Raw genomic sequence first — 342660 nt, 5'->3', positions numbered from 1 at the left:
CGCTAGAAAAAACAAACTAACAGTTACAGGGAAAAAGTTGTACAAAGTACGCTGTTCAACTATAGAGCGAAGCTTTGCGGACGCCAAAGAACTACATGGCTATCGATATGCTCGATTTCGGGGGCTGAAGTCTGTCCAAATGCAGGCTTATCTTACCGCAACTTGTCAAAACATGAAAAAAATAGCCCTCCATCTGACCAAAAAAGGTCTGGTGGAGGGCTATTTTTTTGAAACTCTATTATTTTATGTTGTTTTTATTCGCTAAAATCAAAATGATTCCAGAGTGCGGGGAACCCTAAAGGGTTTCCCAACACTCTGAAAAAGAACATTGATATTTCAATGTTCTTTTTATATCTCTACATATGAATTAGATCTCTATTCGAAAAAAGTACCTTAATCCCCTTACCCTTGATTCCTCTGCGCCTCTCTAAACTCCTCCTTCACCTTCTCTAACAACCCTTCTTCCGTAATTAATCGATACGCCGTATTTGCTAATGCTTTTGCCGATGTAATTAATGCTTTATCTCCAAGTTCTGAACGTGCTGCTTCTCTAAATTCATTCGTATGTGCAATTAAGTCATCTGGTCCGATTTTAATGTACGGATGAATTGTCGGTACGACTTGACTTACGTTTCCTGCGTCGGTTGAACCGATCCCTACTCTTTCTTTACGATTTACCTCTTCACCTAATAGTTCTAATTCTTCCGCTACTATATCGTTATATGTTTTTGTTACGAGTAATTCATCGATTTCATTTTGGAATGGATGAATTTTTACTTTTGCACCTGTTGCTAACGCTGCTCCCTCAGCAATGTTTCTTACTTTTTCTGTTACTTCTGCACATCTTTTTCGCGTTGCTGCACGGATGAAGAACCTTGCCGCGGCGTAGTCAGGAATAATGTTAGGTGCTTTTCCGCCTTCTGTAATAACGCCATGAATTTTCACGTCTGACGGAAGTTGTTGACGAAGTGCGTTAATACTGTTGTACAGCTGAATCACCGCATCTAATGCGTTAATTCCTTCTTCTGGTGAAGCTGCAGCGTGAGCTGTTTTTCCGTAAAAATGAAAATCAAGTGGATCGACTGCTAGTGAAGGACTTGTTGTCGCTGTTTTTCCACTCGGATGAATCATAAGCGCCGCATCAATGTCTTTAAATAAACCTGCCTTTACATAACTTGATTTCGCGCTACCATTTGGCCCGCCTTCTTCTGCTGGTGTACCAAAAACGACAACTTCCCCGCCAATTTCTTCAAGCGTTTCTGATAATGCAATTGCTGCTGCAACACTAATTGTGCCGATTAAATTGTGACCACACGCATGGCCTAGTCCTGGTAAAGCGTCGTACTCCGCTAAAAATGCGATTGCCGGTCCTTGTTTTCCAGAGCTTTTTCGCGCGATAAATCCCGTTTCATGTCCAGCTATATTGTGCTGCAACTGAAATCCTGCACTACCTAGCAATAAACTTAACGTTCTGGATGCGTAAAATTCTTGGTTTCCAATCTCCGGATTCGCATGAATATCATGACTTGTTTCTATGTACTTTTCCTTATTTCTTTCGATACTCTCTTCAATTGTTTTTCTTTGTGACGTTACTCCTGTCGCTCCCATTGTTCTTCCTCCTTTTATTTTCACGTAAAAAAGCCTCTTTCTAAAAGATAGAAAGAGGCTTCTGTATATACAGTCAAAATGAGCTTCTTTCTTATCTTTCAAGTTACCTTGCTGGAATTGGCACAGTATTCATAACGAATCCGCTGCCGAGGTATCATAGGGCCAGTCCCTCCACCTCTCGTGATAAGAATTTTCATAAAATTATATTAAATTACATTCATTCTAAGTTCATTCTAAATAAAAGTCAAGGAATTCCTATCCGAATTTACCGAATATCTAAAAATCCTTTTAATACACCAATTGTTTCTGGCGCTTGCAGTCTTGCACATACGTACGGAAATTCTGTACTACCTTCAAACATCATTTGAGATGTAAGCGGTGCGCCTGCCCAGAAGATTTCATCATCAATTACGATAAACGGGAATGCTTTATTTTGTCTTTGTAACTTTACATTTTTCAGTGGAACTGGTCCATCACTATAAACTGTTATCTGTGCATTTGTACGCATTAGCGCTTGCCATACTCGCTTATCCACTTGTTTTGTACTTGGAATTGAAATAATAATTTTTCGTTTTGCGGCTAAAATATCTTTTAATAGCCCTTTCGGCTCTTCAAGATTCATTTCCATAAACCAGCGTAAACGTTTCGAAATTTTCCGTTCCCACAATTGTCTTGATGTCGTGCGATCATACACATCTCCGTGACGTTCTATATGAGCTGTTAATTGTGATAACGCTTGTTTTCTCGAAAGGTTTTTACGCATATAATGGCAATCTGATAATTGAATGAACTTCCCTCTCGCTCTTGTCACTGCTACATTGACGAGGCGATGGTTTTTGTGATCAAAGAATAATACGCCAGGTCGTTCTTGCGGATAACTGTCAACCGTATCAAAGATCATCATATCTCTTTCAGAACCTTGGAACTTATGAACTGTCGCCGCTAAAACTGGTATGTTTTGATATTTCGTTCTCTGCAACATTTCTCTAATACACGTCGATAAAAAGCGTGACTGCGCCCTGTAAGGTGTCACAACACCAATTGATTGAACACCGTCTAACAATCCGATTAACATCATTTGCATCGCTACTAAACCAGACATAATGTTAAAACGTGAACCAGAAGCAGCATCTTTTAACGAAAAAGCTCCCATTTGGCTCGTATCAAATAAAACACTCGCTTCATTTGCGAACGGCTGCAATTGCGCAAGTTCTTTACGCTCTGAAACAGACGGATGATCGTATACTCTATTTTTATAAATAAACGAATTCGTAAACTTCGATATATCCGCATGCATACGTCTTTGTTCCTGCAACATAAATAGGTTCGGATGTGCTTCTGATTTATTAACAGACTCAACAATCCCAGCATGGTAAAACATATCTTCCCCAAGCCATTTGCGAACAAGTTCATGGTTCGCCATCGCAATTGGAGGTAATTGTAAAAAGTCTCCGCAAACAACGATACGTTTTCCAAGTGAAGCAGCTAATGCGATTTGCGGAACGAACGCCATACTCACTTCATCTACGACAACTAAATCGAATGTACGCTCATAAATTAGCGCATCAATTGCACATTTTGATAGAGTTGCACCAATTACTTTCGCATTTTCAATGTATTCTTTTTCTACTTCTTTAATTTTCGCTTTTTGCTTTCGAAGATCACTTTCAATCTCTTGTATACGCTTCTTATCAGCAGAAGTCGCTTTATATGATAAAATCTTTTCACGAAGATCTTGTCGTGTTTCTTCTAAATAGAGTCTTTCTTCTCCCCAAGATCCGTTCGTCGTTTCAACTAGCTTCGACGTAAGTAATGTTTCATGATTTCGTATATGTTCATGTTGACTATAACCGTAACGAACAATTTCGCCAGGTGTCCATTTCTTTTTCTTCTCAATTTGCTTCGTTACTTCGCTCATTAATACGTCCACTGCCGCATTACTATGAGCTAACACAAGTACCGATTTTCCTTTTTGGTAATGAGCCGAAATAATACGTGATAAATTGTACGACTTCCCTGTTCCAGGCGGTCCCCATACGTACGTTGTCGGATTGTAAAACGAACGATATGCTAGTTCATTTTTCGGATTTTTCATCTTCTCAATATGCTTCGGACTGCTCGTCCCATCAACGAGACGCTTTATACGATTACGTTTCAATTTATCTTTACGTGCTTCTTTTAATCGCTCTTGTAGTTGCTCTAAAAGTTGCCACGGTTCACTGTATAAAACTGCTTCTCTTATCTCACCTTGTATATAATCATTTAATTTCAATTCTATTTCTAATCCATGTACAGATAATACTTCTCCTGTCGCTTCCTCACCATCGAACTCAATTCGAATTGGTGAACCTTCAGGTAAGCTTACTTCCGAAATAAGCTGAAATACATACACTGTATTCTCATAATCTGTATATAAAAAACGACCGTTCATGATAGAAATTTTACTACCACCTATCGTTTTCCAATGTTTAATTTCATATGCTAATGCATAATGCCACTCTTTCATCGTTTCCGATAATGAAGGAGTTTGAGTAGGTATATTCATCGTATAATCTCCTTCCTTCTCCCCAAACATACTTTCTCACTATACCATATAACACGCTAAAATTTGTAAGGTTTTTATCTTGCTTATTTTCTTAATTTTCAATAATATATTGTATATAATTTTCAGAAAGAAGGAATCTACATGCCAGTTAGAAGAATTGAACACGTAGGACTTATGGTTGCAAACTTAGAAACATCTATTACTTTTTATGAAGAAGTAGTCGGCTTACAGCTCCTTAAACGTATGGGGCACCCGAATCCAGACTTAAAACTCGCTTTTTTAGGTGTGGAAGAATCGAAGGAAACGATACTCGAATTAATTGAAGGCTACAATTCTTCCTTGCCAGCAGAAGGAAAAGTACATCACATTTGCTTTAAGGTAGATTCATTAGAGGATGAAATCGAAAGACTAAAGAAACACGCAGTAACCTTCTTACTAGGAGAAGAAATCGAAACATTACCAGATGGAACACGTTACATTTTCTTCGCTGGTCCTGATGGAGAGTGGATTGAGTTTTTTGAGACGGAGAGATAAAGTAAAGCTTTATTTTGCGGGATAGAAAAGGAGCCTGAATTCTGGCCCTTGTTTTAACCAGTAACAATGAAACATACCTCCAACCTAAGAATTTACCAAGATTAAAAACACAATCATTTTGTTAGGAGGAGAGAATGGGAAATACAGTCTTTATTATTGTTTTTTGGATACTGATACTATTTCCAATCCTTTATGTAATCAAGATAAAGGATTGGAATATAAAAACAGCTGCCTTATTTGTTGGAAGGGTTCTATTAAGGCATTGTCTATTTCATAAATGGAATGATGTTACGACTGCAACGAAATTGGGTAGAACCTCCCTATGAAACAGAATGGGATTTCTTTGTAAAGTCTTTACTAAACGGAAAAACTGATGCACTTATACACTTGTTACTTCTAATTATTATCATTACTTTGGATCTATTCATTACATTTTATGAGTAGCGCCATATCGCTATCAAACTAATGTTTTATGCTGCCCCTAAACAATAATTTTTTACATTTTTACTCTGAGAATGTCAATTTTACTATTTTTGGGGTATTTATTTTTACTAGCTTGATGGACATGGGTTTGATTTATTTTCTTAGGTTGGTAGACATGTGGTGCTATCCCATTGCTATTAAGCTAAGAATTTAAGTGTAATATCATTTAAGGTAATACTTAAGATACAAATAAAATATCTTTTCCATGTCGCACTGTTTTATTGAAGTCTATCCCGAGTTGTAGCTAGTTCAATGCGACTGTAAATTCGGAGTTCGGTGCGCCAGCAAATACAACCGTTCCGTTCTCTGGTAGTTTCACTTTGTTATTATCACTAACAACGCTAAAATTGACGCATACTCCATTCCCATCATACACCGCGAATGAACTTCCTGATGGCAACTCCACATTCATCGTTTTCCCTGCTGCCTCTTGCGGAATCGTAAACCATTTCGCATGCCCATTTTTTTGCAGTGTAACTTTCGTTGATTGACCTGCATCAAGGGATTTCACGTTAGATTCACTGACGTATAAAAAGCTGGCCATCTCCATATATTCAGTACCATCCTCTGTATAGAAATGTGCTTCCTTCGTATCCCGCCCATTCATCACGGGAATCTGAATTTGATGCATTGCCGAATTTGGACCTGTAATTTTTTTGCCGTCCCAATACCCATCCTTGATCGTAATTTGTGTGTTAAGAGGCATTAGTTGTCCTAGATAGTTCATAGAATTAAATTTTTCGTTAACGAGGTAGAACTTGCCACCCTCACGCTTCGCCCATGCAGCAACTGTTTTCTTCGGTAACACATTGTTTTCTAATTTCTGGGCTAAATAGTGAGTCAGCACATTTTGCCCCAATCCCGGCGATAATTCATATGTGCTCTCTCTCAAATAAACTTTTCCATTCTTCTCTGTGACGAAGTTAAGCTTGGAGGTACCCTTCTCATTTATAAAGCTTCCATCCGCCGTATATACATATTTTTCTTCCGGTTTAGTTGGTAAAAACAGTTCTCCCTTCTTCGTAATTTCTATTTTGAAATGGCTTTGGATATTTCCATAAAAACCTGCTTTTTTTACCACGTCTTGAGGTACTTTAGCCTTGACTGGCTTGCCGAAGGATTTATCTGGTTTTATATCCTTAATTGTCCCTTTCTCTTTAAGCCTAGCTAACAGTAATTTGTTTGCTAACAGTTGATTTGTCGTGCTGCTGCCGCCGGAGGACAATACAGCTGCTGCCATCTTCTGTTCTGGAAGCACGACCAATGTGGCATGTTGCAGTACCGTATCCCCACCCTTAGTCAACGCTTTTATCCCATATTCACTGAATGGGTATAGTTTCACACTATCCCAGCCAAGACCATAGTTGAACACGTTTTCGCTATCTTCCGGCCACATGCCTCTTTTATATTCTTCTTGTTCCATCGCCTTGACTGCTTTATTAGAGAGAATTTCTTTTCCCTGTCCCATAAATATTTGTGAGAATCGCACCACATCTTCTGCAGTAGAAGAGATTCCTCCCGTACCAATCACATTTACCATTTCACTTGGAAGCTGTCCCTGGTATGTCGGAGAATACTGTCCAGCCCGCTTTTCATCTTCCCATTTGTCTTGCGATGTTATCGTATGATTCAGTTTTAATGGCTCTGTAAACTTTTGATGTAGAAATTCAGTAAAACTCATACCGCTGACTCTTTCTACCAAGATCTCAGCCAGTGTAAAACCGTCATTACAGTATACTGAGAACGCGCCAGGATCTGCCTTCAAGTTTTGGTTGGACAATTGTTGCAACAAGATATCATGGGCATAAGCATCATTATCTTTAAATAAAAATGCATTATTGAACGTCGAACCTTGCAAACCCGAGGAGTGATTCAACAGCATACGCGGTGTAATGCGCTTATATCGTTTATCTTTCATTTTGAAATCAGGAATATAGCGGGCAACAGGAGCATCCAAATCAACTTTTCCTTCGTCTACTAGTTTCATAACAGCCGCAGCCGTATATACTTTACTGGTTGAACCAATTCCGTATAGAGTATCTTTAGTTAATGGTTCTTTCCCTTCTATGTCGTTCTTACCTGTCTGCCCCGACAAAATAAGTTTACCATTATCAATCAGCGCATACTGCACGCTAGTCGTCTCATAGGACTTCGTGAGTAGTTCAGCGTTCTCTGCAGCAATCTTCTCCAAATCTTTGCTAGCAACTTCTTGGCTAGATACAACCGGAGCCTTACTGCTAGAAGACGCTATCGCTCCTGTTGGTAGACTCATCGTTAGAGCTAAGGTAGCGGCTAACACTCCAGATAATTTATTTTCCATAAGAAAAATTCCTCCTTAGATAAATGATCGATTTCATCTTTTATTTGTTCAATTACAAACATCACATAAACTACTATTCTGGCTTTATCCCTACTGTCTATATTCAACAAGTAAAATACTTTTAAAAAGACCAGTATTCTCGGCTCTACCCATACTGTTGAAATTGCCGTCAACATATGCCCCTCCAGCAAAAGTATCAAATCCTAGAATAACATCTGTATGTTCCCATATCGGGACACCGTTAGGAAATATAATTTCATAGATTCCTAGACCATATCCATTGATTCTTCCCTTTCCTGTAGGAACTGTAGTGAGTATTCTGTTCTTTCAGTAATTGCCACCAATAGAATGCTCTTATTACTAGTTTGTTTTTCGTATAAATGTATCCTATTTACCCTCCCTCTTTTACGCTTCTCTATATTTGTATCCTACACAATAAAAATTTCTTTTTTCTTATCCATTTCTTACAATTTCCTTACGTTCAAATCACTTCTATAATTAGATAGGTTTTATTTTAAAATCTCCAGGATAATAAGTGCATATATAATCCCACGATTTTATAGAAGATGGATTAATAACCTTTCATGCACATCTCTGATATTCCCTTAGATTCCACCCTCAACCTTTACCACAGTTCCAACCGGCATCAACACTTCTTCACGTTCTTATAAGTGGAAGTCATTCTTTCATATCCATCCTTGTAAAAAGATAAAACGAGAACGATTGGAATGCCATTTGTATGGGCAATTGATTGCCATTCTACTTTGTTCTTCTAATATATTGCAAATGCGGCAATTACTGCTTATGAAAAAGAAACGAGAACTGAAACACCCCCTAATATAATTGACGTTGTATGAGCTTAGATTGATAGCGACGGGGTACCGCCAGTATTTCAGAAAAAACCACACTAAGGGTATACAAGGTTTTATACAGTTTTTCAGTTAATCCAATAACAGACAAGAACCCTAAAACCGCACCAGGATAGGAAAGTATAAAAAATGCATAGATCCATAGAACAAAAAAAAGACGATTCCCTTGTAAAATTAGGGAACCGTCTTTTTCTTCGCTATCGATAACAAAAATCAAGTACGTAATATTTTATTTGTCGATATTTATTTAATCTTCATTATTGATTTCTATTGTACCTGTTCTAGCACTAACTTTTAAAATATTTAACAGATTATCAGGTGTCTTAATTTCCACTTCATATTCAAATTTTGATTGTGCTAAGTTGTCATCTTCTAATTCGAATTCTTTTTTCACATTAATAATTTCTCCATTTGTATGAGCTAAAGAAATTTCACGAACTTGTTTCTCTGTGTAGTTTTCATTCTTTTTTGCATAATTGTAACCCATACCATAATATCCACTAACAATAGCAATACCACTTACTAAAATAGCAATTACACTTATAATTATTTTCTTTTTATGTTTTAACATTTTCATCCACTCCTTCATGATTAATCATCTATTCCAAATCTTGCTTCAAGTGCATTTTCTGCTTGCTCTAATTGATCTTCCAGTATATCGTGTTCTCTTTCTTGCGTTTGATATTGTTCAACAGTTATCGTTCCAGCGTGATAATCTGCTTCTAGCTGATTATCAGATAGATCTATCTTTTCATCCAATTGGTCAATTTCTTTTTTTGCTGCTAAGTACGTATTTAAGTTTTCTTCTTTTGCTCCAACTGGTTTCGTGTTATTTGCCTTTTCTACAATAGATGTGACTTCGTTTTTGAAATCTTGTGTTTGCTTCGTATCATTCGTAGCAGGCCCTATTTTATTTGGTTCTTGTTGTAGTTGAGCAACTTCTTTTTGTAATTTATCATTTTTCACTTTCAGTTGTTGCACTTCTGTATTGTTATCAGCTTGAGTAGAACAAGCTGTTAAGAATAAACAAGACATTGCTCCAATCAACATCCACTTTCTCATTCTGTTTTCCTCCCTTTACATGTGCACCTTATCCTTGCCTTTATATTACTGAACAAACATTAAAGGAAGATTAATGTACAAAAAAATAAAATGATATAATTAAATAGTTTCTAATCTTTCTTTAATGTTTTGGAATTATAGTGATACATATTAATAAGAGGAAAAGGAGAATGTTAATGCGAGTTCTTATTGTCGAAGATGAACAAGACTTACAAAATATATTGGTGAAACGATTAAATGCAGAATATTATAGTGTCGATGCATGTGGGAATGGCGAAGATGCCTTGGATTATATAAACATGGCTACCTATGACTTGATTGTGCTTGACATTATGATTCCTGGAATAGATGGTTTACAAGTATTACAAAGGTTACGCGCGGATAATAATACAACTCCTGTCTTGCTTCTTACAGCTAAAGATACAATTGATGATCGCGTAACAGGACTCGACTTAGGTGCGGATGATTATTTAGTAAAGCCGTTTGCTTTTGATGAACTATTAGCAAGAATTCGAGTGTTAATGCGAAGAAAAACAGGAAATACATCTAATGTATTTGAACTCGCTGACCTAGTGGTAGATTGTAATATGCATAAAGTAACAAGAGGAGACCAGGTTATCACTCTTTCCAGTAAAGAATTTGCTATTTTAGAATATATGATTCGTAATAAAGAAGTTGTGTTGACACGAGATAAAATTGAGCAACATGTGTGGAATTACGACTATGAAGGTGGCTCGAATATTATTGATGTTTACGTCCGATATCTTCGTAAAAAAATTGATAGCCAGTTTGAAACGAAGTTAATTCATACAGTACGAGGAACTGGTTACGTATTGCGAGTAGAATCATGAAAAAACTATCAATAAAAATGAGAGTAACCCTTTGGTATACGGGGTTAGTTGTAATTATTATGGCACTCGTGTTAGCTTTTATTTTAGCTTCTTCAGATAAAGTTGTGCTTTTTAATATGAAAAATCAATTAAAGAGCACAGTAAAAGAAAGTATTGAAGATATCAAATATAAGCATGGACAGTTAAAGATTGACGATGATTTTGAAACTTTAGAAGATGGAGTAAATCTCCTCATTTATAGTAAGCAAGGTGAGCTATTGGCAGGAAGTAGTCCAACAAGCTTTAATAAAAAGGTATCGCTTAAATCCGATGAAATACAAGCCATTAAAAATGGTAATAAAGAATGGATAGTATATGATTTTCTCCATAATGCAGGTGGCGATGAGCAAGTCTGGGTTCGTGGAATAATGACGATGAACCAATTATCATCAACAATGAATACGCTTATCGTGGTAACACTCATCACATTTCCATTACTTATTCTCATTGCGGCAGTGGGAGGATATTTTATTACGAAAAGAGCGTTTCGACCTGTGAAACAAATGAGTGATTCAGCCAGTGAAATTGGTGATGGTAAAGACCTTTCGAAGAGAATTAATTTACAAGGTTCATCGAAAGACGAAATGTATCATTTAGCACAAACCTTTGACAAAATGTTTGAGCGATTGGAGACATCATTCGAAAGTGAAAAACAATTTACATCTGATGCATCTCATGAATTAAGAACACCAACATCTGTTATTATTTCGCAATGCGAATACGCTTTATCACTGAGGAATAATCCGAAAGAAATGGAAGAATCTTTAGAAGTAATTTTAAAGCAATCACGTAAAATGTCCGCGCTAATCTCACAACTCTTATTATTAGCAAGAGCTGACCAAGAAAATCATAATACTTTCCAATTTGAATGTATCAATATGAGTGAATTAACGGAAATCGTTGTAGAAGAGCTTTCATTAATGGTTCAAGAAGCTTCGATTGATATCACAACTCATATAGAGGAAGACCTGTTTATGAAAGCAGATCAAACATTGATGATGCGTTTATTAATGAATTTACTAACGAATGCGATTGCTTATAGCAAAGCGAACGGCACTGTGCATATGCAACTGTTCCGTGATGAAACCAACATAATAGGTAAAGTCTCCGATAATGGCATAGGCATCAGCGAGCAACATATTACGAAAATATGGGACCGCTTCTATCGAGTTGACGCAGCAAGAACATCTTCAAGCACCGGAAACACAGGTTTAGGATTGTCGATGGTAAAATGGATTGTCGAACTACACGGAGGAAAAATTACAGTTGAAAGTGAATTAGGAGAAGGCAGTACTTTTACATTTAAACTACCAATTGAAAAACCAGCATAATTTATGCGCGTCTGTCGCTTCAAAATAAAAATTGATATTTAAAGACTCTCTACAATCCTTATGTAAAAATAACTGACGCATTTTAAACATCATCGATTTTATCATTTTGGACAACCTATTCTGTTAAATTGATATACATGCGAAAAAACTATCGAAATAAAACCCCAGAAATCCAAAGGTCTCTGGGGCTTCATTATATATTTAGTTCTTTTTGCTTTTTGTTTTGTTTATGTTTATACAGTAATTTTCGGCTTATGAGAGAAATCAGTAATAAGACCAGTATTAGTACGAAAAGTTGCATAAATGATAAATCAAAATATTTAGCACCTGTAACGATTAACAATGTTGAAATCGTACCTTTTACAATGAAAAAAATAATAATCCATAATCCGCCTTTTTTCCAGTTCATTTTTATATTACCCTTTCCTACGTTTAAATTATTAAATGGGACACCTTATTAGAAATCTATTATATTAATAAAAAAGTCATGTCTAATTAAATGCAATGATTCCATAATAAGTGAAAATGATATTCAATGTCAATTTTATTGACTGTTTGAATACCTGTTTCTTCACTTCAACCTCTTCCTACTTTGTTTCTTATAAGCAATGAACTCTTGTTTTCAAACAAAAAACACCTCCATTGAATTTACATACTTCGCATGCGAATTCAAGAGGTGTTTTTTCATATACCATCAAGTAAAATTTCCTGCCTTATTTCTTGATACGTACCTATTTTCTAGTACACAATAACTGGATCATACGTGTTCAAACTATCATATACAGTTTTTGCAACGTTAGGCAGCAGGTTTACACACCCACCTGATCCCCCTGTTAAATAAGCATTATTTCCCCAGTCTTTTCGCCAGCCTGCATCATGGAATCCTTGACCACTATTTGTGAATGGAACCCAGTAATCTACTTTAACTGCATAATCAGCTTTACCTACTGCGCTTCCTTTCAGCGTGTATGGTGTTCGTTTATATAGAACGTACCACACACCTGGTGATGTATCTTCACTCGTGCTATGTTTACCCGTTACTACATTTGTTGTGACAACTAATTTTCCATCTTTGTAAATCCAAATTTGTTGCTCTGCAATTGAAACTTCTGCATACGTGTCTCCGATGCCATTATTCGATGTTGTTTTATAACCGATACCTTCCTTCTCCCAACCATTTCCGTGAATATTAGAAGCAGAAAGCGACTTTTCGCCTTTCTCAAAGGCTTGTTGAACTTGTTTAGTTTCTTTTTCAACATCTAGTGCCCAGCCGTAGCCTTGCCCTTTTACTGATATGACTGAACCGGAATGCGTTTTAAATGAGAAATCTTTATTTAATGTTGATTTGGCATTATTAATTTCAGTAATTTTATTCTTAATGTCGCTCGCGTCAATTGTAACTTTCATATCCTTTGAGATAGAAGCATTTTGAATTAAATCTTTCGCTTTTAAAGGATAAACTTCATTCTGCACTTTATACTCAACAGACTGCCCAAGAAGATTCTGTAGCGCTTTCTCCTCTTTTTTGACAATCGGATCGTCTTCTTTAATAGGTTTTATGTATGCAGACTTCAGATGAATTTCGCTTTTATATTTTTGCTTATCGTAATCTTTCAGTAGACTAGTAACGTCATACTGTTTTCCTTCAACACTTTTCGAAATAACAATTTTTCCTTGTTCTAGCTTCGCCATAGCATCTTGAGGCGCTTTTAACTTTTCATTCATAGAGATGAGCTTTTCTTCTACAAGTTTTTTCATCGTTTCACTACGATACAGATCTGCCTTCTCTGGTAGCAATGAATAATTTTCTCCCTTTGAGGAAGGGAAAAATGTCCACTGGTTTTTTAATAGTTTCTTAACTTGAGGCAAATCTTTTTCCGTAAGTTCCGTTTTTGTATCTTTTTCATCTAAAATTTGTTGTTGATCAACATAGACTTTGTTTGCTAGTCCAGATGTCTTTAATTTCTGTATTGCCTGATCAGCGCTCAGACCACCAACTTTTGTGTCATTAATTGTAACATTCGAATTGAAGTGAGTTGCCTGATAATAACTCATTCCCCCAATAAGAAGTGCAATTACACCAATACCCGCTGCGATAAACTTCCAATTTGTATAACTTTTGTTTGATCTTACTCGTTTTTGATCAATTTCTTCAACTGATTCATTTGTTGTATTGTTGTTCATCAATCTTTCCCCCGTATGTATTAACGTCAAACGATTTTCAATTAAAATCATAGACTAGTGTACCTTATTTTTCCTAAAATTTCATTATTTCCGACCACATTTTATCGCAATTTAATGATTAAATTTAGATTTTTCAATAGTACGATGCATTGCACAGCCCTTTACAAGTTATAAAATGAAATTTCAATCAACCGTTATACCAAAGGAATTAACTACATCTTCTTTGGAAAACTTTTTCTCTTTACGTAAAATACGAATTATATTATCCATTTTATAAACATCACCTCCTAATTTTGTCAAAAAAATAAACGATAGTCCTTCTATCTAAAATGTAGAAGGACTATCGTTTTTTCAGTTAGAGTATTTGTATAATCGTTTAACTTTTTATTTCCTGAAGGTCAAACTTGATGAAGATGATGAAATTTCATCTCATAGCCTTTAAATGAAAACATTATGTTTTTTATGGCAACCAAGTTTATTTTCTTAGCTTGATGTACCCACATATCCAGCAGCCTAAGATTAAGTAAGAGTCTGTTCAACTAGATTTTTTCTAATATTTTTAGGAGCATCTTATTTCGCCTCGTCATATTTCACTAATTGAATTTAAAACACATCCGTATGCTATTTAGTAAAATTTACGATTCGAGACGTAATTATTGCAGTAATCAAGATAATAATAGCGGTTATCAAGCCAGATTCTCCAATCCAAATCTCAGTTTGATACCCTGTACTTGCACGTGTGAAAGGTCCTTGAATAATGGCATTCCAAGTAGCATGGATGATAACCGAAGGCCAAATGCTACCTGTGATAATTCGTAAATAAGCTATAATATAACCGAATGGTACAATACAAAGATAGATACCAAGTACTGAAAGAACGACAGATGGGCCCGCTACATATAGACCAGCAATAACTATTGGAACATGCCACGTTGCCCAAATCAATCCACTAATAAGGATGGGCCGTGAAAACTCTGCATCGACTAGCCTTGTGAGCATATAACCTCGCCAACCCATTTCTTCTCCCAAAGCTGGGATTAAGCCAAGCAAACTTCCGAAAATGCCGCTCAATACTACTAGATAAATGAAGCTGAATGGTGCCGTTACATACTGAAGCCCAAGCATATTGTAGATCGGTTCTAAAATAAACATACCAACTTCGGGATACTGAAACCCCGCAATTCCGCTCAACCAGGCGATAGAATAAGTAATTCCACAAATAATCATAGGGATTAGCAGAGCAAAACCGATCCCCTTCCATATCTTTAAGTTACCGAGACTAAAAGATACATCTTTAAACCCTTCTTTCAGTATTATGCGAGTCAAAATAGAAGAAAATGCTGGGGTAAACATATATACCACAATAAGCGGCATACTTTTCGTAATTATTACTACTACATTTAGGATAATAGAAGTAATGATTAAGATACTCAGAAAGAGTTGAAGTCCTATTTTAGCACGTTGGATTTTATCTTTATTGTGGAACGATTTTGCGTGTAATATCATTTTAATCCGCCCTTCCCCTATAATTCACTTGTTTATCGAATTTACTTCTTGTCATTTCCACAGACACAACTTAGAATAAAAATATTTTTGTATACAGATTCATTCATCTTTAAAATCCCTCCCCAATTTATAGTCTAGTCTTACTTACGACTCATCAATGTAATTATTATTTATAAGTTGTCATAACCGATAGTACAAAAGTGTAATGATTAGTCTATGACCTGTGTCAATTAACCTTATGACAATATGTAACTAGAAAATATGATATGGAATAGATAACAATTGAATTAAGGCAATTGATTCGTGCAAGTACAATGAATCAATCTTGCTTTACAAATAATTCAATTGAGGTGGAAAAAATGAATAAGAAAAGCATAATTGCAATGGTTAGTACAGCTTTATTAGTCACAGGATGTGTAGAAGTAGGAAAGGCTCAAACAGTAGCAGTCGAAAATTCAGGTCAATCAATACAAAAAAATATAGTTAAATCCATACAATCACAGGCTTACCCATTAAAAACGATAGAGCCGTCAAAATCATTTGAGGATTTAAAACCACTTAAGAAAATGATTGGGAGCGCACAATATGTAGGATTAGGAGAGAATACTCATGGAAGCTCTGAAATTTTCACTATGAAGTTTCGCCTTGTGAAATATTTGGTTACTGAGATGGGTTTTACAAATTTCACAATGGAAGAAGATTGGGGAAACGGCTTAAAACTAAATGAATATATCCAAACAGGAAAAGGAAACCCTAGAGAATTTTTAAACTTGTTATATCCTACTGATGAAATTATAGCCATGATTGACTGGATGAAAGATTATAATGCTAATCCATCCAATAAAAAAAAGATCCAATTTATTGGGCTCGACTTAAAGGAGTTGGACCAAGATTGCTTTAATAAAGTAATTGATTATGTAAGGCTACATCGACCAGATTTGCTGGCAGAAGTAGAAGAAAATTATAAAGAATTGTCGGCTTTTAATGGAAGTATAAAGGAATATATGGACCTTGCTCCTGAAACAAAAGAAAATTTCAAAGCAAACGCTGAGAGAGTAGCCCAATTACTAAAAGATGAGAATGGGCAAGCCAACACAGAAATAGTTTCACCTGAGTACATCTGGGCGAAAGCAACGGCAAGTGTAATAGAGAAATATACCACAATGCTAATTCCTAACGACTATCCAAGTGTGTTAAAGCTACATGAGCAATACTTGACCGATCATGCAATGTGGGCACAAGAGACATTGGGTGGTAAAACGATGGTATGGGGACACAATATTCATATAGCTAAAGGAATTATCGATGAGAAACTATACCCTTATGTTGCGGGGCATTATTTGAAGGAACGTTTAGACAATAATTATGTCACAATTGGCAGTACAACTACGGAGGGGAATTTCACCTTATACAGCGACACCCAAGATAAGATTAAAACGGATCCGATTCCACAAGATGTAAATAGTTTCAATTATACCCTTGGAAAAGTACCATATAAAATGTTTTTATTGGATAACCGTCACCTTAAAGGACCAGCAGAGAAATGGGTTAAAACAAAAAGACCATTACTAAGTATAGGGGCACGACTTTTACCCAACGAATCGGCATACTTTGATACGTCATTGCTTGAGCAATTTGATATTATTTTTCATATTCGAAAAACAAGTCCATCTCATATTAAATAAAAGTACAAAACAATCCCTTCTTGCATCTGCAAGAACGGGATTGTTTTATGGTGATTGATATAAGTATCTTTTTTAACCAGAAGTAGGTTACTCTCCCCTTTTTAGCATCATTTAAAAGTGTCATATGACACTTTTACACTAGTGAAAATGACAAAAAAAGCAGTACAATTCGGTTATTACATAGATAGGAGCGAGAACTTTATGAAATCAAGATTCATCCAGAATGGTTATTTTTTATTGCTAACTTTCGTTACAGGATTGTTTTATTTTTGTTTTTACCTAATAGCTCTGCTATTCAGTTTCACCCTTTCATTTACGGTAATTGGGATTCCACTAGTTATACGCGTACTACAGACTACGACACCTTTTATCCAATTCGAGCGCATACAGACGAAAATTTATACAGATATTTCGACCGACACTTACGATAGAAGTATAAAAATGGATACATCAAACTGGTCTCAGGTGAAATTAGTGCTTACAGATCGTCGTACTTGGTCTGCTGTCTTTTGGTTAATGCAGAAATTAGTGATTGGCATTTTCAGTCTCATTAGTGCAATCATTTTTTATGTAATGCCACTTATGTTGTTGTTGGCACCACTACTGTATCGCTACATTGAAATGAATATTATATTCATACAGATAGATACTTTTTCCAAGTCACTCTTTGTAATGTTTATGGGTATAGTATTTACTGCCATAAGTATTAAAATAGTAGATGGTTTGACAAAGAAAATTGGAGGCTATACACATAGCATGATCCGGCAACTAAATCAATAGAAGTTTACCTTCTATGAGAGAATTGTAGTGTAAAATTAAAAAGTACAACAATGTATGAAGGATTAATTTATAATATAGGAAGTAAAAAGGTAGGCTATTTAGGGGGTAAATGACTTGTTAGATATGGTTAAGTATTGGTTTTGGTACGATTGGATTATGTTAGGAGTCCGTATACTTGTTAGTGTCTCTATCGCCATAACCACATTAGATTTTCAGGATAGTTTAACATTGCCACTTTGGATTATTATTCTTTGGGAAATTGTTGCCTTCTCGATTCCATGGGTAGCCTTACTGTTCAATTATAAATATTATTTGTTCACAGAAATACTGCTATATGGTGGACTGTGTATATATTTAACTTCTTTATTTCCGGGAGCTAACGTTACATTTCTTATATCGGCTTTTCTGATTGCTGCGAATAGTCAGCATTTGTCCTATTATTGGACAGCTCCAACAACAGTTTTTATAACAACTGGAATTTTCTATGCGGTTGCGCCAAGTAATAACTATTGGATTATGGTTACCTACTATGGACTTGCTTATGTAATGGGCTTCGCTTTCCATTTATTAATCGTCAATCATAAGCAAAATGAAGCGATTCGTAAACAAAACGCGGTACTTGAGCAATATATGTCTCAGATTGAACGTATTACACTGGCAGAAGAACGGAACAGACTGTCGAGTGAGCTTCATGATACAGTTGGTCACGCTTATACTTCTATTATTATGGGGATGGAAACGCTGCGTACCGAACTTGCTACTGAAATGGGTATACAGAGGCTAGATTCTCTGCTTGAAATGGGACGTAAAAGCATTGAGGACGTGAGAGGTTACCTACATCAAATGGATTCTCCGTGTCAATCGTCTTCCTTGATTCAATCTCTACAAAATCTTGGAGCCGAATTTCAGGAGCACGCTCAGGTAAATGTAAGTTTTAGGACATTCGGAGAGGAATATCAACTATCTCGGCAAGCGAAGATCACATTCGTTCGTTGCTTACAGGAGTCCCTTACGAATGCAGTACGTCATGGTCAAGGGACTGAAATTATAGTTTCATTGCAGTTTGAACAACAATATACGAGGTTAGAAGTTCAAGATAATGGAAAAGGAAATGTAGAATGGCAGGAAGGCTTCGGTATGAATGCGATGAAAGAACGAGCAATGAACTTGCAAGGTCATTTGTCTGTATATACAAAGCCAGAGGAAGGAATGCTTGTTACATGCACCATACCGCGACAAACTGAAATAAAAGATGGACTTATTCGTTTGTTAATTGTAGACGATCAGCCATTTGTTCGGGAAAGTTTGAGGACACTACTCGATAGATATGAAGATTTAAATGTAGTCGGCTTGGCTGAGGATGGCAATCAAGCCATCGATTTGTGTGGGCGCCTTCAACCCCATGTTATACTTATGGATTTAGATATGCAGCACATGGATGGAATCGAAGCAACCAAAAAGATTAAACAACAATGGCCACATATCCGCATATTGATTTTTACAACGTTTCAAGATACCGAACAGGCGTTGGAATCGCTTCGCAACGGTGCGGATGGTTTTTTACTCAAATCTATTGAAACGTTGGAGCTAGCTAATACAATCCGACTTATTCACAAAGGTGGGACACTGATTGATCAGGGAATGTCTCACAAAATATTTGAGAAGTTTGATGAGCAAAAAGAGACACCACAATCAAAAGCAACCGCTTATGAGCTAACGGCTAGAGAGATAGAAATATTGCAGCTAGTAGCAAAGGGACTTCGATACACTACCATAGCATCAAGGTTATATTTGTCAAATGGTACGGTCAGAAATTATGCTTCTACAGCTTATACAAAGCTAGGAGTCTGTAACAAAGAAGAAGCTGTTCAAAAGGCTCTAGAAATTGGAATTATTGAATAAAAAAATGTTTTTTTGTTTCTTTACAGCAAGGTAAAATGTAGTTACAAGGTACAGTAAAGGATAAACTTACGAATTTAATTGAATATCATTTTTGATAGGTAATTTTTTAAAAAAGTTCACCCTGTTTTAAAAAACTTTAAATAGCGTTACTACCTATTGAATGTAGCAACGCTATTGTTTTCTATATTAGAAATTAAACATCTTTATTATTGCTATACGGAAGCCAGTTTCAGGTCTTTTCATCTGATAATTATTCCTTTCTAATTCGAAATAATTATCTCGTAATTTCTCCACCTACAGAACTATTTTCATGTGAGGATTCCTCTAAGCCAAATGCCCCCTAATTCACTAGTTATCTCTGAAAATAGCTATTTAAAAATATGGTTGCTAATTTCATTTCGCTCTTCCTTGCACCCAAGTAGCAATATCATTTATAACATACTCAGGGATATTAGCGGGACTATAATATTCATCCGGTTTACTTAATTCTCCATTCCCTTCTGTAAAGAAGTGATTTAACTTTGGATATAGTCGATAATCAATATTATCTCTCTCTTTTAATTGTTCTTTCCAATAAGGAATTTCAATTTTTGATAGAACTTGATAGTCTCTTTCTCCTTGAAGAATAAGAAGCGGTGTTTTTTGTTTTTTTGACATTTCTGCTGCTTTAATTTTACGGATAGAATCCCAATATACTGGTGGTCCTAAAGAAAAATCCTTTGGAGGATTCTGACTAGAAAAATTAGGATCCTTTAATAATTCAAATTGCGATTTGAAAAATTTATATTCTTCTGGTTTCATTTCTCCAATAGAAAGACGATACTCCAGTTGATCTAAAACATTGTCTGTGAATGCCTTGCCCGCTCCTCCCATCACAATTGCCCCAGCAATATTTTGATTTTGATTTTTTTCAATTATCCTCGGAATCATCATTCCACCTTGACTATGACCAAGAATATAAATTTGATTCTTATCTATCATAGGTTCATTTTGAAGAAAATGAGTCACAAAAAGTGCATCATCTGTTGTCTCTTTATCAACTGTATAAAACGGACTAAGTTCTGTTTTCAATCCATGTTCATAGGTTCGTTTATTATAGCGAAGGACAGCAATTCCTTTCGAGGCAAGACCTTCAGCTAAATCACGAAATGGTTTTAAAGCATATGTTGCTGAATCCTGATCGGCTGCTCCAGCTCCATGAACAAGAATAACCGCTGGAAAAGGGCCCTTCCCCTTTGGAACAGATAATGTTCCTGGTAATGGAAATGCACCACTTCCAACTACTACTCCTTTATCAATAAATGATTCAGGCTTACTATATGATGGCCGATCTGCAACAGGACTAAACGGCATACTGAGTTGAAAATCATCTATTTTTCCAGATGGATCTAGTCTTATTAGTAAAGGTACAGTCATTTGTTCAAAAACTAATTGAATCTCTACATTTGTATGAATAGAATTTTTCTCTTTTTGTGTGACCTCTCCAATTTCTATAAAAGAACCTTTTTGTACTTGCGTAGGCAGTTCTTCCCAATAGTTCTTCAGCCACTTTTTAGATATTATTTTCTTTAATGATCGAGAAGTTAAATCAAATGCAGATTTATAATCTTCAGTATGCATAGAACGGACAAATGAAAAAGCAGTAGATATAACAGGATTTCCCTCTTCAATATTGTCTATTTTTTTTATATTTGTGTTTGTTTCCTTTAATGTCGATTTAATTTGGTGACTAAATGGATTATTAAATGTATTTTGATATAAACTTCTTTTCAATACATCCTTATTCCGTCCCTCAAATAAGTTTGGATAATCCTCGAGATTTTTAGATAAAATTACTTCCTCTGCATATGAAACCGAAGGAATGGTTATGGTACAAATTGCACTGACAAGTAGTAACTTACTTACTATTCTTTTTCTCGTGCTCATATTTATTAATTCTCCCTTCATAATTCAAATTTTTAATACGGCATGCATAGTATTATACGGAAATAGAAATTTTCAAGGCGATTAACAATCTACTTTACGATCCCTTCTAGCAGGTTAAAAACTATTATAAACAAACTTCAATATACAATGCCTTCTTTCTCTTTTTCCACATGTATGTTAACTCTAGAAATTACTTCTTTTCTTTAAAACACTCTTGTTACTGGTTTGTTTTTCATATATAAGTCGTACCTCTTTCCCCCTTCGCGCCACTTTATATTTTTATCATATACAATGAAAATCTCTTTTTTCTTACCTATTCCTTACAAATCCCTTACGCTTTTATAATAGTGCTGTAGGAACCTCTGTGCCCGAAAGCAAAAAAAAGAAACACCAATGTTACTTGCTTTGGTGCTTCTTTTTCACGCTTTAAATTTTGATTATTTTTCTTGCTATGTAACACAAATTACGTTGTGCTGTAGGAAACACTCCTAACGTTGTTAAAATCACTTGTTCCAATGGTAAAATTTATACTAGAGGGTACTTATATTCAACAGTTTAAGAAAAAGAAATGCCTCAAAACTATTAACTTAAGAAACGGATATTCTCTAGAATGAAAATTAAGAAAGTGTCTTTCAGGATTTTTGTTCTGAGGGTATTTATATTTGTTAACTTGATGGGTGTTTGATGGTACCCTATCGCTATCAAGCTAACTAAACAAAATTCCTCCTAATCAGTATAATCAATAACACGGGGCCGATTATGTTGATACTTCGTATAAATAACATCATTACATTAATCTTTTTTAGGGAGTACAATTCCTTTAAATAATTGAACAGTAATCCAGTAATACATCGAATAAATTACTACAAAAATAACAAGTGGTAACCAAATGCGAGAGTACGGATCGATTAAAAGCGCTCCAAACATGTTCATACCAACTAATATGTGAGTAATCCCCACAATTGCTGGGAATAAGAATATGAAGAATAACTCTTTATAGATTGATTTTGTTAATAATTCTCGGCGAACACCAATTTTACGAAGCATTTGATAACGTGCTACATCTTTTGATGCTCCCGACAGAACTTTAAACATTAAGCAACTTGCCATCATTGCTAAAAATGCAACTCCAACGAAAAAGCCCATAAACATTAGTCCGCTGGCAAAATCATGACTCATAATATATGTTTGATACTTACTACCCAATTCTTCCGCTTTCACATTTTTATATTTTGCTATCTGTAATTCATCAAGTTTTTTCCATTCTTTTATGTATGATCCAAAATCATCTGTTTTCCCTATAAACACAGTACTTTCTTTACCCTTCAACCCATCGTATATGTTTTGTTCTACAATTTTTATTTCATAATCAGGATATAAATAATCTGGTTGGATCGTTCTGAAAGCCTGAATCCATTGTTTTGTGTCTGTCTCTCCTTCCGCCCGTTTTATTGAAAATGCACCAATTGGTAATTCCTCTGAAATTTTCTCATTTTTCATACCTTGCGAGAAAGGGTGATTTTTCTCTACATCTTCTTTTAAATAATAAACATACTTATTATCCACTTTGTAATGATATTCTAGTTTTTCTTGAAATAAGATATCACCCAAAATTGTCTTTTCTTCCGCTGTTGGATTATGAATGACTGAATCGTAAATTTGTATTTGATCTGTAATTTTTAGGATGTTGTTTTTAAATGCCATACCACAAGCAATTCCACCAGCACCAAGAGCCACTAAGATTGTTACTGTTGCAAGCACATTTGTTAGACCATTAATGCGGAAATTTAATTGTGCAAAAGTAAAAGCATTGAGGCCTTTTTCACTACGTTTTTTATTACTCTTTAGCTTGTTAATCATAACTGGGAGAAGGGATCCAAATATAAGGTAAGTACCAACGGTTGCTGAGATTAATCCAACGGCCATTAATCCCAAAATAATTAGCGAATTTGCATATGACATATAAATCAGTGATGCATAACCAATACCTAATAAAAGAATACCAAGGAATGCAACTACAACTGTCATTTTTCCTTTTATGGCAACACGTTCTGTTTGTTCATCTGCATGTACAAGTTGCAGTACAGAAATACGAGATAATTTAATACTATTCATAATTGCCGATAATACAAATAGTACAAAGAAAAAGACGCAAGTAATAGCTATAGATGGCAGATAAAACGCTTTATAACCTTCACCAGCAAACTCGAGTTGTTTCATTAATAACTGACCGATACCTTCTGCAAATCCTACACCAATTGTAATTCCAATCAAAAGAGATGCAGCGCCTAATACGATTGTTTCGATAAACATAAGTAATGTAACTTTATGCTTTTTTGCACCTAACATCATATACATACCAAACTCTTTTTGACGAAGAGCTGATAAGAAAGAGTTTGCATATAAAATATAGAAAAATGTGATAACCGCTAACAAAAAGGAACCAATTTTAAACACAGCCACAATATCCCTAATAGAAGAGTTAGATTCAAGGAACGTTTTATTGGATGCTAGCGTTTGAAACATATAAAAAGTTGAAATAGAGACAATAAGACCAACAAGTAAAACAATGTAATCTTGCAACTTACTTTTTAGGCCTGACATAGAAAGCTTAAATAACATAATTGAACTTCCTTTCTTACGCTTTTTGTGTGCCTAAGTTTGCAAGCACGTCTAAAATTTCTTTATAGAATTCTTCACGGGTACCACCGCGATGAATTTCTTTATATAACTCACCATCTTGAATGAATAAAATACGCTGACAGTAACTTGCGCTGTAAGGATCATGCGTAACCATCATAATGGATACACCTTGCTCTTTATTTAAGCTTGTCATGGCATCAAGTAAACTCGTTGCATTTTTAGAATCTAGAGCTCCAGTCGGCTCGTCTCCCAAAATAATTGCTGGTTCATGAACTAACGCACGTGCTGCTGCGGAACGTTGCTTTTGTCCACCAGATACTTCAGAAGGATACTTTTGAAGTATAGCTGTAATGCCTAACATATCAGCTACTTTTTCTACTTTCTTTCCAATATTACGAGATGAAACACCTTGAAGTGAAAGTGGAAGTGCAATGTTCTCATAAATAGATAAGTTCTCTAATAAATTAAAGTCTTGGAAAATGAACCCTAACTTTTGCGAACGGAAATCAGAAAGTTCACCTTGCTTCATTCTCGTAATATCCGTTCCTGCAATTTGAACAACGCCGCCCGTTGCTGTGTCTAACGTTGAAATTACATTTAATAATGTTGTTTTACCAGAACCAGATGGCCCCATAATACCGACAAACTCCCCCTCTTGAATTGAGAATGATACACCTTTTAATGCGTGTGATTGATTCTCACCTTTTTTACCGTACAATTTTTGAATATTTTTTACATCTACAACTGGTTTTATCATATATATCCTCCTACGTTTTTTTATTTCATTACAATAAGCTACTATGTTTGTTTACTACTAACAAAATAGTCATGTTGCATCCACCCTTAAGCCACAATGAAATCTTTCCTTTTATCTTCTTCACTCACCTCATCACTTTGAATACATCCATGATAATCTATGAAAATTAGGAAACACCCTGTAAAATTCTTAAGAATTCTTAAGTTTTATAAAAAAAAGCTTATGGAATCTGTAATTCCATAAGCCAGTCTATTTGATTGGATGTTCAACAATAAAGGACATCCAGCCGTCTTTATATTCTGCATGTATATTACCATCATGAAGTTCAACAATTCTTTTTGAAATAGCAAGCCCCAGACCATTTCCCTGGTCATCTTTTCTTGCCTTGTCCCCCCTGAAAAACCTTTCAAACAATTTATTCGGATCGCTAACAGGCGGTTTCTCGACTTTATTTGACACTTTCAACATTGCTTTGTTATCCATTAATTCAAGACATACGGATAATTCGGATGGTTTCATGCTGTACTTTATCGCATTCATAAAGAGATTTTCATATACGCGTACCATTTTTTCTACATCTATGAAGATAGGTATTGTTTCTTCCGTGATAGATTTTTGAACGATTAAACTTTCCTTTTCAAATATAGGAATGTATTCTCCAACTATTTGCTCCAACAAACCTGATAAATCAACTTCATTAAGATTTAACTTAGCATCTATGCCTGATAAACGAGTATATTCAAACAGCTCATCAATTAAATATTTCAGTCTCTGTGACTTTGAATAAGTGGTTTCAAGGTATTCCTGTAATTGTGTTTTACTGTCGTATTGCCCTCTTTTTAATAAATCTAAATAACCAATAATAGATGTCAACGGTGTGCGTAAGTCATGAGATACGTTCGTTATGAGTTCATTTTTCGTACGTTCTAATCGTCTTTCCTGTTCAAATGTATTTTCCAATTCCTTAGACATATAGTTGATATTTTGGGCAAGTTGGGTCAGTTCGTCCTTCCCCTTAATCCCAATTGTCAGACCTAGTTTTCCATTTGCAATATCATTTACATTATCCGAAATGAGCTTCAGATATACTATTTTCTTTCGAACCAATATCAAAAAAATTATTATAAAGTTAAAGATTGCGAACGCGAATAAGAACAACAATACCAAATTGAATTCAAACATACCAAATTCTTCGTGTTTTATAAATAATGGATCTATGACGTATGCCAAAATGAGGATTGTTAAACCAAATGAAATAAAAAAACTAACTGCAACAGCACCAAGAAGTTTTATAATAATCTTATTTCTAAAACTAACATTCTTCATATTTTATATCCAATTCCCCAAACAGTTTTAATATAAATAGGATGTTTAGAGTCCTCTTCAATTTTGTCTCTTATTTTTGTAATATGTACCATGACGGTATTATCTGATTTATAAAAAACCTCTTTCCAAACTGCTTCATATATTTTTGCAACGCTCAGGACAACCCCTTTGTTGCGGGCAAGTAATTCGAGAATAGCAAACTCTTTTGGAGTCAACCTTGTTTCTTTTCCTCTTACCCATACTTGACATGTATCTGTATTTACGGTTAAGTCACCAATTTCTAGAATACTTTTATTATGTTCTATGGACGTATTGTATTTTTTAAACCTTCTTAATTGGGATTTTACCCTAGCGATTAATTCTAGTGGGTTAAACGGTTTTGATAAATAATCATCTGCACCAGAGGCTAAGCCCTGAATTTTGTCTATATCCTCAGATTTTGCAGATAGCATAATGATAGGCATATTACGATCTTCCCTAATTTTCATACACGCTTCAATGCCATCCATATTCGGCATCATAATATCTAAAATAATCAAATCAAATTCCTTTTCTTCTAACAGTTGTAAAGCTTGTATAGCATCTTCTGCCTTTTGAGTTTTTAGGCCTTCATTTTCCAGATATACAGAGATAAGATTTCTAATCTCTTTATCATCATCAACAATAAGAATTTTTGACTCCATATTATTCCTCCACATTAAATGCAATAAGTATACAATAAAGCATATATTTGTTGTTACTTAATTAATAAACTTAATAGAGATAGTTTCTATCTTTTTTCTTTACTTAAGACGATTCTTTGTAAAATACACAAAAAGACCGTCACAATATTGTGACGGAAAAACAGGAAAATTTCAATAACTAATACTATTATTATTTATTTTTAGCTTTTAAGACACCCAGCGCTATTTTGGTTGCTTCTGCAATAAGCTTATCATCGTATTTAGCATCCTCTTTATCATGATTAGAAAGTATCGCAAGAACAATTGGCTTTTTATTTGGTGGCCAAATAATTGCGATATCATTTCTGGTCCCATAAGATCCCGAGCCCGTCTTATCAGCTACTTCCCATCCTCCTGGAACTCCAGCACGAATTAAGTTGTCTCCCGTAGTATTCCTTTTCATCCAATCTATTAATAAATCCCGTTTCTCAGTTGAAAGTACATCTCCTAGCGTAAAAGCCTGAAGACTAGTAGCTAATGCCTTTGGGGTACTAGTATCATGTACGTCTCCTGGATGCACTTCGTTTAACTCTGGTTCAAAACGTTCAGGATTCGTAACTGTATCTCCTATTTCTCTCAGTGATTTTTTGAATTCACTAGGTCCACCTAATTGTTTAAGAATAAGATTTTGTGCAGTATTATCACTATATCGAAGAGAAGCATCTGCAAGCTCTTTCAGAGTCATACCACTATCAACATACTTTTCTGTAATTGGATTGTAATTAACAAGATCTTCACGAGTATACAAAACTCTTTGATTTAGATCTTCTATTGATTTCTTTTGTAAAAGTACTCCCACAGCTAAAGCTTTGTGGGTAGATGCGTATGCAAACCGTTTATCTGATTGATACGTAACGGTTTGATTCGTATCAGTGTCCAATGCATAAATACCAAGTTTAGCATCAAATTCTTTTTCAAGTTTAGCAAAAGAATCATTACCGGTAGTTTCTTGTTTGGTTTGATTTGTTTGTTTAGGTAATTCAGATTGAGTATTACCATCGGAACAGCCTATAAGCGTTGCACATGAAAGAAATACTACAGGTACCATCTTTTTGTAATGTAAAATGTTAAAAAACTTGTTTAAGACTATCATACATTTTCAACCTCTTTCAAGAATATATGGTTTTTCTAGGTGTTATACATATTGATACAATTAAAAAGTGTATCGGATATCACTCTTCTTGCATCTCCTTTTCATAAAATGAGCGAACTATCATGAACACCTGTTTTATACGTATACTTAATAGACAACCTAAGTAACAAGTTTGTTCCATTTTTATCAGGAGTCGTATCTAGAAACCTAAAAAAGTCCATTTAAAAAATCTAAATGGACTTTTTTACTCATATAATCCTATCTATAGTTAAACGAATAAGATTAAATAAATTTAAATTTTCTTGCTTTATCTACTAAACTGTTTAGGCATTTCTTTAACGTGCTTATCATCATCACGCCAATCATAGGTTTCTTTCTGTGAAATATCTAAAGTTTGATCTCCAATTCTAACAATATTCTTATTTACCCATTCAATATATGGATCGGTATCTGGATAATTCCAATATATATTTTTCTCTGAATCTGTATCAAGGTTAACTAATTCGCCCCTAACAGCATCCGCACTTAATGATCCTGCATTATGAAAATAAGTCTTGATGAGATATTTTCCATCTGGAGATTTCACTGTTCGAATTAATTCCCCTTTTGGAACACCTTGCAAACTAAAAAGTTTCCAATACCCAAATCCAATTATAATTACTAACATAGTAAGTATAGTTAGTAATACTTTTCTTTTTGTTTTTTTAATTTCACCTTTTGTATTTATAATACTCATTCAACTCCATTCCATAGAACGCATACCATATTATACCATTAAATAAATGGTATAATATATCAAAAATAAAAATCCTCCCGTAATAGTATTATAAAAAGGGCATGTGATGGTCTCCCTATTTATAAAGTGAAACTTTAACCCCCCTCACCAATCGGGCTACCCGTTGATGCGGGATAAACATGAAAATTCCCCTTTAAGAAAAATATAAAAAATCAGACAGTATACTTGAATTGCTCTTCGCAAGAGAATATACTAATAAAGCAGGCTATGACGTTCCTTCCTTCTAACTTCTTTGGCGAAATAGGGATGTTACTTTCCTGCTAAACACATAGGCTATGACAATTCTTCCTTCTTTTTTAGAAATTTCAAATTGTTTTAGAGTTGTCAATTTCCTATGAAAATAATTAGACTATAAAACCTCTTTCTTCTTTGGGATTGAATAAACTTTAGTTTATCAACCATTGATGTAGAGGTTTTCTTTTCTTAATTAACAAATTACCACTTAACAACTAAATGTTATACCCCTAATTTTTCAATAAAAAATAGCTATATAACCTCTGTGCATTTTTCTACAATTAGTGTGTTTATGCATGTAAAAATAAAAATCTACCACTGAAAGGAGGACAGTCAGACTATTCCCCTCTTTTATAAGGAGTGAATAATCGGCGTTCTCATGAAAAATTCTATTTACATAAGAAGAAGTTTGAAAGTAATTATAAAAAGAGAAGAAAATAAACTACCGAACATTTATTTAGCCACTGTTTTAAAAAACTTGGAAAGTTTAGGATTTACTTTTTCCGAGCCTTTAATAGAAGAGTTGCAAACACTTTCGATTGATGCATTCACATCGTTTTACAAAGAGTTGGTAAAACATTTAAAAGAAATGGTTGGTGCACATATTCAGTTTACTCCTATGTATCCAAACTTTCCGCAACAAATGATGGATTTAAGTGACGCTGATTTATACATCAATGCCGTTATTCATTATGTGACGTTGCGCCTACCTGTATCAAAAGTAGAAGAACGACTTCCTCTTTTAGATAGAGTTGATTTGAAAGTTATTGACTTAGGAAGTGAAGAAGATTTCAATCAAATGATTTCTCAATTGATTAGTGCAAACAGCTCTATTTCCTCAACTGATAAGACAGATGTAGAATGGGCTATTACACACACTGAAGATGTTTCCTGTTTTCTACCTAATGTAATTCCTCATAAGGAAAATATGTCTTTTATAATTGGGGTTTTATTAATAAACAGAAAAATATCAGCCGATGCTGTTGCAAAGTATTTTAAAACGGCAACTGATGTTCTTCGCCTTGCAGTTGCTTTATCTGAAGGCGATGTGAGTTTAGCATCCTCCGTTCGATTCAAGAAGTTTAACCGAACAGAAAGACGCTTCCTTTTAGGATTGTTAGAGCAATGCGGAAACATTACCGAAGATATGCTTCGATATAAAAAACGTTGGATTCGTTTAGGTGAAATTCTTCATCCAGCAGAATATCATACTCGTTTCCCAAAAACCCACCGAGCATTTGAGATTCTTCGCAACAACATTAAAGTTGAAACATTTAATGGAAAAATAGAAGCAGCTTTGTTGAATCGTGATATCATGACAGCGAAAAATCTTTTAAAAACTCGCCCGGGGGAATTTGCCAGACGTTTGGATCATTTAATCCGTTTATGTAGTGATAAGTCAACAGATGTTTTCAATATTCTCGAAGATTTTCTAAGTATAATAGGAAACGTTTCTACTCCTGTATTACTTCAACTCACGGCTCATTTTAAGCATCGAAATGATAAAAATGAATTTCGTACTTTTTTTCCAAAGGGAAATGTAGCAAAAGCTATAGGTATTGAAAATACACTTCCATTTATCTCGGAGGATATTTGTTTAATGATTGTAAAAATGTGTGAAGATACTTTAAAAAATCGCTTCGCAGAACTTCCAAGTCTCGGAAAAGTATTTTTGGATGAACAGTTAAAAAATCACTTAGTTCCCTTCTCTCAACGTTCAGCCAGCAAAGCGCTTCGCACATTATCTCGAGGAAGTAAAGTAGATTTGCCAGAAGGAGATACAATTCGTTTTTTCCTATGGTGGAAAGAAGGCTATGTGAATGGACAACATACAGGACGCGTTGACATTGATTTGTCTGCTGCAATGTACGACGAAGATTGGCAATACAAAGAACATGTATCCTTCACGAACTTACGTTCAAAAAATTTCAAAGCCTACCATAGTGGAGATATTACTTCTGCACCAAAGGGGGCATCTGAATTCATTGATTTCGATATTCCGTCTGTGCTGAAATATGGTGGACGCTATGTAGTCATGACTTTGCTTTCTTACACAGACCAACCATATAAAGATTTACCAGAATGCTTTACTGGTTGGATGGTTCGTCAATATCCTGGTTCAGGTGAAATATTTGAACCTTCTACTGTTCAAGATAAAGTGGATATTACTGCCGACACCCAAATCTCTATTCCAGTTATTTTAGACTTAAAGGAACGAAAATTGATTTGGACAGATTTGTCTCTTACAAGAGATCTAACTTATGATAATACCATCGAGGCTAATCAAAAAGGTATGATACTAGTTGGAAAGGCTTTAACTAATTTAGTTAAACCGAATTTATATGACTTGTTCCGATTACATATTGAAGCTAGAGGTGAACTCGTTCAAGACATCGAAGAAGCAGAAAGCATTTTTTCTTTGGATAAAGGGATTACTCCTTTCGATATCGAAAAAATAATATCTGATTTTATCGCTGATCCACAAGGCTAACTACATTACAAACATTGATAATGTGTGGAAAATATCCATGTATAATGTCTATGTGAAACAGGACCTGATAGATGAATATCAGGTCCTGTTTTTTATTTAGTAGATACTAAATAGTCCGGTTAATCACTATTCATCTAAATACACTATACTAATAAAGTGAAATTTATTCGAAAGAAGTTCATTAGTTAATATGTATCTAATTAAGAAACATTCATATACCAGCCCAAACATCTTTTCCATATCGCCCTTCATCTTGCACACGATCCAACCAATTTCTTGCTTCTTGTTCACTGACTTCATGAATTTCTTGATATGCTTGACAAAGGGTATCTTCTACATCCGGAGCCATTTTACTTCCATCACCACATATATAAAGATGAGCTCCATTATCTAATAACGAAATTAAATTGATTCTATCTTGTTTTATTAAATGCTGTACATATGTTTTTGGATGTCCCTCTAGACGAGAAAAAGCTGTGTGTAAAGAGATTAATCCATCTCTTTCATCATTTTCTAGTTCTGTACGATAGAGATAATCTTTTTCAGGATGACGACAACCAAAATATAGATGCGCTTGTCCTAAGTTCATACCTTTTTGCTTTTGAACACGACGTGCTTGCAAGAATCCACGGAATGGTGCAATGCCAGTACCTGGCCCAACCATAATAATTGGTGTTTCTGGATTTTCAGGTAATTGAAAGTTTGATTGTGGCGTTCGAATGAAACAGATAATCTCATCTTTATTATGACGCTGAGCTAAATAATTAGAAGCGACTCCTTCATATGTCCCTTCCCCACTCCATGCAGGCGCATTCACAACACCAACCGTAATGCTCAGACGATCCTGTGCAACGAGTGGAGAGCCTGAAATAGAATAGTAACGCGGTTTGAGCGCCGGAAGAAGTTCTAAAAAACGTTCAAATTGGATTTCACAAGCCTCATACTTTTCAAGAAGATCCAACATTGAAATACGTTTCTTTAATATTTGTTCATGATAAACTCCTTCTTCCAATAATGATTCCAATTCCTTTTTATGAGGAGGGCATACTGTGAATGCCACCATTTCTCGTATTTGTGCTCGAGTGGCTGCTTCTTGAACTTCGACACTATAACTAAGAAGGTCAAATAAACTAACAGGACTGTCTAAAGGTATGTGATTTATACTTCGTCCACTTGCACTCAGTATGACCTGATCCTTCCCATTTAATCCAAAGCGTTTTAAAATTCGGTTGACATTTTTCTCACTATTAATTGGCAGCACTCCAAGGTGGTCTCCTTCTTGATACGTAGCACCTTCTGGCAAGGATACCTCAATATGTCGAGTGCTTCGTTCACTGCTAGATGATTGGAGTTCACGATTTTCTAATACAGATGCATATACTGCTTCATATGTTCGCGCAAGAGGAGATCCTCCAAGACGACTAACAAATTGTAAACTTAATGTACTGCGTTCTTTCTCCATGTTTTTGTTAAGTTCCAATCCAAATGTCTTCATCGCATCAGACCACATACTTTGTTTCCATTGCTCGAGCTGTTCCTCAAAATCACCACTTGCATCCCCTTCTCCGCGTTTAGAGAATCTCTTTGCTCCTTTTTGAGCCATTTGCTCATCAATGTATCTTGGAATTCGCTGATAAGTACTAGCCCAATTATGATCTCCACAACCAAAAACTGCGTATTGAACACCTTTTAGCTCATCCGGTTTTAATTCCTCCAACCACTGCACAAACTGTCCGGCATTACTTGGCGGCTTTCCATTATAAGAAGAAGTTACAATAAGAACCGCCCCTTCTTTCGGTAGACTTCCAATTCGATCGTTAAGAGCTGCTACTTCCGTTTGAACACCTTCTAAACCAGCTGTATCTGCTAGTTCTCTTGCAATACCTTCTGCTACCCCTGTATCCGAGCCATACAGAACAAGAAGGGAAAGATTATCGGCTCCAATAATAGAAGGAGTCTTCTGAACGTGCTGTTCGATTTCATGTTTTTTCAGTTTCTCCTCTGTAGGCGCAAGAACAGTAGTATGGCTAATAGTTTGATTTCGGGGTACAATCCTAATTTTAAAATCACCAGGCTTTAGCGTTAATGTTTGTTTTACATCCAACTGATAGTCTTGATAATCAATGAATTCAAAATGTTGAAGAAGCATTCCCATTACGAGTGTGGCTTCATGAAGTGCAAACTGCATACCGATACATGCACGCTGACCATTTCCAAATGGCTTATAGGCATGATGAGGGACTTTATCTGGATCTTCAAATCGTTCAGGTTGGAATTCTTCCACATTGTCTCCCCATGCGTCTTTATCCCTATGTAGCTGAGGAATAAGAACAGAAATACGATCTTCTCCTTTCTTAATTGGATATTTCCCACCAATCACCGTATCTTCTTTTGCATACAGACTGAATGCTGGAGCAGTAGGCCATAGACGTAGCGATTCATTTAAAATCATCCGGATATACTTTAGTTTCATAACTTGTTGGTATGTTGGAGTCAGATCTTTCAAAACTCGGTCTACTTCTTCATAAGCTTTTTTCAATTTATCTGGATTCTTTAATAAAAAGTAAATTGCAAAAGATAACAATCCACTTGTTGTCTCATGCCCAGCTATTAAAAAGGTAATAATTTGGAAACGAATATTTTCATCATCTAATTTTTCACCAGTTTCCGGATCCTGTACATTTAACATACGGGAAAGTAAATCATTTTCTTCCTGATCTCCACTATTTTTACGTTCAGCAATAATATTATCTACTAAAGAAAACATAGATTGGATATCATGCTGAAATTGACGTTTCGTTCTCCACATGAGTTTGTCTTCTATATCCAGTCGCTGTAATTGGTGCATCGCCTCATCTAGAGCACGGCTCATGCTAGTGATAAAAGGATGAGGGGTCTCACGATAAAAGCTATTAAATCGATAATTAAAACCACATAGACCAATTGTATCTAGTGTAAGGCGAGTCATATCCCCTGTAACATCTACGTTTTCATTCGGATTAAGTCGTGCCCATTTTTGAACGAGTTGTACGGCAATATCGACCATCATAGCATGATAATCTTTCATTGCCCGTTGGCTGAATGTAGGCATCAAAATATTATGAGCTTTTTTCCAGTTAGGCTCGTGGGTCTCGCTTGTAAATAATCCGTCTCCAGCAAAAGCACGAACCTTTGCTAAAGCACCCTCTATACTTTTATCGAACCGTGTTTCATCACAGATTTCTGCTACCAGTTCATGTCCAGAAACGACAATGATGGTATCACTTAAAGTTTGAATTCGAAAAATAGGACCATACTCTTCCGCCAGCTTAATAAACGATAGAGTCGGTTTATCTTTATCGATTAATGGGAGATTACCCAGCGGTCCATATGTTTTCGGCTGAGGAATGACAGATACTTTTTTTTCCATTTAAAACACCCTTTCAAAAAAGCATGAAATAAAATATCCCATTTAATAAAAAGGAAATAGTAATTAATCGCCTGGGATATAGATATGTAATTGATTACCTTATTTTATCTTTTCCCTAACTATTCATGATTATGATATTGAGTATAAGCTTGGCAATTAGATTTATAACTTGTAGAAAAATACTAAATTAAAATGAAGCGAATAAATATAATTGGATCCTTTTAATATTGGTGTTAAAAGATAAGATAAAATTATAATGTTTATGAGAATTTGCAAACGGATCTCATCTCTTGCATTTGTTTATAAAACGATCATTTTGATTTATTTTCTTCTAAAACACCCCAAAATAGAGAAGTTGACGAGCTTAAGATTGTAGTATTCGAAAAATCAGTAGTTTAGTTAAACCAATACGATAAGCAAGTATACCGTGTTACTAATGAAAGAGGACCTGATATGAACATCAGGTCCTCTTTCACTAAATATAATTATTTCACTGCTTCTTTCAGTTCTTTTCCAGCTTTAAATATCGGCGCCTTAGCAGCAAAAAAAATTGTAGGAATCATTATCTAGCGTTTTATTCTTCTCTACCGATTTAACTTCTCGACAGCTTCCGCACTTGTATCTACACGTTTAACGAAAAAAACTAATAGTAGGGCAACAACATTCATGCCAAGCGCTACATAGAATGAATATTGAATTCCAGATAATAAAGCTTTCTGAGTTACTATTGCCTTCGTAGTTTCTGTAAAGGTTGTTGGATCTATATCAGACATTAGACTTTCAGCTTTTGTTTTTGTTACAGAATTCATAATCGTAACAAGAATAGCAGTACCAATCGAACCGGACACTTGTTGAGCTGTATTATTAACAGCCGTACCGTGCGGGTTTAAGCGAGTTGGCAATTGATTAAGGCCATTTGTCATAAGTGGCATCATCACCATCGCCATCCCAAACATCCGCAACGTATAAATAAGAATAATATGTGTGTGACTAGAGTCGATTTGCAGGTTTGCCAGCATATAAGTTGAAACAGCTGTAATGGAAAGCCCTACTACGCCAAGAATACGAGGGCCATATGTATCAAATAGTTTACCTGTAATTGGTGACATAACCCCCATTATTACCGCACCTGGAAGCATCATCAGCCCAGAGCTCAGCGGTGAAATACCACGGACGTTTTGTACATAGGCTGGTGTTAAAATCATACCCGAAAACATGGCCACCGCGTTGACAATTGCAATTACAGACGCAAGTGCAAACATTGGGTACTTGTAAACACGTAAATCCAATAACGGCTCATCCATTTTTAATTGGCGGATAATAAAAGCAATTAGGGCAATAGCGCCTATGGTTAAGGTTGTTAAGACAACTTTATTTGTCCAACCATCGGAGCTTGCAGAACTGAATCCATATAACAAACCGCCAAAACCGACAGAAGATAATAGTAATGAGAGATAATCAAGTTTTGCATTTTTGTTTTGTTTCATGACATTCTCAGATTTCCAAATCCCTAACAGTAAGCTAATGATTGCTAACGGTAAAATCATTTCAAAAAGCAAACGCCAGTCATAATACTCTACAATATAACCTGATAGTGTCGGTCCAATTGCTGGAGCTGTAATCATAACTAGTCCAAAAATCCCCATTGCTGTTCCCCTTTTTTCTCTTGGAAAGCTTACTAGCATAATATTCATTAACAAAGGCCCCATAACTGAAGAGCCTGCCGCTTGAACCATCCGACCAGTAAGTAATAAACCAAAATTTGGCGCTACAGCCGCTAAGGCAGTACCAAGAATAAAAATCACCATAGATGTAATAAATAGGCTTCTATTCGAGAAACGCGTTATTAAAAATGCTGATGCTGGAATTAATATACCACTTACAAGCATATACCCTGTAGAAAGCCACTGGATCGTTGAATAATCTTGAATGTCTAAATCTTTCATTATTGATGGCAATGCTACATTTAAAAGCGAGTTATTTAGAAATGAAACAAATGCCCCAATAAAAAGGATTACAAGCATTAAATATGGTGGTTTTCTTTTATGTAATGTTTCACTCATATATTTAATTGCCCCTTCATTATAAATTTCATTGATTCGTTTAAATCGTTTACATATTTGCACAAGAAAACATTACTCTTACAGTATTTTGCCACACTCTTCGAATGGATATTCTCTTTTTAGCAATTCCACTTGCTCAACATAACATTTTAAAATCTTTTTGTTGATTAAACCTTTATAAAAACGTTTGTTAACGGAAATTAAATTAGGCTGAAATATATAAAAGAAGCAACTGAAAATACCCTTCTAAAATAAAGTGAAACTTTAAATCAACAAGGCCACACACCCATTCCTTTAAATACAGGCTTGTAGATCTAGTTATGTAACCATCCATAAAAAGGAATATTACATAGGCTAAGTCTAACATTACATTTTTAAAGTGAGGAGAATAAGCGTATGCACCAATATTGGTATTTGAATTCAAAGGGAAACAGGGAACAATATACTAACCAAATTTCATTGTATTCACAGCCCGAAATAACTAAATCTGAGGTAATGAATGATTTGAAGATTCCTGAGAATTGGAGTTACCGAGTCTATCCAGTTAGTTGGGATTCATCAGCCAATTATACGGGATTCACTCCCCAACCCCCTCCCTTCTCTTGGGGGAAACCAATCAATTATGCAGGGATAATGCCACAAGGTCACCCTACTAATTGGCCTCCATTACCAGGTCATGCAGGTTTTAATTTTCAAAAACCTCCCTTCCCCTGGGCTCAACCATTCAATCATACAGGGATGTTCGCACAAGGTCATCTTGCCGCTTTACTATCGCCGCCAGCCAAGCCCTTTAATTTCAATACCAATAACTCGGGTGTTTTTGGAAACCCTCCAGGATGGGGTGGTCCGTGGGCCCCAATGGGATGGGGAAATAACGGAGGTAACGGTCAGCTAGGAATGCTTGGAAACTTACTTACAGCAGGAAAAGGCACCATGAGTGGAATAGGAATGATCAGTAGTCTAATCGGGATGGGGAAGTTCTTCTTTTAGTTAATTAAAGTGATAGAATTGGTCCGCAGCTCAGACATTCCAACAAAATATTTCATTTTCCATTGATTTAATGTTTTCAAACATGTACTCCTCAATATATTTATTGTGTGCTTCCAATACTCCATCCAAGTTCGTCTCCTTGTCTTTCAATTTATAAAAAAATCTGTTGCAACTCTTTAGACAACAATTTCAGTTCATACAAAATCAATAAGTTCACAACAAAAACGCTATCCTTTCCTATGATTCTAGGGAAAGAATAGCGTTTTTGTTACGTAACGATTAAGTTGTTTCATTCTTATTTATTCAATAATTTCATTTTCATTTCTCTGCATTTTCAGCCTGATAGCGATATGATCATACCCCATAAAATGCCATTTCTTTTACTTATGCTTTGCTAAAAATTCTGTTATGCGACGATATACATATATTTCATTTTCTTTTTTTGAAAATCCATGCCCTTCATCGTCTAATACTAGGTATTCTACATCTACTCCTTGTTCTTGCAACGCGTGAAAAATTTGATCCGATTCTTCCTTTACAACTCGTGGATCATTTGCCCCTTGGATGATAAGGAGTGGTTTATTCATTTGATTTAAGTAAGTAATTGGTGAATCTTGTATAAGCTTATCTTTATCATTATTAATATCACCTATTAAATTAACTGCGAGCGGTTTCCAATTTTCAGGCATAGATTCGATAAAACTAAATAAATTGCTAGGTCCAAAAATGTCAATGGCTGCACGGAAATACTCTGAATGACGCCCGTGAAGCAATAAGGTCATATATCCTCCATAACTACCGCCCATAACAAATAATTTATCAGGAGTTGATATCCCCTGTTCAAATAACCATTCGATCCCTGCTACACAATCTAAACGCGGTGCTTCCCCCCAATCACCTTCAATCATTTTTGTAAACGTTGAACCATATCTTGTACTACCTCTAAAGTTTGGCGCAAAAATATTATATCCCTGCCTTAATAAATATTGAAATAATGCTCTGAAATCTTTCGTCTCAGCACTTTGTGGACCACCATGAGGCCAAAATATTGTATATCCGTTTTGTACTTCTCCTTTCGCCCGGAATAATAATGCTTCTATGTTTAACCCATCAAAAGAGGCATATGTTATAACATTCGGTTCAACAAAAGAAGATTCAGATAGACCAATAACATAGTTTTTTGTTAATGCTGCCCATTCTGTATCTCTATTTTTCTTGTAATAGATGTTTGCTGTTTTCGTCGCACTTTCACCTAGTAAATATAAATTTTCCGATTTTGTAATTTCAATTTGACTTATCGTATCTACCGGAGAATTCAATAGAATTAACTCTTTTTTATCCCATACAAATTTATATAACCTATCTGTAACACCTTTCGACGAAACAATGTAGCCATTTTTTGTTTCAGCATGCCATTTTATATCAGATATATCTTCCTTCTCTATTTTACAGATTGGTTTGAATTCCTGTTTATTTAAATCAAAAGAAGCTACATAGGAAAACTCTTCTTCATAATTTGTAACAAAAATCACTGTATTTTCATCAATATAACAAATGGACCCTATAGTATGTTCTTTCTCACTGGAAGGTACTATACAAATAAGTTCTTCTCCCTTTTTTACATGTCCTACATTATATGTATTACTATATGACTTTAAAACAATGTAACTTGATTCATTCGGACTTACTGCCTCTACATATGTAGGTGTCTCCACACCAGTTAACAACAGCGTATCTTCTTTTGTGCGTATATTATAACAACGAGAGTTTAAGAACATTGGGTTATCTTTACTTGTGACATAGTATAATCGTTCCCCATCCTCTGTTAAATGCACAAAGTAATCCTTTTCTGTCTCTCCTGCTGGAATCAATTCAAGCAATCCACCACCCTCTGGTTTTAATGCATAAATATGATAATTTTCATCCCCATCTTTATCAAATCCAGCTAAAATAAATTGATTTAAAGAATCCATTTTAATAAAATTGCTTGATTGATTACAATATGTTAATGGATAAGGGGATAAATTGGGTAAATCCATCGCCCATAAATTAGAATGACCATTTAAGTTTGTACTAAAAATTAATTTCCCTTCATCTTCACTAACTGTAAACCTACCAATACTATAGGATCTAAAAAATTGTTCAGCATCTTCCATAGGAAATTGAATCATCTTTCTTCCTCCACTCTACCTTATATCTAAAAATTCAGAACATCTTATATATAAAGATTCTACATTTTCCTATTTATCCCTTTTTGGTTTTATTTAGATTTAGATTTACTTCTACCTTCTACTTCTTCTTATTAACACTACATAACGATGCGGAGAGTTTTTTAAACAACTCCTCTTTTAGCCGTGAACATATTCTTTACTATTTCACGATTACTTCTCATTCGATATTTCTTACTAAATGGTTCCTTCTATTATGATCTTTCTTTTAAGATGTGAAATACAAATACACTCCGTAACCTATAAATAAGATCAATAGAATAAAAATGCCGAGTACCGTATATATGATCCATTTTAAATTTTAATTCTCCTACTTCCCGATAATCCCAGTATATAACAAAAAAGCATTGGATACCCAATGCTTTTTACACTTACGCAAATAGAGACGTATTCGCATATAAAGCTGGTGAACCACCTGAATGTACGAATAAAATATTGTCTTCCTTATTAAATTTACCTTTTCTAATTAAGTCGATTAATCCCGCTACCGCCTTACCTGTATACACTGGATCAAGTAAAATACCTTCTGTTTTCGCAAGTAACTGAACTGCCTCTACCATTTCCGGCGTTGGTAACGCATAGCCTGGCCCTACATATTCATCAAAGCACGTAACAGCGTCGCGCGGGATAAAGTTTGGAATACCAACGTGTGCTGAAGTTTCATCTACAAGTTTTGCTACTTTCTCTTCTTGCTCAGCTTTTCCTCTACTTACGTTAATCCCGATTACAGGAATATGGCTTTGCGTTCCAGAAAAACCAGTAATTAAACCCGCATGCATACCAGCGCTACCGCTTACGCAAACAACTGAACTGAAATCAATTCCTTGCTCAAATGATTGCGCCATAATTTCTTGGGCACAAGCAACGTATCCCATTGCGCCCGTAGGGTTTGATCCACCAACTGGAATTACATATGGTGTACTACCTTTTCCACTTACTTCTTGTGCTACTTTATGCATCTCTTCCATCAGGTCTGCTCCGTTCGGTACAACAATGACGTTTTCAGCACCTAATAAGTGATATAAGAAATAGTTTCCGTTAAAGTCTCTCTTCTCTTCTGGCTCAAGCCCTTCCTCTAATACAAGAATACATTTCATTTTTTCTTTTACCGCAGCAGCAAGTGTCAGGCGGCAATGATTTGACTGAATACCACCAGCTGTAATTAACGTATCTGCACCCTTTTCCTGTGCATCCGCAACTAAAAATTCTAACTTTCTCGTCTTATTACCACCGGCTGTTAAACCAAGTAAATCATCTCGTTTAAAATAAATAGTCGGGCCACCAAGTGCTTCAGAAAAATTGTTTAACTTTTCAATTGGTGTATATGATTCTGTATATTTTTTTCTCGGGAATTTAGCTAAATTCATTGTAACGCTCCTTTTGTACTTCTTTCGCAATATATGTAACGTTACTATTATTACACGTAAAAATGGTGAAGTCATCTTTCTCGGTTAAAAATGTATTAGAATTTCATTTTGATAAGTAAAACCGTATTAATGATTTTAACTTAATTACGGTACATGAAATTTATATCAACGATTTTTTAAATATATCGTTCATTACTTACAATATATCAACGATTTTTCAAATATATCGATCGTAACTTGCAGTATATCAACGATTTTCTTAATATATCGATCTATCGACAAAAAACGACACTTTCTCATCAACAAAAAAAGAGCCCACACATTCAAATGTGGACTCTCTCCAATCACTTATTTACCGAAAAACGAAGTAACTGCGTTAATCCCGGCTCTAAATTCATTTCACCTTTATGACGTACGTATACAGTTTTATCTCCATCAAATTTCGGAGGATTTGCTTGACTATACGTATGCCACTCATTCGTTCCTTCTATAGAATACTCCATATATTCATTTGCACCGACAATTATATTTTTACGATCATCTGCCGTTACATTTGGTGCCATCTGCGCAATTTTTGAATCACTAATTAATAACTTCTTTATATCCTTATCACGTTTGTAATCGTAAGCTGTCACAATTACATCGTTACCATATGCTTTCACTTGTAACCCTTGTTTAAATGAATAGCCATCTGGAGCAGTTTTCTCTCCCCCATTTGGTCCTGCTGACATCCAGCCTGTTTCAATCCCGCCCGTATTTACAACAGTGAAACCTTTTTTATCTCCGCCTGTAATTTTCTTTTTACCAGCCCAGTCAGGTAAGTTTAAATCCCAATGTGTATGACTCGTGAAGAAAACAACCTGCGGATAGTCTTTTAATATATCGTACAATTTATCCACGTTTAAATAATCTTGTAAATATGGTGATTGTCTTGATCCAGATACTGTATCAGGTAAAACGTGATGAGAGAAAATAAAGATTGGCTTATTTTTATCTTTTTGACTATACTCTTCTAAATTTTGTTTTAACCAACCTAATTGCTCATCACTCATATATACTTCGTCCCACATTTTTGAATCGTGGTATTTCATATATTTTTCAGTTCCTAAAAATAAAAGTGGATATCCATCTAATTCTTTTTTATGATATACCTTTTCTTGTCCACTAAATTTCAGATAGCGATTAAATAAAGTTTCCTCAGTTACACCATTTGGCCATGTAATTTGAGAGAGTTTCCCATCCGCTGTCCATTTCCCAGCATAAAACTCATGATTCCCAACAGTAGACCATACATTTTCCGGATGCTTATTTTTATTTAACACACGCTTTACATCATCATATTGTGACTGTTGTCCAGTCGGCGTTATATCCCCATTCATAATAAGCGCTCTAGAAAGTGGCGTCACTTTGTTCATATCTTTTAGCACATGATCAAAATCCCCTAAATCCCCTTGAATATCACTAATAACGTTAAAAGTTGTAGCTGATTTTCGGACTTGCTCTTTCCCTTCCGCATGCACTGAAAACGTCGGTAATAATGCCGCCATAACTGCTAACGAAGCAACTGTCTTTTTCATACAAATTCTCCCCCTAATAATAGAATGTACAAACTGACATGTTCTGCTTTCTCTTAGGTGCTTGTCCAATTCACATTATAGGGGGAGATTGTAAAGATTAATGGAATAAAAAATTAAGTGTTTTTTAAGATATTTTGTCTTTTTTTCACACTCCACATTAGCAATTCGCGCCAATCTAGCTTTCTAGTCTTTAACATTACATAAATGTAAATGAATATGATGAATCTCTTAGTTTAATATGTTTTCTTTTTATCTCTGTTATATAACCGCCACAAAATATGCTATCTTTTCAAGTTCTCTTTCTTTAATAAACGTTACTCCTCTTTTAATTAGCCTTAAAATTGTAAAGTGGCTTAATAATATGTTTAATATCAATTGTTTCTTTTGTATTCTCAATAATTTCATCCATTGGCTTATATACCATTGGTGCTTCATCTAAAGTACTTTCTGCAACAGATGTAGTCCAAACCTCTGTCATTGTATTTTGAAAATCCTCTAAGTTAAGTACTTCTTTCGCCTTCTTGCGACTCATAATACGCCCTGCTCCATGAGGGCCAGAAAAGTTCCAATCTGGATTTCCTTTACCAAATGCAATGATTGAACCATCTCTCATATTGATTGGAATGATTACTCGTTCATCTTTCTGAGCTGAAATAGCACCTTTTCTTAGAATCATATTGTCCATATCGATGTAGTTATGGATTGTAGTGAATTGATCTGTTACTTTCCAATCCATTGTAGTGACGATTTCATCAATCATTGCTTTACGATTTAACTCCGCATATTTTTGTGCAATTTTCATATCATTCATGTAATCTTTAAATCCTTGTCCTTCTAAATAAGCTAACTCTTTACGAATCACCGGTTTCTTAATTTCACGTAAAGCTTCATGTATTTCTTGTTGTCTGCCTTCTTTCGTTAAACGCTCAATAATTTCTTCTTTAATAGATTTAACGTTTATAAGTTGCTCGTAAGCAAAGTTTTGATAATACTCTGCTACTTGTTTCCCTAAATTACGCGAACCACTATGAATAACAATGTATACATTTCCTCCATCATCCTCATTCAGTTCGACAAAATGATTGCCCCCGCCAAGTGTACCAATACTTTTTTGAGCACGTTGCAATGTAAACGGGGCTCTTACACTATCAAAATCAATCATTTTTGAAAATCTATGTTCCTTATCTCGAATACGAAAACCACTTGGGACAAATTTACGTATCGTTTCGTCTAAGTGATCGAAGTTGATTTCCTCTTTTTTCTTATTAATCATCACAACTTCCATGCCACAACCAATATCGTACTTACCTCTCAGTTTCCTGAAAGAGTGGACTATACCTTCTCTACAGTCATCGAGATATGCAGCCTCTACTGTAGGCTCACCGTATTAATTATTCCTCTTCAATTCAAAATGGATGAGGAATAATTCTGTACCTTAGTCTGCTAACATGGTACAAGTCTCTGAACCATTCGATTATGTCACCATAACCACTGGCTGCTGATTACCCTCGCCTTTTATCGTTAGGGTTCCCAGTCAATTGAGTGAGTAGTTTAAGGTCTGAGCCGATTAGTTAACCCCGACTAAATTAGGAACAATTTTATCTTGAATCGTCATTGTTGTCCCAATCGTACAACCTGCGCCCGCATGTGTATCTGGCATAATACAAATCTTGCTATCCTTTACGAATTCTTGGTTACAAAGATCAATAATTTGACCTGCTGCAGTTTCTTCAACATTCGTAGTAAACACTTTTGCTTCATTATATTTCCCTTGTAATTTCAACATCTTCTATTTCCCCTTTCCTTTAGTTTCTACAAAAAATCAATTCATACATATTATATATTTATATAATATGTAATATGTATATCAATATATTTATAATTATATTTTCCACCACTACAGCTCATTTCCTTTTTTATAAAAAAAGACACAGAGATTCCTCTCCATGCCTACTAATTTCCTACCTCTTCACCGCATGCACATAATGCACCGTTTCAAAAGCTTCTAAATAATCATTTCTTCCTTCAAAATATAATGTATTTATATCCTCTGGTGATAAATGCTCATAAATAAGTAAGCCCGCCTTCTCTAACAGTGCTTCCATTTCAGCGTAAGAAAAACACGATTTCATCGGTTCTCCGCCTACTGCAGCCATTTTTACCATATTTTCCACTCGATTGGACAGTCCCTTTTCTGTAAATAAGTTTTCATCTGGATAATCAAAAACGATAGAACTCCCCTCTGGAACCATCGCAAATAAACGTACTATTAAACTAGAAAGCTCCTCTTTCGTTAAATAGTACGTAACACCTAATAGGCTAAAGAAAGTCTTTTTATTTTCAAATCCTTCATTCCGTAACTGTTCACTGGAAAATCCTTTCGTGAAATCCATTGAAACAAAATGAAGGTTATTTGGAACTTCAAGTTCTACTTCTTTTATTCTTTCCTTCTTAAACGCCTGCGTAGAAGGATGATCCACTTCAAATATTTCTATTTTATTTTTTAATTCTCGGTGTCTAAAACTGAACGTATCTAAGCCTGCACCGAGTATGACGTATTGTTTCGCTCCTAATGTAATTTCATGTAGTAATACTCTTTCACAATATGCGGCACGTGCTAAAGGTGTTGGCGATAATTGAACTTGTGTAATCCATTTTAATATTTCTTTTGGATTGTCTTGAAACTGCTCTGCAATGTCTGTATTGAAAAAGTGAATCCCTTGAACCATGTTCGTTTCAATATTGTTACGTTCTTTTTGTGAAATGAAATCTTTAGCTACATAATCATCAAAGATTTTAGGATTATCAAATTCACTATGATACGCCCTTCCGAATGCTGATACTAACGACGTTACACTTGCTTCACCTTGTTTCACGCACATACACTCTCCTTCATTTTCACAACAAAAATAGGGTTCCCCTGGCCAGGAGAACCCTATTATACACCTTATTTTTATATTGGTAAATTATAGCATAAATAAGTTTTTTCGTCAAGTTTTCAGCCTACTAACGCTCCAACAATTTGTGTAATCTCTAGCAGGAAGATTTCGATCTACACCGAATATTCCAGTTCATAACAATACAAATGGAGGGCATCATGAAAAGATTAGTCATCATTACAGTTGGAAAAACACACAGTGGAAAAACTACATTTGCAAAAGAGCTAGAAAAAGAGTTACCTAATTCTTTTATTATGGACCAAGACAACCAAGCTGAATTTATTAACACACATTATGAAAAATTACAGCCGACAGAAGGTTCAAATACACTAAAGCACGGTCTTTCAAAATTCATTGTTGATTATGCGAAAGAACATTCAAATTTACACCTTATTATTTGTAATTCCAATCGCAGTAAAAACGGAAGGTTCTATTTACTAAACGAATTATTTCCACAGAATGAATATGTACGCATATTAGTTCACTTTGACATCCCAGATGATGTACTTTATGAAAGAGTGGGCCTTAGTAAACGAAGTACAAATATTTTTAGGGGGAACTATTCCAGTTTCAAAGAAGTCCTCCATCGCCAACAAGCTGAATCACTACATGAAGACGTAGTAGATCCTGTAGAAAATGAAGCTGATTATTTGCTTGTTATTCGTAATAGTAAGGATGTAAACTCTACTACATTAAAAATTATTCATATCGCTAAAGAGTACTCCCCTATCCGAAATAAGAGATTATAAAAATTACATAATCATAGATTATTATACAAATACTTCCTCTAGACGGCGCAGATGGTATATAATGATGGAAGAATCTACTTCTATATGCTCAATTTCACACAAAACAGCTCATGCATATGAAAGAAAAGAGGTACAAAAATATGAAAACAAAACAAACAATTGCTGCGTCTACACTAGCTTTAGCAATGATTGCTGGCGCGAACTCTGCTCATGCGAAAGTAAATGATGCTACTCCTCAGCAAAGTACGGGAGATCGATTAGCTGAAATTAAGCAACATAAACAAGAGTTAGATGCGAAATTACAGCAACACAAAGAAAACGTGGATCAAACATTAAATGAACTTAACAAAGTTAAGGAAAATGTTGATACAAAGGTGAATGAACTACATGAACGTAAACAAGTTGCTGATGAAAAAATTAACGAAGTTAAACAGCATAAACAAGAACTAGATGCAAAACTTCAGCAAGACAAACAAATCGCCGAAGATAAAATCGCTGAAATTAAAGAGCATAAAAAACAAGTAGAAGATAAAGTTGCTGAAGTAAAAGAACATAAGCAAAATATCGATAACAAAGTGAATGAGATTAAAGAACATAAACAAACTGTCGATGAAAAAGTGAATGAAATGAAGCAACATAAAGAGAACATTGATCAAAAGGTTAATGAACTTAAGGAAGTTAAAAAACAAGTAGATGAAAAATTAGCTGAGTTAAAGAAAGCGAAACAAACTGCTGAGGACAAACTCGCTGAACTAAAAGAAAACAAGCCGAATACTGGTAACACGTTAGAGGAACTTAAGAAAATTAAAGGCAATTTAGACAGTCTTTCCGCTAACTTAGAATTAGCTAAACAAGATGTAAAAAACAAACTAGCTGTTTTACAAGAAGCTAGACAAGATTTAATCAATAAAATTAACGAAATTAAACAATCGAAACAAACTGTTTCAGACGATTTAACAAAGAAAAAACAAGACCTAGATATTAAAATCAATGACTTTAAGCATACTGAGAAAAAAATTGACGACAAATTAGCTGAGTTACATACAACGAAGCAAAATGTTGATAACAAGATTAATGAAGTATCACAGTCTAAACAAACGCAAGCAGATAATGGTACTAAAAACAATAACGCTAAAGAACTTCCTAACGCTGGTAGCGAGCAATCAAACAATATGGCTCTAGGAATGCTATCTGTATTAGGCGGTGTTTTATTACTTACTCGTAATAAAATTAAAACGTTATTTTCTAAATAAATCCATTAAAAAAAAGGAAAACCGCACATACATGTACGGTTTTCCTTTTTTTTATATTAACTGTCCATCTCTCAGCGTCAATATACGATCACATACATCAAGCATTCTTTCATCATGTGTAATCATAATCGCTGCTTTTTGGCTCTCTTTCACCTCGCGTTTCATCATTTCTACAACTTCACGTGCACGTTTTGAGTCTAAGCTTGCCGTTGGCTCATCCGCTAATATTAAATCCGGATTGTTCATGAACGCACGAGCGATTGCTACCCTTTGTTTTTCCCCGCCAGATAGTTGATTTGGATAATGATTCTTTCTTTCTCCTAATCCAAATGCCGCTAATAAATGATCTGCACGCTTTTCGGATTCTTGTTTACTTTCCTTTTTTAGCTTAGCAATGTAAAGTAATTGTTCTTTCACATTTAAATATGGAACTAGGTTTGCAAACTGGAAAATGAAGCCGATTTTTTTCAAACGAATATCTGTCATTTCCTTTTCTGATAACTGTGTAATATTTTGCTCACGAATGTAAATGTCCCCTTTTGACGGTGATAATAATGCACCCGCGATTGATAGTAACGTACTTTTTCCTGATCCAGAAGGACCGACGATTCCGATAAATTCTCCAGCTTTCACATCAAGCGATATCGGATGAAGGGCTGTTACTTCCGTATTCCCTTCTCCGTACACTTTACTTACTTTGTCTAATTTTAATAATGAAGTCATTACATCCCACCTCCAATTGCTTCTAGCGCATCAACTTTTAATACTTGATATAACGAAATAAGTGTTCCTAAAATACTAATGACGATAAAGATTGCGGCATATTGTGCAATCATCGGTGTTGTTAATAAGAACGGCATACCTGCTGGTAAAATTTGTTCTAATCCTTGTACAAGAACGATACTAATTACCATCGCAACGACTGATAAGAATAACGCCTGTACGACTAGGCTATTTGCTAAATACGAGTTCTTCGTACCAATTGCTTTTAATACGCCTAATTGCTGTGTTTTTTGTAATGTAATGACGTAGAAGAATACACCGATTAGTAACGCAGCGATAACAAGTAAGAACGCAATGATCATCGTTAATGTTCCTTGCTCTTCTTTAAATCCTGGAATACTTTGCAGTACTTCTTTTTTATCGATAACGTGAGCATTTTTAATCTCTTTATCTGTATTCAGCGCAATTGCACTATAATCTTTTTGGTTTGGTTGTGAAATAGCACTCCATACGTCTTCATTTACATAAACAACTGGCGTATGGCTAAACATTTGATCTTTCGTAAATCCAACGATTGTAAACTCTTTCTTTGAAACAGGATCGATAATTGTATCCCCGATATCGATTCCTTTTTCTTTAATGGATTCATCAGCAACCATTTCGTTGTTTGCTGTACCTAATTTTTCACCTTTTACAATGTTCGGTTCTAAAAATGAATCACGTTCGCTTGAGAAAATAGCAATATCAACCTTTTTCGAACTCTCTTTCTTTTCATATGTTGAAACTTTCACACGAAACGGAACTGCCTCTTTCTCGCCTACTTGATTTACTACGTTATCTACATCGTCTTTCTTAATTTGTGAACGAAGTAATTTATTTTCCGCATCATCTGCTAAAACGAACTTATTTGCCTCCATATTTTGAATCGATGAAGCATTATCATATGATAATCCATTTGCTAATCCTGAAATAACAAGGACTAAAAATGATAATAACACCATAATGAGTCCGATTAATCCGTATCTTAATTTTGATTGTTTCAATTCACGCAGAGCTAAAAACATTATGCTCGCTCCTTCCTCTTTCTTTCTATGCACTAATCATAAAAAAGAAATATGAACGGAATATGAACAGAAGATTACAGAGCAAAAAAATAAATTTTCTGAAAGTATTGAAAATAAATAGGATCCTTGATACAATTCAGTCAAATAATATTGACCGAGTAATTTAATTCAAGGAGTTGATCATGTTGAAGCCCGTATTAACACTAACTACTTATAGCCAACTAAAAGCATTAAGCGATCCATTACGTGCCGAAATGATGATACGTCTATGCGAACGTCCTTATACTGGACAATTACTATCTGAGAAATTCGGCATTTCAAGGGCGAAAATTCATTATCATTTAAAAGAATTAGAAAAGAATGGTCTTATAGAGATCGTTTATACAGAAGAAAAGAATGGGATTGTTCAAAAATTTTATCAATCTGTCGCTAAAGGCTTCACCCCTGCCGCAGATCTATTACCTCATTTAGAAATATTAAGCGAATCAGGTCGCCAAATCTTTTTACAAATGATAGAAAGAACGAAAAGCCAAATTCTCGCTGCACCAGAAGAAGCTTTTACATTACAAAATGCAAGTGAAGATCCAGCTAAGTGGAATTACGTTTCATCCTGCTGGGAATTTGATGCTACGCCAGAACAATTTCAAGTGTGGGTAAAAAAGTTTTATGAATTAATGGCTGAATTAAACGAAATCACAAAAGGTGCAGATAAAGATCCGAATAGTAAACCTTATTATATTTCTACTACTGCACTTCAAATCGCTGAGAGAACAATGCAGCAATTTGTTAAAGAAGAAGAAAAATCGTAATACGATTTTTTTTACATAAACGGTCAATTTTATTTTACCGAATAAATTTATCCCGCATTAACGGGCAGTAAGACTCTCACCTCAAAATTCAGCTGGAGCACAGAAAAGTTAGGTGGGAGGTCAACTGCCCATAAACGCCCGATTGGTTCAACTAATAATCAGTGGGATGAACAAAACCCCACTGATTAAAGTTTCACTTTATTATAAAGGAGTAGATTAAATGGACGTATTAAAAAACCGGAATTTCCTCTTATTATTTTTAGGGAGAATTTTTACAAACATAGGAGATAGCTTGTATTATGTAGCGGCGATGTGGCTCGTATATAAACTGAGTGGTAATCCTTTTTATTCTGGATTGGCTGGTTTCCTTACACTATTACCTTCTGCACTTCAATTTCTTACCGGTCCATTCGTTGATAGATGGTCAATAAAAAACACCCTCGTCATCACACAAGTTTTGCAATGCATCCTTATTTTGATCATTCCTATTACACACTACTTCGACCTACTAACAGTCCACCTACTACTCATCATCATGCCCATCGTAGCTTTTATCGAACAATTCGCCTATCCTGCACAGTCAAAAGCTTTACCACTTCTACTGAATAAGACACAATTATTAAAAGGAAATTCACTTTTCTCATTTGCATACCAAGGCATTGATTTAATTTGTACGACTCTTTCTGGAATATTAGTAGCACTATTTGGCGCAATCACTTTATATGTGATCGACTCTTTTACATTTGCGATTACCGCCCTGTTGTTCTTTTCATTAAAAATACCAAAACAAACTGAAACAGACACACCACTTTCAACTAAGCAATATTTCTCTGATTTAAAAGAAGGCTTTTCAATCGTCTTTCGTTCATTGATGGGCGTCTTCTTAATCGGTTCCGTTGTCGCTAATTTTTCAATCGGTATGACGATGGCAATACTCCCTTCTTTCGCTGATTCTTTAGGCGGTGTGAAATTATATGGTTTCTTTTTAGCCGCCATATCCGCCGGTTGTTTAATTGGAGCACTATTCAGTTCATGGGTTGGTAAATATAATGTTGGCCGTGTCTCCATTATTAGCTTTGCGACTGGTGCTTTCTTTTGGTTTCTCTCTACGGTTGTACCGTTTCAATGGTTATCTATTTTTTTATTCGGCTTAGCTTGGATACCAATTGGTGCGACCAACATATTATTTGCGACTATTGGTCAAATTGTAATTCCAAACCAATATCTTGGGCGTATCAATTCAGTCACACGGAGTATGGGCACAATTGCTATGCCGCTTGGCTCTTTAATTGGCGGATACACTGCGAATGTATATAGTAGCCAAATCATTTTTGCGCTCGCTAGCATCGGGATTTTATTCATCTCCCTCGTATGGCTGCTTCATCCGAAATTACGGGCTTTGCCGAAAGCTGATGAAATTACAGCGGATACTTTTGAGCTTCGGTTTAAGGAAGAACAGGTGAAAGGTACTGCTTTGTAACAGAAAGAAAATATTTTCTTTCTATTACAAAGCTCAAACAAGCATAACCCTATTCGAAATTTCGAACGGGGTTATGCTTGTTTACTTTTTGATGCAAAATAGCACCCTTTAATGGAATAACTAATACGTTCCGTTAACGCTTTGCTGGCCATGCCCCCTGCATTTTCCTTAATTGAATAATTTGGCCTGTATGATAAGCATCATGAAGCATGATGTCCAGTAATTTCTCTTCAAGTGAATTTTGTTCAAGCTCTTTTTCAGAAATCACGCTCAATACCTGTCTTAAATTACGCTGAGCATTTTCAGAACGTTCAACGACTTCCTTCCATTCCGTGTCATCATTAGATTGCTTAGTAAGATAAAAAGTGTCATTACCGTCAAGGTTATGTGCCCATTCATGACCTTCCAAGTTTGCAGCAAGCCTCTCTTTGTAATAAATGAGATGATTAACGTTCTCCCAAATGGTATTCGTTTCCTCACCAGATGGTTTCCACATAGCCTGTTCGGCTGTAAGTCCTTCTATAGCATGTTTAAACGGTGCATACCAACTCTCTTTATCGAATGTTGAATCTAGTGCGTTTAATAACAAGTCAGTTCGTTTCAAATTAATTTCCTCCCTACACGGTTCAAGTTTTAATAAAACCCTTATAACTCTGTAGGGATTCTACATTTTTAAATAAACTTCCTCCTGATCTCACTCCATAAACTCATCCGATTATATAATTAAAATGGGGCACATTTTTTCACTTTACACGTATACTAGCGCCAAAAAAAGAAGAGGCCGTTTCCAAACAGCCTCTTCCATCTATTTGGGAAGCTCCACCCGAACAGTAGTCCCTTCACCTTTCGTACTATACACCGAAACATTTCCATGATGCAGTTCAACAATTTTCTGCACAATCGATAATCCTAAGCCACTACCTTCTATGTTTCTTGCCCTTGCTGTATCTACTTTGTAAAAACGATCAAAAATACGATCCATTTCTTCTTTTTCCATACCGATTCCGTTATCAGATATAGAGATAATGACATTAGATTCTAGCTCTTCAACAAAAAATTCAATCGTCCCAGCATCGTTTGAAAATTTAATGCTATTCGTAAAAATATTACTCCACACTTGATGAAGTAAATTTTCATCACCTTGAATTGTAATGTCCGGCACATCAAATTCAACAGCGATATCTTTTTCACGCCATTTCCACTCGAGCATAAAAATGACGTCTTTAATTTGCTTCTGCAAATTGAATTCTTTTATTTGTAGAACTTTTTCTTCTTTATCTAGTGAAGCAAGCGTAAGTAACTGTTTACATAAACTAGACATTCGCTTACTTTCGCCCTCAATAATTTGTAAGTAATGATTTCTTTCTTCCATGCCCATCTTTTCTGTTTGCAACGTCTTCGAAAATCCTTGTATGGAAGAAAGCGGTGATTGAAATTCATGCGAAACGTTCGAAACGAATTCTTGTCTCATTTCATCTAGTTCTTTTATACTTTTCGTCATCTTTTGGAAGCTTGTAGATAACGTTCCTATTTCATCTTTTCGTTTTACGTCTAATTCAATTTTATATTCTCCACTCGCAATTTTTTGCGTAGCCTTCGTAAATTTACGGATTGGGCGAACAATATAACCTGCTGCAATCGCTATAAAAATAATACTTAATAGTACGATAAACCCAAGTAATACTGCTAAGAAAATCCTCATCTCGCCAAATTGGTTCTGAATGTCAGGACGAATAAATAATGCGTACTGTTTATCACCGTGTTGCACTGGTACACCAACGCTATTAATTAATTCATTATCGAAAAAACCTGTAATAAATAGGCGCGTTGGATAGGTGGAAACACCATTAAACGTTTCTCCTTGCAATACTTTATGAACTGTATCGTCGCTAATAGAAGTCTTACGAAACGCATTACCGATACGCTTTCCATTCTTTTGATCATCGACAATATAAATTTCATATCCTAGCTTCGCAATAGAATGTAAGTACGCCTCTTGATTTTCTTCACTTTGCTTTTCATATAACGATTTAACTTCCTCAGCATACTTTAAAATCTTTTCACTGTTATACGGTTTTAACTTCACTTGATAATATACATTCGTTAATAAAAAACCGATAATACTACTAAGAAGCATAATACCGACTGTCATAAAAACAAATCTAGAATATAGTGATTTCATTTTATTTCAACTCCAACTTGTACCCGAGTCCGCGCACTGTCGTAATTTGAAAATCATCCGTTCGTTTTGAAAAACGATCTCTCAGCCGCTTTACATGAACGTCAACCGTTCGTTCATCTCCTTCAAAATCCATTCCCCATACTAATTCAATTAGCTCTTCTCTTGAAAATGTTCTGCCAGGATAACTAGCAAGTTGCGATAACAATTCAAATTCCTTTAAAGGAAGCAAAATCGTCTGCCCGTTACACTTCACTTCAACACCTTTACGATCAATTGTCGTTCCGTGGAGTGTAATAATGTCAGCACTCAGCATTTGATAGCGACGTAATAAAGCTTTCATACGAAAAATCACTTCCGCTGGTTCAAATGGTTTTACAATATAATCGTCTGTACCCGAAATGAATCCTTTTTCTTTATCGACTAACTGATCCTTTGCAGTTAATAAAATAACCGGTATATCATGATACTTCCGGATTTCTTCACATAACGTATAGCCATCAACAAACGGCATCATAATGTCTACTATCGCAAGGTGAATATTCTCTTTCTCTAATACGCCTTGCGCTACCTTTCCATCTTCAGCCTCAAAAACTTTAAACCCCTCTTTTTGTAAATGGTAATGCAATAACTCTCTAATATGCTTATCATCATCAGCTAATAAAATATGTATCATGTTCATTAAACCCTCTCTTGTTCATCCTTCTACATCCTTACATTAAGAAACAATTGGATTTTTTGCAAGAAAAAGAAAAACAAACCAACATTTTAAGATAAATAAAAAGAATCTATTTTGAAAAAAGATTATTCAAAATAGATTCTTACGTTTTAGTATTAAGATTATTTTAATGAAAAGTAATTTCTATGCTTTAGAAATATCAACGAATCCTTCTCCAAATACGTCACGAACATCGTGTATAGCAATGAACGCAGCCGGATCTGTAGTTTGAACAATCCGTTTTAGCTTGACTACTTCTTGCTTATTAATAACAACATAAAGAATTTCCTTCGGAGTTTTCGTGTAATAGCCATGACCTGAGTACACAGTAACCCCTCTGCCCATTAAGGTAGTTACCTTCCCAGCTATTTCATTCGGGTTATCAGAAATAATCGTAATGGCTTTCTTCGGATTTAAACCTTCAATTACAAACTCCATCACTTTCGTTGCTACATATAGCATAATAATTGTTATCATCAGTTTTTCTGCACCAATGATGAAATAAGATGAAAACGCAACAATTAAATCGAAGAACAGTAGACCGTAGCTAATGCTCCATCCTAAATATTTATGCGTCATCCTTGCTAAAATGGTAGTACCTGCTGTTGTTCCGCCAACTCGAATAATAAGACCAATCCCGCACCCAATAAATATTCCTCCGAAAATGGCATTTACAAGCATTTCATCCGAAGTAATCGTCCAACCTTCTGTCAAATGAAGAAATAGCGAGTTCGTAACTACAGCGATAATCGTATAAATTGTTGTAATCTTATTTAAAAATTTATAACCAGCTATTAACAAAATCGCATTTAAAATTAAGTTAACTAAGCCTGGTGACCATTCAAATAAATAATACGTAATAATCGTGATACCAGTTACTCCACCCTCACCAAACTCGTTCGGGATAACAAACAAATTGACACCTAACGCAAAAAGAAATGCACCAATAATAATAAAAATAATGTCTGTCGTTCTTTTTTTCATACAGTACCTCACTTCTTATGTAAATATTTATTCTGTCATAAACTCTCACCATTATATCGTGGAATATTCAAATCGAACAGTGGTTTATTTTTATTTTAATATAGGATGATAAAACAACTTTATCCTATATCCACATGTAATTTAAAAAGTAAAACAACTGTATTTATTATGTACTACAAGTAAAGTTTTGATTTCACATGCAGTTGATGCTAAAAAATGAATATGAACACTCACTCGTACAAACTTCGAATACAAAACAAATAGGCGAAGCTATAGAATAGACTTCGCATCAAACATGTTATCACAGAGATTTATATTCATACATTCCAGAAATAAATTTACTTATCTTTCTCCATATATTCTTTAATCTTTCGTTCTTCCCACTCTTTTCCGAATATCCCAACTGGAAAAGTTGTCAAACCATGTATAACGATACCGATTCCCCAACCTGCAAGTGGATATAAAAACCACAATTTACTGGAATCAGAGATTATATTTATAATAAAAAGCATTACGTTCACTAGTATATAAACCGTTAAATGAATGTAAAACGCTTTTAAATTCTCCACCCTTTTTTTAGCTCGTAAATAATTCTCATCTTGCTCCATATATAAACACCTCTTTCATTATTATATTTTTTAAATTCGCTCCGATTTAAACATCATATTCTAATCAAAAATCTCTTATTCTCAAAAATTCACAAAATAAAAAAGATCGTCTTCATTTCAGGAAGATTGCAGGTGCTAGTGGATACCCTTTTTTGTTCGTAGTACGATACCTTGTAAAAAAATTAAAAAATCAAATTTCACAATAGAAATAAAACCTTTAAATCTGTATAATAAAATTAACAGCGATATTTTAATACAGAAAGGTTTTGGTAACATGCTAGGTATCGATGTCAAAAAAACAGATGGAGAATTAATTATTTCATGGCAACTAGCTAATATTCAAATTCCATTAAGTGAAATTATTGAAGTTACAGAAGATGAAACCTATGCTGGTGTAGAAGAAGAAAACGTAATCCGAATTGGAACAGCATACGCTACAACAGACCGGATTTTAATCAGAACAGCAAAACAAAATTATCTATTATTTACGACCAATAGAATCTCAATTTTGAATAAAATCAATGCATAAGCAATAGGATAAAACAATTGTCTATATGAGTTTATTCGATTCAACTGTATACCCGCATTTTAAAAATTATTATAGATACAATGATGTAAAAATGAAAAAAAGTACCCAGCAAATTGTCATACACATGATCATTTGCTGGGTACTAAGGGATATATTTGTTAATTACAGAATGCTAATTAAGACCAAATCCAAACATCATCATTATTTTCAACGTTGTTCTTTACCTCATGAACTTTTTCAATATTGTCCGTTGTGTTCCAGTTAATAGAACTTCCGCCCCAGCCCACATACTTCATATCAACTTTTACTTTCTCGCCCGTATGAAACACTTGTCCCTTCGTTAAGAAAACATCAATAATAACTTTTTTCCCGTTTAGCGATGGATACTCCACTACGACATATTTAGTAGAACCTTCTCTCCCATCTTCCATCGTTCCTACTTTTGCTACTTCCCCAATTACATAATCAGGTGAGCCATCTTCTTTCATGTGCATGCCTAACTTGTTTGTTGTATTTTCAATTGCAGTTGCAACCATATATTCCGTAAAATTACGCATCATAGATCCAGTAGCTTTAACCTCATCTCCTACTTTCACATTTGAGAAAGTATCCATGTATACACTAACAGGTTCTTCGTATTGCTTAGATTTCACAACAATTACACCGTTATCTACTTCTACTACTCGTCCTTCTAACGTCGAGAAGTTCGATTCAATAGAAGCTGCACTCGCTTTTGTTACTTCTAATCCTGGTAAATTTGTTCCTGATAATGCTGCGATACCTAAAGCACCTGCTAAAATTATTTTTTTCATACCCATTATGAAACATCTCCATTCATGATGATTTTATTTTTTTGATTGGATACGACCAACCTGTAACTATTATAGTTACAGGTTATGTAAAATAGCAACCCTCTTTCTTATGCAATGTTGCATACTGTAACTTTTAAATATACAGCAAGAGGGCTAAATTCTCGAATTATAATAGTTAATTTAATTCAAAGCTAAAATAACCTTATGAGCACGGTATAAAGAAATTACGAACTGCTTTCGGTCCTAAGGTTAGCAAATACCTTTATAGAAGCTCGATTAAAATCTGTTCAACTAATCGAAAAATGAACGATGTCGAATTTTATTTTTTAAAATTCAAATTTCAAGGAGGTTTTACAAAATATTACACAGAATTATTCGTATATCGTAATATAATTGGTAATTTTTTACGATTTATTTCATTTTATCTACCACGTTTAGACAAAATGGAAAACCATAGCAAAAGGAGAGAGATAGATTGAAAAGAAAAATTAGTACAGCTGTTGTAGGGTTATCAGTGTTTAGCTTTGGTCTTTTTGGTGTAAATATTGGGGACGGTGGCGTTGTAAAAGCTGAGCACGGTGAAACTTTTTCTCCGAAATTAGAAAGCCATGCTGATTTCACTGCTCCTAAACTAGAGACACATGCTGATTTAAGCTCGAAATTAGATTCACATGGCGACATTTGGGCTCCTTCTTATAATAGAGGCGACGGTGGCGCTCCTGCCTATGATCATGGCAGACCTCCTATTTCATCATACAATAAAGGAGATACTTGGGCACCTTCTTATACAAATACTCATGGAGAAGGAATGACTCCTAAAAAAGAGAGTCACGCTGACTTCTTTGCTCCTACGTTAGAAGCGCATGGTAATACTGGCGCTCCTGCTTTAAATGTAGGCGATACTCCTGCTCCGAAGCTTGAAGGGCACGAGCATTTCCCTGCTCCGAAACAAGAAGCTCACGGTGAGACTATTTAACACAAAAATCCTAGCTATTGTAGCTAGGATTTTTACCTTCTTACCCTATTCACACCTCATGCATACTTTCTCAACTTTTATTTCAGCATTGTGCATGTGGCATCATTTCATTAAGATTCTATAGTCAATTGTGTCCTTTTCTTCATAAAAACACATGGACTGACAGGTTTTACCGACCTATATAATTCTGAATATTTTTTATCAACAATAAATTCCATATAATTACTTTTAATCGTGTTACCATTATAGTTACAATTATATAAAAAAATATACAAGGGGGCTAATATGAACATTTCATTGAAGGGACATACATATACAACAAAACATTTAGAAGCTTGGTACCATGCAATCTTAACGCAAAACGTTAAGGAAGCACAAATTCAGTTTCAAGAAGCTAAAAAAGAACATGAAGAAATGCTTTTGAAAGAAACAGAAACAATTCCACTTTATCACTTATATTACGCATTACTCCAATTCCGACATACAGCTCTGACAGATGGACTATCAATCACGAAAGATAGTTTTCAAATCATAGAAGACCAAGAAAAACCAGAAGATAAACACTTATCTTATCTATATCATTATTATAAGGCGATTCATTTTGCAGCAATTAATCATTATCAAGAAGCAGAAGAATGTTTCTTAAAAGCACAGGCACTTTTATCCGGACATAGTCAAATTGAACAAGCTGATTTCTATTACCGATATGCTGCTTATCTTTGTCACCAACAACAACCAAGTTTTGCGATTGTAAATGCTTCTAAAGCATTAGAATTTTTTGAAACGCAACACGGATGTGAAAGAAATATTTCATCCTGTTTAAGTGTACTTGGTGCTTCTTATGTAGACGTAGGACATTTTGAACAAGCTGAGGAAAGCTATAACAAAGCGTTAGATATTCTCCAAAAATTAAATGAAGAATCATTACAATTGTATGTGCGCGGTAATCTAGGTCATCTATATGCTAGCCAGAATCTTTCTGAAGAAGCGATCCGTCACTTGACACAAGTTGTTGAAAAAATCCCATCTCACTACAAAGCTATATTCTTACTTGCACAAGAACATGAAAAATTAGGACTTATCGACAAAGCAAACCACTACATTAAAATAGGGAAACAACTTATTTCTGAACTTGGTAATGAAGAGCATAAACATCACTTTGCTATATTAGAAGCTTTCACGAATCAAACTGAATTAGACAAAATTGAACCGATTGTTTTAGAAGGAATTGAATACTTTAATAAAGAATCTTTATATATCTATGTTTCTGAGTATCTTGAAAAACTAGCTCTTGCATTTTATAACAAACAACAACATGAGAAAGCAAGTTTATACTTTTTTAATAGTACAGTAGCAAAAAAATCAAATGAAAGAGGGTTAAAGAAATGAAAAGAACAATTGGTAAAATCGCTGTAGGTATTGCATTTACGGGTATTGCTGCATTTGGATTAAATGCAGGTTTCACAAATCAAGCTGGACATACTCACTTCCCGTCTCCTCCAGCTCCTTCTTTTTCTGAGGGCCATACTGGCGGGGCTCCTGCATTAAACATCGGTGACACTGGTGGAGCTCCTAAACAAGAAGGGCATGCACATTTCACTGCTCCAAAAGTTGAAGCTCATGGACATACTGGCGGGGCTCCCTCTAACACTGAACATGGTACAGATATTTAAGTTACCCAAATTGAAATCTATTTAGTTTACCATTTTCATATATTTACAAGGAAACCATTCGATGTAACGAATATTATGTATATACATGATTTCTATTGTGATACACTCTACCCAAGAGAAATTTTCAATACATATGTGGTTTTCAAGTCTAAAAAATACACCTAGTAATTAGGTGTATTTTTCATTTTATCTCTCTATCTAATAATTAAAAAATACTCCCCTAAAAACCCCAACAAAAAAACAAAGAAACTCCCTATACTTCAGACACTTAAAGTACCACGAACGTTGCAATTTTTAGTGCCACTCCAGATCCAATCCCACTTTCATCCCAAGTGCCTAAAGGCAATAGCTTTCTTGTTCAGGAAAAGCTATCCCCCTCTCCATTCATGATGATTTTATTTTTTGGATTGAATACGACCAACTTATAATCATTACAGTTACAGATTGCAGAAAATAGCAACCCTCTTTCTCACACAATGTTGCATACTGTAATTCTCAAGTGCAATTCAACACTAAGACTGAATTCTTGAATACCAGCAGGTAAACAGATTGATGATGAAGAAAATAATGTGATGCATCATATTTTTTCAAAGCTACAGTTTGTACAGTCGTAGCCCATTACATTATGTAGGAGTGGAGTTAACATGTTAATAAAACCAAACAGATTACAACCAGGTGATATCGTAGCAACAGTAAGCCCTTCATGGGGCGGCGCAGGTGATTCTGAAATAAGATGGCGATATGACCAAGGAGTAAAGAGATTAGAAGAAGTTTTCGGTCTTACGGTTGTTCCCATGCCAAATAGTTTAAAAGGTAGCGAATTCATTTATAACAATCCACAAGCTCGTGCGGAAGATTTAATGACTGCATTTCAAGATACGCGCGTGAAAGCAATTATTGCGAATATTGGCGGTGAAGATAGCATCCGCTTACTTCCTTATATAGATTTCAATGTAATACGTGAAAACCCGAAAATTTTTATGGGGTACTCTGACGTTACCATTTCACACTTGTTTTGTCATAAAGCAGGAATTTCCTCTTTTTACGGTCCAGCAATTTTAACTGATTTTGCCGAAAATATAGAGATGGATCCATATACGGTTGAAATGGTAAATCGGACTCTCTTTTCAAATGAGACAATTGGCGAAATTCAACCAGCTCATGAATGGACGAGTGAGCGTTTAGAATGGATAGAGGTAAATAAAGATACAAGGCGTACGATGCAACAAAACAATGGCTATGAACTACTTCAAGGCTCTACTACCTTACAAGGACGCTTAATTGGTGGTTGTATAGAAGTATTGGAATTTGCAAAAGGAACAGAACTTTGGCCTGAGAAAAAACATTGGGAGGATAGTATTATCTTCTTTGAAACTTCTGAAGATCATCCAGAACCAAGTTATATAAAGTATTGGTTACGAAATTATGCAGCGCAAGGCATTCTCCAAAAAGCAAAAGGTATCATTTTTGGTAAGCCAAAAGACGAAATGTATTATGAAGAATATAAACACGAAATACTGCAAGTTATGAAAGAACATAACTTAGAAGATTTGCCGATTCTTTATAATTTAAATTTTGGTCATACCGAGCCGAAGTTTATTTTACCTTACGGTGCGATGGCAGAAATTGATTGTGAAAATGGGTCTTTCTCTATTTTAGAGAGTGGCGTGGAATAAATAAAAACACTCCTATGAGATATGACTGTAAATTGATACTTTTTAAAAGTATATAATTGGAGGGAGATTACGTGTATGGAAGTAACATTTACAGTAAGTAAATGGGATGAAAAACTAATCGATGATACTAGAAAAGATTTCCCTATTAATATTGCCCATGTTGAATATGAAATTGATGGTGAATTAAAAGGAAAAGCTTTTGTTGAATATTTATTATATTATTTAGATTTAAATATAAATGATGGTCACTTGGCTACTGCTAAAATTTCTGGATTTTTACACTTTGAAGGAATTTATAAGGGGCAACAAGGAACATTTACAGCTATAGAGCAAGGAATATTCGATAAAGGAAATCTAAATTCCCCAGGAACAATTATTAAAGCTACTGGTAACTTAGAAAATCTGAGAGGGTCCTATAATTATCAGTTTACAGGTCAAACTAGTAAACTAATTTTAGAGTTTGAATTCCAGCAAAATATCCTATAATTTAGTGGAAAGGACATTTCTTATAATACTAGGAATGTCCTTTTTTTGTTGACAAGCTTATTCAACTATTCTTCTATTAGCTAAGAAAAGAACAGAGTATATTACATAACGTCTTATTATCAGTATCCAGCAATGCATAAAATTTTCGTTATGGGGGGAATTAAAAATCTAAGCCCGAGAGGCATGTGCCCCCCACCTATTCATTACTTTTCCTACTAACTAAAGAATAATCCCAGAAAAACTCCCCTGCATAACTTCTTTTTCAAGTTGATTCCTACATATAAACATCGCAATAATTTTTGTACGATTTTTTTCATCGGGCTCAAATTGTTCAATAGTTACGTCACAACGAATCGTATCACCGCTAAAAACAGGACGTACAAATTCAAAATCCATCTTGCGAGCTAGTACGTTATAATCACCGCCAATTTTTGTAGGCAACGTTGATGTTAACAGTCCTTGTACAACAAATCTCCCCTGCTCATCTGGTGTAACATGATGAACACCTTCATCTTTCGATACTTCCGTAAATAAAACAACATCCTCTTTCGTAAAAGTTCGCTCAAAGGTGATTTTTTCGCCTACTTGCAATTTCATCTATACCCCTCCTCAAAAACACTTTATAAATAAGAAAAACCGAAACTATAATCATTTCGGTTTTTCAAAACTATAGAAGTCAATATTTACTTTAACGAATGAACAAACAACCCACTACGCAGTTTCGGTTCAAACCACGTTGATTTCGGCGGCATGACTTCTCCGGCATCTGCGATTGCTAATAAATCTTCCATAGATGTCGGATATAATGAGAATGCTGCTTTGTATTCGCCGCTGTTCACAAGGCGTTCTAGTTCTTGTAGCCCCCTTATTCCGCCTACAAAATCAATGCGTGAATCAGAACGCGGATCATGTATTTCAAGTACTTGGCTTAATAAATGATCTTGCAGGATAGATACATCCAAACCTCTAACAAGATCATTCGCATCAAATGTTTCTTCTTTCACAGTAAGCTTATACCACTTCTCATTTACATACATACCAAATGATTTGGGCTCATTTGGTTTATACGGAGAAACAGTTGCTTCTTCTACATAAAAGTACTGCGTAATTTGATTTAAAAACTGTTCCTCTGATAAGCCATTTAAATCTTTCACAACTCGGTTATAGTCCCAAATCGATAATTCATCATGAGGGAATAGAACTGATAAGAAGAAATTAAATTCCTCTTCTCCTGTGTAATTTGGATATTGTTCTCTTCGCATAAGTCCTACTTTTGCAGCTGATGCAGAACGGTGATGCCCATCTGCAATATAAAGATTAGGAATATCTTCAAATGAGTTTACTAAAGTCGTAATTACATCTTCATCTACAATCTTCCACGCAACATGCTTAACACCATCTTCTGCTGTAAATGTATAAATTGGCGCATGTTCTTCTTTCCAACTTCTAATTAAATGCTTTACTTCATCTTTTGTACGGTACGTTAAAAAGATAGGACCTGTATTTGCGTCACACACATCTACGTGGCGAATACGATCTAGCTCTTTTTCATGACGTGTTCTTTCATGTTTTTTAATTGTATCATCTTCATACTCATCAATAGATGTACAAACGACAAGACCTGACTGCGTTCTTCCTTGCATCGTCAGTTCATAAATATATAGCGCTGGCTCTTCATCTTGTATGAACACTTCTTCTCGTATAAATTGCTTTAAATTGTCGCCCGCTTTTTCATACACGCGATCATCATACGGTGACAATTCAGGATCTAAATCAATTTCTGCTTTATCAACATGCAAGAAAGAATATGGATTCCCTTTTACAACTTCCCTTGCCTCTTCACTATTTAATACGTCATACGGTAAAGCTGCCACTTGTGCCGCTTTTTCCTCTACTGGACGAATGGCCCGAAACGGTCGTATTTTTGCCACATTCCTCTCTCCTTTACACAATCATTCGAACGGCTACAACACCTGTAATTTTGCTTATATTTTCTACAATATTCTCTTTTATTATATCATCAATTCCGTTATCGATATCAATCATTGTGTATGCCCAAGAATGTTTACTACGATTAATCATATCGGCAATATTAATATGATGTTCTGCTAAACATCCTGTAATTTGCCCTACCATATTCGGGACGTTTTGATGCATAATTGTAATTCGTTTCTTTCCGATATATGGAAGCTCGACGTTTGGATAGTTTACTGAATTACGAATATTTCCTGTCTCTAAATATTCACGTAATTGACGTGCTGCCATTACTGCACAATTTTCTTCTGATTCAGACGTAGATGCACCAAGATGAGGCGTCGCTGTTACATTTTTCATCTTTATTACATTTTCATTCGGGAAGTCCGTTACGTAATGTGTAATAATATCTTCTTCTAATGCTTTTTGAAGAACCTTTTCATCTACAAGTTCTCCTCTAGAGAAATTAAATAGACGCATCCCTCTTTTCATCTTCTCTACAGCGTGTTCCCCAATAATCCCCTTCGTTTGATTCGTAAGAGGAATATGCAGTGTAATATAATCACACGTTGCAAAAATTTCATCAAGGCTAAACGCTCTTTGCACATGTGTAGAAAGACGCCAAGCTGTTTCAACTGAAATATAAGGATCATATCCGATAACATCCATCCCTAACGCTAACGCATCGTTCGCAACTAAAGCACCGATTGCGCCAAGTCCGATAACACCTAGACGTTTCCCTGCAATTTCTGATCCAACAAATTGTTTTTTTCCTGATTCAACAAGCTGTGGTACTTCTTCACCCTCTAAGTTTTTCGTCCAACTTACACCATTAATAATGTTACGTGAAGACATAATAAGACTGGCAATAATGAGCTCCTTTACGGCGTTTGCATTTGCCCCCGGCGTGTTAAATACTACAATTCCTTTTTCTGTACATCGCTCGACAGGAATATTATTTACACCAGCGCCAGCTCTTGCAATCGCCTTTAAGTCTTTTGAAAACTCTTCTTGATGTAAAGAGTAGCTACGAAGCAAAATCCCATCTGGGTGATTGATTCTATCCCCTACTTCATAACGTTCTTCACTAAAGACTTGCAAACCTTTTTCTGCAATTTGATTTAACGTTTGAACACGAAACATATCCCCATCTCCCTATCTATTCTCAAGCTCAAATTCCTTCATATAATTCACTAATTGTTTTACACCTTCCACTGGCATCGCATTGTAAATACTTGCACGCATACCACCGACTGAGCGATGTCCTTTTAACGTAACGAAACCGCGTTCCTTCGCTTTTTGTAAAAACTCATTGTTAAGTTCTTCTGACGGCGTTGTAAATGGAATGTTCATAAGTGATCGATACGCAGGGTCAACTGGTGAAGTAAACAATTTAGATTCATCTAAAAAATGATAAAGAAGTGAAGATTTCATTTTATTTTGTTCTTCAATCGCAGATACTCCGCCTTGCTCTTTCAACCACTCTAGTACAAGTTTTGTTACGTAAATACTAAAGGATGGCGGTGTATTATATAAGGAGTTATTTTTACTGTAAGTTTCATAATTTAACATTGTCGGACAAGAGCGATCTGCTCCCCCAATTAAATCTCTTTTTATAATAGCAATCGTTACGCCCGCAGGTCCTAAATTCTTTTGCGCTCCCGCGTATATAAGACCAAACTTCGAAACATCATATCGTTCTGATAAAATATTTGAGGACATATCCGCAACGAGCGGCACTCTTTCTATATGTGGAATGTCCACATATTTCGTTCCCTCAATTGTATTGTTCGTTGTAATATGTACATAATTTAGTTTTTCATCGCTTAGTAAACCATCCAGTTTAGGAATCGTAGTAAACCTCTCTTTTTCAGAAGAAGCAATCACTTGTACTTCCCCAACTTTTTCGGCTTCTTGTAGTGCTTTTTTAGACCATGAGCCAGTTAGTACGTATCCAGCTTTTTTATACGTATTCATTAAGTTCAGTGGTATCATAGAAAATTGTAATGACGCACCGCCTTGTAAAAATAAAACTTCATACTCATCAGGGATGCTCATTAATTCACGAAGTAAGTTACTCGCTTCCTCTATAATACTTTGAAAATAAGAAGATCGATGACTCATTTCCATAATAGACATGCCTGTCCCGTTATAATTTAATAGCTCCTTTTGCACTTTCTCTAAAACTGGCAAAGGGAGTATTGATGGTCCTGCTGAAAAATTATAGACTCTCTCCATCACCCTCATAACCTCCCTATTTCTCATTCGATTATTTTTTAAACTTTCTGAATTATAACCTGAAATATAATATATGGTCAATTTGTTTTCTATTATTACGGCGCAAGACGCGATGGAATCGCTTGCAAGTGCAGACTTTTTATATATACATAAAAAAGTGTTAAGTACATAATCGCACTTAACACTCTAATAATAGAATAATAATAGCTAGTCGTTCGTAAAGAACCGATCAAAAATTTGATAAATAGCAGAAAGACCAAAGAGCCAATAAATAGTGTCCACAAGCGCCGGCATAGAACCAAACCATTTCTCAACTACATTGTAATCTAACGCTACAAACAACCAATTCAAACCGCCGAGAATCACCAAAATTACTGTAAGGTAAGACAAAAATTTCATTATGATTGCCCCCTAGGTGATAAGATGGTGAAAGGCCTTTCACTAGAAATATATGTAGTAAACTTCAAAACTTACCTATTTTGTAAAAATTATTTTCGGTACCAGCCGTTAATAACTGCCTCCGCTTCTTTACTATGTATTTGATACGGATGTGTACTATCATTAGAGCCAATAAACCAAATTGAAAAACCTTTAAAATATGGTTTCGGTTCTAATACATCGCGGTAAGCACGCCATCCATTTAATTGTACATCTTTCGAAAACACATTAGAAACATCTGGATTCCACGGATTTTGCAGTCCAAGTTCACGCGCTGGAACGTTAAATCCACCAAAATAAACGGGCTTTCCTGTTGCATTATGTAATTGTTCCAATTGCTGAACAACATTTTGTCCACGGTTATATACTGTCGTCGCAAATAAACTTTGCTTCACTTCTTCATATGACGGATTTCTTTTTCCAGAAACTTCAAACCAACTATCGATACTAACAATATCTACCTTCTTTAAATACGGACGGTTTATTTTCTCTATAAACTTCGCTTCATAAGAAGGATCCCAGCTTGCTGTTAACCACCAGTTCATTTGATACAAAACATTTCCTTTATACTGATTACGAACAAAATCAATTGTATTGCTCCAGTATCCTTCTGCATACTCCATATTCACGAAATTAGAAGCAATCTTTAGTCCATACACATTGTATTTACTTGTAATGGAATTAAAAATATCTTGCAGAATAACCGTCTTCCAATTCCAGAAGAAATCATTAATGTTACTTGGGTTCCATTCTGTCTCTCCAACATTCCCCTGCTGAATATACGGGAACGGTTCCACTATAACTTGAATATTACGCTTTAATAATTCTTGAATTAAAATAATAGCTTGTTGCTTTTGCGCTTGATTAATTACCATGTTAGTAGAAGTCACATTTGGGATATCCACTTGAATCGGTACATTTACTGTATTTAAATTTAAGCGCTCCACATCCGCTAATACTTTCGCTACATTTCCAACTTCCCATACTGTTACGTTTCCTGATTTGATTTTTCCAGATTGAACAGTATTTACATCTGCCTGTACATTTCCTTGAAAACAAAAAGAAAACAACATAATAAACACTCCTAAAAAACTTATTAAACTCTTATTTTCCTTCACAACTTTCCCCCTATAATTTTTGGCTTTCTTGATTATTTTATACAACGTTTCACATTTATTCCAGAAAAAAATGAAGTGCCGTTCAACTATATTCATATAAATCTTCTAAAAATAGTAGGAAAAATAAAAAAGGAGCAGATTTCCGCTCCTTTTTATCCTTTTACGATTGAAATTATTGAATCCCTTCTGGTAACTTAATTGAATCAAACTTTTCATATGAATCAATCTTTATACTCACAACTGCATCCAATTTTTGCTTATCTGTACTAGCTTTTTTATCTGAGTTACTTTCACTCACTGTTATAGTTGTTCGCATCTCTTCAAATTTATAATCTTTTGTTATTATATATTCAATGTTAAACGCATCCATATTAAATCCTTCCGTTAATTTTTTCATATCTCCATTAATTTTTTGTAACGTATCTACCGCTTCTTTTCCCTTTAATTCAAGTGTAAGTTTATATGTGTCTCCATCTTTCTTTGCTTTCATTTTCTTAGCCAAAGCTTCCGGTAAATCTAACTCATTAAGTAAATTTTTACTGACCATTACATCATTTACATTAAATTGATCATTAGGTATCGTAACTAACTCTCCTGTATCAGGGTTTTTCACTTGAGCAGCGACCTTTCCATCTACTTCATACGTTACAATATCTGTACCACTTATTTTCATTTCAGCTCTAGAATTCTTCAGTTTCGGCTCCATCTGTATTTTCATTTTAATTTCTTCTGATTGGCCGCTCCCCTTCATTGACATAAGAGATGTCAATGTAAGATATTCCTCTTGTTTTAATCCGTCAGCTGCTTTTTTAAAAATATCTTTCGCTACTAACTCTTTTTCTTTTTTTACAGATACTGTTTTAGGTCCACTTGTTTTTTCGCTGCTACAACCAGTTGTTAAACCTACTATTAGCGCCAAACTAGATATTACAACCATTTTCTTCATACTGATTCTCTCCATTTCCCACTTAAAAATATTTTCATCCCATGTATAGTAAATCAACTGAAATAAATATATATACAATAATTATTTAACCTCTAAACAAAACCAGTTATTCAATCCGTATACTAACGTAACTAAAGCTCCTATTACACCAAAAACAACAATATTTATACCAATTGACGAACCGAATAAAACAGCTATCATTGACACTATCAGTAATAGCATGGCAATACTATTTATCTTAATTCCTACTACATCGCCATCCTTTACTTTCTTTTCTTTACTTCCAAAAAAGAATTGTTTTACTTTAATATTCGCTTCACCTAATTCAAAAGGAAGCGTATATTCTTCGTTATTCTCAAGTTTTATTACTACTTCGTTATCTACCTTTACAGCAACTCTTGCTGCTCCGCCCATTATCCCTGTTGCTCTCATTACTTTAATGCTCATATTAAATCCCCCTATTAGATTTCACTGCGACTATTAAGAAATTTTCCTTGTTGTACACTACTTCATCCTCTGTTTAATAAACATAATATTCCAAAATCTATTATAACAAGTCTCTGTACAATATTTTGTCAAAATTTGTCGCTCATTTACAAAAAGGATATTTTATCCATTATCATAATAAAAGAGACTCTTACAATCGTAAGAGTCTCTTTTATTATGCAAAACTTTCATTAGCCGAAGGATTATTACTTCATAAAGCTGGGCCATCTACAAATAAGAACTTACTATCACTTCGGCTGCAAAGTTAATACTTTCCCTTCAATTCCATCTGTATTTAAAGTAGTCGTATGATACGTGCCATTTACCCAATCATCTATTTGATCATGATACCAATCGCTTCTAAAATGTCCCGACTGTCCTGGTCCTACGATATGATAACCGTTTGACATATCTTTCGTATCAATAACGAATCGCCAAGAAGCCCCGTGATTTACAATGCCGTTATCGCCGTAACTCGCTGCTTGAACGGTAACTTGACTTCCCCCAATCGGAACTGGTTTCTCACGATTAAAAGCTAGTAATGCTAACATACTCGATGATTTCGAAATTGGATGTGTAAAAGCGAGTTGATGATAATCGCCCCACTTCCAGCCCCCAACATCGGGTCCATATTCCTTCTGCAATTTCTTCATTACATTCTCGTACGATGTATGCACAACTTTTGTTAACCCTCCGTACTTCGTAAACCAAGCGCTATTTTCTCCCGCTACTTCTTTTCGAATCAATTCATCAACAACTTGTGACTTCCCTTTAAATAACTCCATTACATCTTTCGGTATTTCTTTTGAAAATAACGTATTTGAAATCTCTTTCATTAACAAATGGAATATTAATGGTGCCGCTTCATCTTTACTATCGTAAAAATTCCACTTTGTTAATTGGTTTACGCCTTCTTTCTCTACCTCATTTAAAGATGCTTTATTTAACTCTTTTAAAAATATAGGAGTAAACTCTTTCCCATATAAATTCTTTTGATCCATCTGTAACTCTTCTAAATCTTTCACCGTATACTTTTCCTTCTCTTGCAAAAATTCTTGAATACGCATTTGCCTATATGGCTGCGCCCACGTATCGCTAATATGGTACGGATAATCATCATCAACAATTTTATTATTCGCAGTTGAAATAAACCCTTCTTTCGGATTTACAACTTTCGGTAATTGATCAAATGGAATATACCCTTCCCATTCATATTCATCTGTCCATCCTGGAACAGGCAAGCTACCATCACCTTTTTTACGCACTGGTATATTTCCATTCGCTTTATAAGCAATTGTACCGTCGTTTGATGCAAACACAAAGTTTTGGGTTGGTGTATGAAAATCTTGAAGAGCGGTTTCAAACTCATTCCAGTCTTTTGCTTTGTTCATATTTAATACAGCTTTTAACTCAGCTGACGGTTCTAAAGCTGTCCACTTTAAAGAGAATACGGTTTGCTTTTTTTCCTTTCCCTTATCCGCAAACTCTGAAATTACTGGCCCATGTCTCGTAATCGTAACGTTATAAGGAATTGTCTTCCTGCCTTTTACTTTAATCGACTCGTTAACAACGGTAGCTTTCTCCCATTTATCGTTATACAGAAATTCATTTTCATTATTAGGATTTCTCTTCTCAATATATAAATCTTGCACATCAGGCCCCGTATTCGTAACGCCCCACGCTATTTTTTCATTATGGCCTAATATAACACCTGGTACTCCAGCGAAAATAACGCCACTCACATTTAAACCTTTCATTTCAAGTCGCGTTTGATACCAAATAGAAGGCGTCGCAAGAGATAAATGAGGATCATCTGCTAAAATCGGCTTACCTGACGCACTCTTCTCACCGCTCACAACCCAGTTATTACTACCGTTAAACTCCGGGGGAATTATCGTTTTTGAAAAACTTTGCGCTACGTCCACATTTGTATTTTTCAGTTCAGCTAGCAATCTAGGAGCATCTTTCGGATATTTAGGAAATAGCTCATTTGCTTGCTCTTTCGGAAGGTTTTTCAGCGCCCAATATCGAAACGCCTGTCCATGCCAATGTCCTCCTAAGTCAAACGCCATATACTTTCCAATTGTTAAAGTATCAACAATTGACCACTCAGCAGGTTCATAACCTAATATAGTAAACTCAACTGGTAATTTCTTTTCCGCTTTCGCCTCACGTATAAAAGCGTTCACCCCATCAGCAAATGACTGCAGGACATATTTTACTTCCCCATCATATTGACTAACTGAGGCTTCTGCTGCTCGCCGTAAACCGAGTGTTCGAAACAATTTATCTCGGTCAACAGCTGCTTCCCCAACAACTTCACTTAACATACCAGAAGCTTGTCTTCTACTTAAATCCATTTGAAACAACCGATCTTGCGCTTGTACATATCCTTGTGAAAAATATAAATCATGTGCATTTTCCGATCTAATATGCGGTACACCTTTACTATCACGCTTCACTGTAACAGCATGTTGTAAATCCTCTAGCTTTATCGTTCCATCTATCTTTGGCATAGATTTCAGCGTATATATGTTCAAAAAAATCACAGCGGAAATAACTAAAAAAAGAACGATACTACTAGCCCAAATAAAAATTCTTTTTCCCCTTTTTCGTTTCTTCTTTATAACGACTTCCATATAACCACCCCTTTCTCACACTATTCGCTTCTATAGTAAAAGAACCTTTTAGACTAGAAAAAATCCTTATCCAAACTATGGATCATACAAACCGAATACTTCTCTCCTATGGATTCCTTCACTAAAATCTACTCGTTCTTTCTTACACCAATTCCTCAAAATCCCCTTCACATAAGCTAACGTTTTCTGATTATTTTCAAACGCAATTTTAAGTGCCTCTAACACTTTCTCTCCAGAAAGTCTTTGTATCCAATTCTTCAATTCTTTCACAATATATGGGGATAAACTACTAATATTTTGTTCATAAAACTTATAAACTTCACTATTTGGAACGTCCTCTTCTATACTTTCTACCTCTTCCGCTTCTTCTTTCTCTTCAATAACTACTTGTGAACTACTATTATCCTCTTCTTTTGGCATACCAAAATGCTGCAGTAATAATGGAATCGTGTATTCTTCTTCAAGGCATTTACGTAAAAAGATATGTATGAACTCATTACTTTTTACAGTCTTTAACTCACGTAATACGCACTTTTCTACATTCGTATTTGAAATAGGGTTATAGTGTAACCAGTTTATTATGAATACCTCTTTCGTTTCCGTATCATATAGAATCTTTCCATACTCAACAAACCTGTTTAGCAACTTCTCAACAGTCTCCATACTATAACCTGTTTCAAGCTCTGCCACACGCTTCGGTAATATGTAAATACCACATTGCTTCGTTTTCGTACCAGTTAACAAATATATGTAAAAATAACGCTCCTCTGGCGTTAAATCTAATATGAATTCATCTTGCCAAAAGTTCACCTGCACATTACGGTATACCGCCATATGTTTCCCTCCACTCTTTGCTAGTAAATAGGAAGATTTTAATCCTTCATTATAAAAATAGGAATGCTGGAATGGTTTTGGCATTCGAATTACAATTTTTTTTACTACTACAACGCCGGTTTCATTTTTTCGTGCTTGTTTTGTTCTTGTAGTTGTTTTTGTTTTTGTTTTTGTTTTAGTGATTTATTACTTGGTAGGGGCTTATGAGGGGCTTATGAGGGGCTTATGAGGGGCTTATGAGGGGCTTATGAGGGGCATTCTGCATTACAATCTATGAAATACAATTTGTTCTTCCTACTAAATAGGAACTATTCCAAATTATTATTTTGGATAGCTCCTTTCAAATTCTTCTTATTTTTTACTTCTACCAATGTCAGCTTCTACATACAATTTATTCTGCTATTTGCGGGCAGTAACACTCTCATTTCAAAATTCGGTGAATAAACTGCTCGATTGCAATGCGAGTGGCCCTCACTGATTAAAGTTTCCTTTTATTTTTGCATTGAATCTAACATCTTCACAATAAAGGCAGCTGCCTGACCACGAGTTGCTGTACCTCGGGGATCAAACTCATTATTTCCAATACCATTAACTACCTTTAGACTGTATAATCGTTGAACCGATTCTTTGTATGTTATTAAATGCTTATCTGTAAATGGTAATGCTACTAACTCACCTGTAATTCCTTTATATCGTAATGCTTTGTCAATCATAATAGATACTTCTTCACGAGTAATTGGTGAGTTAGGATCAAAAATCCCTTCACCACGACCATTAATAATTCCTGCACTTGCACAACGTTTAATACCGTCATGAAGTGATGGATGTGCCTCATTAATATCTACAAATGACTTATTTCCCTCTGGTAGTTTAAGAGCATTGGAGATTAATTTCGCAAACTCCGCTCTCGTTACATTTCGATATGGCGCAAATACACCATTACCTTCGCCTTGCATAATACCTAGACTGTTTAATTTACGAATATGCCCTTCAAACCAGCCACCTGTAATATCATCTTTTGGCTTTTGTACTTCTTCCTTTGGTACATTGTAGTTAATTTTAATCCAACTTGGGTCATAGAAAATCCATTCTCCATTACCTACTTTATACCAACCATTTTTAACTGCTAATACTTTGTAACGATCTCCGTTTGAAGCTTTACGTACAACACGATGTTCAATACCCGCATCACTACGTACATTGATGCCACTACCATTTACCACTAGTTCCATGCTAGGTTCAGCTGGATTATTTTCATTTGGATTAAATGAGTCATTTTTATCTTGTAAAGGCGTATCAATCTGCGCATTTATATTTGCATACCACTGAATTCCTTGTACGAAACCAGCCCAATTACCACGTGAAATTAAAATGTCAGGACATTTTTTCCCGCTCCATTGTTGATGCTTGTAAATATGATCTGCACCAATTCCTTCTTTGTTCATTAAATAACCTGCAAGTCGTTTTGCATTTTCTAATGCTTTATTGTAATCACCATCTTGGTTAACCGCGATCTCGATACCGATAGATTCCCTGTTTCCTGATCCATCTCCATCTCCTGCATGCCAACCATTTTCGTTTGTTGGTAAGTGTTGATAAATTTGTTTATCGTCTACAGTAAAATGCCATGAAGCTGTTCGGAAAGTGCCTTCAGTTGCTTGCTTGTATAAATATTTCGCATGATTTTCAGCATTAGCACCAGCGGCTGTATTTGCGGTCTCATGAATTGTAATGTAACGTGCTTTCATCGGATTTGCAGGACGAATATCAGGATTTCCTGTTGGAACAATCCACTCCACAAATGGAACTCCTGCAAGTGTTCCATATTTCTTCGTACTCTGTGCGCTATATTGAATACCTCTTGGCTTTGCAACAGGTTTCATTTGACGATCAGACCCATCATTTCGACCATCTACAGATTCAAATGCCTTTTCAATGTTTGAAATAGCTTCCTTTTCTGCTACTTGTCCCTTCTTAGCATCTTGCATTTTGTTTAATTCTTCTGTTTCATCATGTTTATGCTTATATTCTTCTAAAAGCATTTTTTCATTTTCAGATACTTCTGCTTCGTTAATTTGTACATGATTAGGAACTTCCAACTTGAAATTAGAATAATTTAATCCGCTCGATCCGTGTTCTCCTTGGGCAATATTAAGTTGATCAGTTTGAGAGTTGTTTATCTCTTCTGCTGATACTGATAAAGGTACGCTCCCTAAAATCACTAGACTTGTTGATAGTGCGATTACTTGTTGTTTGATTGTCTTATTCATTATTATAATAGATACATACACATTCCCGCCGTGTATGTATCTCAACCTCCCTTTATTGTCACATTAACTTTTTAAAATATGAATCTACTATGTACTTCTAACGCATTTTCTTTTTATTTATATATTTAAATTACTATATTTTATACCCATTAAGAAAATATTTATATGTCATCCCTACAGATGAATTTCATCTAACATACTTTTTATAAAATTCGTCAACAAACATTATTTTACAACTAATTACAAATGCCGTCAAAATAATCAATTTAAACTTAAACAAATGACTGGCACACAAATTTATATAAATTGGGATGGCGTGTTAGTAGACGACATGTTAAATGATGAGGGCAACCAATTCGCAATGTACTACTTTAACAATGAGGATGAGTGGAAGTATATAGATGATTACTCGGGTGTTTTTACAGACGATGGAGAAACTCTCTACCGCGTGCAAGTTACTTGAGAAAATTATTTCAAATTAAAAGAAGTTATTGATAATAGCTATAATTTTTGGAAAGACAACTTACAAAATATATAATTATAACAAGTCGATTTCTTATTTTAATAAGGAATCGACTTTCTTAACATTTAATTTTTGATTAACATCTCAATCAAAAATTATTTTACTAACGACACTATTATAGATACCGAATTATCTATAACGGAACGTTCTGGGCGTGATTTCATTAACACTGTTAATCCAATTAGGGACGTGACTAATGTTTGCGCTAATGCTTTAGCGTTCAAATCACTTTGTAGTTCTCCTGATCGAATTCCTTTCATGATTAATTCTTGAAAGATAACTGCAAGATACATTTGATGTTCTCTAGTCAGTACTTCAAACTTTTCATTATGAGGAGCAAGCTCAACCATTGTGTTAATACAAAAACAGCCTTTACTGAACTCTTTTTTATATTCCTCTTCCACCAGATTTTCAAAAAACATCCGAATTGCTTCTTTTACAGATTGTTCGTTTTGAAGTTTTGTTCGTATATTAGCCGCATGTAAATTTGTGTATCTCCTTAATGCCACTTCAAATAAACCCTCTTTATCACCAAAGGCTGAATATAAACTCGGTTTTTGTATTTCCATTTTAGCAGTTAGATCACTTAATGAAGTAGCAGCGTATCCTTTCTCCCAAAAAAGTTGCATAGCAGCATCCAAAGCTTTTTCTTCATCAAATTCGCGTAGTCGAGCCATTTAAAAATATCTCCTTCCTCTACATTTTCAGATTATAAACCAACACTTTATGTACCAATCAGTATATTATATATCGTATTAAATTATAAACGATTTGTCAAAGAAAACGGAATTAAATTAGAATAAACTTGACATATACATTTACTCAAGATTATATTTTACTTACAAAATAACATACCGTTCGGTACGTTATTTACAACAATACAAAATGGAGCTGATTTTATGAATAGCAAAGAAAAGATAATGACCACTCTAAAACATAATGATCCCCAGTTACATTCACCTATTAGCACAAACATGTCCCGCTACATGACTCTATTATTCGCAATAGCTTGTGGGATGGCGGTGGCAAATATATATTTCGCTCATCCACTACTTGATTCTTTATCAAATGAATTTAAGATTAGTCATTCAACTATCGGTATTGTGATTACTATTACTCAAGTTTGTTATGCATTCGGATTACTTTTATTAGTTCCACTTGGTGACTTATTAAACCAAAAAAGACTCATTATTATTCAAATGCTTTTATCTGTTATCGCTTTAATTGTAGTTGGGACCGCTCCTTCGGCCATCGTACTTTTTATAGGTATGGCCTTAGTAGGAATCCTTGCAACAGTTACGCAAACACTCGTCGCATACGCATCCATTTTAGCAAAACCAGCAGAACGTGGACGCATAGTAGGTTTTGTTACAAGCGGCGTTGTAATAGGCATTCTCCTTGCGCGTACATTTGCAGGCGCATTAACAGATTTAGCTGGATGGCGGTCCGTTTATCTCACCTCCGCTACACTTATACTATTCGTAACTGTTTTGTTATATCGTAATTTACCTACTCTTGAACAGAGCAGAATGACAACTATGCCTTACCGGAAGTTAATACGTTCTGTAATCTTATTATTTGTAGAAGAACGACTCCTACGCATTCGCGGAATATTAGCATTGCTCATTTTCACTTCATTCAGTATTTTATGGACTTCTTTAGTATTACCTCTAAGTGTTACACCACATAATCTTTCACATACAGCTATTGGTGCATTCGGCCTTGCTGGAGTTGCAGGTGCATTAGCTGCTACTAAAGCTGGACAATTAGCTGATAAAGGATTAGGACAAAGAACAACTGGCATAGCTTTATCTTTATTAGTACTTTCATGGCTCCTAATTAAATCTATTAATCACTCTCTATTATTACTAATTTTCGGCATTATCCTCTTAGATTTAGCGGTGCAAGCTGTACATGTCACCAATCAAAGTATGCTGTTCACAGTGCGTCCCGAAGCAAGAAGTCGACTTACTGCCAGTTACATGATTTTTTATTCTATCGGTAGTGCAACAGGTGCAATTCTTTCAACAAATACGTATGCAAAATATGGTTGGAATGGCGTATGCATATTAGGTTTATCTGTTAGTGCTTGTGCTCTTTTATTTTGGATAATAACCTTGCGGCGATCATCACAGCTGAACGAAGAATAATTGATTTATGATTAATACGTGTTTTTCTATAAGACTATAGAATAGCATTTATTTTTTAACGCAAATCAACGGCATTTTCATATAAAAAATGCCGTTGATTCACAATTTCATAATAAGAGATCCTATACTATCGAAATACATCTATTACAAATTCCCTTTAACGTTTTCAACAATCTCATTTATCGTATTCCGATCAAACTTATCACTAATTTCATATGACTCACGATCTCCTACGAATTGCACGCCTACGATATCATTGCGATCCTTACCGTATTGCACTTCAATAATAGATCCACGCTCTATTTGCTTCCAAATGAGACCTGCTTCATCTTTATTATCTAAAATAATGCAGTCTTCAATATTTTCGTCAATCCCAATTAACTTATTATCATCCATATATCCAATCTCGTATTGTTGCCGTTCTTTCGCTTTGCCACTTACTAATATACCTTTGCTACCATATGAGTAATCCATATAGTCCTTTTTCTCCGTTTGTACCGCTTTCGGCTTTTGTGCTTCAGTTTTTTCAGCAGCCCCACAACCTGTAATAAGACTGATTGGGATAACCACTATTAATACTAATCTAGTAAATTTTTTTATCATTTGTAACCAACCTCATATATTTAATGCAAAACTCCATTTATTACTCTATTAAAGAATAACATGATACTAAGTAAACAGAACGAAAGATAACATATTATTTACATACTCGCACTTTAATGAAGGACCAGGCCATTTAAACCTAGTCCTACATAACTTTAACTTTGCTTCACATACTTAATTGTATTAAATGACGTCTCATTAAATAATCGCAAGTTTTCCCCATCATAATCTTGAACTTTATATGCTATTTTCTTTTTTTGAATTGTATCTTCTACACCGTCTACTAAACGTTTATTGAGATGTAAATAGATTGTAAAAGCTTCCTTATCATATTCCCAAGTTCCTTCAATATAATTCTTTTTATTTGGATACTCACCTTTACCATACGTTTCAAATGTCTTATCACCTTTTAAAATGAGTGACATATTGAAACCGTCTGTTCCTTGGAATCCCCAATTACCGATTAATTCCGTACCATCCTTCACATTCTTCATAACGTTATCTGTATTAATTCCAGCTTTCTTATCTAACTCTTTCAAATCTTTCATTGATACTGTACCGTCACCGATTTTAATATCCCCTTCAAGATCTTTGAATGCCTTAAGCCAGTAAATATCTCCTTCTTTCACTAGCTTTTCAGATTTCTCTATTAACTCTTTATCAGTCTTATCACCTTTTTCTCTTTTTTCTTTTCTGGTGAATACTTCATTTATTAAAGAAAAAGACTCTCTAAAATAACTAATTGCTTTTTCAAAATCCTTTTGTTGATTTACATACTCTGCAGGGGGATCTATCGACTCGAATTTATCTAACGTTTTATTTAATTCTTTCACACTATCTACTATATCTGATTTCTTTTTCTTACCGTCAAAAACCTCTCTTGTAATATTGTTATGCTCCGCAAACAACTTATCAAACTCTACTCCTAATTTATACACTTTATTAGGATAGTCTTCCTTTGAAACTTTTTCTTTCTTACTATTAGACTTCGATTCTTTTACTTTAGACTCTTCCGTTTTCTCCTGTTTAGAAGTGTTCGTTTTCTCAGAAACTCCACAACCAAATAACAACATGACCGGAACTGCTACCCCTAGTAGTTTCTTTGCATTCATGACTGATTTCTCCTTCTACTTGAATAGATTACTCTTACTATACCCATCCTCTTTTTTTATCTTGTAATTAAAGTTACAATCGCAATAACTCCTAGAATCGGTCCCCAATATTCCATTTTTATAAAAAATAATGAGTGCTTTTTGTTAAACATAACTTTTTCACCAGTTTCGGCATCTATATAAACTTTCCCATCTGGCTTATTAATATATTTACCTAAATACCAAGACATAACCCCTGATATAATAAACATTACCGCCATTGGCCAACTATGGTCTTGAAAATATGTAGCGTCCCCCGTTATAGATCCAAAGATAGCCTTACCCAAAAGAGTATTAATAATTACAATAATTGCGACTAAAAAACCCCAACCAGACCAAATAATCATCTATTTCTCCTCCTAAAGCGTACAACTTTGTACTTTATGTTAATTTGAACTGCAAACGAAAACATTTAAAAAACCGAATATTCAGACGTTAATAATTATATTTAGCTTACATTCGATTCTAACTTTAATGTCCTAAATGCAAATGAACCAGATATAATTTGTAAAATTGTCGGAATAAGTAAAAAGAATAATGACATAAATAACATAACTATAGGAATCACAATCATACAAACTCCATAAACTTTATTATTAACCTTGTTTACTAAACACGATAAAATGAACAACCCTATTTGAACCGTTAAAATAATAGAGTAATAAGCTAAAAGTTCGTAATCAACACCTTCCATAATATTAAACGCTACAACTATTAATATTATGGAAATAATAATTCCCAAAATGCCACCAATTAAACCTAATACAAATTCAGGCGTTCTTTTCAATTCAATCCCCCTTTTATGAACCACTAACTGCTTGTATATTTTTCCCATTCACCATCATACCAAATATTCATTGGAAAAACTATACAAATGCATTTTTATTCTACTATACTTTGCTTCTAACTATAGATAACTTGTAGCAGTCACAAAATCAAAAGCTTCAAAATTACTAACCGAATTGTCATACTGAAAATTATAAATTAAAACGATAGAATTATAGCATTTATTTAATTTAACTACTTCCTTAATTCGAGAAAGTATTTTGTCATCATATGAACATCCCGTTAATAACATAGAAATGTCATCACTCGCTTCTTCTAACACTTCCTTTTCAATAAAATCCTCATCTACATCAATCATATCAATATTAAAATCAACAAAAAAACTCGCTGGTATAGCGTCTCCTTCTTCATCATACGTAACATCTATATATGTATCCAACTGATCTTGCGTTTGCATATTACCGAACCATATTGAAACCATTCCGTGTACTTCCATTGTAGTTCTCCTTTATTTTTTATCTTGCAGAACCAATTTTATAACTTACCGACTACTTTAAAACACATAATTTTTATAAAAAACATTTCTTCTTTCCATTTAGTTAAATGGGGTTATTCGGAAATTCATTATCATACTTATTAATTAACGCTTTATCATTTTCATTAATTGGTACTTCACCTAAGTATTTATGTTTCCAAATAATCATTTGATCACTAAAACTATATTCTGTTTCGAGCCAATTGGTATAATCGAAATGCATGTTAAATTCCCCACTATGTTCCAGAGACATTGTAAAAGAGTACCAAAGCTCTTGCTGATTATCTTTAAAAACATCTCTTAATTCCTTACTCAATTTATATAAAGAATCTTCTTTCCTTTCAAACTCCTCTTCATTAACTTCGTATTTAAAAGGAATTTCTACACTATACTTATAATTTTGTTTATTTCTGAAGTTGTTATAAAAAAAGTAAGTTCCCCCTCCAGCTTCTGATATTTGTGCATAAAAATAAAATTTCTCCCATTCTTCTGGAATCATGGCATGAACCATTTCCGCTATCTCTCTATATAATCGATTCAATTTTATTTCCAATTGAATACCCCCTATTTGATTTTCATCATTCACTTTTTCTATATTATACCACCCTTTTAATTAGCTCTTTATTTCATCTAAAATTCAAACCAAGTTTCGATGCCTTTAGAAAGTAGACATACCTCTTAAATACAATTAGTATTAAAATAAGAAATATGAAAGACTTAAAAAGGCTCTTACATGAAGGAAGGAAGTGCACAGCTATGGATTTTAAAACAGTTATGCAAGAACTTGAGGCTCTAGGTAAGGAACGAACGAAAAAAATATACATATCTAACGGTGCGCATGAGCCAGTATTCGGAGTAGCTACAGGTGCTATGAAACCAATCGCTAAAAAAATAAAATTAAATCAAGAGTTAGCTGAAGAGCTTTATGCCACAGGTAACTACGATGCTATGTACTTTGCAGGTATTATTGCCGACCCAAAATCTATGAGTGAATCTGATTTTGATCGCTGGATAGACGGGGCATATTTTTATATGCTATCCGATTATGTGGTGGCAGTAACTTTATCAGAGTCAAATATCGCACAAGATGTTGCTGATAAATGGATTGCAAGTGGGGACGAGCTTAAAATGTCTGCAGGCTGGAGTTGCTACTGTTGGCTTTTAGGAAACCGCAAAGACAATGAATTTTCCGAAAGTAAAATTTCCGATATGCTTGGAATGGTGAAAGATACAATTCATCATTCTCCAGAACGAACAAAATCCGCTATGAATAATTTCCTAAACACTGTGGCAATCTCATATGTACCACTACATGAAAAAGCAGTCGAGACTGCAAAAGAAGTTGGTATAGTTGAAGTCAAACGTGATAATAAAAAAAGCAATTTGTTAAATGCTTCTGAAAGTATTCAGAAAGAACTTGATAGAGGAAGACTTGGTTTCAAGCGTAAGTATGTAAGATGTTAAAAGTATGAAGGTGTCAATCTAGGAGAGATTGACACCTTTTTAGTGGACATTACTAGACTAACGGAACTGCAAGTTAAAGGGAACCAATCATTCATCTCCCCCCTATACATCTCAAACTTCTTCTTTCAATTTATATACCCTATCTCTTTTCTCATCATCTTTGATAAAAATAAGTTTTCCTTCTGTAACAAAACCTTCTAATAGTAAACATACTTGTCCATATGCTTTAGGCTTATTCGTAGTGAATCTTTCATCGGGTATTTTACCAGATCGTATTAATCGTTCACATAGCTCAAGCGCACTTATTTCTTCAGAATCAATTAATTCTAAAATATCTTTTTGTAATGGTGATAAAGGGGCTGGTACCTTACATACCTCAGCTACCTCCACCTTTTCTTTTTCTTCTTCAAATAAATCTTCAAATGAAATTTGATTCATTACATCTTTTCCTTTCTAACAATTGATTTATATAACATGAATTGAATTCTATAGGTACGAAAACTTTAAATATTAGCTATTGTTATGTATTTCTTACCTCATTACATGAATTTCAAACTCATGTACATCATTTCATATAGTATATTTTGATTATACCAAATATACGTTCTGTCTTCTATTGTAGAATTTTTATAACAGAAATGAAAGTAATAGTGAACATTTTTCTTCTCTTTAGTTGTATAGAAAACTATATAAAAATTTTACATAATAAAATTATAGTTATCTGTTAAATTTCTACGCTAATACGCAAAAAAACACTCGTTGCCTTTAATCGACAATCGAGTGCTTTAAGTTCATCTATTTTTAAGTAGCATAAATTTATAAATTTTGTAGTAACAGTATGACACCATTTATATGTCGTGACAACGACTATGTTAACACTTACGAGTTTGTATGAGTTCGTTAGTTTAATATACATTCCATATGTTTATATTCATCGCCAAATAAAATGCTATCTCACCTAAGATTTTACTTTATTTTCTATTCTATCATTGCACACAGTACTCCATGATGGTACAACCATGATGGAGTACATACTTTCAAAAAACCTTTTATTTTTTCTATCTACTTCACATATACTTTATTTTTTATTCATATATACTTATGCGTATTTAAATTTAGCACCACGAACTTTATTATATCCGTCCATAAAATATAATTTAGTATAGTAAGGTTTATAAAATCACTATAACTAAGCTCATTTATTTACTGTAATGAGTTTTTAATGTTTATTTATATTTTAGGAATATCAATTATATTTCCTGGTGACTCATTAATAAGAATATCTGAAATACTTGGGTTCCTTTTTTTCAACTTGAATATTTGAATTTTTGTTAATTCAGAGCTAAATGATATATTTTGTGTTTTAAACTCCAAATTCATAATTTTATTTTGAAGTTTTAATATAAAAACCTTCCATTCTTGTAATGGAGAATTCGAAACTTCCTCTGGACTTTCTAATAATCGATATCCGTCTGCATAATGAAACATTAGTAATCCCGTTCCTAAGTCACAATCTTTGTTTTCAAGAATTGCATTTGGTATATCAAATCCACTATTCCAATTATAATTTGCTGCAAAACAATGAAGGAGTATTGGATTATCTATATTCTTTATTCGGCTAATTGTATCCTCTTTATTTGTATTATAAAGTAATTCTTCAAGCAAACTAATATCTTTATTTTCCATTACACCTTACCACCTTACTGATATTTACTTATTTTGTATTTCCAATTGTTTTAGCTTTCTTTCCCAGAGTTCTACTGTTGCACCTGGGCTTGGGTACAATGGTAAACCATTCCCCTGTAATTTCCTTAAATTTTTTTGCAAATCATATACCTGCTTTTGTAAACTATCAATACTTTGGCTAATATCCATTTTATTTAATGCTCTTGCAACTACTTCATTGTAAACAGAATGATATCCTCTGTGTCTAGCCATTGTACTTATATTATCATCTGGTACTCTTAGAAAAATACCATTTGATGAGTCATCAAAGTTCATACCTATCTTTTTAATGACAGGATTATCTGCCATTTCAGAAGGAATAATATGCTGTGCTTGATATCCACTCCATTTAGTTGAACGTCTAAGCCCCATTTCTGTCATCATATTTTTTCCTAATTTAGTAGAATTTCCTCCTATTGCAATACCCGGAGTACCAGGAATAATCCTACTACCTTCACCCGTACCCTTAGAAACTTCATCGACTTTCCTTTCGAACTTGCTAATTAGGTTTCCAAACTTTTCCGTATCAACTTGGAGGGACCTCAATCCGAATAAATCAGCCGTTTGACTAAGCCTAACCTTAACAGGAATTGGAACATTCTGATATTCCTTTTTCCACCGTTAAGCCGTGCTCATTCCGTCATAAACAGGGAGCTTGTATTTAACTTCATAAATACCTAGAATATCCGGATGTGGCGTTTTTGTTACACCTTGATTAATATTCTTTATCGGATCACCGAAGTTGTCTAAAATGTACTATTCAAAGTTTTCAAGGTTGTGTCCATCTTTTATACCTATAGTCTGTTTTGCTTTAAAACCTTCTACTTCAATTAAATGCTTATCATAACCAGTCTTAAAATTCACTTTAATTTTCGGATTAACTTTAGGAACTTCACCCGTCCCCTATGTTGTACTTTTAAATAATTCGGGGAAAAAGAAGAGGCTTTCTCTAGGTCGTTAGACCATAAAGAAAGCCCCGTTTAAATTAAAGAGATTAACCAACTATTAACTAATTCCAATCAATAAAATCCTATCATTAGTTTTCAGGAATATATAAATTATCCACAAATTCAGAGAAACTTTTAGAAATTAGTCGGATGTATTCCTCTCTTAACTCGTTATCTTCTTCAAAGTAATCCATATCACAATGATATACACTACCTCTATCTTTCCCATCAATTGATAAACAAATCAAACTCCCCGCGGGGTCAATTCCAATTGGAAGAAAATTACTTGGTACCACTTGCATCAAATTATAACTTCTTAATTTCTCTTCTAGATTTATTTCATTTTCTATTGATAGAGGAAAAAACATTGAAACAGACGATGTTATTACGCCTTTCTTAGTTGTATCATTAGTTTTAAATCTTCGTTGCTCAGTTTTCCCTCCATTTTTAGACAGCAAAAATTGTTTATAATCAGCAGGTAACAATATACCATACTTATTTTCGAAATCTTCGATATCTTCAATGCCAATAGGGGTAAAAGTATATTCAAAATCTAAATTCCTCATACAATTAACCTTCTTTCCTGTTCATTTTGTTTTTCTCAATCAGAGTATAATCTCTCAATCAATTCAGAAAAAGAGTCGCATATTAATTTAATTTTATCCTCATTCACTGATTCCTGATCATAGAAAACTACTGACGGAGAATCTTTAGTATCACAGTAATTAAAACAAATAAGTCCCCCAAATGGGTCTCTTGCAAATGGAATAATACCTTCCGGAAGTGAAGTTAATTCATAAACAACTTCTATATTTGCATCTTTGCTTGTAAAACTTAATAGACAATCAAAGACTGCTCCACCCTCATCATCATTAATATCATAAATATTAGGCTCAGGATAACCACCGTTATTTTTTTTAATGCATTCACGGTAGTCATCTGGAAATCTGACACCAAATGAATTCTCCACAGCAATAATTACTTGCTCATCTATCGCTCCATCCGTAAATAGCCAAGTTACTCGGCTCATTTTATCATCTCCAAAATAATTTTCTTCAGTTTACCTGTTCTACCGTCATCTCCACCACCCCAAATTGCTCTACCACCTGTATGACCCGCAACCTGATGTTCATAGTAATCAACAAGTTGCATTTTACCAGTCTCTTGATGATGATGCCATGTGACTGATTTTGGCTTCTTACCTAATTTGAATAACTCAATATCTGTTTGGCTGAATTGTTTTGCTAAGTTTGGATCTTTCATTATATCGTCATATAATTTTTGTGAGAGATATTTAAACTGCACTGAGTCAGGCTCTAAATGATATGACTCTGATAAAGATGTTTCATATTTTGAATTAAAAATTGGGTAACCATCTTTATCATATTTAACTTTATAAGTTTCCCCATTTTTCTTAGATGTAAATGTATAAGTAGTAATTCCTGTAGAATCATCTACTACTTTTTCTTCAAAATCTCTTGGTTTATTAGGTTTTCTACTATAAGGAGGTAAATCTCTAGCTGCTTTTGTCATAGCTTCTTCATATTCTGCAGTTCTTTCATTAGTCAGTTTAATTTTTTTAGTTTGAGTACCTTCCCCCGTACCCTTAACCCCACCACTCTCCAAATTCGAGATCCTACTCTGAATACTCGCCTTTGAGGCATCATGGGCTTCTTGGAATTTCCCGCTATAGTTCGTTCCAGATCTAACGACACTTCCATCTGGCAGTATTTCTACACCTTTAAAGATTTGGGATACGGAGTCCGCACCTTTTGCTACTGTATTTTCAATTATATAATATTCCCGACTTAATCTATCTAACAATCCTTAAAAATAATCTATATTGATTTTCACTTATTTATCAATCTCTACGAAAAAAGCACTCGCTACCAATCATAGATTTTCGAGTGCTTAAATGTATATACTTCCCATCATATTTAAATCATTTTTAAGATTTGTTCCTTCACATTTTCGTCAAACTTGGCTCCTTCTACCTTTGCTCCTGTCCAAACTACATTGTCAAGTTTAGCACCAGTAAAATTCGCGTCAGTAAAATCACCATTTAAAAGGGTCGCTCCTGTTAAATCTGCGTTTGTAAAATCTGCATTTCTAGCGTTTACTTCTGATAAATTAGCATCTTCTAAATATGCTTTTTCAAAGTTACCTTCTGTAAGATTCGCGTTGCTGAAATCCGTTCCCGTACAGTCGGCCTGTTTTGCATCTATTTTATATAAATTTGCTCGTCGAAAAGTAGCATGATTTAATATCGTTCCAACTAATTCTCCATATGAAAAATCAACTTCATCAAAACATGTTTCAAAACAACTACTTATATTTACCTTTGCATATTTCATATTGGCTTTAGAGAAATTAGCTTCACCAAATCTACAATCTGCAATATGTATTTCCTCTAAATTACAGCTCCTGAAATCAGCAAACTCAAAATCACAATCAAAAAAAGATGCTCTCATTAGTGAAGAAGCTCTTAAATGGACTTGTTTTGCCATGATACCCTCTGCCATCACCTCTGACAAATCAGAAAAAGTAAGGTCTAAATTGCTCATATCTAGCCCATCTATAATTTCATCATTGTATTGAGATTGATTTAATATTTCCATGACTCTTATTCTATCATTCTCATTCATTATTACGAGCTCCTTTCATTTAGCTTTTCAGATAGTCCTTCCAAGCAATATTTGGAGAATAAGTTACACCCCTTTGATCTTCATCAAAACTTGGTATAGCCATTACTTGTGCTGGTTCAAAATACTTCATTACTTGTAGCCAATTATCAAGTAATGTATCACTATCACTCTCTAATGGATTATTTAAAATATCAATACAAAGGCCACCCCAATCTAGCTCAGATACCACAGCTGGACTATTTTGTAATAATTCCTTATCAAACATTTCTAAAATATGACCGCTAAAGTATGTTCTAGCCCCTACCCCTAAGGGACCGTTAGGAAGAAACCTAACTGGTATTGGTTGGGAAGATATTTCCATCCACATTTGTAATCGTTCACGTTCGGTATTCCACGGATATGATAAAGGCCAAAAAATTTGAGTTACTCCATAACTTGGTTTCGCAATTTCTGCAATTTGGTCAGATAACTCAAAAAAAGCAGGCCATAATTTTTTAGGTATCGATTTATGAAACTCAAACTTCAAAAATGAGCGATGACTCCAGTTAACTTCAAAACTCCCACTATAGTTCACCGATTTATCACGATAAAGGTAAACTTCTGATACTTTATGCTCTGAAACTACTTTTTCCAGGATTTCCTGACGATTATATTCTACTCGTACCATTTCACTGTTACCCCAATGAGTAGGAGCAAATTTTTCATTTGACTCAAACACATCCAAAAGACGACCTAATACTTCTTCTTCGTTAAAAGATACTGTAGGATACATTGTAATTGAGAAAAAATCAGGTTTCATGTATATCCTCCTTAATACTAAAAAATATAGTCACATAATAATTTTTATTCATAGTTTTTTCCATCGACCTCCGCCAGGTAAACGTGAATTGCCCTCCCATTTATGAGTCACTTTTCCACTACTTGGGTCAGTATAGTAAATCTCACTCTTTTCTCCTAAAGGCCCACTTGGTCTTGGTTTAGGAGGAATTCCATTCAAATCGGGTTTATCACTTGATATTGTCACAATATGACTTCCACTTTTATCTTCGAGCATCTCTCTTTCAGCTCGCATTTGGCTGTCATTATGAATAACGTGTTCTTTGTCACTTATTTTGTGTTTGTGATCATGAACTAAATCGATTTCATCCTTAGCATTACGACCTATACTATCTGGACGCGTAAGATGCCCTTCACTGGATGTATACGTAACAACCTTGCCAGAGTTATTGTCCTCTAATGTACGATTTAGGTGTTCTCCCAAAGCTTTTCTTCCTTTTATTTCTTCTTCTCTTCCACGCTCTTGACTTTTCTTTAAATTTTCACGCTTAACATCCCACTCTTTACGTTCTAAAGGCTCTTTTGTTTCTTCACAATGACGATTATACCTAATGTTATCTGCTTCCTTATAATCCCCCCGTGCTTTGGCTTCATCTATTTTTATTCGATAGTATTTTTCTCTTTCCGGGGTTAGTTTAATTTTGTTAGGGTTTGTCTTACTACTATCACCCGTACCCTATGTTGTAATCTTAAACCCTCACAATAAAAAAGCAAACCATGTAAACCTTATTAAACTACTTCTTTTTCTTCTACTATCGGCAATTCATATGCCGTTTTATATTTCATCATGCCATATACAATGTTTACAAGCCTTCTCATAATACATACCAATGCTTGTCCTTTTGTTTTTCCTTCTTTAAGCTTCTTTTGATAGTACGCATGAAACACTGGATTTCGTGGCATCTTACTGCCTTTTGCTACTTGCACTTGCTGCACCACTGCTAAATTATAAAATAAAGCGTGTAGCGCCTGTTTCCTTGTTTGCTTTTGTGTGTCTTACCTTTCCCACCAGAACCAAAGTAAACAGGCGCAATCCCCGCAAATCGTGCTAATTTGTTGGCATTTAGAAATCGTCTTACATCTTCAATTTCTGCAATTAATGCTGATGCCGTCACAAGTTCTATTCCCGGCATCGTCTCTAATTGATAATCTAGTAGATTTACTAGCTGTTTTAATTCTCTTTCGATGTATTTCATTTCTTTCTTTTTAAACTCAATCTCCCGTATAATACTTCTCACTAAAAAGTCTCGTGTGTCTTAATATTCCTTCATTGTATGTCCATCTTCTTTTACAAGTTTTAATATGTCGCTTGCTTTCTTTACCGAACATGTATTGTGACTAACCTCTACTAAAAAAGCCGTTAATTGCTTTATATTTGCCCCCTCTAAACAAGAGGGTGACGGATATTGCTTCCAAAATGCTAATGCTGTTTTTCCATTTTCTACGCTAAAACACAAAAAAGCACTTGTTGCCTTTAATTGACAATCAAGTGCTTTAAGTTCATATGTTTTTAAGTAGCGTAAATTTGTAAGTTTTGTAGTAACAGTATGACACCCTTTGTACATCATGACAAATACTATATTAAAACTTACGAGTTTGTACGAGTTCGTTAGTTTAATATACATTCCATGTGTTTATATTTATCGCCCGGTAAAATGTCATCTCGCCTAAGCTCGTACTTTATTTTCTATTCTATCATTGCACATAACACTCCATGATGGTACAACCATCATGGAGTATCTATTTTCAAACGCCCTATTATTTTTTCTGTCTTTCATTTAGTTAAATAGGATTATTCGGAAATTCACTATGATATTTATCGATTAACGCTTTATATTCTCCATCATTTGGTACTTCTCCTAAGTATTTATTTTTCCAAATAATCATTTGGTCACTAAAACCATATTCTGTATCGAACCAATTTGTATAATCATAATGCGTCTTAAATTTCCCACTACTCTCAAGAGTCATTGTAAAGGAATACCAAAGTTCTTGCTGATTATCTTTAAAAACATTTCTTAGTTCATCACTCAACTCAAACAGCTTTCTTTTATTTTTTTTAAATTCTTCTTTATCAATAGCATAGTTAAATGGGATTTTCGCACTATAATTAAAGCATTGTCTATTTTCAGGTGTATTATAAAAAAAGTACGTTCCCCCTCCAGTTTCCGATATCTGAGCATAAAAATAAAATTTCTCCCATTCTTCTGGAATCATTTCATTAACCGTTTCAGCTATTTCTCTATACAACTTGTTCATTTCTTTTTCCACTTTAATCAACCTCCTGCGCGATTTCTAATCGTTTTCTCAAATATCCCTTTTCCTTCTATTTCATAAACTATTTCAAAATAATTTGGTCTTAATGACGTTCCTTGATAAACTGGTTCAATCTTTACTGTTACTTTTTTAGGAGGCTTTCCACCTAACGCATTAGCCCACTCTTGCTCCATATTATACCACTCTCCACCAGAGCGATTAATTTGTCTATTTTGAGCAATCAAATTATCAATATCTCCAGAACCATGGAATTGAGTTCCTATCAAGTGGCCACCATCATCATCAGGTAACCTATCTTCACGGCCTGCTGCCACTTGCATTCCTTTGTTTCGTTTTCCTTTTTGAAGTATTAATTCTCCTGCCTCAACATCTACTATTCTACCAAGCTCATCTGTTGTATATTTATAACCATCCTCGGTAATATAACGCACGTTTGGTGCCAGTTCTTTTCTTCCATTTTTCCCTTTAATAATGTGCTTCCCAAGATCTTTCTCTTTTATTTCAGTTATCTTAGGAGTTTCACCCGTACCCTTAACAACCTTACTCTCCATATACTGATAAGCCTCTTTCAGAGAATACTGTCCTCCTCCTGAGACCTTTCCTACTCCAGCTATGGCGAAGCCTTTTCCATCGCCTGGGATCCATTTGTATTCCAGTAATGTTTTTACTGCGTGCTGGATCTTTTCATTCCCCTGCAAGAAAGTTGTTTTTACGTTTGTGGCGCCTTTGTTCCATAGATTTCCGATTTTGTCGGCAAATCCTTTTGCTGTGGAAGCTACAAAGTTTACACCCTCTTTTACTTTGTGGCTGGCTGTTTTTATGCCATCGACAGCTGCTTTTTAGTAGATACTCTTTATTTTCTCAATCTAACAAAATATTAACTTTTTTATTATAACTTATTTCTATACTAAGACGAAAAAAGCACTTGTTGCCTATCATAGACAATCAAGTGCTTTAAGTTCATATGTTGTTAAGTAGCATAAATTTGTAAGTTTTATAGTAACAGTATGACACCTTTTATATGTCATGACAACTACTACGTTAAAACTTACGAGTTTGTACGAGTTCGTTAGTTTCGTATACATTCCGTGTGTTTATATTCATCGCCATGTAAAATGTCATCTCGCCTAAGCTCGTACTTCTTTTTTTATTCTATCCACTTCACATAAAATTTATTTTTCATTCATCATTATATTTTTTAATCGTGTAATTTACTTAAAAAATCAGTAAATGTATCTGCAATGTAAAATACATTTTCTCTTGCGATTTTCTCTGCTTCTTCTGCCGTAATCCCTTCACTTTCCATCAGCGCTTCCTTTTCCCATGCATCTTCATGTTCCCAAAAAACAACAATTGGATTTTCTTCATGATTTTTATAATCAAAGCAAATTAAATTTCCTGCTGGGTCAAATGCAAATGGAATTAATTCTTTAGGTAATGTATCACTAAAGTCATTATATACTTCAACTATATATTCGTCACTATTTTCATCAAAAGATAATAAAGTCCCAAAAACTCTTTCATGATTATTCACATTAAATATTTCTGGTTCCACATTAGCACCATTATTCACAGCTACACATTTTATATAATCGTTTGGAAATTTAACACCTATTTCATTACCAATTTCCACTACAAAATCTTCACTTACAGTTGCATCAGCAAATTGCCACTCTACTTTTCTCATCTAATTCCATCTCCCCATAATTTATTTCCACCTAAGTGATTTACTTTATGTACTTTTGAAATAACTAATTGCATCTTGCCAGGGACTTGATGGTGATGCCAAGTTAATCCTTTTATTCTTGCCTTACCAGCATTTATTTGAGCTAATTGATCTGGAGAAAACAATTCTTTTGGAATCTTGCCTGAATCAATCGCTTCTTTTAATTTCCTTGTACATTCCTTAAATTGTGCCTCATCTGGACTAATATGTAAATTCTTATCTAGTCTCATTGTAAATTTAACATCGTCCCCTTTAAATATTGGGAATCCTAAAATATCAAAATCTACTCCTTTTTTCACATGTGTTCCTCCTGCTAAAGGCTTATTTAATATATTATTTTTCGTTTTAGTATTCAAATATGTTTCTGTTAGTTCTACAACTTCTTTAAACTCTTCAACACTATCATACCCAAATTCTTTGATAGTAGTATCATCTACTTGTTTTAAGAAATCTTCAACACTATCATATCCCTTAGGCACAATTGATCTATTAATCAAATTTCCGTCTTTATCGTAATTATTTTTAATTACTTCGTCAATTTCAGATCTATGAACAGCGTTACCCGTACCCTTAGCCACACTACCTTCCTTACTAACTCCTGAACCACCACTACCCTTAGCAAGTTGATAAGCGTCATCCTTAGCTGCCGTACTTGCCTTTGAAAACTTTCCGGCTACTTCTCCAACAGTTGAAGATTCTATATAAGGAAGCTTCATTCCTATTCCAGTATCCACCGTCCTAACTGCTACTGGAATAGGAGTATTTTTCATAGCATCTAGTGCATTCTTTAAAGTCTTATTTTCCTTAAGCGATTGTACCACATTTTTACCCAAATTTGGATTAAAACCAGGCATTCCTTCTTTGAATTTTAATAATTTGGCTAAATCAGCTAATTCACTCGTGCCTTTGAATGCTTTTACTCCTTTTCCTAATAGCCCTACAGCTGGGATTGCATCTAATCCGCCAAAAATGATGTTTCCTGTTCGTTCTTCTTGGCTCAATTTCCGGTGTGTTCCCCAGTCTTCTCCGTCGATACCGCTTTTTATTTGTACAGCGCCGTATACAACTGCCGCAGCGGTTCCGAGTGGTGGACAAAGGATTGTTGTGATGATGATTCCTACGCCTATTCCTATGTCTCGCACCATTTCTAGTTTTTTCTGTTCATCTTCTATCGATTTGTATTCAAATCCTCGTGTGGATGGGACTACTTTCTTGTATTCTTCATAATTTAATTTTGCATCTGGATTTTGTTTTTTTAGTTCTTTGTATTCTGCCCTAAGTACGTTATCAAATGCAGGAGAATCTCTAAAAATATCTTCTACTGTTATTTTATCTTTCTTCTTCTGTATTGTTTGTGGTACACTTCCGTAGCCTGCATGCGCACCTGGTAATACTGTCGTTGTTGTAGAGCCAATTCGGTTATTTGTTTCAAAACTGAGAATAGATGTATCTCTCATTTTTTGAGCGAATTTATCCATTTCTACTAAAAAAGGTTTATCTATATGTTCAGAGACTAATCGCCCTGCTTCTCCGCAATATTTTTGTAATGTCGAATAGCTATCAAGTAATTCCCCGATTTTTTGCGATTGATCTTTAGGATTAAAATGTATACTACCATCCGAGTCTAAATCTCGTATTCTTCCATCAATTCTTTTTAATGATTCATTTGCTTCCCGTAATTTTATGAGTGCATCTTTTGTAATTCGATTCATACCATCCCCCATGTTTTGCCATGGTTCAGGTCTATATTTCACATCCATCTCGTTTTCATCCCCCCAGCCGTATGGTGATTTCTACAACTTACTTAATATTTCACGTAATTGTTCGTCCTTTTCAAGCATTTCTACACATACATTTCCTACAACTGTCGCTGACCTAGAATAGTGTTCAGCCAATTCTAGTGTTTTGTGTAATATATCAGGATATTTTTCAATTACTCTCATCGCTTCACCTTTTTGATAAAAATCACAGCTTAATAAACTCTCAATATTCGTTCCAATGACGTCTACATGGATTTTATATATATTTTCTAACTTCATTACTATATCAAGTAGTTCTTGAAAATTAACTAATACTTCTTCTCCACCACCAGAACCACTATCTCCCATTGATACTTGCATTATTGAATACCTCCTAACGAGAATTGTCTCGGGTCAATTAACTTTTTATATGGCATTTTTAACACGTCATACAATTTCTTATTAACCGCATAGAGGCTCACCCAGTCATATCGATTACGATCTACATCTATTTGAACGAAATCTTCTCCTTCAGTAAAATATAAGAAACATTCCCATTTTCCTCCTCTATTACTTCGAGGCCTCGTATACGTTTCTATCGCTATAACGTCTTTATTTGATAAATCTTTTTCCTCAAATGTTTGTTGTTCTGCCTCTGTCATTCTCTTTGAGAAAAATGTATCTTCTATTTCCCTCGGTTCTCTCAATAAGAAAGGAATGCGTGTTAATAATGAAAAATATACGTCCGGTTTTGGTATGTAGTCGATCTCGTATTTTTTATTTGGTTCTATTTCTGTCAATACAGCCACTCGGTCTTTATCCTCTTTTAAAAAGCCAATTAATACATTATTCATTCTCGTGTATTCATGACAATTTTCATATTCCTTTAATAGTTCAATTATTTGAAAAGCTGCAGGGGTAATTCCATTTTCACTTGTAAGTAGGCCTTTTTCTTTTAAACTCGTAGTTGCTTTCGTGACACATTCTGCATCAAGTAAAATAATTGCGTCACGGTTTGGCAATCCAAATATATCGGTAACCCCAGCTGCACCTGCGAGAACATATAATTCAGCAGGTGCAAAACTCATTTCTTTCCCCATTCTTTTATCCCTCGTTTCTCCATCACAGTTGTTTTATCTCCCTTACTTCCGATTTATCTCCGTACGTTTGAATGCTTTTATCTAACTCTTTCAAAGCTTTCGTATGTCCTTCAAATGCCTCTACCATTTCTGAATTATATTGAATGATCAAATCAAGATAACTTAAAAATGCATCTCTCGTTTTTCCATTCCATTTCGCACCTGTGACATATGCTTTTAAGTCTTTCGCTTGGTTTAAAGAATCCTTCATACCATTTTCAATGTTTTGTGCGTAAGAAATGGCACTTGCAGTGTTACTTCCTATAATTTCAACCTCTTTACCACTCATGTTGGTTCCCTCCATTCTTTGTATGCTTAATGGATAAGTTTTTCAAATTCCTTTTTCTTTTCTTCAAAAGCCTTGGTCGCTGCAGCGTATGCTGACGCTTTCTCCGATTCTGCTTTCGCTTTATATTCCAAATACTTTGCATAAGCTGTACTTTTTGCAGATCCAACATCGCTTAATGCACTTTTAAAATAGGATACTAATGTATGTAATTCTTCATCCTTTTCATGACGTTTTTGTTCAAATTCAACTGCCGGAATTTTATTAGCTTCTAAACCATTACTTTTACTCTCATAATCTCTCTTCGCTGATTCAGCATCTTGAATGAATTGCTTTAACTCTCTTTCTTTATCTTTTAAATAATCATGTAAATCATCATACCGATCTCGTTTCCTCGCACTTTCTGTAAAACCAGACGCATTTAAAAAAGCATTGTACAATTCATCTAACATCTTTCTCCCCCTTTAGCACAATAACTATGTAGTTAAATTCGTATATTTAAACATGAATATTCATTACATTAAGAATTAACAAATAATTATTTTTACATATTGCTATTTTATCAAAGGGATTTTAACATTTCCATATTTTATGAATGGCTTTCGCATTTTTCTTCAATAAAGTGAAACTTTAATCAATATGACTATGTATTTATTACCTTTTATCCAATTCATTCGTATTAAATCCTTGCTTGAGAGTAAGACCAATTCTTTCTTATTTCATAAACAACTATTTCTGGATAATCCCAATGAAGCGTACGAGTAGGCTCCCGGACTCGTTTTACTATTCCTTGGGCTGTTTTGTTTCTATATTCATTCCAATATTTTGGCTCAGTCGCTCTTAAAAGAACGATAGAAAAAGGATCTGATATGAATATCAGATCCTTAACTTTAATTTCTTAATACATACATCTTTTTACACGATAACTGGTTCGTACGTGCTCAAATTATCATACTCAGTTTTTACAATACTAGGTGGAATGTTAACACATCCTCAGATTCACCTTTTCTTGTAGCAGTGCATAATGTTTAATAAAATTAAAGCATATTTTTACTTACCAGACTTAATTTTTTCGTTATATTCTTCTAAAGTTAACCCTTTTTCTTTTAGATAAACGGCAACTTCTTTTCCTACATAACGATAGTGCCATGGCTCATACTTAATGCCAGTAATATTCTCTTTATCTTTTGGATAGCGGAGAGTAAACCCATATTCTGCAGCATTCTTATCTAACCATTTGAATGCATCGGTAGTTTCAAATTTTGCATTTAAATCTTCTACAGTATTTTGCCATTCAACTGAAATAATGTCTAACGCTAATCCAGTATGATGTTCACTTGCACCAGGATACTGAAGATATTCCAATGCCTTAGCACTAGCCTCTTTATCCGACAAGCCTTGAGATTTATAGCTTTTAACTGAAGCATCATAATAAGTTTGTTGTAATTTTATAGCTCGATAACCTGATCTTAAATAAAGATTGATTCCCTCTTTTTTTGCAGCTGCTACCATATCCTGATAGGAAGTTGCAATTCTACTATCTATTTTCATATTTGGCTTCGCATTTTGGGTGATACTTGTTAATTCAATTCCTAGTTCCTTTGATAACATATGCTCTCTATTTACAAGGATAATTCTCCAATCATTAACATCAGAGATAGGTAAAACATCTTTTTTCTTCGCATGTATTTCATTTTTATTTTTATCGTTATTATTAGTAGTTGCCTGAGATGTTTGCTTTCCACTACAAGCAGCAAGACTCCATCCCATTGCTAATACCAATGCTAAAATTATAAATTTTTTAATTGTATCTCATTCCCTTTTTGTTTATTAGTCTTTATACCAATTTCCCAACACGTCTCTAGGAATCTCCTTGAAATCCTTCAAAGAAACGGGACCGACAAATTTTTTAATTCCATGTTTTTTAGAATTTTCATCCGAATAATCTTTTAAAAATTGAATTTTAAATTGTTTCTTACCATCGGCATAGTCGGTTACTGTCGGTACGATTGCCGCTTGTCGTATACCAAAAGTCTTATCTTCATACTTAACAAATTGTACATAAGATAATCCTCCAACTAATGTTTCTAATTTTTCTTGCGCAGAAATAAGATTTCCAAGAGAATAATAGATTAGCGTTTCATGTCCATCTTTATTTTGTTTCCACTCAATTGGTTGAATTACATGTGGATGATTTCCAATTACTACATCTACACCTAAATCTGTTAAATATTGAGCAACTTCTTTTTGTTGCTTTGAAGGTGTTGAGGTATATTCTACTCCCCAATGCACCATAACAATCACCATATCAGAGCTACTCTTTGCCTTTTCCACATCATTTTGTATCGCTTTTTTATCAATTAAATTTAAAGCCCAAGACTTATCAGCTGGAATTTTAATTCCATTCGTACCATATGTATAATTTAGTAACGCAAAACGAATACCATTTTTTGTAATCGTTTTTATTTCATTACGCTCGTTTTTACTCTCATTAATACCTACCGGGATAACATCCGGATATTTCTTCCAGTATTCTCTTGTATTCGCAACACCTTTAATACCCATATCCATAGCGTGATTTGTCGCTTGCGTCACTATATTGAATCCAGTGTCCACTAAAGATTGGCCTACTTCTTCAGGTGTATTGAAAGTCGGATATCCCTGTACTTTTAAATTATTTCCGGCAATCGGAGTCTCCTGGTTCACTATAGCAAGATCACTTGATTTAACAGCTTTTTTGATATTTTCATAAATATAATTATAATCATATGAACCGTCTTTTTGTTTGCCATCTTTAATTACTGCGTCATGATATAAATTATCACCCGTAGCTATTAAATTCACAACCGATTGTACTTTTTTATCTTCCGTAAAATTAGGAGACTGTTGGATAGGACTTTTATCTACCCAATTCGGTGCTTTTAATGATGTATCTATATTGGATTCAGCCGGTGGTAACGAAGCTTTAGATGTCTTAACATCAGTATTACCACAAGCGGTTAAAAGCACTAAAAAAATAAGACATACTAAAAAAAACTTTTTACTTCTCTGTAAAGTATCTAACATGTGATCCTCTTTTCTGTTTTATTCCTTATAACCTGTTCTAACAAATCATTCTTTAAAAAAACGTATTTTGGTTTTACCCTTAATTATGGAAGGACACTCTATTACACCTGCTTCGGAATATACTAATAATTGTTTTCCGCTTTCTAGCAATCTATCGATTCCATCAGAAGTAATAGATTACTAGAAAAAGATGATCCATCAGGATGTCGACTAGTTTGATATACCTATTCCAATTGCAATAACTCGTTTAATATTTAAACAAGATAGGAGAATCGTTCATATAGCCTCTTCTCTCGCTTTATGTTTAAGGTGCCTCCAAAAAAGGGATCGTTGCTGTACCCCTTTGCATAGTGCGAAATTTTTGTAACTAATTTCTTTCATTCAAGCGACAAACATTATACCGATAACAATAAGTAAGACCCAAGAACTTATTTTACCAATATACGAAAAAAGTAGCAATCTTTTGTCCCATATAAAGAAGCCCATTAGGAGAAATGAACGAGAGATTCATTCTATTCAATTCCTTCATTGATTAATAAAAAAACAAGCCACCCAACTATTGGATGGCTCTATACTATAAAGAGAATTTGTTATTGGATTACTTCAATTTCCCTTCAAAAACAATCTTCCTACCGCACGGCTCAACTACTGTTTTGCCGTCTTTCTTTACTTCATGAAAGATTGGCTCTTCCATACGACGAGACGGAGCGTAGCCTTCTTGTTCCATACGTGCTAAGCAGTCTGTAATTGTTTCATTTTCAAGTACTTCAAATTTCTTTTTATTAGGTTGTTTTGTCATGCCCTAACCTACTTTCTATTTTTCTTGATGCAAATTGATTTTTCATGTAGACCATATATAACATTGCGAGAATTCCCATTATAATCATAACCGCAATAAAAAAGCTTGTATACTGTATTTTTTCTATAAATACGCCGCCTAATACAGGTCCCATAATACTTCCTAAACTAAAAGCGATTCCGGATAATATATTACCTGCCGGTAGTAAATGTCTCGGTAATAAATCAGTCATAAATCCAAGCCCTAAAGAGAAGCACGATCCAATAACCATACCCGCTAAAAGCATGCAGGCAAAGACGATCCAGTAATATTGATCAAATACGGCGGCAAGTAGAAAAATGCCCGTACTTATGCTAAACGTCCACGTTAATATACGGTCCCTTCCGTATTTATCACTCAATATACCGAGCGGAATTTGTGTAATAATACCCCCAACTGCAAATGCTGGTAATAAGAAGGATACATCTGAAACAGACCACCCTTTACGAAGTGCGTATACTGGTAAGTTACTGTTTAACATTGCTTCAAGTACGCCATATGCAAGTGGTCCTAGCAGTGCAATCCATCCTAATCCAACAACTTGTTTATAACGAGAAAATGATGATTCACTCTTCACTTCTCTTTCATCTTGCGCTGGGAATGCATTTTTTGTTGGAAGTAGTAAAAGCCAACCTATTAAACAAAGTAAAGTAGATATAATAAATGGCGTTGCAAGACCGTACTGCACAGTGCTTGCTAAATACGGGCCAACGGCAAAACCAATTCCGAAGAATACACCGTATATCGATACTTGTCTCCCTATTTTACTTGGGTCTGATGTTGTCGTGATCCACGTTTGTGTTCCGACATGAAGCATATGATCTCCGACTCCAACTAGAAATCTAAGGATAAACCATACCCAAAACGAAAATGTTTGTGTAAAAAAGAATAATGAAATAATAACGAGAAACCCACCTATAACAATAATCGGCTTCATTCCAAACCTTTGCATCGGTTTTTCAAGAAACGGCGAAATGACTAATATCCCAATGTACAATGCCGTCGCATGAATACCATTAATACTTGAACTAACCCCTTCTTGTTCAAAAATCATTGCAATGGCCGGTAAGAGCATTCCTTGTGATAAACCCGAGATTGCTACAATCCCAACCATAATCCAAAAAGTAAAACGCATTGACATCCCTTTCCCTCTCCTTCTCACGCTTCCACTTTTCATTATAAACTTTTTCTGCAAATGCGTGTACGAATATTCGCAATAAAAAACAAGCTAAAAGAATGAATCTTTTAGCTTGTTACCTTATCCTTCCCAAACTTGTGCTTTCACATTGTTATGAAATTGCTTAAAGTATGGATGTTTATAAAAAGCAGTTTCATATAAGTATTGCTGTGTGTTAGCGATTGGTGGCTGCGGATATTGCATTTGTAAAGGAACTACAGCTGGCGAAACTTGCATATACAGCGGGTTTATCATCATTTTTGTATATGCGTAATGATTATATGGCGAATAAGCGATGAAAAATGGTTGATGCATTGATAATCTCCCCTTTTACCTACAATGTTATAGTATATGCAATACCTTTCATTTCGGGGATTATTTCTGTTCTAACCAATTCTCTACATGTTTTATAAATACATCTAAACAATCAATAAACGGCGAGTGTCCGCAATCTTCTAATACCTTCAACTCTGCATTTGGCAAATGTTTCGCTAATTCCTCACCGACTACTTGGGGTACGACATAATCTCTATCACCTTGTATGACGAGTGTTGGCGCTTTAATACGATGAATTTGCTTACTTCCCTCTACAACCCCATTATGTTCATCTGAAATATTAAATGTAATGAGCGCATAATTCACATCTACGAAATTACGTTGCGTTAACATATCATCTAAATACTTTTCATAACGGTCCGGTTCAGGTTGGTTATGCGTATATATTAATAGATTCCATACTGTACGGTAATATAGTTTGTTCATATTTTTTATCGCGTCTAATACTGGAGCGATTTGTACTGGATCTTGTGCAATTTCTTCTTTCGTCTTTACTAAACTTGATACAATCGGCTGCCCATTCGTATCTTTTTTAAAGATTGGGTAACCTTTCATTCCTACTGATTCTACTAAAATTAACTTTTCTACAAAAGTTGGGTGATTCGCTGTAAATTGCATCGCAACGCCACCACCCATTGACCAGCCCATTAATGAGAATTTCTCTAGCTTTAACTCGTCGATAAATAATTTTACATCTTCTGCAAAGTCTTGTAATGAATCTATCGATTGATTATACGTTGATTGTCCAAATCCTCTTAAATCAAGAGCGTAAATATGATATTGATTTTGCAATTTTTCAATGACTAAATCCCAATGTTGTGACGATGTCATGTTCCCGTGAATGAGTACAAGAATATCTGTATTTCGCCTTCCAACTTCCTGATATGCAATCGTTTCTCCGTTCGATAGTGAAACAAACTCCATTGTTGCAGGCTTAATCATCACAAGTTCCCCCATTCTATTTAATAGAAAGAAAATTCTTTACTTAATTAAAGAATAGCACGTAGAATGTACGTTCGCAACATAAAACCTATAAGAATTTTTTACATAAATCAACATGTCTATTACTAGACAATTATTATAAAAAAGTATATAGTTAGCTAGGTAACTAATTTGAAAGGATCAAAATACATGGACGAAAAACAACATTTTTTTCACATCGTCAGCCAGACTTCTCGAAAGTTTACGAAGAAATTTAATGAACGTGTATCTCCAACAGGGTTATTTAGTGCGCAATGGGCTGTTATTTTCCGCATTAATCAAACTGGTTCTTGTACGCAAACAGAATTGTGCCAGTATTTAAATGTTGAATCACCAACGATGACTCGTACGTTAACACGTATGGAAACGATGGGATGGATTATTCGTACAGAAGGTAAAGATCGCCGTGAGAAGCTCATTTCTTTATCCGAAACAGCGATAAAGATGATTCCAATATGGCAAGAAGAAGTTGATACTTTCGAAGAAAAAACGCTAGAAGGTATTAACGAGGATGATTTACATCAAGCATTTCAAGTGTTACAACAAATTATTAAAAATTTAGATTAAATTGGAGGGATGACGATGCAAAGTGAGAAACTTTGGACGAAGGATTTCCTCGGAACTTGTTTTAGTAGTCTATTTCTCTTCTTAACATTTTACATGCTTATGACTACTCTACCTGTCTATGTAATAGACGGCCTAAAAGGAAAACCTGAGGAAATTGGTTTAGTTGCAACTGTGTTTCTTATTTCTTCTGTTTTATGTAGACCATTCACAGGAAAATGGCTCGATGATTTAGGAAGAAAGAAAATATTATTTATTTCACTTTCATTATTTTTAGCCGCTACTGTTATGTATTTCGGTGCGCAAAGTTTATTCTTATTACTTGCCCTTCGCTTCTTACACGGTATTGGGTTCGGGATGGCAACGACAGCTACTGGTACGATCGTAACTGATGTTGCGCCAGCTCATCGACGAGGCGAAGCACTTGCATATTTCGGCGTATTTATGAGTCTGCCGATGGTAATTGGTCCTTTTTTAGGTTTAACAATTATTTCTCATTTTTCGTTTACTGTGTTATTTATCGTTTGTTCCGTATTTTCATTACTTGCATTTTTATTAGGACTACTTGTAGATATTCCACACGAAGCACCTGTTAGCAAACAAAAACGTGAAAAAATGAAATGGAAAGACTTAATCGAACCATCTTCTATTCCAATTGCACTTACAGGATTTGTTTTAGCCTTTTCTTATAGTGGTATTTTATCCTTTATTCCTATTTATGCGAAAGAACTCGGTTTAAGTGAAATTGCAAGTTACTTCTTTATTTTATACGCACTTGTTGTTGTCATTTCTCGTCCATTTACAGGAAAGATTTTTGATCGCTTCGGTGAAAATGTACTCGTTTACCCTGCTATCATTATTTTCACAATCGGAATGTTCATATTAAGCCAAGCACAAACTTCATTTTGGTTCCTTGGCGCAGGTATGCTAATCGGTTTAGGTTACGGAACATTAATTCCGAGTTTCCAAACGATTGCGATTTCTGCCGCTCCAAACCATAGACGTGGTTCTGCGACAGCTACGTATTTCTCATTCTTTGATAGTGGTATTGGCTTTGGTTCTTTCATTTTAGGTATTGTCGCAGCGAAATCCAGTTATCATAATATGTATTTTATCGCAGCTATTATCGTTGCGTTCACTTTACTTTTATATTATGGATTACACGGACGAAAACAAAAATTCAAGAAACAACCTACAGACGGAAAAATTTCCGCTTAACGTTAATAAGGAAAGTAAACTTCCCCGTTTACTTTCCTTATTTTGTATTTCTTTCAAGACGAGCGTATACTTATAGTAGAAATAAAAAGGAGGGCCATATATGAAACTAAAAAAATCTCCCCTACTCTTACTTATACTAACATTCATATTTGTAATTACAGGGCTTGGGTTTACTTACTTCAAACAAAATAAAACGACCCCATCAAAACATAATGTGACAAAAGAAAACTGGTTAAATGACCCTTACTTACGTTGGTCATATACCCATATGAAAGAATTCACTTTAGTTAATAACGTAAAAAACAATCCTGACCAAATTGCTCACTTCCCTTCCGCATTGCAAAACTTAGACGATTTTGCTGTGGAGCGTAGATTCGGAAATACAACTCCTCTAAAAAAACTTTTAGACGATAACAAAACAGATGCTTTTGTCGTTGTACATAATGGACAACTTGTTTACGAACGATATTTCAATGGGTATAAACAGAATGAACCTCATGGTATGGCATCATTAGCAAAAGTCTTTACCGGGGCAATTATACAATCTCTCGCTGAAGAAAAACGTATTGACTTAGAAAAAACAGCTGACACTTACATAAAAGAATTAAAAAACACACCGTTCGGTAATGCCACACTTCAGCAATTAATGGACATGCAAGTGTCAGCAGAATACCCGACCCACGGATATGAGCAGCCTGGGCTAGAAAATCAAGATGCACAATTATATTTAGCTAGCAATATTTTACCCCGCGGCAAAAACTACGACGGTCCGATGAAAATTTATGATATGTTACGAGAAGCCGAAGAAACTGCACCGCCTGGTTCTTCCTTTTCTTACAATAACGGATCAACAGAAACGCTCGCTTGGATTATTAAAACTATTACTGGTAAATCACTAGCTGAAAATGTAAGTGAACGAATTTGGTCTCAAATTGGTATGGAAGAAAACGCGTATTACGTTACAGATGAAACAAAAGTAGAACAAGCTAGTGCTGGATTAAATGCAACTGCTAGAGATATGGCGAGATTTGGGCAATTACTATTAAACAACGGGGAATATAATGGAAAACAAATTCTCCCTTCTTCTATTACTGAAGATATAAAAAATGTCCAAGAAGGTGAACTTGCAATTGGCCCTGGAGCTTCCATTTCTTATCATAATCAATGGTGGATTCCGCACAATGAACAAGGTGCTTGTGAAGTGTTAGGTAGTTACGGACAAACACTTTACATCGATCCGAAAGCAAATATGGTAATCGCCCACTTCTCTTCTAACGCAACGCCAAGTAATGAAATACATTCGGTTTACTCAAATATGTATGTTGATATTGCACATTATTTAGAAAAGCTTCCACAGTAGTGGAAGCTTTTTCTTGTTGGGATATTTTATTTATACTCCTACATATTAGAAGATACTGAAAGAATAACTGCTTAAAACACGCCTATCAAAATTTATATAAGCAGTTTACATGTTTAATTAAGTGTTTAACTAATACATCCACACCTTTTGGAGAATTCGTTAAAACACTTCCCTTACAAAGATTGTCTGTTCATATTGGTCGAAAATTTCTTCTATAGATGAAAATAAAGTTTCTTCCGGGATGATGAACTTTATTTTTTGACCATTTTTTAACATAAAGGAAATTGTTCCATTATCATTAAAACCTGTATGAAACGTTCCTCGTTTATTTAATACTACCTCTTCAATTGTATTTATTTCAATTGAAAAGTTATTCTTTAATTGCAAGAGTTCATGTACATCGCCAGTATGTATTTTTGTATCTATTTCAGTTTCTAAGTTTAATTGTTTTTTCTCAATTTTTTTGAACCAGAGCAAAAACAATAGCTCTGAAATACCAGGTAATTGTTTTTTATAAGCATGTCGACTATGAAACTGTCCGCCAATCTTTATAAAATATATACAGTCACCTGTAATAAAAACTTTATAATACATATCTGCCGTAAACATTTTAGGCTTTAAAAGATAAAAACTTTTGATCATAATTCCCCCATCAATTTTAAATGTATTTGTATAAACATTTTTAGCTAGATTTGTGCTAAAACATATTTCTCATGTAATGCAACACTATTGTATTGAATCTCCTCTCCCTTTGCAACAGTTGCTTTAAAGCCAGCTAGTAACCTTTCTCTATACTATCCCTATAAGTGCTACCCCATTTCCAACCGTTTTCTTCTAGTATATTAAAAGCAGAATCTGATACAAGGCTCTATATCAACCTATCAATAAATTACCACCCTATAAATATCTGAATTTTCTTTATATTGGAGGTTATCTCCTAAACAACCTCGAATAATTGTAATACATATACATAAGGAGGGTGATCTATTTTGTTTCGTTCCTTTACAAATGGTTGCGTCGCCTTGGTGCAACGCTTCTTGCCAGAACCGTTTATTTTATCATGTTTACTAACTGTTTTTGTTATCTTCTTTGGTATGTTTGCGACTCACCAAACCCCTGTAGAAATGATTAATCACTGGGGTAATGGAATTTGGGGACTCCTCGCCTTTTCTATGCAAATGGCACTTGTACTCGTGACTGGATCTGCTTTAGCAAATGCTCCTCTTATTAAAAAGGGATTAACGAAAGCTGCCAGACTACCAAAAACGAATGGACAAGGCATTATTGCCATTTCAATTGTAAGTTTACTTGGTGCATACATAAACTGGGGCTTTGGAATTGTTGTATCTGTTTTATACGCAAAAGAAGTGGCAAGGCAGCTGGACGGATTAGATTATAGACTAGCAATTGCCTCTTCTTACTCTGGATTTCTCATTTGGCATGCGGGTCTTTCTGCCTCTATCCCTCTTACGTTAGCAACAGGCGGTGAAACGTTAATTAAAACGACTGCTGGAAGTATTAAAGAGGCGATTCCAATAACAGAAACGTTATTCTCACCATACGCTCTCGTTCCAGTTATTATTTTTCTCATTACGATGCCTCTCATTAATAAGGCGATGCATCCAGATGAAAAACATACGATCACTGTAGACCCTAGCGTGTTCCATGAAGAAGCCGCTGCTCAAGAAGTAGAAAAAAATACATTCGCTGAAAAGATGGAAAATAGCATTATTATTACACTTTGCGTTGGATTGTTAGGTCTCATTTATATTTTCAATTACTTTTATACGAAAGGTTTTAACCTTACTCTCGATATCGTGATTTTTATGTTATTAATTGCAGGTCTTATTTTCCACAGTACTCCGATTCAGTATATTCGCGCTTTTTCAGACTCTACGAAAAGTGCTTCTGGCATTTTACTTCAATTTCCGTTTTACGCAGGAATTATGGGCATGATGATTGGAGCAAATAGTGAAGGACTTTCACTTGGAGGAGCTATTTCTAATTTCTTTATTAGCATTTCAAATGAAACGACTTTTCCGCTCTTTACATTTTTAAGTGCTGGCATTGTTAACATTTTCGTTCCATCTGGCGGCGGTCAATGGGCTGTGCAAGCACCAATTATGATTCCAGCTGGCGCTGAACTTGGTGTACCTGCTGCAAAAACAGCAATGGCAATTGCATGGGGCGATGCTTGGACGAATTTAATTCAACCTTTCTGGGCATTACCAGCATTAGCGATAGCTGGTTTAGGTGCTCGTGACATTATGGGATTTTGTGTTGTGAACTTACTATATGCGGGTTTTATCATTAGTCTATGCTTCTTATTTATTTAAACGAAAAGCTAGTTTTATACTAGCTTTTTTACATAATAAATCATTTATTTCCCATGCAATTTATAACTGTATTCCACTCTATGTCCTTAAGATATAATGCCTCAAATGCAAAAAAATCTTCGCAAATTTTTCCGATCAAGTGTGGATATTCACTCAAAAAATTCCACTGTAACGCTTTAGGAAGAAAATATGTTTCATATTCTTTACTTCCCCGTACTACCTCATCAACTTCTCTTTCACAAATTCCTCTTATCAAGTAGTCATTTCTTAACTCTATTTGAATTTGCTGAAATGTTTTACTACATTTTTTCAATTGAAGTAAACACGTAACATACTTCCGAAAAAGTTCGCCGTCATACTGAATACAGTTTATAATACGGTCGACTTCATTCATAATGTACGAGCCTTTTCTTCTATTTGTAATAACCATTTTTCACGCTTTGATACTTTACTCGTTTTCACAGATTGAAACACTGAACGTTTTATATCGCGAATGCCACAAAAACGTAAAACACCTCTCTTCATCATAATCCAATCTGCTGATCGATATAACAATGCGACGTACCATAGAGGCGAGTCTAACGTATTAATAACCCACGCTTTTTTCCCTTGCAATAATCCTTTCGGCAGAGCCCCTTCATATTTATAAGCAAATCCAGCTACGAAAATACGATCGATAAATCCTTTTAAAATTGCTGGCATCCCCCACCACCATATTGGATAGATGAATAGAAGTGTATCTGCTTCTTCTACTAACGTTCTGTACCGAGCTGTTTCTTCTTCATTTACTAAATCACGTCTTTTCTTCTCTTCATTAAATACGAGGACTGGATTAAATTGTTCTTTGTATAAATCAAGTACGGTAACTGAATGATTTGTTTCCTGTAGTCCTTTTTGTACATGATTGAAAATCGCCGCGTTAAAACTTGAAGGATTAGGATGAGCGTATACAATTAGTACGTTCACTACAAAACAACTCCCTCTATAAGTTAAAGTTACCCCTTCTTTAACAATTTCTCTACAATTTGTACGTTTTTCGAACTTTGCAACAATCGATTCAATAATATAAGTAACTCTTCTTTTTCTAAATCTTTCAGTTTCTCTTTAACTGCACTCTCACCAGCACCTTGAATATCATAAACAACTGCCGCCATATGTTTACAATAATTTTCATAGGGACACTCACAGTTACTTTCTGAAAAATCTTCGAGATCGATAACTACTTCATAATTCCCTGCATTACCCGTCACAAAAGCAAATACTTTATTATCATGTACTTCAACATCTTCTACATGCCCATCTTCATAATATTCATATCCTCTATCAATAATATATTTCGGAATATGCTTATATAGTTCTTTTATTAAATAAGCATACATAACAACACCTCTTCCTTTAATTCCCTTTTGACTTCCACAACCCCTGCATGTTATTCTAATAACTGTCAAATAGCAAGTCTATATGACAAAACGACTGACACCTATTCGGCGAAGGTGTCTCTTTTCATTTGCAGCCGATATGAATTGCCTCTTTCAGGCACATTCAATTTTTGACACTACACACTCAACACCATTCCCTGTATCAGGCTGCTTTAGCAGTCTTTTACTCTACATACTCCGTTATTTTAAGAAAAAAAGAGAGCTTAGCTCCCTTTTCTCGCCTTATACAATACCCCTTTTTCAGCATAGAGATATTCATCAGCTAATGTAATTTTCCCATCCAGTTTTAGTTCGTCTAATAATCTTGATAAATAAAATTGATGCAACATCTTTTTCGTGAATTTTCCTTCATGATGCGAAACGATATGTTCTTGAATATCTAACAATGATATTGGCTTATCTTGCTCTATCATATATTCATAAACTGTACTACGCAGTTTTACGTATTTTTCGAGTGTCACAGTAATGCGCAACCCCTTTCTTCTTAATATAAATTTTCGTAATCGGTTTTTTTGCAATAAAAAAACCTCTCCGATAAGAAGAAGTTACGTATATATCTTCGTCTTATCTCCCAGAACAAATATGTTCTGCTGGAATTAGCACCTGCATCGCGGTTGCTGGGTTTCATCGGGCCAGTCCCTCCACCTCTCTGGATAAGAAAATATTCACTTAATTCTTACTATACGTAATTCCACTTTAATTGTCAAACAAATATAATAAATATAACAAATTATATTTTCTTCCTTACTGTTCATACTACCCATATACGAACATGCAAGGAGGATTATGAAATGCATCAAAATGCTCGCGGATATGTACAAGATTCTTTTCAATCATTACAAGAAGCTAAAAATTGTTTAGAAGAAGCGCTCGAAACAGTTGAAAAAGATTTTAATCGTGCTCGTATTGAACAATCACTTTATGCTGTTGAACAAGCTATTCAACGTTGCGAGTACACCGTTCACATTTTAGAAAAAGATTAAAAACTTCCCATCAATTGATGGGAAGTTTTTCCAAATGGCATACTTCATAATTATTGCCGTTATGATTAAAAAATATACAGAATTAGCAATTTCTAAAATTCCTACTTTTATAATAGAAATTTTTTTGCCATACAACACAATTGCTCGAATGACACTTGGTATAAAAATAAGAGAACACCACGGATTAATCACAAATATGATTATCGTTAATACGATATGATATCCCCAAGATATAAGACGATACTTCGGGTTATTTTTTTCACGAATCATCGTTTTCACATAGAGCGTACTACCTAAAAAGTATAAAAATGAAATAAGTGCAATGAATAAAGCTGTATGATCGATTTGCTTCATTGAAAAGTAATAACTAATTAACCCACCGATACAAAACACAATGATTGCACAAATATCATTTAATAGTGCTCTTTCATTTTTTTGACGGGCGTAATACATATTCACTATAAATAATGGAATCATTACTATTAAGAATAAAAGAATTCGCCACTCATATAATAAAGAAATCGTCCCAAATAGGAACGCAATGCTGAAATAAACAATGGCAGCTTGTAAAAACTCTTTTTTTCGTCTTTGCTTTATGTACGTAAGAAATGGATACGTGGCTAAATAGATAAAGAACCACGCTAAAAACAATGGAATATGATAAATAGTAGGTTTTCCAAGTATGACACTTAATAAAAAAGGAATAACAAGCATAGCCCATGCACCATGTTGCTTCGGAATAACTAACTTCATTAACTATACACCTCCCTTTTGAAAGAAGTTCTCACCTACAATTATACAAATAATTTTATATAATAACGGATGTATATTAAATCGATTTTTTGACAAAAAAATGCTCCTTACAATATGTAAGAAGCATGAAAGAGGCAAACGAATATGTAAGTCGCGACCCTACCTTATATGAGTATGCTTTTCTATGTCACGTTATGCTCATCTAATATACCGTATTTCTTTTTAAATCTTGTAAGAATCGTAATCCATGAAGTACTAAATAGTAATAAGAAAATAACATTCGAAATCGCATGGCTCAAATCAAAGTAAAAACTTGCGATATAATACGAAATGACAGTTTCCCACGTTGCTTCTCGTATAAAACCGAGAAGGCCCCAGAAATTCATAATCCAGCCAAATAAAAAGCCAACAATTACTCCGTAAAGAAGTCTTCCCCATAGCTTTTTCATAAAAAATGTATTACGAAGTAAACCTGCTATAAAACCAATCATACCCCACGAAAACATTTGCCACGGTGTCCATGGACCTTGTCCTAAAAAAATATTAGATACAATTGCTGCTGTAGCACCAATCATAAAACCAGTTTCACTTCCAAATACAATTGCAGAAACGATAATGACAAAAGAAGTTGGTTGTACACTTGGTAAAATAGAAAATGGCACCCGGCTTACTGCTGCAATTGCCGCTAATACAGCAACGAGAACAATTTCACGTGAAACAAACGCCTTTCTTTCAAAACGGATATAGAAAGGTAACATAATAACCGCTAATATAAACAAACTACTTAACATGTAATAACCGTCCATGACAAGTGTCGTAAAGAGTAATGTGCCGATTATTACTGCAAAGATACATATTATGAATGCAACATATCTTTTGGACAAGCTTCGTACACATCCTCCCACGTTAATGCATATGGCAATTCTTTTCGAATGAATCGGTTAATAGATGTTGTATAAAAGAAGTTGCCGCTAAAAAATTCTTTCGGTGCATCATTCATAATGACTGTTCCATCAAATAACATCATACATTGATCAACGTATTTCGCTGCAAATTCAATGTCATGCGTCGCCATTACAATTGTTGTTCCTTCTTTTTGTAGCTTCCTAAATAGCTCTCCTACTCTTTCTTTCTTCCATGGATCTAACCCCTTTGTCGGTTCATCCAGTAATAATAAAGTCGGCTTTGATAATAACGTCGTACATAACGCAAGTAATTGTTGCTCTCCTCCGCTACAATCGTGCGGATGGCGTTCTTTAAGCGAATACAACCAAAACTGTTTTAGCGTATCTTCTGCTATTTCTTTTCCTTGTTCTCCGTATAATTCACGTGCACGTTCATAAACCTCGTCCCATACTGTATCAAATGTAAAATGATAATACGGATGCTGCGATACATACCCAATACTTTTAAATCGTTCTTTCGAATCAATTTTATGTATCACTTTTCCGTTCCACTTTACTTTCCCTCTTCTCGCTTTTTGTAATCCTGCTAAAATCGTTAACAGTGTAGACTTACCTGTACCATTCTTCCCAACGAGTGCTACCCATTTTCCTTTTTCAATCGAAACTGATAAATCACGTAAAATAAGCGGACTATTTTTTTCATATTGGAACGAAATATGCTCTGCGCTTAAAATTACCTCTTGCTTTTCACTTTGTGCTATTGGCTCATTTACATATGATATCGCTGCAAAATCATTCATTTTCATTTGCGCCTCTCGCACTGTAAACGGAATATCTCTCACATTCCACTCTAAAAATAGCCTTGGAATTTGCGGAATAAATGGACGGAATGTTTCTACTCCCCACATATCCGTAATAACAATTTTAGGACTACCATCATACATAATACGGCCATTATCCATACAAACAACGCGTGTTGCAAGCGGGATAACTTCATCTAAGCGATGTTCACTTAAAATAATCGTAATTCCAAGTTCTTCATTAATCCGTTTTAATAATCCTAAAAATTCTTTTGCAGCGATTGGATCTAACTGCGCTGTCGGTTCATCTAATAATAGCAATTTCGGCTGCATAACTAATACCGCAGCTAAATTGACAAGCTGCTTCTGCCCACCAGATAACGTATGAACAGATTGATGCAATAAATCTTGAAATCCTAAAAAGCTAATAAGCTCTGCTATTCTTTTTTGAATAATATGTGATGGTAATCCGATATTTTCTAAAGAAAATGCTAATTCTTGAATCACTGTATCCATAACAATCTGGTTTTCTGGGTTTTGAAATACCATCCCAATTTCTTGGGCAGATAACAAATCAGCTACTTCCTCTATTAAAACACCCTCATAAAATATCTCTCCAGAACGCGTACCAATTGGAAGTAACTCCTTTTTAAAATGTTTTAATAACGTCGTCTTCCCAGATCCCGATCCTCCAGCAAGTGCAATAAACTCACCTTTTTGAACAGAAAGAGAAATATGCTGTAACGCGTATTCGTTTTCATCAGCATATACAAATGATAAATTGTTTATTTCTGCATGCGCCACCATATCCATTCTCTCCCTTCCATCATAATTGGTAAACTAATAAACAGTGTAAATAATACAAACATCATTCCATCGTATTGCAGGAATAAAATAGATTCGACTTTCGGATAAATAATCAATTTCCCTCCGCCATAATTACTACATACAATAGCAGCTATAAATAAAATGATTAAATAACTGAGCGTATACCAATCACGCCTTTCCATTCTATAGCGAATATACGTCGTACGCTTCGTTACACCAAATCCACGAGCTTGCATAGAATCTGCCGTTTGCAGTGCATCTTCTAATGAACAAATTAATAATACTTGCAGCAATTGCATACCATTTTTGACGCGTTCAATTATCGAACCTGAATCTACCTGCACACCTTTCGTTTTTTGGACGAGTGTGATTTTCTTTAATCGTCTTATAAACAAAGGAACAAATCTCACTGTAATCATCGTTAACAATGCAACTTTCGGTGAAATTCTTGAAAACAAATATAAAAATTTATGACTGGACATAATATCATTGTACGACGCAAACGTAAACATAACTGCAACTAGTAATAACCCCATTACTATTCCAAACATAATCGCCTCAAGCTTAATACGGCTATCACCTAACCAAAATAACGTAGTTCGACCTCTATGCGTTAATAACGAATTAAATAAAATTACCATAAAAAAGAAAACAATTGTGCTCGGTAGCATCTTTCTTATCTTTTCGCTATTTCCTTGCATCACATTTAACATAATAATTAATACTATTGCTCCAATTAAAAAAAGAGGATGAAGACACACCGTACATAGTATCATCACCCCGATATAATAGAAAAAATTCACAAAAGGATGTAAAGAAGAAAAACTTATTTTCATAGCCCTTTACCGAATGCCTTTCTTATTGTAATACGTATACCCACTCAATTGTATCTCCTGGTTTTACCGTAGCTACACCAGCACTATGGTTTGGAAAAGCACCGTTCACACGATATTTCCATCCACTAGTATCCGCAATATCTTTTTCATATAAATCATTAATACCTTTTACATAAATACTATCTCTAGATCCGCTTGCATCAACATCTAATCCTGTACGTTGTAATACTTTATACACAGTATCGCCATCTTGTACATCCATCTTTTTCGCACCCATTATATATCCGTTATTTCCTTTTACCGAGATTGTTACTTGTTTTGCTTTAGGTACTGGTGGTACTGGTGGTGGTACTGGTGGTGGCACTGGGTTTGGTGGTGGTACCGGTGTTGGTGGAGCTGGTACACTATTGCTCTCTTCTGGCTTTTTCTTTTGCTCCTGCTTCGGTGTTTCTTTCGGCTGATTCACAACCTTTGCTTCTTCTTTTACTTCTGGTGCTTTCGGTTGTTGTTTCTCTTCTGGTGCTTGTTGCTGCTCTGGTTGCTTATTTACAGCCGGCTGTTGTTCCTGTTGTTTCTCTTCTTTCTTTACCTCTGGTTGTGCCTGCGGCTTTTCCTCTTTCGGCTTCTCTTCTACTTTTTGTTCTTGTTTCTCTTTCTGTTCTTCTTGCTGCTTTTGCTCTGATTCAGCTTGCTTTTCTTCTGCTTTTTCTTCTGGCTTCGCTTCATCTTTTTGTTCTTCTTGTTTCGCTACCTCTTCTTGCTTCGGTTCTACCTTCTTTTCAGGCTTTACAGCTGCCTCTTCACATCCGGCAAGTAGCCCGAGCGAAAGCAGTAAAGAAATGAACCATTTCACCTTACTCATCCTATCTCTCACCTTTCATACGAAAATTAGGAGCAAATAATTGCTCCTAATTTTTTGTTAAGCTGCTTTACGTCTCCATAATACATATGCAGAAGCAATACATAATACACCCATACCTACTTCTGTTGCTGGACTATGAGAAGATGCTCCTGTTTTTGGTAGACTGTTACCGTTTCCGATTTTTTTATTCTTAACCGGTTCGTTATCTACAACTACTTTTAGATTTTCATCTTTTGTTTCTTCTTGTACTTGTTTTTGTTCTTTCGGTTCTTCAGTAACTTCTTTTTCTACTACATTATTTTCTGGTTCAACGACCTTTTCTGGCTCTTCAATCGGTTTTGGCTTAATTACATCACCAATGTCTACATTAGACCAATCATAAATAGATTTCCCCATTTCCTTAAATTGAAGTAATGCTAAAAGAGCCTGTTCTGTAGTCATTCCGTTACCATTTTGATCACTTGGTAACCATTTAAATTCACCATTTGAAAGTTGATATGATAATAGGTTTTGCATTGCCTTATGAAGACGGTTTTGATCTACATCTTTAACAAGCGATAATCCAATAATTGCTTGCGCAGTACTATTTGAATTTTCTTGTCCATCAGCTGAAAAACCACCATTTTGCAGCTGTTCGTTATATAAATACGCAACAGCTTTTTGTATAGCTGGTTTCACATCTGATCGCTCTTGATAAGGGGCTAATGCTGATAAAACCATACCTGTTACATCAACGCTACTAGCACTATCTTTACTACCTGAACTATTATAAGTCCATCCACCGTCTGTATGCTGATTATTTAACAGTGCTTCCACTAGAGCAACTCTGTTCCATTTTGATTCAACTGGAATCTCATACTTCTTCGTATCAAATGCAAGTAAAGCAAATGCATAACCTGTAACAGAATTCACTTTATCTGACTCATACAATTTTTGAACTAAATTATGTCCACCTACATTTTTAGGGTCTGCACTCATTGCATTCATCATAATAATTGTTCTAGCTAAATCTGTCGCTGAAAAACGATTAATGCGCTTTTCTACTTTTTCAGTTACTGACTTAACATAATTTAATTTTGCCTCAATTGGCACATTCTTTCCAGAACGAGAAAGCGCTACAGCTACCCAATCACTTTCAATTCCATCTTGTAACATCTTATCTGATGTTTTAGAAATGGCTTCGTTTAATTGTGCACTTGAATCTTGAATGTTCTCTTGCTTTGGTTGTTCTGGTTGTTCTGGTTGTTCTGGTTGTTCTGGTTGTTCTGGTTGTTCTGGTTGTTCTGGTCTTGGATCATCCGTCTTCGGTTCTTCTGGTTTTTCTTGTTTTGGATCATCCGTCTTTGGTTCTTCTGGTTTTTCTTGTTTTGGATCATCCGTCTTTGGCTCTTCTGGTTTTTCTTGTTTTGGATCATCCGTCTTTGGTTCTTCTGTTTTACACGTCCCAAACTTATCTAACGTTTCTTTCAATGTTTCCTGGCTTATATTGCTCCAGTCTGAAGCAAAGCGAAAGACAACAACATCTCCAGATTTTAATTTATAACTATCTGCTCCGACTTCTGCAGACTTATCATTTACATCATACAGCCAAGCACTTGTATCCCCGGCCATTAAACCATCGATTCCTTTTACATATGTTCCAAACGACATCGTTTCAGATTCTACCTTGTCCCCCATGACCTTTTGCAGCAAACTTAAAGCTGTTTCCCCATCTTTAATTTGCTCTTCTTTCGGACATAACATAATGCCTTTTTGTGATTCCCCAATAATTGCAAGTTTTGCTGTATTTTCTTCAGCAAACGTAATATGTACTGTATTCGCAAAAGAAACAAATACAAGTGTCACTGCCATTAACGACGTAAGCAGCCACTTTTTCAACATTGCCATCCCAAAATTTCCTCCCTTACTACCATTTACACAAAAAAAGGCCCTTCAAGGGCGTGCGATTGACACTCTCTTTTTGTAAGTGTCGAACAAAAATGTACAACACCTCCTACCCGCATTATTCGCGGCTATATTTGTATAGGAAAAATAATTTTGTTTATGAACGTATCATTGTGATAACATTCACTTTTCTTGGCACAACTTACTTCCATTTAAGTTATCATAAAACGATAAACCTATACATTCTGTAAATTTTAAATTTCTGTATTATTTTACTATTGACAAAGAATTTTGTCCATGCTTTATCGGATTTATTTTCTAAGAATAATAACTTATTAACTCTTAACTATGTAAACTCTTTTCGCTAATAATGACGCCATCTTCATCCGCATAGACATATTCATTTGGATTCCATTCTACTTGTCCAAAGTGCAATGAAATATTTCGTTCTCCTTTTCCTTCTTTCACACTTCTATTTGGCATCGTTCCTAACGCTAAAATACCAATATTAATATTCTTTAGTTCACTAGAATCACGAACATACCCATTCACAATAATTCCTGCTAGCTTTCTTTCTTCTGCAATAGCTGCCAAATTATCACCAAGTAACGCACAATTAGCAGACGCTCCTCCATCAACAACTAATACTGTTCCTTCTGGTAATGTTTGCAATCCTTCCTTCACTAGTACATTATCATCTTTCACTTTTACAGTTGCAATTTTCCCATGGAATTGTTCTTTCTTCCCAAAAGACCGAAAAGACTGGCGACATATTTGTAATTCCTTTTCAAATTCATCACATAGATCAGTAGTTTTCCACATCTTGTTCCCTCTTTTCCTTTTTCTTTTTACATAACATATTCTTGGCTTATTATCGTTTCCCTGTCTAATATTGCAATAATTTGTATGTGCGGGAAAAGGATACAAAAACTATTGCCTTAAGAAGCTACCTTTATTATAATCTATTTCACAGATTGAATTCAGAATATTAAAAATTAACCAAGTGAAGAAGGAGGGATTTTATGCAAATACAAACTGAGGCAAAAAAACAACCTAGTAAACAAAAGTTTAAAATGCCTGATGCGTACGTACTACTATTTTTTATTGCTTTACTTTGCGCCATTGCTACATATTTCGTTCCCGCTGGAGAATTTAAAAGAGTTACAAACGGGACCGTTACAACGACAATACCAGGTAGCTATCATTCTGTTCCGCAATCACCTGTAGGATTTGTTTCTTTTTTTACCGCTATTGAAAAAGGAATGACACTTGCTGCTCCGATCATCTTTTTAATTTTATTTACAGGCGGTGCCATTGCCATTCTTGAAAAAACAGGTGCTCTTGACGGTTTAATCTATCATGTTATAAACAAATTTCGTAATCAGCAATTACTTTTCATTTGTATCGTTGCCGCACTTTTTTCTATTCTCGGAACGACTGGCATTATCGTTAATTCAGTTATCGGTTTTATCCCCATCGGTATCATCGTTGCACGCACATTAAAATGGGACGCTATCGTCGGTGTAGCAATTATTTATTTAGGCACTTATGCTGGTTTTAACGCTACTATTTTATCCCCCTCACCTTTAGGCATTTCACAAAAGATCGCAGAACTTCCGATGTTTTCGGGAATTGGTTTACGCACAGCTATCTATATATCTTTTTTACTTGCCACTATCCTTTATATTAATTGGTATGTAAAGCGCTTGAAAAAATCGAATAAAGGAAGCATTCTTGGCGATAACTGGTTTCCAAGTAACGCTCTTTCAAGCGAAAAGGAAGCAGAGAAAAAAGAAGTTCCTTGGACGATACGTCATAAATTAATTTTACTCGTTTCAGCTTTATCATTAATTGCATTTTTAATAGGCGCTTTTCGTCTACATTGGACGGACGCAGAAATGACCGCTACTTTTATTTTCATAGCAATTACAGCCGGAATAATAGGTGGCATGAAAGCAAACGATATCGCTTCTACTTTTCTAACTGGCTGCCAAAACCTTATCTATGGTGCTTTAATTGTCGGAATGGCTCGCTGTATTTCAGTCATTTTAGAACAAGGCAAATTACTTGATACTATCGTTAACCAGCTCGCACAGTCTCTTGAAGGACAAAGCCCTGTATTTGGTGTTATCGGTATGTACGTAAGTAGTGCCGCATTACATTTCCTTATTTCATCCGGAACAGGAGAATCGGTTATTTTTATTCCGATATTAGCTCCATTAGCTGATTTCATGCACATTACACGCCAAGTTACAGTACAGGCTGTTATGCTCGGCGAGGGTGTAGTAAACTGCCTTAATCCAACTTCCGGTGTTTTAATGGGCGTTCTCGCAGCGAGCGGCATTTCTTATGGAAAATGGATTCGTTTCATGGCTCCACTTGCACTCATTTGGTTTATCATTGGACTTGTTTTTCTTATTGTTGGGGTGAATATTGAGTGGGGACCTTACTAAATACTTAACTAGATAAATAAGTACTATCGTTCCATATAAATATCTATTCTATTTCCCTCACTAGTCCTATAAAAATCATTTATTCTAGTAAAAATATAAGAAGGGATTGATCATAATGATCAATCCCTTTTATCAAAATATAATACCTTTAAAAATCTTAGTTCCAAATTTTATTTACCCATTCAGGATGATCAATAAAAGGATTGCGGTTATGTTGATATTTTGTAAAAATCACTTCATTACGCTTTCGCTCTAAATCATCGACCGGGTCTTGTTCATTCCATTTTAATAAGACAGATAGTTTCCCCATGTATGGATCTTTATTGTTATTCACTTTTTCATTTAGTTCTAAATCTATTTCGCCGTTGTCTCCCTCGTAACGAACAGCCATATAAAACAGCATTCTAGCAATATCTCCCTTTACACTATCACGAGGTTCCCAAGAATCACTATCATATTTACATTCTGTCGCCTCAGAATGATTCACACCACCATTATCAAAATCTAGATTTCCACGTGAACTATTTACAGATACATCCGTCGCTCTTAAATGATGTAGATCTGTTCCAGGTCCTGCAGTCGTTCCAAAGTCACCGTGAGATTTTGCCCAAACATGCTCTCGGTTCCAGTTATTTACTCCTGATCCATTCGTAAGCTTCCCTTGCGAACGACCAGTATATAAGAGTATCACATTATTTTTATTATTTGGATCTTCATCAGTATCTCCTAGTGCTTCCCAAACCGCACTGTATGATAATTTTGTATGATTATCAATAACATTATGCAATTCCTTCTTTAATTCTAACCCCGTTTTTCCTATTGCGTTATTATAATATGTATCGTCATAACTTTTTACAATAATCTCTTGTGCTGATGCAGGAGCTACTTCACCGTGTATAGTATCTGTGAATGATAGAGATGCAGAACCTAAAATAAAAAATGAAGACAGTGTAATCATAGCAATCTTTGTATTTCGAAACTTCATATACCCATTCCCCTTTAAAATATAATTTAAAGCTATTAACTAAAAAGTGCTTTCTAACCCCCAAAACCTTTTAGAAACCCCTACCCCTTTTCTGTTTATTTAATACAAGACTCTATCCAGTCTGTATCACTTCTAAACTTTTTATTTATTCACATTCCAAACAATTTCACTTTTTACAAGGAATATCCTTTTCTTATAAAGATTATTAACATATTCTTTACAACTAAAAAGTAGTTTAATATTAACTTATAAATTTAAATTTATTTATGCAATAATGCATATTTGATAAATACTTTAAAAAACAGTTTGAATAAAATGCATTCAAAGAAAACCGTGCCACAAAACAGATACGGTCTAAGACAGAAATAATAAAAATTAAGATGATAGCTCGACTTTTCCCTTTTCCATAACTATCTTTATTTTTGTGTAAAACCATTCTTTCTCTGAATAATACGTACAAAAATAGATTGGATACCATGTAGGCACCAATCTATTTTAATTAAAGAAACTGTGTCAATTCTGAGTTCACAACACGTTGTGCAGTAATAATAACATTTTCAGCTGTTAGTCCATAAACACTATATAGTCCACCAGGTTGATTAGGAACAATTTGAACTTCATATTCAAATGCTTGTCCAAGAGCAGGATGAACTAAACTTAGAGTTGCAAAAGTAGAAGCATTAGAATTCACATTGAAGTTTACCTGTTCAATTAATACTAATGAACCGTCAAGTCTAAAAACTCTAGCTACTCCAGTAAGTGGGCCCGCAGTACGGTTAAGGATCTTCACCCTAACTTTATTTGCGTTAGCAGGTTGATTTCCTACGTTTTCAATTGGTCCTGTAGTAAGAGCCATATAACATCACCTCCATTATATTATTATGATATTCAACGGTATATATTGATGTTATAGTTTAATTATCCAATTTATTTTAAATAAAAAAATGTTCGTTTTTATCGCGTTAATTAATAAAAACGAACATTTTATAATGAATGAATTCGCAAAAAAATAAATTCATATACTAAACTAAATCAACCTACAACAACCGTTTTTTTTACAGACAATTACTCTCCCTTCCGACTTCCTCACTTTCGCCTAATATTGAACCGGGAATCTTTCAACCCGCATGTTGCGAGATAAAATGCGTATCCATCCAATTCACAATTATTTCTTCCAGCTCTGGATGAAGGGGCTTTCCCGCTCCTTTTTCATAATTCTTTTTAAACTCTAAAGCTTTGAACTCCCCCTCAAAACTTTTTAAACTATGATCCATATCTTTTATTACATGTACTGCAGAATCACCCTTCACATAATCACCAATCTGCTTTGCTCTTTCAGGGTCAGCTTGAATATCTTTATCACCAGCAATAGCTAGTACTGGACATGTTACTTGTTGTAAGTCTTTATAGATGTCATGCTGAAAATGCTCTCTAAACCACTTTGCATTCATCGGTTTAAAACCAACTTTAATCGTATCTTTTTCTGTGTTCATCATTTTCTCTTTTATTTTTTCCATCTGTTTTTCTCCGCGTTTCTCTACATTAAGAAGACGCATTAGTTTTCCTTTTATTCCTTTCTGCTCTTTTAGTTCTTTATAAGCAATTTCTCTTTGTCTTTTTGTAGCTTCTTCTAATGATTCTGCAGCTCCTGTAATAAGTATGAGTCCATTAACTGGTGTTCTTGCGTTTACTACAGTGGCTAACATACACCCTTCACTATGACCAGCTAAAATGATATTTTCTGGATCAACAAATGGTTGTTCTTTTAAATACGTTATCATGGCTTCTATATCACTAACTAAATCCCACATTCCAGTCTTCAGAATTTCTCCGTTACTCTTTCCTACTCCGCGCTTATCAAAACGGAGCGTCACTACTCCAAGTTGCGCCATTACATGTGCTAAATCTTTATATATGTTCGACTCAAGCTTTAGCGGTACTATCGTTCCATCACGATCAACTTCTCCAGATCCAGCAATAATGACAACAGCAGCATACTTCCCACCAGCTTTTGGCTTTGTAATCGTACCTTGCAAAGTTAATTCACTTTTTACCGCTACTTCATATTCATCAAAGATCATTATATTAATCCTCCTTCTATTCCGTTATATCTAATTTGAATTTCAAACTCGCTATTATATTTTTGTACTCTCTTACATCTTTCATAGGAGCGAAAACTGGATTCTCTGCAATACTTTGTAACATGCTCCGCTTTATAATCTCTTCATTTCTAACCGTTTTAGCGCCTAGCGGAAATTCTGCAAACCAGTCATCAATCGCATCAAAATAGGAATCTCCATGTAAATGCAGGCTATTTACTGTAAAGCTAGCCGCACAAACCGCTGCATATTTCCGTAACATTTCTAATGCTCTTTCAAAATTCCCTTGCATACAATATACTTGCGCAGCAGCATAGTATACTTTTAAAGTCATATTAGGATGTAATGTTTCTATTTCATATATATCTATTAACATGAAAGCTCTATTTAAAATTACCTCTACCTTTTCAGCGCTTGAGGCATTTACTACTACATAATTCGGTATTGTCGCAACGAGTTGTATTAAATGTTGGTACATACTAATTTGCATTATTTCATTTGCCTTTTCAGCATTTCCAAGCATTTGATACGCTTGTGCGATTAGATCTTCCTCTGGAACGTTAGGACGTATCGTTCCGCCAAGCAATTGCAATACTTCATTGGGTTTATTAAGTATAAGATAGCAAGTTGCTTGAAACGATACCGCCTCTTTCACAAGAGAAACATCGTCACTTTCTTCCTGCACTCTGCTAAAAAGATGCATTGCCTCTTCTAAAATTTCAATTCTTTTATCCGTATCCTCTGTTAACATATGGTGATTAATAAAAAGAAGTCCCATTTGAAGTAATAACGGAAAACAAGAATAATATTTTTTAATTATTCCTCTGCACTCTATCATTACTTCAGCAAACGTTTTTTCACTAAAAGCTTCTGCGAGTCTATGATATAAATTTTTAATATCTTCCTGTTTCATTTGCGGTGTATAACTAATTAGTTCATCTATACTAATGTTAAAGTATGATGCTAACAGTGGTAAAAATGTAATATCCGGATAACTCTGCCCCGTCTCCCATTTGGAAACAGACGCCTTCGTAATACCGATATACGCCGCTAACTCTTCCTGCGTAATTCCCTTTTCTTTTCTCTTATCTGCAATGATTTTATGAATCTGAATTTCTCTCACTGTATCACCTCATACTTTTATTATATGTACTATATTCTATACAAAATATGGATTTAAAGTCGACTTTCGTTAACAAAATCAACTGTTAGGAAACCTCTCTCTAAAATCAAAGGCAGGAACATATTTGATATGTTCCTGCCTCTTTATTGTGGGTACCGATACATAGCCATCTAGCTAAGATTTTGAAGTGCTGCAAAATCAAAAATTTCATTTCAACACAGTTTTCTATAAGAATCCAGTGAACAACTTATTTGCATAGTTTTCGTTATTGGAAGTAACTTTAAGTTATTTTTAAAATAAATATAAAGTATGCCTAGTACAAATTCCTGAATTGTACCCGTTTGTTCAAGTTTAATTTTCATTATACTTTTTGTAATGAGTCCAGCGCTTTTTTTAATTCGTCTGGTTTTTGAGTGCCGATTACCACTGTGTTATATTTCAACTTTAACTCTATACCTTTATTACCCTTCATATTATAGGCTTTTTCATTCTTAAGGTTAAAACGAATTCCCCATCCCCCAAATCGTTTTAGTGGACTGTAAGTAATGCATTCATAATGATGTATATTTTTGAAAAGGTACTGCTTATATTGGAAATGAAAAGGAACAAAACGAACATAAAGACCTTTTTCACGAACCTCAATGATTAGTTTCAATACTCCAAGCATTAATACAGGAAAGGCAATCCCGAAAAACAACCACAAAACAATTAATACACCATTAGGAGCTGGTTTATCTCCAAACGGGGTATCAAGAATAATTTGTTGAATGAATCCATACCACATCAGCATGGCGATTCCTAATATGAGTATCCATACCAAAATTGGGGATCTCTGAACCTCACGAAAGATAACTTCTTCTTGTTGTTTCATTAATGATTGTCATCTCCTAAATGGTTTATTTTTTCTCACTCATTTTAAGCCGTTTTGCACTTCCGAAAAAAGCACTTCCAATTATGAATATAACGGAAGAAAGATACATTGTTATCCCTGAATATTCATTATCAAACATGGTAATATTAAGTAAATTGATGAACATCATCAATATAAGTGATATGTACAATCCATTAATATATTTCACTTATGCCCCTCCCTTTTTACTTTACTTTTTTCGGAAACCCCTATGTAATAAATAATCGTTTCTAAAGATATTATTTAAAATATATTTTTCCCTATTTTACCATTTTATAGAGTTGATATGTTGTTTGTTTTCGATTGAATATTGTATACATAATCAGTTAATATAACGTATTATTACGTAAATAAAAAGGATAATCCGCCCTCATCATGGACTAACTATCCTATAAAACTAGAACTTCTTTTCCTATGTATCATTATTTCGTTATTTCACCAAACTGCGCTCTCGTCACTTTCGCCAAGTCATCAACTTTAAGCTCAACTTGTATACCAATTTTCCCGCCACTTACGATCATCGTTTCAAGCGATTGAGCACTTTCATCGATACATGTAGAAAATAACTTCTTCATTCCGACTGGTGAGCAACCACCACGAATATATCCTGACACTTTCGTAATATCTTTTACAGGAATCATTTCAATCTTCTTTTCACTTACCGCTTTTGCGGCAGCTTTTAAATTTAGTTCCTCATCTACCGGGATGATAAACACATGATAATTTTTACTATTCCCTTGAGCGATTAACGTTTTATATACTTCTCTCACTTCTCGTCCAATTTTCTCGGCTACTGATACGCCATCAATTTTCCCATCGTCTGGATCATATGACATCATCGAATATTCGATCTTTTCTTTATCTAATATTCGCATCGCATTTGTTTTATCTTTTTTCATAACGTTCTCCTTAAAAGGTTATTTCATATTATTAAGTTTTATTATACACCCTTTTCCATTTCTCCTACATAACTTCACGTATATTTCAAAACTAAAAATATTGATAATTCAAAAATCATCTGATATAATTTGGAAAAACTTACGTTAAGGAGAGATTTGCAATGCGAAATTTTAATACTTCTTTCCAACTTCATCATCATACGTAACGCCGTGTATCCGAAGAAAAATTTTTCTTCGTGGGTACAGGGCTTTTCCTGTTGACCCACGAAGCGTTCATAAAGCTATGTGGGTATTTTTATACCTGCATAGCTTTTTTTAATTTAAAAAAGGAGTGATTACAATGGAAATGAAAAATGTAAAAGGAACGAAAGACTATTTACCAGAGGAGCAAGTGCTGCGAAATAAAATTAAAAGAACTTGCGAAGATACATTTGAACGATACGGATGCAAACCGTTAGAGACACCAACGTTAAATATGTATGAGCTTATGTCTTACAAGTACGGCGGTGGCGATGAAATATTAAAAGAAATATATACGCTAAAGGATCAAGGAAAACGTGAGCTTACCTTACGATACGATTTAACTATTCCATTCGCAAAAGTTGTGGCAATGAATCCGAACATCCGACTTCCTTTTAAACGTTATGAAATTGGAAAAGTATTTCGAGATGGACCAATTAAACAAGGAAGATTTCGTGAATTTATACAATGCGACGTTGATATAGTCGGTGTAGAATCAGTCATGGCAGAAGCGGAACTTATGAGCATGGCGTTTGAGCTGTTCCGAACATTAAACTTAGAGATAACGATCCAATATAATAACCGAAAATTGTTAAATGGTATTCTTCAGGCCATTAACATCCCTACTGAATTAACAAGTGACGTCATTTTATCATTAGACAAAATCGAAAAGATTGGGATTGATGGTGTACGAAAAGATGTATTAGAGCGCGGAATTTCTGAAGAAATGGCTGATACAATATGTAATACTGTATTATCTTGTCTAAAGCTTTCAATTGATGACTTTAAAGACGCTTTCAATACTCCAATCGTTGCCGATGGAGTAAACGAATTGCAACAATTACAGCAATATTTAATCGCTCTTGGAATAAATGAAAATGCTATATTCAATCCGTTTTTAGCGCGAGGACTTACAATGTACACAGGCACCGTATATGAAATCTTTTTAAAAGATGGATCGATTACATCTAGCATCGGTAGCGGCGGTCGATACGATAATATTATTGGGGCATTCCGTGGCGATAATATTAGCTATCCAACAGTCGGTATTTCATTCGGTTTAGACGTTATTTATACAGCACTCTCACAGAAAGAAACGATATCATCTACAGCGGATGTATTTATCATCCCACTCGGGACAGAATTACAATGCTTACAAATTGCCCAGCAATTACGTTCTACCACTTCCTTAAAAGTCGAACTCGAACTAGCAGGACGCAAATTAAAACGTGCTCTTAATTATGCCAATAAAGAGAATATCCCTTACGTGCTTATTATTGGTGAAGAAGAACTTAGTACAGAAACCGTTATGCTGCGGAATATGAAGGAAGGTAGTGAGGTGAAGGTTCCGCTTTCTTCTTTGAAAAATAATACATTGAATAAGTATTTTACTACGCCTACTACGTTATGACTGTGAAGTATTCTCAAAATGTAAATCAGGTAAACAAAAAAGGGCTGTCCGCGCATGACAGCCCTTTTCCCTTAATGACCAACACCTTCATAAGTGAAATTATATTAACGATTTTTCGAATATATCTATCATAATTTACACTATATCAACGATACATAGATTTTTTCATTTTATAGATAACCGAGCAATTAGTTTACATAAAATAATTATAATCAATTTAATCTTACAAAACTTTAACATCCAATTACCTATTTTAATAATATATGGTTTTCTAACTCCACTACCAATTTAAGAAAAATTCATATCCGTCTCTACTATACCACTTTCATCTATTAACTTTTATTTTGTGCATTCCTACTCTCCAAAACTTTCTCCATATTATGAGTTGCCCATTCCATCATTAATAGAATCATTGGACGTAGTGATTCACCAAGCTCAGTTAATGAATATTCTACTTTTGGCGGCACTTCACGGTATACTTCGCGATGTATGATGCCATCTGCTTCAAGTTCTCTCAGCTGCAGTGTTAACATTCTTTGTGTGATATTTGGTTTTAATCTTTTTAACTCATTAAACCGCTTTGTACCATCTAATAAATGATACAAAATTACCCCTTTCCATTTCCCTCCAATCACCTCAACCATAGCTTCAACTGGACAAGAATATTTATTTAAAAATGGGTAATTTATATTATTTTCGTTTGGACAATCCATAATAAATCCCTTCCCTTAACATTAGTATCTTTTTTGATACTATAACACATAAATGTGCGTACTTGTATCTATGTTACTTTAAAAATATAATTTACTTACAAAAATAAATTCATGAAAAGAGGAACTTTTATGACAAATACAAAAGAAAAAATTATGGAGGCTTTTCATTTCAGACATGCATGTAAAGAATTCGATCCTATGCACAAAATTTCAGAAGCGGATTTCAAATTCATTTTAGAAACAGGCAGATTATCTCCTTCTTCTTTTGGATATGAGCCTTGGAAATTTATTGTCGTACAAAATAAAGAAGTAAGAGAAAAACTACAACCGTATTCATGGGGCGCTGGTGGGCAACTTGCAACAGCAAGCCATTTTGTTATTGTTCTTTCAAGAAACATTAAAGATATGCATTATGATGCAGAGTATATTAAATATATGATGAACGATATTATTGGATTGCCTGAAGACACTCAAAAAATTAGATATGAATTCTTCAAAAAGTTCCAGAAAACAGATTTTAACTTATTACAATCCGATCGTGCTGTATTTGATTGGGCATCTAAACAAACTTATATTGCTTTAGGTAATATGATGACGAGCGCAGCTCAAATCGGTATTGATTCTTGTCCAATAGAAGGATTTGATAAAGAGGAAGTAGATTCTTTACTTCGTCAAGAAGGCATTATACAAGGCGATAATCTTGAAGTATCAGTTATGGTTGCCTTTGGTTACCGTAAAGAAGAGCCAAAGCGTGATAAAACAAGACAGACTATGGATACAATTGTTGAATGGATTTAGTAATATAGTACACACAAATAATGCTCCTAATAGCTGTATACTCATACTAAAGAAGAATCAGTTGTTTTCTTACGTATGAATTTGGTTTTTCATGGAAAGATATGTTAGTATGTATACAGTTTGAGTGCTCTATTTTTAGAGTCGAACAGGAGGAGAATGAATATGTCTGATATTGAAGTTGGCGAAGTGTTTACTCTTAGTGATGAGAATAACGAAGAGCAAGAAGTAGAAGTACTTGGAGCGATGGATGTCGAAGGTGCAGAGTATATTGCAGTTGCCTTTGTTGAAGATATCCAAACAGAAACTGAGGAAGACATTGATATTTTCTTTTTAAAAGTAGAAGAAGATAATGAGTTTTCATACATTGAAAATGATGAAGAGTTTGATAAAGTATCTGCTGCGTTTGAAAAGATTTTGGATGAGCAAGAGCAAGAATAGTATGAATGAAAAACAAGAGGGCGGATGCATATCCGCCCTCTTGTTTTTTATTACTCATCCAGAGACTCACGCAGTAATTGCAGTACATCTTTCATCGCAAAAGGCCCATCTTTTTTAACATGCTCCGCAAATTCTGAAACGAGACGTAATGTTCTCACACTTTCGATTGGATGTTCTCCTGATGCACTTTCAGCTGAAAGCATAACTGCATTCGTCCCGTCCAGTACAGCTTGAAACACATCAGTCACCTCTGCTCTTGTTGGAATAGAATGATCTACCATAGATTGAAGCATTTGTGTTGCTGTAATGACATATGTATTCGTTCGATTACATTCACGAATCATCATTTTTTGTAAAAGTGGAATACATTGATATGGTAACTCTACTCCTAAATCGCCCCTTGCAATCATAATTCCATCTACTTCTTTACATATATCTTGAAAATTCTCGATTGCTTCCATCGTTTCTATTTTTGCAATTACATTAGGTGACGTTTCTTTATACTGTTGTATAAAATCTCGTATTTCTTTTATATGACTAGGTTTTCGTACGAAAGAACACGCGATAAAATCAACATTCTCTTCTAAAAGAAACTGAATATCTTTTTTATCTTTCTCTGTAATAGCTGGTAAACGAACAGCCGCACCTGGTAAATTAACTCCTTTATGGGATGAGATATTGCCACCTGTTTTTACCTTCGTTTCTATTTTGTCCGTACTTATCTTTTCAACAATTAATTCAACTTCTCCATCATTAATCAAAATTCTACTGTCTACTTTCACATCATTCGCAATTCCTTCATAATCAACGCTTGCTTCTGTATTACTCCCTGTAACTGGTTTTGTATGTAAAATAAAAGAATCTCCTGCCTGAAGTGTAATTTGCTCTCCCTTCACTTCACCTAATCTTATTTTAGGTCCTTGTACATCACCCAAAAATTTAATAGAGTCATCTAATGATTTCACTAAACGAATGATGTCTTTATGACTTTCATGTGTGCCATGCGATAAATTCAGTCGAACAATTTTCATACCATTCTTTATTAACTGTGCTAACGTTTCTTTATTATTACTTGCAGGTCCAATTGTACAAATTCGATCGATTGTCATTTTTGTCACCATCCTTTTTTTAATACGTTTCCCATATGAACTTAAAAATAACAGAGATTATGACATGAATAGATTTAAATTTACACGAAATTCATAAAGTTAACCTGTATCCCTTGCTGGCTAAGCATTAGAAGATATATTTCCTTTTTTGCAAATGAAGACATGTTGAATCGAAAGTAAAAGAAAAGTTAAGTATGGGATAAACCATTGAGAGTTTCGAAATTTTCATATATTGTATGAATTGAGTTCGAACTCAAAATTTAAAAAGGTGGGAAAATTAGTGAATATGAAAAAATCTTTATCGGTGACAACTTTAGGGTTAGCGGTTTTAGGTTTTGGTTTTACTAATAACGCAAGTGCTTCAGAGGTCGATACTGTAGACAAGCAGCCCGTTTTAGTTGACTTTGATACAATTCAATCAACAAAAACATCTAGTGTTCCTAGTTTGACTGTTGCAGCTGCACCTAAGAATGACTCTAACATTAGCGTATATACTCCCTTTTTTGGTAACCCATATGCAGTTGCTAAATCGAAATCAACTACGACCGAAGACTATGTTTATGCAAAAGCAAGAACTTTCAATGGCGATGGCTCATTAGTAAATACGAAAAGTAATAGTGCAAAAAAATCATCCTTTGTAAGTGCTACAGCGACCAACACAAGCGTTTATTATGGAGATGATTACGCTATCGGTAATCATACCTATAAATTAAGTGGTTATAATGATGTGAATCACGAAACAAAAGCTTTCTGGTAAGAAAGAGAAAAAAGATATGCATCTTGCATATCTTTTTTCTCTAATATTTTACATATATTGAGGTGCTATTTATGAAACAAATATATATTATTTGCGGTGTTTTATTTATTTCATTACTAACTATTTATATTTTGTTCAATACTTCAATCATACAACCTCATCCATCTTCCATAGAAAATAAACGAGAGCAACAAACCAATACTATTTCTTACGGATTGAAGGATAATCAAGGCCAACATATTAACAATGGTAGTACAATTACTAGTGAGGATAATAAAATTAATGTAACATTATCATTCGTACATACTATTAATGAAAACCGAAAATATGGATTAATTGTTCTAGAAGATTACGAACAAAAACCTTTTAAAATAGAAGATACTACTAATGAAATATCACACTATTTTTTTGATATGAAACCAAACAGTTCAATTACTACGAAAATCTCTTTACACACCTCTCCTAATGCAAATGAATTAACCTTTTTAATAATTAAAAAACCTGAATACAAATTAAAAGATAATAACTTAAATAAAGCAGCTATTTTAGAAGATATTCTAAGTATGCGATATTCAATGCATCCTCTTCAGAAAGAAAACGAAAAAATAAAACTCTCCCTTATAGATCCAGATGCTATTTTAAAAGATGGTCTTTACGAACCATTATTTGTTACGAACCGTGAAGAGAACTTACAAACTGTCTTCTTTGAAAAGGAAGGCAAGCAATTAACCCTATCAAACGGTAATGAAACGAATGATGAAATGACTTACGCAATCGTGGCTTTTAAAGATTGGAAACAAGTTGAAATATTTAACAATAGAAAAGTCGTTTATACTAAGGTTGCACCTGAAACAAGACAAATCTTTAATTTCACATTGCCTTCAGTGGATCAGGAAAGTAATTTTCAACTCGTCGCTTTTCCATTTCCTTTTAAAGTTAGCGAAGAAGATTATATCAGTCAACAAGCATTCAGTTCCTTTCGCATCGTAATTGAAAATGAAAATAAATAAGTTATACTGTGCACATTACAACAACCTAAAAAAGGCCTACTCACACGAGTAGGCTTTTGAAACTATGAAAGTTTCGTCAATAACTGATTTAAATCTTTTTTCGTTTTCGTCGTTAATGATTTCATTTTATTAATATCGATTTTTTCTTTCTCCGCTCCTACAATTAACGGATACATACTTTGACCGATTGTTTTAGAATCCGTCGGATGTGATGCTTCTAGCTCTTTTTCAATCACGTCCCACTTTTCATTAATTTGTTTGCCAAGCTTATTCACTGTTTCCAATTTTGGATTAGCAACTAACTGCTTGTCCAAGCTATCAATTAATGCCACAACTTCTTTAACGTTCGTTTTCACAGCAACACTTTTCTTCGGATCTTTCGTTGTCTTTTCGTTATTGTTTGTGTTTGAGCTTGTACTTGTGCTTTGATCTGCTGTTTTCCCGCTAGTCGTTTGGTCATTCGTTTTTCCTGTCGTTTCTTTTTCTTTTGTTTTCACATTCTCATTTTGAGTTGACGTTTTGCCGTTACTTTCTGTTCCTGATGATTCTTTCGTATTTTTTGCATCTTTATCTGTTTTTTCATTTGAAGAAGTATTTGTTTCTTTTTCAGTATCTTTCGTTGTTTTGGACGCTTCATCTGCACTTGTCGTTTTTGCTTCTCCTTCATTTTGCGCTGTTACTTGCTCTTTCTTTTCTGCCTCTTTATCTGCTGATGGACTACAAGCTGCCATAGTAAGCATTGTACCAATTGTTATCGATGCGATAGCGACCTTTTTCATTTTCATATAAATCCCCCTATGTTTACTTTATTTATCCTCCCCTTTACGATTCGATTTCCCCTTAAAAAATCCCTTTTCATACGAATTACCATCTTTCCGACAGTAATCTTCATAATAATACGGACAAAAACTGATAAACTCATTTTAATATTCGAGTTTCTTCTACTTCATTTTTCTGCTCGTAAGTAAAAGAAAAAGAGTATATTGTCACATTAAGAATTACTATCTTTATATGACGATATACTCTTCTATCAAATTTTTATCTTTCTTGACATTTTATTTATACAAAAAAATAAAATTTTCTTTCGTTTTTTGTTTCTCAACATTTGTTAACATAATATTTTTATGAATAACCACCATTCGAGTGAATGACTTGCCCAGTAACCCATTTCGCTTCTTCACTTACTAAAAAAGATATTAAGCGCGCAGCATCCATCGTTTCTCCAACTCTACCTTGCGGGAATTTCCATACTAAATAATGTTTTAATTCCTCTGTAATCCACCCTGTATTTGTTGGTCCTGGATCAACAGCATTAACAGTAATCCCCTTCTCCATCGCTACTGGTGCCACTGACTTTGTAAATGCTTCAATTGCTCCCTTCGTTGCTGCATATGCTAGTTCATCTGGCATTGGATCTACTGACTGCCCTGAAGTAAGATTAATAATACTCCCGCTCGTTTTAAGTGAATAATGTTTTATAAACAATGAACTTAATAACATAGTGGCCCGAACATTAACTGTATAATGTTTATCCAACTGCTCTACATTTAATTCCTCAATTCTCGTATGAGTAGAATACACTGCATTATTAATTAGAATAGATGGATCACCTAACCGTTCTGATACCATATAAAACAAACGATTTGGCGAATAAGACTGCGATAAATTGATTTCTGCCATTTCACATCGAACATCGTAACTTTCAATTTCCTTTTTCAGCCAAAAGGGTTCTTGATCACTCATTCCCCATGGCATCGCTTTATCATACTTTGGCCAGTACGTGAAAAAAATGTCTATCCCCTTTTGAGCAAGCACCTTGCATACAGCTGCACCAATTCCATTCAGACGAGTTGCCCCTGTTACAATTGCTATTTTCTTCACCTTTTTCTCCTCCATCTATACGTAGATCCCCTGCATGAATACAGAGGATCTATCTTCTTATTGAATATTTGACAGTATACGTTCAGCACCTAATTTTAACATTTTAATAAAGATATAGTTTACAATAGTAAACATTACAAATAAAACGATAAACATAATCCACAGTCCTACTTTAAGGAAGAAGTATAATACACCTACACCCGCTACAATAACTAAAGCTATTAAAATATTAGCTAAAAAATTCCACAAAGTTGTATATCTGCTTTTAAATAATTTCTGCTCTGTGTCCCAATGAATATCTGCAGTTTGTGCGTCCCAGCGTGTTCCGATTAAATTAATTAATAGTAACCCATTCGCACTTAGTAAAAACCACAGTATCATGAAGACTGGAGAAATTCCAGCTACAACTGCCATCGTAATACCGAATACGGCTAAAATGATCACATTAATTAACCAAGCAGTGATTGCTTTCGCAAAAAAGATATCCGAAGCCTTTACTGGTAAGTAACGATTCACAAACCAAGAGCTTCCATCTCGCGAAAATGACGTTGTTGCAATGACGTTACTACCCATTAAAAATAACGATGCACAAAGGCCTACACCAATTGCAAGACCTGCTGATTCTGGATTATCAATATATCCTGTAATCAACTCTATATTCCCTTCCTTCACGAATAAAACAAAGAATAACATAATTGGCATAACGAAAGTTTGTACAATGCAATTTAAGAAAAATTGCGGTGTACGGAATAACGTTTTAAATTCTTTTTTCACATACGCTTTTAAATGTGAACTTTGTACTGTTGATTTCTGTAAACCTTCCGCCGAAATAACTTGTTTCTTTGCTGTACTCGTTGAAAGTCCAATTACCCCTTTTAAATATGTACGCTCTGCAATGTAATAAAACAACACAAAGAATACAAATGAAATAAGCGCAAAGATGATTACGTATAAAGGACCCTTCCAATTCGCATTTTCTACTAATGCGACTGCTCCAAAATATGTAGTTGGAAAATAATTTGTCATTTGTACTATAAGAGAAGATTGATTATTTACAAGGTATTCCGCAGCCCCGTCTCCAGAAAACGCACTTTTATTTCTCCACTGCATAAATACGTTAATTCCTACAATAAATAATATACTTACGATTCCAATAAATATATTTCCTCGATCTTTATTTTTCGCTATATTTGTATACCTCATAATAATTGTCATCAGTAACGAAGCTAATACTAACGGCACGATTGGGAAGAGTAAGTAAATGAAAATCATATATATGTAATATGTAATAAATGCGCCACTTTTTAAACCGTACGTAATGAAGATTGGTAATAAAATGAATGAACTCATTACGTACTGTGTAATTAATACCGTTAAAAATTTTGCCGAAATAATTTGCGCTGGTTTTAATGGTAACGGCAGTAACATTTCAATGTCATTGCTGTAGTAAAATACAGTTAAAATGTTCGCTATACTCATTAAAAATACCCATATACTCGCAATCGCCAATCCCATTGCAATAATCATTCCCGGCTCTTGCCCTAATTGTTTCAGACCTTCATACATTCCGTGTGTCATCGAACCAAATATTAAAAAGCCAACAAATAAAATAGCTGCAAATGAAAATAAATACGCCCATCGCTTCTTCTTATCTGTTATAAAATCTGCATAATTCAACTTTAATAGTACCTTTGTTAACGTCCAAATTTTACTCATTTCCCGTCATCTCCAAGAACATTTTTTCAAGTGATTCATTGGATTTAAAATGATCTCTCATTTCATCTAAATTTCCTTTAAACTGCAAATTCCCCTTATTAATGATAGCAACCCGGTCACATATTTTTTCTGCCACTTCTAATACGTGTGTAGAGAAAAATACAATCTTTCCTTTATCCGCATGCTCTCTCATCATTTCTTTTAAAATATATGCAGATTTCGGATCAAGTCCTGTTAATGGTTCATCTAAAATCCATACATCTGGTTCATGCACGAGCACACCAATAATAACGATTTTTTGTCTCATACCGTGCGAATAACTTTGAATTTGATCAGATAAAGCATTATAAAGATCAAACTTCTTTGCTAAAGATTCTATTCGTTCTTGTCTTACTTCTTTCGGCACTTCATACATATCAGCCATAAAGTTTAAATATTCAATTCCTTTTAAACGTAAAAACATATCTGGACTATCCGGCACATAACCAAACGTCTTCTTCGCTTCCATCGGATCTTCCATAATATTTTTTCCGTTAATCGTAATCGTCCCTTTGTCCACCCCGTGAATACCAGTAATCATCTTAATTGTCGTTGATTTACCCGCACCATTCGGTCCTAAAAATCCAAAGATTTCGCCGCTAGGTACAGATAAACTTAAATCTTTTACTGCATAGGTAGACCCATTATAACTTTTTGACACATTCGTAATTTCAATCATTCCATCCAATCCTTTCCTTAATTACCAAATAACTATATTGATATTATAGCATACTTCTATTTTAAGATTTTTACATTTTTCAGTTTATTTAACCTTTAAAATAAATATACACCCCTAATCCAACAACTAAAACGACAGCTAGTAAAATATAGATCATCGTAAGCCGTTTAATATTCCCTTTTGTCGCTTTACTATAATTCGCATCACCATTCCGCCCAATTAACACTGTTGCCACTACAGTAATCACTACAAGTAATACAACGATCATAATCCAAGTTAGCATTCCTTCCTCCCCCTCCTTACAACCATTTTACAATATTATCCTCTTTATTTCGCAGCATATTTCCTCTTTTTACTATTATTATGAAAAGAATTGGAAAACTATTATTACTATACATTATCTCATGTGATATATTTATAACATAACGTGATTTATTTCTAATATCGAAAGGAGAATCTATCATGAAAACAACTTGGATAAAATATTTAGGATTTCTCGGTTTCTTCGGTTTCCTCGGATTTTTTTATGAAAAAGGATTGTTTACTATGTTCTGTTTCTTCTCCTTTTTCACATCGTATAGAACAGTTCAACACGATGAACTGTTTGAACAAATTGTCAATAAATCGTGCCGCAATGCATTTATCGTTACGTTACTAACTACCGCAATCATTATGTTTATTGAAATGTTATTTCCAAACACTACACTACAAGAAATTGATATCGCTCTTATTTTTGGCACACTCATTCTTACGTTCGTTTTTTCTATGTTCTTTTATGATAAACCTGTTGATGAAATGGAAGATGCACCATGGCGTTCGTAACCAGGATAAAAGAATACCGTGCCAAATTGAACATGACACAAGAAGATTTAGCGAAGCAAGTTGGTGTACGCCGTGAAACAATTAGCCACCTTGAAAAAGGTAAGTATAATCCTTCATTGCAACTCGCTCACGATATAGCGAAGGCACTTCATAGTACGATTGATGAGATTTTTATTTTTGAGGATAAATAAAAAATACCGTCATTCTTTCCAAGAAGAATGACGGTATTTCTCATCGATTATCCATATAAAACCGCATGAAATACGCCTAATAGTAAGTATTGATCCTCCATGTAATCTCCATCATATGCATTCATCTCGATGTAATACATATCTTCCTCAAGACGAATATTCCAATCTGCGATTAAATAGCCTTTTCGTAATAATTTTCCCATTCCAAATGAAGTTTTATGAACAACATATTCTTCTGCCTTATATGTAAAGGTAAATATAAAATTTGCATCCAATAACTTTCCGTCACATACAAGTATTTCATGCTCTGCATCATTATTATCGATGTACGTTACTAAAATCTTTCTTTGGCGCTGCCTACTTACATCCTTTGCAATGACGCGAATATTGTTCTTAATATCCTTTATTTCATAAATGATATTACTACCAATTTTCGGAATAAAATCCAGCACTCTCATCAGCGTATTTTTATAATAGCCCCGTACTACGCCTACTTGCTCACTTCCATTATAAACCTCTATCGGCGTCGTATCCGCTTTACTATCACATGGTCGTTTGTAAGAGAGCTGCATCATTCGCTCTCCTCTTAAGTACTGATCAAACGTCACAGGATATTCTATCATGCGCAGTTCTTTATTTAGCTCATACAAATAGCGTTGAACACTCTCTATTAATGTTGTAGTAGCTATACGCTCTTGAAGTTCAAATTCTTGCCAACTGGAAGAAACATTCCATTGATTATGATCCTCTTCATAGAAGAAACCAAGAATTACCTCTTCACGGTCAGCCGTTTCATATTTCATAGGCACGTTCTGCCCATGTTGAACTTGTTCCATCCACTGACCTAAATAAATGCCCAGCTCTGCAACCTTCATACGTGACTTTTGAAAAAATACGCTATCACTCGCGCAAATCGTTACATCTCCTTCGATAAAGCCCTTTGAATAAGCATCATACCGCGGCTCATCCTTCTGCGGAAGATTCTTGTCTAACTCAAATAAAAAAGTTAACATTCTTTATTCACCTCTAGTTGTTACACTAATCATACATGACATCGCATCACTCTGAGAAACTATTTATATACGTATATTTAATTCACGCATTATAACACGTGAATGACCTTGTATAGTAGCGTTATTTTTTGTTCTATATCTTAGTATATGAACTTATATGAGCGATTTTTCAAATATATCTATCACAACTTACAATATATCATCGATTTTTCAAATATATCTATCGCAACTTACAATATATCATCGATTTTTCAAATATATCTATCACAACTTACAATATATCATCGATTTTTCAAATATATCTATCACAACTTACAATATATCATCGATTTGCCGACAAATATCAGCACACTTAAAATGAGGCTACTTTTTCTCCCACCAACTCCACAATTTCTAAAATTTGTAGCAGACTCTCCACTTCATAAGTCGGCTTAACTTCTGCCCTATTTTCTTTCGAACTCGGATTATACCAACACGTATCAATGCCGTAGTCTTCTCCGCCTTTCATATCAGAAGTTAGCGAATCTCCGACCATTAGTACACTTGATTTATCCGTAATTCCAAATTTCTCAAATGCATAATCAAAAATCTCACGTGCTGGCTTTTGATGACCGACTTCCTCAGAAATAATAATATGATCAAAGAAATTACATAAAGGCGAATTTCCGATTCTTGATTGTTGCACTTTTGTATATCCGTTCGTAATGATACCTAACTTGCAATCTTGTAGATTTTCACATAATTGTACTGCACCTTCTATAAGGTGTACTTCTTTCCCTAAGTTTTCAAGATATACATCACTAAATTGCTGCGCATCTACGTTTATATTATGAAGTGCAAATAATTGTCTAAATCGATCTACTGCTAATTCGCTTAGCGTAATCATTTTATTTTCTAAATCTCTCCATAATCCATTACTAATCTCTTTATAACTTGCAAGATAATCACTATACCCTGTAGGCATGCCAAACTGTACAAACGCATTATGTAATGCGTGTCTTTCCGTTTCAGGGAAATCTAATAATGTATCGTCTACGTCGAATAATATAAATTTGTATTTCATGATGTTCTCCTCAACTCCTATATTCTCATAGCTTAATTATAACAACAATAGTAAAAGGAGGCTAATCCAAATCAGCCTCCTTCTCATTATTAATCTTCTAGCAATAACTCTTTCATTTCCTCTAACGACTCTTTCGTAAAGCCAAGAGCTTTTTCGGCGTATGCTTCAACTGATCCGTATTGCTTTTGGATTACATCAATCGCAGCTTGTAAATATTCAGCACGTGCTTCAAACATTGCACCTAATATCGCTCTGCTCTCATCGTTTTGTAATTTCGCACCTAAAAAGGCCATCATTTTTTCATTTAGCTTTTCACGGAAACCGTTACTTAGTAAGTAGTCTTCCATTACTGTTTTTTCCGGTACACCTAGTAAAAGTAATAATAGTGCTGATCCGAATCCAGTACGGTCTTTTCCAGCTGTACAGTGGTTTACTAACGGTAAGTTTTCCGGATTTTGCGCTAAGTTTAAGAAGCTTACAAATGCCTCGTTACCACTTACGAAATCTTGATTCATTTTCACAAGATACTCACCTGGTTTTCCTAACATAGAAAGGTCACCAACTTGGAAAAATTCATTTATATTTAAGTCTTTCGCTAAATCTTGCATAACTGGTAAGCACACTTGACGAGCACCTGTAATCTCTGGGTTTGGCTTATGCTTCACTTCAAAGTCTGTACGGTAATCACAAATTAACTTTAAACCAGACTTTTGTAAATACGCAATATCCCATTCTGTTAGTCCTGCCAATTCTTCAGAACGGTACAACTTGCCCCATTTTACTTTACGGCCTTCAGTCGTTTCATATCCTCCCATATCACGGAAGTTAAACGCGCCTTGCAATGGCAATCTACGCTCAGCTACTGTCACTGCTTGTCCATTACTTCCTACTAGTCTAAAATATGGACGTTCATTTTCACTCGGGTTTTCAATTGTATATGATGATTCTCCATTTACCGTTGCAAGTAATTCTCCATTTTCCTCAATATGCTCTGGTGAAGTACTCCAGTAAATGCGAACTTCTTCTATATTATTTTCCCATTTTATATATAACGTGTTGTCTTCATTTCTTTCTACAGTTGCTTGTAGCCAATTTCTTTGCTGCTCCATTCTTTCACCAACGCTTTCTCTTATAATCGAATCTTACTCTATTGTATTATAGGAATAACTACTTTGTCGTTCTCATTTTTCTTTTTATCTTACAAACAGGCGAAAAGTTCTTTTACTTGTTCAAAATTTGTACACGGGTTTCCTCGAAATACATATGCAATTTGTTCCATGCCTAAATCCTCATATACAACTGTTCCCCGCTCTCTATGCGAATAAAACTCTAACCCATTTATAATCTGTTTAACGCCATAGTTCGTTATCCATGAAGAAACAGGATAATACAATTTATTTTTATGTCTACAAACCCAAAGTGCATATAGTTTATTACCTTCGTCCCAGTATACATACTGCGTTTTATCATTCCCTAATCCGACCGATTCGAGCTTCCAACTTATCTTTTCATGAATTGGCAAGTTCGAATATGATACATCATCTGGAGCACTCCACCCTCGACATCTTCCTATCTCACCAATTCCATCTCTTTTTGCTTGAAAGCTCGATAGGTGAAATGGTGTATGTAATATCATTTTCGCGAACTCCATATTTACTGGTTGTAACCCGAATAGAAATCTTTCCATTTCATCTTTGTTTACATATCCACGATCAATAGAAATTTCAATTTGTGTTTTCCATTTAGATGTAACATAACTTTCTTTCCCCTTGTAATTTATACCTTTCCAATACACAAGCCCTTTATATTGAAAACAACATCCTTTCGCCTGAGAAATACAACTATCAGGGAATACTGGCTCCATTATATCGAGAAAAAACTCTTTTACCCGAAACATTCCGGTTAGAGTAACAACTTGAAACCAAAAACTTTCCCACTTTTCACCTTCATAACGTTCTGAAACTTTTTCAATTTTCCAGCCTTCTAACAATACATCTGGATACAGTAAAGCCAATGAATGAAATGTTTGCTTTAACATATATAGCCCCTCCCACTAAATGAGTTCGCGAGAGTACGTCATTCATCCTTTAAACCTTCCTCACATACCGCTCAGTACAACTCAGCAACTGACATCCATTCTTTTCAAAAACATCCTTCATCCACTCATTTTGTACATTTGTCTCACCAATATAATAAGATGCACCTATTTCCTTTAAGACAAACATCGCACCTGCAAATAGTGCAGCTTCATATCCCTTATTACGCATATTTGGAGTAACTGCGAAGTACATAAGTTTCCCCTCTTCTAACGTCCCCTTTTCAATATGCGGAATTACAATTCCTATCGGCTCTTCATCGACACTCGCTGTTAAACAATGTTCTTTCCAGTGCTCACCAATTTCTTCTAGCATCATATGTACAAATTGATCATGAACGACTAGTTCTCCCGTCACTTCATTCCACAGTGAATAAAAAGCCTCTTCTCCAACTTCTTCAATAAGCTTAAAATCAATTTCACTTTCTACATCTTCTACTTCATATATATCTTTAAATACAATCATGTTTTCAGTAACATATTCAAATGAATACGTGTCGAAACATTTTTTATACACATCATAATTTAGACTTTTTGAAGAGATTTCAAAATGTAGTTTTTCTAATCCATCTTTTTCAGCTTCAGCAACGCAATATTGCACCATCTCTTCTAATTGCTCTTCTGTAAAAACCTCTGCATTATTTTCTTTTATCATAATAGAAGAAGCACTTCTTCTTATTTTAAAATGTTTTTCTAACTGTTCTATCGTCGTCATATTCTTCCCTCATCTATATCATACTCGAATTTCTAATCGTTCTCCTTGCATGAGCAGGATTGTCCTTGAATATATAGAATACTAGAAAAGATCGCATCTTTAAAGTGCGGAGGAGGTTCTCCAGTGGATATTACAGCATTGCAACAACAGTTAGAGCTTATACAACAAAATGACTATACGCAACTGCAACATATAGATATAAATGAGTTAACTTTGAACATGCTTCAGTATATCGGAACGACTGATAGCTACGTTCGTTACCAACTTATATATAAATGTTTTGCGCATTTCATTCATCATGAATTCCTTATGGACGATCAGCTGAAATTACTGTTACAAACTTGTTTAAGTGATGAGTATTTATATTGTGACATTTACTCCCCACATACAGATGGGGTTTTCACACGTTCTTACACTGTTTCGTTAATTGCGTTAATACTCCAATTCGCTAATTCGCACTACTTTTGTACAGAGGAGGATATCGAAGAAATAAAAAATAAACTCATTACATATACAAACTTAGAAACGGATTTTCGAGGCTATATTGAAAACAAAGGATGGGCTCATTGTCTTGCTCACGTATCTGATACTTTCACCGAAATTGTTCATAATACGTATACGACCTTTGAATGGTACGAAGAATTAATTCATTGTTTATTAAATAAAATTTTTATTCCATCTGACCTTTTTCATAATAATGAAGATGAACGCATTGCTACTCCATTACTAGCAATGCTGTATCATGATTTTCCTCAAAACGAGTTAATTTCTATTATTCATAAAAAAATAAAAAGGCTTCCTCAAATTAGAAAACGCCTTTCGCTTAATGAGTATTGTATTTTATGCGCCAACATTAAAACCTTTTTACGCACATTATTTTTCAGAACGAAAGATGACCATAACTTAGCTTTTACAGCGCGTAAAACAGAAAGAATGTTAAAAGAACTCCCTAACTATTATTAAATACAAGGAGCAAAAATATGGGCTACATTGAAGACATGAGAAATCTAGTAGGAAATCATCCACTTATTTTAATAGGATCACATGCCATTATATTAAATGAAAAAGATGAAGTATTACTGCAGCTCCGGACAGATTTTAACCGATGGGGCATTATTGGCGGTGCATTAGAATATAACGAAACGTTAGAAGACGCGTTAAAGCGAGAAGTATATGAAGAAACTGGACTTATCATCAAAAATCCAGAACTATTCCGTACATACTCAGGACGAGACTTCTTTCAAATCTATCCAAACGGCGATCAAGTACACGGTGTACTCGTTGTTTATATTTGCCGCGAATTTCACGGGGAGCTTATATGTGATAAAACTGAGTCAAAAGAATTACGTTTCTTTCCGCTTGATGAGTTACCTAGCACTCTTCATCCAGTCATTGAGGGGATTCTTCGAGATTTTCATCACTCTAATTAAAAATAGAAATAAAACAACCTCATTTCCCGTCATTACAACGTGAAATGAGGTTGTTATCGTTCACCGTAAATCCCTATTTCCCCAAAATGATATTAATGCTCTCTTTCTACAACTTAATATCCCTTTATAAAAAGGATAGTTATATAAGAAACAATAAATGAAAGAATAGTATACATGCCAACCCAAAAGAAAAATGCTGGATCGTGCACTGTAACATTTAACATAAGAAAAATAAGAAATGTTACTATTGGCATCACATAAAATGTACCTACTTTATATGCTCCAGCTATTGAAACAATACAAACAAGCAATGGATATATACAGAAAATAAAAATGATTTCACTCAATGTTATGTCCCCCTTTCTGCAGAAATAATAGGTTTCTCGTAAACATTTGGGGGAACAACAAAATTTTATTTTTTATCAGTTATTAGTAAATATAATGTTAGATTGTTATCTCAATCTGATTCCCTTCAGGATCATTTACTACACTTTCATAGTAACCATCCCCTGTAGTTCGTGGGCCGTTTAACACAGGGTACCCTGCTTCTCTTAATGTATGAGTTAATTCGTTCACCTTTTCTTTATTACCTACAGAAAAAGCAATATGCGCATATCCTACTGTTTGTGTTTTTATTTTATCGTCTATCCCTACTTGTCTCATAAGTTCTAGACGCGCACCACCTTCAAAAGTTATGAAATAAGATTCAAACTGCTTTTTCGGATTGTGATATAAGCTATTTTCTTCACCATTAAAGTACTGTTTATAGAAATCACACATTCCTTCTAAATCATTCACCCAAATTGCTACATGTTCAATTTTCATAATCGACACCTTTTCTTTTATGTTATTCAACTGACAATTGGATGCTTCATTGCCAGCACATTTAATTTTCTTTATTCGTTCTAGTAATCATAAGATCAAGTCCAAGACTTTTTAATCCATATAAATAATCTTCTTTCCAATTACTCACTGTTATTTTCGGAATATGTTCCGCCGGAATGTACTGCGGACAAGTTTTTACAATTTGCTCTATTACAAATTCATTCACTTCATCATCACAGAAGATAAAGGCATGAGGGTTAATAATAGCTATACATGTAGCTATTAAACGAGTAATAGCATCTATATTATATTCCTCTGAATTATTCGAATCCCCACTTCTCAAAGCTTGTAAGAAATTTTTATTATCATACTGCGGAACGAAAGATATCTCTCCTGAGAAACATGTACTTCCGCGTACGACATCTCCATTTACCATAATCCCCGCACCTGGGCCATTTTGACCTGAATACAAATATACAAGAGAGGAATTGTCATTATTCCCCGTGTTTTTATGATACCCGAGCACTGCAGCATTCATATCGTTTTCTATTACTACTGGTATAGAAAACAGTTCCTCAAAGTGACTTTTCAAATTAAAATTTTGAAACTTTTCATATCCAGGAATATAGAAAATACGCCCATTATCGACCGCACCAGGGACACCAATTGATATAGAACTTATTTTTGGAAACATAGCTATAAGACTTTCTATATGTTCTGTTAATACGCTTAGTCCCGCATCAATTAATGCACTTGAAGTACTCCCTTGTTCTTTTACTTCCCCTAAACAGTTAAAAATTGTATAATTCGTCTCATTTTTTTCTAAAAATATCGCTAATCCTAACATATATTCTGGATTATACGCATATCGTTTCGCTCTTCTTCCGCCACTTGAATCATCTAAACCGACTAAAGTGACTTCACCATCTTGTTTCATATTTTCTATAAATTTACTTATCGTTGGAAAACTAATTTCTAATGTATTACTAAGTTCAACTTTCGTCGCACTTCCTTGCTCTAGAAGAGCCGTACGAATGCCGCGAAGGATCGTCTCTTTAATCGATTTTTGAGTAACAAATTGTTCACTCAAATCGCTCACCACCTTAATCAACATACTTATTAAACACTTTTAATAAGTTGCGTTGACAATATATCATACATCATTTTCTAAAGCAATAGAGATGATATATTTCCGCTGCATGCAATCCTTATTTAGCTCGGTGTATTCTCTCTTGTAATAGACGATACAATTCCAGACAAAAGAACAAATAATAAAACAGCTAGCAAGGCATTACGTATTCCGAATGCTTCCCCAAGTATCCCTAAAAATGGTGGTCCGACTAAAAACGCTGTAAAACCGATTATAGAAACTGCAGCAACATTAGAAGTCGCATTTTCACGGTCATCTCCAGCAGCTGACAGACCAATTGGGAACCCTAGCGCTGCACCAATCCCCCACAGTACTACGCCAAATGCTAGAAAATACGAATTACCCCCAAATATTACGATTGAAATTCCTAGAATCGCCATCATAATAGTGGCACGTACGACAGCGACACGACCGAATCGATCAAGGAAATAGCTGCTACACATACGAGTTAACGTCATTGCTAATACAAAAATTGCGTACATAATAGAACCTGCCACTATACTTTGCTCATGTCCATCTACCATCACGATAGGTAGCCAATCATTTGCACTACCTTCTGCAAATGCCATTCCAAGCACAAAAAGACCAATTAAAAGCACCTTTTTTTCCATACGTAAGGAAGTACGCTTCTCTCTCCTTTTGTTCCGCGATTTCTCCTTCTTTCCTGTTCCATGCGGAAGAAAACGATACACCATACATACAAGTAATAGAAACATGACCGAAATCACAAGAAACTGATACAGAATCGGGATGTGAAGCGACGCTGCGACAGAACCACTGAGCGCGCCTACTAAAGTTCCTACACTAAAAAAGCCATGGAATTTCGGAAGAAGAGTTGTTCCTAATTTCTGCTCAATGGAAGAACCTTCTACATTCAATGCGACTTCCGCCAATCCGTAGCCTACACCAAATACTAGTAAGCTACTAAAAGCCCCCATACTAGAAACAAAATAAATATTTATACCTAAACAAATCAATCCAACAATCATAAAAAACATACTGCCTATAATAACGTCTCTAGCTCCCTTACAGTCAATGAAGCGGCTTGCACTCAGTAAACCAATTATTGAACCAACAGATAGTCCGAACAAAATCCAGCCCATTTCTGCATTTGACACTGCTAAAACATCTCGAGTAGTTGCTGTTCTTGAAATCCATGTAGCAAACGCGACACCTGGCAAAGCAAATAAGAGAAAAAGAGCGTTTCGAGAGGCAAGTAATGTCTTTGTATGATTGTCCGCACTATATTTCTCCATATGAAACACCTTTCACATTGTCTATACGATAAGACACCAGTTTATTCATATACCCGTAAAAAACGATTTCTATAAGTCTATCGTTTTAATAACTTTAGCTGGATTACCACCAACAACTACATTATGAGGTACATCTTTTGTCACAACTGCCCCTGAGGCAATTACAACGTTGTCTCCAATTGAAATACCAGGGTTAATTATAGCTCCCCCGCCAACCCAAACGTTGTTACCAATCTTTACAGGCTTTCCATATTCTTTACCAGAATTCCGTTCCACCGGATGTAAAGGATGAGTGGCCGTATAAATATGGACACCTGGTGCAAACATACAATTATCACCGATTCGTACTTCACAAACGTCCAAAATCACACAATTAAAATTTGCGAAAAAGCTCTTTCCAACATGGATATTGTAGCCGTAATCACAACGAAAATCAGGATTAATTTGGGCTTTCCCATCAGCTGAAGAACCTAAAAGCTGATTTAATAACGTAAAACGCCTCTCATCTCCTGTCTCCATCGCCTCGTTATAAAGGCGTGTTAAACGTTTTGCCTCCACCCTATCAGCCACTAATTCTTCATCCTCCGCAACATACATTTCTCCCGCTAACATCTTTTCTTTCTCCGTTTTCATACATTCATCTCCTTTTTTATTGAATGAGATTCACTTATTAAACTTATTTAATAAGTGACTTTAATTTTACTTATTAAACATGTTTAATAAGTAACCCTATATTAGCATACTTTTTAATATATGCAACTAATAAGTTCGGGAAAGAAATGCGAACTCCTTGCTCTACGTATCGATATGAAGAATAATTTATATCGAAAAACGAGGGAACGCTCAGCGCCCCCTCTCAAATCCAATCCGTTTCTTTATTTCTGCTAAATGTACCTTCGCGATTTCTCTTGCCCGCTCAGCACCTTTTTCTAACGCTTCGTATAATAAGCTCGGTTCGTTCATATACATCTCATATTTCTCACGAGGTCCAGCTAACTCACGGTCTACAACACGGAATAGCTCTTTTTTTACATCGCCCCATCCGATTCCAGTCTCATACTTTTCACGCATCGACTGTATTTCATCTTCGGTCGCAAACTCTTTATATATCATAAATAATGTTTCTAATTCTTTCGGTTCATTTGGAAGTGAAGAATCTGTTTTGATTTTAAATATTAATTTTCGAAGTTTTTCTTGCTCTGCAAATAATGGGATTACATTTCCGTAACTTTTACTCATTTTCCTTCCATCAAGACCAGGTAAAATAGCTCCTTCTTCTTGTATGACATACTCCGGTAGTGTAAATGTCGTGCCAAATATATGATTAAAATACGTCGCAATATCACGCGCGATTTCAATATGCTGAATTTGGTCTTTTCCAACTGGTACATGGGTAGCTTGAAATAATAATATGTCAGCTGCCATTAAAATCGGATACGTATATAACCCCATATTCACTCCTGCATCGACCTCTAACCCCGCTTCTTTATTTTGCTCCATCTTCGCTTTATACGCATGAGCACGGTTCATAAGTCCTTTCGGAGTTAAGCAAGCTAATATCCAAGCTAATTCTAGAATCTCCGGCACTTCTGTTTGTCTATAAAAAATAACATCTTCCCCAAGTCCAAGCGATAACCAAGTAGCTGCTACCTCTTTCGTATAACTGCTGAACTTTTCTGAATCATGCACAGCATTTAACGCATGATAATCAGCTATAAAGTACAATGCTTTTCCTTCATTATTCTTTGACATTTGCAATGCAGGTTTAATCGCACCAATATAATTTCCTAAATGCGGATAACCTGTAGGCTTAATTCCTGTTAACATTATTTTCTCACTCATACTAACTCCTCCTTTCTCAAAATAAAAAGAGCCCCTCATCCTTAAAAAAGGACGAGAGACTCCCGCGGTACCACCTTAATTAGCTATCATTAGCTCACTTCATACTTCAATAACGTGAAGTAACCGTCTTTACCTACTCATTTCAGTTAGAAGCTCCAGAGCCCATTCCATATTCATCCCTTACTGATTTCCACCACATATCAGCTCTCTGAAAAGTTTCGAATATGTACTCTTCTCTTTCATTGCTTTTTCGTTATTTTTTTACAGTTTATCACATTTCACTTCCAAACAAACCCGAATTTTCTATTTTATATAGCAGGAATTTCCACTTCAATTGTCTAATGATATATAGGTTTGCAGAAATATTCGAAACAACTTTGGAGGTTTTTTCATGGTAAAATATATATCCATTTTAGGTTCCACAGGATCCATCGGCACATCTGCATTAGATGTTGTTTCAGCTCATCCTGAACATTTCAAAATCGTCGGTTTAACCGCAAATTATAACATTGATCTTCTTGAGCAACAAATCAAAACGTTTCAACCTCGTATTGTAAGCGTTGCGACAAAAGACTTAGCAGACACGCTTCGTACGCGTATTTCAGCAAATACAAAAATCACACACGGGACTGATGGCTTAATTGCAGTAGCTACTCACCCTGATTCAAATCTTGTATTAAGTTCTGTTGTCGGTGTTTCAGGATTACTCCCAACAATTGAAGCATTAAAAGCGAAGAAAGATATCGCCATCGCTAATAAAGAAACGTTAGTTGCAGCTGGACATATCGTAACTGAACTAGCGAAACAAAACGGATGTCGCTTAATTCCAGTAGATAGTGAGCATTCAGCTATTTTCCAATGTTTAAACGGAGAAAATAATAAAGAGATTGAGAAGTTAATTGTAACAGCTTCCGGTGGTGCTTTTCGTGATAAAACACGTGAAGAAATGCAAACATTACAAGCTAAGGACGCTTTAAAACATCCCAACTGGTTAATGGGCGCAAAACTAACGATTGATTCTACCACATTAATGAATAAAGGGTTCGAAGTAATGGAAGCGAGATGGCTATTTGATATTCCGTATGAAAAAATTGATGTAATGATTCATAAAGAAAGTATCATTCATTCTTTAGTAGAATTTATTGATGGATCAGTTATGGCACAGCTCGGTGCTCCTGATATGAGAATGCCTATTCAATATGCGTTTCACTATCCTACTCGGCTACCTTCTTCCTATGAAAAATTAAATTTATTAGAAATCAGTAGTTTACATTTTGAAAAACCAGATTTAGAGAAGTTCCCTTGTCTACAATACGCATATGAATGTGGCAAAATCGGTGGTACTACTCCCGCTGTATTAAATGCAGCAAATGAAATTGCGAATGCACGATTCTTAAAAAATGAAATTGTCTTTTTCGATATTGAAAAAACAATTTACAAAACAGTTGAAGCTCATCATAACATAAAAGACCCTTCACTAGATGCTATATTAGAAGCGGATCAATGGGCGCGCCAATATGCAAATGAATTATTAATAAAAAAGAGCTAAAACAGTTCCCACTGTTTTAGCTCTTTTTTCACGTATTCAACTTAACAAATCTATAACCGTGCGTAACTAACACTTTTAATATCGCATATCCTGGAATGGCTAAAATAATGCCCATAATCCCGAATAAGTTTCCGGCAGTTAAAATGATAAATATGATTGTAATTGGGTGAATATCTAGCTTTTTCCCCATTACTTGAGGAGAAATAAATTTACCTTCTGCTAATTGTACAACCATCATAACGATGATTACTTTTAACACCATTGCTGGCGAGTCGATAAATGCGATAATTAACGCTGGTGTAATAGCAATAATTGGTCCTACGTACGGAACAATATTTACAATCATCGCTAAAATCGCAAGTAGTACCGCATATTTAATACCGATAATAAGGTAACCGATTAATAGCATAATACCGATAAACAAGCTCACGATAATTTGACCTCTAATATACGAGCTAATCGCATAGTGCATATCATCTAGTATTCTCATTGCTGCTGGTTGTCTTTGTTCTGAAATGAATTTTAAGAAGTGATTCGGCAATTGTTCGCCATCTTTTAAAAGATAGAACAATATAAATGGAACCATTACAAATGTTAAAACAACCTCTGTAACAGTACTCAAGAATCCAGTTACATTCCCAGTTACTGATGATAATGACTTTGTAAAATCAACTGTATAGTCTTTTACCATATTCGCAACATTAATATTTAAATTCTCCTGAATTTTACCAAGTAAATTACTTTCCCCGAATCTACGCGCTGCTTGTTCAATCTCATGGCCAAAGTACGGTAAGTTATCAATTAATGCATCAATTTGATCTTTAATAATAGGGATAACCGTTACAACTAAAAACACAAATAATCCAATTACTATTAAGTATATTGAGGCTATCGATACGATTCTTGAAACACCTTTCTTTTCTAAAAGTGAAACGAATGGATGCAAAATATAGAATAGCACGCCTGCCAATAGTACTGGGAAGAAAATTGTTTTTAAAAATACGATAAACGGTGTAAAAACAAATGATATTTTTGTTAGTAATAAAATATTAATAAACAATAACGCAAATCCAAGCAATACCGCCAAATAATTTTGTTCTCTAAAAAACTTTCTTAACTTATCTCTTTTTCTTATATTTATTTTCTCCAATGAAACCACCTCTTCGAATGATGAAAAGCCCTTATTCAGGGCTCTTCATCATAATCTATATCTCTATTTCCTTGCAGCTTTCACTACAAATGATACAATAAGAATTAACACGATTGCACCTAATAATGCCGGCACGACATGAATCCCACCAAATGATGGCCCAAAGGATCCAAATAATCTACCACCTAACGAAGCACCTAATAAACCTGCGATAATATTTCCGAACATACCACCTGGGAAATTTTTACCCGTTATAGAACTAGCAATTGCACCTATAATAGCACCAACTATTAATGTGATAATCCATCCCATTTTTAGTCCTCCATTTCTATTATAGTTTGTATGATTCAATACAAACATATGTATTTATCATTGCTAATCATATTTCACTATAGAAATATATTTACTACTATTTTACATATGGAGATACATATATTATATGCAAAAAAGAAAAATATTGTCAAACTCACCCATAAAGAAATTATATTAATATACCATATTCAAAGGAGGCATCATTATCTATGATTCTTAAGTTAAATTCCACTTCTTTTGAAGTAGCAACATCCATTTTACAAGTTCAAATTCCAGCCTATAAAGTTGAAGGGGACTACTTAAATAGTACTGCCATACCCCGTTTATATGATACTGTAAACGATATTCAAAGTTGCGTTGAAACATTCTATGGATATTTTTTTGAAAATAAACTTGTCGGCTTTATTTCTTTTGCACAAGAAGAAAAACTAATTGATATCCACAGGTTAGTTGTATCGCCCGATTTTTTTCAAAAAGGAATTGCAACGAAACTCCTAATTTATATATTTAACATGTTCCCTTCTTCTATGACATACATTGTACAAACAGGTAAAGCGAATACCCCTGCTATCGCATTATATAAAAAACACGGCTTCCTTGAAGTAACATACACCGAACTACCTGATGGAATAGTACTTACACAATTAAAAAAACAGAAAAAATAAAATAATTTGACTAATCATTTTGTTTATGTTACCTTTTACCTTATAATACCTTTTGCTGAGTCCAAATTTTGGAGCGGGGGAACCAATTTTGTAGCTATGCTACTTGGGGCGAATCTTTTTTAAGTAGGGAAACTCTCACTTCCCGAGTCCGACAGCTAACCTCGTAAGCGTAATGGGAGAGGAAGGTGCTTTTTGCCTATGTTACACATCTTGCCTCCTTAATTATAAATATGGGATCGATATCAAATAGTCACCTATATTTATAGAAAAGGAGATATGTATTATGTTACGTTTATCTGATCACGCAATAAAAATGATGGAGCAAAGACTTCGACTCGAACAACATCGCACATATCAAGCAAATAAAATTGTAGATAACTTACATCATAAATACTTCTTTCAACATATTTTTCAGCCAAAAAGATAAAGCGAAACTTTAATCAGTGGGGGCATCCCCACTGATTATTAGTTAAACCAATCGGGCTTTTACGGTCCGTTGATCTACCACCTAACTTCTTTACTCTAGCTGAATTTTGTAGTGGGTGTCTTACTGCCCGTTAATGCAGGATAAAAAATTGTTCATTTAACATCAAAAACACAAGGTGTGTCTAAAAAGACATTCCTTGTGTTTTTATATTTCTTATAATATTCTCACTACATTTAAACTTGCCGTAATCGTACCTGCTATTGTAGTCACATGCCCAACACCGAGCGGGCCATTTTGTAATATAAACGTTGAATTTGCACTAGCTACATTTACAAGAAGCGTATTTGAAATAGATGGTTCCAATACTACAGTTGATGTCGTTACATTTTGTATAAAACTCCCTGTTACTTGTGTTCCATTTAATAGTAATCTTACAGATACTACTTCATTCCCACCAGTCGCGTCCCCTTGGAAATAGTAGCTTACTAAATATATTCCTGGCGTCGATACTGTGACAGTTGTAGCACTAGTTAAAGATACACCAGTTCCATATACAGTGGATCCCGAGTTAATAGGAATATTGGCATTTGCTGCAATTGTACTTGTTGATGTAGAAAAGAAATAGCCACCACCTGTCGATATAGCAGATGATCCTGTTGCTCCAGTTAAGCCGGTTGGACCAGTGGCACCGGTTGGGCCTGTTACTCCCGTTCCCCCTGTTGCTCCAGTTATTCCTTGTATGCCTTGGATTCCAGTCGGTCCAGTGGCACCAGTCACTCCCGTCTGGCCGGTTGCTCCCGTCGAACCTGTTATCCCTTGGGGTCCTTGGATTCCTTGAAGACCTTGGGGACCCGTTTCTCCAGTCGGGCCGGTTGCTCCCGTTGGACCCGTTATCCCTTGGGGTCCTTGGATTCCTTGAGGACCTTGGGGACCCGTTTCTCCAGTCGGGCCGGTTGCTCCCGTTGGACCCGTTATCCCTTGGGGTCCTTGAATTCCTTGAGGACCTTGGGGACCCGTTTCTCCAGTCGGACCGGTTGCTCCTGTTGGACCGGTTGGGCCCGCCTGGCCGGTTATTCCTTGTAGACCTTGAGGGCCGGTTGGACCAGTTGGGCCGATTGGACCTTGCACTCCTTGTATCCCCTGAATTCCTTGGGGACCAGTTGGACCAATTGGACCTTGGATTCCCTGAATTCCTTGAGGACCCGTTGCCCCTGTCGGACCGGTTGGACCTTGGGGACCTTGCACTCCTTGTATTCCTTGAGGACCGGTTGGGCCTATACTTCCTTGCGGTCCCTGGATACCTTGTATTCCTTGAGGACCGGTTGGGCCTGTTATGCCACTCGGACCTTGTACGCCTTGCACTCCTTGTGGGCCAGTTGGGCCACTCGGACCTTGTACGCCTTGTAGACCTTGTAAACCAGTTGGACCTGTCGCTCCCCTTACTCCTTGCTCACCTTGTATACCTTGAACCCCTTGTGGGCCGGTTGGACCGATTGGACCCTGTGCCCCTTGCACTCCTTGGGGACCTGTCGGACCGGTTGGGCCGATTGAGCCTTGTAATCCTTGTAGACCTTGCGGACCTGTCGGGCCGGTTACTCCTTGTATCCCTTGTGGACCTTGAATGCCTTGGTCACCCGTTGGACCTGTTGCCCCCATCGGCCCCTGCACCCCTTGCAAACCTGTTAAACCGGTTGCTCCTGTTGGACCCTGTATTCCTTGCACTCCTTGGATTCCTGTTGCTCCTGTTGCTCCGGTCGCCCCTGTTGCCCCTGTTGCTCCAGTCGGACCGGTTGGACCCCCTGGTGATCCTGCTGGACCGGTTGGACCTGTTGGGCCTCCCGGAGGACCCGTTGGACCGGTTGCTCCTGTTGGACCCGTTGCAGAACCAGTCGGACCGGTTGGACCCCCTGGTGATCCTGCTGGACCGGTTGGACCTGTTGGGCCTCCCGGAGGACCCGTTGGACCGGTTGCTCCTGTTGGACCCGTTGCAGAACCAGTCGGACCGGTTACCCCAGTTGATCCGGTTAATCCAGTTGGACCTGGATCCCCTTGTAAACCAGTTGCCCCTGTCGGACCGATTACACCTTGCACTCCTTGGATTCCTTGAGAACCGGTTGGACCTACCTGCCCCATTTCTCCCTGGGGACCTTGCAAACCAATAGCTCCAGTCGGACCGATTATTCCTTGCACTCCTTGAAGACCTTGTGCACCTTGTGCACCTGTCAATCCCGTAGTCCCTTGTATCCCTTGAACTCCTTGAGGACCTTGTGCTCCAGCTGCTCCTGTTTCCCCTTGAATTCCTTGTACTCCTTGTATACCTTGCGCTCCAGCTGGACCCGTTGCTCCTCGGATTCCTTGTTCACCTTGAACTCCTTCCGCTCCTGTAACACCAGCTGGACCGGCTATCCCTTGTATTCCCACCATTCCTTGTGCACCTGTTGGGCCTATTACACCTTGAATACCTTGAATACCTTTAGGGCCTTCTGCACCTGTTGGACCAGTTACTCCACGCGTACCTTGTATTCCTTGAGAACCTTCTGCACCCGGTGGACCCGTTATACCTGGGTTACCTTGAGGACCTTGTGCTCCTTGGACTCCAACTGCTCCAACTAAACCTTGGGAACCTTGGGCTCCCCTTACACCTTGAGGACCTGTTGGACCTGTTATACCTTGCACTCCTTGCGCTCCAATTGGTCCTATCCCCCCGCTTACACCTGTTGAACCAGTCGCACCCGTTGGACCTGTTGGACCTCCTGGCGGGCCAGGTGGACCTGATGGACCAGTCACTCCACTAGATGGACCAATTGGACCGGTTGTTCCCGTCGGACCGCCCGGTGGTCCTTCTGAGCCTTGTGTACCAGTAGGACCAGTTGCTCCTGTTATCCCTCGTACTCCTTTTGCTCCTTGAAAACCTGTGGATCCACTTACTCCTTGTATTCCTTGAACACCTTGTGGACCTTGAGGGCCTGTTACACCGGTTATTCCCTTTATTCCGCTTATACCTTGAGGACCTTGTATTCCAGTAGAACCAGTTGGTCCTACTACACCTTGTGCCCCTTGATTACCTTGGTGTCCTTGTTCTCCAGTAATTCCTTGTATTCCTTGAGGGCCGTCTTCTCCTTGTATACCAATAGCCCCTTGCTCTCCTTGTATCCCTTGAACACCTTGAGGACCTTGGGGACCAGTTATCCCTGGGACTCCAGTTACCCCTCTCTCTCCTTGTATTCCTTGTGCCCCCGTTTGTCCTCGCTCACCTATTTCCCCTTGTATTCCTTGTGTGCCCTGTATTCCTTGACTACCAGCAGGACCCGTAGCTCCCTGTGTTCCTTCTAATCCTTGTACTCCAATATCACCAATTGGACCTTGGTTTCCAATTAATCCTTGAGCACCTTGGAGGCCAGTTGGACCAGTTATACCTTGCTCTCCGGTATCACCAACAGCTCCTTGTATTCCCTGTGCTCCTGTTGTCCCTCGCGAACCTTGTATTCCCCTGATACCTTGAGGACCTTGGGGACCAGTTGCTCCCGTCGGTCCAGTCATCCCTGTTGGACCAACAGGACCTTCATGCCCTCCAGTTGGACCTACAGGGCCACTATTACCTGTTGGACCAGTTGCACCTATAAGCGGAAGAGGCAGTGCCACTCCGAATTTTTTGCAATTTTTATGATGACGCACAACAATCCCCCTTCCCTAAAATCATTACACCTTTTATATGAAATGCATTTTTTTTTTAAAAGTACACCTCTGACCTTATTTTTTTAAAAATAAAGAAGCCTATCATTTCAACTATTTGAAACGATAGGCTTCTTTTTATAAAACAATTTATTTCCTCGCCTTAATAATAAAAGTAGTTGGCACCATCCTAGCTTTATATAAAGAATAATATTTCGTAGACGGCTCAGCTAGTTCTCCATCAAACGAGCTCGATGGTTCAGGCTCTTCTATTCTCTCAATTGTAAAGCCTGCTCTATTTAACTCATTTATATATGTACTTATTTTTCTCTTATATAATATCGCTTGTACATTTTCTCCTTTAAATGCTTCAAACGTAATGGACGTTTCCTCATGATAAGAAGACTTTATAGCAACTTCTTCTGTACCATACTGTAAGTTTGAATATACTGGGTGCTCCCAACTAAAAATAAAACTTCCTCCTGGCTTTAAATAGGAATAAATAAGCTTTACTGGTTTCCCTAAATTTGAAGTCCAACCTAATGCATAAATGGAATATACAATATCAAAATACCCTTTCGGAATATCTCCTTCTTCTTCCATTGCTCCGCATACTAACTTTGGATTCCAATCCTTTAACATCTTATTCGCTATTTCAATTTGTGTACTCGAAAGATCAAGCCCCCATAATTCCTCTGCCCCTTGTTCCGCCATATATTGCAACGAATGCCCACTTCCACAGCCAATATCAAGAACCTTTTTCTTTCTGATTGAATCGAACAAACGAATCTCATCTTCAGACGCTGTATACGGACCGTATCTAGGCAAACAATCAACTTGAAAGAAATAAGGTGCAACTGTATCCCAACACTTTTTATTTATAGCTAACATTTGTGTGCCTTCCATATCCTTTATTCCCCCATCGATTTTATTTCTCCTAATATAAATTACACACTATAATCTGATCTCCCTTTTCTTTTCGCCCGGTAGTTTTTCACTTTCGCAATCGTACCGCATGCTCTTCCTCCTTCTTCTCCAGCATACATACCGCACCATCTTTTACTTCCATTTCGCGAATAATCATAAAATACCCAGCGACAATCTGGACATGCTTTTAACCTTCCCCACACATTTTCTTGAATTGACATTAACACAATGCTTAACACTTTTGTATACACATTCTCTTCATATACTGGTTCATATGTAATACCTTTCATATCATCCTTTATATGTACATGAAATGGGTATTTCTCTAACCATTTTTGCAATGACCCTTCGCCTTCAATTGTCATCCGAATATCTTCTCGAAAACCTCTTAATTCCTCTATCGTATGAAATGGAAACTCTTCATCAAAATATTCTTTCATAAAGAGCTTTATATCTTCTTTTGTTTGCAGCAAATCAATTGGCTCTCTCGTATCGTTTGGTATTCTCCATGTATTTAAAAATTCCCGAATATATTCTAGTTCATTTGGAGCGTTTTGATTCAATTCGATCCACCTTCTTCTTAAAATTTACTTTTTTCTGACTTTATGTATAATTATAGTATAAAATAGTTAACCATCAAATAATTTTACTGGTTACATAATTAGGAGGATTTCTATGAAAAGTTTCTCAACACCGATACGTTTCATGCTTATTTCTTCATTTTTTATGTCTTTTGGGTATTTTGCAGTATACGCATTTTTAGCTATTTATCTATTAACCTTTCTTCATTTTTCTGCTGTCCAAGTAGGAACAGTGTTGACGGTTATGACAATTACATCACGAGTTATCCCATTATTCTCAGGGTTAATTGCTGACAAAATAGGCTATATCATTATGATGATAGCCGGTTTATTTTTGAGAGGAATCGGATTTATCGCTTTAGGAATATGCTCTGATTTCTATACAATTTCTATTTCTTCTGCACTTATTGGCTTCGGAACTGCATTTTACGAACCTGCCGCTCGCGCTATATTTGGCTCACAGCCAGCTCATTTGAGAAAAAATTTATTTACATATTTAAACCTTAGCTTTAATTGCGGTGCAATAATCGGACCAATTGCAGGAGGGTTCTTACTCTTACTCGATCCACTCTACGCTTTCTCTCTAACAGGATCTCTTATGCTGTTATTTGCTTTTATCTTTTACTTACTTAAAAATCACTTCCAAGTCACTACTGAAAACACGTCTATTACATTAGGCATACAAGCTATCTCACAAAACAAATCTTTCCTTTTGTTTTCATTTATTATGATTTCCTTCTATATTATGTTTACTCAACTTACTGTCGCACTTCCACTTCATATGAAAAATATTAGTAATAGCAATCAGCTTGCTACACTAGTTATTACGATAAATGCAATAACAGGCGTCATATTTATGGTGTTATTCCGAAAACTATTTCATAAATACAACACACTTTCGATTATTAAATACGGTGTTTTATTAATGAGTATTTCCTTTTTACTCATTCCTTTATTTCAACACCCATATTGGCTCTTTATTTGTGTAATTTTATTTACAATCGGTGAAACACTCGTATTACCTAACGCTGATATCGCTATTGCAAATTACAGTAATGAATCATATACAGCCACTTTCTTCGGATTTTATCAACTATCACTCGCATTTGGTTTTATCATTGGTAATTATACCGGTACATCTTTTACATCCAACTTAAGCGGAATGTATACACCATGGCTTATTTTTGGCGGAATAGGACTTATTGGTTTTATTTCACTACATATTTTAAATATTAAAAAAGAGAGCTCTAAAGAGGATATATACCTATGTAATGAGACGAAACCTCTTTAACACATTACAATTGAGATGGTACCTTTAGACAAGCAACCTATAATAAAAAAATTCGACCATCATACTTGACAGTCGAATCTTTTTATTTTTCATATTCAAGATGATTATGTCTTTTACAACCAAATAAATAGCAACCCCCTAAATGATAAGTTTCAAATTCTAACCCTGGAACATATCCAGATTTGATACATTCTATCATTGCTTTATAACAATTATTCTCTTCTGTATATTCCTCAATTAACTCTTTCTTATCTTTTGCTGTCCAGTTTTCTTCTACTTCTTCATTCTGAACATCTTCTATTTCTGATGTTTTCGCTTCGATAGATTCCTGTATAACTTCATTTATACGGGAGAAATTATTAGCTTTATATAGAGCATACACAAACCTACTAATCCAGTTAGGACTTTTCCAAACTTCTTTGTATCCCTTTTCGAACCATTCAATTGCTTCGTTATAGCAATTCAACTCAACATATAAATCTGCTACATGAATTTCTCCTAAAAAATCATCAGATTTCCTGTTAAAAGCATCTAACTGCTCTTTCGCTTCTGTCGTTCGCCCTAAATCAATTAAACATTTTACATAGCTATACATTATATAGTCCGAATCCCCTGCAACTCGCAAGAAAAATTCCGAAGCTTTTTCCAGCTCTCCAAGGTTATAATGCGCTACAGCTACATTGTGAAATGCTTGATCCGATGGTTGCATCGAAATAGATTTTTGCAATACTTCTTTCGCTTCTTCCCATTTTTCTTGTTTCGTGTAAATTTCCCCTAAGATGTTATAAGGAAAGTATGAGGAAGGATCTAACTTAACAACTTCTTTTATTAATTCCAGAGCTTTATCATCATTTTCTTCCTCATAAAAGTACATCCAAGCAAGATTATTGAGAGATTGTACACCTCTAGATTCATGTACTGCTTGTTGAAACAATTCCATCGCTTCCTCATATTTATTTTGTTCAAACATTTCAATTGCCCTCTCGTTAATGTTCAAGTAACTACCTCCGAAGTAAATGAATTCATCTATTCCCTATCATTATTGTAAAATGTAAAAATTATAATTTCTATAAAAAAATTTCTTTCTCTCGTCTACATTTCGATTGAAATAGAAGCTAAAACACACGAATTTACAACAATCAGTAAATTTTTAAATCTCCCTTAAATTGGATATACATCCTGTTTTAATTTACATATTATGGTACAATTAAAAGGGTACTAACTAAACATTTACGCTCCACACTAGTAATCTAGCAATACCAAAATCAAAATTCACATGGAATTGAGGGATGTTATGAAACAGAAATTAGCTGTTCTTCTATTCACTGGAATCATATTATCAGGATGTTCAACTATAGCAGAGAATTCTTTAGAAAGCGGGAAAGGCAGTATGGAATTATTAACACCAACGATCACAGCAAAAGATAATGAATTAGAAATTAAAACGAAAGGCATTGATGAAAATAAAGTAACTTTTATTTATGTTGCTAATAAAAAAGTGTTGGAACAAAAACTAAAAAATGGTGAATCCTACAAGCTTAACATTAAAGATATCGAACACGCTCATAGGACGGACTACAAACCAAAAGTTCAACTTTTGCAAACGAAAGATGATAATGATGATGGAGAAATGGTAACCTTTAAACAAGTTAGGTATACAGTTAAGAAAAACTAATTTTATAGTTATTTCATTATAAAGTGAAACTTTAATCGGTAGGGGTTTTGTTCATCCCCCACTGATTATTAGCCCTCACCAATCGAGCTTTTACGGACAGCCCGATCCCCACCTAACTTTTTTGCTTCCGCTGAATTTTGAGGTGGGGGTCTTACTGCCCGGCAAATAGCGGGATAAATGTAACGAACGAAAATATACTTTTAACAGTAGATAAATGTAGGGGGTGCTAACATGAAAAAACGATGGATTTCTTGGTGGATTGGTAACATATTTTGGATTATCGTTTTTGGAATATGGGCAGCTATTATTTGGCTACGAGATGTTGATGGGGCCGGTGTTACTCAAACACCCGAAATTAAATCAATATCACTTATCGTTTTATTAATCACGTTTATCATACCGGTATTTTTTCAAATTATATGGCTAATCATTAATTTGAGAATGTGTAAAAAAAATAATTATACGATTTAGTTTTTTGAATTAATAGATGAATATTTTTCATAAAAAAGAGAGGAATCTACATCAAAATAGATTCCTCCCTTTTACATTTGGACTTATACTGCGCTTTTAATGCAGCACTACTCCTCTTTTTTACGATACATGTTCATCTTTCTTCTTCATTAACGCTCTCTTCTTCATCGCCTTCGTTAAATATCCACCTTTAAATGAACGGATTTCATACGAAGACATAAACGCTTTCGGTGCGATTTCATTAATGATTTCTAAAAGCTCTTTCTCTCTAGAACGCTTTGCGACGATATCTAAGCGATAACGTACAGAATTAATACCTTCACCTTCAAATACTGTAACACCAAATCCAGAATGGCGTAATTCATCTACTAATTCATTACAACGGTCTAGTAAACTAACTTGATACGTAATATAACCAATTGCTAATTTATTCTCTATATAACCGCCTAATAACAGTCCCGTACTAAAGCCAATGACATAGGCAACAATATTCATCCAATTTGATAAATCTTGAAATACAATACCTAAACTGACAATGTAAATAGCTCCTTCTAACAATCCAACACCAGCAGCGGATCTTGTTTGATTCTTTACAAGCAAAATCGTACGGATTGTTAAAATTGGAACGTAAATAATTTGAAGCACAAAAATAAGTAGCGCTTGTAACATTGGTATCCACCTCTTTCAAAAAGTCTTTTGTCATAATAACATACATAACCTTTAGAAATCGATGGGTTTTTTAAAATTTTTTTATTATTTTTCATACTATTGAAAAACAAAAAAAAGAAGCGTATTATATTTGTCGTTAATTTGATTACTTGTATCATATCGCTAAACTAAAAAAGGAACCCGATTAGGTCCCTTTCATCATAGCTCTATGTTTTTCGAAGCATGTTCCCTTTGCTTCTCTTCTTCTTTCACTAATTGCATATTTGCATAAGCTAAATTTGCAATCATTAAAAAGTGACCACCTAAAATACCTGTACCGAATGCCCACATTTCCATTTCATGCTCAATTTCATACATGATGATAGCTCCTAAAATAGCAGCTGCAAATCGGTTTAACACTCCTAATCCAGGAGCCTTTTCCTTCATTACGATACTTTTTCCGAGTTTCTCCACTCTGCGAGCTAATAACCAAAGACAATAGGCGCTTACTGCTAATCCAATACCAAACCCTGTCACTTGTTTTCCAAACGGAGTAATCGTCCACATAAGTAGTAAACCACTAAAGATCACATACAATTGTAATCGATATACACGTAAGGCTTCTTGAATCAAAATATCCGCTCCTAAGTTCTCATTTTTTGTACTTTAGAAGAAAAGCAGCAACTTACACAGTTGCTGCTTTCTCTTCTTCTTGCTCTTGTTCCATTTTACGAATTTCAACACGTTTAATTTGGTAAGCGTCTTTTTCTAACACTTTAAATTCATAACCTTCCGCCTCAACATGTTGTCCTTCTTCAATTTCATGATTTTGCATCATAATCCAACCACCGATTGTATCCACATCGTCTTCTTCAATGTGTAATCCAAACAAATCTTTTACTTCTGAGATAAGCACTTTTCCATCAACGATTTTATGGTGCTCATTCACATGTTGAATTGGTGGTGCTTCATCTTCATCATATTCGTCACGAATTTCGCCGACGATTTCCTCCAAGATATCTTCAAGCGTTACAATTCCTGCTGTTCCTCCGTACTCATCATATAAAACAGCCATCGGAATTCGCTTCTTCTGCATTTGAAGTAATAAATCGTGAATTGGAGTTGTTTCCATCACTTCAATAATCGGACGCATATACGTGCGAATCGATGATAAATCTTCTTTATCGTTGTTCATATATCGAATAAAGAAATCTTTTACATTGACCATACCGATAATATCATCTTTATCTTCTCCAAAAATCGGATAACGTGTGTATCGTTCATTTTGGATTACTTTCATGTGTTCTTCTACTGAATCTTCCAGGTAGAAACCAATGATTTCTGTTCGCGGTACCATAATCTCTTTTGCAATACGATTATCAAATTCAAAAATGTTATTTACATACTTGTATTCAGCTTGATTAATTTCGCCACTTTCATAGCTATCTGAAAGGATAAGACGTAATTCTTCTTCTGTATGAGCTACTTCATGTTCTGAAGCTGGTTTTAAACCGAATAAGCCAGTTACAACACGAGCTGAACCGTTTAATACCCAAATAAATGGATACATGACTTTATAGAACATCATTAACGGACCTGCCAATAACAATGTTACTTGTTCAGCCTTTTGAATTGCCATCGTTTTCGGAGCTAATTCCCCTACTACAACGTGTAAATACGTCATTAGCATAAAGGCAAGACCAAATGTTAATACTGATGAGATAGAAGGATTTATATTCCATTTCTCAAATAACGGGTGTAATAACTTTTCAATTGTCGGTTCACCTAACCAACCTAATCCCATAGCTGTAACTGTAATACCTAATTGACAAGCAGATAAATATTCATCTAAATTTGTTGTTACCTTTTTTGCTGCTAAAGCACCGCGTTTCCCTTCCGCAACAAGCTGATCAATACGACTTGAACGTACCTTTACAATCGCAAACTCTGCTGCTACGAAAAATCCAGTAAATGCGATTAAAATCGCAACCATGACTAAATTAAATATTTCCAATGAATCCCCTTAGTTTAAAAAACTAAGGTGTCCACCTCCTGTATACTATAATGTTTTCTTATTTGTTCACTAGAAAACATAGCCCGATACAAAAATTAAAGAGGTCGGATTTCACTTTTTTCTATAATAATAGAGCAAGTGTCTGTATTAAAGCTGTCGTTTGACCAGATAAAGATTTCGATATTTTTTCACGTTGTGAATCAGTCAATCCATCTAAAAGCGGCTTTAACTCCGTTAACTCTGCTTCTAACCGATGAATATGGTCTGTCACTTCATTCACTTGTTTCGAAACGTGTTCATTGATACCGAGCAGCTTCTTCTTCTCCTCGATTTTCTCTTTAATCTCACAAAGCGGCATATGCATTTCTTTGCACTTCTCAATAAATTGTAATGTCTCAAATGCTGTTTCATCGTAATAGCGATAATTAGATTGAGATCGCTCCGCTTTTAAGATTCCTAGATTCGTATAATAATCAATCGTGCGTTTCGACACGTGAGCCATGAGAGCCAACTGTCCGATTCGATACACCTTCCCAACGATCTTCCCCCCTTGTTTATATTACTAACATCATACAACACATAAACTGTACAGTCAAACGTGATGGTTTATTATTCACAATTTATACAAAATTTCACTCTCCTCCTATGATTATTCAATACGAGTAATCTACACTTATATAATAAAATTACTAAACTATTACCTAATCACTACATTGTCTGCCCCTTTTAACCTTTCTTATTTAAAAGCATATCCTACTAATAATGATTGCTTGTATAGGAGGGAATTAACATGAAAAAGACAATCATTTCTCATTTTTATAATGAAGAATACCTACTCCCATGGTGGCTTATGCATCACACGAAAATATTCGATCACGGCATTTTAATTAATAGAGGGTCTACAGATCGTTCCGTAGAGATTTGTAAACTATTAGCACCCCACTGGGAAGTACGAAATTCAAGATTTCTTGAGTTTGATCCAACTAATACTGATGTTGAAGTGATGGAAATTGAAAGAGAAGTTTCAGGTTGGAAAATCGTTTTAAATACTACTGAATTCTTTTGTTGTAATAATACTGAAGAATTTTTTTCATCTCTTCATACACTAGGCCAAAACATGTATGCGATTAGAATGATTTTAATGATAGATAATCATAATTATAATTATTCAAAGCCTAGATATTCTATCCCCTTAGTAGAACAGCGATACCACGGTGTCTTCCCTTATAACCCAAATCTCGGATGTGCTTGGAGATTTATTCACAATCATCTAGACGGTGCATATTTACCTGGTAGACATCATTCGCGGCACGGATATATAATTTATGACTATCCTTCATTTATTTTAAAATTTTATTTTAGCCCTTGGAATGAACAATCAAAGGCAAGAAAATTACAAATTACGCCTACCCTTTCAAAAAGGGGTGTTCAAATGGGGCTTCAAACACATTACGGTCAATCTCCTGAAGTACTGGACATACGTTTTTTAGAGCTTAGTAACCTAACACAAGACCTACGTAATAACCCTGAATATCAAGAATTATTTCCAAAATTCAAACCGTAATATTTTCTGTATTGTCATCACCTCAAACAATTTCATTCACTTAATCAAAAACAATCTCATTTGCATAAAACATGAATACTGTATAAATAATAAATTTTTATTTTAGGAGGAAAAAATGAAAGCTGTTATTCTTGCTGGTGGGTACGGTACAAGAATTGGGGAAGAAACACATTTAAAACCGAAACCTATGATTGAAATTGGAACAAAACCCATTCTATGGCACATTATGAGTTTGTATAGTCATTACGGGATTACTGAGTTTATTATTTGCTTAGGCTATAAAGGATATGCAATTAAAGAGTTCTTTCTAAATTACAACTTACACATGTCTGATTTCACAATACAGTTAAACGATAATACAATTACTAGCCATTCTCATCGTGTAGAACCATGGAAAGTTACACTAATCGATACTGGTGTAAATACCGAAACGGGTGGCCGAGTGAAAAAGATTCAAAATTATGTCGGAGACGAACCTTTCTGCCTCACTTATGGTGATGGATTAAGTAATGTAAATATAAAAGAACTTATTACATTCCATAAAAAACATGGGAAAATGGCTACTGTTACTGCCGTACAACCTCCTGGTAGATTTGGTTCTCTCATATTAGATAAACAGTCTGTAACATCTTTTCAAGAAAAACCATTAGGTGATGGCGGATGGGTTAACGGTGGATTTTTCGTTTTAAATCCTGAAGTTTTCAATTACATTAGTGGAGATAAGTCTGTTTTTGAAACAGACACTTTAGTTCAGTTAGTAAACAAAAATGAATTGGCCGCATATCAACATTCTGGTTTTTGGCATCCGATGGATACATTGCGCGATAAAAATAAATTAGTCGAGCTATGGGAAAGTAATAACGCTCCGTGGAAGGTTTGGTAATATGGCTTCATCATCTTTTTGGAATAAGAAAAAAGTATTTATTACGGGACATACTGGATTTAAAGGCTCCTGGCTCACCCTTTTCTTAAGTTCTTTAGGTGCAGAAGTAGTAGGCTTTTCTTCTCATCCCCCATCCATTCCTAACATTTTTGAACAAGGTAACGTAGCAAAAGAGTGCACGACAATGAAAGGCGATATTACAGATTACCATTCTTTATTTCATGCCATGAAGCAGCATAAACCTGACATAGTATTTCATTTAGCAGCTCAGCCAATCGTAACCGCTTCATACAAAAATCCTATCGATACATTCAAAACGAATGTTTTAGGTACTGTCCACGTGCTAGAAGCAGCAAAGTCCGTCGAAAACGTACGTGCCATTATTAATGTGACAAGCGATAAATGTTATGAGAATGACGGTAGTGGCGACCGAGCGTTCGTGGAAAATGACCGACTAGGAGGTTTCGACCCTTATAGCGCTAGTAAAGCTTGTGCTGAATTAGTTGCAACATCTTATCACAAATCTTTTTTTCACACGAATACTACTTCGCTTGCTTCTGTAAGAGCAGGTAACGTTATTGGTGGTGGTGATTGGGCAGAAGATCGACTATTCCCTGATATCATTCGGGCATATTTGCACAATCATACTTTGTGTATTCGAAACAAATATGCCGTCCGTCCGTGGCAACATGTTTTAGATCCTCTACATGGCTATATCCTTTTAGCTGAGAAACTTTGGAATAATGCTAAATATGCAGAAGCATGGAATTTCGGACCGATTAATGAATCTAGCAGAACCGTAAATGATGTCATTCAATCCGTAACGAACTTATGGAATAAACGACTCACAATCCATTCTCCCTCTATAAAAACTCCTTATGAATCACAAATTTTAACACTCAACAGTACAAAAGCAGTAAACAAACTCGGCTGGACTCCTAAGTTATCAACAGATGATGCTATCGCTTGGACTGTTGATTGGTACAAAAAATATGCATCTGGTGAAAAGATAGAATCTTTCACACGACAACAAATCGATACATTCAAAAATTTATAAGGGGGCTATAAAATGGAACAGAAAAAATGCCGTTTTTGCCAATCATTACTAACCAACACTTTTTTAGATTTGGGCGTTTCCCCTCTTGCTAATTCATTTGTAGCTCCTGAAAGCTCATATAAAATGGAACCTTTTTATCCGCTGCACACATTTGTTTGTAACTCTTGTTTACTCGTACAGCTAGATGAATTTGAATCCCCACAAAATATTTTTCATAACTATTTATACTTCAGCTCTTACTCCTCAAGTTGGCTACTACACGCTAAACAATATGTAGAAATGGCGATTAAGCGTTTCAACTTAACGAAACATTCAAAAGTGATTGAAATTGCAAGTAACGATGGGTACTTATTACAATACTTTAAAAAAGAAAATATCGAGACATTGGGAATTGAACCCGCGAAAAACGTAGCAGAAATTGCTATCCAAAAAGGAATTCCTACTCATGTGAATTTTTTCAGTAATGACTTAGCAAAAAAATTACCACAAGCTGATTTAATCGTCGCAAATAACGTATTAGCACACGTTCCAAACTTGCATGATTTTGTTGCCGGTTTAAAAACGTTATTAAAACAAGATGGCACAATAACAATTGAATTCCCACACTTATTAAACCTCATATCCTTTAAACAGTTCGATACTATCTACCATGAGCACTTTTCCTACTTCTCACTTATAAGCCTTCAAAAAGTTTTAAGTTATCATCATTTACAAATTGTTGATGTAGAAGAACTTTCAACGCATGGTGGTTCATTACGTATTTTTGTAAACCATCTAAGTGCCCAATCAACTATCCATTCCAATGTTACAAAATTAATTCAAAAAGAAGTCGACCACGAGTTAGATGCTTTAGATTGCTATCTCCTTTTTTCTAAAAGCATCGAACAATTGAAAATAAATATTTTAAAGTTTTTTATTGAAGCGAAAGCTTTAAACAAACAAATTATCGGTTACGGTGCTCCAGCTAAAGGAAACACCCTTTTGAATTATTGCGGGATAGGTAAAGAATTTCTAGCTTATACAGTAGATAAAAATCCTCACAAACAAAATCTCCTTTTACCAGGAACTCGTATTCCAATAAAATCTCCAGCAGAAATTAAACGTACAAAACCGGATTACATTTTCATACTTCCTTGGAATTTGAAAGACGAAATTATGAAAGAATGCTCTTTCATTCGTGAATGGGGCGGTAAATTTTTAGTGACGGTTCCAGAAGTTGAGGTGATCGAGCCATGAAGAAAGTTGTTGTAACAGGTGGTAGTGGCTGGATAGGTAAATATGTTGTACATTCACTTATACAAAAGGGATATGAAGTGCACGCCACGTATAATAAAAATAAACCCTCTCACCTCCCTTGCCATTGGCATAAAGTAAACTTGCTTCGCAATGACGAAGTAAAACAATTCATTTCCGACGTTCAGCCTAGCCATCTCATTCACCTTGCTTGGGAAGCAGTGCCACCAGCATGCTATGTATCTATTAATAATTACTATTGGCTAAAGTCTAGTATTTCATTGATTCAACACTTCACAGCATGCGGCGGAAAGCGTGTTGTCGTTGCAGGTACTGGCGCAGAATATGAATGGTTTAACGGCGTATTATTTGAAGATTCACCGCTTCTTTCCTATAAAACCCCGTATTCATTATGTAAAAACGCACTGCACTCCTGGTTAGAAACGTATGCACAACAAACAGGCCTCAGCATGTGTTGGGGCCGCATTTTTCATATGTATGGACCTTACGAACAAGGTAATCGGCTCGTTTCTAACATTATCACTTCCTTATTAAAAAATGAGGAAGCACTATGTACACATGGAAAACAATCGAGAGATTTCCTCCATGTGAGTGACGTCGCTGACGCTCTCGTAACAGTATTAGAACATGGCGTTACAGGCACCATCAATATCGCTTCAGGTCAATCTGTACAAATTAAAGAACTAGCTTCTATCATCGCTAAAAAAATAGGAAAAGAACATTTAATTAAACTAGACGCGATTCCTTTCTCTAAGGATGAACCTTTATTCGTCGGCGTTAGTGTAGAACGTTTAAAAACTGAAGTAAACTGGAAACCAACATACGATTTAAATACAGGAATAGAAGAAACAATTTTATGGTGGGAATCATTTATACAAAAACATAACGATATGCATTACTAAAACGTAAATCCTTCGTTCCTCTCGCTAATTCCTTATACCATTCTTCTAATCTTTCCGGCGTAATAATATGGTGCGTCCCCATTCCCCCATGCTTACTAGCTTCAGAAAGAGTCGGACCAATTTGTAACTTTCTCTTTCTCATCACATCGTTCCACGGACTAAATCCAAACCATAATATACAAGCAAGGGGCGGACAAATCATAGATTCATGCGCGGATAAATGTCTTCCAACCGTATAACTTCCATGTTCATGATTATGAATAAATCTACCTCTTCTCCATAACGGCCAATCTTCTGGTAAATAACCATGAAATCGCTGTTTCATTAAAGGTATTCCAAAGTTAAGGTCCGGATAGTTGTAGTTAGGATCATCAACCATAATAAGCCCGTCCAGCCAATACATCCTCCCTCCCAATTCATTTAGTGATTTCCAAAACTGATTTTTATCTTGCATGCAAAGAAACTCAGTCGTATTTAAAACCATTTTCCATCCTTGTACTTCTTGTTCTATCCTCATCACTTCATGATCTGTCGCATATGCATCAAACTCTGGATTTACAGAATCTCGCACTTCCCAATGCGGTGCAAATTTTTTACAAATCTCAACGGAACGATCTGTTGAACCTTTATTAATTAAAATACCATGATCAAAAAGTTTCGTATGATGCATAAGCCACCATGGCAATAAATACTCTTCATTGTAAAAATGTGAAATAACGGTTGTAGTTATAATAATCTCCTCCTCTTTCTCTATTAATCTACTTTTTATCCTACAACCAATATACTCATAAGCAAAAATATGTTTCCTAATTATTGATCAAATATTATTATTAATATTTTTGTAAGTTTTCCTTTGGTACCCAGCCCTTCTCACCATCTCTTCCTTCGCACCAAACCCATCCATTCAATTCTTCTAATCCGATCACTCTTTCTCCAATACTCCATTTAATTCTTTCGCAGTATATTGTTTTATAATAATTCCTGTTCCATTCATATCTTTTCTTATAATTTGCTCCGGAACCCATCCTTTCCGGTCATATTTCTCTTCGTGACAAAACATCCAGTTTTCCCAATTTTCAGGACCAGCGTAACTCTCTATCATTTTCACTACATCCCCCTCTTCTAAGCGAATTGGATTAGGATAATTGCTAACATGTGATTTTATAACGATATATTTCATAACACCCCCCAATAATCAGAAAATTAAGTTATACTATCACTATAACTTAAAAAGGAGGAATACACATGTACTACAACACTTCATTCGAAAACGATCAACCTGTAGGCCGTCTATAAACTAAGGCGGGCATTCATTTAGCACATACACTATGCCTCGTCTTAGGGAACTCATATTACCCTAAAATAGACGGAGGTACTTCAAATGAAACAAAACATTTTAGGAGCTATATGCTTATCACTAGCAGCAAGTATATGGGGCGGTATGTATGTTGTTAGCAAATACGTACTCGATTTTATCCCACCACTAACACTCGTTTGGCTACGCTTTATTATCGCTTTTGTTGTTTTGTATTTCATTTTGAAAATAGCTGAGAAAAAGCAAAAGAAAAAAGTAACCATTCGCAAAAAAGATTGGCTCCTATTCGCTTGGATTGGATTTATCGGCTATTTCATTTCGATCACATGCCAATTTATCGGAACAAAATTATCCGACGCTCATACAGGCTCGTTAGTTACATCAGCTACACCTGCATTTATGGTTATATTTGCAGCGCTCATTTTGAAAGAAAAACTAACTGCTCGTAGACTTTTATCTACTATAATAGCGACAATCGGTGTCATTATCGTAATCGGATGGGATATTGAAATTGGCTCCTATTTTATCGGAACAATCATTTTAGTTGGAGCCGCTATTACGTGGGCTTTACTATCTATTTATGTAAAAATCGCTTCAATCCAATTTTCATCCTTAGTTATTACAACGTATGCCATATTCTTTTCACTCTTTTTTATTACACCTTTTATGATATGGGAACTACAAGCAGCCTCTATCGGAACAGTAAATACGTACGTAATATTAGGCGTATTATACTTAGGTATTGTCTCAACAGCAGGTGCCTTTTTCCTTTGGAATAAAGGATTAGAATTAATGGATGCAAGCATCGGTTCCTTATTTTTCTTCTTCCAACCTATCGTTGGATCGTTGCTCGGTTGGCTCTTATTAAATGAAACATTAAATAGTAACTTTTTCATTGGTGGTATTCTCATTATATGTAGCGTTTTCATTACTACTTTTGAAAAGAAATAAAAAGCAGGCAGAGATTCTTAATCTCTGCCTGTTCGCATAATTGGATCTTGGTCGTGAAAACCAATACAAATCGGTATATTACTTTGCACTTCACTACGTATACTTATAAAACTACACAGCGTTTTAGCAATTAAATATAAAGTTATACCGATTGCTTTTTCACTTGTGTCAAAGCCATTTTCATTATACATATCCGCTAATTCTACAGACCCCGGACCCTCAATATTATATGTCCATTCAGAAGCCCAATCGTCATACTCTTCTTCCATTGGAAAATACTCCTCACAAATATAGAACTGACTATCCCATTCGTTATCAAGGTCATACTCAAAATAAATCGCTTTTGCTTCTTCATTAGTAGCCATTTCTACAGCTGCATCCAAACCTACTCGAATACTTTCCTTATATGACTCTAAATCAATTGCTTTAATTCGTTCTGCACATTCTGTAGACGCCAACATGCAACAAATATCATAATACTTCGCTTCTATTTGCTCTACTGCTAACGAAAAGACATCCTCTTGCATCTCTTCTAAATACTGAAATATATCCACACTAAATACTCCTCACTCTTTACTCACTCCAATGCGATGGACGAGACAACAATTTCGGTAATTTCGTATGTTTATCCCCTCTGGCCGCATTAACTTGAACTTGCGTCAGGAAAATACTATTTGTAAAATCAGTCCCGCGAATATCTGCATCTCGTAAATCTGCTCCGATGAGATCTGCCCCTCGTAAGTCTGCTCCATTTAAGTTTGCCGCAATTAAATATGCTCCTCTTAAATTTGCTCCTTGTAAATCTTTCTTTTTCAGATTTGCTCCCATAAGGTCTGCGCCGCGGTGTATGATTCGTTTCTTACGCGCAGTATTCATTTCCTTCCATACTAATTCGCTCGTTTCTAAAAGAAGAATGTTCACCTCTGCCCTATGCATTGGAACATTTATTTTCATTAACTCATCTGGATTTAAATTCGAAAGTCGCTCTGTCTCCTCAATTGCGGTTTCCAGCTCTTTATGGATTGGCTGTGTTGCCTTTAAAAGAATCGCCTCATTCAAATACCAAAGCATTTCATGAAGTTGATGCATAACCGGAAAAGCATCGTACATTTTTTTCGCATGCTTTGCATCTTTCCGCCAATCAATCCCTTTAAACGTACCCTGAGAAATCTTCTGCCCAGCACCGAAACACTCAAATACTGTACAACCTTTATAACCTTTTCCTCTAAGATTTTTATGTATACTACATTTAAAATCTGATTGTAAGTTGGAACATGGTTTACCACCATCTTTATTCACTGCAAAATCTACCGATGCTGCGAACGGTAATGCAACGCAACATAGACCGAAGCATTTTTCGCAGTTTGCTTTTAAATGATCGTTATGATTAGTCAAAATCTATACCCCCTGTTGTCTTTTGACTATTTCATAATATTCCAACTGTAATAAATAATCAATTTTAAAATAAACCAGCATCTTTCGTTTCAATTCATAACTTTATCATTCGATTTCCTTTCAATTGAAAAGGACTATTTCTATTCAATGAATTATAATTAAATTATAAATTTTCTAACTAAAAGGAGACTTATTATGGCACTAGAAATGAAAACAAACTGTCAAATTTGCGATCAATCGCTCGAACCAAATTCTGAAGCTTACATTTGTGTATATGAATGTACATTTTGCGCACCATGTACAGAAAAAAGACAAAACGTTTGTCCAAACTGCGGCGGCGAATTAGTACGTAGACCGAAAAAGAAACAATAAAAAGCAAAGCGATATCGCTTTGCTTTTTATTGTTTTCTGAGTATATGAAATTATATGGAACACAACTTAAACATTTAAAAACTTCACACAAACAGGCTCTGGCACAACAACATCAGATTGTAAAAGTGTTAACTTTCCTGTAGATTCATCTCTTGAAAATAGCACAAGATTATGTGACTTTTCATTTGTAGCAACAAGAAACTTTTCAGTAGGATCTAATACAAAGTCCCTCGGCCAATTTCCTTCTGTAGATGTATGTTCAATAAATGTAAGCTGACCTGAATTTTGATCTACGCTATAAACAGCGATACTATTATGACCACGATTACCTGCATATACAAAACGACCGTCAGAAGAAATATGGATAGCACTTCCTTGACTATTTTCATCAAACTCTGCTGGAAGAGTAGAAATATACTGTACTTCTGTAAAGGATCCTTCTTCCGAGTTATATGTTAGCGCAATAACCTCTGAACTAAGCTCCGTCATTACATAAGCGTATTTTCCATTTGGATGAAAAGTAATGTGTCTTGGACCACTCCCTGGATTTACAGATAAACTATTCACTTCTGTTAATGTACTATCTTTTATTTCATACGTAATTAACTTATCAATTCCTAAATCAACACCTATCACATATTTTTCATCAGGAGTATATCCCGCGTAATGTGCATGTGGTTTTTCTTGTCTTTCTTTATTTGGACCTGAACCTTCATGCGCCATAATAGATGAAGCAGGATTTACAGTTCCATTTTCTTCATTTATTTCAAAAGACTCAATCGTTCCTTTATGGTAATTCGCTGTAACTACTGTATGATTTCCACTATCAACACTAATATGACAAGGAGAAGCACCTTCTACTACTTGTCTATTTTTCGCTTTTAGTTCTCCAGTATGACTATCAATGGAATACGCAGCTAAACCACCAGATTCGCCTTCCTTAACAACAGAATAGAGATATTCATTATTTCGGTTAATCGTTACATATGTAGGGTTATCCAGCTTAGCGGCAAGTGTTACATTACTAATTTTTTTTGCTTCTGTGTCTAAAGTAAACTTATATATTCCTTCACTATTTTCTTTCGTGTAAGTTCCAACATATCCAATAAACTCTTTGTTATCCTTCATTTTTATAACCCTCTCTCCCTATATTTTTCGTTCATCATACTTCTTAAAATATTTTATGTTGAAAGAGTATCCTAAAAAATCGGAGTACCTCTTTATACGTTACCATATTTTCTTGATAAATAGCTTTTAAACCCACTTTTTTTGGTACGCTGCTATACTTTCATATTCTTCTTCCAATTGACGGGACAGACGAATATAGATTGGCGTTAAATCTTTATATTTTTCCACACTTTCCATGTTTGGCTCATGATGAAAATCTGCACCTACCATTTCAGAAACTACGGATAATGTATCTATTTCACCTAAACTATATAAACCGAGGATTGCAGCTCCTAAGCAAGAGCTTTCGAAACTTTCAGGAACATATACGTCTTGATGGAAAATATCTGCCATCATCTGTCTCCAAAGTTCCGACCTTGCAAAACCGCCTGTCGCTTGAATTTTTTTCGGTTCACCAATTAACTCTTTTAAAGCGAGAAGAACCGTATATAAATTATAAATTACTCCTTCTAAAACAGCACGGATAAGATGTTCTTTCTTATGATGCAATCCGAGTCCAAAGAAAGATCCCCGTGCATTTGCATTCCATAAAGGAGCTCTTTCCCCTGCTAAATACGGGTGAAATAATAAACCGTCAGATCCAGGATTCACATTTGCTGCTATTTCAGTAAGTACTTCATATGGATCTTTTCCTAAACGCTTCGCAAGTTCAATCTCTGAAGTGCCCAATTGGTCACGAGCCCACCTGAAAATCATACCACCATTATTAACTGGTCCACCGATTACCCAATGGTCTTCAGTTAAAGCATAACAAAAAATTCTACCTTTTGGATCTGTTACAGGACGATTTGTTACAGCACGTATCGCACCGCTTGTACCAATTGTAACAGCCACAACGCCAGGATCTATTGCATTTACACCTAAATTAGATAGTACTCCATCACTCGCTCCTACTACAAAAGGCGTAGAAACAAGTACATTCATTTCTTTGGCAAGCTCTTCATCTAATCCTGTTAAACTGTGCGTTGTTGGAACAAGTTTAGAAAGCTTGTCATCTGTAATTCCCGCAACATGTAAAGCCTCTTCATCCCATTTTAAAGATTTCAAATTGAGCATTCCTGTTGCTGATGCTATAGAATAATCAATCACATATTCTTTATATAACTTGTAGAAAACATATTCTTTAATAGAAATGAATTTATAACTTCTTGCGAACAATTCTACCCGCTCATTCTGTAGCCAAACTAATTTCGAAAGTGGTGACATCGGATGAATTGGTGTCCCAGTACGTAAATAAATTTCATGACCATTCATATCATTCTTTATTTTCTCCGCCCAGCTTGCACTTCTATTATCTGCCCACGTGATACATCTCGTTAACGGATTTCCATCTTCGTCTACAGCGATAACGCTATGCATTGCCGAACTGAAAGAAACACAGAGAATATCAACCGCTTGTATATTACTTGATTGCACAACTTCTTTAATCGTATGTATCACCGCTTGAAAGATTTCTTCTGGATCTTGTTCTGCTGTTTCAGGCGTAGGAGAATATAAAGGATATTCAATTCCATGACTTGCAATAACAGATCCATCAATTGAAAACAAAATCGATTTTGTACTAGTTGTCCCAATATCTACACCGATCATATATTTCGATCTCACTATGTAACCCCTTTCAGAATATCCCATTAACAAAAGAACACTCTCAATTCTTTACTGATTATGTATACATACTTGGGAGCACCATGGTTTATACGAAAAAAGACTCTCCCTTATGAGAATTACGTGCTAACTAACTTTACTCTCATAAGGGGGCCTTTTCATATCTATTGTACTAATTTGAAAATGAATCGTTTCTTTATGATATTGCTGTTTTCACGTAATAAGATGCCAAAATCGAGATTAAGTTTATAGGATGAAGTTACATAGAGATTGACCCTCTCGTAAAAAAGTAATTAGTGAACATTTCACTTCATTATAATTTAGGCGCTTTCGCCCAATCCGCAGCAAATTTCTCAATACCTTGGTCTGTTAATGGGTGCATAGCAAGTTGCTCAATTACTTTATAAGGAATTGTTGCAATGTGAGCACCTGCCATCGCTACACGAGTGACATGATCTGGATGTCTAACAGAAGCCGCAATGATTTGTGTATCTAATTGATGAACATCGAATAATTCAGCAATTTTAGCAACTAATAGTACTCCATCTTCAGAAATATCATCTAAACGTCCTAAAAATGGAGAAACGTACGTTGCACCTGCTCGAGCAGCTAAAAGTGCTTGGTTCACAGTGAAAATAAGTGTAACGTTCGTTTTCACACCTTTTTCAGTAAGATAGCGACAAGCTTCTAATCCTGCTAGCGTCATTGGAAGTTTTATCGTGACATTTTTATCGCCACCGTTAATTTTAATTAATTCTTCTGCTTGAGCAATCATTTCTTCTGCCGTAACAGCATCCGGAGTTACCTCTGCCGATACAGACTCAACTTTAGGTACTGCCTGACAAATTTCTGCGATACGGTCTTCAAACTTAATGCCCTCTTTTGCTACTAAAGAAGGATTCGTTGTAACACCAGCTAAAACTCCAAGTTTATATGCTTTTTTTATGTCCTCAAGATTTGCAGTATCAATAAAAAATTTCATGATCAATTCCCTCCAGTTTTTAAACGTTGATGAGTTACATGTTTAATATGATTATCCCGTAAAAGCCCGATTGGTGTGGGATGAAGCCCCCACTGATTAAAGTTTCACTTTATTTCTTTTCTACTGCATGTCCGCCAAATTCATTTCGCAGAGCTGCTACAACTTTTCCTGTAAATGTATCATTGTCTAATGAGCGGTAGCGCATTAATAGAGACATCGCAATAACAGGAGTTGCTGTTTGAAGGTCTAATGCTGTTTCTACTGTCCATTTCCCTTCACCAGAAGAATGCATAACGCCTTTAATTTCATCCAGTTTTGCATCTTTAGAAAATGCATTTTCAGTTAATTCCATTAACCAAGAGCGGATTACTGAACCGTTGTTCCATACTCTTGATACTTTTTCATAATCGTAGTCAAATTCACTTTTTTCTAAAACCTCAAATCCTTCACCAATAGCAGCCATCATACCGTATTCAATTCCGTTGTGAATCATTTTTAAGAAGTGACCACTACCAGCTTTTCCAGCATATAAGTACCCATTTTCTACAGCTGTATCGCGGAAGATAGGTTCAACGATGTCCCAAGCTTCTTGATCTCCTCCAATCATGTAACAAGCACCATTACGAGCGCCTTCCATTCCGCCAGAAGTTCCTGCATCCATAAAGTGAATGCCATCTTTCTTTAATTGCTCATATCTGCGGATAGACTCTTTATAATGTGAATTACCCGCTTCAATTAAAATATCTCCTTTTGAAAGCAATGGTGTAACCTCATCAATAACAGAATCAACAACAGCGTGTGGTACCATTACCCAAAGAATTCTTGGTGATTGTAATGACTGAACAAGTTCACTTAAACTAGATGTACCTGTAGCCCCATACTCTTTCATTTCTTCTACTGCGCTCGTATTTAAATCAAATGCTGCTACTTCATGTTTATGATCAATTAAATTTTTCCCTAAATTTAATCCCATTTTACCTAAACCAATTAATCCTACTTGCATAATATAATTCCTCCTCAGATTATCTTTTATTAAAAATCCATATCACTACGATTGTGAATACCTTTCAGTATTGATAAATCCAGAACGGTATTCACAGTCATAGCTTAAGAATTCAGTACACTTTTTGTAATTTGAACAACATTTTCTGTCGTAAATCCAAATAGATTCATGACTTCAGCTCCAGTTCCTGAAGCTCCAAATGTTTCAATTGATAGCACTTTTCCTTCTTGTCCTACATAACGCTCCCAGCCGAGAGAGACACCCATCTCAAGAGATACTCGTTTCTTTACAGAAGACGGAAGAACCGATTCTTTATATTCTTTCGATTGGTGATCGAATAGCTCCCAGCTTGGCATTGCAACGATGCGAACAGAAACATGATTTTCTTCTAATTTTGCTTTCGCACTAGCAGCTAAAGAAACTTCAGAACCTGTCGCAATTAAAATTACATCCGGATTTTCATTTGTTTGCGTTAATACATAAGCTCCTTTAGAAAGATTCTCTATGTTCGCTTTCGTTTCATTAAACACCGGTAAATTTTGACGACTAAGTACTAAAACGACTGGACCATCCGTTTGCTGTAAAGCATATGCCCAAGCACTCGCTGTTTCATTTGCATCTGACGGGCGGATAACTGTTAAACCAGGAATTGCCCGAAGAGCTACCAATTGTTCAATTGGTTCATGCGTTGGACCATCTTCTCCTACAGCAATCGAATCATGTGTAAATACGTAAGTAACAGGTAACTTTTGCAATGCAGCAAGTCGAATGGATGGACGAAGATAATCATTAAATACAAAGAATGTACTTACGAAAGGTTTTACTCCTCCATGAAGTGCCAGTCCATTCGCTGCTGCGCCCATTGCATGTTCACGTACACCGAAGTATATATTTCGTCCAGCATACGATTCTACTGCATACACTGCTTCACCTTTCATATCTGTCATAGTAGAATGCGAAAGATCTGCACTTCCACCAAAAATAGAAGGAATCGATTTCACATAATGATTAATAGCTTCCCCGCTTGCAACACGAGTCGAAATTGTTTTATCAGTATCAAAGGATAGAATATCATTCGCTTCGATTAAAACTTCACCTGTAATTGCTTTTTCTAATTCATCTGCCAGTGTAGGATTCGCTTCTCTGTATAAGTTGAACTGCTCATTCCAGTCATTGTCTTTTTCAATACCTTTTTGTTTCAAATCATTAAAATGAGCTTTTACTTCTTCAGGTACAAAGAAATCTTCCTCATAATGCCAACCATACACTTGTTTTGTCGCTGTCGCCTCTTCTACTCCAAGTGGGTTACCGTGTGCTTTGTTTGTTCCAGCAACTTTTGGACTTCCATAACCTATAATTGTTCTAATTTCTATAATAGTAGGTTGGTCCGTATTTTCTTTCGCTAATGTAATGGCTTTTGTAATAGCATCAACATCGTTTCCATCTTCAACTCTTACATATTGCCAATGTACAGATTCTGCTCTTTTCTGAATATCTTCAGAGAAAGCAATGCCTAATTCACCATCAAGTGAAATTTCATTTGAATCATACAGTACAATTAACTTGCCAAGTTTCATATGTCCTGCCATTGACATCGCTTCATAAGCGACACCCTCCATTAAATCACCATCTCCAACTAAAGCATACGTATTGTGATCTATAATAGAGTGACCATCCTTATTAAACTTCGCTGCTAAATGAGCTTCTGCCATTGCCATTCCGACAGCATTAGCAATCCCCTGTCCTAACGGGCCTGTAGTCGCTTCAACTCCAGGAGTATGACCAAATTCAGGATGTCCTGGTGTTTTACTATTTAACTTTCTGAAGTTTTTCAAGTCATCAATTGAAACGTCATATCCAGCTAAATGAAGTAGGCTATATAATAGACTAGATCCATGTCCCGCCGATAAAACGAAACGATCACGGTTAAACCATTCTGGGTGATTAGGATTGTAATTTAAATGATTCGCCCATAATGCATAAGCCATTGGTGCTGCTCCCATTGGAAGACCTGGATGACCTGAGTTTGCCGCATTAATAGCATCAATCGATAACGTACGAAGTGTATTCACTGCTAATTGATTTATGTTTTGTGTCATAGTAATCGTCCCCCTAAATGCTTTCATTAAAGAAAGTACTTATTTTTCCGTCTCTTGATCTAACCACCATTTAAATCCACTTTCTTGCAACAGTTCATTAGACGCATCTGGACCATATGAACCAGACTCATATTCATGAAGCGGCAATAAGTTTTCCTCGAACGCTTCAAGAATTGGTTGTACCCATTCCCATGACAATTCAACTTCTCTCCAATGTGCAAAGAATGTAGCGTCTCCACTCACAGCATCATGAATGAGTCTTTCATACGCTTCAGGTACTCCCACATCCGCTTGCTCACAAGTAAAGTTAATACGCATCGGTTCAATTTCTCCATTTTTCAATGGATTTTTACTGTTTAACTGTAATGAAACGTTCTCACCTGGACTAATTTCAATTATTAACAAGTTAGGTGCTGCATTTGGATTACTATCTTGATATTGCTGTTTTAACGTATTTTTAAATTCAATTACAATACGAGTAGACTTTTCTTTCATTCGTTTGCCTGTTCGTATATAGAAGGGAACGCCAGTCCAAAATGGATTATCGATCCACAGGCGAGCAGCAACAAATGTGTCTATGTTAGAAGAAGGATTTACTCCTGACTCCTCTTTATACGCTACAACTTGTCCGCCTTTTATTTCTCCTGAAGCGTATTGACCGCGAACGATATGGTTTTGAACGTCTTCTTTTTTCACTTTACGAAGCGTCTCCATTACCTTTCGCTTTTCCTCTCGAATTTCACATGCATTAACCTTTTCCGGCAGATTCATAGCAGTCATCATTAATATTTGTAACATATGATTTTGAACCATATCACGAATGGCTCCTGCGTGATCATAATATCCGGCCCTTTCTTCAACCCCAACCGTTTCACTAGCTGTGATTTGTACATTCGCTATATGTTCTTTGTTCCAAATCGATTGAAGAACAGGATTTGCAAATTCTAGCGCTTCAAGGTTTTGAATCATCGGTTTACCTAAATAATGATCAATACGGTATATCTCGTCTTCTTCAAACGTTCGACTAAGCTTATCATTAAGCTCACGAGCAGATGTAAGGTCGTGCCCAAACGGTTTCTCAATCATCAGGCGTTTCCATCCATCCGTTTTATCGAGTCCGCTTTCCTTAATATTTAAAGCGATTGTCTCGAAAAATTCAGGAGCAACTGAAAGATAGAACATTCTATTACCTTTTATATGTAGTTCTTCTTCCCTTTCACGAACGACTTGTAATAACCTCTCATAATCTTCCGGCTTACTCACATCTAATGGACAATAGCGAAAATTATCTAAAAAACCTTCGAGTTCTGAAGTACCTTCTTCCCTCTGGCGAGAAAACGTCTCTATTGATTCTTTTATTCTTTTTTGAAAATCTATACGAGATACTTCACGTCTTCCAAGCCCGATAACAGATATTTGCTTTGGAAGCTTTTGATCTCTATATAAGTTATATAGCGCGGGGTAAATTTTGCGTTTCGCTAAGTCCCCTGTCGCTCCAAATAAAACAAAGGTCATTGATTCCAAGTTCAGTCCCCCTCGTGATGTATAGTCATTGTCACTATAGTAAAAATGCATTGTACAGAAGCTACTATCATTGTTGATTCACTCTTGCTTCTTAACTTCAAATTTTTTATATTTGTCGCTTTCTCATTGTCCCCAATATTAATAGTGGCAATTCAAAGCATTTTTACCACATACTACTTAATTACTATAACTTATATAAAATAACTTAATTATTAAAAGTAATTAAGTTATTTTATATCTATCATATTAACTACATAAATTATCATCGTCAAGAAAAGTGTCTCGAATTAAAGATTTTTCATTCCCTAATATCTTTTAGTACTCGTCTATTTATTAGGGAAAGATTAGATCTATGTTCATTACATGAAATGAATAATAAAAAGGCCAAAACGAACATATTCTTGTTCGTTTTGGCCTTTTTATTATTGCTTCAGATGATTTTTAACTGCTCTTATAACCAATTCGTGATCTTCTTCTGGTGGTAATCCCGAAACTGTTATCATTCCAATAACCCCTACGTCTTTTATTCTGATAGGAAAGCAGCCACCAAACGCAGCATATTCCGAAGTATCTAAAAGATATTTTTCATTATATGAGATTCCAGTTATTTCACTTTGTATCTGCATATAATACGAGCTATGATCATGCAGGGAAACGACTCGTTTTTTACGCTCAATCCATTTCGTATTTTCCTCATTTGTCCCTGTCATTTTGAAATGAAACAATTGCACACCGTTTTTCGTTATATCAACAGCAATCAATTTTCCCTCTTTCTTTGCTGTTTCAACGATAAATAAACCTATTTGCAGTGCATCTTCATTTGTAAAAGAGGTAAATTGAAGTGTTTCCTCCTCTATTAAAATTTGTTTACTTATTTCATTCAAATTTGAAGTACTCATATCTTTAACCTCCATAATTGTTTTATGCCACACCGACATTTTTTCGAAATTATTAGGCCATATAGTACAACCTTTCAATCAATCTGATTCTAAATAAACTACTGTAACATCTTTGGTAACTAGTACCATAAAGCTTGGTTTCTTCTTACTGGTGCTATTATGAATGATATTCAAAGTTATAAAAAGTACTATTCTACTTATCCCTATCTTACAGAGACTATTATGAAATATATTTAACATCTTAAAAATGTATGTACTAAAGAATAATATTTTTAATCACTAAATTTTTTGATCAATCATTATAATCCAATTTCATCAAAATTTTTATCAATTATTACACTATCCAACAATAGGAGGAAACAAAGATGGATGAAAATATATCCAAAAGCTGAAAAGCATTTGAATCCCTTGAGGGAATAGTTATAATTCACTACATATAGAAATAGACATACAAAAACGCCATCCTTTCCTATAATTCTAAAGAAAGAATAGCGTATTTTTTTCAAAAATGAGTTCTTTTATTGAGAAACTTTGATTCTATATCATACATAAAAGGGCAACCAGTGCTAAAACAGCTGGAAGTCCTTGTTTCACAATAATTGATTTATTAGATGTAAAACCTCCGAAAATAGCTGCTACCACCACACAAATCACGAAAAATAATTGGACCATATAACCAATTGGATTGAGTCCAAGTACAAGTCCCCAAACGAGACCAGCGGCTAAAAATCCATTATATAAACCTTGGTTTGCAAACATAATGGCTACGTTTCGATCTCCTTCTAAATGCTTCGGTAATTTGAAAGCACGTTTCGCTACTTTTGAATCAATAAAAAACATTTCGATGATCATGATAAATAAATGTTCTAATGCTACGATCCCGACTAAAATAGCTGCGATTATTTCCACACTATTCCGCCCCCCTACACTCTCTATTCTCTACATTTTTTTGCATCTGTAATAGAACATGAATAAGTATTTTGCGTTCTTCTCCACTGATATTCACGAACATTCCCTTCATAAAACGTTCCTTTTCTTTCCTTGGAAGACTCTATTTGTTCTCGTCCTTGCTCAGATAACCGAACACGTGTTATACGGTTATCCTCAGACTTCTTTCTTCTTAATACTATTCCTTTGGCTTCAAGCTGCTTAAGGTGTCTGGTGATGGCTGCGCCATCAATATCCACCCTTCTTTCTTGTCAAAATATTAATTGACGTGTCAATCATTGATCCGTCAATTAATATACATCTCTCTTTTTATTTTTGCAAGTTTTTTTGCTCAATTGGTTTTATTTTGTTCTAGCAACTTTAAGTTCATTCTTTTATTATATTTAACTAAACACATAAAAGAATTGAGTTATATCTCCATCAATTTATAAAAATAAATTTTTTCTAAAAACAGATACTTTACGTTTTTTATAGTAATAAAAATCATTGTTTTGTTTCAGAGGCAATCCATTTTGTTAGCTTGATGGGCATAGGATAGCACCCAGATGGTACTAATTTAGAGCTAATTGCTTCAAAAAAGGCATTTAGACGCGAATAATTAAAATATATTAATATTGAAAAAACCACCTTATATGAAAGGTGGCTTTTTTTCGCTAATCGCAAAAATTAACATTAAAGTTGATAGATTGAATAAAAAAGGACAAACTCTCCAATGTGAGAAGTTTGTCCAAAAGGTTTTTCGTGTTAACTATTTTTACACTAATACCAATAATAGTGAATTAGAATAGTGACTTAATACTTGCTAAAACAGTAAGTACACCTACAATAATAACAAATACGTTACTCATTTTCCCTTTGTATTTAGCTAGTACTGGTACTTTTTGAATTGCATACATCGGTAATAGACATAAGATAGCAGCAACTAAAGGACCGCTTAGAGAATCAATAAGTCCAAGAATACTTGGATTTGTATAAGCAACAAACCAGCATGATAATACAACAAAAGTAAGGATGATTGTCTTAATTGTTTTTTCTTCAATATCTTTTCCACGTGATTTACCGAACTTAATAATCATGTCACGCATTACTTCAAATGCTCCGATATAATGGCCAAGGAAAGACTTTGTAATAGCCACAAAAGCAATAATTGGAGCTGCAATCGTGATTACAGGTGAATTAAGTTCATTCGCAAGGTATGAAAGAATTGATAAGTTTTGCTCTTTTGCCATTTTTAAATCCTCTGGAGTTAAGCTCAGTGCACTACTCCAAACGAAGAACATAACTACAACGAATGTCATGATATAACAAACCTTTTGTATTTGCGCACATTTAGCATCAGTGGCTTCGATTCCATACGTAGCTCTCTGTTTCACAACAAATGATGAAATCATAGGTGAATGATTAAATGAGAATACGATGATTGGTAGAATCAACAGTATCGTTCCCAAATATCCTGTTCCTGTTGAAGCAGTAGAAACAGCTGAAAAGCTAAGCATTGACGTATTCCACTGTGGAATTAAAGATATTGCGATAAACAGTAGAGAAGCTATGAAAGGATACACTAGCATACTCATGATCTTTACAGTGATATCTTGACCAAAATTCAGTATAGCGATAAGACCAAGAACTAATACAAGTGATAAAATAGCCCTTGGAGGCTCTGGCATGTGCAATTGATGCACGATAAAACTACTTGCAGTATTTGTAAGCGCAACCGAATACATTAATACGATTGTATAAATTGAACCGAAATATACGATGTTAAAAATGATACTCGCTTTATTTCCGAAATACTCTCTAATTGTACCTGTGATCCCCTCATCAGCAGAATTAGAAGCGTATATCATTTTAGCAAGCGCCCTATGTGAGTAGTACATAACTGGATATGCAAGTAATGTAATTAGTAGTAAAGATAATAAACCACCTGAACCTGCATTAATCGGTAAAAAGAGCACCCCTGCTCCAATTGCAGTTCCAAATAGACTCAGTGCCCATGTAGTATCCTGCTTATGCCACTTTTTCGGATCTGCATATTGCTCATTTTTTAGTGCGGTATTTTCAGCTTGAACTTCTATTTTCTTTGCAGTATTCCCGTTCATATAATAACTCCCCCTTGTATCTATTTCTGCATCTCTCTTTGCTGCTAACAAATATTCCCTTTCGGAAAATGAATTCCTTACAAGTTGCCCCACATTATATGTCCTTCATCATAATGAAACCAAATTGAAACATTCGCTAGTTAGCGTCCTAATATAATTGTTAGCGTTCACAAAAAAGTTTACTCGTAATATCCGCTCTTTATATAAAGACCCCTTAAGAGAACAATATAGAATAGACTTCATAAATACGTTGCAACATTTCTAATAACAGTGTATTACTTTAATGGTTTCTCTTTTTTACTTTTAACAGTAATTTTAGCTAAACCGGCCTCTCTTAATTTGCGAGGCATTTCTTTCTCAATTCTATACATTACTTTAATAACTTCGGCAGCACTGATGATATTGCTTACACAAGCCACTGAAGCACTTTACATACATTTCGCCTCTAATCACACACCTTTCTTACTAAGAATCGCATTTTTTATATTTTCTCCAGAGATAATAAAATTTCTCTCGACGCCCTCATTATAACGTGTATATTTATAAAATTAATATTTTTATATTTTCAGAAATATTAAAGCGGAATAATTTTATATGGATAATATTTTACAGTTAGCATGTAGCCATTGTTTTTATCGCTTAAAGCTGAATTAGTTAGTAAAAAAATACAATAATACATTGTTTTTCTAGGTAACTCATGATGGAGATACTTATATCCCCTTTTATCAAAAAATTTCATTTTAAACATAAAAGATATTCTAATAAATAATTAATGTAGGTAAAAAGAAAAGATTCCCCAAATACAAAAACCAAATTTTAGGATATATATTATTAATATTGAATTCATATACACTTAAAAAAAACTACATTGAACAAAAAACAAAAAAGCTGCCCAATATGGACAGCTCATTTACATAATTATCATTATCAAGGATGCACAAACAAATCACTTCAATGTTATCTTAATTGTAGTTTGTTCGACTCTTCTTCAGGAATATCTCTATGTTTGTAATGAATCGTTTTTAGATCATTTCCTTTTATGCGAAAAGTAATTGTGTCCTCTCCATAAGGCGGATTGTGTGCACCCTCAAAAGTTTGAATTTGAACAGTTACATAAAAAATATAGTTTGTTGTATCTTTTTTTATTTCAAGTATTTTTTCAGAACCTCGATACCAAAGTTTTGGTTCCTTATAATAGTTTTCAACCTCTTTGCTTATCGGCTCCAATAAGAGATCAATTACCACTTCTTTTAAAAACTTTTTTGGTACAGGTATTCTGTTTATTTTCTTTCTTTTTACATCTATAATTCTCCAAAAATCCCCGCTCTTTTCAACGGTATAAAGAACATTCGTACCGTCCGCTTTCAAAAGATGAAAATAACCTTTATTTCCCTTAATATATAATCGTGGTTCATTAATCCACTCACCTTCTGTTTGCACTATCCCTAAAAACAACTGAGTAAGTGGCGTTATCTTATAATCTAATTGGTTAAAGTCGCCAAACGAATAAAGTTCATAACCGGTTAAATCTATGCCAAAATTTCTGTTTATATCATGTTCCTTTTTTACAATTGCTTGAGCAGAAATGCAGGGTAATAAAAAACTAAACAGACATATGATGCTAACCATTGTTAATCTTATTTTCATAACATCAATCCTCTCTTTTATTAAGATGCAACAAAAGAGAGGATATTATTGATTAGAGCATAAGCTAAAAAATTAAACTCCCCCATTAACTAGCTCGTTTATCGAGTTTAATTTTGAAGAAAGCCCGATAAACCATTCTTCGTCTCCTGTTAATAATGCGAGGTCTATAAGATAAAGAATTTGCTCCTTATTTATTGCCTTTGATTCAGGGAGTTTTTTTACGTGTTTACTTAAAAAGGACATTGTTTTATTTATTGTATCTCTGTTGTCACATTTCACAACATTAACCTTAACTACTTCCCCTGCATTATCAAATGATTCAATATAACCAAGTATTAATTCACCCTCTACCGATATCCCTCGAACCCAATCTCCTACTTTTAAAACAGGATTATACTTTGACATCATACTCTTTCACCTTCCTACAAATTATTTTTAATCACGATAAACAACATATAAAAAAATAAACTTAACTGTAATGTTTTCCGTTACATTTAAGTGTTAAAAACTCACAGCTATATAATAATTAAGCCGCTTAACGCTCATGATTGATAAGGTCAACAACTTCTTTCATTGTATAATTCTTTAAGTATTCACCTAGATGTTCTTCAGCACCTAAGAAAATAGCGAAAAGAACTTTTCGCATGTTCGAACCTACAACACACTGATTGTTTGATTCCGGACACTTCGGCTGCAAAGCACCTTCAGAGGTTATCTGATAAATATGCCAAAGATTAACTTCATCTAAATCGCGAGCGAAAATAAAACCTCCACCAGTTCCCTCTTTTGATTGTATAAACTTATGCTTTTTTAACAAACTTAGCACTTTGCGAATACGTACTGGGTGAACCCCCGCACTTTCTGAAATAGCATTACTTGTTGACATCCTGTCTGGCTGTAAAGCTAAATAAGTTAAACTGTGTATGGCCAAGGTAAAGTCGCTGTTCATGGTTTTCCTCCTACGATTAAAAATATTGTTTTTCATATATTAACATACTGTAGCCATAAATATTACAGATAGGTTAGAACGTTAAAACATATAGAATACTTCTTGCCATAAAAAATTAATTCTTTTATATTCTATCCGGTCTCACCTATATCCGATAACTTCATTTAGCTTTTTAAGTTGAAAATAAAATTAAACACTCCACTGTTTCTTCACTTGTTCTTCTGCCAGTTGTTTAATTTTTGTCCAAATCGTATCTTTACTCACAATAACATTTGTTTGATAATTTCTATCATTATAATTAACTGTAACACATACTTCAATCATCTTCTGCTTCCTCCTTTCAAAAAACTTTTTCTAAAAAATATTACTTATTAATTGGCCAATTTTTGCAGTTCAATGTTCAAAAATGTTCGAACGCTACGTGGTAAAAACTTGCGAATTTCTTCATCATTAAAACCAATCTGTAATCTTTTCTCATCCAGCATAATTGGGCGACGCAACATTAGCGGATGCTCGATTATTAATTTATAAAATTCATTAAGCGAAAGCTCCTCAATATTTATATTTAAGTCCTGAAAAGTTTTGGATCTAGTTGAAATAATTTCAGTAGCCCCCTCTTCAGTTAAACGAAGAATTGATTTAAGCTCATCAACTGTCATAGAATTTGATACGATGTTTTTTTCAATATAATCAATTTGATGCTCTTCAAGCCATGCTTTCGCTTTTCGGCATGAACTACAGCTTGCTGTTGTATATAGAATTACCATATTTAACTCACTCCTTTAATGTTTTTTATCAAACGTACATTTTACATATCGGTTATTGAAATGTATTAAAAAAAATTACAGTTTAGAATCAAATTCACGTAATGTTAGTTATTCTGCAATGTTTCGTTTATCTCTACTATTCATTTCTTTTCAAAATGCTTCTTCTATAACATTGTTGAAACTACATTTTACAGACGATGACAACTCACTTCTAAAAATCTTACTGTAATTTTAAACTTTACAGTTCTATAAATCAAATGTTAAGTCTTGGATTCATTCTATTAACGTATAAATCGGTTTCTTTTGTGTAAATATCCCCGCATTTTTACGGCTAACCAATTCCAAATATACTTTAAAGTACATTCTATTCATTTCTTGCTTACAAGTGCTATTATGGAATATATTTAACATAATAAAAAGTACGTACTTTAAAGTGTTATAGGCACTAAAAAGAAATAATTTTAGTATTACAACGTATTTAAGCTCAAAACTATAATCTAAATTCATCAAAGGAGTTTTTTTATGAAAACATACAATATTCCTGTAGAGGCGACTTTAGAAGTTATTGGCGGAAAGTGGAAAGTTGTTATCCTTTGTCATTTAAAAAAAGGGACAAAAAGAACGAGTGAATTAAAACGATTAATGCCTGGTATTACGCAAAAAATGTTAACGCAACAATTACGGGAACTAGAAGAAGATGGTGTAATCCAAAGGAAAATATATGACCAAGTACCACCGAAAGTAGAGTACTCTTTAACGGATTACGGTTCGTCTTTAGGAGCTATACTCGATTCCCTCTGTTCCTGGGGAGAAGTTCATCTTGAAAAAACCGGGAACACATCCATGCTGATTACAGCCGATGAATAATAACTGCTCCTACTATATGTGTAAATTCTATCCAAGATAAAAAAAACGGTTGAGACAATACTTGCCTCAACCGTTTTTTATGTCTCTTTATAATTTTTTGCCGTAATAACTGTTTCAAATTCAAAGGTTTCCGGTAGATGATCTGCATAAGAATATTCAAAAGTTCGTCCATCCGTTAAGTAAGCTACTTGTTCAACTCGCATTAGGAAATCCTGATTTGTTAAGTTCATAAACTGCTTTTCCCTATCATCTGGGCGAATTCCTTTAACCCTGACAACAGATGTCCCTACTTCAAGGCCCAGTTTTTTTTGAATATGTGAGTATATCGACTCCTCTAAAACAGAAGCCTCAACACCTGGGATAACCGAAATTGGCATCCATGTATGCTCCATAATCGTCGGAATGCTGTGAATGATGCGAAGGCGAATGATTTTATAGACGAAATCACCGATTGAAACTCCCAATTTCTCAGCAACTACTTCATCAGCACCAACAATCGCAAACTCGATAATTTCACTTTTTACCTCACTGCCGTAAACACCTTTCGTACCTGTTAAAGTTTGAATCATTCGTGCCTTTTCCTGCTGACGCCAATCTTGCACTACTGTTCCACTTCCGCGCCGGCGGATGATATAGCCGTCTCTAACTAATAGATCCAGCGCCTTTTTAATAGTAAGTGCTGAAACATCGAATTCTTCAGCAAGGACGGGGCTACTCGGAATTTTTTTGTTGATTTTATATTCACCGTCTAAAATTTGCTGTTTAATCTTTTGATAAATGCCGAGGTATTTTACTTGTGTTGATCCGCTTGCCATTTCCATACCTCCTTTATACTCTATCCCCTCTTCTATTCATTCAAATGTAAAGCCTCAAGTTTGTAAACTGAAGGTGATGGGGCAGCAAATCCATTTTCCAAGATTTCAATATTCGTTACCGCTTCTTCGTCTTTCACAAGTTTTGGTGCACCATTTACAATTGTGTCATACGCGGCATCATAGAAACGACCGTAATCACCAAGCGGCGTTTTAATTTGTTTTTTAATCCAGTCACCATTTGCATTACGATACTTAGCAATTCCATAATACATCGGCGAATCTTCACCAAATCCTGCACTCTCAGGCATAATACCCGCTTTCAAATCATTTTCCTGCTGATCTTCACCGTATTTAATAAATGAGCCATTTGTTCCATGAACGATAAAGCGTGGATAATCTTTTGCTACGACATGGTTCGTTTTCAGCTTAATCTTCAACTGATTTCCATAATGTAGACCAACATCGAAATAGTTATCAACCGCACCTTCCACTTCATTATTACGAATATCGTATGTCACTGTATTTGGACGGCCGAATAGTGAAATCATGCGGTCCATCGTATGAATACCTAAACTGTAAAATGAACCTTCTTCTTTTGGGGCTTCATGAGTGATTGAACCAGGACGGAAATAATCAATATGTGATTCAATCTCAATAATATCACCAAGGAATCCTTGTTCAACTACTTGCTTTACAGCTAAAAAATCACCATCAAAACGACGGTTTTGATAAGGCATAACGACTACACCTTTCTCTCGTCCTAAAGCTAATAATTCTTTCGCATGTTCTACTGTATCGCAAAATGGTTTTTCAACGATAACTGATTTTCCGGCTAGTATAACTTTTTTTGCTAATTCATAATGCGTATGTGCTGGCGTACAAATCGTCACTACTTGAATTTCTTTGTCATTCAACAATTCGTCCAAATCAGTAGTGAAGTAAACACCTTTTTCCTCATATGGAGCCGCTAATTCTTCATTTATTTGACGCACAAAAATCGTTTTTACTTTTATATTTTTACGTGTCTTCAGATAAGGTAGGTGATAACGGTTAGCTGATTTTCCAAATCCAATAAAGCCCATTGTTAATGTCATGTTTTTCAACTTCCTTGCTCATAAATTTTCGTTTCTACATTTATTATATAGTTTACTTTTTAAAAGTATATAGTTTTAGTTCTTAATTTATATATAAAATGAAAAAGTAGGGATAGAAACCATTTCGATTTTCATCCCTACTTCTTTACTATATTTGTGTAATATCAAGCATTAATTGTTTTAACTCGCACGTTCTCTTTTTGTCTTTCTTTAAATGACAAAGGATAACTACTTTCCACTTTCCACCGATAACCTCTAAAGTCGCCTCTACAGGAATATTGTATGTTTTCATATAAAAATCTCCTTTAATAATTTTATAAGACAAATAAGCTAAAATATTTAAATATTACTTTTAAGTATCTATAGCACCTTAAAGTACGTACTTTTTATTGTGTTAAACATGTTTCATAATAGCATACGTAAACAGTAGATGAGTAGTACGGTACTAAAAAGTACCTGTGTTACTTTTTAGTATCTATATCACTTTAAAGTACGTACTTTTCATTATGTAAAATACATTTCATAATAGCATTTGTAAGAGTTGAGTGAGTCATGCAGTATTAAAAATTACCTGTTAGTACCTGTACTTTAAAGTGAGTATTTTTATCATACATTTTGTCAGATGATGAAATGACATGTTTTAATTTTCACATCCATTCATAATGAGTAAATAATTTCCAAATACATTTTAGGAGGATATCTATAATGAGTAAATTACTAAAAGAAAAAATCGGGTTTGGTACAGCACCACTAGGGAATATGTACCGTAATATCCCAGAGGAAGAAGCAATCGCTACAGTGGATGCTGCTTGGGAGAATGGCGTTCGTTACTTTGATACAGCTCCACTTTATGGATCTGGATTAGCGGAAATCCGTCTTGGTGAAGCACTGTCAAAAAGAAATCGTGATGATTACTTTTTAAGTACGAAAGTAGGTCGAACTATTTCGGATGAACTAGAGGATCCAACTGCACGTGATTTAGGTGAAAAAGGCGGACTTTTCGAATTTGGTCGCAAAAATAAAATGATCAATGACTATAGCGCAGATGCAACACTTCGTTCTATCGAGCAGAGTTTGAAACGTTTAAAAACAGATCGTCTAGACTTTGTTTTCATTCATGATTTAGCACAAGACTTTTATGGTGATGAGTGGGTTTCACAATTTGAAACAGCTCGAACAGGAGCATTCCGTGCGCTTACACGTTTACGTGAAGAAGGAGTTATTAAGGGCTGGGGGCTTGGAGTAAACAAAGTAGAATCAATTGAACTTATGCTTGATCTAGAAGAAGCAAAACCAAATATATCCTTATTAGCTGGTCGCTATTCATTATTAGACCACGAACGTGCATTGCAACGAGTAATGCCTGCAGCTGTAAAGCATAATATGGATATTGTTGTTGGTGGCCCATATAGCTCAGGTATTCTTGCTGGAGGCGCTCACTTCGAATATCAAAAAGCATCGCCAGAAATTATTGCAAAAGTTGAGAAAATCAAAGCTCTTGCAGATCGTCACGATATCAGCATCAAAGCTGCTGCACTACAATTTTCACTAGCTAATCCAGCAGTTGCTGCTGTTGTTCCTGGGGCAAGTAAACCGGAACGAATTGTAGAAGACCAAAATGCCTTAAATACAGTAATTCCAGCAGCATTCTGGGAAGAAATGCGCGAACAAAAACTAGTAGCACCTAATGCACCACTACCAATCAACGTAAAATAATAATGAAAATTTAATCAGTGGGAGCATCCCCCACTGATTATTTACCCGTAAATACCGGGATGAAAAGGAGCGTAATGAATATGGCACATACTACTACATCTATGGAAATTTTTGCTTCACCTGAACAAGTATGGCAATTAATCGGAGGTTTCAACTCCCTTCCAGACTGGTTACCTTATATACCTAGCAGTAAATTAACTGAAGGCGGTCGTGTACGTCATCTAGCTAATCCAGATGGCGATACAATTATAGAACGCTTAGAAGTATTCAATGATAAAGAACGCTACTACACGTATTCAATCATGAATGCACCGTTCCCAGTCACTAATTATTTATCTACAATCCAGGTTAAAGAAGGTACTGAAAGTAACACATCGTTAGTAGAGTGGTCAGGTACTTTCACTCCTGTTGAGGTTAGTGATGAAGAGGTAATAAATCTGTTTCATGGTATTTACAGCGATGGACTGAAAGCATTGCAGCAAGCATTTCTAGATTGAGCTACTAAAAAAAATGAAAAGCAAAGCGATATCGCTTTGCTTTTTTATAAAATCCCTTTTAACTTTTCACCAATTAACTTCGCTACATACTCATAGCCTTCTGGCCCAAAGTGTAATCCATCTTTTTCATCATTTTCTACAAACCCTTTATAATTCAGTTCTTGAATCATTTCAGCATACAAATTTAGAAAATAGCTTCCTGTTTCTTTCGCCACTTCCTCTACCACGTCTGCATACTGACAGAGCACTTCATTTGTTCTATTGTGCTGCCTCTCTTCATCAACTGGTGCAGGGCTAATCAGTAGTACTTTATTTGATGAAATCTGTTTCACAATCTGCTCTAAGTTTTCTTTGTATTCCTGTAGTGACGTTTGTGAAAAAGAGACCGCATCATTCGTACCAAGAAAAACTGTTACGAAATCTGGTTTATATAATATTACATCTTCTTCAATCCTATTTAACGCATCGAACGTATTATCACCTGGAACACCTGCATTCACTACTTTCCAATCTGGAAACATTACTTGTAACCTTGGCGTTAATCTAGGTATCCCATCAAAAAATACATCATCAGCTGTAATACTATCTCCAAAACATACTAACGTTTTCATTAAGCTACTCTCCTTTTACGTATGAAACAACTTTCCTTCTATTGCTTTTATATACCTGTCAGCAGAACGTTCAACTGCCTCATTTGCATTTTCTTTTACTACTCGATGAAAAGCATTGTATAAACGATTAAACTGTAACGGCTTCACTCGGTTCACCATTTCTTCCACTTTTCTCGCTGGTAATGGAATTAAGTTTGGATAGCTATACATAAAACTTACCCACCGCTCATCCGCTACAACTTGAATAATATCACCTGTTAACAAAATCCCTTTTCCATCATTACCTTCTTCCCAATGCAATACAGAACCACCACTAAAATGTCCTCCAAGACGATGTACAGTAATCCCATCCGCTAATTGTAAAGACTCACCAGACCAATAAATAATACGACTACTTGGGCGCATCACCCATTCTTTATCATCTTCGTGTATATAAATTGGTACATCAAATGTCTCTGCCCATTCTACTTGCGTTGAATAATAATGAGGATGAGACAATGCAATTGCATCTAATCCACCAAGCTCTTTTATTTTCGCAATTGTCGTTTCATCTAAATACGTAATGCAGTCCCACAGTAAACGATATGACTCTGTTTTCACTATAAATGCCGTTTGACCGATCGCAAATCCTGGTTTTGTCGTAATACTATAAAGTCCATTTTCCTCTTTGATTATTTCATTTTTATATGTATCATCTGTTTGCAAATTTTCTAAAGTCGTCCAAGACTGCCCTTTCGGATTCACATACTGCCTTTCTTCATCACAAATATGACAACTCACCGGTTCTTCTACACTCGCTGCATACTGCACGCCACACGTTGTACAAACGAAATTTTTCATCATAATTTCCCCTATCCCTATATTTTTATTAAGCTGATTTTTGTTGATAATGATCTACTTTTTTATTTTCAATTTGATAACTTTCTTTACAAGTTTACTAAGAACACTCCATTTATGGCCTAGTTTGCAAGAAGTTGTGCCCTCAAGGAATGAGTAAACAATATAGCGATTTAAAGGTTCCTTATATAAAAGCTTTGGAAATAATTCGTCCTTTTTATAAAACTGAAGAAAATAAGCTTCTTCACGTATGACATCCGATTCATTCAACTTTATAACGTATTGTTCATCTAACAAATATATAGTACTTGTCGTTCCCCGTTTAATGCTTTTACGCTATTTGGATAATGTGAAATAACTTTTTCCTTAACTAGTTGTGCGGTGATTATTGAAATGTCCATTCTCTCACCCTTCAACTCCGAATATTTCCTTAATTCAAAAGACACCTTTACTATCATTTGACAAACATAAAGGAATTCCTCCTAAAAATCTTAATATAACAAAAAATAATTTTATTTCATTTCAACTGCTTCCTTCAATATTCCATCATATAGTTCATTCCATTTATGGTAATACGATGTGATTTCTTCACTCCAAATGATCTTCATTTAATCTAATAATTTCTATTGAATTATCTCTTTCTTTTAACTTATGAGCCAAACTTTCTACACCAAACACTTCTGTAAACGTATGACTGCCTACAATTAAATTAATTCCTTTAAATTTCGCATGTTGCACTGTATATAATGTTTTTTCACCTGTTATGTACGTGTCACATCCTTTTTCTAATGCACGTTCAATCAAATTTGTATTGTTTCCTGCACCGGTTAAGATCGCAATCCGTTTTACTGGTTTATCGTGATTTCTCCAGCTCTTCACTTTCTCTTCCATTTTTTCTTCAAGTTTTCCAACTAAGTTTGAAAAAGGAATCGCTTCTTTATATTTTCCTATTCCCGGTAGTTCTTCTTCCTCATAGGTTGAATATTCCAGTATTGTATCTATCCCAATTTCGTTAAATAACGATGTACACGTGCCAAACTTTACAAAATCTAACGGCAAATGAATCCAAAAATGATTCATTTCATATTGCTTCAATTTCTCAATACAAGCCTCTTCCATACCAAATAAAAAACTCCACGGCGCATGATGTGTAACTATCATATCGACTCCATTTCGATACGCTTCTTCAATAGTTTCTAACGTTAAATTTGTTGTGTAACCGATTTTGTGAAATTCATCTTTACTTATATAAGTAAAACCATATTCATCATCGCCATATTTATGAAGATGCTCTCCAAATAGTGATGTTATATGTTCGTTAAACTGCTTTATATTCATTTTATTTCTCCTTTCATTTACTTTTATATTTCAAAAATAAGGAAATACTAAATAAACACGTTACATACATATAGGAGGACATTATGAAACCTGAATTTTTAAAAGCTGTACATGATGCCATTGGAAATGTCGAACACATTCATATAGAAGAAAGCGGTGCTGACAGTTTAATTATTCATCACGATGATGCACAGCAATTACAACAAGTTGCTAAAACGTTGGAAAACAACAATTTCCGCTCTGCATTAAGAACAACTGGAGATGCTTCGTATATTGAAGTGTTGAACAGATAATGAAAGTCCGGATGTATTCCGGGCTTTCTTTTTTATCCCGAATTAACGGGCAGTAGGACCCCCACTGATTAAAGTTTCACTTTATATTGAAATTTCAAACTCTTTCACATACACTGCAGTTCCAGCAATATCTATTTGTAACTTCTCATTTTTTACATCTTTCGTTACATATACCTTTACACGACCATCTTTATGTATTTCTTGACCTTGCTCAACGATTAAATCCAATTCATGTTCAAAATCTTTCTCTAAATACTCCGCATAATACGCTCCCATTACACCTGAAGCTGTTCCTGTCACTGGATCTTCAATCGTCCCAGCGTAAGCTGATGAAAAATGACGGCCGTGCATTTGTGCTAGTTCATCATAAGTTTCTAGACAAATTGGGTGAATAGAAGCATTAGGTATTTCTTTTAATACTGATGGAAATGCAGCATTATTAGGTTTCATTCTCTCACACGCATCTAGATTTTTAATCGGCACAATTACAGTCCAATTCCCCGTACTTCCATATACTATCGGTAAACTTACATCTAAATCATTTACTTCCAAACCAATACTATGAGCTAATTCTTCTTTTGAACCTGCAAAATCTTTAAACTGAGGTGCTGCCTGCCTCATTTTAATAAAGGTTTCTCCCTTTTCATTCACATCTATTTGTATCGGTAAAATCCCAGCCTTCGTTTCAATCGTAAGGTTACTTTTCTCTTCTAATAAACCTTTTTCGCGCAAGGCATATATCGTCCCTACTGTCCCATGACCACATAAATCCATTTCAAAACCAGGTGTAAAATAGCGCATTCTTATATCTCCTACTTCTGAGGAAAGAACAAAAGTTGTTTCGTTATATCCAACTTTTTCAGCAATACGCTGCATCTCCTTTTCTGTTAATCCATACGCCTCTAATACAACACCTGCTGGATTTCCCTTATTTGGTTTATCCGTAAATGCGTCATAATGAAATACATTTATAGTCTTCATTTTCTTTTCTCCTAATCTACTTTAAAAATTTTATAATAAAGCTCTGTCTCCGTTTTCACCGAACAATAATTTCTCCAAAATATCCTCTGCATCTTTTCATTTGAAGTATGTGTACTTCCGATGTAATAAGTAGCCCCCATTTCCTTTAACATATGTAAAGATTGAAGATGCAGCTGGGAAGCAATTCCTTTCCCACGATAATAAGGCATTACTCCAAAGTAAAATAATCGTCCTTCACTTTCTGTTCCAGTTTCTATATGCGGTATGGACATACCAATTGGCTCAGTTTTATCATAAAAAACAATACATGACTTTTCCCAACCCTTACCTAACTCTGTTTGCACTGAATAAAAATGTTCATCGATAGTTAAAATTGAAGTTTGATTCCCTGAACCCGACATACATTGTTCCCAAATGTATTTAAATTCTTTTTCCAATAACGTTCCTTCTGCTATTGATCGATATGTATATTGTCTTTCAAGCTCTTCTACATTGTTCAATTCTCTACATACTTCTATCTTTGCGGCATACAAAGAAAAACCGGCATCAAGTAACTCTTTCACACTTGAGTTATAACTACTAAACCTTTTGTTTAATACAATACTTGCTCTTTTTAACTCCCAATTAAAACAAACCTCTTCAAATCTACCTATCTTTTCTTTATATGTTTGTACGTTATACAAAACATCTTCTTCTATTTCTTCAATCGTTACTGCCTTTGGTAAGCCATTTAATATTTTTTTAGACGGGCCAAATAGATTCTGAATGATTGCAAGATCGTATATCACCACTTTAATTCCCCCATACCAGGCTCAATAAACTTCCCTGAAACATCCTCATTTGAATCTATTATCCAATCATATATATTTTTTGCTCCTTCAGCCGGAGTCATATTCGCATCAAAGGCACCAATATCAGTTCTTAATTTCCCTGGGTGAATGGCAGTTACACGAATTCCTTTATTCTCAAACTCTTGTTGTAAGCAGAGTGTTAACATATTTTGTGCAGCTTTAGCAATTCGATATGAATATGAGAACTGGCCTTGCGGAAACTCTTTGTTCGCCATTTTATGTAATGATCCTAATCGAGAGGACATATTTATTATTCTCGGATGATTCGATTTAGTTAACGCCACATATGTACCTTTTACAGCCCGAATTACACCTAAGCAATGAATATTAAATAAGTCCGTTAACTCTTCTGAATTTGTATGTAAAATCTCAGTCTCCTTCCCAGTAATGCCAGCGTTATTTATAACTAGATCAACATACTCTGTATATTCCTCAAGCTGTTTCTTAATTTGCCCCATACTCTCATCAGCCGATAAGTCTGCCAACATAGGAAAACATCTACAACTAAACATTTGCTCCAATTGCGTTACCGCAGCCTCAGTTCTAACTAATGGATAAACAATATGCCCATTTTCATGAAATACTTTTACTAACTGTAACCCTAATCCACGATTTCCACCTGTAATAAATACTCTCATATATTCATCTCCTTATTTTTAAAATAAATAAGAAAATCCATCCATTTACCATTCTCTAATGAAAATGCCTCTCTCTTGCATTCAAATGAAAAACCTGCTCTTTCTGCAAGGCGCACTGATGGCTCATTATCAACACGTATATGTAATTCGATTCTATGAAAATCAAGGCTATTAAAAAATAACGGTAACGTAGCGTTTACACTTTCTACCCCATATCCATTTTTCCAATATTGATTATGAATAGAGTAGCCCATCATCGCCCATTGATAGTCCATACGTAAAATTTTTATTAGCTCTAGCTTTCCAATATTAGCCCCATCTTCTTTACGAAAAATACCTAATACATACATCTCATCTCGATGTGCTGCTTCATCAAAACCCCTTATCCATTCCGTGAACCATTCTTTTGTTGATGATGCCATAACTTGATAGCCATCGTCATATTTATACTGCGATGGCAGTCTCTTATTAAATCCATCTAACCAACTTTCGTAATCATCTTTTTGGAACGGACGGATCATAAGTTTCTCCGTCTCTACTTGTAATAGCGGCAGCTTCATTTACATCTCTTCCTCCAGTAATTGATTGAATATTCTTTGTTATCTTACACGAAATACAAAATCTAGTAACAAACCTTATGCCCATCAACTTAAGAAATCGGTAGTTCCCCAATACGAAAAAAATAAGTCGAATTCTATAATTAACTGTACAAGGGGAAATTTTTCATTTTGAGGTAATTCCAAATCCTTGGCTTGATAACGATGTGACGGTCGCCCTCCTTAGGAAAATTACTTGGATTCACTAAAGAAGAAATTGTACAAAAACGTCATTTTAAATAATCAAGTCAGATTATCTATTTCTAACTTGATTATTTAAAATATAAACCTTTGCCCACTGGCTGAACAGTTTCAAGCACAGTGTCAACCATTTCTTCATTAATCAAAGTTCTTATAATCCAAGCTGAGAGATCTTGAGCAGCAAAACAACCTGCGGCAGTCGAGATATTCCCTTCGTTTACGAAGCTTTGTTCAATAACGTCTACATCAAATTCTTTAAGTTGTTCTACTACAGATGGATATGTAGTTGCTTTTTTACCAGTTAACAATTTTTTAGCTCCTAGTAGTAGTGAACCAGAGCACATAGAGCCTATTAATTGTCTTTGAAGATCTACATGAATGCTATTAAGATATTCTTGATTTTGATATAAACCTTGGACCCCCTTGCCACTTCCAAATATTACTGCGTCAGCGGAAGGTATATCAGATATGCTTCCTGTCATGGGGATACGTAAGCCAGACATGGATATATGAGTTTTTTCCGTTCCTAATAGCTGGACAGTCCAATCAGAAATACCGCCAACTAAACGTACACGATTTAATAAATCCCATGGTAAAAAAACATCTATATCAGTAAAGTTATCGAAACAGACTATCGCAATTTTCATTCTCTAGCCCCCTAATTATTTAAATGTTAAAAACATTTTAATTATAACAATTTCAAGTGGAGGTAGCGAGGTTTAAATTACCTAATAATCGAATATCGTTCGAGCGTTACCAAGCTAAAAAATTGCATCAAAAAAACAAAAACGTTTATACTCTCCACTATCAGAAACATTAACAAAAACCCAGTCATGCTTTATACATAACTGGGTTCTCCATTATTTCATAATTTTCTATTTCACAAGAACAGCATCTCTTAATTCCCTCTTCAACACTTTTCCTAAAGCGTTTTTCGGTAACTCATCTATGAATACCACTTCTGGTATTTTGTAACTGGCTAATTTCTGTTTACAATACTGAATAATACTTTCTTCTGTTAATATTGTTTCGCTATCCTTCACAATGAAAGCTCTTGGAACCTCTCCCCAAAAGTCATCTAGAACTCCAACTACTGCAACTTCTAAAACACCATGTATTTCATGAATAACATCTTCTACTTGATCTGGATATACATTGTCACCACCGCGTATAATAACGTCTTTATATCTTCCCATAATATGCAGGAATCCATCGTCATCTATCATGCCAGCATCACCCATGTTAAACCAGTTATCTTTTACTACCTTCTTTGTCGCCTTTTCATTATTCCAATACCCTTTAAACATGTATGGACTTTTCACATGAATCTCTCCAACTTCATTTGTTGTTAGTTCATGTCCTGTTTCCGGATGAACAATTTTCACCTCTACATTTTTCAAGGTTTTTCCTACAGAAGACATCTTTTCTTTTCCCATCATTGGATGCCATGAGGTTACAACCCAACCTTCTGTACTACCATAACCTTGCACCATATATATTCCTTTTTCCATATATTTTTGAATGAGTGTTTCTGGCACTTTTGTACCACCGCTTTGTGCTACTTTAAAGGTTGAAATATTACGTTCTTTTTTATTTAATTCATCAAGCATGTAACTATAAACAGCTGGGAACGCAAGCATCGTAGTAATTTTCTCTTCTTCAATCTTATCCCAAATAAGAGTAGGATTCGAATCAGCTAAGAAAATCATCGTAACGCCATGATAAATACAATTTAAAATAGAAAGCACGCCACTCATATGGAACAATGGATGCACAGATAAAAAGCGTTCACCTGCTGGGATTTCTCTTTGTCCCGCAATTTCAGCAAAATAGTGATGTAAGTTTTTATGTCCAATTACACATGCTTTCGCCTGTCCAGTCGTTCCTGAAGTAAACAAGTAAATGGCATCGTCTTCTTCATGAACTTCTACGTTCGGTTCTGTCGTTGGCTGTTTTTGCAACTCTAATTCAAATGAACCAAAGTCTTTTTTTGTCGTTTGAATTACATAAGGAATTTCTTTAACAGCATCAACCTTTAATAACACTTCACTAAATTCTTCATCAATAACTAACACTTTTAATTTCGCTTCTTTTACAATCGTTTCTAATTCATAAACAGTCAGCTGATGATTTAGCGGAATAAATACCGCTCCAATTTTTAAACTTGCCATCATAACGCTTGGAAATGGGTGATTATTTTTGCATAGTATTCCTATACGATCTCCTCTTTGCACACCATTATGTAACAAATAATGTGCAAGCTGATTTACTCGTTCATTATATTGCTGAAACGAATATCTTTTCTTCCCCCCTACAAGCGCTTCCAAATTTGGTGATTGCATTGCTCTCTTTTGTAATAATTGTCGCATCGTTCTCAAGTAAAACTCCCCTTTATATATGTTAGGTTTTTTATTTTACCAGATTAACTATTAATTTACTAAAGATTACACTTAGTGAATATAAGGAAAATATAAAATAGCCATTTACTTCACAAGTAAATGGCTATTTTTCATTATATATTAGAATACTTCTTGTTCATCACATATTGCACATACTCAGGTGCACTTTTATCAATCTCTTCATCACTTAGTTTATATTCTGCACCATATAAATAAAAGGAAGGTATAAATTCCATACCTGTATATAAGCATGTAGCTTGGAATGGTTTCGTCAACTCATCCATTGTAATCCCACTATTTTCATAGTCTTTTTCTAATCCACCTATAGAAATAGCTACACCAAATTCTTTCCCCTTCACTTTATCTCCTTTAGATCCGTACGCAAATCCATATGTTAATACATCATCGAACCATTTTTTTAATAATGGTGGTGAGCTGTACCAGTAAAGCGGAAATTGAAATATATATCTGTCATGTTCTACTAATAACTTTTGCTCTTCTTCAATATTAAACTCCCAATTCGGTGCCACTTTATACAATTCATGCACCGTAATTTCATCCGAATATTTCTCAAGTTCTTCAATCCATCTTTTATTAATTTTTGATTTTTCAATATCAGGATGTGCTACAATTACAAGTGTTTTCATCTTTTTTCATCCCCTTTATAAATTATTCAACCCTTTACGTATTAGTATGAATGAGTCACATATAATTGAAAAGTACGTACTTTAAAGTGCTATAGGAACCTTAAAGTACCTGTGGAGGTGTTATATGAATCAAAATGATAATTGCCCAATTGCAACAACACTCGATGTAATCGGTGGAAAATGGAAAGTTCATATTTTATGTATTTTGTCGGATGGAAAAATGCGAACAAATGAAATTAAACGAGAAATCCCAAACATTACACAAAAGGTTCTTACACAACAACTTCGGCAACTTGAAGCTGATGGGATTATCTATCGTACCGTATATCAAGAAGTACCACCAAAGGTTGAGTACACCATAAGTGAATACGGAAAATCTTTAATGCAAATAATGAATGATCTGTTTGAATGGGGAAAAGATCATCAGATTAAAAGATTACATGACTAAAAAAGCACTATATACTTTGTTTAATCCTCTACGTTCATATTTTTTATTTCTATAAAGTTTATTTTCATCATTTTTTAGCTAACTTGTTTTCTTAGATTGATGGACGTGACCCCACATCCATCAATCTAAAAAGATACAATTAGAAAAATGAGATTTCTATAAAGTTTCGCATATAAACACTACTTCCGCCTCATTAAGCGCTCGCTCTACTTTTTCTAATCTCAATTGTACGTAAGCTATAAAGAAGCACCCCTAAACCGAGAATTTTTTCATTATTAGACGCATTAGAACCTAAGGTAACAGTAGGTACATTTAAACCCATAAACCTTTCACTCCATTCTATAGGCATATAAAAAGATACTCCTTAAAAATAAAAAACGCTATTCTCTCTGTAAAATCATAGAAAAGAATAGCGCTTTTTATTTTGAAATAGAAGTCATCATTTAAACTAAACATGCTAATATTGATTTTGTGCGATTGTCAGTTACCTCATAATAAATTTCTAATCCTTTCCGAGTACCTGTAACCATTTTAGCAGCTTTTAGTTTAGATAAATGTTGACTAATTGTACTTTGAGGCATTTGTAAATCCCCATACATTGTTGTTACATTAGTAGGACCTTTTGCAAGCATTATTTTTACTAAAGATAGACGAACTGGATGCGCCAATACCTTTAACACCTCAGCGATTTCTTGAAACATTTCTTTTTTTTCTTTCATCTTATTTCTCCCCTTTTATATACATATTTATGTTATCCATATATATAATTCGAAGGTATATGCGTTTTTGTGTCCGTCATTTTAAAAAATATAAAAAAACTTTAATCCGAAACTAAAGGATTAGCTTAACATAATGTCTCACTATTCATAATGAATAGGAATCTCATTATAGAAGCAGCAGTTTTTATGCTACAACTCTACATTCAACTAACTAAAACTAATGAAAAAGAGCAAATAGTCTGCTCTTTTATGATGCCTCCTTATGTTCCGTGGAATGTTTAACACTCCCCAGTCTCTTTAGTTTATTCCACCCTACCGCTACTCCTCGAAGCGATGAGAATATAGATTTAATGACAACATAGGTCATAAATTGACGATAAATAAAACGTTGTAAAATTAACCATGCCAATGGTTTTGGGTTCTCTTCCTCTAATTTAAATGCGAACAGAGAAGCGAGAAGATCCATTAAAAAGAATACAAGATAAAATCCTAAAACTTTTAGCGGATTACTACTAAATAGTCCTATAATCATTAATATATCTGCAAAAGGAGCAATGAATTGCAGAACATATTGGAATAACCACATATTAGGCAGTGCAATAAATCCTAATGTTTTATGTTTTGAATTACACAACGCTTTTCGATGTTTCCAAAGACATTGAAGTGTACCATATGACCAACGATAGCGCTGTTTAATGAAACTTTTCACATCCTCAGGTGATTCCGTAAAAGCATGCGCTTTTTCTTCATATACAATTCTATGCCCTTGACGTAAAAATGTAATAGTAAGATCCGTATCTTCTGCTAATGTATCTTCGCTTAAATATTCAGATTCAACTACATTCTTCTTGCGCCACGCCCCAATAGCTCCTGGAACGACTGTAATACAATTTAACTCATCAAAAGCTCTACGTTCTAAATTAAACCCTGTAATATACTCAACATGTTGCCAAGTAGTTAACAAATTCCGTCTATTCCCCACTTTGACATTACCTGAAACTGCAGCTACATTCTGATTTTCAAAGTGTCTAACCATTAAAGAAATAGCATCTTGCGCAATAATAGTATCCGCATCTAAAGTGACAATGATTTCTCCTCGCGATTGTTGAAACCCTAGGTTCATTGCCGATGATTTCCCGCCGTTTTCTTTCTGAATGAAACGAACTTTAGGGTGTTTATAAAATGTTTCTTTCATTACTTTTGACGTACCATCTGTCGATCCGTCATCCACAACAATAACTTCAAATTCTCTATAATTACTATCCAAAATTGAGCGAATCGTCTTAGCTATCACCTTTTCTTCATTATATGCTGCTATGACAACACTAACAAAAGGTTGATAGGACGAATTAATATAGCGAGATAACGTTTTTCTTTTCTGCTTCCATGCAAAATAAATTAAGAATAAAAATCGAAAAATCCCTAATCCAATAGCAATATAAAAAATAGTTGTTAATATATGCTTAAAGTATCCTGCCCCTGAAAAGACAGCTTTATTGTAAAGTAAATATTGCTTCCCCTCAGAAGAAACAGGAGGCATAATTTCATCTCGTTCTTTATTCATTAAATCTGAAATTGTTACAAAACTATATCCATGCTTTTTTAGATCTTTAATAATGATTGGGAGCGCCTCTACTGTATGTGTACGATTCCCTCCCGCATCATGGAGAAGAATAATATTTCCCTCTCCCTTATAAATGGGATTAAGAGCACGCTTTACTAATTCATTTGTTGATGGTGTTGCCCAGTCTTCGGGATCAACTTTTTCCGCTACCATTGTATAGTTCATATTTTGTGCACGTAAAATAGGCAATATTTCATTTGATGAATCCGGGTTAGCATCCGCTTCATATGGTGGTCTAAATAAAACCGTAGAATGTCCAGTTACTTCCTGAATTAAACGTTGCGTCGTATTAAGTTCTACTTTCGTTCGTAGTAAAGACGTATCAGCTATGTTAGGATGCTTGAAAGTATGATTGCCAATTTCATGCCCTTCATCGTATATTCTTTTTACAATACTAGTATTTAGTTGTGCGTTTTCACCAAGTACAAAAAAAGCAGCTTTTATTTTATTCTCTTTTAATATATCTAAAATTTCTGGCGTATATTTCGGGTCTGGTCCATCATCAAATGTTAATACTACTTGTTTCCCATTTGGTTTTCCATATCGTTGCACTTCATATGCAGATGGTAAGGATTGATATACTTCATCTGTAAGGTAACCATCTTTGCCTACTTTAAAATCTCTCAATCCATTTTTTCTTTCATTCTCAATCTGTAAAATTTCACCTTGTCCAGAATAATTTACTTCATCTAAACTATTGATTTTATGTAATACATTAGGATTTTTTTGTGCCTCAATCGGATTTTTTAAAACTTTCCATATTGTAGGGTCTTCTGCTCCTAGTCTCCATAACGCAAATCCCTTTGCATTATTGTCCATTGCGATTTTCACTTGATTATAAAGAGTTACACCGTCTAAGAACCAAGCAGTATGTTCTTTCCCTTCTGTTTTATACCTAAAATAAGGGTTTCCACTCATCTTATCCCATTGAATTTTCATATTTGAATCATGAGCTATTGCCATAACTTCTGAGAAAGTTAAAGACTTCGCAGCTTCTTTACTATTTACTTGCCAATCATATCCATAGTTACCGAAAGCAACTATAAGCTTATTAGACGGAATATTCAGTTCTTTTAATGTGTGTTGGAACCATTTATTTGAAGCAATTGGTCCTGGTTCCCCGGCTTCATAGTGCTCATCGTACATCATTACAATCATTCGATCTATTATTTTTGCTAACGCACTATAATCAAAAGCCTTATCATTAGCTGGAACATCTTGTGTAACGAGCAAATCATGTTCATGAAATTCCGTAGTAAGTTCTTTCATAAAATTTGTTAAGCTTTCTCTATCACTTTCAGGTACGGCCTCAAAGTCAATATTAATACCTGAAAACTGATTTTTTTTAACTTGGCTTACTAAATCATTAATAAACTTTGTCTTTACATCGTTTGAGGAACTCAGTAACTTATGAATTAGCCCACTATCAGGACCAGAAGCTTCCTCAGTATAGTTAGTAAGCAAAGGCATAATCTTCACTTGATTCTTTTCTGCCAACTTTACTATCTCAGGTTTTATCTCACTTCTAATCGTTAAATCTGCTTTTAAATGATACCACTCTGGTACTAACGTAGTTAATGAATCGATATTTTCTTTTAGAGAAGCGGTACTATTTTCATCCCAGTTTACATAAAAACCATACACTTCTTTAGGATGTTTACTATCCTTCGGCGGATTCACCAAATTTTTATTATCCTTCGTTTCGGTATTTAGGTTAAATTCTTCCTTCTTTAACTGCTGATCACTAAGTTTTTGATTAATTGGTACAAGTTTAGTATCTTGTTGTACAGCGGTATTCATATTTGGAATTTCTGGTGTTGAAAAAATACTTTGAAAGAAAAAATAAAATACAACACCTACACTAACTATTGAGATACATAGAAACCAAATAAAGGCTATGTTTCTCCTTCCTTTCGGATCATAAAAAACAGGTTTTTCTTTATCTTTCTCTTGTTGAATGTTTTTCTCCATTATATTTTTCACATACTCCTTCTTAATAGAACTATAGAATAATAAAGTGCAACTTTAATCAGCCCTCACCAATTGGGCATTTACAAGCAGCCCAACTCCCACCTAACTTCTTTGCCCCAGCCAAATTTTGAGATGGAAGTTTTACTGCCCACAATAGCGAGAGAAATCCTTTTAGCTTTGAAATGAATCTCTCAATTCCATATTCTATTGATTCTTCTTTTCATTCCCTTGCTGGTGGCCTCTATTTTCTTGTTGAGACCCCCTACCATTGTTCCCTTGCTCGTTTCCGTCATTTTCTTTCTGGGACCCTCTTCCATTGTTCCCTTGCCCATTTCCATTGTTCCTTTGCTCGTTTCCATTATTCCCCTGTTGAGATCCTCTTCCATTGTTCCCTTGCTCGTTTCCGTTATTTCCCTGTTGAGATCCTCTTCCATTGTTCCCTTGCTCGTTTCCGTTATTTCCCTGTTGAGATCCTCTTCCATTGTTCCCTTGCTCGTTTCCGTTATTTCCCTGTTGAGATCCTCTTCCGTTGTTCCCTTGCCCATTTCCATTATTTCCTTGTTGAGATCCTCTTCCATTATTCCCTTGTTGAGATCCTCTTCCGTTGTTCCCTTGCTGATTCCCATTATTTCCTTGTTGAGCTTCTCTACTGTTATTCTCCTGTTGATTCCCTCTATTTTCTTGCTGAGATCCTCTTTCATTGTTTTCTTTTATTTGCTTCGATGGCTGTTCCTCTGTTTTCTTTTGTTCTTTCTGCTCTTGCTTTTCATATTTTTTTTCTTTTACAGGAGACAAATCCAGTGATGCATCATGAGATGACTCCGGCTGTGATTGCACCTCTTCTTCGTTTTCCACCGGATTAGACGGCGTGGCAGGAGGCGTAAGCGAGTTGTTCTTCTCATTCTCTTGCTTTATATAAACACCTGTGCCAATTCCAGCTTTTCTAGCATTCTCTCGTACTTGCATTGTGCTACTTTGATATTCAACTGTAATATGTTTTAGCTCATATTCTTTCTTTAATTCTTTCATTGCCTTTTCCAACTGTGGTTCTAGTGCCTTGTCCTTTGCAACAGCTGTTAGCATAACTTGCTTATCATTCGTTAAATACTTATCCTCTTGACTTTGCTTTATAATAGTACGTATTACTTCTTGTAATTGTTTATTTTCCCATTGCTTCAATTCTTTTAAAATACGCCTTCCATCATCATTACAAGCCTGCAAATCTATAACACGAAAATCCTTTGTTACGCTCACCTCTAAACTTGGATTTATATCAACTGAGACGTAAGCAAATACTTTTTCTTCTGGTTGGTTGTAGAAAAACAGCACTGCAAATAGAAAACAAGCAACAAATATTGATGCAGGCTTTAAAAAGGAAGGAATCGAAAAATGCGATGCTTTTTGTTCTTGCTCATCAAACGAGATTTCCTCCCCGATTATGCAAGAATCCCCTTTTCTTTTACACGTAATAAACTCTCCATTTGGTGTTAAAACAACTACGCTATGCTTTTTTATATCCATCACAATTCCTTTATTCATCATGCTTTTCCCCTCTTATGTAATCCAGAATATATGTATAGTTGTTTGCAAAAATAATACACATTGCAATAATGTATTTTCTATGTCGTTCCAACGTTTTACGACTTACCCTAACACGCGGTTCAATATGTTTAAGCGGTAACTTTTTCTTTCGGAACAGCTCTTCCATCATTTCCTCTTCTTTTATAATTATTTTCACAATTTCTATTAAGTGCTCACGTGTATCACGATGCTTAGGAGATTCTTTAGCAAGCTCTGAGAATGTGATTTTAAACTCAGCTAGCACACTTTGAAAATGAAGAATTTCCTCCTTACGGTTACTATTTTCCATCTCTTTCATATACTCCGTAAGCGACACTTGCATTTCTAACATTTCCTCTTGCTCATCTTCTTTTAAAAAGACAAAGTTATGTTTAGACTCCTTACGTATATAGTCAATTACATCTCTTTTTATAAGAAGATCAGCAAACGCTAAAAAGGACTTTCCTTTTGTATATGAATACTGTTCAATTGCTTCGTTAAACGCAAACAATCCAATGCTATATTCATCATCCTGTTCTGTAATATATCGGCGGCAGACAGATGAGATTGATTTTCTAATAAAAGGCTGATACTGTACGATAAACGCTTCTTTATCTTCTTCGTTGTTTTGTATGTTACATACGATATCTTCTATTTTCGGTTTTCTTAAGATCTTCATTACTAAACTCAACACTTGTAATCTCCCAGCCTCCTTCAAATAGCAAAATGGCCACTACAAAAGTGACCATTTAACCAGATTTTCTTGGTACTTTTCTTTGGGCTTGTTTTCTTGCTGTTAGTTATATTTTTCGAGTCTAACTTTTCCCAACGTTTTCTTAATGATTTTCCTTTTCTCTCGGCACTAAAGTTAAGTTTGTATTTTTATCTACTTTCTTATTTTCTACCGTTCGTTTTGCTTATTCTTTTTCTATTTTATCTGCAATCCTTGAATAACTCTCCTCTATATCATTGGTAATTTCATCCTTTTATTTTGGATGCCCACCTAATCTAGTAATTTTATTAAAGCTTCTATATTCTTTCATAGTCATTTTTCTTCACTATACATATTCGGAGGAGTACAAAGTTTTATGGGGGTCAAAAAATATTTTTATAAAAAAATACATATTTATTTCAAAAATAAAAACCATCAAATTGATGGTTTTCTTATAATATCTATTAAATTAAGTTGGATTCTCATTATATCTAAAAAAGTACTAGCTATCCTCTGCCGCTTTTCTCCATTTTTATCTTTCTTGGTTATCATAATATGTCTTATCTGCGTATTTTCTATCATTTCCTTTTAGATAAGCTAAAATTACTTTTGGATTTTTAAGTAAAGTCCAGTCTCCATATGTATCGAATCTTCTGCATGAAGTTATCATTCCATTTTTAATAGTACCGAATTTCTTATTATTTTTCTTTCCCCATTCTTTTAACCGTTTAGCGAAATCTGCATCTTCTGCCATAAGCATGTTTTCATTAAATCCGTTAATTGCCATAAAGTCTTTTCTATAGCACCAAAAAATCCCTACAGATATAGCTCCGTACTTAAAAAGTAAGGGGATGATTATTAACATTGCGGAGAGAAATATTCCTAAAGATATTCTTTCAAACTTTCCATTTACCCCACCACCAATGTATGTACCTGAAGCTAAATATTTATCTACATTAGACAACATAGACTCTGTCATTATGGTATCAGCGTCTATAGTGACGATTATTTCTCCATTAGCTATTTTAGCCCCTGCATTTCGAATTTTAGATAAGTTTTTATCGTTATTTTTCAATGTAACACAATTATAAGATTTTGCTATTTCCTCTGTTTTATCTGTGCAACGATTTAAAACAACTATAACTTCCGTTTGCTCTTTATATGCCTCTGATGCCTTTGCAATTGAATCTAAACATTTTCTAATGTACTTTTCTTCATTGTGTGCAGGAATTATAATAGAAAACTTCACATCTTTTTTCAAATTGACTCCTGAAGATTCGTTTGTCTCAGTCATAATATGCCCCCCTTATTTTATAAGGTAAATATCTGTTATACATAACTTATATTAATATTTATTAGGTTATATTATAGAAACTGAAGGTAAAGAGGCTCTTACTGTCGACGTTCAAAAGCAAGACGTACAGCAAAGCCCCGTTAAAACACTTGCCATAAGCCAACGCTGTACTCGTAGCCACGTCGGGCGTGTGCCAAACCATTTTGCAATTTTACTTGCTGTACATACAATTACAAGGTTAACTATAAAGCTAACAGTGATTTGCGTAAGCCCCAAAAGTGCACCTTGAAAAAGCAACGATCCCTTCTCTGGATCTTCAAATTGAGGTAGAAGTGATACATACAAAATAGCAATCTTTGGATTCAGAAGATTCGTCATGAGTCCCATCAGAAATAATTTCCTTGGTGGCTCATTAGAAATCATACGCGGTTCCATAATAGATGTAGCAACAGGTTTTATCGAATTCCAGGCGAGCCAGAGCAAGTAAGCAGCACCTGCCTCGTAGACAGCGGGTACTGCAAGGAATAAAACTGTAAGTCCGAACATTGTTGCGATTATATGAATTACAAATCCAAGCATGATGCTCAATAAAAAAAATAAATCCTGCCATACGCCCCTGCGTAATGGGACGAGAAATAAGATAAATTAAATTAGGCCCAGGTGAACAAACCATACTAAGTGAAACAAGCGCAAAAGCTAGCAAAGTACTCAAGCTGACCATAAACCTTCCTTCTTTATCTTACATAAAATTTCCTATTGTACATTTTATCCTGATTGGGGAGAGAAAAGATTAATATAAACCGATGCAGCTAAGTAATATAATCGGATTCAATGTATTGTAATTACATACTTCTCATTCTCTTAAGTAAGGATTTAAAAGTAACCTATCCATAGTGATACTACAGCAACTACTAACAAAGCAAAACAAATTGTGATATTTCGAACCCACTTTTGTATATCATCAAAATACCGTTCTATAAATACAGCGTAAATATAAACCATAAGAAATAGAACAACGAAAGTAAAGGAACCCAATTTATCGTTAAATTTTTCATTGGTATATGTGCTTACATGAAGGAATAGAAAAACAAACACTACTATGAATAGCTCAAATATCCTTTTTTTATTCAAATCGCCACCACCTTACATTAATTTCCTTTTATTCCATTTTATCAGAACATAATGTGTAGTAGCATATGAATAATTTATTTATGTCAAAAAGGCCAACAATTCAATATTGTTAGCCTCTACTTTCCATATTCGTACCTTTTATCACTTTACTTCCTAACAACTGGAATCCACATTTCACCAAATACTAAGCCGTTTCTTTGCCCCATCTCAACCGTTGTATTTGGCCCACCAACATAAGCAAAATCCGTTGCTTCTCTTAAAGCTTGACCGAAGGCGATGCCAGTCAGCTTATTACTTAGCTCTTCAGCCGTTTTGTCTTCCCCTTTCACTACTAAGTATTCTCCCTTTGGAAACTGGATCACTCTAGATTCTTCTTCTATTTGTGCTTCTGTCATGACACCAGCATAATACATCATCTTGTTATTCACCGCTTCGCTCACAGAAAAAATGTATTCATTTGTCGCTAAAGCTTTTAAAGTGTCCAGCCTTCCATCTTCTTTAACAGCCGACCAAAAGTCGTCCTTTTCTTTATTTATTCCAGCAAAGTCTGTGTATTCACTCTTAATTTCAGTTCCAATACCTAACACAATAAAGCTATCTTTTTCTTCTATAGAATAATTTTTCATATGCAAAACCTGCCTCTTTTTTTATTAATCAAACGATTTATCTTTTCATCTGATACGTTTATAATATCTTTAAACCATGTCAAAAAATGATACTGTTTAGGAGACCAAAATGAAAAAAGTTGAACGGATTAATACAATTATGCGGTATATCAACAACCGCTCCCACTTTACAATTTCTGAAATCATACGAGAATTTAACATATCACGGTCGACAGCTATTAGAGACATTAGAGAAATTGAAGCTATGGGAATGCCACTTGTCGCTGAAGTTGGGAGAACGGGTGGATATTTTGTTATGCATAATTCTATCCTGCCCGTTGTTCGCTTTACTGATAATGAAGTGAAAGCTCTTTTTATTGCCTTTATGGCTACGAGGAATCAACAACTTCCCTACCTAAAGAGTCGTCAATCTTTAGCCGAAAAACTACTAGGACTCATCTCAGAAACCCAGCAGGATGACCTCGTTCTTTTAAATCAACTCTTGCTGTTCCAAGGAACTAATCCTCATAATCCCGATCTACTTGAGCTTTCTGATCTCCCCCATCCTATGTTAGAAAAACTCATTCAAATCCTTCTTTTGGATAACCATTTATTGATTACCATTAAAGAAGATGAAGAAATTAAGTCTTATCCAATTTATCTATTACACCTTTATCAAGAAAAAAGCCATTGGATCATTGAAGGATTTGACTTAAAAGAAGAAAAGAAGTTAATGTTTCCTGTCGATGCTCTCATCAATATCGAACCATACACGACGAATAAAAGGCTCAATAAGAAAAAGATTTTAGAAAAACTAAGTAAGAAGGCTGAAGCAATTAACCTTGTACTTGAACTTGGTCCGACAGCAATTGCCCAGTTCAAAAAATACCATCCTTTAAAAATTTCAATATCTTATACTAATCCTTACCAATCCACAGCCATTTTAAAAACTTTTATCAATGTTAACAATCCCGATGAAGTGACGGAAATAATAAATTGGCTGCTTTTTCTAGGGAAGGATATTAAAATCAAAGAAATACCCGATGAAGTATTAGCAGATTTACAAAAACGAGTGTGCTTATACATTCCATAAGCAGTGAGCCTCAAATATTAAGCTTTATCACTGGATAATTATCCTATTTTTAAATACCATTTCATTTACTACAATGAGAGCATGATAAATAATAAAAGCACGGAAAATCTCCCGTGCTTTTCTAAATATATATTATTCCTGAAGGTTTCGTTTATCACGTTTCTTACCCTAACTGACGTTTAAATGCTTTACTGGCGAAAAAGTAAGAGATGACCATTATACCTACGCACCAAGCAAGCGCAATCCAAATATCGTTTCCAACAGTTCCTTCATATAAAAGAGCACGAATCGCATTCACGATTGAAGTTACAGGCTGATTCTCTGCAAACGCACGAACAATTTTTGGCATCGTTTCGGTAGGCACAAAGGCCGAACTAATAAATGGAAGAAAAACTAGCGGGTACGAGTAAGCAGTCGCACCTTCCATAGACCTCGCTTTCAATCCTGGAATGATAGCTAGCCATGTTAGCGCCAGCGTAAACATCCCAAGTATCCCAGCTACCGCGAGCCAATCTAGAATATTAGCACTGGAACGGAAACCCATTAAGAGTGCAACAAGAATAACCACCACGATAGTAAGTACATTAGCAACAAAAGAGGTTAGAACGTGAGCCCACAATATCGATGAGCGCTTAATAGGCATCGTAATGAAACGTGCCATCAGCCCACTCTTTACATCCGTAAAGAGTCGCACGGAAGTGTAAGCTACACCGGATGCGATAGCCATTAGCAAAATTCCCGGCAATAAATAATTAACGTAGTTTTCCGTTCCAGTTTTTATTGCGCCGCCAAACACGTAGACAAATAATAGCATCATCATAATCGGTGTAATCGCTACTGTAATAATTGTATCCGGACTGCGCATAATGTTACGCATTAAACGACCTAGTAATACACCTGTTTTACTTTTCATTTACATCTCCTCCTTTTTGCCAATAATCGCAAGGAATATTTCTTCCAATGTCGGTTGCTTTTCGATATACTCCACTTTTGCCGGTGGGAACATCTCTTTCAGTTCAGCAAGAGTACCTGTCGTAATAATTTTTCCGCCATGCAAAATAGCGATACGGTCTGCCAGTTGTTCTGCTTCCTCCAAGTACTGAGTCGTAAGCAAAATAGTTGTACCGCTACCGGCAAGTTCCTTTACTGTATCCCACACTTCGATCCGCGCTTCTGGATCAAGTCCGGTCGTTGGTTCGTCGAGAAAAATAACTGCTGGCGCCCCAATCAAACTCATTGCGATATCAAGCCGGCGCTTCATCCCTCCTGAATACTGATCTGCCCTCTGGTTGGCCGCATCAGTCAGACTAAATCTTGCAAGTAGATTATCAGCAACTTGTGCGGGATTGGAAACACCACGTAACTTAGCGATCATTATCAAGTTTTCCCTTCCAGTAAGCATGCCGTCTAAAGCTGCGAACTGTCCTGTCAAACTGATGCTTTGACGAACATAATCTGGTTGTCGCTGGACGTCAAAACCGCAAATACTCACCTCACCATCATCTTGCTTCATTAGCGTCGAAAGGATATTGACCGTTGTCGTCTTTCCCGCTCCATTTGAGCCTAGCAACGCGAAAATTTCTCCACGCTGCACCTCAAAATCTACCCCTTTTAAAACTCCCTTGTCTTTAAAGGATTTTTTCAAGCTTTTTACAGAAATCGCTGCATTACTCATACTTTTTTCCTCCCTATAAAATGTTTTGCGAAGATAATTTATTTACCTCTACCTATTTAGTATCACTGATATTCTGTATTACTTAGTACCGAGTTAAAAATATAACTGAATAGCTATGATGCAATTCATATGTGTAACCAGCTAATCAGTCGTTATTACTTATTCCATTTATTTTTTTCTCAATTTCTTCATAATACTTTCATTCAAATCTTCACGATACTTGGAGACGTAAGTTTTAGCGTTTGCCACTAGTTCGTCAGCAAAGGAAGCCACGTCATCCCCAGTAATGTCAAGCACTTGTCTTCCTTCCGCTGCACCCGCTTCGAACAAATCGATTAATTCATACTGTATGTGTAACATATCCATCCCGTTACCCGCTGAGAAATTCCACATGTAGTTTTGAATTTTCTTAAATACAAACTGGTAGTCCTCTGGCAGAGCCTCAACTCGTGCCATCATCATTTTGTACTCTTTTTTATCACCAATTAACTTTTTAAACATTTCTAACATCTTATTTTCCTCCTTTTTTATAAAACCGAACAAGAAATTCCCAAAATATCGGCCGGAACATTTTATCTTATGAACCTATTTTGACTTCAAGACGTTAATTTTTGACGATACAAAATCCCATTTTTTCCAAAACAATTCAAGCTCTTGGCGGCCCTCTTCATTTAATGAATAAAACTTACGAGGCGGTCCCATATCTGATGGTTTCTTTTCAATATTCACAAGCTTTTTCTTCTCTAATCGTACAAGGATGGTATACACCGTACCTTCCACAACTTCGGTAAACCCAAGATCATTCAGATGGCGGGTAATCTCATAGCCATACGTTTCACGGCGACTAATGATTTCCAGTACACACCCTTCCAGTGAACCTTTCAGCATTTCAGTTAAATTTTCCATGTCCTGATCCTCCTTTACCCCCTATTCTGTCTGACTTATATTCAGTATTACAGAGTACTAAGGCGAATTTTTACCGAATAGCTTTTGAGTAAAGCTACACTATTCAGTATTACTTATTACAACTACATTGTATGACTAAGTAGTTGTGGATGTCAACTTTATTTTCAAAAAAATTAAAAATCCGCTTTACCCTAACCGGATACAGTCTCCTTTTTTTGTTGTAAGGGCCATCAAACTAGTAAAACAGCGCTGATTCAAAGTGTAATTTAAATCAGCACTGCTTTATTGTTTTCATACCGATATATCTTGTTTTTTCACGATACAAATTGTTTCTCACTACCATTCCCATTGCATATAAAGCATAAAGGCAAGTACGGTCAGAGAAAATTCCCAGAGATTATCCGTACATGATACGAGCCCCTAAAATACAATTCTGTTAGAAATTTGTTCTCTATATTCTCTTTTATTTTATTTCTGATAGTTGATTAACAACACTATCTAAAAATTTTTCTACCTTTTCTTTTGATGTATCCGGCGCATGATAACCAATCGTAAATGTAAGTCTTCCATTATAAGAGCTTACTCCCATTGAAAAGAATGGTGCATACATAATAGGTGATGCCATATACCCATCCTCAGCTTGAATTTGACCAAACTGAATAGGTTCCTCAGCGATTACTCCCAAATTTGTCAGTAATGGCAACGCCATCCCCATCTGTACAGCCTGTTCATATTGCTGATTATACATTTCCTTCACTGTAGATAGCTTCATTTCTGCCAGTAGCTCCATTCCTGCTGCTGAAGAAAGACCTGGATTTTGAGACTTTATTTTATCCATTGATTGTTTAACTCGAACAAGAGTCTGCTTAAATGTTTCATCGTCTTCCATTTTAATCACTGGCATTTCCATACCGGATAAGTTGCAAATAGCACCAGTTGTATTATTAGGCAGATATCGACGTAAATCAATTGTCAAGCCAATCATTTTTTCTGCAGTGCGAGGTTCTGCATACACAGTGAAATGTGATAAAACTCGGAAGTATGCAGTCATGATTACATCATTCAAGGTAGCCTGTTGTGCTTTTGTCCATTGGGTTAAACGTAGAGTTTGCTCATGGCTCAATCGCCGTACGGACATTTGGGGAAATTTATTTTTGTTAGGTTGAGATGGAAAAGACCATAACGATGCCTGTTGTTCTTGGTTAGGACGATACGCACTTTTTATGTCCGATATTCCAGCGTATTTGAATACATGTGATTGATCTCGACAACTCTCATTTCCCTCATCAAATTCCTTTATAATTTGCTTCTTAGACCGTCCCAATGAAAGGTGCGTATATATTGTTCCAAGCAATTTAATATATTCCTTGACTCCTGCACCATCTGAACATAGATGAGATAATTTCACAACTAACATATCTGTTGTAGTGCCCCGTAATAATTTCGTTTGAACCATAGGCCCCTGTATACGATCACCAGGTTCTTTAATAAAATCTATTGCCATTATTTCAAGTTCTTGATTATTTCCTTCTGCAAAAAAGCAAATAGATGAGTTAGTGTCAGATGAATGTTCCTCCCAGTAAGGAATATCATTTTCTACAAACTGGCTGTTCAAAACTGGTTGCAATTGCAACGTTATCCTTACTGATTCTTCAAGTATTTCCTTGGATATACCTACAGGAAAATAAAGAACTGCATTAATTTGTTGATCTGCAGAATAAAGACCTAATACATAATTCATTCGATCTTGTGGTGTTACTGAATACTTTCTTTTCTCCATAATTCCGTCCCCCTTTAGGACTTTTTGTATAACCCTATTTTCCATATGCTTGTAATTTTTCTAGTCATTTTTCTTCAAGAGCTAATAATGCTTATTTTTCGAATTTTTAACGAAATCATCTTCTCCGTATTGGTTTCATTCTTTTTGCAGGTGATATATCCATTATTTTATTGTTATTAACACTGCCTAACCTCCCAATAAAACCAAACAAAAATAAATTAAGTTTGCATATACATAAACATTTTATTATAACGTCTATAAATTATCAATACAGCAAATGAATCATTTTTATGTCTGTCAATAAAAAACAATATATTCAAGGGCTACTTCATAATAAAAGATTGATGGGCATGTATATGTACCCATATCACTATCAAAATAAGAATGAGAATTTTTTCAACAAAAATAAGCTGCAGATATTGATTTTACAGTAAAAAAAGCCCCTCCATTTTGAAAATGAGTAGGGCTATTTCCAATTTAAATTTTATAAAAGAATGATTATCATAAATAATATTTTACTTTTTAGTCTACCTTATTATTTTCAATCCATTTTCCTAATAAATGAATGGATTTTATTCATATAATTTGAGGTGGTATCGTTGGTTTTTAAAAATAGAAAGCTTATTTTCAAATCAAATGAAAAAGAGATAAAATTATAGATATTCATGTAGAAATTTCGTTTTGGGGATACTTAAAATCTTAAGGTGATGGGCATGTGGTGTTACACTTTAAAAGCTTTATAAAATTATAAAATTTATAGATATAGCAGATTTTCTTTATTAATAATCATTTGTATGTACGTTTACTCACACACATACAAATGATTTATAAAACTACAATTAAGTGAAAACATCTTTTCCGTTACGATAACATCATAGCCATGTCTTCTGCTGCATTTGTAATTAGTTTTAAACCAAATATTTCTTGTAATACATCAAGCACGCCAGGTGAAATAAATTCAGGAGCCTTTGGACCGATGCGAATATCTTGAATTCCAAGACTAAATAGCCCGAGCAAAATGGCAACTGCTTTTTGTTCAAACCATGATAGGACAATACTTACTGGCAATTCGTTCACTTCACATTGAAAAGCATCTGCTAAAGCAGCCGCTATTTTCACTGTAGAAATGGAGTTGTTACATTGTCCTAAGTCAATGTAACGCGGAATTTCCGTGCCAGGTACAACACCGTAATCCACATCATTAAAGCGGAATTTCCCGCAAGAAGTTGTTAAAATAACCGTTTCTGGCGGAAGTGACGTTGCTAATTCACGATAATATTCTCCGCCTTTTCCCGGTGCATCACAACCGGCGATAACAAAGAAACGCTTTATTTTCCCTTCTTTTACTGCATCAATAATTTCTGGAGCTAATGATAATACTGTATTATGATGAAACCCTGTAACTAACTGTTCATCCGACTCCATATGTACTTCTGGAAGTTCTAGCGTTTTTTGAATTAATGGTGTAAAATCATCATTTTCAATTTTTTGTACACCTTCTAAACCTGCAATGTCATATGAAAAGAATCGATCAGAGTACGAGCCTTTAATTGGCATAACACAGTTCGTTGTAGCTAATATGGCACCCGTAAATTTTTCAAAAAGGCGTCTTTGATCATACCATGCCTTACCGATGTTTCCTTTTAAATGTTTATATTTTTTCAGCTGCGGGTATCCGTGTGCTGGTAGCATTTCAGAATGCGTATAAATATTAATGTCTTTTCCTTCTGTTTGCTTTAATAGTTCTTCTAATGCAAATAAATTATGACCCGTAACTACAATTGCTTTACCTTCTACACGATTTTGTGTAATTTGTACAGGCTCTGGCACACCAAAATGATTCGTATGTGCCTCATCCAATAACTCCATCACCCGTAAAGCTGATTTCCCAACTTTCATAGCCATATCAATATGCTCTTGTTCGTTAAAATTAGAATTTGTTAATGTCATATATAAAGCTTCTTGTGTTGTAGCATCTACAAATGCATCCGTATACCCTAGCTGAGCAGCATGTGTGCGATAAGCTGCAATTCCTTTTAGCCCAAACACAATCGTATCTTGTAAACTCGCAATCGTTTCATTCTTACCACAAACACCCATTACTTTACATCCGCCTGTTGGCGTTTGTTCACATTGATAACAAAACATATCATCCCACCCTCTCCCAATCATTCATTACACCTTAAGCATAATACCCATTGAAAAAAAGTGATGTGATATCAATCACAATAATATATAAAGATTTGTGACAGTTCATATTGTTGACATAATATTTTTATTGACACTAAAAAATATACATTAGTGTGCACACATCTTTCGATACTTTTAAATAGCTAAATAATTAATTTGGAGAAATATATACAACGAAAATTTTTTGAATCCTTATACAAATAGTTGCAATTCATCACATATGAAAATAGACATACAAAAACGCCATCCTTTTCTATCATTCAATAGAAAGAATAGCGTATTTTTTATTTTAAGGAACTATCATTTTTTATTAAAGCCTTTATTGTAAAGCCTTTTATTTACAATACATTTACACTATCTTAACATCACTTACATTATTTATATGATATATTTATATAGAAACTACTTAAGAAATTTCATATACATTTTATCTTTATGATCTCTTATCTAATCAATAAAAAGATCATGTTATATTTTTATAACAGGGGTGAATTAGAATGACTGAAACTTTAAAAACACTTATAATGCTTGATGCTACTTATGTTGTTATAGCAATTATGACAGTTCTAGTATTTGTATACTTGGAATTAAAATCTCAGTAATACATGCTGGCGTAATCGACAGATTCAGCATTTAAATATAGTTAGAAGAAAGAAAGGAGAAAATTATTTCTCCTCTCTTTTGTATTTCTACAATTTCTTATTTTAATAAATCCAATGTATGTAAAAGTAATCCTCTGTCTCCTACTTCTCCATGACCAGGTACTACCGAATTTATATTTCCATATCGCTTCAGCACATTCTCAATCGATGTAGACCATTCATTTACGTATGCATCCGCAACATTTCCTAAATCTTTTGCTTCCGCAGATTTCACTAAACAGCCTCCAGCTAAAATTTTATATTGTGGCAACCAAACAACAATATTATCTTCTGTATGTCCTTTCCCTGGATGGAGCGTTTCTACTTTTGTATTGCCAAACTTCAAACTCGTAATTGTTTGTAAATCTCCAAGCGGCTCTTCATATCCACTTTTCTTTGCTAGTTCTGCAGTTAATGCTGTACTATGCGCTTTAATGCCTCTTTCTTTCAACGTTTTTATTCCGCCAATTCGATCAGCGTGCGCATGTGTAATAATGACATCCGTTACGCGCTTCTGAAATTTCTTTTCTACCATTTCTATTAGTTCCTTCGTTAATTTGTCATCCCAAGAAGAATCAACAAGTACTAACCCTTTAGAAGTATTAAGAACTAGACCGTTCGAAGGAACTGCTTCTCCATTAAAATAACCTAACTCCGTATGAACCCATACCTTTTTGTTTAACTGAGATATTGAAATGGTTCCCTTCTCATTTTTTATTACTTTTTGCTCTACCTTTTGTGATGCTTGTACAGAAGAAATTGTGCTAACAAATTGAGTTGTTCCTAGTAAACTTACACATAATCCTACTTTTAACAACGTATTCTTTTTCATGTTATCAACCCTTTCTTTCAAGCTAAATAGTTATTACCTATATTAGACAATTCATCTCAAATGTTTGTTCCATCTTCATTTGCATATTTTTATGTAATTAACAAAAAAAGTGTACAAAATTTTGTACACTTTAAAACTTAATCTTCCATTCCATAATTCTCAAACTCTTCCTCATTCCCATAAAACACATTTAAATCAATATACTTTTCTTTTCCATTATAACCGCTTAATTTCCCGCGGTTCGTGTATTGCCAAAATGTCCAGTTTCTCTCATCAGATAAACTTGGTTTTGTAAGAACACTACGAATCCATATATCACATTTTAGATACGCACCCTTTATATATAAATCATACGCTTCTTGTGTTGCATACAATATTACTTTCTTACCATAATGTTTTTCTAGCATTTCAATCATGACCGACAACTCTTTCGTAACATCTTCACGCTTAGGCGGATTATCTTTTTTGTTAGCGTAAAACTCAACATCAATTACGGGGGACAGTGCTTGTTTATATTTTGGAACAGTTCGTATAAATTGCTCTGCTTGTGTTTCACCCTTACTATCGAAACTAAAAAAATGATACGCTCCGATGCGCATACCTGTCTTATTTGCACTCGTCCAATTTTTTGAAAAGTACTCATCCACAAACGAGCTTCCTTCAGTAGCCTTTATAAACGCAAACTTCATATTTTGCTTTTCCAACTCTCTCCAATCTATATCCCCTTGATACGATGCGACATCTACACCTTTTATTTCATACTTATCAGCACTTATTTGATTCGGAATGAATATGCCTTGAAAAACTAAGTAAGCGATAACACTTATTACACTAATTAAGGTAAAGATTCCTCCTATAAAAAGCTTCTTTTTCATTCATATCACCCATTTTTACAAATTAAAATTCTACTTACCATTCACGATTTTTATTAATTTTCATTTTTTCTTCAAACGCCTTCTCTAAATCAATATTTAATTTATTTGCTAAATCACATACATTCCAAATTACATCAAATATTTCTAACCCAATTTCTTTTTTTGCATCTTGCATTTTATCACGCTTTAATATGACTTCCGCTAGTTCACCTAATTCCGTCATTGCATACATTATACGCTCTTCAATTGTTGTATCTTGAAATCCTTTTTCTTTACTGAAATTTGATACATATCTCTGGAATTCCACAATATTCATACTTAATCTCCCTTCATCACAAATACTTCATTTTTCTATTACATTTAAAATCAAAATTGTATTTTGTTAAATTATAACATTCATACTATAATTTATTTATAGCCCATTAACGGAGGTGTTTACAATGACTCTCTTCGCTTCACCATCATTATTCATAGTAGCAATCATTTCATTTGCACTAGCTTATTTCATCGGAGTAAAACAATACACTTGGCTCTTATCAGGATTTAACGAACGCCGTGTGCCTGATAAAATAAAATTATCAAAAATAGTAGGTCTTTATAATTTAATTGCTGGTGTCATTGCGACAATCGGTAGTGTCTTCACTACTCCTAATGCCAAAATCTTATTTCCTATCATTATAATTGGACACGTTATAATCGCGGCTTATGTAAATACACGCATGGTGCATTGAAAAAAGATCACCCAAATGGATGATCTTTTTTATAATTTATCAACATATTGCTTCGCTTCTAGTAAAGAAAACCCAAAAGCCTCTCTTACTCTCTTAACTGCTGTAACTGTTTTTCCTTCTTCCATAAGCTGGCGTAACTCTTTATTAATTTCAGGTTCTCTATCTATAATTCCCATTTCTTTCGTAATTAGCTGTAATCTATCTTCCATCCTCTTTAAACGTGCATCCGTTTTCTTTTCGATTTTATTTAATTTCTCAACAATATAAATAAACCCAAAGACCGCTATCGGTATGATCATCCAAAATCCCATGACTATCCCCCCTATTAGCTTTCATTTGTTTTATTTCACTATCTTATGTAAATTTTACCATGAAACACATTTAATGTATAATAGTAATTATACAACACTGTTGATAAAACTTTTTATTTTAAGGGGACACTTTATGAAAAGATTTTTAAATACGTTACTACAATTTGTAGTTCTTTCAATTGCACTACATTTATTATTTGATATCGTTGGCTGGCTTGTTTTCAATGCGCCAATTAAAAACAAAGTAAGCATTATTTCCTTACTAACAGCCTCATGGTTAATGTACATGTACCGAGACAAATTTTTTAAAGCATTCACTTCGAATTAACTAAAAGAACTTCATCGATAAAAGATGAAGTTTTTTCTTTTTCTCTCATTCTCTCTATTTATTACTGTACAATAGAACTAACATTCTGTCTTTTTAAAGAAAGGAGTCACTATGAACTTAAAAAGTAACAATATATACGAGAAAATGAACCAATATTCCGTTGCAGGTTTAAGCCTTGCCGTTATACGTGATGGTACACTAGACAAAGTCGCTGCTTTTGGAACACTTGAATCTGGAACAACTAGAACTATCACTACGAATTCTATATTCAACTCTTGTTCAATTAGTAAATTCATCACTACAATGCTCGTACTAACGTTATCAGATCAAGAAATCATACATTTAGATGAAGACGTAAATGATAGACTTACATCTTGGAACATACCTACCAATCTATTTACCTCACAGACAAAAGTTACATTACGAAATTTATTAAGTCACCAATCTGGAATTATTGATCCTCCTAATAGTTTTGAGCATTATACACTTGCACAAGGGCGACCAAGCATGTCCGAAATCCTTGCTGGTAAAACATCATATTGTTCAGTACCGATAGAAATAACTTATAAATCAGAAAATGAATTTCACTACTCTGATGCAAACTTTTGTATTATCGAATTACTACTTGAAGATATAACTGGAAAACCATTTAACCTTTTACTTGAAGAATATATCTTTCAGCCACTGCAACTGAAAAATAGTATGCTATTCCCTCCTGAAGATATAAATAAAATGGAGGCCTTTGCTTGTAGGCATAATAAGGATGGGATTGTCACAGATGAAAAATATCCATTTTATCCATTCGCAGCCGCTTCAGGTATTTGGACAACACCAACAGACTTATCAGCTTTAGTTATCGAAATCATTCATTCCTTACAAGGAAAGGGCAAACTAAAACTTGCTCAAAAATTAGTACAAGATATGCTTTCTCCTCAAGGTTGTTCAAAATGGACTGGATTAGGTATCTTTCTAGATGATTCTAACGAAGACTTACAAATGCATTCACTTGGATGGGGCGTGGGATTTCAATGTATGATGATATGCTATCCATACCGAGGTAATGGTGCTGTTATAATGACTAACACTGACTTAGGTGTTCATCAAATGGAAGGGATTATTGGTGAAGTGTTAAAAACGTTATCCTTATAATGAAAAGAAAGAAGCTGTTCCTTCCAGCTTCTTTACTTATATTATATTTTTCGCAACAATTTTTATATGTTCTGGTGCGATAATCTCCGTTATACTTTCTTGGAAATCTTCCTGCAACATTTCTTCAATATGTTCTAGCTGCACTTCAACATGTGTGCATTCTAAATTATGTATATTTAAAAGTGCATAATGATCTTTTTTCTTAATTACTAAATATTGATTCTCCTCTGTTACAAGTATAGAACCTAATCGTACTCCTAGTAGGCGTTGATCATCAAACTTCACAACAATCCCCCCTTCCTAAATATGTAACAAAATAACATTTTATGTAATCTATTCTTAATAAACTATATCATAATTTATTAAAATATAAATATCATATTTCCTTTTACTAAAAACCCCTATTCTTTTATATATTTCGATACAAAAAACTTTCTCAACATAAAATTAGAATTTTCAGTTTTTATTCTTATAAAAATCTATTATAATAAAGTTAATAAATGTTTGACCTCTCCTAATTCATGTACATATGGATGATCAGTAGTCGCTGCTACTGATCTATTTTTTTGCTCCATATTTCCACGAGTAGTTCATTATTTTATTCGCCAAGCCATTAACTCACCAGGTCAATCTAATAAAGGCTTAGTAGTGCTAATCCTAGACCCTCTCCTCATAAAATATAATTCTATTAAAAAACGGATCAATCACAGTTAATTCCATTGTATCCCACGGTGTGCTCTCTATATCAGGTTTTGCATAGGCATAATCTTTACTTGATAAACTAGTATAATAACTTTTTAACCCCTCTATTTTCACGCGAATCGCACCGCCTGGCGAAGCATCCCCATGATGTTCTGATAAATGTATTACAGCATCATGTAACGAAATTTGTATATATAATGGCATATGTTCCTCATACCGATGTTCCCAATCCATTTTAAACCCTAAAAAATCTAAGTAAAATAGCTTTGCTTTTTCAACATCAAAAATTCTAAATATAGGTGTAATCATTTATTATCTCCTCCTATTTATAAACATCTGCCGCCAATTCCCTCAAAACATCAACATTCACTACTTCAAAGCAACCATTGTTCTTTTTTATAATCTCTTTATCACAAAAAACATTTAATGTACGTAATAGGTGTCGATAACTCGTTCCTAACAATTCAGCTGTCTCTGTTAAATTCCCACTAAATACAATTCGATTTCCGTGCTGCACCGCTCGTTCCCCTGCTGCTAACATGTAACTCGCAAGTCTATTTTCAAGTGGATATAGTAAATTAATTGTACTATTTTTTGAAAGTCGATTTAACTTATGTGCTAACGATCCACAAATACATCGTAAAAATTTCGCATCATGAAATAGTTGATTTCTCACTTTTCCTAAAGGTAAACCAACACAATATGAATCTGCCATTACTTGTACGTTTGAAGCAGTCTTTTGAGAATGAATTAACTCCACATCTCCTAACAGCTGCAAACTATCATAAAAACATAGCAATACAGATTTCCCGTTACTTAATGTATTAAACGCTTTCGCTTTTCCTTCAACGAAGAAAAATAAACAATCTATCTCTTCATTTTCTCTACAAATAAACTCATTCTTTTTAAAAAATATGAGTTCCATATACGGTTTCATATCATGACTAAAAAATGAATCAATATTATTTTGTTTCATATAATTTGCTAATTTAATTGAATTACATACTTTCTTCATAGTTCCCCCGCCTTTACAACTACTCCCCATTGTAATCAAAATTTTCTCCTTCCACTATGACATATGTCATAGTAATACACAATTTCAACGTGATACAGTCATTACAAATATGAAATACAAAGGGGATATTACATTGTATAACTTTCTTTCTGTCTTTATTGGTGTGCTCATCGCCGTTATGCTTCCATTGAATGGGATTTTATCTGAGTTAATTGGCAAGTACACAGCGAGCGTTGTCATCCACCTTGTCGGTTTAATTGCAGTTATCTTCATTTTAATCATTAACAAAAATAAAATTTATTTTGATAAAAGCATTCCACTTTTTTTATATAGCGCTGGTGCGATTGGAGTATTCACTGTTCTTTTTAATAATATAAGTTTCTCCGTCCTTGGTGCCTCTATTACGATCGCATTAAGTTTACTCGGTCAATCTATCGCTTCCATCGTTATTGACCATTTCGGCTTATTAGGAATGAAAGTTGCAAAGTTTGAAAAGAAAAAACTAATTGGATTATGTTTCATCTCTTCCGGAATTATAATCATGACAATTTATTAATGGAGGCAAGAAAATGTTATATATTACTATCGCTATTTTAGCTGGTGTTTCTATCGTTGTTGCTAGAATTATTAACGCGAATTTAGCAGCGAAGATTGGAAATTGGGAAGGCACGTTTTTTAATTATATTACTGGATTATTTTTCTCTATGTTATTTTTAATTTTCAGTTCAGATTCATTTTATATTCCTAGCCATACGTTGCAATCTATTCCTATCGCTGTTTACTTAGGCGGATTAGTAGGCGTTATCGTCATCTCGTTATCGAACTATATTACGCCTAAAATATCAGCATTTTATTTAACGTTACTCATCTTTATCGGACAATTATTTGCGGGGACTATCATTGATTTCATCTTGTCACACGAACTATCAATGGGAAAAGTTGTCGGTGGCATTTTCGTACTAATTGGGCTAACTTACAATTTACTCGTAGATCGCCCTGTTAAAACTGTGCAGAATAACCAAGTTCAACTATAATACTTTACGCTTACCTATCATATATTAATAGAAAAGCTCTTTATACGAAGTAATAGAGAGGAGAATATTCTATTAAGAAAATCATTTTACTGCTCGGTAGCGTATTGATTATTTTTGGTATCGTATGGTTTTTCAACTTTGGGAAATCTATTCAAGACTTCTATACAGCAAATAAGCCAAAGAAGAAGGCTACTATCATTTCAACTCAAAGAGACCCAAATGAGCCCCCTGTCTTTTTAGGAAAGCAGGAAATAAAAGATATACATGTCGAGTCAATTAAAACAAAAAAAGATATCTTTCTCACAAAAACAGATGAATTAAAAACATTCATTAACAGTATGGATACCGCCAAAAAAGGAAAATTAACATTAGATGAAGAAGGATCAGATTTAATAGATTGTGATATGTGGATTACTTTCGAGGATGGAACTTATAAAAAATATTTCATTTGGGTAGTTGATCATCACAGTAGTGAAGTAATGATCGCTCAGCAAGATACTCTTGATGATGTAAACCTTACGTACTATCAATTAAATGAAGACAGTTCCAAAAAAGTTTATAACTTATTTAAAAAAATTATCTAAACGAAAAAGTCATGAGCAAGTGAGCTCATGACTTTTTGCACTATATATATTCAGGGAACACTTTACATCCCTTTTCCTGCTCTATATCATGCCCAAAGAAAACAATTGGCTTCTCTTTTATCACAACTTCTTTTAAACGTTTAATTGAAGATAAAGCTAATTCTGGATCAAATCCCGCAAATGGCACTTCATCTTCAAAATTTTCTTTTGTATACGATGCATCGATTGTTAATAACACTGGACCAGAGTTCTCTGTCTCAATGAATAGCGACTGATGCCCCGGAGTATGTCCTGGTGTATACAATAATTGAACTCCTGGTACGACTTCATAATCCCCCTCAATGATTTTGTAGTTTAAATTGGGCAATTTACATTCTTTCATATATTCTTCACTATGTTGTGCCGCCTCATATTCAGCACGCTGTACAATGATTGGTGTATTTATAAAAGCGCCATTTCCTCCTGCATGATCAAAATGCAAGTGAGAACTAATAATATAAAGAAGGTCTTCCGGCTCATAACCAACGCGCTTTAAAATATTCACGATTCTATCTTCTTCAGTCATTTTTGGTAAAACCTGTCCTTCGACAAATGTACCGTTAAACAAACCTTCATTATTAACTGCACTTTCTGGCATACCTGTATCTACTAAAATAGGTCCTTCTTCAGTCTCCAAAAGATAACACCAAACCGGTAAGTCTAATAATTTCCCTGGTGTTAATGTACTGTTAACAGAAGAGTGATCTAACATACAACGACCTGCTGGGACGAAATAAAGCTTCTTTACTGTCATTATGTATCCACCTTTACATTTAGTTTGCGATAAAGTAACACAGTAAATGATTCTGCTTTTTAGAAACAAACTCCTTCTACACTTTCATTGCAATATAAATAAAAAAGAGTGTACTTTTTTACATAATGGCATTTCAACATCTATAATAAAAGAAGTAAATGATTCTTACTTTAATGGAGGGATTAGAGATGAAAGCAATTGGTTTACATGAATACTTACCTATTGAAGAGGAAAACAGTTTAATTGATATTGAAGTTGAAAGACCTGTTGCTACAGGAAGAGATATACTCGTTAAAATTAACGCAATTTCCGTTAATCCAGTTGATACAAAAGTTCGCTCTCCGAAAGATAAAAAAGAAGATGTGGCGAAAATACTTGGCTGGGATGCTAGTGGTGTTGTCGTGCAAACTGGCGAAGGTTGTACGTTATTTAAAGAAGGCGACGAAGTGTTTTACGCTGGAAGCATTACGAGGCAAGGTACATATAGTGAATATCATTTAGTTGATGAAAGAATCGTTGGTAAAAAACCAAAAACGTTAAGTAATGCGGAATCTGCAGCAATTCCTTTAACAGCTATTACGGCGTGGGAAGGTTTATTCGAACGTTTGGGCATTGATTATAATAAAAAAGATGAGAATACATTCAAAAACATTTTAATTATTGGCGGAGCTGGTGGTGTTGGCTCGATTGCAATTCAACTTGCGAAATGGGCTGGATTAAATGTAATCACAACTGCATCCCGCACTGAAACGATACACTGGGTTGAAAAATTCGGTGCCGATTATATCATTAACCATCACCAACCTTTACAAGATCAAATATTAGAGTTTGGGCTAAAAGATGTAGATTATATTTTCTGCTTAAACAATACAGATCAACATTGGCAAGCAATATGTGAGCTCATTAAACCACAAGGAAAAATTTGCTCTATCGTAGAAAATGAACATCCTCTTGAGATGAGTATTTTAAAAAGTAAAAGTGCTACACTCGTTTGGGAGTTTATGTTCACAAAAGCGATGTATGAAACTGGCGATATGATTACGCAGCACGAACTATTAAATAAAGTAAGCGAACTATTAGATGAAGGCATTTTAAAGACTACTCTAAACGAAACATTAACACCAATTAAAGCTGAAAACGTAAAGAAAGCACATGCACTGCTTGAAAGCGGAAGTACTATTGGGAAAATCGTTTTAGAAAAGTTTTAATAACAAAAAGTCCGATTTCCAAATCAGAAATCGGACTTTTTACTATCTTTATTTACTTGAAATCTCTTGATTATTTTGAACGTCTAACGGAGCTCGTTTCCCTATTCCGAAAGCATAGAAACTAATTGTAACGATAGCTAAGAAAATAATGCCTACAACTAGTGAAATACGAGTATCATCGTTAAACCACATTCCGATTAACACCATAATTAAAAAGGCAATTGTTAAATAGTTTGTCACAGGAGCAAACGGCATTTTGAACGGATGATCTTTCATCTCTGCTCCCTTTTCTTTTCTAAAATTAATTTGACTAATTAATATGACGAACCATGGTACCATACCAGGAAGTACACTCGCACTATATACATATACGAATAAGTTTTTCGGTGCAATATAGCTTAATACAACACCAACCGCTAAACCGATAATTACACCAACCGTACCAAATAAAGGTACACCATTTCCAGAAAGTTTTGTGAAATATTTCGGTGCTTGTCCATTTACACCTAACGTATACAGCATACGTCCTGCACTATAAATACCACTATTACAACCAGACATTGCCGCTGTAATAACAACGAAGTTAATAAGTCCAGCTGCTGCCGTAATACCAACTTTCGCAAAAGTCGCTACGAACGGGCTACCAATTGTACTTAATTGATCCCACGGATACACAGTTACAATAACGAAAATAGCACCAATATAGAATATTAAAATACGCCAAATTGTACTTTGAATCGCTCTTGTAAGTGTCTTCTTCGGATTTTTCGCTTCACCAGCAGTAATCCCGATTAATTCCACACCTTGATACGCTCCAACTACAAGTGATAATGCAAAGAAGAATCCTGAAAAACCACCTGTAAAGAAACCGCCATTTGACCAAAGGTTAGATATGCCAATCGCTTCTCCTCCGTTACCAATTCCGAAGAAGATAAGGCCAAATCCTGCAATAATCATTAATAGAATCGTAACGATTTTAATCATCGCGAACCAAAATTCAAATTCACCAAATGACTTAACTGAAATTAAGTTAGCTGCACCAAGAATAACCATTGCAATTATACCTGGTATCCAAGCTGGTAAATCCGGGAACCAATATTGCATATACGCTCCAACCGCGATAATTTCTGACATCCCAACGATAACCCACTGGAACCAGTTACTCCAAGCTGTCATATAGCCAGCTAACGGGTGAATATACTTATGACCAAATGTCGCAAATGAGCCTGTACTTGGCTCCATATATAACATTTCTCCCATGGCACGCATGATGAAGAAGATGAAAATACCTGCAATTGCATAAGCAAGCATTACTGACGGACCTGTCCATTTAATTGTGCTGGCTGACCCCATAAACAAACCAACACCAATTGTTCCGCCTAAAGCAATCATTTGAATATGACGTGCTTCTAAACCTCTTTTCAACTCTTTGTTTGCCACTTCACTTCCCCCTCTTAGATGATTCATATCCGCATTTTAAAACAAGATGCTTTCCCCTAATTCCTTTCGGCCCTGAAAATGATGAAGCAAACGTCATTTTACACTAGCTTTAAAGCTATCCTAAAATCGTTTTGTGCTCCTAATAAAATTCTCAAAACCTTTCATCTTCCAATATTCTATAAATCTTAAAATTACTTACCTTATATTAATTCATTAATCTGAAAAATTCAATTATTTTTTCAATAAATTATTATACATAAGTCTGCTTAATTTTTAACTAAATTAACAATAAAATACATCTATTCAATATGATTCCGGTATGAATATTATTACAATATACATAACCGAGGATGGCATTTCTTCCTCGGTTTCACATCTCATGTACTTCAATCTTCATAGTTGATAACTTGATTTCCCAAACGTTAGATTCATATACCAATCAGAAATTTAATATATTAATAAATTACTAACTTCTTTAGTCCAGTCCAATTTTGAGGCATAAAATATAAAAGGGTCTCATTTTTAATGAGACCCTTTTACCATTTCATATTTAAATTGCTTTTGAAGTTTGTTTACCTAAAATAAACACTTTAGTAAACACCATCATAATAACTACAATAACCAGAAAATAAAGTGGCATCACCAGTAACGAGCCCGTATGCAGCTGACTCATTCCCAAAATTGTCACCGTTACAATTATATAGTACCCTAAGCTAAACAATGCACCAGCTGTACCAATAACATCTTGAAAATCTACTAATGCTAAACTTAAACAATTAGGTAACGCTACTCCAATTCCTAATAGCAATATAAACATCGCTACTAAAAATCCAATCATATATATTATATTTGGATTTGATCCAACTGAAGTAATAATAGATAAAACGACTGCTCCACCTGTCATTACAAGACAACCGATATATATAATTTTCTCTGGCTTATAAGTAACCAGTAAACATTTTGAAACTTTCGCTCCAACAATAGAAGCAGACGCAACAACAATTCCTAAAAATCCATACGTACTGGGTGATAACTGAAAGTATTCAATAAAGATAAACGGTGCTTCTGCATAATAGCTAAATAAAACACCATTTGCTCCTCCAATTAATAGCCCATATGTTACTACCTTCGGATTTGTAATTAATCTTTTCAATACTGAAAAGACATTTATTTTATTTGTCACTGAGTCTGTTTTTGTTTCTGGAAGAGAAACAAACGTATACAGAAAAATCCCGACACTCATAACAACTAAACTTAAAAATACTATTTTAAATCCAAACATTTGATCAAGAAAGCCCCCAACTAGCGGGCCTATCGCTGGTGTAAAAGCAATGACTGCCGAAATTTGAGCAAACATAACATGGCGTTTATGCCCATCTACACTTTCCCGAAGAATCGTTTGTGTAACCACGGATCCTGCACTTGCTCCAAACGCTTGAATAAAACGACTTAGCAATAAAACTTCAATGGAATTTGCAATAAAGCATAAGAAACTCCCAGCGCCATATACGACAATTCCAAGTAACATCGCCCGGCGACGACCGATTATATCTGATAACCACCCAATAAAAAATACACCTAAAGCAAATCCAGCAAAATACACACTAAGTGTTAACTGCACCTCATTATTACTTACATGTAACACCTTTGAAATGTCTGGTAAAGACGGTGTGTAAATTGTTTCACTAATTTGCGGAAATGCGACAAGAACAATCATTAACAAAAGTGATGGTACTGAGACTTTTTTCATTTTTCATACCCTCCTATAACTTTGAAAATCTCAGAAGTAAAAAGACTTTCCTAAGCTACGGAACAGGAGGGGCCATTATAGAAATCCGGTCATAAAACAACAAAGAAAACACCTCAATTACGTATGTTAATACTTATAGGAGGGTAATATTAACATTAATTTTAAAACATACTTTTTCAATTATATTACATATTACTTTTACTTTTCTAGTATTAACGTTCGAAGGTTCTTTTTATATTAGTGAACAACTAATACACCCATAGAAGATAACAACTTGATATAAACACCTTATTATGGAATAATTAGAAATAGTTTGAATGTATAAACCTAATTATAAAACGACATCCTATATATTCCCAATGTCATAAAGCTGAACAAGTAGGAGGACTTTCGTAATGATTGAAATTTTAAGAACAGTATTAAACTTTCTAATTTCTCTATTCTCAGGAGAATTACCAATTGTATATTATGTATGGATTATTAGCCTATTCCTAATTCAAATAACCCAATCTACTCTAAACTATAAACTCTTTAACAAGAAAGACAATTTCAGCACTTATATATCAGAAGGATTACTCGCTTTTATTATTTTATTGTTTGGAGGAATATTAGTATCTAAGTTACTTGCTTACATAATAGACGACCCTACTATTAGTATGACGAATTTAACACATTATTTTGTTTCTCTTATCATATTAACTATATTTGTCGTAATAACCTGTGTTAAAGACTTTATAGAAACATCTATAAAGAATAAAAATATATCTCTTTTTAGCTTTTTAGTAATTTCCTTAATAACAAGTATACTTTCATTCAAGTTTTTATCACCTTTAATTGACAGTTCTTTTTCTCTTTCTAAATCTTTTATAAGCACTTTAATCATTCTAGTAACTGTATCCATTCCTCTATTAATCTCTTTAGAGGAAAAATATGCAGATGAAAAGGAAACGGAAAATTTATAGCTTCTCATTTACACAAAAGAAAGAGGGAGCTCCCCTCTTTCTTTTATATCGTCCTATCTTACAAGACTAAATCATTCCTTTTAATATCAATCCTAAAACTGACATTACTATCGCACTAATAATAATTCGCAAAATCCAAGTTGTGTTTGTACTTATTTTTTCTAATTGCTTATTGATTGTTGCTATGTCTTTCTCATTAATAGTGGTACGCGTTTCTAAATTTCGAATGTCTCTCATAATTTCTTTTTGCTCCGCCTTGAGACTGTCAATTTTAGCGTAAACATCTTCCATTTATTCACACCCTCTGTTCATCTTAATAGAAAAATCTATATATATTATGAGACAACCCTCTTACCTGTGAATACATTCCGTATATCCGCGTACCAAATTATTTGTACAATCTAATTGAATTACTCACATGTTTCCATTCTTCTATTTATAAATTAGCGCTGAGATACATTAAAATTAGAAAAGGTATCCCTTGTTTATTTAATAACAAACAAGGTGCAATCCAACATTCGGGAGCACCTACGATAATTTCTATTGTTTTCATATTTACAACTCAATATAATCAGTATGATTTTCTGAAGAATCCACTTTTTGAACTGCTTAAAGTATACTAATATGAATACGAAATAGCTGTATTGATAAACTCTCTAGAACAATAAATATACTGGCTGAAACGGATCTAAATCCGATATTTTTTCCAATAACATTAATGGTTATTTCTAATAAATACGTTTGTATATCATTGTTTTCAAAAATTTCATCCTCAACCTTTACAATATCTGCTTCACAATCTACTTCTTTAAAAGTTTTCAATAATTTTGTTTCCAATAAACTACAATCAAAGTTCTCATCTTTTATTACGGCAAATTTAACCTTCATATCGATTTCCCCATTTTTAAAAAACTAAAATCATTAAATCAATATAAATATATATTATTCTATTAAATAATTCAAAATATACGCTTCTTATATACATTATTAAAAATCAGTTCTAAAGAATTAAATGCAAAAAGAAATCTAGTATTAGGCGTTCCACTGATCTTTGGTATAATTCGTCTCTTAATTATCTCGCTCATTGCGCTTTTTTATTTCCCTCCCTATTTCAACTGAACTTTGTGTAATAATGCATATTTCAAATACATTATTTCCTTTCACTCATACTTTTATCATCGAGTTTTTATTCACAAATTCGTAACACATATATATGAGTTATTATGCTAAAATTAGTTTATTCACAAGAAGAAGTTATTCTTAATAAATCAATAATTTTTAATACCCTGTTTAAAGCCTTGCCCCCCTGCAAGGCTTTTTCCTATTTAACTAGCATAGTATTTTTCGTTATGCATCTCTCCCCTTTCTTCTTTACCCTACAAATAATACTGAATGTTTATTTTAATTTTTCAGCATCTGCACTCGCTCTTTTCGAGAGCTCTTTACCAAATATTCAATCTAATGATAAAATTGACCAAATTAATATTTTCGTCCATCACTGTATCAAAAAGTACAATAAAGTAAAACTTTAATCAGTGGGGGTTTTGTTCATCCCTCACTGATTATCAGCCCTCACCAATCGGGCTTTTACGATTAAGTAAACGCGGGCTTTTTCTTCTATCTACTTACTATTTAAGATTGATAGTTTAATAACAAGATTTAAAAATTCGACTTAAATTCATTGATGAATGGAGAGGTTTATATGAAATTAAAAGACAAAGTAGCAATCATAACTGGTGGTGCAAGTGGAATTGGCGAATCTACTGTTCGTCTTTTTATCGAAGAAGGTGCAAAAGTAGTTATTGCTGACTTTTCTGAACGTGGAAAAGAACTATCAGATGAATTGAATGCACATGGATATAATACGTTATTTATTAAAACTGATGTAACAAAAGAGGAAGATATTAAACAGCTAATTCATGAGACAGTAAGTACATACGGTAAATTAGATATTATGTATGCCAATGCCGGCGTTGCTGATGATGCACCGGCAAACGAATTATCCTATGAAAAGTGGAAAAAAACTATTGATATTAATTTGTCTGGGGTATTCCTTTCTGATAAATATTCGATTGAACAATTCCTTAAACAAGGTACAGGTGGTGTCATCGTTAACGCTGGTTCGATTCATAGTTTTGTTTCATTACCTACCCCAACAGCATACTCCTCTGCAAAAGGTGGTGTGAAACTATTAACTCAAAATTTATGTACTGCCTACGCTAAATATGGAATACGTATTAATGCGGTGTGCCCCGGTTATATTGACACCCCTTTACTTGGTAGTGTTAATCCTCAACAGAAAGAATATTTAGCTTCACTTCATCCACAAGGCAGACTTGGAACACCAGAAGAAGTCGCTAAAGCTGTCTTATTTTTAGCAAGTGATGATGCTAGTTTTGTTAACGGTACAACACTTCTTGTTGATGGAGGCTATACTGCACGTTAATTTAAAAATTTTGAAGCACCCTAAGAAATATATAGTCGTCAACAAGAAAAAGCGCCATCACAAGTGACGGCGCTTTTTCTATGTAAGAGCAACTAGAAGATATCCTTCTAGCCTACTCCCATTTATAAGTCCAAAATTGTTCAAGTTGCAGCCATTTTAATGTTGCTGCATCTTTATTTTTTATTTTTGCATGCGTGTCTTCAAGCATTGCTTCTGTTTGTGAACGGTGGGCACCTAGTGCAGTTAATTTATGATCAAATACTTCACTAATGTTATTTACAACATCCGGTTCTCCTAATACTGCCTCACGATTTTTCGTAATCGCAACAGCATGAATAACTGGGCGCTCTTCTTTTGGCATACGTGATACAGCGCGAACGACAGCGCGGCCAAATGCATTATGATCTGGATGTACACCGTGCTCTGGATAAAATGTAATAATTCGAGATGGATTTACTTCTTGAATTATTGCTTCAATTTTGTCAGCAACAAAATCAACATCTTCAAACTCTAACGTTTTATCATGGAAGCCAAGCATTCTTAAATCTTTAATGCCCATCGCTTCACAAGCATCTTTCAATTCTTTCTCACGGATATTTGGAATCGTTTCACGGTTAGCGAATACATTCTTACCCATGTTACGTCCCATTTGTCCTAGAGTACCACATGCATATGTTACAGGTACTCCTTGATCTGTTAATAAGCGAATTGTTCCTCCCGCAGCATATGCTTCATCATCTGGATGCGGAAATACAACAAGTACATGTCTCTCCATAAGTTTCCCTCCTTCTTACTTAAATGGCGTTAAGCTTAACTCAAGTGCAACTGCTAGACGACCTAAATTATCATGTCCACCTAGTAATAAACGCTCTTGATTGTCTACTTCCCAGTGCGTAATACCTTCAGCATATACCCAACCATGCTCCATTTTCAGACCAACGCGGTATGGGTTCGTTCCAGTTATCTTCCCGCGTTCAAAGCGAATAATTGCATTTCGAATGAAAGCACCAACTGTCATCATCTTTTCATTTATGTGTGATGCATACGCTCCGTTTGTCGTTTCTAAATGAATATATACATCTTTATTTACAAAACGTTCAATTTCATTTTGAATAAGAGAACTATCTTTTACTATTTCCATCGGAATTCACCTCTTTAAACCATTTTACGCAAAAATAATGTAAATTGCTATCTCTATATTAGAGGACAACGCTCACTTTTCCTAATAATTTGCACTGTGTTTTTTATATTTTTTATATGATATGTAAAAAATACATTTTTTCCTTCACTTCGTTAAATAGTTTTCTTTCTTTTTTGAATTTGCTACAATATATTTTATCCCGCATTATTGCAGCGAGATACATTTCTACAATTGAATACATACTTTAAAGAAGGTGACATGATTGGAACAATCAGCACATGAAGTTGCAAATTGGCAATATTATTTTGCAATTGCCGTATTTTTAATCACGTACGGATTTATTATTTCTGAGAAATTGAATCGTGCTGTAATCGCACTATTCGGTGCTGCTATTATGATTATTTTTGGAGTTGTAGATTTACATACTGCTTTCACATCACATATTCAATGGGAAACGATTACCCTTTTAATTGGGATGATGATTCTCGTACATATTACGAGTCAATCAGGCGTCTTTGAATTTGTGGCCATTAAAGCGGCAAAAGCAGCTGGCGGAAAACCGATTCGCATTTTATTATTACTATCCCTATTAACCGCTGTCGGATCAGCATTTTTGGACAACGTAACAACCGTTTTATTAATCGTTCCTGTTACATTATCCATTACACGTATTTTAAAAGTAAATCCTGTGCCTTATTTGATTTCAGAAGTACTATTTTCAAATATAGGCGGAACAGCAACATTAATCGGTGATCCACCTAATATTATGATTGGATCAGCAAACAAACATTTAGACTTTAACGCCTTTTTACTTAACTTAGCTCCAATCGTAATTATTATTTCTATTGTGACACTTGGCATTATTTACTTCATGTATCGTAACAAACTAAAAACAACACCTGAACAAATCGAAAAACTAATGGCATTAAACGAAAAAGATTACATTAAAGATCAAAGCCTCCTTTTAAAATCCATTTCGATTTTAGGACTAACTATTTTAGGCTTCGTACTTCATTCGATTATTCATGTAGACGCTGCTGTTATCGCGATGACAGGCGCTACACTTCTTATGTTAATCGGCGTGAAAGAACATGATATTGAAGATGTATTTGCCCACGTTGAATGGGTAACCATTTTCTTCTTCGCCGGACTATTCGTTCTCGTTGGCGGGTTAATTGATATCGGACTTATCTCTTCACTTGCAAAAGAAGTAATCGACGTAACAAACGGTGACATCGGATTCGCAGCTATACTTATTTTATGGGTATCTGGCATCGCATCTGCGACAATCGACAACATCCCATTTGTCGCAACGATGATCCCGCTTATTCAAGACTTAGCTACAGGACTCGGACTATCTGTCGACTCTCCGCAAATCGAAGTACTATGGTGGGCGTTATCACTTGGAGCTTGCTTAGGAGGAAATGGAACGCTAATCGGAGCATCTGCAAACGTAGTCGTTGCTGGTATTGCAAAACGTGAAGGACATGGATTCTCGTATATGGACTTCTTAAAAATTGGTTTACCGTTAACTATTGTTGCACTCTTGTTATCACATGCTTATATATATTTACGTTATTTAATGTAAAAGTTGTATTGCATGAAATTATATCGTCAAATAAAAAAGGTTTGCAGCATCGTGCTGCAAACCTTTTTTCATCACCAAAATATACCGATAATTGCTAAACCACCTAAAATCATACCACCAATTTGTCCGACAATTGTTGGTGATAATTGAACACCTTTTCTCACTTCAACAACTGGTCTTTCGTGCCTTAGTTGCTGCACTTCACTTTGAAGTTGGTGCACACTTCCGTGTAACTCTTTAATTAGTTCTTTTAATTCGGCGACCTCTTCATTTACTGGTTTTGCTTTTTCTAAGTTCATCTCACATGACTCCTTATAAGTTCAATCAATACACTGTAAATTTTCGCCAATTACCATTATATCTCCTGCATACTACATATATAATTTTGAATGTACTTTCTAACCTTGCAGCTCTATCCATTCATCCCGCAATATCCCCATAATCATACGGTCAAAACACTTCCCATCTCTTTGAACCGCTTCTCTCATACAGCCTTCCATCTGAAAACCCATCTTTTTATACAATGCAATGGCAAGTTTATTATACGAAATAACATCAAGACCGATGCGGTGTAAATTCAATTCATAGAAAGCATACTTTAGAATAAGATGTATTGCTTCTTTCCCATATCCCTTTCCTCTATCATTCGCATCTCCTATACCAATGGCTAATAAACCTGTTCCGTTATTCCACTCTATACCATGAATCGCCACAAAACCAATTAAGCGATCTTCTTGAACTGTCCTTACCATGAAAGAAACACTATTCGATCTCCGTCCTTTTAATAGCCCATCACTTGCTATTTCATTTAAAGATTGCGGGAATGCTACATCTGTATCTACATTTCTTAAATACTCACTATCCTCTTGCCACATAGCCATTACTTTAGCATCAGCTTCTCTAATAGCTGATAATTTAATCGTTTTATTTCGAAAAAGATTCATTGTCATTTCAAACTCCCCTTTTTTTTAATAGCGGGGATACTTATTTTAGCCTATTTATCCCCTTGTTCCATAAACTGCTTTATAAACGGGACACTTACAATAAGCGCTGACATTGGCACATCTCCTCTACATTAAATTAAATTCATTGTATAATTTTTCATTTATTCTAACAATAAAAAAGATCCTCAAAATTCAGAGGATCTTCCTAACGACGAATCGATATTATTTCGTAAACATTTTCTCCGCTTCATCCATTGCCATTTTGTTACCTAAAGCAGAATAGTCAAGCCATGGTTGGTCATTAATAATATATACGTGCTTACCTTTAACAGCTTTTAAATCTTTCCAAATTGGTGTTTCTTGTAGTTGTTTAAATGCAGCTTTCGCTTTATCATCTCTGTTAACGACAACGAAAATAGCATCTGCATCAAAGTCAGGTAATACTTCTTGTGAAATGACTTCGAAAGGACGGTTTCCATCAATTTTCTCTACACCATTTGCAGGTTGTAATCCTAAGTCTTGGAATAAAATTAGTCCCATCGGTCTTTTCGTACTAAATACTCGTAATTCTTTTGCAGTAACGCGAATTGCCATTACTTTTTCGTTATTACCTAACTCTTTATCTATTAAACTTTTTACTCGTTTTGATTGCTCTTCGTAATCTTGAATATATTTATCCGCTTCTTTCTCACGGTTTACAAGTTTACCAACTTGTTTTAAATGATCTCTCCACGTACCTTCATCTAAATTGAAAGAATGTGTTTTTGCAATTTTCTCGTATTTCGCTACATCTTTGCCAGCATATTTTTCATCAACATAAATGTCCGTTGGCTTTAATTGAAGTAACACTTCCATATTCGGATCTGTTACAACACCAAGCTTCTTCGTATCTTTCAACTTCTCTTTAGCATGCGGTAAGAAATCTTTTAAATCTCCACCAATAACAGAACCTACTGGTGTAATTCCTAATGCAAGTAAATTATTTGTTAAATGAATAGACATTGAAGCAATTTTTGGGTCATTACTTTTTTCCTTTTTTTTCGTTGCCTCTTCATTAGCTTTCGTTTGACCGCATGCTGCTAATACTAAAATACACATCACGCTAAATAAAATAGTAAGTTTCTTTTTCATATGTTCTCCTCTTTGAAGTATTTATTTTGTTTTTGTAAGTAAATAAAGAAAATACGGTGCTCCTAAAGCTGCCACTACTACACCAGCCGGAATAGAATTTGGTTCAAATATAGAACGACCTATCGTATCTGCTAGTACTAAAATAATCATTCCGATAATGCCAGCTAAAGGAAGAAAGTGTTGATATGTAGTACCTACTAACTTCCTTGCGATATGCGGAGCAACTAAACCGATAAAACCAATCCCCCCTGCCATCGATACACTTGCGCAAGATAATCCAACCGCTGTAGCTAAAAGTAATAACCGTTCTTTTTGAACAGAAACACCAAGTCCTGCTGCTACACTATCACCTAGTGACAATGCATTTAACGTTTTAGATTTTAGCCACGCATAAGGGGTTAGTATGAAAATCCAAGGTAATAATGCAAGGACATGAATCCAATCCCTTCCCCACACGTTACCAACTAGCCATCTAGAAGCAAATGTATAAGTCTCATCATTTAACTTGAGAGAGAAAAATAACGAAATTGCACTAAAACCAGCTGAAACTGCAATACCAACGAGAATAAGTCTAATGGGAAGTAAACCTTTTGACCGATCACTCGCAAGTAAAATAATAAGAAATGCAGCTAATACTCCTCCGCCAAATGTAAATAACGGTATTAAAATGGATGCACTTTCATTAATAGAATGAAAGAATGTAACGAATATAATTAGCCCGAAAGATGCACCTGAATGCAGTCCAAGAATACCAGGGTCTGCAAGTGCATTACGTGATAATCCTTGCAAAATCGCACCGGAAATCCCAAGGCCAATACCGGCTAACATTGTGATTATAATTCTTGGCATACGATAATCATATAGCACGGTTGCACTCTCAAAATCACCATAACCAAAAAGTGTTTCAATTACTTTAAGTGGCGCTATACTCAGTGTCCCTGTATTTAAACTAATTAAAATTACAGCGATACTTATACATCCGAAGATTGTAGTTACAGCAATAGCTCTCTTTTTATCCGTGTTAAAAAGATCCTTCACTTATAACTCCCTCCCAACTTTACATGCTATATAGAGGAAGAACGGAACTCCAACAAGAGCTACCATAATCCCTATCGCAAGTTCCTTAGGAGGATTTACTGTTCTTGCCCCTAAATCAGCTACAACTAATAACATAGCTCCTAATAATGCTGACATAGGAATAATGAGTCTATAATTAACACCAACTAATTTTCTAGCAATGTGCGGGATAACTAGTCCTACAAATCCAATAGAACCAACAGTCGAAACAGAAACACCTGCCAGAATAACTACTATAATCATCCCTAGTATTCTCGTTCGGTTCGTTTTCACTCCTAAATTTGTAGCAACATCATCCCCCATTGATATGAGTGAAATAGATCGCCCTAACACTATTGCAAAAACAATCGTTATAAGAATAATAGGAACTAAAAATTTCAATTGTTCCCACTTAACGCCTGCAACACCACCAGCGTACCAAAACGCTAAATCTTGGCTTAAATCATAATAAATCGCAACACCTGAACTTAATGAATGTAAAAGCGCTGCCATAACCGCTCCAGCAATCGTTAACCTCATTGGTGTTAATCCGCCTGATGTTGCTGATCCAATAACAAAAATAAGTACTGTACTTAAGACAGCTCCAATAAAGGAAACAATCATTAAATAGGAATACGGCATATGCGGAAAAAAAGCAAAACTAAGTGCTACTACAAACATCGCACCTGCATTTATTCCGAGTACACCTGCATCAGCTAAAGGATTTCGTGTTACTCCTTGCATAACAGCACCAGCAACTGCAAAAGCTGCTCCTACAACTGCTGCTCCAATCACTCTCGGGAGCCTTAATTCATAAATAATTTGATGCTGCGTTAATTTCGGATTGTAATCCAAAACCGCTGCCCACACCGTTTGTAAATGAATATCCTTTGCACCAAATGAAATGGCTAAAAATATAGATCCAATTAAACATAAAATTGTTAAGCTCATGAAACATATGAACTTAATATGTATCCAGCGGTTACTACCAGCATGTACAGTAGACTTATGTAACATGTTTCATTTCATCCTTTATATTCAGTTGTTTTTTATAATTATTTTTTATTTGTAATTATTATTGATAATAATTATCATTTTCATTTAGATATTATATCCCCACTTTTTTTAAATAGCAAACTATTTTTTTACTTTGCTACAATATTAAAATACTCATTACAATTCCCTTCTAAAACTTACAAATACATGCAAAATAGACTACTGGATTATTTTTAAAATTGTAGTATACTTATTAATTATTTTGATTTTTCCAACAAAAACATCGAAGGTGACACAATGTTCTATATAAAACAACTACTACATTTCACTTACGAGCAAGCATTATCTTGCTTATTCCCAGTCGTTATTTTCTTAACACTAGCCCTTTCAAAAATTGTTTCAATCCCAGGGTTATATCGTTATGATTTCATACTCATCGTATGCCTTCTTATGCAGTGGATTATGTACAAGACTGGACTTGAGACAAAAGACGAATTAAAAGTAATTACTGTCTTTCACCTCATCGGACTCTTTCTAGAAATATATAAAGTTCATTTCGGTTCATGGAGTTATCCTGAAGAGGCATATTCAAAGATTTTTGGGGTCCCGCTTTACAGCGGTTTTATGTATGCTAGTGTCGCAAGTTACATTTGCCAAGCGTGGAGAAGGTTGCATTTACAAATGCATCATTGGCCGAAAGCTATTTTTGCCGTGCCGTTAGGAGCTATGATTTACTTCAATTTTTTCACACACCACTTTACATACGACTTTAGATGGCTATTAACTTTACTACTATTCATTGTTTTCTCTCGCACATTTGTACAATTTTCATTACAAGGCGTTACATATAAAATGCCACTCGTTCTCTCCTTTTTCCTTATCGGTTTCTTCATTTGGATTGCAGAGAATATCGCAACATTTTTCGGAGCATGGCAATATCCAAATCAACGGGAAGCATGGAATCTCGTTCACTTAAGCAAAATTAGTTCATGGTTTTTACTCGTTGTTATTAGCATTATGATTGTTACGCAACTCAAACATTTAAAGGAATCAAAAAGATAATGCTGATTATGTAAAAACAGTTAGCCCATCACTCATTAGAGAGTGATGGGCTTTTTTTAAAAATATTTTTTAAACCGTCCTAATCAAAGGAGTTATAATTTACAAGAGCATAAGCAGTTGCACATTATGAACCACTACTAGCAGAAGATGTTGCTGCAGATGAAGCGGCAATGGTTGCCATCATGGCTGCCTGTTGTGCTTGTATGAGGACTTCTATCATTGTTTGTAAACCTGTGTTGGTAGCTTTACTTTCCTCACCTTTCTGACTTACGAACAGTTGAATAGCAATAAGAATATTTGTATCTGTATGCCAACGGAATAATTTATCCCCCTGCAATTTTTCGATAAATGCTCGAATAGAATGAATCTCTTTTTCTCCGTCCTCGAGTAACGCTAGTAGCCCGATAGCTGGGTAATGCATCTGTTTTACTTTTACCTTTTCTTGCTTTAACAAATTCCATATATTTGTGCATTTTGCAGCTAATAGATCTTCCCTGACATCCTTCTTTAGTGAGAGAATATGACTTAAAAATTGAAGATCATTCCCTTTACGCAAGCCAGCTGTCGCTAGTTTCTGATAAAGGCGTTCCACTCGGTCCATAAGTGTTTCTACATCCTCTGATTGTCCTGCTAATAAAACCGCGAGCGGATAATCATTTGTACTTGTAAGAAAGAGGTGATCCTTTTTCATGCGTTTATATACTTGCATCGAACGCTGAATGTGCGCGCCATGCTGTTCATCTTCTTCTGTTAAAAGCACAGCTGCTGCGAGATAAGTAAATATACTTCGGCTAAAGCCACCAGTGACCAATTTTTCATATAAATCTAAAAACTTCCTAAAAGCTTTCTTGTAATCTGTAAAGTGAATATCTAATGTTGCGGCCACTACAAAACGATGATAAGACTTTAAGTATGAAAACATCCCTACCTGATTCTTAATATAACTACTAATTTCTAAAAAACGTCCGAGATCAAACAATTTATCACTACCTGCATACATAGCAGCAATCATCATTCCTGTTCGAGAATCACTCGTTTTCCATTTTAGTTCTCCCTTTAACTGTCCATATGTATGTGTATATTGTTCCAACTTCTGTTCTAATGTAATCATAGTATTCACCCCTATTTCTAGTTCTTCTCTATTATTATACGTATATTCCATATTTAGGAATACTATAATTAATAATTACACCATAAAAATTATAAAATTCTCTTATCTCTATATATTGTTTTTTATCTTTCTTCATCAGCATCACGATGATAATCCCTAATCCTTCAAGAAGTTATACAAAAAAGGTAGATAATAATTTATCTACCTTTTTTGTATATATTATTTAACATTACATCTGTATTGCTTGTTATATGCAATTAAGACTAAAGAGCTTTAATAATGCGTTCCATCGCTTTCATTTGACCAATATGATCTGCTTCATGATAAAGCATCATACCGTATAGCTCTCCTACTGTTTCCAATCCTAGGAATGGCTCTGGCAGTTTATTTTCAAATGCTTCTGCTGGAATTTCATTAATACGTTTTGCTTGTTCTTTTAATTGAGCCGTTAACACTTCTAACGATGGTCCTTCTGTTTTCCATTTAGATGGTCGTGATCCATACCCAAACATACCTGGATATTCAGTTGGTAATTGTTTAAATTCTTTTCCAAACATGAAAACTTCTGCTGCTGTTAACACGTGACCGATATGCCAACGAATTGTATTGTTAAAACCCTCTGGCTGCGTATCCGCAGTTTTATCATCTAACGTTTCCATAAATTTAAGTAACGCCCCGCGCGTTATTTCAAATTGTTTTAAACCCACTAGTCTATTCATTTTCTCGTTCCCCTTCTTGATGTACAATTTATTATGAACTAATAATGTTCAACTTATTAAAGTTTCACCTTGTTTAATCTATCAGAAACAAATAAGAAATACATCTAATATGCTTATTAAGAATAATAAAAAGGTTCACTCCTCGTAAATATAGAATTACTTACTATGTAAATAAAAGAGGAGTGTACTTGCATGTTACATATTTTAAAACAGCAATATAATCTTATTAGCTCTACAAGAGAAACTCTATTCACATTTTTAGAAGAAATCCCATTAGAAAAATTACATAGCACTGTTCCGAATTTCGGGAGCGGTAGCATTATAAAGACACATATTCATGTAGCCGATTGCTATCGATACTGGCTTGGGTCATTCGCATTCAAGCAAAAAAGAGCAGATTTTTCATTTGCTAGCGATTACGAAATTGAGCATGCAGATGTCGCGAAAGTCCGTGCTAGATTTAAATTAGTAGATGAGACTGTACAACGTTTTTTAGATGAATACAATGATCGTTGGCTTGAAAACATAGCAAATGAAGTGAAATGGCAAAAAGAACCTTGGAGCACAACACCGCTATGGCTTTTAACTCATACGGAGACTCATGAGTTTCATCATAAAGGACAAATTGTATCAATAGCTCGTCATCTTGGATATACTCCTCCTGATACAGACCTTAGTTAATTCAATGGTCCATAATTACTAAAAAAATTAGAATGAATACAAATCGAGCATGTTTTGAAATCCAATCAAAACATGCTCTTAAAATATTCTATCTTACAATCTCCATATCCTCATCAATACCAAATAGTCTCCGCATAATTATATGCATCACTATTCGGAATGGCATGTTTCCCCTGCGCTTGTGCCTTTCTTGGATCTAAATCATATACCATTGGCGTAAAACATGATGTTTGCCCTTTATTCACAACACCATTTCCTCCAGCACTTCCGCAAGTGTATGCCTTTCCATCTGTTTTTCTTACAATTCTTGCATCAGCTTCGTTATTATATACTGCTGCACGAGTTACTGTAACTTTTGCCCATGCTGTCTTACACGTTGTGCTAAATTTTAATTCCACATAAGAATTGGAATCAATCCACTTCTTTTCTTTCGTTACTGCTGATTGATCACAGCTATTGTAATACGGACTTTTCCCATCATACGAATGATCTTCTGCATACGCTTTATCATTACCAGTCGTACTAAACATACTAGTTAAAACGAGCAACGACAGACAAAAACATGCACTTAGCTTTTTCAAAAGTTTCAAAGTATTCCACTCCTTCTTAATAGCGTCCTGTTTTTCCATAACCGTTATTAAACGTAACCGCTTCAGCATCAGCTGTATATCCGAAATCAGCAGTTAAATCAAATACCATTCCTGTATACGTACTCGTTTGCCCTGTTTTAATTGCTCCATTACCACTATTAGAGTCTACTGATTTTTGAAATACACCGTTTTTATATTTATTAATAACAGCGTAAGCATATATCCCTCCAGAAACGGAAGGTGCTGGTTGATCTAAAACAAGCTTAGACCATGCTGCGTGACATTTATTACTGTAACGTAAATACACTGTCCCTACTTTTTTACTACCCTCATACACCGCTGTAGATTTGGCATTAAATCCATCTGCATCACACGTCGTACTTCCCCCGTATACTTTTGTTGTAGCCGGATTTTTCCCGTCATAATAACTACTTAAATCAGTAGCCGCAAATGTACTTCCTTGGAAACTAAATAATACCCCTACACTGGCCACGCTTAATACACATACTTTCATTAACTTTTTAAACATTTTCAATCTCCTCCCTCAAAATAAGTACGTTTAATAAAGACAATCCCCCCTATGTACGCCCCTCCTTTCATACTTCCTAGAGGCATCTTACAGAAATGAATAAACGTTGTAAATTTCCTTATGATTATTGGAATATACGAAGAATTTTACTTATCCTTGTAAGAAAAAAAGTTGAGAAATACACATTTTATATCATTCTTTATTTAAAATATAAAAGAACCGATACTTGTTACATGCAAGCATCGGTTCTTTATACAAAAGTGCCATTTTTTCTTTTATATAAATAAATATTTCTCCACTTAATCTGTTATAAAAAACTCCCTCGTCACATCAATAAATTGCTGTAACGGTGCTGTCATCCACTTATCTTTATGCCAAGCAATTTGCGTAAAAATTGGATTGATAGTATTTTCTAGATGTAACTCTTTTATCGTTCCCTCTCGTATATCTTTTTCTACTACTATTGCTGGCAACACGGCTATACCTAAATCTGCAATAACACATTGTTTAATTGCCTCTACACTAACAAACTCAATTTTATTTGCTGGATACACATCTTCTGTACGAAATAGCTCTTCAAATAAAGTTCGGTACGAGCACCCTAGCTCTGTTAGCAACAGCGTCTCACTTTCTAAATCTTTTGTAGAAACAGAAGTTTGCTCGAGTAAATGATGCCCTGGAGCAGCTACTACTTTTAATTCTTCTTTCATAAGGGGCTCCACATGTAAAACATCTTCTGTTTTACATTCGTCCAAAATAAAGGCAAGATCGACTTTTCCCTCCATCAATTGTTCCTTCGCATCTTTATTGGAATGCGCTGGTTTAAATATAAGCTTTATTTGAGGAAATTGTGCTTTAAACCTCTTTAATATAGAAGGAAGTCTATATGTACATTGGCTTTCTTGCGCACCGATTATTAACGTACCTGCTATTTCTTCATCATCTTTCACAGCCATTTTCGCTTCGTTACTGAGTGCAATCATCTTGTCGGCATATAATTGAAACTTTCTGCCCGCTTCAGTTAAGAAAAGGCGTTTTCCTAATCTTTCAAATAACGGCGTACCTAGCTCAGCTTCTAACGTTTTAATTTGTGCTGTTACGCTCGATTGAGCAAAGTTTAATTTCTTCGCAGTTTGCGTAAAATTCAAAATGTCCGCGGCTATTTTAAATGTAATTAATTGTTTTATCTCCATTTATCGTCCCTCTTTTCAATCGATATTTCCGATTGATTTCATCGAAATAATCTTCTTTGTCTATCGATATTTGTATTGTATGATAAAGAGCATCGACAAACAATAAAATGGAGGTATTCCATATGAAAGCACTTTGTTTCGAACAGTTCGGAAATCCGGATGTACTACAATATAAAGAACTCAATAATCCAATCATAAATCCAAATGAAATTCTTGTCCGCACGAAAGCAATCGGTTTAAATTTCGCCGACATTTATAGACGCCGCGGTGAATATCATCTCGCTGGTAACCCTCCTTATATATTAGGTTATGAAGGTGCTGGTATTGTTGAAAAAGTAGGAGCTAACGTTACTACTATCAATCCCGGAGACCGTATTGCATTTGCTGACGTTCCATTCTCAAATGCAGAATTAGTTGCCGTTCCATCTGAAAAAGCAATTACACTTCCAAATTTTATTTCTTTTGAAACAGCCGCTTCTGTCTTATTACAAGGATTAACAGCACATTATTTAACGAAAGATAGCTATGAAATAAAACAAGGTGATATAGCTTTAGTACATGCCGCAGCTGGTGGTGTTGGGCAACTTCTTATTCAAATCATTAAACTACTAGGCGGAAAAGTAATCGGCCTAACGTCATCAAAAGAAAAAGCACAGATAGCCACGTTAGCTGGTGCTGATCACGTATTTTTATATACTGAAGCATGGCCTGCGAAAGTACTTGAAACAACAAACGGTGATGGAGTAAATGTTGTATATGAATCAGTAGGTTCTACATTAGAGGCAAGTTTTAGCGCAACTAAAACTGGTGGTACTGTCGTATTTTACGGAATGGCTGGTGGTAATCCTGCGCCCGTTGATCCGCGTATGCTTATGGATACTTCGAAAACTTTAACTGGCGGAGACCTTTGGAATGTGCTTACTACTTTTGAAGAACGTAAGCAGCGCTCTACTCAATTATTTGATTGGATCGCTACTGGAAAATTAAACATTGCGAATCCTACTACATTCGCCTTACAAGATGGTGCTCTTGCACATAAATTATTAGAGAGCAGAAAAAGCACAGGGAAGATTTTATTAATCCCGTAATTCACAAAATGAAAAGGAAGCTAGATTTCTCTACCTTCCTTTTCTTATTTTTATATTTCCACACTTTCTTTCCCTTTTGCAACGTAACTCATATCTCCAACAGACTCGACTGTGTATGTTCCATCTTGATATACAATCTTCGTCACACTAGCATTTTCTACTCCAAGTTTTGTTTTGCTACTGTCTAACATTTCGATTAAGGTAGTAATCAAGAGCCCATGAACGACAACTAAAACATTACCGCCACCATTTGCAGCAGCTTCTTCACTAATCTTATCAATCTCTGCTTTTATACGAGTAGAAAATAATTCCCAATCTTCCGCCTGTTTCGTAGGGTCTGCTGCTCTAATAAGATTAATCACTTCTTGAATAGAAAACTTCATAAGTTCTTCTGGCGATGCAACGCCCGCAGCTTTTCCAACCACATCCCACATATTTTCAAGTTTTTCACCTTCAAAAATACCAAAATTTAATTCTCGTAATTTTTTTCTTTTCTCAAGTTTTAACTTTGATTGCTCACTATATTTTAATACTAAATTAGCAGTTTCAATCGCTCGGCCGCTATCACTACTATACGCATTCGTAAAATGAACATCTTTTAATCCTGTTCCTAAATTAGAGGCAACTTCAACACCTTTTTCCACTAACGGAGAGTCTGCCCAGCCTTGCGCGCGATGATTCGTATTTAATATTGTTTTTCCGTGTCTTGTAACATATAACGTAACTACATTCTCATTGCTATCTGTTTCTCTATTCTTCATCCTTTTCTCTCCTTTTACATTTCTATATCAATTTTACCATCTTAATTATTCATTGAGCAAAATATACGTAAGTGAATTTGCTTAATAAAAAAAGCTATCTTTCTGTATATCTCTACAAAAAGATAGCATCTTTTATGATTATTCCTTAACCGATACTCCTACTCAGCAAATGCACTCGAATACTGAACAACTCCTTCTACACCTTCAAGAGCATTCTCCCTTAATTCCATCACCATAAACACCTCTTCAGGCACTTCAAATGGTGCTTTTATATTCCACTTACTCGCTTTCTTAAAACCAAATTTCGGATAGTACTCTGGATGTCCTAACACTACAACTGATCCGTATCCAAGTTCTTTCGCTTTTTCTAAAGCAGCCGTGATTAGTTTTCCACCAATTCCTTTCTTCTGATGGCCCCTAGCAACTGAAACTGGCGCAAGTGCCAATGACTCCACAGAAGTTCCACCTTGTTCTATTGTAATTTTCGATAACATAACGTGACCAACTATATCTTCATCTACCGCAACAATTGATAACTCCGGAACAAACGCATCACATTCTCTAATACGTTTTACAAGTTCATGTTCTGTTTCATCACTAAATTCTTCCTTTAAAAATGCTTCTTTTACGACTTCTTCTGTTTTTCTATAATCGTTTTTTTGTTCTTGTCTAATCGTTACCATTTTAACTTATCCTCTATTCTTTCTTATTTCTTTTTGAATTTTACGAAGTGCTTTTTTCGATCCGCGCTCAATATCGTGTTGCATTTTTCTTTCTTTATAATCAACAAATAGTGTATTTAAATCGTATCCTTCTGGATATAACTCCTTCGCTGCTACCTCTAAAGTAATACGTTTTACATTCACTTCAACGAATTCACCGTTGTAATATACAACAACGTTATAAAAATTATCTTTTTCCTTATAGATGATACCAAAATCATCATAATCCAATAAATTCACACGATCGCCGATTTTGTACTCATAATGATATTCTCTTTTTTCTTGTACGAATTTCGGTTTTCTAATTTTACTTTCATTCACTTTTTCTAAAGCGTACTCTTTATTTCCCATGTACTCTTTCGCCCTTTTCAGTACATGTTCTTTTACGCTCATTTTATTCGCAATCCAAAGTGCATTACTTTCTCCTGATTTTCCGATAACTAATTTATAAAGCGGCTCTAACGTTTCACTATTAAATTGCATCGCTGCATTCATAAAGTCATCGTGCATTTCTGAGAATCGTTTAATTTCTCCGTAATGCGTACTCGCAACGGTAATACATCCCGCAAGGTACAACTCTTCTAAAATAGATATTGCAAGTGCTGCACCTTCATTCGGTTCTGTACCGCTCCCTATTTCATCAAATAATAGTAACGTATTATTATTTGACATTCTCATAATTTCAGAAAGGTTTTTCATATGAGACGAAAATGTACTTAATGCATTTTCAATACTTTGATTATCACCAATATCTACGAATACATTTTCGAAAATAGCGATTTCTGTACCTCTATCTCCTGCAATATGAAGGCCTGACATTGTAGCTAATGTTAACAATCCAATCGTTTTTAACACAATTGTCTTTCCGCCCGCATTCGGCCCTGTAATAATTAAACTACGATACTCTTGACCAATTTTAAAATGTAACGGTACAACTTGCCCTGTTAAAAGCGGATGCTTACAATTCACTAAATGAATGTAGCCATGATCGTTTAACTTCGGCTCTATTCCATCAATCGATTTACTAAACTTCGCCTTCGCAAATACCATATCATACTGACTAATTAGCTCCATGTTAATCTTTATACTATAAATGTTTTCTAACACCATTCCTGATAAAGTCGCTAAAATCTGATACTCTTCAACAGCTTCTTCTGCTTTCAAACCTGCTAATTCTGCATTCAATTTCGTAACCGTATGCGGTTCTATAAATACAGTAGAGCCTTTTGCCGAGGCTTCAATAATACTTCCAGCAACTTGGTTTTTATAGGAAGATTTAATTGGAATCGTATAACGGTCATCCTTTTTACTAATAAAGAATTCCTGAATAAATTTCTTATTTGCACTACTATTTAAAAACTTCGTTAAACGTTCTTTTATTTTCCCATCTACAGAATCGATATTATTTCGAATTCGTTTTAGCTCTTTACTTGCAGCTACATCAATACCATTTCCTTTAATTGAAAAGTTAATTTCCTCTTCAATACTTTTAAATTCAGTCATTGAATTTGCATAAGAAGCTAATACTGGTGCAAAAAATTCTTTATCTAACATAAACTTTTTAATCTTTCTACATCCACGTAAAAAGTCTGAAACACTTACTAATTCTTCTGGATCTAAAATCATCCCTTTTTCTAATTTTTGAATTGTACTAGCAATATTAGAAATACCGAAGAAAGGAACATGCCCTTCTGCATCTAATATAGCTCGTGCTTCTGTCGTTTCATTCAAGCGATTTCTCACTACTTTTAGACTCGTACTCGGCTCTAATTTGTTTAATAATTCCTTACCTAATCCACTTACACAATAAGATTTCACTATATCCTTTAATTCATTATATTGTAACTTTTCAAAAGTCATCGTATTCATTTTGTTTCTCCTCACTATGATTGATTTTTATCATAAATGAAGATACCTACCCATTAGATTCCAATGAGTTCTACATTATTCAATTACCATTTTTATACATTAAAAATATATACAAAAAAGCTGCGGGGATACCGCAGCTTTTACATTTATAAGGCATGTGTAATAACATATGAGGAAATAAGCCATAAAAAATAGATGGCAGTCCCTTATTACACGCTTTATAAAGTATTGTAGGTATCTTCATAGGTATCGAAATAAATCCATGACAAAGTTAGGGGTATGGTATACATAAAAATCCCCTGTTCTTATCTGACTTATTTCATTAAATTTTTCCTATTTAGTACCTACCGCACTCACAAAAAGCACCTCTCATTAATTTATATTATAGTCATTGAAATCTAATTTATTGAAATCATCATACTATATGTTACGTGAGAAGTAAAGGTGTCATACTTAAGTAGTACGTAACTATACGCTTCAATATCACTTAAACTAGACCTATATTTGCTGAGGAAAAATTATAGAAGCTGTATCGTCTAGTATATTAAATCTTACAATAAACGATTCCATTCAATTCGCAATTGAAACGCGAGTTGGTGGTGGTTCTGGGGTAAGAGCTACATCCGCCAGAACTGATTTACTATCTTTAAATCAAGGGGATGTTCTTCGAGTACGAATAAGAGAAGCCACGGGTGACATTATATATTCCAATGCCTCTCTTGTTGTAATAAAGGTCGACTAGCTCTTTTATTACAATAAAGATTCAGAAAAAATTAATATGCGCAATATAAAAGGAGAGGAAGACTTATATTTCAGTCTACCTCTTCTTTTTCATCACCAAATTACTGCTGAACATATATAGAAACTGATCCTCCACTTACTTGGAACTGCCCCCACCCATCCTTATTAATTGTTACAGTATTTGTTTGATTACCCGTAATATCGTGCCATACTTCCCCTGCGTTATTCTTTCCAACATCCATCCACTTTGTCCCTCCTGGTCCATCAGAGATTAACGTCGCTAAACCAGAATTAGCATGTACACTATCACCTTCTCTTGTCCAGCCAATCACATCTGGATGATCAAAATAATCACGCTGCGTACCATATGCAAAGTTTTTTCGTGCCGTCAAAATCGGATCAATTTTGTCCTTTAACGCTGGAATTTCATAGTTACTATTTCCTTTTGTACCATAGTAATCACCATAGAAAACAGAAGGATACCCCTCTGCACGCGTTAAAATAAATGCATATGCCAGCGGCTTGAACCAAGGGCTCACTACAGATTCCAATGACTGACCAGGCTGTGAATCATGATTTTCAACTAGAGTAACCGCAAGTGTAGGATGATTCGCAACTACCGTTCCTTTTAAAATATTTCTCATATCATAATTTCCATTTCCTGTTGAAGCATAATGAAAATTATAATGAAGTGGTGCATCGAACACAGATTGATTATAATTAACCTTCGCTAAATAATTATTTAAAGTCTGGATATCATTTTGCCAATATTCAGCTACTGTAAACATTTCTTTCCCTGTTTGCTGTCTAACGTGATTTACCCAATCGCGCAAATATTCATGATCAATATGTTTAACAGCATCTAAACGAAAACCATCTAAATTTAATTCATTCGCATACCACGTTCCCCATTTTTTCATTTCATTCGCAACATCTGGATGATCAAAATCAAGATCCGCATACATCAAATAATCATAATTCCCATTCTCGCTAGACACTTCCCAGTCCCATGCTTTACCTATGCCCCTAAATTTATAAATTCGGTTTAATTTCCTTCCTTCATCCCAATCCGTTCCGTCAAAATGATACCATTTCCATTTGAAATTAGAATAAGAATCTCCACGCCTTGGAAAGTTAAATCCCGTCCACGCACTAATTTCATAATCACCTGATACTTCAATATTCCGATTGCTCGGGTCTACCTCAACTGCTGTGACAGTTTCTGTATAATCAGCCCCACCTTTATGATTCATAACTACATCACCGTATACATCGATGTTTTTCTTATGTAAAGCGTCAATTGCAGATTTCAATTGTGCTTTCGTCCCATATTTCGTCCGCACTGTTCCCTTTTGATTGAATTCCCCCAGATCATATAAATCATATGCTCCATATCCTACGTCATTTTGCGTAGTTCCTTTATATGCAGGTGGTATCCAAACAGATGTAATTCCTTTTTCCGCTAAATTTTCAGCATCAGTACGCAAACGATTCCAATGATTCCCATCATTCGGAGCATACCACTCAAAATACTGCATTAACGTTCCATTGTTAACTGTGTCTGCATATGCTTTACTCCCCTCATATATACTAGGTAAAAACATAACAACTGACAATCCGACTATTGTTATTCTTTTAAACATCTGTACACCATCCCCTTCCAAGAAAGCGTTTGCATAGTTTATCAGAATTATTATAATATTCGTCCCACCGTTAGTAAAGTAGCAATCTCTCACTCTCTCATATTATTTTTAATCTAATTTCAAATATTCAACGTAGTTTTAATTTCACATCCTATTCAAGATTGTTTACAATTTACCTATAAAAGCTTAACGGAGGGATTTCGATGACAGACTTTCAAAAACAATTTTTCGCACGATTACATATAGAAGAAAAAGACACAGTTTCATTTGAAGATTTATCTAACATTATGTACGCAATGGCACAAACTGTTCCTTTTGAAAACTTAAATATTCTCGAAAAGAATTTTAAAGAAATATCAAAAGAAAATTTGAAAGAGAAAATTTTAGTAAATAACCGTGGCGGTCTTTGTTATGAACTCAACCCTACTATGTATTACTTCCTGAAAGATTCTGGATTCGATGTTCATCTCGTTTCAGGAACAGTTTATAACGCTGCAAACTCCATGTGGGCTGTTGATTCTGGCCATATCGCAACCGTTTTAACACATCATAATGAACTTTATTTAATTGAAGTAGGATTCGGATCATACTTACCTCTTGCCCCTGTCCCTTTCTCAGGTGAAGTCATTCACTCTATTACAGGAGATTATCGTATTCGTAAAGAAATGACCGAAAAGGGAAACTACATTTTAGAGATGCGGAAAAACAATGAGTTCTTGGATCAATCTTCTGCTGATGATTGGACGTTAGGCTATGCATTTTATATAGAAGAAGTGGATGAAGAAAAAGCAAATACAGCACAAAAAATTATCATTGAACATGAAGGATCACCCTTTAATAAAGTACCTCTTATTGTAAAACTAACTGAAGATGGGCATGCCTCTTTAACGAAAGATAGCCTTACAGTAGCAAAAAATGGTAAAAAAGCGAAAGAAACCGTTACAGACATGCAATATACAAACCTTTTACATTCAAAATTCGGAATTACACTATAAGTAAGTAAGTAAGTAAGTAAGTAAGTAAGTAAGTAAGTAAGTAAGTAAGTAAGCCTTGTTATTTTAGCAGGGCTTTTCAATTTTCAGCAGGGATTTTTTGCAATTTGTTGTATTTCATAGTTATATAGAAATATAACTACATGTTTAGAAAGGAAATGATTATGACAGAACTTAAAGATCGATTACAAGTAGCTGATATAGAAAAATGGGATTTAACAGACATTTACCATACAATTGAAGATTGGGAAAGTGATTTTCATAAAATTGAAGTATTAACGAAGGAATTACACGAGTTTAATGGAAATATTCACGATGGCAATAGTTTATTAGCTTATTTAACGAAGAGTGAAGAAGTTTCTAGCATACTATCTTTAATGTTCGCTTATGCACGATTACAATCTGACCTTGATACACGCGATACTGACGCGCAATCTCTTGTCGATAAAGTATCACAATTACACGTGAAAGTAAGTGCAGCGAAATCTTTCTTTTCCCCCTTCTTACTTAGCATAGACGAAAACACATTACATTCTTACATAGAAGAAACAGAAGGCTTACAATATTATAAAGAAGACTTATTTGAATTATACCGTTATAAAAAACACGTATTAAATAAGGACCAAGAAGAAATTTTATCACAAATGGGTGAAGCTCTTTCTTCTCCACAGCACACATTTGGTATGTTAAATAATGCAGATATATTATTTGGTGAAGTGACGACTGACGATGGAGAAAAAGTGAACTTAACACGCGGAATGTATGCAAAGTTAATAGAAGATACGAATCGTGAAAAGCGTAAAGAAGCTTATAAAGCATATTACAAACCATATGTTCAGTTAAAGAATTCCATCGCATCTACTTTATCCGCTGCTATTAAAAATAATGTTACTGTTTCGAAATTAAGAAACTATCCATCAGCGCTAGAGAAATCATTATTTGGCGATATGGTTCCGAAAGAAGTATATGAAAACCTAATTGATACAACGAAAAAAAACATTCAAACATTACATACATACAATGAAATTCGAAAAGAAAAATTAAACGTAGATGAACTAAGACAATACGACTTAGGCGTCGATTTAGTAGAAGGTGTAAAACAAGACATCCCATATAGTGAAGCATTTGACATTATGATTGCATCACTAGCTCCTTTAGGAGAAGAATATATTGAGACATTAAAAAGTTTTAAAGATAAAAGATATATAGACGTAAGAGAAACACCAGGGAAACGTTCTGGTGCTTATAACTTCGGTGTATACGGCGTTCATCCTTTCATTCTTTTAAATCATCACGATGATTTAAACAGCCTGTTCACTCTTACTCATGAATGCGGTCACGGTATGCATACGCACTATTCACATGGATACCAACCAAGAATTTCTGCACATTATTCTATCTTTGTCGCAGAAGTCGCTTCTACAGTAAATGAAGTGTTATTAATTCACTATTTATTAAAAGAAGCAAAAGATACGAACGTGCGTAACCATTTAGTTAACCATTTTATTGAGAAATTTAAAGGTACTTTCTTTACACAAATTATGTTTGCAGAATTTGAAAAAATCACACATAAAATGGCTGAACAAGGTAAACCATTACATGCACAAGTCTTCAGTGAAATTTATGAAAAGCTATTTAAAGAATATAACGGTGATTCACTTGTATTTGATGAAGAAGTAAAATACGGATGGGCTAGAATCCCTCATTTCTATCGCCCGTTTTACGTATACAAATATGCAACTGGATTCGCATCTGCCATTCAAATCGCTGATAAACTATTAAGCGGTGATCCGAATGCCCAGAAAAATTATATTGAATTCCTGAAAGGCGGAAGTTCAGACTACCCATTAAACTTATTGAAAAAAGCTGGCGTCGATTTAACAACGCCAGAACCGATTGAAAGTGCATTGAAACAATTCACTCAACTTGTTGAGGAGTTTTCAACATTATAAAAAGCATGCAGAGTATATGCTCTGCATGCTTTTTATTTGAATTACTCTATTCTATATGCTGCTGCGTCACACAATGAATCATACCACCGTATGCATACAATTCGTTAACATATATACCAACAATTCTTCTCCCTGGAAATTGACCTTCAATGATTTGAAGCCCTAATTTATCATGTTCATCACCGTATATAGGTACCAATACAACTTCATTACCAATGTAAAAATTTAAGTACGATCCTTTACAATCTGCTTCTTTTACCATTTTTCTTGTTACTGGTACTGGAATGAGCTGAAATGGCTTTCCATCTATATTTTTCGCTTGCCGTAATTCTTGATAATGCTTTTCGTACGCCTCCAAAAGGTATGGCTCTCCTTCATCGAAAGGATCATATTCATACAGTATCGTATTTTCATTTACAAACCGTGCCGCGCCATCAATATGATAATCCGTATCTTCATCATAATTATCTTCTCCGCGTATACCAGTTATCCATATAAAATTTGTTACTCCTAAATATTTCGTTAACTCCATTTCAATTTCTTTCTGACTTAGTGTGGGATTTCGATTTTCATTTATAATAGACGTTTTCGCCGCCATTAAGGTCCCGTTTCCGTTTATCTCAATTCCCCCACCCTCTAGACAGACACTAGATTCAACTTTTGGAATACGATACATTTCACTTATTTTATTCGGAATATTAGCGTCTTTTTCGTACGGATATTTATTTCCCCAACCATTAAATATCCAGTGCGTTAGGCAGCGATTCCCTTCCTTATCCGTTACAAAGATTGGTCCGTTATCTCGTATCCAAATATCATCAGTTTCTTGAATTAAGAAATCAATTTTATCCATATTTACATTAGCTTCAATTAACTTCGATTGGACATGTATTTTCTCTTCTTCATCACATACAACAATATGGACATTTTCTCCATAGTGAAGCTCCTTTGCCATCGATATCCAAATATCATCTAACTTAGCTCTGTAGCCTTCACCTCTATGTGCTTTATCATGTGGCCATTGGAGCCATGTACCTTCATGTTTCTCCCATTCCGCAGGCATATAAAACAAACTATTCTCTATATTTCTCATACGTGTTCACCCTTTATATGAATGTACGTACAGTCTATACTTTGACATCGTGTTAAGGTCAACAGGAATATCTTCATTTACTTGTAGCAACTTTATAAGGTGATTCTTTACTTCTCCTTTTTATTATGATAAATTGCTTTCATACATAGAATAAGGATTGACATAATGTTAATGTCAATCCTTATTCTCATTCTATTTTCGTAACTAGAAAACAAATTTGTGTCACATACTCTTCTGCTAAACAATCACATTCAGGTCCCTTTATATAAACCTCATATGGCGAATTAATTATTACATACCCATTTCTTTCAATCCATTCTTCTAACGCTATATAAGCGTAACCTATATAGTCGTAACTTCCATAATGCATAGTAGTAACGATATGATGTGGACTTAGTTGTTTCATTTCATACTCTTGTGCTACGTCTTCATCATTCCCCTGCATAACCGGAATTCTTAACTCAATATCACTGTTACTTGGAATATATTCTTCATCATAAAAGACTGCAGATGGAGAACCAACTATTTGAAAGTTATTTTTTTGTACCTCTTCATATAAGTCATAAAAATAATCATCCATATCATCTATATCTATTTTTACTCTTTGAGTAATTAACGTTACTTCGTTCCTCATTCCCATTAATATATCGTAACTTCTATGGCGAGCAATATTTAGACTACTATTCACCATTACCATTTCATTCATTTCTGAAATAACCTGTAAATTTTGCTTCACTTCCTGAGACAACTCGATAATTTGTGATTGTATATGTTGAACAAACGAATCTTGATCCGATGACTGCAAAACAATTTTAATTTTTGGAAGAGGAAATTTATACTCCCTTAGCTTTTTTATTTTCAGCGCTACTTCCAGTTGCTCTTGTTCATAATACCTATACCCATTAACCGGATTCACATATGCCGGTTTTAATATCTCCTCTTTGTCATAATGTCTTAACATCCGCGTACTCATTTTACAAATCCGAGAAAACTCAGCGATGGTATACATATCAATACTCCTTGAATATATTTTCTTTTCATTACTTATTTATTAAAACCAATCAAAAATCTTCTTCATTGAAAAATTTCCATTCTGATTTTTCAATCTTCTCATTTTCGAAGGTAACAAATGACTTGGACAATACCACGTTAAACAATTCATCGCGCCCCCCATTGTTGATATTTCTCCTACATGAATTTGAATAACTTGTTTCTCCGTATACTGTTGAATATATCGTAAAACTTCCTCATCTTTAGCTAGTCCAAACTTAGGAACATAAAGAGCATCACATGATTCTAACATATTTATATACAACCCTTTTGCCGATGCTATCTCTTGATCATATTGTCCTTTCTCTGTATATGATGAAGGAACAACTATAAATTCAGCTTCTGGCATTTGTTCTTTAATAATCTCTTGAACACTATATGTAAATTCATGATCCCCTAAAAAATCACTTATAAACATTGTATGTTCATCAATAAATTTAACCATTCCGTCTGCGTGTGCTAGTACATCCCCTTCTTCAGCAGGAATAATAATAACTCGGCTCACATCTAAATCCCATTCTAACTGCTCAATAATTTCCTCTTCTGTCCAATCATCGTTATCATCAAATATGCGTTCTGTTAATATTACAGTATCTTTTTTATTCCAAATAAGATTACCACCATCTAATATTAATGGGGATTTTACATATTCAAAGTCATTCTTTTTCAACCATTTATTAAATTGTTGATCTAAATATCGCCCTTGATCATCTGGCAAATAATTTGGTCGATATTTAAATTTAACTAGATGATTTGTGACAACCGGTGCAACATCTCTTAGCCAAATATCATCATACTCAAAACAGCTCGTATGAAAGTCTTGTTCTTCAACAGATAAAGATATAAGTTGATCCGCAATTGATTTCTTTTCATTTAAACATTCATTAAAGTAAATCAAGTCTTCATAAAATGGTTGATAATATTCATTCGATTCGTCTGGTATTGCAGTAAAAATAATGCCATTATGTTTTTGTTCCATATTATTTACCTCACTTTTTATATCGTAGTTACATAACTATTTCTCAATTCATGCCTTTTTTCATTACAACTCATGCAACATGTAAATTTCATGAATGGATTATAGCATGGAGAAATATTATAAAGCCGTCATTGAGCCAGAAATGGACTCTTAACAAGAATTCAACATATAAATTTTTGATGATTGTAATGGGTCCTACTACAAAATTCCCTTCCCATTTTTATCTTTTAAATTATGAAAGTATACAATTAAATACTAGAATCATAAATCCAATCATTATGAAGCTAATTAAGATAATTTCTTTCAACGCCAATACTCCCTTTTATACAGATAAAAAAAGATGTCACCTAGCCAAAATTTCGACTATGGGATATCCCTGCCGATAATTCTATTTCCACTTACTAATTCAAACTAACGGGTTGTTGTTGCGTCACACAATGAATCATACCGCCGTTTTTATACAGCTCTCTCACATCAATACCGACTACTTTACGATCTGGGTATAACTTCTGAATCGTATCGTTTGCGATTTTATCATTCGGATCATTATAATGAGGCACTAATACAACTGTATTCCCAATATAATAATTGATATACGATCCCTTATAATTGAGAGTTTTTCCATTTTCTAAAGCAACCTTTTCTTTACTAAGCGGCAAGTATTCATACTTATATTTCTGTCCTGAAGCATTTTTGGCATCTAACAATGTATCCATATCTTTATTAGATAAACCCCATTCAGCTAGGTCATCTTCTTTCATCGTTACAATGGTAGATTTATTATGGAATTTAGCAAATCCATCAATATGAAAGTCCGTAATATCTAAATTAGGTACTCCGTCTAACCAAATAAAGTTTGACACCCCAAGGTCACTTATATATTTTTCAATTTCCTTTTCTGATAAATTAGGATTTCTATTTTTATTCGTTACTGCACTTCTAGTTAATAACGCAGTCCCATTGCTATCTAATTCAATTGCGCCACCTTCAAGTACAAATTTCCCCCAATCAATTCTTTCAATTCCTGATTGTTTACTGACATTCTCTCGTATTCGAGCATCATTTTTGTAAGGCGTTTTCTTTCCCCATCCATTAAATGCCGGGTCTAATATTTTTAAATTTTTATTATTGTCATAAACAAAAATTGGTCCACTATCTCTTGCCCATACATCATCAGTAGGCGCGATAAAGAAATCAACCTTCTCCATATTTAACCCTTCATCTGTTAAAAGCTTATTGATTCTCTTCTTGTCTTCCTGGTCATATGCAACAATGTGGACTTTCTCTCCCTCAGTTAAAGCACTTGCCATCTTAACCCAAATAGGTTCAACTTCCTGCTTATACTCTTCACCATATGTGTATTCATGTGGCCATTGCAGCCATGTACCTTCATGTTTATCTTTTTCATCTGGCATCGTATATTTCCCAGCATTTTTCTGTACCTCTACTTTTTCTCCTTCTTTCCCTTTAACATTTTCATTGTTACCCTCAAAAGAGCATCCACTAATAATCGTTGTAGATAATGTAGCTATTAAACAAAACTTTATTGCTTTTTTCATTTTTTCAACCTCCTGTTCTTGTCTCCAATAATGTAAAGCTTCACATAGTGTGAAGCTCAAGCTTTTTTATCAATGTAAAAATTACCAATTATTCTTTGCATTACTTAGCATTTAACTACCTATTTTGATTTATTCAAATGCCAATCACCTTTCTTACCTATTTATCCCGCTATTTGTGGGCAGTAAGTAAAACTTTACAAAATAAAAAAATCGGTATTGATAATTACATATCAATACCGATTTTTTATAATTATTTTCCTTCTATTAAATCATTCGCCATTTTCCTAAATTCTTGATTAAATGCATCATTCATACCATTTTGGACGTTAGAAAATAATATGACAAACGTTCGTTTATCCCAGTTAAAATTATTAAAAGTGTTCCAGCCAGCTAATACACCGTGGTTATGATAATAGTCTGGGTAAATATAGAAACTAAATCCATATTTTCTTGCAGGTGATGCAGAAAACATATCTGATACACTTTGTTTAGAAAGTAGTTTACCATCCATAATAGCTTCATCTAACTTTTTCATATCTTCAACAGTCGTATACATTTCACCACAACCATACAGCCAGTTCATTTTTAAGCGAGGTGTGGCTATTAACTTATTATCTTTTTTTGTATACCCTTCTGCTAAGAAAATATCTTCTGGAAGTGTTGCGCCCATTCCAGATTCATGCATTTCAACAGGAGTCAAAATATTTTCTTTCACATATTTAGCAAGTGGTTTATTCGATATTTTTTCTACAATATATGCAAGCACCATATAATTATAATCTGTATATTTCCATCCTGTCCCTGCTGGAAATTGTAACGTTTGTGCCCCAATCCACGTTACTAATTTTAACCGTGATGCTGCGTCAACACTACCTTGTCCCTGTTCTGGTAATCCAGACGTATGTGTTAACAAATTTCGTAACGTAATGTTTTTATCTGCCGGAAACGATGGGATATATTTATTTACATTGTCTTCAATGTTCAACTTCCCTTTTTCTTTTAGTTGCATAATAGATATTGCAACAACTGTTTTCGTAATAGACCCAATGCGATATTTCGTTCTTGGAGTTGTTAATACTTGATCTTTCACATTCGCATAACCGTAGCCTTTTCGTAAAATGACATGATCTTTACTTGCTACAAGAACACTCCCATTAAATCCTTTATCTTTTAAGTACTGGTCTAGTTTTCCAGCTGCAATTTCATAACGCTTTTTTTCATTCGCATCAACTTCCTGCTTAACATCTTTTTGCTTACTATTTACATTAGAAAATGCCTTTGCATCATATTTTTTTCCTTTATTTGCATGTATCAGTGTAACAACACTTCCACAAAAAACAGCAAAAATAAAGAAAATGATTAACCATTTCTTTAACATACTAGGAACCCTCTTTTATCTAGTTTCACTTAACGTGTATCCATTCTATTTTATATCTTTTAATTATCAAGTATATTATAATATTATTTAATATTCACTCTGTTAAAACTAGATTCCTTTTTCTCATTTTCAATTTTGACTACTCTCTATTGTATTTCTTTCTTGCAAAATTTCCAACATACAATCGGATGCATTACACTATAATTTCAAATTCTTTTGTAACATTTGTTACATACTAAAAAGAATGGAGATGTTATATGAAAAACACCGATAAACGCAATCGTTTAGATGATAAGATGTTTCATTATCGGATAACAAAAAACAACATGTTATTAATTGAATATTACGGAAAATAAATTATAATATTAAAAGGAAATGATGCTGAAAAATTTTTAAATAAAATAAATCACGCAAATAACGATAAAGAAAAACAGCTAATTATGGCTAAAATTACAGGTAATTTCAAAATAGGTAATGAACGAAATTGAAAACGAATCTCATTTACATTTTGATTATACAACAAATAAAAAAAGAAATGTCGCTCATTCAACATTTCTTTAGACTTTCTTCATAAAAAATTTACATTGCTAACATTCTTTTATTTTCTATAATTCCTATATAAGCTAACCGCTGAAATAGTTAGTAATACCACTATGCATAACCACGCATACGTATATCCCTTCTTATCTACAATATAACCAAATAAAGCAGGTGCAACAATAATGGCAATTTGATTTAATGTAAGTGCAAAACTCACTGTCATCCCTACCGATTCTTCACTTGCTGATTCTGCAACTTCAGCTATAAAAAGACTAAACCATCCAATCGAAAAGAACCCTAACAATGCACTTACACCATACAATACATTCGTTATTGTATGTATGCTCATTACTAATATTAGAATGAAGAGAATAGAAATACAAACAGTTATAAATAAAGGGGTGCGCCGATTTCCCTTATAAAACAAATCACTAGTAGCTGCTAATATAACCCTACCAACCATTCCAGAAAAGAACATAACGGAAAATACTTTTCCAGCTAAAATTGGCGTGATTGATTGTTCCAATACTAAAAATTTTATAAAGTGTGCAACTAACACCATTTGCAATGAAATCATACAAATGCCAGTTATATAAATTGCATACAACTCTTTTTTACACATCACTTCTTTTAACTGCATCCAAAAAGAAAGTTTAATACGTTCTTGTTTAACTTTCTCTTGAATATATGGTTCCTTATAAAATATAAAAAATAAAAACCCTCCAATTATACAAATGCATGCAATACTATTTACCGCATAAGCCATGTTATATTTCATTGTAAGAAACGGGATCAATACTCCCACTAACGTACCACTAATCGGTATACCTGCTTGTCTAATCCCCATCGCTAACCCACGATTTTCTTTCGGGAACCACTTCATTATCACCTTACTTCCTCCTGGCTGCGAAACACTATAAAACGTTCCTACTAATAAAAGTACAAAGAGTAACCCATTAAATCCATTGACCATATTAGTCAGTAAAAACGAACCTCCTAGTAAAAATGAACTTATCGAAATTAACAACTTTTCATTGTATTGATCAAGTAGCCGCCCGACAAAAAGCATACAAAATAGCGGTCCTATATTTACAACACTTACTAACAATCCAATCTCCGTATTCGTAAGTACATATTCTTCTTTCCAAAATAAAGCAAACGCTCCAACACCATACGTTATAAGTGTCGCTGTTGTTTGAGCAACCGTCGCAAAAATTAACATAACCCACTTATAAGTACTATTCACCCTTTCTTCCATTAACACAATAATCCCTCCATCCCCTTTCATTGTATAAAAGTTCTGATATCATATAAAATAAAGATTTATCATGTAATCCATCAAAAAAAATGATATCTTTTCTGGAGGGATGATACTTGGATATAAAAGATTTAACTGTATTTTACGAAGTTGCGAAAGAAAAAAACATATCTCACGCAGCTAAAAATTTAAACTATGTACAGTCTGGCGTAACAATGCGTATGAAACAACTAGAAAACGAATTAGGTGTGCCTTTATTTTACCGAAACGGAAAAGGTGTAACTTTAACTTCTAACGGTGAGATTTTATTAATATACGCCAAACAAATTATCTACTTAATGGATCAATCTGTTAAAGCAGTTCAAAGTAATGGGATCGAACCAAGAGGCACTTTAAAAATTGGATGTACAGAATCTACAACCGCTGTAAGACTTCCATCTATATTAACGGCCTATTATGAGAAATACCCAAAAGTCGAATTGATTTTAGAATCAAATACGACGGAACAATTGATTAGGCTTGTATTAGAACGAAAACTGGACGGAGCGTTTATAGCTGGCTCTACTCAGCATGCTGAACTTCATACAAATATATTTCGTGAAGAAGAATTAGTTCTCATTAGCAAAAAGCCTTTATCTTCCTTTAAAGACATAGGAGACATGAATTTACTTGCATTTAGTCACGGGTGCTATTATAGAAATTTATTAGAAGATTGGCTTCAAGAAGAAGGAATTTCACCTAAGCGTGTATTAGAGTTTGGAACAATTGAAGCGATACTCGCATGTGTAAAATCAGGTATGGGCATAGCAATTATGATGAAGTCTATTTTAAATGGTCATCAACATGACATATCATTCAACCCTTTACCAAATAGCTTCAAAAAAGTTCCTACTACTTTTATTACTAGAAAAGATATGTTTTACTCTGCTGCATTACAAAAATTTATGGAGATGACTCACAATGCGTGAAAAGAAAATACGTGGTATGAAACGAAAAACAAACACTATGATAAAGCGAATTGAGGAACATACAAAAACGTTCCCTTCTACTTTCTATAACGATGAATATTGGAATATGCTATTGCCAGTTTCGCAAGCTTTTATTGACTCTTGTAAAACACCTAGAAAAGTAAAGCGATTATGTATTCAAACCCTATTAAATCAAGCAAATCATTTAATAAATATGAAACCGAGCGATACACATACATATCGAGTTGTTGTTTTAATTTCTATAAATAATTTGTGGGATTCGCAAATCATTATATTTAAAAATGAGGACTACTTTCATAATTTCTTTAATAGAGATAGTGAATTTCAAAAATGGATTCTTCTTTCAAATGAAATTGATTTTTGGGAGACATGGGAAATTTCAGTTTGTCATTCCTTCAAAACGCTTCACTTTCAAGAAATTATTTATGATGTAGATGAATGCTATGAAAAAGAGATTACGTTTATCGGGGAGTTAGATTAAAAAGGGTATACCTAAAACACTGGTATACCCTTTTCCACTTATTTTCCCTTCAATACACTATGTAATCGATCCGGATAATTTGTAAACATTCCTGTAGCACCCCATTTGATTAACAGTCTCATATCTGGTTTCTCATTAATTGTATAAGGGTGAATTAAAAGTCCATTTTTCCTAGCCATTTTCATATATGACTCATCAATAATTAGTTCTCCGTTATCATTACGTAAGTTTGGTCCAATACCAGCTGCATACTTTTTAATTTCTTGAAAATCATCATTCGTTACACTTTTCGGCTCATGTGTAATGCCAGACCATTCAACAATTTCATTGTTTTCATTTGGATAATACCAAAGCAATTGAACTAACGGAATATTTTCATTCATACTATGAATCTTTTTCAAACTATCTTTACTAAATGATTGAATCATAACACGGCTAGAAGACATGTTTTGACCTACTAAATTATATTTTTGTAACAACGCCAACAATTTCTCTTCCATTCCTGGATACACATCTGGTGATTTTGTTTCAATATAATACTTCATACTTCTTCCATACTTTTGGAAGATTTCTTCAAGAGTTGGAACCTTTTGCCCAACATACTCTTGCTTAGCCTTTTCTGGATACGCTTTATTAAACCACGTTCCTGCATCTAAACTCTTTATTTCGCTTAACGTTTTATCACGTACTTCGCCTGTTCCATTTGTAGTGCGATCAACTGCTGTATCATGCATTGCAATTAATTGGCCATCCTTTGTTAATTGAATATCTAACTCTAAATAATCCGCTTTCATTTTTTTCACTAAATCATAAGAAGCAAAAGTATGCTCAGGTGCATGTCCACTTGCTCCGCGATGTGCAATATTTAAAAACTTATTCGTATTCCATTCATGCTTCCCTTCTGCTTTCGCATGAACAGCTCCCCCAGCAAAGATACTTCCCGTCATAAAGAAAATAACTAAAACGCTAATAATCTTTCTCATCCTTCTAACCCTTCCTACGTTGCAAATTTCAACAAGCTAATGAGATTTACACGAAATAGAAGACACACTTTCATTATTTTTATAAACCTATATTAAAATTCCAATCTTACAAATATACTTTCTCTATATTATTAATATAGAAAACTAGTATTATCCTATTTAATTTCTATAGCCCTCCTTTTCACATGTAACTCTCTATTTTGTACGGTTCATTCAATAAAAAAAGCCATAAATTATTTAGAATACACTCCTGTATCCCTAAATAAATTTATGGCTTTTCTCAAATATCTCCGGCCTCTATTAACTTGTCGAATTTAATCATATCAAACCTATTGAAATTTGTGAATATTTTTTTCAATACAGTGAAGCACATAAAACAATATTTTCGTAGTTACTTAAAAATCACATAATAAATTTCCCATTACCTCTTCCAATACTATATCTGGATTTACTACCGTTTTTTCCGAACGCCATCCTATAAAGCCATCTGGTCTAATTAATACAGCTCCTCCATTCTCTATACCATATAATTTGCTAAAAGTATCTTCTGGAGCAATAAAGTCTCCTCTTAAGCCAACACGATACCCTTTTATATTTATTCCTAATTTAGCTGAAACAGTATGTGCTGCCTCAGCCCAAAAACTATTTTCTACTCTTGTAAGTAATACAAAATTGTTACCGAATAAGTCTAATATAGAAACTTTCTTCCCTTCATACGTTCCCCCTAAATGTGGTGCTCGCGTTCCAGGTCTTCCGTTCAACTCTATGCTATCCATTCTATGCGGAGTGACTGAATCATCTATAATCGCCTCGGAACAATACTGATATCCAACTGTAACAGCTAAACCATCCATATTATTCAAACCGCCTTCCTCTCTATTCGCCGCACGAAACAGTAAACTACTTGCATAAGCTGTCGTTAATTTTGCAGTAGAGTGTCTCTCTTCATGATATGTTTTTAACAGTTTTGGTTTTGCCTTCCCTTTTATAACAGCCGCTAATTTCCAAGCTAAGTTATGTGCATCTTGTATTCCTGTATTTGAACCAAGTCCTCCTGTTGGCGGCATAATATGTGCTGAATCTCCAACTAAAAAGGTCCGATTTTCTTGAAATTTCACCGCTGTACTTTCGGCGGCTTCCCACGGTAAAACACTTAATATTTCTGATTCAACATTTGTACTTCCAATTGCTATTTGAATAATTTGTTTACAACGTTCTATAGTGAAGTCCTCTAGCCTCTCTCCTTTTAATGGATCGTAGGCTACATGATAAATCCATTTTTTTACGTTATCAACCGGGATAAGTGCACCAAGAACCTCCGGATGAAGTACCATCGAAAAACCGAATGCGTCTCCTTGTATAAACTCACTTAAATCAGCTTCAAAATAAATATTCATATAATAGCCACCAATGGTTCCACGACCCTCAGTTTTAATCCCTAACTGCTCACGTATTTTACTTTTCGCTCCATCCGCTGCAATTACATAGTCACAATGTATGACACTTTCTTTTTCTGTTTCACGATTTCGAATCTTTGCTTTTACCCCGTTTTCATTTTGTTCAAATGAAACTAATTCATGATAAAAAGATAGTTGCCCGCCTAGCGTTTTTGCTTCTTGTAACATCATCTCTTCTAAAATAATTTGATAACATGCAGTTTGTTTTGATGGACTAATCTTTTCTATTTTTTGAAGTAACTCTTCATCGTTTCTGTATTGCGTCGCTCTCATTTGTTCCAATTCTTCTTTATTCGCCTCAGCTATTGTATGAACCGCTATTCTTCCTCGGCAGTTCTCTAATGCTTTACCTGCCAATTTAATTCTTTGTTCCAAGCCTAATTCTCGAAATAACTCCATTGTACGTAAAGTAAGACCGCCTGCTTTCGGATGAATGGCAGGAGACGGATGCCTTTCAATAAGTAAGTACTCAATGTTATGTTTTGCAAGAAATAACGCAGACGCTAACCCAGATAATCCCCCTCCAACAATTAAAACTGGTACATAATTCGATTTCATATATTTACCCTCCACATCATTGTTCTGAGCTCAGTGACATAAATATAATCAAAAAAAACATTAAAATATAGACTTATATTTCATTTTGAATTATCATGTAGATAGATTACGCCCCAAAATTCCTTTTACCTTTTCATACATCTATAATCCACCTGAATTGTGTCTGTATGAAAGTGTAAAACAAAAGAACGTACTTTACGTTGAACCATGTTCTATCGTAAAAATCAAAAATAATACAAACATTATAAGCGGTCGTAACCTTATGGATTATACAAGGTTACGACCGCTTATTTTATTGTTACATCATTTTTTGTTTTTAAAACTTCATCTATTGTGTTATGTAATCCTTCCAATCCCTTTTCTATCTCCCTATAATTTTCAACAATAAAAAATTCATTCGTCTCGATTTTCTTTCTCAATATTGCACCTCGTACAACAATCATGTAGCATTACCGTATCGAAGTAATGGTTCATCATCTTAAACCTTTCGACTAATTACCTGGAGGCAAAGTGATTGAAATGAATAAACAAGAACAATTAAATATTATAAAAAAAGATTTTATTGATTCTCAAAAAGTATTATTGGCAATTGGTGATGAAACACGTCAAGCTATTTTATTAGTGCTAATGGAAACGGAATGTCAAACAGGATTACGTGTAGGAGAAATCACGAAGCAAACACACCTTTCCCGTCCAGCAGTATCACATCACCTTAAGATTTTACGAGAAGCTGGCATTATTTTAATGAGAAAAGAAGGTACAAAGAATTTTTATTATATTGATATACGTACAAAATTAGGTTTATTAAAAAATCTTGTATTAGATATTGAGAAGCTATTGCAAAACTTTTATTAAAACTTGGAGGTATAAGAAATGAAAGCAATGATAATTGATAGATATGGAAAAGTCCCAATGCGTATGGCAGAGGTACCTACTCCTGAAATTAATGAGTATGAAGTGCTCGCAGAAATTCATGCAGCTAGCATTAACCCAATTGATTTTAAAATACGCGATGGAAAAGTAAAAATGTTACTGAAATATGAAATGCCCCTAATCCTTGGGAATGACTTTGCCGGTGTCATCACGAAGGTTGGATCAAAAGTAACTCGTTTTAAAGTTGGTGATGAAATATATGCTCGTCCAAGAAAAAATAAGATTGGTACTTTCGCGGAGTATATAGCCATTCATGAAGATGATATAGCTTTAAAACCGAAAAATTTAAGTTTTGAGGAAGCTGCTTCGATTCCACTCGTTGGCTTAACATCATATCAAGCATTACATGACATCATGCAATTACAAAAAGGACAAAAGATTTTAATTCACGCTGGATCCGGTGGTGTTGGTACTTTTGCTATTCAGTTAGCAAAAATAATGGGTGCCACTGTTACAACGACTGCTAGTGAAGCTGGTGCGAATTTAGTAACGTCTCTTGGCGCAGATGAAATTATTAATTATAAAACAGAGAAATTTGAAGATATACTAAAAAATTATGATGCGGTATTTGATACAATCGGCGGTGCAACACTTGAAAAATCATTCAATATTATAAAAAGCGGAGGAAACATTGTTTCCGTTTCAGGCATGCCGAATGCTCGCTTCGGTAAAGAATTTGGTTCAGGATTCTTTAAAACTCTCTTATTTTCATTAGCCAGCAAAAAACTTACTACACTTGAAAAAAAGCATAATGCTCAATATTCATTTTTATTTATGAAGCCAAGCGGGGATCAATTACGTACTATTGCAAACTATATTGAAGCTGGACAAATCAAACCTGTAATCGATCGAGTTTTCCCTTTTGAAGATGCGCAAAAAGCAATGGAATATTCAGAGTCTGGAAGAGCAAAAGGGAAAATAATTGTAAAAATTAAATAATAATAAAACCTCCATTTTCTTAAAATGGAGGTTTTAAATTTGCTGTTAAATAGACATAGTGCAATGAAGTCCTTACAATAGATTGCAAGGGGAAATATTATATTATACTTTTAGTTAACTTTACAAAGAATACATACGTACAAATACATAATTTAAAATACAAAAAGGAGGAGATACAATGACTAAAAATAATGAAACAGGTTGGAATTTAGATAATAGTTATACGACTTTACCACAATCATTTTATACAGAAATCCCCCCTACTCCCGTAAGTTCACCGGAGTTAGTTAAACTAAACCATTCATTAGCGATATCTCTTGGCTTGACCCCTGAAGAACTGAAAAAGGAAGCTGAAATTGCTATTTTCGCTGGTAATGCACTCCCAGAAGGAGCTCATCCATTAGCTCAAGCATATGCTGGCCATCAATTCGGACATTTTAATATGTTAGGCGACGGTCGTGCTCTTTTAATTGGCGAACAAATTACTCCTTCAGGTGAGCGTTTCGATATTCAACTGAAAGGTTCTGGCCCTACTCCCTATTCACGCCGAGGAGATGGTCGTGCTGCACTCGGTCCGATGCTACGTGAATATATTATTAGCGAAGCAATGTATGCACTCGATATTCCAACTACCCGCAGTTTAGCAGTTGTCACAACCGGTGAACCAACCTATCGTGAAACAAAGTTACCTGGAGCAATTTTAACTAGAGTAGCTAGTAGCCATATTCGCGTCGGTACATTTCAATATGCTGCAGCTCGTGGCTCAATCGAGGATCTTCAATCGCTAGCTGACTATACGATAAAAAGGCATTATCCAGAAATTGAAGCTCATGAAAACCGATATACTGCATTACTACAAGAAGTCATTAAAAGACAAGCCAGTCTTATCGCAAAATGGCAACTTGTTGGATTTATTCACGGCGTAATGAACACTGACAATATAACGATCAGTGGCGAAACAATTGATTACGGTCCTTGTGCATTTATGGACAATTACGACCAAGGAACCGTATTTAGCTCTATTGACACACAAGGCCGTTATGCATATGGAAATCAACCATATATGGCCGCATGGGACCTCGCTCGACTAGCAGAATCTTTAATACCGATTCTGCACGAAGATGAAGAAGAAGCACTAAAAATCGCTCAAGATGAAATCTCGAAATTTAGCGTACAGTATGAAAAACAGTGGTTCCTTGGAATGAAAAAGAAATTAGGACTATTTAGCAACGAAGAACAAGATCAATCACTTATTGAGCAACTTTCAAAAATGATGGAGAAATATAAAGCGGATTATACAAATACATTCCGTTCATTAACTCTTGATGCTAGCGAAAATACAGCTCTATTTGAAAGTCCTGAATTTAAAGAATGGTACAAACTGTGGCAATCTCGATTAGAAAGGCAAGAACAATCGAAAGAAAACGCCTACGAGATGATGAAAAATAATAACCCATCAATCATCCCGAGGAACCACCGTGTAGAAGAAGCACTAGAAGCAGCTGTTACAAATGACGACTATAGCGTAATGGAGAAACTTCTTGAAGCTTTATCAAATCCTTATGCGTATTCTACAGATCAAGAAGAATACTGCATTCCGCCTGCACCGACGAATCGCCCTTATCGTACTTTTTGTGGGACTTGATTGTTTAATATGTAAAAAGGTGCGTTCATATAAATTGTGTGAACGCACCCTTTTTATATCCCCCCACTCAACTAAAACTTTAAAATACACATCCCCCGATGCCATTTCTTTAATCCAAAACAAATTCTACACTATTCCAATAGACTTACTCGTAAGCTTGTTAAACAAATATTGAGAAATATAAAACATCATTTCTAAATATTTTTATTTTTGATACTATATTTTATAAGAATATTCAAAAAGTGAGGGGATTTCATGAACGTTCAACTACAAGGTAATGAACAAATTACAAAATTATTTAATGACTGGTATTTGGCTATGCTAAAACAAGATGTGTCCCAAGCGACAAACTTAAAGCATGAAATTGAGGAAAAGGAACTAAACTTCGAGGAAGATGAAAATTTAGCATTATATCATTCCTTACTAGAGTTTCGACATAAAGTTTTGACAGATAGTTTAAGTATTTCAAAAGATAGCTTTGATAAAATAGATTCTTACGTAATCTCATCCAATCATCCACTGTCTTACTACTATCATTTCTTTAAAGGCATTTATGCAACTTTAACCACAGACTATAACTTAGCTAGCGAACATTATGAACAGGCTAAGTTATTATTAGTAAATAACACTGATAATCTAGAGCATGCTGAATTTTATTATCGAATGGCGATTTTCCATTATCACTTTTACCAACCAATTGAATCTATTGAATATGCAACTAAGGCTAAAGAGATTTTCGATAAACAAACTGGCTTTGAAGTTAAAGTTGGATTATGTAAAAATACATTAGGTGCCTCATTTGTATATTTAAAACAATATGAACAAGCGGAAGAGCAATATAATTCAGCAATACACCTTTTACAAAAATCTGATGAAAAAGAATTAATTTTAAGTGTACGTAATAATTTGGGTTGGTTGTATGCCAGTCAAAACCTCTCCACACTCGCAATCCGTCACCTATCAGAAGTGACCGAAAAGAAACCAACACATTTCAAGGCTCTCTTCTTGCAAGCAAGAGAACACTCTAAACTAGATGAAACAAGTATCGCTGAAGGATTAATCCAAAAAGGGTTAAAAATTTGTACGGAATTAAATAATGAAGAATATATATATCATTTTAAAATTCTAAACGAACTAAATAATAATGTTGCTTCTGAAGAATTAGAAACAATTATCCTTAAAGGAATTACGTTTTTCGACAAAGAATTATTATATAACTACACTCAAGAATACTCAGAAAAATTAGCTGTTAAATTTTATAGTGAAAATAACCACATTAAGGCAAGTGAATATTTTCATAAAGCGTTACAAGCAAAAGAAAAAACGTTTGAGAAAGGGGCATTGAAATGATTAAAAAAATTAGCTCTGTTTTTTTAGGACTATCTGTTTTCGGTATTTTGGCTACTGGCATTCATAGTTCATTTACATACCAAGCGGGTCATGCTGATCTTCCTGCACCCCAAAGACCTGACCTTGTTCAATCCGTTGACGTAAGTAAAGACTACAACTCAACAACAACTGAAAAAGCACTTTAAAAAATGAAAGACCTTCAATTAAGAAGGTCTTTTTAAATACGCTTATTTAGAATATTTCCCTTTCATGTAGGCTTTATTTTCTCATCAACTCCGCAATCCTCTTACTCTCCTCACTACCAACTTTCTCAAGTTTCTCCACAACTAAATTCTGTCTCTTTACAGAATGATTTTGACTTAACTTCGCTTTTCCTTCTATTTTATTTATCTTTATTTTGAATCCAACTATTCCCTTACTTAATCCTCCCATATAATTCGGATCTACATCATTAAGTGAGTAGGTGCTCTCTGGATCTTCATATTTACTTACTAAATCTTGAAGAGAATCTACTAATGTCTTCTCATCTTCAACAATTTCTAATTCACCATATACATGCACTGCAACGTAATTCCATGTTGGTACTGCATTGTTTGTTTCATACCATGACGGAGAGATGTAACTATGTGGTCCTTGAAATATAGCTAATACTTGCTGAGTCCCAATATCTTTCCACTGTTCATTCGGCCGTGCGAAGTGACCATGTAAAGTAAGGGGCTCCCTATTTAATAACAACGGCAAGTGCGTTGCATATGGTTCTCCGTTATGTTGAGAAAATAATGTCGCAAAGCTATTTTGTTCCATTATTTCGTACTTCATCTCTTCATCTTGTATTGCGAAATATTTTGGTATGTACATAAGCTCCCTCTTTTCCGCTCTTTTCTATTTTGTTTCCTATTATATTTAGTAACCGCATCAATCAACAGGGCCAGTTTGTATTTGTTTTATAATGGCAGCTTTCTATTTCAAAACAATAGGCAGCATGTATTCCATGCTGCTTTAGTTTATTTTTTCTAATATATTTGTAATAAATACGGTCTTACCCTCAATATAACTAGATCGATTTTTCGACTCTCTTGCTAACTCTTCCTTCAAGTTTCCATACTCATTAGCTACTTCAGTATGTTCACGAAGGTAATCTCGAAACACTATATGCCTTCTCAACTCTTCACTATTTTTATCACACACATATAAATGATGTTCCATCCAAACTGTATTTCCCTCGTTCCATGGAACGAACGTATCCTTTCTTCCAAACGCCTCTCTTCCTTTAAAGCTCCATTCTAACTGATGATAGTACCCTATCTTCTCAAGTTTTTTTAATACCTCATGAAAAATTTCGTACTCTTCTATTACAATATCAATATCTAGTATTGGTTTTGATGCAAGCCCTTTAACAGATGTACTCCCAACATGTTCAATAGATACAATGCTGTCTTCCATTACATTGTTAATAAGAGTGTATATTTTATTAAATTCACTTTCCCATTTGACATTATATTCTTCGATAGCAATTCTCTGCTTCAACGTACCCCTCTTCTCAAAACAAATTATAACCGTTGAATATGAGTATCCTTAAAATCCGTCTCATATTTCAATCCATATCCAAACATTCGATCCATTGCAATATGTGCTGTCCATATTAAGCCAATCATTATAACGATATCCATCTTAAAATAGACACCTATTAGAACAATTAATATGGATATGATATATGTGTGACATACATTATATATTTTCGCACCAACGTGATTATTAATCCCATATGCTAACATTGATAGATCCGGCGCTAAAAGGAATACAAAAAATATAATCCAACTAAACTCATATATCGAATACATATAAATCGTGGCTAAAAATACAACCATTCCTTCAAAATGTACAATACGTTTTTGCATTATTTATCATTCCTATTTTTCTATATTTATTGATACATTTTCATCGCTGAAAGTATTCTTTGTATTTTTTGACCAGATGGTTGCTAATATTGGCCCTGCAATGTTATGCCATACTGCCGCTAATACACTTGGGAGTACAGCAGCCGGTCCACAATGCAAAATACTTTCCAGCTATATTACTTATCGCTTCTAGTACTTTCATCCACTCAGCCCCTATCTTTTAATTGAAACACCTTATTCGGATTCAAAATATTTTGCGGATCAAGAGCTTTCTTTATTTTCTCCATTACAAATAATGCCGCCCCATGTTCTTCTTCTTGATACTTTCGTTTTCCGATTCCAACGCCATGTTCTCCTGTACACGTTCCTCCTCGTTTAAGAGCATACCGAACGATACTTTCATTTATTTCGTCTGCCTTCTTCACTTCCTCTTTTTCATTTGTGTCAATCATTAAGAGTACATGGAAATTCCCATCCCCAACATGACCGAGAATACCGCCAATAAGCCCTACTTTATGTAATACCTCTTTCGCATGTTGAATCGCTCCAGCTAATTCCGAAATTGGCACACATACGTCTGTACTCATTAGCTTTTTACCAGGATAACTATGCACGTAAGAGTACGCTAAGTTATGTCTTGCATCCCATAGTTTATTTCTCGCTGCTGTTTCCGTCTCAAACGCAATTTCTATACATTTATGATCAAGAACGATTTCTTTCGTAAATTCAATATCTTGCTTTAACCCCGCTTCATTGCCGTGAAACTCTAAAAACAGTGTCGGTTCTTCTCTGTAACTTGTTTCATTGTAATGATTTACTTGTGTCATAGATAATTCATCAACGAGTTCAATTCTCGCGATTGGAATACCTGCTTGTAATATGTTAATTACAGCTTCTACTGCATCATTTATAGTTGGAAACGATGCCCTCGCAGCCATAACATGTTCTGGTATACCGTATACTTTTAAAGTTAACTCCGTGAAACATCCAAGTGTTCCTTCTGATCCTACGAAAATACCATTTAAATGATAACCTGATGATGACTTCGCCGCTAAATTCCCGGTATGTATTACTCCTCCACCAGCAAGAACGACTTCTAAATCTCGAACTTGATCACGCATTACACCATACTTTACCGCTGTCGTTCCGCTCGCATTTGTAGCAGCCATTCCTCCTAACGTTGCATCAGCTCCTGGGTCTACACTAAAAAATAATCCATACTTTTTCAATTCTTTATTAAGCTGAGAGCGCGTCACTCCTGGCTGTACTCTCACAAGAAAATCCTTCTCTCTTATTTCAAGTATTTTGTTCATAAGAGAAAAGTCCATTGTAATTCCTTTTTCGCAAGGAATTACATGTCCCTCTAAACTGGACCCTACTCCAAATGGAACGACAGCTGTTCCGTGCTGACTCGCTATTTTCATTATCGCGCTAACTTCTTCAGTCGTTTTTGGAAAAACAACTACATCAGGTAAACTACTAACGTGGTAAGATTCATCTTTACTATGTAACTCTCGTACTGTCATATTTATTACTACTCGATCTTCAGGAAGTATGCCTTTTAATTCATTTACTACATGTTCAATTGTTATTTCCATAATCAACTCTCCTTTTTAAGTTTAAAATTAGTATACCATTTTTATACAAAATAATTAGAAAAATAAGATTATTAATCCTAAACATATAAAAAAGAACCTGCAGCACACGCTACAAGTTCTTTTTTACTACATTTTAAATGATTTCTTTATTAACAACATAAACCAAATTAAAGTTACTGCCATCAACGAATGAGAGAAGCCTACAATATAAGTTAACCCTTTAAAGTCAGCTCCATTTAACTGAAGAAGCCCTCTCGCTGCTAGCGAACCTAACATTAAAGTTAATGCAATATTATGTAAAACAAACCACTTATTAAAGCCTTTCACTTCATGAAACGCGAATACTTTTGCTAATCCTAAAGCAATTAAAAAGAAGAAAAAGCCAAGTACAAGTGTATGCGTATGCAAAAGATTTAACAAAGTAGATCCTAAAATCCCTTTATACTTACCATACTCCCTAGCGAAAATCCCTGATAATAAACCGATAATCAAATACGTAAACGATGCATTATATAATTTCTTCATTATGTACCTCCTTGAGTAGAATGTGTAGTGTGTCATATTTAGTAATAATGATAGTTATATAGTAAAAACTCCTAGTCACCTAGGAGTCATTGTATAAGCATCTCACTCTTTACAATCAATCTTAATTATAAAATATCCCTTTATACAAAACAAACGAACTTTATGTGAACAAGTAGGACTCTTTTAAAATATGTTGCGATTTTGTATTACGCAATCCATACTAATTATTATAAATGTTAAAGGTGGTGCATTGGATTGATAGTTCTTGAAACTGAACAACTCATTCTTCGCTGGTTTGATATAAAAGACGCTCCATTTATTCTTGAATTAGTAAACGATCCTGCATGGATTCATTTTATTGGGGATAAAAGGATTAATAACTTAGAAGATGCAAAAAAATACATCTTAAATGGACCCGTTGATATGTATAATAAAATGGGGTTTGGTCTTTACTTAGTGGAACGAAAAGAAGATTTCACTCCACTTGGTATGTGTGGCCTTATTAAAAGAGATTCATTAGAAGATGTTGATATTGGCTTTGCCTTTTTAGAAAAGTTTCGTTCAAAAGGGTATGGTTACGAGTCAGCTTCTGCTGTAATCGAATACGGTGTACAAAAGCTCGGCATGAAACGTATTGTAGCAATTACTTCTTTAGATAACATCGCCTCAGGAAAGCTTTTAGAAAAAATAGGATTACAATTTGAGAAGATTATTTCAGATTCAGGAGAAGATTTAAAATTATTTGGGTATAACGCATAGTAAAGAAGGTCGCCGTGAATGGCAACCTTCTTTACTATTTTACTGATCTCGTAATAATATTTTCCTACACATTGAGATTGCATGTTGTATACGGAAGCCCTTCTTCTTTCCATGCAAGAAATCCTCCCTTTAAATTCACTACTTCCTTTATACCAGCTCTTTGTAAAATACTAGCTGCTATAGCCGAACGCAATCCGGTTCGACATTGCAAAACTATTGGACAATCTTTCGGTATATAATCTAGCTGTTGAAATAGATTACCTAAAGTGATATGTATTGCATCATGAAGGTGTCCTTCCTCCCACTCCTTTTTACTACGCACATCGATAACCTTAACCCTTCCACCTTTTATATGCGGATATAATTCAATCGATGTTTTTTCTTTGTAGCTTTCAAGGCTAACATGTTTTTGCATTACTTTTAAGGGCGCAAAAGCAATAATATTATCTAACCCAATAGATTCAAATTCCCTAATAACTGCCTCCACTTTAACCTTTTCCTCATCTAAAATTATTAAAGTTTCTGTTTTATAATCTAATAACCATCCACACCAAGTTGTGAAAGAATTGTTATAAGGTATGTTAATTGACTTCTCAATATGACCTGTAGCAAAACTCTCTGCCTCCCTTATATCAATTATTTGGTGAACGCTACTCAAAATTTCTTGAAGTTCTTCTACTGTATTAATAGCAGTTCTCTTTCTCTTCTTACGAATTGGGGGACCATACTTATTTAAATTCTTCATTAATGAGAAATACTTTGGAGGCTCTGGCTGTCCCGTCAATAAAGTCGATACAAAATCTCTTTCTTCATTACACTGAAATGCCCAATTGAACATCTTTTCATAACCTAATGTAGAAGTTGGAATTGCTCCTAATGCTTTTCCACATGCGCTTCCCGCACCATGTGATGGCCATATTTGCAAATAATCAGGGAATATTTTTATTTTTTGTATAGAATCAAATAATTGTTTCGCTCCTATTTTTGCAGTATCTTTCATACCGACTGCAGTTTCTAATAAATCCGGTCTTCCTATATCTCCTACAAATATAAAATCACCTGTGAATATTCCTATCGGTTTATCATTCGTATAATTATTTTGACTTGTATCAGTTACTAAAAAAGAAATACTTTCAGGCGTATGCCCTGGGGTGTGAATTACATTAAATTTTATATGACCTACTTTAAACTCTGTGCCCTCTCTAACCAATTTGTATCGACCTTCGTTAAGATATTGATATTTCCAATCACAATCTCCTTCATCAGATACATATAAATTTGCATGATAAAGATTGGAAAGTTCTCTAGACCCAGAAAGAAAATCAGCATGAATATGAGTCTCAGCCGCAGCAATTACTTCCATTCCCTCTTTCTTAGCAAATTCTATATATTGTTCTATATAGCGACCTGGATCAATTACAATTGCTACGCCTTCCTTCTGACAACCGACTAAATAGGAAGCATGTGCTAATTTTTCATCATAAAAATATTTTAAAAGCATAGCTATTCCCTCCAAATAGGTATTTCAAATTGCTTTTCAATTTTTATAACCACTTTCTATCTTTCCTTATATAATCCCTTTCAACATTAAATTCCAATACATATATGGCAACATATATCTTTTAAGTAAAAACATACTATACCTTTCTTTCGCTTGATTAAATGGAAACGTTTCTTGTGGCTCATGTTCATAGTTAAATTCAGCAAGTATAAGACTTTTATATCCTGTAACAATCGGACATGATGTATATCCATCATATTTAGCCTGTAAATCTCTTCCGCTAAGTACGTCCATAATATTTTGTTTTAAGACAGGTATTTGTTTTCGAATTGCGGCTCCAGTTTTAGAGGTAGGTAAATTGGTACAATCTCCAAGTCCGAAAATATTTTTATACTTTACATGCTGCAAAGTATAAGGGTTTATATCTACCCATCCCTGATAATCACTTATTTCACTCTCTTTAATAAAATTTGGTGGCCCCATTGGTGGAACAACATGTATCATACTATATGGTATGGTTTCTCTTTTCAGCGTTTGCGTATCTTCAAAAATTGCTTCTCTCTTTTCGGCGATAATTTCTACTAAGTTTTTATTATAATTCGTTATAATTTGCTTTCTTTCTAGTACTTGTTCTAAAGTATTTGCATATCGTGGAACCTGAAATATGTCAGTGTTTGCAGAATAAAACATTACTTCACTTCTGTTTCTTACACCACTATTACAAAAATACTCCTCTGCTAAATACATAATTTTTTGTGGAGCGCCACCGCATTTAATAGGAGTATTAGGGTGGGTAAAAAGCGCATTTCCTCCTTTAAATTTTTCGATTTCTCTCCAAGTAGAATCAACATATGTATAAGAATAATTGCTACATACCCCATTAGTCCCAATAGATTCTTTTAAGCCTTTAATACCTTCCCAATTTATTTGTATACCAGCTGCTACAATAAGAATTTCATACTCAAGCAGCAGTCCGTCATCTAACAGTATCTTATTTTCATCCGGAAATAACTTAACAACACTTTTAGGGATCCACGTTGCCCCTTTTGGAATAAGCGATTCTTGATCACGCATTGTACTTTCCTTTGAAACAATTCCTCCCCCCACTAAACTCCATAGTGGCTGAAAATAATGTTTTTTTGACGGATCAATAATCGCTATACTTTCTTTCAATAGGGGGATATTTCTTAATAAATGTGCAGTAGAAGATATTCCTGCAGTCCCAGCACCAACGACAATAATTTTATAACTATCTCTGGTCTTCATTATCCTCTTCCTATCTAAAATTAATTTTTAAATTAACTAATTTGTGGCCGTATTTTCATCGTAGTAAAATTATTATACGTTAAAAACATCACATTTTTATCTTATTAAAATGAAAATTCTGTTAATTTTACCATCAACATTACTTTATGCGTAAATTCCTTATGTTACTTCTTTAATTTGTTTCAACCACTACAAACTTTATATTTTTCAATATTATACTGTATTCTAGCTACATTTAATTACATCACATGCCAATAGACATTGGATTATATGTCACTTGAAACAAACTACATAGAAACATCCAGTGTCCACATATACAATAATAGGATGGTTTTATATTAATTAATCACTTATATAATTTTTCCTTACAGTTTATCCTTGTCTCAATACTCTCTCAAAGTATCCTTTGTCACTTATAAGAACCTGAATATTCAATTTAGCAATGCGAAAAGTTTGTTTTCAAGCATTTTTGTTTATATAAATTTATAAATGAAATTATGGTTATTTAGTTTATATGTAACCAACAACCAATTTGCAAATCCATCCTGTTGAGCTATTACTCTTTTAAAAACCTCATATGTATTATTTTTATTTAATTTTGTTTACACCCTTAAAAAAAACGAGCATATGATAGTATATACTAATCCGAAAACCATATAGTCTACTTTCTAAGAGCACTGATTTGTGTTCTTTTTTTTTAATGAAGATTATGTTCAATTTTTGTTCCATTATTAAAACTTCCATTTGTTACTCTGAAAAATTCCTCACTTTATAATTCCTATTCACAGTATTTTGACCTTTGAATAGCTAATTACTATATCATAGAATATCTTTTTCATTAAACCTTCTGACCATATTGTATTTATTAAACCTTTGTATTGTAGGATTTAATAGTTATCTCATTGATCATAAAGAGATAACACCAGAAAGTGATTTCTATTAGTCCAAGCAATTCATGTTACTCCCACATACACTATAAAATGTTTGGACTTTATTACTTCAATTAAAACTTAAAGTTAGGAGGATTTATTATGGCAGATTGTACAGGTTTAGCTTGTTTTCTATTCTCTTCGTGGCCAACGGGAACAGTTGTTACAGTTACTACTAGATCAGGTCAAATTATTGGACCTGCTACTTTTTCACTGTTCTTTCCGAATATATGTGCAGTAGTATTGGAAGAAGAAGATGTGATAACCCCTTCCTCTACCAATACTACATTCATAAGTTGTGAAGATATAGAAAGTGTTACTTTAACCACTCCTTAAAATGATTCATATTGTTCTAGCTTAATCCATATTTAAGACATTCTAATGAATGTCTTTTTTCATGAAAAATCTAATCAGTATCCCCTAAGATGTAACATTCTATTGACCTATTATTTCAATAAATTGCTTTAATTTAAATTTTTTTCTCTTCTAAAGGTTACTTGTCTACACATCGTTCTACAAAATTTCATATGATATAGTATATTGTTTAAAGGAGGAATAAATTTGTTCTTATGCAATTTATTTGGTTGTTCAGGTGGAGTATGTAGTATTTTTAAAAATTTACAGCCAGGCGAAGTCGTTACTGTGACTGGTAAATCTGGGAATATTATTGGACCTGCTATTTTTACAAATTTTAACCCTAATACTTGTATCGTCACATTAGAAGAGGAAAATTCAGTTACTCCTCCTACTACAAGTATTACTAAAATTAGTTGTAAAGAAATAGAAAGTGTTACGTTTATCTCATAATATATTTTAAACCTAAAGCAGGGGTTGAAATATGAAACTCTTATACATTACTTCTGGTTACTCAAAAATTTATCAATATCTAGATCAAAGCATACAAGGAACACTTATAGATCAAAATTTCGAATGGTTAGCGATACAACCGAGTGAATTAATACAACAATTGGATTTCATTACAACAACGTTTCATCCCGATATTGTATTCACCTTATTAGGTAATCATCTACCACAAAAAGCAATTCAATATTTTAAAAAATGGAACATTAAATTAGCTGTCTGGTTAACTGAGGATCCATTTTATATAGATACTTCTCTTCTTCTATTAAATAACTTTGATTTTATATTTACTATTGATAGCGAAGCACTTAAATATTACACGGCTTTAGGATATACCAATGTATATCACTTACCATTAGCAACTAATATAGACGTATTTAAACCTAGTCTAAAAAATATAAAATATAAAAGTGAAGTATTATTCATTGGCTATCCTTATCCAAACCGAGTAAAATTAATACATTTTCTTTTAGAAAATACCCCCTATCACTATACTATTATTGGCCGACATTGGAAAAATAAGTTATTAAAAAAATGGAAAAATCACCGAAGAATTAAAATTATAGAAGAATGGATTCCACCTCAAGAAGTTGCGCTCTATTATAATAACGCTAGTCTTATTTTAAATCCTCATCGTAGTCATCTATTTCCACAAAATAAAAATAAAAATAAAGTAAAAAATAATACTATTAATAATCGTACGTTTGATATTGCCGCTTGCCAAGGCTTTCAAATTATTGAAGAAATGTCTGATCTTTTATCGTTCTTCAATAAAGATGAAATTATATCCTATGACAGCTTTGAAGACTGTTTAAATAAAGTATCTCTTTATTTGGATGACACGATTTCAAAAAGATTAATGGTTGAAAAAATTCATACAAAAGTGATAACACAGCATACTTTTCATAAGAGAATCCACTTTATAACAACTATTTTACAGTCACAGCTTTATTAAAATAGAAATCCCCTTGTGCATATAGATGCACAAGGGGATTTCTTCAAATTAATCTATAACATATTCTTAACTTTTATTTCACTTGAAACATGTATTTTTTATAATTTTTATGCACCGATAAGATAAGCCCGATCATTATCATATTTGAAAACAGTGAACTTCCTCCATATGATAAAAAAGGAAGTGCAATTCCTTTTACCGGCATTATACCAACAATCATACCGATATTTTGGAAGATTTGAAGTGTTAGAACACTAATTGCCCCCGCACATAGTAATGTACCAAACAGATTCTCTGCTGAATAAGCAATTATAGTTACTCGATATATAAGAAGTAACAAGACCAATACAACGAGAGCCGCTATTATAAATCCACCTTCTTCAGCGATGGTAGCAAAAATAAAATCAGTATGCTTTTCAGGAATATATACACGTCCTTGACCAAATCCTTTTCCATGTAATTCGCCACTTCCAACAGCTAAAAGAGATTGTTGCGTTTGATACCCTTGATCTGCATTTTCAGCTGGATTCAGCCAACCTATAATGCGTGATTGTTGGTGAGGTTTTAACCTAGTAACTAATTCTTTAAAGAAAAAATCTGGATATCTTACGTATGTAAATATTAATGTAGATAGTAGAGTTACCGGAATGAATGTACAAAATGCAATTAATTTCTTTTGAATCCCTGATATGAATAAAATAAATACAATAGATGCTGCGTATAAGAACACCATCCCTGTATCTGGCTGACTATATACCAGAGCAATAGGAGGAATTGAGACTAACATAATTTTTCCAACCAACAGGAAATCAGTTTTATATGTCCGAATCATATATTTGGCGTTATGATTCACTACTAAATTTGCGACAAATATAATTAGTGCAATTTTGAAAAACTCCGATGGTTGAATTTGACCAATAACAGGAAATTGAAACCATCTTTTTGCTCCCAATTTAACGGGAGTAAATGTTGATTCTGGTAGTATTTTTAATATAACAATTGATGCAAATCCAATAATATACATTGGACAAGATAACTTTTGCCATTGATCCCAATCAATACTTGCAACTAATATTAACAGTACAAAACCAATTAAATAGTTCCTACCTTGCTGAAATGCAAAGTTTGTGCTTCCATACTGGCCAGTTTGTTGACTACTATAAATTGCAGTGATACTAATAATACAAAACATGCATAAAATCAAAATCAGTTTTTTATCTAAACTCCTTAATAATTCTATTATTTTACTCATGAAACCCTCCTATAATACTCAACAACTTCCATACTTCATAATAATGACTAGCACCCTTTTTATACACTTTTAACTATTCAAATGAAAATTATATTATTATGTTATAATGCAAAACTTTATTTTTTTTTAACTTTCCCTTAAGGTTTTACTTTAAATAGTTAAATTAATAATAAGTAAATCTTAATTTTTTTCTAAACTAAAATAAACCAGTCCTTTTTATCCAGAATTACTTAGTTTCTAACTTCTAAAAAAATAATAAGCACTCTAAGCTCTATCTCTAGTCTACAAAGGAGTACTTTCTTTTAAAGCGGACAATCTGATACTAGAAAAACTGTAATAATTATTTTTCATATTAAATACTTAATTTTATTTCTTTTACTTCCATGCCTCATAATTCATAAATACCCCATATATCCCCTAATCCACTGTATTTTCATCAAGTAATTCAAAATTGAATGTCCTATATATTTCCCTCTAGACGCTTGAATAAAACTTAATATGTCGTCAATACTGTAGGCAAAATTTTTTATAAATCTGCCTCAAATTCTTCCCAATCTAACTCTCTTGGGCGAGAGTCGAGCATTTAGATTTTGTTAACTACTATTTTATGTTTCATCGTCACATTATGATGAAATAGTCATATATTTTCTTGAATTTTAAAAACCTAATTCACTTTTCAATATCTCATTTCTTCCTTAAAGAGGTCTTTTTATAGATGCTCTTCTTAAGTTTGTCAGCATAAAACTAAACATTCCGTCAATACTAAAGATAGGCGAAAGCCAGAGCTCATTTAAACGTCCCTGTAGTTCTTCTCTTTTCTGTATTAAGCAGCTAGCTTTCACTAGCTGCTCTTTTATTTACATATATCATAAGGATTTGAATATATTATGTTTGAAAGTACGCTGTTTTATCAAAAGGTAATCCGGTGACAATTTCTTTTTTATTTCTACAAAATAAATTTTTTACTAGATACCTTTTCGTATAATATATGCAATCTTGTTAACACTATAAATGTAACTTTAGGTTACATATCTATTACTTTCAGGGCCTAATTTTCTTTTGTGCAACAAGTGGTTAGCTAGCTTCACTGGCCAATTTGTTGTGCCGAATGAACTTTTTATTTCTCAACACCTAACATATGGTATCAATATTCCAATAATGGTAATATGAAGGTACCTTCAGTTGTTAAATATCTTGCCCTTTTTAAAGGCCCTGTTTTTAAACAGGGCCTTTAAAATTTATTCTCTACTTAAATAGTATTTTTGTTATAAATCTTTCTATAAACACTCTCATTTCCTCGATATCAAATTAAATCCCATGAAACAGGCGTCCCTTTTTCGATATCCTTACTCGCTTTTTTCCCGATAATTTTGGATATGTGTTTTGGTAATAAGCCATTCCCTGGTCTAATAGCTTTAACATTTTCATTTGTAAAGAATTCTCCCGCTTTTATGTTTTCTACTACATATAATGATCTTCTAAATTTTAAAGAATCTTTTTCTATATCAGTAGGTCCATAATATACATTCCCCAAAGATTCCCATGCTTTTTCAGTTTCGCTTACTAATAATTTAAATTCAGCTGGTTCCATTGAAAATTTAGCGTCAACTCCTCCATCCAACCTTGAGAGCGTTAAATGTTTCTCAATTACTGTGGCCCCAAAGGCAACACTCGCTACAGATACTCCTACACCCAGTGTATGATCGGATAAACCCACCTGACATTTAAATAACTCTTTCATATGAGGTATGGTAACTATATTTGTAGATTTTGGAGACGCAGGATACGTACTCGTACATTTTAATAGAATTAGTTCTTTACACCCTTCTTCTCTCGCAACCCTTACTGTTTCATCTAGTTCGGCAATTGAAGCCATACCTGTCGAAATAATTATTGGTTTTCCTGTTGCGGCTACTTTACGTATGAGGGGGATATCAGTATTTTCAAAAGATGCAATTTTATAACATGAAACATTTAATGTCTCTAGAAAGTCTACAGCTGTTTCATCAAAAGGCGTACTAAATGGTATCATCCCTAACTCTATACAGCGATCAAAAATTGGTTTATGCCACTCCCATGGTGTATATGCTTCTTTGTATAAATGATAAAGTGATTTGCCTTTCCATAAACTTTTTGTATCGTGAATTAAAAAATCACCATTTTCTATATTTAAAGTCATTGTATCTGGTGTATATGTTTGAATTTTAAAGCCTTGTGCCCCAGCCTCCGCAGCTGCCTCTACAATTTTCAACGCTCTATCTAATGATTGATTATGATTTCCTGACATTTCTGCAATAATAAATGGTGGCAAACTATTGCCAATCTCTCTACCTCCGATATATACATTACTCATTTTTTTCACCTTCAAGTTCTATTTTTATAGCTTCTTTTCTTTCCTCCCATTGTTCACGGGACAAGGTCATTGTAATGACATCTATATAATCATTGTCCCTATAAATATAATCTTCATATCTTCCATCTTCTTGGAAACCAAGTTTTTGATGAAAATTTAAACTAATACAGTTTGATTCTATTATTTCTGCACATACTTTGTGTATGTCTTTAATTTCAAAAATAAAGTTTAATGCTAATAAACCTAATACAGTTCCGGCATGTCTTACACTTTGTTTTTCACCTATATAAAATCCCCAATAACAAGTTCGATTCATTTCATCTATTTTTGTAAAATTAACAAATCCAATTGGTTTTTCTTTATATATTAATAATCTTGCAACCTTTGTTTCATCCATTACGAGTTTTTCATACCACTTTAAATGTTCGTCTATTGTTATTTGATGATCTTCATACATAACTGAACGTATTTCTTTTGCATTCCGCCAATTTAAAATAAGTTCTAAATCTTTCTTTTCTAACCTTTTCAATTGAAAATCCCCAATATCTAACATACTATCCTCCTAAAATATTTTTTGCTATTTCATTTGAATTACTGGCACACTGTATAGAAAGAGCTTTATTAGACATTTCTTTCACTATTTTAGAATCTGATAAAAGTTTGTTTAGACATTTCATAATTGCTTTATCCGAAACACTTTCAGCTGTGCCAATATTCCATGTAGCTCCAACCTTTGCTACAGCCTTGGTTACTTCAATTTGATTTTGGGCAGTTGTAATTGTTATAGAAGGTAATCCAAGAAAGCAGCGTTCCCATGTGGTTGTTCCTCCAGCTCCTATCCCTAAATCCGCTCGTACGAGAAGCTCTTCCATATTTTCTATTTGACAATAATATGAAGCGTTAGAAACACTCTTACAATAAGTTTGAATCACCTCTTTATGCGGATTTTGGCTTCCTACCACAACGTCTATTTTTAAGTTATCTTGATTTATATTTTGTAAGGCTCTTAATGTTTTTAATGTTTCATTTGTTACATCATGCCCACCAAAAAAAATAAAAATCCTCTCAATTTCTCCTGTTCTTTTTCGTAAAAATTTCTTAGCGGCATGAAACTCTGGCCGTAATATAGCGTATTTAGGCCCCAATTTTACTAATGAGTGCTCTGGTATTAAATCTTTATAGCGACCATTAGGATTATCGTATAAATTTTGGTCTAGTAACAAATCACAGTCGTGCATTCGATTTGCAAGATCATCGATTACCATAATTTTTCTTACAGTTTTTCTTAAAGCAGACTCCCACTTATTATCTAATCCATAATGATCAACGATTAACCAATCACACTTGGGAAGTTGCGACAAAATATCATTGGTCTGCTGTGCATCAACAAACCAATGATATTTTAGCCAATTTAAATAACTCCCGTGTTCTGTACTTAAGAAATTCGTATTTTCACCATCTCCATCTAATACAAACACACGAAATCCCTTATTTAAAATATATTGATGTAAATCACCTTGTAGCTTACGACAAATGAAATATACTTGAGCACCTTTATTCCGTAACTCATGGGCCAGTGTTAAACAACGCATAATATGGCCGGTACCTATTTCAATAGATGCGTCGGCGCGAAAGGCAATTTTTTTCTCAAGCAAGATACTCCCTCCTCACTAAAAGCACTACAATTTATTAATTTATAATATCGTTTCTCTATTTAACTCATCTACTAATGATTGTTGATTTGCCCATTTCAATTTTACATGACTATTAATTTCAATAATTTCAGGATTTCGAAGGATGTAATCTTTTATTTGATGAAAAAATAAAGGTTTAGATTTTACATTCAGACCTCTATAAAGTTCATTGAACATATCTAAATCTGGTTGTTCATCTAATGTTAACCTCCAAGTAGGATAACAAACTGCTGGAGGGAGTTTCACTACATTGATACGAAATAAATGTGGATTATTAATAAAATAAAACGGAAGGTATTCTGCATAGGTTAAAGGTTTTGGGGTTTGTAGTAATCGTTCGATTGCCTCTAATGTAAAAATATCACCAGCTGTTCCGACAGGTAACGTACTTAACTCTGCCTGTGTATAGTCTGCACCACTTTTCAAATGTTCATCTAGTAAAAAAGTATTTATTTCAGGTGACACAGCTGGGCAATCCCCTGTAATCCGTATGACAATATTTGCATTTTCTTGTTTTGCAGCTTGGAACATGCGATCAGCGGTATTTTCTGGATCACCTCTAAAAATCTTAACTTTCCCGTTTAAATTAAACTTTTCCAAAGGGTCATCTTGTGCAATATCTGAAGTAGCAAGTATGACCTGGTGTTTTCCTGGAATAGCTAATGTATTTATAAGACATCGTTCAATGGAAGGAACTCCGTGTATTGGCAATATTGCCTTTAAAGGTAACCTAGTAGATTTTAAGCGGCAAAGTATAATTATTACTACCTTTGGAGGTTCAATAACCTCTTTTGTTATTGGGGTACCTGCAGACAAATTATATACAGCTACCTGAGGTAATAATTCCTCTGCTTCAAGCTCGGTCAGCGCATTTTCTACAACATTTAATTCCATTGTTACTTTATTAGCTGTAATAATCTCTCCTTTTTTAATGTCACCTTTTGTAACTGCTCTTAACAATTTTTGGTTTTGCAATTTTAATAACCCCCCTTTCATTTAATTTTTAGCAACTCTATAAAACGAAAGAACTTTTCTCACAGCTTGTATTACATCCCACACATCAGCTTCTGTCATTTTAGGAAATAGAGGCAGCGTAATAATTTCCTCATATACATTTTCTGCTTGCGGACAAATACCTTTTCCATAACCTAATTTTTGATAAAACGGTTGCAAATGTACGGGTATATAGTGCACATTCACACCAATATTTTCTCTTTGTAATGCCTCGTAAACTTCTTTCCGATTACATTTTAATAATTTAGTATTTAAACGAATAATATAAAGGTGCCAGCTTGAATCGGTTTGAGGCAATTGCTTTGGTATGATGATTTCAGATAAACAACTAAATTCTTTATTATAAATGTCTACATATTTCTTTCGAATTTTAATAAAAGAGTCTAATTTATTTAACTGTGATAAGCCAAGAGCAGCTTGTATATCCGTTATTCTATAGTTGTAACCTAAGAATTGCATTTCATAATACCAAGGCCCATGATTTTCAAGAAGATTTCGAGGATTCTTTTCAATTCCGTGCGTACGGAATTGAAAAAGTTTTTCGTAAAACAGAGGATTATTTGTGGTAATTACTCCCCCCTCTCCGGTAGTAATATGTTTCACCGGATGAAAGCTAAACATTGTCATATCACCAATTGAACCAATCTTTTTATTTTTATATGTGGCTCCTAATGCGTGGGCTGCATCTTCAATGATAATCAAATTGTTTTCTTTTGCTATTTTTTGTATTTCTTCTAACTCTACAGGCTGCCCAGTAAAGTGTACGGGAATAATAGCCTTTGTTTTATTTGTAATCTTTTCCTCTATAGATTTAGGACTAATGTTATATGTTCCATTGTCAATATCGGCGAATACCGGCTTTCCTCCCTGGTATAAAATACAATTTGCACTTGCTACAAATGTCATCGGAGTTGTAATTACTTCATCTCCCTCAGTTATGCCTGCTGCATAGCAGGCAGCATGCAATGCAGCTGTACCATTTGAAAAGGAAACAGCGTATTTTGCTCCCACATATTTCGCTATTGCCTCTTCAAACTGTTGAACCATTGGTCCTGTTGTTAAAAAATCCCCTTTTAATACATCTACAACAGCCTGAATGTCATATTCATCAATTTGTTGCTGACCATATGGTAAATAAGTTTCTCTAACAGGATTTCCTCCATGCATACCGAGGATTCCCCTTACCATTACTCTTTCTCCTTAGGGTTAATTTTTAAAGATTTAATCCACTCTTCTGTTTTAATAACTCCATCTTCTAAAGAAACTTTTGGTTCCCAGTTTAATATTGTTTTTGCTTTTTCATAGTTACATAATAATTTTTGAATTTCACTTTGCGGATGGATATGAGTTACATGTTGAATACTTACTTTATTTCCCGAAATCAATTCTGCTAATTTATTAATGGATATATCTTGCCCTGTTCCAGCGTTGATAATATGACCATTTGCTTTTGGAGAGTATCCTGCTGCCACAACAAAATCTGCACAATCTTCAACGTATAAAAGGTCTCTCGTTTGTTTTCCATCCCCATATATATTCAGTGGTACATTATCTAATTTATTATTTATAAAAATGGAAACAACCCCACCTTCCCCACCTGTTTTCTGGAATGGACCATACGTATTAAATGGGCGAATAACCACTACTGGTAGCTTATAAGCATAATAGTAAGATAAAACCATGTTTTCAGCAGCAATTTTTGATCCAGCATATGGAGAGGCTGGTTTAATTGGGTCTAATTCTGATATCCCTTGTATATTAGTTGCTTTATCATATACCATACAAGTACTCATAAAGACCATTTTGACATCATACTTAAGACATTGTTCTAGCAAATTAAAAGTACCTATTGTATCATTTTCAAAAGTTGATCTAGCATCATCTATACTATCTTGAACATTGATACTCGCTGCTAAATGATAACAAAGGTCAAATGAATTATTTTCAAATAATTGAGCAACTAATTTTTTATCTTTAATATCTCCTTGAATGCATTGTTTTAAATTTAGATCGTGTGCAAACTCGGTAATATTTGCAGTAGTTGAATTTGCTAAGTTGTCTAATATCCATATTTCATGCTTATCCTGCAATAATCTCTTTACAACCCACCTACCAATAAACCCTGCACCACCAGTTACTAATATTTTCATAGTTTCTCCCCTCCTGTTAATAGCTGCTGGTTTAATATTAAATTTCTAAGCTCTTCTTTTGAAATCGCATTTTGATTATCAGAACGGTAAAACCCTGCCTTCGCCCTTTTTGCATTTTCATATTGAGTACCCTTTTTTAATGGGCTAGGAATGATAAACATATCTGGTAATTCAAAAGCCTGTAAAGATTCATCATGTGTCATAAGTTCTTCATACATTTTTTCACCCGGTTTTAAACCAATTTCTTCAATTTTAATATTCTCCTTGGGCAACCCATATAACTTTGTAACTTCTTCTATCATCACTTCACTTAAATCGTTTAATGAAATAACTGGCATTTTTAATATAAAAGTTTCACCACCCTTTGCTATTTTCATTGCTTCAATTGTTAACATAGTTGCTTGGTTCAGTGTCATCATAAATCTACTCATACTAAGATCTGTTACAGTTATTTTTTGGTTTTCTTTAATTTGATTTTCAAATAAAGGAATAACAGAGCCTCTTGATCCCATCACATTTCCGAAGCGAACACTTGTAAATGTCGTTTCACTTGAACCTTTTGAATATTCCGCTGACGTAATCAATCTTTCAGCAGTCAATTTTGTTGCACCGTAATTATTTGTTGGTGAAATCGCTTTATCAGAACTTGTAAAAACTACCTTTTTTACTTTCTGAGCAATTGCCGCTTTTATTACATTTTGTGTTCCAAAAATATTGGTCAAAACTGCTTCAAACGGATTATATTCACAAAACGAAACATGCTTCATCGCGGCCACATGAAATACATAATCAATATTTTCCATCGCACTAAATACTCGATCATAATTACGAATATCCCCAATTAAATAACGAATATTTCGATTTTTACCCCTAAATTCTTCTTGTAATAAAAATTGATTGTATTCACTTCTACTAAAAACCCTTACCACTTTTGGCTTTTCCTGTAGAACATTAGAAAGAATGCTTTTTCCAATTGTTCCTGTTCCACCAATAATTAAAACATTTTTATCTTTAAAAAACATGAAAATATATACCTCCTCATATTAAAAATTAATTTTAGCAAAAAACCTCTCTTCAACTTGTTTGTAATTCCATAGGCAATCCATTTGTTGAGAAATAAACTAGTTTGCCGGATATAGAAACATATGTTTCTATTGCAAGTTTAAAATACATATTAATCATTGAAAACTGAGAATATAATCTTTTACTTCAAATATTTATAAATAGTGATGATGTTAATCTTTTTCAATTTGAATTAAATTTATTAATCTTTTTGTGCATGCTTCTTGCGGATAGTTTTCATTAATAAATTTTCTTCTTAATTCTTTTGCTAAATTTGATTGTAAAGGATCATTTAGAACCTTTTTAATCGTGCTAGTCATATCCTCCATAGAATGATTTACAAGCCAATCTAATGTATCGTAATATTTATAATCCCTTTCCTCTAATAAAGATTTATAAACAACTACAGGTATATCTAATAACATCGCCTCTAATCCCACTGTTGAATTTGAGATAACCACAAGATTTGCATGTAAAATAACATCATACATGTTTACTTCATTTGTTATATATTTAACATTAGGATATAAGTTACTTAACTTAATATATTCTCCCACTAAATTACGCCCTTTTTCCCAAGGATGTGGCTTTATAATAACCGTAATATTTTTGTCTTCCACTAACTTTTCTGTCAATTCAGTATAAAATGAAGTTTTAAATGGCTGGGTTGCAATAAAAACCACTTTTGTAGAGGGGTCTATTTTTAATTTATTAAAAAGATTCTTTTTATCCATATATACTCTATCAAAGATCTCATCATATCTGGGGTGCCCTAGTATTTCGATTTGAGATTCACTGACCCCTTTTTGAAGGTACCAATCTTCTTCATATTTCCCATATACGACCTGTTTTGTTGCGAAAACCGGAAAGTATGCTTCTTCCCCCATTACTGCACCATGCTGCAGACAATAACTCGGTATACCCTCACTACTAGAAAGAAAAGTAAGAGCTCTACTTGTTATATCTTCCGTAGTACCGACAATCACACCAGAAATATCTTGTTCTTTAAAAATAAAATGAGCCATATTAAGTTTCTCAATCATGATAGGAAGGTCGCTTAGTAATTTTTTTTGAAAAAAGAGGTTTGAAAATAGTGGGTGCTTATTAAACTTTAAAAAGATTTCTTTAGCTTTTTCTATAAAAACATGTGCGGTATTAGCAGATTTATTTATATAATCTGGTGCACAAACTGTAGGAAGACCATAGAGTTCGGTCTTTTTTGATCTAGTTAATATCTTTGTTTGATTTGGATTAAAGTGGGTAAAGTTACTTACTGAAAAACGGAGATAATCTGAATTTAGGAGGATTGCTCCATTTTGGTTTTTTCTTTTTATTTTTGATTGAAATACAGACATTATTTTTTCAAACTCTAACTGTAACTGTGTTTCTGCTATTGGCTCAATTGACAATTTCTTGTAAAAATTATTATCTTTCATTTTATTTTTTATATCTTCATCTAAATATTGATAAAAATTACTCAGTAATGGTAAAGGAATATTATAATGCTTTAACCTTGAAAAAATATTTATATACTCTAAATTTAATAGCCAGTAATTTTTCAAATAAATGTCACTCAATTTTTCACCCTCTTTTTCTTCTTAAGTCTTCCCTTAATTCTTTGCATGTTCTTTGTGGTGGTAATAATTGCACAAATTCATTTTTTTCTTCTGCAAATAACTGCGCATGTATTGAATGGGGAGTAATATAATTGATATCTAAAATTTCATCTAAGGGATAAAAATCCCAATAGTGATTTAATCTCCAAAAGAAGCGCGCATCTCCTATCCGGTAAAACTGAGGATCTTCATCCCAATAAGAATTCCATCTTTTTTCAAGAATTGGTAAAACAGATGCTCTATGCATAATAGAACAATGATCAATTGTACATGGAGCATTATTCATAATTTTTTTTGCAGGTCTCTCAACCGTTTTAATAGGCATCTCTGTTTCATCTATATGAATCGTTTTTGATGCAGAATAAATAATTTGAACATCTTTATTCTCATCAAGATAACTAGACATCTTTTTAAGACGTTCTTCTTCATATTGATTATCATCTGTAATATAAGTTATATATTCCCCTTTAGCATGCTTAAGTGCCTCATTGATTAAAGCGGCATATCTTACTTTTTTTGTCCTTTCAGAAATATGAGCTACATTACTTTTATAAAAATGTACATTTTCATTATTTATGAATGGTTGAATCACCTTCTGGGTCATTTCATCTGAATCATCATCCATTATAAAAAGCTCGAAATCTTGAAAGGTTTGGTTTAATACACTTAATATCGATTTTTCAACAAACGCAGGCTTATTGTAACTTGTCATTATAACTGAAATTTTAGGCAAATATCTCTCTCCTCCTTATCAATAAATACAAAAACAGTTACGTTATTATATAAATAGAAAGGACAAACCGTTCCGATAATTTTAAAAAAGGTTTCTTTATCTATAAAAAATTAATAGCAGTATTTATATTCACCCATGTCTCTTTTTTCTCCACTATAGTCCATACCATATCTATGAAAAAGTCATAAATTATTTAAGTATAAAAAAGAAAGTGTCGATAAAGCTTTAATTATTAGATTTCACTAGAAAAACACATTCAATATTCTCAATAGAGGTGAAGACTTTGCAACCCAAAATATCAATTATCCTTACTAGTTATAATAAGCCGTCATTAATTAATCAAGTTATTGAAAGTGTTCTAATGCAAACTTATAAAGAATGGGAACTTTTTATTATGGATGATAACTCCTGTCCAGAAACTATAAATGTCATAAAAAATTATCTAGAGGATCCTCGAATTACTTATACGAATAGTTTTATACAAGATGATGAACGATATAAAACTACAAGATATGCAACACTTATCAATGAGGCACTACCATTAACCTGTGGGGATTATATTTGCTATTTAACAGATGATACTATATACCTTCCAAACAGATTAGCTGAAATGTTGTCTTTCTTAGAAAAACATCCTGAAATTGATGTAGTCTACTCTTCCCAATACGTAAAATATGTTGATTATAACCTACAACCTACAAATGAATTTGTGAGAGAAGCTTCGGAAATTTTATATACAGCTGCTAATGTTGTAGATCATTGTTCAATTATGCATACTAGAAGAATATTATTAAAAATCTATGAAAAGTACTGTGGATATTGGGATACAAATCCTTTATATTGGTTTGCTGGAGATGCAATGTTTTGGAAACGCCTAAATACATTTCAACCTTTTTATCCCATTAACAAAGTGCTCGATATTACTTTTAAAACACCATTCTCTTTCCAAAACCTATATGCTAACCTCCCTTCAAAAGATTTAAATGGTATTTTATTTAGTAATTCACAAGGTGAAGTATTTTTAATTGATAACTTTAAACGCAGGCTTATTTCGAAAGATATGCTTTCTTACTTCAAATATAATCAAAATGAAATTGTCTTAATTCCCGATCCATTTATCCACAAATATACAGAAGGGCCCCCCATAACCCTTACAGAGTCAATTCCAAATCTACGGGTTGTGCAAAATGAAAAAGGAGAGTTATTTTATATAGAAAATAATCAAAAACGTCCATTTATTGACATCATTGCATTTCGCAAATTTAAATTTTCAGTTCAAAAAATTATTAAAGTTTCACAACGTAGTTTAAATCAATTTTCAGATGGACCACCTATTTATCCAAATTTATCTCATCACGCGGTTTTACCAGAAGGAAAAGTATTTATCTACCATCACAATTATTTCATCATGACAGATTATATGCTTCATCCCATAGATAAAGATATATTGCAAAAACTATATCTATTAAAGAACTGTATACCGATTTCAAAGACCAATTTATCCTACTTTAAGATGGGCCCTCCTATTTCAACATACCCCTCTTACCTAGCTGAAAAATACTTAGAATAGTACCAAGAAAGAGTATTATCAATAAAACAATAGAAAAAGGTTCTGAACTAAGTACTATGCTTGCCTATAGTATTATTAAAGAATTAAACGAACTGTTAGAAAATGAACTAAATAAAAGTCCATATTGTTCTACTAGTATCTCCTAATAGGGTGATAGAATTTATTTAGATGATCAAAGATTCTTCTTAACTTGTAAAATAAATTATCATAAAAAGAGGACGCAAATAAAAATGCGTCCTCTTTTTATATCAAATCAAACTAATCCATTAAAATCCTTTTCATGAATCTGAATAAGTAATGTTTTTAAGAAAAACAAGATCTAACATCTTAGCTGTTACACTAAATAGATTCACATAATTCACAACTATGACAAGTATTACATATCGCTTAAGTTTCGTTACCTTTTTCTGTATATAATGATAAAAAATTGTGAAATTTTATCGCATTATGCAAGACATTTACTATCAAATATATTACTTTTACTATGAATTAAATGTGTTTATAGGACTTTTCTAGATAAACAAGGTGCTAAATTAATTCTTAAGAAGTCATTACTATTTCATTTATCTAAAAATTGAAAAAATATGTGTAGATAGATATCATCTTAAATACATATATAATTAACTTTAATTTTCTGACACGATTTCACATAATTCTTAAACTAATTTTTTACGTGCATTATGAAAAAAATTGCACCGTGTCAGTCTTTAAAAGATTATATATCATAACTTTAAGAGAGGAAGGAAAACTATGAAGAAGAAAAGAAAAATCATTATGACAACAGCACTTGCAGCTACGTTAGCTACAGGTGCACTACCTACTACCTCGGTGTTTGCTGCAGAAAAAGAGGCTCCTATTCAACAAAAAGAGGCACAATCGAGTATTCAACCTTTTGCACAAAATAATTTGGAAACAGCCGTTCAAGCTGCCTTAAATGGTCCAGAAGTCAAAAAAATTAAAGTATTTGAACATGAATTTAATGTAAAAGAAATAGAAGTAGTAAACCTAGGTGCAGGAAAAAAATATGTTAAGGGGCAAATTTCTCATCATTTAAGTTTTCGTCCAGATGATCAATTTTATTATGAGTTTACAGTACAAGATGGAAAGGTACTAGATAAACCTGTATTTAATATTGATAGAGGTGGTTGGACACCATTTGCCGCTCCACTTTTATCAATTCTTGCTGCGTATAATGGAATTCCAGTTAATCCAAATGATTTAAATACACTTGGTCAGCAGATTGGTAAAGTTATAGATGGAAGCTGGGAACATGCAGCCCAATCAATTGCAACTGTAGTTAGTCTAAGTTTTAATGAGTAGAATTTTTCAATTTTTATTAGCAGTGTAGAGATCCGCTTTTTGTAATCAGCCTTGTTATAAGAAATTCTAAAACAGCTATTAATAAATTTTTACCACTCAATCACATTATCTTGATTTGTTTACCACCTTATTATTCATTATATGTCACAAAATAGAAGTCTTTTTTAGGACTTCTGTTTTGTTTGTATTCAATACGATAAACAGTTTTTTTTTGGGAGGCTATACTTCGATTTTTCAAGAATCCATTTGGCTATTAGAGACAATTTATAATAACAAATTATTAAAGTCTCAAATAACTTACTCCCCCTATTGTTAATTATTTTCAAATACAAAAATTTATTATCTTAAGAATGAAAAACAATAAATATAGTAAAAAATCATCTAACAATTGTTTAAAGGTCAGGAGAGAAAAAATGAACAAAATAAAAATGAGAAATTTCTTTAAAATTAGTATCCTTACTTGTATTACACTAGCAAGTTTAAGTACACCATCTACTATTTTAGCTAATAGTCATCCAGGTTACTCCTATGAATCAAATATAGGGTATCAAAATCCATCGTGGATGGCGAAAATAGAAGATTCAACAAAAATAAGTGAAATATCTATTCCAGGGACTCACGGTACAATGGCTTTACATGGAGCAAGTTTTCTTGATGAAAATTTGACAAGAAATCAAACTATGAGTTTATCTCAACAATTAAATTCCGGAATTCGATATGTAGATATGCGTGTTAAACGTGTAAAAGATTCTTTTGCAATGTATCATGGTGTTGTAAATCAAAAAGCTGTGTTTGAAGATGTATTAAAAGAGACCATTCAATTTTTAAAAGATCATCCAACAGAAACAATATTAATGCGCTTAAAAGAAGAAACTACTCCTGAAAATGGATCTCTATCATTTGAGGAGATATTTTTAAAATATAAAAACGTTAATGCTTCATATTTTTGGGATCCTAATTCCGTACCAACTTCAGATAGAAATAACCCTACTTTAGGAGATACCCGCGGGAAAATTGTAATCTTACAAAACTTTACATCCACTCAATTGTGCGGGATTGATTACGAAGGTTTGAATATACAAGATAAATTTGAAATTGGAAGCGGACCAAACGAAATATATACAAAATGGATTGCGATAAAAAACCATCTACAAAATACAAATACTAACTTTAATAATGGAAAAATTTATCTCAACCATTTTAGTGGTACGGGGGGCGCAGCCGCATTTTTAAATAATGTATATCCTTGGTTTGTTGCAAGCGGAAAAGAAAGCAGAAATACTGACAGTAGTCCTAAATTGATTCAAACGAATTCCACTAATGCGTGGAGTGATTTCCCTCGCGATAGAAACGGACAAGTATACTACGGGGGGATGAATACACTTGGGACCGAACTCTTACAACAAGGCGCAATTAAACATTCTGGTATCATCGCAGCTGATTTTCCTGGTCCAGGTTTAATTGATAGTATCATTAAATTAAATGGTATACATTCAAATGAAAAAGAAATATTAATTTCGCAAATAGCATCTGAATCTAGTCCTTTATCAGGGCAACAAAATCGATCCAGCCAAAACTTTAAAATTGATAGTTTACCTGTAGGTACCAAAGAATTAAAATGGGTTATTGAGCCTTCTGAAAAAGATTATCCTTCTACTATTTCTTTCAATGTAATGATTGATGTTTCCCTGGGAATAGATTCCACTCGTTGGAAAAATATTTCACATGAATCTAGGACTGAAGCTTACACAAATACTAAATATTATATTGCAAGTCCAATTGGTGCCACTAGCAAATTCACAGTGAAAATTTACGCTATTACAAATTAGAAAAAAAGAATCCCAATGGAATTCCATAGGGATTCTTTTTTTAATTTCATTTCGTAAACATTAGGATAGCGATTAAATTTTATCCCGCATTAACGAGCGCCCGTAAAAGCCCGATTGGTGAGGGCTGATAATCAGTGGGGGATGAACAAAACCTCCACTGATTACAGTTTCACTTTATTAACATATCATTTAATCCATTAGATCATTATATTTGGAACAGCCCTTAATTTTTAAAGAGCAATCCAAAATTGTAAACTACCTTTTTCAGCTTATCATTTATTCAAAACTGGCTTCCAAAGCGATAAAGCAAAAATCCAATTTGAGTCGCCATTTCCTTGATGATTTTGAACCGCTTCGTACACTTTCCCCTCATGTACTACTCTATCACCTTTAGTATATGCTTTTCTTGCATCCCATTTTTCATATGCGGAATCCTCTGACTTTGTTGTTACATTCAAAACATCACTTCTACTAGATTCATTTCCAGCTAAATCAACCGCCGTCACTACATATTTATACGATGTATTAGCCTTCAAATCTTTATCCATAAAGGATGTATTAGCCGCTGTCCCAATTTTATTCATAACCCCAGCGCTTTCTCTATATACAATATAATGGTCAACACCTACATTATCTTCTGACGGACTCCACATCAAATCAACAGTTGTCGATGTTGTACCCATACTATGTAATCCTTTTGGTTGAGTTGGAGCCTCTATATCTGGGATTGTATGTGTTGTCTTAACCTTCAGTTTTTCACTTTCTTTTGATATGTTTCCAGCAGAGTCTAATGCCTTTATTGTATAAGTATATTCCGTATCTGCTTTTAATTTTTTATCAATAAAAGTTGTACCTGGTACCGTATCAATTACTTCTCCATTACGTAACACTTGATATTCTTTTACACCTATATTATCAGTGGAAGCCTTCCATGTTATTTCAACACTATTGGCAGAAACTTTAGAGGCATTTAATTCAGTTGGTTGACTTGGAGCTACTGTATCAGGAGTTTCATTATTTACTAAATTTACATCAACTACATTATAAAAAGCATTTGACGTATCTGCTACATCCCATACAGCTAAAATAACATGATAACCATTACGATCAGTTGGTACATTAATTGTATGTGTTAAATTATTTGATGCGGCCGAACCGTCATGTTTCACAGTTCCGATTGGTTCTAATTCAGCACGTGTTAATGGTTTGTTAGGATCCCATCCCTTTTTTGTAATGTAATAATGCCATTTACTTGTAGAATGTGGCGCTGTATATTTCCATGTAAATGTATTTACTCCACCTTTAATTGTGTTTTTGAACCAACGATTTGATGTTTGTTGGTCAAGAATACCTCCAAACAATCCTCCTGCCGAAGCGATTTTCCCATCAATCGGTCCACTATCTGGAAATCCTTTAGGTGCTTCTAGACTTTGAGGTTCGTACATTACATTTCCACAATTTAAATTTAATGCCCCATAATTCTGACTACATAAAGCAGCACGACTACTCGGCTTTTCAACAAACCCATGTGCATACGCACTTTGAGGAGTCATTGTGATTGCCATCATGCCTGCAGCCAATACACAAGCACCAATCCCCTTTTTACTTGTTTTTAATCTTTCCAATTTAGATGCTAATTTCAATTTCATTTTTGTCCCCCCCAATATATTGCTTTCGCTAATATAATAGCAATATAGGGATAAACGAACAAATCGTTAATTAATATATTAATATCCCTCATAAATTGGTACATTTATTATTATTTTTAATCTCCTATAAAAATAAAGTAAATACAATTACGCAATTTTGTAACATTATGTATTAAAAGAAGAATAAAAATTCCATTTAATTTCACAAAAAATTCAAATATTAAACAAAAAAATTCCTCATATAGGAAAAAAATTTTTTTATATTACAAAAAGCAAAAAAGTCTGGAAGAAACCGATTATATCCGTTTCTTCCAGACTTCCCCTACTTTTATACCACTCACAAATCCTTTAACCTTAAACATATACACTTGAGGTTAAAACACATATAATACCCCTACTAATTCAAACTAACGCTTAATTACTCATAAAATAACTTAAGGTATCTAGCTTAACTGTATTTTCTTTATTAATAACTATTTTCTATCCTGTATTTCCTTACTTTAAACAGATTATCAAGAGATTGTTAACGTTTAAGAAAAGAGAAAATATTTAAAAATCAAATTTTAATTATCACATTCTAATAATTTATTGTGTTATTTTTATCTAATAAGGCACAGAAACAAAGGATGAACTTCAGTGTGCTTGAGAAACGGTTCTTAGGGTGAAACGTTTAAAGGGTATTTTAGTACTGAGTTTTTATTAAATGTTCCTGTACCTAATACTTAAATTAACGTATGTCAAAATATTTTACAATACGAGTATTAAACGTTACATATTTTTATATAAAATGATACATTTCATCAACACGCCTCTTCTGATCTTTATGATAAATATAGAAAATTCAGCTCTTTAGGATTTAATTTTAGAATTCTCATAAAAGTATATAATAGATTAGACACATAATTGTCACAAATTAATAGTTTATCTACTTTATGATTACCTATGAAAACTTTATTACCACTTCAATATTTACTGCTAAACTAAAGCACTCTATACCTACAATTTCTTAAAACCCTTTTAAATAATCTTTCAAAAGAGTCGATAGTTTTTTATTTTTTATTTTTTTATTGTACATTTGTACATTTGATGTTAGGATTATGCCTATTAAAATTGAATCCTAACGATTCTTCTTTATAATCTCCATGTTTTAATTGTTAAATAAAAATATAGATTCTGATATATATTTAAAATCAGAACGAAAATGTCGTTATTTTACAATGATGTCGTGGAATACCTTTAGAATGGAAAGATATATGCAACAACGTGTTAAGGGGTTACAGGGGGAACAAAAATGAGAGACTTTTTTGATGATAAGTATAAAAATATTGAATTAAAAAGGAGGTTAATAAATTTAATAAGTGAAATTAGCGAATTAAAAGGAAAATTAGCTGCTTATCAGGAACAAAACCCAGACATATTTAATAGCTTAGAAAAAACTATACCACTACATTACATAAAAAATTTCACAACTATTTATGAGGATATAAAAGTTCCTAATAAAAGATTAAAAGAACTTATTTTAGATGATATCGTACCTCAAAATATTTCGGAAGATGCTATTTTTTGCTATTATCAAACACTTTCTTTTGTACATAAAAACTCCTGTACTTTATTAATCAATCCAGCAACTATACAGGAATTACATTTTCAACTAATACATTACATTACCTCTGACAGTGCCAAATGGCGTGAAAAACCTTTTATCATTCCAGGAATTCCAGAACATGGAATGCACTTGAATAGTTACCGCATTCTTCCGCATGAACTTATTCCACAGTTTATGGAGCAATTATGTGATCAATACAACTCATTAAATACTAGTAAGGGGCTACATTCACTTTTATTAATAGCTCGTTTTATATTAAATTTTTATTGCATAGTCCCTTTCAATCAAGGTAATAACAGGCTGGCATTTATGTTAATGCAATTGCTGTTAATTAAGAGTGGACATACATTTGTAAAATATGTATGTCTGGATAAATATATTAAGAAACATGAATCTGATTATTACAATTCGATTTATAAATCTTCGGTGAATTGGTACTGCGAGGAACATAATAATAGCTTTTGGTTAAAAACGTTTTTAACCATTATATTAGAGGCTTACAAAGATCTTCATAACACAGTTCTAGATTCTATATGTAAACATACTAAAGTTGAGAGAATTCAGGATTTTATACTTAAACAAAAGCAACCCTTTACTAAAGAAAATATTCGTAACACTTATCCAGACATTGCAGAGAGTACAATCAGTAAGGCTTTAAATTCCTTGCAACTGTTTGGCCATATTAAGCTAGTTACAAAAGGAAGAAACGCAAAGTGGATTAAAATTTGACCATACTTTCAAGACACCTGAGGTTCAAAAATTCAATAATAATTTTATCATTGAATTTCATTTTAATTTTAAGCTATTATTACTTTTTTAGTTATTTCTAATTCCAACAAAACAGTTTATAGGAAAAGGTCCACTTCCCTCCGCCTTTTCCTATAATAAAATTAAATATAAACATAGAATGATTGTCGAAAGAAGTCGTATTTTAATATTTTTTCTTTATTTTCTGGTTGTAAACGTTTCACTTTCATGTTACCATCTTAATCAAACAATAGATGGTAATAAAAATGAAAGTATTTCTTTCCCTTAGAAACATATAAACGTACGGTAATATCAAGAAAATAAGGCCAAAGAAATATTTGATACCTACCAAAATAATTAATAGGAATTTTGTCGCGCTGTTTTTTTCTGATAATTAAGAAAATGCATTTTGTCCCTAAACAAAATTTGTTAGTGCGCAAAATTCAAATACACTAGAACACCCAAATAAATGAAATATCCTTTTTCATTGAGTATTAAGGTATGAAAAAAGAATTCTTCCTACAAAATTTAGCTGATTAACATAAAGACATCTAAATTACTACCTTTATCGCCATCTATTGTTGACAACATATTTACCAACTAAAAAAGAACCTATCAAGGGTTCTTTTTATTATAATCATTCAAATTTCAATTCTATCTTAATACTTAAATTTCCACACAAATTACATCTGCTTTTTGCTCTCAATTATTGAATTAATAATATAGCACATCAAATTTATTAATTCTTATCTCCAATTAGTTTAAATTAGTGAATAAAATTCAATCATATAAAAATAATAAATACAACTAATCGTTATATATTAAAGAGGTGTCAATTTTGTCCTTAAATGAAGAGACCTTAGAAACTAAGACAGATAAAACCATTGAAAAGATCCAAACAAGTAACTTAAAACAACTTAAAAATACACTAGATAATATCTTTGATATTAGTGCAGATTTAATTGAACATCCTTTGCAATTAAAAACAAACACGAATATTTTACTATATTATTTTGAAGGCCTTACAGATGGTGTTGCATTAAAAACCAATGTTGTTACACCATTATTACAAGAAGTAAATGAAGACAGTCAAATATTTAATTCTAATATTATTGCTACTCATACCAAAATAGTATATACATGGAATGAAATTAAGGAAGGGTTACTTGAGGGGCAATGTGTACTGTTTATGGAGGGAGAAAAGCGGTCACTTCTAATAAATACAAAAGGCTGGGCAGAAAGAGCAATTCAAGAGCCAATTTCAGAAGTTACTATTAAAGGATCCCATGATGGATTTATTGAAAATGCCACAAAAAATATAGGTCTTATTCGTCGATATATTCCTTCTACAGAGTTAAAAATCAAAAAGCTGACGATTGGAGAACGAGCCACTTCTATAGTCTATTTAATTTACTTAGGTGATGTAGCAAACGCAGATGTAGTCCAAGAAATAGAAACTAGAATCTGTAAAATCAAAACAGATGCGGTATTAAGTATTGGAGAGCTATCTAATTATACAAAAGATCAAAATTGGACTCCTTTTCCACAGGCTTATTTAAGCGAACGCCCAGACGCCATTTCAAATCATATACTTGATGGGAAAGTAGCAGTGTTAATGGATAGATCACCTGGTGCAATGGTTGTTCCTATGAATTTGATTGGATTTTTTCAAACCCCAGATGATTATAATATTCATTGGCTCATCGCATCATTTTTTCGCTTATTACGATTCGCAGGATTTATTATAGCTATTTTTTTACCCGCATTTTATATTGCTATAGTCTCTTTTCACTTTGAAATTATTCCTATAGACTTATACACTTCTATTGCAACATCAAGAGTCAAAGTCCCTTTCTCCCCCTTATTGGAAGCTTTTATAATGGAAATTACACTAGAAATGCTACGTGAAGCTGGCATTCGCTTACCACAACCAATTGGACAAACTATTGGAATCGTTGGAGGGATTGTAATTGGACAGGCGGCTGTTCAAGCTGGTCTTGTTAGTAACGTTATGGTTATTATCGTATCTATTACAGCCATTGCTTCATTTATTGTTTCTAATTATGATTTATCGAGTTCTATACGCCTTATCCGTTTTCCAATGATGTTATTGGCTTACTTTTATGGGATTGTAGGTATTGTTAGTGGATTAATGCTCTTATTTGCTCATTTTGTTTCACTAACCTCCTATGGTTCACCATACGGAATGCCAATCGCACCATTTCGTCTCCAAGAGTTAAAAGATTCTTTTGTAAGATTTCCTATTTCGATGATTACCACCCGCTCGAGTACAGGACAGCCGAAACAAAGAAAGAAAAAAGAAGGTGGTTAATATGGGGAATCTTAAGTTCCAAAAAATAACTTTATTCGAATTTATTATTTTCATTCATTCGCTGCAACTTGCATCTGGTATGTTAATTATGCCAAGCCCACTTGCTACTAATGCCGGCACAGATGGCTGGATTTCGATCATTCTCGGATGGATAGTTACTTCTATAATCGGGGTATTTATTATATTAATGTTACAAAAAAATCCTAACAAAAATTTCTCACAAATCTTAAAAACATACTTTGGTAAATGGATAGGGACAATTCTTTTTCTTGCATATGCCTTTTATCTATTTTTTGCTGGATTTAATACTTTATTAAAGGCAACCGATATTGTAAAAGTGTGGATATTCCCTTCCACTCCTGCTTATCAAATCACCATATTATTACTATTACCTTTTATTATTTTAGCCCTGAGTGGGTTAAGGGCTCTTACTAGTTATTCTATGCTTGTTTTCTTCTTCACTACTTGGATGCCACTATTTCTTCTTTTTTCGCTAAAGACTAACTACAATCCTTTACACCTACTACCTATATTTAAAGAAGGATTATATCCTATTGTAAAGGCAACAAAAGAAACCATTACTCCTTATGCTGGCCTAGAAATTGCATATTATATATACCCATTCTTACAAAAAAAACAAAAAGCCATAAAAGGACTACTAATAGCGAATACTGGAACCATGTTTTTCTATCTATATGTTACTATTCTTTCTTATATATACTTTAGTCCAGAGGGGATAAAAGACGTAATCTGGCCAGTATTTCATCTGTTAAAAGGGGTTCGTTTTTCTTTCATAGAACGATTAGAAATTATATATATCGCTTACTATTTAATTGTCTTTTCCACTACGATATATCCGTATTTATTTTTCAGTTTTGAATCTGTGGCCATTTCACTTCAAAAAAACGCCCGCAATTGGGCGCTGCTTGCTTTTATGTTATTTATAGTTGGCCTATTTATTTTCCTAAATCCCGATGTGGATCAATATTTGTTTATATATTCTCTTATGGATATCTTAAATGTCGTTTTCTTTATTCTATTACCAATCTTATTTTTCGCTTACGGTATTCTTTTTACTTGGATTACTAGGAGGAAACAACTTTGATTCGAAAATGGATATGGATTGTAATTTGTTGTGTATATATAATTGGTTGTAGTCAGAGAATTCCTCTTGAGAAGGTTTCATTAATCCTGTTAATTGGCTTGGATAGAACCCCTAATGGAGACATAAAAGTTGGAACAAGCATACCACTCTTTCATCATAAACAGCAAAAAAGTACTATAGAACATTGGACACAAGCATCCACTGTATATACTGGATTCAGTAAGATAGATACGAAGTTAACTGGCTTTATGACAGCTTCCAAAGCTGAAATCATTTTAATTGGAAAAAAATTAGCACAAGAAGCAAATTGGTTGCAGGAGCTTGATTCTTCTTACCGTGACCCTTACGCTACCATTAATGCTAAAGTAGTACTTGTAGATGGACCTGCAGAAGAAATTTTTACAATTCATAAGCCTAGTAAACCATCACTTTCATCTTATATAAATGGTGTAATCGAATCGTCAATTCAAAATAACCAATCCGTCTCTTCTACAATTCAACAATTAATGAGAGAACAAAATGAAGAAGGAATGACGCAAACTGTTCCAATTATCAAAAAAACAAAGAATGAAATCGACACAGTAGGAATTGCATTTTTAAATCGAAAAGGGAAATATTTAACTCATATCCCTAAAAAAGATGTTAAATTTTTCAATCTTATAAATAAGCAAAAAAGTAGCGGGCGAATGATACTACACCTTGCGCTTCCTCCTAAAAAGTCCAACAAAAAAACAAACACTTCTATATTCGTACAGAACGCGACAAGGAAGGTAGTTGTTAATTTTCAAAACGGAAAGTTTGTATTTAATCTCGATATTTACGCTAATGTAGCTTTAATAGAAAAAACCAATGCGAATTCAATTAAAGGGCACTATGATAATAAAAAAAATATAAATAATTTAAAAAGTGCTATTCAAAAAGAAATTAATAACAATTTACAAAATATGTTATATGAAATACAACAGAATAAAATTGATCCAATCGGATTATCCCAATATGCTAGAGCATTTCAATATAAAGAGTGGAAAAAAGTAAAAGGAAATTGGTTGCAAGCGTTAGCAGAGGCTAAAATAAATGTAAAGACACACGTCAAAATAAAAGATACTGGGACCATTAGAAATTAGACTAGTCTATTCTTCTGCTTAAAATTATTTCTAAGTGGAATTTTCCATCCTCTATAATTATTATGTAAAAGATAATAACTCAAAGAAAAATCTACTGGTTAAATGCTAACCAATAGATTTTTCTTTTTTATCTAAGGATTCTTTTAAAGGCACAACAATTTTACTATAGTAATCAAGGACTGGTTTCTAATTTAAGTTACTGGAGAGTATAATCCCTACCAGCTTTCATCCCAATAGCAACTCAATGATATAACATTAAAGATATAATTCCTTAACTTAGGGATTTTGACTTTTCAAATTTATACCAATATCTTAGCTCTATGTACTTTGATATATATATGTCCACATCAATATGTTATTGCATCATATACTGAATAGATAATTTAAATTACTTTTAAAAAGGATGATCAGGATGAACCTAGATGATATACAAAAATCCTATGGCGTAATTGTAAGTTTAGGAGGCTTGTGTCAAGTCACTAACCAAATCAAAAGGCATCATTTAAGAACATTTTCTGGACCTTTAGATTGGTTTTATTATCCATCACTTTCAGATGTAAACAGATTACTTCAAAATCGATTTGAAAAATTTATGAAGTTGGAAAATATGGTCATAGAAGGTTCAGAAAGTTACGGTCTTATTGAATCAGAATTTGATAATCAAACTAAATGGGCAGAACGAATTACCTATTGTATAAAGGACACTTATTATAATTGTTTTTCAATGCATGACTTTCCTATTGACTCAGAAAAGGATTGGAAATCAACCTATCCTTCTTTTAAAGCTAAATTAGACACTAGAATTAATCGATTCCTTGAAAAAATAAATAGTAGTGAATCAATTTTATTCATTAGGATTTGGGGAAATCGAGATGAAGCGGTTGAATTAAAAAACGTATTATCCGAAATTACAAATAAAGATTTTAATATTCTTATTGTCAATTTTAAGGAGGATATATCTAATATCGTTGAACAAAATTGGGGAATATCGAGGGTTTGTTCAATTGAACTCCCACGTTATCAGGATAGATGGGAAGGTGATGATTCCGATTGGGATTATATTTTAAATAAAATAACATTAACTTAATACTTTTCTTCTTACTTTTAACATGATTTTGCCAGTAAATTAAAATAGGTGTAGAGAAATAAAATTCCCATCTAATTGATACACACTTAATTAATAAACCGTTCATATAATAATTCATAAGTCCTTCTTTATTGAATAAATGGTTCTTTACAAAATTGATTCCATCACTAGAGCACCTTTATACGGTGCTCTTTTTTAAATTTGTAAAATCTACAATGTAATATTTGTTCACTTTTCCTTTAAATAGTTAATTTCCTTCTTAGATTTTTCATTATAAGCTTCTTCAATTCCCTTGATTCCCCTCCCCTTCTTTTATCTTACAAACAAGCAATTTCTTTCATTAGTATTAAATAAAATAAAGCATTGATTTTAAAATAACCTAATTTACATAAGATTGAGAATAAACTACAGTGCGTATTCTTCACGTTTAATCAGCATTTGAATTATAAATCTAACATATATTTTTTAGTTGATTGTCATTATGGTACAACCGTGTATACATTTATCAAACAAACTACATAGTTTAAATTAGTAAAATATATAGAGAGGAAGGAAAGAAATTTATGAAAGTCATAATTTTGTGTGGCGGAAAAGGGCTTCGGATGCAAGGAATTTTAGAGGACATTCCCAAACCATTAGTTCGAGTTCAAGGAAAGCCTCTCCTCTTGCATATAATGAATTGGTATAGAAAATATGGACATTCTGATTTCATTTTGCCCCTAGGATATAAAGGTGAGAAAATTAAAGAATATTTTATGGACTTTAGCTGGAAAGAGAATGACTTTAGTTTGAATTTTAAAACCAATCAATATACGCTACTTCAGGAATTAGAAAATTGGAATATACACTTTATAAATACAGGAATTGATACAATGACCGGGGCAAGGCTAAAAAAACTTGAACCCTTTGTACAGGGTGAAACCTTTTTATTAACTTATGGCGATGGATTAGCAAATATAGATATTGATCAACTAATAGCATTCCATAAAGAAAAAGGAAAAATTGCTACATTAACTGGAATTAAAAAAAATAGTCAATATGGCCTATTGGCGGTCGAAAATGGAATTGCTATTGATTTTAAAGAAAAACCATTACTTGATGAAGTAATTAATGGCGGGTTTTTTGTATTTAACAAAGAAATATTCGATTATTTAGGTGATAGTGATGATTGTGTTCTAGAAGAAGATCCTCTTCACAATTTAATAAAAGACAATGAGCTCGCAGTCTATGAACACAATGACTTTTGGGCTAGTGTCGATACACCTAAAGATTTAAAAACTGTAGATGAAAGTTGGAATCCTAATAAATTTTAGTGGAGAGGACTGAATAAACATTGAACTCTAATGATAAAAAAATAAGTTTACCTCGATTGTATATCCCCTCTAATGAGAAAATAGTTAACCCGCTTTCAACAGGAATTAAAGCTTCAAATCTCTCCAAAAAAAATACTCAAAAAAGAATGAATCCCCAATTCTATAATCAACAACATGATCTAAATAATCATTTCTGTGTCATTGTAGGTAGTGAATATGTCTTGAAAATCATTGCTTTACAGCAATCATTAATGCAGTACTCAGAAAAATTCACATTGTGGATTTGTTGTATAGACCCTTTTGCATATTCACTATTAAAAGAAATGAATTTAATTAATGTAAACCTTTTACAAGTTGAAGAATTAGAAGATAGTGAACTAAAAGCAATTAAAAGAAAAAGAAAAGTAAATGAATATTGTTGGACTTTAAAATCTGTCTTGATAGAATATTTATTGGTCAATTATGATTTACCATCTATTCTATATTGTGATGGTGATTTATGCTTTTTCTCTGATCCTAATATTATTTTTGAGGAATGGGGTGAATACTCCATTTTCCTTACCCCCCAAAGAGATCGTGATTGGGTAGAAAAAATGTATGGAAAATATCAGGCTGGGCTAATTGGATTTAAGAATGATCTCTATGGACTAAAAAGTGTAAGATGGTGGAAAAATAAATGTCTAGATTGGTGCAGTGCCGAGGCTGAGGAGGGGAAATTTGGAGACCAAAAGTATTTAGATTATATCCCTATATATTTTCCAAAAGTAAAAATTTCAAATAACTTAGGTATAAATGCTGCGCCTTGGAACTGTATATATAATAACGATTATAAAATTGACAAGACTAAAAACGATGTATTTATTGAAAACGACAAACTAGTTGTTTACCATTTTGCATGTATTACTATCTTTAATGCAAATGATTTTGATCTTTGGTCTTTGGGAGCAATTTCAATACCCAATAATATATTAAACCATATTTACACTCCGTATTTAGAGAGAATTCAATTTGTTTTAAATCAATTAAAAGATAAATTCAATAAAGATACTAAACAATTTTTAAGTAAAAAAGATATAAATAAAGCTCAAACCTTATATAAAGATTCACAATTAAGAAGAAAAATGAATCAATCCAATCATTTTATGAACTTTTCCATGATTATAAGTAAAGAACGATTAATTCAAGGATTGACCTCTTATTATTCCTTAGAAAATTTCAACGCTAAATTTACTGTATGGATCTGTTGTATGGATGATTTAACTTATCAAATATTAGAGAAATTAAAATTAAAGCACGCCATACTAATTCCGGTAAAAAATATTGAAAATCATGAACTCCTCAGTATAAAAAATGATAGAAGTTTACAAGAATATTGTTGGACATTAAAAGCGCCCCTATGTCTACATGTCCTTAGTCTTTATCCGGAAGTTGATCACATTATATATTGTGATGCTGATATGTATTTCTTTACAGCACCTAATATCATTCTTGATGAATGGTGGAAATACTCTGTATTCCTTTGCCCTCAAAGAAGCTCTACTGAAATTGAAAACATACACGGTATATACCAAGCTGGTTTAGTAGGCTTCAAAAACGATCAAAATAGTAAAGAAATTTTAACATGGTGGAAAGATAAATGCCTAGAATATTGCAATAATCATTATGATGTTGAAATGAATAGATGGGGTGACCAAAAATATTTAAATCACATTCCTAACATCTTTTCTAATATTAAAATCATGACTCATAAAGGTATTGATGCAGCACCTTGGAATGTCATTTTAAATAGCAGTTCTATATCAAAAACAGATAAAAAAGTTTTTATTGATCAAGATGAATTAATAGCTTTTCATTTTGGAAGTATGCAAATTATTAATCCAAATGAGTTCGATTTATGGAAACAAGAAACTTTAGAATTACCTCCAGAAGTTTTAGATTATATATACATTCCTTATATTGAACAATTGAACAAGACATGTCATACCCTTCATAATACTTTTCAAAAATCCCCCTCCTCTTTATTTGCTGACCAAATTGATACAACGACAATAAAAAATTATTTTAAATACTCCTCCCCTCATCACAATTAAGACTGATACTCTCCTTATTTAAAAACAAATCTTAATAAAGGATAGATTTTCACTATGATTACTTCATTTAAAAATAAAACTTTCCTTATTACTGGTGGATACGGTTTTATTGGTTCTCACTTGGCACGAAGACTTTTAAATTTACAAGCACGAATTGTTCTTTTCATAAGAACACCATCAAATTTTTGGAGACTAAAGGATATTATAAAAAATATTGAAACCTATGAAATAGATATACGAGATAAAAAACAAGTACAAGATGCAATAAAGAAAGTTAATCCGGATTATATCTTTCACCTGGCAGCCTATGGTGTAAATTCTGCCCATACAGATTACATGCATGCTATAGAAACAAATATTATAGGGACATGTAACATTATTCAAGCAGCAAAATTGGTGAATTGTAAAAAAATCATCAATTTTGGGAGTAGTTCTGAATACGGTAACAAGATGGAACCTATTCATGAAAATATGTTACTAACTCCTGTGGATATCTACGGAAGTACCAAAGCTGCTGCTACTATACTCGCCCATCAAATTGCTAGCGAAAACAGCATTAATCTTATAACATTAAGACCTTTTGGCATATTCGGAGAAAGCGAGGAGCCACATAAAATTTTTAGCTATATAATCTTGCAAGTATTACGAAACAAAGATGTAAATTTAACTTTATGTAATCAATTAAGAGATTATTGTTATATAGAAAATATAATAGATGCCTGTATCCTAGCAGTAGAAAATACTACTGTACAAAATGAAATCTTTAATATTGGGAGTGGCACTATTTCCCCCTTGAAACATTATGTAGAATTATTATTCAAACATTTGAAAACCAATTCCAGACCAAATTACGGTGCAATTCCCTCTAGAACTAATGAAAGATGGGTTCCTGAAGCAGATGTGCAAAAAATAAAAAACTCTCTTTCCTGGGAACCTAGAATTAATATTGAAGAAGGAATTATAAAAACTGTTAATTGGTATAAAAATAATAAACATTTATACCTAACCCCCTAAAAATAGGGTACTAAAGGAGGTGGACTAATTGTTAAATCAAAACTTTAATAATGCTTTTTACGGAAAGACAATTTTAATTACTGGACATACTGGTTTTAAAGGTTCTTGGTTATCCCTATGGTTGAATGAATTAGGTGCTACTGTAATCGGATATTCATTGGATCCTAAAAATAAAAATGATAACTTTAACATTACTAACCTTCAAAATAATATAATTGATATTCGTGGAGACATTAGGGATTTTAATAAATTAAATAAGGTTTTTACAGATTATAAACCTGAAATTGTATTCCATTTAGCTGCCCAACCTCTAGTTAAGTATTCATATGAATATCCTAGAGAAACATACGAGGTAAACGTTGTAGGAACTATGAATGTACTAGAGGCAATTCGATTACATGAATCAGCTAAAATAGGAATTATGGTGACAAGTGACAAGTGCTATGAAAATAAAGAATGGTCTTGGGGTTATCGTGAAATTGACCCTATGGGTGGCCATGACATATATAGCTCAAGCAAAGGATGCTGCGAACTTTTAATTTCTTCCTATCGAAATTCTTACTTTTCAGAAGAAAACTTTTCTCACCACAAGAAAATAATTGCAAGCGTTCGAGCTGGTAATGTAATTGGTGGTGGTGATTGGTCAATAGATAGAATTATTCCTGATTGTATACGAGCATTAGAATCAAACAAAAAGATTATTATTAGAAACCCTACTACTATTAGACCCTGGCAACATGTACTAGAACCCTTAAGCGGGTATTTACTCCTTACAGAAAAAATTATAAATAATGGTATCCTTTATTCAGGAGCATGGAACTTCGGGCCATCCCTAAGCAATATTGTTCCAGTAGAAAATTTAGTGACAAGTTTACTAGATATTTGGGGCTGTGGGGATTGGACAGCAGAAAATATAGGGACAATAAATTTTCATGAAGCAAATTTACTAAACCTTGACATTAGCAAAGCAAAATTCAATCTTGATTGGCAACCAAAATGGTCCCTACAACAAACTTTAGAAAATACAATAGAATGGTATAAACATTATAATTCTTACACCAGTTCTGAGATGATAAATCTATGTATTAGCCAAATCAAACAATATTGCATGCTTTGAACTACTCCCACTTACTCATACTTGCTGTGAATTCCTTAAGGAGGGAGTCCTCTTAGCTAAAATAATAAAAGACACATTAATTTTTATAGTCTAAATTATAAACCTACTATACCTAAAATGATGTAATTATCCATTAACAAAGATTTTATTTCCTCAGTTATTTTAAATCAATTATTGACATTATACTGTAGAATAAAGGAATCACATATTTTTCTAGTGATTCCTTTGTTCTGAGAAAATAATGCCTTGCTTTAACGACAATACAGTATATGCGATTATTAATTTATTTGTTCTAGTTATGAAAAAATCTATTCCTGTCAAAAGAGCTTTCTTCAAAGAAAAACTTCCTATTTTCTTCTACTTATCCTACCCGAAAAGTAACTAAGATAAAAATTCTAATAATTATATCTACTATTATAGAATTATACTGAGCTTTAACAATTTTATAATTATCCCCTTCTTGTAGCTATTCCACTAAAGTTCATGCTTATGATTCTCTTATTTATTATCACCAATGTCGATGAATTCATGCATTGCTTATTCTATACACAAATTGCTTTTTGAATTATCTTTTCAGAATAAGTAAAGAAGGCTTTCTCTTTTATGCACTTCTCCCCTACCAGTCTTTAATTTGCCTTTAATCAACATTAAGAACAAATCTTCAAATATAATAGTACATCTTCTATAAAACAAAACCATAAGTAAGATAATTTCACTATTACAAATAATGAGATAGTCTGTTTCACCTTTTTACATTATCCAAAAAAGAACTTGTAGAAATTCTTACAAGTTCTTCTTTTGTTTTCTTTATTCTCTTCTTATTTACATACGCAAGATTTATACATTTGGTGGTGATACATACTATATGTATCCGATAAAATAATTTGAAAATTAATACGTAATTGATCCGTTTTAAGAAAAGAAAATTTCATAAATCTTCAATCACAGTTTCTAAGTTCACCTGATAGAACGTATAAAGACTCCTATTATCTTTTGATAATTTTTGGATGTTTTATTCTAAGTATATTCGACATAAATTGATTATTTTTTATGAATTTTCTTGAAAAATATTGTAATATCACTCCATTTTTCCTTCTATTTTGTTATGATGTTTATAATTAAATTGGATTAGGATTTTTTTAGAAAATGGGGGCGTATATTATGAGTGTTTCAGTAAAGGGAAATGAGCAATTAACCTCTCTATTGAACGACTGGTATCGAGCTATGCTATCTCAACAAGTTATAAAAGCTACTAATCTAAAAAAGAAAATTGATGAAAAAATTAATAAGTTAAGCATTGAACCGGATCAAGAACATCAGGATCAAAATTTGTTACTATACTATTCACTACTCGAATTTCGTTACAAGGTCTTAACAGATAGCCTTGGTATTCAACAAAATAGTTTTGATACTATTAGCGATTATGATATGCCTACAGATCAATTTCTACGATTCTATTATCACTTTTTCAAATCCATTCATTCCACTTTTATATCAAATTATACTGAGGCAGAGGAACATTATAAACTAGCAGAAAAAATATTGGTAGCTATACCAGATGAAATTGAACATGCTGAATTTTACTATAGAATTGCTACTTTCTATCACCATACCTATAACAATCTCGCTTCTATCGAATACGCAAATAAATCGAGAGCAATCTTTTCAAAGTATGAAGGTTATGAAGTAAAAACAGCTTTTTGTAATAGTTTGCTAGGTGGTTGCTGCATCTATTTAAAACAGTACGAACAAGCAGAAGAATATCTACATTGTGCAATTGATTTACTACAAAAAAATAGGGAAGAAGATTCCTTGTTATACGTAAAAAATACTATGGGGTGGCTGTATTCTGATCAAAGTATGTCTACTTTAGCTATTCGTCACCTTTCAGAAGTAACAGAGAAAATCCCTACACACTTCAAGGCCATCTTCCTACAAGCTAAGGAACATTATAAATTAGGAGAACAATCAACGGCCAGCCAACTCATTGATAAGGGATTACAGATTTGCAGAAAAATTCATAACGAAGAATACACACACCACTTCTCTATTTTAAAAAGATTAAACGAAAATATTCCATTGGAAGAATTAGAAAAAATCATTCAAGAAGGAATCTTATACTTTGAGGAAGAAGAATTATGGGAATATGTTGTCGAATACGCTGAATTATTTGCCACAAAATGTAGACAATTAGAGAACCACCAAAAGGTAAGTGACTATTTCCATATTTGTTATCAAGCAAGACAAAAATCAATCGCAAAAGGAGTGTTAAAATAATGAAAAAAATTAGCTTATTATTATCAGGCATTGCTTTTATTGGGGTATTAACGGTGGGAATTTTTCAGTTTTCTAAAACAGATCAGCTTGCTACTCATGGGCATTATCCTGCTCCTTCATATAGTGTTGGCGATTATGGTGGTGCACCACCACAAATTTAATGTAAATGTATTAAAAAACCCTCCAAATGGAGGGTTTTTTAATGGCTTTTCTGCCTGTTCAATACGCATAAAGAGTACATATTATACTTATTTACTATGCATTTCCACTCTGTAACAAGATTCTAGCATTCTCTCCTAGAATCTCAACTTAAATCTTAAATCCACCAATTAACTCTTGAAGTTCTTCTGCCATCTGTGCTAATTGTATTGCTGAAGAATTTATCTCTTCCATAGAAGCATGTTGTTCCTCAGATGAACCAGCTATCGTTTGCATACTTGAAGAATTCTCTTTTACAGCCATAGCTATTTGATCAATCGATGTATCGACTTTCATTGCATCAGTAGTCATAGTATTAGATAGTTCCACCATACCATGCACTTTTGACACAATATCATTTGCAGATTTTGAAATCTCATAAAAACTTTGTTTTGTATCGTTCGCAACTTTAATTCCCGACTGTACCTCTACTCCCACTTCATTCATAGCTTTTACAGTCTCATGTACGTCTGCTTGTATTTCCTTAATTAAGCTTCCAATTTCCATCGAAGATTCGGATGATTGCTCTGCTAGCTTCCTAACTTCATCCGCAACAATTGCAAACCCTCGCCCCTGTTCTCCTGCTCTAGCTGCTTCAATTGCTGCATTCAATGCTAATAAATTTGTTTGTTCCGCAATATTTTGAATCGCTTCTAATATACTTCCAATTTGTTGCGATTTCTTATCTAATAATTTTATTACATTATCGGATTGAGAAACAGAGTGATGAATAGACTGCATTTGTGCTACAGTTTGTTCTACTAATTGTTCACCTTCATTGGCTTTTTGTTTTGTGTATATGGATGAAGCCGATACTTCAGATGCATTCTCAGCTACATATTGAATATTTCGTGTTACCTCACCAATTAATTCAGCTCCAGACTCAACTTCATTATTTTGAACCTCTGCACTGTTCGAGATTTCTTCCATCTCTTTTGTAATTTGTTCTGTCGCAACACTTGCTTGCTCTACACTAGCAGTTAGTTCCTCAGAAGACGCAGCTACATGTCCTGCAGATGTGTTAATTTGAGAAATAATATTACGTAACGACTCTGCCATTGTATTGAAACTACCACCTAATTGACCAAGTTCATCCTTTGAACGAATATCTATTTTCTCGGTTAAATCTCCTTGACTAATTCTTTGAGCTGAAATGACTAATTGTCTTAGTGGAGTAATTATAGATCTGAGTATGAATAGAATTACAATTCCACCTAACAATAATGAAGCCCCTATTATAGTGAGCGTTTTATAAAAAATAGGATTAGTAGCTTCTTCAATTTCTTTCGTAGGCATTACGCCAGCTATTTTCCAACCTATTTTTTTATTTGTCTTAAAGCTTATGTTTCGATCTTCGCCATTGAGGCTATAAGTAATTACTCCATCTTCTGTCTTGTACAATTCATCCGCTAAAGTTTTCTCTAATTTCTCTCCAGGCTTTAGTGATGGATGAACAACTATAGTTTTATCTTGACTAACTATAGATACAAATCCTTGCTTTCCAATTTTTATCATTTTGGATGTTTTTACGATATCTGTAATATTCAAATCTACGCCAATGACACCACTTTTATCTGCATTTTGCTTTGCAATTGCAATTACCATATTTCCTGTAGACTTTGATTTATAGGGAGATGAAACAATAATCTCTCCATTTGCTTTTACTGCATCCTTATACCAACTACTTTCTAACGGATTAAACCCTTCTGGTATTTTGCCAACAGGTGCATGAATAAATTGATTGTTACTGGATGCCGTATAAATCGTTTCTATCTCTGGATGTAACTGTATATATTGATCAAATTTACTCTGTACATTTTGCGATTGTTCAGGATTATAATCCCCTTGTGTGAGTACCTTTGCAAAATGAGTGACATCTGTATGCTTATTTTCTAATTCATCATCAACAATCTTATCTAAAATACTTATATTATCTTTTGCTGATTGTAGAATTGTTTCATTAAGATCTGTTTTTGCTTTATTATAAGATGATACTCCTACGATAAGGCTTGGTATAATTAATATTGCTATAAATGCCATAGACAACTTCGTTTTAAGCTTTATTTGTCCCAATCTTTCTTTTATATTAAACACTAGATACTTCTCCTTTTCATTTTTACTACTTATATAGTTTATTTAAATTTTTCTCCTTTATTTTTCCACATTCATTTATGGTACCATTCGAAATGAAACCACAATTACATCCTATTATCCGAAATTTAACATTTAGTGATTTAAATTTCACAGGCAGAGTTTTATCTGTCCTCCTTTCGAATATGTTATTTTTCTAGATTCAGCAATTATTAGACTACGAATTATTCCAAATAAACTGGATGCAACATATACTTCATTTAAAAAATAATTATTGGATTTGTTTGGATAAAGATCTAGTTTAGCGCTAATCCAATCGGATGAAATTCTTACCATAATAAATTAACTAAAACATAAATTCTAAATAGCTGGATAAAATAAATTAGAGAATTACATTGTAACACGTATATATAAGTTCGTAATATTAAAATTTAAAGCTTTTCTATTTTTTATATGCAATATTACATGCGAAAAGCTCTATTTTTTTGTTATACTATGCATGTGGATTTTTCATTCAAAAATCTACCCAAACGCATATTTATGTATATGCCACCCTAATTGATGAAAGTGAGAAGAATGTTTATCATTTTTCTCACTTTTTTATTTAGGCTCTGTTAATATTGATTATTGATAAAAAGTATTAAATAAGGGAAGACACCTTTGAGTTGGTGCTTCCCTTATTTGTTGATTATTCAAATCTAAAATAGGTATTTTCTGAACCTATTCTTTGCTTTAATGTTCTGCCCAAATTTCCTCCTCATCTTCAACATTACTTAAAGGCATCTATTTCGAGTTATCCAATATTTCGCCCTTTTCTTAATTCATTCGTTTATACACGAATGTTGCTAGACACAAATTATCATGAGCATCCGTCATTTCATTGATTAGACGACCACCAACAGAGAAAAAAGACTCAACATAGCTTTTTACCCATTGAAACACTTGCTCTTTTAGTTATTTTTACATGTTGAATCTACGAAAATGAATTCCCTTATAAAAAACTCTAACAGAGAATCTTCCTTTCAAATTTCACCTAGGGAATTATTTGTTTTCCAAAAAACCTACAACATCTTTATCAACTCATTTTAGAATATTTAAACAATAATTCCATATACATTACCTGCATAAATTATTCATTTTCTTTTATATAAGACCTACCTTTTTACTTTTGATAGATTATTAGACATTGGATTATTATACATAAACCCTAAAAACATGCTGTATTTTGTAGAATTTTGTCTATCAATATATATGTACACCCTTTTGTAGTGGATATAGACTGTGAGTTGTAAGGAGATACCTTACAAAATAATAAAAAGGAGATTATAAAATGAGTAGATTAACAAAATTCTCAAAGTTAGTATTTGCAACTTTAATCGCGGGAAGTAGTTTAAGCACAATTGTTTCGTCACACAGTGTACAAGCTGACACCTTAGATCCTAATTACCAAGACACTGTAAAATTCATATCACCTTCTAGTGCTAGGCCAACATTGGAACAAAAAAACACTATTGTTCCAGATGTAAAAGTTGTTAAAAACCATTATGTAAAGTACTCTAAAGCACATTTCCAAACTAAAGAAAGTATACCAAAAGAGATTTATTATTCTTCAGAAGGCTTTAAGGGCTATATACAGGCAAGTACCGTTTGGGATATGGGAGATCATTTCGCAACACTATATTCCGGAACCGTTATTCGATGTTAGACTTTTAATCCATTCTCTCCTAATGCTTAAAATGATCAATAGCTCACTGCCAATACTGTAATATCTATTGTTCAAAAAATAAACCACAAAATCTTTCGATTTCATGGTTTATCAAATATAAAGATAATGCTAAACGAATACTCTAACATTACCTTCCCCAAAGTTAATTATAGAGTATTTTCAAAAAAAAGACACTCTTGCAGTGTCTTTTTTATATTATTAAAAAAATTACGCCTACTAACATCTTATTGTTGCGACTATTCATTTATTTCAATATGATACTTTTTCATCTCGTATATGCAATAGACAATGATAGCTAAACTCCAACTGACACCATAATAATCATGTGTGTAGAAGTCATATCCCGCCTTAATACCTTTCTCTATTACAACAAATGTAAATCCTAAAGCCACCCATTTGTTCATTTTCATCTTAATAAACGTTAAAGAGATAATTATTAAAAATAAAATATTTGTAAGATGATTTATCATTAGCTCATATTTTTGAATGTATACTGCCATCATACAAGCAATGATATTAGTCGCAATGCCAAAGGCAATCATCGCCCCCCAAACCCTGTCCGAAAGTCCCATTCCTGAGTCAGTCCCTTCCTAAACAAAAATCCTTTTCTTTAATTCGTTCCTTCACCCTATTCAAGGTATGCTAAATTATCCTTGTCTGATGAATATCTATTTATCTTTTCATATAGAGCAAACAAAATCTTTACTCATAATTTTTTCTTTATTAAGAAAACTATGTCTAAGCCGTTTGAACTAGCGGCTTCACTCTTCTGGTAATCGGGTAGTAATTTATTGAATTGACTAACTCATTCAACCCACTGGCACCGGCAGGCAACAAAATAGTTGTCTGCCATTTTCATGTATACTTTTTCTAACTTTATTACAAACCAAGTGTGTGTTGTACTAATTTCAAAAAGGACAGAATTTCATTTTTGAAAATGTAAAAAATAAGGTCCTGTCTACTTTTGGTATAGGACTTTTTCTTTTCACATATACTATTTTTGAACCTGTTTACCAATACGTGTCCTATTGGTGTCTTGAATTCCTCCTAAAAAGGGCTGCAGATACGAATGCATGCCCTTTTATTTACATTGCTACTCTATATTCAATAAAATAATTAAAAACTCAAATATAATATTACATATTTTATCATTTAGGATTATATTAAGATTTACTTCATAGTCGAATTATGGTTTCGTGTATAATTCAGCAATATGTAAACTGTTTACCTAAAGAAAAGGCACCCAAAAATGTCTTTTTCTTCTTTTAATCTAAAAAACATTTTGCCTTTTCAGTAAGATCCAATTATCCCTCTAATCTAAACCTCATATTTAATCACGGTACTCAAGAGTTTCCATTTATTTCAATATGCCCTATAGTTTAATTTCAAATCAAATTTCCAGCAATATATTTGCTTTCTTACAGATTTCTGCCTTGTTCTTAATTCTGTCAAAATCCTCATGTAGCTATACAAAGAATATATGCTATTATGATTTTAAGAAACTATGCGTTCCCTTAACCCTGTATCCGGCCCTGTATTTATTACAGGGTCTTTGTTTATTTTATTTACTTTTAGTTAATACACACCCAATTTCAGTTAAAATTGTTTAAATGTTAATTAATTTTTAAAATGATATATCTCTAAGCTCTTTTAGCAAATAAAATATAATATTAGACATATATAACCAACTTGTGGCCATTATTAGTTTTCTAAATATGCACTTCATTAACACTATACAAATAGTGTTAACTATCTTAATTGAATATTAGTAATAGTAAGTATAAACATTATCAATTTACTATATATTACATTTATGTAAAAATAGATGTATGTTAAGCTTATTCAAAATCTTTCCCCTAATAAAGATTTGAAGTAGCATTTCATGATTCTCCTTACTGTTAATATGCCTTGAAAAAGAACCCTATAGGGTTCTTTTTCTTTTCATTATAACCTCAGTAAGTCCTTATTTAACATGCAAAAAGGACCGCTAATTATTGCAGCCCTTTTACACGTTAATATACACTTGTATTACATACTTAACACTTTATTGTATTAGGTATTTATACAAACTAAACATGCTATTATCATTTAGGTATATAACACTTCAAAGTTTAGAAGTATACAATAACAAATCTTTCCCAGCTTCCAGCTACATAACTAGTAGCTGTTAATTCTCTACCACCATTTGCTGATATATATCTACCATTACTTAGTGCTTGTAATACATATATCCTATTGTCTCCACCATTATATAAGATAAACTTTTCCCATGCACCAATTGATGTACGATCTGCTACTACTCTACCATTTGGCTCAAACGAAACATACTTCCCATTACTTTTAGCTTTTAAAGCGTACGTATATAATTCCCCAGTCGGAATTAATTCAAATTTCTCCCATTCATTAACTGCATTACGATTTGCTATTACATTTCCCAAAGGCTCAGCAGAAACATATTGTAAATTTGCTGCCTGTATAGCAACTGTCCAACTTCCATTAAATAAATTCACGCCTTTTAGTGAACCTGCTTTTGATAGATTGGCTGCCGATACATCATTCGATGGTGTAATCATCAATATCATTAAAACCATCGGCAACATCATTAAAACTAACTTTTTTGAGATTGTATTACCACTTGCACATGTTATGAACCTCTTCATTCCCATTCCTCCCTTAATATACATAGAACTCATATACATCATACCAAATATGTAAAATATTGTAATACCGGAGAGGATTTATCAATAAATACCTTACTATTCTGTTTCTTTTTTCTCAAATCTATAACACTTAAACATTTATCAATTCTCAAGCACATTTTTAAAATTTTTTCCCCCTGATAAACAAATGTAGCAGTTGATGGCAAGGAGAGTATATACAAAAGAGAGAGTATTTTCATTTCACTTTTCTTTAAATAAAAGCCAAATAGCCGTTCATAATGAACGACTATTTGCATCTAACTAATAATTAGAAGGTTCTTCATGTTAATCTATTTTGTTTAATCCCGTTGAAGTAACTTGATAGGTTCTTTTTTTGCCTATATATTCTTGTTTATTATTCTCAAGGTTAATAAGTGTAGCGCGTGTCTTTTCCTTTACTGCTTCCCCTTCTATATGGGTAATCTCAATGTAATCTCCCGCTTTTACGGGCACCTTTTGGATTTCAGCAGTTTGTTGTCTATTTCCCACTATTTCCTTATTATACACAACACTACCGGTCGAATTCTTTACTGTAATACTTGCATACGTATTATTAAAGTAAGAATGTGGTACGCCTGCTTCTAAATTCACCTGCATTTTCTCTGTTGTCCTATTATAATCAACTTTTGCGATTTCTCTATCACTATATCCTTTTAAAGACCACCCAAAATGATTTCCATCTAAAACCGTTGTTTCTGGCATTTTTTCTACTTTCTTCAAGCCTTCTTTTGTAACTTCGTACATGACTTTTTTTCCAAAGCTTTCTTGTTTACTGCTGTCTACACTTATTAAAGTAGCTCTATGCACACCTTCTAGGTGTGTCAACTCAATATAATCTCCTACTTTAACTGGAACTTTTTGCGATTCAGCATTTTGTTGTTTGTTTCCATAAATGTCTTTATTGTATACTACTTTCCCTGTTGCATTTTGTACTTTAATACTCGCATACGTTTCATTAAAATAATGATGCGGTACGCCTGCTTTTAAATCGATTTGCATTTCTTCTGTCGACTTATTAAAATTAACTTTTGCAAACTCGAAATCACTAATTCCTTTTAGTGACCATGCAAATTGATTTCCATCTAAAATTGTAGCTTCGGGCATTTTTTCTGCTTTCTTCAGACCTTCCTTTGTAACTTGGTATATTGCTTTTTTTCCAAAGCTTTCTTGTTTACTATTACCTACATTTGTTAAAGTAGCTCTATGAATACCTTCTAGATGTGTTAATTCAATATAGTCTCCTACTTTGACTGGAACTCTTTGCGATTCAGCATTTTGTTGTTTGTTTCCATAAATGTCTTTATTGTATACTACTTTTCCTGATGCATTTTGTACTTTAATACTCGCATACGTTTCATTAAAATAATGATGCGGTACGCCTGCTTTTAAGTCGATTTGCATTTCTTCTGTTGACTTATTGAAATTAATTTTTGCAAACTCGAAATCACTAATTCCTTTTAGTGACCATGCAAACTGGTTTCCTTCTAAAATACTAGAAGAGTCCGGGATATCTGAATTAAAACCTAAGTTATCTAATATAGATTTTAGATCAGGTAAAACACCTATTCTATCATTCCACGGATCTTGAGATTTTGTTCCTGTATTCGGATTACTTAAGATATTTCTTAATTCGGCTGGTGTATAAGGAGAACCTCGATGTTCTTTAGCAATACCTTGAATCGAAGTTGCTGCTCCAGCAATAATTGGTGAAGCACTTGATGTTCCACTAAATGTTGATGTATATAAATTTGTAGTATTTTGACTTGGATTTGCTGATGTTGTATCAACATTTTCTCCCCATCCATATACATCTAATCGACTTCCATAATTTGAAAACCATAAACGTTTATGTGGAACATTTGATGATCCCGCCCCAACCATAATAGCACCTGAATCCTTGAAGTCTGGACTATTTCGATTTAAGATCTTTTTTCCATTACGATCTTTAAAATTATCTAAGTCGTTTGAACCATTTGCGCCAGCTTCTATAATAATAATCCCTTTATCTGCACCAACACGAATTGCATCAAAAATATCTGGATGTACTTCTACAGGTAAATATTTATCCCCATACCCATCATACGAAGCTTGTGCCTCTAATAAAAGAATATCTCCCGCTTGTAAATTATGTACAGCACTTAAAATAGCATCCGCTGTATTATAAATTCCATTATCCCTGATCTGGGATATTACTTTTACATTTGCTTTTGGTGCAATTCCAATATTTCCAATTTGATTATCTTCAGATGAAACAATTCCTAATACAGAAGTACCATGAGCTCTATGCTGGCTTATATTTTGTCCCGACATAAGCTTAATATTTTTATTGACTAAATCCTCATGGTTCAATAACCATCCATATTCCATATCCACAAAAGTTGTATCCTTCCCGTCACCACCTTTAATGCTCCAAGCATGCGAGGCATTAATTCCCTTTGGTGCCGCTTCAAGATATCCTTGATTTTGAAATCTAGGATCATCGTACGGATTAACAGATAAATCTGGTAACTGTATTTCAGGGGGTGTCAAAATTTGTTTTTCTTGTATATAAGCCTCCTCTACGAGAGGAGATGTTTCAAATTTTTTCAGTAATAATTCTATTTCTATGTTATTAGGAGCTTGTACAATATAATAATTTAATAAATTATTAGCTGATTCATTAGCAACTGATTTAGATTGTACTGATAATTTTTCAATCTCTATCGGATTTACAGATGAGAACAGACGATTCAAAGTAAGTTCTGTATTTTCGGAAAATAAATTCTTTAAATTGTTATCATAATCCCCATTTTTTATTCGTTTCTCAATACCATCTTCATAAGGTAAGTCAATTTGATTTTTAAACTTTACAATTAATCTTTCTTCCTGTGAATCTCTTTCTTTGTATGTGACATTATAAGATTCAGCGTAAACTTTATTATGAATACTATCATTTTGTAGGATTAGATCTGTTCCTACAAATGTGGTCATTGCAATTGATGAAATTAGAAGCCCTTTGAATATGTTCATACTATACCCGCCAATCTATATTCTCTTGAGAATTTTTTAATGCATATAATGGTTAAGATTTTTATATAATATATAAATTTATAATTTAACTTTTGTAGTGAAATCTATGACTTTATTAATAATCCCATAGAGGTAACCTGATATATTCTTTTCTTTCCCATATACTCCTGTTTACTATTCTCAAGATTAGTAAGTGTGGCGCGTGTCTTTTCCTTTTGTGCTTCTCCCTCTATATGAGTAAACTCAATACAATCTCCTACTTTGACTGAAACGGTTTGGCTCTCAGCAGCTTGTTGTCTATTTCCTATAATTTCTTTATTGTACAAAATATTACCGGATAAATTCTGGACTTTAATGCTTGCATACGTATTAGTAAAATAAGAATGGGGTATACCCGCTTCTAATTTAAGCTGCATTTTTTCTGTTGCTTTGTTATATTCTATTTTCGCGATTTCTCGATCATTATATCCCTTTAATGACCAAGCGAATTGATTTCCATCTAAAACCGTTGTTTCTGGCATTTTCTCTACTTTCTTCAAGCCTTCTTTTGTAACTTGATATCTTGCTGTTTTTCCAATGGTTTCATTTTTGTTATTTTCAAGGTTAATTAAAGTTGCTCGCGTTTTTTCCTTTGTTGCTTCTCCTTCTATATGGGTAAATTCAATGTAATCCCCTACCTTGACGGGCACAGTTTGGCTTTCAGCATTTTGTTGTTTATTTCCCACAATTTCCTTATTGTACAGAACGTTACCAGAAGAATTCTGGACCTTAATACTCGCATACGTACTAGCAAAATAGGAATGTGGTACACCTGCTTCTAGTTTTACCTTCATCTCTTCTACCGTTTTATCATAATCTACTTTTGCAATTTCTCTATCACTATATCCTTTTAATGACCAGGCAAACTTGTTTCCTTCTAAAATTGTTGCTTCTGGCATTTTTTCTACTTTCTTCAGGCCTTCCTTTGTAACTTCGTATATTGCTTTTTTTCCAAAGCTCTCTTGTTTACTACTATCTACATTTGTAAGAGTAGCTCTATGTACACCTTCTAGATGTGTTAACTCTATATAATCGCCTACTTTGACTGGAACTTTTTGCGATTCAGCATTTTGCTGTTTGTTTCCATCAATCTCTTTGTTATAGACCACTTTACCTGATGTGTTTTGCACTTTAATACTTGCATATGTACTATCAAAGTAGTCATGTGGTACACCTGCTTTTAGATCAATTTGCATTTCTTCTGTTGATTTATTTAAATTTACTTTCGCAAATTCAAAATCTCCAATCCCTTTCAGCGACCATGCAAATTCATTACCTTCAAAAATGTTTGGAGACTCATTTTTGATTTGTACCTTTTTCTCAACAGTTTGATCAAATATATCCGTTAATACAATTTTTGCATAAGCATTTGTTGGTAATGATATAGATTGACTGATTCCATTTTGATAAGATTTAATATCATTAATTACGTTCATAGGTTGGCCCGTCATATTTTCATTGTTATAAATTTCAATTTTCCCCTTAAATTGCGGTGTACTATTTTCTTTTAGTTTCCAAGATACATTTAATTTTTCATTTTCATAATATATAGATTGGATATCAAAATCTAGTTTTCCTATTTTAGGTTGAGTAGGTTGATTTAGCGTGAATATTTTTCCTGACCCAATAGTAGACTGCGTATTACCTCCTGCTTTGACCCATACATATTCTGAAGTAGATCCTCCATCATATTGATAAGTATTATCATGCGTTCCAGAAATACTTTGATTATTCCAAGAACTCCATTGTTTATCAACTAATTTTCGGCTATAACCATTTTTTAGGCGCGCTTCTCGAACATTCTGTCCACTATCAGCCCAGTCTTCTTGAAACATTCCTAATCCATGATTAAATGCAGCATTAGCAACCGGAAAGTCCATAATTGCAATTTGATGCCATTTATTCTTTGTTACATCTTTCATCCATTGTCCAAATTTAGTATGACCATTTTCTTGCCATGAACGCATTGTCATTGTGTACCAATTGTAGTCTTTCCAACCATAAGTTGTTTGAACCTTCATTCCTGTTCCTTCTCCTCCAAAGGGTCCAGCTTGCGAATTCGGAGATAAGTATTCGGCCTTTATTGCTTCTTTAGAGGAAATTGGATCCCATAAAGCAAAATGTAAAGTACGTTTTCCATTTTCATCAAACCCACTTTGTTGTTGAAAACCAGCATATCCTCCAGCTTCACCACCTGCATTCCAGTTGTGTACAGCCCAGTACGTATAAGGTGGTGTCTGAACTGGTGACCAGTCTATACTAATAATATCTGAGGCAGGTATATTTTGGGGACTCACATAAACTGCTGGAGCAGCTGAATGTGTTGCAGCTTTAGTGTGTAAAATAGACGTTCCAAACATAGAAAACATGCTACATGCTGCGGTCATTATAATAACTTTATTAAATCTTGTCTTCGTTTTCTGACTAATCACTAATCTACATCCTTTTCTAATTTTTATTATTGAATAATAACTTAGTAGAGAAATCTATCAAAATTCAAGCAACATCCAGTAAATCTTTAAAATACTGCCCCAATTTTTTGTTGTTCTATCTTCACATCTGATTCTTACATGTTATTTGATTGTAAGTGGTTTCCATAAAGATAACGCAAATATCCAATTCGGGTCACCATTTCCTTGATGATTTTGAACCGCTTCATACACTGTCCCTTGATGTTCTACTTTATCGCCCTTTATATATGCCTTCTTTGGATCCCATTTTTCATAAGATACATTTTGATCTTTGGTTTTTACCGGAAGAATTTCACTTTGAATTGATGTATTTCCAGCTTCATCTACAGCCTTCACTGCATATTTATATTCCTTATTAGCTGTTAAGTTTTGATCAATAAATGTCGTTCCTTGTACGGTTTGAATCAATTGTCCATCTCGTAATACCTGATATTCTTTTACACCTATATTATCTGTAGAAGGATTCCATTTTAGCTCTACACTGTTAGAAGTAAGGTTACTTGCATATAATCCTTGTGGCTGTGTGGGAGCTTCTGTATCTGGTTTCGGATTAACAATTTGATTTACTTTTTTCAGGCCATCCTTTGTAACTTCATACATTACTTTTTTATCAAGGCTTTCACGTTTATTATTATCTAAATTTATTAATGTTGCCCTCTCTCCGCCTTCTAAATGTGTAAGCTCAATAAAATCGCCGGTCTTTACTGAAACTTTTTGTGTTCCAGCATTTTGCTGTTTATTCCCATAAAACTCCTTGTTATATACTACTTTACCTGATGTGTTTTGCACTTTAATACTTGCATATGTACTATCAAAGTAGTTATGTGGTACACCTGCTTTTAGATCAATTTGCATTTCTTCTGTTGATTTATTTAAATTTACTTTTGCGAATTCAAAATCTCCAATCCCTTTCAGCGACCATGCAAACTGGTTTCCTTCTAAAATATTATTTTCATTAGGCATATCTGGTTTAATTGGATTAGAATCCGTCCCCTTCCAAATCTCTGCTGTTAAAATTGGATATCCTAATGCAGCTACTTTTTGAATGGTATCGTTATTTGGACGTAATCCCCACTTCTCAAAGAAAGGAATCAAATTTTGTTTGGCTACTTTTGATGCTGAAATCATAAATAATTGTTTTTTATTTTCATCAGTTTGTGGAAGTTCACTTGAAGGCATGTCTCTATACAATTGATGCAATTTAGGATAGAAATCCTCTCCATACGCTAACTGTAGTTGCCAAAGCATAACAAGCTTTACAAAAACATCGCTAATTTCATCATAATTTTTATTCACTTGTTCTAGATATTGAAATGCTTTTGGATAAATTCCACTTTTCTCTAAGTTGGATGGTTGATTAAATGCTTTTTCTACAGAAAGGCTGTATATATTATTTTGTACTTCTGTCATATTATAAAACTTCCAGGGCGATTGTTGTCTCAAATGTCCTGCCTCATGCCAAGGGCCCCAGCCATCTGTTATAAATTTATTAATATCTAACACGTATTGGATTGCATCTCCTACATATGCAGTTCGATAAGAAGTCGCATACATATAATAATCGGGAGAATGATTTTCTTCTACGTAATGAACATAATGTTTATCTACTTGTTCTTCAGATAATCCAGCTACTTTGTCTTGAATTCGAGTAGCTTCATCCATCTTTTTTAAGAGTTGTACAGGATCTGTATTAGAACCCAACAAATATTTCTTAATACGTGCAGGACTGGCCGTAATTAATACACGTTCTCCTTTTAACTCCACTGCATGTGCATTTGGATATTGGTCCAGCATGTTAATTAAATCTTGTTTCGTATGCTTTCCTAGTTCAAAGAAAGGCGTAGCCATTCCGCCTGTTGTAATTGTTGTTCGAATGGTACCACCTTGTTGTTTATTATAAAAATAAATCAGCCCCCCATTTGGAGATTGGATTGTGTTTATACCTGGTTTTAATGTAAATGATTTTATCTTAGAATCTTCTCTCCAAGAAGCATCATACGAATACGTTCCAATATATACCTGAATATCTTGATTACCTTCTACATTAATCGTTATTTGTTCATTTGGCTTTGCATATAAACCAGTTGGTTCATATGGACTAAATGCCATACTTTTTCTTTCCTGTTGTTTCAGTACCTCAACATCCCCTTTTCCTGGGACTGTAAATGTTCTATTTTCTGATTTAACTGACTTTTCATTTTGCAGTGATGTCGATAAACTTTTTTGCTGCTCCTTTTGCTCCGCAAAGACATCCGATGAAGAAATCATTCCAGTCGCAAGCATAGTTACTGTAGCAGTAGCCGCAAGTATTTTTCTAGTTTTATGTTTTGAATTATTCCCCATATTATCTCCTTCATTTTCCCTTAGTACTCTTAAGGATTTTTTGTTTTCTTCTTCATGTTTTTACAATCTAAACTATTCATACTATTTAAGTTGTATCTATTACTCTATATTTTTTCATAAACATCTCCTTTGCTTTATGTATTATTGTATATAAATGTTATTTGATGACACATTAAATAACAACTTTACGATAAACTCATCGATAACAGCTTATTATGTTTTGATTCTGTATTCTAAACTTCCATCCGATTGGAGAAATATATCCAATTGGAGAAATCAGTAAATAATTTTCAACATTTAAGGGTTGGAATCTCACAAAAAATTCATAAAACTTTTTCAATTTAAAGGTTAATTCAATTGCAACTACATTTGTTTAAGCTTCCACCTTTTTTGAAAAAAAGCATCTAATTCTACTTGAATTAGATGCTTACATTTAGTCCTTAGGACAAATATTCTAAACTATTTATGTGGTTGTAAATCTTTTTTTATTACTTCCCAGAGTGAATTATCTTGAGGCACCGGTTTACCCTCTTCATCCCATTTTATTTTTCCTGTTCCCAATTCATAATTCATCCCTGTCCATGTGTCTTCACGGAATGCATAGAATGATTTATGCCAACCTTTTTGGTTGAAGATAGAAATAAGATCTTGCATGTATTGAGTAGCTCCCGGAACAGTACGGTTAATTCCAAACTCCTCTGCAATAATTCGATTAGATGATACATGATTTTTCTTAGACCATTGTTGGATTGGCTTCAAAAATTTCTCTAATCCCTGCTTATTCCACATTACAGGTTTCTCTAAATCTCCTACTTTTACTAATCCTGGATATTGATATTCCTTATTTTGTTTTTCACCTTGACTCGTTAATTCATATGGTTCATACATATGAAATGCGTATAGTGTTTTTTTATCCTCTACTGGTTTTAAATATTTAAAGGCCCATGGAGTAGCATATAAACCTGAATCTAAAATAATCGGTGTTTCTTTGTCCACTTCACGAATGGAGTTAATCACCTTTTCATAAAATCTGTTTAAATCAGCTGTCGTTCCTTTTACTTTTGCATACCATTTCTCGTAATCTTCCGTCCAAAAATCATTATATCTATTATTTTTAGCTGTTTCTGGATGCGGTTCATTTATAATATTATAACCAATCACTGCGGGATGATCTTTTAGCTCCAAAGCAAGATCTTTCCAAAATTGACTTGCTTGTTCTTGATACCTCTCTTCTTCCCATATTCTGTCGTCATTCTTGTTATTATTAAATTGGCGCCATCGATCACCAGGTAAAGATAACATTGTAAGAACAACTTTCATTCTTTGTGATTGTGCGGCATCTAAATCCGCCTTTAATTTTTCTAAATCCTCCTTTACTAATCCCTGATAGTTATCTGCATTACCTATCAGAAAATCCTTTCCAGAAGTATCTGGTTTATCCTCAAATAGAAAATCTTTATCTTTTTCCCATTTATCAGGTGCTAAACGTACATATTCAATATTAGCTTCTTTTGCACTTTTATAGTTTTCAGGTAATGACGTACTATTCATGAAATTAGTACCCTTTCTTTTCGAATCCCAAAAACTAATTTTCGAATCGCCCTTGTGGTATGTATCAGCTCTTACATTCATTTCCTGTACTCCAAAACTCATCATGCCTAATAACGCAACAATTGGCAAAATTTTTTTCACAACTTTTCCTTCTTTCTCTTTATATTTAACACACATAACATACCTTTGTTTTGTTACAGGAATATGGCACTTTTCAAAAAAAGCCTTTTTAGTTTATAAGATCGCAGCGTATTCATAAAAATGAATGAGATAATTAGAACATTGCTTCATTTTCAAAAAAACAAAAAAGGAATCCTTTACGGATTCCTTTTTGCAATTCACTCTTTTTCAAATGGTACATTTTGCACCTACTTTTAGTATAACTTATAATTCCTATAAAATAAATAAGATTAACTGAAATTCACTTCAAATTGTGATAGAAAACATAATTAAGAAGCGCAGATAACTAAATATTATCCCTTTTATTAAATAAAAAAGATTAAATAATTCCCCCTCCAAACTAGGACCCCTTTACACTTTTTACAAATATTGCTATAATTAGATAAAACAAAGCATTACCCCATTAACAAAGGGACTCCATAATTGGAGTCCCTTTGTTAATTAGCTATTAAAAATGATAGCATGTGATTATTGTATAATTTCTTCCTTTTTTAGATCTGCATATTCTTCTACAAAATCCCATAAACCTTGCTTTTCGAAGTAAGAAATACTTTTTTCACTTCTTCTAAGAGTTTAATTGCTTCATCTTCATTAAGAGAACGTAAAATATTGAAATGATATACATACTCTTCATTTCCTAATTCCATACAAACTGCTAATCCTTTTTCATATTGCTTTAAGAATATACAAGCTGTCCCTAATTCTTTTTCACAATAAGCAACTTTCACCTCATATCCCATTAGCCCAAAATACAAGGAATATAGATACTTATTTTACTTTCAAAGGCTGAAACCTTGCTGCATAACTACTGAAAATAAAGTGAAAAGACGTTCAAATCCATATGGATAGAACCTCTTTTCACTTTATTTCATACATATACTGATTTTTCATTTATTCATTTTGTATTATACTTAAAAAACCAATAAATTCATCTTCATTTACAGGTTTACTGTAGTAATAGCCCTGAATTAGATAACATGCATTACGTTGTAACACTGTTAATTGTTCTTTCGTTTCTACCCCTTCTGCTATCACTTTCATGTTTAAAGTATGAGCAAGTGAAATAATGGTTTGTATAATTTCACCTCCATCAGTAGAAGTTCCAATCCTATTAACAAATTCTCTTGGAATTTTCAAAGTATCAATTGGATAAAGAGGTAAATACGCTAATGAAGAATAACCTGTACCAAAATCATCAATTGATATATGTACACCAAATGATTTTAATGCTTTTAACTTTGATAAAGTTTCTTTTTCATCTACCATGGCGATTCGCTCTGTTAATTCCAAATTAATCGAATTAGCAGGTACTCCTATCTCTTCTATGGTATATATAATGGTTTGAACAAAATCTTTCTGTTCAAACTCTATAGCTGATAAATTTATCCCCATCTTTAGATTTGAAAAGCCCGCAGAATGCCATTCTTTCAGTTGTCGACACGCTTTCTGTAACGTCCACTTCCCAATTGAAATAATCTGCGCCGTTTCTTCTGCGATAGGTATAAACTCAAACGGAGAAATCAGCCCAAGTTCTGGATGTTGCCAACGTATTAAAGCCTCTGCACCAATAACCTTACCTTCCTTACTGTCAATTTGTGGTTGATACAATAAAAACAACTCATTATTTTCAATTGCATTTGGTAAATCCTGTTCTAATCGTAATCGACGGGTTACTTTTTGAGATAATGTCTCGTCATACATACAAACAGCATTGTTACCTTTTTCCTTTGCGCTATACATAGCGATATCAGCGTGTTGTAAAAGTGTAGTAGTATTTATTCCTCCAAATGGATACACTGCTATTCCTATACTAAGAGATAAGTAAAAACTATGCTGATTTACTACGAATGGTTCTTCAGTTATAAGAAATAGAGTTTTACACAAATTCAATAGCTGTTGCTCTGTTTGGTTATGGACAATGATTGCAAACTCATCACCACCTATTCTTGCTAGAGGAATTGTCGGTGAAAGACATGTCCTAAAACGTTTGGCAACTTCTTTTAAAACCCTGTCACCAATGGAATGGCCCAGTGTATCATTAATAGTCTTAAAGCGGTTTAAATCAATATACAGGAGCCCAAATTTATCCTGTGTTTTTTGCACACGCTTAATGGATCTATCTAATTCTTGTTGGAAGAATATACGATTTCCAATCTCCGTCACCGTATCATGGAATGCAAGGTAATTTATCTCATCCTGTTGTTGTTTCATCCTCGTTATGTCTTTTACCATTACATAACTCCCAAAAGTTTGACCTTCTATCATAATAGGAACTATAGTGACATACCAAAACAGCATGTCCTTCTCATTGTTATTTTTCACACGCAACTGTAGTGAAGATGAACTACATCGTCTCCCTTTCTTTATAGCCGCTTCCAATTCAGATTTATCTTCATCTAAAAAAATAGAGAAGCACTCTTTCCCTATTAATGCAGCACTGTCTTTTCCTAATAACATACTTCCAGCCTGGTTTATATTTAATACGATACCAGTTGAATCAATCGTTAAAATAGGATCCGGATGATACTCATATAATGACTTAAATCTTTCTTGATTTTTTACCAAATCATTAGATTTGTTTATTAAATCCCTTGTTCTTTGAGATACTGTTTGTTCTAATTGATTATTAAACACTTTTAATGTTTCAGTTAAATCTTTGTTTTGCATTCGTACAATTGTATGACGAATCAGTACAAATACAAAAGCAATACAATTTCCCGTAATCAATGTAGCTGAAGACGTTTGCTCTTTCAAAGTAAAGCCAATTAAGACTGCAACTGCAAGATAAGGGAATATGCCAAGAAGTTTCTCTCCAAATGTCGGATTAATAATAAAATAATTTCTTTTAGAAGAAGCATCCTTTGGAATTGTAGCAGCAATAGCAATAAATAATAGGAAAACTCTATACAAACACCTTAAAAATATAACTGAACGCTCTGACAAATCACCTTGTAAGTAAAAATACAAATAGTCCGTAATAGCTAATCCAGTTAATACTAGGATAAAAATATACAATTTGCTTTTTGCATTGAAAATAGCAGGTCGAAAGATTAGTGTAACTCCAAGTAATAGAAGCAATAAATCTATAATCGGAAAAATAAATGAGAGAAAAACATCTCCAATTGATAAGAATAAGATATTTGCAGAAGGTTTATTAAATAAATACCACTCTAATGTAAAAATAGCAGTAACAACAATGCATAAATCACAAAGTAAATATGCTTTCTCCCATTTATTACATTCCATCATGATTTTATAAAAGAACGCAAAGAGAAAGAAGAATAAGAAAAGCAACAAAAATACATCAGAGATATTAAAATTTTTTATTGGTAATTCTACATTAAGTAC

General features: G+C 34.2%; 322 protein-coding genes, 13 pseudogenes, 3 riboswitches and 1 other annotated feature (1 of these 339 cut by a window edge). Of the genes and pseudogenes, 101 read left to right on the top strand and 234 right to left on the bottom strand.

Features of this window, described 5'->3' with window-relative positions:
* Positions 1–265: transposase (locus C4S65_RS04925; RefSeq protein WP_181032127.1), on the top strand; the 265-nt coding region annotated here is incomplete at its 5' end.
* 137 nt (positions 266–402) lie between these two features.
* On the opposite strand, the gene C4S65_RS04920 is transcribed toward C4S65_RS04925, so the two are convergent.
* Together C4S65_RS04920 and C4S65_RS04915 are read right to left on the bottom strand one after the other, a co-directional pair.
* Positions 403–1608, bottom strand: coding sequence for a M20 family metallopeptidase (locus tag C4S65_RS04920; RefSeq protein WP_000501369.1), 1206 nt, complete (start codon positions 1606–1608; stop codon positions 403–405).
* Between the two features lie 88 nt (positions 1609–1696).
* A riboswitch (SAM riboswitch) is annotated at positions 1697–1798 on the bottom strand.
* 75 nt (positions 1799–1873) lie between these two features.
* Entirely contained in the window at positions 1874–4183 is a 2310-nt protein-coding gene (locus tag C4S65_RS04915) for an AAA domain-containing protein (protein ID WP_003307377.1), read from the bottom strand.
* A gap of 111 nt (positions 4184–4294) precedes the next feature.
* Between C4S65_RS04915 and C4S65_RS04910 the strand changes: the two genes are divergently transcribed.
* Together C4S65_RS04910 and C4S65_RS35090 are read left to right on the top strand one after the other, a co-directional pair.
* Positions 4295–4687 carry a VOC family protein gene (locus C4S65_RS04910; RefSeq protein WP_061665908.1) on the top strand — a complete coding sequence of 131 codons (393 nt, stop codon included), beginning with the start codon at positions 4295–4297 and terminating at the stop codon, positions 4685–4687.
* Positions 4688–4821: 134 nt separating this feature from the next.
* Positions 4822–5131, top strand: a pseudogene (locus C4S65_RS35090) (hypothetical protein).
* 283 nt (positions 5132–5414) lie between these two features.
* Here C4S65_RS35090 and C4S65_RS04895 read toward each other — a convergent pair.
* Positions 5415–7490 carry a serine hydrolase domain-containing protein gene (locus C4S65_RS04895; protein WP_000428431.1) on the bottom strand — a complete coding sequence of 692 codons (2076 nt, stop codon included), beginning with the start codon at positions 7488–7490 and terminating at the stop codon, positions 5415–5417.
* Positions 7463–7666 (bottom strand): hypothetical protein, encoded by a 204-nt coding sequence (locus tag C4S65_RS04890; RefSeq protein WP_000954377.1) that lies wholly within the window; start codon positions 7664–7666, stop codon positions 7463–7465. The genes C4S65_RS04895 and C4S65_RS04890 overlap by 28 nt, the downstream gene beginning before the upstream one ends.
* Positions 7667–8162: 496 nt before the next feature.
* Between C4S65_RS04890 and C4S65_RS04875 the strand changes: the two are divergent.
* Positions 8163–8315 (top strand): annotated as a pseudogene (locus tag C4S65_RS04875) (IS4 family transposase); the annotation flags it as partial.
* Positions 8316–8606: 291 nt separating this feature from the next.
* Here C4S65_RS04875 and C4S65_RS04870 read toward each other — a convergent pair.
* Together C4S65_RS04870 and C4S65_RS04865 are read right to left on the bottom strand one after the other, a co-directional pair.
* Positions 8607–8930 (bottom strand): hypothetical protein, encoded by a 324-nt coding sequence (locus tag C4S65_RS04870; protein WP_000912134.1) that lies wholly within the window; start codon positions 8928–8930, stop codon positions 8607–8609.
* Between the two features lie 20 nt (positions 8931–8950).
* The gene (locus C4S65_RS04865) at positions 8951–9421 is read right to left on the bottom strand and encodes a hypothetical protein (RefSeq protein WP_001233666.1); all 471 of its coding nucleotides are present in this window, start codon (positions 9419–9421) and stop codon (positions 8951–8953) included.
* A 176-nt stretch (positions 9422–9597) separates the two neighbouring features.
* Between C4S65_RS04865 and C4S65_RS04860 the strand changes: the two genes are divergently transcribed.
* Positions 9598–10272 carry a response regulator transcription factor gene (locus C4S65_RS04860; protein ID WP_098838669.1) on the top strand — a complete coding sequence of 225 codons (675 nt, stop codon included), beginning with the start codon at positions 9598–9600 and terminating at the stop codon, positions 10270–10272.
* Positions 10269–11642 carry a HAMP domain-containing sensor histidine kinase gene (locus tag C4S65_RS04855; RefSeq protein WP_061665906.1) on the top strand — a complete coding sequence of 458 codons (1374 nt, stop codon included), beginning with the start codon at positions 10269–10271 and terminating at the stop codon, positions 11640–11642. Before C4S65_RS04860 ends, C4S65_RS04855 begins: the two co-directional genes overlap by 4 nt.
* Before the next feature lie 193 nt (positions 11643–11835).
* Here C4S65_RS04855 and C4S65_RS04850 read toward each other — a convergent pair whose 3' ends face one another.
* The 3 genes from C4S65_RS04850 to C4S65_RS04840 form a co-directional block, all read right to left on the bottom strand.
* Positions 11836–12051 carry a hypothetical protein gene (locus C4S65_RS04850; protein WP_001104092.1) on the bottom strand — a complete coding sequence of 72 codons (216 nt, stop codon included), beginning with the start codon at positions 12049–12051 and terminating at the stop codon, positions 11836–11838.
* 329 nt (positions 12052–12380) lie between these two features.
* Entirely contained in the window at positions 12381–13826 is a 1446-nt protein-coding gene (locus tag C4S65_RS04845; protein WP_141527030.1) for a L,D-transpeptidase family protein, read from the bottom strand.
* A 621-nt stretch (positions 13827–14447) separates the two neighbouring features.
* The gene (locus C4S65_RS04840; RefSeq protein WP_061665905.1) at positions 14448–15332 is read right to left on the bottom strand and encodes a CPBP family intramembrane glutamic endopeptidase; all 885 of its coding nucleotides are present in this window, start codon (positions 15330–15332) and stop codon (positions 14448–14450) included.
* Between the two features lie 359 nt (positions 15333–15691).
* Here C4S65_RS04840 and C4S65_RS04835 point away from each other — a divergent pair, with 359 nt between their 5' ends.
* The 3 genes from C4S65_RS04835 to C4S65_RS04825 all read left to right on the top strand — a co-directional run bounded on the left by C4S65_RS04835 (position 15692) and on the right by C4S65_RS04825 (position 19699).
* A complete protein-coding gene (locus C4S65_RS04835) occupies positions 15692–17017 on the top strand; it encodes an erythromycin esterase family protein (RefSeq protein ID WP_098013747.1) in 1326 nt (441 codons plus the stop codon).
* A 201-nt stretch (positions 17018–17218) separates the two neighbouring features.
* Entirely contained in the window at positions 17219–17797 is a 579-nt protein-coding gene (locus C4S65_RS04830; RefSeq protein WP_061665903.1) for a sensor domain-containing protein, read from the top strand.
* Between the two features lie 114 nt (positions 17798–17911).
* The gene (locus C4S65_RS04825) at positions 17912–19699 is read left to right on the top strand and encodes a hybrid sensor histidine kinase/response regulator transcription factor (RefSeq protein WP_061665902.1); all 1788 of its coding nucleotides are present in this window, start codon (positions 17912–17914) and stop codon (positions 19697–19699) included.
* A gap of 393 nt (positions 19700–20092) precedes the next feature.
* Here the strand turns inward: C4S65_RS04825 and C4S65_RS04820 are convergent, their stop codons facing one another.
* The 7 genes from C4S65_RS04820 to C4S65_RS04790 form a co-directional block, all read right to left on the bottom strand.
* On the bottom strand, positions 20093–21625 hold the full coding sequence (locus tag C4S65_RS04820; protein ID WP_142391521.1) for an alpha/beta fold hydrolase: 1533 nt from the start codon (positions 21623–21625) through the stop codon (positions 20093–20095).
* Between the two features lie 792 nt (positions 21626–22417).
* The gene (locus C4S65_RS04815; protein WP_000897817.1) at positions 22418–24247 is read right to left on the bottom strand and encodes an ABC transporter permease; all 1830 of its coding nucleotides are present in this window, start codon (positions 24245–24247) and stop codon (positions 22418–22420) included.
* A 16-nt stretch (positions 24248–24263) separates the two neighbouring features.
* Positions 24264–25025 carry an ABC transporter ATP-binding protein gene (locus tag C4S65_RS04810; protein WP_000595172.1) on the bottom strand — a complete coding sequence of 254 codons (762 nt, stop codon included), beginning with the start codon at positions 25023–25025 and terminating at the stop codon, positions 24264–24266.
* 249 nt (positions 25026–25274) lie between these two features.
* A complete protein-coding gene (locus C4S65_RS04805) occupies positions 25275–26351 on the bottom strand; it encodes a HAMP domain-containing sensor histidine kinase (RefSeq protein WP_000800290.1) in 1077 nt (358 codons plus the stop codon).
* Positions 26348–27034 (bottom strand): response regulator transcription factor, encoded by a 687-nt coding sequence (locus C4S65_RS04800; RefSeq protein ID WP_000444080.1) that lies wholly within the window; start codon positions 27032–27034, stop codon positions 26348–26350. Before C4S65_RS04800 ends, C4S65_RS04805 begins: the two co-directional genes overlap by 4 nt.
* 190 nt (positions 27035–27224) lie before the next feature.
* Positions 27225–28166, bottom strand: a complete 942-nt coding sequence (gene bla / locus C4S65_RS04795; RefSeq protein WP_061666929.1) for a class A beta-lactamase — start codon at positions 28164–28166, stop codon at positions 27225–27227.
* Positions 28167–28473: 307 nt separating this feature from the next.
* A complete protein-coding gene (locus tag C4S65_RS04790; RefSeq protein ID WP_000022540.1) occupies positions 28474–28902 on the bottom strand; it encodes a DUF5412 domain-containing protein in 429 nt (142 codons plus the stop codon).
* A 673-nt stretch (positions 28903–29575) separates the two neighbouring features.
* On the opposite strand from C4S65_RS04790, the gene C4S65_RS33955 reads away from it, so the two are divergent.
* Complete coding sequence (locus tag C4S65_RS33955; protein WP_141527029.1) at positions 29576–31687, top strand: TerD family protein; 2112 nt, start codon at positions 29576–29578, stop codon at positions 31685–31687.
* A 211-nt stretch (positions 31688–31898) separates the two neighbouring features.
* Here C4S65_RS33955 and cypD read toward each other — a convergent pair whose 3' ends face one another.
* Together cypD and C4S65_RS04770 are read right to left on the bottom strand one after the other, a co-directional pair.
* Complete coding sequence (gene cypD / locus C4S65_RS04775; protein WP_103945145.1) at positions 31899–35096, bottom strand: bifunctional P-450/NADPH--P450 reductase; 3198 nt, start codon at positions 35094–35096, stop codon at positions 31899–31901.
* A 584-nt stretch (positions 35097–35680) separates the two neighbouring features.
* Positions 35681–37159, bottom strand: coding sequence for a DHA2 family efflux MFS transporter permease subunit (locus C4S65_RS04770; RefSeq protein WP_000005104.1), 1479 nt, complete (start codon positions 37157–37159; stop codon positions 35681–35683).
* 396 nt (positions 37160–37555) lie between these two features.
* On the opposite strand from C4S65_RS04770, the gene C4S65_RS04765 reads away from it, so the two are divergent.
* Entirely contained in the window at positions 37556–38149 is a 594-nt protein-coding gene (locus C4S65_RS04765; RefSeq protein ID WP_098285820.1) for a hypothetical protein, read from the top strand.
* Between the two features lie 380 nt (positions 38150–38529).
* Here the strand turns inward: C4S65_RS04765 and C4S65_RS04760 are convergent, their stop codons facing one another.
* The 6 genes from C4S65_RS04760 to C4S65_RS04730 all read right to left on the bottom strand — a co-directional run bounded on the left by C4S65_RS04760 (position 38530) and on the right by C4S65_RS04730 (position 46203).
* A complete protein-coding gene (locus C4S65_RS04760) occupies positions 38530–40320 on the bottom strand; it encodes a prolyl oligopeptidase family serine peptidase (RefSeq protein WP_000614105.1) in 1791 nt (596 codons plus the stop codon).
* Positions 40321–40748: 428 nt separating this feature from the next.
* Complete coding sequence (locus C4S65_RS04750; RefSeq protein ID WP_001046607.1) at positions 40749–41744, bottom strand: D-cysteine desulfhydrase; 996 nt, start codon at positions 41742–41744, stop codon at positions 40749–40751.
* A 344-nt stretch (positions 41745–42088) separates the two neighbouring features.
* Positions 42089–43321, bottom strand: a complete 1233-nt coding sequence (locus C4S65_RS04745) for a DUF4073 domain-containing protein (protein WP_086406990.1) — start codon at positions 43319–43321, stop codon at positions 42089–42091.
* 325 nt (positions 43322–43646) lie between these two features.
* The gene (locus C4S65_RS04740) at positions 43647–44606 is read right to left on the bottom strand and encodes an RNA-splicing ligase RtcB (protein WP_000454384.1); all 960 of its coding nucleotides are present in this window, start codon (positions 44604–44606) and stop codon (positions 43647–43649) included.
* A 282-nt stretch (positions 44607–44888) separates the two neighbouring features.
* Positions 44889–45107: an RtcB family protein gene (locus C4S65_RS04735; protein WP_000916238.1), complete on the bottom strand. Its 219-nt coding sequence runs from the start codon at positions 45105–45107 to the stop codon at positions 44889–44891.
* Positions 45108–45282: 175 nt separating this feature from the next.
* Positions 45283–46203, bottom strand: coding sequence for a class I SAM-dependent methyltransferase (locus C4S65_RS04730; RefSeq protein ID WP_086406989.1), 921 nt, complete (start codon positions 46201–46203; stop codon positions 45283–45285).
* Between the two features lie 215 nt (positions 46204–46418).
* Here C4S65_RS04730 and C4S65_RS04725 point away from each other — a divergent pair, with 215 nt between their 5' ends.
* Both C4S65_RS04725 and C4S65_RS04720 read left to right on the top strand, forming a co-directional pair.
* Positions 46419–47009, top strand: a complete 591-nt coding sequence (locus C4S65_RS04725; RefSeq protein WP_086406988.1) for an AAA family ATPase — start codon at positions 46419–46421, stop codon at positions 47007–47009.
* Positions 47010–47149: 140 nt separating this feature from the next.
* On the top strand, positions 47150–48262 hold the full coding sequence (locus C4S65_RS04720) for an LPXTG cell wall anchor domain-containing protein (RefSeq protein ID WP_098838694.1): 1113 nt from the start codon (positions 47150–47152) through the stop codon (positions 48260–48262).
* Between the two features lie 51 nt (positions 48263–48313).
* Here the strand turns inward: C4S65_RS04720 and C4S65_RS04715 are convergent, their stop codons facing one another.
* Together C4S65_RS04715 and C4S65_RS04710 are read right to left on the bottom strand one after the other, a co-directional pair.
* The gene (locus tag C4S65_RS04715; protein WP_000202597.1) at positions 48314–48985 is read right to left on the bottom strand and encodes an ABC transporter ATP-binding protein; all 672 of its coding nucleotides are present in this window, start codon (positions 48983–48985) and stop codon (positions 48314–48316) included.
* Positions 48985–50049 (bottom strand): ABC transporter permease, encoded by a 1065-nt coding sequence (locus C4S65_RS04710; RefSeq protein WP_061666922.1) that lies wholly within the window; start codon positions 50047–50049, stop codon positions 48985–48987. Before C4S65_RS04710 ends, C4S65_RS04715 begins: the two co-directional genes overlap by 1 nt.
* Positions 50050–50234: 185 nt before the next feature.
* On the opposite strand from C4S65_RS04710, the gene C4S65_RS04705 reads away from it, so the two are divergent.
* Both C4S65_RS04705 and C4S65_RS04700 read left to right on the top strand, forming a co-directional pair.
* Positions 50235–50858, top strand: coding sequence for a winged helix-turn-helix domain-containing protein (locus C4S65_RS04705; protein ID WP_086407000.1), 624 nt, complete (start codon positions 50235–50237; stop codon positions 50856–50858).
* Positions 50859–51078: 220 nt separating this feature from the next.
* Positions 51079–52338, top strand: a complete 1260-nt coding sequence (locus C4S65_RS04700; RefSeq protein WP_086406987.1) for an MFS transporter — start codon at positions 51079–51081, stop codon at positions 52336–52338.
* 133 nt (positions 52339–52471) lie between these two features.
* On the opposite strand, the gene C4S65_RS04695 is transcribed toward C4S65_RS04700, so the two are convergent.
* From C4S65_RS04695 to C4S65_RS04675, 5 genes are all read right to left on the bottom strand, one after another.
* The gene (locus C4S65_RS04695) at positions 52472–52942 is read right to left on the bottom strand and encodes a DinB family protein (protein ID WP_086406986.1); all 471 of its coding nucleotides are present in this window, start codon (positions 52940–52942) and stop codon (positions 52472–52474) included.
* 201 nt (positions 52943–53143) lie between these two features.
* Entirely contained in the window at positions 53144–54520 is a 1377-nt protein-coding gene (locus C4S65_RS04690; RefSeq protein ID WP_061666919.1) for a HAMP domain-containing sensor histidine kinase, read from the bottom strand.
* Between the two features lies 1 nt (position 54521).
* Positions 54522–55199, bottom strand: coding sequence for a response regulator transcription factor (locus tag C4S65_RS04685; protein WP_001055963.1), 678 nt, complete (start codon positions 55197–55199; stop codon positions 54522–54524).
* A 180-nt stretch (positions 55200–55379) separates the two neighbouring features.
* Positions 55380–56219: a YitT family protein gene (locus C4S65_RS04680; RefSeq protein WP_000747489.1), complete on the bottom strand. Its 840-nt coding sequence runs from the start codon at positions 56217–56219 to the stop codon at positions 55380–55382.
* A gap of 338 nt (positions 56220–56557) precedes the next feature.
* Entirely contained in the window at positions 56558–56827 is a 270-nt protein-coding gene (locus tag C4S65_RS04675; RefSeq protein WP_048544779.1) for a 2TM domain-containing protein, read from the bottom strand.
* A 274-nt stretch (positions 56828–57101) separates the two neighbouring features.
* Here C4S65_RS04675 and C4S65_RS04670 point away from each other — a divergent pair, with 274 nt between their 5' ends.
* Positions 57102–57356 (top strand): hypothetical protein, encoded by a 255-nt coding sequence (locus tag C4S65_RS04670; RefSeq protein WP_086406985.1) that lies wholly within the window; start codon positions 57102–57104, stop codon positions 57354–57356.
* 176 nt (positions 57357–57532) lie between these two features.
* On the opposite strand, the gene C4S65_RS04665 is transcribed toward C4S65_RS04670, so the two are convergent.
* On the bottom strand, positions 57533–58174 hold the full coding sequence (locus C4S65_RS04665) for an ATP F0F1 synthase subunit alpha (protein ID WP_086406984.1): 642 nt from the start codon (positions 58172–58174) through the stop codon (positions 57533–57535).
* 469 nt (positions 58175–58643) lie between these two features.
* Between C4S65_RS04665 and C4S65_RS04660 the strand changes: the two genes are divergently transcribed.
* The 5 genes from C4S65_RS04660 (at position 58644) to C4S65_RS04640 (ending at position 62979) form a co-directional block, all read left to right on the top strand.
* Entirely contained in the window at positions 58644–59144 is a 501-nt protein-coding gene (locus C4S65_RS04660) for a hypothetical protein (protein WP_086406983.1), read from the top strand.
* A 285-nt stretch (positions 59145–59429) separates the two neighbouring features.
* A complete protein-coding gene (locus C4S65_RS04655) occupies positions 59430–60533 on the top strand; it encodes a tetratricopeptide repeat protein (protein ID WP_103945143.1) in 1104 nt (367 codons plus the stop codon).
* Positions 60530–60817 (top strand): hypothetical protein, encoded by a 288-nt coding sequence (locus tag C4S65_RS04650; protein WP_086406981.1) that lies wholly within the window; start codon positions 60530–60532, stop codon positions 60815–60817. The genes C4S65_RS04655 and C4S65_RS04650 overlap by 4 nt, the downstream gene beginning before the upstream one ends.
* Positions 60818–61461: 644 nt before the next feature.
* Positions 61462–62493 (top strand): S66 peptidase family protein, encoded by a 1032-nt coding sequence (locus C4S65_RS04645; protein ID WP_086406980.1) that lies wholly within the window; start codon positions 61462–61464, stop codon positions 62491–62493.
* Positions 62494–62568: 75 nt separating this feature from the next.
* Positions 62569–62979 carry a DUF3224 domain-containing protein gene (locus C4S65_RS04640; protein ID WP_097820447.1) on the top strand — a complete coding sequence of 137 codons (411 nt, stop codon included), beginning with the start codon at positions 62569–62571 and terminating at the stop codon, positions 62977–62979.
* A gap of 219 nt (positions 62980–63198) precedes the next feature.
* Here the strand turns inward: C4S65_RS04640 and C4S65_RS04635 are convergent, their stop codons facing one another.
* The 11 genes from C4S65_RS04635 to C4S65_RS04580 form a co-directional block, all read right to left on the bottom strand.
* Entirely contained in the window at positions 63199–63576 is a 378-nt protein-coding gene (locus tag C4S65_RS04635; RefSeq protein ID WP_048544764.1) for a MaoC/PaaZ C-terminal domain-containing protein, read from the bottom strand.
* 86 nt (positions 63577–63662) lie between these two features.
* Entirely contained in the window at positions 63663–64910 is a 1248-nt protein-coding gene (locus tag C4S65_RS04630) for a DUF1015 family protein (protein ID WP_001063079.1), read from the bottom strand.
* Positions 64911–64923: 13 nt separating this feature from the next.
* Positions 64924–66096, bottom strand: coding sequence for a 3-phosphoglycerate dehydrogenase family protein (locus tag C4S65_RS04625; protein WP_000490221.1), 1173 nt, complete (start codon positions 66094–66096; stop codon positions 64924–64926).
* A gap of 12 nt (positions 66097–66108) precedes the next feature.
* Entirely contained in the window at positions 66109–67191 is a 1083-nt protein-coding gene (gene serC / locus C4S65_RS04620; RefSeq protein ID WP_042973357.1) for a 3-phosphoserine/phosphohydroxythreonine transaminase, read from the bottom strand.
* A 207-nt stretch (positions 67192–67398) separates the two neighbouring features.
* On the bottom strand, positions 67399–67590 hold the full coding sequence (locus tag C4S65_RS04615) for a DUF378 domain-containing protein (RefSeq protein ID WP_000670801.1): 192 nt from the start codon (positions 67588–67590) through the stop codon (positions 67399–67401).
* Positions 67591–67679: 89 nt separating this feature from the next.
* The gene (locus C4S65_RS04610; RefSeq protein ID WP_061666911.1) at positions 67680–68747 is read right to left on the bottom strand and encodes a hypothetical protein; all 1068 of its coding nucleotides are present in this window, start codon (positions 68745–68747) and stop codon (positions 67680–67682) included.
* Positions 68748–68919: 172 nt separating this feature from the next.
* Positions 68920–69693: a DUF6612 family protein gene (locus C4S65_RS04605; RefSeq protein ID WP_000738992.1), complete on the bottom strand. Its 774-nt coding sequence runs from the start codon at positions 69691–69693 to the stop codon at positions 68920–68922.
* An 81-nt stretch (positions 69694–69774) separates the two neighbouring features.
* Positions 69775–70140, bottom strand: a complete 366-nt coding sequence (locus C4S65_RS04600; protein WP_061666910.1) for a hypothetical protein — start codon at positions 70138–70140, stop codon at positions 69775–69777.
* 287 nt (positions 70141–70427) lie between these two features.
* A complete protein-coding gene (locus tag C4S65_RS04595; RefSeq protein ID WP_000454316.1) occupies positions 70428–72818 on the bottom strand; it encodes a penicillin acylase family protein in 2391 nt (796 codons plus the stop codon).
* Between the two features lie 75 nt (positions 72819–72893).
* Positions 72894–73736, bottom strand: coding sequence for a DnaD domain protein (locus tag C4S65_RS04590; protein WP_141526931.1), 843 nt, complete (start codon positions 73734–73736; stop codon positions 72894–72896).
* A gap of 407 nt (positions 73737–74143) precedes the next feature.
* Entirely contained in the window at positions 74144–75922 is a 1779-nt protein-coding gene (locus C4S65_RS04580; RefSeq protein WP_061666932.1) for an S-layer homology domain-containing protein, read from the bottom strand.
* A 259-nt stretch (positions 75923–76181) separates the two neighbouring features.
* Here C4S65_RS04580 and C4S65_RS35660 point away from each other — a divergent pair.
* A pseudogene (locus C4S65_RS35660) lies at positions 76182–76460 on the top strand (hypothetical protein); the annotation flags it as partial.
* 80 nt (positions 76461–76540) lie between these two features.
* On the opposite strand, the gene C4S65_RS04570 reads toward C4S65_RS35660, so the two are convergent.
* Positions 76541–77122, bottom strand: coding sequence for a TetR/AcrR family transcriptional regulator (locus tag C4S65_RS04570; protein WP_000113327.1), 582 nt, complete (start codon positions 77120–77122; stop codon positions 76541–76543).
* Positions 77123–77344: 222 nt separating this feature from the next.
* On the opposite strand from C4S65_RS04570, the gene C4S65_RS04565 reads away from it, so the two are divergent.
* Positions 77345–78595, top strand: coding sequence for an MFS transporter (locus tag C4S65_RS04565; RefSeq protein WP_061666908.1), 1251 nt, complete (start codon positions 77345–77347; stop codon positions 78593–78595).
* A 144-nt stretch (positions 78596–78739) separates the two neighbouring features.
* Here C4S65_RS04565 and C4S65_RS04560 read toward each other — a convergent pair whose 3' ends face one another.
* From C4S65_RS04560 to C4S65_RS04535, 6 genes are all read right to left on the bottom strand, one after another.
* Positions 78740–79198, bottom strand: a complete 459-nt coding sequence (locus C4S65_RS04560; RefSeq protein ID WP_000591634.1) for a hypothetical protein — start codon at positions 79196–79198, stop codon at positions 78740–78742.
* A 155-nt stretch (positions 79199–79353) separates the two neighbouring features.
* Entirely contained in the window at positions 79354–80310 is a 957-nt protein-coding gene (locus tag C4S65_RS04555; protein ID WP_061666907.1) for a DUF3994 domain-containing protein, read from the bottom strand.
* Between the two features lie 56 nt (positions 80311–80366).
* A complete protein-coding gene (locus C4S65_RS04550) occupies positions 80367–80696 on the bottom strand; it encodes a hypothetical protein (RefSeq protein ID WP_000587853.1) in 330 nt (109 codons plus the stop codon).
* Positions 80697–80797: 101 nt separating this feature from the next.
* Positions 80798–81136, bottom strand: coding sequence for a DUF4064 domain-containing protein (locus C4S65_RS04545; RefSeq protein ID WP_000831724.1), 339 nt, complete (start codon positions 81134–81136; stop codon positions 80798–80800).
* 120 nt (positions 81137–81256) lie between these two features.
* Positions 81257–81631 (bottom strand): immunity 22 family protein, encoded by a 375-nt coding sequence (locus C4S65_RS04540; RefSeq protein WP_061666906.1) that lies wholly within the window; start codon positions 81629–81631, stop codon positions 81257–81259.
* A 103-nt stretch (positions 81632–81734) separates the two neighbouring features.
* Entirely contained in the window at positions 81735–82223 is a 489-nt protein-coding gene (locus C4S65_RS04535; protein ID WP_061666905.1) for an antitoxin YezG family protein, read from the bottom strand.
* A gap of 203 nt (positions 82224–82426) precedes the next feature.
* On the opposite strand from C4S65_RS04535, the gene C4S65_RS04530 reads away from it, so the two are divergent.
* Positions 82427–83134, top strand: coding sequence for a DNA alkylation repair protein (locus tag C4S65_RS04530; RefSeq protein ID WP_061666904.1), 708 nt, complete (start codon positions 82427–82429; stop codon positions 83132–83134).
* A 111-nt stretch (positions 83135–83245) separates the two neighbouring features.
* On the opposite strand, the gene C4S65_RS04525 is transcribed toward C4S65_RS04530, so the two are convergent.
* From C4S65_RS04525 to C4S65_RS04395, 24 genes and pseudogenes are all read right to left on the bottom strand, one after another.
* On the bottom strand, positions 83246–83572 hold the full coding sequence (locus C4S65_RS04525; RefSeq protein ID WP_001071909.1) for a DUF3895 domain-containing protein: 327 nt from the start codon (positions 83570–83572) through the stop codon (positions 83246–83248).
* A gap of 792 nt (positions 83573–84364) precedes the next feature.
* Positions 84365–84820: a DUF4274 domain-containing protein gene (locus C4S65_RS04515; RefSeq protein WP_000428103.1), complete on the bottom strand. Its 456-nt coding sequence runs from the start codon at positions 84818–84820 to the stop codon at positions 84365–84367.
* 24 nt (positions 84821–84844) lie between these two features.
* Positions 84845–85405, bottom strand: coding sequence for an AHH domain-containing protein (locus C4S65_RS04510; RefSeq protein ID WP_225988058.1), 561 nt, complete (start codon positions 85403–85405; stop codon positions 84845–84847).
* 490 nt (positions 85406–85895) lie between these two features.
* A complete protein-coding gene (locus C4S65_RS04500) occupies positions 85896–86372 on the bottom strand; it encodes an SMI1/KNR4 family protein (protein ID WP_061666903.1) in 477 nt (158 codons plus the stop codon).
* Positions 86373–86407: 35 nt separating this feature from the next.
* Entirely contained in the window at positions 86408–86836 is a 429-nt protein-coding gene (locus C4S65_RS04495; RefSeq protein ID WP_000092333.1) for an SMI1/KNR4 family protein, read from the bottom strand.
* On the bottom strand, positions 86833–87630 hold the full coding sequence (locus C4S65_RS04490; RefSeq protein WP_097888914.1) for an HNH endonuclease: 798 nt from the start codon (positions 87628–87630) through the stop codon (positions 86833–86835). Before C4S65_RS04490 ends, C4S65_RS04495 begins: the two co-directional genes overlap by 4 nt.
* Positions 87631–87743: 113 nt before the next feature.
* Positions 87744–88451, bottom strand: coding sequence for a pentapeptide repeat-containing protein (locus C4S65_RS04485; protein ID WP_061668092.1), 708 nt, complete (start codon positions 88449–88451; stop codon positions 87744–87746).
* Between the two features lie 19 nt (positions 88452–88470).
* Positions 88471–89250 carry a hypothetical protein gene (locus C4S65_RS04480; protein WP_098838693.1) on the bottom strand — a complete coding sequence of 260 codons (780 nt, stop codon included), beginning with the start codon at positions 89248–89250 and terminating at the stop codon, positions 88471–88473.
* A gap of 48 nt (positions 89251–89298) precedes the next feature.
* Positions 89299–89940 (bottom strand): annotated as a pseudogene (locus C4S65_RS35655) (ADP-ribosyltransferase); the annotation flags it as partial.
* A gap of 77 nt (positions 89941–90017) precedes the next feature.
* Positions 90018–90727: pseudogene (locus C4S65_RS04470) on the bottom strand (transposase); the annotation flags it as partial.
* A 343-nt stretch (positions 90728–91070) separates the two neighbouring features.
* Entirely contained in the window at positions 91071–91559 is a 489-nt protein-coding gene (locus C4S65_RS04460) for an antitoxin YezG family protein (RefSeq protein ID WP_061668096.1), read from the bottom strand.
* A 5-nt stretch (positions 91560–91564) separates the two neighbouring features.
* Entirely contained in the window at positions 91565–92116 is a 552-nt protein-coding gene (locus C4S65_RS04455; RefSeq protein ID WP_033667575.1) for a DNA/RNA non-specific endonuclease, read from the bottom strand.
* A 647-nt stretch (positions 92117–92763) separates the two neighbouring features.
* Complete coding sequence (locus C4S65_RS04450; RefSeq protein WP_001233230.1) at positions 92764–93252, bottom strand: SMI1/KNR4 family protein; 489 nt, start codon at positions 93250–93252, stop codon at positions 92764–92766.
* Entirely contained in the window at positions 93249–95051 is a 1803-nt protein-coding gene (locus tag C4S65_RS04445; RefSeq protein ID WP_000382724.1) for an HNH endonuclease, read from the bottom strand. Before C4S65_RS04445 ends, C4S65_RS04450 begins: the two co-directional genes overlap by 4 nt.
* Before the next feature lie 33 nt (positions 95052–95084).
* Complete coding sequence (locus C4S65_RS04440) at positions 95085–95411, bottom strand: hypothetical protein (protein ID WP_001198201.1); 327 nt, start codon at positions 95409–95411, stop codon at positions 95085–95087.
* A complete protein-coding gene (locus C4S65_RS04435) occupies positions 95411–96130 on the bottom strand; it encodes a DUF5081 family protein (RefSeq protein ID WP_000514121.1) in 720 nt (239 codons plus the stop codon). The genes C4S65_RS04440 and C4S65_RS04435 overlap by 1 nt, the downstream gene beginning before the upstream one ends.
* Before the next feature lie 22 nt (positions 96131–96152).
* Positions 96153–96458 (bottom strand): WXG100 family type VII secretion target, encoded by a 306-nt coding sequence (locus C4S65_RS04430; RefSeq protein ID WP_000014537.1) that lies wholly within the window; start codon positions 96456–96458, stop codon positions 96153–96155.
* 26 nt (positions 96459–96484) lie between these two features.
* Positions 96485–96907, bottom strand: coding sequence for a hypothetical protein (locus C4S65_RS04425; RefSeq protein ID WP_000883455.1), 423 nt, complete (start codon positions 96905–96907; stop codon positions 96485–96487).
* A 598-nt stretch (positions 96908–97505) separates the two neighbouring features.
* Positions 97506–98237 (bottom strand): M15 family metallopeptidase, encoded by a 732-nt coding sequence (locus C4S65_RS04420; protein ID WP_000241986.1) that lies wholly within the window; start codon positions 98235–98237, stop codon positions 97506–97508.
* Between the two features lie 48 nt (positions 98238–98285).
* A complete protein-coding gene (locus C4S65_RS04415; RefSeq protein WP_000887599.1) occupies positions 98286–99521 on the bottom strand; it encodes a CapA family protein in 1236 nt (411 codons plus the stop codon).
* 598 nt (positions 99522–100119) lie between these two features.
* A complete protein-coding gene (locus C4S65_RS04410) occupies positions 100120–100320 on the bottom strand; it encodes an NETI motif-containing protein (protein ID WP_000166303.1) in 201 nt (66 codons plus the stop codon).
* Complete coding sequence (locus C4S65_RS04405) at positions 100304–101500, bottom strand: MFS transporter (RefSeq protein ID WP_000062802.1); 1197 nt, start codon at positions 101498–101500, stop codon at positions 100304–100306. The genes C4S65_RS04410 and C4S65_RS04405 overlap by 17 nt, the downstream gene beginning before the upstream one ends.
* A gap of 117 nt (positions 101501–101617) precedes the next feature.
* The gene (locus C4S65_RS04400; protein ID WP_000554162.1) at positions 101618–101851 is read right to left on the bottom strand and encodes a hypothetical protein; all 234 of its coding nucleotides are present in this window, start codon (positions 101849–101851) and stop codon (positions 101618–101620) included.
* A 60-nt stretch (positions 101852–101911) separates the two neighbouring features.
* The gene (locus C4S65_RS04395) at positions 101912–102814 is read right to left on the bottom strand and encodes an alpha/beta hydrolase (RefSeq protein ID WP_000594888.1); all 903 of its coding nucleotides are present in this window, start codon (positions 102812–102814) and stop codon (positions 101912–101914) included.
* Between the two features lie 189 nt (positions 102815–103003).
* Here C4S65_RS04395 and C4S65_RS04390 point away from each other — a divergent pair, with 189 nt between their 5' ends.
* The 3 genes from C4S65_RS04390 to C4S65_RS04380 all read left to right on the top strand — a co-directional run bounded on the left by C4S65_RS04390 (position 103004) and on the right by C4S65_RS04380 (position 105995).
* On the top strand, positions 103004–103420 hold the full coding sequence (locus C4S65_RS04390) for a MarR family transcriptional regulator (RefSeq protein ID WP_000343675.1): 417 nt from the start codon (positions 103004–103006) through the stop codon (positions 103418–103420).
* Positions 103421–103435: 15 nt separating this feature from the next.
* The gene (locus C4S65_RS04385) at positions 103436–104635 is read left to right on the top strand and encodes an MFS transporter (RefSeq protein ID WP_001190318.1); all 1200 of its coding nucleotides are present in this window, start codon (positions 103436–103438) and stop codon (positions 104633–104635) included.
* 100 nt (positions 104636–104735) lie between these two features.
* The gene (locus C4S65_RS04380) at positions 104736–105995 is read left to right on the top strand and encodes a serine hydrolase (protein ID WP_000768749.1); all 1260 of its coding nucleotides are present in this window, start codon (positions 104736–104738) and stop codon (positions 105993–105995) included.
* Between the two features lie 159 nt (positions 105996–106154).
* Here the strand turns inward: C4S65_RS04380 and C4S65_RS04375 are convergent, their stop codons facing one another.
* Positions 106155–106637: a hypothetical protein gene (locus C4S65_RS04375; RefSeq protein WP_000597312.1), complete on the bottom strand. Its 483-nt coding sequence runs from the start codon at positions 106635–106637 to the stop codon at positions 106155–106157.
* Positions 106638–106984: 347 nt separating this feature from the next.
* Here C4S65_RS04375 and C4S65_RS04370 point away from each other — a divergent pair, with 347 nt between their 5' ends.
* Complete coding sequence (locus C4S65_RS04370; protein ID WP_000490012.1) at positions 106985–108331, top strand: short-chain fatty acid transporter; 1347 nt, start codon at positions 106985–106987, stop codon at positions 108329–108331.
* Between the two features lie 40 nt (positions 108332–108371).
* Here the strand turns inward: C4S65_RS04370 and C4S65_RS04365 are convergent, their stop codons facing one another.
* From C4S65_RS04365 to C4S65_RS04350, 4 genes are all read right to left on the bottom strand, one after another.
* Entirely contained in the window at positions 108372–108725 is a 354-nt protein-coding gene (locus C4S65_RS04365) for a group-specific protein (RefSeq protein ID WP_141551115.1), read from the bottom strand.
* Positions 108722–109297: an NAD(P)H-dependent oxidoreductase gene (locus C4S65_RS04360; RefSeq protein WP_061666584.1), complete on the bottom strand. Its 576-nt coding sequence runs from the start codon at positions 109295–109297 to the stop codon at positions 108722–108724. The genes C4S65_RS04365 and C4S65_RS04360 overlap by 4 nt, the downstream gene beginning before the upstream one ends.
* A 29-nt stretch (positions 109298–109326) precedes the next feature.
* The gene (locus tag C4S65_RS04355) at positions 109327–109710 is read right to left on the bottom strand and encodes an SWIM zinc finger family protein (protein WP_061666585.1); all 384 of its coding nucleotides are present in this window, start codon (positions 109708–109710) and stop codon (positions 109327–109329) included.
* Between the two features lie 263 nt (positions 109711–109973).
* On the bottom strand, positions 109974–110231 hold the full coding sequence (locus C4S65_RS04350; protein WP_000171476.1) for a hypothetical protein: 258 nt from the start codon (positions 110229–110231) through the stop codon (positions 109974–109976).
* A gap of 100 nt (positions 110232–110331) precedes the next feature.
* Positions 110332–110430: riboswitch (SAM riboswitch) on the bottom strand.
* A 131-nt stretch (positions 110431–110561) separates the two neighbouring features.
* Here C4S65_RS04350 and C4S65_RS04345 point away from each other — a divergent pair.
* On the top strand, positions 110562–110753 hold the full coding sequence (locus C4S65_RS04345) for a hypothetical protein (RefSeq protein WP_000554032.1): 192 nt from the start codon (positions 110562–110564) through the stop codon (positions 110751–110753).
* Here C4S65_RS04345 and C4S65_RS04340 read toward each other — a convergent pair.
* The 7 genes from C4S65_RS04340 to rraA all read right to left on the bottom strand — a co-directional run bounded on the left by C4S65_RS04340 (position 110739) and on the right by rraA (position 118443).
* Positions 110739–111506, bottom strand: coding sequence for a YwiC-like family protein (locus C4S65_RS04340; protein ID WP_098838690.1), 768 nt, complete (start codon positions 111504–111506; stop codon positions 110739–110741). The two genes, C4S65_RS04345 and C4S65_RS04340, sit on opposite strands and share 15 nt — an antisense overlap.
* 182 nt (positions 111507–111688) lie before the next feature.
* Positions 111689–112390, bottom strand: coding sequence for an ECF transporter S component (locus C4S65_RS04335; protein WP_000044901.1), 702 nt, complete (start codon positions 112388–112390; stop codon positions 111689–111691).
* Complete coding sequence (locus tag C4S65_RS04330; protein ID WP_048568382.1) at positions 112363–114024, bottom strand: energy-coupling factor ABC transporter ATP-binding protein; 1662 nt, start codon at positions 114022–114024, stop codon at positions 112363–112365. Before C4S65_RS04330 ends, C4S65_RS04335 begins: the two co-directional genes overlap by 28 nt.
* Positions 113997–114875: an energy-coupling factor transporter transmembrane component T gene (locus C4S65_RS04325; RefSeq protein WP_098838689.1), complete on the bottom strand. Its 879-nt coding sequence runs from the start codon at positions 114873–114875 to the stop codon at positions 113997–113999. Before C4S65_RS04325 ends, C4S65_RS04330 begins: the two co-directional genes overlap by 28 nt.
* A 22-nt stretch (positions 114876–114897) precedes the next feature.
* Positions 114898–115737, bottom strand: a complete 840-nt coding sequence (locus tag C4S65_RS04320) for a DUF4430 domain-containing protein (protein ID WP_097888909.1) — start codon at positions 115735–115737, stop codon at positions 114898–114900.
* A 57-nt stretch (positions 115738–115794) separates the two neighbouring features.
* On the bottom strand, positions 115795–117624 hold the full coding sequence (locus tag C4S65_RS04315) for a DUF4430 domain-containing protein (protein WP_103945141.1): 1830 nt from the start codon (positions 117622–117624) through the stop codon (positions 115795–115797).
* A gap of 339 nt (positions 117625–117963) precedes the next feature.
* The gene (rraA, locus tag C4S65_RS04310; RefSeq protein ID WP_061666591.1) at positions 117964–118443 is read right to left on the bottom strand and encodes a ribonuclease E activity regulator RraA; all 480 of its coding nucleotides are present in this window, start codon (positions 118441–118443) and stop codon (positions 117964–117966) included.
* Between the two features lie 200 nt (positions 118444–118643).
* Between rraA and C4S65_RS04305 the strand changes: the two genes are divergently transcribed.
* On the top strand, positions 118644–120074 hold the full coding sequence (locus C4S65_RS04305) for an SLC13 family permease (RefSeq protein ID WP_001166974.1): 1431 nt from the start codon (positions 118644–118646) through the stop codon (positions 120072–120074).
* Between the two features lie 157 nt (positions 120075–120231).
* Here the strand turns inward: C4S65_RS04305 and C4S65_RS04300 are convergent, their stop codons facing one another.
* The 7 genes and pseudogenes from C4S65_RS04300 to ybaK all read right to left on the bottom strand — a co-directional run bounded on the left by C4S65_RS04300 (position 120232) and on the right by ybaK (position 126090).
* Positions 120232–121059, bottom strand: a complete 828-nt coding sequence (locus tag C4S65_RS04300) for an endonuclease (protein WP_061666592.1) — start codon at positions 121057–121059, stop codon at positions 120232–120234.
* Positions 121060–121558: 499 nt separating this feature from the next.
* Positions 121559–121915: a hypothetical protein gene (locus C4S65_RS04295; protein WP_001229415.1), complete on the bottom strand. Its 357-nt coding sequence runs from the start codon at positions 121913–121915 to the stop codon at positions 121559–121561.
* Between the two features lie 199 nt (positions 121916–122114).
* Positions 122115–123140: pseudogene (locus C4S65_RS04290) on the bottom strand (alpha/beta hydrolase).
* A 16-nt stretch (positions 123141–123156) separates the two neighbouring features.
* Entirely contained in the window at positions 123157–124281 is a 1125-nt protein-coding gene (locus C4S65_RS04285) for a helix-turn-helix transcriptional regulator (RefSeq protein ID WP_001206983.1), read from the bottom strand.
* A gap of 361 nt (positions 124282–124642) precedes the next feature.
* Positions 124643–125152, bottom strand: coding sequence for a DUF6141 family protein (locus C4S65_RS04280; RefSeq protein ID WP_061666594.1), 510 nt, complete (start codon positions 125150–125152; stop codon positions 124643–124645).
* A 25-nt stretch (positions 125153–125177) separates the two neighbouring features.
* The gene (locus tag C4S65_RS04275; protein WP_000875166.1) at positions 125178–125360 is read right to left on the bottom strand and encodes a hypothetical protein; all 183 of its coding nucleotides are present in this window, start codon (positions 125358–125360) and stop codon (positions 125178–125180) included.
* A 253-nt stretch (positions 125361–125613) separates the two neighbouring features.
* Complete coding sequence (gene ybaK, locus C4S65_RS04270; protein WP_061666595.1) at positions 125614–126090, bottom strand: Cys-tRNA(Pro) deacylase; 477 nt, start codon at positions 126088–126090, stop codon at positions 125614–125616.
* A gap of 340 nt (positions 126091–126430) precedes the next feature.
* Here ybaK and C4S65_RS04265 point away from each other — a divergent pair, with 340 nt between their 5' ends.
* Positions 126431–127741 (top strand): histidine--tRNA ligase, encoded by a 1311-nt coding sequence (locus tag C4S65_RS04265; protein ID WP_086406957.1) that lies wholly within the window; start codon positions 126431–126433, stop codon positions 127739–127741.
* Between the two features lie 332 nt (positions 127742–128073).
* Here C4S65_RS04265 and C4S65_RS04260 read toward each other — a convergent pair whose 3' ends face one another.
* Complete coding sequence (locus C4S65_RS04260) at positions 128074–128454, bottom strand: winged helix-turn-helix transcriptional regulator (RefSeq protein WP_000340577.1); 381 nt, start codon at positions 128452–128454, stop codon at positions 128074–128076.
* 129 nt (positions 128455–128583) lie between these two features.
* Here C4S65_RS04260 and C4S65_RS04255 point away from each other — a divergent pair, with 129 nt between their 5' ends.
* Both C4S65_RS04255 and C4S65_RS04250 read left to right on the top strand, forming a co-directional pair.
* Positions 128584–129252 (top strand): NAD(P)H-dependent oxidoreductase, encoded by a 669-nt coding sequence (locus C4S65_RS04255; RefSeq protein WP_086406956.1) that lies wholly within the window; start codon positions 128584–128586, stop codon positions 129250–129252.
* A 156-nt stretch (positions 129253–129408) separates the two neighbouring features.
* A complete protein-coding gene (locus C4S65_RS04250) occupies positions 129409–129690 on the top strand; it encodes a DUF1292 domain-containing protein (protein ID WP_002005464.1) in 282 nt (93 codons plus the stop codon).
* A gap of 50 nt (positions 129691–129740) precedes the next feature.
* Here C4S65_RS04250 and C4S65_RS04245 read toward each other — a convergent pair whose 3' ends face one another.
* Positions 129741–130799 (bottom strand): pyruvate kinase, encoded by a 1059-nt coding sequence (locus C4S65_RS04245; protein WP_000151074.1) that lies wholly within the window; start codon positions 130797–130799, stop codon positions 129741–129743.
* Between the two features lie 280 nt (positions 130800–131079).
* On the opposite strand from C4S65_RS04245, the gene C4S65_RS04240 reads away from it, so the two are divergent.
* Together C4S65_RS04240 and C4S65_RS04235 are read left to right on the top strand one after the other, a co-directional pair.
* Positions 131080–131556 (top strand): hypothetical protein, encoded by a 477-nt coding sequence (locus C4S65_RS04240; protein ID WP_001056356.1) that lies wholly within the window; start codon positions 131080–131082, stop codon positions 131554–131556.
* 71 nt (positions 131557–131627) lie between these two features.
* Positions 131628–132566, top strand: a complete 939-nt coding sequence (locus tag C4S65_RS04235; protein ID WP_000810146.1) for a hypothetical protein — start codon at positions 131628–131630, stop codon at positions 132564–132566.
* Between the two features lie 62 nt (positions 132567–132628).
* On the opposite strand, the gene C4S65_RS04230 is transcribed toward C4S65_RS04235, so the two are convergent.
* From C4S65_RS04230 to C4S65_RS04205, 5 genes are all read right to left on the bottom strand, one after another.
* Positions 132629–133351 carry a hypothetical protein gene (locus tag C4S65_RS04230; RefSeq protein ID WP_086406955.1) on the bottom strand — a complete coding sequence of 241 codons (723 nt, stop codon included), beginning with the start codon at positions 133349–133351 and terminating at the stop codon, positions 132629–132631.
* Positions 133352–133688: 337 nt separating this feature from the next.
* Entirely contained in the window at positions 133689–134447 is a 759-nt protein-coding gene (locus tag C4S65_RS04220; protein ID WP_042973375.1) for an SDR family oxidoreductase, read from the bottom strand.
* 57 nt (positions 134448–134504) lie between these two features.
* Positions 134505–136163, bottom strand: a complete 1659-nt coding sequence (locus C4S65_RS04215) for an ABC transporter permease (protein WP_103945140.1) — start codon at positions 136161–136163, stop codon at positions 134505–134507.
* Entirely contained in the window at positions 136156–136881 is a 726-nt protein-coding gene (locus C4S65_RS04210) for an ABC transporter ATP-binding protein (protein ID WP_000570201.1), read from the bottom strand. Before C4S65_RS04210 ends, C4S65_RS04215 begins: the two co-directional genes overlap by 8 nt.
* Before the next feature lie 88 nt (positions 136882–136969).
* Positions 136970–137164: a hypothetical protein gene (locus tag C4S65_RS04205; protein ID WP_061666598.1), complete on the bottom strand. Its 195-nt coding sequence runs from the start codon at positions 137162–137164 to the stop codon at positions 136970–136972.
* Between the two features lie 179 nt (positions 137165–137343).
* Here C4S65_RS04205 and C4S65_RS04200 point away from each other — a divergent pair, with 179 nt between their 5' ends.
* Positions 137344–137703 (top strand): DUF3796 domain-containing protein, encoded by a 360-nt coding sequence (locus C4S65_RS04200; protein ID WP_000859223.1) that lies wholly within the window; start codon positions 137344–137346, stop codon positions 137701–137703.
* Positions 137691–137894: a helix-turn-helix transcriptional regulator gene (locus tag C4S65_RS04195; RefSeq protein WP_000896321.1), complete on the top strand. Its 204-nt coding sequence runs from the start codon at positions 137691–137693 to the stop codon at positions 137892–137894. Before C4S65_RS04200 ends, C4S65_RS04195 begins: the two co-directional genes overlap by 13 nt.
* 47 nt (positions 137895–137941) lie before the next feature.
* Here C4S65_RS04195 and C4S65_RS04190 read toward each other — a convergent pair whose 3' ends face one another.
* The 5 genes from C4S65_RS04190 to C4S65_RS04165 all read right to left on the bottom strand — a co-directional run bounded on the left by C4S65_RS04190 (position 137942) and on the right by C4S65_RS04165 (position 142780).
* A complete protein-coding gene (locus tag C4S65_RS04190; protein ID WP_086406954.1) occupies positions 137942–138907 on the bottom strand; it encodes a cytoplasmic protein in 966 nt (321 codons plus the stop codon).
* Between the two features lie 352 nt (positions 138908–139259).
* A complete protein-coding gene (locus C4S65_RS04180) occupies positions 139260–139970 on the bottom strand; it encodes a YjjG family noncanonical pyrimidine nucleotidase (protein WP_086406952.1) in 711 nt (236 codons plus the stop codon).
* Positions 139971–140059: 89 nt separating this feature from the next.
* Positions 140060–141079 carry a tyrosine-protein phosphatase gene (locus C4S65_RS04175; protein WP_061666602.1) on the bottom strand — a complete coding sequence of 340 codons (1020 nt, stop codon included), beginning with the start codon at positions 141077–141079 and terminating at the stop codon, positions 140060–140062.
* 89 nt (positions 141080–141168) lie between these two features.
* Positions 141169–142008 (bottom strand): hypothetical protein, encoded by an 840-nt coding sequence (locus tag C4S65_RS04170; RefSeq protein WP_097888905.1) that lies wholly within the window; start codon positions 142006–142008, stop codon positions 141169–141171.
* Positions 142009–142057: 49 nt separating this feature from the next.
* Positions 142058–142780: a GNAT family N-acetyltransferase gene (locus C4S65_RS04165; protein WP_000207415.1), complete on the bottom strand. Its 723-nt coding sequence runs from the start codon at positions 142778–142780 to the stop codon at positions 142058–142060.
* A gap of 123 nt (positions 142781–142903) precedes the next feature.
* Here C4S65_RS04165 and C4S65_RS04160 point away from each other — a divergent pair, with 123 nt between their 5' ends.
* Together C4S65_RS04160 and C4S65_RS04155 are read left to right on the top strand one after the other, a co-directional pair.
* On the top strand, positions 142904–143743 hold the full coding sequence (locus tag C4S65_RS04160; protein ID WP_000355445.1) for a DUF2785 domain-containing protein: 840 nt from the start codon (positions 142904–142906) through the stop codon (positions 143741–143743).
* 17 nt (positions 143744–143760) lie between these two features.
* The gene (locus tag C4S65_RS04155) at positions 143761–144210 is read left to right on the top strand and encodes an NUDIX hydrolase (RefSeq protein ID WP_000540464.1); all 450 of its coding nucleotides are present in this window, start codon (positions 143761–143763) and stop codon (positions 144208–144210) included.
* A gap of 113 nt (positions 144211–144323) precedes the next feature.
* Here C4S65_RS04155 and C4S65_RS04150 read toward each other — a convergent pair whose 3' ends face one another.
* From C4S65_RS04150 to C4S65_RS04125, 6 genes are all read right to left on the bottom strand, one after another.
* The gene (locus tag C4S65_RS04150; RefSeq protein WP_001289514.1) at positions 144324–144557 is read right to left on the bottom strand and encodes a YbeF family protein; all 234 of its coding nucleotides are present in this window, start codon (positions 144555–144557) and stop codon (positions 144324–144326) included.
* Positions 144558–144654: 97 nt separating this feature from the next.
* Complete coding sequence (locus tag C4S65_RS04145; protein ID WP_000687551.1) at positions 144655–145035, bottom strand: VOC family protein; 381 nt, start codon at positions 145033–145035, stop codon at positions 144655–144657.
* Positions 145036–145096: 61 nt separating this feature from the next.
* On the bottom strand, positions 145097–146125 hold the full coding sequence (locus C4S65_RS04140; RefSeq protein WP_000003030.1) for an ROK family protein: 1029 nt from the start codon (positions 146123–146125) through the stop codon (positions 145097–145099).
* 122 nt (positions 146126–146247) lie between these two features.
* Positions 146248–147441, bottom strand: a complete 1194-nt coding sequence (locus C4S65_RS04135) for an MFS transporter (RefSeq protein WP_061666608.1) — start codon at positions 147439–147441, stop codon at positions 146248–146250.
* 69 nt (positions 147442–147510) lie between these two features.
* A complete protein-coding gene (locus C4S65_RS04130; RefSeq protein WP_097888904.1) occupies positions 147511–148074 on the bottom strand; it encodes a maltose O-acetyltransferase in 564 nt (187 codons plus the stop codon).
* A 210-nt stretch (positions 148075–148284) separates the two neighbouring features.
* Complete coding sequence (locus C4S65_RS04125; protein WP_098838364.1) at positions 148285–149283, bottom strand: tryptophan--tRNA ligase; 999 nt, start codon at positions 149281–149283, stop codon at positions 148285–148287.
* A gap of 44 nt (positions 149284–149327) precedes the next feature.
* Positions 149328–149535, bottom strand: a binding site (T-box leader).
* A 139-nt stretch (positions 149536–149674) separates the two neighbouring features.
* Here C4S65_RS04125 and C4S65_RS04120 point away from each other — a divergent pair.
* Positions 149675–150832, top strand: a complete 1158-nt coding sequence (locus C4S65_RS04120) for a 1-deoxy-D-xylulose-5-phosphate reductoisomerase (RefSeq protein ID WP_000241792.1) — start codon at positions 149675–149677, stop codon at positions 150830–150832.
* 28 nt (positions 150833–150860) lie between these two features.
* On the opposite strand, the gene C4S65_RS04115 is transcribed toward C4S65_RS04120, so the two are convergent.
* The gene (locus C4S65_RS04115) at positions 150861–151982 is read right to left on the bottom strand and encodes an AI-2E family transporter (protein ID WP_000411479.1); all 1122 of its coding nucleotides are present in this window, start codon (positions 151980–151982) and stop codon (positions 150861–150863) included.
* A 63-nt stretch (positions 151983–152045) separates the two neighbouring features.
* The gene (locus tag C4S65_RS04110) at positions 152046–152294 is read right to left on the bottom strand and encodes a GlsB/YeaQ/YmgE family stress response membrane protein (RefSeq protein ID WP_000539733.1); all 249 of its coding nucleotides are present in this window, start codon (positions 152292–152294) and stop codon (positions 152046–152048) included.
* Between the two features lie 209 nt (positions 152295–152503).
* Here C4S65_RS04110 and C4S65_RS04105 point away from each other — a divergent pair, with 209 nt between their 5' ends.
* A complete protein-coding gene (locus C4S65_RS04105; protein WP_098436867.1) occupies positions 152504–152959 on the top strand; it encodes a GNAT family N-acetyltransferase in 456 nt (151 codons plus the stop codon).
* A gap of 43 nt (positions 152960–153002) precedes the next feature.
* Positions 153003–153145, top strand: a riboswitch (cyclic di-AMP (ydaO/yuaA leader).
* 97 nt (positions 153146–153242) lie between these two features.
* Complete coding sequence (locus C4S65_RS34255) at positions 153243–153386, top strand: hypothetical protein (protein ID WP_000945244.1); 144 nt, start codon at positions 153243–153245, stop codon at positions 153384–153386.
* A 213-nt stretch (positions 153387–153599) separates the two neighbouring features.
* Here the strand turns inward: C4S65_RS34255 and C4S65_RS04095 are convergent, their stop codons facing one another.
* The 3 genes from C4S65_RS04095 to C4S65_RS04080 all read right to left on the bottom strand — a co-directional run bounded on the left by C4S65_RS04095 (position 153600) and on the right by C4S65_RS04080 (position 158548).
* Entirely contained in the window at positions 153600–157061 is a 3462-nt protein-coding gene (locus C4S65_RS04095) for a collagen-like protein (RefSeq protein WP_258043838.1), read from the bottom strand.
* Between the two features lie 147 nt (positions 157062–157208).
* Positions 157209–157964 (bottom strand): class I SAM-dependent methyltransferase, encoded by a 756-nt coding sequence (locus tag C4S65_RS04085; protein WP_061666612.1) that lies wholly within the window; start codon positions 157962–157964, stop codon positions 157209–157211.
* Positions 157965–158005: 41 nt separating this feature from the next.
* Positions 158006–158548: a CGNR zinc finger domain-containing protein gene (locus C4S65_RS04080; protein ID WP_001072945.1), complete on the bottom strand. Its 543-nt coding sequence runs from the start codon at positions 158546–158548 to the stop codon at positions 158006–158008.
* A 112-nt stretch (positions 158549–158660) separates the two neighbouring features.
* On the opposite strand from C4S65_RS04080, the gene C4S65_RS04075 reads away from it, so the two are divergent.
* Positions 158661–159857 (top strand): MFS transporter, encoded by a 1197-nt coding sequence (locus C4S65_RS04075; protein ID WP_061666613.1) that lies wholly within the window; start codon positions 158661–158663, stop codon positions 159855–159857.
* Positions 159858–159939: 82 nt separating this feature from the next.
* Here C4S65_RS04075 and C4S65_RS04070 read toward each other — a convergent pair whose 3' ends face one another.
* The gene (locus C4S65_RS04070; protein ID WP_098838363.1) at positions 159940–160854 is read right to left on the bottom strand and encodes a tetratricopeptide repeat protein; all 915 of its coding nucleotides are present in this window, start codon (positions 160852–160854) and stop codon (positions 159940–159942) included.
* 279 nt (positions 160855–161133) lie between these two features.
* Here C4S65_RS04070 and C4S65_RS04065 point away from each other — a divergent pair, with 279 nt between their 5' ends.
* Positions 161134–161532: a hypothetical protein gene (locus C4S65_RS04065; RefSeq protein WP_086406947.1), complete on the top strand. Its 399-nt coding sequence runs from the start codon at positions 161134–161136 to the stop codon at positions 161530–161532.
* A 231-nt stretch (positions 161533–161763) separates the two neighbouring features.
* Entirely contained in the window at positions 161764–162003 is a 240-nt protein-coding gene (locus C4S65_RS04060) for a DUF3923 family protein (RefSeq protein WP_000747682.1), read from the top strand.
* Positions 162004–162123: 120 nt separating this feature from the next.
* Here C4S65_RS04060 and C4S65_RS04055 read toward each other — a convergent pair whose 3' ends face one another.
* The 4 genes from C4S65_RS04055 to C4S65_RS04040 form a co-directional block, all read right to left on the bottom strand.
* The gene (locus C4S65_RS04055) at positions 162124–162672 is read right to left on the bottom strand and encodes a DUF2179 domain-containing protein (RefSeq protein WP_000938444.1); all 549 of its coding nucleotides are present in this window, start codon (positions 162670–162672) and stop codon (positions 162124–162126) included.
* 198 nt (positions 162673–162870) lie between these two features.
* Complete coding sequence (locus C4S65_RS04050) at positions 162871–163284, bottom strand: ATP synthase subunit I (protein ID WP_000613876.1); 414 nt, start codon at positions 163282–163284, stop codon at positions 162871–162873.
* Positions 163285–163336: 52 nt separating this feature from the next.
* The gene (locus C4S65_RS04045) at positions 163337–164665 is read right to left on the bottom strand and encodes a hemolysin family protein (protein ID WP_046957914.1); all 1329 of its coding nucleotides are present in this window, start codon (positions 164663–164665) and stop codon (positions 163337–163339) included.
* A gap of 121 nt (positions 164666–164786) precedes the next feature.
* Entirely contained in the window at positions 164787–165194 is a 408-nt protein-coding gene (locus C4S65_RS04040) for a MerR family transcriptional regulator (protein ID WP_000285637.1), read from the bottom strand.
* A 261-nt stretch (positions 165195–165455) separates the two neighbouring features.
* Between C4S65_RS04040 and C4S65_RS04035 the strand changes: the two genes are divergently transcribed.
* From C4S65_RS04035 to C4S65_RS04015, 5 genes are all read left to right on the top strand, one after another.
* Complete coding sequence (locus C4S65_RS04035) at positions 165456–166229, top strand: glycosyltransferase family 2 protein (protein ID WP_098838362.1); 774 nt, start codon at positions 165456–165458, stop codon at positions 166227–166229.
* Between the two features lie 115 nt (positions 166230–166344).
* Complete coding sequence (rfbF, locus tag C4S65_RS04030) at positions 166345–167112, top strand: glucose-1-phosphate cytidylyltransferase (protein ID WP_000648807.1); 768 nt, start codon at positions 166345–166347, stop codon at positions 167110–167112.
* Position 167113: 1 nt separating this feature from the next.
* Complete coding sequence (gene rfbG, locus C4S65_RS04025; protein WP_097889003.1) at positions 167114–168169, top strand: CDP-glucose 4,6-dehydratase; 1056 nt, start codon at positions 167114–167116, stop codon at positions 168167–168169.
* A 12-nt stretch (positions 168170–168181) separates the two neighbouring features.
* The gene (locus tag C4S65_RS04020) at positions 168182–169405 is read left to right on the top strand and encodes a class I SAM-dependent methyltransferase (RefSeq protein ID WP_000435786.1); all 1224 of its coding nucleotides are present in this window, start codon (positions 168182–168184) and stop codon (positions 169403–169405) included.
* The gene (locus tag C4S65_RS04015; protein ID WP_103945138.1) at positions 169402–170325 is read left to right on the top strand and encodes an NAD-dependent epimerase/dehydratase family protein; all 924 of its coding nucleotides are present in this window, start codon (positions 169402–169404) and stop codon (positions 170323–170325) included. Before C4S65_RS04020 ends, C4S65_RS04015 begins: the two co-directional genes overlap by 4 nt.
* Here the strand turns inward: C4S65_RS04015 and C4S65_RS04010 are convergent.
* A complete protein-coding gene (locus C4S65_RS04010; RefSeq protein WP_080546849.1) occupies positions 170294–171094 on the bottom strand; it encodes a glycosyltransferase family 2 protein in 801 nt (266 codons plus the stop codon). The genes C4S65_RS04015 and C4S65_RS04010 overlap by 32 nt on opposite strands.
* 61 nt (positions 171095–171155) lie before the next feature.
* A pseudogene (locus tag C4S65_RS04005) lies at positions 171156–171505 on the bottom strand (SH3 domain-containing protein).
* 201 nt (positions 171506–171706) lie between these two features.
* On the opposite strand from C4S65_RS04005, the gene C4S65_RS04000 reads away from it, so the two are divergent.
* Entirely contained in the window at positions 171707–172591 is an 885-nt protein-coding gene (locus C4S65_RS04000; protein WP_000812377.1) for a DMT family transporter, read from the top strand.
* Positions 172592–172608: 17 nt separating this feature from the next.
* Here the strand turns inward: C4S65_RS04000 and C4S65_RS03995 are convergent, their stop codons facing one another.
* On the bottom strand, positions 172609–173145 hold the full coding sequence (locus C4S65_RS03995; protein WP_000350934.1) for a hypothetical protein: 537 nt from the start codon (positions 173143–173145) through the stop codon (positions 172609–172611).
* A gap of 19 nt (positions 173146–173164) precedes the next feature.
* A complete protein-coding gene (locus C4S65_RS03990) occupies positions 173165–173986 on the bottom strand; it encodes a pentapeptide repeat-containing protein (RefSeq protein WP_098223037.1) in 822 nt (273 codons plus the stop codon).
* A gap of 195 nt (positions 173987–174181) precedes the next feature.
* Here C4S65_RS03990 and C4S65_RS03985 point away from each other — a divergent pair, with 195 nt between their 5' ends.
* Complete coding sequence (locus tag C4S65_RS03985; RefSeq protein ID WP_001162787.1) at positions 174182–174358, top strand: DUF1272 domain-containing protein; 177 nt, start codon at positions 174182–174184, stop codon at positions 174356–174358.
* A gap of 66 nt (positions 174359–174424) precedes the next feature.
* On the opposite strand, the gene C4S65_RS03980 is transcribed toward C4S65_RS03985, so the two are convergent.
* From C4S65_RS03980 to spxA, 15 genes and pseudogenes are all read right to left on the bottom strand, one after another.
* Positions 174425–175486, bottom strand: coding sequence for a lactonase family protein (locus C4S65_RS03980; protein ID WP_000654320.1), 1062 nt, complete (start codon positions 175484–175486; stop codon positions 174425–174427).
* 126 nt (positions 175487–175612) lie between these two features.
* A complete protein-coding gene (gntK, locus tag C4S65_RS03975) occupies positions 175613–177136 on the bottom strand; it encodes a gluconokinase (protein ID WP_142391522.1) in 1524 nt (507 codons plus the stop codon).
* Positions 177137–177464: 328 nt separating this feature from the next.
* Positions 177465–178133, bottom strand: a complete 669-nt coding sequence (fsa, locus tag C4S65_RS03970; protein ID WP_000667681.1) for a fructose-6-phosphate aldolase — start codon at positions 178131–178133, stop codon at positions 177465–177467.
* A gap of 109 nt (positions 178134–178242) precedes the next feature.
* Positions 178243–179136, bottom strand: a complete 894-nt coding sequence (gene gnd, locus C4S65_RS03965; protein ID WP_001195908.1) for a phosphogluconate dehydrogenase (NAD(+)-dependent, decarboxylating) — start codon at positions 179134–179136, stop codon at positions 178243–178245.
* A gap of 104 nt (positions 179137–179240) precedes the next feature.
* A complete protein-coding gene (gene tkt, locus C4S65_RS03960; protein ID WP_000193048.1) occupies positions 179241–181235 on the bottom strand; it encodes a transketolase in 1995 nt (664 codons plus the stop codon).
* Between the two features lie 39 nt (positions 181236–181274).
* On the bottom strand, positions 181275–182759 hold the full coding sequence (gene zwf / locus C4S65_RS03955) for a glucose-6-phosphate dehydrogenase (protein WP_098838361.1): 1485 nt from the start codon (positions 182757–182759) through the stop codon (positions 181275–181277).
* A gap of 422 nt (positions 182760–183181) precedes the next feature.
* A complete protein-coding gene (locus C4S65_RS03950; protein ID WP_003307497.1) occupies positions 183182–183697 on the bottom strand; it encodes a heme-degrading domain-containing protein in 516 nt (171 codons plus the stop codon).
* A 498-nt stretch (positions 183698–184195) separates the two neighbouring features.
* Positions 184196–184567 (bottom strand): DUF1304 domain-containing protein, encoded by a 372-nt coding sequence (locus C4S65_RS03945; protein WP_098285350.1) that lies wholly within the window; start codon positions 184565–184567, stop codon positions 184196–184198.
* Between the two features lie 228 nt (positions 184568–184795).
* Positions 184796–184845, bottom strand: a pseudogene (locus tag C4S65_RS35085) (quinone oxidoreductase); the annotation flags it as partial.
* A gap of 540 nt (positions 184846–185385) precedes the next feature.
* The gene (locus C4S65_RS03935; RefSeq protein WP_001014165.1) at positions 185386–186705 is read right to left on the bottom strand and encodes an aromatic amino acid transport family protein; all 1320 of its coding nucleotides are present in this window, start codon (positions 186703–186705) and stop codon (positions 185386–185388) included.
* A gap of 957 nt (positions 186706–187662) precedes the next feature.
* Positions 187663–188352: a DUF3888 domain-containing protein gene (locus tag C4S65_RS03930; protein WP_000702351.1), complete on the bottom strand. Its 690-nt coding sequence runs from the start codon at positions 188350–188352 to the stop codon at positions 187663–187665.
* A gap of 72 nt (positions 188353–188424) precedes the next feature.
* Positions 188425–188760 (bottom strand): IDEAL domain-containing protein, encoded by a 336-nt coding sequence (locus C4S65_RS03925; protein WP_000987255.1) that lies wholly within the window; start codon positions 188758–188760, stop codon positions 188425–188427.
* Positions 188761–188887: 127 nt separating this feature from the next.
* Entirely contained in the window at positions 188888–189301 is a 414-nt protein-coding gene (gene saiR / locus C4S65_RS03920; RefSeq protein ID WP_001083468.1) for an Rrf2-family transcriptional regulator SaiR, read from the bottom strand.
* 189 nt (positions 189302–189490) lie between these two features.
* The gene (locus C4S65_RS03915; RefSeq protein WP_000573532.1) at positions 189491–189625 is read right to left on the bottom strand and encodes a BA3454 family stress response protein; all 135 of its coding nucleotides are present in this window, start codon (positions 189623–189625) and stop codon (positions 189491–189493) included.
* Between the two features lie 47 nt (positions 189626–189672).
* Positions 189673–190068 carry a transcriptional regulator SpxA gene (gene spxA / locus C4S65_RS03910; protein ID WP_000236193.1) on the bottom strand — a complete coding sequence of 132 codons (396 nt, stop codon included), beginning with the start codon at positions 190066–190068 and terminating at the stop codon, positions 189673–189675.
* 522 nt (positions 190069–190590) lie between these two features.
* On the opposite strand from spxA, the gene C4S65_RS03900 reads away from it, so the two are divergent.
* On the top strand, positions 190591–190935 hold the full coding sequence (locus tag C4S65_RS03900; RefSeq protein WP_000860826.1) for a helix-turn-helix domain-containing protein: 345 nt from the start codon (positions 190591–190593) through the stop codon (positions 190933–190935).
* A gap of 77 nt (positions 190936–191012) precedes the next feature.
* On the opposite strand, the gene C4S65_RS03895 is transcribed toward C4S65_RS03900, so the two are convergent.
* From C4S65_RS03895 to C4S65_RS03885, 3 genes and pseudogenes are all read right to left on the bottom strand, one after another.
* Complete coding sequence (locus C4S65_RS03895; RefSeq protein ID WP_103945137.1) at positions 191013–191750, bottom strand: GntR family transcriptional regulator; 738 nt, start codon at positions 191748–191750, stop codon at positions 191013–191015.
* A gap of 32 nt (positions 191751–191782) precedes the next feature.
* Positions 191783–192844, bottom strand: a complete 1062-nt coding sequence (locus C4S65_RS03890) for an oxidoreductase (protein ID WP_000176596.1) — start codon at positions 192842–192844, stop codon at positions 191783–191785.
* Positions 192845–192998: 154 nt separating this feature from the next.
* Positions 192999–193136: pseudogene (locus C4S65_RS03885) on the bottom strand (winged helix-turn-helix transcriptional regulator); the annotation flags it as partial.
* Between the two features lie 413 nt (positions 193137–193549).
* Between C4S65_RS03885 and C4S65_RS03880 the strand changes: the two are divergent.
* A complete protein-coding gene (locus C4S65_RS03880) occupies positions 193550–194560 on the top strand; it encodes an aldo/keto reductase (protein ID WP_000040537.1) in 1011 nt (336 codons plus the stop codon).
* A gap of 80 nt (positions 194561–194640) precedes the next feature.
* Entirely contained in the window at positions 194641–195057 is a 417-nt protein-coding gene (locus C4S65_RS03875) for an SRPBCC family protein (protein WP_000951513.1), read from the top strand.
* Between the two features lie 44 nt (positions 195058–195101).
* On the opposite strand, the gene C4S65_RS03870 is transcribed toward C4S65_RS03875, so the two are convergent.
* The 4 genes and pseudogenes from C4S65_RS03870 to C4S65_RS03855 all read right to left on the bottom strand — a co-directional run bounded on the left by C4S65_RS03870 (position 195102) and on the right by C4S65_RS03855 (position 197843).
* The gene (locus C4S65_RS03870) at positions 195102–195668 is read right to left on the bottom strand and encodes an SGNH/GDSL hydrolase family protein (protein ID WP_000855185.1); all 567 of its coding nucleotides are present in this window, start codon (positions 195666–195668) and stop codon (positions 195102–195104) included.
* Positions 195669–195683: 15 nt separating this feature from the next.
* Complete coding sequence (locus C4S65_RS03865; RefSeq protein ID WP_003307565.1) at positions 195684–196511, bottom strand: MBL fold metallo-hydrolase; 828 nt, start codon at positions 196509–196511, stop codon at positions 195684–195686.
* Positions 196512–196586: 75 nt separating this feature from the next.
* Positions 196587–196906 (bottom strand): annotated as a pseudogene (locus C4S65_RS03860) (aminoglycoside phosphotransferase family protein); the annotation flags it as partial.
* A 187-nt stretch (positions 196907–197093) separates the two neighbouring features.
* On the bottom strand, positions 197094–197843 hold the full coding sequence (locus C4S65_RS03855; RefSeq protein ID WP_098285351.1) for a Nif3-like dinuclear metal center hexameric protein: 750 nt from the start codon (positions 197841–197843) through the stop codon (positions 197094–197096).
* An 83-nt stretch (positions 197844–197926) separates the two neighbouring features.
* Between C4S65_RS03855 and C4S65_RS03850 the strand changes: the two genes are divergently transcribed.
* Positions 197927–198136, top strand: coding sequence for a hypothetical protein (locus C4S65_RS03850; protein WP_000801646.1), 210 nt, complete (start codon positions 197927–197929; stop codon positions 198134–198136).
* Between the two features lie 81 nt (positions 198137–198217).
* Here the strand turns inward: C4S65_RS03850 and C4S65_RS03845 are convergent, their stop codons facing one another.
* From C4S65_RS03845 to C4S65_RS03815, 7 genes are all read right to left on the bottom strand, one after another.
* Positions 198218–199117, bottom strand: coding sequence for a PhzF family phenazine biosynthesis isomerase (locus tag C4S65_RS03845; RefSeq protein WP_098285352.1), 900 nt, complete (start codon positions 199115–199117; stop codon positions 198218–198220).
* 11 nt (positions 199118–199128) lie between these two features.
* Entirely contained in the window at positions 199129–199905 is a 777-nt protein-coding gene (locus tag C4S65_RS03840) for a GNAT family N-acetyltransferase (RefSeq protein ID WP_103945151.1), read from the bottom strand.
* Positions 199902–200606, bottom strand: a complete 705-nt coding sequence (locus C4S65_RS03835) for an SDR family NAD(P)-dependent oxidoreductase (RefSeq protein WP_001263470.1) — start codon at positions 200604–200606, stop codon at positions 199902–199904. Before C4S65_RS03835 ends, C4S65_RS03840 begins: the two co-directional genes overlap by 4 nt.
* Positions 200603–201166, bottom strand: coding sequence for a GNAT family protein (locus C4S65_RS03830; RefSeq protein ID WP_098223402.1), 564 nt, complete (start codon positions 201164–201166; stop codon positions 200603–200605). Before C4S65_RS03830 ends, C4S65_RS03835 begins: the two co-directional genes overlap by 4 nt.
* A gap of 308 nt (positions 201167–201474) precedes the next feature.
* A complete protein-coding gene (locus C4S65_RS03825) occupies positions 201475–202050 on the bottom strand; it encodes a DJ-1/PfpI family protein (protein ID WP_000684451.1) in 576 nt (191 codons plus the stop codon).
* Between the two features lie 228 nt (positions 202051–202278).
* On the bottom strand, positions 202279–203781 hold the full coding sequence (locus tag C4S65_RS03820) for a class I adenylate-forming enzyme family protein (RefSeq protein ID WP_141541157.1): 1503 nt from the start codon (positions 203779–203781) through the stop codon (positions 202279–202281).
* A 134-nt stretch (positions 203782–203915) separates the two neighbouring features.
* Entirely contained in the window at positions 203916–204449 is a 534-nt protein-coding gene (locus C4S65_RS03815) for an NAD(P)H-dependent oxidoreductase (RefSeq protein WP_000855231.1), read from the bottom strand.
* A 124-nt stretch (positions 204450–204573) separates the two neighbouring features.
* Between C4S65_RS03815 and C4S65_RS03810 the strand changes: the two genes are divergently transcribed.
* Positions 204574–204897, top strand: coding sequence for a helix-turn-helix domain-containing protein (locus C4S65_RS03810; protein WP_001072980.1), 324 nt, complete (start codon positions 204574–204576; stop codon positions 204895–204897).
* Positions 204898–205090: 193 nt separating this feature from the next.
* Here the strand turns inward: C4S65_RS03810 and C4S65_RS34245 are convergent, their stop codons facing one another.
* The 9 genes and pseudogenes from C4S65_RS34245 to C4S65_RS03765 form a co-directional block, all read right to left on the bottom strand.
* Positions 205091–205246, bottom strand: a complete 156-nt coding sequence (locus C4S65_RS34245; RefSeq protein ID WP_170959179.1) for a hypothetical protein — start codon at positions 205244–205246, stop codon at positions 205091–205093.
* A gap of 94 nt (positions 205247–205340) precedes the next feature.
* Complete coding sequence (locus C4S65_RS03800) at positions 205341–205616, bottom strand: metalloregulator ArsR/SmtB family transcription factor (protein WP_000660066.1); 276 nt, start codon at positions 205614–205616, stop codon at positions 205341–205343.
* Positions 205617–205863: 247 nt separating this feature from the next.
* Positions 205864–209211 (bottom strand): glycosyltransferase, encoded by a 3348-nt coding sequence (locus C4S65_RS03795; RefSeq protein WP_098838360.1) that lies wholly within the window; start codon positions 209209–209211, stop codon positions 205864–205866.
* Between the two features lie 204 nt (positions 209212–209415).
* Entirely contained in the window at positions 209416–210753 is a 1338-nt protein-coding gene (locus C4S65_RS03790; protein WP_103945136.1) for an anti-sigma factor domain-containing protein, read from the bottom strand.
* On the bottom strand, positions 210743–211465 hold the full coding sequence (gene sigI, locus C4S65_RS03785) for an RNA polymerase sigma factor SigI (RefSeq protein WP_002082432.1): 723 nt from the start codon (positions 211463–211465) through the stop codon (positions 210743–210745). Before sigI ends, C4S65_RS03790 begins: the two co-directional genes overlap by 11 nt.
* 550 nt (positions 211466–212015) lie before the next feature.
* Entirely contained in the window at positions 212016–212777 is a 762-nt protein-coding gene (locus tag C4S65_RS03780) for a glycosyltransferase (protein ID WP_023522589.1), read from the bottom strand.
* A gap of 98 nt (positions 212778–212875) precedes the next feature.
* A pseudogene (locus tag C4S65_RS03775) lies at positions 212876–213498 on the bottom strand (LysE family translocator).
* Between the two features lie 152 nt (positions 213499–213650).
* Positions 213651–213908, bottom strand: a complete 258-nt coding sequence (locus C4S65_RS03770; RefSeq protein ID WP_097960726.1) for a DUF3963 domain-containing protein — start codon at positions 213906–213908, stop codon at positions 213651–213653.
* A gap of 146 nt (positions 213909–214054) precedes the next feature.
* Entirely contained in the window at positions 214055–214534 is a 480-nt protein-coding gene (locus C4S65_RS03765) for a GyrI-like domain-containing protein (protein ID WP_003307553.1), read from the bottom strand.
* A gap of 109 nt (positions 214535–214643) precedes the next feature.
* Here C4S65_RS03765 and C4S65_RS03760 point away from each other — a divergent pair, with 109 nt between their 5' ends.
* Positions 214644–215606: an HTH domain-containing protein gene (locus C4S65_RS03760; protein ID WP_086406939.1), complete on the top strand. Its 963-nt coding sequence runs from the start codon at positions 214644–214646 to the stop codon at positions 215604–215606.
* Between the two features lie 163 nt (positions 215607–215769).
* On the opposite strand, the gene C4S65_RS03755 is transcribed toward C4S65_RS03760, so the two are convergent.
* The 9 genes from C4S65_RS03755 to C4S65_RS03710 form a co-directional block, all read right to left on the bottom strand.
* The gene (locus C4S65_RS03755) at positions 215770–216519 is read right to left on the bottom strand and encodes an ABC transporter permease (RefSeq protein ID WP_086406938.1); all 750 of its coding nucleotides are present in this window, start codon (positions 216517–216519) and stop codon (positions 215770–215772) included.
* Positions 216520–217281: an ATP-binding cassette domain-containing protein gene (locus C4S65_RS03750; protein WP_000063332.1), complete on the bottom strand. Its 762-nt coding sequence runs from the start codon at positions 217279–217281 to the stop codon at positions 216520–216522. It abuts the gene before it with no gap.
* A 168-nt stretch (positions 217282–217449) separates the two neighbouring features.
* Entirely contained in the window at positions 217450–217791 is a 342-nt protein-coding gene (locus C4S65_RS03745; RefSeq protein WP_000891986.1) for a DUF1048 domain-containing protein, read from the bottom strand.
* A 75-nt stretch (positions 217792–217866) separates the two neighbouring features.
* Complete coding sequence (locus C4S65_RS03740) at positions 217867–218187, bottom strand: PadR family transcriptional regulator (protein ID WP_000429488.1); 321 nt, start codon at positions 218185–218187, stop codon at positions 217867–217869.
* A gap of 463 nt (positions 218188–218650) precedes the next feature.
* Positions 218651–219967, bottom strand: coding sequence for a condensation domain-containing protein (locus tag C4S65_RS03735; RefSeq protein ID WP_061666677.1), 1317 nt, complete (start codon positions 219965–219967; stop codon positions 218651–218653).
* Positions 219968–220828: 861 nt separating this feature from the next.
* Positions 220829–222115 (bottom strand): hydroxylamine reductase, encoded by a 1287-nt coding sequence (gene hcp / locus C4S65_RS03730; protein ID WP_097960728.1) that lies wholly within the window; start codon positions 222113–222115, stop codon positions 220829–220831.
* Between the two features lie 741 nt (positions 222116–222856).
* The gene (bla2, locus tag C4S65_RS03720; protein ID WP_000742484.1) at positions 222857–223630 is read right to left on the bottom strand and encodes a BcII family subclass B1 metallo-beta-lactamase; all 774 of its coding nucleotides are present in this window, start codon (positions 223628–223630) and stop codon (positions 222857–222859) included.
* A gap of 137 nt (positions 223631–223767) precedes the next feature.
* On the bottom strand, positions 223768–224505 hold the full coding sequence (locus tag C4S65_RS03715) for a GH25 family lysozyme (protein ID WP_103945135.1): 738 nt from the start codon (positions 224503–224505) through the stop codon (positions 223768–223770).
* A gap of 34 nt (positions 224506–224539) precedes the next feature.
* Positions 224540–224821, bottom strand: coding sequence for a MazG nucleotide pyrophosphohydrolase domain-containing protein (locus C4S65_RS03710; RefSeq protein WP_061666679.1), 282 nt, complete (start codon positions 224819–224821; stop codon positions 224540–224542).
* A gap of 124 nt (positions 224822–224945) precedes the next feature.
* Here C4S65_RS03710 and C4S65_RS03705 point away from each other — a divergent pair, with 124 nt between their 5' ends.
* Complete coding sequence (locus tag C4S65_RS03705) at positions 224946–225236, top strand: DUF3784 domain-containing protein (RefSeq protein WP_098223811.1); 291 nt, start codon at positions 224946–224948, stop codon at positions 225234–225236.
* A 29-nt stretch (positions 225237–225265) separates the two neighbouring features.
* Here the strand turns inward: C4S65_RS03705 and C4S65_RS03700 are convergent, their stop codons facing one another.
* Positions 225266–225547, bottom strand: a complete 282-nt coding sequence (locus C4S65_RS03700) for a hypothetical protein (protein WP_000508172.1) — start codon at positions 225545–225547, stop codon at positions 225266–225268.
* 133 nt (positions 225548–225680) lie between these two features.
* On the opposite strand from C4S65_RS03700, the gene C4S65_RS03695 reads away from it, so the two are divergent.
* On the top strand, positions 225681–225875 hold the full coding sequence (locus C4S65_RS03695) for a hypothetical protein (RefSeq protein WP_000819648.1): 195 nt from the start codon (positions 225681–225683) through the stop codon (positions 225873–225875).
* Positions 225876–225986: 111 nt separating this feature from the next.
* On the top strand, positions 225987–227024 hold the full coding sequence (locus tag C4S65_RS03690; protein WP_061666681.1) for a serine hydrolase domain-containing protein: 1038 nt from the start codon (positions 225987–225989) through the stop codon (positions 227022–227024).
* Between the two features lie 36 nt (positions 227025–227060).
* On the opposite strand, the gene C4S65_RS03685 is transcribed toward C4S65_RS03690, so the two are convergent.
* The 3 genes from C4S65_RS03685 to C4S65_RS03670 all read right to left on the bottom strand — a co-directional run bounded on the left by C4S65_RS03685 (position 227061) and on the right by C4S65_RS03670 (position 228741).
* Positions 227061–227309, bottom strand: coding sequence for a hypothetical protein (locus tag C4S65_RS03685; RefSeq protein ID WP_000666937.1), 249 nt, complete (start codon positions 227307–227309; stop codon positions 227061–227063).
* Positions 227310–227681: 372 nt separating this feature from the next.
* The gene (locus C4S65_RS03675) at positions 227682–228035 is read right to left on the bottom strand and encodes a glyoxalase superfamily protein (RefSeq protein WP_000632415.1); all 354 of its coding nucleotides are present in this window, start codon (positions 228033–228035) and stop codon (positions 227682–227684) included.
* Positions 228036–228048: 13 nt separating this feature from the next.
* A complete protein-coding gene (locus tag C4S65_RS03670) occupies positions 228049–228741 on the bottom strand; it encodes a cyclic nucleotide-binding domain-containing protein (RefSeq protein WP_042973379.1) in 693 nt (230 codons plus the stop codon).
* 109 nt (positions 228742–228850) lie between these two features.
* On the opposite strand from C4S65_RS03670, the gene C4S65_RS03665 reads away from it, so the two are divergent.
* From C4S65_RS03665 to C4S65_RS03655, 3 genes are all read left to right on the top strand, one after another.
* Positions 228851–229297 carry a DMT family transporter gene (locus C4S65_RS03665; RefSeq protein ID WP_002096403.1) on the top strand — a complete coding sequence of 149 codons (447 nt, stop codon included), beginning with the start codon at positions 228851–228853 and terminating at the stop codon, positions 229295–229297.
* Between the two features lie 13 nt (positions 229298–229310).
* Entirely contained in the window at positions 229311–229775 is a 465-nt protein-coding gene (locus tag C4S65_RS03660; protein ID WP_000965801.1) for a DMT family transporter, read from the top strand.
* An 89-nt stretch (positions 229776–229864) separates the two neighbouring features.
* Positions 229865–230359, top strand: coding sequence for a hypothetical protein (locus C4S65_RS03655; RefSeq protein WP_061666682.1), 495 nt, complete (start codon positions 229865–229867; stop codon positions 230357–230359).
* A 40-nt stretch (positions 230360–230399) separates the two neighbouring features.
* Here the strand turns inward: C4S65_RS03655 and aiiA are convergent, their stop codons facing one another.
* Positions 230400–231152: an N-acyl homoserine lactonase AiiA gene (gene aiiA, locus C4S65_RS03650; RefSeq protein ID WP_000216613.1), complete on the bottom strand. Its 753-nt coding sequence runs from the start codon at positions 231150–231152 to the stop codon at positions 230400–230402.
* Positions 231153–231340: 188 nt separating this feature from the next.
* Between aiiA and C4S65_RS03645 the strand changes: the two genes are divergently transcribed.
* The gene (locus tag C4S65_RS03645) at positions 231341–232360 is read left to right on the top strand and encodes a zinc-binding alcohol dehydrogenase family protein (protein WP_000643748.1); all 1020 of its coding nucleotides are present in this window, start codon (positions 231341–231343) and stop codon (positions 232358–232360) included.
* A 48-nt stretch (positions 232361–232408) separates the two neighbouring features.
* On the opposite strand, the gene C4S65_RS03640 is transcribed toward C4S65_RS03645, so the two are convergent.
* Entirely contained in the window at positions 232409–233800 is a 1392-nt protein-coding gene (locus C4S65_RS03640) for an amino acid permease (protein WP_001284411.1), read from the bottom strand.
* Between the two features lie 550 nt (positions 233801–234350).
* Positions 234351–235550 carry a multidrug effflux MFS transporter gene (locus C4S65_RS03635; protein WP_086406936.1) on the bottom strand — a complete coding sequence of 400 codons (1200 nt, stop codon included), beginning with the start codon at positions 235548–235550 and terminating at the stop codon, positions 234351–234353.
* Between the two features lie 395 nt (positions 235551–235945).
* On the opposite strand from C4S65_RS03635, the gene C4S65_RS03630 reads away from it, so the two are divergent.
* Positions 235946–236512, top strand: coding sequence for a DUF5823 family protein (locus tag C4S65_RS03630; protein ID WP_000570031.1), 567 nt, complete (start codon positions 235946–235948; stop codon positions 236510–236512).
* Between the two features lie 66 nt (positions 236513–236578).
* Here C4S65_RS03630 and C4S65_RS03625 read toward each other — a convergent pair whose 3' ends face one another.
* Together C4S65_RS03625 and C4S65_RS03620 are read right to left on the bottom strand one after the other, a co-directional pair.
* On the bottom strand, positions 236579–236803 hold the full coding sequence (locus C4S65_RS03625) for a hemolysin XhlA family protein (RefSeq protein ID WP_000390463.1): 225 nt from the start codon (positions 236801–236803) through the stop codon (positions 236579–236581).
* A gap of 318 nt (positions 236804–237121) precedes the next feature.
* The gene (locus C4S65_RS03620) at positions 237122–237400 is read right to left on the bottom strand and encodes a hypothetical protein (RefSeq protein ID WP_000865004.1); all 279 of its coding nucleotides are present in this window, start codon (positions 237398–237400) and stop codon (positions 237122–237124) included.
* 814 nt (positions 237401–238214) lie between these two features.
* On the opposite strand from C4S65_RS03620, the gene C4S65_RS03610 reads away from it, so the two are divergent.
* Complete coding sequence (locus C4S65_RS03610; RefSeq protein ID WP_098838358.1) at positions 238215–238958, top strand: glucose 1-dehydrogenase; 744 nt, start codon at positions 238215–238217, stop codon at positions 238956–238958.
* 112 nt (positions 238959–239070) lie between these two features.
* Here the strand turns inward: C4S65_RS03610 and bshB2 are convergent, their stop codons facing one another.
* A complete protein-coding gene (gene bshB2 / locus C4S65_RS03605) occupies positions 239071–239733 on the bottom strand; it encodes a bacillithiol biosynthesis deacetylase BshB2 (RefSeq protein ID WP_000439487.1) in 663 nt (220 codons plus the stop codon).
* 15 nt (positions 239734–239748) lie between these two features.
* Positions 239749–240099 carry a YojF family protein gene (locus C4S65_RS03600; RefSeq protein WP_000407047.1) on the bottom strand — a complete coding sequence of 117 codons (351 nt, stop codon included), beginning with the start codon at positions 240097–240099 and terminating at the stop codon, positions 239749–239751.
* A gap of 262 nt (positions 240100–240361) precedes the next feature.
* Between C4S65_RS03600 and C4S65_RS03595 the strand changes: the two genes are divergently transcribed.
* Positions 240362–241687: an ArsB/NhaD family transporter gene (locus C4S65_RS03595; protein ID WP_000437984.1), complete on the top strand. Its 1326-nt coding sequence runs from the start codon at positions 240362–240364 to the stop codon at positions 241685–241687.
* A gap of 71 nt (positions 241688–241758) precedes the next feature.
* On the opposite strand, the gene C4S65_RS03590 is transcribed toward C4S65_RS03595, so the two are convergent.
* From C4S65_RS03590 to C4S65_RS03570, 5 genes are all read right to left on the bottom strand, one after another.
* Positions 241759–241986 (bottom strand): hypothetical protein, encoded by a 228-nt coding sequence (locus C4S65_RS03590; RefSeq protein WP_001047304.1) that lies wholly within the window; start codon positions 241984–241986, stop codon positions 241759–241761.
* Positions 241987–242085: 99 nt separating this feature from the next.
* The gene (locus C4S65_RS03585) at positions 242086–242637 is read right to left on the bottom strand and encodes a GNAT family protein (protein WP_000178502.1); all 552 of its coding nucleotides are present in this window, start codon (positions 242635–242637) and stop codon (positions 242086–242088) included.
* 216 nt (positions 242638–242853) lie between these two features.
* A complete protein-coding gene (locus C4S65_RS03580; RefSeq protein WP_098838357.1) occupies positions 242854–243762 on the bottom strand; it encodes an iron-hydroxamate ABC transporter substrate-binding protein in 909 nt (302 codons plus the stop codon).
* A 21-nt stretch (positions 243763–243783) separates the two neighbouring features.
* Positions 243784–244800, bottom strand: coding sequence for an iron ABC transporter permease (locus C4S65_RS03575; RefSeq protein WP_000653810.1), 1017 nt, complete (start codon positions 244798–244800; stop codon positions 243784–243786).
* Positions 244801–245835 (bottom strand): iron ABC transporter permease, encoded by a 1035-nt coding sequence (locus C4S65_RS03570; RefSeq protein ID WP_098838356.1) that lies wholly within the window; start codon positions 245833–245835, stop codon positions 244801–244803.
* A 276-nt stretch (positions 245836–246111) separates the two neighbouring features.
* Here C4S65_RS03570 and C4S65_RS03565 point away from each other — a divergent pair, with 276 nt between their 5' ends.
* Positions 246112–246876, top strand: coding sequence for a DUF817 domain-containing protein (locus C4S65_RS03565; protein WP_000499389.1), 765 nt, complete (start codon positions 246112–246114; stop codon positions 246874–246876).
* Between the two features lie 124 nt (positions 246877–247000).
* Here the strand turns inward: C4S65_RS03565 and C4S65_RS03560 are convergent, their stop codons facing one another.
* Positions 247001–248038 carry a DUF4003 domain-containing protein gene (locus C4S65_RS03560; protein WP_140337889.1) on the bottom strand — a complete coding sequence of 346 codons (1038 nt, stop codon included), beginning with the start codon at positions 248036–248038 and terminating at the stop codon, positions 247001–247003.
* 212 nt (positions 248039–248250) lie between these two features.
* The gene (locus C4S65_RS03555) at positions 248251–248706 is read right to left on the bottom strand and encodes a DinB family protein (RefSeq protein ID WP_001081119.1); all 456 of its coding nucleotides are present in this window, start codon (positions 248704–248706) and stop codon (positions 248251–248253) included.
* Positions 248707–248898: 192 nt separating this feature from the next.
* On the opposite strand from C4S65_RS03555, the gene C4S65_RS03550 reads away from it, so the two are divergent.
* The gene (locus C4S65_RS03550; RefSeq protein ID WP_000902415.1) at positions 248899–249387 is read left to right on the top strand and encodes a DinB family protein; all 489 of its coding nucleotides are present in this window, start codon (positions 248899–248901) and stop codon (positions 249385–249387) included.
* Positions 249388–249500: 113 nt separating this feature from the next.
* Here C4S65_RS03550 and C4S65_RS03545 read toward each other — a convergent pair whose 3' ends face one another.
* The 3 genes from C4S65_RS03545 to C4S65_RS03535 all read right to left on the bottom strand — a co-directional run bounded on the left by C4S65_RS03545 (position 249501) and on the right by C4S65_RS03535 (position 251699).
* Entirely contained in the window at positions 249501–249977 is a 477-nt protein-coding gene (locus tag C4S65_RS03545) for a DUF2690 domain-containing protein (RefSeq protein WP_000771040.1), read from the bottom strand.
* Between the two features lie 16 nt (positions 249978–249993).
* A complete protein-coding gene (locus C4S65_RS03540) occupies positions 249994–250506 on the bottom strand; it encodes a DUF2690 domain-containing protein (protein WP_000473755.1) in 513 nt (170 codons plus the stop codon).
* A 299-nt stretch (positions 250507–250805) separates the two neighbouring features.
* The gene (locus C4S65_RS03535) at positions 250806–251699 is read right to left on the bottom strand and encodes a LysR family transcriptional regulator (protein ID WP_000403845.1); all 894 of its coding nucleotides are present in this window, start codon (positions 251697–251699) and stop codon (positions 250806–250808) included.
* Between the two features lie 122 nt (positions 251700–251821).
* Between C4S65_RS03535 and C4S65_RS03530 the strand changes: the two genes are divergently transcribed.
* Complete coding sequence (locus tag C4S65_RS03530) at positions 251822–252787, top strand: quinone oxidoreductase (protein ID WP_000645248.1); 966 nt, start codon at positions 251822–251824, stop codon at positions 252785–252787.
* Positions 252788–252837: 50 nt separating this feature from the next.
* Here C4S65_RS03530 and C4S65_RS03525 read toward each other — a convergent pair whose 3' ends face one another.
* From C4S65_RS03525 to C4S65_RS03515, 3 genes are all read right to left on the bottom strand, one after another.
* Positions 252838–253548: a histidine phosphatase family protein gene (locus C4S65_RS03525; protein ID WP_000797117.1), complete on the bottom strand. Its 711-nt coding sequence runs from the start codon at positions 253546–253548 to the stop codon at positions 252838–252840.
* A 158-nt stretch (positions 253549–253706) separates the two neighbouring features.
* Complete coding sequence (locus C4S65_RS03520; RefSeq protein ID WP_000256468.1) at positions 253707–254231, bottom strand: N-acetyltransferase; 525 nt, start codon at positions 254229–254231, stop codon at positions 253707–253709.
* Between the two features lie 6 nt (positions 254232–254237).
* A complete protein-coding gene (locus C4S65_RS03515; RefSeq protein ID WP_061666703.1) occupies positions 254238–256139 on the bottom strand; it encodes a mannonate oxidoreductase in 1902 nt (633 codons plus the stop codon).
* Between the two features lie 517 nt (positions 256140–256656).
* On the opposite strand from C4S65_RS03515, the pseudogene betA reads away from it, so the two are divergent.
* A pseudogene (gene betA / locus C4S65_RS35635) lies at positions 256657–256881 on the top strand (collagen-like exosporium glycoprotein BetA); the annotation flags it as partial.
* 100 nt (positions 256882–256981) lie between these two features.
* On the opposite strand, the gene amyS reads toward betA, so the two are convergent.
* Positions 256982–258523, bottom strand: coding sequence for an alpha-amylase (amyS, locus tag C4S65_RS03505; protein WP_061666702.1), 1542 nt, complete (start codon positions 258521–258523; stop codon positions 256982–256984).
* Positions 258524–258726: 203 nt separating this feature from the next.
* Between amyS and C4S65_RS03500 the strand changes: the two genes are divergently transcribed.
* Together C4S65_RS03500 and pepF are read left to right on the top strand one after the other, a co-directional pair.
* A complete protein-coding gene (locus C4S65_RS03500; RefSeq protein ID WP_061666701.1) occupies positions 258727–259518 on the top strand; it encodes an arylamine N-acetyltransferase in 792 nt (263 codons plus the stop codon).
* 161 nt (positions 259519–259679) lie between these two features.
* Positions 259680–261467: an oligoendopeptidase F gene (gene pepF, locus C4S65_RS03495; RefSeq protein ID WP_098838354.1), complete on the top strand. Its 1788-nt coding sequence runs from the start codon at positions 259680–259682 to the stop codon at positions 261465–261467.
* 46 nt (positions 261468–261513) lie between these two features.
* Here pepF and C4S65_RS03490 read toward each other — a convergent pair whose 3' ends face one another.
* The 5 genes from C4S65_RS03490 to C4S65_RS03465 form a co-directional block, all read right to left on the bottom strand.
* Positions 261514–262560: an agmatine deiminase family protein gene (locus tag C4S65_RS03490; RefSeq protein WP_098838353.1), complete on the bottom strand. Its 1047-nt coding sequence runs from the start codon at positions 262558–262560 to the stop codon at positions 261514–261516.
* Between the two features lie 187 nt (positions 262561–262747).
* A complete protein-coding gene (locus tag C4S65_RS03485) occupies positions 262748–263569 on the bottom strand; it encodes a MerR family transcriptional regulator (protein WP_000287984.1) in 822 nt (273 codons plus the stop codon).
* A gap of 42 nt (positions 263570–263611) precedes the next feature.
* Positions 263612–264589, bottom strand: a complete 978-nt coding sequence (locus C4S65_RS03480) for an agmatine deiminase family protein (RefSeq protein ID WP_000435521.1) — start codon at positions 264587–264589, stop codon at positions 263612–263614.
* A 401-nt stretch (positions 264590–264990) separates the two neighbouring features.
* Positions 264991–266148, bottom strand: a complete 1158-nt coding sequence (locus C4S65_RS03470) for an agmatine deiminase family protein (RefSeq protein ID WP_061666699.1) — start codon at positions 266146–266148, stop codon at positions 264991–264993.
* Positions 266149–266398: 250 nt separating this feature from the next.
* Complete coding sequence (locus C4S65_RS03465; protein ID WP_000915171.1) at positions 266399–267526, bottom strand: serine hydrolase domain-containing protein; 1128 nt, start codon at positions 267524–267526, stop codon at positions 266399–266401.
* Between the two features lie 356 nt (positions 267527–267882).
* Between C4S65_RS03465 and C4S65_RS35650 the strand changes: the two genes are divergently transcribed.
* The gene (locus tag C4S65_RS35650; protein WP_308201943.1) at positions 267883–268014 is read left to right on the top strand and encodes an ABC transporter ATP-binding protein; all 132 of its coding nucleotides are present in this window, start codon (positions 267883–267885) and stop codon (positions 268012–268014) included.
* A 110-nt stretch (positions 268015–268124) separates the two neighbouring features.
* Here C4S65_RS35650 and C4S65_RS03455 read toward each other — a convergent pair whose 3' ends face one another.
* On the bottom strand, positions 268125–269354 hold the full coding sequence (locus C4S65_RS03455; protein ID WP_003307530.1) for an MFS transporter: 1230 nt from the start codon (positions 269352–269354) through the stop codon (positions 268125–268127).
* Positions 269355–269440: 86 nt separating this feature from the next.
* On the opposite strand from C4S65_RS03455, the gene C4S65_RS03450 reads away from it, so the two are divergent.
* Positions 269441–270292 carry a LysR family transcriptional regulator gene (locus C4S65_RS03450; protein ID WP_061666697.1) on the top strand — a complete coding sequence of 284 codons (852 nt, stop codon included), beginning with the start codon at positions 269441–269443 and terminating at the stop codon, positions 270290–270292.
* Positions 270285–270794 (top strand): DUF3916 domain-containing protein, encoded by a 510-nt coding sequence (locus C4S65_RS03445; protein ID WP_061666696.1) that lies wholly within the window; start codon positions 270285–270287, stop codon positions 270792–270794. Before C4S65_RS03450 ends, C4S65_RS03445 begins: the two co-directional genes overlap by 8 nt.
* 38 nt (positions 270795–270832) lie before the next feature.
* On the opposite strand, the gene C4S65_RS03440 is transcribed toward C4S65_RS03445, so the two are convergent.
* The 3 genes from C4S65_RS03440 to C4S65_RS35075 all read right to left on the bottom strand — a co-directional run bounded on the left by C4S65_RS03440 (position 270833) and on the right by C4S65_RS35075 (position 274211).
* Positions 270833–271777 carry a glycerophosphodiester phosphodiesterase gene (locus tag C4S65_RS03440; protein WP_001226348.1) on the bottom strand — a complete coding sequence of 315 codons (945 nt, stop codon included), beginning with the start codon at positions 271775–271777 and terminating at the stop codon, positions 270833–270835.
* 395 nt (positions 271778–272172) lie between these two features.
* On the bottom strand, positions 272173–273792 hold the full coding sequence (locus C4S65_RS03435; protein WP_061666695.1) for an FAD-dependent oxidoreductase: 1620 nt from the start codon (positions 273790–273792) through the stop codon (positions 272173–272175).
* Between the two features lie 287 nt (positions 273793–274079).
* Positions 274080–274211: a hypothetical protein gene (locus tag C4S65_RS35075; RefSeq protein ID WP_001227549.1), complete on the bottom strand. Its 132-nt coding sequence runs from the start codon at positions 274209–274211 to the stop codon at positions 274080–274082.
* A 91-nt stretch (positions 274212–274302) separates the two neighbouring features.
* On the opposite strand from C4S65_RS35075, the gene C4S65_RS03430 reads away from it, so the two are divergent.
* From C4S65_RS03430 to C4S65_RS03410, 5 genes are all read left to right on the top strand, one after another.
* Positions 274303–274647: a metalloregulator ArsR/SmtB family transcription factor gene (locus C4S65_RS03430; RefSeq protein WP_000571870.1), complete on the top strand. Its 345-nt coding sequence runs from the start codon at positions 274303–274305 to the stop codon at positions 274645–274647.
* Positions 274648–274665: 18 nt separating this feature from the next.
* Positions 274666–275664 (top strand): NADP-dependent oxidoreductase, encoded by a 999-nt coding sequence (locus C4S65_RS03425; protein WP_061666694.1) that lies wholly within the window; start codon positions 274666–274668, stop codon positions 275662–275664.
* Between the two features lie 178 nt (positions 275665–275842).
* Positions 275843–277309: a protein adenylyltransferase SelO gene (locus tag C4S65_RS03420; RefSeq protein WP_086406919.1), complete on the top strand. Its 1467-nt coding sequence runs from the start codon at positions 275843–275845 to the stop codon at positions 277307–277309.
* 255 nt (positions 277310–277564) lie between these two features.
* Positions 277565–278659 (top strand): RapH N-terminal domain-containing protein, encoded by a 1095-nt coding sequence (locus tag C4S65_RS03415; protein WP_016512493.1) that lies wholly within the window; start codon positions 277565–277567, stop codon positions 278657–278659.
* Positions 278656–278844 carry a Phr family secreted Rap phosphatase inhibitor gene (locus C4S65_RS03410; RefSeq protein WP_000592016.1) on the top strand — a complete coding sequence of 63 codons (189 nt, stop codon included), beginning with the start codon at positions 278656–278658 and terminating at the stop codon, positions 278842–278844. Before C4S65_RS03415 ends, C4S65_RS03410 begins: the two co-directional genes overlap by 4 nt.
* Positions 278845–278917: 73 nt before the next feature.
* Here the strand turns inward: C4S65_RS03410 and C4S65_RS03405 are convergent, their stop codons facing one another.
* From C4S65_RS03405 to C4S65_RS03380, 6 genes and pseudogenes are all read right to left on the bottom strand, one after another.
* On the bottom strand, positions 278918–279517 hold the full coding sequence (locus C4S65_RS03405) for an FMN-binding negative transcriptional regulator (protein WP_098285358.1): 600 nt from the start codon (positions 279515–279517) through the stop codon (positions 278918–278920).
* A 141-nt stretch (positions 279518–279658) separates the two neighbouring features.
* Positions 279659–280186, bottom strand: a complete 528-nt coding sequence (locus C4S65_RS03400) for a GrpB family protein (protein ID WP_086406918.1) — start codon at positions 280184–280186, stop codon at positions 279659–279661.
* A gap of 23 nt (positions 280187–280209) precedes the next feature.
* Positions 280210–280557, bottom strand: a complete 348-nt coding sequence (locus tag C4S65_RS03395; RefSeq protein ID WP_086406917.1) for a DUF4260 domain-containing protein — start codon at positions 280555–280557, stop codon at positions 280210–280212.
* Between the two features lie 12 nt (positions 280558–280569).
* Positions 280570–280713: pseudogene (locus tag C4S65_RS03390) on the bottom strand (bile acid:sodium symporter family protein); the annotation flags it as partial.
* A 50-nt stretch (positions 280714–280763) separates the two neighbouring features.
* Positions 280764–282155 carry an FAD-linked oxidase C-terminal domain-containing protein gene (locus C4S65_RS03385; RefSeq protein WP_000406578.1) on the bottom strand — a complete coding sequence of 464 codons (1392 nt, stop codon included), beginning with the start codon at positions 282153–282155 and terminating at the stop codon, positions 280764–280766.
* A 126-nt stretch (positions 282156–282281) separates the two neighbouring features.
* The gene (locus tag C4S65_RS03380) at positions 282282–282680 is read right to left on the bottom strand and encodes a DUF2871 family protein (protein ID WP_000737891.1); all 399 of its coding nucleotides are present in this window, start codon (positions 282678–282680) and stop codon (positions 282282–282284) included.
* Between the two features lie 255 nt (positions 282681–282935).
* Here C4S65_RS03380 and C4S65_RS03375 point away from each other — a divergent pair, with 255 nt between their 5' ends.
* The gene (locus tag C4S65_RS03375) at positions 282936–283439 is read left to right on the top strand and encodes a GNAT family N-acetyltransferase (protein WP_000636200.1); all 504 of its coding nucleotides are present in this window, start codon (positions 282936–282938) and stop codon (positions 283437–283439) included.
* A 64-nt stretch (positions 283440–283503) separates the two neighbouring features.
* Here C4S65_RS03375 and C4S65_RS03370 read toward each other — a convergent pair whose 3' ends face one another.
* A complete protein-coding gene (locus C4S65_RS03370; RefSeq protein WP_098285361.1) occupies positions 283504–284940 on the bottom strand; it encodes an MBL fold metallo-hydrolase in 1437 nt (478 codons plus the stop codon).
* A gap of 66 nt (positions 284941–285006) precedes the next feature.
* Positions 285007–286206: an FAD/NAD(P)-binding oxidoreductase gene (locus tag C4S65_RS03365; RefSeq protein WP_000857324.1), complete on the bottom strand. Its 1200-nt coding sequence runs from the start codon at positions 286204–286206 to the stop codon at positions 285007–285009.
* Positions 286207–287237: 1031 nt separating this feature from the next.
* On the opposite strand from C4S65_RS03365, the gene C4S65_RS03360 reads away from it, so the two are divergent.
* From C4S65_RS03360 to C4S65_RS03350, 3 genes are all read left to right on the top strand, one after another.
* Complete coding sequence (locus tag C4S65_RS03360) at positions 287238–287471, top strand: hypothetical protein (protein ID WP_000752670.1); 234 nt, start codon at positions 287238–287240, stop codon at positions 287469–287471.
* 225 nt (positions 287472–287696) lie between these two features.
* On the top strand, positions 287697–287942 hold the full coding sequence (locus C4S65_RS03355; RefSeq protein WP_000477970.1) for a hypothetical protein: 246 nt from the start codon (positions 287697–287699) through the stop codon (positions 287940–287942).
* A 31-nt stretch (positions 287943–287973) separates the two neighbouring features.
* Positions 287974–288951 carry a DUF3880 domain-containing protein gene (locus C4S65_RS03350; RefSeq protein ID WP_000772271.1) on the top strand — a complete coding sequence of 326 codons (978 nt, stop codon included), beginning with the start codon at positions 287974–287976 and terminating at the stop codon, positions 288949–288951.
* 73 nt (positions 288952–289024) lie between these two features.
* Here C4S65_RS03350 and C4S65_RS03345 read toward each other — a convergent pair whose 3' ends face one another.
* From C4S65_RS03345 to C4S65_RS03300, 10 genes are all read right to left on the bottom strand, one after another.
* Positions 289025–290203 carry an FtsW/RodA/SpoVE family cell cycle protein gene (locus tag C4S65_RS03345; RefSeq protein ID WP_098285362.1) on the bottom strand — a complete coding sequence of 393 codons (1179 nt, stop codon included), beginning with the start codon at positions 290201–290203 and terminating at the stop codon, positions 289025–289027.
* 1303 nt (positions 290204–291506) lie between these two features.
* The gene (gene pseI / locus C4S65_RS03340) at positions 291507–292556 is read right to left on the bottom strand and encodes a pseudaminic acid synthase (RefSeq protein WP_000073380.1); all 1050 of its coding nucleotides are present in this window, start codon (positions 292554–292556) and stop codon (positions 291507–291509) included.
* A complete protein-coding gene (gene pseH, locus C4S65_RS03335; protein ID WP_000884113.1) occupies positions 292549–293109 on the bottom strand; it encodes a UDP-4-amino-4,6-dideoxy-N-acetyl-beta-L-altrosamine N-acetyltransferase in 561 nt (186 codons plus the stop codon). The genes pseI and pseH overlap by 8 nt, the downstream gene beginning before the upstream one ends.
* Before the next feature lies 1 nt (position 293110).
* Positions 293111–294211: a UDP-2,4-diacetamido-2,4,6-trideoxy-beta-L-altropyranose hydrolase gene (gene pseG, locus C4S65_RS03330; RefSeq protein ID WP_000890382.1), complete on the bottom strand. Its 1101-nt coding sequence runs from the start codon at positions 294209–294211 to the stop codon at positions 293111–293113.
* 39 nt (positions 294212–294250) lie between these two features.
* Positions 294251–295246: an SAF domain-containing protein gene (locus C4S65_RS03325; RefSeq protein ID WP_086406914.1), complete on the bottom strand. Its 996-nt coding sequence runs from the start codon at positions 295244–295246 to the stop codon at positions 294251–294253.
* The gene (pseC, locus tag C4S65_RS03320) at positions 295247–296452 is read right to left on the bottom strand and encodes a UDP-4-amino-4,6-dideoxy-N-acetyl-beta-L-altrosamine transaminase (RefSeq protein WP_000251481.1); all 1206 of its coding nucleotides are present in this window, start codon (positions 296450–296452) and stop codon (positions 295247–295249) included. It abuts the gene before it with no gap.
* On the bottom strand, positions 296452–297414 hold the full coding sequence (locus C4S65_RS03315) for an NAD-dependent epimerase/dehydratase family protein (protein WP_086406913.1): 963 nt from the start codon (positions 297412–297414) through the stop codon (positions 296452–296454). The genes pseC and C4S65_RS03315 overlap by 1 nt, the downstream gene beginning before the upstream one ends.
* Positions 297411–298436, bottom strand: coding sequence for an SDR family NAD(P)-dependent oxidoreductase (locus C4S65_RS03310; protein WP_086406912.1), 1026 nt, complete (start codon positions 298434–298436; stop codon positions 297411–297413). Before C4S65_RS03310 ends, C4S65_RS03315 begins: the two co-directional genes overlap by 4 nt.
* 213 nt (positions 298437–298649) lie before the next feature.
* Entirely contained in the window at positions 298650–300053 is a 1404-nt protein-coding gene (locus tag C4S65_RS03305) for a CDP-glycerol glycerophosphotransferase family protein (protein ID WP_061666687.1), read from the bottom strand.
* A gap of 4 nt (positions 300054–300057) precedes the next feature.
* The gene (locus C4S65_RS03300) at positions 300058–300825 is read right to left on the bottom strand and encodes a glycosyltransferase (protein WP_001124406.1); all 768 of its coding nucleotides are present in this window, start codon (positions 300823–300825) and stop codon (positions 300058–300060) included.
* A gap of 283 nt (positions 300826–301108) precedes the next feature.
* On the opposite strand from C4S65_RS03300, the gene C4S65_RS03295 reads away from it, so the two are divergent.
* The 3 genes from C4S65_RS03295 (at position 301109) to C4S65_RS03285 (ending at position 305544) form a co-directional block, all read left to right on the top strand.
* A complete protein-coding gene (locus C4S65_RS03295; protein ID WP_061666686.1) occupies positions 301109–302395 on the top strand; it encodes a glycosyltransferase family 2 protein in 1287 nt (428 codons plus the stop codon).
* A gap of 750 nt (positions 302396–303145) precedes the next feature.
* Positions 303146–303715 carry a hypothetical protein gene (locus tag C4S65_RS03290; RefSeq protein ID WP_000730216.1) on the top strand — a complete coding sequence of 190 codons (570 nt, stop codon included), beginning with the start codon at positions 303146–303148 and terminating at the stop codon, positions 303713–303715.
* Positions 303716–304128: 413 nt separating this feature from the next.
* Entirely contained in the window at positions 304129–305544 is a 1416-nt protein-coding gene (locus C4S65_RS03285; protein WP_001033599.1) for a phosphatidylinositol-specific phospholipase C, read from the top strand.
* Positions 305545–305816: 272 nt separating this feature from the next.
* On the opposite strand, the gene C4S65_RS03280 is transcribed toward C4S65_RS03285, so the two are convergent.
* Positions 305817–307193, bottom strand: a complete 1377-nt coding sequence (locus tag C4S65_RS03280) for a lytic polysaccharide monooxygenase (protein WP_086406911.1) — start codon at positions 307191–307193, stop codon at positions 305817–305819.
* A gap of 1291 nt (positions 307194–308484) precedes the next feature.
* Between C4S65_RS03280 and C4S65_RS03275 the strand changes: the two genes are divergently transcribed.
* The 11 genes from C4S65_RS03275 to C4S65_RS34240 all read left to right on the top strand — a co-directional run bounded on the left by C4S65_RS03275 (position 308485) and on the right by C4S65_RS34240 (position 323166).
* Complete coding sequence (locus C4S65_RS03275; protein ID WP_001204224.1) at positions 308485–309528, top strand: Fic family protein; 1044 nt, start codon at positions 308485–308487, stop codon at positions 309526–309528.
* A gap of 856 nt (positions 309529–310384) precedes the next feature.
* Entirely contained in the window at positions 310385–311878 is a 1494-nt protein-coding gene (locus C4S65_RS03270; protein ID WP_000055704.1) for a spore germination protein, read from the top strand.
* Between the two features lies 1 nt (position 311879).
* Positions 311880–312983: an endospore germination permease gene (locus tag C4S65_RS03265; protein WP_061667954.1), complete on the top strand. Its 1104-nt coding sequence runs from the start codon at positions 311880–311882 to the stop codon at positions 312981–312983.
* A complete protein-coding gene (locus tag C4S65_RS03260; RefSeq protein ID WP_000619982.1) occupies positions 312980–314107 on the top strand; it encodes a Ger(x)C family spore germination protein in 1128 nt (375 codons plus the stop codon). Before C4S65_RS03265 ends, C4S65_RS03260 begins: the two co-directional genes overlap by 4 nt.
* A gap of 412 nt (positions 314108–314519) precedes the next feature.
* The gene (locus C4S65_RS03255) at positions 314520–315194 is read left to right on the top strand and encodes a papain-like cysteine peptidase (protein ID WP_001046793.1); all 675 of its coding nucleotides are present in this window, start codon (positions 314520–314522) and stop codon (positions 315192–315194) included.
* A 563-nt stretch (positions 315195–315757) separates the two neighbouring features.
* The gene (locus C4S65_RS03250; RefSeq protein ID WP_000864427.1) at positions 315758–316507 is read left to right on the top strand and encodes a sugar phosphate nucleotidyltransferase; all 750 of its coding nucleotides are present in this window, start codon (positions 315758–315760) and stop codon (positions 316505–316507) included.
* A 20-nt stretch (positions 316508–316527) separates the two neighbouring features.
* Complete coding sequence (locus tag C4S65_RS03245) at positions 316528–318597, top strand: hypothetical protein (protein ID WP_061667955.1); 2070 nt, start codon at positions 316528–316530, stop codon at positions 318595–318597.
* A 54-nt stretch (positions 318598–318651) separates the two neighbouring features.
* Positions 318652–319611 carry an NAD(P)-dependent oxidoreductase gene (locus C4S65_RS03240; protein WP_000633064.1) on the top strand — a complete coding sequence of 320 codons (960 nt, stop codon included), beginning with the start codon at positions 318652–318654 and terminating at the stop codon, positions 319609–319611.
* A 28-nt stretch (positions 319612–319639) separates the two neighbouring features.
* Complete coding sequence (gene rfbG / locus C4S65_RS03235; RefSeq protein ID WP_103945133.1) at positions 319640–320728, top strand: CDP-glucose 4,6-dehydratase; 1089 nt, start codon at positions 319640–319642, stop codon at positions 320726–320728.
* A gap of 1161 nt (positions 320729–321889) precedes the next feature.
* Positions 321890–323005, top strand: a complete 1116-nt coding sequence (locus C4S65_RS03230; protein ID WP_000116955.1) for a Rap family tetratricopeptide repeat protein — start codon at positions 321890–321892, stop codon at positions 323003–323005.
* A complete protein-coding gene (locus C4S65_RS34240) occupies positions 323005–323166 on the top strand; it encodes a hypothetical protein (protein WP_000724107.1) in 162 nt (53 codons plus the stop codon). The genes C4S65_RS03230 and C4S65_RS34240 overlap by 1 nt, the downstream gene beginning before the upstream one ends.
* A 148-nt stretch (positions 323167–323314) precedes the next feature.
* Here the strand turns inward: C4S65_RS34240 and C4S65_RS03220 are convergent, their stop codons facing one another.
* Positions 323315–325297: a methyl-accepting chemotaxis protein gene (locus C4S65_RS03220; RefSeq protein WP_000481862.1), complete on the bottom strand. Its 1983-nt coding sequence runs from the start codon at positions 325295–325297 to the stop codon at positions 323315–323317.
* Positions 325298–326624: 1327 nt separating this feature from the next.
* Between C4S65_RS03220 and C4S65_RS03215 the strand changes: the two genes are divergently transcribed.
* Complete coding sequence (locus tag C4S65_RS03215; protein WP_000088966.1) at positions 326625–326999, top strand: hypothetical protein; 375 nt, start codon at positions 326625–326627, stop codon at positions 326997–326999.
* A 257-nt stretch (positions 327000–327256) separates the two neighbouring features.
* On the opposite strand, the gene C4S65_RS03210 is transcribed toward C4S65_RS03215, so the two are convergent.
* The 8 genes from C4S65_RS03210 to C4S65_RS03170 form a co-directional block, all read right to left on the bottom strand.
* A complete protein-coding gene (locus C4S65_RS03210; RefSeq protein ID WP_000524426.1) occupies positions 327257–327592 on the bottom strand; it encodes a hypothetical protein in 336 nt (111 codons plus the stop codon).
* Between the two features lie 1539 nt (positions 327593–329131).
* A complete protein-coding gene (locus C4S65_RS03205) occupies positions 329132–329680 on the bottom strand; it encodes a hypothetical protein (protein WP_000819406.1) in 549 nt (182 codons plus the stop codon).
* 324 nt (positions 329681–330004) lie between these two features.
* On the bottom strand, positions 330005–332728 hold the full coding sequence (locus tag C4S65_RS03195) for a putative mucin/carbohydrate-binding domain-containing protein (protein ID WP_086406907.1): 2724 nt from the start codon (positions 332726–332728) through the stop codon (positions 330005–330007).
* A 104-nt stretch (positions 332729–332832) separates the two neighbouring features.
* Positions 332833–335199 (bottom strand): putative mucin/carbohydrate-binding domain-containing protein, encoded by a 2367-nt coding sequence (locus tag C4S65_RS03190; RefSeq protein WP_103945132.1) that lies wholly within the window; start codon positions 335197–335199, stop codon positions 332833–332835.
* 141 nt (positions 335200–335340) lie between these two features.
* Positions 335341–337581: a M60 family metallopeptidase gene (locus C4S65_RS03185; protein WP_086790624.1), complete on the bottom strand. Its 2241-nt coding sequence runs from the start codon at positions 337579–337581 to the stop codon at positions 335341–335343.
* A gap of 459 nt (positions 337582–338040) precedes the next feature.
* A complete protein-coding gene (locus C4S65_RS03180; protein ID WP_086407525.1) occupies positions 338041–339309 on the bottom strand; it encodes a cellulase family glycosylhydrolase in 1269 nt (422 codons plus the stop codon).
* A gap of 512 nt (positions 339310–339821) precedes the next feature.
* On the bottom strand, positions 339822–340052 hold the full coding sequence (locus C4S65_RS03175; protein ID WP_103945147.1) for an aspartate phosphatase: 231 nt from the start codon (positions 340050–340052) through the stop codon (positions 339822–339824).
* A gap of 151 nt (positions 340053–340203) precedes the next feature.
* A protein-coding gene (locus tag C4S65_RS03170; protein WP_142391520.1) for an EAL domain-containing protein crosses the window boundary here: on the bottom strand, positions 340204–342660 show its 3' portion. The gene runs 273 nt beyond the window's last position; only the last 2457 of its 2730 coding nucleotides appear in the window; its start codon lies beyond the right edge, outside the window; it ends in the stop codon at positions 340204–340206.

The organism is Bacillus sp. ok061 (assembly GCF_900108285.1).
Lineage (GTDB): Bacteria > Bacillota > Bacilli > Bacillales > Bacillaceae_G > Bacillus_A > Bacillus_A thuringiensis_S.
This window is presented reverse-complemented; position numbering and strand designations above follow the sequence as displayed.

Bases quoted from the DNA above. Each gene is read 5' to 3' on its own strand.
- C4S65_RS03825 (WP_000684451.1), bottom strand. From the start codon at position 202,050: ATGAAAATTGCGATAGTCTGTTTCGATAACTTTACTGATATAGATGTT.
- C4S65_RS03705 (WP_098223811.1), top strand. From the start codon at position 224,946: ATGACTCTCTTCGCTTCACCATCATTATTCATAGTAGCAATCATTTCA.
- C4S65_RS03215 (WP_000088966.1), top strand. From the start codon at position 326,625: ATGAGTAGATTAACAAAATTCTCAAAGTTAGTATTTGCAACTTTAATC.
- C4S65_RS03180 (WP_086407525.1), bottom strand. From the start codon at position 339,309: ATGTGTGTTAAATATAAAGAGAAAGAAGGAAAAGTTGTGAAAAAAATT.
- C4S65_RS04865 (WP_001233666.1), bottom strand. From the start codon at position 9,421: ATGAGAAAGTGGATGTTGATTGGAGCAATGTCTTGTTTATTCTTAACA.
- C4S65_RS03810 (WP_001072980.1), top strand. From the start codon at position 204,574: ATGAATCAAAATGATAATTGCCCAATTGCAACAACACTCGATGTAATC.
- C4S65_RS03440 (WP_001226348.1), bottom strand. From the start codon at position 271,777: ATGAGAAAGATTATTAGCGTTTTAGTTATTTTCTTTATGACGGGAAGT.
- C4S65_RS34240 (WP_000724107.1), top strand. From the start codon at position 323,005: ATGAAAAAAATTAGCTTATTATTATCAGGCATTGCTTTTATTGGGGTA.
- C4S65_RS03845 (WP_098285352.1), bottom strand. From the start codon at position 199,117: ATGAAGACTATAAATGTATTTCATTATGACGCATTTACGGATAAACCA.
- C4S65_RS04445 (WP_000382724.1), bottom strand. From the start codon at position 95,051: ATGGATGTGAAATATAGACCTGAACCATGGCAAAACATGGGGGATGGT.
- C4S65_RS04055 (WP_000938444.1), bottom strand. From the start codon at position 162,672: ATGTTACAAGCGCTACTTATTTTTGTGCTTCAAATTATTTACGTTCCA.
- saiR (WP_001083468.1), bottom strand. From the start codon at position 189,301: ATGAACAGCGACTTTACCTTGGCCATACACAGTTTAACTTATTTAGCT.
- C4S65_RS03950 (WP_003307497.1), bottom strand. From the start codon at position 183,697: ATGTCGGTGTGGCATAAAACAATTATGGAGGTTAAAGATATGAGTACT.
- C4S65_RS04665 (WP_086406984.1), bottom strand. From the start codon at position 58,174: ATGGGTATGAAAAAAATAATTTTAGCAGGTGCTTTAGGTATCGCAGCA.
- C4S65_RS04245 (WP_000151074.1), bottom strand. From the start codon at position 130,799: ATGACAATCGATCGAATTTGTACAATTGGACCTGCAAGTAATAATAAA.
- C4S65_RS04205 (WP_061666598.1), bottom strand. From the start codon at position 137,164: ATGCTAACTTGGATTATGATCGTTGTATTACTTGTAGTGATTACTGTA.
- C4S65_RS04480 (WP_098838693.1), bottom strand. From the start codon at position 89,250: ATGAAACCTGATTTTTTCTCAATTACAATGTATCCTACAGTATCTTTT.
- C4S65_RS04105 (WP_098436867.1), top strand. From the start codon at position 152,504: ATGATTCTTAAGTTAAATTCCACTTCTTTTGAAGTAGCAACATCCATT.
- amyS (WP_061666702.1), bottom strand. From the start codon at position 258,523: ATGTTTAAAAGAATAACAATAGTCGGATTGTCAGTTGTTATGTTTTTA.
- C4S65_RS03580 (WP_098838357.1), bottom strand. From the start codon at position 243,762: ATGAAAAAGAAACTTACTATTTTATTTAGCGTGATGTGTATTTTAGTA.
- C4S65_RS04345 (WP_000554032.1), top strand. From the start codon at position 110,562: ATGCATCAAAATGCTCGCGGATATGTACAAGATTCTTTTCAATCATTA.
- C4S65_RS04315 (WP_103945141.1), bottom strand. From the start codon at position 117,624: ATGGCAATGTTGAAAAAGTGGCTGCTTACGTCGTTAATGGCAGTGACA.
- C4S65_RS04895 (WP_000428431.1), bottom strand. From the start codon at position 7,490: ATGGAAAATAAATTATCTGGAGTGTTAGCCGCTACCTTAGCTCTAACG.
- C4S65_RS03325 (WP_086406914.1), bottom strand. From the start codon at position 295,246: ATGAAAGGGGGGTTATTAAAATTGCAAAACCAAAAATTGTTAAGAGCA.
- C4S65_RS03490 (WP_098838353.1), bottom strand. From the start codon at position 262,560: ATGAGAAATATAGAGAATAGTTTGTTTTATATGCCTGCGGAATGGGAG.
- C4S65_RS03240 (WP_000633064.1), top strand. From the start codon at position 318,652: ATGATTACTTCATTTAAAAATAAAACTTTCCTTATTACTGGTGGATAC.
- C4S65_RS04595 (WP_000454316.1), bottom strand. From the start codon at position 72,818: ATGGAAGTCGTTATAAAGAAGAAACGAAAAAGGGGAAAAAGAATTTTT.
- spxA (WP_000236193.1), bottom strand. From the start codon at position 190,068: ATGGTAATTCTATATACAACAGCAAGCTGTAGTTCATGCCGAAAAGCG.
- C4S65_RS04740 (WP_000454384.1), bottom strand. From the start codon at position 44,606: ATGGAAGTTGTGATGATTAATAAGAAAAAAGAGGAAATCAACTTCGAT.
- hcp (WP_097960728.1), bottom strand. From the start codon at position 222,115: ATGTTTTGTTATCAATGTGAACAAACGCCAACAGGCGGATGTAAAGTA.
- C4S65_RS04430 (WP_000014537.1), bottom strand. From the start codon at position 96,458: ATGAGTGGTAAAGAGGTTGAAATTATAGGAAGTAACACTGCAAGTGCC.
- C4S65_RS04730 (WP_086406989.1), bottom strand. From the start codon at position 46,203: ATGTGCGTGAAACAAGGTGAAGCAAGTGTAACGTCGTTAGTATCAGCA.
- C4S65_RS04365 (WP_141551115.1), bottom strand. From the start codon at position 108,725: ATGAATGAAGTCGACCGTATTATAAACTGTATTCAGTATGACGGCGAA.
- C4S65_RS03230 (WP_000116955.1), top strand. From the start codon at position 321,890: ATGAGTGTTTCAGTAAAGGGAAATGAGCAATTAACCTCTCTATTGAAC.
- C4S65_RS03700 (WP_000508172.1), bottom strand. From the start codon at position 225,547: ATGGGATTTTGGATGATCATACCGATAGCGGTCTTTGGGTTTATTTAT.
- C4S65_RS03255 (WP_001046793.1), top strand. From the start codon at position 314,520: ATGAACCTAGATGATATACAAAAATCCTATGGCGTAATTGTAAGTTTA.
- C4S65_RS04165 (WP_000207415.1), bottom strand. From the start codon at position 142,780: ATGACGACGATAGAACAGTTAGAAAAACATTTTAAAATAAGAAGAAGT.
- C4S65_RS03515 (WP_061666703.1), bottom strand. From the start codon at position 256,139: ATGAATACGATGACTTTTGAAAAGTTACAATATAATGAATTAAAGGAT.
- C4S65_RS34255 (WP_000945244.1), top strand. From the start codon at position 153,243: ATGTTACGTTTATCTGATCACGCAATAAAAATGATGGAGCAAAGACTT.
- C4S65_RS04690 (WP_061666919.1), bottom strand. From the start codon at position 54,520: ATGAAATCACTATATTCTAGATTTGTTTTTATGACAGTCGGTATTATG.
- C4S65_RS04835 (WP_098013747.1), top strand. From the start codon at position 15,692: ATGAATAAGAAAAGCATAATTGCAATGGTTAGTACAGCTTTATTAGTC.
- C4S65_RS04685 (WP_001055963.1), bottom strand. From the start codon at position 55,199: ATGAACATGATACATATTTTATTAGCTGATGATGATAAGCATATTAGA.
- C4S65_RS04130 (WP_097888904.1), bottom strand. From the start codon at position 148,074: ATGAAAACGGAGAAAGAAAAGATGTTAGCGGGAGAAATGTATGTTGCG.
- C4S65_RS03480 (WP_000435521.1), bottom strand. From the start codon at position 264,589: ATGGAACAAAAACATAATGGCATTATTTTTACTGCAATACCAGACGAA.
- C4S65_RS03865 (WP_003307565.1), bottom strand. From the start codon at position 196,511: ATGATGAAAAATTTCGTTTGTACAACGTGTGGCGTGCAGTATGCAGCG.
- C4S65_RS03550 (WP_000902415.1), top strand. From the start codon at position 248,899: ATGTTACATATTTTAAAACAGCAATATAATCTTATTAGCTCTACAAGA.
- C4S65_RS04570 (WP_000113327.1), bottom strand. From the start codon at position 77,122: ATGGCTCGACTACGCGAATTTGATGAAGAAAAAGCTTTGGATGCTGCT.
- C4S65_RS04015 (WP_103945138.1), top strand. From the start codon at position 169,402: ATGAAGAAAGTTGTTGTAACAGGTGGTAGTGGCTGGATAGGTAAATAT.
- C4S65_RS04435 (WP_000514121.1), bottom strand. From the start codon at position 96,130: ATGGGGAAAGAAATGAGTTTTGCACCTGCTGAATTATATGTTCTCGCA.
- C4S65_RS03470 (WP_061666699.1), bottom strand. From the start codon at position 266,148: ATGAAAAAAGCAATAAAGTTTTGTTTAATAGCTACATTATCTACAACG.
- C4S65_RS03665 (WP_002096403.1), top strand. From the start codon at position 228,851: ATGAAATACAAAGGGGATATTACATTGTATAACTTTCTTTCTGTCTTT.
- C4S65_RS04410 (WP_000166303.1), bottom strand. From the start codon at position 100,320: ATGACAAAACAACCTAATAAAAAGAAATTTGAAGTACTTGAAAATGAA.
- C4S65_RS04675 (WP_048544779.1), bottom strand. From the start codon at position 56,827: ATGGAGCAAGATGAGAATTATTTACGAGCTAAAAAAAGGGTGGAGAAT.
- C4S65_RS04680 (WP_000747489.1), bottom strand. From the start codon at position 56,219: ATGAAAAAAAGAACGACAGACATTATTTTTATTATTATTGGTGCATTT.
- C4S65_RS03980 (WP_000654320.1), bottom strand. From the start codon at position 175,486: ATGAAGGATAACAAAGAGTTTATTGGATATGTTGGAACTTACACGAAA.
- C4S65_RS04725 (WP_086406988.1), top strand. From the start codon at position 46,419: ATGAAAAGATTAGTCATCATTACAGTTGGAAAAACACACAGTGGAAAA.
- C4S65_RS04645 (WP_086406980.1), top strand. From the start codon at position 61,462: ATGTTAATAAAACCAAACAGATTACAACCAGGTGATATCGTAGCAACA.
- C4S65_RS03265 (WP_061667954.1), top strand. From the start codon at position 311,880: ATGGGGAATCTTAAGTTCCAAAAAATAACTTTATTCGAATTTATTATT.
- C4S65_RS04590 (WP_141526931.1), bottom strand. From the start codon at position 73,736: ATGCCAAAACCATTCCAGCATTCCTATTTTTATAATGAAGGATTAAAA.
- C4S65_RS04170 (WP_097888905.1), bottom strand. From the start codon at position 142,008: ATGTTAAAGCAAACATTTCATTCATTGGCTTTACTGTATCCAGATGTA.
- C4S65_RS04860 (WP_098838669.1), top strand. From the start codon at position 9,598: ATGCGAGTTCTTATTGTCGAAGATGAACAAGACTTACAAAATATATTG.
- C4S65_RS03795 (WP_098838360.1), bottom strand. From the start codon at position 209,211: ATGGAGAAAAACATTCAACAAGAGAAAGATAAAGAAAAACCTGTTTTT.
- C4S65_RS04215 (WP_103945140.1), bottom strand. From the start codon at position 136,163: ATGAGTAAAATTTGGACGTTAACAAAGGTACTATTAAAGTTGAATTAT.
- C4S65_RS04815 (WP_000897817.1), bottom strand. From the start codon at position 24,247: ATGTTATTTAAGCTTTCTATGTCAGGCCTAAAAAGTAAGTTGCAAGAT.
- C4S65_RS03600 (WP_000407047.1), bottom strand. From the start codon at position 240,099: ATGGAAATAGTAAAAGATAGTTCTCTTATTCAAAATGAAATTGAACGT.
- C4S65_RS04650 (WP_086406981.1), top strand. From the start codon at position 60,530: ATGAAAAGAACAATTGGTAAAATCGCTGTAGGTATTGCATTTACGGGT.
- C4S65_RS04830 (WP_061665903.1), top strand. From the start codon at position 17,219: ATGAAATCAAGATTCATCCAGAATGGTTATTTTTTATTGCTAACTTTC.
- pseI (WP_000073380.1), bottom strand. From the start codon at position 292,556: ATGAGTAATGTATATATCGGAGGTAGAGAGATTGGCAATAGTTTGCCA.
- C4S65_RS04280 (WP_061666594.1), bottom strand. From the start codon at position 125,152: ATGAAACAACAAGAAGAAGTTATCTTTCGTGAGGTTCAGAGATCCCCA.
- C4S65_RS04390 (WP_000343675.1), top strand. From the start codon at position 103,004: ATGGACGAAAAACAACATTTTTTTCACATCGTCAGCCAGACTTCTCGA.
- C4S65_RS03520 (WP_000256468.1), bottom strand. From the start codon at position 254,231: ATGGTAACGATTAGACAAGAACAAAAAAACGATTATAGAAAAACAGAA.
- C4S65_RS03750 (WP_000063332.1), bottom strand. From the start codon at position 217,281: ATGAGTAATGCAGCGATTTCTGTAAAAAGCTTGAAAAAATCCTTTAAA.
- C4S65_RS04790 (WP_000022540.1), bottom strand. From the start codon at position 28,902: ATGAGTATTATAAATACAAAAGGTGAAATTAAAAAAACAAAAAGAAAA.
- C4S65_RS04320 (WP_097888909.1), bottom strand. From the start codon at position 115,737: ATGAGTAAGGTGAAATGGTTCATTTCTTTACTGCTTTCGCTCGGGCTA.
- C4S65_RS04000 (WP_000812377.1), top strand. From the start codon at position 171,707: ATGAAACAAAACATTTTAGGAGCTATATGCTTATCACTAGCAGCAAGT.
- C4S65_RS03310 (WP_086406912.1), bottom strand. From the start codon at position 298,436: ATGTTTTTTAAAGATAAAAATGTTTTAATTATTGGTGGAACAGGAACA.
- C4S65_RS04415 (WP_000887599.1), bottom strand. From the start codon at position 99,521: ATGTTAGATACTTTACAGAGAAGTAAAAAGTTTTTTTTAGTATGTCTT.
- C4S65_RS04425 (WP_000883455.1), bottom strand. From the start codon at position 96,907: ATGTTAGATGAATTGTACAATGCTTTTTTAAATGCGTCTGGTTTTACA.
- C4S65_RS03610 (WP_098838358.1), top strand. From the start codon at position 238,215: ATGAAATTAAAAGACAAAGTAGCAATCATAACTGGTGGTGCAAGTGGA.
- rfbG (WP_097889003.1), top strand. From the start codon at position 167,114: ATGGCTTCATCATCTTTTTGGAATAAGAAAAAAGTATTTATTACGGGA.
- C4S65_RS04325 (WP_098838689.1), bottom strand. From the start codon at position 114,875: ATGAAAATAAGTTTTTCTTCTTTACATCCTTTTGTGAATTTTTTCTAT.
- C4S65_RS34245 (WP_170959179.1), bottom strand. From the start codon at position 205,246: ATGCCTATAGAATGGAGTGAAAGGTTTATGGGTTTAAATGTACCTACT.
- C4S65_RS04250 (WP_002005464.1), top strand. From the start codon at position 129,409: ATGAATATGTCTGATATTGAAGTTGGCGAAGTGTTTACTCTTAGTGAT.
- C4S65_RS04440 (WP_001198201.1), bottom strand. From the start codon at position 95,411: ATGCAAGTATCAATGGGAGATAGTGGTTCTGGTGGTGGAGAAGAAGTA.
- C4S65_RS04720 (WP_098838694.1), top strand. From the start codon at position 47,150: ATGAAAACAAAACAAACAATTGCTGCGTCTACACTAGCTTTAGCAATG.
- C4S65_RS04800 (WP_000444080.1), bottom strand. From the start codon at position 27,034: ATGGAGTCAAAAATTCTTATTGTTGATGATGATAAAGAGATTAGAAAT.
- C4S65_RS03445 (WP_061666696.1), top strand. From the start codon at position 270,285: ATGCGTGAAAAGAAAATACGTGGTATGAAACGAAAAACAAACACTATG.
- C4S65_RS04405 (WP_000062802.1), bottom strand. From the start codon at position 101,500: ATGTCAATGCGTTTTACTTTTTGGATTATGGTTGGGATTGTAGCAATC.
- C4S65_RS03585 (WP_000178502.1), bottom strand. From the start codon at position 242,637: ATGACAATGAATCTTTTTCGAAATAAAACGATTAAATTATCAGCTATT.
- C4S65_RS04200 (WP_000859223.1), top strand. From the start codon at position 137,344: ATGAAAACAACTTGGATAAAATATTTAGGATTTCTCGGTTTCTTCGGT.
- bshB2 (WP_000439487.1), bottom strand. From the start codon at position 239,733: ATGGAGAGACATGTACTTGTTGTATTTCCGCATCCAGATGATGAAGCA.
- C4S65_RS03670 (WP_042973379.1), bottom strand. From the start codon at position 228,741: ATGAAGAAAGTATGTAATTCAATTAAATTAGCAAATTATATGAAACAA.
- C4S65_RS04700 (WP_086406987.1), top strand. From the start codon at position 51,079: ATGGACGTATTAAAAAACCGGAATTTCCTCTTATTATTTTTAGGGAGA.
- C4S65_RS03635 (WP_086406936.1), bottom strand. From the start codon at position 235,550: ATGAAAAAAGTCTCAGTACCATCACTTTTGTTAATGATTGTTCTTGTC.
- C4S65_RS03625 (WP_000390463.1), bottom strand. From the start codon at position 236,803: ATGGAAGATGTTTACGCTAAAATTGACAGTCTCAAGGCGGAGCAAAAA.
- C4S65_RS04295 (WP_001229415.1), bottom strand. From the start codon at position 121,915: ATGGCTCTTACTACAGGACCAATTGAAAACGTAGGAAATCAACCTGCT.
- C4S65_RS03765 (WP_003307553.1), bottom strand. From the start codon at position 214,534: ATGAAAAATTATTCTATAGAAGAAAAAGATAGCTTTATTGTGTTAGGT.
- C4S65_RS04605 (WP_000738992.1), bottom strand. From the start codon at position 69,693: ATGAAGAAAATGGTTGTAATATCTAGTTTGGCGCTAATAGTAGGTTTA.
- C4S65_RS04530 (WP_061666904.1), top strand. From the start codon at position 82,427: ATGGATTTTAAAACAGTTATGCAAGAACTTGAGGCTCTAGGTAAGGAA.
- C4S65_RS03780 (WP_023522589.1), bottom strand. From the start codon at position 212,777: ATGACTGAGACAAACGAATCTTCAGGAGTCAATTTGAAAAAAGATGTG.
- C4S65_RS03195 (WP_086406907.1), bottom strand. From the start codon at position 332,728: ATGAACATATTCAAAGGGCTTCTAATTTCATCAATTGCAATGACCACA.
- C4S65_RS04380 (WP_000768749.1), top strand. From the start codon at position 104,736: ATGAAACTAAAAAAATCTCCCCTACTCTTACTTATACTAACATTCATA.
- C4S65_RS03850 (WP_000801646.1), top strand. From the start codon at position 197,927: ATGAAACCTGAATTTTTAAAAGCTGTACATGATGCCATTGGAAATGTC.
- C4S65_RS04565 (WP_061666908.1), top strand. From the start codon at position 77,345: ATGAATAGCAAAGAAAAGATAATGACCACTCTAAAACATAATGATCCC.
- C4S65_RS03410 (WP_000592016.1), top strand. From the start codon at position 278,656: ATGATTAAAAAAATTAGCTCTGTTTTTTTAGGACTATCTGTTTTCGGT.
- C4S65_RS04805 (WP_000800290.1), bottom strand. From the start codon at position 26,351: ATGAAGAATGTTAGTTTTAGAAATAAGATTATTATAAAACTTCTTGGT.
- gntK (WP_142391522.1), bottom strand. From the start codon at position 177,136: ATGATCGGTGTAGATATTGGGACAACTAGTACAAAATCGATTTTGTTT.
- tkt (WP_000193048.1), bottom strand. From the start codon at position 181,235: ATGACACAAAACATAAATCAATTAGCAGTGAATACACTTCGTACGTTA.
- C4S65_RS04230 (WP_086406955.1), bottom strand. From the start codon at position 133,351: ATGAAAATGAAAAAGGTCGCTATCGCATCGATAACAATTGGTACAATG.
- C4S65_RS03370 (WP_098285361.1), bottom strand. From the start codon at position 284,940: ATGCTTTTAAAATATTTTTATGATGAAAAATTAGCACATGCTTCCTAT.
- C4S65_RS04765 (WP_098285820.1), top strand. From the start codon at position 37,556: ATGCACCAATATTGGTATTTGAATTCAAAGGGAAACAGGGAACAATAT.
- C4S65_RS03250 (WP_000864427.1), top strand. From the start codon at position 315,758: ATGAAAGTCATAATTTTGTGTGGCGGAAAAGGGCTTCGGATGCAAGGA.
- C4S65_RS03715 (WP_103945135.1), bottom strand. From the start codon at position 224,505: ATGAAAAAGAAGCTTTTTATAGGAGGAATCTTTACCTTAATTAGTGTA.
- C4S65_RS04330 (WP_048568382.1), bottom strand. From the start codon at position 114,024: ATGGATATGGTGGCGCATGCAGAAATAAACAATTTATCATTTGTATAT.
- C4S65_RS04355 (WP_061666585.1), bottom strand. From the start codon at position 109,710: ATGTATGCTTATTTAATAAAAGAACTATATAAGCATATTCCGAAATAT.
- pepF (WP_098838354.1), top strand. From the start codon at position 259,680: ATGACAGAACTTAAAGATCGATTACAAGTAGCTGATATAGAAAAATGG.
- C4S65_RS04625 (WP_000490221.1), bottom strand. From the start codon at position 66,096: ATGTTTCGTGTTCAAACGTTAAATCAAATTGCAGAAAAAGGTTTGCAA.
- C4S65_RS03710 (WP_061666679.1), bottom strand. From the start codon at position 224,821: ATGAATATTGTGGAATTCCAGAGATATGTATCAAATTTCAGTAAAGAA.
- C4S65_RS03365 (WP_000857324.1), bottom strand. From the start codon at position 286,206: ATGAAGACCAGAGATAGTTATAAAATTATTGTCGTTGGTGCTGGGACT.
- C4S65_RS03485 (WP_000287984.1), bottom strand. From the start codon at position 263,569: ATGTATACCATCGCTGAGTTTTCTCGGATTTGTAAAATGAGTACGCGG.
- C4S65_RS04850 (WP_001104092.1), bottom strand. From the start codon at position 12,051: ATGAACTGGAAAAAAGGCGGATTATGGATTATTATTTTTTTCATTGTA.
- C4S65_RS03790 (WP_103945136.1), bottom strand. From the start codon at position 210,753: ATGATGAATAAAGGAATTGTGATGGATATAAAAAAGCATAGCGTAGTT.
- C4S65_RS03175 (WP_103945147.1), bottom strand. From the start codon at position 340,052: ATGGGATATGAGGTGAAAGTTGCTTATTGTGAAAAAGAATTAGGGACA.
- C4S65_RS03645 (WP_000643748.1), top strand. From the start codon at position 231,341: ATGAAAGCAATTGGTTTACATGAATACTTACCTATTGAAGAGGAAAAC.
- C4S65_RS03620 (WP_000865004.1), bottom strand. From the start codon at position 237,400: ATGAAGGTTAAATTTGCCGTAATAAAAGATGAGAACTTTGATTGTAGT.
- C4S65_RS03630 (WP_000570031.1), top strand. From the start codon at position 235,946: ATGATTGAAATTTTAAGAACAGTATTAAACTTTCTAATTTCTCTATTC.
- C4S65_RS03660 (WP_000965801.1), top strand. From the start codon at position 229,311: ATGTTATATATTACTATCGCTATTTTAGCTGGTGTTTCTATCGTTGTT.
- C4S65_RS03745 (WP_000891986.1), bottom strand. From the start codon at position 217,791: ATGTTAGAAATGTTTAAAAAGTTAATTGGTGATAAAAAAGAGTACAAA.
- C4S65_RS04305 (WP_001166974.1), top strand. From the start codon at position 118,644: ATGCAAATACAAACTGAGGCAAAAAAACAACCTAGTAAACAAAAGTTT.
- C4S65_RS04910 (WP_061665908.1), top strand. From the start codon at position 4,295: ATGCCAGTTAGAAGAATTGAACACGTAGGACTTATGGTTGCAAACTTA.
- C4S65_RS03345 (WP_098285362.1), bottom strand. From the start codon at position 290,203: ATGAGTAAAATAATAGAATTATTAAGGAGTTTAGATAAAAAACTGATT.
- C4S65_RS03205 (WP_000819406.1), bottom strand. From the start codon at position 329,680: ATGAAGAGGTTCATAACATGTGCAAGTGGTAATACAATCTCAAAAAAG.
- C4S65_RS03425 (WP_061666694.1), top strand. From the start codon at position 274,666: ATGAAAGCAATGATAATTGATAGATATGGAAAAGTCCCAATGCGTATG.
- cypD (WP_103945145.1), bottom strand. From the start codon at position 35,096: ATGGAAAAAAAAGTATCTGTCATTCCTCAGCCGAAAACATATGGACCG.
- aiiA (WP_000216613.1), bottom strand. From the start codon at position 231,152: ATGACAGTAAAGAAGCTTTATTTCGTCCCAGCAGGTCGTTGTATGTTA.
- C4S65_RS04190 (WP_086406954.1), bottom strand. From the start codon at position 138,907: ATGTTAACTTTTTTATTTGAGTTAGACAAGAATCTTCCGCAGAAGGAT.
- C4S65_RS04395 (WP_000594888.1), bottom strand. From the start codon at position 102,814: ATGATTAAGCCTGCAACAATGGAGTTTGTTTCACTATCGAACGGAGAA.
- C4S65_RS04060 (WP_000747682.1), top strand. From the start codon at position 161,764: ATGAAAAAACGATGGATTTCTTGGTGGATTGGTAACATATTTTGGATT.
- C4S65_RS03280 (WP_086406911.1), bottom strand. From the start codon at position 307,193: ATGAAATTGAAATTAGCATCTAAATTGGAAAGATTAAAAACAAGTAAA.
- C4S65_RS03350 (WP_000772271.1), top strand. From the start codon at position 287,974: ATGAAACTCTTATACATTACTTCTGGTTACTCAAAAATTTATCAATAT.
- C4S65_RS04635 (WP_048544764.1), bottom strand. From the start codon at position 63,576: ATGAAATTGCAAGTAGGCGAAAAAATCACCTTTGAGCGAACTTTTACG.
- C4S65_RS04845 (WP_141527030.1), bottom strand. From the start codon at position 13,826: ATGAACAACAATACAACAAATGAATCAGTTGAAGAAATTGATCAAAAA.
- C4S65_RS03555 (WP_001081119.1), bottom strand. From the start codon at position 248,706: ATGAATAGACTAGTGGGTTTAAAACAATTTGAAATAACGCGCGGGGCG.
- C4S65_RS04810 (WP_000595172.1), bottom strand. From the start codon at position 25,025: ATGATAAAACCAGTTGTAGATGTAAAAAATATTCAAAAATTGTACGGT.
- C4S65_RS04770 (WP_000005104.1), bottom strand. From the start codon at position 37,159: ATGAGTGAAACATTACATAAAAGAAAACCACCATATTTAATGCTTGTA.
- C4S65_RS03930 (WP_000702351.1), bottom strand. From the start codon at position 188,352: ATGAAAATAAGATTAACAATGGTTAGCATCATATGTCTGTTTAGTTTT.
- C4S65_RS04540 (WP_061666906.1), bottom strand. From the start codon at position 81,631: ATGGAAGTACACGGAATGGTTTCAATATGGTTCGGTAATATGCAAACG.
- C4S65_RS04915 (WP_003307377.1), bottom strand. From the start codon at position 4,183: ATGTTTGGGGAGAAGGAAGGAGATTATACGATGAATATACCTACTCAA.
- ybaK (WP_061666595.1), bottom strand. From the start codon at position 126,090: ATGAAAAAAGATAAAACAAATGCGATGCGAATATTAGATAAAGAAAAG.
- C4S65_RS04020 (WP_000435786.1), top strand. From the start codon at position 168,182: ATGGAACAGAAAAAATGCCGTTTTTGCCAATCATTACTAACCAACACT.
- bla2 (WP_000742484.1), bottom strand. From the start codon at position 223,630: ATGAAAAAGAATACGTTGTTAAAAGTAGGATTATGTGTAAGTTTACTA.
- C4S65_RS04260 (WP_000340577.1), bottom strand. From the start codon at position 128,454: ATGGATTGTCCAAACGAAAATAATATAAATTACCCATTTTTAAATAAA.
- C4S65_RS04840 (WP_061665905.1), bottom strand. From the start codon at position 15,332: ATGATATTACACGCAAAATCGTTCCACAATAAAGATAAAATCCAACGT.
- C4S65_RS04485 (WP_061668092.1), bottom strand. From the start codon at position 88,451: ATGAATGAGAATGATAGAATAAGAGTCATGGAAATATTAAATCAATCT.
- C4S65_RS04495 (WP_000092333.1), bottom strand. From the start codon at position 86,836: ATGAGCCGAGTAACTTGGCTATTTACGGATGGAGCGATAGATGAGCAA.
- C4S65_RS03900 (WP_000860826.1), top strand. From the start codon at position 190,591: ATGAAAACATACAATATTCCTGTAGAGGCGACTTTAGAAGTTATTGGC.
- C4S65_RS03675 (WP_000632415.1), bottom strand. From the start codon at position 228,035: ATGATTACACCTATATTTAGAATTTTTGATGTTGAAAAAGCAAAGCTA.
- C4S65_RS03590 (WP_001047304.1), bottom strand. From the start codon at position 241,986: ATGAACTTAGAAAAAGCAAAACCAGTAAATGAAGAGGTCGCCGAATTA.
- C4S65_RS03695 (WP_000819648.1), top strand. From the start codon at position 225,681: ATGAAAAGATTTTTAAATACGTTACTACAATTTGTAGTTCTTTCAATT.
- C4S65_RS03985 (WP_001162787.1), top strand. From the start codon at position 174,182: ATGGCACTAGAAATGAAAACAAACTGTCAAATTTGCGATCAATCGCTC.
- C4S65_RS04710 (WP_061666922.1), bottom strand. From the start codon at position 50,049: ATGTTTTTAGCTCTGCGTGAATTGAAACAATCAAAATTAAGATACGGA.
- C4S65_RS04870 (WP_000912134.1), bottom strand. From the start codon at position 8,930: ATGTTAAAACATAAAAAGAAAATAATTATAAGTGTAATTGCTATTTTA.
- C4S65_RS03830 (WP_098223402.1), bottom strand. From the start codon at position 201,166: ATGAAGCTGCCGCTATTACAAGTAGAGACGGAGAAACTTATGATCCGT.
- C4S65_RS03435 (WP_061666695.1), bottom strand. From the start codon at position 273,792: ATGAAATCGAATTATGTACCAGTTTTAATTGTTGGAGGGGGATTATCT.
- serC (WP_042973357.1), bottom strand. From the start codon at position 67,191: ATGGAGAGAGTCTATAATTTTTCAGCAGGACCATCAATACTCCCTTTG.
- C4S65_RS04300 (WP_061666592.1), bottom strand. From the start codon at position 121,059: ATGAAGTTTCGAAATACAAAGATTGCTATGATTACACTGTCTTCATTT.
- C4S65_RS03925 (WP_000987255.1), bottom strand. From the start codon at position 188,760: ATGATGTCAAAGTATAATCCTGTTTTAAAAGTAGGAGATTGGGTTCGA.
- pseC (WP_000251481.1), bottom strand. From the start codon at position 296,452: ATGGTAAGGGGAATCCTCGGTATGCATGGAGGAAATCCTGTTAGAGAA.
- C4S65_RS04110 (WP_000539733.1), bottom strand. From the start codon at position 152,294: ATGGGATGGATTATCACATTAATAGTTGGTGCTATTATAGGTGCAATT.
- C4S65_RS04735 (WP_000916238.1), bottom strand. From the start codon at position 45,107: ATGTTGAAATTACAAGGGAAATATAATGAAGCAAAAGTGTTTACTACG.
- C4S65_RS04600 (WP_061666910.1), bottom strand. From the start codon at position 70,140: ATGAGCATTAAAGTAATGAGAGCAACAGGGATAATGGGCGGAGCAGCA.
- C4S65_RS03835 (WP_001263470.1), bottom strand. From the start codon at position 200,606: ATGAGAGTATTTATTACAGGTGGAAATCGTGGATTAGGGTTACAGTTA.
- C4S65_RS03535 (WP_000403845.1), bottom strand. From the start codon at position 251,699: ATGGAGATAAAACAATTAATTACATTTAAAATAGCCGCGGACATTTTG.
- C4S65_RS03735 (WP_061666677.1), bottom strand. From the start codon at position 219,967: ATGGAGAAAAGAAAGTATTCAGTAACACCACAAGATCGAATGAATTAT.
- C4S65_RS04615 (WP_000670801.1), bottom strand. From the start codon at position 67,590: ATGAAATTTTTGTCTTACCTTACAGTAATTTTGGTGATTCTCGGCGGT.
- pseH (WP_000884113.1), bottom strand. From the start codon at position 293,109: ATGTTAGATATTGGGGATTTTCAATTGAAAAGGTTAGAAAAGAAAGAT.
- C4S65_RS03855 (WP_098285351.1), bottom strand. From the start codon at position 197,843: ATGAATATAAAGCAGTTTAACGAACATATAACATCACTATTTGGAGAG.
- C4S65_RS04855 (WP_061665906.1), top strand. From the start codon at position 10,269: ATGAAAAAACTATCAATAAAAATGAGAGTAACCCTTTGGTATACGGGG.
- C4S65_RS04750 (WP_001046607.1), bottom strand. From the start codon at position 41,744: ATGAATTTAGCTAAATTCCCGAGAAAAAAATATACAGAATCATATACA.
- C4S65_RS04515 (WP_000428103.1), bottom strand. From the start codon at position 84,820: ATGGAAAATAAAGATATTAGTTTGCTTGAAGAATTACTTTATAATACA.
- C4S65_RS04655 (WP_103945143.1), top strand. From the start codon at position 59,430: ATGAACATTTCATTGAAGGGACATACATATACAACAAAACATTTAGAA.
- C4S65_RS04125 (WP_098838364.1), bottom strand. From the start codon at position 149,283: ATGAGTGAGAAAATAATGTTAACAGGAATTAAGCCTACAGGTTATCCG.
- C4S65_RS03455 (WP_003307530.1), bottom strand. From the start codon at position 269,354: ATGAAAGGGGATGGAGGGATTATTGTGTTAATGGAAGAAAGGGTGAAT.
- C4S65_RS04550 (WP_000587853.1), bottom strand. From the start codon at position 80,696: ATGATTATTTGGTCTGGTTGGGGTTTTTTAGTCGCAATTATTGTAATT.
- C4S65_RS03895 (WP_103945137.1), bottom strand. From the start codon at position 191,750: ATGGCAAGCGGATCAACACAAGTAAAATACCTCGGCATTTATCAAAAG.
- C4S65_RS04255 (WP_086406956.1), top strand. From the start codon at position 128,584: ATGACAAATACAAAAGAAAAAATTATGGAGGCTTTTCATTTCAGACAT.
- C4S65_RS03275 (WP_001204224.1), top strand. From the start codon at position 308,485: ATGAGAGACTTTTTTGATGATAAGTATAAAAATATTGAATTAAAAAGG.
- rraA (WP_061666591.1), bottom strand. From the start codon at position 118,443: ATGTGGAAAACTACTGATCTATGTGATGAATTTGAAAAGGAATTACAA.
- gnd (WP_001195908.1), bottom strand. From the start codon at position 179,136: ATGCAAGTAGGATTAATTGGTTTAGGTAAAATGGGATTAAATTTAGGG.
- C4S65_RS04235 (WP_000810146.1), top strand. From the start codon at position 131,628: ATGAAACAAATATATATTATTTGCGGTGTTTTATTTATTTCATTACTA.
- C4S65_RS04820 (WP_142391521.1), bottom strand. From the start codon at position 21,625: ATGAGCACGAGAAAAAGAATAGTAAGTAAGTTACTACTTGTCAGTGCA.
- C4S65_RS03500 (WP_061666701.1), top strand. From the start codon at position 258,727: ATGACAGACTTTCAAAAACAATTTTTCGCACGATTACATATAGAAGAA.
- C4S65_RS04455 (WP_033667575.1), bottom strand. From the start codon at position 92,116: ATGGAGAGTAAGGTTGTTAAGGGTACGGGTGAAACTCCTAAGATAACT.
- C4S65_RS04525 (WP_001071909.1), bottom strand. From the start codon at position 83,572: ATGAATCAAATTTCATTTGAAGATTTATTTGAAGAAGAAAAAGAAAAG.
- C4S65_RS04135 (WP_061666608.1), bottom strand. From the start codon at position 147,441: ATGGAGAAATATAGTGCGGACAATCATACAAAGACATTACTTGCCTCT.
- C4S65_RS03760 (WP_086406939.1), top strand. From the start codon at position 214,644: ATGAAAAAAGTTGAACGGATTAATACAATTATGCGGTATATCAACAAC.
- C4S65_RS03385 (WP_000406578.1), bottom strand. From the start codon at position 282,155: ATGGAAATAACAATTGAACATGTAGTAAATGAATTAAAAGGCATACTT.
- C4S65_RS04745 (WP_086406990.1), bottom strand. From the start codon at position 43,321: ATGAAAAAGACAGTTGCTTCGTTAGCAGTTATGGCGGCATTATTACCG.
- C4S65_RS03935 (WP_001014165.1), bottom strand. From the start codon at position 186,705: ATGAACGGGAATACTGCAAAGAAAATAGAAGTTCAAGCTGAAAATACC.
- C4S65_RS04175 (WP_061666602.1), bottom strand. From the start codon at position 141,079: ATGGAGCAGCAAAGAAATTGGCTACAAGCAACTGTAGAAAGAAATGAA.
- C4S65_RS03875 (WP_000951513.1), top strand. From the start codon at position 194,641: ATGGCACATACTACTACATCTATGGAAATTTTTGCTTCACCTGAACAA.
- C4S65_RS03315 (WP_086406913.1), bottom strand. From the start codon at position 297,414: ATGAAAATATTAGTAACTGGTGGTGCAGGGTTTATTGGTAGGTGGGTT.
- C4S65_RS03210 (WP_000524426.1), bottom strand. From the start codon at position 327,592: ATGGGACTTTCGGACAGGGTTTGGGGGGCGATGATTGCCTTTGGCATT.
- C4S65_RS04580 (WP_061666932.1), bottom strand. From the start codon at position 75,922: ATGAATAAGACAATCAAACAACAAGTAATCGCACTATCAACAAGTCTA.
- C4S65_RS04065 (WP_086406947.1), top strand. From the start codon at position 161,134: ATGGAATTGAGGGATGTTATGAAACAGAAATTAGCTGTTCTTCTATTC.
- C4S65_RS04340 (WP_098838690.1), bottom strand. From the start codon at position 111,506: ATGAAGTTAGTTATTCCGAAGCAACATGGTGCATGGGCTATGCTTGTT.
- C4S65_RS03565 (WP_000499389.1), top strand. From the start codon at position 246,112: ATGTTCTATATAAAACAACTACTACATTTCACTTACGAGCAAGCATTA.
- C4S65_RS03465 (WP_000915171.1), bottom strand. From the start codon at position 267,526: ATGTTAAAGAAATGGTTAATCATTTTCTTTATTTTTGCTGTTTTTTGT.
- C4S65_RS03690 (WP_061666681.1), top strand. From the start codon at position 225,987: ATGAACTTAAAAAGTAACAATATATACGAGAAAATGAACCAATATTCC.
- C4S65_RS04715 (WP_000202597.1), bottom strand. From the start codon at position 48,985: ATGACTTCATTATTAAAATTAGACAAAGTAAGTAAAGTGTACGGAGAA.
- C4S65_RS03570 (WP_098838356.1), bottom strand. From the start codon at position 245,835: ATGTTACATAAGTCTACTGTACATGCTGGTAGTAACCGCTGGATACAT.
- C4S65_RS04085 (WP_061666612.1), bottom strand. From the start codon at position 157,964: ATGGAAGGCACACAAATGTTAGCTATAAATAAAAAGTGTTGGGATACA.
- C4S65_RS03415 (WP_016512493.1), top strand. From the start codon at position 277,565: ATGAACGTTCAACTACAAGGTAATGAACAAATTACAAAATTATTTAAT.
- C4S65_RS04120 (WP_000241792.1), top strand. From the start codon at position 149,675: ATGGTAAAATATATATCCATTTTAGGTTCCACAGGATCCATCGGCACA.
- C4S65_RS03800 (WP_000660066.1), bottom strand. From the start codon at position 205,616: ATGAAAGAAAAAAAAGAAATGTTTCAAGAAATCGCTGAGGTGTTAAAG.
- C4S65_RS03185 (WP_086790624.1), bottom strand. From the start codon at position 337,581: ATGGGGAATAATTCAAAACATAAAACTAGAAAAATACTTGCGGCTACT.
- C4S65_RS03395 (WP_086406917.1), bottom strand. From the start codon at position 280,557: ATGCAAAAACGTATTGTACATTTTGAAGGAATGGTTGTATTTTTAGCC.
- C4S65_RS04180 (WP_086406952.1), bottom strand. From the start codon at position 139,970: ATGAAATACAAATTTATATTATTCGACGTAGACGATACATTATTAGAT.
- C4S65_RS04920 (WP_000501369.1), bottom strand. From the start codon at position 1,608: ATGGGAGCGACAGGAGTAACGTCACAAAGAAAAACAATTGAAGAGAGT.
- C4S65_RS04375 (WP_000597312.1), bottom strand. From the start codon at position 106,637: ATGATCAAAAGTTTTTATCTTTTAAAGCCTAAAATGTTTACGGCAGAT.
- C4S65_RS04195 (WP_000896321.1), top strand. From the start codon at position 137,691: ATGGCGTTCGTAACCAGGATAAAAGAATACCGTGCCAAATTGAACATG.
- C4S65_RS03740 (WP_000429488.1), bottom strand. From the start codon at position 218,187: ATGGAAAATTTAACTGAAATGCTGAAAGGTTCACTGGAAGGGTGTGTA.
- C4S65_RS03530 (WP_000645248.1), top strand. From the start codon at position 251,822: ATGAAAGCACTTTGTTTCGAACAGTTCGGAAATCCGGATGTACTACAA.
- C4S65_RS03890 (WP_000176596.1), bottom strand. From the start codon at position 192,844: ATGACATTAACAATGGGCTTTATTGGATTTGGAAAATCAGCTAACCGT.
- C4S65_RS03755 (WP_086406938.1), bottom strand. From the start codon at position 216,519: ATGAAAAGTAAAACAGGTGTATTACTAGGTCGTTTAATGCGTAACATT.
- C4S65_RS03360 (WP_000752670.1), top strand. From the start codon at position 287,238: ATGGCAGATTGTACAGGTTTAGCTTGTTTTCTATTCTCTTCGTGGCCA.
- C4S65_RS04640 (WP_097820447.1), top strand. From the start codon at position 62,569: ATGGAAGTAACATTTACAGTAAGTAAATGGGATGAAAAACTAATCGAT.
- C4S65_RS04075 (WP_061666613.1), top strand. From the start codon at position 158,661: ATGAAAAGTTTCTCAACACCGATACGTTTCATGCTTATTTCTTCATTT.
- C4S65_RS04500 (WP_061666903.1), bottom strand. From the start codon at position 86,372: ATGAGGAATTTAGATTTTGAATATACTTTTACCCCTATTGGCATTGAA.
- C4S65_RS03560 (WP_140337889.1), bottom strand. From the start codon at position 248,038: ATGGAATATACGTATAATAATAGAGAAGAACTAGAAATAGGGGTGAAT.
- C4S65_RS04670 (WP_086406985.1), top strand. From the start codon at position 57,102: ATGCTAGGTATCGATGTCAAAAAAACAGATGGAGAATTAATTATTTCA.
- C4S65_RS04385 (WP_001190318.1), top strand. From the start codon at position 103,436: ATGCAAAGTGAGAAACTTTGGACGAAGGATTTCCTCGGAACTTGTTTT.
- C4S65_RS04155 (WP_000540464.1), top strand. From the start codon at position 143,761: ATGGGCTACATTGAAGACATGAGAAATCTAGTAGGAAATCATCCACTT.
- fsa (WP_000667681.1), bottom strand. From the start codon at position 178,133: ATGAAATTTTTTATTGATACTGCAAATCTTGAGGACATAAAAAAAGCA.
- C4S65_RS04890 (WP_000954377.1), bottom strand. From the start codon at position 7,666: ATGTTGACGGCAATTTCAACAGTATGGGTAGAGCCGAGAATACTGGTC.
- C4S65_RS04555 (WP_061666907.1), bottom strand. From the start codon at position 80,310: ATGAATGCAAAGAAACTACTAGGGGTAGCAGTTCCGGTCATGTTGTTA.
- C4S65_RS03815 (WP_000855231.1), bottom strand. From the start codon at position 204,449: ATGAAAACACTTGTAATTGTAGCACATCCTGATATTGAAAAATCAAAA.
- C4S65_RS03285 (WP_001033599.1), top strand. From the start codon at position 304,129: ATGAACAAAATAAAAATGAGAAATTTCTTTAAAATTAGTATCCTTACT.
- C4S65_RS03380 (WP_000737891.1), bottom strand. From the start codon at position 282,680: ATGAAGAAATTATATAATGCATCGTTTACGTATTTGATTATCGGTTTA.
- C4S65_RS04760 (WP_000614105.1), bottom strand. From the start codon at position 40,320: ATGATTCAATTTCCTATGGAAGATGCTGAACAATTTTTTAGATCCTAT.
- C4S65_RS04265 (WP_086406957.1), top strand. From the start codon at position 126,431: ATGGAAATGAAAAATGTAAAAGGAACGAAAGACTATTTACCAGAGGAG.
- C4S65_RS03540 (WP_000473755.1), bottom strand. From the start codon at position 250,506: ATGTTTAAAAAGTTAATGAAAGTATGTGTATTAAGCGTGGCCAGTGTA.
- C4S65_RS04210 (WP_000570201.1), bottom strand. From the start codon at position 136,881: ATGATTGAAATTACGAATGTGTCAAAAAGTTATAATGGGTCTACCTAT.
- C4S65_RS03915 (WP_000573532.1), bottom strand. From the start codon at position 189,625: ATGATTGAAGTATGTGTTACAGTTAATTATAATGATAGAAATTATCAA.
- bla (WP_061666929.1), bottom strand. From the start codon at position 28,166: ATGATAGTCTTAAACAAGTTTTTTAACATTTTACATTACAAAAAGATG.
- C4S65_RS04145 (WP_000687551.1), bottom strand. From the start codon at position 145,035: ATGAAAATTGAACATGTAGCAATTTGGGTGAATGATTTAGAAGGAATG.
- C4S65_RS04035 (WP_098838362.1), top strand. From the start codon at position 165,456: ATGAAAAAGACAATCATTTCTCATTTTTATAATGAAGAATACCTACTC.
- C4S65_RS03525 (WP_000797117.1), bottom strand. From the start codon at position 253,548: ATGAAGAATAGAGAAACAGATAGCAATGAGAATGTAGTTACGTTATAT.
- C4S65_RS04450 (WP_001233230.1), bottom strand. From the start codon at position 93,252: ATGAGAAAAGTAGAGTGGCAATTTGCTGATGCAACTGTAAGTGAAGAT.
- rfbF (WP_000648807.1), top strand. From the start codon at position 166,345: ATGAAAGCTGTTATTCTTGCTGGTGGGTACGGTACAAGAATTGGGGAA.
- C4S65_RS03880 (WP_000040537.1), top strand. From the start codon at position 193,550: ATGAGTAAATTACTAAAAGAAAAAATCGGGTTTGGTACAGCACCACTA.
- C4S65_RS04400 (WP_000554162.1), bottom strand. From the start codon at position 101,851: ATGCATCAACCATTTTTCATCGCTTATTCGCCATATAATCATTACGCA.
- C4S65_RS03405 (WP_098285358.1), bottom strand. From the start codon at position 279,517: ATGTACATACCAAAATATTTCGCAATACAAGATGAAGAGATGAAGTAC.
- C4S65_RS03290 (WP_000730216.1), top strand. From the start codon at position 303,146: ATGAAGAAGAAAAGAAAAATCATTATGACAACAGCACTTGCAGCTACG.
- C4S65_RS03420 (WP_086406919.1), top strand. From the start codon at position 275,843: ATGACTAAAAATAATGAAACAGGTTGGAATTTAGATAATAGTTATACG.
- C4S65_RS04560 (WP_000591634.1), bottom strand. From the start codon at position 79,198: ATGATAAAAAAATTTACTAGATTAGTATTAATAGTGGTTATCCCAATC.
- C4S65_RS03870 (WP_000855185.1), bottom strand. From the start codon at position 195,668: ATGAAAACGTTAGTATGTTTTGGAGATAGTATTACAGCTGATGATGTA.
- C4S65_RS33955 (WP_141527029.1), top strand. From the start codon at position 29,576: ATGAAAAATTCTATTTACATAAGAAGAAGTTTGAAAGTAATTATAAAA.